The organism is Sutcliffiella cohnii, assembly GCF_002250055.1.
GTDB classification, from domain to species: Bacteria; Bacillota; Bacilli; order Bacillales; family Bacillaceae_I; genus Sutcliffiella; species Sutcliffiella cohnii.
The window spans coordinates 2,457,990-2,919,362 of record NZ_CP018866.1; the positions used below are offsets into that span (position 1 = coordinate 2,457,990).

At 35.3% G+C, this 461,373-nt stretch carries 479 protein-coding genes, 1 pseudogene, 4 riboswitches and 1 other annotated feature (2 of these 485 running past the window's edge); of the genes and pseudogenes, 55 read left to right on the forward strand and 425 right to left on the reverse strand.

Annotated elements, in window-relative coordinates; all coding sequences use genetic code 11:
• The 122 genes from spoVK to BC6307_RS12830 form a co-directional block, all read right to left on the reverse strand.
• Positions 1 to 208: the 5' portion of a stage V sporulation protein K gene (gene spoVK, locus BC6307_RS12225; RefSeq protein WP_235858135.1), read on the reverse strand. The gene continues 722 nt to the left of window position 1, outside the view; 208 of the gene's 930 nt are visible here — the first part of the coding sequence; its start codon is at positions 206 to 208; its stop codon lies beyond the left edge, outside the window.
• A 257-nt stretch (positions 209 to 465) separates the two neighbouring features.
• Complete coding sequence (hfq, locus tag BC6307_RS12230; RefSeq protein ID WP_066416541.1) at positions 466 to 690, reverse strand: RNA chaperone Hfq; 225 nt, start codon at positions 688 to 690, stop codon at positions 466 to 468.
• A gap of 14 nt (positions 691 to 704) precedes the next feature.
• Positions 705 to 1,670, reverse strand: coding sequence for a tRNA (adenosine(37)-N6)-dimethylallyltransferase MiaA (gene miaA, locus BC6307_RS12235; RefSeq protein ID WP_094366313.1), 966 nt, complete (start codon positions 1,668 to 1,670; stop codon positions 705 to 707).
• 246 nt (positions 1,671 to 1,916) lie between these two features.
• Complete coding sequence (gene mutL / locus BC6307_RS12240; protein ID WP_066416536.1) at positions 1,917 to 3,797, reverse strand: DNA mismatch repair endonuclease MutL; 1,881 nt, start codon at positions 3,795 to 3,797, stop codon at positions 1,917 to 1,919.
• Positions 3,798 to 3,809: 12 nt separating this feature from the next.
• On the reverse strand, positions 3,810 to 6,410 hold the full coding sequence (mutS, locus tag BC6307_RS12245; RefSeq protein WP_066416533.1) for a DNA mismatch repair protein MutS: 2,601 nt from the start codon (positions 6,408 to 6,410) through the stop codon (positions 3,810 to 3,812).
• Positions 6,411 to 6,564: 154 nt separating this feature from the next.
• Positions 6,565 to 7,104 carry an outer spore coat protein CotE gene (locus tag BC6307_RS12250; RefSeq protein ID WP_066416530.1) on the reverse strand — a complete coding sequence of 180 codons (540 nt, stop codon included), beginning with the start codon at positions 7,102 to 7,104 and terminating at the stop codon, positions 6,565 to 6,567.
• A 285-nt stretch (positions 7,105 to 7,389) separates the two neighbouring features.
• Positions 7,390 to 7,821, reverse strand: coding sequence for a YlbF/YmcA family competence regulator (locus BC6307_RS12255; RefSeq protein WP_066416528.1), 432 nt, complete (start codon positions 7,819 to 7,821; stop codon positions 7,390 to 7,392).
• Position 7,822: 1 nt separating this feature from the next.
• Positions 7,823 to 9,361, reverse strand: coding sequence for a tRNA (N6-isopentenyl adenosine(37)-C2)-methylthiotransferase MiaB (gene miaB, locus BC6307_RS12260; protein ID WP_066416526.1), 1,539 nt, complete (start codon positions 9,359 to 9,361; stop codon positions 7,823 to 7,825).
• Positions 9,362 to 9,612: 251 nt separating this feature from the next.
• Complete coding sequence (locus tag BC6307_RS12265; protein WP_066416524.1) at positions 9,613 to 10,479, reverse strand: 2-oxoacid:ferredoxin oxidoreductase subunit beta; 867 nt, start codon at positions 10,477 to 10,479, stop codon at positions 9,613 to 9,615.
• Positions 10,480 to 12,213: a 2-oxoacid:acceptor oxidoreductase subunit alpha gene (locus tag BC6307_RS12270; RefSeq protein WP_066416521.1), complete on the reverse strand. Its 1,734-nt coding sequence runs from the start codon at positions 12,211 to 12,213 to the stop codon at positions 10,480 to 10,482.
• Positions 12,214 to 12,473: 260 nt separating this feature from the next.
• Positions 12,474 to 13,403 (reverse strand): dipeptidase, encoded by a 930-nt coding sequence (locus tag BC6307_RS12275; RefSeq protein ID WP_066416517.1) that lies wholly within the window; start codon positions 13,401 to 13,403, stop codon positions 12,474 to 12,476.
• Positions 13,404 to 13,816: 413 nt separating this feature from the next.
• Positions 13,817 to 14,077 carry a stage V sporulation protein SpoVS gene (gene spoVS, locus BC6307_RS12280; RefSeq protein WP_003211281.1) on the reverse strand — a complete coding sequence of 87 codons (261 nt, stop codon included), beginning with the start codon at positions 14,075 to 14,077 and terminating at the stop codon, positions 13,817 to 13,819.
• A 145-nt stretch (positions 14,078 to 14,222) separates the two neighbouring features.
• Positions 14,223 to 15,017 (reverse strand): TIGR00282 family metallophosphoesterase, encoded by a 795-nt coding sequence (locus tag BC6307_RS12285; protein ID WP_066416602.1) that lies wholly within the window; start codon positions 15,015 to 15,017, stop codon positions 14,223 to 14,225.
• Between the two features lie 498 nt (positions 15,018 to 15,515).
• Positions 15,516 to 17,078, reverse strand: a complete 1,563-nt coding sequence (rny, locus tag BC6307_RS12290) for a ribonuclease Y (RefSeq protein ID WP_066419642.1) — start codon at positions 17,076 to 17,078, stop codon at positions 15,516 to 15,518.
• A 363-nt stretch (positions 17,079 to 17,441) separates the two neighbouring features.
• A complete protein-coding gene (gene recA, locus BC6307_RS12295; RefSeq protein ID WP_066419640.1) occupies positions 17,442 to 18,482 on the reverse strand; it encodes a recombinase RecA in 1,041 nt (346 codons plus the stop codon).
• A 229-nt stretch (positions 18,483 to 18,711) separates the two neighbouring features.
• Entirely contained in the window at positions 18,712 to 19,965 is a 1,254-nt protein-coding gene (locus tag BC6307_RS12300) for a competence/damage-inducible protein A (protein ID WP_066419637.1), read from the reverse strand.
• Between the two features lie 34 nt (positions 19,966 to 19,999).
• The gene (pgsA, locus tag BC6307_RS12305) at positions 20,000 to 20,578 is read right to left on the reverse strand and encodes a CDP-diacylglycerol--glycerol-3-phosphate 3-phosphatidyltransferase (RefSeq protein WP_066419635.1); all 579 of its coding nucleotides are present in this window, start codon (positions 20,576 to 20,578) and stop codon (positions 20,000 to 20,002) included.
• Between the two features lie 181 nt (positions 20,579 to 20,759).
• Complete coding sequence (locus tag BC6307_RS12310) at positions 20,760 to 21,635, reverse strand: helix-turn-helix domain-containing protein (RefSeq protein ID WP_066419633.1); 876 nt, start codon at positions 21,633 to 21,635, stop codon at positions 20,760 to 20,762.
• A 20-nt stretch (positions 21,636 to 21,655) separates the two neighbouring features.
• Positions 21,656 to 22,447 carry a DUF3388 domain-containing protein gene (locus tag BC6307_RS12315; protein WP_066419631.1) on the reverse strand — a complete coding sequence of 264 codons (792 nt, stop codon included), beginning with the start codon at positions 22,445 to 22,447 and terminating at the stop codon, positions 21,656 to 21,658.
• 312 nt (positions 22,448 to 22,759) lie between these two features.
• Positions 22,760 to 23,017 carry a DUF3243 domain-containing protein gene (locus BC6307_RS12320; protein ID WP_066419630.1) on the reverse strand — a complete coding sequence of 86 codons (258 nt, stop codon included), beginning with the start codon at positions 23,015 to 23,017 and terminating at the stop codon, positions 22,760 to 22,762.
• Between the two features lie 81 nt (positions 23,018 to 23,098).
• Positions 23,099 to 23,815, reverse strand: a complete 717-nt coding sequence (gene ymfI / locus BC6307_RS12325; protein ID WP_066419628.1) for an elongation factor P 5-aminopentanone reductase — start codon at positions 23,813 to 23,815, stop codon at positions 23,099 to 23,101.
• A gap of 107 nt (positions 23,816 to 23,922) precedes the next feature.
• On the reverse strand, positions 23,923 to 25,206 hold the full coding sequence (yfmH, locus tag BC6307_RS12330; RefSeq protein ID WP_066419626.1) for an EF-P 5-aminopentanol modification-associated protein YfmH: 1,284 nt from the start codon (positions 25,204 to 25,206) through the stop codon (positions 23,923 to 23,925).
• A 2-nt stretch (positions 25,207 to 25,208) separates the two neighbouring features.
• On the reverse strand, positions 25,209 to 26,465 hold the full coding sequence (gene yfmF, locus BC6307_RS12335; protein WP_235858237.1) for an EF-P 5-aminopentanol modification-associated protein YfmF: 1,257 nt from the start codon (positions 26,463 to 26,465) through the stop codon (positions 25,209 to 25,211).
• A gap of 214 nt (positions 26,466 to 26,679) precedes the next feature.
• Positions 26,680 to 27,405, reverse strand: a complete 726-nt coding sequence (locus BC6307_RS12340) for a GntR family transcriptional regulator (RefSeq protein ID WP_066419622.1) — start codon at positions 27,403 to 27,405, stop codon at positions 26,680 to 26,682.
• 237 nt (positions 27,406 to 27,642) lie between these two features.
• A complete protein-coding gene (locus BC6307_RS12345) occupies positions 27,643 to 29,985 on the reverse strand; it encodes a DNA translocase FtsK (protein ID WP_066419620.1) in 2,343 nt (780 codons plus the stop codon).
• A 180-nt stretch (positions 29,986 to 30,165) separates the two neighbouring features.
• The gene (locus tag BC6307_RS12350) at positions 30,166 to 30,384 is read right to left on the reverse strand and encodes a YlzJ-like family protein (protein WP_066419618.1); all 219 of its coding nucleotides are present in this window, start codon (positions 30,382 to 30,384) and stop codon (positions 30,166 to 30,168) included.
• On the reverse strand, positions 30,381 to 31,133 hold the full coding sequence (locus tag BC6307_RS12355) for a ClpP family protease (RefSeq protein ID WP_066419616.1): 753 nt from the start codon (positions 31,131 to 31,133) through the stop codon (positions 30,381 to 30,383). The genes BC6307_RS12350 and BC6307_RS12355 overlap by 4 nt, the downstream gene beginning before the upstream one ends.
• A gap of 139 nt (positions 31,134 to 31,272) precedes the next feature.
• The gene (locus tag BC6307_RS12360; protein WP_066419611.1) at positions 31,273 to 32,940 is read right to left on the reverse strand and encodes a ribonuclease J; all 1,668 of its coding nucleotides are present in this window, start codon (positions 32,938 to 32,940) and stop codon (positions 31,273 to 31,275) included.
• 528 nt (positions 32,941 to 33,468) lie between these two features.
• The gene (gene dapA / locus BC6307_RS12365; RefSeq protein WP_066419607.1) at positions 33,469 to 34,341 is read right to left on the reverse strand and encodes a 4-hydroxy-tetrahydrodipicolinate synthase; all 873 of its coding nucleotides are present in this window, start codon (positions 34,339 to 34,341) and stop codon (positions 33,469 to 33,471) included.
• A complete protein-coding gene (dapG, locus tag BC6307_RS12370; protein WP_066419604.1) occupies positions 34,334 to 35,602 on the reverse strand; it encodes an aspartate kinase in 1,269 nt (422 codons plus the stop codon). Before dapG ends, dapA begins: the two co-directional genes overlap by 8 nt.
• 149 nt (positions 35,603 to 35,751) lie before the next feature.
• Positions 35,752 to 36,792: an aspartate-semialdehyde dehydrogenase gene (asd, locus tag BC6307_RS12375; protein ID WP_066419602.1), complete on the reverse strand. Its 1,041-nt coding sequence runs from the start codon at positions 36,790 to 36,792 to the stop codon at positions 35,752 to 35,754.
• Positions 36,793 to 36,957: 165 nt separating this feature from the next.
• Positions 36,958 to 37,560 (reverse strand): dipicolinate synthase subunit B, encoded by a 603-nt coding sequence (locus BC6307_RS12380; protein ID WP_094366127.1) that lies wholly within the window; start codon positions 37,558 to 37,560, stop codon positions 36,958 to 36,960.
• Positions 37,560 to 38,459, reverse strand: a complete 900-nt coding sequence (gene dpaA / locus BC6307_RS12385; protein ID WP_066419598.1) for a dipicolinic acid synthetase subunit A — start codon at positions 38,457 to 38,459, stop codon at positions 37,560 to 37,562. Before dpaA ends, BC6307_RS12380 begins: the two co-directional genes overlap by 1 nt.
• 275 nt (positions 38,460 to 38,734) lie before the next feature.
• Positions 38,735 to 38,992: a YlmC/YmxH family sporulation protein gene (locus BC6307_RS12390; protein WP_066419597.1), complete on the reverse strand. Its 258-nt coding sequence runs from the start codon at positions 38,990 to 38,992 to the stop codon at positions 38,735 to 38,737.
• 521 nt (positions 38,993 to 39,513) lie between these two features.
• Positions 39,514 to 40,749, reverse strand: a complete 1,236-nt coding sequence (locus tag BC6307_RS12395; RefSeq protein ID WP_066413253.1) for a M16 family metallopeptidase — start codon at positions 40,747 to 40,749, stop codon at positions 39,514 to 39,516.
• A gap of 47 nt (positions 40,750 to 40,796) precedes the next feature.
• On the reverse strand, positions 40,797 to 41,660 hold the full coding sequence (locus tag BC6307_RS12400; protein ID WP_235858081.1) for a polysaccharide deacetylase family protein: 864 nt from the start codon (positions 41,658 to 41,660) through the stop codon (positions 40,797 to 40,799).
• A 348-nt stretch (positions 41,661 to 42,008) separates the two neighbouring features.
• A complete protein-coding gene (gene pnp / locus BC6307_RS12405; RefSeq protein ID WP_066413260.1) occupies positions 42,009 to 44,126 on the reverse strand; it encodes a polyribonucleotide nucleotidyltransferase in 2,118 nt (705 codons plus the stop codon).
• A 211-nt stretch (positions 44,127 to 44,337) separates the two neighbouring features.
• Entirely contained in the window at positions 44,338 to 44,607 is a 270-nt protein-coding gene (gene rpsO, locus BC6307_RS12410) for a 30S ribosomal protein S15 (RefSeq protein ID WP_066413262.1), read from the reverse strand.
• A gap of 113 nt (positions 44,608 to 44,720) precedes the next feature.
• On the reverse strand, positions 44,721 to 45,671 hold the full coding sequence (gene ribF, locus BC6307_RS12415; RefSeq protein WP_066413264.1) for a bifunctional riboflavin kinase/FAD synthetase: 951 nt from the start codon (positions 45,669 to 45,671) through the stop codon (positions 44,721 to 44,723).
• A 26-nt stretch (positions 45,672 to 45,697) separates the two neighbouring features.
• Complete coding sequence (gene truB / locus BC6307_RS12420; RefSeq protein ID WP_066413267.1) at positions 45,698 to 46,606, reverse strand: tRNA pseudouridine(55) synthase TruB; 909 nt, start codon at positions 46,604 to 46,606, stop codon at positions 45,698 to 45,700.
• 78 nt (positions 46,607 to 46,684) lie between these two features.
• Positions 46,685 to 47,047 carry a 30S ribosome-binding factor RbfA gene (gene rbfA / locus BC6307_RS12425; RefSeq protein WP_066413270.1) on the reverse strand — a complete coding sequence of 121 codons (363 nt, stop codon included), beginning with the start codon at positions 47,045 to 47,047 and terminating at the stop codon, positions 46,685 to 46,687.
• 14 nt (positions 47,048 to 47,061) lie between these two features.
• Entirely contained in the window at positions 47,062 to 47,340 is a 279-nt protein-coding gene (locus tag BC6307_RS12430) for a DUF503 domain-containing protein (RefSeq protein WP_066413273.1), read from the reverse strand.
• Positions 47,337 to 49,529, reverse strand: coding sequence for a translation initiation factor IF-2 (gene infB / locus BC6307_RS12435; RefSeq protein ID WP_066413276.1), 2,193 nt, complete (start codon positions 49,527 to 49,529; stop codon positions 47,337 to 47,339). Before infB ends, BC6307_RS12430 begins: the two co-directional genes overlap by 4 nt.
• A 19-nt stretch (positions 49,530 to 49,548) precedes the next feature.
• Entirely contained in the window at positions 49,549 to 49,848 is a 300-nt protein-coding gene (locus BC6307_RS12440; RefSeq protein WP_412766298.1) for a YlxQ family RNA-binding protein, read from the reverse strand.
• Positions 49,848 to 50,129: an RNase P modulator RnpM gene (gene rnpM / locus BC6307_RS12445; protein WP_066413279.1), complete on the reverse strand. Its 282-nt coding sequence runs from the start codon at positions 50,127 to 50,129 to the stop codon at positions 49,848 to 49,850. Before rnpM ends, BC6307_RS12440 begins: the two co-directional genes overlap by 1 nt.
• 34 nt (positions 50,130 to 50,163) lie before the next feature.
• The gene (gene nusA / locus BC6307_RS12450) at positions 50,164 to 51,270 is read right to left on the reverse strand and encodes a transcription termination factor NusA (protein ID WP_066413282.1); all 1,107 of its coding nucleotides are present in this window, start codon (positions 51,268 to 51,270) and stop codon (positions 50,164 to 50,166) included.
• Between the two features lie 75 nt (positions 51,271 to 51,345).
• Complete coding sequence (rimP, locus tag BC6307_RS12455) at positions 51,346 to 51,819, reverse strand: ribosome maturation factor RimP (protein ID WP_066413284.1); 474 nt, start codon at positions 51,817 to 51,819, stop codon at positions 51,346 to 51,348.
• A 698-nt stretch (positions 51,820 to 52,517) separates the two neighbouring features.
• The gene (locus BC6307_RS12460) at positions 52,518 to 56,831 is read right to left on the reverse strand and encodes a PolC-type DNA polymerase III (RefSeq protein WP_066413286.1); all 4,314 of its coding nucleotides are present in this window, start codon (positions 56,829 to 56,831) and stop codon (positions 52,518 to 52,520) included.
• A 411-nt stretch (positions 56,832 to 57,242) separates the two neighbouring features.
• Positions 57,243 to 58,502, reverse strand: a complete 1,260-nt coding sequence (gene rseP / locus BC6307_RS12465) for an RIP metalloprotease RseP (RefSeq protein ID WP_066413288.1) — start codon at positions 58,500 to 58,502, stop codon at positions 57,243 to 57,245.
• A 15-nt stretch (positions 58,503 to 58,517) separates the two neighbouring features.
• Positions 58,518 to 59,672, reverse strand: coding sequence for a 1-deoxy-D-xylulose-5-phosphate reductoisomerase (dxr, locus tag BC6307_RS12470; RefSeq protein ID WP_066413290.1), 1,155 nt, complete (start codon positions 59,670 to 59,672; stop codon positions 58,518 to 58,520).
• Between the two features lie 159 nt (positions 59,673 to 59,831).
• Complete coding sequence (locus BC6307_RS12475) at positions 59,832 to 60,623, reverse strand: phosphatidate cytidylyltransferase (RefSeq protein ID WP_066413294.1); 792 nt, start codon at positions 60,621 to 60,623, stop codon at positions 59,832 to 59,834.
• Positions 60,624 to 60,641: 18 nt separating this feature from the next.
• Entirely contained in the window at positions 60,642 to 61,412 is a 771-nt protein-coding gene (locus tag BC6307_RS12480; protein ID WP_066413301.1) for an undecaprenyl pyrophosphate synthase, read from the reverse strand.
• A gap of 141 nt (positions 61,413 to 61,553) precedes the next feature.
• Complete coding sequence (frr, locus tag BC6307_RS12485; RefSeq protein ID WP_066413303.1) at positions 61,554 to 62,111, reverse strand: ribosome recycling factor; 558 nt, start codon at positions 62,109 to 62,111, stop codon at positions 61,554 to 61,556.
• 1 nt (position 62,112) lies between these two features.
• On the reverse strand, positions 62,113 to 62,835 hold the full coding sequence (pyrH, locus tag BC6307_RS12490; RefSeq protein WP_066413305.1) for a UMP kinase: 723 nt from the start codon (positions 62,833 to 62,835) through the stop codon (positions 62,113 to 62,115).
• 120 nt (positions 62,836 to 62,955) lie between these two features.
• Positions 62,956 to 63,837, reverse strand: a complete 882-nt coding sequence (tsf, locus tag BC6307_RS12495) for a translation elongation factor Ts (RefSeq protein ID WP_066413307.1) — start codon at positions 63,835 to 63,837, stop codon at positions 62,956 to 62,958.
• A 182-nt stretch (positions 63,838 to 64,019) separates the two neighbouring features.
• Entirely contained in the window at positions 64,020 to 64,727 is a 708-nt protein-coding gene (gene rpsB, locus BC6307_RS12500; protein ID WP_066413309.1) for a 30S ribosomal protein S2, read from the reverse strand.
• Between the two features lie 155 nt (positions 64,728 to 64,882).
• Entirely contained in the window at positions 64,883 to 65,335 is a 453-nt protein-coding gene (locus BC6307_RS12505) for a hypothetical protein (protein ID WP_066413312.1), read from the reverse strand.
• Between the two features lie 3 nt (positions 65,336 to 65,338).
• Positions 65,339 to 65,596 carry a hypothetical protein gene (locus BC6307_RS12510; protein ID WP_066413315.1) on the reverse strand — a complete coding sequence of 86 codons (258 nt, stop codon included), beginning with the start codon at positions 65,594 to 65,596 and terminating at the stop codon, positions 65,339 to 65,341.
• A 40-nt stretch (positions 65,597 to 65,636) separates the two neighbouring features.
• On the reverse strand, positions 65,637 to 66,401 hold the full coding sequence (locus BC6307_RS12515; protein WP_066413318.1) for a FliA/WhiG family RNA polymerase sigma factor: 765 nt from the start codon (positions 66,399 to 66,401) through the stop codon (positions 65,637 to 65,639).
• Positions 66,402 to 66,466: 65 nt separating this feature from the next.
• Positions 66,467 to 66,961 carry a chemotaxis protein CheD gene (locus tag BC6307_RS12520; protein ID WP_066413321.1) on the reverse strand — a complete coding sequence of 165 codons (495 nt, stop codon included), beginning with the start codon at positions 66,959 to 66,961 and terminating at the stop codon, positions 66,467 to 66,469.
• Positions 66,961 to 67,584: a chemotaxis protein CheC gene (locus tag BC6307_RS12525; RefSeq protein WP_066413324.1), complete on the reverse strand. Its 624-nt coding sequence runs from the start codon at positions 67,582 to 67,584 to the stop codon at positions 66,961 to 66,963. The genes BC6307_RS12520 and BC6307_RS12525 overlap by 1 nt, the downstream gene beginning before the upstream one ends.
• Before the next feature lie 11 nt (positions 67,585 to 67,595).
• Entirely contained in the window at positions 67,596 to 68,045 is a 450-nt protein-coding gene (locus BC6307_RS12530) for a chemotaxis protein CheW (RefSeq protein WP_066413328.1), read from the reverse strand.
• Positions 68,046 to 68,124: 79 nt separating this feature from the next.
• Entirely contained in the window at positions 68,125 to 70,143 is a 2,019-nt protein-coding gene (locus BC6307_RS12535) for a chemotaxis protein CheA (RefSeq protein ID WP_066413331.1), read from the reverse strand.
• An 11-nt stretch (positions 70,144 to 70,154) separates the two neighbouring features.
• Entirely contained in the window at positions 70,155 to 71,216 is a 1,062-nt protein-coding gene (locus tag BC6307_RS12540; protein WP_066413333.1) for a protein-glutamate methylesterase/protein-glutamine glutaminase, read from the reverse strand.
• A gap of 12 nt (positions 71,217 to 71,228) precedes the next feature.
• On the reverse strand, positions 71,229 to 72,098 hold the full coding sequence (locus BC6307_RS12545) for a MinD/ParA family protein (RefSeq protein ID WP_066413336.1): 870 nt from the start codon (positions 72,096 to 72,098) through the stop codon (positions 71,229 to 71,231).
• Positions 72,095 to 73,237, reverse strand: coding sequence for a flagellar biosynthesis GTPase FlhF (gene flhF, locus BC6307_RS12550; RefSeq protein WP_066413339.1), 1,143 nt, complete (start codon positions 73,235 to 73,237; stop codon positions 72,095 to 72,097). Before flhF ends, BC6307_RS12545 begins: the two co-directional genes overlap by 4 nt.
• Positions 73,234 to 75,273: a flagellar biosynthesis protein FlhA gene (gene flhA / locus BC6307_RS12555; RefSeq protein ID WP_066413342.1), complete on the reverse strand. Its 2,040-nt coding sequence runs from the start codon at positions 75,271 to 75,273 to the stop codon at positions 73,234 to 73,236. Before flhA ends, flhF begins: the two co-directional genes overlap by 4 nt.
• Before the next feature lie 27 nt (positions 75,274 to 75,300).
• Positions 75,301 to 76,389: a flagellar biosynthesis protein FlhB gene (gene flhB / locus BC6307_RS12560; RefSeq protein ID WP_066413344.1), complete on the reverse strand. Its 1,089-nt coding sequence runs from the start codon at positions 76,387 to 76,389 to the stop codon at positions 75,301 to 75,303.
• Entirely contained in the window at positions 76,390 to 77,166 is a 777-nt protein-coding gene (fliR, locus tag BC6307_RS12565; RefSeq protein WP_066413346.1) for a flagellar biosynthetic protein FliR, read from the reverse strand. It abuts the gene before it with no gap.
• A gap of 1 nt (position 77,167) precedes the next feature.
• Positions 77,168 to 77,437 carry a flagellar biosynthesis protein FliQ gene (fliQ, locus tag BC6307_RS12570; protein WP_066413348.1) on the reverse strand — a complete coding sequence of 90 codons (270 nt, stop codon included), beginning with the start codon at positions 77,435 to 77,437 and terminating at the stop codon, positions 77,168 to 77,170.
• 15 nt (positions 77,438 to 77,452) lie between these two features.
• Positions 77,453 to 78,118, reverse strand: a complete 666-nt coding sequence (fliP, locus tag BC6307_RS12575; protein WP_066413351.1) for a flagellar type III secretion system pore protein FliP — start codon at positions 78,116 to 78,118, stop codon at positions 77,453 to 77,455.
• Entirely contained in the window at positions 78,111 to 78,788 is a 678-nt protein-coding gene (locus tag BC6307_RS12580; RefSeq protein WP_066413354.1) for a flagellar biosynthetic protein FliO, read from the reverse strand. Before BC6307_RS12580 ends, fliP begins: the two co-directional genes overlap by 8 nt.
• Positions 78,789 to 78,799: 11 nt before the next feature.
• On the reverse strand, positions 78,800 to 79,162 hold the full coding sequence (locus BC6307_RS12585; RefSeq protein WP_066413358.1) for a response regulator: 363 nt from the start codon (positions 79,160 to 79,162) through the stop codon (positions 78,800 to 78,802).
• Between the two features lie 16 nt (positions 79,163 to 79,178).
• A complete protein-coding gene (fliY, locus tag BC6307_RS12590) occupies positions 79,179 to 80,354 on the reverse strand; it encodes a flagellar motor switch phosphatase FliY (protein ID WP_066413363.1) in 1,176 nt (391 codons plus the stop codon).
• Complete coding sequence (gene fliM / locus BC6307_RS12595) at positions 80,347 to 81,345, reverse strand: flagellar motor switch protein FliM (RefSeq protein ID WP_066413366.1); 999 nt, start codon at positions 81,343 to 81,345, stop codon at positions 80,347 to 80,349. The genes fliY and fliM overlap by 8 nt, the downstream gene beginning before the upstream one ends.
• A gap of 33 nt (positions 81,346 to 81,378) precedes the next feature.
• Positions 81,379 to 81,810, reverse strand: a complete 432-nt coding sequence (gene fliL / locus BC6307_RS12600) for a flagellar basal body-associated protein FliL (RefSeq protein ID WP_066413368.1) — start codon at positions 81,808 to 81,810, stop codon at positions 81,379 to 81,381.
• Positions 81,797 to 82,012 carry a flagellar FlbD family protein gene (locus BC6307_RS12605; RefSeq protein WP_066413369.1) on the reverse strand — a complete coding sequence of 72 codons (216 nt, stop codon included), beginning with the start codon at positions 82,010 to 82,012 and terminating at the stop codon, positions 81,797 to 81,799. Before BC6307_RS12605 ends, fliL begins: the two co-directional genes overlap by 14 nt.
• A 36-nt stretch (positions 82,013 to 82,048) precedes the next feature.
• Positions 82,049 to 83,521, reverse strand: coding sequence for a flagellar hook-basal body complex protein (locus tag BC6307_RS12610; RefSeq protein WP_066413371.1), 1,473 nt, complete (start codon positions 83,519 to 83,521; stop codon positions 82,049 to 82,051).
• A gap of 23 nt (positions 83,522 to 83,544) precedes the next feature.
• The gene (gene flgD, locus BC6307_RS12615; protein ID WP_066413373.1) at positions 83,545 to 84,186 is read right to left on the reverse strand and encodes a flagellar hook assembly protein FlgD; all 642 of its coding nucleotides are present in this window, start codon (positions 84,184 to 84,186) and stop codon (positions 83,545 to 83,547) included.
• A 5-nt stretch (positions 84,187 to 84,191) separates the two neighbouring features.
• On the reverse strand, positions 84,192 to 85,328 hold the full coding sequence (locus BC6307_RS12620; RefSeq protein WP_066413375.1) for a flagellar hook-length control protein FliK: 1,137 nt from the start codon (positions 85,326 to 85,328) through the stop codon (positions 84,192 to 84,194).
• Between the two features lie 23 nt (positions 85,329 to 85,351).
• The gene (locus BC6307_RS12625) at positions 85,352 to 85,936 is read right to left on the reverse strand and encodes a MotE family protein (RefSeq protein ID WP_066413380.1); all 585 of its coding nucleotides are present in this window, start codon (positions 85,934 to 85,936) and stop codon (positions 85,352 to 85,354) included.
• A gap of 5 nt (positions 85,937 to 85,941) precedes the next feature.
• On the reverse strand, positions 85,942 to 86,391 hold the full coding sequence (gene fliJ / locus BC6307_RS12630; protein WP_066413382.1) for a flagellar export protein FliJ: 450 nt from the start codon (positions 86,389 to 86,391) through the stop codon (positions 85,942 to 85,944).
• Between the two features lie 11 nt (positions 86,392 to 86,402).
• Positions 86,403 to 87,713 carry a flagellar protein export ATPase FliI gene (fliI, locus tag BC6307_RS12635; RefSeq protein WP_066413438.1) on the reverse strand — a complete coding sequence of 437 codons (1,311 nt, stop codon included), beginning with the start codon at positions 87,711 to 87,713 and terminating at the stop codon, positions 86,403 to 86,405.
• A 6-nt stretch (positions 87,714 to 87,719) separates the two neighbouring features.
• Entirely contained in the window at positions 87,720 to 88,478 is a 759-nt protein-coding gene (gene fliH / locus BC6307_RS12640; protein WP_066413385.1) for a flagellar assembly protein FliH, read from the reverse strand.
• Complete coding sequence (fliG, locus tag BC6307_RS12645; RefSeq protein WP_066413387.1) at positions 88,471 to 89,490, reverse strand: flagellar motor switch protein FliG; 1,020 nt, start codon at positions 89,488 to 89,490, stop codon at positions 88,471 to 88,473. Before fliG ends, fliH begins: the two co-directional genes overlap by 8 nt.
• A gap of 10 nt (positions 89,491 to 89,500) precedes the next feature.
• Entirely contained in the window at positions 89,501 to 91,084 is a 1,584-nt protein-coding gene (gene fliF, locus BC6307_RS12650) for a flagellar basal-body MS-ring/collar protein FliF (protein ID WP_066413389.1), read from the reverse strand.
• A 131-nt stretch (positions 91,085 to 91,215) separates the two neighbouring features.
• Positions 91,216 to 91,476 carry a flagellar hook-basal body complex protein FliE gene (gene fliE / locus BC6307_RS12655; protein ID WP_066413439.1) on the reverse strand — a complete coding sequence of 87 codons (261 nt, stop codon included), beginning with the start codon at positions 91,474 to 91,476 and terminating at the stop codon, positions 91,216 to 91,218.
• A gap of 48 nt (positions 91,477 to 91,524) precedes the next feature.
• The gene (gene flgC / locus BC6307_RS12660) at positions 91,525 to 91,977 is read right to left on the reverse strand and encodes a flagellar basal body rod protein FlgC (RefSeq protein ID WP_066413391.1); all 453 of its coding nucleotides are present in this window, start codon (positions 91,975 to 91,977) and stop codon (positions 91,525 to 91,527) included.
• Positions 91,977 to 92,366, reverse strand: coding sequence for a flagellar basal body rod protein FlgB (gene flgB, locus BC6307_RS12665; RefSeq protein WP_066413394.1), 390 nt, complete (start codon positions 92,364 to 92,366; stop codon positions 91,977 to 91,979). The genes flgC and flgB overlap by 1 nt, the downstream gene beginning before the upstream one ends.
• 403 nt (positions 92,367 to 92,769) lie before the next feature.
• Positions 92,770 to 93,549: a GTP-sensing pleiotropic transcriptional regulator CodY gene (gene codY / locus BC6307_RS12670; protein ID WP_066413396.1), complete on the reverse strand. Its 780-nt coding sequence runs from the start codon at positions 93,547 to 93,549 to the stop codon at positions 92,770 to 92,772.
• A gap of 25 nt (positions 93,550 to 93,574) precedes the next feature.
• A complete protein-coding gene (hslU, locus tag BC6307_RS12675; protein WP_174522357.1) occupies positions 93,575 to 94,981 on the reverse strand; it encodes an ATP-dependent protease ATPase subunit HslU in 1,407 nt (468 codons plus the stop codon).
• Positions 94,982 to 94,995: 14 nt separating this feature from the next.
• A complete protein-coding gene (gene hslV, locus BC6307_RS12680; RefSeq protein ID WP_066413401.1) occupies positions 94,996 to 95,541 on the reverse strand; it encodes an ATP-dependent protease subunit HslV in 546 nt (181 codons plus the stop codon).
• Between the two features lie 11 nt (positions 95,542 to 95,552).
• Complete coding sequence (xerC, locus tag BC6307_RS12685; RefSeq protein WP_066413403.1) at positions 95,553 to 96,473, reverse strand: tyrosine recombinase XerC; 921 nt, start codon at positions 96,471 to 96,473, stop codon at positions 95,553 to 95,555.
• A gap of 583 nt (positions 96,474 to 97,056) precedes the next feature.
• Complete coding sequence (topA, locus tag BC6307_RS12690; RefSeq protein WP_066413405.1) at positions 97,057 to 99,135, reverse strand: type I DNA topoisomerase; 2,079 nt, start codon at positions 99,133 to 99,135, stop codon at positions 97,057 to 97,059.
• Between the two features lie 270 nt (positions 99,136 to 99,405).
• Positions 99,406 to 100,296, reverse strand: a complete 891-nt coding sequence (gene dprA, locus BC6307_RS12695) for a DNA-processing protein DprA (protein WP_066413406.1) — start codon at positions 100,294 to 100,296, stop codon at positions 99,406 to 99,408.
• Positions 100,297 to 100,449: 153 nt separating this feature from the next.
• A complete protein-coding gene (sucD, locus tag BC6307_RS12700; protein WP_066413415.1) occupies positions 100,450 to 101,352 on the reverse strand; it encodes a succinate--CoA ligase subunit alpha in 903 nt (300 codons plus the stop codon).
• Between the two features lie 18 nt (positions 101,353 to 101,370).
• A complete protein-coding gene (gene sucC, locus BC6307_RS12705; protein WP_066413417.1) occupies positions 101,371 to 102,534 on the reverse strand; it encodes an ADP-forming succinate--CoA ligase subunit beta in 1,164 nt (387 codons plus the stop codon).
• Between the two features lie 213 nt (positions 102,535 to 102,747).
• Entirely contained in the window at positions 102,748 to 103,032 is a 285-nt protein-coding gene (locus tag BC6307_RS12710) for an EscU/YscU/HrcU family type III secretion system export apparatus switch protein (protein ID WP_066413419.1), read from the reverse strand.
• Positions 103,029 to 104,237, reverse strand: coding sequence for a hypothetical protein (locus tag BC6307_RS12715; protein ID WP_066413420.1), 1,209 nt, complete (start codon positions 104,235 to 104,237; stop codon positions 103,029 to 103,031). Before BC6307_RS12715 ends, BC6307_RS12710 begins: the two co-directional genes overlap by 4 nt.
• Before the next feature lie 14 nt (positions 104,238 to 104,251).
• Complete coding sequence (locus tag BC6307_RS12720) at positions 104,252 to 105,019, reverse strand: ribonuclease HII (RefSeq protein ID WP_066413429.1); 768 nt, start codon at positions 105,017 to 105,019, stop codon at positions 104,252 to 104,254.
• A 137-nt stretch (positions 105,020 to 105,156) separates the two neighbouring features.
• Positions 105,157 to 106,011: a ribosome biogenesis GTPase YlqF gene (ylqF, locus tag BC6307_RS12725; RefSeq protein ID WP_066413430.1), complete on the reverse strand. Its 855-nt coding sequence runs from the start codon at positions 106,009 to 106,011 to the stop codon at positions 105,157 to 105,159.
• Between the two features lie 42 nt (positions 106,012 to 106,053).
• Positions 106,054 to 106,602: a signal peptidase I gene (lepB, locus tag BC6307_RS12730; RefSeq protein WP_066413432.1), complete on the reverse strand. Its 549-nt coding sequence runs from the start codon at positions 106,600 to 106,602 to the stop codon at positions 106,054 to 106,056.
• A 283-nt stretch (positions 106,603 to 106,885) separates the two neighbouring features.
• A complete protein-coding gene (rplS, locus tag BC6307_RS12735; RefSeq protein ID WP_066413433.1) occupies positions 106,886 to 107,230 on the reverse strand; it encodes a 50S ribosomal protein L19 in 345 nt (114 codons plus the stop codon).
• Positions 107,231 to 107,359: 129 nt separating this feature from the next.
• Complete coding sequence (gene trmD, locus BC6307_RS12740) at positions 107,360 to 108,097, reverse strand: tRNA (guanosine(37)-N1)-methyltransferase TrmD (RefSeq protein WP_066413436.1); 738 nt, start codon at positions 108,095 to 108,097, stop codon at positions 107,360 to 107,362.
• A 1-nt stretch (position 108,098) separates the two neighbouring features.
• A complete protein-coding gene (gene rimM / locus BC6307_RS12745; protein ID WP_066413437.1) occupies positions 108,099 to 108,617 on the reverse strand; it encodes a ribosome maturation factor RimM in 519 nt (172 codons plus the stop codon).
• Positions 108,618 to 109,334: 717 nt separating this feature from the next.
• Positions 109,335 to 109,565: a KH domain-containing protein gene (locus BC6307_RS12750; RefSeq protein WP_066417655.1), complete on the reverse strand. Its 231-nt coding sequence runs from the start codon at positions 109,563 to 109,565 to the stop codon at positions 109,335 to 109,337.
• A 15-nt stretch (positions 109,566 to 109,580) separates the two neighbouring features.
• On the reverse strand, positions 109,581 to 109,853 hold the full coding sequence (gene rpsP / locus BC6307_RS12755; RefSeq protein WP_066417657.1) for a 30S ribosomal protein S16: 273 nt from the start codon (positions 109,851 to 109,853) through the stop codon (positions 109,581 to 109,583).
• Positions 109,854 to 109,979: 126 nt separating this feature from the next.
• Positions 109,980 to 111,326, reverse strand: coding sequence for a signal recognition particle protein (ffh, locus tag BC6307_RS12760; protein WP_066417660.1), 1,347 nt, complete (start codon positions 111,324 to 111,326; stop codon positions 109,980 to 109,982).
• Between the two features lie 12 nt (positions 111,327 to 111,338).
• Positions 111,339 to 111,668, reverse strand: coding sequence for a putative DNA-binding protein (locus BC6307_RS12765; protein WP_066417665.1), 330 nt, complete (start codon positions 111,666 to 111,668; stop codon positions 111,339 to 111,341).
• A gap of 560 nt (positions 111,669 to 112,228) precedes the next feature.
• Positions 112,229 to 113,218: a signal recognition particle-docking protein FtsY gene (gene ftsY, locus BC6307_RS12770; RefSeq protein ID WP_066417667.1), complete on the reverse strand. Its 990-nt coding sequence runs from the start codon at positions 113,216 to 113,218 to the stop codon at positions 112,229 to 112,231.
• A 14-nt stretch (positions 113,219 to 113,232) separates the two neighbouring features.
• A complete protein-coding gene (gene smc / locus BC6307_RS12775; protein WP_066417669.1) occupies positions 113,233 to 116,799 on the reverse strand; it encodes a chromosome segregation protein SMC in 3,567 nt (1,188 codons plus the stop codon).
• 78 nt (positions 116,800 to 116,877) lie between these two features.
• Positions 116,878 to 117,630, reverse strand: a complete 753-nt coding sequence (gene rnc / locus BC6307_RS12780; RefSeq protein WP_066417671.1) for a ribonuclease III — start codon at positions 117,628 to 117,630, stop codon at positions 116,878 to 116,880.
• A gap of 273 nt (positions 117,631 to 117,903) precedes the next feature.
• On the reverse strand, positions 117,904 to 118,137 hold the full coding sequence (gene acpP, locus BC6307_RS12785) for an acyl carrier protein (RefSeq protein WP_066417674.1): 234 nt from the start codon (positions 118,135 to 118,137) through the stop codon (positions 117,904 to 117,906).
• 56 nt (positions 118,138 to 118,193) lie between these two features.
• On the reverse strand, positions 118,194 to 118,934 hold the full coding sequence (gene fabG / locus BC6307_RS12790; RefSeq protein ID WP_066417676.1) for a 3-oxoacyl-[acyl-carrier-protein] reductase: 741 nt from the start codon (positions 118,932 to 118,934) through the stop codon (positions 118,194 to 118,196).
• A gap of 1 nt (position 118,935) precedes the next feature.
• Positions 118,936 to 119,880 (reverse strand): ACP S-malonyltransferase, encoded by a 945-nt coding sequence (gene fabD / locus BC6307_RS12795; RefSeq protein WP_066417678.1) that lies wholly within the window; start codon positions 119,878 to 119,880, stop codon positions 118,936 to 118,938.
• Positions 119,873 to 120,883, reverse strand: coding sequence for a phosphate acyltransferase PlsX (plsX, locus tag BC6307_RS12800; RefSeq protein ID WP_066417680.1), 1,011 nt, complete (start codon positions 120,881 to 120,883; stop codon positions 119,873 to 119,875). The genes fabD and plsX overlap by 8 nt, the downstream gene beginning before the upstream one ends.
• A gap of 17 nt (positions 120,884 to 120,900) precedes the next feature.
• Positions 120,901 to 121,467, reverse strand: coding sequence for a transcription factor FapR (gene fapR / locus BC6307_RS12805; protein WP_066417683.1), 567 nt, complete (start codon positions 121,465 to 121,467; stop codon positions 120,901 to 120,903).
• Between the two features lie 168 nt (positions 121,468 to 121,635).
• On the reverse strand, positions 121,636 to 123,684 hold the full coding sequence (gene recG, locus BC6307_RS12810; RefSeq protein WP_066417685.1) for an ATP-dependent DNA helicase RecG: 2,049 nt from the start codon (positions 123,682 to 123,684) through the stop codon (positions 121,636 to 121,638).
• Entirely contained in the window at positions 123,677 to 124,564 is an 888-nt protein-coding gene (gene sdaAA, locus BC6307_RS12815) for an L-serine ammonia-lyase, iron-sulfur-dependent, subunit alpha (RefSeq protein WP_066417687.1), read from the reverse strand. The genes recG and sdaAA overlap by 8 nt, the downstream gene beginning before the upstream one ends.
• Positions 124,565 to 124,604: 40 nt before the next feature.
• Positions 124,605 to 125,267, reverse strand: coding sequence for an L-serine ammonia-lyase, iron-sulfur-dependent subunit beta (gene sdaAB / locus BC6307_RS12820; protein ID WP_066417689.1), 663 nt, complete (start codon positions 125,265 to 125,267; stop codon positions 124,605 to 124,607).
• A 377-nt stretch (positions 125,268 to 125,644) separates the two neighbouring features.
• Entirely contained in the window at positions 125,645 to 127,303 is a 1,659-nt protein-coding gene (locus BC6307_RS12825; protein WP_066417697.1) for a DAK2 domain-containing protein, read from the reverse strand.
• Positions 127,304 to 127,318: 15 nt separating this feature from the next.
• Positions 127,319 to 127,681 (reverse strand): Asp23/Gls24 family envelope stress response protein, encoded by a 363-nt coding sequence (locus BC6307_RS12830; RefSeq protein WP_066417700.1) that lies wholly within the window; start codon positions 127,679 to 127,681, stop codon positions 127,319 to 127,321.
• A 367-nt stretch (positions 127,682 to 128,048) separates the two neighbouring features.
• Between BC6307_RS12830 and rpmB the strand changes: the two genes are divergently transcribed.
• The gene (rpmB, locus tag BC6307_RS12835; RefSeq protein ID WP_066417703.1) at positions 128,049 to 128,237 is read left to right on the forward strand and encodes a 50S ribosomal protein L28; all 189 of its coding nucleotides are present in this window, start codon (positions 128,049 to 128,051) and stop codon (positions 128,235 to 128,237) included.
• Positions 128,238 to 128,505: 268 nt separating this feature from the next.
• On the opposite strand, the gene spoVM is transcribed toward rpmB, so the two are convergent.
• The 17 genes from spoVM to BC6307_RS12920 all read right to left on the reverse strand — a co-directional run bounded on the left by spoVM (position 128,506) and on the right by BC6307_RS12920 (position 146,831).
• Positions 128,506 to 128,586, reverse strand: coding sequence for a stage V sporulation protein SpoVM (spoVM, locus tag BC6307_RS12840; protein WP_066417706.1), 81 nt, complete (start codon positions 128,584 to 128,586; stop codon positions 128,506 to 128,508).
• Positions 128,587 to 128,640: 54 nt separating this feature from the next.
• Positions 128,641 to 129,294 (reverse strand): thiamine diphosphokinase, encoded by a 654-nt coding sequence (locus BC6307_RS12845; RefSeq protein WP_066417727.1) that lies wholly within the window; start codon positions 129,292 to 129,294, stop codon positions 128,641 to 128,643.
• A 285-nt stretch (positions 129,295 to 129,579) separates the two neighbouring features.
• Positions 129,580 to 130,239 carry a ribulose-phosphate 3-epimerase gene (gene rpe / locus BC6307_RS12850; RefSeq protein ID WP_066417708.1) on the reverse strand — a complete coding sequence of 220 codons (660 nt, stop codon included), beginning with the start codon at positions 130,237 to 130,239 and terminating at the stop codon, positions 129,580 to 129,582.
• A gap of 5 nt (positions 130,240 to 130,244) precedes the next feature.
• The gene (gene rsgA, locus BC6307_RS12855) at positions 130,245 to 131,123 is read right to left on the reverse strand and encodes a ribosome small subunit-dependent GTPase A (protein WP_066417709.1); all 879 of its coding nucleotides are present in this window, start codon (positions 131,121 to 131,123) and stop codon (positions 130,245 to 130,247) included.
• Positions 131,124 to 131,134: 11 nt separating this feature from the next.
• A complete protein-coding gene (pknB, locus tag BC6307_RS12860) occupies positions 131,135 to 133,120 on the reverse strand; it encodes a Stk1 family PASTA domain-containing Ser/Thr kinase (protein WP_066417710.1) in 1,986 nt (661 codons plus the stop codon).
• 5 nt (positions 133,121 to 133,125) lie between these two features.
• A complete protein-coding gene (locus BC6307_RS12865; protein ID WP_066417729.1) occupies positions 133,126 to 133,881 on the reverse strand; it encodes a Stp1/IreP family PP2C-type Ser/Thr phosphatase in 756 nt (251 codons plus the stop codon).
• A 5-nt stretch (positions 133,882 to 133,886) separates the two neighbouring features.
• Positions 133,887 to 134,972 (reverse strand): dual-specificity RNA methyltransferase RlmN, encoded by a 1,086-nt coding sequence (rlmN, locus tag BC6307_RS12870; protein WP_066417711.1) that lies wholly within the window; start codon positions 134,970 to 134,972, stop codon positions 133,887 to 133,889.
• Positions 134,973 to 134,975: 3 nt separating this feature from the next.
• Entirely contained in the window at positions 134,976 to 136,313 is a 1,338-nt protein-coding gene (gene rsmB, locus BC6307_RS12875) for a 16S rRNA (cytosine(967)-C(5))-methyltransferase RsmB (protein ID WP_066417714.1), read from the reverse strand.
• The gene (gene fmt, locus BC6307_RS12880) at positions 136,314 to 137,255 is read right to left on the reverse strand and encodes a methionyl-tRNA formyltransferase (protein ID WP_066417718.1); all 942 of its coding nucleotides are present in this window, start codon (positions 137,253 to 137,255) and stop codon (positions 136,314 to 136,316) included. It abuts the gene before it with no gap.
• Between the two features lies 1 nt (position 137,256).
• Positions 137,257 to 137,730 carry a peptide deformylase gene (gene def / locus BC6307_RS12885; protein WP_066417721.1) on the reverse strand — a complete coding sequence of 158 codons (474 nt, stop codon included), beginning with the start codon at positions 137,728 to 137,730 and terminating at the stop codon, positions 137,257 to 137,259.
• A 14-nt stretch (positions 137,731 to 137,744) separates the two neighbouring features.
• Positions 137,745 to 140,153, reverse strand: a complete 2,409-nt coding sequence (gene priA, locus BC6307_RS12890) for a primosomal protein N' (protein ID WP_066417724.1) — start codon at positions 140,151 to 140,153, stop codon at positions 137,745 to 137,747.
• Complete coding sequence (gene coaBC / locus BC6307_RS12895) at positions 140,154 to 141,362, reverse strand: bifunctional phosphopantothenoylcysteine decarboxylase/phosphopantothenate--cysteine ligase CoaBC (RefSeq protein WP_066417725.1); 1,209 nt, start codon at positions 141,360 to 141,362, stop codon at positions 140,154 to 140,156.
• A 576-nt stretch (positions 141,363 to 141,938) separates the two neighbouring features.
• Positions 141,939 to 142,172 carry a DNA-directed RNA polymerase subunit omega gene (gene rpoZ, locus BC6307_RS12900; protein WP_066421853.1) on the reverse strand — a complete coding sequence of 78 codons (234 nt, stop codon included), beginning with the start codon at positions 142,170 to 142,172 and terminating at the stop codon, positions 141,939 to 141,941.
• Position 142,173: 1 nt separating this feature from the next.
• Positions 142,174 to 142,788: a guanylate kinase gene (gmk, locus tag BC6307_RS12905; protein WP_066421856.1), complete on the reverse strand. Its 615-nt coding sequence runs from the start codon at positions 142,786 to 142,788 to the stop codon at positions 142,174 to 142,176.
• A gap of 13 nt (positions 142,789 to 142,801) precedes the next feature.
• Complete coding sequence (remA, locus tag BC6307_RS12910) at positions 142,802 to 143,065, reverse strand: extracellular matrix/biofilm regulator RemA (protein ID WP_066421858.1); 264 nt, start codon at positions 143,063 to 143,065, stop codon at positions 142,802 to 142,804.
• 60 nt (positions 143,066 to 143,125) lie between these two features.
• Entirely contained in the window at positions 143,126 to 144,001 is an 876-nt protein-coding gene (locus BC6307_RS12915; RefSeq protein WP_066421862.1) for a YicC/YloC family endoribonuclease, read from the reverse strand.
• Positions 144,002 to 144,146: 145 nt separating this feature from the next.
• Positions 144,147 to 146,831, reverse strand: coding sequence for a calcium-translocating P-type ATPase, SERCA-type (locus tag BC6307_RS12920; protein WP_066421864.1), 2,685 nt, complete (start codon positions 146,829 to 146,831; stop codon positions 144,147 to 144,149).
• Positions 146,832 to 147,359: 528 nt separating this feature from the next.
• On the opposite strand from BC6307_RS12920, the gene BC6307_RS12925 reads away from it, so the two are divergent.
• Positions 147,360 to 149,072 carry an Rqc2 family fibronectin-binding protein gene (locus tag BC6307_RS12925; protein WP_066420604.1) on the forward strand — a complete coding sequence of 571 codons (1,713 nt, stop codon included), beginning with the start codon at positions 147,360 to 147,362 and terminating at the stop codon, positions 149,070 to 149,072.
• A 61-nt stretch (positions 149,073 to 149,133) separates the two neighbouring features.
• On the opposite strand, the gene pyrE is transcribed toward BC6307_RS12925, so the two are convergent.
• The 45 genes from pyrE to BC6307_RS13155 all read right to left on the reverse strand — a co-directional run bounded on the left by pyrE (position 149,134) and on the right by BC6307_RS13155 (position 199,671).
• Positions 149,134 to 149,766 (reverse strand): orotate phosphoribosyltransferase, encoded by a 633-nt coding sequence (pyrE, locus tag BC6307_RS12930; RefSeq protein ID WP_066420605.1) that lies wholly within the window; start codon positions 149,764 to 149,766, stop codon positions 149,134 to 149,136.
• A complete protein-coding gene (gene pyrF / locus BC6307_RS12935) occupies positions 149,763 to 150,476 on the reverse strand; it encodes an orotidine-5'-phosphate decarboxylase (protein ID WP_066420607.1) in 714 nt (237 codons plus the stop codon). The genes pyrE and pyrF overlap by 4 nt, the downstream gene beginning before the upstream one ends.
• The gene (locus BC6307_RS12940) at positions 150,473 to 151,387 is read right to left on the reverse strand and encodes a dihydroorotate dehydrogenase (protein ID WP_066420608.1); all 915 of its coding nucleotides are present in this window, start codon (positions 151,385 to 151,387) and stop codon (positions 150,473 to 150,475) included. The genes pyrF and BC6307_RS12940 overlap by 4 nt, the downstream gene beginning before the upstream one ends.
• A complete protein-coding gene (locus BC6307_RS12945; protein ID WP_066420609.1) occupies positions 151,384 to 152,163 on the reverse strand; it encodes a dihydroorotate dehydrogenase electron transfer subunit in 780 nt (259 codons plus the stop codon). Before BC6307_RS12945 ends, BC6307_RS12940 begins: the two co-directional genes overlap by 4 nt.
• Positions 152,160 to 155,378 carry a carbamoyl-phosphate synthase large subunit gene (gene carB / locus BC6307_RS12950; RefSeq protein ID WP_066420610.1) on the reverse strand — a complete coding sequence of 1,073 codons (3,219 nt, stop codon included), beginning with the start codon at positions 155,376 to 155,378 and terminating at the stop codon, positions 152,160 to 152,162. The genes BC6307_RS12945 and carB overlap by 4 nt, the downstream gene beginning before the upstream one ends.
• Complete coding sequence (locus BC6307_RS12955; RefSeq protein ID WP_066420611.1) at positions 155,363 to 156,463, reverse strand: carbamoyl phosphate synthase small subunit; 1,101 nt, start codon at positions 156,461 to 156,463, stop codon at positions 155,363 to 155,365. The genes carB and BC6307_RS12955 overlap by 16 nt, the downstream gene beginning before the upstream one ends.
• Complete coding sequence (locus BC6307_RS12960) at positions 156,460 to 157,749, reverse strand: dihydroorotase (RefSeq protein WP_066420613.1); 1,290 nt, start codon at positions 157,747 to 157,749, stop codon at positions 156,460 to 156,462. Before BC6307_RS12960 ends, BC6307_RS12955 begins: the two co-directional genes overlap by 4 nt.
• Positions 157,715 to 158,635 carry an aspartate carbamoyltransferase catalytic subunit gene (locus tag BC6307_RS12965; RefSeq protein ID WP_066420614.1) on the reverse strand — a complete coding sequence of 307 codons (921 nt, stop codon included), beginning with the start codon at positions 158,633 to 158,635 and terminating at the stop codon, positions 157,715 to 157,717. Before BC6307_RS12965 ends, BC6307_RS12960 begins: the two co-directional genes overlap by 35 nt.
• Before the next feature lie 212 nt (positions 158,636 to 158,847).
• Positions 158,848 to 160,173 (reverse strand): solute carrier family 23 protein, encoded by a 1,326-nt coding sequence (locus BC6307_RS12970; RefSeq protein ID WP_066420616.1) that lies wholly within the window; start codon positions 160,171 to 160,173, stop codon positions 158,848 to 158,850.
• 157 nt (positions 160,174 to 160,330) lie between these two features.
• On the reverse strand, positions 160,331 to 160,873 hold the full coding sequence (gene pyrR, locus BC6307_RS12975; protein WP_066420618.1) for a bifunctional pyr operon transcriptional regulator/uracil phosphoribosyltransferase PyrR: 543 nt from the start codon (positions 160,871 to 160,873) through the stop codon (positions 160,331 to 160,333).
• Between the two features lie 195 nt (positions 160,874 to 161,068).
• Positions 161,069 to 161,977 carry an RluA family pseudouridine synthase gene (locus tag BC6307_RS12980; RefSeq protein ID WP_066420620.1) on the reverse strand — a complete coding sequence of 303 codons (909 nt, stop codon included), beginning with the start codon at positions 161,975 to 161,977 and terminating at the stop codon, positions 161,069 to 161,071.
• A complete protein-coding gene (lspA, locus tag BC6307_RS12985; RefSeq protein ID WP_066420621.1) occupies positions 161,977 to 162,444 on the reverse strand; it encodes a signal peptidase II in 468 nt (155 codons plus the stop codon). Before lspA ends, BC6307_RS12980 begins: the two co-directional genes overlap by 1 nt.
• Before the next feature lie 457 nt (positions 162,445 to 162,901).
• Positions 162,902 to 165,679: an isoleucine--tRNA ligase gene (ileS, locus tag BC6307_RS12990; protein WP_066417571.1), complete on the reverse strand. Its 2,778-nt coding sequence runs from the start codon at positions 165,677 to 165,679 to the stop codon at positions 162,902 to 162,904.
• A gap of 57 nt (positions 165,680 to 165,736) precedes the next feature.
• Positions 165,737 to 165,964 (reverse strand) — a binding site (T-box leader).
• A gap of 59 nt (positions 165,965 to 166,023) precedes the next feature.
• Positions 166,024 to 166,524 (reverse strand): DivIVA domain-containing protein, encoded by a 501-nt coding sequence (locus BC6307_RS12995; RefSeq protein WP_066417574.1) that lies wholly within the window; start codon positions 166,522 to 166,524, stop codon positions 166,024 to 166,026.
• A gap of 83 nt (positions 166,525 to 166,607) precedes the next feature.
• Positions 166,608 to 167,381 (reverse strand): YlmH family RNA-binding protein, encoded by a 774-nt coding sequence (locus BC6307_RS13000; RefSeq protein WP_066417577.1) that lies wholly within the window; start codon positions 167,379 to 167,381, stop codon positions 166,608 to 166,610.
• A gap of 33 nt (positions 167,382 to 167,414) precedes the next feature.
• Complete coding sequence (locus BC6307_RS13005; protein ID WP_066417584.1) at positions 167,415 to 167,684, reverse strand: YggT family protein; 270 nt, start codon at positions 167,682 to 167,684, stop codon at positions 167,415 to 167,417.
• Positions 167,685 to 167,691: 7 nt separating this feature from the next.
• Entirely contained in the window at positions 167,692 to 168,150 is a 459-nt protein-coding gene (locus BC6307_RS13010; RefSeq protein ID WP_066417586.1) for a cell division protein SepF, read from the reverse strand.
• A gap of 17 nt (positions 168,151 to 168,167) precedes the next feature.
• Positions 168,168 to 168,845 carry a YggS family pyridoxal phosphate-dependent enzyme gene (locus tag BC6307_RS13015; protein ID WP_066417588.1) on the reverse strand — a complete coding sequence of 226 codons (678 nt, stop codon included), beginning with the start codon at positions 168,843 to 168,845 and terminating at the stop codon, positions 168,168 to 168,170.
• A gap of 1 nt (position 168,846) precedes the next feature.
• Positions 168,847 to 169,674 carry a peptidoglycan editing factor PgeF gene (gene pgeF / locus BC6307_RS13020; protein ID WP_066417591.1) on the reverse strand — a complete coding sequence of 276 codons (828 nt, stop codon included), beginning with the start codon at positions 169,672 to 169,674 and terminating at the stop codon, positions 168,847 to 168,849.
• Between the two features lie 85 nt (positions 169,675 to 169,759).
• Complete coding sequence (locus BC6307_RS13025; protein WP_066417594.1) at positions 169,760 to 170,017, reverse strand: YlmC/YmxH family sporulation protein; 258 nt, start codon at positions 170,015 to 170,017, stop codon at positions 169,760 to 169,762.
• 644 nt (positions 170,018 to 170,661) lie between these two features.
• A complete protein-coding gene (gene sigG / locus BC6307_RS13035) occupies positions 170,662 to 171,441 on the reverse strand; it encodes an RNA polymerase sporulation sigma factor SigG (RefSeq protein ID WP_066417600.1) in 780 nt (259 codons plus the stop codon).
• A 140-nt stretch (positions 171,442 to 171,581) separates the two neighbouring features.
• The gene (sigE, locus tag BC6307_RS13040) at positions 171,582 to 172,301 is read right to left on the reverse strand and encodes an RNA polymerase sporulation sigma factor SigE (protein ID WP_066417603.1); all 720 of its coding nucleotides are present in this window, start codon (positions 172,299 to 172,301) and stop codon (positions 171,582 to 171,584) included.
• A 47-nt stretch (positions 172,302 to 172,348) separates the two neighbouring features.
• Complete coding sequence (gene spoIIGA, locus BC6307_RS13045) at positions 172,349 to 173,278, reverse strand: sigma-E processing peptidase SpoIIGA (RefSeq protein ID WP_066417605.1); 930 nt, start codon at positions 173,276 to 173,278, stop codon at positions 172,349 to 172,351.
• Between the two features lie 403 nt (positions 173,279 to 173,681).
• Complete coding sequence (gene ftsZ, locus BC6307_RS13050) at positions 173,682 to 174,833, reverse strand: cell division protein FtsZ (RefSeq protein ID WP_066417608.1); 1,152 nt, start codon at positions 174,831 to 174,833, stop codon at positions 173,682 to 173,684.
• 38 nt (positions 174,834 to 174,871) lie between these two features.
• A complete protein-coding gene (ftsA, locus tag BC6307_RS13055; RefSeq protein WP_066417611.1) occupies positions 174,872 to 176,155 on the reverse strand; it encodes a cell division protein FtsA in 1,284 nt (427 codons plus the stop codon).
• A 114-nt stretch (positions 176,156 to 176,269) separates the two neighbouring features.
• Positions 176,270 to 176,632: a small basic family protein gene (locus BC6307_RS13060; protein ID WP_066417614.1), complete on the reverse strand. Its 363-nt coding sequence runs from the start codon at positions 176,630 to 176,632 to the stop codon at positions 176,270 to 176,272.
• A 2-nt stretch (positions 176,633 to 176,634) separates the two neighbouring features.
• Positions 176,635 to 177,351, reverse strand: a complete 717-nt coding sequence (locus tag BC6307_RS13065; protein ID WP_066417617.1) for a DUF881 domain-containing protein — start codon at positions 177,349 to 177,351, stop codon at positions 176,635 to 176,637.
• A 16-nt stretch (positions 177,352 to 177,367) separates the two neighbouring features.
• Entirely contained in the window at positions 177,368 to 178,054 is a 687-nt protein-coding gene (locus BC6307_RS13070; protein ID WP_066417619.1) for a DUF881 domain-containing protein, read from the reverse strand.
• On the reverse strand, positions 178,044 to 178,829 hold the full coding sequence (locus BC6307_RS13075) for a cell division protein FtsQ/DivIB (protein ID WP_066417622.1): 786 nt from the start codon (positions 178,827 to 178,829) through the stop codon (positions 178,044 to 178,046). Before BC6307_RS13075 ends, BC6307_RS13070 begins: the two co-directional genes overlap by 11 nt.
• Positions 178,830 to 179,034: 205 nt before the next feature.
• On the reverse strand, positions 179,035 to 179,949 hold the full coding sequence (gene murB / locus BC6307_RS13080; RefSeq protein WP_066417624.1) for a UDP-N-acetylmuramate dehydrogenase: 915 nt from the start codon (positions 179,947 to 179,949) through the stop codon (positions 179,035 to 179,037).
• Positions 179,950 to 180,349: 400 nt separating this feature from the next.
• A complete protein-coding gene (gene spoVE, locus BC6307_RS13085) occupies positions 180,350 to 181,450 on the reverse strand; it encodes a stage V sporulation protein E (protein WP_066417626.1) in 1,101 nt (366 codons plus the stop codon).
• Between the two features lie 139 nt (positions 181,451 to 181,589).
• Positions 181,590 to 182,942, reverse strand: coding sequence for a UDP-N-acetylmuramoyl-L-alanine--D-glutamate ligase (gene murD, locus BC6307_RS13090; RefSeq protein WP_066417628.1), 1,353 nt, complete (start codon positions 182,940 to 182,942; stop codon positions 181,590 to 181,592).
• Between the two features lies 1 nt (position 182,943).
• Positions 182,944 to 183,918, reverse strand: coding sequence for a phospho-N-acetylmuramoyl-pentapeptide-transferase (gene mraY, locus BC6307_RS13095; protein ID WP_066417631.1), 975 nt, complete (start codon positions 183,916 to 183,918; stop codon positions 182,944 to 182,946).
• 401 nt (positions 183,919 to 184,319) lie between these two features.
• Entirely contained in the window at positions 184,320 to 185,795 is a 1,476-nt protein-coding gene (locus BC6307_RS13100) for a UDP-N-acetylmuramoyl-L-alanyl-D-glutamate--2,6-diaminopimelate ligase (RefSeq protein WP_066417633.1), read from the reverse strand.
• A gap of 236 nt (positions 185,796 to 186,031) precedes the next feature.
• A complete protein-coding gene (locus BC6307_RS13105; protein ID WP_066417635.1) occupies positions 186,032 to 187,951 on the reverse strand; it encodes a stage V sporulation protein D in 1,920 nt (639 codons plus the stop codon).
• 135 nt (positions 187,952 to 188,086) lie between these two features.
• A complete protein-coding gene (locus BC6307_RS13110) occupies positions 188,087 to 190,285 on the reverse strand; it encodes a penicillin-binding protein (RefSeq protein WP_066417637.1) in 2,199 nt (732 codons plus the stop codon).
• A 6-nt stretch (positions 190,286 to 190,291) separates the two neighbouring features.
• Positions 190,292 to 190,651, reverse strand: coding sequence for a cell division protein FtsL (gene ftsL / locus BC6307_RS13115; RefSeq protein WP_066417640.1), 360 nt, complete (start codon positions 190,649 to 190,651; stop codon positions 190,292 to 190,294).
• A gap of 11 nt (positions 190,652 to 190,662) precedes the next feature.
• Positions 190,663 to 191,604, reverse strand: a complete 942-nt coding sequence (gene rsmH, locus BC6307_RS13120; RefSeq protein ID WP_066417642.1) for a 16S rRNA (cytosine(1402)-N(4))-methyltransferase RsmH — start codon at positions 191,602 to 191,604, stop codon at positions 190,663 to 190,665.
• Between the two features lie 78 nt (positions 191,605 to 191,682).
• Positions 191,683 to 192,114, reverse strand: a complete 432-nt coding sequence (gene mraZ / locus BC6307_RS13125; protein ID WP_066417645.1) for a division/cell wall cluster transcriptional repressor MraZ — start codon at positions 192,112 to 192,114, stop codon at positions 191,683 to 191,685.
• Positions 192,115 to 192,560: 446 nt separating this feature from the next.
• Positions 192,561 to 194,186 carry a bacillithiol biosynthesis cysteine-adding enzyme BshC gene (gene bshC, locus BC6307_RS13130; RefSeq protein WP_066417648.1) on the reverse strand — a complete coding sequence of 542 codons (1,626 nt, stop codon included), beginning with the start codon at positions 194,184 to 194,186 and terminating at the stop codon, positions 192,561 to 192,563.
• A gap of 166 nt (positions 194,187 to 194,352) precedes the next feature.
• Complete coding sequence (locus BC6307_RS13135) at positions 194,353 to 194,745, reverse strand: DUF3397 domain-containing protein (protein WP_066417651.1); 393 nt, start codon at positions 194,743 to 194,745, stop codon at positions 194,353 to 194,355.
• Positions 194,746 to 194,763: 18 nt separating this feature from the next.
• Positions 194,764 to 195,663 carry a 2-dehydropantoate 2-reductase gene (locus tag BC6307_RS13140; RefSeq protein WP_066417654.1) on the reverse strand — a complete coding sequence of 300 codons (900 nt, stop codon included), beginning with the start codon at positions 195,661 to 195,663 and terminating at the stop codon, positions 194,764 to 194,766.
• An 856-nt stretch (positions 195,664 to 196,519) separates the two neighbouring features.
• Positions 196,520 to 198,052: an acyl-CoA carboxylase subunit beta gene (locus BC6307_RS13145; protein WP_066420977.1), complete on the reverse strand. Its 1,533-nt coding sequence runs from the start codon at positions 198,050 to 198,052 to the stop codon at positions 196,520 to 196,522.
• A 33-nt stretch (positions 198,053 to 198,085) separates the two neighbouring features.
• Positions 198,086 to 198,298, reverse strand: coding sequence for an acetyl-CoA carboxylase biotin carboxyl carrier protein subunit (locus tag BC6307_RS13150; RefSeq protein WP_066420979.1), 213 nt, complete (start codon positions 198,296 to 198,298; stop codon positions 198,086 to 198,088).
• Between the two features lie 29 nt (positions 198,299 to 198,327).
• Positions 198,328 to 199,671: an acetyl-CoA carboxylase biotin carboxylase subunit gene (locus BC6307_RS13155; protein WP_066420981.1), complete on the reverse strand. Its 1,344-nt coding sequence runs from the start codon at positions 199,669 to 199,671 to the stop codon at positions 198,328 to 198,330.
• Positions 199,672 to 199,919: 248 nt separating this feature from the next.
• Here BC6307_RS13155 and BC6307_RS13160 point away from each other — a divergent pair, with 248 nt between their 5' ends.
• Entirely contained in the window at positions 199,920 to 200,402 is a 483-nt protein-coding gene (locus BC6307_RS13160; RefSeq protein WP_066420983.1) for an N-acetyltransferase, read from the forward strand.
• Positions 200,403 to 200,471: 69 nt separating this feature from the next.
• Here BC6307_RS13160 and BC6307_RS13165 read toward each other — a convergent pair whose 3' ends face one another.
• From BC6307_RS13165 to BC6307_RS13180, 4 genes are all read right to left on the reverse strand, one after another.
• Positions 200,472 to 201,080: an RsfA family transcriptional regulator gene (locus BC6307_RS13165; RefSeq protein WP_066420985.1), complete on the reverse strand. Its 609-nt coding sequence runs from the start codon at positions 201,078 to 201,080 to the stop codon at positions 200,472 to 200,474.
• A gap of 187 nt (positions 201,081 to 201,267) precedes the next feature.
• The gene (locus BC6307_RS13170) at positions 201,268 to 202,038 is read right to left on the reverse strand and encodes an enoyl-CoA hydratase/isomerase family protein (protein WP_066420987.1); all 771 of its coding nucleotides are present in this window, start codon (positions 202,036 to 202,038) and stop codon (positions 201,268 to 201,270) included.
• A 135-nt stretch (positions 202,039 to 202,173) separates the two neighbouring features.
• Positions 202,174 to 202,347, reverse strand: a complete 174-nt coding sequence (gene rpmF / locus BC6307_RS13175) for a 50S ribosomal protein L32 (RefSeq protein WP_066420989.1) — start codon at positions 202,345 to 202,347, stop codon at positions 202,174 to 202,176.
• Positions 202,348 to 202,392: 45 nt separating this feature from the next.
• Positions 202,393 to 202,911 carry a YceD family protein gene (locus BC6307_RS13180; RefSeq protein WP_066420993.1) on the reverse strand — a complete coding sequence of 173 codons (519 nt, stop codon included), beginning with the start codon at positions 202,909 to 202,911 and terminating at the stop codon, positions 202,393 to 202,395.
• A gap of 150 nt (positions 202,912 to 203,061) precedes the next feature.
• On the opposite strand from BC6307_RS13180, the gene BC6307_RS13185 reads away from it, so the two are divergent.
• Entirely contained in the window at positions 203,062 to 204,294 is a 1,233-nt protein-coding gene (locus BC6307_RS13185) for a nucleotidyltransferase (RefSeq protein ID WP_328225372.1), read from the forward strand.
• Positions 204,295 to 204,441: 147 nt separating this feature from the next.
• Here BC6307_RS13185 and BC6307_RS13190 read toward each other — a convergent pair whose 3' ends face one another.
• The gene (locus tag BC6307_RS13190; protein ID WP_066420995.1) at positions 204,442 to 205,467 is read right to left on the reverse strand and encodes a SepM family pheromone-processing serine protease; all 1,026 of its coding nucleotides are present in this window, start codon (positions 205,465 to 205,467) and stop codon (positions 204,442 to 204,444) included.
• Entirely contained in the window at positions 205,457 to 206,254 is a 798-nt protein-coding gene (locus BC6307_RS13195) for a patatin-like phospholipase family protein (protein ID WP_066420996.1), read from the reverse strand. Before BC6307_RS13195 ends, BC6307_RS13190 begins: the two co-directional genes overlap by 11 nt.
• A gap of 211 nt (positions 206,255 to 206,465) precedes the next feature.
• On the opposite strand from BC6307_RS13195, the gene ylbJ reads away from it, so the two are divergent.
• On the forward strand, positions 206,466 to 207,695 hold the full coding sequence (gene ylbJ, locus BC6307_RS13200) for a sporulation integral membrane protein YlbJ (RefSeq protein WP_066420997.1): 1,230 nt from the start codon (positions 206,466 to 206,468) through the stop codon (positions 207,693 to 207,695).
• 254 nt (positions 207,696 to 207,949) lie between these two features.
• Here the strand turns inward: ylbJ and coaD are convergent, their stop codons facing one another.
• From coaD to BC6307_RS25550, 3 genes are all read right to left on the reverse strand, one after another.
• Entirely contained in the window at positions 207,950 to 208,432 is a 483-nt protein-coding gene (coaD, locus tag BC6307_RS13205) for a pantetheine-phosphate adenylyltransferase (RefSeq protein WP_066419274.1), read from the reverse strand.
• Positions 208,429 to 209,007: a 16S rRNA (guanine(966)-N(2))-methyltransferase RsmD gene (gene rsmD, locus BC6307_RS13210; RefSeq protein ID WP_066419277.1), complete on the reverse strand. Its 579-nt coding sequence runs from the start codon at positions 209,005 to 209,007 to the stop codon at positions 208,429 to 208,431. The genes coaD and rsmD overlap by 4 nt, the downstream gene beginning before the upstream one ends.
• An 85-nt stretch (positions 209,008 to 209,092) precedes the next feature.
• The gene (locus tag BC6307_RS25550) at positions 209,093 to 209,215 is read right to left on the reverse strand and encodes a hypothetical protein (RefSeq protein ID WP_268874282.1); all 123 of its coding nucleotides are present in this window, start codon (positions 209,213 to 209,215) and stop codon (positions 209,093 to 209,095) included.
• A gap of 241 nt (positions 209,216 to 209,456) precedes the next feature.
• Between BC6307_RS25550 and BC6307_RS13215 the strand changes: the two genes are divergently transcribed.
• Positions 209,457 to 209,846, forward strand: coding sequence for a DUF7147 family protein (locus BC6307_RS13215; RefSeq protein ID WP_066419280.1), 390 nt, complete (start codon positions 209,457 to 209,459; stop codon positions 209,844 to 209,846).
• Positions 209,847 to 209,889: 43 nt separating this feature from the next.
• Here BC6307_RS13215 and BC6307_RS13220 read toward each other — a convergent pair whose 3' ends face one another.
• Positions 209,890 to 210,165 carry a YlbG family protein gene (locus tag BC6307_RS13220; protein WP_066419282.1) on the reverse strand — a complete coding sequence of 92 codons (276 nt, stop codon included), beginning with the start codon at positions 210,163 to 210,165 and terminating at the stop codon, positions 209,890 to 209,892.
• A gap of 105 nt (positions 210,166 to 210,270) precedes the next feature.
• On the opposite strand from BC6307_RS13220, the gene BC6307_RS13225 reads away from it, so the two are divergent.
• A complete protein-coding gene (locus BC6307_RS13225) occupies positions 210,271 to 210,594 on the forward strand; it encodes a hypothetical protein (RefSeq protein ID WP_066419285.1) in 324 nt (107 codons plus the stop codon).
• 36 nt (positions 210,595 to 210,630) lie between these two features.
• On the opposite strand, the gene BC6307_RS13230 is transcribed toward BC6307_RS13225, so the two are convergent.
• From BC6307_RS13230 to ylbD, 4 genes are all read right to left on the reverse strand, one after another.
• Positions 210,631 to 211,077 (reverse strand): YlbF/YmcA family competence regulator, encoded by a 447-nt coding sequence (locus tag BC6307_RS13230; RefSeq protein ID WP_066419288.1) that lies wholly within the window; start codon positions 211,075 to 211,077, stop codon positions 210,631 to 210,633.
• Between the two features lie 55 nt (positions 211,078 to 211,132).
• Positions 211,133 to 211,561 carry a hypothetical protein gene (locus BC6307_RS13235; protein WP_066419298.1) on the reverse strand — a complete coding sequence of 143 codons (429 nt, stop codon included), beginning with the start codon at positions 211,559 to 211,561 and terminating at the stop codon, positions 211,133 to 211,135.
• Between the two features lie 84 nt (positions 211,562 to 211,645).
• Positions 211,646 to 211,885: a YlbE-like family protein gene (locus tag BC6307_RS13240; protein WP_066419306.1), complete on the reverse strand. Its 240-nt coding sequence runs from the start codon at positions 211,883 to 211,885 to the stop codon at positions 211,646 to 211,648.
• A 14-nt stretch (positions 211,886 to 211,899) separates the two neighbouring features.
• Positions 211,900 to 212,307 (reverse strand): YlbD family protein, encoded by a 408-nt coding sequence (ylbD, locus tag BC6307_RS13245; RefSeq protein ID WP_066419307.1) that lies wholly within the window; start codon positions 212,305 to 212,307, stop codon positions 211,900 to 211,902.
• A 185-nt stretch (positions 212,308 to 212,492) separates the two neighbouring features.
• Between ylbD and BC6307_RS13250 the strand changes: the two genes are divergently transcribed.
• Together BC6307_RS13250 and BC6307_RS13255 are read left to right on the forward strand one after the other, a co-directional pair.
• Positions 212,493 to 212,981: a PaaI family thioesterase gene (locus BC6307_RS13250; RefSeq protein WP_066419309.1), complete on the forward strand. Its 489-nt coding sequence runs from the start codon at positions 212,493 to 212,495 to the stop codon at positions 212,979 to 212,981.
• 9 nt (positions 212,982 to 212,990) lie between these two features.
• Positions 212,991 to 213,353 carry a hypothetical protein gene (locus BC6307_RS13255; RefSeq protein WP_066419317.1) on the forward strand — a complete coding sequence of 121 codons (363 nt, stop codon included), beginning with the start codon at positions 212,991 to 212,993 and terminating at the stop codon, positions 213,351 to 213,353.
• Positions 213,354 to 213,374: 21 nt separating this feature from the next.
• Here the strand turns inward: BC6307_RS13255 and BC6307_RS13260 are convergent, their stop codons facing one another.
• The 3 genes from BC6307_RS13260 to safA all read right to left on the reverse strand — a co-directional run bounded on the left by BC6307_RS13260 (position 213,375) and on the right by safA (position 215,718).
• Positions 213,375 to 214,445, reverse strand: a complete 1,071-nt coding sequence (locus BC6307_RS13260) for a CAP domain-containing protein (protein ID WP_066419318.1) — start codon at positions 214,443 to 214,445, stop codon at positions 213,375 to 213,377.
• Positions 214,446 to 214,653: 208 nt separating this feature from the next.
• Positions 214,654 to 215,076 (reverse strand): CBS domain-containing protein, encoded by a 423-nt coding sequence (locus BC6307_RS13265; RefSeq protein ID WP_066419320.1) that lies wholly within the window; start codon positions 215,074 to 215,076, stop codon positions 214,654 to 214,656.
• Between the two features lie 21 nt (positions 215,077 to 215,097).
• Positions 215,098 to 215,718 carry a SafA/ExsA family spore coat assembly protein gene (gene safA, locus BC6307_RS13270; protein WP_066419326.1) on the reverse strand — a complete coding sequence of 207 codons (621 nt, stop codon included), beginning with the start codon at positions 215,716 to 215,718 and terminating at the stop codon, positions 215,098 to 215,100.
• Between the two features lie 191 nt (positions 215,719 to 215,909).
• Between safA and BC6307_RS13275 the strand changes: the two genes are divergently transcribed.
• Positions 215,910 to 216,266, forward strand: a complete 357-nt coding sequence (locus BC6307_RS13275) for a YugN family protein (protein ID WP_066419329.1) — start codon at positions 215,910 to 215,912, stop codon at positions 216,264 to 216,266.
• A 132-nt stretch (positions 216,267 to 216,398) separates the two neighbouring features.
• Entirely contained in the window at positions 216,399 to 217,457 is a 1,059-nt protein-coding gene (ytvI, locus tag BC6307_RS13280; protein ID WP_066419331.1) for a sporulation integral membrane protein YtvI, read from the forward strand.
• Positions 217,458 to 217,517: 60 nt separating this feature from the next.
• Here ytvI and BC6307_RS13285 read toward each other — a convergent pair whose 3' ends face one another.
• The 7 genes from BC6307_RS13285 to cyoE form a co-directional block, all read right to left on the reverse strand.
• Positions 217,518 to 217,988, reverse strand: coding sequence for a DUF420 domain-containing protein (locus BC6307_RS13285; protein WP_066419333.1), 471 nt, complete (start codon positions 217,986 to 217,988; stop codon positions 217,518 to 217,520).
• Between the two features lie 99 nt (positions 217,989 to 218,087).
• A complete protein-coding gene (gene ctaG, locus BC6307_RS13290) occupies positions 218,088 to 218,987 on the reverse strand; it encodes a cytochrome c oxidase assembly factor CtaG (protein ID WP_084380606.1) in 900 nt (299 codons plus the stop codon).
• Between the two features lie 266 nt (positions 218,988 to 219,253).
• Positions 219,254 to 219,586: a cytochrome c oxidase subunit IVB gene (gene ctaF / locus BC6307_RS13295; protein WP_066419337.1), complete on the reverse strand. Its 333-nt coding sequence runs from the start codon at positions 219,584 to 219,586 to the stop codon at positions 219,254 to 219,256.
• Positions 219,587 to 219,590: 4 nt separating this feature from the next.
• Positions 219,591 to 220,211 carry a cytochrome (ubi)quinol oxidase subunit III gene (locus tag BC6307_RS13300; RefSeq protein ID WP_066419339.1) on the reverse strand — a complete coding sequence of 207 codons (621 nt, stop codon included), beginning with the start codon at positions 220,209 to 220,211 and terminating at the stop codon, positions 219,591 to 219,593.
• On the reverse strand, positions 220,211 to 222,079 hold the full coding sequence (ctaD, locus tag BC6307_RS13305) for a cytochrome c oxidase subunit I (RefSeq protein ID WP_066419340.1): 1,869 nt from the start codon (positions 222,077 to 222,079) through the stop codon (positions 220,211 to 220,213). The genes BC6307_RS13300 and ctaD overlap by 1 nt, the downstream gene beginning before the upstream one ends.
• 25 nt (positions 222,080 to 222,104) lie before the next feature.
• Positions 222,105 to 223,151, reverse strand: a complete 1,047-nt coding sequence (coxB, locus tag BC6307_RS13310; RefSeq protein WP_066419341.1) for a cytochrome c oxidase subunit II — start codon at positions 223,149 to 223,151, stop codon at positions 222,105 to 222,107.
• A 124-nt stretch (positions 223,152 to 223,275) separates the two neighbouring features.
• Positions 223,276 to 224,211 carry a heme o synthase gene (gene cyoE, locus BC6307_RS13315; RefSeq protein ID WP_066419342.1) on the reverse strand — a complete coding sequence of 312 codons (936 nt, stop codon included), beginning with the start codon at positions 224,209 to 224,211 and terminating at the stop codon, positions 223,276 to 223,278.
• A gap of 476 nt (positions 224,212 to 224,687) precedes the next feature.
• On the opposite strand from cyoE, the gene BC6307_RS13320 reads away from it, so the two are divergent.
• Positions 224,688 to 225,635, forward strand: coding sequence for a COX15/CtaA family protein (locus tag BC6307_RS13320; protein WP_169714886.1), 948 nt, complete (start codon positions 224,688 to 224,690; stop codon positions 225,633 to 225,635).
• Between the two features lie 66 nt (positions 225,636 to 225,701).
• On the opposite strand, the gene pyc is transcribed toward BC6307_RS13320, so the two are convergent.
• The 3 genes from pyc to glsA form a co-directional block, all read right to left on the reverse strand.
• On the reverse strand, positions 225,702 to 229,139 hold the full coding sequence (pyc, locus tag BC6307_RS13325) for a pyruvate carboxylase (RefSeq protein ID WP_066419343.1): 3,438 nt from the start codon (positions 229,137 to 229,139) through the stop codon (positions 225,702 to 225,704).
• 274 nt (positions 229,140 to 229,413) lie between these two features.
• Positions 229,414 to 229,695, reverse strand: coding sequence for an Fpa/YlaN family protein (locus BC6307_RS13330; protein ID WP_066419345.1), 282 nt, complete (start codon positions 229,693 to 229,695; stop codon positions 229,414 to 229,416).
• A gap of 134 nt (positions 229,696 to 229,829) precedes the next feature.
• Positions 229,830 to 230,759 carry a glutaminase A gene (gene glsA, locus BC6307_RS13335; protein ID WP_235858228.1) on the reverse strand — a complete coding sequence of 310 codons (930 nt, stop codon included), beginning with the start codon at positions 230,757 to 230,759 and terminating at the stop codon, positions 229,830 to 229,832.
• A 102-nt stretch (positions 230,760 to 230,861) separates the two neighbouring features.
• Between glsA and BC6307_RS13340 the strand changes: the two genes are divergently transcribed.
• Positions 230,862 to 231,362 (forward strand): hypothetical protein, encoded by a 501-nt coding sequence (locus BC6307_RS13340; RefSeq protein ID WP_066419349.1) that lies wholly within the window; start codon positions 230,862 to 230,864, stop codon positions 231,360 to 231,362.
• A 55-nt stretch (positions 231,363 to 231,417) separates the two neighbouring features.
• Here BC6307_RS13340 and BC6307_RS13345 read toward each other — a convergent pair whose 3' ends face one another.
• Entirely contained in the window at positions 231,418 to 232,752 is a 1,335-nt protein-coding gene (locus BC6307_RS13345) for a PhoH family protein (protein WP_066419350.1), read from the reverse strand.
• A gap of 183 nt (positions 232,753 to 232,935) precedes the next feature.
• Between BC6307_RS13345 and BC6307_RS13350 the strand changes: the two genes are divergently transcribed.
• Positions 232,936 to 233,568 carry a YhcN/YlaJ family sporulation lipoprotein gene (locus tag BC6307_RS13350; protein ID WP_342351667.1) on the forward strand — a complete coding sequence of 211 codons (633 nt, stop codon included), beginning with the start codon at positions 232,936 to 232,938 and terminating at the stop codon, positions 233,566 to 233,568.
• A 145-nt stretch (positions 233,569 to 233,713) separates the two neighbouring features.
• Positions 233,714 to 233,914 (forward strand): YlaI family protein, encoded by a 201-nt coding sequence (locus BC6307_RS13355; RefSeq protein ID WP_066419354.1) that lies wholly within the window; start codon positions 233,714 to 233,716, stop codon positions 233,912 to 233,914.
• A 522-nt stretch (positions 233,915 to 234,436) separates the two neighbouring features.
• Here BC6307_RS13355 and BC6307_RS13360 read toward each other — a convergent pair.
• From BC6307_RS13360 to typA, 3 genes are read right to left on the reverse strand one after another with little or no spacing between them, the layout of a single operon-like run.
• Positions 234,437 to 234,727 (reverse strand): hypothetical protein, encoded by a 291-nt coding sequence (locus BC6307_RS13360; protein ID WP_066420071.1) that lies wholly within the window; start codon positions 234,725 to 234,727, stop codon positions 234,437 to 234,439.
• Entirely contained in the window at positions 234,727 to 235,038 is a 312-nt protein-coding gene (locus BC6307_RS13365) for a YlaH-like family protein (protein ID WP_066420070.1), read from the reverse strand. The genes BC6307_RS13360 and BC6307_RS13365 overlap by 1 nt, the downstream gene beginning before the upstream one ends.
• Positions 235,039 to 235,067: 29 nt before the next feature.
• The gene (gene typA, locus BC6307_RS13370) at positions 235,068 to 236,906 is read right to left on the reverse strand and encodes a translational GTPase TypA (RefSeq protein WP_066420068.1); all 1,839 of its coding nucleotides are present in this window, start codon (positions 236,904 to 236,906) and stop codon (positions 235,068 to 235,070) included.
• Between the two features lie 194 nt (positions 236,907 to 237,100).
• Between typA and BC6307_RS13375 the strand changes: the two genes are divergently transcribed.
• Positions 237,101 to 237,289, forward strand: a complete 189-nt coding sequence (locus tag BC6307_RS13375) for a DUF5325 family protein (protein ID WP_333482914.1) — start codon at positions 237,101 to 237,103, stop codon at positions 237,287 to 237,289.
• Positions 237,290 to 237,312: 23 nt separating this feature from the next.
• On the opposite strand, the gene BC6307_RS13380 is transcribed toward BC6307_RS13375, so the two are convergent.
• Both BC6307_RS13380 and BC6307_RS13385 read right to left on the reverse strand, forming a co-directional pair.
• On the reverse strand, positions 237,313 to 238,110 hold the full coding sequence (locus BC6307_RS13380; RefSeq protein ID WP_084380665.1) for an inositol monophosphatase family protein: 798 nt from the start codon (positions 238,108 to 238,110) through the stop codon (positions 237,313 to 237,315).
• A 129-nt stretch (positions 238,111 to 238,239) separates the two neighbouring features.
• Positions 238,240 to 238,434, reverse strand: a complete 195-nt coding sequence (locus BC6307_RS13385) for a hypothetical protein (RefSeq protein WP_066420060.1) — start codon at positions 238,432 to 238,434, stop codon at positions 238,240 to 238,242.
• 184 nt (positions 238,435 to 238,618) lie between these two features.
• Here BC6307_RS13385 and BC6307_RS13390 point away from each other — a divergent pair, with 184 nt between their 5' ends.
• Positions 238,619 to 239,257, forward strand: a complete 639-nt coding sequence (locus tag BC6307_RS13390) for a YktB family protein (protein ID WP_066420059.1) — start codon at positions 238,619 to 238,621, stop codon at positions 239,255 to 239,257.
• A gap of 58 nt (positions 239,258 to 239,315) precedes the next feature.
• On the opposite strand, the gene BC6307_RS13395 is transcribed toward BC6307_RS13390, so the two are convergent.
• Together BC6307_RS13395 and BC6307_RS13400 are read right to left on the reverse strand one after the other, a co-directional pair.
• Positions 239,316 to 239,585, reverse strand: coding sequence for a UPF0223 family protein (locus BC6307_RS13395; RefSeq protein ID WP_066420057.1), 270 nt, complete (start codon positions 239,583 to 239,585; stop codon positions 239,316 to 239,318).
• A 61-nt stretch (positions 239,586 to 239,646) separates the two neighbouring features.
• The gene (locus BC6307_RS13400; RefSeq protein WP_066420056.1) at positions 239,647 to 240,603 is read right to left on the reverse strand and encodes an NAD(P)H-dependent flavin oxidoreductase; all 957 of its coding nucleotides are present in this window, start codon (positions 240,601 to 240,603) and stop codon (positions 239,647 to 239,649) included.
• A 233-nt stretch (positions 240,604 to 240,836) separates the two neighbouring features.
• On the opposite strand from BC6307_RS13400, the gene BC6307_RS13405 reads away from it, so the two are divergent.
• Positions 240,837 to 242,312 (forward strand): aminotransferase class I/II-fold pyridoxal phosphate-dependent enzyme, encoded by a 1,476-nt coding sequence (locus BC6307_RS13405; RefSeq protein WP_066420072.1) that lies wholly within the window; start codon positions 240,837 to 240,839, stop codon positions 242,310 to 242,312.
• A 191-nt stretch (positions 242,313 to 242,503) separates the two neighbouring features.
• Here the strand turns inward: BC6307_RS13405 and BC6307_RS13410 are convergent, their stop codons facing one another.
• From BC6307_RS13410 to BC6307_RS13425, 4 genes are all read right to left on the reverse strand, one after another.
• Positions 242,504 to 242,626, reverse strand: a complete 123-nt coding sequence (locus BC6307_RS13410; RefSeq protein WP_066420055.1) for a GapA-binding peptide SR1P — start codon at positions 242,624 to 242,626, stop codon at positions 242,504 to 242,506.
• Positions 242,627 to 242,877: 251 nt separating this feature from the next.
• The gene (locus BC6307_RS13415) at positions 242,878 to 243,312 is read right to left on the reverse strand and encodes a MarR family winged helix-turn-helix transcriptional regulator (protein ID WP_066420054.1); all 435 of its coding nucleotides are present in this window, start codon (positions 243,310 to 243,312) and stop codon (positions 242,878 to 242,880) included.
• An 8-nt stretch (positions 243,313 to 243,320) separates the two neighbouring features.
• Positions 243,321 to 243,803 carry a glutathione peroxidase gene (locus tag BC6307_RS13420; protein ID WP_066420052.1) on the reverse strand — a complete coding sequence of 161 codons (483 nt, stop codon included), beginning with the start codon at positions 243,801 to 243,803 and terminating at the stop codon, positions 243,321 to 243,323.
• A 137-nt stretch (positions 243,804 to 243,940) separates the two neighbouring features.
• On the reverse strand, positions 243,941 to 244,237 hold the full coding sequence (locus BC6307_RS13425; protein ID WP_066420051.1) for a DUF3055 domain-containing protein: 297 nt from the start codon (positions 244,235 to 244,237) through the stop codon (positions 243,941 to 243,943).
• Positions 244,238 to 244,379: 142 nt separating this feature from the next.
• On the opposite strand from BC6307_RS13425, the gene BC6307_RS13430 reads away from it, so the two are divergent.
• A complete protein-coding gene (locus BC6307_RS13430) occupies positions 244,380 to 244,808 on the forward strand; it encodes a DUF1885 family protein (protein WP_066420047.1) in 429 nt (142 codons plus the stop codon).
• Positions 244,809 to 244,842: 34 nt separating this feature from the next.
• Here the strand turns inward: BC6307_RS13430 and BC6307_RS13435 are convergent, their stop codons facing one another.
• The 6 genes from BC6307_RS13435 to BC6307_RS13460 form a co-directional block, all read right to left on the reverse strand.
• A complete protein-coding gene (locus BC6307_RS13435; RefSeq protein WP_066420045.1) occupies positions 244,843 to 245,694 on the reverse strand; it encodes a polysaccharide deacetylase family protein in 852 nt (283 codons plus the stop codon).
• Between the two features lie 287 nt (positions 245,695 to 245,981).
• Positions 245,982 to 247,394 (reverse strand): dihydrolipoyl dehydrogenase, encoded by a 1,413-nt coding sequence (gene lpdA / locus BC6307_RS13440; protein WP_066420043.1) that lies wholly within the window; start codon positions 247,392 to 247,394, stop codon positions 245,982 to 245,984.
• A 3-nt stretch (positions 247,395 to 247,397) separates the two neighbouring features.
• The gene (locus BC6307_RS13445) at positions 247,398 to 248,693 is read right to left on the reverse strand and encodes a dihydrolipoamide acetyltransferase family protein (RefSeq protein ID WP_066420041.1); all 1,296 of its coding nucleotides are present in this window, start codon (positions 248,691 to 248,693) and stop codon (positions 247,398 to 247,400) included.
• 70 nt (positions 248,694 to 248,763) lie between these two features.
• On the reverse strand, positions 248,764 to 249,741 hold the full coding sequence (locus tag BC6307_RS13450) for an alpha-ketoacid dehydrogenase subunit beta (protein ID WP_066420039.1): 978 nt from the start codon (positions 249,739 to 249,741) through the stop codon (positions 248,764 to 248,766).
• 3 nt (positions 249,742 to 249,744) lie between these two features.
• On the reverse strand, positions 249,745 to 250,860 hold the full coding sequence (gene pdhA, locus BC6307_RS13455; RefSeq protein WP_066420036.1) for a pyruvate dehydrogenase (acetyl-transferring) E1 component subunit alpha: 1,116 nt from the start codon (positions 250,858 to 250,860) through the stop codon (positions 249,745 to 249,747).
• Between the two features lie 459 nt (positions 250,861 to 251,319).
• The gene (locus tag BC6307_RS13460; protein WP_066420035.1) at positions 251,320 to 251,985 is read right to left on the reverse strand and encodes a YkyA family protein; all 666 of its coding nucleotides are present in this window, start codon (positions 251,983 to 251,985) and stop codon (positions 251,320 to 251,322) included.
• Between the two features lie 219 nt (positions 251,986 to 252,204).
• Between BC6307_RS13460 and def (BC6307_RS13465) the strand changes: the two genes are divergently transcribed.
• The 3 genes from def (BC6307_RS13465) to rnjA all read left to right on the forward strand — a co-directional run bounded on the left by def (BC6307_RS13465) (position 252,205) and on the right by rnjA (position 255,399).
• On the forward strand, positions 252,205 to 252,759 hold the full coding sequence (gene def, locus BC6307_RS13465; RefSeq protein ID WP_066420033.1) for a peptide deformylase: 555 nt from the start codon (positions 252,205 to 252,207) through the stop codon (positions 252,757 to 252,759).
• A 760-nt stretch (positions 252,760 to 253,519) separates the two neighbouring features.
• Complete coding sequence (locus BC6307_RS13470) at positions 253,520 to 253,732, forward strand: DNA-dependent RNA polymerase subunit epsilon (protein WP_066420031.1); 213 nt, start codon at positions 253,520 to 253,522, stop codon at positions 253,730 to 253,732.
• Positions 253,732 to 255,399, forward strand: coding sequence for a ribonuclease J1 (gene rnjA, locus BC6307_RS13475; protein ID WP_066420029.1), 1,668 nt, complete (start codon positions 253,732 to 253,734; stop codon positions 255,397 to 255,399). Before BC6307_RS13470 ends, rnjA begins: the two co-directional genes overlap by 1 nt.
• A gap of 254 nt (positions 255,400 to 255,653) precedes the next feature.
• On the opposite strand, the gene BC6307_RS13480 is transcribed toward rnjA, so the two are convergent.
• The 11 genes from BC6307_RS13480 to BC6307_RS13530 form a co-directional block, all read right to left on the reverse strand.
• Positions 255,654 to 256,319, reverse strand: a complete 666-nt coding sequence (locus BC6307_RS13480) for a potassium channel family protein (RefSeq protein ID WP_066420027.1) — start codon at positions 256,317 to 256,319, stop codon at positions 255,654 to 255,656.
• Positions 256,320 to 256,645: 326 nt separating this feature from the next.
• Positions 256,646 to 257,029 carry an aspartate 1-decarboxylase gene (gene panD / locus BC6307_RS13485; protein ID WP_066416797.1) on the reverse strand — a complete coding sequence of 128 codons (384 nt, stop codon included), beginning with the start codon at positions 257,027 to 257,029 and terminating at the stop codon, positions 256,646 to 256,648.
• Positions 257,030 to 257,056: 27 nt separating this feature from the next.
• A complete protein-coding gene (panC, locus tag BC6307_RS13490) occupies positions 257,057 to 257,899 on the reverse strand; it encodes a pantoate--beta-alanine ligase (RefSeq protein ID WP_066416799.1) in 843 nt (280 codons plus the stop codon).
• Entirely contained in the window at positions 257,896 to 258,735 is an 840-nt protein-coding gene (panB, locus tag BC6307_RS13495; protein ID WP_066416805.1) for a 3-methyl-2-oxobutanoate hydroxymethyltransferase, read from the reverse strand. Before panB ends, panC begins: the two co-directional genes overlap by 4 nt.
• 235 nt (positions 258,736 to 258,970) lie before the next feature.
• Complete coding sequence (locus BC6307_RS13500; protein ID WP_066416812.1) at positions 258,971 to 259,957, reverse strand: biotin--[acetyl-CoA-carboxylase] ligase; 987 nt, start codon at positions 259,955 to 259,957, stop codon at positions 258,971 to 258,973.
• Positions 259,927 to 261,135 carry a CCA tRNA nucleotidyltransferase gene (locus BC6307_RS13505; protein WP_066416814.1) on the reverse strand — a complete coding sequence of 403 codons (1,209 nt, stop codon included), beginning with the start codon at positions 261,133 to 261,135 and terminating at the stop codon, positions 259,927 to 259,929. The genes BC6307_RS13500 and BC6307_RS13505 overlap by 31 nt, the downstream gene beginning before the upstream one ends.
• A gap of 28 nt (positions 261,136 to 261,163) precedes the next feature.
• Positions 261,164 to 262,297 (reverse strand): N-acetyl-alpha-D-glucosaminyl L-malate synthase BshA, encoded by a 1,134-nt coding sequence (bshA, locus tag BC6307_RS13510; protein WP_066416815.1) that lies wholly within the window; start codon positions 262,295 to 262,297, stop codon positions 261,164 to 261,166.
• On the reverse strand, positions 262,294 to 263,007 hold the full coding sequence (bshB1, locus tag BC6307_RS13515) for a bacillithiol biosynthesis deacetylase BshB1 (RefSeq protein ID WP_412766311.1): 714 nt from the start codon (positions 263,005 to 263,007) through the stop codon (positions 262,294 to 262,296). Before bshB1 ends, bshA begins: the two co-directional genes overlap by 4 nt.
• Positions 263,007 to 263,423 (reverse strand): methylglyoxal synthase, encoded by a 417-nt coding sequence (mgsA, locus tag BC6307_RS13520; protein WP_066416819.1) that lies wholly within the window; start codon positions 263,421 to 263,423, stop codon positions 263,007 to 263,009. The genes bshB1 and mgsA overlap by 1 nt, the downstream gene beginning before the upstream one ends.
• A 13-nt stretch (positions 263,424 to 263,436) precedes the next feature.
• The gene (dapB, locus tag BC6307_RS13525; protein WP_066416821.1) at positions 263,437 to 264,243 is read right to left on the reverse strand and encodes a 4-hydroxy-tetrahydrodipicolinate reductase; all 807 of its coding nucleotides are present in this window, start codon (positions 264,241 to 264,243) and stop codon (positions 263,437 to 263,439) included.
• Between the two features lies 1 nt (position 264,244).
• Positions 264,245 to 264,586, reverse strand: a complete 342-nt coding sequence (locus BC6307_RS13530) for a nucleotide pyrophosphohydrolase (RefSeq protein WP_066416823.1) — start codon at positions 264,584 to 264,586, stop codon at positions 264,245 to 264,247.
• Between the two features lie 128 nt (positions 264,587 to 264,714).
• Between BC6307_RS13530 and BC6307_RS13535 the strand changes: the two genes are divergently transcribed.
• Complete coding sequence (locus BC6307_RS13535) at positions 264,715 to 265,590, forward strand: YitT family protein (RefSeq protein ID WP_066416825.1); 876 nt, start codon at positions 264,715 to 264,717, stop codon at positions 265,588 to 265,590.
• Between the two features lie 196 nt (positions 265,591 to 265,786).
• Here BC6307_RS13535 and BC6307_RS13540 read toward each other — a convergent pair whose 3' ends face one another.
• From BC6307_RS13540 to BC6307_RS13725, 38 genes are all read right to left on the reverse strand, one after another.
• Positions 265,787 to 266,461, reverse strand: a complete 675-nt coding sequence (locus BC6307_RS13540; RefSeq protein ID WP_066416828.1) for a zinc metallopeptidase — start codon at positions 266,459 to 266,461, stop codon at positions 265,787 to 265,789.
• 75 nt (positions 266,462 to 266,536) lie between these two features.
• Entirely contained in the window at positions 266,537 to 267,328 is a 792-nt protein-coding gene (gene ypjB, locus BC6307_RS13545) for a sporulation protein YpjB (RefSeq protein ID WP_066416830.1), read from the reverse strand.
• 59 nt (positions 267,329 to 267,387) lie between these two features.
• A complete protein-coding gene (gene lhaT, locus BC6307_RS13550; protein ID WP_066416833.1) occupies positions 267,388 to 267,987 on the reverse strand; it encodes a lipoprotein heptaprenylglyceryl N-acetyltransferase LhaT in 600 nt (199 codons plus the stop codon).
• Between the two features lie 195 nt (positions 267,988 to 268,182).
• Positions 268,183 to 268,980, reverse strand: coding sequence for a menaquinol-cytochrome c reductase cytochrome b/c subunit (locus BC6307_RS13555; RefSeq protein WP_066416834.1), 798 nt, complete (start codon positions 268,978 to 268,980; stop codon positions 268,183 to 268,185).
• Between the two features lie 31 nt (positions 268,981 to 269,011).
• Entirely contained in the window at positions 269,012 to 269,686 is a 675-nt protein-coding gene (gene qcrB, locus BC6307_RS13560) for a menaquinol-cytochrome c reductase cytochrome b subunit (protein WP_066416836.1), read from the reverse strand.
• A gap of 16 nt (positions 269,687 to 269,702) precedes the next feature.
• On the reverse strand, positions 269,703 to 270,209 hold the full coding sequence (locus BC6307_RS13565; RefSeq protein ID WP_066416838.1) for a ubiquinol-cytochrome c reductase iron-sulfur subunit: 507 nt from the start codon (positions 270,207 to 270,209) through the stop codon (positions 269,703 to 269,705).
• Positions 270,210 to 270,407: 198 nt separating this feature from the next.
• Entirely contained in the window at positions 270,408 to 270,863 is a 456-nt protein-coding gene (locus tag BC6307_RS13570; protein WP_066416840.1) for a YpiF family protein, read from the reverse strand.
• Positions 270,864 to 271,020: 157 nt separating this feature from the next.
• On the reverse strand, positions 271,021 to 271,557 hold the full coding sequence (locus BC6307_RS13575; RefSeq protein WP_066416842.1) for a ReoY family proteolytic degradation factor: 537 nt from the start codon (positions 271,555 to 271,557) through the stop codon (positions 271,021 to 271,023).
• 29 nt (positions 271,558 to 271,586) lie between these two features.
• Positions 271,587 to 272,846: a tetratricopeptide repeat protein gene (locus tag BC6307_RS13580; RefSeq protein WP_066416845.1), complete on the reverse strand. Its 1,260-nt coding sequence runs from the start codon at positions 272,844 to 272,846 to the stop codon at positions 271,587 to 271,589.
• 16 nt (positions 272,847 to 272,862) lie between these two features.
• Complete coding sequence (locus BC6307_RS13585) at positions 272,863 to 273,756, reverse strand: hypothetical protein (RefSeq protein ID WP_066416847.1); 894 nt, start codon at positions 273,754 to 273,756, stop codon at positions 272,863 to 272,865.
• 71 nt (positions 273,757 to 273,827) lie between these two features.
• Positions 273,828 to 275,120 carry a 3-phosphoshikimate 1-carboxyvinyltransferase gene (aroA, locus tag BC6307_RS13590; protein WP_066416850.1) on the reverse strand — a complete coding sequence of 431 codons (1,293 nt, stop codon included), beginning with the start codon at positions 275,118 to 275,120 and terminating at the stop codon, positions 273,828 to 273,830.
• A 23-nt stretch (positions 275,121 to 275,143) separates the two neighbouring features.
• Entirely contained in the window at positions 275,144 to 276,253 is a 1,110-nt protein-coding gene (locus BC6307_RS13595; RefSeq protein WP_066416897.1) for a prephenate dehydrogenase, read from the reverse strand.
• Positions 276,254 to 276,370: 117 nt separating this feature from the next.
• Positions 276,371 to 277,465, reverse strand: a complete 1,095-nt coding sequence (gene hisC, locus BC6307_RS13600) for a histidinol-phosphate transaminase (protein WP_066416852.1) — start codon at positions 277,463 to 277,465, stop codon at positions 276,371 to 276,373.
• Positions 277,466 to 277,472: 7 nt separating this feature from the next.
• Positions 277,473 to 278,273, reverse strand: a complete 801-nt coding sequence (gene trpA / locus BC6307_RS13605) for a tryptophan synthase subunit alpha (RefSeq protein WP_066416854.1) — start codon at positions 278,271 to 278,273, stop codon at positions 277,473 to 277,475.
• Positions 278,263 to 279,456 carry a tryptophan synthase subunit beta gene (gene trpB / locus BC6307_RS13610; RefSeq protein WP_066416856.1) on the reverse strand — a complete coding sequence of 398 codons (1,194 nt, stop codon included), beginning with the start codon at positions 279,454 to 279,456 and terminating at the stop codon, positions 278,263 to 278,265. The genes trpA and trpB overlap by 11 nt, the downstream gene beginning before the upstream one ends.
• Positions 279,453 to 280,097: a phosphoribosylanthranilate isomerase gene (locus BC6307_RS13615; RefSeq protein ID WP_066416858.1), complete on the reverse strand. Its 645-nt coding sequence runs from the start codon at positions 280,095 to 280,097 to the stop codon at positions 279,453 to 279,455. Before BC6307_RS13615 ends, trpB begins: the two co-directional genes overlap by 4 nt.
• Entirely contained in the window at positions 280,094 to 280,855 is a 762-nt protein-coding gene (gene trpC / locus BC6307_RS13620; RefSeq protein ID WP_066416860.1) for an indole-3-glycerol phosphate synthase TrpC, read from the reverse strand. The genes BC6307_RS13615 and trpC overlap by 4 nt, the downstream gene beginning before the upstream one ends.
• Entirely contained in the window at positions 280,836 to 281,870 is a 1,035-nt protein-coding gene (gene trpD, locus BC6307_RS13625) for an anthranilate phosphoribosyltransferase (protein WP_066416861.1), read from the reverse strand. The genes trpC and trpD overlap by 20 nt, the downstream gene beginning before the upstream one ends.
• 5 nt (positions 281,871 to 281,875) lie before the next feature.
• Positions 281,876 to 283,381 carry an anthranilate synthase component I gene (gene trpE, locus BC6307_RS13630; RefSeq protein ID WP_066416863.1) on the reverse strand — a complete coding sequence of 502 codons (1,506 nt, stop codon included), beginning with the start codon at positions 283,379 to 283,381 and terminating at the stop codon, positions 281,876 to 281,878.
• Positions 283,382 to 283,665: 284 nt separating this feature from the next.
• Positions 283,666 to 284,034 (reverse strand): chorismate mutase, encoded by a 369-nt coding sequence (gene aroH, locus BC6307_RS13635; protein WP_066416866.1) that lies wholly within the window; start codon positions 284,032 to 284,034, stop codon positions 283,666 to 283,668.
• A gap of 44 nt (positions 284,035 to 284,078) precedes the next feature.
• Positions 284,079 to 285,167, reverse strand: a complete 1,089-nt coding sequence (gene aroB, locus BC6307_RS13640; protein WP_084380461.1) for a 3-dehydroquinate synthase — start codon at positions 285,165 to 285,167, stop codon at positions 284,079 to 284,081.
• On the reverse strand, positions 285,151 to 286,323 hold the full coding sequence (gene aroC, locus BC6307_RS13645) for a chorismate synthase (protein WP_066416868.1): 1,173 nt from the start codon (positions 286,321 to 286,323) through the stop codon (positions 285,151 to 285,153). Before aroC ends, aroB begins: the two co-directional genes overlap by 17 nt.
• A 157-nt stretch (positions 286,324 to 286,480) precedes the next feature.
• A complete protein-coding gene (locus BC6307_RS13650) occupies positions 286,481 to 287,257 on the reverse strand; it encodes a CheR family methyltransferase (protein WP_066416870.1) in 777 nt (258 codons plus the stop codon).
• 138 nt (positions 287,258 to 287,395) lie between these two features.
• The gene (gene ndk, locus BC6307_RS13655) at positions 287,396 to 287,842 is read right to left on the reverse strand and encodes a nucleoside-diphosphate kinase (protein WP_066416872.1); all 447 of its coding nucleotides are present in this window, start codon (positions 287,840 to 287,842) and stop codon (positions 287,396 to 287,398) included.
• Positions 287,843 to 287,952: 110 nt separating this feature from the next.
• The gene (gene hepT, locus BC6307_RS13660) at positions 287,953 to 288,915 is read right to left on the reverse strand and encodes a heptaprenyl diphosphate synthase component II (RefSeq protein ID WP_066416874.1); all 963 of its coding nucleotides are present in this window, start codon (positions 288,913 to 288,915) and stop codon (positions 287,953 to 287,955) included.
• A 15-nt stretch (positions 288,916 to 288,930) separates the two neighbouring features.
• Positions 288,931 to 289,644 (reverse strand): demethylmenaquinone methyltransferase, encoded by a 714-nt coding sequence (locus tag BC6307_RS13665; protein WP_066416877.1) that lies wholly within the window; start codon positions 289,642 to 289,644, stop codon positions 288,931 to 288,933.
• 6 nt (positions 289,645 to 289,650) lie between these two features.
• A complete protein-coding gene (locus BC6307_RS13670; protein WP_157729283.1) occupies positions 289,651 to 290,445 on the reverse strand; it encodes a heptaprenyl diphosphate synthase component 1 in 795 nt (264 codons plus the stop codon).
• Positions 290,446 to 290,887: 442 nt separating this feature from the next.
• Complete coding sequence (gene mtrB / locus BC6307_RS13675) at positions 290,888 to 291,109, reverse strand: trp RNA-binding attenuation protein MtrB (RefSeq protein ID WP_066416883.1); 222 nt, start codon at positions 291,107 to 291,109, stop codon at positions 290,888 to 290,890.
• A 15-nt stretch (positions 291,110 to 291,124) separates the two neighbouring features.
• Positions 291,125 to 291,691, reverse strand: a complete 567-nt coding sequence (gene folE, locus BC6307_RS13680; protein ID WP_066416885.1) for a GTP cyclohydrolase I FolE — start codon at positions 291,689 to 291,691, stop codon at positions 291,125 to 291,127.
• 127 nt (positions 291,692 to 291,818) lie between these two features.
• On the reverse strand, positions 291,819 to 292,091 hold the full coding sequence (locus BC6307_RS13685; RefSeq protein ID WP_066416887.1) for an HU family DNA-binding protein: 273 nt from the start codon (positions 292,089 to 292,091) through the stop codon (positions 291,819 to 291,821).
• Positions 292,092 to 292,623: 532 nt separating this feature from the next.
• Positions 292,624 to 294,102, reverse strand: a complete 1,479-nt coding sequence (gene spoIVA / locus BC6307_RS13690; RefSeq protein ID WP_066416888.1) for a stage IV sporulation protein A — start codon at positions 294,100 to 294,102, stop codon at positions 292,624 to 292,626.
• A 264-nt stretch (positions 294,103 to 294,366) separates the two neighbouring features.
• Positions 294,367 to 295,089: a hypothetical protein gene (locus BC6307_RS13695; RefSeq protein ID WP_066416890.1), complete on the reverse strand. Its 723-nt coding sequence runs from the start codon at positions 295,087 to 295,089 to the stop codon at positions 294,367 to 294,369.
• A 23-nt stretch (positions 295,090 to 295,112) separates the two neighbouring features.
• The gene (locus tag BC6307_RS13700; protein WP_066416895.1) at positions 295,113 to 295,316 is read right to left on the reverse strand and encodes a DUF2768 domain-containing protein; all 204 of its coding nucleotides are present in this window, start codon (positions 295,314 to 295,316) and stop codon (positions 295,113 to 295,115) included.
• Between the two features lie 1,197 nt (positions 295,317 to 296,513).
• Positions 296,514 to 297,554 carry an NAD(P)H-dependent glycerol-3-phosphate dehydrogenase gene (locus BC6307_RS13705; RefSeq protein WP_066420181.1) on the reverse strand — a complete coding sequence of 347 codons (1,041 nt, stop codon included), beginning with the start codon at positions 297,552 to 297,554 and terminating at the stop codon, positions 296,514 to 296,516.
• 12 nt (positions 297,555 to 297,566) lie between these two features.
• Positions 297,567 to 298,877 carry a ribosome biogenesis GTPase Der gene (der, locus tag BC6307_RS13710; protein ID WP_066420182.1) on the reverse strand — a complete coding sequence of 437 codons (1,311 nt, stop codon included), beginning with the start codon at positions 298,875 to 298,877 and terminating at the stop codon, positions 297,567 to 297,569.
• Positions 298,878 to 299,144: 267 nt separating this feature from the next.
• Complete coding sequence (locus tag BC6307_RS13715; RefSeq protein ID WP_066420184.1) at positions 299,145 to 299,330, reverse strand: capping complex subunit for YIEGIA; 186 nt, start codon at positions 299,328 to 299,330, stop codon at positions 299,145 to 299,147.
• Positions 299,321 to 300,214, reverse strand: coding sequence for a YIEGIA family protein (locus tag BC6307_RS13720; RefSeq protein ID WP_066420185.1), 894 nt, complete (start codon positions 300,212 to 300,214; stop codon positions 299,321 to 299,323). Before BC6307_RS13720 ends, BC6307_RS13715 begins: the two co-directional genes overlap by 10 nt.
• A complete protein-coding gene (locus BC6307_RS13725) occupies positions 300,211 to 300,810 on the reverse strand; it encodes a YphA family membrane protein (protein WP_066420186.1) in 600 nt (199 codons plus the stop codon). The genes BC6307_RS13720 and BC6307_RS13725 overlap by 4 nt, the downstream gene beginning before the upstream one ends.
• Before the next feature lie 205 nt (positions 300,811 to 301,015).
• Between BC6307_RS13725 and BC6307_RS13730 the strand changes: the two genes are divergently transcribed.
• Positions 301,016 to 301,150: a YpzI family protein gene (locus BC6307_RS13730; RefSeq protein WP_084380673.1), complete on the forward strand. Its 135-nt coding sequence runs from the start codon at positions 301,016 to 301,018 to the stop codon at positions 301,148 to 301,150.
• Positions 301,151 to 301,252: 102 nt separating this feature from the next.
• On the opposite strand, the gene fni is transcribed toward BC6307_RS13730, so the two are convergent.
• The 9 genes from fni to prsW form a co-directional block, all read right to left on the reverse strand.
• Positions 301,253 to 302,299: a type 2 isopentenyl-diphosphate Delta-isomerase gene (fni, locus tag BC6307_RS13735; protein WP_066420188.1), complete on the reverse strand. Its 1,047-nt coding sequence runs from the start codon at positions 302,297 to 302,299 to the stop codon at positions 301,253 to 301,255.
• Positions 302,300 to 302,457: 158 nt separating this feature from the next.
• Positions 302,458 to 303,600 carry a 30S ribosomal protein S1 gene (gene rpsA, locus BC6307_RS13740; protein ID WP_066420190.1) on the reverse strand — a complete coding sequence of 381 codons (1,143 nt, stop codon included), beginning with the start codon at positions 303,598 to 303,600 and terminating at the stop codon, positions 302,458 to 302,460.
• Between the two features lie 264 nt (positions 303,601 to 303,864).
• Positions 303,865 to 304,452 (reverse strand): lysophospholipid acyltransferase family protein, encoded by a 588-nt coding sequence (locus tag BC6307_RS13745; RefSeq protein WP_066420192.1) that lies wholly within the window; start codon positions 304,450 to 304,452, stop codon positions 303,865 to 303,867.
• Position 304,453: 1 nt separating this feature from the next.
• Complete coding sequence (gene cmk, locus BC6307_RS13750; protein ID WP_066420194.1) at positions 304,454 to 305,131, reverse strand: (d)CMP kinase; 678 nt, start codon at positions 305,129 to 305,131, stop codon at positions 304,454 to 304,456.
• A gap of 88 nt (positions 305,132 to 305,219) precedes the next feature.
• A complete protein-coding gene (locus BC6307_RS13755; RefSeq protein WP_066420195.1) occupies positions 305,220 to 305,417 on the reverse strand; it encodes a YpfB family protein in 198 nt (65 codons plus the stop codon).
• 50 nt (positions 305,418 to 305,467) lie between these two features.
• Positions 305,468 to 306,133 (reverse strand): flagellar brake protein, encoded by a 666-nt coding sequence (locus BC6307_RS13760; protein ID WP_084380675.1) that lies wholly within the window; start codon positions 306,131 to 306,133, stop codon positions 305,468 to 305,470.
• A gap of 235 nt (positions 306,134 to 306,368) precedes the next feature.
• Entirely contained in the window at positions 306,369 to 307,709 is a 1,341-nt protein-coding gene (gene ypeB / locus BC6307_RS13765) for a germination protein YpeB (protein ID WP_066420197.1), read from the reverse strand.
• A 16-nt stretch (positions 307,710 to 307,725) separates the two neighbouring features.
• Positions 307,726 to 308,745, reverse strand: a complete 1,020-nt coding sequence (gene sleB / locus BC6307_RS13770; RefSeq protein WP_066420199.1) for a spore cortex-lytic enzyme — start codon at positions 308,743 to 308,745, stop codon at positions 307,726 to 307,728.
• A 220-nt stretch (positions 308,746 to 308,965) separates the two neighbouring features.
• Complete coding sequence (gene prsW / locus BC6307_RS13775; RefSeq protein WP_066420200.1) at positions 308,966 to 309,619, reverse strand: glutamic-type intramembrane protease PrsW; 654 nt, start codon at positions 309,617 to 309,619, stop codon at positions 308,966 to 308,968.
• A 109-nt stretch (positions 309,620 to 309,728) separates the two neighbouring features.
• Here prsW and BC6307_RS13780 point away from each other — a divergent pair, with 109 nt between their 5' ends.
• Positions 309,729 to 310,697, forward strand: a complete 969-nt coding sequence (locus BC6307_RS13780) for an asparaginase (RefSeq protein ID WP_066420202.1) — start codon at positions 309,729 to 309,731, stop codon at positions 310,695 to 310,697.
• Between the two features lie 39 nt (positions 310,698 to 310,736).
• Here the strand turns inward: BC6307_RS13780 and BC6307_RS13785 are convergent, their stop codons facing one another.
• The 10 genes from BC6307_RS13785 to BC6307_RS13830 all read right to left on the reverse strand — a co-directional run bounded on the left by BC6307_RS13785 (position 310,737) and on the right by BC6307_RS13830 (position 320,447).
• Entirely contained in the window at positions 310,737 to 311,708 is a 972-nt protein-coding gene (locus tag BC6307_RS13785; protein ID WP_066420204.1) for a YpdA family putative bacillithiol disulfide reductase, read from the reverse strand.
• A 143-nt stretch (positions 311,709 to 311,851) separates the two neighbouring features.
• Positions 311,852 to 313,132, reverse strand: coding sequence for a Glu/Leu/Phe/Val family dehydrogenase (locus BC6307_RS13790; protein WP_066420206.1), 1,281 nt, complete (start codon positions 313,130 to 313,132; stop codon positions 311,852 to 311,854).
• Positions 313,133 to 313,455: 323 nt separating this feature from the next.
• A complete protein-coding gene (locus tag BC6307_RS13795; protein WP_066420207.1) occupies positions 313,456 to 314,043 on the reverse strand; it encodes a genetic competence negative regulator in 588 nt (195 codons plus the stop codon).
• A gap of 268 nt (positions 314,044 to 314,311) precedes the next feature.
• Positions 314,312 to 315,094, reverse strand: coding sequence for a metallophosphoesterase (locus BC6307_RS13800; protein WP_305791248.1), 783 nt, complete (start codon positions 315,092 to 315,094; stop codon positions 314,312 to 314,314).
• Positions 315,095 to 315,481, reverse strand: coding sequence for a hypothetical protein (locus tag BC6307_RS13805; RefSeq protein ID WP_066420209.1), 387 nt, complete (start codon positions 315,479 to 315,481; stop codon positions 315,095 to 315,097). It abuts the gene before it with no gap.
• A gap of 55 nt (positions 315,482 to 315,536) precedes the next feature.
• A complete protein-coding gene (locus BC6307_RS13810; RefSeq protein ID WP_066420211.1) occupies positions 315,537 to 315,992 on the reverse strand; it encodes a DUF2663 family protein in 456 nt (151 codons plus the stop codon).
• Between the two features lie 636 nt (positions 315,993 to 316,628).
• Entirely contained in the window at positions 316,629 to 317,276 is a 648-nt protein-coding gene (locus BC6307_RS13815; RefSeq protein WP_066418543.1) for a LysM peptidoglycan-binding domain-containing protein, read from the reverse strand.
• Entirely contained in the window at positions 317,269 to 317,883 is a 615-nt protein-coding gene (locus BC6307_RS13820; RefSeq protein WP_066418546.1) for a CPBP family intramembrane glutamic endopeptidase, read from the reverse strand. The genes BC6307_RS13815 and BC6307_RS13820 overlap by 8 nt, the downstream gene beginning before the upstream one ends.
• Positions 317,876 to 319,402 carry a RecQ family ATP-dependent DNA helicase gene (locus BC6307_RS13825; protein WP_094366133.1) on the reverse strand — a complete coding sequence of 509 codons (1,527 nt, stop codon included), beginning with the start codon at positions 319,400 to 319,402 and terminating at the stop codon, positions 317,876 to 317,878. The genes BC6307_RS13820 and BC6307_RS13825 overlap by 8 nt, the downstream gene beginning before the upstream one ends.
• The gene (locus BC6307_RS13830) at positions 319,371 to 320,447 is read right to left on the reverse strand and encodes a YpbB family protein (RefSeq protein ID WP_066418548.1); all 1,077 of its coding nucleotides are present in this window, start codon (positions 320,445 to 320,447) and stop codon (positions 319,371 to 319,373) included. Before BC6307_RS13830 ends, BC6307_RS13825 begins: the two co-directional genes overlap by 32 nt.
• Positions 320,448 to 320,710: 263 nt before the next feature.
• On the opposite strand from BC6307_RS13830, the gene BC6307_RS13835 reads away from it, so the two are divergent.
• A complete protein-coding gene (locus BC6307_RS13835; RefSeq protein ID WP_066418550.1) occupies positions 320,711 to 320,959 on the forward strand; it encodes a ferredoxin in 249 nt (82 codons plus the stop codon).
• Between the two features lie 228 nt (positions 320,960 to 321,187).
• Here the strand turns inward: BC6307_RS13835 and BC6307_RS13840 are convergent, their stop codons facing one another.
• The 21 genes from BC6307_RS13840 to BC6307_RS13940 all read right to left on the reverse strand — a co-directional run bounded on the left by BC6307_RS13840 (position 321,188) and on the right by BC6307_RS13940 (position 340,584).
• A complete protein-coding gene (locus tag BC6307_RS13840) occupies positions 321,188 to 321,778 on the reverse strand; it encodes an ECF transporter S component (RefSeq protein ID WP_268874281.1) in 591 nt (196 codons plus the stop codon).
• 172 nt (positions 321,779 to 321,950) lie between these two features.
• Positions 321,951 to 322,090, reverse strand: a riboswitch (FMN riboswitch).
• An 85-nt stretch (positions 322,091 to 322,175) separates the two neighbouring features.
• Entirely contained in the window at positions 322,176 to 323,069 is an 894-nt protein-coding gene (locus BC6307_RS13845) for a M23 family metallopeptidase (RefSeq protein ID WP_066418554.1), read from the reverse strand.
• Between the two features lie 172 nt (positions 323,070 to 323,241).
• A complete protein-coding gene (locus BC6307_RS13850; protein WP_066418557.1) occupies positions 323,242 to 324,474 on the reverse strand; it encodes a GerMN domain-containing protein in 1,233 nt (410 codons plus the stop codon).
• Positions 324,464 to 325,000, reverse strand: coding sequence for an RNA polymerase sigma factor SigX (gene sigX / locus BC6307_RS13855; RefSeq protein WP_066418562.1), 537 nt, complete (start codon positions 324,998 to 325,000; stop codon positions 324,464 to 324,466). Before sigX ends, BC6307_RS13850 begins: the two co-directional genes overlap by 11 nt.
• A 234-nt stretch (positions 325,001 to 325,234) precedes the next feature.
• Complete coding sequence (locus BC6307_RS13860; RefSeq protein ID WP_066418563.1) at positions 325,235 to 325,750, reverse strand: ECF transporter S component; 516 nt, start codon at positions 325,748 to 325,750, stop codon at positions 325,235 to 325,237.
• Positions 325,750 to 326,166: a DUF4430 domain-containing protein gene (locus BC6307_RS13865; RefSeq protein WP_235858210.1), complete on the reverse strand. Its 417-nt coding sequence runs from the start codon at positions 326,164 to 326,166 to the stop codon at positions 325,750 to 325,752. The genes BC6307_RS13860 and BC6307_RS13865 overlap by 1 nt, the downstream gene beginning before the upstream one ends.
• A gap of 152 nt (positions 326,167 to 326,318) precedes the next feature.
• Positions 326,319 to 326,513, reverse strand: a riboswitch (cobalamin riboswitch).
• A gap of 97 nt (positions 326,514 to 326,610) precedes the next feature.
• Complete coding sequence (locus BC6307_RS13870) at positions 326,611 to 328,383, reverse strand: ATP-binding protein (RefSeq protein WP_066418570.1); 1,773 nt, start codon at positions 328,381 to 328,383, stop codon at positions 326,611 to 326,613.
• Positions 328,380 to 329,099 carry a response regulator transcription factor gene (locus BC6307_RS13875; protein WP_066418572.1) on the reverse strand — a complete coding sequence of 240 codons (720 nt, stop codon included), beginning with the start codon at positions 329,097 to 329,099 and terminating at the stop codon, positions 328,380 to 328,382. Before BC6307_RS13875 ends, BC6307_RS13870 begins: the two co-directional genes overlap by 4 nt.
• A 179-nt stretch (positions 329,100 to 329,278) precedes the next feature.
• Positions 329,279 to 330,442, reverse strand: coding sequence for a c-type cytochrome biogenesis protein CcsB (ccsB, locus tag BC6307_RS13880; RefSeq protein WP_066418574.1), 1,164 nt, complete (start codon positions 330,440 to 330,442; stop codon positions 329,279 to 329,281).
• Positions 330,443 to 330,460: 18 nt separating this feature from the next.
• Complete coding sequence (resB, locus tag BC6307_RS13885; protein WP_066418578.1) at positions 330,461 to 332,104, reverse strand: cytochrome c biogenesis protein ResB; 1,644 nt, start codon at positions 332,102 to 332,104, stop codon at positions 330,461 to 330,463.
• 12 nt (positions 332,105 to 332,116) lie between these two features.
• On the reverse strand, positions 332,117 to 332,650 hold the full coding sequence (gene resA, locus BC6307_RS13890) for a thiol-disulfide oxidoreductase ResA (RefSeq protein ID WP_066418581.1): 534 nt from the start codon (positions 332,648 to 332,650) through the stop codon (positions 332,117 to 332,119).
• Between the two features lie 200 nt (positions 332,651 to 332,850).
• Positions 332,851 to 333,582: a 23S rRNA pseudouridine(2605) synthase RluB gene (gene rluB / locus BC6307_RS13895; protein WP_066418584.1), complete on the reverse strand. Its 732-nt coding sequence runs from the start codon at positions 333,580 to 333,582 to the stop codon at positions 332,851 to 332,853.
• 554 nt (positions 333,583 to 334,136) lie between these two features.
• Positions 334,137 to 334,673 carry a spore maturation protein gene (locus BC6307_RS13900; protein ID WP_066418588.1) on the reverse strand — a complete coding sequence of 179 codons (537 nt, stop codon included), beginning with the start codon at positions 334,671 to 334,673 and terminating at the stop codon, positions 334,137 to 334,139.
• Positions 334,674 to 335,267 (reverse strand): nucleoside recognition domain-containing protein, encoded by a 594-nt coding sequence (locus BC6307_RS13905; protein ID WP_066418589.1) that lies wholly within the window; start codon positions 335,265 to 335,267, stop codon positions 334,674 to 334,676. It lies immediately after the preceding gene.
• On the reverse strand, positions 335,260 to 336,426 hold the full coding sequence (locus BC6307_RS13910) for a D-alanyl-D-alanine carboxypeptidase family protein (protein WP_066418593.1): 1,167 nt from the start codon (positions 336,424 to 336,426) through the stop codon (positions 335,260 to 335,262). The genes BC6307_RS13905 and BC6307_RS13910 overlap by 8 nt, the downstream gene beginning before the upstream one ends.
• Positions 336,427 to 336,709: 283 nt before the next feature.
• Positions 336,710 to 337,600 (reverse strand): superoxide dismutase, encoded by an 891-nt coding sequence (locus BC6307_RS13915; RefSeq protein ID WP_094366321.1) that lies wholly within the window; start codon positions 337,598 to 337,600, stop codon positions 336,710 to 336,712.
• An 85-nt stretch (positions 337,601 to 337,685) separates the two neighbouring features.
• Positions 337,686 to 337,994 carry a hypothetical protein gene (locus BC6307_RS13920; protein WP_066418598.1) on the reverse strand — a complete coding sequence of 103 codons (309 nt, stop codon included), beginning with the start codon at positions 337,992 to 337,994 and terminating at the stop codon, positions 337,686 to 337,688.
• A gap of 185 nt (positions 337,995 to 338,179) precedes the next feature.
• Positions 338,180 to 338,668 (reverse strand): YpuI family protein, encoded by a 489-nt coding sequence (locus tag BC6307_RS13925; RefSeq protein WP_174522383.1) that lies wholly within the window; start codon positions 338,666 to 338,668, stop codon positions 338,180 to 338,182.
• A 73-nt stretch (positions 338,669 to 338,741) separates the two neighbouring features.
• Positions 338,742 to 339,170, reverse strand: a complete 429-nt coding sequence (locus tag BC6307_RS13930; RefSeq protein ID WP_066418601.1) for a hypothetical protein — start codon at positions 339,168 to 339,170, stop codon at positions 338,742 to 338,744.
• 69 nt (positions 339,171 to 339,239) lie between these two features.
• Entirely contained in the window at positions 339,240 to 339,821 is a 582-nt protein-coding gene (scpB, locus tag BC6307_RS13935) for an SMC-Scp complex subunit ScpB (RefSeq protein WP_066418603.1), read from the reverse strand.
• The gene (locus BC6307_RS13940) at positions 339,808 to 340,584 is read right to left on the reverse strand and encodes a segregation/condensation protein A (RefSeq protein ID WP_066418605.1); all 777 of its coding nucleotides are present in this window, start codon (positions 340,582 to 340,584) and stop codon (positions 339,808 to 339,810) included. Before BC6307_RS13940 ends, scpB begins: the two co-directional genes overlap by 14 nt.
• Before the next feature lie 178 nt (positions 340,585 to 340,762).
• On the opposite strand from BC6307_RS13940, the gene BC6307_RS13945 reads away from it, so the two are divergent.
• Positions 340,763 to 341,284: a DUF309 domain-containing protein gene (locus BC6307_RS13945; protein WP_066418607.1), complete on the forward strand. Its 522-nt coding sequence runs from the start codon at positions 340,763 to 340,765 to the stop codon at positions 341,282 to 341,284.
• 71 nt (positions 341,285 to 341,355) lie between these two features.
• Here the strand turns inward: BC6307_RS13945 and BC6307_RS13950 are convergent, their stop codons facing one another.
• From BC6307_RS13950 to BC6307_RS13975, 6 genes are all read right to left on the reverse strand, one after another.
• On the reverse strand, positions 341,356 to 341,700 hold the full coding sequence (locus BC6307_RS13950; protein ID WP_066418609.1) for a GNAT family N-acetyltransferase: 345 nt from the start codon (positions 341,698 to 341,700) through the stop codon (positions 341,356 to 341,358).
• A gap of 147 nt (positions 341,701 to 341,847) precedes the next feature.
• On the reverse strand, positions 341,848 to 342,312 hold the full coding sequence (gene ribH / locus BC6307_RS13955; RefSeq protein ID WP_066418615.1) for a 6,7-dimethyl-8-ribityllumazine synthase: 465 nt from the start codon (positions 342,310 to 342,312) through the stop codon (positions 341,848 to 341,850).
• 66 nt (positions 342,313 to 342,378) lie between these two features.
• Entirely contained in the window at positions 342,379 to 343,581 is a 1,203-nt protein-coding gene (locus tag BC6307_RS13960; protein ID WP_066418617.1) for a bifunctional 3,4-dihydroxy-2-butanone-4-phosphate synthase/GTP cyclohydrolase II, read from the reverse strand.
• A gap of 13 nt (positions 343,582 to 343,594) precedes the next feature.
• Positions 343,595 to 344,248: a riboflavin synthase gene (gene ribE / locus BC6307_RS13965; protein WP_066418622.1), complete on the reverse strand. Its 654-nt coding sequence runs from the start codon at positions 344,246 to 344,248 to the stop codon at positions 343,595 to 343,597.
• Between the two features lie 3 nt (positions 344,249 to 344,251).
• Entirely contained in the window at positions 344,252 to 345,349 is a 1,098-nt protein-coding gene (gene ribD / locus BC6307_RS13970; protein ID WP_066418625.1) for a bifunctional diaminohydroxyphosphoribosylaminopyrimidine deaminase/5-amino-6-(5-phosphoribosylamino)uracil reductase RibD, read from the reverse strand.
• Positions 345,350 to 345,488: 139 nt separating this feature from the next.
• Positions 345,489 to 345,638, reverse strand: a riboswitch (FMN riboswitch).
• Between the two features lie 266 nt (positions 345,639 to 345,904).
• Positions 345,905 to 346,342, reverse strand: coding sequence for a peptidylprolyl isomerase (locus BC6307_RS13975; protein WP_066418631.1), 438 nt, complete (start codon positions 346,340 to 346,342; stop codon positions 345,905 to 345,907).
• Positions 346,343 to 346,516: 174 nt separating this feature from the next.
• On the opposite strand from BC6307_RS13975, the pseudogene BC6307_RS13980 reads away from it, so the two are divergent.
• Positions 346,517 to 346,690: pseudogene (locus tag BC6307_RS13980) on the forward strand (asparagine synthase).
• 516 nt (positions 346,691 to 347,206) lie between these two features.
• Here BC6307_RS13980 and lysA read toward each other — a convergent pair.
• From lysA to spoIIM, 19 genes are all read right to left on the reverse strand, one after another.
• Positions 347,207 to 348,511, reverse strand: coding sequence for a diaminopimelate decarboxylase (gene lysA / locus BC6307_RS13985; RefSeq protein WP_066421756.1), 1,305 nt, complete (start codon positions 348,509 to 348,511; stop codon positions 347,207 to 347,209).
• A gap of 107 nt (positions 348,512 to 348,618) precedes the next feature.
• Positions 348,619 to 350,091, reverse strand: a complete 1,473-nt coding sequence (locus BC6307_RS13990) for a spore germination protein (protein WP_066421754.1) — start codon at positions 350,089 to 350,091, stop codon at positions 348,619 to 348,621.
• Positions 350,042 to 350,650: a stage V sporulation protein SpoVABEA gene (gene spoVAEA, locus BC6307_RS13995; protein WP_066421752.1), complete on the reverse strand. Its 609-nt coding sequence runs from the start codon at positions 350,648 to 350,650 to the stop codon at positions 350,042 to 350,044. Before spoVAEA ends, BC6307_RS13990 begins: the two co-directional genes overlap by 50 nt.
• A gap of 6 nt (positions 350,651 to 350,656) precedes the next feature.
• Positions 350,657 to 351,007, reverse strand: coding sequence for a stage V sporulation protein AE (gene spoVAE / locus BC6307_RS14000; protein WP_066421743.1), 351 nt, complete (start codon positions 351,005 to 351,007; stop codon positions 350,657 to 350,659).
• Positions 351,008 to 351,010: 3 nt separating this feature from the next.
• Positions 351,011 to 352,021, reverse strand: a complete 1,011-nt coding sequence (gene spoVAD, locus BC6307_RS14005; RefSeq protein ID WP_066421741.1) for a stage V sporulation protein AD — start codon at positions 352,019 to 352,021, stop codon at positions 351,011 to 351,013.
• Between the two features lie 18 nt (positions 352,022 to 352,039).
• Positions 352,040 to 352,492 carry a stage V sporulation protein AC gene (gene spoVAC / locus BC6307_RS14010; protein ID WP_066421739.1) on the reverse strand — a complete coding sequence of 151 codons (453 nt, stop codon included), beginning with the start codon at positions 352,490 to 352,492 and terminating at the stop codon, positions 352,040 to 352,042.
• Between the two features lie 12 nt (positions 352,493 to 352,504).
• A complete protein-coding gene (locus BC6307_RS14015; RefSeq protein ID WP_066421737.1) occupies positions 352,505 to 352,927 on the reverse strand; it encodes a stage V sporulation protein AB in 423 nt (140 codons plus the stop codon).
• Positions 352,917 to 353,537: a stage V sporulation protein AA gene (locus BC6307_RS14020; protein WP_066421728.1), complete on the reverse strand. Its 621-nt coding sequence runs from the start codon at positions 353,535 to 353,537 to the stop codon at positions 352,917 to 352,919. The genes BC6307_RS14015 and BC6307_RS14020 overlap by 11 nt, the downstream gene beginning before the upstream one ends.
• Before the next feature lie 433 nt (positions 353,538 to 353,970).
• Complete coding sequence (sigF, locus tag BC6307_RS14025; protein ID WP_066414574.1) at positions 353,971 to 354,729, reverse strand: RNA polymerase sporulation sigma factor SigF; 759 nt, start codon at positions 354,727 to 354,729, stop codon at positions 353,971 to 353,973.
• Positions 354,730 to 354,742: 13 nt separating this feature from the next.
• The gene (spoIIAB, locus tag BC6307_RS14030) at positions 354,743 to 355,183 is read right to left on the reverse strand and encodes an anti-sigma F factor (protein WP_066414571.1); all 441 of its coding nucleotides are present in this window, start codon (positions 355,181 to 355,183) and stop codon (positions 354,743 to 354,745) included.
• A complete protein-coding gene (gene spoIIAA, locus BC6307_RS14035; RefSeq protein WP_066414563.1) occupies positions 355,183 to 355,533 on the reverse strand; it encodes an anti-sigma F factor antagonist in 351 nt (116 codons plus the stop codon). Before spoIIAA ends, spoIIAB begins: the two co-directional genes overlap by 1 nt.
• 111 nt (positions 355,534 to 355,644) lie before the next feature.
• The gene (locus BC6307_RS14040) at positions 355,645 to 356,811 is read right to left on the reverse strand and encodes a D-alanyl-D-alanine carboxypeptidase family protein (protein WP_066414561.1); all 1,167 of its coding nucleotides are present in this window, start codon (positions 356,809 to 356,811) and stop codon (positions 355,645 to 355,647) included.
• Positions 356,812 to 357,055: 244 nt separating this feature from the next.
• Positions 357,056 to 358,357: a pyrimidine-nucleoside phosphorylase gene (locus BC6307_RS14045; protein ID WP_066414558.1), complete on the reverse strand. Its 1,302-nt coding sequence runs from the start codon at positions 358,355 to 358,357 to the stop codon at positions 357,056 to 357,058.
• Positions 358,358 to 358,445: 88 nt separating this feature from the next.
• The gene (locus BC6307_RS14050; protein ID WP_066414556.1) at positions 358,446 to 359,261 is read right to left on the reverse strand and encodes a purine-nucleoside phosphorylase; all 816 of its coding nucleotides are present in this window, start codon (positions 359,259 to 359,261) and stop codon (positions 358,446 to 358,448) included.
• Between the two features lie 12 nt (positions 359,262 to 359,273).
• Positions 359,274 to 360,461 carry a phosphopentomutase gene (deoB, locus tag BC6307_RS14055; protein ID WP_066414554.1) on the reverse strand — a complete coding sequence of 396 codons (1,188 nt, stop codon included), beginning with the start codon at positions 360,459 to 360,461 and terminating at the stop codon, positions 359,274 to 359,276.
• Positions 360,462 to 360,778: 317 nt separating this feature from the next.
• A complete protein-coding gene (gene xerD, locus BC6307_RS14060; RefSeq protein WP_066414552.1) occupies positions 360,779 to 361,669 on the reverse strand; it encodes a site-specific tyrosine recombinase XerD in 891 nt (296 codons plus the stop codon).
• A gap of 4 nt (positions 361,670 to 361,673) precedes the next feature.
• A complete protein-coding gene (locus tag BC6307_RS14065) occupies positions 361,674 to 361,901 on the reverse strand; it encodes a YqzK family protein (protein WP_066414550.1) in 228 nt (75 codons plus the stop codon).
• Positions 361,902 to 362,033: 132 nt separating this feature from the next.
• Complete coding sequence (gene fur, locus BC6307_RS14070; protein WP_066414547.1) at positions 362,034 to 362,492, reverse strand: ferric iron uptake transcriptional regulator; 459 nt, start codon at positions 362,490 to 362,492, stop codon at positions 362,034 to 362,036.
• Positions 362,493 to 362,606: 114 nt separating this feature from the next.
• Positions 362,607 to 363,245, reverse strand: a complete 639-nt coding sequence (gene spoIIM / locus BC6307_RS14075; RefSeq protein ID WP_066414544.1) for a stage II sporulation protein M — start codon at positions 363,243 to 363,245, stop codon at positions 362,607 to 362,609.
• A gap of 147 nt (positions 363,246 to 363,392) precedes the next feature.
• Here spoIIM and BC6307_RS14080 point away from each other — a divergent pair, with 147 nt between their 5' ends.
• The gene (locus BC6307_RS14080) at positions 363,393 to 363,956 is read left to right on the forward strand and encodes a GNAT family N-acetyltransferase (protein WP_066414541.1); all 564 of its coding nucleotides are present in this window, start codon (positions 363,393 to 363,395) and stop codon (positions 363,954 to 363,956) included.
• A 406-nt stretch (positions 363,957 to 364,362) separates the two neighbouring features.
• On the opposite strand, the gene BC6307_RS14085 is transcribed toward BC6307_RS14080, so the two are convergent.
• Both BC6307_RS14085 and BC6307_RS14090 read right to left on the reverse strand, forming a co-directional pair.
• Positions 364,363 to 365,529, reverse strand: coding sequence for an endonuclease Q family protein (locus BC6307_RS14085; protein WP_094366323.1), 1,167 nt, complete (start codon positions 365,527 to 365,529; stop codon positions 364,363 to 364,365).
• An 8-nt stretch (positions 365,530 to 365,537) separates the two neighbouring features.
• Positions 365,538 to 366,086, reverse strand: a complete 549-nt coding sequence (locus BC6307_RS14090; protein ID WP_066414536.1) for an NUDIX hydrolase — start codon at positions 366,084 to 366,086, stop codon at positions 365,538 to 365,540.
• Between the two features lie 76 nt (positions 366,087 to 366,162).
• Here BC6307_RS14090 and mciZ point away from each other — a divergent pair, with 76 nt between their 5' ends.
• Positions 366,163 to 366,297: a Z-ring formation inhibitor MciZ gene (gene mciZ / locus BC6307_RS14095; protein ID WP_066414533.1), complete on the forward strand. Its 135-nt coding sequence runs from the start codon at positions 366,163 to 366,165 to the stop codon at positions 366,295 to 366,297.
• Positions 366,298 to 366,359: 62 nt separating this feature from the next.
• The gene (locus BC6307_RS14100; protein WP_066414532.1) at positions 366,360 to 367,265 is read left to right on the forward strand and encodes an aldo/keto reductase; all 906 of its coding nucleotides are present in this window, start codon (positions 366,360 to 366,362) and stop codon (positions 367,263 to 367,265) included.
• A 110-nt stretch (positions 367,266 to 367,375) separates the two neighbouring features.
• Here the strand turns inward: BC6307_RS14100 and BC6307_RS14105 are convergent, their stop codons facing one another.
• The 4 genes from BC6307_RS14105 to BC6307_RS14120 all read right to left on the reverse strand — a co-directional run bounded on the left by BC6307_RS14105 (position 367,376) and on the right by BC6307_RS14120 (position 370,377).
• Positions 367,376 to 367,633: a YqkE family protein gene (locus BC6307_RS14105; RefSeq protein ID WP_066414530.1), complete on the reverse strand. Its 258-nt coding sequence runs from the start codon at positions 367,631 to 367,633 to the stop codon at positions 367,376 to 367,378.
• 169 nt (positions 367,634 to 367,802) lie between these two features.
• Complete coding sequence (locus tag BC6307_RS14110; RefSeq protein WP_066414529.1) at positions 367,803 to 368,471, reverse strand: CoA transferase subunit B; 669 nt, start codon at positions 368,469 to 368,471, stop codon at positions 367,803 to 367,805.
• Positions 368,472 to 368,487: 16 nt separating this feature from the next.
• The gene (locus BC6307_RS14115) at positions 368,488 to 369,177 is read right to left on the reverse strand and encodes a CoA transferase subunit A (RefSeq protein ID WP_066414528.1); all 690 of its coding nucleotides are present in this window, start codon (positions 369,175 to 369,177) and stop codon (positions 368,488 to 368,490) included.
• A gap of 15 nt (positions 369,178 to 369,192) precedes the next feature.
• Positions 369,193 to 370,377: an acetyl-CoA C-acetyltransferase gene (locus BC6307_RS14120; RefSeq protein WP_066414525.1), complete on the reverse strand. Its 1,185-nt coding sequence runs from the start codon at positions 370,375 to 370,377 to the stop codon at positions 369,193 to 369,195.
• Positions 370,378 to 370,517: 140 nt separating this feature from the next.
• Between BC6307_RS14120 and BC6307_RS14125 the strand changes: the two genes are divergently transcribed.
• Together BC6307_RS14125 and BC6307_RS14130 are read left to right on the forward strand one after the other, a co-directional pair.
• Entirely contained in the window at positions 370,518 to 371,414 is an 897-nt protein-coding gene (locus tag BC6307_RS14125) for a hydroxymethylglutaryl-CoA lyase (protein WP_066414524.1), read from the forward strand.
• A 487-nt stretch (positions 371,415 to 371,901) separates the two neighbouring features.
• Positions 371,902 to 372,825, forward strand: coding sequence for an alpha/beta hydrolase (locus tag BC6307_RS14130; RefSeq protein ID WP_066414522.1), 924 nt, complete (start codon positions 371,902 to 371,904; stop codon positions 372,823 to 372,825).
• A gap of 73 nt (positions 372,826 to 372,898) precedes the next feature.
• Here BC6307_RS14130 and BC6307_RS14135 read toward each other — a convergent pair whose 3' ends face one another.
• Entirely contained in the window at positions 372,899 to 373,111 is a 213-nt protein-coding gene (locus BC6307_RS14135) for a cold-inducible protein YdjO-related protein (protein WP_066414520.1), read from the reverse strand.
• A gap of 330 nt (positions 373,112 to 373,441) precedes the next feature.
• Here BC6307_RS14135 and BC6307_RS14140 point away from each other — a divergent pair, with 330 nt between their 5' ends.
• Positions 373,442 to 374,938, forward strand: a complete 1,497-nt coding sequence (locus BC6307_RS14140; RefSeq protein ID WP_066414518.1) for an esterase/lipase family protein — start codon at positions 373,442 to 373,444, stop codon at positions 374,936 to 374,938.
• 262 nt (positions 374,939 to 375,200) lie between these two features.
• On the opposite strand, the gene BC6307_RS14145 is transcribed toward BC6307_RS14140, so the two are convergent.
• Positions 375,201 to 375,650 (reverse strand): NUDIX hydrolase, encoded by a 450-nt coding sequence (locus tag BC6307_RS14145; RefSeq protein ID WP_066414516.1) that lies wholly within the window; start codon positions 375,648 to 375,650, stop codon positions 375,201 to 375,203.
• 127 nt (positions 375,651 to 375,777) lie between these two features.
• Positions 375,778 to 377,064, reverse strand: coding sequence for a NarK family nitrate/nitrite MFS transporter (locus tag BC6307_RS14150; RefSeq protein WP_066414514.1), 1,287 nt, complete (start codon positions 377,062 to 377,064; stop codon positions 375,778 to 375,780).
• A gap of 229 nt (positions 377,065 to 377,293) precedes the next feature.
• Between BC6307_RS14150 and pflB the strand changes: the two genes are divergently transcribed.
• The 3 genes from pflB (at position 377,294) to BC6307_RS14165 (ending at position 381,124) form a co-directional block, all read left to right on the forward strand.
• On the forward strand, positions 377,294 to 379,525 hold the full coding sequence (gene pflB / locus BC6307_RS14155; RefSeq protein WP_066414512.1) for a formate C-acetyltransferase: 2,232 nt from the start codon (positions 377,294 to 377,296) through the stop codon (positions 379,523 to 379,525).
• Positions 379,526 to 379,590: 65 nt separating this feature from the next.
• The gene (pflA, locus tag BC6307_RS14160) at positions 379,591 to 380,319 is read left to right on the forward strand and encodes a pyruvate formate-lyase-activating protein (RefSeq protein WP_066414510.1); all 729 of its coding nucleotides are present in this window, start codon (positions 379,591 to 379,593) and stop codon (positions 380,317 to 380,319) included.
• 253 nt (positions 380,320 to 380,572) lie between these two features.
• Positions 380,573 to 381,124 (forward strand): class I SAM-dependent methyltransferase, encoded by a 552-nt coding sequence (locus tag BC6307_RS14165; RefSeq protein WP_066414508.1) that lies wholly within the window; start codon positions 380,573 to 380,575, stop codon positions 381,122 to 381,124.
• Positions 381,125 to 381,157: 33 nt separating this feature from the next.
• On the opposite strand, the gene BC6307_RS14170 is transcribed toward BC6307_RS14165, so the two are convergent.
• The 3 genes from BC6307_RS14170 to BC6307_RS14180 form a co-directional block, all read right to left on the reverse strand.
• On the reverse strand, positions 381,158 to 381,472 hold the full coding sequence (locus BC6307_RS14170) for a DMT family transporter (RefSeq protein WP_066414506.1): 315 nt from the start codon (positions 381,470 to 381,472) through the stop codon (positions 381,158 to 381,160).
• Position 381,473: 1 nt separating this feature from the next.
• A complete protein-coding gene (locus BC6307_RS14175; protein ID WP_066414503.1) occupies positions 381,474 to 381,815 on the reverse strand; it encodes a DMT family transporter in 342 nt (113 codons plus the stop codon).
• A gap of 59 nt (positions 381,816 to 381,874) precedes the next feature.
• A riboswitch (guanidine-I (ykkC/yxkD leader) is annotated at positions 381,875 to 381,973 on the reverse strand.
• 50 nt (positions 381,974 to 382,023) lie between these two features.
• Positions 382,024 to 383,685, reverse strand: coding sequence for an ABC transporter substrate-binding protein (locus BC6307_RS14180; RefSeq protein ID WP_066414501.1), 1,662 nt, complete (start codon positions 383,683 to 383,685; stop codon positions 382,024 to 382,026).
• 112 nt (positions 383,686 to 383,797) lie between these two features.
• Between BC6307_RS14180 and BC6307_RS14185 the strand changes: the two genes are divergently transcribed.
• Positions 383,798 to 384,715, forward strand: a complete 918-nt coding sequence (locus BC6307_RS14185) for a DMT family transporter (RefSeq protein WP_066414499.1) — start codon at positions 383,798 to 383,800, stop codon at positions 384,713 to 384,715.
• Between the two features lie 137 nt (positions 384,716 to 384,852).
• Here BC6307_RS14185 and BC6307_RS14190 read toward each other — a convergent pair whose 3' ends face one another.
• The 6 genes from BC6307_RS14190 to BC6307_RS14215 form a co-directional block, all read right to left on the reverse strand.
• Positions 384,853 to 385,764: a hypothetical protein gene (locus BC6307_RS14190; RefSeq protein WP_066414495.1), complete on the reverse strand. Its 912-nt coding sequence runs from the start codon at positions 385,762 to 385,764 to the stop codon at positions 384,853 to 384,855.
• Positions 385,761 to 386,813 (reverse strand): hypothetical protein, encoded by a 1,053-nt coding sequence (locus BC6307_RS14195; RefSeq protein ID WP_066414582.1) that lies wholly within the window; start codon positions 386,811 to 386,813, stop codon positions 385,761 to 385,763. The genes BC6307_RS14190 and BC6307_RS14195 overlap by 4 nt, the downstream gene beginning before the upstream one ends.
• Positions 386,814 to 386,864: 51 nt before the next feature.
• Positions 386,865 to 387,284 (reverse strand): anti-sigma factor family protein, encoded by a 420-nt coding sequence (locus BC6307_RS14200; RefSeq protein ID WP_066414492.1) that lies wholly within the window; start codon positions 387,282 to 387,284, stop codon positions 386,865 to 386,867.
• Positions 387,281 to 387,799, reverse strand: coding sequence for an RNA polymerase sigma factor (locus BC6307_RS14205; RefSeq protein WP_066414489.1), 519 nt, complete (start codon positions 387,797 to 387,799; stop codon positions 387,281 to 387,283). The genes BC6307_RS14200 and BC6307_RS14205 overlap by 4 nt, the downstream gene beginning before the upstream one ends.
• 195 nt (positions 387,800 to 387,994) lie before the next feature.
• The gene (locus BC6307_RS14210) at positions 387,995 to 388,237 is read right to left on the reverse strand and encodes a DUF2552 family protein (protein ID WP_066414487.1); all 243 of its coding nucleotides are present in this window, start codon (positions 388,235 to 388,237) and stop codon (positions 387,995 to 387,997) included.
• 6 nt (positions 388,238 to 388,243) lie between these two features.
• A complete protein-coding gene (locus BC6307_RS14215; protein WP_066414485.1) occupies positions 388,244 to 388,573 on the reverse strand; it encodes an iron-sulfur cluster biosynthesis family protein in 330 nt (109 codons plus the stop codon).
• A gap of 157 nt (positions 388,574 to 388,730) precedes the next feature.
• Between BC6307_RS14215 and BC6307_RS14220 the strand changes: the two genes are divergently transcribed.
• Complete coding sequence (locus tag BC6307_RS14220; protein ID WP_066414483.1) at positions 388,731 to 388,943, forward strand: CDGSH iron-sulfur domain-containing protein; 213 nt, start codon at positions 388,731 to 388,733, stop codon at positions 388,941 to 388,943.
• 119 nt (positions 388,944 to 389,062) lie between these two features.
• Entirely contained in the window at positions 389,063 to 389,305 is a 243-nt protein-coding gene (locus BC6307_RS14225) for an HPr family phosphocarrier protein (RefSeq protein ID WP_066414480.1), read from the forward strand.
• Positions 389,306 to 389,347: 42 nt separating this feature from the next.
• Here the strand turns inward: BC6307_RS14225 and BC6307_RS14230 are convergent, their stop codons facing one another.
• The 4 genes from BC6307_RS14230 to BC6307_RS14245 all read right to left on the reverse strand — a co-directional run bounded on the left by BC6307_RS14230 (position 389,348) and on the right by BC6307_RS14245 (position 392,987).
• Positions 389,348 to 389,674 carry a YolD-like family protein gene (locus BC6307_RS14230; RefSeq protein ID WP_066414479.1) on the reverse strand — a complete coding sequence of 109 codons (327 nt, stop codon included), beginning with the start codon at positions 389,672 to 389,674 and terminating at the stop codon, positions 389,348 to 389,350.
• A gap of 15 nt (positions 389,675 to 389,689) precedes the next feature.
• Positions 389,690 to 390,931: a Y-family DNA polymerase gene (locus tag BC6307_RS14235; protein WP_066414580.1), complete on the reverse strand. Its 1,242-nt coding sequence runs from the start codon at positions 390,929 to 390,931 to the stop codon at positions 389,690 to 389,692.
• 222 nt (positions 390,932 to 391,153) lie between these two features.
• Positions 391,154 to 392,476, reverse strand: a complete 1,323-nt coding sequence (locus tag BC6307_RS14240; protein WP_066414477.1) for a DUF4179 domain-containing protein — start codon at positions 392,474 to 392,476, stop codon at positions 391,154 to 391,156.
• Positions 392,469 to 392,987 carry a sigma-70 family RNA polymerase sigma factor gene (locus BC6307_RS14245; protein WP_235858089.1) on the reverse strand — a complete coding sequence of 173 codons (519 nt, stop codon included), beginning with the start codon at positions 392,985 to 392,987 and terminating at the stop codon, positions 392,469 to 392,471. The genes BC6307_RS14240 and BC6307_RS14245 overlap by 8 nt, the downstream gene beginning before the upstream one ends.
• Positions 392,988 to 393,185: 198 nt before the next feature.
• On the opposite strand from BC6307_RS14245, the gene BC6307_RS14250 reads away from it, so the two are divergent.
• Positions 393,186 to 393,374, forward strand: coding sequence for a hypothetical protein (locus BC6307_RS14250; RefSeq protein ID WP_066414474.1), 189 nt, complete (start codon positions 393,186 to 393,188; stop codon positions 393,372 to 393,374).
• A gap of 91 nt (positions 393,375 to 393,465) precedes the next feature.
• On the opposite strand, the gene BC6307_RS14255 is transcribed toward BC6307_RS14250, so the two are convergent.
• The 3 genes from BC6307_RS14255 to BC6307_RS14265 form a co-directional block, all read right to left on the reverse strand.
• Positions 393,466 to 394,017, reverse strand: coding sequence for a DUF3221 domain-containing protein (locus BC6307_RS14255; protein WP_066414472.1), 552 nt, complete (start codon positions 394,015 to 394,017; stop codon positions 393,466 to 393,468).
• 86 nt (positions 394,018 to 394,103) lie between these two features.
• Positions 394,104 to 394,895, reverse strand: coding sequence for an SDR family NAD(P)-dependent oxidoreductase (locus tag BC6307_RS14260; RefSeq protein ID WP_066414578.1), 792 nt, complete (start codon positions 394,893 to 394,895; stop codon positions 394,104 to 394,106).
• A 10-nt stretch (positions 394,896 to 394,905) separates the two neighbouring features.
• Entirely contained in the window at positions 394,906 to 395,895 is a 990-nt protein-coding gene (locus tag BC6307_RS14265) for an MBL fold metallo-hydrolase (RefSeq protein WP_066414470.1), read from the reverse strand.
• Between the two features lie 488 nt (positions 395,896 to 396,383).
• On the opposite strand from BC6307_RS14265, the gene proC reads away from it, so the two are divergent.
• A complete protein-coding gene (proC, locus tag BC6307_RS14270; protein ID WP_066414468.1) occupies positions 396,384 to 397,220 on the forward strand; it encodes a pyrroline-5-carboxylate reductase in 837 nt (278 codons plus the stop codon).
• A gap of 17 nt (positions 397,221 to 397,237) precedes the next feature.
• Here proC and BC6307_RS14275 read toward each other — a convergent pair whose 3' ends face one another.
• From BC6307_RS14275 to BC6307_RS14340, 17 genes are all read right to left on the reverse strand, one after another.
• Positions 397,238 to 397,615, reverse strand: a complete 378-nt coding sequence (locus BC6307_RS14275) for a hypothetical protein (protein ID WP_157076621.1) — start codon at positions 397,613 to 397,615, stop codon at positions 397,238 to 397,240.
• 30 nt (positions 397,616 to 397,645) lie between these two features.
• Positions 397,646 to 397,822, reverse strand: coding sequence for a hypothetical protein (locus tag BC6307_RS25110; RefSeq protein ID WP_169714887.1), 177 nt, complete (start codon positions 397,820 to 397,822; stop codon positions 397,646 to 397,648).
• A gap of 77 nt (positions 397,823 to 397,899) precedes the next feature.
• On the reverse strand, positions 397,900 to 398,208 hold the full coding sequence (locus BC6307_RS14280; RefSeq protein WP_066414463.1) for a hypothetical protein: 309 nt from the start codon (positions 398,206 to 398,208) through the stop codon (positions 397,900 to 397,902).
• A gap of 166 nt (positions 398,209 to 398,374) precedes the next feature.
• Complete coding sequence (locus tag BC6307_RS14285; protein WP_066414461.1) at positions 398,375 to 400,924, reverse strand: ABC transporter permease subunit; 2,550 nt, start codon at positions 400,922 to 400,924, stop codon at positions 398,375 to 398,377.
• Entirely contained in the window at positions 400,921 to 401,808 is an 888-nt protein-coding gene (locus BC6307_RS14290) for an ABC transporter ATP-binding protein (RefSeq protein ID WP_066414459.1), read from the reverse strand. Before BC6307_RS14290 ends, BC6307_RS14285 begins: the two co-directional genes overlap by 4 nt.
• Before the next feature lie 131 nt (positions 401,809 to 401,939).
• Positions 401,940 to 403,208: a DUF2785 domain-containing protein gene (locus tag BC6307_RS14295; protein ID WP_066414457.1), complete on the reverse strand. Its 1,269-nt coding sequence runs from the start codon at positions 403,206 to 403,208 to the stop codon at positions 401,940 to 401,942.
• Positions 403,205 to 403,342 carry a hypothetical protein gene (locus BC6307_RS24810; protein WP_157076620.1) on the reverse strand — a complete coding sequence of 46 codons (138 nt, stop codon included), beginning with the start codon at positions 403,340 to 403,342 and terminating at the stop codon, positions 403,205 to 403,207. The genes BC6307_RS14295 and BC6307_RS24810 overlap by 4 nt, the downstream gene beginning before the upstream one ends.
• 11 nt (positions 403,343 to 403,353) lie before the next feature.
• Entirely contained in the window at positions 403,354 to 403,800 is a 447-nt protein-coding gene (locus BC6307_RS14300) for a GNAT family N-acetyltransferase (RefSeq protein ID WP_066414456.1), read from the reverse strand.
• Complete coding sequence (locus tag BC6307_RS14305; RefSeq protein WP_066414454.1) at positions 403,801 to 404,262, reverse strand: NUDIX domain-containing protein; 462 nt, start codon at positions 404,260 to 404,262, stop codon at positions 403,801 to 403,803. It lies immediately after the preceding gene.
• Entirely contained in the window at positions 404,243 to 404,860 is a 618-nt protein-coding gene (locus BC6307_RS14310) for a hypothetical protein (protein ID WP_066414452.1), read from the reverse strand. Before BC6307_RS14310 ends, BC6307_RS14305 begins: the two co-directional genes overlap by 20 nt.
• An 83-nt stretch (positions 404,861 to 404,943) precedes the next feature.
• Complete coding sequence (locus BC6307_RS24815; protein ID WP_157076619.1) at positions 404,944 to 405,117, reverse strand: hypothetical protein; 174 nt, start codon at positions 405,115 to 405,117, stop codon at positions 404,944 to 404,946.
• Between the two features lie 66 nt (positions 405,118 to 405,183).
• Positions 405,184 to 406,467: a Zn-dependent hydrolase gene (locus BC6307_RS14315; protein WP_066414449.1), complete on the reverse strand. Its 1,284-nt coding sequence runs from the start codon at positions 406,465 to 406,467 to the stop codon at positions 405,184 to 405,186.
• Between the two features lie 69 nt (positions 406,468 to 406,536).
• Positions 406,537 to 407,097: a DEAD/DEAH box helicase family protein gene (locus tag BC6307_RS14320; protein ID WP_066414446.1), complete on the reverse strand. Its 561-nt coding sequence runs from the start codon at positions 407,095 to 407,097 to the stop codon at positions 406,537 to 406,539.
• Between the two features lie 149 nt (positions 407,098 to 407,246).
• Complete coding sequence (locus tag BC6307_RS14325; RefSeq protein WP_066414444.1) at positions 407,247 to 407,690, reverse strand: VOC family protein; 444 nt, start codon at positions 407,688 to 407,690, stop codon at positions 407,247 to 407,249.
• Between the two features lie 26 nt (positions 407,691 to 407,716).
• Positions 407,717 to 408,337, reverse strand: coding sequence for a kinase (locus BC6307_RS14330; RefSeq protein ID WP_066414442.1), 621 nt, complete (start codon positions 408,335 to 408,337; stop codon positions 407,717 to 407,719).
• Between the two features lies 1 nt (position 408,338).
• Positions 408,339 to 409,001 carry an HAD family hydrolase gene (locus tag BC6307_RS14335; RefSeq protein WP_066414440.1) on the reverse strand — a complete coding sequence of 221 codons (663 nt, stop codon included), beginning with the start codon at positions 408,999 to 409,001 and terminating at the stop codon, positions 408,339 to 408,341.
• The gene (locus tag BC6307_RS14340) at positions 408,994 to 409,407 is read right to left on the reverse strand and encodes an HIT family protein (protein WP_066414438.1); all 414 of its coding nucleotides are present in this window, start codon (positions 409,405 to 409,407) and stop codon (positions 408,994 to 408,996) included. Before BC6307_RS14340 ends, BC6307_RS14335 begins: the two co-directional genes overlap by 8 nt.
• 157 nt (positions 409,408 to 409,564) lie before the next feature.
• Here BC6307_RS14340 and BC6307_RS25355 point away from each other — a divergent pair, with 157 nt between their 5' ends.
• Entirely contained in the window at positions 409,565 to 409,987 is a 423-nt protein-coding gene (locus tag BC6307_RS25355) for a hypothetical protein (RefSeq protein ID WP_235858088.1), read from the forward strand.
• Between the two features lie 149 nt (positions 409,988 to 410,136).
• Here BC6307_RS25355 and BC6307_RS14350 read toward each other — a convergent pair whose 3' ends face one another.
• From BC6307_RS14350 to BC6307_RS14360, 3 genes are all read right to left on the reverse strand, one after another.
• Positions 410,137 to 410,475 carry a zinc ribbon domain-containing protein YjdM gene (locus BC6307_RS14350; RefSeq protein ID WP_066414436.1) on the reverse strand — a complete coding sequence of 113 codons (339 nt, stop codon included), beginning with the start codon at positions 410,473 to 410,475 and terminating at the stop codon, positions 410,137 to 410,139.
• A gap of 89 nt (positions 410,476 to 410,564) precedes the next feature.
• Positions 410,565 to 410,999, reverse strand: a complete 435-nt coding sequence (locus tag BC6307_RS14355) for a GNAT family N-acetyltransferase (protein WP_066414433.1) — start codon at positions 410,997 to 410,999, stop codon at positions 410,565 to 410,567.
• A gap of 80 nt (positions 411,000 to 411,079) precedes the next feature.
• Positions 411,080 to 411,400 (reverse strand): hypothetical protein, encoded by a 321-nt coding sequence (locus BC6307_RS14360; protein WP_066414430.1) that lies wholly within the window; start codon positions 411,398 to 411,400, stop codon positions 411,080 to 411,082.
• A 165-nt stretch (positions 411,401 to 411,565) separates the two neighbouring features.
• Between BC6307_RS14360 and BC6307_RS14365 the strand changes: the two genes are divergently transcribed.
• The gene (locus BC6307_RS14365; RefSeq protein ID WP_094366135.1) at positions 411,566 to 412,999 is read left to right on the forward strand and encodes a DDE-type integrase/transposase/recombinase; all 1,434 of its coding nucleotides are present in this window, start codon (positions 411,566 to 411,568) and stop codon (positions 412,997 to 412,999) included.
• A 354-nt stretch (positions 413,000 to 413,353) separates the two neighbouring features.
• Here the strand turns inward: BC6307_RS14365 and BC6307_RS14370 are convergent, their stop codons facing one another.
• From BC6307_RS14370 to BC6307_RS14390, 5 genes are all read right to left on the reverse strand, one after another.
• Positions 413,354 to 413,821, reverse strand: a complete 468-nt coding sequence (locus BC6307_RS14370; RefSeq protein WP_066413107.1) for a hypothetical protein — start codon at positions 413,819 to 413,821, stop codon at positions 413,354 to 413,356.
• Positions 413,822 to 413,844: 23 nt separating this feature from the next.
• Entirely contained in the window at positions 413,845 to 414,342 is a 498-nt protein-coding gene (locus BC6307_RS14375; protein WP_342351668.1) for a GNAT family N-acetyltransferase, read from the reverse strand.
• On the reverse strand, positions 414,342 to 415,076 hold the full coding sequence (locus BC6307_RS14380; RefSeq protein ID WP_066413102.1) for a hypothetical protein: 735 nt from the start codon (positions 415,074 to 415,076) through the stop codon (positions 414,342 to 414,344). Before BC6307_RS14380 ends, BC6307_RS14375 begins: the two co-directional genes overlap by 1 nt.
• Before the next feature lie 90 nt (positions 415,077 to 415,166).
• Positions 415,167 to 416,426 (reverse strand): SpoIID/LytB domain-containing protein, encoded by a 1,260-nt coding sequence (locus BC6307_RS14385; RefSeq protein ID WP_066413098.1) that lies wholly within the window; start codon positions 416,424 to 416,426, stop codon positions 415,167 to 415,169.
• Positions 416,427 to 416,489: 63 nt separating this feature from the next.
• Positions 416,490 to 418,100 carry a M20/M25/M40 family metallo-hydrolase gene (locus tag BC6307_RS14390; protein WP_066413095.1) on the reverse strand — a complete coding sequence of 537 codons (1,611 nt, stop codon included), beginning with the start codon at positions 418,098 to 418,100 and terminating at the stop codon, positions 416,490 to 416,492.
• A 155-nt stretch (positions 418,101 to 418,255) separates the two neighbouring features.
• Here BC6307_RS14390 and namA point away from each other — a divergent pair, with 155 nt between their 5' ends.
• Complete coding sequence (gene namA, locus BC6307_RS14395; protein ID WP_066413089.1) at positions 418,256 to 419,275, forward strand: NADPH dehydrogenase NamA; 1,020 nt, start codon at positions 418,256 to 418,258, stop codon at positions 419,273 to 419,275.
• Between the two features lie 61 nt (positions 419,276 to 419,336).
• On the opposite strand, the gene BC6307_RS14400 is transcribed toward namA, so the two are convergent.
• Entirely contained in the window at positions 419,337 to 420,098 is a 762-nt protein-coding gene (locus BC6307_RS14400; protein ID WP_066413086.1) for an AAA family ATPase, read from the reverse strand.
• Positions 420,099 to 420,258: 160 nt separating this feature from the next.
• Between BC6307_RS14400 and BC6307_RS14405 the strand changes: the two genes are divergently transcribed.
• Positions 420,259 to 421,227: a ring-cleaving dioxygenase gene (locus BC6307_RS14405; RefSeq protein ID WP_066413083.1), complete on the forward strand. Its 969-nt coding sequence runs from the start codon at positions 420,259 to 420,261 to the stop codon at positions 421,225 to 421,227.
• A 107-nt stretch (positions 421,228 to 421,334) separates the two neighbouring features.
• Here the strand turns inward: BC6307_RS14405 and lepB (BC6307_RS14410) are convergent, their stop codons facing one another.
• A complete protein-coding gene (lepB, locus tag BC6307_RS14410) occupies positions 421,335 to 421,952 on the reverse strand; it encodes a signal peptidase I (RefSeq protein WP_066413081.1) in 618 nt (205 codons plus the stop codon).
• Between the two features lie 295 nt (positions 421,953 to 422,247).
• On the opposite strand from lepB (BC6307_RS14410), the gene BC6307_RS14415 reads away from it, so the two are divergent.
• On the forward strand, positions 422,248 to 422,973 hold the full coding sequence (locus BC6307_RS14415; RefSeq protein WP_066413079.1) for a SurA N-terminal domain-containing protein: 726 nt from the start codon (positions 422,248 to 422,250) through the stop codon (positions 422,971 to 422,973).
• Positions 422,974 to 423,036: 63 nt separating this feature from the next.
• Here the strand turns inward: BC6307_RS14415 and BC6307_RS14420 are convergent, their stop codons facing one another.
• The 8 genes from BC6307_RS14420 to BC6307_RS14455 form a co-directional block, all read right to left on the reverse strand.
• Entirely contained in the window at positions 423,037 to 424,140 is a 1,104-nt protein-coding gene (locus tag BC6307_RS14420; protein WP_066413077.1) for an ABC transporter permease, read from the reverse strand.
• Positions 424,140 to 425,399, reverse strand: a complete 1,260-nt coding sequence (locus BC6307_RS14425) for an ABC transporter permease (RefSeq protein WP_066413074.1) — start codon at positions 425,397 to 425,399, stop codon at positions 424,140 to 424,142. The genes BC6307_RS14420 and BC6307_RS14425 overlap by 1 nt, the downstream gene beginning before the upstream one ends.
• A 14-nt stretch (positions 425,400 to 425,413) precedes the next feature.
• A complete protein-coding gene (locus tag BC6307_RS14430) occupies positions 425,414 to 426,346 on the reverse strand; it encodes an ABC transporter ATP-binding protein (RefSeq protein ID WP_066413070.1) in 933 nt (310 codons plus the stop codon).
• A gap of 253 nt (positions 426,347 to 426,599) precedes the next feature.
• Positions 426,600 to 427,004: a DUF4181 domain-containing protein gene (locus BC6307_RS14435; protein WP_066413068.1), complete on the reverse strand. Its 405-nt coding sequence runs from the start codon at positions 427,002 to 427,004 to the stop codon at positions 426,600 to 426,602.
• A 24-nt stretch (positions 427,005 to 427,028) separates the two neighbouring features.
• A complete protein-coding gene (locus BC6307_RS14440; protein WP_066413064.1) occupies positions 427,029 to 427,667 on the reverse strand; it encodes a response regulator transcription factor in 639 nt (212 codons plus the stop codon).
• A complete protein-coding gene (locus BC6307_RS14445; protein ID WP_066413062.1) occupies positions 427,664 to 428,779 on the reverse strand; it encodes a sensor histidine kinase in 1,116 nt (371 codons plus the stop codon). Before BC6307_RS14445 ends, BC6307_RS14440 begins: the two co-directional genes overlap by 4 nt.
• Before the next feature lie 20 nt (positions 428,780 to 428,799).
• Complete coding sequence (rnz, locus tag BC6307_RS14450; RefSeq protein ID WP_066413060.1) at positions 428,800 to 429,720, reverse strand: ribonuclease Z; 921 nt, start codon at positions 429,718 to 429,720, stop codon at positions 428,800 to 428,802.
• Between the two features lie 93 nt (positions 429,721 to 429,813).
• Positions 429,814 to 430,257 carry a staygreen family protein gene (locus tag BC6307_RS14455; protein ID WP_066413058.1) on the reverse strand — a complete coding sequence of 148 codons (444 nt, stop codon included), beginning with the start codon at positions 430,255 to 430,257 and terminating at the stop codon, positions 429,814 to 429,816.
• Between the two features lie 150 nt (positions 430,258 to 430,407).
• Here BC6307_RS14455 and BC6307_RS14460 point away from each other — a divergent pair, with 150 nt between their 5' ends.
• The 3 genes from BC6307_RS14460 (at position 430,408) to BC6307_RS14470 (ending at position 432,463) form a co-directional block, all read left to right on the forward strand.
• Positions 430,408 to 431,241 (forward strand): HAD family hydrolase, encoded by an 834-nt coding sequence (locus tag BC6307_RS14460; protein WP_066413056.1) that lies wholly within the window; start codon positions 430,408 to 430,410, stop codon positions 431,239 to 431,241.
• A gap of 160 nt (positions 431,242 to 431,401) precedes the next feature.
• Positions 431,402 to 431,893 (forward strand): CBO0543 family protein, encoded by a 492-nt coding sequence (locus BC6307_RS14465; protein ID WP_066413047.1) that lies wholly within the window; start codon positions 431,402 to 431,404, stop codon positions 431,891 to 431,893.
• A gap of 57 nt (positions 431,894 to 431,950) precedes the next feature.
• Entirely contained in the window at positions 431,951 to 432,463 is a 513-nt protein-coding gene (locus BC6307_RS14470) for a CBO0543 family protein (protein ID WP_066413045.1), read from the forward strand.
• A gap of 147 nt (positions 432,464 to 432,610) precedes the next feature.
• Here the strand turns inward: BC6307_RS14470 and BC6307_RS14475 are convergent, their stop codons facing one another.
• Genes BC6307_RS14475 through BC6307_RS14485 form a run of 3 tightly spaced genes read right to left on the reverse strand, consistent with a single transcriptional unit; the run spans position 432,611 to position 435,490 of the window.
• Positions 432,611 to 433,318, reverse strand: a complete 708-nt coding sequence (locus BC6307_RS14475) for a LutC/YkgG family protein (RefSeq protein ID WP_066413043.1) — start codon at positions 433,316 to 433,318, stop codon at positions 432,611 to 432,613.
• The gene (locus BC6307_RS14480; RefSeq protein WP_066413040.1) at positions 433,315 to 434,745 is read right to left on the reverse strand and encodes a LutB/LldF family L-lactate oxidation iron-sulfur protein; all 1,431 of its coding nucleotides are present in this window, start codon (positions 434,743 to 434,745) and stop codon (positions 433,315 to 433,317) included. The genes BC6307_RS14475 and BC6307_RS14480 overlap by 4 nt, the downstream gene beginning before the upstream one ends.
• Positions 434,746 to 434,773: 28 nt before the next feature.
• Positions 434,774 to 435,490, reverse strand: a complete 717-nt coding sequence (locus tag BC6307_RS14485; protein WP_066413038.1) for a (Fe-S)-binding protein — start codon at positions 435,488 to 435,490, stop codon at positions 434,774 to 434,776.
• Between the two features lie 181 nt (positions 435,491 to 435,671).
• On the opposite strand from BC6307_RS14485, the gene glcD reads away from it, so the two are divergent.
• From glcD to BC6307_RS14505, 4 genes are all read left to right on the forward strand, one after another.
• A complete protein-coding gene (glcD, locus tag BC6307_RS14490) occupies positions 435,672 to 437,084 on the forward strand; it encodes a glycolate oxidase subunit GlcD (protein ID WP_066413035.1) in 1,413 nt (470 codons plus the stop codon).
• Complete coding sequence (locus BC6307_RS14495) at positions 437,081 to 438,472, forward strand: (Fe-S)-binding protein (RefSeq protein WP_084380236.1); 1,392 nt, start codon at positions 437,081 to 437,083, stop codon at positions 438,470 to 438,472. The genes glcD and BC6307_RS14495 overlap by 4 nt, the downstream gene beginning before the upstream one ends.
• A 130-nt stretch (positions 438,473 to 438,602) precedes the next feature.
• Positions 438,603 to 438,812 (forward strand): hypothetical protein, encoded by a 210-nt coding sequence (locus tag BC6307_RS14500; protein ID WP_066413033.1) that lies wholly within the window; start codon positions 438,603 to 438,605, stop codon positions 438,810 to 438,812.
• Positions 438,799 to 438,987 (forward strand): hypothetical protein, encoded by a 189-nt coding sequence (locus BC6307_RS14505; protein ID WP_066413031.1) that lies wholly within the window; start codon positions 438,799 to 438,801, stop codon positions 438,985 to 438,987. The genes BC6307_RS14500 and BC6307_RS14505 overlap by 14 nt, the downstream gene beginning before the upstream one ends.
• Here the strand turns inward: BC6307_RS14505 and BC6307_RS14510 are convergent.
• From BC6307_RS14510 to mce, 5 genes are all read right to left on the reverse strand, one after another.
• Positions 438,979 to 440,232 (reverse strand): DNA polymerase IV, encoded by a 1,254-nt coding sequence (locus BC6307_RS14510; RefSeq protein ID WP_066413029.1) that lies wholly within the window; start codon positions 440,230 to 440,232, stop codon positions 438,979 to 438,981. The genes BC6307_RS14505 and BC6307_RS14510 overlap by 9 nt on opposite strands.
• Before the next feature lie 60 nt (positions 440,233 to 440,292).
• Positions 440,293 to 440,772 (reverse strand): chemotaxis protein CheW, encoded by a 480-nt coding sequence (locus BC6307_RS14515; RefSeq protein ID WP_066413025.1) that lies wholly within the window; start codon positions 440,770 to 440,772, stop codon positions 440,293 to 440,295.
• A 229-nt stretch (positions 440,773 to 441,001) separates the two neighbouring features.
• Positions 441,002 to 442,123, reverse strand: coding sequence for a tripeptidase T (locus BC6307_RS14520; protein ID WP_066413023.1), 1,122 nt, complete (start codon positions 442,121 to 442,123; stop codon positions 441,002 to 441,004).
• 108 nt (positions 442,124 to 442,231) lie between these two features.
• A complete protein-coding gene (locus tag BC6307_RS14525; RefSeq protein ID WP_066413021.1) occupies positions 442,232 to 443,785 on the reverse strand; it encodes an acyl-CoA carboxylase subunit beta in 1,554 nt (517 codons plus the stop codon).
• The gene (gene mce / locus BC6307_RS14530) at positions 443,775 to 444,194 is read right to left on the reverse strand and encodes a methylmalonyl-CoA epimerase (RefSeq protein ID WP_066413020.1); all 420 of its coding nucleotides are present in this window, start codon (positions 444,192 to 444,194) and stop codon (positions 443,775 to 443,777) included. Before mce ends, BC6307_RS14525 begins: the two co-directional genes overlap by 11 nt.
• A 115-nt stretch (positions 444,195 to 444,309) precedes the next feature.
• Between mce and prli42 the strand changes: the two genes are divergently transcribed.
• A complete protein-coding gene (prli42, locus tag BC6307_RS24820; RefSeq protein ID WP_157076606.1) occupies positions 444,310 to 444,405 on the forward strand; it encodes a stressosome-associated protein Prli42 in 96 nt (31 codons plus the stop codon).
• Positions 444,406 to 444,457: 52 nt separating this feature from the next.
• Here prli42 and BC6307_RS14535 read toward each other — a convergent pair whose 3' ends face one another.
• The 14 genes from BC6307_RS14535 to lpdA (BC6307_RS14600) all read right to left on the reverse strand — a co-directional run.
• Positions 444,458 to 444,910 carry an NUDIX hydrolase gene (locus tag BC6307_RS14535; protein WP_066413018.1) on the reverse strand — a complete coding sequence of 151 codons (453 nt, stop codon included), beginning with the start codon at positions 444,908 to 444,910 and terminating at the stop codon, positions 444,458 to 444,460.
• Positions 444,910 to 445,572: a Type 1 glutamine amidotransferase-like domain-containing protein gene (locus tag BC6307_RS14540; RefSeq protein WP_066413016.1), complete on the reverse strand. Its 663-nt coding sequence runs from the start codon at positions 445,570 to 445,572 to the stop codon at positions 444,910 to 444,912. Before BC6307_RS14540 ends, BC6307_RS14535 begins: the two co-directional genes overlap by 1 nt.
• A 99-nt stretch (positions 445,573 to 445,671) precedes the next feature.
• A complete protein-coding gene (locus BC6307_RS14545) occupies positions 445,672 to 446,181 on the reverse strand; it encodes a L,D-transpeptidase (RefSeq protein WP_094366137.1) in 510 nt (169 codons plus the stop codon).
• A gap of 43 nt (positions 446,182 to 446,224) precedes the next feature.
• A complete protein-coding gene (locus BC6307_RS14550; RefSeq protein ID WP_066413011.1) occupies positions 446,225 to 447,193 on the reverse strand; it encodes an aromatic acid exporter family protein in 969 nt (322 codons plus the stop codon).
• Between the two features lie 88 nt (positions 447,194 to 447,281).
• Positions 447,282 to 449,150 (reverse strand): oligoendopeptidase F, encoded by a 1,869-nt coding sequence (gene pepF, locus BC6307_RS14555; protein ID WP_066413008.1) that lies wholly within the window; start codon positions 449,148 to 449,150, stop codon positions 447,282 to 447,284.
• 166 nt (positions 449,151 to 449,316) lie between these two features.
• Positions 449,317 to 449,754 carry a BrxA/BrxB family bacilliredoxin gene (locus BC6307_RS14560; RefSeq protein WP_066413006.1) on the reverse strand — a complete coding sequence of 146 codons (438 nt, stop codon included), beginning with the start codon at positions 449,752 to 449,754 and terminating at the stop codon, positions 449,317 to 449,319.
• A gap of 233 nt (positions 449,755 to 449,987) precedes the next feature.
• Positions 449,988 to 451,004 (reverse strand): methylmalonyl Co-A mutase-associated GTPase MeaB, encoded by a 1,017-nt coding sequence (gene meaB / locus BC6307_RS14565; RefSeq protein ID WP_066413005.1) that lies wholly within the window; start codon positions 451,002 to 451,004, stop codon positions 449,988 to 449,990.
• A complete protein-coding gene (gene scpA, locus BC6307_RS14570) occupies positions 450,994 to 453,117 on the reverse strand; it encodes a methylmalonyl-CoA mutase (protein ID WP_235858069.1) in 2,124 nt (707 codons plus the stop codon). Before scpA ends, meaB begins: the two co-directional genes overlap by 11 nt.
• Positions 453,118 to 453,154: 37 nt before the next feature.
• Complete coding sequence (locus BC6307_RS14575) at positions 453,155 to 454,939, reverse strand: methylmalonyl-CoA mutase family protein (RefSeq protein WP_066412998.1); 1,785 nt, start codon at positions 454,937 to 454,939, stop codon at positions 453,155 to 453,157.
• Positions 454,940 to 455,059: 120 nt separating this feature from the next.
• On the reverse strand, positions 455,060 to 455,983 hold the full coding sequence (locus BC6307_RS14580) for a nuclease-related domain-containing protein (protein ID WP_066412997.1): 924 nt from the start codon (positions 455,981 to 455,983) through the stop codon (positions 455,060 to 455,062).
• A 526-nt stretch (positions 455,984 to 456,509) separates the two neighbouring features.
• A complete protein-coding gene (locus BC6307_RS14585; protein WP_066412994.1) occupies positions 456,510 to 457,841 on the reverse strand; it encodes a dihydrolipoamide acetyltransferase family protein in 1,332 nt (443 codons plus the stop codon).
• Positions 457,842 to 457,914: 73 nt separating this feature from the next.
• Positions 457,915 to 458,898, reverse strand: a complete 984-nt coding sequence (locus BC6307_RS14590; protein ID WP_066412992.1) for an alpha-ketoacid dehydrogenase subunit beta — start codon at positions 458,896 to 458,898, stop codon at positions 457,915 to 457,917.
• A 12-nt stretch (positions 458,899 to 458,910) separates the two neighbouring features.
• On the reverse strand, positions 458,911 to 459,903 hold the full coding sequence (locus tag BC6307_RS14595; RefSeq protein WP_066412990.1) for a thiamine pyrophosphate-dependent dehydrogenase E1 component subunit alpha: 993 nt from the start codon (positions 459,901 to 459,903) through the stop codon (positions 458,911 to 458,913).
• A gap of 54 nt (positions 459,904 to 459,957) precedes the next feature.
• Positions 459,958 to 461,373 carry the 3' portion of a dihydrolipoyl dehydrogenase gene (gene lpdA / locus BC6307_RS14600; protein WP_066412988.1) on the reverse strand. It continues 6 nt past the right edge of the window, so only the last 1,416 of its 1,422 coding nucleotides appear in the window; the start codon falls outside the window, past its right edge; the stop codon is at positions 459,958 to 459,960.

Here is a 461,373-nt window from a genome sequence, read left to right on the forward strand (position 1 = left end):
CGTAGATCCACGCATAAATTTCTTGCACGATTTTTTTCATTTCTGATAAGCCTACTAGTGTACCTAACTCTTTTTCAATATCTAATAACACCTTATGTTGAGAGCTTGGTTCTTTTCTTTCTACAATAGGAGGATTTACGTGTTTTACTTTTAAATGCTTTTTTTGTCCATTTAAAACTATATTTATCTTTCCGTTCTCTGTTCTCATTGACGGATCCAACAGTGTTCACCTCGCACTGATGATATCATTTAAAGGAAGTTAAATGTCATATCTTCTGAATTTTCGCGCAATTAACGGACATTTCTACAATATTTGCTCACACTTGTCATATTATGCGCTTTCCCAAGAAATATTAGAAATAATACTTTGGTCATTTTAATGATTCACCTATTTCACATATATATGATGATGGAGCTTGTATATATGAACAAACTAAATAAAAAAACCAGCGAAGTCGCTGGTTTTTATTCCATATCAAACTGAACATTTTTTTGTGGGGAAAAAGTTGAAATAGCATGTTTATAAATAAGTTGTTGCTTACCTTCAGTTTCCAGTAAAACTGTGAAATTATCAAATCCTTTAACTAGCCCACGTAACTGAAAGCCATTTAATAAAAATACGGTAACGTTAGTTCCATCTTTCCGTAATTGATTTAAAAATTGATCCTGAATGTTAATAGATTGTTTCATATCTTTGTCCTCCTCTAATCTCTATAATTATAATGCTTTATATTCGCTTCAAGTTGCAGCTTTCCTGCCACAAATGTCAAAATTTCCGATAATTTTTCATCTACACTATGTTCCGTCATATCAAACCACGTTACTTCCATTTTATTTCTAAACCATGTTAATTGTCGTTTAGCATAGCGACGTGAATTTTGTTTTAATTGTTGAATAGCTTCCTCAAAAGAGATATTCCCATCAAGGTAGGAATATAATTCTTTATAGCCAATCGCTTGGATTGATTGACAATCGTTAATACCTATATTATATAAACCCTTTACTTCTTGTAGTAAGCCTTCTTCTAGCATTATATCGACACGCATATTAATCCGTTCATACAATTTATCTCTATCCATTGTCAAACCAATTAATGCGACATCATACAATAATTTCTCTTCACGCTCATTAGTAGCTTCAGAAAATTTTATTCCTGTACTCTCGTATACTTCTAACGCTCTAATAACCCGCCTCACATTGTTAGGGTGTATTAGTTCGGCACTCTTTGGATCCACTTCTTTGAGTTTTTGATATAAGTAGTCATTCCCAAGTTGTTGAACCTCACGTTCTAATTTTATTCTTATTTGTTCATTTTGGCCCTTCTCGGAAAACTGATAATCATAAAGTACTGATTGTATGTAGAGGCCTGTACCACCTACAATGATAGGCATTTTACCTCTTTTGTGTATTTTAGATATTAACTCTCTAACACTTTTTTGAAATTGGGCTACAGAGTATGACTCATCAGGCTCGATAATATCAATTAAATGATGTGTTATGCCATCTTTCTCTTCCTCTTTTATTTTTGCGGTACCGATGTCCATTCCTTTATAAATTTGCATCGAATCTCCACTAATTATTTCACCATTTAAGATTTTTGCTAGTTCTACACTAAGTTTTGTTTTACCTACAGCGGTTGGTCCTATAATAACAATTACCTTTTCTCCCATTCCCATATATCACTCTTTTCTCTCTTTAAACATACGTCATTAATAATGGTAAAACAAAAAGTGCATAATTAGTTGTAACAAGAACTTATTATTCCCATAATTACATACTTTTATAGCACTTTTATTAATATATATTTTACTTGATTTATTATTTTTTTCAAAATAGGTTGTCTTATTTATTATCTTTTTCTTTTAGCTCATTTTATTAATCTTCTATTTCGATATTTATGTGTGAATAAAGTCATATTACATTACACGTTTAAACATTTTTTCTAATTCATACGTACTATAATGTATAATAATTGGTCTACCATGCGGGCAAGTAAAAGGATCCTTTACTTTTCTTAATGTTTCTAGCAAGGAAAATATTTCATCTTCCCTTAAATGATGGTTTGCTTTAATTGCCGCTTTACAGCTCATCATAATTGCTGCTTCTTCTCTAAGTTTTGCCACATTAATTTTTTTTGTTTTTAAGATTTGTTCCATCATATCTTCAATTATTTCTTTTTCCTCACCCTTTGGAAACCAAACAGGATGTGATCGAATAATAAATGTTTGATGACCAAAAGACTCTAAGAAAACACCACATTCGGAAAATAAGTGTAGATTTTCTTCTAGAAACATATATTCTTCAGGCGAACACTCAATCGTTATCGGTACTAATAAATGTTGTACAGAACGGTCAACATCACCTAATTTATCATAGAAGTATTCATAATTAATACGTTCTTGAGCTGCGTGCTGGTCAATTAAATATAGCCCTTTTTCATTTTGAGCAATAATATAAGTCCCGTGCATTTGCCCAATTGGATACATCGTCGGTACTCTACTTAAACGTTCCTCTTCTTGAACATAAGTAGGAAGTCTATCTTCGGAAAATGTTTCAACTTTCAATTCGTTTATAATATCCGTTTCTTCATTTGATGTCCATTTTATCTCTTCTTTAATCGTGCTATCACTATTAAACTGTGAAGGTTGATCATAGTCTGGCAAAAAGTTCTCGTTACCATCTTCTTTAATTTGTGATGTTAAATGGATTTCCTTCTTTACTGCTGGTGCTGCATCAAAATTAAAGGAATGTTGCTCTGTTTCGCTTTTTACAGTACTAAAAGATTTAGAAGGAGTTACAGTTGGAATTAGCTCTTTTGATTGAAATGTCCGTTTAATACCTTCAACAACAAGTTCGTAAAGTTCATCCTCTTTACTTATTCTCACTTCTAGTTTTGCAGGATGTACATTCACATCCACTAATAATGGATCCATTTCAATTTGTAAGAACACAATTGGGTGACGACCAATCGGAAGTAACGTATGATAACCAGCTTGTATTGCACGATTTAAGACGAAATTTTTCACAAAACGACCATTAATAATAGTAGATATATAATTTTTAGACGCTCTCGTTATTTCAGGAAGCGCTAAAAAACCAGTAACTTTAAAATCTAGTGATGATATGTCGATCGGAATCATTTTTTTCGCAATAGACATTCCATAAATGGAAGCTAATACATGCAATGTTTGTCCATTTCCGTTCGTGGAGAATATTTTTTTCCCATTATGTGACAAACGAAATGCAATTTCCGGATGAGCCAACGCCAACCTGTACACGATATCTGTAATATTACCGAGCTCTGTATTTATTGTTTTCATATACTTTAAACGAGCAGGTGTATTGTAAAATAAGTGAGATACTGTAATATCTGTACCTTTACGAGCATTAGAAGGCTCGGTAAGTTCAACTATACCGCCTTTTAATTTCACATAAGTTCCAGCTTCTTCACCAGTGCTCGTCGTTAGCTCAAATATTGAAACAGAAGCAATACTTGGCAATGCTTCTCCACGGAATCCTAGTGTTCTAATACGAAAAAGATCATTTTCATCTTTTATTTTACTAGTAGCATGACGATAAAATGCTTTAGCAACATCGTCCTCTTCCATTCCATCTCCATTATCTAATATGCGAATCTTCGTTAGTCCAGCTTCTTCTAATTCAATTTGAATAATGGTTGAATTTGCATCAATTGCATTTTCTACTAGTTCCTTTACAACAGAGGCCGGACGTTCGACTACTTCTCCAGCTGCTATTTTATTTGATAACTGTTCGTTGAGCTGGATGATTTTCCCCACTACTTTTCCCTCCTACTTTTTTAGCACCTTATGCAATTCGTATAGTTGATTTAGTGCTTGCATAGGTGTCATGTCTAATATATCTATATTTTTTATTGTTTGAATAATTTCTTGCTCTTTTTTCGCGATAGTTGGTGTACTTGTTTTAGACTTACTATCATTCATTTCAAAAAAGGATAGTTGGCTATCATCTTCAAAAACTTTCGTTCCCTCTTGTATTTTTGGACTTTTCTCGCTACTTGGCGTTTCCAATGCTTTTAATATTTCCGCAGCTCTAACAATTACTTCTTTTGGTAAGTTAGCTAATTCCGCTACATGAATACCGTAACTTTTATCAGCAGGCCCTTCTTTCATCTTATGAAGGAATACTACTTTTCCATTTTTCTCTACGACACTCACATGAATATTGAGCAGCTTCCCTAAAGCAGTTTCTAGTGACGTTAACTCATGGTAGTGGGTCGAAAATAATGTTTTTGCCCCTATTTTATTGTGTATATATTCGATTAAAGATTGCGCTAACGCCATTCCATCATACGTAGATGTACCTCGGCCAATTTCATCAAATAAAATTAAACTATTTTGCGTTGCATGAACAATCGCATTGCGCGCCTCCAACATTTCTACCATGAACGTACTTTGTCCAGATATTAAATCGTCCGCTGCTCCAATCCTCGTGAAAATTTGGTCGAAAATAGGTAACACTGCTGATTTCGCAGGTACAAAGCAACCTATTTGTGCCAAAATAGCTGTTAAAGCAATTTGACGCATAAACGTACTTTTACCAGACATATTCGGTCCAGTAATAAGTAATATTTCTCGTTCGTTGTTCATGAAACAATCGTTCGGAACATATTCGTTCGAATTTAATACTTTTTCAACGACTGGATGTCTGCCGTCCGTTATCGCTAAAACTCTTTCCGGGCTAAACTCAGGACGAACATATTGACGCTCTTCACTTATTGTCGCAAAACATTGCAGTACATCTAATTCACTAACTGCTTTTGCTAGAAGCTGTACTCTCGGAATAAATGTTTTTACTTTTTCTCTTAAACTTACAAATAAATCATATTCCAGCTGAATTATTTTTTCTTCTGCTTCTAAAATTAATGTTTCTTTTTCCTTCAGTTCTTCTGTTATATACCGTTCAGCATTCGCTAATGTCTGTTTTCGTTCATATCTGTCTTCTTCTAATAAGTGAATGTTAGCTCTAGTGACCTCAATGTAGTAACCAAAAATTCGGTTGTATCCGATCTTTAATGATTTAATGCCAGTAACTTCTCGTTCTCTTTTCTCTAACTCTGCTATCCAAGTTTTCCCGTTTCTTCTAGCATCACGGTATCGGTCTAAATCCTCATTATACCCATCTTTAATAATGTTTCCTTCTTTAACTGAGATAGAAGGTTGTTCTAGTAAACTATTTTGCAGGAGATTGGCTAACTCTTCACAATCATCCATCTTTTGAAGGAGCTCGTCCATATTAGCCGGTAGTTCCGTTAACTTTTCTTTCAAAATTGGTATTTGTTGAAGAGATTTTCTTAATTGAACTAAATCTCTACCATTCACGTTACCAAAAGCCACTCTTCCAGCTAGCCTTTCTAAATCGTAAACTTGTTTTAATAGTTCTCTAATTTCTTCTCTAGCAAAAAATTGTTCTATTAGTACTTCAACCATTTCCTGGCGGTACGTAATTACTTTTAAGTCTATAAGTGGTCGGTCAATCCATTGTTTTAATAACCTTCCACCCATTGCTGTAACCGTTTGGTCTAACAACCATAATAACGATCCTTTTTTACCTTTCGAACGAATTGTTTCTGTAAGTTCTAAGTTACGCTTAGAATATAAATCCATTTTCATAAACTCGTCTATTTGAAAAAATTGAGCTGGTTGTAAATGATCCAAACTTCTTTTTTGCGTTTTTACTAAATAATGAAGAAGTCTATTTACTGTAACTTTTAGTTTTTCTTGTTCTAGTACTTCTGTAATAGGAAGCATATTGTTTAAAGGTTCACAGTTTTCCTCATAAGAAATAGTTAAAGACATTCGTTCCTGTAAAGGTAGTAAAGATTCTGTATTAAAATTTGGTGCAACAACTATTTCTTTCCCACCGATTGAATAAACCTCATTCGATAATTGATTCATACCACCCGTTAATACTGTTACATAAATTTCACCAGTTGATAAATCTGCATAAGTAAAACCAAGTGTATTATCTTCAAACTGTGTTGTAGACAATAAAAAGTTATTTTGCTTATCCGTTAGTCCTTTTCCATCCATAACAGTACCAGGAGTAATAAGCTGAACTACTTCTCTCTTTACTACTCCTTTCGCCTGTTTAGGATCTTCTACTTGTTCACAAATTGCTACTTTATATCCTTTTTCAATTAATTGTTCAATATAGTTAGGTGCAGAATGATAAGGAACCCCACACATCGGAATTTTCTCATCTCCGCCACCTTCTCTACTTGTTAACGTAATTTCCAATTCTTGAGATGCTTTTATAGCATCTTCAAAGAACATTTCATAAAAATCACCAAGTCGAAAAAATAAAAAGGCATCTTCATAGTCTGCCTTTACCTTTAAGTATTGTTGAATCATTGGCGTATAAGCTGCCATCGTAAACCCCCAACTAATAATAAATATTCGTTCTGTTATTCTAATCAATTATAACATATTTCGACGAATTACTTAAATAGTCATGTACTTCCTGAACAATATCGCATCCTTAACAAAAGAAAAAAACTAGGAAGTAATCTCCCTAGCTTTTTGACTATTCTTCATACCCATCCACAATAAAGTCTGGATTTAATTCTTCAAATTCTTCATCGTCAACATCCCAATCAGTTTCTTCTGATAAAGCGTCTGGATGAACTTCTACACATACTTTTGTTTCACCTATTACTTCTGCTAAAAATTCTCTCTCTACTTGTACTGTTACGCTATCACCGTTATCAGCAATACTAGCCTCTAAGCAATTTGGCTGTTGTAAAACACGAGCGACTACTTCAATTTCATCACCTAAACTGTTTTCATCTCTGTATTTAAGCTTCACAACATCAGTGTAAGAAACTGTCTCTGTCACTACTTCTGTCTTTGTATTGTCGCTATGAGAGAACCACGTATTAATGTCGTATGTTCCTTTCACTTCGACTGCGTCTCCTACCTTTTTTGCATTATATTTATGGTTGATAACCCAACAACCTAAAATGCTAGTAGGACGATGTGCAGGTTTAATCGTATGTGTAGACTGCGTAAACTTTCTACCTTTACCTGTGACAGCTTTCGTAATTATTTCTCTGTAGTCAGCCATTCGAGTATGCACCCTCCTCAATACAATGTTCATTTCATCCTATGCGGGTTAAATGACTATTGTGCTTTTAAATTCCCGTATACTCAAAATAAAATCATTTCAGAAATACGTATACTTCATTGTATGCAGCTATAATAGAAAATGTGCCTATTTTTTCAAGCTATGTAAGAAGGTGCGAACCTTTACTTTTCATCAAGGCCATTTAATGAGGAAAGAAAGGTGATTTTAAAACAGTTTAAAAAATAAAAAAGGCGAAAGGAATGGATTCCTCTCACCTTTAAAATATTAATTACAGCTACTTCCTGAACTATTACGAACGAATGATCCTGTTTCTCCACGGAGGACATCTCCACCAGTTGTTTTTATGATCTCATCCGTTACCGTTTTTGTAATGGTAGACGCAACTAATTGCAATAAATCATTAACTTCCTTTTGAGACTCTTTGAAATCTTGAACAATTGGAATCTCGTCAATTTCTTGTAATAAGTTGTCTAATTTTGCTTCCGTTTTTTCTAAAGCTGATTCTTTCCCATAATGTTGAAAGTTTACAGCTTGTTTTTGTAAACTTTTCACACTAGCAATCATTTCTTTTACTTTTTGATTTTCATTAATTTTTTCTTCCGCTTTTGTAAAAAATTCAACTTCTTCTGTTTCTGAAATCATTGTTGCTAATTCTCTTGCCTTTGTAATTATTTCTTGTTTTGTATATTTCGCCATTTTATTTCACCTCAACTGGTTGTTCAACCATTTCCCCATTTAATGTCCATGTTTTTGCTTCTGTAATTTTCACAGATACTATTTGCCCAATAGCAGATTTAGGTGCTCTGAAGTTTACTAATTTACTCTTTTCTGTATAGCCTGAAAGTACTTCGGGATTTTTCTTACTTTCTCCTTCTACAAGCACATTAACAATTTTACCTTCATATTCTTTAAGTTTTTTAGCTGAAATCTCATTAACGATAGCGTTTAACCTTTGTAGACGCTCTTTTTTCACTTCCATTGGTACATTATCTTTCATTTTAGCAGCTGGTGTACCTTCACGTGGTGAATAAATAAACGTATAAGCAGAATCAAATTCAACTTCACGATATAAGGAAAGTGTTTCTTCGAACTGTTCCTCCGTCTCGTTAGGGAACCCTACAATAATATCAGTAGTTAGAGAAGCGTTCGGCATTGCTTCCTTAATCTTACGAACAAGTTCTAAATATTGCTCACGACTATATTTACGAGCCATTATTTTCAATATTTCTGAACTACCTGATTGTACTGGTAAATGGATGTGATCTAATAAGTTACCGCCTTTACCTAACACTTCTATTAAGTGATCGTCAAAATCTCTTGGGTGACTAGTCGTGAAACGGATTCTAGGAATATCAATTTTACGAATTTCGTCCATAAGGTCGCCTAAACCGTATTTTCTGTCTTCAAAGTCTTTACCATAAGCATTAACGTTTTGGCCAAGAAGAGTAATTTCTTTATAACCTTGTGCAGCTAAATGGCGTACTTCCTGAATAATATCTTCTGGACGTCTACTACGCTCTTTTCCGCGTGTATAAGGAACAATACAATACGTACAGAATTTATCACACCCGTACATAATATTGACCCAAGCTTTAATATTACCTTTACGTACTTTAGGGAGATTCTCAATGACATCCCCTTCTTTAGACCATACTTCTACGACCATTTCTTTAGACATATAAGCTTCATTTAAAATATTAGGAAGACGATGAATATTATGTGTACCGAAAATCATATCAACTTGTTGGTAGGTTTTAAGAATTTTATTTACAACTGATTCCTCTTGCGACATACAACCACAAACACCTATCAAAAGATCTGGCTTTTCACTTTTCAAATGTTTTAAATGACCAAGCTCACCGAACACCTTATTTTCAGCATTTTCACGGATTGCACAAGTATTTAGTAGAATGACGTCAGCGTCTTCCACACCGTCTGTTGGTTCATAACCTAATTCTAGAAAAATACCAGCCATCACTTCCGTATCATGCTCGTTCATTTGGCAACCATAAGTTCTAATATAAAACTTCTTGCCTTGTCCTAAGCCATGAAATTCTTGAGATATACTAAAATCTTTATGGTACTTTACTTCTTCTTTTCCACGTTTTTTTGCATCTTTCAAAGAAGGAGCGACATAAACACTTTCAAAAAATTTACTATAGTCCTTTTCGGATTTTTTGTCCGATGGATTTTTTGTTGCAATTTGTTGCGATTCTAACCTTTGTTTCTCGTTCATTTTGAAACTCCTTTCCTTATAACCAAACAAACACTACATTATCATAGTATATAATTTTATCCTAAACTAAACAACCGTAAAAGGATAGTTGTAAAAATATGTCCATATAATGAGTTTCACTAATAAAACATCGACATTACTATAATCATTGGAAGCTAGTTTTGGTAGTGAATGTGCAGAGCTTTTGTAAAATCACGATAGTAAAAGTTGAAAAACCCATCTTACTATTTAGGTAAGATGGGTTATCGTTGTTACATGAATTCTTTAACTAGTTTATTAAATTGTTCTTCTGTTAATTCAATGTTTGATGTTGCTAATGGAGTTTCACTATACCCATGAACAAGATCTTGATAAGATTTTTGTTCCGTATTTTGATAGATTAATCCAGTAACTAATCCGTTATGTTCCATTAACGTTTGCATTGCCTTAACTTTGTTATGCGGGTCATAACCTTCAATATCATTTAACTTTGTTAAGTTTTCTTTAAACCAGTCATACGTGTTTACTTTGTTATATGTTACACATGGACTGAAAACGTTAATTAAAGAGAAACCTTTATGTTGAATTCCTTTTTCAATTAGCGCTGTTAAATCTTTTAAATCTGTAGAGAAACTTTGTGCAACAAATGTAGCACCAGCTGTTAGAGCCATTTCCATTACAGATAAGGAAGATTCAATTGAACCTTGTGGTGTAGATTTTGTTTTAAAACCTACATCACTACGAGGAGATGTTTGACCTTTCGTTAAACCGTAAATTTGGTTATCCATTACGATATAAGTTACGTCAATATTACGACGAATGGCATGGATAGTATGACCTAGTCCAATTGCAAACCCATCTCCGTCACCACCAGATGCAATAACAGTTAAATCTTTATTAGCCATTTTTACACCTTGAGCGATTGGTAGTGAACGTCCATGAATACCATGGAATCCGTATGAATTAATATATCCAGAAATACGTCCTGAACAACCAATACCAGAAATTACTGCTAATTCTTCTGGAACAAGACCAACATTTGCTGCTGCACGTTGGATAGCTGCTTGTACGGAGAAGTCTCCGCAACCAGGACACCAGTTAGGTTTTACACTATTACGAAAATCTTTAAATGTTGCCATTTATAACAGCTCCTTGCACTTCGCGTGAATTTCTTTCGGTAAGAATGGATCTCCATCATACTTCAAGATGCTACTTATTTTCTCAGCATGTCCAACATTCATCTTTAGAATGCTTGTTAATTGCCCTGTAGCGTTGTATTCCACAACAAACACTTTTTTCGCTGCTTTCACATATGGAAGCAATTCTTCCGTCGGGAATGGATGGATTAAACGAACTTGAGCATGGTTTACTTTCACACCGTCATTTTCCAATCTTCCCATTGCTTCTTCGATTGTTCCTCTAGTAGAGTTAAATCCTACTATTAAAACATCGGGTTCTTCATGAGGTGCATGTACATGGATAGGATTATTGAACTTAATGTTGTTTAACTTACGTAAACGTTTATCCATTTGTGCTTGACGATTTCCAGCAACCTCTGAAGGTTTACCTGTTTCATCATGCTCAACACCAGTAACGTGATGGATTCCATTTTTCATACCTGGAATAACACGCGGAGAAACTCCATCTTCTGTTACTTCATATCGTTTAAAATATGCTTTATTTTCAGCTTCTGGTAACTCTTCTGTTACTAACTTACCACGTCTTATTTCTACATTATTATAATCTAATGGTTCTACTGTTTGTTTACCTAATGATAATTGCAGATCTGTTAGTAAAATAACCGGGCATTGATATTCTTCTGCAATGTTAAACGCTTCTACTGTATCAAGAAAAGCTTCTTGGACTGTACTTGGTGCAATAACTACTTTAGGAATTTCACCGTGAGTACCGTAAATCATTGCCATTAAATCAGATTGTTCTATTTTAGTAGGTAATCCTGTACTTGGACCACCACGTTGAGTATCAACTACTACTAGAGGAGTTTCTGTCATTCCAGAAAGACCGATAGCTTCCATCATTAATGATAAACCAGGTCCAGCAGATGCAGTTAAAGCACGAACACCAGCATAGTTTGCACCGATTGCCATCGTACAAGCTGCAATCTCATCTTCTGTCTGAATAACAGTTCCACCAAAATCAGGTAATTTCTTGATTAAGTATTCCATAATTTCAGAAGCTGGTGTGATTGGGTAAGCAGGCATAAAGCGAGATCCTGCCGCTACAGCACCTAGAGCAATCGCATCGTTTCCAATCATAAACAAACGTTGTTTTCCATCAGCTTTTTCTAATTTCATTAAAGGAACATCTTCTGATTGAGACTTAACATATTGTTCCCCAGCTTTAATCGCTTCCATATTCTTTTCTACAATTTGTTCCCCTTTACGTCCGAAAATTTCCTGAACTACTACACGGAAAGATTCGATATCAAGGTCTAAAATTGCAGCAGAAGCACCAACAGCAACCATGTTCTTCATTAAAGAAGTTCCTAATTCAGATGCAATTTCTGTAAATGGAACCGCATACAAAGTCGCTTTTCCGTCTTCAGGAATTGTTGGTTTAAACTTTGCATCAGCAAGGACTACCCCACCTTGACGTAATTCATGATAGTTTACATCAATTGTCTCTTGGTCAAAGGCTACTAATATATCAAGATCGTCTGAAATAGAACGAACTTGTGTTGTACTTACACGAATTTTATTATTCGTATGACCACCTTTAATACGTGAAGAGAAATGGCGATAACCATATAAGTAGTATCCTAGTCTGTTTAGCGCGATGGAAAATATCTCACCAGTACTTTCGATACCTTCCCCTTGTTGCCCTCCAACTTTCCATGAAAGTTGATTGATCATGTGACTTACACCCCTTTAAAAATACATTCAAAATTATTTTAAAATGATTCATCAATAGTGTAGCACTTTTCCAATTAAATAACTATAAATTACGCTTAATAATTCAAAAAATTAAGTTTGTATTGAATATTGGATATGTACTAAACGCTTTCATTTTAGACCTATTCTTTTAAAAATACAATACTTTGTATGAATTTCTTTGAAAAAATTAGAAATTTTTTTAGAAAAGTATGAAAGCGCTCCCTGTTTACTGTATTTTTCTAGTTTCCTGGGAATTTTCTAACGAAATTGTCAAATAAAAACTTTTGAACTTGTGTATCAGTATAATAATTTAATAGAATATTAATTAAATTCTCATATTCTGAAAAGGTACTTAATCCTTGAACAGTTTCTGTGATGCCATCAAAGTCAGAGCCAAACCCAACATTATTTTCTCCGCCTAGTGCACATACATGATCAATATGCTTTATAATATCAAATACAGTTGCATTTCCATTTTCTACTAAAAAGGGCGGAACAAATGTTATACCGATAACCCCGTCTTTTTCTATTAACATCTTTATTTGTTCGTTCGTTAAATTCCTCGGATGATTACAAATTTCTTTTACGTTTGAATGTGAGGCAATAACGTGATTACCTAATTCCATTACTTCCCAGAAACCTATTTCTGAAAGGTGAGAAACATCTGTCCATATGTTATGTTTATTGTTTTCTAACACTACTTCTCTTCCGAAGTTCGTTAGCCCAGCACCTCTTCTTTCTAGAACGCCGTCAGCTACTTCATTAGCAAAGTTCCATGTAAGACCTATCGAACTAACTCCAAGGCGGTACAATGCCCTTAAACGCTCTATACTAGAACCTATTGATTCACACCCTTCCAGCGTGAGAATAGCTCCTATTTCCTCTTCTTTTAAGTGATTGATATCTTCTTTCGTACGTATTAGTTTTAAGTTTGGAGTTTTGTTTATTATTTTTTCATAGAAAATATCAATCATTTGAATTGCAACTTCAAACGCATGAATTTTTACGTTTTCTGGTACGTAAATAGCGAAACATTGTATTTTTGATCCGCTAGATTTTAATTGTTGTGAAGTTATGTGCAATTGAGGACTGTTATGAAATGAAATGGTTGGGTCTAACCACATTTTATAAAGTACATCACTATGTGCATCAAAAATTTTTGTGTTCATTGTATCTCTCCTAAATAATAATAATCCTACTTCGAAAATAGGTTAGCGGTTTGAAGTTTGTCCGTTTCACTTCGCTACGGGAACTTGCTTTCCGCGGGCGTGGCTTGAGCCTCCTCCTACGCTTCGCTCTCGAAGAGGTCTCAAGGCTCACGCGTCTCCCGCAGGAGTCAAGTTCCCTCCGCTGCGTTCCACTCACGGTTATCGTTATTAACGATAGTCATAGCCTATTTTCATATTCATACTGTGGTGGTGCAAAATTTTGGCTTGCATCTACTTTGAAAATACACTGCCGTTAGAGTTTGTCGGTTCACTTGGTTGACTCGTTTGCTTTCGCGGTACCGTCTTTTAGGCAGTATTACATCTGGGCATAAAATCAGCCTGTTTGCATGACGCAAACAGGCTACGTAAAGATTTTATCTCGGTTCCACAATGAGTTTTATAGCAGTCCGTTCTTCCCCATCAATTAATATGTCTGTAAAGGCGGGGATGCAAATTAAATCTACTCCACTTGGCGCTACAAATCCTCTTGCAATTGCAACTGCTTTTACCGCTTGGTTTAGTGCACCTGCACCAATTGCCTGAATTTCTGCAGCACCTCTTTCTCTTAATACACCTGCAAGAGCTCCTGCTACAGAGTTAGGGTTGGACTTGGCTGAAACCTTTAATATCTCCATTTCTAGTTCCTCCTTACATTACAGTATCCGTGACTTATTGTAGAGTACAATTACTGAAAATAATTTCATTGATACTATATTCAGAGATTTAGAAATGTATTCCTGCTTGTATATGTTTAATTTTTATAATTTTCGAATAACTGTGCTATTCAAAGAAAATATGGTCATCATTAATGATGATTGGATTAATAGATTTCGCCTTTCCATCTTTCTTATCCAGTTCTATAATGACGCCATTCAATTGTGTTCTTCCTTTTGACACTTCAAATCTAACAGGTAAGGCGGTTAAAAATCTTTTTAGTACTACTTCACGGTCCATGCCTAATATTCCGTCATAAGGACCTGTCATGCCTACATCCGTAATATATGCGGTACCGTCAGGCAAAATGCGATTGTCATTTGTTTGTACATGTGTATGTGTACCTACTACTGCGCTTACTCTGCCGTCTAAATACCAACCTATAGCTTGTTTTTCACTTGTAGCCTCACCGTGAAAATCAACAAAAATATAAGGGGTTCTTTTTTTCGCTTCTTTTACTAGTTCATCCGCTTTTAAAAATGGACAATCAATCGGAGGAAGAAAAGCTCTACCTTGGAGGTTAATGATCGCAATTTCCTTACTACCAAAAGGTACATATACAATCCCTTTTCCAGGGTTTCCTTCTGGAAAGTTAGCGGGTCTTATTAAATATTTCGCATCATCTATAAAATCAAATATTTCTCGATTATCCCATGAATGATTACCTAAAGTGATAACTTGCGCACCGGCTTCTAAAAAACCTTGATAAATCTTTTCCGTTATTCCTTTTCCACCAGCAGCATTTTCTCCATTCACAATTGTTACATCTGGTTTATATTTATTTCTTAATTTAGGTACGTACTCTTTCACCATGTCTCTTCCTGGCGAACCAACTACATCCCCAATAAACAATATTTTCATATAGATCAATGTCCTTCCTTCTATGTAATGCTTTGTTTTTTATAGTTTGGCATACAATAAAGTAATTATCAAATAGAAATGCAGAGGCGCATCGCTCTGACCCGTACAAACTGGACTAGTCCGGTAGGAGATAAAGGAAACACAACGAGCTGTAAAGCGAGTTGATGTTGACTTATCGTACGGACGGACTGGGAAGTTTGATAGGGTCAATGCGCCGGAGCTAGACAAAGAAAAGCGGAGGCGGCTCGCTCTGGCCCGACAAGCATAAGACAGGCGCTGCAGGTGGGCGCTCTTTGCCCACCGGAAGTGACTGGCTTATGACTCGAGGGCCAAGCCGCCGGAGCTAGACAAAGAAAAGCGGAGACGTATCGCTCCGACGAACTGAATTGGTCGGGTAGAAGTTTAACCGAACAACATCTCATTAGAAGTTATCCTCCACATTTACGTATTATCTTTTCCTAAGCGCAGAAAAAAATAAAGTGGCGGAAATCCACCACTTTATTTTGCGTATTCTACAGCTCTCGTTTCACGAATAACTGTTACTTTTATGTGACCTGGATAATCTAGTTCTTCTTCGATGCGTTTACGAATATCTCTCGCAAGTCGATGAGCTTCTAAATCATCAATCGAATCTGGTTTCACCATGATGCGAACTTCACGTCCAGCTTGTATTGCAAATGATTTTTCTACACCTTCATAAGACTCGGAAATCTCTTCTAATTTCTCTAATCTACGAATGTAATTTTCTAACGTCTCACTACGAGCACCTGGTCTTGCTGCTGATAGTGCATCAGCCGCTGCCACTAATACCGCAATAATAGACGTAGGTTCAGAATCACCATGATGGGAAGCAATACTGTTAATTACAACTGGATGTTCTTTATACTTTGTAGCAAGTTCAACACCTATTTCAACGTGACTTCCTTCTACTTCATGATCAATAGCTTTACCGATATCATGTAGTAAACCAGCACGACGAGCAAGCGTTTCATCTTCACCGAGTTCCGCTGCCATTAAACCAGATAAGAATGCAACTTCCATCGAATGTTTTAACACGTTTTGACCGTAGCTTGTACGGAATTTCAACCTACCAAGTATTTTGATTAAATCAGGATGTAAGCCGTGAACACCAACTTCAAATGTTGTTTGCTCCCCAGCCTCCCTAATAAACTCATCTACTTCACGACGTGATTTTTCAACCATTTCTTCGATACGGGCAGGATGGATTCTTCCATCTTGTACTAGCTTATCTAAAGCCATACGAGCAGTTTCTCGACGAATTGGGTCAAATCCAGAAAGAATAACAGCTTCAGGAGTATCATCAATAATTAAATCAATTCCTGTTAGTGTTTCAAGTGTACGGATGTTTCGACCTTCACGACCAATAATTCGGCCTTTCATCTCATCGTTAGGCAAGTTTACAACGGAAACCGTTGTTTCTGCCACATGGTCAGCAGCACATCGTTGGATAGCTAAAGATAGAACCTCTTTTGCCTTTTTATCCGCTTCTTCTTTTGCCCTATTTTCACTTTCTTTTACCATTAGGGCAATATCATGAGAAAGCTCATTTTCAACCCGATCGATAATGATTGCTCTTGCTTCATCACGAGTTAAAGCCGAAATGCGTTCTAGCTCAGATTGCTGTTTGCGCACCATCTCTTCCACTTTGCTTTCTAATTCTTCAATATGCTGTTGTCTCTCGTTTAGAGAATCTTCACGTTTTTCAAGGGTTTCTTCTCGCTTGTCTAACGTTTCATCTTTACGATCGAGATTCTCTTCTTTTTGCATTAAACGATTTTCTTGTTTTTGTAGTTCGTTTCTACGTTCACGAATATCTTGTTCTGCATCCGTGCGAAGTTTGTGAATTTCATCCTTTGCTTCGAGTAACGCTTCTTTTTTCAACGACTCAGCTTCCCTATTTGCCTCTTCGACAATTTGTTCCGCTGCATTTTTCGCTCCTAAAATTCGTTGTTCAGCAATGGTTTTACGAACATAAAAGCCAACAACTGCACCGACGACTAGACCAAGCAAAGCGGAGATGATAGGTATTAATGCTTCCATAATGCCACCTCCTCTTGCTATGAAATTGTTTCTTGCTAGATTTCATTTGTCGGCATGTACATTGTTTCATCTTTCAATATACTGCTCTAAGGCTTTTAGCTTTTTATAGCTCTTTTATTCTAACAAAATGTAAAATATACATTTTAATTGTAAATGTGTAAATTTTCATTGTCAAGCCTGTCCTCATACAGAAATTACTAAAATACGTCATAATTACAGAAAACATGCCAGCTTTTGAAAAATATTTTGTATTAATTTTATTTTTATGTTTAATATAATGGAAAACATTGTAATAAAGACAACTTTTATGTCTTATCAATAACAGAAAAGGACACCTACTTATAGATGTCCTGATTACTTAACTTATAAAGTAAATTCTTCTTGATCTTCTTCAGTATCTGCAGGTACTACTACGTCTTTATCTAAAGCAAAATGGTCACGCAATTTTTTCGATACTTCTTCCATAATGTGTTTGTTTTCCTTTAGAAACTGTTTCGCATTTTCACGACCTTGACCGATTCGATCTTCGTTATAAGAATACCAAGAACCGCTCTTCTGAATAATATCTAATTCAGATGCCATATCGATAAGCTCGCCTTCTTTTGAAATACCTTCTCCGTACATAATATCCACTTCAGCCGTTTTAAATGGTGGAGCTATTTTATTCTTCACTACTTTAATCTTCGTTTTATTACCTACTGCGTCGCCGCCTTGTTTTAATTGTTCAGCACGTCGTACTTCTAAACGTACAGATGAATAAAACTTTAAGGCACGTCCACCAGGAGTTGTTTCTGGGTTTCCAAACATAACTCCTACTTTTTCACGAATTTGGTTAATGAAAATAGCAATAGTTTTCGATTTATTAATAGAACCAGATAATTTACGTAGAGCTTGGGACATTAAGCGGGCTTGAAGACCGATGTGGGAGTCTCCCATTTCACCTTCAATTTCCGCTTTTGGAACTAGAGCTGCAACTGAGTCAACTACTAGAATATCAACAGCACCACTACGAACTAACGCTTCCGCTATTTCTAGAGCTTGTTCTCCAGTATCAGGCTGAGATAACAGTAATTCATCAATGTTTACACCTAACTTTTGTGCATAATCAGGATCTAACGCATGCTCTGCATCAATAAACGCTGCTTGTCCACCATTCATTTGAACTTCCGCAATAGCATGAAGAGCAACAGTCGTTTTACCAGATGATTCTGGTCCGTATATTTCAATTATTCTTCCTTTAGGATAACCACCAGCACCTAAAGCAATATCAAGAGCTAAAGATCCACTTGGGGATGTTGAAATTTTACGATCTGTTTGCTCCCCCAACTTCATAATAGATCCTTTACCAAATTGTTTTTCTATTTGTTTTAACGCCATATCTAAGGCAGCTTTACGATCACTCACGAAATTTCCTCCTTTTTCTCTATCAAACTATTAATACTATACCTTTTTTTTCTGTTTTTAGCAACTAAAAAACGAACGTTTATTCGCTTTTTTTTTTGAAATTGTTATCAAAAATACTTTTTTCTATTCCAAAATTTTAAATTTGAGCTTATAAAAATTATTTTCGGCATTCAATTTTTTAATTTTGCATTAGTTAAACGATAAAATGCTTGAAACGATTTTAAACCGCTCAAGCATTTCTATGCATTAATTCTTTTAATAAATAAAAACAACCGTATTTTACTGTTCGTATCCGAATACCTTCCCTAGTACCAGGAATATTCAACTGTTTAACAATCGTTTTACCATCTGGCAAAGACATTCCGATAAATACCGTTCCGACTGGTTTCCCATCTAAATCGCTTGGTCCAGCTACTCCAGTAAAGCTTATTCCGATATCCGTATTCATTAATGATTTAATTCCGTTTGCTAATGAGCTAGCGCACTGTTCACTTACTGCTCCATATTCTGATAAAACATTGCTTGATACACCTAATACTTTTTCTTTTACTTCATTTGTGTAACAAACAACAGCCCCATCAAATATGGAAGATGCACCAGAAAATTGTGTTATTTCTTCTCCAAACATTCCTCCAGTTAAACTTTCAGCACTACTAATAGAAACATTTAACTGTTTTAGCTTTTGAAATAATACAGAAAAGATGGTGTCGTCATTATATCCGTAGTGAAATTCTCCAACTATAGATAAAATATCTTTTTCCGTATTATTTAATAGCTCATTCGCTTTATCGATTGATTGATGTTTCGCTGTAATCCTAAGTGTTACTTCATGATCTCCAGCAAGTGGTGCTATCGTTGGATTAGTTTGAGAATCAATTAACGATTCAATTTCAGTTTCTAATTGGGATTCCCCTATTCCGAAAAAACGTAATACTCTCGAAATAATATGTTCACTAACATCCACTTTCGAAGCTAATGATAGTTTTCCATATGATAGAAACATCGGTTGCAATTCTTTGGGCGGTCCAGGTAATAGCATATAAGTATAACCCGCCTCTTCCACAACCATTCCTGGTGCCATTCCGTAATCATTTGGAAGCACGTGAGAACCTTCGAGGACCAGTGCTTGCTTTTTATTATTTTCCGTCATTACTCTTTTTGTTTTTTGAAAATATTCTTTAATTGAAAACAAAGCTTCCTCATCCATCACTAGTTTTTTTCCTAGAATTGATGCGATTGTTTCTTTCGTTAAATCATCTTTAGTAGGACCTAAACCACCAGTAAATATGATTAGATTTGACCTTTTTTTAGCAATTTCAATCGCATGCTTTAATCGGTCTGCATTATCTCCTACGACCGTATGAAAATATACGTTAATACCAAGCTGAGCTAGTTCTTTTGAAAGGAATTGTGCGTTTGTATTACATATTTGACCTAATAACAATTCTGAACCTACTGCGATAATTTCAGCATTTTTGTTCATACAGACCCTACCCCTTCTAAGTTATACAACCTTATTATTTTGAATTAATAAGTGCTGTACGGTTCTTATAAAAATAGTCCCACCCTGAAATGATGGTAAATATCATCGCTACCCATAAGGCTATTCTATCAAAAGGGACTCCGATAAATTCAAAAGGAATATTATGTAATAGCAAAGCTGAAATAGCTACTATTTGTGCCCATGTTTTAATCTTCCCTAACATATTCGCAGCAACAACTTCTCCCTCTCCAGCTAAAACAAGACGTAAGCCTGTCACTGCAAACTCTCTGCTTATAATAATGATTACTATCCAAGCAGGTGCCATTTCTAATTCAACTAGTGTAATCAGCGCGGCTGAAACTAATAGCTTGTCTGCTAGAGGGTCTAAAAACTTCCCTAAATTTGTAACTAAGTTTAGCTTTCTAGCGTAATATCCATCGACCCAATCCGTTACAGATGCAAAAATAAAAATGACTGCACCTACAAGATGTGTATAGGGAATAAGGACATCCCCGATTTGGAGCGTACCCCAATCTAAGGGAGCAAGCATTATAATTAAAAATATTGGAATTAGTAAAATTCGTGATACGGTAATTTTATTTGGTAAGTTCACAGTGATTCCTCCTAACCTAATCTGCCTTTAAACTATACAAGATGTTTGTCATTTTGTCTAATCTTTCCTATGTACTTGATGATTAAAAAAAAGAGAATGGTGACTCCATTTCTATTATCGCCATAAAACACACTTTATCATATTAAAACTAAGAAAAAAGCCATCCTAAAAAGATGACTTTTTACTGTTGCTCTTCTTTCTCAAATTGAATTCTAATTCCTTGTGTAATTCCTCCATCAGGAAACTCAAAAGGCTCACCATTTATCGTTAGAGTTAGAAATGTGACATTACCTATGTTAAAGTAAATCCCTTCCTCATTGGAGAAATCAAATTGTTCACTTTCTCCCTCTTCAAGAGTTCTACTTAAAAACACGTTTCCTGCGAAATTTTCAACTTGAAGCCACGGTCTACCAGTAGCATTTAATTCGACGTTAAAGCTTTCCGTCCCAGTTAGCGTATATGTGTAGTGACGTCCAGATTGGTTTGTTAATTGAAGTTCCCCTTGGCCCCCCACTTCCTCTTCTTCCTCTGGAGTTGGCTCTTCTTCCGTATTTTCTTCTTCATCTTTGGAATCTGGTTGTGTGTCAATTACTTCTGGGTTTGTTTCTCGTTCAACACGTAATCCACTGTCCACATCGTTATTATTATCCGTTGCGTTATTGCCTGACTTTTGGAGAAATTGCCAAAATACTACTAATAGTACAATTGCTCCTAGTATTAATAATAATTTAGGTAATAGTTGAACAATTTTCGAATCATCCTTCGGTAAATGTCTTCTTGATTTTACCCTTGATAACTTTTCAGGGATATCTTGATTTACATTTACAGGAATGTCTGATTTATATTGTTCAAAAATTTCATCAGGCTCTAAACCAACTGCCTCCGCGTACTGCTTAATAAAAGCACGCACATAAAAAGCTCCTGGCATCATGGAATAGTTACCTTCTTCTATCCCGACTAAATATCTTTTTTGTATTTTCGTTACTGCTTGTAAATCATCTAATGACATATCTTTTGCTATTCTAGCTTCTTTTAATCGACTGCCTAGTTCTGTCAATTGGTAACACCTTCCAAATATTAAAAATCAAATCCTCCAAACGGGTTTTCGTCAAACATCCGATTTGATTGAACTGGTTCATATGTAATTTCCTCATCGGGGTTCGTTCTTAATTCAATAATGTAATCAAAATCTTGCAATTTATACTCTGTGTTTTGTACAAAAATATCTGGGTGCTCTACTACTTTCACTGCAGACAAGCTCATGATTTCCCTAACTAACTGCCAATGCTTCTCGTTCGCTCTTTTAGTGGAAACAATTCCATCAATAATGAACAAATTATTTTCATCATATTCGTCTTGAATTAATTGGCTTCGAATAGTTTGCTTCAAAAGAGTACTGGAAACGAAAAGCCATCTTTTATTTGCACAAACGCTAGAAGCAACAATAGATTCTGTTTTACCGACTCTAGGCATTCCTCTTATCCCTACGAGTAAATGACCTTGACGTTTAAATAGCTCAGCCATAAAATCGACGAGTAAACCTAATTCGTCTCGAACGAAACGAAAAGTTTTTTTATCATCGGCATCTCTTTGAATGTAACGCCCATGGCGGACCGCTAACCGATCGCGAAGCTTAGGTTCTCTTAATTTCGTTACTTTTATCGTATCCATTGTATTTAAAATTGATTCTAAACGAACAATTTGTTCATTAGTTTCACTTAAAAGGAGTAGTCCTCGTCTAGAATCATCGACTCCGTTAATGGTCACAATATTAATAGATAGCATCCCCAGTAATGAAGAAATATCCCCTAATAATCCAGGTCTATTTTTATTTATTTCATACTCTAAATACCACTCTTTTTTGATCATCCTACCTCTCCTATCTATTTTGTATATTATTTGAGGCATTCATGTATGTAATCTTATCTTTATGATAGCTAATTTCAAAATAATAAGGAAGTGAAATGTTATAAATAATAAAAGTTTTTTATTATTAAAGACAGATGTGTTTACGGAGAATGGGAAAAAAAGCGTTATATGAAGTGTAAAGGGAAAATATCTTAAGCGGAACGAATTGTTGGGTATAGTAGTGGCAAATAAGTCAATATATATTGGAGTCAAGATTCCATTTTCTATTTCTACAACTTCTACAACATTAAAAAAGAGAGGTTGGCTCCTCTCTTAAAGTGTCCCTTCGTTTTGAACAAGTTTTACCATCATATTCGCAATTGCATGTTGTTCTTGTTCGGAAGCTACTCTCCAAAGGTCTGCTAAAACTTTTTCTTGTGGGTTTTTAGCTTCTACTTCTTGCGCTAAATAATCACCAATTTCAAATGCTAATTGCGAAATTGTATTTTGATCTAATCCTTCTGATTGAGCATGATGTAAACGATCGCCTAAAAAGTCTTTCCATTGATCCCAATTTTCTAAAACAGACATTGTTCTTCCTCCTTTAATACTGTACTTCAAAAGTTAGTATGCGTAGAGAAAGATTAAATATACATTATTCCATATTATTCCTTAATACCACCCACCGTTTACTGATAAAACTTGACCAGTTATATAGCTAGACTTATCGGAAAGAAGAAATGAAACTGCATCAGCTATTTCACTAGGATATCCTAATCGACCAATTGGAATTTCTTCCGTCAAATCCATTAATTCTTCTGTAGAAAATTGGTCTAACATTTGCGTATTGATAGCACCTGGCGAAACCGCATTTACTCTAATGCCACTAGGGGCCACCTCTTTAGCTAACGCTTTTACAAATGCAAGTTGACCTCCTTTTGTCATGGAGTACAGCACTTCACATGATGCTCCTATCTCACCCCAAATCGAAGAAATGACGATAATATTCCCGTTTTTATTTTTTATCATATTAGGAAGATAGTTTTTTGTAACATCATAGAGTGATGTAATATGTAAACGAATCATTCCCTCCATATCGTCCTTTGAAATATCAGTCATTAACCCGTAATAGCTAATACCCGCATTATAGATAATGGTTTGAATTGGTTGGCCAATTTGATTTTTTAGCGAATCAACACCATTTATATCGGATAAATTAGCTTGAACCGCTTCTAATGATTCTTCGCCAAATTGCTGTTTTAATTCCTCTATTGCATCTTTATTCTTGTTATAATGCAAATAAATAAAATAACCATTTTTTAATAATTGCGAAGCGATCGCCTTCCCTATTCCACCACTAGCACCAATAAGTAATGCTGTTTTATTCAAAATACATCATCCTTTAATTGAAAAAATGAAGAGAGCCCCTTAATTAGGCGCTCTCTCATTATAACTTATCTTTTACTAATACAAACAATTATTGTTGGGTGAACAAACTATTTAGGTACTATTTGAAAAACAGTAAATGCTTTTTCATCTAATATCTCATTCGCAACACGTTTTACATCCTCGGATGTTATTTTTTCTAACTGAGGGATTACTTCAAAAAGATCCATTTCATTAAAAGCGTATCTTGTAAATTGATTGGCAATAAATTCAGGTGAATTGATCGCTCTTAAAAATGAACCTATCTTTTTCTTTTTAGCTCGATTTAGTTCATCTTCGTAAAACGCTTCATTTCGGAATTGGAATAATATCTTCTTTAATTGTGCTTCTAATTCATCTGGTTTTTCTGTATCGCCACCAATCATTGCAAAACCAAAGCCTTTTTCACCTGTATAGTCAAAAGAAAATGTTTCATCAATTAAACCGTCTTCATATAGTTGCTTGTAATGTTTCGAGCTCTTACCAAAGAGTAAGTCTAAAATGATATTCACTGTTAACTCATGCTTTAATAATTCGGTTCCTTGTCGATTTGGACTAACTTCTTTTAAGCCAACTAAACATTTAGACGTATGGACATTCATTTTTAACACTTTCTTCTCTTCCGCTACTGTAGCAGGTTCATCTTCAAAATGACGAGAAATTTCCTCTGCAGGTTTAAACTCTTTTTTCGATTGATTATCTTTTATAAAATTCATCATTTTATCAGGATCCATTGCCCCAACGACGAAAAGTAACATATTACTTGGGTGATAAAATGTTTCATAGCAGGTGTAAAGTAAGTCTGCTGTAATGTTTGCAATAGATTCTTTCGTCCCAGCAATATCAATTTTTACAGGGTGATGATGGAACATATTTTCAATTAATCCAAAGTAATTTCTCCAATCCGGATTATCATCATACATTGTAATTTCTTGACCGATAATTCCTTTTTCCTTTTCAACTGTTTGTTCCGTAAAATAAGGTTCTTGTACAAAGTTTAATAACGTTTCAAGATTTTTTTCAACTTGGGTTGTACTTGAAAATAAATAGGCAGTTCTCGTAAAAGAAGTAAACGCATTTGCAGAAGCTCCCTGCTTACTAAAATCTTGAAAAACATCACCATGCTCTTTTTCAAAAAGCTTATGCTCTAAAAAGTGGGCAATTCCATCTGGTACGGTTAAAAATTCCTTTTTCCCTAATGGAATAAAAGCGTTGTCGATGGAACCGTACTTCGTCGTAAAGGTAGCATAAGTCTTATGAAAACCTTCCTTCGGTAATAAGTACACTTTAAGGCCATTTTCTAGTTGTTCGTAATATAATTTCTCTGCTAGTTGATCAAATACAATCTCTCTCATCATTAATCCTCCTTTCCTGTTAAAAAGTAAATAGTATCTAATTGAATTTGTTTTGCTACGTTAATAATATCTTCTTTCGTCACGTTCTCTATATTTGAAATAATATCTTCAATCGCTTTTCTATCTATACTGCCAAACTCATTATTATAAAGTATTTCAACTTGGCCTCTAGGTGTATCAATTGTTTCTAATATTTGATTTTTTATAACAGCCTTTGTTTGCGCAATTTCATTATCAGTAAAGTTCCCATTTTGCATTTCTACCATTTGTTCTTTTATAATCTTCACTGCTTTTTCATAATTACTAAAGTCAATCCCAGACATAACAAGTAAAAGCCCTTTATGACTTTCCACTCTTGATGCAGCGTAATATGCTAAACTTTCCTTCTCTCTCACATTAATAAATAATTTTGAGTGAGAAAATCCTCCGAATATACCGTTAAATACTTGTAATGCAGGATATAAAGAGTCATTGTACGTTATGTTCGTACGATAACCAATATTTAATTTCCCTTGTTTAACATCATCTCTGTCTATTACTTCATTTTCGCTAGTAACATTTTTCCCTTTATTAACTTCATGCAAGCTTTTTTGACGACTTTTAAGTGGGAAAGCTTTCTCGACAAAATTAATAACTTCTTCTTCATCTAAATCACCGATAGCATATAAATGAATATCATCTGTATTTAAAACTTGTTCATAGTATTCATATAAATTTTGAGCAGTTATCGTATCCACATCGTCTTTCACACCATTAGCAGCTAATCGATAAGGCTCATTTTTACACATTTCTTCCACTAATCTGTGACTGGAATACCTCATTTTATCATCATAAATAGATTGGATTCGTTGTTTTAACGTACGCTTCTCGTTTTCAACAATCGATGATGAAAAGTAACCGCCTTCTACTAATGGATTTAATAATACATCTGCTAATAAATTGATCGCTTTTTGTAATAAAGGGGTGGAGTCTTTTAAAAATTTTTCATTCGCGATATCTATTCTAAATGTAATAATATGGAATTCACCCTTTTTACTTAAATCTACATTTAGAGTAGCACCGTAGAGCTCATCTAAATAGATCCTTAACTCCGTAGATGTTTTATACGTATTGGTGGCCGTTTGTAAAACATATGGTAATAGTGCTCGTTTTGTAACATTTTCTTCTGTTAAGGCAGACTTTAACTTTAATACTAATGTATTCGTTTTAAATTTCGAAGTATTTAATGTATGTAAAGTAATTCCGCTTAATTCGTGCATTGTTTCATTAATAAGCTTCAAATAATTCATCCTCCTTTTTATGCTTCTTTTATTTTATGTAGAAAAGCATAATAATATTTTTTCAAGATCAAACAAATTTACTCATATATCCAATATAACGTTATATTAGTAAATTTTTCAAGTGAACACATATAGGTTTACATAATAATATTATGGTAATCAAAATGAAAAAAGGTAACAATTAATGTTACCTTTAAGTTCTTTTACGTAAAACATGAAAGCTAAATTGATCTGCACGAAAATAGTTTAACGAATATAAAACCGGCTCATCGTTTTGATCGTAATGCATTTGTTTTAATACTAGTAGTGCCGTTTCAGGCTCACATTCTAGAATTGGAGAAACTTTTTCGTGAAACCCTAATGGTTCTATTTGTGCAACTGCGTATGATATATATCTGCCTGCTTCATCTTCTAGTAAGTGTAAAAGCGATTCATTTTTATTATATTGATAATTTTCCACAATGTTTGTTGGGATTTTATCAATACAATAAACAACAGGCTGTCCGTTAGCTGTTCTTACCCGTTCAAAATAATGTACTTGTTCTCCTTCAAGTCCATTAAACTTTTCATTGTCATCATCAGTAGGATTTTGAATAGTAGATGATATATGAATCGTACCTGGTTGCATACCTGCATCTATAATCATATCTGTAACACTATTTAATTGCTCAATTCCAGATGAAAAAACTGGCCTAGGGCTAACGAAAGTTCCAACACCATGTCTTCTAATGACGAAACCTTCTTCCTCTAGAACACGTAGCGCTTCTCTTAATGTAGCCCTACTTACACCAAGCTGCCTAGATAATTCAAACTCAGAAGGTAGTTTTTCTTTTTCTCTATAAACATTATTTTCTATATCTTGTTTTAATCTATCGACTACTAATAAATATAGATGTCTACTATCTGGCCTAATCGTCATGTTGACTCCCCCACTAACTTACATTAAAAACGACATTTTACTATCCCAACTAAATATATCATTTTTCTAATAGAATGAAAATATAAAAATTAAGATACCCTTTTCCTTAAATCACTTCGCAAAAAAATACTAGTTGTGTTTATTTAATACTGTTACTAGGTAGCTATTATCACTACATTCAGTTAGTTTTCCAGTAAATTTTCCCCACATAAATAGGTAGTACATATGACTACCTATTTATGAACCAACATCTTCGTTATTATTTTGTACTAAAACTGTACGAGGTTTACTTCCTTCATAAGGACCAACTACGCCACGAGCTTCCATTGCGTCTATAAGTCTAGCAGCTCTCGTATATCCAACTCTAAATCGGCGCTGTAGCATCGACACAGAGGCAGTTTGCATTTCCAGTACTAATTGTACCGCTTCATCGTATAACTCATCTTCCACTTCTGCTACTTCTTCTGTAACATCTTGCGGTATCATTTCTTCTTGATATTGAGCTTTTTGTTGCGCAATAACAAAGTCCACAATTCTCTCCACTTCCTCATCGGAAAGAAAAGCACCTTGAACACGAACAGGTTTCGATGCACCAACTGGTAAAAATAACATATCTCCTCTACCTAGTAATTTTTCTGCACCACCCATATCTAATATTGTTCTAGAATCCGTTTGAGAAGATACACTAAACGCAATACGTGAAGGAATGTTTGCTTTAATAACACCCGTTATAACATCTACAGATGGACGTTGTGTTGCAATAATTAAATGAATCCCTGCAGCACGTGCCATTTGGGCTAATCTTGTAATACAATCTTCTACTTCATTTGATGCTACCATCATTAAATCAGCTAACTCATCGACGATCACAACAATATATGGTAGTTGTGGCTGAACCGCTTCACCGTCTTGGTTATGTCTACGTATATATTCATTATACCCTTCAATATTTCTTGTACCAGTATGTGAAAATAACTCGTACCTTCGTTCCATTTCACTTACTACTTTTTTTAATGCTTGCGATGCTTTCTTAGGGTTCGTAACAACTGGAGCTAATAAATGTGGGACTCCATTATATACATTTAACTCTACCATTTTGGGATCAATCATCATCATTTTTACTTCATGAGGTTTTGCCCTCATTAAAATGCTAGTAATAATTCCATTAATACAAACGCTCTTCCCGCTACCTGTCGCACCTGCAACGAGTAAATGTGGCATTTTATTTAATTCAGCTACTACAGATTCTCCAGAGATGTCACGCCCTAAACCAATTAACAACTTAGAGTCAGGTCTATCAGCAAGTTTCACATCTAACACTTCACGTAAGCTAACCATCGCCACCTCATTGTTTGGCACTTCAATACCAATCGCTGATTTTCCAGGGATTGGCGCTTCAATTCGAATGTCTTTCGCAGCGAGCGCTAATGCTAAATCATCACTTAAATTAACTATTTTACTAACTTTAACACCGACGTCTGGATATACTTCATATTTAGTTACTGCTGGTCCTAAATGAACTTTTGTTACTTTTGCCTTCACACCAAAACTGGCAAAGGTTTTTTCTAATTTTCTTGCATTTGCATAAATATTTTCGTGTTCTGTCGTCTGATGGTTAGTTATCGGTTTATTAAGCAGATCAAGTGAAGGAAGTTCATAATCTTTATTTTCTAATTCTGTAAAAGCCATATTGTTTGGAATTACTTCTTGAACCCCTTCTTCTACTTCTTCCTGATGTACTTTAGCATTCTTTTCCGCAACTTCATTTACCCCTTCTTGCTGCGAATTGTCAGTAAAGGAAGAAATAATAGGTGGAGTAACTTCCTCCTCCATAGTAGTCGCTGCAGTAACCTCTACCACTTCTTCAGTGCTACCCTTTTCTTTCTTGTCTTTTTTGATTTCTTTTTCTTTTTTCTCTTTCTTTTGTTGTTTACTTTGTGACCTCCAGTTTTTCATATCTTGAATAAACGCAGTCCATTGTTTTTTCAAGAAAGAAAATAAAACGGTTGTAATTTTAATTACCGTATCATTTAACGATTTACCAGTAACTAAAATAATGCCAATAATGATAAAAATCATGGCAATCCATTTTGCACCTTTTGCATCAAATAATAAATGAAAAGCAGAGAATAACACCGCCCCAATCATACCACCACCTAAATCAGTAGTACTCGATTCACCGTTTACTTCATACCAAAACAGTTCCCATGTATTAGCAATAACAGATGGATTAGCGAATGTACCTCCACCCGATAACATTTGAAATAGTGCTACGTGGCTTAATAGTAAAACAGATAAAATAATTATGTATGTACCAACTAATTGACGTGTAAAAAATGGAGGTAAGTCTCGCTTCCAAATAATATATCCTGATAGGAGTAACATCGCTAATAGCAAAATCATATACCATTCACCACTAAAAAAGCGAAGGAATAATACAGTTGCTTGTCCTACAATTCCAAGCTTTGCAATAGAAATAAACGTTAACGCTAACAGAAGTAATCCTATTACTTCAAACGAGACCGTTTTTTTCCATTCATCCCGGTTTTGTTTTTTTCTTCTTCTTTTTCTCTTTGACATTTTTTCTCACCATAACTTGCATAAATTTAGTACAGAAAACGCGGTACTATTATCGACAATTATATCACAATTAAGAACTATTGCGTTTTAGTTTTCGTGATTAAGTAATATATCCCACTTGACTAACAAAAGAAAAAGCTGGTTAGGAAAGTTGCCATAACTTCATAACCAGCTTTTCCTTTATTCAAAAGTAATATTAATAACCGTACCAGGAGAATATTGCTCGTCTAAGTAGTGTGCAGGATCGGTACTTAAATTTCTAACAATTTGAAAAGAATTATTTTCCGTTTGTTGCACCATAAAAGAAATTCCATTATAGCTTACTACTCTCTGCTTACTATAATCGTCACTTGCTGTAGGGAAAATCGTCTCTTGTGGCATCATCGTATAAAGAATCATTGTAACATCTGTCCTTCCTGACCTTCATTTCGTGTTTCAATTAATTCATTTAATTTTCTAATAGCCTCTCCAACACCACCCGTTTGATCAATAAGACCATATTTAACTGCATCTGCTCCAACTACGTTCGTTCCAATATCTCTCGTTAAATTACCTTTAGAAAGCATCAGTTCTTTAAATTTCTCCTCCGTAATGTTAGAGTTCTTCGTTACAAAATTAATAACCCTTTCTTGCATCTTATCTAAGTATTCAAATGTTTGAGGAACTCCTATTACTAAACCTGTTAAACGAACGGGGTGAATCGTCATCGTTGCTGATTCCGCTATAATGGAATAATCACAACTTACAGCAATTGGTACACCAATCGAATGCCCTCCACCTAAAACGAGTGACACTGTTGGCTTAGATAAGGAAGCTAACATTTCAGAAATAGCTAATCCTGCTTCCACATCTCCTCCTACTGTATTTAATATGACTAGCAGTCCCTCGATTTTTGGATTTTGCTCAATTGCAACTATTTGAGGAATAACATGTTCATATTTTGTCGTCTTATTTTGTGGTGGAAGCTGTACATGACCTTCTATTTGACCAACAATCGTTAAACAATGAATTTTAGAGTCCTGTGGTAATTGCGGTATATTTGTTTGGCCTAATTGCTGAATTTTATTTACTAATGAGTCTTTCGTTGATTCTTGCTTGGATGGTTCTCCCTCTTGCCCAGAAGATGTGTATGTATGTTCATTTGACATAAAATCTACTCCTTTTATATATTTACAACTATAACAAACTCCCTTATAGTATTCGCGACAAGATATATTTCATTCTTCTTTTAAGAAAAGTAAAGAGCCATTCTTTATAGGGTTTCTATAAAGAATGGCTCACGTATTGTTAAACTTCCATAATAATAGGTAAAATCATCGGTCTTCTTCTCGTTTTCTCAAAGAAATATTGGTTTAACGATTCTCTGATACTTAACTTTAATGTAGACCATTCAATTACTTTACCTTTAATATTTTCATCCATTATTTTCTTTACAAGTTCACTTGCATCTTCTAACAATTTTTCTGATTCTCTTACGTATACAAACCCTCGTGAGATAATTTCAGGACCTGAAACAATCAACTTTTTCTCTTTACTAATCGTAACAACAACGATTAAAATTCCATCTTGTGAAAGAAGTCTTCTATCTCTTAACACAATATTACCTATATCTCCAACACCTAAACCATCAATTAAAGTATTCCCTGCAGGTACTTTACCACCATGTTTCGCTTCTCCATTTATGAATTCAATAACATCGCCTTTTTCTGTTAAGAAAATGGAGTCGGCAGTAAGGCCAGTACTTTCAGCAACCTTTGCTAATGCCATTTGCATTTTGTACTCTCCTTGAATAGGTAATAAATATTTAGGTTTAACGAGATTAATCATTAATTTCAACTCTTCTTGTGAAGCATGTCCAGATACATGTATTTTTCGTTGCCCATAGATTACGTTCGCACCAGCACGGAATAATTTATCAATTACTTTTGATACATTTAATTCCATCCCCGGAATCGGAGAGGTTGCAATTAGGACTGTGTCGTCCTCTTTAATTTGAACATATTTATGTGTACCTTTTGCCATTTTTGTTAAGGACACTAACATTTGAGCATGTGTACCTACTGTTAAAACTACTATTTTATTATCATCATATTTAGATATTTCACTTGCTGGAATTACAAGGTCGTCTGGAATTTGTAAGTAATTTAATTTTTTTGCAATTTCTAAAATTTTATTTGAATTCGAACTAATAATGACGAGCTTACGACCAGTTTCCTCTGCAGCATTGACGACTTGTTGTATTCTTTGGATATTTGTAGCTAAACAACTAACGAATATTCTAGTCGTAGTATGATAAAATACGTCAGAAATTTCTCTTTGAACAACGCTTTCTGAAATGGTATTGCCTGGTTTTTCTGCATTTAAGCTGTCACTTAGTAAACACAAGACTCCTTCATTACCAATATTCGCAATTTTTCCAATATCTGTATTATTTCCACCTGTTAAAGATTGGTCAAATTTAAAGTCGCCTGTATAAACGATTGCTCCCTGTTCGGTTTTAAACGAAATCCCAACAGAGTCAGGAATACTATGATTCGCAGAGAAAAATTGAACGGTTACATTTGGAAAAGATAGAACTGTATTACTTGTCACTTCTACAAATTTAAATTCATTATAATTACTCTCTTTTTGCGTTAGATCTTTTGCTAATTCTAAAGTTAATTTCGTACCGTAAACAGGTGCTTGAACTTTTCTTAGTACGAACGGAAGTGCCCCAATATGATCTTCATGTCCATGTGTTAAAAAGATACCACGTACTTTATCAACATTATCTTCTAAATAAGTAATATCCGGCATTACCATATCGATACCAAACATACCATCCTCTGGTATCATAACCCCACAATCAACAACATAAATATGCTCCCCAACTTCTAGCACATACATGTTTTTACCAACTTCTCCTACCCCACCAAGGGAGAATAATTTAATTTTCTCTTTCTTTGTTGCATCCAATGTCTTTTCCTCCTACATATATAATGAATAGGCAAACTTGATGCCTTTTTTCTCTTTTTACAAAAAAATAAATAACGAAAAGCATTAAAATATGTAAATATTTTAATAAGTAGTAAAAAATATTAATTTGTTTTCATTTACACTTTCCCACTATAAAACGAAAAATAGCAAAATATGTATAATCATAGTCAGCCACAATAGTCCGTTGTACTGCTTATAGAGAAAAGCTGACCTAGCTACAACTTAAAACAAAAAATTTTATTTTAATAATCCGCACGAGTCATTTAGAAATATTATATCGCATGAAAGAAATGGAATACAAGTTATTTAAATTTTAATTCACTATACTTGAGTAAGAATACAATAAAAAGTAAAAAGGATATTATGAGGATATTTGAGGTTATTAAAGAAAAAAAGGTCAGATTTAAAAACTTAAATCTGGCCTTTCTCGTTTATCTGGAAACTATAAAATTGGAAATTTGTGAATTACTAGTCTAGCTCCGGCAGTTTTGTTCTTTATATTTCTTCCTATAAACTTGAAATTAAACTATTAATATTTTTTCGTTCTTCTTCAGTTAACGGTACAAGTGGAAGTCTTACTCCACCTACATCTAATCCTTTGAACTGTAAAGCCGTTTTAACAGGTGTCGGGCTTGGGGCACTAAATAAACCATTCATTATTGGTAAAAGCTTTTGGTGTAGCAATGCAGCTTGCTTCCAATCACCATTTTCAAAAAGATCAATCATTTGTTGCATTTCGTTACCAATTACGTGAGAGGCAACAGATACTATTCCTGTTCCCCCGATAGAAAGGACAGGTAGTGTTAAACCGTCATCTCCACTATATAGAACAAAATCTTCTGAAGTATTGGCAATAATTTCGGTCATTTGACTTAAATCTCCGCTTGCCTCTTTTACGGCAACAACGTTACGTATTTCTGATAATTTAATGACTGTTTCAGCAGTCATGTTAGCAGCAGTTCTCCCTGGTACATTATAAAGCATGACTGGTAGGCTTGTTTCTTCCACAATCGCTTTAAAATGTTGGTAAAACCCTTCTTGATTTGGTTTGTTGTAGTAAGGAGTAACAAGCATAATAGCATCAACACCAGTAGCTTCTGCTTTTTTTGTAAAATCGATTGTTTCTCTTGTGTTATTACTACCTGTACCCGCAATAACTGGTACCTTACCGTTTGCAACTTCCACTACATGACGAAAAAGGGCAATTTTTTCTTCTTTCGTTAATGTAGGTGATTCTCCAGTTGTTCCAGCAATAACGAGAGAGTCTGAGCCGTTGTCAATTAAATAGTTTACTAATTGCGTTGTTTTTGCGAAATCAATATTCCCTTTATTATCAAACGGTGTAACCATTGCTGTAGAAACTTTTCCAAAATTAATCATGCCAGCTTATCTCTCCTTCTTTCTTTGAATCATATACAAATGCACTATTTATATGTGCTAGACCGAATGCATCGTGCAATGCCTTTACTGCTTTTTCCATATCCTCTTGTTTCACTAATACCCATATCGTTGTATGGCTATCAGCAGATTGAAGTATTTGGATCCCTAGTTCCGATAGTGTGGTTACTATTTTAGATGTAACTCCAGGCACCCCGGTCATACCGGCCCCAACAACTGCAACTTTTGCGCAATGTTTTGTCACCTTCGGATTATACCCTAATTCGTTTAAAACAGCTATTGCCTTTTCACTCATTTGGTCTGCAATAGTATAGATCACATTTGTAGGTGATATGTTAAAAAAGTCTATACTTATTTGCTCATTAGCCATTGCTCGAAATACTTCAGACTGTAAATTATATTGTCCTTCTTTTGCCGTTACTTTTATTTGAGTGACATCTGAAACGTGAGCGATTCCTGTAATTAATCGTTCTGTAACATGTTGATCACTTATTTTATCTAATGACGTTACTAACGTTCCAGGGGTGTCAGAATACGTTGACTTAACCCGTAAAGGTATTCTCGCTTGCATCGCAATTTCAACTGCACGAGGGTGTACAACCTTCGCTCCTTGGTAGGCCATATTACAGATTTCTGTGTATGACACGACATTTAGCGGTTTAGCGTTTTCCACGATATTAGGGTCTGCAGTCATTACACCTTCAACATCTGAAAAAATGTCTATCCATTCAGCTCTTAATGCGGCACCGAGCGCAGCTGCAGATGTGTCACTACCACCACGACCAATCGTCGTAATATCTCCTGTTCTAGATTCACCTTGAAAGCCTGCTACCACCACTACATCATGATGACGCAACACTTCTAACAAGTGATCACACTTCATATCGATAATTTTTGCATTCGTATGTTCATTATTTGTTCGAAAACCTGCTTGAGGACCATTTAATGCTGTAGCCTTAATACCATTGCTATTCAACATACTGCTAAAGACAATCGATGAAATAACTTCACCACATGAAAGCAGCATATCTAACTCTCTTTTTGATACGTTACTTTTACTTTCCTCTAATAAGCTTAATAACGTATCCGTTGCATAAGGTTCTCCCTTTCTTCCCATGGCAGAAACAACTACTACAACTTTATAACCTTGTTGAACACTTTTATGAATATGATGGAATGCGTGATCCCTCGACATTTCGTTTCGGACTGATGTACCACCAAATTTTTGAACTACTATTTTCATTGTATGACACCTCATTGTTGGATTCCAAGAAAACCTTGGGAGCTTTAAACTTTCACTTTTCGTTATAGAAGAGGAATAACGACGTGTTTCGTTCAAGAGGATGTCGATACATTCGTTAGAAAAAGAGGCAAAAATATGCCTCTCTTAAACTATTTAACAATTCCTAACTTAGTAAGGGTTTCTGCAATTTGAACTGAGTTCCAAGCAGCACCTTTTAATAAATTATCTGAAACAATCCATAGGTGGAAACCTTTTTTATTATCTAGATCTTGGCGTATACGCCCAACAAAGACATCATTCAAACCGACACTATGTGCTGGCATCGGATATAATTGTTCTTCCGGTTTATCTTGTAATGTAATACCAGGAGCTTCTTCCAGTAAATTTCGAATATCTTGAACAGTCACGTTTTCATCCTCTACTTCAATATATACAGATTCAGAGTGTCCTGTGACTACTGGCAATCGAACGCAAGTTGCAGCTACTGATAGGTTTGGCATATGCATTATTTTTTTCGTTTCATTTATCATTTTCATTTCCTCAAAAGTAAACCCGTTATCTTCGAATTTGTCAATTTGAGGAATGGCGTTAAATGCAATTTGGTAATGTTTTTCGTCTCCTTTCACCGGTAAAACAGAAGGAGTAAAATCATCCCCATTTAAAATTGCTTGTGTTTGAGTGTGCAGTTCATCAATAGCAGCAGCCCCAGCTCCAGATACCGCTTGGTAAGTTGAAACGATTACTTTTGATAACCCATATTTTTTTCTAATAGGCTCAAGTGTAACTACCATTTGAATTGTAGAGCAATTTGGATTTGCAATTATTCCTTTTTGATTGAATAAATCTTGCTCGTTCACTTCTGGGACAACTAAAGGAACTTCAGGATCCATTCGAAAAGCACTAGTATTATCTACTACAATCGCCCCTCTTTTTGCAGCTTCTGGAGCTAGTAGTTTGGACACACTACCACCAGCACTAAATAATGCTATGTCAACACCATTAAAACTATCTGGCTCTGCCTTTTGGACTGTATATTCATTATCTTTAAATATCACTTTTGTACCTGCAGAACGTTCCGACGATAATAGTGTTAATTCTTTAATTGGGAAATCTCTTTCTTCAAGTGTTTTCAACATTTGTTGGCCTACAGCACCTGTCGCACCAACTAAAGCAATATTAAAACCTTTCATCCGTCTAACCCCTCTCAAAATAAATAGTGCTACTTAATCATCTATTTTAGCATAGTAATTAAATAAAGAGAGAAGAAATTTTTTTCTCCTCTCTATTTTTTATCTTATGGGAATATTTTCACATCGGAATGTTTGTTGTTACATCTAGTTCAGGTGCTTTTGTTATTAATTTAGGTCATCCAAATATTTTTCTACAATTACTGGCTGAATTTGTTTATTATTAATGGCTTCTACAACTGTAGGAACTAACATGTTCATCCGTGCTACCATAGAATTAGGCTTTTTCTCCGGTGCATCTTGACCGAACGGAATAAAATAAATATTTTTAGTAGACATAAGTCTCATTAAATTTATTCCATTTAGACCTAATGCATCATTAGTAGAAATTCCTAATACGACAGGATGATGATTTCTTAAAGTTGCTTTTGCTGCCATTAACACAGGGGAATCCGTTAATGCGTTTGCAAGCTTACTCATTGAATTTCCCGTTAGAGGGGCGACTACCATACAATCTAATGGAATTTTTGGCCCAAGAGGTTCCGCTTTTACAATGGAGTCTATCGCTTTATTTCCTGTTATTTCTTCAATTTTTTGAATCCATTCTTGCCCTTCACCGAATCTAGTATTTGTATTTTGAACGGTAAATGAAACAACAGGTATAACGTCTGCTCCTTCATTGACTAATTTTTCAATTTCAGGAACTACTGCATCGTACGTACAATGTGACCCTGTTAAACCAAAACCAATTCTTTTTCCTTTTAATTGCATCATTCATTCCCCTTTCTATCTTCCAAGCTTTCTCCTAATAGCTGACTTAACACATTTGCAATAATTTGACCTGCCGTTTTCGGAGCAACTATTCCTGGTAGCCCGGGAGCTAAAAGAGCTTTAATACCTCTTTTTTCTGCATAACGAAAATCCGTACCACCGGGCTTTGATGCAAGATCAATAATTAGCGTGTGGGCTGGCATTTTAGAGATTACATTTGCGGACAAGATAGGATGAGGAATTGTATTAATACAAACATCAATATCTGTCACATTGTTTTTAAGTTCTGACAAGTGAAAGGGAGTGAGCCCCATATCAAATATTCTTGCAATATGCTCCGTTCTTCTTGCACCTACACGTACTTTTGCACCTAGAGCTGCAAACGTTCTAGCTACAGTCATTCCAACTCTACCGAGACCGAGCACAGCAATGTTAGCATTATGAATAGTAATATCGGTATGTTGAATGACCATCATAATTGTTCCTTCCACAGTAGGAATTGCATTGTAAATAGCGACGTCGTCTCGTTCAAATAACTTCACTAACTTTCGGTTAGTTGACGAAACAATGGAGTCTAAATAACTATTAGATATCCCCGAGTAAACAACACAATGTTCTGGTGTTTTCTTTAAAATATCTTCCGTCAATAAAATTTTTTCATTTGAAAAAATTGTTTCCACTTGACCTTGTAAATTTGTTCCCGAAACAGGGATGACAATAGAATCTACCGTTGAAAAATCTACTTCATCCATTTGTTCCTTTGAAGCTCCGGTAAATCCGTGATCTAATTGATCAAAACCTATTAAAGAAAGTTTTGCATCTAATTCAATAAGCTTTCGAATCACCTCAAGCTGCCTTGCATCACCGCCAATGACAGCTATGTGCAAACCGGTCAGCATACATGTCACCTTCTTCTATATCTTTCTAACAACGCCGTTAATAATTACTTACTTCGATATCCTATGTAGCTAATAATCAAGATGTGATAAGTACACAGAGATGAAATTCATACCAGTTAAGTCTATTTTTATATTAAGCACTATCCGTCCTTTAAGAACTGACTAACATGTAACAGACCATTCCCGTTTGAAGGTAGAGATTTCCCCTAAAAATAACTACAAAAAAAGCCAGCCTTAGGCTGACTTTACTTTTGGCATGCTAATATTACGGTGCACTATTCGAACTTTTTTTCTTCCTCTTCTGGAATATCAATAATAATCATATCCGTTCCAATTTTTTTTATATGCTTCCAAGGAACTTTTATTTCGGCTCCTTCCTTCTTTAAACCGAACCATTTTAAAGAAGGAATAATTAAAGATTTTATTTCACCTGTTGTTTCGTTTATTTCTAAATCTGTATGACCTAATACACCTAGTCTTTCCGCTCTCTTTACATCAACAATTTCTTTTCCACCCAATTCACTTAATCTCATCACTCTAACCTCCTTACTATATATATAAAGAATTGTCCAAAAAAAATGCCTGCTAGTTAAACTAATAGCAGACATTTTTTATTTAAATTATAAAGGTTAATTTTTCGTTGTCGCGTCTTGATTCTTTGGAAATCGGGCTCACGACATCAGCCAGTCATCGCGGGTGGTACAAATGAGAGTCTTCCTATTGTACTTGGACTTTCATTGTCGGGCCAGGTCGAGCCGCCTCCGCTTTTCTTTCTGTCTAGCTCCGGCGCATTGACCCTAGCAAACTTCCTGTTCCGTCCGTACGATAAGTCAACATCGGCTCTCTACGTTCGCCGTGTTTCCTTTATCTCCTACCGAAACAGTCCAGTTTGTACGGGTCAAGGCGATGCGCCTCCGCTTTTCTTTCTGTCTAGCTCCGGCGGCTTGGCCCTCGAGGTCATAAGCTAGTCACTTCCGGTGGGCAAAAAGCGCCCACCTGCAGCGCCTATCTTATGCTTGTCGGGCCAGGTCGAGCCGCCTCCGCTTTTCTTATTTTATATACCTTTTGGAAGTTCTCCATCTGGACTTATAAGTGCAAGAGAATATTGATCATTAAAAATCCGATGTGTTAGTTCATTAACAGACTTATCGGTAATACTGTTTATCTTTTCTAAAATATCATCTAGAGAACGATGATTTTTTAATAATAATTCATTTTTACCATTACGACTCATTCTACTATTCGTGCTTTCTAAGCTTAACATTAAACTTCCTTTTATTTGTTCTTTACTATTTTTTAATTCTTTTTCTGTAATTCCTTCTTGCTTCAACTTATTTATCGTCAATTGTACAGTTTCAAAAAGTAAGTCAAGCTGTGCAGCTCCAGTTCCTCCATAGATTGTTAGCATCCCATTATCTTGAAAAGAGGAATGATAGGAGTAGATTGAATAGGCTAATCCCCGTTCTTCCCTTACCTCTTGGAATAAACGACTACTCATACTACCACCAAGAACATTATTCATCACAATTAAATTATAAACATCTTCATCACCAACAGGAAGACCATTGTACCCGATACAAAGATGGGCTTGTTCTGTAGTCTTTTTTCTTGCTAATTTTCCAGTTTCAAATACTGGTTTTTGAATAGATGGTTTTGTATAACCCGTTTCATAACTACCAAACAATTCTTCCACTTCTTTTATAAACGACTCTTCTATGTTACCAGCAATAGATATAACGACATTATCAGGCGTATACGTTTCTTTCATATAGTTACGTAACGTTTCTCCATTAAAGGCCGATAACGTAGTTTCTGTTCCTAAAATCGGGTATCCTAAAGGATGGTTCCCATAAGAAGCTTTACTTAATAAATCATGGACAATATCGTCTGGTGCGTCTTCGTACATTTTTATTTCTTCGTAAACAACATTTTTTTCCTTGCCAAGCTCTTCTTCATCGAAAATAGAGTGGAAAAACATATCTGCTAAAACATTGAGTGCATAATTAGAATGCTCATCCATTACTTTTGCGTAATAACATGTATATTCCTTAGAAGTAAACGCATTAACTTGACCACCAATAGAATCAAAACTTTCCGCGATTTCTCGGGCAGTTTTTGTTTTTGTTCCTTTAAAGAACATATGCTCTAGGAAATGAGAAACACCGTTATTTTCTCCATTTTCATTTCTAGAACCTGTACCAATCCATATCCCAATCGCAACAGATCTAACTGTTGGGATATTTTCTAGTACAACTCTTACACCATTTTTACAAGTATGTTTTGTTACCAAAAGAAATCCTCCTATTCCCTACCTAATAAGATTGATGAATATTAACGTTAATCCATCCTTTCTTCACTTAATAGGCTACTTATCGTTCCAATATGTAAGTCTTTTTCTTTGATAGAAACAATTAATGTTTCTAACGATTTAGATGTGGGATCTGTAGGGTGCATTAATATAATGGCCCCTGGATGAACTTTTCCCATTACTCTATCCACAATAACATTTGGCTCCGGTCTTTGCCAGTCTATCGTATCGACACTCCACATTATTGTACCCATATTATATTGTTTTGCAATTTCTACTACCTCTTGACGGAAACTACCACTAGGTGGAGCAAACCATTTTACTTTCACACCTGTAGTTGCTTCAATTACGCTATTCGTTTTTAATAATTGATCTCTTACGGCATTGGCACCTAATGTTTTCATATTAGGATGACTATAAGAATGATTCCCTACCTCATGACCAGCATCGACAATCATTTTTGCTATTGAAGGATTCTCCTTTACCCATCTACCTTCTAAAAAGAATGTAGCCTTAATTTCATGCTTTTTTAACGTTTCAAGCATATCGGGAATATATTCATTTCCCCATGCAACATTGACGATAAATGAAACCATTTTTTTATCTTCATGCCCTTTATATATCGGTGATGCCGATAAATCCTTTAAATGGATTTGTGGGGACAGTTGTTTAAATACAAGTTTTTTTTCATCGAACACACCGCTTTTTTTCATCTTTTCATACGATGCTTTAATATCAACTGTTCTACCGTTGTACCCTGGAACCGCTTTCCATACTTTATCTATTCTTGCATCTTGAGGGGGAATCTCATATGCTGATGCTTTTTCTTCAATTTCCAGCATTAATGAATCTTTAATCCCAGCAACTTCTTGAGCAACAATAGATGTAGAAATAGAATTATTAAAATATGGTGTCGTTTGGTAGGAAATGATTGCTATAAGACAAAAAACAAAAGTAGAAAATCGTCTGTTCACCTTGTATCCCCCTATGTTTATTAATCAATATTGATCAATAAGAATGTGTAGAAATATATTTACTATTATATTCCACCATTTATATATATTTTATGTATGGGAGGTACAAGTAGAACATTAGTACCGTTATGACTGTAAATTATATGGACAAACGCGGAAGCACTCGTTTAAGTCAAAAGCGAAGTTTGAGTTGGGCCTAGAAGCTAGACGTATATAATTACAAAAATGACAAAAAGCCTGGCATATACCAGACTTATTTGGAAAGTATTAAGATGGTTGTTCATTTTTTTCTTTTTGTTCTTTTAGAAGTACTTTTCTAGAAAGATTTACTCTACCTTGCTTATCAATTTCCATAACTTTTACTAATACTTCATCACCGAGTTTTACGATATCTTCCACTTTATTAACTCGTTCTTCTGCTAATTCAGAAATGTGAACTAGTCCATCTTTGCCGCTAAATAATTCGACAAACGCACCGAATTTTTCAACACGTTTTACTTTACCTAAATAAATTTCACCGACTTGCACTTCACGAACGATATCTTCAATAATCTTTTTCGCTTTTTGGTTCATTTCTTCATCAACAGAAGAGATAAATACCATACCATCCTGCTCAATATCTATTTTAACACCGGTTTCTTCGATAATCTTATTAATTTGTTTACCGCTCGGTCCAATAACATCCCTAATTTTATCAGGGTTAATAGTCATTGTTAAAATTTTCGGTGCATACGTCGATAACTGCTGTCTAGGTGTATCGATTGTTTTTAACATTGACTCTAATATTTGCATTCTGCCGATTTTCGCCTGTTGAAGCGCCTCTTCTAAAATCTCTCTAGACAATCCAGCGATTTTAATATCCATTTGAAGAGCCGTTACACCTTTTGAAGTACCTGCAACTTTAAAGTCCATATCACCTAAATGATCTTCCATACCTTGGATATCAGTAAGAACCGTGTAGTGTTCACCTTTTTTTACAAGACCCATTGCAATACCGGCAACAGGAGCTTTTATTGGTACACCTGCATCCATCATAGCAAGAGTACTTGCACAAATACTCGCTTGAGATGTAGAACCGTTCGATTCTAAAACTTCAGAAACTACACGAACAGTATATGGAAAATCCTTTTCAGAAGGTAAAATTGGTTCTAAAGCTCTTTCACCTAACGCACCGTGCCCAATTTCACGACGACCTGGTCCACGCATCGGTCCAGTTTCACCAACACTAAATTGTGGGAAATTATAATGATGCATAAAACGTTTCTCTTCTTCAATTCCTAAACCATCTAAAATTTGCACATCGCCAAGCGCACCTAAAGTACAAATACTTAAAGCTTGTGTTTGTCCACGTGTGAATAGTCCAGAACCATGAGTTCTAGGTAAGATTCCCACTTCTGAAGAAAGGGGACGAATTTCATCCTTTTTACGGCCGTCTGGACGCACTTTTTCTTCTGTGATAAGTCTTCTTACTTCTTCTTTAACAAGTTTGCTTAATGTTTCTTTTACCTGTTTCACCGTATCTTCATCAGCTTCTTGCTCTTCGAAGTGGGCAAGTACTGCTTGCTTTACTTCCGTAATTGCATCTTCTCTAGCATGTTTTTCCACCACTTGTACTGCTTTGTTTAAATTAGCTTCAGCCATTTCACGAACTTTTTCTTCAATAGTCGCGTCTATTTCATATAGAGTAACTTCCATTTTGTCTTTTCCAACGGCTTGTACAATTTCTTCTTGGAAAGCAATAAGTCGTTTAATTTCTTCATGACCATACATAATGGCTTCTAACATAACTTCCTCAGGCACTTCATTTGCGCCAGCTTCAACCATGTTAATTGCGTCTTTCGTACCAGCAACAACAAGATGTAAATCACTTTGTTCTTGCTGGTCAACAGTTGGGTTAATAATAAATTCGTTGTTTATTCTCCCGATCGTTACACCAGCGATTGGCCCATCAAAAGGAATATCAGATACGCTTAACGCTAATGATGATCCGAACATTGCTGCCATTTCAGAAGAACAATCTTGGTCTACACTTAGTACAATACTAATCACTTGCACTTCATTTCTAAACCCATCAGCGAATAATGGTCTGATTGGTCTGTCGATTAAGCGGCTAGCTAATATTGCCTTTTCACTAGGTCGCCCTTCTCTTTTAATGAAGCCTCCAGGTATTTTACCTACTGCGTAAAGACGCTCCTCATAGTTTACAGTTAACGGAAAGAAATCAAGATTTTTCGGTTCTTTTGATGCAGTTGCAGTACTTAAAACTGCAGTATCTTCATAACGAACTAACACAGCGCCATTTGCCTGTTTTGCTAATTGACCTAATTCTACCGTAAGGCGTCTTCCAGCCCAATCAATAGAAAAGACTTGTTTGTCTTGTCCCATGTTTTACCCCTCTCTAGCTTATCTTATAAGCTTTTACTCATGTGTTGCCAGTAAAATTCATTATAAGGATTAATAAAAGCAACTTCATTTGAAAAAGCCTGTATAAATTAATTTCATTATGTATAGTATGAACGAAAGATGTACTTCATATCAATATATATATAACAAAAAAACCTAACAAAAAAGCGGGAAATATCCCGCTTTTTACACATTATCGACGTAAACCTAATTTGTTAATTAGATCACGATAACGAGTTACGTCTTTATTACGTAGGTAAGTTAGTAAGTTACGACGTTTACCAACCATTTTTAATAGACCACGACGAGAGTGGTGATCTTTTTTGTGCGTACGTAAATGTTCGTTTAAGTTGTTAATTTCTTCAGTTAGGACAGCGATTTGAACTTCTGGAGAACCAGTGTCAGTATCGTGTGTTTTGAATTCATTAATCAAAGCTGTTTTACGCTCTTGTGTGATTGCCATCCTATTCACCTCCTTCAATATTTAACCCCAATTACCGAGCATTCGTTGGTGAATCGAGATGCCAAGCAATGGTTTTCGTACGTATAATAGAATACACCTTTATGAGGTAAAAATCAAGTTAAAGCATTGTTTTTTTGGAAATAATTAATCGCAAACTGCTTATCCGCCTCAATTTGTTGTACTAATTCCTTAAAACTAGGAAACTTCTGTTCACTTCTAATATAAAAATGCCAATTTACTCTTACTTGTTCACCGTAAATATTTTCATTAAAATCAAACAAATGCACTTCAATAGAAACTTTCGTATTATCTGTAAATGTAGGCTTTACACCCACGTTGCAGACGCCATTATACATTACATCGTTTATTTCCATTGTAACAGCATATACCCCAGGCTTTGGAATAATATACTCATCCGTTAATTCAATATTTGCAGTTGGAAAACCAATAGTTCGTCCTCTTTTATCTCCATCTACTACCGTGCCTTTGAGTGAGTAAAAGCGACCTAATATTTCCTTCACCTTATCTACTTTTCCTAGTTGTAAGTTTTCTCTAATGAGTGAAGAACTAACTTTTTGATTATCTTTTGTTAATTTTTCTATGACAGTTTGAGTAAATGCCCCATTTGAAAATTGTGGCATTGTTTCCATTGTTCCTTTTCCAAAGCTACCAAACGAGTAATCAAAACCAGCGACTATATGTTTTACATTTAACCCTTTAATGTATTGATCAACGAAAGATTGTGGTGATAGCTTTGCTAGTTCCGGAGTGAAGGAGACTACATAAAGAATATCTACTCCTAGAGTTTGTAAAATTTCCTCTTTCTCTTTCAAAGGAGTTATATAACGAATGTTTTTCATATCGTTTCTTAATACGACAGAAGGGTGAGGGTCAAGTGTTAATACTGCACTTTGCATCTCATTTTCTTTTGCGATATTTATAGCTGTATTAATTACCTTTTGATGACCAAGATGAATTCCATCAAAAAAACCTAACGCCATCACTGTCGGTTTTAATTGTAATGCATCGATTGAAAGCGGATGTGATAAATAAACTGTTTTCATGATAAACCCCTTATTTCTGTAAAAACTTATGTATGAAACACTTTTCGCGGCTTCATTAGACCTTCCTTAGTTGGATGTTTCATATAAATAGCGAGACATTTCCCTTCATAGTACACAACAAAAAGATCTTCATCTTTCATTTCTTCTGGTAGGGGTAAAACTGCCCCATTTTTTACTTTCTCTGCTACTGTATCATTAATTGTTAATGCAGGCAATCCACGTAATGCTTTTTCAATAGGAATAAGTGCATCGTGTACATTATCTAATTGTACCATTTCCTCTAATTGTTCAAAAGAAATTGCATCATTTAATGTAAAAATTCCAGATTGGGTTCGGACTAACGAAGACATATGCGCTGGAAAACCAAGTTTTTCTCCGATTGTAACTGCTAACGTTCTAATATATGTACCTTTACTACATGTTACACGAATTGTAAACTTGACGTCATCTCCTATTTCATAAACATTTTGAGCCTCAACAATATCAATATTATGAATAGTAACTTTTCTAGTTGGCCTTTCTATTTCAATTCCTTGCCTTGCATATTCATATAATTTTTTCCCGTTTATTTTAACTGCTGAATACATTGGAGGGGTTTGATCAATTTCACCTATTAACCTTTTAGTAACAGCCTCTATTTCCTCTATAGTAATTTTCCGATCAATAACTACGGCATCTACCGTCTCTCCTGTTTGATCTTCCGTTGTAGTTGATCTACCTAACGTTACTTCTGCAACGTATGTCTTTTCTTCCGCTGTTAAATATTCCACTATTTTAGTTGCATTTCCGATACAAATTGGCAAAACACCAGTAACTTCTGGATCAAGTGTGCCCGTATGTCCTACTTTTTTCGTTTTTAGCAGTTTACGTATCTTAAATACACAATCATGTGAAGTATAACCTTTTGGTTTATTTAGTATTAAAACTCCTTCCAAATTGTTCATCCTTTCAAAATAAATTACAAAATTCACACTCAATATAGTAAGAAAAAGGATAGACATAAGCCTATCCTTTTATTCACCCTTTTCAGAAGGGGATTGATTATTAATTTCCTGTAGTAAACTTTCAATTCTGTTGCCGTAATCAACTGATTCATCAAATTCAAAGAATAGTTCAGGAGTTTTACGTAAGCGAATTCGTTTACCAATTTCACTACGAATAAAACCTTTTGCTTTTGCTAATCCAATTAACGTATCTTGGCGCTTTTCTTCGTCACCTAATACAGAAATAAAAACTTTAGCTTGTTGCAAGTCTCCTGTAACTTCCACGTCCGTAACAGTAACGAAACCAACACGTGGGTCTTTAATTTTACGACCTATAATATCGGAAAGTTCTTTTTTCATTTGCTCTCCAACACGATTTGCTCTTAACGTCACCTTTTATCACCTCTTTACAGCCAATCAAACGACGTTTCTGCTCGTTCCCATTCAGGGAAAGAATCAATGTATTGTAGTACTTTGTTCAACTCTTTATCCAACATTTGCTGGCTAGCAGAAACGGCAACAATAGCAATTTTTGTACGTTGCCATAAATCTTGATAGTCCATTTCTGCTACGGAAATATTAAAGCGTTGTTTTAGTCGAGTTAATACTCTTTGTAATACTGCCCGTTTATCTTTTAATGATTGTGCATTATAAATAATGCACTCACATTCTATATATAAAATCATTTTCTTTCAATTTCTTGCATCACATATGCTTCGATTACGTCGCCTTCTTTAATATCATTAAAGTTTTTGATCGTAATTCCACACTCGTAACCTTGACTTACTTCTTTCACGTCATCTTTGAAGCGTTTTAAGGCATCTAATTGGCCTTCGAAAATAACGATTCCATCACGAATAAGTCGAATCCCACTATCACGAGTAATTTTTCCATCTGTTACGTAAGAGCCAGCAATTGTACCAACTTTAGACACTTTAAAGGTAGTACGTACTTCTACTTGACCAATAATTTTTTCTTCAAATTCTGGGTCTAGCATTCCTTGCATAGCAGCTTCAATTTCTTCAATTACTTTGTAAATAATGCGGTGTAGGCGAATATCTACTTTTTCTACGTCTGCCGTACGTTTTGCATTTACGTCAGGACGAACGTTAAATCCGATAACTATTGCGTTAGAAGCAGATGCTAAAATAACATCACTCTCTGTAATAGCCCCTACTCCAGTGTGAATAATTTTAACTTTTACACCTTCAACGTCAATTTTGTATAGAGCTGCTGCTAGAGCCTCTGCAGAACCTTGTACATCAGCTTTAACAATTAAGTTGATTTCTTTCATTTCACCTTGTTTAATATGTTCAAATAAATCATCTAGAGTTACACGAGTTTTTTCTGATCTTTGTTCTTGTAATTGTTTTTGAGCTCTTGCCTCTCCAACTTGTCGTGCAGATTTTTCATCACTAAATACTAGGAATGTATCTCCTGCAAGTGGTACATCATTTAATCCAGTTATTTCAACAGGAGTAGATGGTCCTACTTGTTTTACTCGACGTCCTAAATCATTAACCATTGCACGTACTTTACCGAAAGTGTTTCCGACAACAATTGGATCTCCAACTTTTAACGTACCAGTTTGAACTAATAAAGTAGCAACAGATCCTCTACCTTTATCTAATTGTGCTTCAATAACAGTTCCATTAGCTTTTCTATTCGGATTTGCTTTTAATTCTTCTACTTCAGAAACAAGTAGAATCATTTCTAGTAAAGAATCAATACCATCTCCAGTTAATGCAGAAAGTGGTACAAATATAGTATCTCCACCCCAGTCCTCAGGTATGAGTCCGTGTTCTGTTAATTCCTGCATTACACGATCTGGGTTTGCAGTTGGTTTATCGATTTTATTGACGGCAACAATAATTGGCACTTCCGCAGCTTTTGCATGGTTAATTGCTTCAACTGTTTGTGGCATTACACCATCATCAGCAGCAACTACTAAAATGGTAATATCCGTTACTTTAGCACCTCGTGCACGCATCGTAGTAAACGCAGCATGCCCTGGAGTATCTAGGAACGTAATTTTTTTCCCTTCAACTGTTACTTGGTATGCACCAATATGCTGTGTTATTCCGCCAGCTTCTCCTGCTGTAACTTTTGTATTACGAATAGAATCTAATAATGTAGTTTTCCCGTGGTCAACGTGACCCATAATCGTTACAACTGGTGGACGTTCTTCTAATTGTTCTTCTGTATCTTCTTCTTCATAGTTGGCTAAATCTGTTACATCAAGTACAATTTCTTCTTCAACCTCTACACCGTACTCTGAAGCAATTAATTCAATAGCATCCTTTTCCAACTCTTGGTTAATAGTGGCCATAACACCTAACATAAATAATTTCTTAATAATTTCAGAAGGTTCTTTATGTAACTTTTTCGCTAATTCTGCAACTGATAAGGATTCAGAAAAAGTTATTTTACTTGGTAATTCTTTCACTTTAGGTTGCTGTGGAGCTTGTTGTTTTTGTTGTTGTTGATTGTTTCTGTTTTTTTGTTGCTTTTTATTTTTATTACCACGATTTTGATTGTTCTGGTTCTGTTGAGTGTTATTGTTTTTCTTTTCAGGCTTTTTGTTATTATTAGAAGCTTGCCCACTGTTACTTGTTTGTTTTTTATTTCCTTCTTTTACTGTAGTTGTAGAAGGACGTTTCACTTCTTTGTTGTTAGATTCTTTCACTTGATCATTACCTTCTGTTTTATTTGTTTGTTTAGCACTGTATGTTTGTTGCAATTTATTTAGTGAAGCGTCATCTATCGTTGACATATGGTTAGCAACATCGACATTTAATTCCTTTAATTTTGTAATGACTTCCTTACTTGATATATTATTTTGTTTGGCAAATTCATAAACTCGAATTTTTGTCATACGTTCACCCCCAGAAAAATTAATCGAGCATTGTTAATAATTTCGTAGCAAATCCTTTATCTACTATCGCTATGACGACCCTAGCTTCTTTTCCAATAGCTCGACCTAACTCATACCGATCGACGACAACTTTAATCGGTATTTCATAATGCTTACACTTATCTTGTATTTTCTTTGCTGTATTTTGGGAAGCATCTCCCGCAAGCAATACAAGTTTCGCTTTTCCACTACGGACTTCTTTTAATACTAACTCTTCACCAGTAACCGTTTTACGTGCTCTTGTAGCAAGACCAAGCGTGGATAACCAATTATTATTTATCACAATTGTTGTTTCTCCTTATCCACCAGTTGAATTAATTCATCATATAATGAATCTTCAATCGCTACATCTAAATGTCGGGATAAAATGTTACGTTTTTTAGCTGATAAAATAATTTCTTTATCTTTAGCTAAATATGCCCCTCGACCAGACTTCTTTCCTGTCAAATCAATGGAAACCTCACCTTCTTTTGAACGGACAATTCTTACGAGTTCTTTTTTCGGCTTCATTTCTTGACTAACTACACATTTACGCATTGGAATTTTTTTGCGATTGTTCACCTGGTTTCACCTCTTTTCTTACGTTCTCTATTCTTTAATCGCGAAAGTCGTCACTTTCTTCATCTTCTTTTTCCGATGAGAGAGTTAAACTCGGATAAATACCTTGCTCTTCCGCTTCTGACTCACTTTTTATATCAATTTTCCAACTTGTAAGTTTTGCTGCAAGACGGGCATTTTGACCTCGCTTACCAATCGCAAGTGATAATTGATAGTCTGGAACAACTACAGTTGTTGCCTTTTCTGCCTCATTTACGATTACTTCTAAAACTTTAGAAGGGCTTAATGCATTTGCTACAAATTCAACAGGATCACTTGACCAACGAACAATGTCAATTTTTTCTCCCTTAAGTTCGTTAACAATCGTTTGTACACGTTGTCCTTTAGGACCAACACAAGCTCCTACTGGATCAACTTCAGGATTATGACAATGTACGGAAATTTTCGAACGGTCGCCTGCTTCGCGCGCAACAGACTTTATTTCAACTGTCCCATCATAAATTTCCGGTACTTCTAATTCAAATAATCGCTTTAATAAACCTGGATGTGTTCTTGAAACAAAAATTTGAGGACCTTTTGTCGTTTTTTCCACTTTCGTAATATACACTTTAATACGATCGTGTGGCTTATAACTTTCATTAGGCATTTGTTCACCGACTGGGAGTAATGCTTCAATTTTCCCTAAACTAACATAAATAAATTTCGAATCGATTCTCTGAACAATTCCAGTCATTATATCTTCTTCTCGGTCGATATACTCTGAATAGATAACACCTCGCTCAGCCTCTCTTACTCGTTGAGTTACAACTTGTTTTGCTGTTTGAGCAGCGATTCTACCAAAGTCTTTAGGTGTAACTTCCATTTCAAGTACATCATTCTCTTGATAATTCGGATTAATTTGACGTGCTTCTGCTACAGAAATTTCTAGTCGCGGATCGAACACTTCCTCCACAACTTCTTTTCTAGCAAATACACGGAAAGTCCCTGTTTCCATATTTAAATCTACACGAACGTTCTGTGCTTGATTAAAGTTTCTTTTATAAGCGGAAATCAGTGCAGCTTCAATCGCTTCAATAATAACATCTTCACTAATACCTTTTTCCTTTACCATTAAGGATAGGGCATCTAATAATTCACTGCTCATCTAACAACAGTCCCCCTTAATACAAATGTCTTTTCATTACATCCAAAACAAAGTTTAATATTTTTTCTAGTTTAACTAACTAAAGCTAATTGCTAATCGTGCTTTTGCTACCTTTTCATATGGAATAGAAACTTCTTTTTTCTTAGTCTTAATAGTTACTTGTATAACAAGTGTTTCATTGTCAAAGGATATTAAAGTTCCTTCAAAGGTTTTTGTTCCTTCAATCGGTTCATACGTTTTTACATTAATATTTTTCCCTATAGCACGCGCGATATCTTCCTTCTTCTTTAAAGGTCGTTCTGCACCAGGAGAGGAAACTTCTAAAAAATAATTATGTGGTATTGGATCTAAGTCGTCTAGTTTTTCGCTTAACTTTTCACTAACAACCCCACAATCTTCAATATCGATTCCACCATCTTTATCAACGTAAACACGTAGAAACCATGAAGATCCTTCTTTTAAATATTCAATATCGACTAGTTCTAAATTCATTTCAAGGACAATTGGTTCCATTAATTGTTGAACGGTTTCTGTTACTTTTTCACTCATTGTTATCCTCCTTTCCCAAAATGGGAAACGCGTAGTATGAATTTTCATGTGTAAGGAGAAGATGTACTTTACTTTTTCCTTCTCTTTTTATTTCCTATTTTTCGAATAAAATCCCCCGCTAATAGCAGGGGAACGAATGCATTACTCATTACCAACAGTTATGTACGAAGAGAAAACAAGCATTTGCTAAAAGAAGAAGGGTAAATAATAACGAAAGAGTGGGTTTCCCCACTCTTTGCTAACGTCTTATATATAGCATTTCCAATAAAAATATAACATATCCACTAATAATATGCAAACTTCAAACAATTTTTTGGTAGAAAAACTTGACAATGATCAAGTTTGATACCATTAATTCTTTCTTCTAACTACAACGTGACATAGACTAGTTAAATCGTATATTTTCAGTCGACTCTGAAAAAAATGAGTTGGTGGTTTGAAGTTTGTCCGTTTCACTTCGCTGCAGACACTTGCTTTCCGCGGGGAGGGAGTCGAGCCTCCTCGGCTTCGCCTGTGGGGTCTCAACCTTCCCTCTACTTCCCGCTGGAGTCAAGTGTCTTCCGCTTCGTTCCACTCTCGGTTCTAAATCTGGCAGAAAAAACCTTAATACTGTTCAAAAATGACATCCCTATTTTTCATTCTCTAAGGTGCTAAATTTAACCTGCATGGAGATCCATCTTGAAAATTAGAATTGTATCTTAGAAAAGTGAAAGCTGGTTTTGGTCTGGTAAACCTTGGAGACAGCCGTGTTTATCTAAATATTCCATAATTGTTTTACTCACTTTTCCACGTTGCTGAAGATCTTCTTTCGATAAAAACTCTCCAGATTCTCTAGATTTAACAATATTCAATGCCGCGTTAGTTCCTAACCCTGGTATTGAATTGAATGGAGGAATTAACGTATCCCCTTCAATAATAAATTCTGATGCACTTGATTTATATAAGTCCACTTTTTGGAAAGAAAATCCTCTTTCGCACATTTCTAAAGCTAACTCTAAAACGGTTAACAACGATTTTTCTTTCGGTGATGCATCTAACCCTTTAGCATTTATCTCTTCTATAATTTTTTTAATTGCATTAGAGCCTTTTACCATAGCATCAACATCAAAATCATCTGCTCTAACTGTAAAATATGCAGCATAATAGAGTAATGGTAAATGAACTTTAAAATAGGCAATACGTACAGCCATTAATACATATGCTGCAGCATGCGCCTTCGGGAACATATACTTAATTTTTAAGCATGAGTCGATATACCAACCTGGTACATTGTTTTTAATCATCTCTTCTTTAAATTCGTCCGTTAAGCCTTTCCCTTTACGTACAGACTCCATTATTTTGAAGGCCATAGATGGGTCTAATCCTTTATAAATGAGGTAAACCATAATATCATCACGACAACCGATTACTTCACTTAACGTACAAGTTTGATTATGAATTAACTCTTGTGCATTCCCTAACCAAACGTCCGTTCCATGCGACAACCCCGATATTTGGACAAGTTCAGAAAATGTGGATGGCTTCGTATCTTCTAACATTTGACGAACGAATCTCGTACCAAACTCTGGAATCCCTAACGTTCCTGTTTTACACATTATTTGCTCTTCTGTTACTCCGAGTGATTCTGTACCACTAAATATTTTCATTACTTCTGGATCGTCAGTAGGTATCGTTTTCGGATCAATACCACTTAAATCTTGTAACATACGAATGACAGTAGGGTCATCGTGTCCTAGTATGTCCAACTTCAGTAAGTTATCATGAATGGAATGGAAATCAAAATGCGTTGTTTTCCATTCTGAATTTCGATCGTCTGCTGGGTACTGTATTGGAGAGAAATCATATATGTCCATATAATCTGGTACTACTATAATTCCACCTGGATGCTGTCCAGTAGTTCGTTTTACCCCAACACAACCAGATGATAGTCGATCAATTTCAGCCCCACGTAATATTAAATTACGATCATTTGCGTAACCTTTTACATATCCGTAGGCTGTTTTATCAGCTACAGTACCGATAGTTCCGGCACGATATACATACTCTTCTCCGAACAGTACTTTCGTATAGTTATGAGCTATTGGCTGATATTCACCAGAAAAGTTTAGATCGATATCAGGAACTTTATCTCCTTTAAATCCTAAGAAAGTTTCAAACGGGATGTCATGGCCGTCCTTCTTATAAGCAGCTCCACACTTCGGACAGTCTTTGTTTGGTAAATCAAAACCTGAACCTACAGAACCATCATCAAAAAATTCAGAGTGCTTACATGCGGGACAAACGTAATGTGGTGGTAGTGGATTTACCTCTGTAATTTCTGTCATTGTTGCAACGAATGAAGAACCTACAGATCCACGTGAACCTACTAGATATCCGTCATCTAACGACTTTTTTACGAGTTTATGAGAAATTAAATAGATAACGGCAAAACCGTGACCGATAATACTTTTTAACTCTTTCTCAATTCTTTTCTCTACAATTTCAGGAAGCTCATCTCCATATATGCTTCGAGCCATATTATAACTCATGTTACGTATTTCATCATCTGCCCCTTCTATTTTAGGGGTATATAGATCATCTTTTATCGGTTTTATTTCATCTATCATATCAGCAATTTTTTGCGTATTCGTTACGACAATTTCCTTTGCTTTTTCTTCTCCGAGAAAAGAGAAAAGCTCAATCATTTCATCAGTCGTTCTAAAGTGAACATCTGGTAGCCTGTGACGATTTAACGGGTTCGCACCTGCTTGAGAGCGGACTAAAATTTCACGATGTATTTTGTCCACTTCATTTAAATAATGTACATTTCCAGTTGCAACTACCGGTAACCCTTTTTTCTCCCCTAGTTTTACGATATTCGTTATAATTTCCTTTAAGGAATTCTCATCTTTTACAAGTTCTAATTCTAACAAATGTGCATAGTTAGGTGGAGGTTGTACTTCTATATAATCATAGAAGTCTGCAATTTCTTCTACCTCATCCGGAGTCTTTTGCATCATCCCTTCAAATACTTCACCTTTGTCGCAAGCAGTTCCCACAAGTATACCTTCACGATACTTCTCCAATACTGATCTCGGAATTCTTGGGACACGGAAAAAGTATTCTATATGAGAAATAGAAACTAATTTAAACAAGTTTTTTAAGCCTATATCATTTTGTGCTAAAAGTGTTATATGAGAAGGTCTAGCACGTTGATATGCATTGGATTTACCGCTATTATCATTTAACTCGTCGTGGAATGTAATTCCTTTTTCATTCGCATCCTTTAGCATTTTTACTAGTAAGTAACCAGTTGCTTCAGCGTCATAAATCGCGCGGTGATGCTGTGTGAGTTCTATATCAAACTTTTTACATAGTGTATTTAATCGGTGATTTTTCATCTCAGGATATAGTAGTCTTCCAAGCTCTAACGTATCTATAACTGGATTTTTTGACTTTCCTAAACCAATTCGTTGGAATCCAATATTTAAAAAGCCCATATCAAAGCTAGCGTTGTGGGCTACTAATATATCATTACCGATCCAATCATAAAAGTTTCTTAATACTTCCTCTATTTCCGGCGCATCGCGAACCATATCATCTGTAATACCAGTAAGGTCAATCGTTGTAGCAGATAATGGATGGTGTGGGTTAGCAAATGATTCAAAGCGGTCTATAATTTCGCCACCCTTTATTTTTACAGCAGCTAATTCAATAATTTTGTCATACATTGCAGAAAGGCCTGTTGTTTCTACGTCAAATACAATATAAGTTTCTTCGGCCAATTCTCGATGAGCAGAGTTATAAGCAATTGGAACTCCATCATCTACAAGGTTTGCCTCTACTCCATATAAAATCTTAATTCCATTTTTCTTACCAGCTGAATATGCTTCCGGAAAAGATTGCGCTATACCGTGGTCTGTTACAGCAATTGCAGGATGCCCCCATCTTTTTGCTTGAGCAACTAATTTAGATACACCTGTTACTGCATCCATTTGACTCATTGGAGTATGAAGATGTAACTCAACTCTTTTTTCATCAGCAGGGGCGTTATCCTTTCGCTCTTTACCTTGAATTTGATTAATATCAGAAGCCATCATAACAAGATCGCGAACGAATGTGTCATTTTGAATACTACCTCTAATTTTAAGCCACATTCCTTTATTGATTGCTTGTAGTAACGGAATATCCTCTTTTCCTTTTGAGAACATTTTTACTAATATAGAATTAGTATAATCTGTAATTTTTAAAGTTAAAAGTGTTCTACCGCTTCGTAATTCTTTCGTTTCAACATCAAAAACGTAACCTTGTACAACCACTTTCCGCTCTTCTTCTGTGATTTCATCTAATGTTTTAAATAATTCATTATCATTTTTAATTTCATAACCAATCATAATTGGTCCTGAAGGAACATCTGCAGAATCAGGTTGTGAATCTTTCTTCTGCATTTCTGTTACAGCTGCTAGAGCTTTTTCACTATCTTCTTGCATTTTTTGTTCTTCAAATTGTTTGAATTCTTGTTCAGAAAATGAAAGAGTAGTATCTAGCATCATCGTTGGAAATCCGTAAGATTCATAAGTTGAAGTAATAATCGAACTTAGTTTTCTTTTAACCGTGATTGCTTCTGCTTCATTTCTTGCAGTTATCGTAATCTTTTGACCTGTTAATGTTGGCAATTGATTTTGTAATAAATTTAATAAAAGCGGAGAAGACCCGTCCATTTCTTTTAAAAAGATAGGCCAATATTCTTGAATTAACTTTTCATTTAAATCCCTTTCACGCACAGATATTTGAAACGTTATATCTGCAATATGGGAAAAATTTTTGATTAGTGCTGCTTTAAAAATCTCATATATATTTGCAGGAATTAGCTTTTCAAATTCAAAATAAAAGTCCCATTTTTTATCTATTTTGTTTACAACTAATTTTTCTATTTCCGCATCTTGAAAAAACGTAACAATATCATCGTTTGTTAGCTGTAACTGCTGGAGGAGAAGACGGAATCTCTCTTTTCTTTCTTGTGATTGTGACATTTTCTCCTATCTCCTTTCTTCCCTTTGTTCAAATAACTTTCAAACCCTTATCAAAAAAATAACTCATAACATGGATTTACCGTCTAACAGCATGTATCGTTAAATGGTCTTCCCCCATTATTATGAGTTATATATAGTCTAGACGGTGTTGATGATTCGACTAATAGATATATATTGTATTAAAAAACTAAAAAAATGTCGAATTTCACGAAAACTAGTTGTCCCATTTATTGTACACTATTTTAGCTATGTTGAACTAATATTTTATCGAAACTTCTTCCACTTTACTAGTTTTTCGCCAAATTACAGCAATTTTTTCATCCGGAATACGAATTTTTTTGTCTTATAGACTTAATCAACAACAAGAAAGAACTTGCATCTAAAAAAGATGCAAGTATCTTGTTAATCATTTTATAAGAAGAATCGTTGAATATCATTCCAAGTCACGACAAGCATTAGTAGCATTAATAGTGCAAATCCAATTAAGTGTACTAAACCTTCTTTATGTCGATCAATTGGCTTTCCTCTAACAGCTTCTACCGCGAAAAACATTAACCTTCCACCGTCTAGTGCAGGAATAGGTAATAAGTTAATAATACCAAGGTTAATACTTAATACAGCCGCCCATCTCATTAATAAAAAGATACCAGACTCTGCGACAACTTCTGTAGATTTATATATACCAACAGGTCCGGAGAGCATATCGATTGAAAATTGCCCTGTAACTAATTTTCCTACACCGATAATAATTTCTTTCGTCCACGTATACGTCTCAACTCCTGCTCTAGGAATTGCTGTTACAATCGATTTTTCCATCGGCATGTATACACCGATAATACCTCTAGTTTCACCATCTACTTCATCAGCTTTTGGTGTTACAGGAATATTCATAGATTGCCCGTTACGTTCAATATGGAATAATAATTCTTCACTAGGGCTAGCCTGAATGATCGCGACTATCTCTTCCCATGTAGAAACTGTTGTGTCATTAATAGCAATAACAGTATCGTCCTTTTGGAAACCTGCAGCTAACGCAGGTCCATCTGGTGTTAAATCCCCTAACTTCGCCTCGTTCACAGGATAGCCATGGACAATACCGAGAAAAGCAAAAATGATAAATGCTAAAACGAAGTTCATCATTGGACCAGCAAAAATAGCCATTGTACGTTGCCATAATGTTTTTGATGCAAACTGACGTTTATAAGGAGCAATTTGCACTTCTTGTCCGTCAACAATAAAATACGATTCATCACTAACTTTATACAAGGTTAATGTTTCTTCATCACTAAGCTCGTAACCTTTAATAATCATTTCATGCTCAAGATCTGCATGTTCGACTTCTATTATTTTTGCATCTGGATATTTATCTTTATTGTTAATAACAACTTTATTAACTTCACCCTGCTCATTAAATAAGAGGCCAACGTGATATCCAGCCTTTACATCAATCATTTCTGGGTCTTCCCCAGCCATTCTAACAAAACCACCAATCGGTAATAAACGGATCGTATAAACGGTTTCGTTTTTCTTAAAAGAAAACACTTTTGGTCCAAATCCTATAGCAAACTCTCTACATAAAATACCTGCACGTTTCGCAAATATTAAATGTCCCCATTCATGAACAAAAACTAACACTCCAAAAATAATAATAAAAGAAATAACTGTTTCCACGTGGTTCCTCACCTCTTATTCAAATAGTGAACGAACAAACTCCCTAGTTTCTTTATCAACGTCTTGAATAGTTGGTAAATCTGGGTTTTGTAAAACTTGATGTCTGTTCATAGCTTGTGCAATGAAACTTTCAATCGTTAAAAAGTCAATTTGTTTATTCAAAAATGCAGATACAGCTATTTCATTTGCTGCATTTAATACGGTAGGTAAAGTACCACCTATCTTTCCAGCTTCAAACGCAAATTGTAAACAACGATATCGCTCAAAATTAGCTTGTTCAAAATGCAGCCGTCCAATATCGGCCAAACTTAATCGATTACCAGCTTCGTATGGAAGTCTATCTGGATAGGTTAAAGCGTAGCGTATAGGTACCCTCATATCTGGGGTGCCTAGTTGCGCAATAATACTTGTATCATGGAATTCTACCATTGAATGAATAATGCTTTCTCTATGTAGAAGAACATTTATGCGGTCATACGGAATGTTAAATAACCAGTGAGCCTCAATTACCTCTAATCCCTTATTCATCATCGTGGCAGAATCTATCGTTATTTTAGCTCCCATCGACCAGTTTGGGTGTTGTAAAGCTTCATCAACCGTAACTCCGACTAACTGCTCTCTCGTTTTATCACGGAAGCTTCCACCAGAGGCTGTAATGATTAAAGAATGTATATTTTTTTCTCGCTCACCTTGTAAACATTGAAAAATTGCGGAATGTTCACTATCCACAGGAAGGATGTCCACATCATTTTTCTTTGCAGCCTCCATTACGAGGTGTCCTGCAGTAACTAAAGTTTCTTTATTTGCTAATGCAATGGTTTTTTTACATTCTATTGCTTGTAATGTTGGTATTAAACCTACGCTTCCGACCACAGCATTAACTAATATATCAGCTTCTTGTATCGTTGCTACCGCTAGGTTTCCTTCTTCTCCATACAAAATTTCTACATGCTGGGAAGAAGAGGTTTTTGTTTTTAATTCTTTCCACGCATCCATATCATTAACAGATACTAGTTTTGGTGAAAATTCTTTAATAATTTCTATAGCCATTTGTACATTCGTTCCGACACTAAAAGCTATCAGTTCAAAATGTTCTGGATGTTGTCGAATGACATCCAATGTTTGGGTACCGATAGAACCTGATGCACCCAATAAACTAATTCGTTTCACTTTTGTGAACTCCTCTCTCTCTTTAAAACATGAAAGGTAATAATAGAATAGAAAATAAGCTCCGCAATAGTTAGACCTTCTTGTCCGTTTCTTCCGTTACAAACAAAAATCTTTACACTATGTGTGTGGGCATGGTCCAATTTTTTACTTACATGATGTCTACGCTAAAAATCTATGTAAAAAATGGAGAATAGGAAGGATGAATAGTAGACTATCGAACCTGTCTAAAATTCCACCATGGCCAGGTAATAAACTTCCTGAATCTTTCACGTCGTAATGTCTCTTTAAACCAGATTCTACCAAATCCCCAATTTGTCCAAAAATGGACAGTAATATAGCTAAAATTATGATAACGACAAGGGGTTCATCAAAATTTACTAGAAAGTAAAAACCTGTAGCTACTATTACCGCACAAAAAATCCCACCTAAAGAACCTTCTATCGTTTTATTTGGACTTATTTCTGGCCATAATTTATTTTTACCAATTGATCTCCCAATAAAATAAGCTCCTGAATCCGTAGTCCAAATAACAAATAAAGCAAAAATTAGATAGATAATGCCTAGTTCTCTTGTCTCAATTAAATAATAAAATCCAAGACCAACATAAATAATAGATAACAAACTAAATCCTACATCATCGAATGAAAATTTATTTTTTGTAATGACTGTATACGTCAGAAATAGTAATACCGCAATCAAAACTAATTCGAGTTTAGATAACTTGATGTATTCATGCAGTTGGAAACTGCTCGGTATTAATAAAAACCATAAAAGTAAAAGACTTATTATTCCTGGTACACTAGTCAGACCTATTTTTTTCATACGAAATGCTTCAAATAAACCGACTGTTGCCATTAAATATACTAGAATCACAAAAGGAAGGCCACCATATATTGCGATCGGTAAAAAAATAGCACCAGCTACTATTGCTGTAATAATCCGTTGTTTCATTTTATGTTCCACACCTTCTTATATACCACCAAATCTTCTTCCTCGTTTCTGAAAAGTGGCAATTGCTCTATATAACTCTTGTTCACTGAAATCTGGCCATAATACATCTGAAAAATAAAACTCTGTATATGCTAGCTGCCATAACATAAAATTGCTCAATCTTAATTCTCCACTTGTTCGAATAAGCAAATCAGGATCAGGGAGTGCATGACTATATAAGTAACCGCTAAACAAACTCTCGTTTATTTCAGATTCTATTATTTTTCCATTTTTAACATCATCCACTATGTTTCGGACTGCATGAACTATTTCATCTCGACTACCATAGTTTAATGCAAAATTTAATGTGAGTCCCGTATTATGCTTTGTTTCTTCGATTGCCTTATCCACAGCATTAAGTGTATGATTCGGAATGGCATCTCTGTTTCCCATCAATTGAACTTTTACATTTTTTTCTACCAATTCTGGAAGAAAAGTACTTAAAAACTCTTCTGGTAATTTCATTAAATATTCAACTTCCATTTTAGGGCGTTTCCAATTTTCAGTTGAAAATGCATACATCGTTAATGCTTTTACCCCTAGCTCATTAGCACAAATTGTAATCTTCCGTACCGTTTTCATTCCTTCATGATGGCCCGCAATTCTAGGTAATGCTCTTTTTTGAGCCCACCTACCATTACCATCCATAATAATAGCAATATGTTCTGGTACAGGCATTTGAAGAATATCTTCTTTGCTATAATTTCCAGAGGGTTCTTTGCCTCTCCATTGTTGTATTTTTTTCAGCATAAAAATCCTCCAATGAGATAAATAAATCAAGAGTTTTTTTGTTTTTACTCTTCATTCTATTTATAGTAACAGTATTAACAAAAAAACCCCCTGTAATCATTAGAGGGTCTTTTTACTTCTTCTATTTTACAACTAATTAGCTTATACTTCCATTATTTCTTGTTCTTTTTCTTTAGTTAATTTATCAATTTTTGCCACATGGTCATCTGTTAGCTTTTGAATGTCTTCTGTGAAGCTACGTAATTCATCCTCCGTAATATCTCCACTTTTCTCTAGCTTCTTAAGGTCATCATTACCGTCACGACGGATGTTACGGATACCTACTTTCGCTTCTTCTGCATATTTTTTGACTACTTTTGTTAAATCTTTACGTCTTTCTTCTGTTAAAGCAGGAATAGAAATACGAAGTACAGAACCGTCATTTGTAGGATTTAAACCTAAGTCTGATTTCATTATTGCTTTTTCAATATCTCCAATAGAAGACTTATCATATGGTTGAATTACTAATAATCTAGCTTCAGGAACGTTTATAGAAGCTAGTTGATTAACAGGTGTAGGTGCACCGTAGTAATCTACTGTAATTTTATCTAAAAGATTTGCACTAGCACGTCCAGCACGAACACTTGCTAGCTCTCGCGAATAAGCTGCAATTGCCTTTTCCATTTTTTCTTTTACTGAAGAAATTACTTGTTTACTCATGTTATTTCCCCCTCACTATTGTACCAATATTTTCACCTAATACTGCTCGTTTAATATTTCCTTCTTCCATAATAGAGAAGACGATGATTGGAATATCATTGTCCATACATAATGATGATGCAGTAGAATCCATAACTGCTAAACCTTCACGTAAAACATCTAAATAAGATAATGTTTCATATTTAGTTGCTGTAGCATCAATTGTTGGATCTGCACTATATACACCATCAACATTGTTTTTAGCCATTAGAATAACATCCGCTTCTATTTCCGCTGCACGTAATGCTGCCGTTGTATCAGTAGAAAAGTATGGATTCCCAGTACCTGCTGCAAAAATTACTACTCTTTTCTTTTCTAAATGACGAATTGCTTTTCTTCTTATGTAAGGTTCCGCTACTTGTCTCATTTCAATTGAGGTTTGTACTCTCGTTTCAACCCCAAATGTTTCCAAGCTGTCTTGTAATGCTAATGAGTTCATCACAGTTGCTAGCATGCCCATGTAATCAGCCGTAGCACGATCCATGCCCATTTCGCTACCAACTTTTCCTCTCCAAATGTTTCCACCACCAACAACTACAGCAACTTCAACACCTAGTTCAGCTAATTCTTTAACTTGACTAGTTACAGATTTGATGACAGTTGGATTAATTCCAAACCCTTGATCACCTGCAAGAGCTTCTCCACTTAACTTTAATACGACGCGTTTATATTTTGCTTGAGCCATTTTTACCTCCACTTTAATAAAAGGATATTGTTAATAGATAGTCTTCCCATAAATAAATAGGAAAAGTATTTCTTAAAAAAGGGAACACATGGAGTGTTCCCTATATAAACATTGTTCCTCTTATTTTTTAACTTGGCTCATTACTTCTTCAGCAAAGTTATCTTGACGTTTTTCGATACCTTCTCCAACCTCATAACGTACAAATGATTTTACTGTACCTCCAACACTCTTTACAAAATCACGTACTTTTTGATCTGGGTTTTTAACGAAAGGCTGATCAAGTAGGCAAATATCTTGGAAATATTTGCTAAGGCGACCTTCTACCATTTTCGCAACGATATTTTCTGGTTTACCTTCATTTAATGCTTGTTGAGTTAAAATTTCACGCTCACGTTCAGTTTCTTCTGCAGAAACTTCGTCACGAGAAACATATTTAGGGTTGATTGCCGCGATATGCATTGCAACGTCTTTAGCTGCTGCTTCATCAGTTGTACCTTCTAATACAGTTAATACACCGATACGTCCACCCATGTGTAAGTAAGAACCAAAAGAATCAGCATCATTTTTAGTAACTACTACGAAACGACGTAACGTAAGTTTCTCACCAATTTTTGCAATTGCACTATTAATATGAGCTTCAACAGTGTTGCCATTGTCCATTGTTGCAGTTAAAGCTTCTTCAACTGTAGCTGGTTTATTCGCAAGTAGGAATTGACCTAGCTCACCAATTAATGTTTTGAAACCTTCGTTTTTTGCAACGAAATCAGTTTCAGAGTTCACCTCTAAAATAACTGCTTCATTTCCGTTTGTCACAACTGCAGTTAAACCTTCAGCAGCGATACGATCAGCTTTTTTAGCAGCTTTCGCAATACCTTTTTCACGTAAGTAATCAATAGCTTGGTCCATATCACCATTTGTTTCAGTTAGTGCTTTTTTACAATCCATCATTCCAGCACCTGTTTTTTCACGTAATTCTTTTACCATTTGAGCAGTAATTGCCATTAGTAAATCCTCCTTCAATTATGTATAAGAGATGGCTTCAACCACCTGCATTGTAACACTAGATTTTTCATTACATATATGTTCCCAAAGAATAGTATGCCATACGAATGTTCTTTGAAACAATTTTTTTCAAAAAAAGGTGATAAAAGGCTATACCCTCTTATCACCTTTTTGGTTCATCATTAAGCAGTAGTTGTTGCTGTCTCTTCACCTTGTTTAGCTTCTAAGATAGCATCTGCCATTTTACCAGTTAATAATTTCACAGCACGAATTGCATCATCGTTAGCTGGAATTACAACATCGATTTCGTCTGGATCACAGTTAGTGTCTACGATACCAACGATAGGAATGTTTAATTTTTTTGCTTCAGCTACAGCAATGCGCTCTTTACGTGGGTCAATGATGAATAATGCATCAGGTAGCTCTTTCATATCTTTAATACCGCCTAAGAACTTCTCAAGACGCTCTAACTCTTTGTTTAACATAACAACTTCTTTTTTAGGTAGTACATCAAATGTACCATCTTCACGCATTTTTTCGATTTGTTTTAAACGAGAAATACGTTTTTGAATTGTTTCGAAGTTAGTTAAAGTACCACCTAACCAACGTTGGTTAACGAAGTACATTCCAGAACGCTCAGCTTCTTCTTTAACAGAATCTTGAGCTTGTTTTTTTGTACCAACGAAAAGAATTGTTCCGCCGTTACCAGCTAATTCTTTCACAAACTTGTAAGCTTCTTCAACTTTTTTCACAGTTTTTTGTAGATCGATAATGTAAATACCGTTACGCTCTGTGAAAATATATTTTTTCATTTTTGGGTTCCAACGACGTGTTTGGTGCCCGAAGTGTACACCAGCTTCTAAAAGCTGTTTCATAGAAATTACTGACATGTTTTTTCCTCCTGAATGGTTTTTTTATCCTCCGCTTATCTCATCTTTGAACAGAACTGAATATTCAGCACCATTGCTCAAATTAATAAACGTGTGTATTTATAACACCGAGGTTAAATATATCACAACAATATATAAGATTTCAAGTCAAAATTCTAATTCTGTCGAAATTTCAATAATAATTCTATTTCTGTTTTGCCTTTACCTAACTTTTGAGCGATGTCATCAATAGAATATCCATAATTCTTTAATTCCTTTGCTTGCTCATACGTACTTAAAGGTTGTGAATGCTCGTCATATTGTAATAATTCTTTTAAATCTTCACTTTTCGTTGCATGTTCTCTGTAAACGAACGAATTTTGTTGTATTACATTTTCTTTATCTGAATGATGTTCCCTCGCACTGTTTGTAGATAGTTTTTTTAATAATCTTTCATTATCTTCTTTTAATTCATACACAAAACTACTAATTGTTTCTTCCGCTTCCTTTAATAGTTGGCGATATTCGTTTTCAAGAGAATGCATTTTCGACATTTTCGTATATAAAATAAAAAACAATAAAATCGCTGTTAAGCCTATTATTAAATTTATAATAAATAAAAATAGCATAATTTAACCTCTTAAATCAAAATGATTCCCTTTGTGCGGATGTCGTTCAAAAGGTTGTTTTGTTTGGGTAGAAGAAGTATTTTCTTTTTCTTCACTCTTTATAACATTAACTTTCTTTCGCTTAATTTCATCCTGTTTTTTCTTCTGCTCAGCTATGTGGGCTTGAATTACCATTCCGTGGTTATTATGCTGAGTTTGAATTTTACCTAAATCGACTGTTCGATGAAGTGCTACCTGGAGTTCAACTAATTTAATACCCACATTTTCACATCCTAATCTTCACACGTTTTTGCCAAACAGTTTACTCTTTAACTGTAAGCTCTTTCCGTAGCTTAAATAGTGCTCTTGAATGAATTTGTGATATTCTTGAAGTTGTTAACCCTAACACTTGTCCAATTTCTGTTAATGTTAATTCTTCTTGATAAAATAAACTAACTACTAGTTGTTCATTTTCAGATAATCCACTTATTTTTTCGGCTAAGGATTGTAGCATCTCCTCTTTAATTAAGTGGTCGTCTGGTTGAATTGGACGATTATCTTTTAATGAGTACGAGGAAGGGGAAGACTCATCCATATCTTTAGGAATTTCATCAATTGATAAGACGTTAGCAAAGAACACTTCATTCATAGTGGACGCAATTTCATCTTGTGGTATTTTTAATTCTGTTGCTATCTCATCTAATGTAACGCTATTACGAGTAGACTGCTCGATTTTTTCTATTGTTGCCTCAATTTTTTTTGCCTTTTCCCTCACACTTCTAGGAAGCCAATCTTCTTTTCGTAGCCCATCAATAATGGATCCTCTAATTCGGAAAGAGGCATAAGTATCGAACTTCAAGTCTCGGGATTGATCGAATTTTTCAATCGCATCATACAATCCTATCAACCCAAAACTTCTTAATTCATCTTTACTTACGTTTTTTGGCAGTCCTACCGCTAATCTTTGTACATGATATTGAACAAGGGGCAAATATTTTTTTACGATATAATTCCCAGCATCCGGGTCTCTTTTTTGTTTCCAAAGATCCCAATAGTGCTGGTCTTTGCTTGAAGAAACTGTTGCCATCCTTGGTTACCTCCCTATAATTTAGAGCAAGACTCCTTTTGCTTTTAGCCATTGTATAACTGTATTTATATATACGTAACACCTTTATTAACTGTTTTAATCATTAATTTTTCGGAGGCTGGGTTAAATTCTATCGTTCTACCGCTATTCCCACCACAATCTTCTCCGAGAATAGGGATACTATGCTCTAGTAATTTATCTTTTACTGCCTCTACATTTCTTGGACCGATACGTAACGTATCATTACTGTGCTGAAATTGGAACATTTGTGCGCCACCAGAGATTTTAGCACGCAAATCTCTTTTTTTAGTTCCTTTATCCAATAAAAGGTTAACTAGAGCATCAATACCTGTATCTGCATATTTACTATGGTTAAAATCTGTTGTTCTAGCTAGCGTAGAACTCGGCAGCATAACATGAACCATACCTGCTATTGAATGAGCATATAACACGACACCTACACAGGAGCCTAATCCAGAAGTTCTAATAACTCCAGGAGAAACAACATAATTAATGTCCGCAATACCTACCTTAACAATTACACGTTCTACTGTAACCATTACTTGACACCTAAAGTCCTCATTATTTTTTCTAAACTTTCTTGATACGGAATTAAAAAGAAATGACCTTTAGCTTGATGTATAGAATCGTCTGTAATTTCCTCTAGCCTTGTATCAATAAAAATAGCATGGTCACTATCTTCCGAAACTTGTAATAGTCCTTCTGTAACTATAGCACCAACCATATCAATCGCTACTATTGGGACAGAAGGAGTACATTTTTGACCAATACTATTTGAAATGGCTGATAAGTAATGTGCGGCAATTATATTTCCTAATTCTTGCAAGGCAGATATAGCCATTTCTTCGTATTGAAATTTTTCAAAATTTGTAGTTGGGTCATGTGTTAATTGTTGAACAAATCGAGTAGCATCCTCTAGAGATAATACAAAAAATAAACTACCCTCAATTTCACCTTCCATTTTTAGAAAGACGGCAGCTACCGGTCTTTCAGCTCCTCCAATTAAATCCATAATTTCGTTAAAGGAAACTATTTTAGCAGTAGGTACATTCATTTTAATTTTTTTGTTTAACAATAATGAAAGTGCTGTTGCAGCATTACCCGCTCCAATATTACTGAGCTCTTTCAACACATCCATTACTGAATCATCATAAGTATTCATTGTTTCAAACCCTAATTTTGTATTTCGTCTTTCTTCAGTATTTGCTCCAAATCTAAATAAACATATAAAGAGTTATTAAAGTTTATAACACCTTTTATATACTCTAGATCGACCGAACCTACTACACTAGAAGGATGTTCAATATTTTCCTCTAATATATCTATTACATCGTTAGCTGCATCTACAATAAATCCGGCTTCTATATCATCAAAAATCGTTATTAATATACGTGTAGTGTTCGTATATTCTTTCTCTTCGATGTTAAAACGCGTTCTAAAATCGATAATTGGTGTAATAACCCCACGTAAGTTAACTACACCTTTAACATATGGAAGTGCATTTGGTACTCTAGTAATTGGAAGCACTTTTTCAATAGATTTCACTTGATTGACCGGGATCACATATTGCTCATTATTTAATTCAAATGCGATTAGTTTCTCTCCAACCTGCGCCATACTCATCCGCCTCTCCTCCATTCCTTCATTTAATTGTTGACTGTTTATTTGGCTCTATCAAAGTTAGTTTAAGTCTATAAACCTATTAATTAATTAACGTATTACAGTCTACAATTAGTGCTACTTGTCCATCACCTAATATAGTGGCACCTGAAATAGCAAATGTGTGATTTAAATATTGTCCAAGAGACTTTAACACTACTTCTTGCTGCCCAATAAAGGAATCTACGACCAAACCAGCAAGTTTCTCTCCTTTTTTCACAATTACGATAGAGGACAATTCACTGTTGCAGTCATCCACCTTGGATACATCAAATACTCGATCTAAAAATACTAGTGGCACAACCTTTCCTCTAAATTGAACAACTTGTTGACCGTGAACATGTTGAATTTCACTGTTATTAATAATAGCTGTTTCAATAATAGAAGAAAGGGGAATTGCGTACTTTTCAGCGCCTACTTCTGTTAATAGAATAGAAATAATCGATAACGTTAAAGGTAATTGAATTGAAAAAGTCGTTCCGTTCCCTTTTTCAGAGTCTATCGATATCGTTCCGCCTAACGATTCAATCGTACTTTTAACAACATCAAGTCCGACACCGCGACCTGAAATGTCTGATATTTTGTCTGCAGTAGAAAATCCAGATGATAGGATTAATTGGTACACTTCCTTATCCGTTAATGTTTCACTTTTCTCTTTTGACAAAATACCTCTTTCAATAGCTTTTTCAAGTACTTTTGTTTTACTAATACCTGAACCGTTATCTTTTATTTCAATGAAAACATGATTACCACTATGGAATGCACGTAATATAATTTGACCTTCTTCCTCTTTCCCGTTTTGCCTTCTTATGTCTGGCATTTCTACTCCATGATCTACTGCATTTCGAATTAAATGTACTAACGGATCACCAATTTCATCAATAACCGTTCGATCTAGCTCTGTTTCTGCACCAATAATTTGAAAATCTATTTTTTTACCTAAATCGCGGGCAAGCTGTCTTATCATTCTTGGGAAACGATTAAAGACTGTTTCAATTGGAACCATACGCATATTTAGAATAATATTTTGTAAATCGTTTGAAATTCTAGACATTCTTTCTACTGTTTCTTGGAGTTCTGTTACCTTTAAATCTTTTGAGATTTGCTCTAATCTACCACGATCAATAACTAACTCTTCAAACAAATTCATTAATACGTCTAATCGATCAATGTTTACTCTAATCGTTTTATTTGATGCTACTTTTTTAGTGGTTGATTTCTTTTCTTCATTAACAACTACATCTGTTACCGCAACTTCTGTTATCGCTTGTGTAATTTCTTCTACTGCAACATTAGAACCTTCTTTTTCATTTTCTTGAAGTTGTTTAACGTTTATAACTTGTATATCAACCTTTTCTACTTCTGATACTTTAAAAATTCTTTGTTGTATACTTTCTTCTGAGTCTTTAGAAACGATAGTAATTGTAAAAGAATTATCAAAATTCTCTTCTTCTAATACTTCAACCGGTGGATCTGACTTAATTACTTCACCTAGTTTTTCTACCACTTCAAAAACCATAAAAACTCTAGCAGCTTTTAACATACAATCATCTCGTAACGTTACCGTCACCTCGTAAGGGAAATACCCTTGCTCTTCTGATTGTTCTAAGATTGTAAGTTCATAAGAATCGTAATTTGTACTAGTGCTATTATTTTCACTAGTATTGCTTACTTCAACGGCTTCTCCGCTTACAATTTGGTTTAATAAAGCTACAACTTCCGTTACATCTTTTTTCCCGTCGCCGCCACCTGCTATCGATGTTACCATTTCTTCTAAATATTCAACGGAAGAGAAAACAACATCTAAAAGAGTTGAGGATGGAGCAATTTTTTCATTCCGAATGCCGTCTAATACGTTTTCCATATGGTGGGTAAGACTAGCTAAATCTTCAAACCCCATCGTCGCAGACATCCCTTTTAGCGTGTGAGCAGATCGAAATATTTCATTTACAATTTCTAGACTTTCTGGGCTTTTTTCTAAAAGTAGTAACTGATCGTTTATTGACTGTAAGTGCTCTTTACTTTCTTCAATAAAGATATCTAAATATTGGTTGAGTTCCATTTTCAGCACCCCTAAATATATTTCAATATAGTATTCGTAACATGTTGCAAGTGTACAATTTCGTCTACTTTTCCAGTTTGGATTGCAGCTTTCGGCATACCGAATATAACGGAAGATTCCTCAGATTCAGCTATAATAACTGTACTTTCATCATTTTTTTTTAATTGAAGGATTCCATCTGTACCATCCGTTCCCATCCCTGTCATCACTACAGCTATTTTTTTGTAGTTTCTTAGTAGACTTAGAGAATAAAAGAGTTTATTGACTGAAGGTCGATGCCCTTTGAATGGTTCTGTTTCACTTAACTGAATAGTTAAGTCACCAAATTGTTCAGCCACTTCCATATGTAGCCCCCCCGGAGCAATATACGCTGTACCTTTTTCTACTTTTTGACCATGCACTGCTTCAACAACAGTTATTTCACTTACAGAATTTAATCTGTTTGCTAAAGATTTTGTAAAATGAGGTGGCATATGTTGAACGATAAATATAGGTGCCACTGTTTGTTTTGGGAGTGAGCATAATATTTCTTGTAATGCTCTTGGACCTCCAGTAGATGTGCCTATTCCTATAATTGTATTATCGACTTTACCGTTAAAAACTTTTAGGTATTTTTTACTATTTTCACTTTTTGTTCTTTCTGTTTTTTGTGAATTTTTTTTTGGTGGTATTACAGTAGAAGCTAAAAGAACTTTTTCTATTAATTCCTCCTTCACCTTATATAAGTCTAGTGATATAGAACCAGAAGGTTTTGGAATAAAATCAATCGCACCTAATTCCATTGCTTTTATTGTATTTACAGCTCCTGACTCAGTCGTACTAGAGAGCATAATGACAGGCAGTGGATTATGTGTCATTATGTTCTCTAACGTACTAAGACCATCTAAAACCGGCATTTCCACATCCAATGTAACAACATCTGGAGAAAACTCATTAATTTTTTCTAATGCTTCTTGTCCATTTTTAGCAGTCGCGACGACACTAATTTGTGGATGTGCGTTTAGAAAATCGGAAATAATTTTCCTCATGAAGAGAGAGTCGTCTGTTACTAATACTTTTACCATTTTATTCATGCTGTCACTACCCTACCTCTCAAAGAAAAGATGAAAAAGTTTCGATATCATCGGTGTATCTGTTTTCGATGTTATCCTTCCCTCGTGTGCGAATGAAGTAGCTATATTAGTAATCGCTTTGCTAGCGTTACATTTCGGATAAGCCAATAAGAACGGAGTTTGTTCCATAACCGATTTTGTTACATACCGATCATCTGGAACAGATCCAAAAAATCCAATTTCTTTTTGGAGGAACTTTCTGCTCACAGATTGAATACGATAAAACGTTTTGTCAGCGAGTTTCCTTTCAAAAACTTTATTTACTACAATAGATAGTGGAATTTCGTTGTTAGAAATTGTAATAATTTTCAATGCAGCATAAGCATCTGTAATAGAGGTTGGCTCACACGTAGTAACAACTACAATTTCATCCATTGCAAGAAGTAGCTTTAAGTTTTCTTCTGTCATACCAGCACCCATATCAAAAAGTAAATAGTCATAATGAATAGCCTCATTTTGAAGCTCTTTTAACAAATGTTGTACCGTTTCTTTATCCATTTTAAATATTTCTGCTAAGCCTGAGCCCCCAGGTATATACGATAAGCCTTCAGGTCCTTTTTGGATAACGTCACGAAGACTTTTCCCATTATTTAAAAGGTCAATAATGGAACCGAAACTAGATTTACCCATGAGAACATCTATATTTGCCATACCAATATCAAAATCTATCAATAGAACAGAAAAACCAGCTTTTTGAAGTGATAAGGAAAAGTTTAGGGAAAAATTAGATTTCCCTACTCCTCCTTTACCACTAATAATTGCTAATGTCCTGTATTTTTTGAAATGGAGTTTATTATTTTTTGTTACTATTTTTTCTCTCAGTGATGCTGCTTGGTCGTTCATTTAGATAACCCTTCTCGCAAATATGATGTCCACTCTGCCGATGTAATTTTTTTAATATCTTCTGGTACTGCTTGCCCTTCTGTAATGTAGGAAATTTGTTTTTCATATTTTTTCATTAACGCAAACATTGTACCGGCCGCTGATGTTTCATCTATTTTTGTTAATATATAAGCGTCAAATGGAAGTTGTAAAAATTGTTCCGTTATTTTCTCCATATCGGCAAATTTAGATGTTAAGGATAGTACTAAGTACGTTTCCATCTCATTGTTAAAATCAATCGTTTTTCTTAAATCTTTTATAAATTCATCTTTTAAATAGTTTCTTCCAGCAGTATCAATAAAGATAATATCTAAATGGGCTAACTTTGCTTTTGCTTTTTGAAAATCTTCACCGTTATAACAAACTTCTAATGGTGCATCTAAAATATTGGCATACGTTTTTAACTGTTCAATTGCAGCAATTCGATACGTGTCTGTAGTAATAAATCCGACCTTTTTATTTTCGTGCAAAGTAGCGTGAGCAGCTAATTTGGCAAGGGTAGTTGTTTTACCCACTCCAGTCGGTCCTACTAAGCAAACGTATTTCTTTTTTAAACTTTCCTGGTTATCGATAACTGGAATTAAACTTTCCTGTACATAGTTATCTACTAAAGTGATTAACGAACGATAATTGTTTTTTTCGTCTTCCGTTACTTCATCTATAATAAAACTCATAATTTCTTCTACAAATTGATTTGGAAGATCTATGTTTAGTAACTTTTCTTCCAACTGTATCATCGGTTCCGTCCATAGCTGTTTTTTTGGTTGGTTTTTCTCAATACTTTTTAACATTTTCTTCATTTCAGCAACGTTTTTTAATAAATCATTTTGAACCTCACCGTTATCAGGAATAGTTACAGCTTCTTTTACAATAGAAGTAGATTTATGTTCGGTAGGTTTTCTTTTTTGTTTAATTGAATCTATCGACGTAATTTCATCAATTGCAGCAATGACCTCGAACTGTTTTTTCGTTAGAAATCCGAAAAATCGAGAGCTATGTACCGCTTTTGAGTTTAAAATAACCGCATCATTTCCAAGTTCCTGTCGAACTAGCTTCATTGCTTCTGCCATTGAATTAGCTTTAAATTTTTTTACTCTCATTCGTTCATGTTCACCACCCCAATACTTTGAACCTCTACACTTGCTTCTAGCTCGTTATATGATAAAACTGGAACTTGTTGAAGGTATCTTTCGATTAGTTGCTTTACATACATTCTTACCGCTGGAGAGCAAAGTAAAATTGGAGTTTGTCCATAAATGTTAAATTGGTCCATTTGTTCCGCGACCTTTTGCACAACTTCCATTGACGTGTTTGGATCTAAACTAAGGAAATTCCCGTGTTCTGTTTGTTGAATATGATCCGCAATTAATTTTTCAATTTTACCTGAAAGGGTTACAACCTTTAACGTATCTCCAGGGACAACGTATTGGTTTGTAATTTGTTTATTTAGAGCCTGTCGAACATATTCTGTTAGTAGATCTGTATCAACCGTCACTTTTCCGTAATCGGCTAATACTTCAAAAATCACTGGTAAATTTCGAATAGAAACATTTTCTTTTAACAGTTTAGCAAGTACTTTTTGTACATCTCCTATGTTCAACGGAGTTGGCGTTACTTCTTCTACTAAAATAGGACTAGTTTCCTTTAAATGGTCAATCAATTGTTTTGTTTCTTGACGACCTAATAACTCGTGAGCATGTTGTTTAATTTTTTCTGTTATATGTGTTGATACAACGGACGGAGGATCTACAACAGTATATCCATACATTTCCGCTTCATCTTTTGTATCTTCTGATATCCATTTAGCTGGTAAGCCAAACGATGGCTCAATCGTATCGATTCCCTCAATAGATTCTTCTTCTACCCCAGGACTCATTGCTAAATAATGATCTAGCAACACTTCTCCTCTCGCTACTTCGCTTCCTTTTATTTTTAACCTGTACTCATTAGGTTGTAATTGTATATTATCTCTTATTCTCACTACAGGTATGACAAGTCCTAGTTCCAGTGCTAATTGACGTCTAATCATGACAATACGATCTAGCAAATCTCCACCTTGCTTCGAATCCGCTAGTGGTATTAGTCCGTAACCAAACTCAAATTCAATCGGATCAACCGAAAGTAAATTCACGACACTATCTGGGCTTTTCAGCTCGTCTGTCACTACTTCTTCTTCAATAATCTCCTCTTGTATCTCTTCTCTTTGTTTTGATCTGGAGATGAAGAATCCTCCAATTCCTAATGCCAAAGCGATCGGAGTTGTTAAAATCGGTTCAATCGGTGTACCTATACCTAGTAGAAAAATAGTTCCACTAGCAACATAAAGCATTTTAGGATAGGCAAATAACTGCGATGTAATGTCTGTTCCTAAATTACCATTTGAAGCTGCACGAGTAACAACAATACCTGTTGATGTTGCAATTAAAAGAGCTGGAATTTGCGAGACAATTCCATCTCCAACCGTAAGCATCGTAAACTTAGCAGCTGCTTCTCCAAACGATAAGTCTAACTGAATCATTCCGATTACTATACCGAAAATAATATTTATAAAAACGATGATAATACCTGCGATCGCGTCCCCTTTTACGAACTTACTTGCACCGTCCATTGCTCCATAAAAGTCTGCTTCTTTCGATATTTTCTCACGTCGTTCACGAGCGGATTGCTCCGAAATAAGTCCAGCATTTAAATCGGCATCAATTGCCATTTGCTTTCCTGGCATCGCGTCAAGTGTGAATCGAGCAGCAACTTCTGATACACGTTCCGCACCTTTTGTAATGACAACAAATTGGATTATGACAAGAATGATAAATACGACTAAACCGACAATCACACTCCCACCTACTACGAAGGTTCCAAACGTTTCTACTACACTACCTGCATCCCCTTTACTTAATATAGACCTTGTAGTAGAAACATTTAGACCTAAACGGTAAAGAGTTAATAGTAGTAAAAGGGACGGAAAAATAGAAAATTGTAACGGTTCTTGAACATTCATCGTTGTAAGTAAAACAACTAAGGCAAGGGAAATATTAATAATAATAAGTATACTTAATATCCATGCTGGAAATGGAACGATTAACATCGCAACGATAAGTATTACACTAAGTAATACAGATAAATCTCTTGCTGACATTTATTACCTCACCTTTCAATAAACAACTCATTTAACTTGATTTTTAAGACGATACACATACGCTAATATTTCAGCAATTGCTTGGAAGTACTCTTCTGGAATGGGATCTCCTATTTCTGTTTGACTATATAAAGCCCGTGCTAACGGCTTGTTTTCAACAATTGTAATATTATGACTTTTTGCAACTTCACGTATTTTTAATGCAATAAAGTCTACTCCTTTAGCTATTACATAAGGAGCATCCATTTTATCTCCATCATATTTTAAACAAATAGCAAAATGAGTCGGATTTGTTATAATAACATCTGCTTTTGGTACATCCGCCATCATTCTTTGCATGGCCATTTCTCTTTGCTTTTGCTTTATTTTGGATTTAATTAACGGATCACCTTCCGATTTCTTATACTCGTCTTTAATATCTTGTTTTGACATTCTAATGTTTTTTTCGTGATCGTATCTTTGATAAAAATAGTCAAAAACAGATAAAAATAGAAGAGCCGCACCTGCAAACAGACCCATTTGAACGGTCATTCTACCTAAAAAGGCTAAAGCGGCATGAACACTTTGTTGTGAGAGCTTTAACAATTCATAAACACTAAACCACAGAATAGAAAAAGCAACTAACCCTACAAATAATATTTTTAATAAAGATTTTACTAACTCAACTAAAGCTCGTACTGAATAGATCCGTTTAAAACCTTGAATAGGGTCCAACTTATTTAATTTCATTTTTATTGCTTCAGGAGCAAACAACGTTCCAACCTGTAGATAGTTCGCAACAATTGCACTAACGATAGCGGCCAACATAATTGGACCAAGTACGACAAACAATTTTCCTAATATATCTAAAAAGATTAAATGAACATTTTGTATAGTGATGGTTTCATGCATATATACTTGAAAAGAATGTTTAAATAGATTCATAAGACTATCTTTCATGAAAGGACCAATGGCAAATAAAGTTAGAAAAACCCCTAACAATACGATAGCTGTGTTCACATCAGAACTTTTAGCAACTTGTCCTTTTTTTCTCGTATCTTGCCTTTTTTTCGGAGTTGCTTTCTCTGTTTTTTCTCCGGCAAAAAACTGCAAATCTAGCTTTAATTGATGAACCATCTACATTCCTCCAAGTAAATCCATTAAACCTCTCATAGCATAAAGCATCATTTCAAACAAGTTATAAATGAGTGAAAAGAGTATCGTAAAAGATACTAAAATTGCTATAAAACTAACACCTATTTTTAACGGTAAACCGACAACAAATACATTTAGTTGTGGAACTGTTCTAGCCACAATACCAAGAGCTACATCAACTAAAAAAAGTGCTCCCACTATTGGAATAGCTAATTGAAAGGCTACGAGAAACATCGTATTCACAACTTGAACTACAAATTCTAGTACATTCTCATCGGACATTGGTAACGAACCTTGCGTTAAATCTATTAATTGATAACTATAAAAAATCCCGTCAATCATTAAGTGATGTCCATTTACCGATAGTAATAGTAGCAATGCAAAAATATAAAAATATTGCCCGATAATTGGACTTTGTGCCCCTGTTTGTGGATCTATGACGTTTGCAATCGCAAACCCCATTTGAAAATCGATAAATCCACCTGCTATTTGAATGGCCGCCATAATCATATAAGCAATTAGTCCAATTAATAACCCTACTAATAATTCCTTTAAAACAAGTAAAATATAAAAGCCATCTATTTCAATAACGGGCAAGTCTAATGAAAAAGCCATAATTAATGATAAAAAAAATGCAATACCTACTTTAAAATTTGCAGGTACACTCCGATAAGAAAAGAGAGGGAGTGTTACAAAAAAGGTGGTTACCCTCACAAACACTAGCAAAAAGGCTGGAAAATAGTTTAACCAATCGATCATACTAATTCACAAACCGATGAATATTTTCAAAAATATCCATTGCATACGAAAGCATTGTCGTTAACATCCATGGTCCAAATACGACAAGTCCAATTAACACGGCTACAATTTTAGGTATGAATGCAAGTGTTTGTTCTTGTATTTGAGTAGTTGCTTGAAATATACTAACTATTAACCCAACAATTAACGCTAATAGCAATAAGGGTGCACTAATTAAAAGAATGGTATAAACGCCTTTTTCAGCCATCGATATTACAAACTCTGGACTCATCTTTCTTCACCTACTTTAAAATGTTTGCAATAATGATTTAACTACTAAATACCAACCATCCACTAATACAAATAGTAAAATTTTAAAAGGTAACGAGATCATAACTGGGGGTAACATCATCATCCCCATTGACATAAGAACACTCGCAACAACCATATCGATTACTAAAAATGGAATAAAAATCATAAAGCCAATTTGAAATGCTGTTTTCAATTCACTAATTGCAAATGCTGGAACGAGAACGGTCAAAGGGATATCCTCTAACGTTTCTGGACGTTCCATTCCTGTGTAATCCATAAATAGTGCTAAATCTTTTTGTCTAGTATGTTTACTCATAAATTCTTTAATAGGAACGGTCGCTAGCTCATAAGCCTCATCTAACGTAATTTCTTCATTAAATAAAGGGGTTAACGCTTGTTCATTTATTTGACCAAAAGTCGGGGCCATAATAAAAAATGTTAAAAACATAGCCAGGCCAATTAGTACTTGGTTTGGTGGCATTTGTTGAGTAGCTAGAGACGTTCTAACGAAAGATAATACGATAATAATTCTAGTAAAGCTTGTCATCATTATTAATATTGCTGGTGCTATTGATAAAACAGTTAATAGTAATAGAAGTTGTACAGAGGTGGCGACTGTTGAAGCATCATTATTACCTAACGCTTGTAATAAATCATTCATCGTCGTGGACCTTCCTATCTATTGTTTCCATTCTCTTTTTCCTCTCTTGAGAGATATCCCCTAATTGTTTCTTTAAAAGAGAAAAAAACGAAATAGACGGAGCTCCCTTTTCTTCAGTTCCTGTCACCTTACTCCACACTTGCTTAATTGGAACTTTATTTAGTGCAAGATTGCCTTCTGTTCGATCCTTATAAGAATTTAAGATCACTTCTTTTTCCTCTTCATTCGTAATTTCTTTCAGTAGGTTAATAGAATCTCCTACCCCTAATACGAAAATAGAGTCTCCAACTTTTACTAGTTGAACTGATTTATTGTTACCTAACGTTGTACCTCCAACATTAAGTACTGTTTTGCTAGCACCTGTCCATTGATTACGCTTATTAATAAAATTCAAAGTAAAGTATAGTAATAGTAAAACAAAACCTAATGTGAGAAACATTTTAATAAAATCCCATGCTGTAATAGTAGGGCTTTCAAACGCTTCTATACGTTCTTCTCCTTCTCTACTTACAGTACTTTCATTAGCTTCCGTCTTTTGATTAGACGGACTCTCCTGATCAAATAATTCATTTAGCATTCCATCTCCCTTTTCTGCACCTAATGCAGAAAAAGGGAAGATGACTAGTAAACTTATAGTAACAATAAAAATTTTACTTATGTGAGCATACAAAGAAGACACCTCTATGATAGTGTTTTATGAATTGCTTCAATAACTCGATCTGCTTGGAAAGGTTTAACAATAAAGTCTTTCGCTCCAGCTTGGATTGCATCAATTACCATTGCCTGTTGCCCCATTGCAGAACACATAATTACTTTCGCATTCGGGTTGATTTGTTTAATTTCTTTTAATGCTGTAATTCCATCCATTTCTGGCATCGTTATATCCATCGTAACTAAGTCCGGATGATGCTCTTTGTATTTTTCAACAGCTTGTACACCATCGGCAGCCTCTGCCACTACATCATATCCATTTTTAGTTAATATATCTTTTATCATCATTCTCATAAATGCTGCATCATCGACAATTAAAATTGTTTTTCCCATTCTTTTTCCTCCTAATTTAGCGTAACTTTTTTATGCGGTCTGTTTGACTTATGATGTCAGTTACTCTTACTCCAAAGCTTTCGTCTATAACAACTACTTCCCCTTGAGCAATTAATTTATTGTTTACTAAAATATCAACTGGTTCACCAGCTAATTTATCTAACTCAATAATAGATCCTGTTGATAGATCTAAAATATCTTTAACTGTTCGTTTTGTTCTTCCTAATTCGACTGTTAAATGGAGTGGAATATCTAGTAACATATTTAGGTTGTTTGATCCTGTTTCTTGAACAGGTCCTTCTGAAAAAGAAGTAAATTCAGCACGTTGAACATTAACGTTTTGTTGTAATGGCGCAGCCTGTGGTTGTGGAACGCTTGTGTGCTGTTCAGGTTGCCTATAGCTCTCGTGTACTACTTCGTTACGATAGTCGGAGCTAGGCTCAGGAGTTACCACTTCATTGTAGTTAGTTACTTTAACCTCTTCCTTAACTACAGGTTCTACCCCTCCAGGATTCAATAATTCCTCTACTAGAGCTTTCGCAAACGGCAATGGTAATACTTGCATAATAGATGAATCAATAAGCGTACCGATTTTTAAATTAAAAGCAACTTTTACAAGCATTTCATCATTCGGAATTTCGTCTTTTCCTTCTCCGACTTTAAAGTCTAATAATAAGACTGATGGTGGCGATATATCTACTTTTTTGGAAAAAACAGTAGACATCGAAGTGGCGGCCGATCCCATCATTTGATTCATCGCTTCTTGGACAGCACTTAAATGAATTTCATCTAATAATTCAGCTGGAGAGTGTCCATTTCCGCCTAACATTAAATCTGCAATAATCGCAGCATCTTTCTGTTCAATTACGAGAATATTCATACCGGAAAAACCATCAGTATAGTTCACTCTTATTGCTACATAAGGTTCCGGAAATTCTGATTCTAACTCTTCTTGATCCACTAATGTAACTTTAGGAGTTGTAATTTCTACTTTTTGATTTAATAAGGTTGATAGAGCTGTTGCTGAACTACCAAAAGAGATATTACCTATCTCTCCAAGGGCGTCTTGCTCCATTTCCGTAAAGTGATCTTGTAAATCTTTTACTTTCGTTAAGAGGGACGTATCGTTATCATCGTTCGTACCTCGAAGTAGCGCATCTATTTCATCTTGTGATAACATGCCTTCATTCATCTTCCCCTACTCCCTCCTCTATTTCTTCTAAAATTTGAACGGCCATTTGTTGATTCAACTTTCCAACTTGCCCTTTAAATGTAGGTTTTTCGTCAACTTTCACGATAATTGGTTGGTCAATTTTTTGTCTTAATGGTAATACATCCCCTACTGACAAGTCTAACAACTCAGAGAAATATATATCAGAACTTCCTAACTCTGCCTTTAATATCAAATGAGTGCCTCTTATTGCCTGCTTTAACGCTGCAATTTCATGGTCTTGTCGTGCCTTTGTTTTTTCTTCCATCCAATAAAGAACAGATAATTTTGGAATAATCGGCTCTAGTACGACATGAGGAATACATATATTAATCATTCCGCTAATTTCACCAATTGTAATATTAAACGAAATGACGACAACTGTCTCGTTAGGTGATACCATTTGTAAAAATTGTGGATTAACTTCTAAATCTGATAAAATCGGATCTACTTTCGCGACAGAATCCCAGGCTTCACCAATATTTTCAATGGCTCCTTCAAATAAGGCGGTCATTAATTTGGTTTCAATCTCTGTTAAACTATCAATTTTGTTATAACTACTACCTCTTCCACCTAGCTGGCGATCTAACATTGCATATGCGATGTTAGGGTTAACTTCCATTACGATTCTTCCTTCTAAAGGTGGTACTTCAAACACATTCAATATCGTCATTTTCGGAATGGAACGAATAAACTCCTCATACGGTAACTGGTCAACGGAAGCGACATTTATTTGAATATATGTTCTAAGCTGTGCAGAAAAGTAAGTCGTTAAACTCCTCGCGAAATTTTCATGTATACGTGTTAAATTACGTATTTGATCTTTAGAGAAACGTAAAGCTCTTTTAAAGTCATATACTCTTACTCTCTTTTCTGCCTGTTCTTTTTTTAATTCCTCTGCGTTCATTTCACCAGTAGAGAGCGCAGATAATAAAGCGTCAATTTCGTTTTGTGACATTACTTCACTTGACATAAAGTCACCTCCTTCTACTACCAATACCTACCATTAATTTTGAAGAAGGAAGGAAGTAATATAAACACTTACTACTTTTCCTTCTTCCATAAATTCATTTAATGCCGTCTCTATTTCCTCTTCAATATTTTGAAGGGATTCTTTACCTGAAAAATCCTTTTTATCTTTATCAGAAATCAAATGAATAATAGTATTACGAATTTGGAAATCTCTTTTTATGAGTTCGTTTTTAGCTTTTTTACTATCTGTTTGTACCTTGAATTGAATTCGTACATAGCCACCATTTTTTAAGTTAGTCGTTATTTCTTCTAAGTCTTGAGAATACTGAAGAATTTCATCAATAGAAGGCTCTCCATCTGTAGGCTTAGCATAAATTTTATCAAGCGTAAAAAAAGCTACAATTCCAAGTAAAGCAATTACAAGAATAATAATCATCATTTTATTTAATAGTTTATTTTGGAACATGTGGTCCTCCTATGCCCCTATTTTCATTAATCGATTGATAAAACGAAATGCTAAAGTTCATTACCTCAGCCATTCTTTCCTGTACGATTATCTTTTTTCCGTTTGTTAAAGTGACAACAGTATCTGGGGTTTCTTCTACTTGTTCTATATGCCACGCATTAAGTGCGAATGTTTTTCCATTTAACTTTGTTAATTTAATCATTTTTATCGCCTACTAGAAGATATTTTATTTACCTTCTTACCTTTTCAAGTTTACTAGTTCTTGTAAGATTTCATCTGAAGTTGTAATAATACGTGTGTTTGCTTGGAATCCACGTTGCGCTGTTATCATCTCTGTAAATTCTTCGGAAAGGTCAACGTTTGACATTTCTAACGTCCCTGCTACAATTCCTCCAGCTCCATTCGTTCCTGGTGCAAACAATTCACTTAATTGAATACCGTCACCATTTTTATCAATCGAACCCGAGTTATTGGACTGTTGGAATAAGTTTTCTCCAACTCTTTCTAACCCGGCATCATTTGGAAACTTTGCAACCATTAATCGACCAGCAATTTTCAAGCTGCCTAACTGATCAATAAACGATACTGTTCCATCAGAAGAGATACTAAAACTTCTTGCATTTGGTGGAATTTGAATTAACCCTGGGCTACCACTTAGTGAATCCGACCAAGATGGCGATTGAACTAGTTCTGCTTTTGCTACAAAGTTTTCAAAAGTTTGGTAGGCGTTATTTAATGACTCTTTAACTGTTTGTGCATAGTATACAAAATCTTTTAATTCATTTTCATTGGCTTCATCCGAAATAACTTTATCGTATTCTTGTGCAATTGGATCTGATAATTGATACACTAATTCACCTGTGTTATTAATAAATTGAGTAATTGACTCATTAATTGTTTGACCTGCTGTATTAAACTCTTCTAATCTAGGTCCAAATAAATCATAAAACCTATCAAATTCTTCTTTCGCATTATCTCGAGAGTTTTCTGCGGCAGTGGCTGCGGCAGCTAAAATTGGATCAGCTCCTCCAGCCTCTTCGTTTGCCTTTTGTGCGTCCACAAATGTACGTTGTGCCTCTAAATATTTTGATGCTACATCAATAAGTTTGTTCGTATCATTACGGAAATTGCGATACTCTTCAAAGAAGTTTTGCGCAGAGTTTAATGCTGCATTTGATGCATTTATTACAGCTTCGGTTGGTACAGTTTTTTCACCTGTGTCTCCTATTAAATACATTCCGTTCGCATTTACTATATAGCCATTATTATCTAAATAAAAATTTCCAGCCCGCGTATAGTTTAGTGCAACTGAACTATCAATTGCTCCACCTAATATTCTATTATTACCGTAATTTGTATTGGAATCTACGTTTACTCGTGTTACGTCAGCAATCGTACCTACGACAAAGAATCCATCACCAGAAAGCGCTAAATCTAGCGGTCTTGCAGTTGTTTGTAATGACCCCTGTGTTTGAATGCTATCAATAGAAGCTAATGTTGAGCCTAGACCAACTTGGACAGCATTAATTCCACCTCTTCCTCCTGCTGGACCACTAGCGCCTGAAATTTGTTGGACCATCATTTCTTGGAAAGTTGTACGTCCTTTCTTAAAACCGTAAGTATTTACATTAGCGATATTATTTCCAATTACATCTAATTTCGTTTGAAAGTTGCGTAACGCTCCGATACTGGAGTACATGGATCTTAGCATCTTTTTTTCCTCCTTAGAAAATATTAATTAGATATTCGAATTAGCGAATTAAGTGGTATTTTTTCATTTAATAATGCATCATTGTTAACGGTTATAAACGTCTGACCAGCTTTCGTCAAAACAGACGTGACTTCTAGATTGTTTAACTCCTCATTTTTCCAATTAATTGATACTTTTTTACCAATTAAATGTGAAGCAGAAATAATGGAATTAGAACTTTCGTCAACCGGATTCGTAACGGAATTAATTTGATAAATGCTAACCTCTTTATCATTATCTAATATAAAACTGGCAAGCCCGTTTTTAAGAGAGATAGATTTCACAATGTTCGTATTATTAATAACTGTTTGAGTATCTCCTTCTGATACCGTTTCTTCCCAAGAAACCTCTTTCCCAATGTAATGTTGAAGAGATAAAATGTTTTGCATATGCTGATTTTCTACAAATGACTCCATACTTTTATTTAAATTCGTCATTTGTTCTAGAGTTGAAAAGTTTGCCATTTGGGCAATAAACTCACGATCTTCCATCGGATTTAAAGGGTCTTGGTTTTGAAGTTGGGCAATTAATAGACGAAGAAAGTCATCTTTTCCCATTATGTCATTTTGCTTATTCGTCGCAGTTGGTATATTTTCTATATAAAGATCACTCGTAATTTTTGTCATTTATTTCACCTATCTATTGAAGAATCTAACTGTTCATTTAAGATGGATTCAAACAGCTGTGTATCATTTGTCTCATTATCTTCGAGCTCTTTATTTTCGAATTGATTATGTTCTTTTTGTTGATCATTTTTTTGCTGTCGTTCTTGATTCAATAGTCTATTTTCTTGGTCTTGAAATACAATTTCGACTTTATCTAATTGCACGTTACTTGCCACTAGACTAGATTTTAAATTCCCAACACTATTTTCAAGCAAATGATGAGCTGCTTTTGAATGAGCAATAATTCTTGCCATTAGACCCGCATCCGTTTGTTGAATTTTTATATGTAATGTTCCTAAATGATCTGGATGCAAACGCATTGTAAATTGTTTATTTCCATTTATCGTTTGAACATTACTCTTCAATAACAACTGTTCAATTCTTGAGATTAATTGCTCTCTAGCTACATTGTCAGATGCTGTATTTAAAGTTACATGTATTATAGATTGTTTAGGTGTTTGGAATTGCTCCACCTGAAAAGTGGACAACGGTATCGGTGATGCTGCCTCTTTTACAACTTGTTTCGCAGTAAATGGCATAATAGCTCGTTCTTCCTTTAAAGAGGGAGACGCTGCGAATAGTTTACTTTCAATTAGTTGCATTAATTTTTCCAGTTTTGGTAGCTCTTCTGTTAACACTTTTTTTACATTCGAATCTTCCGTGTTGTCCATTACTTTTTTGAAATACTGTAAAAGTTGTTTTAATATTGGTGCATCCAATTTTTTATCCATATCTTGAAAAGTAACATCTAGTTTAGCTGTTATTGTTTCATTGGAAGAAATAAGGTTAATGATTGATTGCAAATAATGCGTATACTCTTCATCTTTTTCTTGATCTGGAAATTCGTTAAGAATATTAATAAATTGATCCAGTAACTCTTCTACCATTACAACATCTGTAGTTTCTAATAAAATCGGAAGATCTATTGAAACATTATCTGGAATAACATTAGCTAGACTTTCATCGTGTAATAATCTTTCCGTTTTTAAAAGAATAGTAGAAAAATCTGTCTCAGCATTCTTTTCTTTTGTTTGATTATTTTTATTATGAACACCAGAAGATGCTTTTACATTTGTTACATCTAACAACATTGGTACTTCCAACTAATCACACCTCATCTCCAACGTTAATTAGAAGCTAAACGCTCCGTATATTTAGCTGCTACTTCTGGATCAAGTTGTCCTAATATAGCGGATCTTTTATTTACACTTAACTTCTTTAATATTTGCAATGTCATATCTTCATCTAGTTCTTTTAAAATTTGCGCTGCTTTTTTAGTAGACATTCTTTCATACATAGTTGCTACTTCTTTAATAGATAAATTTATTTCATCCTGTTGCTCTTTCAACTCATCAATGGTTTCACTTGCTATTTTCAACTCGGCTGTTAATCTTAATATTTCATTTTGTTTTTCAATCACTTCATTTTCTAGTTGTATAATGGTGTTATTCGTATTTGTATCTAGTTGTTCCGAAGTATCTATACTATTCATTTCTTCCTCATCTTCTTGTTTTTCCTCTTCCATTTGTATCGAACGTTGTTCAGTAAATTGCTTAATCTCCTCGAAAACGTTAATCCCCCAATACGTTAATAGCAACAATGCAACCGTAATGGAAAACAAAAATGGGATGATATAAAGGTAAAATAGTTTTTGAAGAAAACTATACTTTTTCGGTTCTTCCGTTTGAACTTTTTTCTTAACTTTTGCCATATAATTCACCTATTTGGTTGATGCGTAAATTGAAGTATTGATAGTTCATCTAAAAATTGAATATCTAATTTTTTCGCCTTTTCCTGAATCATACTTGTATAATTTTGAACAAGCTTTTCATATTTCTTGCATTCTACAGCTTGCTCTTTTAATTTTTCTTCCTTTAGATTCATAAAAGCTCTCGCATGACTTACTTTTCTCTGTTGGATTAATAAAGATTTCTCAAGATTAGTTACGAAATATTGTTGTTGCATTAACTGTTCTACCTTGATTCCAGTACTAATCCTGTTATGAATGGACTCCTCTAAATCTTCTTTCTTTTTCAGTAGGCTATATAACTGATTACCTTCTTTTTCAAATTGTTCAATGGCCTCTTTATATTCAGAGTGGATAACATTTTTTTCCGATTGCTTGATTTTCAATATATTTTGAAGTTTATATAACTTATCATTCAATTGGAATCATCCTACCTTACTACATTTTTTAATTGCTCAATCGCTTGCTCATAGGAAAGTTTATCTGTAACCGATTGTTTAATAAATTGAATGATATTAGGATACATCGCTATTGCTTCATCTATCTCTTTAGAAGCTCCTCGTTTATATGCTCCAATATTTATTAAATCTTCCGCTTGATAATATTTAGAAAGTTTTTCTCTAAGTGTATCAGCAGCGTCTTTATGCTCCTTATCTATTAAATTGTTCATTATTCTACTAACACTTTTTAATACATTAATCGCAGGGTATTGGTTTTTATTCGCTAGCTCTCTATCGAGTACAAAATGTCCATCTAATATCCCTCGGACTGTATCAGCGATTGGCTCGTTCATATCGTCCCCGTCCACTAATACTGTATAAAATGCTGTTATAGATCCTTTTTCATTTGTGCCAGTACGTTCCAATAATTTTGGCAAAATAGAAAATACGGAAGGAGTGTATCCTTTTGTTGTAGGAGGTTCCCCAATTGCTAGGCCTATTTCTCGTTGTGCCATAGCAACACGGGTAACAGAATCCATCATTAATAAAACGTTTAAACCTTTATCTCGAAAATACTCAGCGATTGCAGTAGCTGTATACGCTCCCTTTATTCTCATTAACGCTGGTTGATCCGATGTAGCAACAATAACGATTGACTTTTTCATTCCTTCTGGACCTAAGTCCTTTTCCAAAAATTCTCTAACTTCTCGACCACGCTCTCCAACTAGTGCAATAACATTAATATCAGCATACGTATTGCGGGCTATCATACCGAGCAGCGTACTCTTACCTACTCCACTTCCGGCGAAAATCCCTATTCTTTGCCCTTTACCAACCGTTAACAAACCGTCAATCACTTTAACACCAACTTCTAAAACGTCTTGAACAGGTGGTCTCGTCATTGGATTTGGAGGGTTTTGTTCTGTAGGATAACCTTTAAGTCCTACTGGTAATTGTTCCCCTTCAGCGAGAGGTAAACCTAGTGGGTTTAAGACCATTCCTTTGAGTGCTTCGCCTACTTGTATTTGTAATGGCTTATGTGTTGTTTCGACGATACATCCAGGACCTATATCTTGGACTGAAGTGAACGGCATAAGCAATATATGATCTTCTCGAAACCCTACTACTTCAGCCTGAACAATTTTTTTCCGTCTTTTATCAAGGATAATATTGCAAACATCACCTATCGATGATTCGGGACCTTTTGATTCAATCATTAAACCTATTACTTTTTTAACTTTCCCATACAATTTAAAAGAATGAGAAGATTCAATTTCCTGTAATATTTGGTCAATTATCATCATGAATTATGCATCCTTTTTTTGAACTAGTTGAAGTAGTTTTTCTTTAATTTGCTCTAATTGTGTATCAACCGTTGCATCCATTCTCCCAGCTGAAGAATCAATCCAACATGAAGACTCACTTAACTCCTTATCGGCAAATATCAATATTTCACTTACATTATTTACTACACTTTGTAGGCTTGCTTTATTATCTATTAATAGAGAAAAACGATTAGGGCTTACAAAAACCTTTATCTCCTCTTTTTCTTTCACTTCTTTTAATGCATGCTTCACAAATGAAACGAATTGCATTTCATCTAAGGAGAGTGCCGTACCCACTATCTTCTCTGCTATTTTGATAGAAATTTTTAACATCTCTTCTTCTAGCATGTCTAATTTTTCAGTATAGTGTTCTTTCGCTAATCTCATTGTTGTATTTGCATTATTTATTATCGTCTCGTAATCTTTTTTCGCTTCGGATTCACCTGAATCATAGCCATTTTTATAGCCTTCGTTAAAAGCTTCTTGCTTTAATATTACTTTTTCAGACTCCCAATTTTCCTTTTCCGCTAACAATTGTTGCAACACTTCTTCTTTATATTGATTAGCTTTTTGAATTATTCCGGAAGCCTCATCCTTTGCTCGTTCGATTTGCTCGAGATAGGCTTGCCCTTCATCAACATACAATGCTTCATCCTGATCGTTTTGTAACGTTATTGGCGTTAATTTTATCGGTTTGGCTGATTTTATAGTAGAATATTGAGATTTTATAATATTAGACAATAATATCGTCTCCTCCACCGCGCGCAATGACAATTTCACCAACTTCTTCTAAATTACGAACTGTTCCAACGATACGAGACTGCGCTTCTTCTACATCTTTCAAACGAACTGGACCCATATATTCCATATCTTCTTTCATTGTTTCCATCATTCGTTTAGACATATTTTTAAACACAATTTCTTTTACTTCTTCGCTTGCTACTTTTAGTGCTAATAATAGATCTTCGTTTTCAACATCACGAATTACACGTTGGATTGCCATATTATCTAATGTAACAATGTCTTCGAATACAAACATTCTCTTTTTAATTTCATCCGCTAGTTCAGGATCTTGAATCTCTAACGAATCAAGAATTGTTCGTTCCGTACTTCTATCCACCTGATTTAATACTTGAACGACTGCATCAACTCCGCCAGTATTTGTATAGTCTCTAGTGACAGTAGCTGATAATTTTCTTTCTAAAATTTGTTCCACTTCATTAATAATTTCTGGTGAAGTACTATCCATAACTGCAATTCTTTTCGCTATATCAGCCTGTAACTCTTGTGGGAGCTCGGATAAAATTTGTCCAGATTTAGTTGGCTCCAAATAGGAAAGTACTAACGCAATAGTTTGTGGATGTTCATTTTGAATAAAGTTCAAAATTTGCGATGCATCTGCTTTTCTAGCAAAATCAAATGGTTTTACTTGTAAAGAAGAAGTAAGACGATTAATAATTGCATTTGCCTGATCAACACCTAATGCTTTTTCCAAAACTGCCTTGGCGTAAGATATACCACCTTGTGATATGTAATTTTGTGCTTCAGCAATTTGATGAAACTCTTCTAAAACATTCTCTTTAATTTGGGAATCAACAGTTCTAACACTTGAAATTTCTAAAGTTAATTTTTCTATTTCTTCTTCCGATAGATGCTTATATACAGATGCAGATACATCAGGCCCTAAAGAGATTAGGAGGATGGCTGCTTTCTGTTTACCTGTAAAAGATTTTGAATTTGATGCTTTTGCCATGTTGCCCCTCCTATTCTGATAACCAACTTCTTAATAGTTTTGCAAATTCATCTGGTTTTTCTTTTGCAAGTTTTTCTAACTGTTTTCTTCGAGCTGAAGCTTCGGTTTCTTTTTCAGTTCCTATATCCGGAATATTAATAATCTTTTCTTCTTCTACTATATATTCTTCCTCTTCTTCGTCATCTTTCCGTTTTCTGAACAATAAGAATAGTAAAATGATAACGAGTGCGATTAAAGCACCTACACTGATATAAACCCATAAAGGAATGAACGAATTTTCTTCCCTGTCAAAGCTAACTTGACCTGAAAATTGTTGTAAAGATACAACGATACGGTCTTCCATTTCTTCAACGGACGGATTTTCACCAAGTGCATCTTTATCTATCGAAGTACGTACAACTGTACTTAAAATTTGTTTTATATCATTTACGGTATTTTGTTGCGCCATTAAATCTTGTTGATCAAGTGGTTGTACCATAACTTGAATTCCCATATCCCGAATCTTATATGGGCTTTCAACTATTTCCCTACGAATTCGATTTACATCATTATTAATTCTTTCTTCCATTCGTTCATAGTCGCCAGATCCACTAGCGCCGCCTGCTACATAACTCGGAATGTCACTATCTTGCGTTCCAGTAATTCCTCCTGCTTCATTATCAGCACCCGTATATGTTTCTGTTATTCTTTCCACACTAACCGCGATGCCTTCCATATTATCCGGGTCAACTGGAGTTACAAGATTTTCTTCTCTATTCTCTTGTGTGAAATCAATATCCGTTGTAACGGAAACGATTACGTTTTCATGCCCCATCATCATTCCTAGCATTTGTTGAACTTGTCGTTGTATATCACGCTCAATTTCTCTCTTTAAATCTAACTGTGATGCAATCGTAATATTATTGCCTTGATCTGTTGAATTTTTTAAATCGTAGTACTCAAAATATTGGTTCATTATGACGATATTATCTGTAGAGAGGTTTGGTATACTTTTTCCTACTAAATGATAAAGGGCATTAATTTGCGCTTGATCAAATTGTTGACCAGATCTTGTATTTAAAACGATTGATGCCGATGCTTCTTGAGATGAATCACGCACAAAAATACCTTCTTGTGGCATTGAAATCATTACTTTCGCATCGTTAACTCCGTCGATACTTTTTATTAAATTTTCTAGCTCTGTTTGTGTCGAATCTAATTTTAACATTTGGAATTCATTGTCTGTCATTCCAAAGCCAGATCTTTCACTAAAGTAGGAATAGTCGATACTACCGCTTTTCGGAATACCTTCCGCAGCAAGATCTATCTTCAATGCATCTACTTGTTCTTGAGGAACTAATATCGCCGTACCGTTTTGACTAATCTCATAAGGAATGCTTCTTGAATCTAAAACTTCCTTGATTTGACCAGTCTCTTGATACGTTAAATCTCTATACAACGGCGCCATATCCGTTTTATTTGTAAAATATATAATAGCGAATATTGCGAGTATTGAAACAATGAATCCGCTAATAATAGCCGTTTTTTGATATTTTTTTCTAGCGCTCCAATATTCTGTAATTTTTTGTTTATATATAATTAATTTCTCTTTCATTCTTTTCCTATCCCCCGGTTATTATCTCGCAGTACATCTATGCAGTTAATAACCGCATTTTGTCTTTGATTTCATTTATAAAGGAATTAGTTTTAACAAAGGTAAGTTAAGATAAAAGCTTGCCTTATATATTAAACTTGCATTCTCATTATTTCTTGATAAGCTTCAATCGCTTTATTTCTTACTTCCATTGTTAATTGGAGGGAAATGCTAGCTTTTTGTTGAGCAATTAATACGTCGTGTAATTCTACACCTTCGTTATTCACTAACATTTCTGTAGCTTTATTAGATGCTAGCTGATTATTATTTACTTCATTCAGTGCCGTTTTCAAATAATTACTAAATTGACTTTGAACTTCAATAGGCTTTGCCATATTGTTAGTTTGAGGCATCCAAGATAATGCGTTATTTATTTTTACCGTCAAAATTTTTCACACTCCTTATTTACCTAGTTCTAAAGTCTTCATCATGATACCTTTTGATGCATTAAAAACAGTGACGTTAGCTTCGTATGACCTTGAAGCACTCATTAGATCTACCATTTCTTTTAACGGGTCAACGTTAGGTAACTGTACATAACCTTCTTCGTTTGCATCTGGATGCGTTGGGTCATAATCTAATCGGAAAGGAGCATCATCTTCTACAATATTTGTTACTCTCACTCCAGCGCCAACATTGTTACCATTCGTTGCTTTTTGTAAAAAAGATTTAAAGCTATTCTGTTCGTTCGGCTGTACAACGACCATTTTCCGCTTATACGGCTGCCATTGACCATTTTCATATGTAGCTCTCGTTGAATCTACATTTGCCATATTGGAAGAAATAACATCCATACGCAAACGTTGTGTTGTTAAGGCTGAAGCAGATATGTTCATAGAGTTAAACATAGACATTAATTCCTCCCTCCTTTAATTACATTTTGTAATGACTGAAACTTTCCACTTAATTGATCTACTAATGTATAGTAATAAATTTGATTCTCCGCTAACTCAGACATTTCTTTATCTATATCTACATTATTACCATTATGAGAATAAGAGTTTATTGCTGTTTTAACAGAATGAGTACTAGATGGACTATTGGAGAAATCTAAATGTCTCTTATCTGTTTTATTTGCTGATAATGCAGAATTATAAATTTGTTGAAATGTCGGTTGGACTTCTCTTCTTTTATAGTTCGGTGTATCTACATTTGCAATATTGTGTGAGGTTACTTCATGCTTTTTAGCAGAGTATTGCAGCCCTCTCTCTAATGACTGAATCGAACTTGAAAAAATCTTCATCATAACCCCCAAAAATAAAAAAGTATTGTCGAAATGTATTGTAAAGCTTTGTCGAATTTTGAAAACGCCTATCACTAATTGTAAATTACCAAGTTAAATATGTCCATGAACGAAATGTTAAAATCCGTCGTCATTTAGACTTATTTTTTAACAAGGACTTTTGACCCACTCCATTAAAACTACAAACTAACGAAAAAAAATAGCGCTTATAATGCTTTCGCATCATAAGCGCTATTTTTTGGTTATTACTTATAATAAAATGTACTTATTTAGTCACATTCAGTTGTAGCTTAACTAGAATATTCACCTTCCCAATGTAAGTATGACTACTTCTTTCGCAGCTCTTCTAAAGGAAGCTAAATTCCAAAACTACCAGTTCATTCATAAGTACTACACTTTTTTCTTAATGAGATTTAATTTTCTCTAATTCCACTAAAAACTTATTGTTTAGTACTTTAATGTAAGTACCTTTCATTCCTAAAGAACGTGATTCGATAACGCCGGCACTTTCAAGTTTACGAAGTGCATTAACGATTACAGAACGTGTAATTCCTACTCTATCAGCTATTTTAGAAGCTACTAGTAACCCTTCATTACCATCTAATTCTTCAAAAATATGCTCAATCGCTTCTAATTCACTATAAGAAAGAGAACTAATTGCCATTTGCACAACTGCTTTACTTCTTGCTTCAATTTCAATTTCTTCTGCTTTTTCTCTTAGTATTTCCATTCCAACAACTGTTGCACCGTATTCCGCTAAAATTAAATCATCGTTACCAAACTGATCTTGTAAGCGAGAAAGGATTAATGTACCTAAACGCTCTCCCCCACCAATAATTGGAACAATAGTCGTTAGCCCACTTTGGAATAGGTCTTTATTCTCCACTGGAAAAGCAGTATGCTCGCTATTAATATCTAGGTTAGCAGAAGTTTCCGTCACGTGAAATAAGTTTTTTGTGTATTCTTCCGGGAATTGACGGTCTTCTAACATTTTTTTCATTCTTTCATTTTCAATTTGCTGATTAATAGCAAATCCTAATAATTTTCCTCTTCTACTTACGATAAAAACATTCGTTTCAATAACTTCTTGTAAAGTTTCAGACATTTCTTTAAAGTTTACAGGTTTACCTGCAGCTCTTTGTAACATTGCATTAATTTTTCTAGTTCTTTCTAATAAAGGCATTTTCATTTTCCTCCTACATATATAGCTATAATATAAATTGTGTTAAATCTTTGTTTTTTGCAATTGTTCCTAATTTTTCTTCTACATATTGTGGTGTAATCGAAATCTTTTCTAGATTAATGTCAGGTGCTTCAAATGACAAATCTTCTAACAAGCGCTCTAATATTGTATGTAAACGCCTAGCTCCAATGTTATCTGTATCTTGATTCACTTGAAAAGCAACTTCGGCTATCCTACGAATAGCATCGTCAGAAAATTCAAGTTGTATACCTTCCGTTTCCATTAAAGCGATATATTGTTTAGTAAGTGCATTATCTGGTTCGACTAATATACGATAAAAATCTTCAACAGATAGCTTTGTTAATTCTACTCTAATCGGAAATCTTCCTTGTAATTCTGGTATTAAATCAGATGGTTTCGCCATATGAAATGCGCCTGCAGATATAAATAATACATGATCTGTTTTTACTTGACCATATTTCGTTACGACTGTAGAGCCTTCTACGATAGGTAAAATATCGCGTTGTACTCCCTCTCTCGAAACATCGGCCGAAGAGCTGTTCCCTGACTTTTTCGCAATTTTATCAATTTCATCAATGAAGATAATACCGCTTTGCTCAGCCCTGACAACTGCCTCTTGCGTAACCTCATCCATATCAATTAATTTTTGAGCCTCTTCATTCGTTAAAACTTTTCTAGCTTCACGTACTGTTAATTTTCGTTTCTTTTTCTTTTTCGGCATAAGGTTACTAAGAGCATCTTGCATATTCATGCCCATTTGTTCCATACCCGAACCTTGAAGCATATCAAACATGGATGGTGCTTGTTCTTCGACTTCTACGAAAACATAACGATCTTCCAATTCACCTAGCGCTAATTGGTGAGCAACTCTTTGTCTTTCTGTCCTAATATTCGCTTCTTCCGCATGTGAGGTTTGACTTTGTTGTTCATTTTGCTGATTAGTACCACCAAAAAGCATTTCAAATGGGTTTTTATAATTTGTTTCTTTTTGCTTACCAGGTACGAGCAATTCAACAAGTCTTGTATTAGCATTTTCTTCTGCCTTATCCTTTACTGCTTCCATTCTTTCTTCTTTTATAATCCGAACAGATGTTTCTACAAGATCACGAACCATCGATTCAACATCTCTTCCAACATAGCCAACTTCAGTAAATTTTGTGGCTTCTACCTTAACAAATGGTGCACCTACCATTTTAGCAATTCTTCTAGCAATTTCAGTTTTACCTACACCAGTTGGACCAATCATTAAGATGTTCTTCGGAACAACTTCATCTCGCAGCTGCTCAGGTAGTAAGCTTCTTCTATATCGGTTTCTTAACGCGACTGCAACTGCTTTCTTTGCTTTCGTTTGACCTACAATATACTGATCTAATTTATCAACAATTTGTCTTGGAGTTAAGCTTGTTTGCATATGCATCCACTCTCCTAATCAAGTTCTTCCACTATAATGTTGTCATTCGTATAAACGCAAATTTCTGCCGCCATGTCTAGCGCTGCTTTCGCTATTTCTCTAGCCGACATATGTTCTGATGCAAACCTTTTCAAAGCACGACCTGCAGCTAAAGCATAATTTCCACCTGAACCGATTGCTAATATTCCATCATCCGGTTCAATCACTTCACCTGTACCAGAAACAAGTAATAACGTTGATTCGTCCATTACGATTAACATAGCTTCTAACTTACGAAGAACTTTATCACTTCTCCACTCTTTCGCTAATTCAACAGCAGCACGTTGAAGGTTTCCGTTATATTCTTCTAACTTTCCTTCAAACATCTCAAATAAAGTAAACGCATCTGCAACCGAGCCAGCAAAACCAGCTATTACTTTACCATTAAAGAGCTTCCTTACTTTTTTAGCTGTATGTTTCATCACGACAGAATTCCCAAAAGTTACTTGGCCATCACCAGCCATTGCAGACTGACCTTTATGCTTTACTGCGAAGATTGTTGTTGCATGAAAAGAACCCATATATATTCCTCCTAATTACCATCCTTTGCTCTAGGATGGGCTTGCATATATGTTTTGCGTAAATGTTCTTTCGTTACGTGTGTATACACTTGTGTTGAAGAAAGATGAGCATGACCTAACAATTCTTGAACAACTCTAAGGTCGGCTCCTTCGTTTAGCATGTGCGTAGCAAACGTATGCCTTAACGAATGAGGACTTATTTTTAAAGTAGTACTAGCTTTTGAAACAATATTATCAAGAATCACTCTTACCCCCCTAGGAGTAAGTGGGCCACCTCGAAAGTTTAAAAACAAAGAGTTTTCCTGATTGTTTTGCCTTGATTTTTCTAAAAGTTTTTTTCGACCGTCTGATATATATAAATTTAAAGCTTCTGACGCAAAACTTCCAAAAGGAACGTATCTTTGTTTGCTACCTTTTCCATGAACTAATATTGTTCCTAAATGAAAATCGATATGTAACAAGTCAATCTTACAACATTCACTAACACGAATACCAGTACCATACAACACTTCAAGTATCGCTTGATCTCTTTGCCCTATTGGCGATGATAAATCAGATACTGTAAAAAGCTTTTCCATCTCTTCTTCATACAAAAATTGAGGTAATCTTTGCTCCTGCTTCGGAACATGTATTAACGAAAAAGGATCTTCTTTCAGCTTTTCCTCTCTTAACAAATACTTATTAAAGCTTCTTATGCTTGATATTTTTCGAGCTACCGTTTTTCTAGCATATTTTTCTTTATATAACTTTGTTAAGTACGCTCTCGCTTCTCTATAACTTACCTCTTTATATGTATGAACACCTTCTGTTATTAAAAAACGCCAAAAGTCTTCAATATCTTTTTTATAGAATTCAACGGTATAAGTAGAGTAATTCTTCTCCACCTGTAAATATTGTAAAAAAGATTGGATAGGAGCTATTTCATTTTTCATTTTTTATTCACCTCACAAGGGCTACTAAATATTATCACAATTTAGTAACCCTTGCAATTAATTTTACATACTTTTTACAAAATTCTGAATTGTCTTAGATGCTAATATTTCAGTACTTTAAAAATTGGAAGTGTTTTCAGTAAATAAGGACATAAGGAAAAATTTCTGGTTCTTCTACTGAGGATTTTTCCAATTTGTTCACGTAATGTTGGCCCTATAGTTTCAACTAGCTCTATCCTTATAATATACGAGTAACATTATTTCCTCAACTAATCCGATAGCTAATGGCTAAAGCATAACGTAAAGTTCTCCCAAAAAAAATGTCCTTGTTCTAATCTAGCAATCCTTCATATGTTGTTTCCATAATAAATGTGTCTGAAAATCAACAATAATTTATACCTTTACTATTTCCTTTCATGATTTAAACTAAACCATAGGAAAAGGGGCTGACGATGTTCGTGTCAGTCCCCCTACTCATTGAGTACATGCGCTCAATATTTCGAATAAAACTACTTCATTACCACTACGAAAACAAATCATATATAAAATAACCTAAAATGCTGTAAAGTGCAAACGTTTTGATTTATTTTTGTGGTTCTTCTTTATAGTCACATTCTACACATTGCACTTGAATACCTTTTTTCAACTTTTTCTCTACGAGTAATGACTCACATTTCGGGCATTTACGTGCAATTGGCTTATCCCATGATAAAAAGTCACATGTTGGATATTGATCACAGCCGAAGAAAATTCTCTTTTTCTTACTTTTTCTCTCTACAATATTTCCATTTTCACATTTCGGACACGGAACACCTATTTCTTTTACGATAGCTTTCGTGTTTCGACAATCCGGGAAATTAGAACAAGCCATGAATTTACCGTATCTACCCATTTTATAAACCATTTCATGCCCGCATTGGTCACAATCTTCTCCAGCAGGTTCATCTTTAATTTCAATTTCTTGCATTTCTGCTTCTGCTTTTTCTAGTCTCTTTTCAAATTCGTGGTAAAAACCATCAATTATGCTTACCCAGTTCACTTTACCTTCTTCAATATTGTCTAGGTTTGTTTCTAAATCTGCCGTAAACTCTGCATTAATAATTTCTGGGAAGAACTCTAGAATTAGTTCACATACAATTTCTCCTAATTCTGTAGGAACAAAACGTTTATTGTCTAAAGCGACATATCCTCGTTTCTGGATTGTATCTAGTGTTGGAGCGTACGTAGATGGTCTACCTATTCCTAGCTCTTCTAACGTTCTAACAAGTCTTGCTTCCGTATATCGAGGCGGCGGCTGTGTAAAATGTTGTTTAGGTGTAATATCTTTCGAAAATACGCCATCCCCTACCTTTAAAGGAGGTAACATTTTTTCTTTTTCTTCGTCTGCATCATCATTTCCTTCCACATACACCTTCATAAACCCAGGAAACTTGACAGTTGAACCGGTAGATCTAAATAGAACATCACCTTGAACAATATCAACACTAACTGTATCCAAAATAGCTGGAGACATAAGACTTGCAACAAGTCGTTCCCAAATTAATTTATACAGTCTAAATTGATCTCGACTTAAAAACTCTTTAACAGAGTTAGGGTCCCTAAAAGTAGACGTCGGTCTAATTGCCTCATGGGCATCTTGCGCATTAGCCTTTTTTGATTCTTTCTTTTCCATCGGTATTGCAAATTCCTTACCAAAATTACTCGTTATATATTCTTTTGTTTCTTGCTTTGCTGTATCCGATATTCTAGTTGAATCAGTACGCATGTATGTAATTAAACCTACTGTTCCTTCTTTACCAAGGTCAATTCCTTCATAAAGCTGCTGTGCTAACATCATCGTTTTCTTAGCACGGAAGTTTAACTTCCTAGCAGCTTCCTGCTGAAGTGAAGACGTAATGAAAGCCGGGGATGGGTTTCTCTTTCTTTCCTTTTTCGTTACATTTTTAACAGAAAAAGAATTTTCCTCCAGTTTCTTTAGGACAGATTGAACTTCACTTTCGCTCTTTAGTTCAATTTTTTTACCATCCATCCCGTAAAATGTACCTTCAAACGATTTATTATTTTTCGTAAGAAATTCAGCTTTAATTGTCCAATATTCTTCTGGAATAAATTCTTTTATTTCTTGCTCGCGTTCTATAATTAAGCGAACTGCCACTGATTGTACACGACCAGCACTAAGTCCCTTTTTGACCTTTTTCCATAACAATGGGCTAATATTGTAACCTACTAAGCGATCAAGTACTCTACGTGCTTGTTGAGCATCCACTACGTCCATATCAATCGGTCTAGGGTGCTTAAAAGATTCTTTAATGGCATCCTTTGTAATTTCATTAAATACCACTCGACAATTTGAAGCAGTATCAATATCAAGGCTATTGGCTAAGTGCCAAGCGATTGCTTCCCCTTCACGATCCGGGTCAGCCGCAAGGTATATTTTTTTCGCCTTCTTTGCAGCCGTTTTAAGTTCTTTTAGAACCGGGCCTTTTCCACGTATTGTAATATATTTAGGTTCGAAATTTTGCTCTACATCAACACCCATTTGACTTTTAGGTAAATCCCTTATATGTCCCATAGAGGCTTTTACTTTATATTTTTTACCTAAATATTTTTCTATCGTTTTTGCTTTTGCTGGTGATTCAACTATCACTAAATAATCTGACATCCATAGTCCTCCTCAAGAGGGTAAATTTCCAATTAAATCTTCATCATTATGAAATACTAATTCTCATTTTGTCAATCAAAGTTTAATAATATTATTTTTTGTCACTGATTTACTCTTACTGATTAGTGATTTATATATTATTCTTTCTTTTCTTATTCATTCCTTCTTAAGCAGAAATTATTAATAGTAAAGTTTGCAGAACGAAAATAGTATCGTCCCCTATAATAATACAAACCTACATATAGTTGTAAAGTAAAATATATAAAATTTCTAAAACTTCTTACTAAATGAAGGAATTTCATTTAAGATATCTTCATAATTTGTTACAAGTTTTGCCCCATGTTGTATTAATTTATTCGTTCCAAATGACGTTTGTTCATAAATAGGACCCGGAACTGCAAAAACCTCTCTTCCCTGTTCCATCGCTTGATCAGCTGTAATAAGCGAACCACTTTTTTCTTTTGCTTCTATTATTAATGTTCCCATAGATAAACCACTAATAATTCTATTTCTTTGTGGAAAATGCCATTTTAACGGTTTTGTTAATGGGGGATATTCAGAAATTAATAAATGTTCGCTACCGATGATTTTAGCTAAACCTTTATTTTTCTCAGGATATATTTGGAGCACACCACTGCCTAACACCGCTATTGTTTTACCACCGTTTTTAATAGCTTCTATATGTACTAACTCATCAATTCCTAGTGCTAACCCACTAATTACATGCCAGTTCTGTAACAATAACGGCTTAACTATAAAAGGAATGACTTTTTTGCCATAAGCGGTCGGGTTGCGTGTTCCGACTACACTTAATAGCTTTTCTGTCTGTAAGAGTTTTATATTTCCTTTACAATATAACACAAATGGGGGATCGAAAATTTGTTTTAATAACGGAGGGTACCTTTTATCACCAATAGTAATAATTAAAATATTTTCTCTTTCATAAACTTTTAATAATGGTAACATATTAAACTCATGTAAATGATGATGAATTTTATCAGCTGTTTTCACAGAAACATTTAGTATTTTGGCTAGTTGTAAAGAACTATACTTTAATAGGTTCACAAGATTTGGGTCATGAAGTAAAAGATTTTTCTTCATTGCCCAAGTAACAGAAGGACAATGGTCCAATAACAATAGACGAAAAGTCCATTTGTTCATCTTTATGCTCCTTTCCTTAGCTTGAATTGATAATTTAAATAGAAGAGTTTGGGGAGACGCGGAGAAATTAAACATAGGTAATTCGTACGTAATATTAAACATGAATAAGAATAGGAATAGTTTTGTAGGACTATTCCTATTCTCGAGATTGTATTAGTGTGTTTTACACTTTTCGTAAAGACCTTGGTCTTTCAATACGTTAATTAACGTTTCACCCATTACAGATGGTGTATCAGCAACTTGAATACCACATTCATTCATAACTCGAATTTTTTCATCTGCTGTTCCTTTTCCACCAGAGATAATCGCACCAGCATGACCCATGCGTTTTCCTGGAGGCGCAGTACGTCCACCAATAAATCCTACAACAGGCTTTGTCATATTTTCTTTTACCCATAGAGCTGCATCTTCTTCTGCAGTCCCACCTATTTCACCTATCATAATGACCGCGTAAGTTTCTGGGTCTTCGTTAAACGCTTTTAAAACATCGATAAAGTTTGTACCGTTTACAGGGTCTCCACCAATACCTACTGCAGTAGTTTGGCCAATGCCAGCTTGTGTTAATTGGTGCACTGCTTCATAAGTAAGAGTACCAGAACGAGATACTACACCAACGTGGCCTTTTTTATGAATATATCCAGGCATAATACCAATTTTACATTCATCAGCAGTAATAACCCCCGGACAGTTCGGTCCTACTAAACGGGTTTTCTTACCTTCCATGTAACGTTTAACTTTTACCATATCCATTACTGGAATATGCTCTGTAATACAGATAGCTAAATCTAATTCTGCATCTACTGCCTCCATAATTGCATCTGCTGCGAATGGAGCTGGAACATAAATTACAGAAGCGTTAGCACCTGTCGCGTTAACTGCATCAGCTACAGTGTTAAAAACAGGAACTCCTTCTACTTCTGTACCACCCTTACCAGGTGTTACTCCACCTACAATTTTAGTTCCGTATTCAAGCATTTGCTTTGTATGGAACAATGCAGTTGAACCTGTAATTCCTTGCACGATTACTTTAGTATCTTTATTTATAAATACACTCATGTATGTCCCCTGCCTTTCTTAGCCTACTTGTGCTACGATTTTTTGTGCTCCATCTGCCATAGATTCAGCTGCTACAATATTCAAACCAGACTCTTTTAAAATTTGTTTTCCTAAATCTACGTTTGTACCTTCTAAACGTACAACTAAAGGTACGCTTAATCCAACTTGTTTAGCAGCTTCTACTACTCCAGTAGCTATAACGTCACACTTCATAATCCCACCAAAGATGTTCACGAAAATACCTTTCACTTTCTCATCAGAAAGGATGATTTTGAAAGCTTCTGTTACTTTCTCAGCAGTTGCACCGCCCCCAACATCTAGGAAGTTAGCAGGGTCTCCACCGTAATGTTTAATAATATCCATTGTTGCCATTGCAAGACCTGCACCGTTTACCATACAACCAATATTTCCATCAAGTGCAATATAACTTAAATCATGCTTGGAAGCTTCGATTTCTTTAGGGTTTTCTTCATCTAAATCACGATATTCTAAAATATCTTTATGACGATATAATGCATTTGCATCAAAGTTTAGCTTCGCATCTAATGCCATAACATTTCCATCCCCAGTTATAACTAACGGGTTAATTTCTGCAATAGAGCAATCCTTTTCGACAAACGCTTGGTATAAGCCCATCATGAATTTAACCGCTTTGCCTACTAACTCTTTAGGGATGTTAATATTAAAAGCAATTCGACGTGCTTGGAAACCAGTTAATCCTACTACAGGATCAACGTATTCCTTAAAGATTTTTTCTGGTGTTTGTTCCGCCACTTCCTCAATTTCAGTTCCACCTTCTTCAGAGGCCATTAGAACTACTTTAGAAGTTTCGCGGTCAAGTACTAAACCGACATAATATTCTTTCTTGATGTCGCAACCTTCTTCTATTAGTAAGCGTTTTACTTCTTTTCCTTCTGGACCTGTTTGATGAGTTACAAGCGTTTTACCTAAGATTTCACTCGCATATTCACGAACTTGCTCTAAACCTTTAGTAGCAACTTTAACTCCACCAGCTTTCCCACGTCCACCTGCGTGGATTTGTGCTTTCACAACACAAACTTCTGTTCCTAACTCTTTTGCAGCTTCTACTGCTTCATCAACAGTAAACGCGACGCGACCATTTGGAACAGCAACCCCGTATTTTCTGAGGATTTCTTTCCCTTGATATTCATGGATATTCATTTCCCATCCTCCAATCTTATGTATGACAAAAATAGACTGCGCTTTCATTTTATAAAATGTACTTGCACTTGTCTACCTTTCTACAAAAATATTATACTATTTTCAAAAAATTATTTCTCCTTTCTACACTTAAAAAATATATTAAGTTAATAAAGGGATATAAAACATGTAACAAATGGAATAAATTCCTCTTGAATTTACATTATTTTAACACTATAGCTTATTTTTTTCGTTTGCATTGTTTAGTTGATATACGAACGCAAAAACCTCTGCAACTACTTCATATAATTCTTCTGGTATAGTATCATTCACTTCTAATTGTGCTAACAGTTCCACTAATGCTTTATCTTCTTGAATAGGAATATTATGTTCTTTGGCAACATTTATAATGTTTTCTGCAATAATACCACTACCTTTTGCCGATACGAACGGCGCCATACTATTTTCATATTTTAAAGCAACGGCTTTCTTTCTATTATTTATCTCTTCTTTTTTCATAATCTAATATCCACTTCATTTTGTAGCGGTGCTAATATTTCTTTTACAAAAACGGTTCTTACTGAATACTCTTCTTCCTCTAAAGGGAGTAGTTTAATCCTACTTAAACGGAAACCTAATTTTGATACATTCCCCTTTAAAATGGGTTTAAGAGCTTCTACTGCCCGTTGAAGGCTTCTAGCATGCTCATTTACAATTGTAATCGAGAGTGTTTGACGGAATACTTGTAAATCGACCATTGTTTGAGATATATTTGGTAAATCTAATAGAAAAAGTATTCTCGTAGATTCAGCATTATCATCTTTTTCACCATTATATTTCGTAAGATGCATATACCAGTCCGTGTATTTACCTTCATTCAAAAAAAGTAAAGGGAACAAATGTTGTTGTATCCCACCTTCTTCTCTAGCGAAGAGTTGGTACCCGTTAATTGTTTGTACTATTGTATTCAACAGACTTTCCGTTTTTTTATTATTAGTTGCGCTCATTAATTCTGTAACGTAAAATTTCAGATTATTCTCTAATAGTTGTTCCGATAGTTTGCTATTTTTTACATTTGCTTCATAATTTAAGCTTTGCAATATATCGTTTATCGATTGTAAAAATATCATAAAATTTTCTTTCGATTGCAATATGGATGGTGTAACAGTTATAGGAGCTAACATTTTTTGGACAGTATGATTTATGTTTAAAGCAGTGCTGCTATTAGCTTCAGAATGAGAAAGTAATGTTTGTACCGACTTTCCTAACCCTTGTAGTAATGGTAGCGACATTATCTCTATTAATTTTTGTGCAGGTATACTATCGCCACGACTATTAACAAAGGTATTGATGGTTGATTTTATATGTAGTTCCTCACTTTTATCACTATTAAAAAATGGAGTGAGCTTTTTCCATAGTATGTTGCTGCTATCCGCTTTTTCAATAGGAAACGAAGGCTGACTAGATTGATCAGCAGTTGGTCTTATCAATTGTAGTGAAAAAACCGTTTCCTTTCCTTTCGTTTGGACGTTGTTATCTAATAGGAAGATATATGATTTTCCCACTTCAATATTGCCCGTCACAGTGGCTACCATTTCTACACCCTTTGAAATAATCGTGTACAGTCCATTTTCTTTATGTAACACCTTCCCATTAAACAGTTGTCCTTGGCTAGTAGCTTGATTGGGATCAATTCGAGATGAAAAGTGTGCATTTATGTGCAACTCTCTTCCTCCTATCAACTAACAATATCTTTAATCGGTGTAAAAGAGCGTCGATGTTCAGCCAAAACACCATGAGCTTCTATTGCTTCAACATGCTCTTTCGTACCATACCCCATATTACTTCGAAAACCGTACTGAGGAAATTTTTCTCCTAATTCAATCATATAGGAATCGCGGGTAACCTTTGCAATGACAGAACTCGCTGCAATTGAAATACTTTTCGAATCCCCTTTAACGATTGATTCTTGTTGTATATTCACATTTAATTTCATTGCATCAATTAGTAAATAATCCGGTTTTATATGAAGTTTGTTAATAGCTTGTATCATAGCTAGTTTCGTAGCTTCGTAAATATTCACTTCATCAATTGTATTTGCATCCACAATACCAATTCCAATGCTAATTGCTTCTGCTTTTATTTTTTCATAAAAAAGTTCTCTTTTCGTTGCTGACAATTTTTTCGAGTCAGTTAATCCTGGTAGATAAAAGTTCTTCGGTAAAATGACAGCCGCCGCAACTACTGGACCAGCAAGCGGGCCTCTCCCCACCTCATCTAAGCCTGCAATATATTGAAAACCTTCTTGAATGAGTTTATTTTCATGAATACTCATTTCTTCAAACTGCTTACGCAATTCATCTTCCTTCTTCTTGTCCATTCGCCATTTTTTAAGCAACGCTTGAACTCCTTTTCTTTCGTCCTTTACTAAAAGTTGAAAGAAAGGGTTATTTTCTGAATTAATTCGGACAAGCTCTTCCTCTACTTGTTTTATAGACATTTTCATAACACTAACTCCTTTCTATATATATCGGTTACTTTTTGTTGGTTTTAAAGAGAACACAGTGAAATTACCCATTATGTAAACAAAGAGTAATATAAAAACGAATAAAGAGGCTGCAAAAAAAATCAGCCTCCTTACTTTTACTCTGTTGGTATTTCAAAAGTTATCTTCCCGAGCTTTAACGTACGAATGTCACGTATGATAATTTCAGTTGTTTTATCGTAATCAATATAACCACCAGACATAATACAACCTCTTTTTTTACCAATTGCATCGAACAATTCTACCACATCTTCAGGAATTTCCTCTAGCCCATATCTTTCATGCAAGCGTGAAGGATAATATTCGGATAAATAGCGCAAAGCATATACTGCTACTTCTTGTAAATTGATAATAGTGTCTTTTATCGCACCAGTAGTAGCTAATCTTAAACCGACTTCTTGATCTTCAAATTTTGGCCAGAGAATTCCTGGAGTATCTAATAACTCTAATTCTTTCCCCACTTTTACCCATTGCTGTGCTTTCGTAACACCAGGCCTATCTCCTGTTTTAGCGATGTTTTTTTTGGCAAGTCGATTAATTAACGTCGATTTACCTACATTTGGAATCCCTACAATTAGCGCTCTAATTGCTCTTGGACGAATTCCTTTTGCTATCATTCGATCCCATTTCTCTTTCAATAATTCTTTTGACAAGGAATGAATTTTGGTTAGCCCTTTTCCTTGATGCGCATCGATTGCGATAGCTTTCGTGTTGTTATTTTGTGAGTTAAAATAATCGAGCCATCTATTAGTTTTTTCCGTATCAGCCATATCAGCTTTATTTAATAATATAATTCTTGGTTTATTTGCAACAATTTCATCTATCATTGGGTTTCGTGATGAAAGGGGAAGTCTAGCATCTACTAATTCATATACGATATCAATTAGCTTCAGCTTTTCTGTTACTTCCCTTCTAGCTTTTGCCATATGCCCTGGAAACCATTGTATTGTCATAATAATTACTCCTTTTACGCTGTAATCTATGGAGTTTCTGTTTTAATCCACTTTTCTAATTTCTTTTAAAGGCCAATAAACGATATTTGTCTTTCCTAGCACCTCTTCTAGCGGTATAGTACCAATATGTCTTCCATCTCGACTATATCTTCTATTATCGCCCAAAACGAATATATGTCCTTCTGGTACTACTTTTGATCCAGTAATTTCTTCAAGAGTAAAGTTTTCTGTTAATAATCCATCTACTCCGTTTTTGTACTCGTCTAAGTAAGGTTCTTCAAACGGTTCGCCATTTATGTATAAAACATCATTTCTGTATTGAACTTCATCTCCTGGTAATCCGATAATTCTTTTTATGTAATCTTTATCTGCCGTTGCATGAAAAACTACGATATCAAATCGATCTGGTTTCCCTATTTTGTAACCGATCTTGTTTACAATCATTCTGTCTTCATTGTGTAAAGTAGGCATCATTGATTCTCCATCTACTACTATCGGTGCAAAAAAGAAATAACGAATGACTGCTGCTAATATAACAGCAATCGCAAGTGCTTTTATCCATTCCCAAAGTTCACTTTTAGCTTTTGCCATATTTGTTCCTCCACTACCTAAGAATCATTTTATCTACTTATAAATATGAAGTTTTTATTGGGCTACTATACATTCGACAAAATATTAATTCTGCTAGTGTATGCAAGCCTTTTTTTGTAGCTTAATCTATTATATACCTTATCATATTTGGATGAAAACTTATAAGAGATGAAATATACCTATTTTCCTATATGCGTATCTATTTCATCATCATTTTATCGGGAGAAACTAAACTTTTATAGTGTAAAAAAAAGAGCTTGATAAGCAAGCTCTTTTTCCTTTATTATCGAATCTCTTTAATACGCGCTTTTTTACCACGTAACTCACGTAAGTAGTAAAGTTTAGCACGACGTACTTTACCGCGACGGATAACTTCTAATTTATCGATTTTTGGTGAATGTACTGGGAATGTACGTTCTACACCTACACCGTAAGAAATTTTACGTACAGTAAATGTTTCGCTAATTCCACCACCACGGCGCTTAATAACAACACCTTCGAAAATCTGAATACGTTCACGAGTACCCTCTACAACTTTAACGTGTACACGTACAGTATCCCCAGACTTAAAAGTAGGAAGGTCTGTTTTAAGTTGAGATTGTGTAATTTCTTGAATAAGTTTTTGCATAGTATTCTTCTCCTTTTCCACAGATGCTCATTCCATTACTATTTTTCATGCAGCGGAACATCGTTTTTAAACATAGCAATAGCTAAGTCACAAAGAATATATTAACATATTTATAAGGAAGATGCAATATTAGTTCTTCTCATTCTCTATCTCTTTTAACCAAATTTTCTGTTGCTCGGATAGTTCATATTTATCTAGTAAGTCTGGTCTTCTTTCAAAAGTTCTTCTTAAAGATTCTTTTGAACGCCACTGTTCAATTTTTTCATGGTTTCCCGAGAGCAACACGTCAGGCACCTTATAACCTTTATATTCAGCAGGTCGTGTATAATGAGGGTGTTCTAGCAACCCAGTACTAAAGGAATCAAGTTCATGTGATGCCTCTTTTCCTAATACACCAGGTAATAGCCTTACGACACTATCAATTACTACCATTGAGGCTAACTCACCACCTGTTAAGACGTAATCACCAATGGATATTTCATCTGTAACAACATGAGATCGAATTCGTTCATCGTAGCCTTCATAATGTCCACATATAAAGATGAGATGGTCTTCTTTTGCGAATTGTTCGGCCTTTTTTTGTGTATATGTTTCACCCTGTGGACACATTAGAATAATGCGTGGCTTTTTTGTTTCTTCCTTCGTTAAATCTTCAATAGCATCAAAAACTGGTTGCGGCTTTAAAACCATTCCCACTCCTCCACCATATGGATAATCGTCCACGGTTTTATGTTTATTGGAAGAATAGTCTCTAAAATTAATAACACGATATTGTACTGCTTCTTTTTCTGCAGCTTTCTTTAAGATGGATGTTTGGAAGACTGGTTGAAACATTTCTGGAAATAAAGTAAGTACATCTATCTTCATCTTAAAGAAGGCCTTCCAGTGGTAATATTTTCACAATCTTTTCTTCAATGTTAACTTCTTTCACGACTTGTTCGATATATGGAATTAAAATCTCTTTTCCACCTTTTCCTTTAACGACCCAAACATCATTTGCACCAGGTGTTAATATCTCTTTAATAGTACCTAACTCTTCATTCGATTCTAATGAAATTACTTTGCAACCAATAATTTCGTGAAAATAAAATTCATCCGCTTCCAGTTCTCCTAATTGATCCTCGGGAACTTTAACGATTGAGCCTTTAAATTTTTCTACTTCGTTAACATTATGAAAACCTTCAAATTTCACTAAATCAAACGACTTATGTACTCGACGTGATTCAACTACTACTTCGATCGGTTCTGTTTCATTTGGTAAAAATAAATAAAGTTTATTTCCAACTTCGTAACGTTCGTCGGCAAAGTCCGTTCTTGAAACAATTCTTACTTCACCTTTTATTCCATGTGTGTTTACTAACTTTCCAACATTAAACCATTTTGTCACTTTATTCACCTCTTTATAGAAATAGTATTACCTATGTAAATAGATTTTTGCAAACTAAAAAATTTATGGAAACCATTTGAAATTATTGACTAGGCTACCTTGAATATAGGTTTCTTTAGGAAAAGTAGCATTTCATTATATATAGCATTGATTGTTGTTATACGTTTTAAGGTAGTCCGTTTCACTTCGCTGCAGACACTTGCTTTCCGCGGGGAGATGTCTAGCTTCAGCGGCTAGGTCCGGCTCAAACTTCCTTTTCCTCCGTACGATAAGTCAACATCAGCTCACATTCGTTCGCTGTGTTTCCTTTATCTCCTGCGGAAAAAGTCCAGTTTGATGGGACCTGATCGAGCCGCCTACGCTTTTCGTGGAGTCGAGCCTCCTCGGCTTCGCCTGTGGGGTCTCGACCTTCCCTCTACATCCCGCTGGAGTCAAGTGTCTTCCGCTCCGTTCCACTCTCGGTTCTAAATCTTGAAAGCTCAAACATTGCAGCTTTTATAAACAAGAGCCACCTAATTTTATCATCCATTGTGCAGATTTCACATACATGGATGTCTACCTTTAAATCTAACAAGTAGATGTTGGATAAGTTTAGTATTTTCCATTCACTTTAGACACGTTCAATAGTGAATGAGTTATTAAGCTATATTTTATTGGAAGTATGGAATTCTGTTGTGAGTACAAGCATAGAAAAAGGGAAGCTATTAATAGCCTCCCCTACTCTAAGATCTCTAATTGTACACGTTTTTCATTATGAGAGGCCGCTGCGAATAGAACTGTTCTAATCGCTTTTGCAATTCGACCTTGCTTGCCTATCACTTTCCCTAAATCATCTGGGTGTGTTGTAAGCTGATACAAAACTACATCATCAGTCTCTTGTTTTGTCACACTTACTTGATCTGGATGATCTACCAACGCTGTTACAATCGTTCTAATGAGTTCTGTCATTTTTTCTCCTAAGAATTACTTGCTTAATTTAGCGTTATGGAATTTTTCCATGATTCCTTGATTAGAGAAAAGGTTACGCACTGTATCAGAAGGTTTAGCACCATCTTGTAACCATTTTAAAGCTAATTCTTCATTGATTTTTACTTCAGCTGGTTGAGTAACTGGGTTGTAAGTTCCAACTGTTTCAATGAAACGTCCATCACGAGGAGAACGAGAATCTGCTACTACGATACGATAGAATGGGGATTTTTTGCTACCCATACGTTTTAAACGAATTTTTACTGCCATTTTATATAGCACCTCCGAAAATATTTCACACAAGATAGTATGATAACAATTAGTTAAAAGTTTGTAAAGTGTTTTTTCTTGTCAGCTGAAAATATAGTGTAAAAATAAATGATTTCAGAAAAGTTTTTACATGAATGGAAGCTTAAATCCACCCTTTTTTCCTTTTCCTTTCGACATATTTGTCATTTGTTTCATCATCTTTTTCATATCTTCAAACTGTTTCAGTAGTCTGTTTACTTCTTGAATTGGACGACCACTACCTTTAGCAATCCGCTTTTTACGACTAGCATTAATGAGATCAGGATTGTCTCTTTCTGCTCTTGTCATTGACTGAATGATAGCCTCTACATGCGCAATTTGCTTATCGTCCACTTGAACATCTTTTAGGCCTTTAATTTTGTTAGCTCCAGGCAACATGCCTAGAATTTCATTTAAAGGTCCCATTTTTTTCACTTGACCGAGTTGGTCTAAAAAGTCATCGAACGTAAAGTTCATCGTTTTAAGCTTTTGTTCGAGTTCTTTCGCTTTCTCTTGGTCAACATTATCTTGAGCCTTTTCAATTAAGGATAAAACATCCCCCATCCCAAGAATTCGAGAAGCCATGCGCTCAGGGTGGAAGGCTTCGATTGCATCTAGCTTTTCACCAAGACCGACAAACTTTATCGGGGTATTCGTTACTGCCTTAACAGAAAGTGCGGCACCACCACGAGTGTCTCCATCTAACTTTGTTAATACAACGCCTGTTAATCCTAATTGTTCATTAAAGCTTTGAGCTACATTTACTGCATCTTGACCTGTCATCGCGTCTACAACAAGGAATATTTCGTCGGGTTGAGAAATTTCCTTTACTTGTTTAAGCTCGTCCATTAATGCTTCATCTACATGTAATCGCCCAGCCGTGTCAATTAGAACGTAATCATGATGGTCTTCTTTTGCCTTTTGAATAGCTTGTTTAGCTATTTCAACTGGACTAACTTGATCACCGAGTGAAAACACAGGCATACTCAATTGTTTCCCTAATGTTTCAAGCTGTTTTATCGCAGCTGGTCGGTAAATATCAGCGGCTACAAGTAATGGTTTCCTATTGTTTTTCTTACGTAATAGGTTTGCTAATTTCCCTGTAGTTGTTGTTTTACCAGCACCTTGTAATCCAACCATCATAATAACAGTTGGTGGTCGATTACTTACTGCAATTTTACTTTGCTCTCCACCCATTAAGTTTGTAAGTTCTTCTTTTACAACTTTAATGACTTGCTGTCCAGGAGTTAAACTTTTCATTACCTCTTGACCTACAGCACGTTCACTTACTCGTTTAACGAAGTCCTTTACAACTTTGAAGTTTACATCCGCTTCAAGGAGTGCTAAACGAACTTCACGCATCATTTCTTTCACGTCTTGTTCGGTTACCTTTCCTTTACCACGAATTTTCTGAATCGTGTTTTGCAAACGGTCGGCCAAACCTTCAAATGCCATGTATGCCGCCCCCTAATCTAATTTCTCCAGCGCCTCTAACACTAATAGTAATTCTTCTTTAGATGATTCACTATTTATAGATACTTTAAGTTGCGTTAACAACTTTTGACGCTCTTGAAACTTTTGAAATAACAAAAGCTTTTCTTCATACTGCTCAAGCATTTGCTCGGTACGTTTGATGTTATCGTACACTGCTTGACGACTAATATTATATTCCTCTGCTATCTCACCAAGGGAGTAATCGTCTAAATAATATAACGACATATAATTTTTTTGCTTTGGTGTTAACAACGATTGATAAAAATCATAAAGATAATTGATTCTCGTTGTTTTTTCAAGCATTTTTGCTCACTCCCCTTGTTAAGTGAAATGCCTTTACAAGCAATTATTTTACATACTATTGTTACTGATGTCAAGTTTTTTTCTTGTCATTATGTAAAATGGTGTTTTTTCAATATGAAACCGCAGATGCTTTGCCTTGATTCCAACATAAATATCACTGCTATGATACTTAAAGGTCAATACCGAAAATAGACTGGTTGTTTTAAGTTAACCCGTTTCACTTCGCTACAGGTACTCGCTTTCCGGGGGGAGAAACGGGAGCCTCCTCGGGCTGCGCCCTGCTGGGTCTCGCACCTTCCGCTACGTTCCACTCACGGTTCTAAATATTGAAAACAACTTCGCAATCCTACACCAAACCAGCAACTTTCATTACATGGTACATGGTTCACATGCATAAGTATATGCTTTGAAAATTGATGTTTTGAGTAAAATATAGAATAAAACATTTGCTGTATACTACTAATGGAATTTTAGTGATCCATAGTAAGATTACTTACAAAAAAAGTCCCAAATGTCAGTCTCTACTGACTTTTGGGACAACGTCTTTTTATAAAATGCCTTTATTCTTGCTCTTGTTCTACCATATCGGCAAATAATCCGTAAACATATTGTTCCGCATTGAATGGCTGTAAGTCGTCAACTTTTTCACCTAAGCCGACAAATTTAACTGGAATATTTAATTCATTTCGAATTGCTAATACGATACCACCTTTAGCCGTACCGTCTAGTTTCGTTAAAGCTATTCCTGTAACGTTTGTTGCTTCTGAGAAGATTTTAGCTTGACTCAAGGCATTTTGTCCTGTTGTTGCGTCTAAAACGAGTAGTACTTCATGAGGAGCATCAGGAATTTCTCGTTCTATTACACGCTTTACTTTTTCAAGCTCTTTCATTAAGTTTACTTTATTTTGCAATCTACCCGCAGTATCACAAAGAAGTACGTCTACCTTTCTTGCTTTTGCCGCTTGAATAGCGTCGTACATTACAGCTGCTGGATCTGATCCTGAAGATTGTTTAATAACATCTACTCCAACACGTTCGCCCCATACTTCTAACTGTTCAATCGCACCTGCACGGAAAGTGTCTCCAGCAGCTAATAAAACATTTTTACCTTCTAGTTTAAATTTATTTGCTAACTTCCCAATTGTAGTTGTCTTCCCAACACCGTTTACACCAACAACTAAAATGACTGTTAACCCATCTGTTTGAAAGTTCAGTTCAGAGCTAGCATTACCTCCACTTTCATATATTTCTACCAATTTTTCAGAAATAACAGATTTCACTTCTTTTGTATCTTGAATATTACGACGTTTCACTTCTAATTTTAATTCGTCGATTAATTCCATTACTGTATTAACACCAACATCTGCACCAATTAAAATTTCTTCTAGTTCATCAAAGAAATCTTCATCTACTTTTCGATAACGGGCTACTAAATCATTTACTTTTCCCGCAAAAGAATCACGTGTTTTTGATAAACCATCCTTAAACTTCTCAGTTACAGTTTCTGTTTGTACCGTAATTTTTTCTTTTAATTTTTTAAAAAAGCTCATACACAACTCCCTCTCTATTTTACTAATTCCCTTGTATCCTCGAGTCGAACAGAGACTAGTTTGGAAACACCAGATTCTTGCATTGTTACACCGTACAAAACATCACAATGTTCCATCGTACCTTTACGATGTGTAATAACAATAAATTGAGTTTCTTTACTATAATGTTTTAAATATTGTGCGAAACGATGTACGTTTGCTTCGTCTAGTGCTGCTTCTACTTCGTCAAGAATACAAAATGGAACTGGTCTTACTTTTAAGATAGAAAATAATAACGCAATAGCAGTTAGAGCTCTTTCTCCACCAGATAAGAGACCTAAGTTTTGAAGTTTCTTCCCCGGTGGTTGAGCCACTATGTCTACACCAGTATTCAATAAATCACTTGGATCTGTTAACACTAAGTCTGCTCGTCCACCACCGAATAATGAATGAAATACGTCATGAAAATGAGATCGAATATTTGTAAACGTAATTTCAAAGCGTTTTTTCATCTCTTCATCCATTTCATCAATTACTTGAAACAATGTACCTTTCGCTTCCATTAAATCATCTTTTTGCTCATTTAGGAATGTATATCTTTCAAACACTCTCTCGTATTCTTCTATAGACCCGATATTAACAGTTCCAAGTTCTTCTATTGCTAGTCTAATTAGTTTAACCTTTCGTCTAGCTTCCTCTATTTCCAACGTTAAAGGATATGTTTCTTTTGCAGCTTCATATGTCAACATATACTCTTCCCTTAAGGTATCGAGCCTATTATCTAATTCTACATCTAAACGATTTAATTGTACTTCTTCCGCTTTTAAGATTGTAGTAAGTAGTTTATATTGGCGCTTTATATCTTTTAACTCTTCTTCTTCTTGGTGTACTTTTTCATGTACGTTTAGTCTTTGCTGTCGGCGTTCTCCAATTAGCTTAATAGTTTCATTTTTATCTTGCATTTTTTCTTTTGCCGCTTGTTCTAACTGGACTTCGCCCGAGGAGGATGAAGTCATTTCAGAATTTAATAAGGCTAAATCATCTTTCACTTCCATTAACTTCTCTTTATTAGATAGCAATTCCGTTTCAAGATTATTTACCTTTTCAGCCTGGTTAGACAATCGTTCTTTTTTACTAGCTACTTCAATTTTAAATTGTGTAATATCATTTTCTAATGATTCTTTAGTTAAATGCTGTTCATTCTTCTTCTTATTTAAATCTGCAATTTCTTCATCTAATGATATTATTTTTTCGCTTATTACTTGTAGCTCTTTTTCTAGTTCATCTTTTCTATCACTAGATTTTTGTTTATTGCTGTCATATTGACCTTTTTCGTAATCATAAAGAGACAGGTGTTCATTAATGTTTTTCTCTTCTATTTCAATTTCTTTAAGTGTAGCTTTTATTTCTTGTTCAACTAGTCTGAGATTTTCCCCTTTTTCTTTTAAGCTAGCAATATCTTTCTCTTTTACCTTCAGTTTTTGCTTTAAGCCTTTTACTTGCTCTTCCATTAGGGCTGTTTTTGTTTCCATTTCTTTAAGCTTTTCTGTTATATCTTCTAGTTCACGACTTCTACTTAGAAGAGAATTATTTTTTTGCTTAACAGCTCCTCCTGTCATGGATCCACCTGGATTGACAACATCCCCATCTAACGTAACGATTCGGTATCGATGTTGTAAAAGCGAAGCAATTTCATTTGCTCCCTTTAAATCTTTAGCAATGACAATATGACCGAGTAAATTCATAACGACATTTTTATAATTAGAGTTATACGAAACTAAACTTTCCGCTACTCCGATAAAAGAAGGGTGTCCTTGTAGCTGTGATAGTTGATAGTCCGCAATATTCCTAGCTTTCATTACATTCATCGGTAAAAAGGTTGCTCGACCATATCCAAATTTTTTCAAGTACGAAATCGCTTGACGCGCATCTTGTTCACTTTTCACTACAATGTGCTGTGTAGCACTTCCTAAGGCAATTTCAATAGCTGTTTCAAACTGTTCGTTCACTTGTATTAATTCCGCTACAGCACCTTGTACACCGTTTAACTTTTGCTCTTCTCGTGCTTTTAATATTTCTTTAACCCCTTGGAAAAATCCTGCAAAATCACCTTGCATCGCTTCGAGCATCTCTTTACGAGACTTTCCTTGTTGTAATAATTGATAGGCATTATATAAGCTAGACTCTTTTTTCTGTAACGATTCTCTCCACTGTTCGAACTCTACTTGTTCTTTTCGGTATTCATCCACTACTAAGTTTAACTGTTCACGGTTTTTTTCTTGCGTTTCGAGCACTTCATTTTTTCGAAGTTCAATTTGTTTGCGTTCATGTACATATTTTTTATTTACTTCATCGAGTCTCTTCACCTTCGTTTCTTCTTGCGATAGTTGTTGATTTAAATAAGTTAACTCATTGCGGAAAGATGCTTGTTTATTTAAAAACTCAATATAATCACTTTTTAGTTGCTCTATCTTTTCCTCAATATCTTGATTTAAATCTTCGCGTAAAACTAGTTTTTCTTTTAATAATCTTTCTGTTTCTTTCACTTGCTCTCGAAGAGCTTTAAGTTCAGAAGTTTCCGCTTGTAATCTCGCTTCGTGCTTTTCAACATAGTCATCTAATTCAATTGCTGTACGCTCTAGTTGTTCTTTATTCTGACTAGCATTTTTCTTTCTTTCTTTTAATACTTCTTTTCTTCCTTCTAGTTTTTCCAAATCAGAACTAACGATTAATAACGCTTCTTGCAAATGGTGGATAGATTCATCTAAAGCACTTAATTCATCCTTATATTTCTCCAAACGTGCTTCTCTTTCATTTATCATCGTAGAAAGTTCTAGTTCTTTTTCATTATTCTCTTTTACTTTTGAAGACAGTGACTCCCATTTCGTATGGAGCTCTTCTATTTCATGTACCATCACGCCAACTTCAATTTTTTCAAGTTCTTCTTTTTTCTCTAAGTAATCTTTAGCGATAGATGCCTGTTGTTTTAATGGTTCTACTTGAGATTCCAATTCATGCAGTATATCTGTTACACGATTAAGGTTTTCTTGTGTTTCTGCTAATTTATACTCAGCCTTCTTTTTTCGTGTTTTATACTTTAAAACTCCAGCAGCTTCTTCAAAGATTGTTCTTCTTTCTTCTGCCTTGCTGCTTAATATTTCTTCTACTTTTCCTTGACTAATGATGGAAAAGGCCTCTTTTCCTAACCCCGAGTCCATAAATAAATCAACTATATCTTTGAGACGACATGTTTGATTATTAATTAAATATTCACTATCTCCCGAACGATAAACCCTTCGTGTTACACTAACCTCTAAATAATCAATTGGTAAAATTCTATTATTATTATCTAATGTTAACGTTACTTCCGCAAAATTTAATGGCTTCCTACTATCACTGCCCGCGAAAATAATATCTTCCATTTTTGATCCACGTAAAGATTTTGCAGATTGTTCTCCTAAAACCCAACGAATGGAATCTGTAATATTACTTTTTCCACTCCCGTTTGGACCAACAACAGCTGTTACTCCAGGAACAAAATCTACTTTAATCTTTTCTGCAAACGACTTAAATCCTACTACTTCTAATCGTTTGAGGTACATTTCCTTCACCTCATCCAAATGATATTTATTTTAATACGATATACATTCAACATGAAGAATCCCCCTATTAAGGGGGATTTAACTCTTCTCTGTTTTAGAGTTCTTTAGTTTCTCAATAGCAATTTGAGCTGCACGTTGTTCCGCCTCTTTTTTTGACTTTCCGACTCCGACTCCAAGCTCGTTACCGTTTAATGCTACCATTGAAATAAACTCTCGATTATGCGCTGGCCCTTTTTCTTGTAATACTTTATATTCTAGCTGGCCTAGAGCATCGCGTTGAACATACTCCTGTAATTGGCTTTTATAATCCATCACATGAGAAAAAGCACCGTCATTAATTTTAGGATAAACATATTTTTCTAAAAACTCGAATACAGTTGGTAATCCTTGATCTAAGTATAAAGCTCCGATGAAAGCCTCAAAAACGTCTGCTAACAATGCTGGCCTAGCTCGTCCACCTGTCATCTCTTCTCCTTTTCCTAGTAAAACATATTGCCCAAAGGAAAGTTCATTAGCAAAAGAAACGAGGGAAGGTTCACAAACAATAGATGCACGTAATTTCGTTAGTTGTCCTTCACTCATCATCGGATATTTTTTATACAAAAATTGTGAAATAGTTAATTCCAAAACTGCGTCACCTAGAAACTCTAATCTTTCGTTATCCTCATAAGGTTTTTTACGATGCTCATTCACATACGATGAATGGGTAAATGCCTGGTACAAAAGTTTTTCATTCACAAAGTTAATATTAATTTGCTGTTGTAGTGTTTGAAATTTTATTTTCAACACTTCGCTTCTCTTTTCAAAGCTTTTATTTTTATTTCTATACATAAAGAGCCTCCAACACTACATTAATCGCATAATAAAGTGAAACTTCAATCAGCGCTTGCGCTGATTGGTAGTTGAACCAATCGGGGTGTTAGCGACCGTTAGACACCCTTCTGAATGATGGGGGGCTTACGGACCCTTACACCAGGATAAAGTGTATTATATCATATTTATTTTACCAAATAACGTGGAAGATACAAAGTAACGATTAAAAACTTTTATTTCATTTAAAAAATAGAAAGTCCTGCTAATTAGCAGGACCTCATTTTAAAATAATTATTGCTTTGCATTTATGTAGTTGACTGCATCGCCAACCGTTGTGATATTTTCAGCTTCTTCATCAGAAATTTCCATATCAAACTCGTCTTCAAGCTCCATTACTAATTCTACTACATCTAGAGAATCAGCACCTAGATCATCTTTAAATTTTGAATCTAAAGATACTTCAGACTCGTCAACACCTAAACGATCAACAATAATCTTTGTTACACGCGCTAATACATCTGCCATAACATTCACCTCCCCTCAAGTATTATAGTAGAAGTGCTATAAAAAAACTAGCATTATTACATTACCATTCCACCATCAACATGTAATGTTTGTCCAGTCATATAAGCACTAGAATCTGATGCTAGAAATTTAACAACTGAAGAAATATCTTTAGCTTCTCCGAATCTTGATAACGGGATTAACTTTAACATTTCTTGACGAACCTCTTCAGGGAGTTTATCCGTCATATCTGTTGTAATAAAGCCAGGAGCTACTGCATTTACAGTAATATTTCTACTAGCTAATTCTTTAGCAGTTGTTTTCGTTAATCCGATTACTCCTGCTTTTGCCGCTACATAATTAGCTTGGCCGGGGTTCCCGCTGACACCAACAACTGAAGCAATATTAATAATTCTTCCTGCTCTTTGTTTCATCATTTGCCTTGTAACAGCCTTCGTGCTGTTGAATACCCCTTTTAGGTTGATGTTAATTACATCATCCCATTCATCTTCTTTCATACGCATAATTAAGTTATCTCTCGTAATTCCAGCGTTATTTACTAAAATATCAACCGAGCCGAACTGAGATACAGCCTCTTTCACCATGCTTTGCACCTCATCAATATTGGCTACGTTTGCGCGATAAACAATAGCACTACCACCAAGCGACTTTATTTCATCTACTACTTCGTTTGCTTTCGCTTCGCTTCCTGAATAGTTAACAATTACGTTAGCCCCTTCTTTTGCTAAATCAATCGCAATCGCTTTTCCGATTCCGCGAGATGCTCCAGTTACGATTGCCGTTTTCCCTTTTAACATATTATCCCTCCACCTGTAATTTTTTAACTGCATCTTGTAACGATTGAATATCGTATACTGGCAATGTTGTTGCACGTCTATTAATTTTCTTTATAAGTCCAGATAGTACTTTTCCAGGTCCAACTTCAATAAAAGTATCGACACCTAAGTCAATCATTCTTTCTACACTTTCTTCCCAACGGACTGGAGAATATAATTGTTCTATTAATTTTTGCTCAATTTCATTAGCATCGACTACTTCTTTCGCATCAACATTACCAATTACCGGAACAGTAGGTGAAGAAATTTTAATTTCTTTTAACATTTCCTCTAGTTTAGATGCTGCAGGCTTCATTAAAGATGAATGGAATGGGCCGCTAACGACTAACGGTATAACTCTTTTAGCACCAGCCTCTTTCGCTTTTTCACTTGCGACCTTTACACCTTCAGTTGACCCAGAAATAACAATTTGCCCAGGACAATTTAAATTTGCCAGCTGAACTGGTGCAATAGTTTCCGTTACTTCGTTCGTAACTTTCTCTAATTCACCAGCTGCCATCCCTAAAACTGCTGCCATTGTACCTTCCCCAGCAGGGACAGCTTCTTCCATAAATTTACCTCTATTATGAACAGCATATACTGCATCTTCAAACGAAATGGATTTAGATGCTACTAAGGCACTATATTCTCCTAAACTATGACCAGCTACATAATCTGGTGCAATACCTGCCTCTTCTAGCTTTTTAAATATCGCATAGCTAGCCGTTAATAGTGCTGGTTGTGCGTTAAACGTTAATGTCAGTTCATCTTGTGGACCTTCAAACATTAATTGAGATAGAGAATAGCCTAACTTTTTGTCTGCTTGATGTAAAACTGCCATTACATCAGCATGTTCATTTGCTATTTCTTGTGCCATTCCAACTGTTTGCGATCCTTGACCAGGAAAAACAAAAGCTATTTTACCCATTTTTCTCCTCCGTCCATTCCATTTTCTCGATAGTAGCTTCGATATTTTCTACCATTTTTGACTGAATCATTTCTCTTGTTTGTCTTATAGCATTAAAAACAGCATTTGCATCCGAAGATCCATGTGCCTTTACGACTGGTGCTTTCAGACCAAATAAAGCAGCTCCACCGTACTCCGAATAATCTAATTTATTTTTTACTAATTTCAACTTAGGTTTAAGTACTGCTGCCGCCAATTTACTTTTTAAATCACTCATTAATACTTCCTTTAACATCGTAAACATACTGAGTGCCGTTCCTTCAATGGCTTTTAATGCAACATTCCCCGTAAAGCCGTCAGTGACGACTACATCGCATACTCCAGTTAGCAAGTCGCGTGCTTCTACGTTCCCGACAAAATGGACAGTGTCGGTATCTTTAAAAAGATCATAAGCTTGTTTTGTTAATTCATTGCCCTTTTTGTCCTCTGTACCAACATTTAGGAGTCCTACTCTCGGCTTTTCAATACCTCTAACTTTTTGTGAATAAATAGACCCCATTACGCCATATTGAAATAAATGCTCTGGTTTAGCATCAACGTTAGCTCCTACATCAAGCATTAAAAAACCTTCTCCTCCTATTGTAGGAAAAGTGGGTGATAATGCAGGTCTTTCAATACCTTTAATTCTGCCAACTATTAATAAACCAGCAGTCATTAATGCCCCAGTGTTTCCGGCTGAAATACAAGCATCCGCTCTTCCTTCTTTTACTTCTTTAGCCATTAACACCATTGAAGCATCTTTTTTTCTTCTAACAGCTCTAACCGGCTCATCTTCACCAGTTATTGTTTCTTCTGTATGTATAACAGTAATATTAGTCTTATTATGTAAATATTTGTTAATTTCCGTTTCGTTACCGACTAATGTAACGGAAATATCAGAAAAATGCTCTATAGCTTTCATCACACCTTCAACAATTGATTTTGGTGCATGATCTCCGCCCATTGCATCTATAGCTATTTTCATCTTAATTTTCCTTTCTTTTACATATTCGTAGAACGAAACATCTCAAAACTGCCGTAAAAGACTACATCATTTCCGACTGTGCTTTTCACTTCTACTGTTGTTCTTCCTTTTTCCCGATCAACATTTTGTACAATCGCTTTAGCAACTACTCTTTGTCCTAATTTAACTGGCGAAGTAAATCGAATATTTGCTTTCGCCGTTAAGGCAAGCTCATCATTAATAACAGCAACTGCTAAAGAGTTAGCTTGTGCAAATAAATGATGTCCTCTCGTAATGTTATTTCGAACAAATACATGCTCTTTTTTTACATCAAAAATGGAAATCGCACTTTTATCCAATTCAAGATCTATCACTTCTCCGATCACTTCTTCGATTGGTAATGAGCGTACTTCTTTTTCTAATGTTTTCTCTGCGACATGTTTTATTCTCTCTCTTAATTCTGGTATACTTAGCTCTAAACGGTCTAAACGTATAGTTTGTATACTTACTTGGAAAAATTCAGCTAATTCCTCATCTGTAATAAAGGGATTATCTTTTATTTTTTCCTTCAGTAACTGCTGCCGTTCTTTTTTATTTCGTTTCATCTATATCAAACTCCATCCGAACTATTATGACTAGGTACTAATAGTAGTATATATATTAAAAAAGCAGAATGCAACATAAAAATAATTTGCATACTGCTTTTTCTATTCTTATAGAAAATAATGAAAGTTTAAAATAATCACCGTCATAACTAATGACTAGTAATAGCTCTAGTCTAACTTGTCACCGTCTAGTACTCCTGATTCCAACACAATCTTTCTTAACGTTTCATAATTAACATCCACCCAAAATTCTTCTGAATGTAACATGTTATACGCATCTTGTCTCGCAACTTCTAGCGCCCGATAGTCATGTACCATATCAGCTACTTTAAATTCGGGTACACCACTTTGTTTTCTTCCAAAAAAGTCACCAGGTCCCCTTAATTCTAAGTCCTTTTCCGAAAGTGTGAATCCATCATTCGTTTCTGTCATTATTTTCATACGTTCTTTTCCGTTTTCTGACTTTGGATCAGCTAACAAAATACAGTAAGACTGATGCTCTCCTCGTCCAACTCTTCCTCTTAATTGGTGCAATTGGGAAAGCCCAAATCGTTCGGCATCGTATATAACCATCATCGTCGCATTCGGAACGTTTACACCTACTTCAACGACAGTCGTAGATACTAGAATTTGTACTTCGTTTTCACTAAACTGACGCATCACGTCTTCTTTTTCATCAGCTGTTAATCTTCCATGCATTAACCCAACTTGCCAACGACCGTTATAAAAATGAGTTAACATCGAATGAACATCAATTGCATTTTGCACATCTATTTTTTCCGATTCTTCAATTAATGGACAAATAACATATGCTTGTCTACCTAGCTGGAGTTCTTTTTCAACAAAAGCTAACACTCTATCAATCATTTGGTGTTTTGCCCAGTATGTTTCAATTACTTTTCTCCCGGCTGGCATTTCATCAATCGTTGATACATCCATTTCACCGAAAGCTGTAATAGCAAGAGTTCTTGGGATTGGGGTAGCGGTCATAAATAATACATCTGGATTAAACCCTTTTTCTCTTAAAACCCTCCTTTGCTCTACACCGAAACGGTGCTGTTCATCTGTAATAACTAAGCCCAATTTAGCAAAGTTAACGTCATCTTGAATAAGTGCATGAGTTCCTACGATGATATTTATTTTCCCTTCTTGAAGATCTTCTAATAACAACCTTCTTTTTTTTCCTTTGACAGAACTTGATAACAGTTCGATAGATATGTCATATTGCTGAAACAACCCTTTTAAAGAATGAACATGTTGTTCTGCTAATATCTCAGTTGGAACCATTAATGCACCTTGAAAGCCAGATAGTATTGTAGCATATAAACAGATTGCCGCAACGACTGTTTTTCCAGAACCTACGTCACCTTGTAACAACCGATTCATTCGATACGGTGTAGAAAGGTCTCGTAATATTTCATTCACTACACGGTTTTGTGCATTCGTTAGTGGAAACGGTAAAGACTCTATAAATTCATTTAAAACATCACTGTTAAAATGTTGGGTGATACCTTTTGAATGTTCCCTTTTATATTTTCTTAACGCTTGAATCTTTAATTGGAACAGTAAAAATTCTTCGTAAACAAAATATCTTCTCGCTTGCTTTAAGTAATTAGAAGATTGAGGAAAATGCAGAACATTCATTGCTTCAAATCGAGACGGAAGCTTATACTTTTTTACTAATTCAAAAGGTAATAACTCTTCCAAACTATTACCAAATTGTTTAATAGCAGAGGCGATAAACCTCCTCATCTGTTTAACCGTTACATTTCCTTTAACAGAATATATCGGCTCAACTTCTTGCTGTCGATTAAAAGGACCAAAATGAATTTCAGAAACCGTAATCGTCTGTCGATGCTGATCCCATTTACCAGTTATCGTGACAGATTCATTAATATGTAATTTATCTTTATAGTATGGCCGATTAAAACAAACCGCTTTAACTAAATAACGTCCAACATACGCACGAAACGTAAGTCGAGATTTTTTTCTGCCATAATACATAAGAGAAGGCTCACCATGAACCTCCCCCTCAACTGTAATTTTTTCTTCATGCTTAACATCCGCAAGATCCCGCAAGCGAAAATCTTCATAGCGGTAAGGGAAGTACAGTAAAATATCTTCTACTGTCGAAATCCCCATTGTACTTAAGGCTATCGCTGTTTCCTCGCCTATTCCTTTTATTTCAGTTACAGGTAATTTTTTTAAGTTACTCACCTTTTTGGAGCGACACACCAAATATTTTCGCTTCTAATTCTCTACCCGTTGGTGTTGCCGCCAACCCTCCTTGTGCTGTTTCTTTTAAAGCTGTTGGCATCGTTTGACCGATACGATACATCGCATCAATTACTTCATCACATGGAATTCTACTTGTTACCCCTGCTAGAGCTAAATCTGCGGCTACCATCGCATTAGCAGCACCCATTGCATTACGTTTAACACACGGTACTTCTACTAAGCCTGCTACCGGGTCACATACTAATCCTAGCATATTCTTCAGTGTGATGGCCATTGCTTCGGCACATTGAGATGGTGTTCCGCCAGCCATTTCAACGATAGCTGCTGCAGCCATTCCAGAAGCCGATCCTACTTCCGCTTGACATCCACCTGCTGCTCCAGAAATAGACGCGTTATTTGCAACAACAAAACCGAATGCCCCAGATGTAAATAAGAAATTAACCATATCTTCTTTCTTTGGGTTTAGTTTATTTTTAACTGCAAATAATGTACCCGGAACAACACCTGCTGAACCTGCCGTTGGGGTAGCACAAATTGTACCCATTGCAGCATTTACTTCATTAGTAGCTACCGCCTTACTTACCGCATCTAAAATGATATCTCCCGATAAAAAGTTACCTTTTTGAAGATACTCTTGTATTAAAACAGCATCCCCTCCGGTTAAGCCTGAAACAGATTGAACACCAGCAAGCCCTCGTTCAACCGCCTTTTCCATTACATCTAAATTTGCTTCCATTTGGGCAATAATTGTTTCTCTGCTTTTACCTGTAAACTCCATTTCTTGCTCAATCATTATTTCTGCTATCTTTTTGTTTTGGCTCTCTGCAAGCTCAACTAATTCAGCAACATTTCGAAACATTTGTTTCCCCTCCAAGTCAACACAAAAGTAAGCGTTATCATTATTCTACTATTTTTGTAACTTTTGTTATATTTGGTAATTTAGATAATTCTTCCAGTATAATCGCTTCTATATTTTGATCTACTTCAATAGTCATTAACGCCTGTTTTCCTTTTTCTTTCCGAGCTACTTCCATATGTCCTATGTTAATTTCATATTTCGCTAATACATTTGCTACTCCAGCAATGGCACCGTATCGGTCATTATGCACAACTAATAGAGCAGGGTGATTACCAGATAATTTTAATTGAAAGCCATTTAATTCAATAATTTCTATCTTTCCCCCACCTATAGAAATTCCGACGAGTTCAAGTTCGTTATCATCGTCACCTATTATTACTTTTGCTGTATTTGGATGATCTGTAACAGCCTCTTCTTCTGTAAAAGTAATTTCTAAACCGAGTTCTTCTGCAAGCTTTAAAGAAGACTTAATTCTCTCATCAAACGTATCAAAATCTAGTATACCCCCGACAATTGCTACATCTGTTCCGTGACCTTTATACGTTTTTGCAAATGAACCGTAAAATGAAATTTTTGCCCATTTTGGTTGTTTCCCGAAAAGACTACGAGCAACTCTTCCAATTCTAGCTGCGCCGGCTGTATGTGAACTTGAAGGACCTATCATTATCGGACCGATAATATCAAAAACACTTCTATACTTCATAATCGTCTCCCCATCCTTATAAAGCAAAGTTATCTTTTTCTAGGTCTTTTTCGAATGTATACATGTACATTGTTAGGTTACGCCTATAATTTCTGGAAGTAACATTACGATAAGCAAACATATAATCGAAGAAAGGACCTATTTTTAATCATTATATAAACAATACCATAAAATAATAAATTTCTGAACTAGTTAGAATTACAAAACAAGAACCAAAAGCGTAGGAGCTAGACGTAGAACACAAGTCATCAGTTGCCTACAAACTGTCAAAATTTATTTTTTCTTTAACGATAAAAAAACGTATTAAATCACAAAAGAAGGGAGTTGGCTGTTAACCTTATCTCCCTTCATTTTCACACTACCTTTAGTTTTATATATTATTCTACAGAGAAAATATAAGAATATAACGGTTGCTTTCCGTTATGAATCTCTACTTCAACATCAGGATATTGCTCTTCCACTTGCTCGGACAGCTTTTCTGCTTCTTTTTCTGAAACATCCTCACCGTAAATAATTGTTAAAATTTCTGAATCATCATCTAATAAAGTTTGAAGTAGCTGTTGTGCCGCTTCTACTTTATTTTTACTAGTTGTAACGATTTTACTTTCTGCAATTCCCATATAATCGTCTTTTTGAATTTCAATCCCATCAATACTTGTATCTCTTACAGCATATGTTACTTGACCAGTCTTCACCATTTGTAAAGAAGCTGTCATTGTTTGTTCGTTAGCTTTAAGATCAACCGTCGGATTGAATGCTAAAATAGCAGCCATTCCTTGTGGAACTGTTTTAGACGGGATAACAGCTACGTTCTCACCTACAACATCAGCTGCTTGGTTTGCAGCCATAATGATATTACTATTGTTTGGCAGTATAATAACATTTTCAGCATTTACTTGTTCAATAGCCTTTACAATATCTTCCGTACTAGGGTTCATTGTTTGACCACCTTCAATGACAACTTTTGCCCCTATACTTTTAAACAAGTCAGCTATTCCTTCACCCATCGCAACCGTAATAATACCGAACTTTTCTTTTTTCTCAGTTTCGGCTGGCTTTGTACTTGAAGCTTCTTCGAGTAGGTTGCTATGCTGTTCACGCATGTTTTCAATTTTCATGCTTATTAAGCTTCCATACTTTTGACCGTACGTTAAAACACTACCAGGCTGTTCGGAATGAATATGTACTTTCGCAACCTCATCATCTGCAATTACTAGTAAGGAATCACCATATGCTGATAGGTCGATACGAAACTTCTCTTCCACGAATTGCTCTTTACCATTTTCGAAACGGACCATAAATTCTGTACAATAGCCATAAACGATATCTTCCGTACTAATATGGCCGTGGACATTTTTATGATGCTCAGCGTTTACTAAGTCCGTTAACGAAGGCATTGTAGTAGCTTCTGGTAGCGCTTCACCTTTAAGTTCTGCTAAAAATCCTTCATAAACGTGAACTAACCCTTGACCACCACTATCAACTACCCCAACTTCCTTTAATACCGGTAATAAATCAGGTGTTCGTTTTAAAGATGCTCTTGCTTCCTTTAATGTTGCTTCCATAACTACAACTATATCGTCTTCTGTTTCTGCAACTTGTACTGCTATTTTTGCAGCATCTTTGGCAACAGTTAAAATCGTACCTTCAACTGGCTTCATTACAGCTTTATATGCAGTGGCTACACCAGCTTCAAATGCAGCTGCAAACTCTTTACTATTAATTGTTTCTTTTTGTTCTATCGCTTTAGAGAAACCACGGAACAATTGAGAAAGAATAACACCAGAGTTACCTCTTGCACCCATTAATAGCCCTTTTGCAAGAGCTGACCCCACCTTACCAATATGTGGTTGAATATTATTCTTTACTTCTTTCGCTCCAGAAGTAATAGAAAGATTCATATTTGTCCCTGTATCTCCGTCTGGAACAGGGAAAACATTAAGAGCATCTACTGTTTTTGCATTATTAGATAACTGATTTGCTCCTTGTAAAATCATTTGAGCAAACTGTTTTCCATCTAAAACATGAACTGACACAAAACTTCCTCCTTATTACGGGTTCGTTACACGAACACCTTGTACAAAAATGTTTAATGAATCAACCGATAAACCTAGTGTTTGATTCAATGTGTATTTCACCTTCGTTTGAACATTATGAGCAATTTCTGAAATTTTCGTACCGTAACTAACAATAATGTACATATCGATATGTATTTCATCCTCTTCTTGACGAACAATTACTCCTTTAGTAAAGTTCTCTTTTCGAAGAATTTCTGATAACCCATCTTTAATTTGGTTTTTTGAAGCCATTCCCACAATCCCATAGCAATCAACAGCCGCTCCTCCAGCAATTGTTGCAATTACATCGTTAGAGATATCTATTTGACCGTAAGATGTTTTTAATTCGATGGACATAAAGGATCCCCCTTATTATAGATTTATGAACCTTATGAACTATTGCTTATTTTACTATAAATAATTGCATTTTTAAAGGTACTTAAACTTTTTTGCACATAACACTATTATAATACTGAATGCTAAAAACATGTATGTCAAGGTTTTTTTCTTGAAAGCTTTTCATTGAACTATTGCATTCTCTAAGGTTGTATGTTAAATTATATAAGTATTTTCAAACATTCCATAATCAGAAAAACTGTAGAATATATTTACATATTGTAAATACTTTTCTTCGTTTTTCATACAGGATTAGAAAAGAACATCTCTTTTTTAGTCTCTAAAATGAAAATAACTTGTAGTATTGTTGTAGTTAGGAGGGAATTAAATGGCACGCAAATGTGTAATCACAGGTAAAAAGACTAGTACTGGTAATGCACGCTCTCACGCAATGAACGCTAATAAACGTACTTGGGGTGCAAACCTTCAAAAAGTTCGTATTTTAGTTGACGGTAAACCAAAACGTGTTTACGTTTCAGCTAGAGCATTAAAATCAGGTAAAGTAGAACGAGTATAATCTCATACAAAAAAGCGACTTGTAGTCGCTTTTTTTATTTTGGTTTTTTGTGTGTACATACTTTAAAGTTAGTAGACAACATTGTTTGTGTTTAAGTTAATCTGTTCTTCCGTGCTACTCAACATAAAGTTAACATAAGAAGTTTATTGTTTATTAATAGTTTTGTTTTGATAAAGGGGTAAACATGTTTATCGGGTGATTATTTTTCATAAGAACGAATGGAGAGCCACTATCTGCTAAAAGTAAAAAAGCACCCTCGATAGGTGCTCTACTCTTTTTTAAATGACCCTAACATCGCTTTTATAATTCCACCAAGAAATTTAGGAAGTTTAATTGTATAAAATTTCATTCTATTCCCTCCTCGAAAAGTTTCCTCTACCGCATCATTTTATCACTGAACACATTAAATGTTTCTGTCTTGGCTTCTTATAACCAATAATATGCCTTCTATGAATGAAAAAGTACCAGAATTAAAAATGAGTTCATTACTAATACATAATGTCTCACCCCAAAAAATATTCCTATTTTTTAAATTGTATTTAAAGCCTGTTAGGGTGAGTTCTTTTACTTCTGGGGTTATTGGGATAAAAGAAATATAAGGAAAACGCACATCTTGTTCCAAGTTGTATTTACCTGGTTTTACTACATATAAAATGTTTTGGTTATCTATTATTTGTATAGAACACCCTTCATTTATTCCTTTAAGGAGGAGTTGTATGTTCCCAAAAAAATGATCTAGCCTCCCACCAGTACCACCGAATAATTTAATACTAGCCGGTTTTTCGTTAATAGCCCAGTTTACTGCAATTTCTGTATCAATTTCATCTTTTTCACTAGGCAATAAAAATAAGTTCGTTGTTTTTTTCTTTAATTCCATTAATTCATCATGAGAAACTGAATCAAAATCACCAAATGCTTTATCCGGAATAATTCCATATTCCTTTTGTAGAATCCATGTGCCACGATCTACTCCAACCCAAACTACATTTTCCCCTACCCATTCATGCAAGTTAGGCATATTCTCTACTGGCCCACCAGCCACTATATGTATATTCATTTTCATCTTTTCCTCTCTTCTTTTTTCATAAAATGGGCGATAAAAATAGTTAAAAATTGAGGAAGTCCAAACTAGAAACTAGCTTTTGGGACCCATCTTTTTATACTAAACAATCAATAAAAGCTTCCCAATTTCCAATATGTAGTCTGGACATAGTTCATATTTTAGCCCTCAACATAATAGGCACTGGATTAGCAAGCGTTTCCAGCTACTTTCAAAAAGACTCTAATAAAAACAAAACAGTGGGAAAAACGATTCGTTTTCCCCACTTATTATAAACACTTATTAATTCAAGTTGTAGGATCCTCGAATTAGCTCAATAGCTTCTTTACGATTCTGTTGATTATAAATAGCGGAGCCTGCAACTAATACGTTAGCACCTGCTTCTACACAAAGTCTAGCTGTTTCCTCGTTCACTCCACCGTCTACTTCAATTTCAACATCAAGGCTATTCTCTTTAACTAACTGAACAACTTCTTTAATTTTAGGTAATACTTCGTGAATAAATGCTTGTCCACCAAATCCAGGATTCACTGTCATTAGTAACACTAAATCAACATCTTTAATAATATGTTTAATTGTTTCAACAGGTGTAGCAGGATTTAATACAACACCAGCTTTTATACCAAATGATTTAATATGTTGAATCGTTCTATGTAGATGAGTACAGGCTTCAACATGGACCGTAATAATGTCTGCACCAGCTTTTACAAAGCTTTCAATATACTGGTCAGGACTTTCAATCATTAAATGTACATCTAAAGGAATAGTTGTGCTTCGGCGAGCTGCTTCTACTATTAGTGGACCTATCGTAATATTAGGGACAAAATGGCCGTCCATTACGTCCACGTGGATGTAATCAGCTCCACCTTGCTCAACATCTTTAATTTCTCGTTCTAAATTTGCAAAATCAGCGGAAAGTATAGAAGGTGCAATTTTGATCATCGTTGTTAATACCTCGGCTTTCTATTCGTTATCTCTTCTACAAAATTCATATAATGTTCATACCGATATAGCGCTATTTCACCATTTTCGACTGCTTCTTTTACCGCACATTTTGGTTCTTTTAAGTGAGTGCATCCCCTGAATTTGCATCCCTCACTTAATCGTACAAACTCTAAGAAACAATCTTTCACATCTTCAACTTCTAACTCTAAAAACTCAAGCGAACTAAAGCCAGGAGTGTCGGCTACATACCCTTTTTCCACTTCTATTAATTCCACATGTCTAGTAGTATGTTTTCCACGTCCTAGATGCATTGAAATTTCGGCCGTTTTCAAGTCTAAGTCTGGACGTAACACGTTAAGTAAAGATGATTTTCCAACACCAGACTGTCCAGCAATTACTGATACTTTATCGGCTAAATACGGGTATATTGTGGCTACTCCCTCAGGATCCTTATTAGAGGTCATTAATACTGTATATCCGATATTTTCATAATAACTAGCATATTCTTTTACTTTTCTGTCATCTGTAAGCAAGTCCATCTTTGTTATACAAATTACTGGAGTAATATGTTTTGATTCAATTAGTGTTAAAAATCTATCTAGTAATGCTGTACTAAAATCTGGTTCAACAGCCGAAAAAACTAAAATTGCTTGGTCAATATTGGCAATAGGAGGTCTTGTTAACTCATTTTTTCTATCAAGCACTTCCAACACATAGCCTTCTTGAGCATTTTCAGCCTGGAATTTTACGATATCCCCAACTAGAGGGGTAATTTTATTTTTTCTAAATACCCCTCTTCCTCTACATTGAGTAATAGATCCATCGTCTGCCAAAACATAGTAAAAACCAGCTAATGCTTTGACAATTTTGCCTTCTGGCATATAATTCCTCCTTAATAATCTTTCATTTCATCATAGTCGACTGTATTACTTAATACTTCCGTTTCATCAACTAAAATTTTGTAACTAGCTTTCCCTTTATAAGGAATGGTTAATGATATTTCTTGATTCGTATCTTCTGTAATTTTAAACGACTCAACAGGTGATTCCATCGTATTATTTAAGTCTTCTATAAAAATAGAAACCGTCTGTTCTTGATCTTCTTCTTCCCCACTATAAGGAATATTTACAGTAATGCTCACCGTTATATCTACAGGTTCCGGACCTTTTGAAACAATTAGCTGCACCGCACTGTTCTTTTGAACTTCCGTATCAGGCTTTGGATTTTGATCTATTACATTACCTTCTGGGACAGTCTCACTATATTCCTCATCTACTTTTACTGAAAATCCTAAATCTGTAAGATGATTTTGGGCGAATTCGGCCGTTGAACCTTTATAATTAGTTAATTTAATCGGTTGTGATCCTTTTGATACTATTAGTCGTACGATCGTTTCTTCTGGTATAATTGCTGTTCCTGGAGCAGGATCTTGTTCCATAACAATTCCAGCTTCTACCGATTCAGAATACTCTTCTACTTTTTCAATATTGTCTAGACCTTTTAACTTTAACCGTCGTTCAGCATCTTCCAAGGACAGAGTACGATAATCGTCCATTTCAGATGTTTCTTTCCCGATACTACGATATATAGTAATTGGTGAACCTTCTTTTACCCTTCTGCCAGCTACCGGATTTGTCCTTGTTACGTTTCCTTCTTGAATATCATCACTAGTTTCATCAATTGGTTCGTTTATTTCAAAGCCAAGTGATAATAAATGCTCCACGGCATCATCATATTCGTAATTAACAACATCAGGCACTTCTACTTCTTCTGGAATTAATAAAGAAGGCAGTACAGTGAACGCGAAAATTCCTCCGGCAACGAGTAAGAAAAGAAGAGTGAAAAGAACGATAAGCCATTTTTTCTTTTTACTTTTTTTCTTATTTGGAGGAGCATCTTTCTTTTTCTCTTTCTTTTCTTTCTGTTCGGAAGTAGGTGGAATTGTATCTTCATTTTTTAAGTTTGCTGAACTTAAAGCTGCGCCTTTAATTATCGGAATGGCTTTCGTAGCTTCTTCGTCTTCATCTGGTATAGAAAATGGTTGTTCATTTCTCCGATGAGGTTCTAATGCCGTACTTATATCATCATTCATTTCGTCTACAGACTCGTATCGATATAACGGGTCTTTCGCCATCGATTTAAGTACAATATTTTCTAAACTTTGTGGAATGGTAGGATTCCAACGCTTAGGCGACGGAGTGTCTGATTGTAAATGCTTTAATGCAATTGAGACAGCCGATTCTCCAGAAAACGGTAAGCTTCCTGTTAACATTTCAAACATTACTATTCCAATTGCGTATACGTCTGATTTTTTTGTCGCTATTCCACCTCTAGCTTGTTCGGGTGATAAATAATGAACAGAGCCGAGTAAAGAATTTGTTTGTGTAATTGTTGTGGACGATAAAGCCATCGCTATTCCAAAGTCTGTTACTTTTATATTACCCTCTGTATCAATAAGGATATTCTGTGGTTTAATGTCACGGTGAATAATTCCATTATCGTGAGCATGAGCAATAGCTGACGTTAATTGATCCATTATTTCAACTACTTTGTTAAAAGCAACTGGTGCGTTCTGCTGGATATATTGTTTTAAAGTTTGCCCTTTCACATATTCCATTACAATATAATAAATATCATTCTCTTCACCGATATCATAAATACTAACGATGTTTGGATGATCTAAACTAGTTGCGGATTGGGCTTCTCTTCTAAAGCGGCGAATAAAATCATTATCATTAGCATAATCTAAACGTAACACTTTTACTGCAACGTCACGGTTTAAAATCATGTCGTGGGCAAGATAGACATTTGCCATTCCCCCGCCACCAATTACTTGTTCAATTTTATACCGTCCGTTCAATCTTTTTCCTATTAACATACATATCACCTGCTTTCCATTTCGGTGACAGATAAGTTGACTATTGCAACGGATATATTATCTTCTCCACCATATTCGTTCGCAAGATTAATCATTTGTTCCGCTTTTTCTTGTAGTAACATTTCACTATTATGTAGTATAGAGATTAATTCTTCATCACTTACTTTATTCGTTAGTCCATCAGAACATAATAACAAATAACCATCTTCCTCAAGTGGGAGCGTTCTTATATCTACTTTCACTGACTGCTCTGTCCCGAGAGCTTGTAAAATAACATTTTTTCTCGGATGATGTTCAGCATCTTCCTTAGAAATTTGACCACTCTTTACAAGCTCATTTACGAAGGAATGGTCATCTGTTAATTGTTTTATTTGTTCTTCTGATGATAAATAACAACGACTATCCCCTACATGCCCAATCGTAACGTACGAAGAGGTACATACTGCCGCGACAATTGTTGTTCCCATTCCATTACATTCTTTATGTACGCTCGCATATTGATATAAGTCTGAGTTAACTTGTACAATTTTATTTTTAAGCCACGTTTCTGTATCATTAGGAGAGGAGAAAACTTCCTCCTCATTCCAATATGCCTCCATTTTTTCAACTGCTAGCTTACTTGCAATATCACCAGCTTGATGACCGCCCATTCCATCACACACAATCGCCAAGGTTAATCCATCATTTTTTTCATAAATTCCACCATGGTCTTCATTATGTGTGCGTACTTTCCCTTTATTGGTTAAAAAGACACTCTTCAATGAATTCACCTCGTCTCCTCTTTACGCTCCTTCGCACGAAGTTGTCCACAAGCTGCATCAATATCATGACCTTGTTCGCGACGGATCGTAACATTTACCCCATATTTCTTTAATGTTTTTTCGAATTCAAAAATTTGTTCTTTCGGTGTTCTTACATAGTCTCTTTCTGGAACATAGTTTACAGGAATTAAATTAATATGACATTTTATTCCTTTCACTAATCTTGCCAATTCTTCCGCATGTTCCACTTGGTCATTAACTCCACCAAAAAGCCCATATTCAAAACTAACTCTACGTCCTGTTTTTTCAATATAGTACTTAACAGCTTCCATCAAGTCTGGTAACTTATACGCACGGTTAATTGGCATAAGCTTTGAGCGAATCTCTGTATTTGGAGCATGTAGGGATATAGCAAAGTTTATTTGCATATTTTCATCAGCAAACTTATAAATCTTTGGAATAATTCCGCTCGTAGAAACCGTAATATGTCTTGCACCAATATTTAAACCATCGTTATGGTTGATAATTTTTAAGAAATCCAACATTTCATCGAAATTATCAAACGGTTCGCCAATTCCCATTATAACTACATGACTTACTCGTTCATTCATTTCATCTACTGCCTGTTGCACTTTAACAACTTGAGCTACAATTTCCCCAGCTTCTAGGTTTCGCTTTAATCCCCCTAATGTAGAGGCACAAAATGTACAGCCAATTCGGCAACCTACTTGTGTTGTGACACATACTGAATTACCATATTCATGTCGCATTAAAACTGTTTCAATGGAATATCCATCATGCAATTCAAATAAAAACTTCATAGTTCCATCAGATGATGTTTGTTGAATAAGTGTTTTTAGGGTCGTAAGTACGAATTGTTCCTCTAGCTTTTCTCTTAAAGTTTTTGAAAGGTTCGACATATCCTCAAAAGAAGTTACCCTCTTAATGTAGAGCCAATCAAAAATTTGCTTTCCTCTAAATTTCTTCTCACCATTTTCAATTAACCAAGCTTCTAACTCATGAAGTTGAAGCGAGTAGATGGAAGGTTTCGTTATTGTTGCATCTTGCTGCTTTCGTGTTGTTTTCTCCATCTTTTACACCTGCCTTTTTAGTCTCGCAATAAAAAATCCATCGCTATTAAAATAATGAGGTAAAATTTGCAACATACCGTTTTCCACGTATTTGTGTGCAACCTCGGGAATTAAATTTCTAAATTCTGCATCTAAAGAAAAATGAGGATGTTCTTTTAAAAATTCGGAAACAACTTCCATATTTTCTTCTTTATCAATTGTACATGTACTATAAACTAGTGTGCCACCTTTTTTTACTAAAGGAGCAACATGAGTTAATATATTTTTTTGAATGGTAGCTAATTGCTCTATATCTTTTGCTGATTTAGCATATTTTAAGTCTGGCTTCCTTCGAATAACCCCAAATCCCGAACACGGAGCATCAACTAAAACTTTATCAAAACTTTCATGTTCAAATATATCTTGTACTTTTCGGCTATCGTATGCTTTAGCCTCAATGTTTGTTAGTCCAAGACGGGTTGCCTGGCTAACGATTAATTTAACTTTATGTTCGTGTAAATCTGTTGCAAAAACTTTACCAGTTCCTTTTAACAATTCACCAATATGCGTCGTTTTTCCTCCTGGTGCAGCACAACAATCGTATACCGTTTGTCCAATTTCTACACCTAACGAAGGTGCCACTAACATGGAACTTTCATCTTGGATCGTTAATAAGCCTTTCTCATAGACTTTAGAGTAGGCAAGATTCCCTTGTTTTAAAACAATTGCATAAGGGGAAACTTCTCCTTTTACAACATTGTACCCTTCATCTATTAGCATTTCCATTACTTCTTCTACCGTTGCTTTGTGTGTATTTACTCGAGCGGTTTGAAAAGGTGGCTTTAAATTTTGTTCACACATTAAAGTTGTTTGTTCTAGTCCATATTGTTCGACCCATTTTTCAACTAACCATTTCGGATGACTTGTTGCTATAGATATTTTCTCTATTTCATCCGTTATGTCATCAAGCGAACGTACACCATTTCTTTGTATGGACCGTAATACACCATTTACAACAGATGCTACCCCTTTATGTCCTCTCTTTTTGGCTATTTCAACCGCTTCAAAAATGACAGCTCGCTCTGGAATTCTGTCTAAATATAACATTTGGTATAGAGAGATATTCAATAATATTTTAACCCAGTCTTGAAGCTTTTTTTGTTTAGCAATAAAAGGAGCTAAATAATAGTCAATCGTCATCCTTCTTTGTACTGTTCCGTAAACAATCTCTGTAAAAAGTCCAGCATCTTTTTTTTGCACTTTATGTTGGTCCAAATAATGATTGAGTAATAGGTTAGAATATGATTGATTTTTTTCTATACTTAATAATGCATCAACTGCTAATTCACGAACATTTTTCATTTAATCTAACAAAGCTCCTTCTTTTAAGGCGGACCCCGCACCGTTTAGGTATTGCTCTCCAGTCATTCTCTTTTTACCAGCAGGCTGAAGATCTGTTATCTTTATTCCAATATTATTGCCAGTTTTCACAACAAACCCATCATTTTCTATGTGAATTACTTCACCGGGGTTACCAGATTTAGTTGTTGAGATCTTTTCTCCCCACCAAACTTTTACTGCTTGACCATCTAACGTTGTATAAGCAACTGGCCAAGGATGTAAACCACGAATGTGATTATATATTCCCTCTCCATCTTTGGACCAATCTATTTTTTCTTGTTCTCGTTTAATATTGTACGCAAAAGTAGCCTCATCATCATTTTGTTTTATAGCATTTAATTTCCCTTCAAACAGAAGAGGTAATGTTTCTGACAATAACTTTGAACCTGCTACACTTAACTTATCATGTAATGTACCAACATGGTCACTTTCTAAAATTTCAACTTCTACTTGTGTTAAAATATCGCCAGCATCTAACTTTTCTACCATGTACATAATTGTTACGCCTGTTTTCGCTTCGCCTTGAATGATAGAATAATGAATCGGAGCGCCTCCGCGTAGTTTAGGTAATAGGGATGCATGAACATTAACACATCCATATTTAGGTGCATCTAATAATGATTTAGGAAGAATTTGACCGAATGCAGCGGTGACGATTAAATCTGGTTGTAGCTCGATGATTTTTTTATATTCTTCCTCTAAGCGTATTTTTTCTGGTTGATAAATAGGGATTTTATGCTTTTCTGCTTCCACTTTAACTGGTGGAGGAGTCAGAACTTTTTTTCTCCCTTTTGGACGATCTGGTTGAGTTACTACAGCGATCACATTATATTGATCATTTATTAATTGCTGTAAAACCGGAACTGCAAAATCTGGCGTCCCCATAAATACTATATTTTTCATTTTATTCACCTTCTAATTCATCTTCTTCGTAATATTTTGTTACTTTACTCGTAAATAGCACACCATGCAGGTGATCCACTTCATGGACAATTGCTCGGGCTAAAAAACCCGTCGCTTGTAGTTCAAAAAATTTCCCGCGTCTATTTTGTGCTTTTACTTTTACATAATTCGGTCGGGCAACTTCCCCAAAAAGCCCTGGAAAGCTTAAACATCCTTCTGGTCCTACTTGCTCTCCATCTTCTTCGACTATTTCTGGATTAATTAATTCAATCTTCCCATGATGGTCATCAATATCTACAACTGCAATTTGTTTCCTAACATTTACTTGTGGTGCAGCAAGACCAACACCATCCGCTTCTAGCATCGTTTCATACATAGAATCTAATAATTTTGCTAGTCTTTTATCGAAAACAGTTACCTTTTCGCATTGTGTTTCTAATACTTCTGCTGGGTGTTTTACAATTTCTAAAATCATTTATTTCCTCCGACCTACATCATCATGTACGGGTTTAAATCTACTGAAATTAATAGTTTTTCCCTTACCATTTGTTGTTGATATTTATCTAAGATAGTTTTTAATAAATCGTTTAGTTTTGGCTCTCTTTTGTATTTAATTATACATTGATAGCGGTAACGGTCTTTTATTCGTGCAATTGGTGACGCAACTGGTCCCAATATGATAGCTTCGTTGGACAATTGTTGCTTTAAGAAAAATGATATTTTCTCCGTAACTTGTACTACTTTTGGTAGTTCCTCATGTGAAACAGTTAAAAGGACAGTATAGTAAAACGGTGGATATTGGTGAAGTTTTCTGACCATCATTTCCTTATTATAGAAGGAATGATAATCATGAGTGCTTGCTAATTGCACACTGTAATGCTCAGGCGTATACGTTTGAATTATAACTTCCCCGGGAAGCACATGCCGTCCTGCTCGTCCGCTTACTTGTGTTAATAATTGAAACGTTTTTTCTGCGGATCTAAAGTCTGGCACATTTAACATCGTATCTGCCGTTAATACACCTACTAATGTGACATCAGGAAAATCTAATCCTTTTGCAATCATTTGCGTACCTAAAAGAACATTCGCTTTCTTCTGACCAAATTGTTCTAACAGTTTTTCGTGTGAACCTTTTTTAGAAGTAGTATCAATGTCCATTCTTATTATTTTCGCTTCTGGCATTATTTTAACTAATTCTTCTTCCACTTTTTGTGTACCTGTACCAAAAAATCGAAAATGTTCACTTTGACAAGAAGGACAAGTTGAAACTACCGGCTCTTCAAATCCACAATAATGACATTTCATAGAGTTAGAAAAACGATGATAGGTTAAAGTAATATCGCAATGAGGACATTCAATAACAAATCCACAATCTCTACACATCATAAATGAAGAATAACCACGTTTATTTAAAAATAAAACAGATTGCTCTCCTCTATCAATTCGGTCTTGTAGCTTTTCTACAAGCACTCGAGAAAACATCGAACGATTTCCTTCTCTTAATTCTTCCCTCATATCTACAATTTCAACAGTTGGCATTGCTTGCTCATTCATACGCTTATCCATCGTTAACAGTGTGTATAATCCTTTTTTAGCACGTGCAAATGTCTCTAATGTTGGAGTAGCACTTCCTAGAACAACAGGGCAATTATGATATTTCCCTCGTTGGATTGCTACATCTTTAGCGTGGTATCGTGGTGTTTCCTCTTGTTTGTAGCTTGATTCATGCTCCTCATCAATGATAATAATACCTACATTCTCAAACGGAGCAAAAATAGCAGATCTTGCACCAACTACTACTCTCACTTCTTTTCGATGAATTTTTCTCCATTCATCGTATTTTTCTCCGATTCCTAGTCCACTATGTAAAACAGCAACTTCATCACCGAATCGAGATTTAAATCGGTTTACCATTTGTGGTGTTAATGAAATTTCTGGAACTAATATGATTGCTTCTTGACCTTTTTGCAACACAGCATCAACAGCCTGCATATACACTTCCGTTTTTCCGCTTCCTGTAACACCGAACATGACAAAACTTTCATGTCGACCTTTTTCAATGCAACGAAGAATAGGAGTTATTGCGTTTAGCTGTTGATCTGATAATGGCAACGGGTGAGACTTTTGAAAATTTCTATCTTTGTACGGGTCACGATAAATCTCTTCCTCTATTTCCGTTATAATACCTTCGTTCGTTAAAGTTTTTATAACGGAACTACTAGTTTGTGTCATTTCTAATAGCTCTTGTTTGGAAATTTTGGCAATTTCATTTTCCATGATATACGTCAGTACTCGTGTTTGCGCTTTTGCACCTTTAGTCAATTGTTTCATGTATGATGTTAACTGTTCTTGTGAGAACTGGACATCTATCATTTTGATCGTTTTTTTCTTTGCCTTATCCTTTACTTGATAATAGAGCTCAATTTTATCTTGTTTCACCAGCTTTTGAATGATTGGAAAATACGGTTGATCCTTCACATTATCGTACAAAACCCGTCCATTTTCCCCAAATATAGAGTGTAGTTCCGTTGGCAATGTTTCCGTATTTTTAACAATTAACCATTTTTCATATTTAGCTTTTAATGCAGCAGGAAGCATCGCCTGTAAAGCACTTATTGTATAGCAAAGTGTGTGATTTTTTAACCATTGTGCTAATTGTAATAGTTCACTCGTTAAGACAGGCTGTAAATCTAAAACAGATTGAATCGGCTTTACCTTCTCTAATTCGGTATTATCCTTCAAAAAGACAACGAAACCTTGTACATTACGGGGACCAAAAGGAACAATTACTCTCACCCCTGGTTGAACAATATCCTTCCATTGTTCAGGCACCCCATAATCAAACGTTCGATCAATTTGCTTTGCTGGTACATCAACGATTACACTCGCATATGTCATTTACATATCACTACCTTTTGAAGCAATATGCTGTAATATTTTGTACGCTAGTTCTAATTTCGTTAATTTAGGGAAAGAAGTAGGTTTTTCGTTTCTACTGTAAATGGAAATAATATTCGTATCTGTATTAAAACCAGCACCTTCTTCTGTCACATTATTCGCTACAATATAATCTAAGTTTTTCTTTTCTAGTTTTCCTTTTGCATATTGCTCAACATTGTTAGTTTCGGCTGCAAATCCTACTAAAAGTTGTTGTTTCTTTCTTTCACCTAACGTTTTTAAAATATCTGTCGTTCTTTCCATTTCAATGACTATGCTTCCGTCATTCTTTTTGATTTTACTTTCCGATACGAACTTAGGTCGATAGTCTGCAACAGCTGCGGCCTTAATAACAATGTCCGATTGGTCGTAATGCTTTAAAACTTCTTGTAGCATTTGTTCTGCTGATTCTACAAAAATAGTTTGAACATTTGGAGGGGGCTGTAAAGCGGTCGGCCCAGAAATTAGCACTACTTCTGCACCTAAATGTTGGGCCGCTTCGGCAATTGCGTACCCCATTTTACCAGAAGATCGATTCGTTAAATACCGTACAGGATCAATGATTTCAACCGTTGGTCCTGCTGTAACTAGTAGTTTTTTACCTTTTAAAATTAGTTGTTGACCTTTATTTTCAGAAAAAAAGTCTTCTAACAATTGTACAATTGTTTCTGGTTCTTCTAATCGCCCTTTCCCAATCCATCCACATGCTAAAAATCCAGCTTGAGGCTCAATAAAGTGATATCCAAATGTAGTTAATGTTGTCATGTTAGTTCGAACGGCTGGGTGGTCATACATGTTTACGTTCATAGCTGGGGCTACCCATACAGGAGCCTTCGTTGCCAATAGTGTAGTAGTAATCATATCGTCTGCAATTCCGTTTGCTAATTTTCCAATTACGTTTGCAGTGGCAGGTGCTATAAGTACGATGTCTGCCCAATCAGCTAATTCTATATGAGAGATAACTTTGGGATCTTTTTCTTCGAATGTATCTGTGTAAACATCGTTGCGTGAGAGTGCTTGAAATGCTAGTGGTGTTACAAATTTCACTGCTGAGTCACTCATGATTACTTTGACGATAGCACCTTTTTGAATTAGTTTACTAGTTAGTGCGATTGCTTTGTAGGCAGCAATTCCGCCAGTTACACAAAGTAGTATTTTTTTATCTTTCATTTTCTCATTCCCCCAAAATGAAAAATTATATGTAACAGTTTATTTATTCATGTAACGATTATTAGGAAAAACTTTATTCTAATATAAACAAAATGATTGGTTTCGTCGACTTTTAAGATTGTTTGGTGGGTCTTCTCTAGAAAATAGGTGTGTTTAAGAAAAAGCATTGCATTATAGACAGCAATGAATGTTGTTTATATGTTTTAAGCAATACGTTTCACTTCGCTACAGACACTTGCTTTCCGCGGGGAGGGATTCGAGCCTCCTCGGCTGCGCCTGTGGGGTCTCGACCTTCCCTCTACATCCCGCAGGAGTCAAGTGTCTTCCGCTACGTTTCACTCACGGTTCTAAAACATGAAAGGTAAAACATTGAAGCTGTTCAAATAATATATACATCCATTTCTAGCTCTTTAGTGCTAATTCCGTTTACGGTTATCTAAGCTTTTAGCTTTGAAAAGACTAAAAAAATAACAACCTATTGCTAGGTTGCCCATTTATGATGTAGAACGTATTTATGAATATGGAAAGGAAGAAATATTCGTCCTTTCCGCTCCACAACCTAAACGAGAGGCTGTATTATTTGCTGTTTAAAATACCTTCACTGCGTTCTGTAGAACTTACATGAATTACTTTCAATAATTCTGCATCGATTTCTTCTAACGCTTTCCCTACATTTTTATGGGAAACTGTTTTACTTAACATTACTGTTCCATCTTGTTGTAATTCACGTGCACGTCTTGCTGAAACTGTTACTAACGTGTATTTGGAATCTAATTTTTTCATTAATGAGTCGATAGAAGGATTTAACATTTTATTCAACCTCCAACATTCTTTGGTATTTTTCTCGTATTCTTGTGCGTTTACAATGTTCGGCAACTACGATGGATTGAATTCTTGAGCAAGCTAAATCCACTTCATCATTCTCCACCACGTAGTCGTATGCGTCCATCATTTCAATTTCTTCTTTTGCAACAGTCATACGATTATTAATTAAATCTGCTGTTTCTGTTCCTCTAGTTGTAATTCGTTTCTTTAATTCGGAAAGACTTGGTGGTGCTAAGAAAATGAAAACACCTTCTGGAAATTTATTCTTTACTTGTAACGCACCTTGCACTTCAATTTCAAGGAAGACATCTTTTCCTTGCGATAAACATTGTTCTACATAATCGACAGGAGTGCCGTAGTAGTTACCTACGTATTCCGCCCATTCAATAAATTTATCTTTTTCAATTAAAGACTTGAATTCTTCCTTCGATTTAAAGAAGTAGTCAACTCCATCTACTTCTCCTTCTCGGGGTTTTCTTGTTGTCATCGAAATTGAATACTCAAAATCGACATCATCTTTTGAAAATATCGCTTTCCTTACTGTTCCTTTACCAACACCAGACGGGCCAGAAAGAACAATTAATAAACCTCTTTCAATCATGTCTTTATGTTACCTACCCTTCATCAGACATTTCATCTTTATTAACAAGCCTTTGCGCAACTGTTTCTGGTTGCACGGCAGATAAAATTACGTGATCGCTATCCATTATGATAACTGCACGAGTCCTCCTACCATATGTAGCATCTATTAACATACCTTGATCACGTGCATCTTGAATGATACGTTTAATTGGAGCGGACTCTGGACTTACAATAGAAATAATACGATTTGCAGATACAATATTACCAAATCCGATGTTAATTAACTTAATACTCATGCTTTCCCCACCTTTAGTTACAACTCTATTCTTTACCTCTACGAAAAAATGTAATCAAAATTATTCAATGTTTTGAACTTGTTCCTTCATCTTTTCTAAACAAGCTTTCATATTAATTACCGTATTACTAATTTTAGCATCATTGCTTTTTGAACCGATCGTATTAGTCTCTCGATTTAATTCTTGTATAATAAAATCAAGCTTTCGCCCGATAGGACCATCTGTTTCTAGTGTTCTTTGGAATTGATGAACATGACTTTGAATACGTTGTAATTCTTCATTAATATCGGATCTATCTGCAAATATCGCTACTTCGGTGGCGATTCGTTGTTCATCGACTGAACCTTGAACCCAGTCCTTCATTCTTTTTTCTAATCTTTCTTTATATGTAAGTATTACATTTGGTGCGTATTCCATTAACTGTAAAGAAGTTTGCTCAACCTCTTTCACTTGATTTAATAGGTCTGTTTTTATTGTTTCACCTTCAGAGGTTCGCATTTCAATTAATTTTCTTGTTGCTGTTTCTACTAACTGAAGTAATTGTGTCTCTAATTCAGATTGGTAGTCCTCTACCTCATTAACAATTAAAACGTTATCTAGCTGAAGAACATCACTAATAGTAATAGAACCTTGTATATTAGAGGAACTCTTTATTTCTTCCGTTTTTTTTATATAGTCTCTTAATAAATCCCAGTCAACTTCTAACTTTCGCGAAGAAAGACCTATTCCATCTATCGTTATAAAAACTTCTACTCTGCCTCTATGTATTAACATATTTATTACACGTTTCATCTTTTCTTCTAAGGAAAGTAATTGCTTAGGCATTCTCATATTTATTTCGCAGAAACGATGGTTAACTGATTTCATTTCCACTGTAATGGTATAGGTATCTGTTTGTAAAAAGGCACTACCATAGCCAGTCATACTTTTTACCATTCTGTCACATCCGTTTCTTTCAAAAAAATGGTGCTAAACTATACGCTAAGCAAAAATAATCTTAGCATTCTTTTCGTCATTTTCAAAGGAAAAAATGAAATAACAAGGAAAAAGGTAATAGAGTAATCTCTACTACCTTTAAGAATTATACCATATTCTCCTTTTGTTTTCGCGTAAAAAGTGACCCAACTAGTAAAAAAGTTGGCAAGGATGCTAAACCTAAAATTAACAACCATTCTTTCGGGTCTAAATAAACAGTATGGAATATAGTTTGTAACGGTGGATAGTATATAACAATTAACATTAGTAAAACAGAAGAAAGTACTGCTACAACTAAATACATATTTTCAAACGGATTACGGTGAAAAATTGATTTTTCACTTCGACAATCAAAAACATGAATTAATTGAGCCATTACTAACGTTGCAAAAGCTACTGTTTGAGCGTACGGTAAATTGTCTGGGTTTTGATTGTATACAATAACAAATGCTATTAATGTAACAATCCCTATTAAAAATCCTCGACTAATTATTTTCCACCATAGTCCCCGTGCAAATACCCCTTCTTTCGGATTTCGTGGTTTTCTTTTCATGACATCATCTTCTGGCTGATCTAATCCAAGTGCCATAGCTGGCAAGCCGTCTGTAACTAAATTAACCCACAAAATTTGTATTGCTACTAGTGGTAACGGTAGTCCCATTAGCATTGCGAATAGCATAACTAATATTTCTCCAACATTGGAAGCCAACAAGTAGCGAATAAATTTTCGTATGTTCTCGTATATATTTCTTCCTTCTTTTATTGCGGATTTGATTGTAGCGAAATTATCATCTAGTAAAACTAGTGAGGACGCTTCTTTTGCTACATCAGTACCAGTTATCCCCATAGCAATTCCGATATCAGAAGCTTTTATTGCCGGAGCATCATTTACTCCGTCGCCAGTCATCGCCACTATATGTCCTTTTCTTTGTAGTGCCTTCACTATTTTTAATTTATGCTGAGGAGACACTCGCGCGTACACATAAACATCATCAACTATTTCTTCTAACTCATCATCCGTCATGTTTGACAATGCTTTACCATCTAAAACTTTTCCTCCAAAAGGTAAAATACCTAATTGTAATGCGATTGCTTTTGCCGTAACGACATGATCTCCTGTAATCATAACCGTTTTAATGCCTGCAGCCTTACATTCTTTTACTGCAGCTTGTACTTCCGGTCTTGGTGGGTCAATCATTCCTTGTATTCCAATAAGTGTTAAATCTTTTTCAGCCTCAAATTGGCTTACGTTATTGTTTTCTAACGGCTTAAATGCAATTGCGATATTTCGTAACGCATCTGATGCAAATTGATAAACAGCACCTTGGACTTCGTCTTTAAATTTTGGTGTGAAAGTTTCCTTCCTACCGTCCCATAAAATGGAGTTAGATACGTCCATTACAACATCTGGGGCACCTTTTGTAATTGCAAATGCTTTTCCTTGTTTGTCTTCCACAATTACAGTCATCATTTTACGTTCCGAGTCAAATGGAAACTCTTTCACTAATTTAAATTGTGATAAAAGACCTTCCCTCGTTAAACCTGCTTTCATAGCAGCGACGGTTAATGCTCCTTCAGTAGGATCACCGTCTAATACGTAATGTCCATTTTTCTTTACGATATTAGCATTATTACATAGTAACCCAAAAGTTAACAATTGTTGAAGTGGCTTTTCATTATTAGGATTCATTTCTTTATTCTCTAAAATAAAATCCCCTTTTGGCTCATACCCAACACCAGAAACTTTCCACACTTTACCGCTAGACCAAATGTTCGTAACGCTCATTTTATTTTGTGTTAAAGTACCTGTTTTATCAGAACAGATGACAGACGCACAACCTAGCGTCTCGACTGCAGGTAGTTTTCGAACAATCGATTTTTGTTTAATCATGCGCGTTACCCCTAGAGACAGCGCAATTGTTACGATAGCAGGCAACCCTTCTGGAATGGCAGCAACTGCTAACGAAACCCCAGCTAGAAACATCGTATATATATCATGACCTTGTAATACTCCAATAGCTACTACGAGAAAGGTTAAAATTAACGCTACTACAATTAGAATTTTACCTAACTGTTCTAATCTTCTTTGTAAAGGGGTTATAATCGTTTCGGAAGATTGCAAAAGATCGGCAATTTGCCCCATTGCTGTGTGCATACCTGTCGCAACAACAACTCCTACGCCACTCCCCCGTGTTACAACCGTTCCCATAAAAGCCATATTCTCTTGATCACCAATAGAGATGTTATCCCCTACAATTGGCGATTCTTTCTTCACTACCGGCAACGATTCACCAGTTAACGCAGATTCTTCAATTTCTAAAGAGCTTGACTTAACGATTCTCATGTCTGCCCCTATACGATCTCCACTAGAAAACTTCACTACATCTCCGACAGCTACTTCTCTTGAAGGTACCTTTTTCCATTCACCGTTCCGAAGTACGGTAACTTGAGGAGCCGACAACTCCTTTAATGCATGTAACGACTTTTCTGCCTTTCTTTCTTGGAAAAAACCTAAAAGTCCATTAATTAATACAATAGCCATAATCGCAATTGCATCAATATACTCACCTAATAAACCTGATATTAACGTTGCAGCTAATAAAACAACAACCATAAAATCTTTAAATTGTTCTAAAAATAGTAGTAATACATTTTGTTTTTCTGCTTCCTTTAGCTCATTCGGCCCAAACTGTTCAATCCGCTTAATTACTTCTTCATCATTCAAGCCATTCTCAAGGTCGGAGTTTATTCGTTCCTCTACCTCTTCGACCCTCATTTCATGCCATTTCATCTTTTCCTCTCCCCCACCTCACAAACTTTACACAAACTACCCTCACCAAAGCTTATTCAGACTCGTCCAAAAAAATGATATAATTATAAGAAAAGCGGAGGCGCTTTGCTCAGGCCCGTACAAACTGGACTGTTCCGGTAGGAGATAAAGGAAACACGGTGAACGCGAATGCGTGAACCGATGTTGACTTATCGTACGGACGGAACGGGAAGTTTGATAGGGCCTAAGCGCCGGAGCTGGACATAGAAAAGCGAAGGCGGCTCGGTTAGGTCCAATCAAACTGGAGCTTTTCCGCAGGAGATAAAGGAAACACGGCGAACGTCAGAGAGCCGATGTTGACTTATCGTACGGAGGAAAAGCGAAGTTTGAGCCGGACCTAGCCGCCGGAGCTGGACAATGAAAAGCGAAGGCGGCTCGGTTAGGTCCAATCAAACTGGAGCTTTTCCGCAGGAGATATACAAATTTACTAAAATTTAAAACAACGGATAGTATTATATAAATGCTGTTACATGAGAGAGGAAGTTACCTATGTCCTTTGATGGAATTTTCACACATAAAATGACGCAAGAACTTAAACACAATTTAGAAAGCGGTAGAATTTCGAAAGTTTACCAGCCTTATAAACAAGAGCTAGTGTTTACCATTCGCGCAAACGGAAAAAACCATAAATTACTCCTATCTGCTCACCCAAGTTACGCACGTGTACACCTTACGGAAGAAGTGTATGACAATCCGAGTGAACCACCTATGTTTTGTATGCTATTACGCAAACATTTAGAAGGGAGTATCATCACTTCTATTCAACAAGTTGATATGGATAGAATTATTGTTTTCGAAATGAAAACCCGAAACGAAATTGGTGATATATCTTATAAACAATTAATTATTGAAATTATGGGCAGACATTCTAACATTATTTTCGTGGATAAAGAAAAAAATATGATTCTTGATAGTATTAAGCATATTTCGATGGCGTTTAATCGTCACCGTAGCATAGCTCCTGGTCAAGCTTACGTTCTTCCACCTCAACAAGAAAAAATAAATCCTTTTGAGGCCAATGAGGAAATTGTCCAAACGAAAATAGATTATTTTTCTGGTAAATTAGATAAACAATTAGTTTCTCTCTTTGCAGGAGTTTCTCCTATTTTAGCTAGAGAAGCAGTTCACCGTGCAGGACTAGCGAACAGAGAAACTCTTCCGAAAGCATTTGTCCAGCTAATGAAGGAAATTGCTGATGATATTCATCCGCAAATTATTATTACACCAGAACAAAAAGAAATTTTTTATTTAACGGATGTAACACATGTGAAGGGTGAAATTAAACGTTATTCTTCTTTAAGCGAGTTACTGGATCGTTTTTATTTTGGGAAAGCTTCACGCGATAGAGTTAAGCAACAAGCACATGACTTAGAAAGATTTGTACAAAATGAAATACAAAAAAATAAAACGAAAATTAAAAAATTAGAACAAACATTAGAAGACGCTAAAAAGGCCGACACTTTCCAATTGTATGGTGAATTACTAACAGCTAATTTACATAGGCTGAAGCGTGGCGCTAAAGAAATTGAAGTTATCAATTATTATGATGAAAATGGTAGCAGTATTAAAATTGAATTATCGCCAAAACTATCACCTTCTGAAAATGCGCAAAGATACTTCCAAAAATATCAGAAAGCGAAAAATTCACTTTCCATCGTTCGTGAACAAATAGAACTAGCGAAAGAAGAAATTACTTATTTCGAAATGTTATTTCAACAGCTCGAAGCCGCTTCTCCAAAAGACGTTCAAGAGATTAGAGAAGAGTTGGTCGAGGAAGGATATTTAAAAGTGAAACAAAAGAAAGGTGCGAAGAAAAACAAACCACAAAAGCCTTTACTTGAAAAATATATTTCTTCTGAAGGGATAGAGATTTTAGTTGGTAAAAACAATAAACAAAACGATTATTTAACGAATAAAGTTGCTCGCCGAGACGAGATTTGGTTTCATACGAAAGACATTCCTGGCTCACATGTCGTGATTCGTCATTTAGAACCAACTGATAATACGATACGTGAAGCAGCGACCATTGCTGCCTACTTCAGTAAGGCGAAACAATCTAGCAGTGTTCCTGTAGATTTCACAAAAATAAGACACGTTAAAAAGCCTAGTGGATCAAAACCTGGGTTTGTTATATATGACAACCAACAAACTATCTTTGTAACACCTAATGAAGAGCTCGTCATTAAATTAAAATCTAATTAAGTTAACAACGAAAAAACCACAAGATTGCAATATAACAACTCTTGTGGTTTTTTTAATTATATTAACTTGCCATCCAAGACTCATCTTGGGGATTTTCCATCCATTTCGTTAATTTTTCTACGTCTTTTTCTCCAACGTATCCTTCTTTCACTGCTACTTTTAACAGTGTTTCATAGTTGCAAATAGAGACTGCTTTAATGTTGGATGCTTCTAGCCTTTCTTTTCCAACAGGTAGGTCGTACGTAAAAATAGAGATAATTCCAACCACTTCGCAACCTTCTGCTCTTAGTGCTTCCACTGCATTAATTGCACTTCCACCTGTTGAAATTAAATCTTCTACTACTACTACCTTTTGACCCGACTCTACTTTCCCTTCTATTTGTTTCCCTTTTCCATGTTCTTTTGCTTTACTTCGCACATAGCACATTGGTAGATTAAGTCTTTCACTAACAAACGCAGCATGGGGAATTCCAGCTGTTGCTGTTCCTGCTATCACATTTACATCGCCAAATTCATTTTGTATCACTTTAGCTAGCTCTGATGCTATATCACTTCTTACTTTTGGATAAGATAAAGTTAACCGGTTATCACAATAAATAGGAGACTTCATTCCAGAAGACCAAGTAAACGGATCATTCGGCTGTAAAAATACTGCTTTTATTCGTAATAAATGTTCAGCAATTTTCTCGTTCATTTTTTTGCTACCCCTCTCCACTGTTCATTCACTTCTTCGTATGCTTTTCTTGGATCACTAGCTCCTGTAATCGAACGCCCAACTACGATAGAGCTTGAACCTAATCTTGATGCTTCTTTCGGTGTTACAACTCTAACTTGATCATCGTTTGAAGAGGATGCCAATCGAATACCTGGTGTTACTTTTAAAAATGATTCACCTAGTGCTGAGTTTAACATTGGCGCTTCATAGGCAGAGCATACAACTCCATCTAGTCCACTTTCTTTTGCATTGCTAGCATAATGTAGTACTACATCATTTAATGCTTGATCTATTAATAAATCCTTTTTCATACGTTCTTCTGACATACTTGTTAACTGTGTAACTGCAATAAGTGCTGGTCTTTCTCCTAAACTACCAGCTGTTAAACCTTCTAGGGCTGCTTTCATCATTTCACATCCACCAGCAGCATGCACATTCGTTAAGTCCACACCTAAATTGGCTAAACCTTTCATTGCTTGATACACAGTGTTAGGAATATCATGTAGTTTTAAATCTAAAAAAATTCGATGATTTCTTTTCTTTAAATCTTCAATAATAGAAGGGCCTTCTTGATAAAACAATTCCATTCCTACTTTGACAAATAGTGGTCCATCATCAAAATGGCTTAAAAAAGTATCAACCTCTTTTTTTGTAGGAAAATCAAGTGCAACTATTAAATCCTGTTTCACTTTTTCCAGCTCCTTCCGATACATTCTGATATATGCTCAATACCTAGTTTATCTAGCAATGGAGGTAGGTCATCAATTAAAGTCGGACATATATATGGATCAACAAAATTAGCTGTACCAACTGCTACTGCACTTGCACCAGCGTAAAAGAATTCTAGCACATCTTCTGCTGATTGTACTCCACCCATTCCGATAATAGGGATATTTACATTTTGACTAACTTCGTACACCATTCGGATGGCAACTGGCTTAATTGCTGGGCCTGATAGTCCACCAGTACCATTTGCTAAAATTGGCTGAGCTGTCTTTAAATCTAGTCTCATTCCGAGTAACGTGTTAATCATCGTTAATCCATCTGCTCCTGCTCGTTCAATAGCTTGAGCGATTTCAACGATATTTGTGACGTTTGGAGATAACTTAACGTATACCGGTACTTCGGAAACATCTTTAACTGCTTTCGTAACAGCATAGGCAACTTCAGGTTGAGTTCCGAATGCAATGCCGCCTTCTTTCACATTGGGACATGAAATGTTTAGTTCTAGAGCATGAACGTTCGATACTTTTGAAATTTCTTTAGCTACTTCCACATAGTCTTCGATTGTTGAGCCAGCTACGTTAGCAATAATTGGAACGTCATATTGTTGTAAAAACGGAAGCTCTTCCTCTACAACCTTCTGAAGTCCTGGATTTTGTAACCCTATCGCATTTAACATTCCAGCTGGTGTTTCAGCTACTCTAGGCGTTGCGTTTCCAAACCTCGGCATTTCCGTAGTTGCTTTGATCATAATCGCACCGAGCTTGCTTAAATCATAAAAGCGTGAGTATTCTCGCCCAAATCCGAAACAGCCAGAAGCAGGCATGATTGGATTTTTTAACGAGAGACCTGGCAAGTCAATTTGTAATCTGTTCATATTAGAACCTCCCCTGCCGGAAATACCGGACCATCCGTGCAAACTTTTCGATAAGTAAAACCAGTAGGGTCATCCTTTCTATGACAAACACAAGCGAAGCAAGCCCCAATTCCACATCCCATTCTTTCTTCTAATGATAGAAATACAGGATAATTTGTAGAATACTTTTCTTCTATTACTTTTAACATCACAGTTGGCCCACATGAAAAGACAGTATGAAAGGAGAATGGATTGTCATTTAAAACATTTGTGACAAAACCTTCTGTCCCATAAGAACCGTCTACTGTTGCAATATACGTATCACCAAGGCTTAAAAATTGTTGTTCATAAAACACATCTTCCTTTGACTGAAACCCGAGAACATGGATTGTCTCTATTCCTACTGCATTTAACTGTTTCGACAGTTCTAATAACGGGGGAACACCAATTCCTCCCCCGACAATTAATGCTTTCTCACCTGTAGGTACAGTATTTATGGAAAATCCGTTTCCGAGTGGACCTAGAACATCTACTAGGTCACCGATTTTTTTCTGAGAAAGTAATAAGGTTCCTTTTCCTTCAGCTCGATAGACAATGGTAAAAGTTTGTTCTTCCTTATTAATTTTTGCAATACTAATCGGTCTTCTTAAAATTGGATCTAAACTGTCTCCGACCCGTATATGAACAAATTGACCTGGATGATTCATAAGAGAGACAAGCTCCCCTTGTAGCGTCATTTCATAAATATTTCTCGCTATTTTTTCATGCGAAACGATATTCATGTAAGCTTTTTTCATCCTACTGTCACCACCTCTTGCGCACTAGGATGTAATTGTTCTATAGAATCAATAGAAAATGTCATAGACTCTAACACTCTAAGGATTGCATTTGCTGTGTCAAGTGAAGTTAAACATGCAATACCGTTTTCTACCGATTCACGACGAATTCTAAACCCGTCACGTGCTGGTTGCTTTCCTTTTGTTAGTGTGTTAATAACGAACTGAGCTTTCCCTTTTCTAATTACATCGATTAAGTTTGGTGCTTCTCCACCGATTTTATTTACAACTGTTACAGGGATATTTTCTTTTTCAAAATAGGTAGCTGTTCCTTCCGTTGCTAAAAGTTTATACCCTATTTGGTGGAATCGTTTCGCTAATTGTAATGCCTCTTCTTTATCTTTATCAGAGATCGTAAACAAAACAGAGCCATACGTTTTAATAGATATTCCCGATGCGACTAGTCCTTTATATAATGCTTTTTCTAGCGTTATATCTTTCCCCATTACTTCTCCGGTAGATTTCATTTCTGGCCCGAGCGTAATATCCACATTTCTTAATTTAGCAAACGAGAATACAGGTACTTTTACAAAAACACCTTCTGTTTCAACTTGTAGCCCAGTTGCATAACCTTGAGCTTGTAAACTTTCTCCTAAAATTACCTTTGTTGCTACATTTGCCATTGGCACATTCGTAATTTTACTTAAGAAAGGTACTGTTCTACTTGATCTAGGGTTTACTTCTATTACGAATACTTCATCTTTATATAGTACAAATTGAATGTTTAATAGTCCTACTATATTAAGACCTCGTGCTAATCGAATAGTGTAGTCGACGATTTCATCTTTAATCTTTTTCGATAGTGTTTGAGGTGGGTAAACGGCAATGGAGTCACCTGAGTGAACACCTGCTCGTTCAATATGTTCCATTATTCCAGGAATAAACACATCTTTCCCATCTGAAATAGCGTCCACTTCAATTTCTTTTCCAATCATATATTTATCTATTAAAACTGGGTGTTCTGGATTTACTTTTACAGCGTTCTCCATATAGTGAAGTAATTCTTCTGTTTTATAAACTATTTCCATCGCTCTTCCACCAAGTACGTAAGATGGACGAACTAGCACCGGGTAACCAATACTTTCGGCAATCGTAATCGCTTCACTTACGGAAGTTGCTGTTTTACCAACTGGCTGTCTAATTCCTAATTGATTTAACGTATGTTCAAACTTATCTCTATTTTCGGCACGATCTAAATCTTCTAAAGAAGTACCTAAAATCCGTACTCCTCTTGCAGATAATTCTGCTGCTAGATTAATAGCTGTTTGGCCTCCAAACTGAACGACTACCCCTTTTGGATTTTCTAAATCAATTATATTCATGACGTCTTCGACCGTTAACGGTTCGAAATATAGTTTGTCAGAAATACTAAAGTCGGTAGATACCGTTTCAGGATTATTATTAATAATAATTGCCTCATACCCTGCTTCTTTAATTGCCCATACAGAGTGTACAGTAGCATAGTCAAATTCTACCCCTTGACCAATTCGAATCGGTCCCGAACCTAAAACGACAATACTTTCTTTACTAGTCACAATCGACTCATTTTCCTCTTCATAACTGCCGTAAAAATATGGAGTTTCGGATTCAAATTCAGCTGCACAAGTATCTACCATTTTATAAACTGGTTGCAATTGTAGCTGCTTTCTTGTTTCGTAAACATTTCGTTCGCTTATATTCCAAAATTTCGCAATCGTAACATCGCTTATTCCCATTTGCTTAGCTTCTATTAATAATTCTTCATTCCCTGGATTGTTTTTAATACGTTGTTCCATTTCTAATATGTTGCTGAACTTTTGTAGGAAGAAATAGTCGATTTTACTCCAGTCATGAATGGTTTCCATTGATACGCCACGACGTAACGCTTCTGCTACATAAAATAAGCGCTCATCCCCAGCTTTACGAATTCTCTTTTCAATTGTGCTGTTACTGATAGACTCTGCATCCTCTAATTCTAAGTGGAAAATTTTCGACTCTAACGAACGCACTGCTTTTAAGATGGATTCTTCAAATGTTCTACCGATGGCCATTACTTCCCCAGTTGCCTTCATTTGTGTTCCTAAGCTTCTATTGGCAGATTCAAATTTATCAAACGGCCATCTTGGTATTTTTGTAACGATATAGTCTAACGCAGGCTCGAATGATGCATATGTTCTTCCTGTTACAGGGTTCATCATTTCATCTAACGTTAACCCTACCGCTATTTTTGCTGCTAGCTTGGCAATTGGATAACCTGTAGCTTTTGAAGCTAGTGCAGATGAACGGCTAACACGCGGGTTTACTTCGATAATATAGTATTGAAAACTATGTGGATCTAATGCTAGCTGCACATTACAGCCACCTTCTATTTCTAACGCTCTAATTATTTTTAAGGATACATTTCGTAGTAACTGGTACTCTCTGTCACTTAACGTTTGACTTGGTGCTACTACAATGGAGTCTCCTGTATGTATTCCTACAGGATCGATGTTTTCCATATTACATACAACGATTGCATTATCATTTCGATCTCTCATTACTTCATATTCAATCTCTTTAAAACCAGCAATACTTTTTTCTAGTAAACATTGATGAACTGGGCTATTTTTAAGTCCGCTAGTAACAATTTCTTCTAACTCTTCTTCATTCGAACAAATTCCACCACCAGTCCCACCTAGTGTATAAGCTGGACGTACAATGACAGGAAAACCAACTTGTGCAACAAATTTTTCCGCTTCGTCTATCGAATGGATAATTTCACTATCGGGAACAGGTTCACCTAATTCATTCATTAAATTTCGGAATAAATCACGATCCTCCGCTTTTTTAATAGCGGATAATTTCGTTCCTAAAATTTGCACATTACACTCATCTAGCACACCTGATTCTGCTAATTCAACGGCTAAGTTCAAACCTGTTTGGCCTCCAAGCGTTGGTAAAAGTGCATCTGGGCGTTCTTTTCTAATAATTCTACTTAAAAATTCTAACGTTAACGGCTCCATATATACTTTGTCAGCCATTTGAGTATCTGTCATAATTGTCGCAGGGTTCGAGTTCACTAATATTACACGATATCCTTCTTCTTTTAATGCAAGACATGCTTGCGTTCCTGCATAATCAAATTCTGCTGCTTGCCCAATAACAATAGGTCCTGATCCAATTACTAAAATTGTTTTAATATCTAAACGCTTTGGCATGCTTTTTCTCCCTCTTTCTTAGTTGTCTCGATTAAGCTAATAAATTCATCAAATAAGTAATTTGCATCTTCTGGTCCAGGGCTAGCTTCTGGATGATATTGTACTGTAAAAGCAGGGAAATCTTTATGTTTTAACCCTTCAACTGTTCCATCATTTAATGCAATATGTGTAATTTCTAATCTAGTATTTTCGATAGAATTTGTCTCCACAGCATAGCCATGATTTTGAGAAGTAAGGGCTACTTTACCTGTTCTTACATCTTTTACTGGATGGTTAGATCCTCTATGGCCAAATTTTAAACGTTCCGTATTCGCACCACATGCTAAAGCGAATAATTGATGCCCTAAACAAATACCGAAAAGAGGAATTTTACCTAAAATGTTTTGGATCATCGTTACCGCTTCACCTACATCTTTCGGATCTCCAGGGCCGTTAGACAACATAACACCGTCTGGATTTAATAGGAGAATCTCTTCCGCTGTTACATTATAAGGTACAACGACAACATCGCAGCCCCGCTCGTTTAACTCTCTTAGTATCCCGTGTTTCATTCCAAAATCAACTAACACTACACGATTTCCTCTTCCAGGACTAGGATAGGCCGTTTTCGTAGAAACTTGCTCTACTTGATTTGTAGGTAGATTAGTAGATTTCAATTTTTCTATAACTTCTTGACGGTCCGCATCTAGTGAAACGAAAGCACCTTTTAACGTACCGTAATTTCTTATAATTCTTGTAAGTTTTCTCGTATCAATTCCCGAAATTCCTGGAATGTCTTTCGCCTTGAAAAATGCATCTAATGACATTTGACTGCGAAAATTAGATGGATGGTCACAAACTTCCTTCACGATAAAACCTTTAATTGCAGGGTGAATCGATTCGAAATCATCACGGTTGATCCCGTAGTTTCCAACTAACGGATACGTTAATGTTACAATTTGCCCACAATAAGATGGATCAGATAATATTTCTTGGTAGCCTGTCATACCTGTATTAAATACTACCTCTCCAATTGAATCTTTCGTGCTACCGAATGCTTTTCCTACAAAGAAAGTTCCGTCTTCTAAAACGAGCTGTCTTTTCATGCATGTACACTACCTTTCTCCCAAACTAGTTTTCCGTTAACAAATGTCATTACTGGCCACCCTTTACATTCCCAATTTGTAAAAGGTGTATTTTTTCCTTTTGATAAAAATTGCTCTGGATCAATTTTTTCGTTTAACTGTAAATCAATAATGGTAATATCTGCTACAGCTCCTACTTCTATCTTTCCAGATGGTAAGCGGAATGTTTCAGCTGGACGAACTGTTAACCAGTCGATTAGTTGTTTTAATGTGAAAATTCCTCTTTCAACAAAGTTTGTATATAGTAATGGGAAGGCAGTTTCCAACCCTACTATCCCGAATGGTGCTAATTGTAACCCTTCCCTTTTTTCTTCACTCGTATGTGGGGCATGATCGGTTGCGATGAAATCTATTGTGCCATCTAATAACCCCTGTAGTAACGCTTCTTGATCAGCTTTTCCTCTTAATGGAGGATTCATTTTATAATTGCTATCTACGGATGGAATATCCTCCTCACTTAATAATAAATGATGTGGTGTAACTTCGGCAGTTACTCGAATGCCTGCCCTTTTTGCATCTCGTACAACACGTACCGATTCTTTCGTACTAATATGACAAACGTGATAGTGACAGTTTGTGCTTTCCGCTAATAAAACGTCACGTGCTATATGAACAGATTCACAGACTGATGGGATACCGTTTAATCCGTGCTGTTTAGAAAAGTTACCCTCATGGACAGATCCTTTGTTTATTAACGTGTTTTCTTCACAATGTGCTACGATAGCCATATCGAGTGCTGCTGCTTTTTTCATCGCTTGTAACATAACACTTGCGTTTTGTACCCCTACACCGTCGTCTGTAAAAGCAAATGCACCAGCTTCTTTTAATTCTTCAAAATTAGTTAACTCTTCTCCAAGCTGCCTAGTCGTGATACAAGCATACGGAAGTACGTTAACAACTGAAGTTTCTTTTATACGATTCGTAAGCCAATTTAATTGCTCCTTCGTATCAGGTGTTGGTCTCGTATTTGGCATGGCAGCAATTGTAGTAAATCCACCTTTAGCCGCTGCTTTTGAACCCGTTTCAATCGTTTCTTTCTTCTCTCCACCTGGCTCTCGTAAATGAACGTGTACATCGATAAAGCCTGGGCTAATGAATTTTCCGTCAAGCTCGATTGCCTCTTCATCGTCTTTTCTAATTAAATGTTCACTAATTTCATATACCTTTCCATCCACTATCCTAATATCTACTCTATTTAATTCTCCCTTTTCATTAAACCAAGTTCCATTTTTTAATAGCGTGCTCATGTACTGATCCCCCTTGTAATTTATCGATTGCACTCTTTAAAACTGCCATCCTTACATAAACTCCATTTTCCATTTGTTTAAAAATTCTCGAGCGTTCACATTCCACTAATTCACTAGCTATTTCCACTCCTCGATTTACTGGAGCTGGATGCATAATAATACTTGTAGGTTTCATTCTTTTTTCTCTCTCTACAGTTAAACCATAAGTTTCATGGTATGAATTCATTTCCTGTTTAGAAGCAGAATGTCGCTCATGCTGAATTCTTAAAAGCATAATGACGTCTGAATTTTCAACTGCAGTATCTAAATCAATGTACAGGTCTTTCGAAAATGTAGCATCTTGCCACTCATTCGGGGATACAAAAGTTACTTCCGCCCCTAGTTTTTGAAGAACTTGAGCGTTTGATCTCGCTACTCTACTATGGCGAATGTCACCTGCAATCGTTACTTTTAGCCGATGGAAACTTCCGAACTCTTCATAAATAGTAAGTAAATCTAAAAGAGATTGTGTTGGGTGATGACCGCAACCGTCACCTCCATTAATAATTGCACCGTTTATACCTTCTAATTGTTCAAAATAATTATCTTCAGGGTGTCTAATAACGAAAACATTTACACCTAGTGACTCCAACGTTTTCACCGTGTCATATAACGTTTCTCCTTTTTGTATACTGGAAGTCGATACTTCGAACGGAATGACGTTTAAACCAAGCTTTCGTTCTGCCACTTCAAAACTACATTTCGTCCTCGTACTCGGCTCATAAAATAGATTCGCTACAAAAAGGTCACTGGACCATTTCATGCCGTTTTTGAATTTGGAGGCAGTTTGTAATAAGTCGAATATTTCTTCTGTCGGTAGGTCGTTTAATGTAAGTAAATGCTTCATTATTACTACACCCTTTCTATCTTTGTATTTCTATATTCTCCAAAAAAAACACCCTATCAAAGTTAGATAGGGTGAAGGAAGGTACTTTTAACAAGCAAGTACCAAGTCAAATGGAAAGGAGCTTTTATTCAAAGCATTCTGTGGAAAAGAATACTTTTGCTCCTTAAACATATGGCGACACCCTTAGAAATATCTCGTATTTCTTTAAAAGGTTAAGCTGATTCTTCTGTATGTGATGTTTTAGTAGTGTCTACTTCTTTTTCTCCATGCGCATGCTCTTTTCCTGGCAATACTTGGTTTAATACAATACCGATGATCGCTGCAAGCGCCATAGATGGAACCGTAATGTTTTCTCCTATTTGTAGGAACGCTCCTCCTACACCAACTATTGTTATAACGGATGAGATAATAAGGTTTCTATTTTCTCCTAAGTCTACTTTATTATCAATAAGCATTCTTAGACCACTTGATGCAATTATTCCGAATAGTAGTATGGATACGCCCCCCATTACTGCAGTTGGAATTGTACTAATTAACGCTGATACTTTTCCTACAAACCCGAAGCAAATCGCCAACACTGCTGCTCCACCTACTACGAACACACTGAATACTCTTGTTATTGCTAGCACACCAATGTTTTCACCGTACGTAGTATTTGGTGGTCCACCTATTAATGATGCGATTATCGTTGCAACACCATCTCCAGCAATGGAGCGGTGTAAACCTGGTTGTTTCACGAAATTTTTACCTGTAACTTTACTTAAGACCATTTGGTCACCGATGTGTTCTGCAATCGTTACGATCGCGACAGGAACCATGATTGCAACTATAGCCATTGATACACTTGGTGTATATGAAGCGAATGGAATCATGAACTCTGGGGCTTGAATCCATTTCGCATCTAGCACTGGTTGGAAGTTAACAATTCCGAAAAGGTACGCTGTAATATATCCACCAACTATTCCGATTAAGATAGGAATGATTTTGAAAAATCCTTTTAAGAAGATTGTTGAAAAGATTGTAATTGCTAATGTTATTAATGCTACTGAAATGTGCGTGAAACTATATTCTAATTCTGCTGCACCTGGATTTACGTACATTGAGTTATTAATTGCTACACCAGCTAAGCCTAATCCAATTACGATTATAACTGGACCAACTACTACAGGCGGCAACAAACCTAGTAACCAATCTACTCCAAAACTCTTTATTAGTAGTGCAACAATACCGTAAACAACTCCTGCTAAAAACGTTCCAACCATCGCTGCTCCAGGTTCTCCTAGTGCGTTCGCTGAAATGATTGGGGCAATAAACGCGAAGGATGATCCTAAATAAGCTGGTATTTGCCCTCTCGTAATTAGTAGATATGCTAACGTTCCTAATCCACTAGATACTAGCGCAACAGCCGGGCTTAATCCTGTTAATAGTGGTACTAAAACAGTAGCACCGAACATTGCAAATAAATGTTGTATACTAAACAATAGCCATTTTGATAGCTCTGGTTTTTCATGTACATCTAATACTGGTTTTTGATTCATAATAATTCCTCCTAGTTTAAAAATTCGTATAAAAAAACCTCTTTGTGAGCGCACAAAGAGGTACTAAGAAACAGTAGACTTCAGCCGAAAAGAAGCCTAGTTTTCTCCGTAATCCCCCTTTGATAGCCTCACAGGACTTCATTTAAAGGGTCCGTATTTATTTTTCATATATACTTACTTGATCTATTTCATCTTTTTCTTCTAATTCAACTACAATTTTTTCTGAGCTTGCCGTAGGAATGTTTTTCCCAACAAAATCAGCCCTTATCGGTAATTCGCGATGACCACGATCAACTAAAACCGCTAATTGAATTTGGGCTGGTCTTCCGATATCCATTAAAGCGTCTAATCCTGCGCGAACAGTCCTTCCAGTAAATAGGACATCATCTACTAATATTACTTTTTTATTCGTAATATCAAGTGGAATGTTAGACCCCTTTACTAAAGGTTCCGCATCTTTCGTTTTTTTCGTTAAATCATCTCGATATAAAGTAATATCTAGTTCACCGACTGCAATTGTGGATTCCTCTATTTGAGATATTTTTTCAGCTAATCGCTTAGCTATATAAATACCTCTTGTCTTAATTCCAACAAGTACGCAATCTTCGATTCCTTTATTTTTCTCAATTATTTCATGCGCGATACGTGTGAGTGCTCTTCTAATCGCTTGTTCGTCTAAAACAATTGCTTTCTGCGCCACATTATCACCCCATTCTTATCATTTGCACCTTTGTAACGAAAAAACCTCTCACCTTATAGGATGAGAGGTTTAGTTGGCAGAATGAAATAGACTAGAAAAGTCTAGCTTCTGCATACCGTTACCTTCTCAGCCTCACGGGACTAATTTTAAAGGTCTATCTTGTTAAATTGATTATGACAAATTTCGCAAGAGTTGTCAACGATTTTTTATGAATTTTAAAGCATCATTAAATTCAGGTGGAGTTGGTGCTGTCAACTCTATATATTCATTCGTCCTTGGATGATTAAAACCTAAAACGCCTGCATGAAGAGCTTGCCCGTTAATGTCCAATGTTTTTCTTGGTCCATACTTTGGATCCCCAACTAATGGATAACCAATATATTTCATATGCACACGAATTTGGTGGGTTCTACCTGTTTCTAATTGACATTCCACATGTGTGAAGTCTTTATAACGCTCTATCACTTTAAAATGCGTAACAGCATGTCTACTATTTTCATCTGTAACAGTCATACTTTGACGATCCTTCTTATCTCGCCCAATCGGAGCGTCAATTGTTCCGACGTCATGTGCAATTACTCCGTGAACTAATGCTTCATATTTTCTCGTCACTGTTTTAGCAACTAGCTGTTCTACTAATTTTTCATGAGCCATGTCATTTTTAGCAACCATTAATAGTCCAGACGTATCTTTATCGATTCGATGAACAATTCCTGGGCGCAGTTCACCATTTATGCCGGATAAATCTTTGCAGTGAGCCATTAGTGCATTTACAAGTGTTCCTGTCGTATGCCCTGCTGCTGGATGGACAACCATTCCTTTAGGTTTATTCACTACAATAACATCACTGTCTTCATAATAAATATCTAGAGGTATATCTTCTGGTAAAATATCTACTTCTATTGCTTCTGGGACGGTAACTTGAATTTCATCACCTATAGAAACTTTATAGTTCGATTTTACTTTCTGTCCGTTTACAAGCACATGTCCTTCTTTAATCCATTGTTGTACTTGCGTACGTGACCATTCACTTTCAGAAATTACTTTATCAAGCCGTTCATTCTTTTTTGTCTCATCTATGATGATGGTTAATGTTTCTTCCATTATTTTGATAGCTCCTTCTCTTTCTTACCTTCTAAGAGTGTTAATACTAAAACAATCCCTACGCCAACTACTAACGCTGAATCTGCTACATTAAAAATTGGGAAGTCATAAGTGAAAATGTATGTATTAACAAAATCCACAACTTCCTTTCGGAATAAACGATCAATAAAATTACCGATTGCTCCACCTAACATTAATGAAAGAGCAATTCCAAAAATCTTTTGGTCTTTTGGTAATTTCATTATGTAATAAATTAAGCCTATTACAACAATAAGTGTTACGATGTAGAAAAAGGTCATTTGACCAGCAAGTATCCCCCAAGCAGCACCTGGGTTTCGATGTGATGTTATGTATAAAAAGTTTTCGATAATAGTTATACTTTCACCAATTTGCATGTTTTTTACTACAAGCCATTTTGTTAATTGGTCTAATGCTATTATAAATAAAGCGATTAAAAAATAGATCACGCTAGTTCCTCCACCCCGTCTTATATATACTTAAGAATTATATCAAAACAGGTTGGGAATTGACAATTTTATTTGGAATAGTTGTTGTCTACCCTGAAAACTGTCCTGTTTAGTACATTAACATTTCAATTTAGACAACATTGATTATTGTTAAAAGTATTAACCTAGTCCGTTTCACTTCTCTGCAGGTACTCGCTTTCCGCGGGCGTGGCTTGAGCCTCCTCCTTCGCTACGCTACGTGCGGGGTCTCAAGTCTCACGCTACTCCCGCAGGAGTCTCGCACCTTCCGCTCCGTTCCACTCTAGGTTCTTGACCTTTGGAGGAAAAAACATTATAGCAGTTCAAAATACAAACCACCTATTTTCATTCGCATGGTGTATGTTTTTACCTATATGGGTTCGAATAAAATTAAAAAAAGTGCTCTTCAAGGACTAATCCAATGAAGAGCACCGGTTTGTTAATTGTTAGTTGTATAGTTTTCTTTTACTACACTTGCACAACGCGGGCAAAGTGTTGGGTGGTCTTTATCTTCACCTACTGTTGTTGTTACTGTCCAACAGCGTTCACAAGTTTCTCCTTCGGCTGGTGCAATCTCAATAGCAACATTTTCAAATTGTTGAGCTGATTCAGGTGCTTCATTTTTAATTGAAGTAGAGATTGTTAAACCGGAAACGATAAAGATTTGTTGAACACTTTCTTCAATAGACTGAAGTAAGTTTTTCGTCGTTTCTGTTGGATAAAGTGTTACATGCGCATTAAGTGATTTACCGATGACTTTTTCGTTTCTAGCTACTTCCAATGCTTTTAGTACATCGTCTCTTAGCGTCATAAACGCATCCCATTTTTCTTCAATTGCTTTTGCATTATTAACTGGGATTGTTGTTGGCATATCAACTAATTGCACGCTTTCTTCTTCCACAAACGAAATATGTCCCCATACCTCATCGGCAGTGTGAGGTAAAATAGGAGTTACTAGCTTTGTTAAAGCAAGTAACGTTTCGTATAGTACTGTTTGAATGGAACGACGAGCATGATCGTCAGTTGCTTCAATGTATAAAATATCTTTTGCAAAATCTAAATAGAAGGAGCTTAGTTCAATTGTACAGAAATTATGAACTGCGTGATAAATACTAGCAAATTCATATTCTTCATATGCATTTTTAACTTTATCTGTTAAGTTGTTAAGTTTCACTAACATGTAACGATCTACTTCTCGCAACTGTTCAACCTCTACTTTATTTACTGCTGGGTTAAAGTCAGCGAGGTTACCTAATAAGAATCGGAATGTATTACGGATTTTACGATACACTTCTGTCACTTGTTTTAAAATATTATCTGATACACGTACATCTGCTTGATAGTCAACAGATGCAACCCATAGACGTAAAATATCCGCACCTAATTGATTCATGACTTTAGATGGAACAACTACATTCCCTAATGATTTACTCATCTTTCTACCTTCACCATCTAGTGCGAAACCGTGACTTAAAACTCCTTTATATGGGGCTTTCCCTGTTACAGCAACGCCTGTTGATAAGGAAGAGTTAAACCAACCACGATATTGATCAGAACCTTCTAAATAAAGGTCGGCAGGACGTTGTAAATCATCTCTTTCTTCTAATACAGCTTGGTGGGAAGACCCTGAATCGAACCATACATCCATAATGTCTGTTTCTTTCGTAAACTGGCCGTTTGGGCTACCTTTATGCGTGAATCCAGCTGGTAATAAATCTTTCGCCTCTTTTTCAAACCAAATGTTTGAACCATGTTCTCTAAACAATTTAGATACATGCTCTATCGTTTCATCCGTTATAATCTCTTCGCCATTTTCAGCATAAAATACTGGAATCGGCACACCCCAAGCTCTTTGTCTAGAAATACACCAATCTCCACGATCACGAACCATGTTGTATAATCGTGTTTCCCCCCATGCTGGTACCCATTTCGTATCGTTAATTGCTTGTAGTAACTCGCCACGAATTTTATCGATAGAAGCAAACCATTGCGCAGTTGCTCTGAAAATCGTTGGTTTTTTCGTACGCCAATCGTGTGGGTAAGAGTGTGTAATAAAGGTAAGGTTTAATAGTGCTCCAGCTTCCTTTAATTTTTCTGTAATTGGCTTATTTGCCTCATCATAAAATAACCCTTCAAAACCTACTGCTTCTTCAGTCATATATCCTTTAGCGTCAACTGGACATAAAACATCTAAACCATATTTTTGACCAACGATAAAATCGTCTTCCCCATGGCCAGGAGCAGTATGAACGCAGCCCGTACCTGATTCAGTTGTAACATGTTCTCCTAACATTACTAATGATGGACGATCATAAATTGGATGCTTCGCAACAACTTTATCAAGCTGTGCACCTTTTAACGTTTGAACTACTTCTGCATTTTCCCACTCTAATACATTCGTTACATTTTCTAAAAGAGCAGATGCAATTAAAAACTTCTCATCGTTCACTTTTACTACACTATAGTCTAACTCTGGATGAACAGAAATTCCTAGGTTAGCTGGAATAGTCCAAGGTGTTGTCGTCCAAATAATAATACGAACAGTCTCATCTAACACACCTTTTCCGTCCATAACTGGGAACGCAACATATATAGATGGTGAACGTTTATCCTGGTATTCAATTTCTGCTTCAGCTAATGCAGACTCACTAGATGGAGACCAATAAACAGGCTTTAGGCCTTTATAAATTAATTCCTTTTTTGCCATTTCTCCGAAAACCTTAATTTGTTGTGCTTCGTATTCTGGCTTTAATGTGATATAAGGGTTAAACCAGTCACCACGTACACCTAGACGCATGAACTGCTCTCTTTGTCTTTCTATTTGATCATAGGCATATTCTTCACATAACTTTCTAAAGTCGGCAACTGACATTTCTTTACGTTTTACTTTTTTGTTCTTTGTTAAAGCAGTTTCAATCGGTAACCCGTGCGTATCCCATCCTGGGACGTACGGTGCATGGTAACCGTTCATCGATTTAAAGCGGACAATGATGTCTTTAATAATTTTATTTAAAGCATGCCCCATATGAATGTCTCCATTTGCATACGGTGGTCCGTCATGTAAAACGAACATCGGGCGCCCTTTCGTTCTTTCTTGTACTTTTTCATAAATGTTCATTTCTGCCCATTTTTCTTGAATTTGCGGCTCTTTATTTGGTAAATTTCCTCTCATCGGAAATTCCGTTTTTGGCATGAGTAACGTATCTTTATACTCCATTTTCTTTCCTCCAACTTGTTTACTTTATAAAATAAAAAGGGAGCTCTCTCATCCCTAGAAAGGGACGAGAGAAACTCCCGTGGTACCACCCTAAATTGACTAATACATATTAGTCCACTTAAATCATTCGTAACGTGAATGAATCGGCATCTTTTACTCCCATGACAGTTTCAAATTTGCACTCAAGGGGGATCTTCATTTTTCCTAATTATATCGAGCTTCCACCATCCTCGATTCGCTTTTATAATTTTGTGAAAAAACTACTGTCCCTATCTACGTTTTATTAAATATTAATAAGTGATTTTGTTAGGTATTATACATAATTTTAAGATTGAAAGTCAAGTTTATACTCGATTTTCTTCTAATTCTTTATCTTTTTGTTCGTATTCCATTAGGTGATCCCAATCATTCATTTGAATCATTTCCAATTGCGCTTCAATCAACATTCTAAAACGGTTACGGAACACTTTAGACTGTTTCTTTAACTCATCGATTTCTGTTTGAATTTTTCTAGATTTTATTAATGCTTCGTTTATAATACGATCTGCATTTTTTTCTGCTTCTTTAATAATTAATTTGGCCTCTTTTTGCGCATTACTTTTTACATCTTCTGCTGTTTCTTGTGCCACGAGAATAGATTTATTTAATGTTTGTTCAATTGAACTAAAGTGAGAAAGTCGTTCATTCAATTCTTTCGTTTTTTCTTCAAGCTCTTTCTTTTCACGAATAATCATCTCATAATCTTTAATAACTTGGTCTAAAAATTCATTTACTTCATCTTCATCATATCCACGAAAGGCTTTACTAAATTCTTTATTATGAATATCAAGTGGTGTTAACGGCATTAGAAGCCACCTCCATTTATAGATCGATCATGTTGCTTTGTAATATTCGACAATTACAGACGAAATCCTTCTTTTTCAAGCATTTATTTTCGTTTTCCAAAAATAAGCCGCCATTTATCTTTTTTCGTTTTACCTTCAAGGGAAATTAGCTTACATCGACCATATCCTCTAACCGATATAACATCTCCTTCTTGACAGTCAAAAGACGGCTGCTCCACCAGTCTCCAATTAACTTTTACTTTGGAGCCTTCTACTAATAATTTTGCTTTTTGTCTAGCCATATTATAAATTGACGCTACGATTACATCTAGTCTAGTTGATGTAATCGTAGTTGTAGATTCTTCCCAGTTTTCTTTTACAGAACTAATGTTTTCTAAAGGGATTAAGCGTAGAGAAACAGATGCTCTACCTATTTCTTTTAATTGCAGTTCAACAAAAGAACTTATTTCTTCTGCGACTACAATTTGGATACGATCTTCCTTAAATATGATATCCCCAAATTTACTTCTTTTTAAGCCTAAACTCATAAGTGAACCTAATATTTGTGGATGTTCTAATTTAATAAACTTACTTGCATAAGACAACTCAAATGCTTTTATATTGTAATCAGCATATGTAGGGTTAAAATAACTTGGATATAATAATGCTCGCTTTCTTTCTGCCCCTTCATTCCCACCGTGAAAGCCGACTTTTACTTCCTGATTTTCTCCTACCACTATTCGAACTATTTCTTGCTCTCTTGGATCTAAAAAATCTGTTAGTTTAGGAGCATACTGTTCTTCAACTGTTTCTTTCCATTCAAGGACTTGATCAATAAAATCATGTTCCTCTTGTCGAAAATGTTGATAAATATTCATTGTTAAAGTATCCTATCTTTTTCGTATTAAAAATTATACTAAGCCAAGCATTCTAAATAACGATACTAGACCACTATAAGCAAAGCGTAGTGCTAAAATACCTACAATTGGAGAAATATCAATCATTCCTAGTGGTGGGATGATTCGACGAAACATATCTAAATATGGTTCACAAATTGTACCTAAAATTCTACCAAATGCCGACTCTCTTGCCCCTGGAAACCATGACAATAAGACGTAAATAATTAATGCAAAAGAATAGAACATAACTAATTGGCTTACGATGTATAAAATTAAACCCATAAACTTTTTACCACCTTTTTATTTCAGTATTGTTGGACTGATCATGTTGTAAAAATTCCGTGATGGACCCTGCAACATCAACTGTATCTGGTGTACATAAAAAAATGTTAATACCAACCTTTTGAATCTCACCACTTATTGCATAAACAGTCCCGCTTAAAAAATCAACAATTTGTCTAGCTTCTTCTTGATGAGCTCTTTGTAAATTAACAATTACTGCTCTTCTATTTTTCAAATGGTCAGCAATATCTGTAGCTTCTGAATAAGATTTTGGCTCCATTAATATGACTTTTGATGTTTTTTGGACACTTTGTAAACTAACAACATTACTTTGGCCGTTAGTTTGATGAATAGAAGACCGTGTTTTGCGAGGTTCTACTTCTTCTTCCTCATAAACTTCTTGTTCTATATATTCATATTCGTCATCTAATGCAAATAAACTTTTAATCTTTGTTTTAATACTCATTCATTAACACCCCCAAATTACGAATCTTCACCAACTAGTGCACTTCCTATTCGAATAAAAGTGGCACCTTCTTCTATTGCAATTGTATAATCATTAGACATACCCATTGACAACTCTGTACAAGGTGCATATGTTAAGTTAAGAGCTTGTACATCTAACTGTAATTTCTTTAGACTGCGAAAACACTCTCTAATAATCGCTTCGTCGTCTGTAAATGGTGCCATCGTCATTAGACCAACTACTTTAATGTTTGGATAAGAATGTAAATCTTTCATGAATGTTAATACGTCATTAGGATTTAACCCATGTTTAGAATCTTCTTGAGAAACATTCACTTGTACGAAGCACTTCACTTCACTATTAGCTCGATTATTTATTTCTTTCGCAAGGGACAAGCGATCTAAAGAATGAATGTAGTCTATCTCATTTATTATGTTTTTTACTTTTCGTGTCTGTAATGTACCAATAAAGTGCCATGTTGCAGCCTCCTGTATAGTTGCCCATTTTTCACGAAATCCTTCATCTCTATTTTCACCTAAATGTGTAACACCAGCACTTATGGCTTCTTTTGCCCTATCATTACTAACATATTTCGTAACAGCAATAATCGTTATGTCAGATTCATTTCTATTTACTTTTTCACATGTTGATTTTATTTTTCCTCGGATGTTTTCGAGATTTTGTTTCACAGACAAATTATTGCTCCTCCTTTAAACCGATAAAGCTTAACATCCTTCCTGTTTTTCCTTCGTCCCGTCGATGAGAGAAGAACAAATCATCATTACAGCTAGTGCAATATGAACTTACTATTATATTCTCTTTCTTTATACCCACTTGCAACAACAATGCTTCGTTTAAACGTTGCAAGTGTAATTTATATTGGCCAGTTTCTATTTCTGACCAGATAGAATCAACTGGCTTGTCTCCTATTAATTGCTTCACTTTATCCATAACATAATCATTAACGACATAACAACAGGAAGAAATAGCAGGTCCGATTGCCACTTTAATATTTTCTACTTTTATTCCTTCCTCCAACCATGCTTCAATCATTTTTTTGCCGATTTCATTTACAGTACCTTTCCAACCAGCATGTGCGACACCAATCATTTCATCAGGTTCGGACCAGAAATAAATAGGTACACAATCTGCATAGCATAACGTAAGTAAAATGTTTTTCTTTTTGGTGTAAATTCCATCTGTTCCTTTAATAGAACTAGAATAATTAAATAAACCAGACCCTTTATGCTGAGCATGAACTTTCACAATATTATTACTATGAATTTGTTCACAAGCAACCCAATCTTTTGTATCCCATTGAAGTTGAGTAGAGAGGGCTTCTTTATTTTTCTTTACATCTTCATCAGAGTCATTCACATGTAAGCCTAAGTTTAATGAAGAAAAATATCCTTGACTGAACCCACCATTTTTTGTTGAGAAGCCAACTGTTAAGGTACTGTTTTCATTTTCCCACGGTATTATTGACAAATATGATTCTTTTTCTAGTTTAAAAGGTTCAGTCATTTTCACACCTCTAATTGTTACATATTCCTTCATATTGTACCATAATTCACCGTAAGTTTAAGAGTATTTTCAAATTTCGACTTCCTTATTCCTCAATTTCTTCATATTTTGTTTGATGTCTAACTAAAATAACGTCCGCTCCTATTTTCACAATATTTCTCCATGGAATAATAATTTCTTGTTCTTTATTGAATAGACCTAACATTTTTCCGGATCCGCTTACGATTATTGCTTCAATTTTTCCAGTAGTTAAATTAATATCAATATCCCCTATTGTTCCTAATCTTTTTCCTTCTGAAACGTTAACAACATCTTTTATTTGAAATTCTGATATTTTAACCATTTTAGTTCCTCCTCATTCCTATCCCATTTTGCTTAAATACTGTTAGTCTATATATATGTTAATAATGCGCTGTTTCATGTACGAAATATATTGAAATTATGTAGAATGGTGACTCCTTTTAAAATTGCCGGAATTGCTTTCATAGGTGCATAATTTCACTTGCATGAGGGTCTACCATGAAAATAGCAGGGCAGTATTAAATTTGTCCGTTTCACTTCGCTTCAGGTGTTCGCTTTCCGCGGGGAGGGAGCTGAGCCTCCCTCGGGCTAAAGCCCTGTGGGGTCTCAGCCTTCCCTCTACTCCCGCAGGAGTCTCACACCTTCCGCTACGTTCCACTCTAGGTTCTTGACCTTGAGAGGAAAAGACAATATAGCAGTTCAAAATACAAGTCCCTATTTTCATACACCATGGTGCAAATTTAGCTTGCATGTGTGTCTACCATGAAAATAGCATGGTAGTAGTATGGTAGTCCGTTTCACTGCGCTGGAGGCCATGTGCTTGGTGGACCGTACCGCTTTCGTCTGTCGAACGGTCGACACTAGCACGTCCTGTGCGTCGTTGCGGGCGTTACTTTAGCCTGGTGCAAGATGTGCACCATATAATATGAAAAAACATCTTTTGGACTTGTCCAAAAGATGTTTTTTCTAACTTTGAATATTTTTATTCATTTGTTTAATAGCTGCTTTTTCTAGCCGAGAAACTTGCGCCTGGGATATTCCAATTTCTTCAGCAACTTCCATTTGCGTTTTGCCTTGAAAAAACCTTTTTCTTAAGATAAGTTTTTCCCGGTCATTTAGTCTTCTCATACCTTCTTTTAATGCAAGTTCTTCAATCCAATTAATATCTTTATTTTTCTCATCACTTAATTGATCCACTACAAAAATTGGATCCCCACCGTCATTGTAAATCGGTTCAAATAAAGAAACTGGATCTTGAATTGCATCTAATGCAAAAACAATTTCTTCATGTGGGACGTCTAATACTTTGGCAATTTCCTCAGCTGTTGGCTCTTTAGAAGTTTCACTTATTAACCGTTCTCTTACTTGTAAAGCTTTATAGGCAATATCCCTTAAAGATCTTGACACTCGAATAGGATTGTTGTCTCGTAAATACCGCCTAATTTCTCCGATAATCATCGGGACAGCATAAGTAGAAAAACGAACGTTCTGACCTAGATCAAAATTATCAATTGATTTCATTAAGCCAATACAGCCAACTTGGAATAAGTCGTCCACATATTCACCACGGTTATTAAATCGTTGTATAACACTTAAAACTAGACGTAAATTTCCATTTACAAGTTTTTCCCGTGCTGAGTCATCTCCGCTTTGCATTTGTTTAAAGAGTTTCCGCATTTCTTCATTTTTTAAGACAGGAAGCTTTGATGTATCTACTCCGCAAATTTCAACTTTGTTACGTGACATTCCTTCCCCTCCTAACAGGAGTTGCTGTTCAAAGTTAAGTATCTCCTTCAGAGGGAAAATTATGCACATATACAATTTTTGCAATTCTGACAACTACTGGGAATCCTTGTAAATATTATGTTTGTTGCTAAAAATTTTTTTTACACCATTTTATTAAATTCTTTTCTTAATCTTTTAATAATTCTTTTCTCTAAACGAGAAATATATGACTGTGATATACCAAGCATATCTGCAACATCTTTTTGTGTTTTTTCTTCTCCACCTATTAAACCAAAACGCAGCTCCATTATTTGCTTCTCACGATCATTGAGCTGTTCTAACGCTTTTAACAATAACTTTCTATCGACGTTTGCTTCTAAATCTTTCGTAATGATGTCTTCTTCTGTTCCTAAAACGTCGGATAACAATAGCTCATTACCATCCCAATCAATATTTAAAGGTTCATCAAATGAAACTTCAGATCGTATTTTATTGTTTCTTCTTAAATACATTAAAATTTCGTTTTCAATACATCTTGAAGCGTACGTTGCAAGTTTAATTTTCTTTTCAGGATTAAACGTATTAACTGCTTTAATTAACCCAATCGTACCAATACTAATTAGGTCTTCTATATTGATACCTGTATTCTCAAATTTCCTGGCAATGTATACTACAAGTCGCAAGTTACGTTCAATAAGAATAGATCTGGCAGCTTGATCTCCATTTGGTAATTTAATTAATAAATGCTCTTCTTCTTCTTTAGATAGTGGAGGTGGTAATGCTTCGCTCCCACCAATATAGTACACTTCATCCGTTTTAATTTTAAGTTTAATTAATAATTTATACCAAAAATACGTAATTTTTATTTTCCATTTACCCATTTACAACTTCCTCCTTTTAGCAGATATAATGTTGATGCTTTCTATTTTTAAGATACATTTTTACTTTCCGTTCCGTTCAGCATTGTTGGATGTAGGATACAGTTATAATCTCCTTCAGAAGAAAGGGGCGTTTTCGTTAAACCAACTAAAAATTTATGTACTTCATATGTTAATCCATCATGGTGAATGATAGCTTTATCTGGTTTAATAGCTATCATTATTGTAGAATCCTTACCAACTGCTCTAAAAGGAATCATCCGAATACGGTTGAGCCATTTCCCCTCTTCTGGAAAAGTTGGCCAATTACCGATCTGGTCTAAAGCCTCCATAGCTTGAAAGATTTCTTTCGGTACGAATTGTGTATCCTCTGAAACTTGTAATATCATTACAGGTGATTTTGTAATCGGATCTTGAAGTTGGTTTCCACTATCAATCAAACCTTTTAGTTCAATTTCTTCTTCTTCAATCTTTAATAAAACAGATGCCAATTGATCATATTTATATTTTCTAGATTCCACTAATGTAGACTGACTCCGTGAAAGGTATAGTACAATCGGAAAACCGATTATGACAAAGAGCCATGAAATAGGATCTCCCATTCCTTCTGTTAAGGTAAGAATGGCCTCTTTCGCGAATGTTTGATCTACTTGAATAAAATAGTGGACACCGATCATTCCACCACCTGCAGCAAATGTAGTAATATAGAAAACTAATAAATTTTCAAACGTATATCGAAACCGTTTAAAACCAAACGATATTAAAATCATCGCAACAGAGAATGCCAGTTTTACTAAAGTGTGAGTAACAATAGCTTGAAGAGATGTAAACATTAATACAACAATTAATGAACCGATAAATGCACCTAAAACTAAACGCCACGTTGCAGTTTGTCTTTTTAAAACTATTGCTGTAATTTTTAGGAGCAAAAAATCAAATGTAAAATTTAAAAACCAAATTGCATCTAAATAAACAGTCAAAATAGTCCCTCTTTTATTCAATAGTTTTTTTCACGAAGTTCTTTACCACATCCAGTTCACTACCTTTTTTCACTTGCAATTAGTATATAGTACACACTATTAGAAAGTCTGTCAGTTTATGCCGATAGTAGAAAACAATTTTTTGAGGATTCTTTTCGGATTTTGTCATGAAATGATGGCTTTATGGAGGAATTGTAGATGTTCTGCCAAAAGCAAATACACGTTCGTAGTCTTACCTGAAATTGGGATGGAACGTTCTTTTAAATGTTAAATATTTGTTAATGAAAAACGGTTAATTGTGTTCAAGCTTCTCAACTTTAATAACAAAAGTTATGGCCTTTAGGACTCTACGTAAAGTAAAAAAAGAGAATGGTAAGCTAATAGCTATACCATCCTCTTAATGTTATCTACGTCTGTTTCTGTTTCGTAAAAACGTTGGAATATCTAATGTATCTTCAACTGGTTGAGTTGATTGAGAAGGACGTGAAGGTGCTTCTTGAACATGCTCCTCGCGTTTCACTTCTCTTTTAACAGTTGGTTGTTGTTGCTGCTTCGGTGCTCCAAAACTTGGTCGACTATTTTGATTGCCGCTACCAAGGTCAGTTTCTCTAAAGCCTGTCGCAATAACAGTAACTACTATTTCTTCTTTCAAGTTTTCGTTAATAACGGATCCGAAAATCATATTAACTTCTTCATCGGAAGCAGAAGCAACAATATCAGCAGCTTCTTGCACTTCGTATAAACTTAAGTTTGTTCCTCCAGTAATATTCATTAACACACCTTGAGCACCATCAATTGATTTCTCAAGTAATGGGGAGGAAATTGCTTTTTTAGCCGCTTCAGCAGCACGATTTTCCCCAGTTGCAACACCGATACCCATAAGGGCAGAACCTTTGTTTGACATAATAGTTTTAACGTCAGCAAAGTCTAAGTTAATTAATCCAGGAGTCGCAATTAAATCTGAAATACCTTGTACACCTTGTCGTAATACATTATCTGCTTCACGGAAAGCTTCTAACATTGGTGTATTTTTATCTACAATTTCTAAAAGTCGATCATTTGGAATAACAATTAGAGTGTCAACCGCCTCTTTCATAGCAGCAATTCCACCAGTAGCTTGCGTCTGACGCTTTCTACCTTCGAATGTAAATGGTCTAGTAACGACTCCAACCGTTAATGCTCCAAGGTCTTTGGCGATTTGAGCAATAACAGGCGCTGCACCAGTACCTGTTCCACCACCCATACCGGCTGTAACGAATACCATGTCTGCACCCTTTAGTGCTTCTTCAATTTGTTCTTTCGTCTCTTCAGCAGCTTTTTTACCCACTTCAGGATTAGCACCTGCACCTAACCCTCTAGTAAGTTTCCCACCTATTTGCATTTTCACTTCAGCTTTTGATAGATTAAGAGCTTGTGCATCTGTGTTTACCGCGATAAATTCTACTCCTTGTACACCGTGCTCAATCATTCGGTTTACAGCATTATTACCGCCTCCACCGACTCCTATTACTTTTATGGTAGCTAATTGATCGATACTAGTATCAAACTCCAACATGACTGATCCTCCTAATTCCAAATGTTCTACCGAGAGTTTTATTCAAAGAAAAGCCCGAAAAACTTTTTCACCTTTGAACCTGTTTTTTGCTCTTCTTTTTGTTTTACAGTTTTTGTGACGGTAGTACTTTGTTTTTGTGCTCTGTTTTCAGTAAATTCATTTTGTGTAGTTGCTTCGACATTTCTTCCTTGTAACTTCGCATTCTTGTATGCAAACTGAATAAGACCAACAGCTGTCGTATATTGTGGTTCTCTAACACCTATATAATCTGGTATTGCTTTGCGTACATTATTTTTTAAAATTGCTTGTGACAATTCAAGAACACCTGGCATCGCTACAACACCACCAGTTAATACATAACCGCCTGGAATGTCTTGCACACCTAGTCTTTTCACTTCTTGATGAACAAGTTCTAAAATTTCTTCCATTCTCGCTTCGATAATATCGGAAATTTCCAATTGGTTAAATTGCTGATGTTGATCACTACCTATAATTGGGACACTAAACACTTCTTCTTCAGATGCATAATCATAAAAAGCATGTCCATGTTTTACTTTGATTTTTTCAGCATCTTCCGTAGAAGTTCGTAATCCAATCGAGATGTCTTTCGTAATATGTTGACCACCGACTGGAATCACACTAGTTGTCACTAGCTGACCTTCTTCATAAATAGCTACAGTTGTTGAACCTCCGCCAATATCAACAAGTGCTACACCTAGATTTTTCTCATCTTTAGACAATGCTATGGAGCCTAATGCCAAAGGTTGCAAGCAAATGTCAGTGATCTCCAATCCAGCTCTTTCTACACAGCGGAGTACATTATGTAATATAGTTTTAGAGCCAGTAATTAAAGTACCTTCCATCTCAAGACGTACACCAAGCATTCCACGTGGGTCGTTAATTCCATCTAACCCATCCACGATGAACTGTTTAGGAATACAATCTATTATTTCTCTTTCCGGTGGGATAGAGAAAACTTGCGCGGCATCTATTACTCTTGTAATATCTTCATTTGTTATTTCCTTATTATCACTAGATACTGCCACAACACCATGACAGTTTTGTAAGTGTACATGGTTGCCAGATACTCCAACAATCACTCGATTGATAGACATACCAACCATACGTTCTGCCTGTTCTACTGCCTTTTTAATGGAATGAACTGTTTCATCTATATCGACAATCGATCCTTTTCTAATACCGGTAGAGTTTACATTACCGACTCCAATAATGTTTAAAGTATCATTTAACATTTCAGCTATGATTACTTTAACACTGGATGTACCGATGTCTAAACTTACATAAATCGCATTGCTGTTCATTCTCTGGCACCTCCTTTAAAAACTATAAAACGAAATTAGAACAACAATATTACTTTACAAATTTAATATACTAGAAAGTATTCAACATACGTTCTCTATTCCCTTTTTATAATACTATTTTTTTTCAGTTTTTTCTTTAAAAAATGTCCATTTTGATAATAAAATACGTCTAATAACCGCAATATTTTGGAATAACCTTACTCCAAAAGCGAAAACGGCTGCTAAATATAAGTCTACACCAAGATGAACACCAAGAAAAGCTAAACTTGCAGCTAGAATTATATTAAAGAAAAAACCTGAAACAAACACTTTATCATCATAATTATTTTGTAAATATGCACGAATACCACCAAAAAGAGTATCAAGTGCAGCTAATACTGCAATTGATAAATAATTCGAATATTCATCGGGCACTTTAATTTCTGATGATAAACCTAGAAAAATTCCAATTAATAAGCCAATTAACGGGAGCCACATGCTTAACCTTCCTCCGTATGTCCTTTTACTGATTCCATATACTTAATACGAATTGGCTCTTCGTAAGCTGGAACGGTCAAATAATTAATAGGTGTAGAAATATCTAATAAGAAGTTCTCGATTGCAAATTCATCCATTGCTCTCGATACTTGTAGTCTGTTATACAGTTTACTAGGGTCATCTGTTAGTATAATAATTTCAAACGGAGTAGCCGGCACCCACACATTATTAATTTTAGTGCGGCCATTAATCTCTCTAATAACTGTATTATGAACAATTCTTTGTTCTGCAATCGAAATTTCTTTAATATCATACGAGTTTAATTCATTAATAAAACGCCTTAACAACTCGGCCGAAATTGTGTTATATGATTGCCCATAAGAGTCTTCGGGAAAAAGTGTTTTTACAGTCAATCGGATACCTGGTCCACTTACTTCCGTTAATCCTGCTTCTTTTTTTAATTCATCCAAAGTAGAACGGAGGGCATACTCCTTACTTTGACTTAATTCCTCTTCATAAAGTTTAATTGTTTCTTCATATTTTCGAATTTCTTGTATAATTTGAGCTTGAGCCTCCTGTTCTTTTTTCAAGTCACTTCGAAGCTCCCACGTATCACGTGTATCCCGTACGACCGGTTCTTTTATAGACTGAAATTGTATCGCTAACATTAAACCTATTATTAAAGTAATGAGTGAAAAACTTAATTTTCCTTTGGACACATGTAACACCTTTTCCTTAATGGATAACAGGTTCCATTAATATTTCTTCTTTTTGGGTAATTTTAACAGTGATATTATCAAAAACGAGCTGATCTTTCACTCCACCTACTATATTTAAGGATGGTATCAGTACTTCAGGTTCACCAATTGCCGTAATAACAAATGGGGCAGGATATTGATTTCCATCAACTGTAATAACCGGACCGTTACATACAATATACGAATTTTTTGTAATTCTCTGTCCGTTAATAGCAACTGCATCTGATCCTGAGATTAATAATTCATTAACAACTCTAAAAACATGGCTCTCATGTACAATATAATTATTCACATTTTCTTCACTAGGAACATAAGAAGCATCCGCTAAAGTTACTTCCACTCCTGTCCCTTTTACTTTAACGTTTCCGTTATACATACGTAATTTTTCAACATCTTCAACTAGGTTAAAAAATAATTGCTCTTCTTTTGCGATTTCTTCCTCGATTTGCCTAACGATTTCTTGTTTCTCAAATAATTCATTTTGGAGCTCTCTATTTCGTTCTTCCGTATTAATAATCATTGTACGAATATTATGATCACGTTCCCATTGTCTATCAGATATTCGATCTTCTTCCTTTTGGGTTAGCTGATACGAAAAGGAAATCATAAACCCTAATACTAAACATACAAATGATAAAACAACGTGTTTACCATTAACCTTCATCCTCTACTTCATCTCCATCTAATTCTACATCATAGGGTTTGAAAAATACTCCAACCTCTATATTAATGACACCTTTTTGCTCAGGGTCTAATTGAGCGATAATGGAAGGATAGGAAGCCATTTTACTCGAAAAATTACGAATAGTTCCGCTTACTTCAAAACCATCATTCATAAACAGAGTAATATGATTAGGATCTGTTTCATTAGGTGTAAAATGAGCCTCTGAAATTGCATAAATTACAGACTCTGGTAACTTCATTAACTCATTAATAAACTCATCCACCTTTACTTTGTTATTCCAACCAATCATTAATGCAGCATCATGGGGTAAGATGTCAATGGTGGATGATGATAATATATCTCCATTTTCAATTACAGGAGTATACGTTCCATTATTTAGTATATAAGCAATTCGTTTATATTCTTCAATGTCAATATGTATATTGTTTGGTAGTTCTTTATTTACAGTTGCAGACTTAATTTCTTGTAACTCTTCAATTCGGCTTTCTACATCAGCTTTTTTAACTTGAAAAAAGCTCGATGTACCTTCCTTTATTTCACTAACCTTTATGATAGTTTCTAACTCAACATATTGATGTCCTTGTACAGAAATAGAAGAAACTTTACTTAAAGATGATTGAGAATAGATAATGAAAGATAAAAGAATAAAAAATAGGGAGAGAGATAAAACAAGGCGGCGATTCGCTTTTTGTTTACGCATTTCTCTTATTTTTGGAATTCGATCTTCTAATGTAACTACTTTATTTTTTTCCATCAGAGCAAGTTTTCACCTCAACACCTATCAATTAGAAAAGCCTTTTTTCCTCACTCAAATATAATAATATTGGGAATTCACTAGTTTATATAATTGAAATCCCCTTTAAATTAGAGCAGCATAATAATTAAACTAACAAAATGCCGTTCTACGTAATTTTAAAAATATTATATCATAAAAGAAAAGGAATAAGGGGGAAATTATCCTAATTCCTTCCTATAATTTCAACTTCTGTTTTCATTTCAATTCCACGCTTTTCTAATATCGTCTTTTTCACATGTTGAATGATATCTAACACATCTTGCGCTTTCGCATTATTTTTATTAATAATAAAATTAGCATGCTGTTCTGATATTTGCGCTCCTCCAACTACATATCCTTTTAATCCTGCTTCCTCAATGAGTTGGCCTGCATAATTAGGTAGAGGATTTCGAAATACACTTCCGCAGCTTGGGTATGAAAACGGCTGTGTTTCTCTTCGATAATTTTTATTTTTTTGTAGCTGATCGACCACCATTTTACGATCTTTTTGCTCTAATTGAAAAACTGCTTCTAAACAAATTCCAGGTCGTATTGTTTGTAATACAGATGTTCTATAAGAAAAATGTAATTGTCCATTGTTTACCCATTCCATCGTTCCATCTTCGAAAAGAATATGTGCACGAACTAATACTTTCGAAATATCAGAACCGTGTGCTCCTGCATTCATAAACACAGCCCCACCGACTGATCCTGGGATACCCCCAGCAAATTCCAGCCCTGACAAACCTTGTTTACTTACAACAGTTACTAATTTAACAAGTGGATAGCCCCCACCAACTGTTACAATTCCATCTTTTATTTCTAAATGATCCATTCCAGCACCAAGCTTTATTACAACACCTTCTATTCCTTTGTCCGAAACTAGTAAGTTAGAACCTCTCCCTACTGCCCTCCATTTAGAACCGTGCTTTTTTATAATTTTCATTGTTTCTTCTAATTTTGTAATATTTGCTGGCTCAACTAATATATCAGCTGGTCCACCAATTTTCATCGTAGTATGATTTGCTAAAGGTTCTTTTTCACGGACTTTTCCAACTTCTGCTTTTTGCAAATCTAATAATAGCTGTGATAACACCATTTCATTTCCTCCTAACGTGAAAGCCTTAAAAAATCTATACTAACTTTATACAAATAAAATATTTTTGTTTTTAATACATTATTATATGCCACACACGTATAAACGGTACAGATGCCTATTATTATGTATTTCATTTTCCTTCTCGAAAGAAAGGCACTATTACAATCGTTTCTTAAAAAGTGTAATTTCAAACATATTGGATTTGTTTACTGATAACTGTTTAAAAAGCGTAAATATCATAGTACATTAATAATATATATACACTTGGACTTTTCGCAATGAGTTTTGCAACATTGTAATGCAAATTTCATCTTTTTGATATATTAATATAATAATACTCGTCTTTTGTTTCCTACACAAAAACACCCCGAAAAATTTCAGGGTGTTTTTAAAAGTTATTTTAGTACCTTGCGTACCTACTAATGTTTAATAAAACACCGACCGCTAACAGCATTAACGTTAATGATGAACCACCGTAACTTAAAAACGGTAATGTAATTCCTGTTACTGGCATTAAGCCTGTTACAACCCCAATGTTAATGAAAACTTGGATTGCTATCATTGATATAATTCCTACTGCTAAAAAGCTACCATATAAGTCTGGCGCACCTAATGCTATTCTTATTCCTCGCCATAACAAAATTGCAAATAGGATAACAACGAAGGAACCTCCAATAAAGCCTAATTCTTCCGCCAGTATAGCAAAAATAAAATCCGTTTGTGGTTCCGGTAAATAGAAATATTTTTGCCTACTCTGTCCAAGTCCTAATCCGAAAAGTCCACCTGGTCCAATTGCATAAAGCGATTGAATGATTTGAAAGCCTGTACCTAAAGGATCTTGCCAGGGGTCTAAAAACGATGTAATACGGTCCATCCTATAAGGTGCGGATAGTATTAAGCCGACAAAGCCCGCTAAACCTAGTAAACCTAGTCCTACAAAGTGACTTATTTTTGCACCAGCTACAAAAATCATGACAACACATGTACCGACCATAACTGTCCCAGTTCCTAAATCTGGCTGTAGCATGATCATACCAAATGCTAAAAATACTAAAGATAAACTTGGTACTAGCCCTTTTTTAAATGAAGTAATTGTTTTCTGGTTTTCGCTTAAGTATTTTGATAAGAAGAAAATCATTGCAATTTTCATAAATTCAGAAGGTTGAATGGAAAAGGCACCAACACCGATCCAACTTCGTGACCCGTTTCGAACCATACCTACTCCGGGGATTAGTACGAGTACAAGTAATATAAAACATACTATTAGTATCACTTTGGCCCATGTTCGCCACGTCCAATAGTCTATGTTCATAATGAAAAACATAGCAACTACACCTAATCCAGCAAACAACAACTGTCGTTTAGCGAAAAACAATGTGTCGTCAAATTTATAATCAGCCCATACCGCACTGGCACTATAAACCATAATAAGTCCAATTGCTAATAATAAGAATGTCGTTATTATTAAAATGAAATCCGGAGTAGATCGCTTTGTAGACACTACCAAACACCTCTATGCTAAAAATTAGAGTTAAGCCTATTAAAAGCTATGCCCGTAAGTTAATCTCCGCAAACTAAGGAAAAATCCCCCTATTACGAGATACTAGTGGTCAATAGCTTTTAATGTAGTGGCCAAGCCCTTATTTAAGCATATGCACGGCGTTGATAAAAATGTCTCCTCGTTCTTCAAATGTTTTATATTGATCCCAACTAGCACAAGCTGGTGATAGAAGAATTACGTCGCCTTTTGTCGATTTCCCCATAGCAGTTTGTACTGCTTTTTCAACATTTGCTACTCTTTCAATGTTCGGAATCCCAGCTTCCATACCAGCTTTTTCTAGCTTTTCAGCTGTTTGGCCAAAAGTGATTAATGTTTTAACATTTTTTAAATAAGGGATTAGCTCGTCAAACTCATTCCCTCTATCAAGACCACCTGCTAGTAATATAACAGGCTCTTCAAAAGCAGATAAGGCTTTTTGAGTTGCTAAAATGTTCGTCGCCTTCGAATCATTATAAAATCTTCTTTCTTGAACAGTACTTACATATTGTAAACGATGCTTAACTCCTGTGAATGTTGCAAGCACTTTTCGTATCGCTTCATTTTTAACACTATATAATTTACACACTGCAATGGCAGCTAAGATGTTTTCTATATTATGCTTTCCAGGTAAAACGATATCTTTTATTGGAATGATTTCCTCGTCTTGAAAGTATAGAGAATCATTTAGTAAATAGGCACCATTTTCGCAAATATCTTTTGTAGAGAAAGGGATTAGTGTAGCGTTACTACTTTTTATCATTTCCTTACAATACATGTCATCATAGTTATAAACAACATAATCATCGGCTGTTTGGTTTTCACTAATCTTACCTTTTGCTTGTGCATATTCTAACATCGTCCCGTGGAAATCAAGATGTGCCTCAAATAAATTTAATAGCACGGATATTTTCGGTTGAAATTTTGAAATTCCCATCAATTGAAACGAGGATAACTCGGTAACAATAATATTCTCTTGTTTAGCTTGTTGAGCAACTTCTACTGCTACTGTTCCGATATTCCCAGCAATTAAAGGATTCTTATTATCTTGTTGCAACATTTCAAATATAAGTGTAGTCGTAGTTGTTTTACCGTTTGAACCTGTTATACCAATAAACGGAGCTTCACTAACTTCATAAGCAAGCTCTACCTCCGTTAATATCGGAATATTTAATTCTGTAGCACGAATTAAGATTGGGTTCGAATAAGGTATTCCTGGATTTTTAAACACGACTTCTATCTTCTCGTCAAAAATGGAGAGTGGATGTCCGCCACAAACTACTTCTATTCCATGTTCTTGTAACATTTTAGCTTGTGGATTTTCCTCTAATGGCTTTAAATCATTCACAATTACTTTTGCACCTAGCTTATGTAAAAGCATTGCCGTTGCGGTACCGCTCTTTGCTAAACCTAATACTAGTATGTTTTTGTTTTGATAACCGCTAATCATTTTCAAATTATATCCACACCTCTAAATAAATTCCTAGGATAGCAAATATAAATCCAATTGTCCAGAACGTGACGACTACTCGCCATTCTGACCAACCTACTAGTTCATAGTGGTGGTGAAGTGGACTCATTTTAAATACCCTTTTCCCAGTTGTTTTAAATGAAATTACTTGAATAATAACAGAAAGTGTTTCAATTACAAAAACACCACCTATAATTATTAAAAGTATTTCTAATTTTAAAAGTATCGCTACAGTTGCTATCGCACCACCAAGCGCTAAAGATCCTGTATCGCCCATAAATACTTTTGCAGGATGAGCATTAAATACTAAAAATCCAAGTAGAGCTCCTACCACTGCAACCGAGAATATAGAAACTTCGTACATGCTTACATTCCAAGCTAAAACTGCAAACGCACCGAAAGCAATTGCACCTGTACCAGAAACTAAACCGTCTAAACCGTCTGTTAAGTTAACCGCATTAGAAAAGCCAACTAACCAAAAGATTAAAAATAGCACATAAAAATATCCTAATTCAATTTCCCAATCTGTCCCAGGGAAACCAACTGCCGTTGAGAAATCAGATTGCTGAAATACTATAAAGAATATAATCGATATAATTATTTGACCAGCTAATTTTTGTTTAGAAGTTAAACCTAAGTTTCTTTTTAAAACAACTTTAATGAAGTCATCTAAAAATCCTAACAATCCAAAACCTACTGTTACGAACAGTAGTAAATAAACTTCGACAGATGGCTCCGTATATTTTCCTGTCATTACTAGTGTTGTAACAATGACAGAAAGTAGAATCATTATCCCTCCCATAGTCGGGGTACCCGTTTTCTTTTGGTGGGACTGTGGTCCTTCCTCTCTAATACTTTGACCAAATTTTAATCTCCTTAGGAAGGGAATAAAAAGCGGTGATAATAAAACAGTAACTAAAAAAGACATAACGATGGTAAATAATAATACTTGTTGTAACATCGTTATTCCCTCCTCTCTCATTTACGTCAAAATTTTGATATGCGACTTGTCTAATTATGTATTGAAATATTCCATTTAAAACTTCGCATAATAAAGCTACTTCAATCAGGAGGGGGGATTATCCCCCACTAATTGCAGTAAAACAATTGAAGTAAAGATGCAACACAACAATTGTTTGATTCATCAATTAATTAAAATCATTTTTTAAAAGTGTATGCATAGTTTCATTAGTTAATATATAAATATACTAAGACTTCGACTCAACAGTACACTTCTTTAGAATGGTATTAGCTTTTTCTTAAAATAGACGTAACAAAAATAAATTTTAACGTTTTTTTGATAACATGCAACACTTTTTTAATAACAACCATTTTATTCTATCATATTTTTAATCATTAAAATTAATTTTGTTTACGTAATTTAGCTTTAATAGCAGCTTTTGCAACTTTACGATCATCAAAGCTAATTATTTCTTTTCCAATCACTTGATACGTCTCATGCCCTTTACCAGCAATAATAATACAATCTCCCTTCTGCGCACTTTTCATTGCGTGAAAGATTGCCTTTTCCCTATCAACTATTACTTCATATTTATTGTTACTTACCTCTGATTCCATATCTGCTATGATTTGCTCCACCTTTTCTGTTCTAGGGTTATCTGAGGTGAAAATAGTCCAATCTGCACGCTCTACAGCTATTCGACCCATAAGCGGTCTTTTTGTCCGGTCACGGTCACCCCCACAACCCACAATGCAAATGAGTCGATTCGTTGTTATTTGTTTAGCAGCTTTTAAAATATTTTCTAAACTGTCAGGTGTATGGGCATAATCAACGATAACTGTAAACGGTTGACCCTCGTTTACTAGCTCAAATCTACCTGGAACACCTTTAATTGTCCCAATAGCTTTAAGTATCGTCTCCATTGGAATTTTTGAAACGTAACAGGAAGTTATCGCCGCTAAAATATTATAGACGTTAAATTTTCCAACAAGTTTCAATTTTACTGGGGATATTTTCCCTTCATAATGAAGGTCAAAATACGTACCCTCTGCTGTATAACGAATGTTTTTCGCCATAAAATCACTATTTTTTTCAATTCCATACGTCAAAATTTGAGCTGATGATACTTTTTTGTAATATTCTGATGCAGTATCATCTTCGTTTAAGATGGCTACTTTAGGCTTCTCTATATTATATGTGTTACCTAGACTTGAAAATAACAAACCTTTTGCATTACGGTATTCTTCCATTGAATGATGATAGTCTAAATGGTCATGTGATAAGTTTGTAAAAATAGCTATATCAATATCACATCCTCTTACTCTTCCTAGATCAAGTGCGTGAGAAGAAACTTCCATCACAACCATTTCCACACCTTTATTTTTCATTTTATGAAGAGATTGTTGTAACAATAGTTGGTCTGGAGTTGTATTTTTTACCGGGTACGTTTCATCATCAATTTTAATATGAATAGTCCCTATCATTCCAGTTTTTTTAGAATGATAACGGAAGATATGATCAATATAATGGGAGGTTGTAGTTTTACCATTCGTTCCAGTCACACTTATTACATGTAAAGAATGAGAAGGTTGGCCATAGAAAACATCTGCCATAATCGCTAACGCACGATTCGTATCACGGACTATGACTACAGGAACTTCTGCCTTTATGGGCTTTTCAGCAATAATAGCAACTGCTCCGTTAGCTACAGCTTGCTGTACGTAATCATGACCGTCTACTGTAAACCCCTTTATACAAAAGAACAGACTACCACTCTTTACGGTTCGAGAATCATTGTCTAACTGTGTAATAAAAGGGTTATTTTCCGAAGAAATACTATAATGATGTATATGTTGAACGAGTTCATTTAAGTTCATGAAAGCACCATCCTCCTTATGATAGAATTGCAAGCAAAAAGGCAAGCAATCAGCTACTTACATACATTTGCTGTTGTATACTATTCAAAAGGGGATGGTTATGAGCCTATTTATTTCTTATTGTTTTTCGATTCATTAAAACACTTTCCGTTTATTAATAAGTAAACATTTACTTAAAGGAAAAAAGCCACCCTCACCTAGAGTAACTGGTAAAAGTGACTAGTTAAGGTATGAAATTATGAATCGCCAGCCATATATACTCTTATAACTGAACCTTCTTTTACTTTTGTCCCCGGCTCTGGTGACTGCTGAACAACAGTAGTTCCTTCACCGCTTACATCTAACTGTAAATTGTAATATTCATGATGAATATCTTTTCGTGTCATTCCTTTTAAGTTCGGTACTTCTACTAATGGGGTATCTGGCCATGCAACTTCTTTCTCTATTTGGCCCTTTCGCTTCTCTACTCCCATTGCTCTTAAACTGTCCTCCATTATTTCACCTACTAACGGCGCTGCAACTACCCCTCCAAATTGGACTGTTCCTTTAGGGTTATCTACACCGAGATAGACAACGATTTGCGGGTCATCTGCTGGAGCGAAACCAATGAAGGAAACGATATGGTTATTTTCTAAATAGCGGCCTCCTTGGGCTTTTTGTGCCGTACCAGTTTTTCCGCCAACTCTATAGCCTTCCACAAAGGCATTTTTACCAGTACCTTGGGCCACGACACTTTCTAAAGCGTAACGTACTTGTTTTGACGTTTCTTCTGAAATAACTCTACGCTTTTCAACAGGAGTTTGTCTTGAAACAACCTCTCCAGTAACAGGGTCAATAAATTCTTTTGCAATATATGGCTGATATAAAATACCACCGTTAATTGCCGCTGACACTGCTGCAACTTGCTGTATTGGAGTAACAGATACACCTTGCCCGAATGCTGTTGTAGCAAGCTCAACCGGCCCTACATTTTCAGGTTTAAACAAAATACCTTTTCCTTCTCCAGCAAGGTCAATTCCAGTTTTTTCACCAAAACCAAAGTTTTTTATATATTTAAATAATGTATCTGTTCCTAAACGTTGTCCTAATTCAACAAAACCTGGGTTACAAGAATTTTGTACAACTTCTAGAAATGTTTGATGGCCATGTCCACCTTTTTTCCAACAACGAAGTCGCGCTCCCCCGACCTCTGCTGCGCCATCATCATAAAACTTGTCGTTCATTAAGTTTACTTTTTCTTCCTCTAACGCAGCCGCAAGCGTTATTATTTTAAAAGTTGAACCTGGCTCATACGTACTCCAAACAGGTAAATTTCGATTATATATTTCTGGAGCTACATTTTGGAAGTCAGCTGGATCAAAATCAGGCCTACTTGACATTGCTAATATTTCTCCTGTTTTCGGATCCATTGCAATGGCGATAATACCATCTGGATTGTATAGTTCATTTGCATTATCTAGAACCCTCTCAACGATTGTTTGTACTTCCCAATCAATGGTTAATTTAAGATCCATTCCATCTATAGGAGATACATAATCATCGGGTATATCTGGCATTCTTCGTCCTTTTGCATCTGAATAAAACTGGACGTACCCTTTTTCACCCTTTAATTGTTCATCATATTGCAGTTCAAGCCCCATTAATCCTTGATTATCTATACCAGCAAAGCCTAATACGTGTGATAAATAGCTACCAAACGGATAATGCCTTTTGGAATCTTCTGCAATATATACACCTTTCAAATCTAACAATCTAATTTCCTTTGCCTTTTCATGTGTAATTTTTCGTCCCTCTTTTAACCTCACCATCGATGTGACTTGAGTTATTTGTTTATACACATCTTCTTTAGAAGTATTTAAAGTTGCTGCGAGCTTTTCTGAAACTTCATTGGGGTCAACAATTTGCCTAGGAACAACTAACACTGTTGGCGCACTCATGTTAGTAGCAAGCGGTACTCCATTTCTATCTAATATTTCCCCACGCTCTGGCTCAAAAGGGATATTTCGACTCCAGGAATCTTTTGCTCGGTCTGTTAACATATTACCTAAAGCAAATTGAACATACCCTAATCGTAAATCAATAATACTAAACAACAAAACTCCTACTAATAATACAACCGTTAACCTACGTCTCACTGTAACGTGTGATACTCGCAAGTGTAGCCCCCCTTTATAGCTCGTTCCAATATATGCTTGTACTTTTATAAATAGAACTGAGCTGGGTAGGCTTGAAACACAAAAAGGCTAGCCATTATTTGTACGTGACAAAATGACTAGCTTTTTTATATCGAATTATCCGCCAATCTCCATTTCCTCTTCTTCAACGTCTGGTAGAGGTCGATTGGACTTAAATTCTACAACAAATTGCTCACGATCATCAACTAGTTGTCCTGGAGAAACACTTTGACGAAAAGCATAACCATTCCCGATTATATGTGGGTTAATTTCCAATAAATTTGTTAGTTTAATAACATCTCTTACGGACCAGCCCGTCATATCAGGAATTGGGGGGTCTTCCTCTGTTAGTAGCACTACTTTTTCTCCTACTAATACTTTCTGACCAGCAACTGGCATTTGATTGATTATTTTATTTCCGTTACCAACTACTACGATATTAGGACCTTTACGATTTTTAAGTTCTTCAGACAGGTCTGTCACGGTCTTCCCAATAAAGCTTTTAACTTCGACACCATCATTAGAAGCGCTCTCTGTCTCTTCAAAGTTCGGTTTAACACTTAAATATTGTAAACTTCTTTGCATAACCGGATTGAATACACCTTTTAACGCATTCGTTCCAGTCGTTTCATATTGACCAAGCTTAGGTTTTTCAATGGCAATGTAAACAATTAATTGCGGGTTATCCGCAGGAGCCATTCCTAATACAGAATAAATATATTCACCCCTACCTGATAAGTAGCCCGGTCCATTAGGGTTTGATATTTGAGCTGTACCAGTTTTCAATGCAACTCGATATCCATCTAAACTATAATGTCTACCTGTTCCGACATCAGAAGTAACGGTTGATTCTAATACTTCCAAAACTTTATTCGCTGTTTTTTCAGATACAGGTTCCCCTTTAATAATCGGTTCATTCTCTTTCAATATTTGACCTGTATTAGGGTCCACTATTTTATCTATTATATATGGTTGCATCATTTTTCCATTGTTCGCAATAGCTGTTGCAGCTTGTATTTGTTGTATTGGTGTAATCGCAGTACCTTGTCCGAACGCGGTCGTTATTTGTTCAATCCGGTAATGATAATTAAAAATAGAAGTGGCTTCGTCTGGTAAATCAATACCTGTTTTTTCGTTTAAACCGAATGCATGGTAATAGTTTAATAAATTTTCAGCACCCATTTTTTCCACAAGTAAAGCGATGGCCACATTAGATGATCGCTGCATTCCTTCATCAAAGGAAATTTCTCCCCATCCATTTCGGTTATGATCACGAATCGTATCAGGTCCTACTTTATATGAACCTGATTGAAAATAGTGATTACCATTATATACACCTGCTTCAATCGCTGCCGCTAACGTAAAAATTTTCATCGTAGATCCTGGTTCAAAACGACTAGATACAGCATCATTATTCCAATTTGTACTAAGGCCTACTCTTGTATTTAAATTAAACGTAGGGCGAGTAGACATTGCTAATATTTCTCCTGTTTTCGGATCAGCAACAATTCCTATCATCCGTTCAGGACTATACTGTTCAGCTACTTCGCTCATCGAATCTTCTAAGAACGTTTGAATGGTTCTATCGAGAGTTAAGTAGACGTCATTTCCATTTTTCGGGTCATCATATGAAACTTCAGGATTAGAAATAAAAGGTATCCCTGAAGTATCACGTCGATAAGTGTAGCGTCCATTCGTTTCTTTTAACTGTTCATCTAACATTGCTTCTAAACCTAGAACACCTGCTACTTTACCGTCATCATTGGCACGAGCAAAACCGATAACATGACTCGCAAAATTACCATTGTAGTAAAAGCGTTTAGATCCTTGAATCAGCCGAATTCCCGGCAACTCTAGGTCTTCAATTTCTTCTTTTATAGATATAGGTAAGTCACGTCCAGCTGAACCAAACTCTACTTGTTTAGCAGACCTCGTTAGCTGCTCTAAAAGAAAGCTTTCCTCTACATTTAATAGTGGAGCTAGTTGTTTAGCAGTATTTTGCGGGTCCACAACATGCCTCGGCTTTTCATCGTTAGTTGTTAACGCCTCATCAAGAACGGCAACAACTGTGTATGAAGGTGTATCCTCTGCAATCGGATTTTCATTCCGGTCATAAATTGTTCCTCTAGATGCATTTAAATCAATTGTTACATTATACTTACCATCCGCTAACGCATGTAAGTCTTCTCCTTTTACTTCACCAAATGCTTGGATGTAAAAGAACCTTCCGACAAAAAGAAAAAAGAGCGAAGCAAATAAAACAGATAACAATGCTGCGCCAAAGTGAATTCTTTTTTTGTGAATAAAGTTTTTCATATGTAATCAATCCCGTACATTTTTTACGCTTGACTCATTAATAGTTAATCCTAATTCTTTCGCTTTTTGTAAAATACGATCAGAAGTACTTAATTCTGCAACTTTTAATTGTAAGTCGCGGTTTGCTAATTGTTGTTCTTGTAATGAAGTTTCTATCACGCGAATTTCTTTATTAACATCGTAAATTGTAACATGATTAGATACTAAATGAATGGAGGAAAATGTAACCAATGCTAAAAATAGACCGATTAAAAGTTTTTCCCCTAACGTAATTCGTGCTTTTTTTCTAATTACGACATGTTGTTTACGGGTTGGTTGTTGTTGATGTTCATGATTACGTTGTATTTTATGGGCTAAATTACTCAACTTTTTTCCTCCTAATTATCCTTTATTTTTTCTGCAACTCTTAATTTGGCAGATCGTGCTCGGTTATTTCCTTCTAATTCTTCTTCAGACGGTATTATTGGTTTACGGTTAACTAGTTTTAAAATTGGTTGAAACTCCTCAGGAATAATTGGCAATCCTGGTGGTAAAGGTGGAATTTCACTTTTTTCTTTAAACGCCACTTTACAAATTCGATCTTCTAATGAATGGAACGTAATAACGGAAATTCTCCCACCAACTTTTGTTACATCAATAGCTTGTTTAATTGCATCTTCAAAAACACCAAGTTCATCATTGACAGCAATTCTAATAGCTTGGAACACTCTTTTGGCAGGATGACCACCTGTTCTTCTTGCAGGAGCTGGTATTCCTTCTTTAATAATGTCTACCAACTGGAGTGTCGTTTCTATTGGGGCACTTTTTCTATGCTCCTCAATTTTCCTTGCAATTTGTTTAGAAAACTTTTCTTCGCCATATTGAAAGAAAATTCTTACTAATTTCTCATACGGCCATTCATTTACGACGTGATAAGCCGTTAGTGAACTAGATTGGTCCATTCTCATATCTAACGATGCTTCGTGGTGGTAACTAAACCCTCGTTCTGGTGTGTCCAGTTGCGGTGAAGAAACACCTAAATCAAATAGAACACCATCTACTCTAGTAATTCCTATTTCATTTAGTTTTTCTTTTAAGTATTTAAAGTTACTTTTAATAAATGTAACCCGATCTAAGTATGGTTCAAGTACTTTCTTTGCATTATTAATTGCAATATCATCTTGATCAAATGCGATCAGTCTACCTGATCCGGAAAGTCTTTTTGCAATTTCGGAACTGTGGCCTGCGCCACCTAACGTACAGTCTACATATATTCCGTCCTCTTTTATATTTAATCCGTCTACTGCTTCATTAAGTAAAACTGTTATGTGGTGAAACATTTGTATTCACTGCCTTTCTAGCTAACAACATATTTTTTAGTTTCTCTTCCATCTATTTAGTATTGGTAGAGAGGAAGTTTATAAATCAAAATCGGCAAGATTTTCAGCAATTTCAGCAAACGAGTCTTCCGATTCCTCCACATAGCCTTCCCATTTATCTTTACTCCAAATCTCAATTCGATTCGAAACACCTATTACAACACATTCTTTCTCTAACCCAGCGTATTGTAATAGCGGTGAAGATATATTTACTCTTCCTTGTTTATCGAGTTCACATTCTGATGCACCTGAAAAGAAAAATCGTGTGAAAGCACGGGCATCTTTTTTAGTAAGTGGGAGTTCTTTGAGTTTTTCTTCTACATTTGTCCACTCGGACATGGGGTAACCGAATAGACAGTGGTCAAGACCTCTCGTCAAAACGAAAGCTTCTCCTAAATTTTCACGAAATTTAGCAGGAATAATCATTCTTCCTTTTGCATCGATTGTATGATGATATTCCCCCATAAACATCGGTCTTCCCCACTTTCATTCTACTTTGTACCACAATCCCCCACTTTTCACCACTTGCCTTTATTGTACTATTCTATAATTGAAAAAGAAATCCTTTTAACTTAAATTTTTTTCGTTTTTCATCTTTTTACAACATTTTTTGACATCGGCTCGAATTCACTGAAATGTTGGCTTTTTTTGTTATCGTTTATACAAAAATACGCAAGATTCTACGAACTGTTTGTTATTCGAGCAAATGCACGTTGGTTTTTGTCAAAAAGAAATAGGCTTGTTTTCTAAAGTTAGTCCGTTTCACTCACGGTTCTAAATCTATAAAAGGAAGCCTTATAACTATTCAGAACTAAAATCCCTATTTTCATTCACCATAGTGCAATTCCTTCACTTACAAAGATGGCTACCTGGATAATAGGCAAAAAAAAAAGAATGTCCCAAAGAGGACATTCTTTTTATAGGAGTACTACCTTATGTTTTCCGTCATGCTTGAACGGTTTTTCGCAAATTCTATTTGGTAAATCTTTGCCGTACTTATTCATATAGTAATACACATTCATTATTCTTTCTTGTGGTGCGTTATTCGGTTTTAGCGCTAATTGGACTCTTTCGTATTTATTCATCAAATGTTGATGTTTTTCATATGCAGATCTTTCCATTAACGTTTTCATGTAATTAAATTCTTGATCTACCCTTAACCAATTTTTTTCGAAAACAGGTTGTAGATGTGGTACGATTTCTTCGCCAAGTTGTCGATATTTATGATGCATCTCTCTATATTCATTACTTAAAGAAAGAAGTGTTTCTTCCATCTTATTTAGTTCATTTTCATACAACCACAACTTTCTCTTTTCTTCAACACCTATATCTAGAGCCTCGTCTAGTGAAACATTCAACTCTTCTAATAAGGAGAATATTTCTCTCTCTAATAAAGTAAATGTTAATCTAGGAACGACAGGTGGCATTTCTATATTTATAGAGGAAAAAGCACCTTTTAACTCTGCCCAATAGGCTATTTCACCTGGCCCTGCAATAAATGCTAGTGTAGGTAATAATAACTCTTGCATAATAGGTCTTGTTACGACGTTATTTGAAAAAGTTTGTGGTGACTGTTCCACCTTACTAAATAGTTCTTCTAAAGAAAAGGAATTACCTTGTTCTGTATACGCTTGTTCTTTTTCTTCATTCCAATGTAGTAATCTCCGCTCTCCATCTATATGGATAAACATATTCATTGCAGTTGAAGGTATATCCAACGTTTCTGAATAGTTTAAGCTACTTAATTCTTTTTGTGTTTGAAGGACAGCATTCGTAATTTCTCTATTTTTTTTCATTAATAACGTAAAATAGGAACTTTCCATTTCCCTAACTTTTGAATCGGCTGCATTCATTAATACTAAACCTTGACTTTGAAACAGGTCAGAAACGATGAATGAGAAAAAGTCAACGTATGATTCGGATTGATTAATATAACTTTCTAATGATGCAACTAATTCTTTCGTATGCTCACTCTCTCCGAAACGATGAAACACATCTTGAACCCAAATGTTCATTGCTTGCTTATCGATTATTAAATCTGAAACCATCTTCTTACCAGCTAAAGGATCATGAAAAGACTTTTTCTTTAAACGATTAAGCTCTTGAACGAACACATGGTTAATCTCTAGAAAATCATGATCTTCTCCTGCTATCCAAAATAATGGGATTACAGGCTTATTTAATAACTGTTCTTGCTCTTTCGCTAAGCATATAATGCTTATTATTTTCGATATCGTGTATAGTGGACCTGTTAACAACCCTGCCTGTTGACCTCCTACTACTACAACCGATTTCTCATCTAAAAGCGTTTCAATGTTTTCGAACGTTTTTTCTCCTGCATTGAATTGAAGATTGTATGCCCTTAAATATTCAACAAGCTCTTCCCGCTTAAACTCACGTTTTATAATATTGTCGTACCTTTCCTGATAACAATGATCAGAAAAAGGATTATATGTAAAAAAAGCTTGTAACTCTTCTTTACCATTTAAATAATCAGAAGAAAATTTATTAATAGTAGGAAGAGAGATAGCTAAAACATCCATGAAACTACTTCCTTTCTATTTCCAGGAGACTATATATTTTAAGTTAGTTCACTTAACTTAATGCTTTAACAATAGAAAAAAGACTGAAGTTTGATTATTGAAGTTAAAGTGAAATAATTCCACGTTGAAGTATAGCACTAATTTACAAATAATCAAAAAAATATGCTTATATCGAGAAAAGTTCTGTCATTCTTTTTATCAAACCAAAAAAAGCAAGGGAAAAGTATAAGAAAAAAAACAGTAAGAAATTTGTACGCCAAAAACCTTTCCAAACTTTTCTAAATTTAATTTCTTGATTAATTCGATAATGAACAAGAACGATGACAGTAGCAATGATGATAAGAACAATTAAAATAAGCCAAAGAAGAGAACGATCCCAAATAATAACGATTAAATAATGAACAGCTAATATGAAAAAAAAAGTAGAGTAATCAGTAGCCATTTGAAAGGAACGTTTATTATTCTTCGTAATGGACCTTGATATAAAATATAATAAGAACCATGTAAAAATTGGGATTGTAACAAAAGTAGCAATAATACTAGCAACCATATTAGACATTATATTTTTTCCCTTCCTTTATTCATTCATTCGAACATTTTCCATTCCTTTAAGAGCGTGATAAACAAAGTGTATAACCGGTAATTCTTTTTTCGCTTTTTTACCCTCTTGGAGAAGATAGCCTAATATCGCATCTACCTCTGTCTTTTTACCGGTTTCCATGTCTCGTAACATGGAGGAATGGTTTTTACTAGTGCTTGTACAAATTTTCGTTACATGGTTCCACATTTCCTCTTTTTTACCAACATTTAATATTGAAAATGCTTCATTAAAGATCGTTTCCATTGTAATTAAATAATTTTTATTAGAAAGTAACTTACCGTTTTCAACTTTATATAAAGCAGTTAGTGGATTTATGACGGCATTGACTATTAATTTTTTTGCTAATATCGGATACCATTGTTTTTCCATCACGATTGGAAAATCTTTTAATTTGCTATCCCAGTTTTCAAAAAATAATGAAGTATGATGTTCATTGTAAGGAGCTACATTTGTTAACCCTTTACCAGTCAAATAGACTGTTGTATCATTTTCCTTTTTAGCTCCATGCTCAATAACTCCTACAAATATTTTATTTTGTTGTAATTCATGAAAATAGGTAATGTGATTCATTCCATTTTGCAAAAAAAGGATTGTTTTATTCTGATATTTTTTTAAGTTACGAATAATTGATTCTAAGGAGTACTGCTTTGCTGTTATGATTAGTACATCTTCATTTATTTCGGTTTCATCAGAAAAAAGTTCTACTTTTATTTTTTTATTCATTATTTGCTCGCCATCTATTAAAGTAACACCTTCCTTGTGAATAAGATTACGTTGTTCTTCACGTTTACAATATATTTTCACTCGAAAAATGTTAGCCAACTGATGAGCATATAATAGACCTGTTGCACCTGCACCAATAATTGCGATTTCCATTGGATAACTCCTCGTTCTTTTTTCCTAAAAAGTTTATAAATATTGTATCAAAGATCCTATAGGGTGATAATACTCTATTAGAAATTAATCTGAAAAACTTGTAAATTTTGTACATAATACAAAGTGATTTGTTCATGATTTTTACAGTCTACCCTGAAAATAGGCGTTTGGGAAAATAGCATATTATTATAGACAACTTTGTTTGTTATTATACGTTTTAACCTAGTCCGTTTCACTTCGCTGCAGACACTTGCTTTCCGCGGGGAGATGTCTAGCTCCAGCGCATTGGCCCTATCAAACTTCCCAGTCCGTCCGTACGATAAGTCAACATCAACTCAACTAACGTTTCGTTGTGTTTCCTTTATCTCCTACCGGACTGCTCCAGTTTGTACGGGCCAGATCGATGCGCTTCCGCTTTTCGTGGATTCGAGCCTCTTCGGCTGCGCCTGTGGGGTCTCGACCTTCCCTCTACCTCCCGCAGGACAAGGAAGGCTTCGGCAGCATTACATCGCACGAAGAAAATGCGATAGCATTTTCGAGGAGTCAAGTGTCTTCCGCTCCGTTCCACTCCCGGTTCTAAATCTAGAAAGTGAAAACCATTATACTGTTCTAAAATGAAATCCCTATTTTCATTCCTCATGGTGCAAAATTTCACTTGCATGAGTGTCTAACTTGATAATATGATAGTTGTTTTATGGTTGTCCGTTTCACTCCGTAGCTCAAAATCTAAGTTCCTATTTTTGTTCGCCTTGGTGCAAACTTTTAACTCACATAGTTTTAAACTTGGGATCTTGGCATGTTCATTTTTATCAAGCAGAAAAGAGTGCTCTTTTTTTATAAGAGCACTCTTTTTTCATTACACTGGATATACAGGATGTTTTCTTTCGCTAAATGTCATTTGTTTAGAAGAGTAATAGTCGAATCGTTTAATTAGTACACTCCTCAATTGAGATGGTTGGACTATTTCATCAACAATTAATTCTGAAGCTAGTTTATAAATATCGATTGTCTCTTTATACTCAGCATGCTTTTGTTGAACAAATGCCATTTTTTCTTTTATATCTTCTATTTCATTAATTTTATTTGAATAAACTGCGTTAACAGCAGCTTCTGGACCCATAACTGCTATTTGTGCGGTTGGTAAGGCGATACAACAGTCAGGTTCGAATGCTGGTCCTGCCATCGCATATAAACCTGCTCCGTAAGCTTTCCTAACTACAACTGATATTTTTGGAACAGTAGCGGAACTCATTGCCGCAATAAGTTTGGCACCGTGTCGAATAATACCTGCTCGCTCTACTTTTGTACCAATCATGAAACCTGGTACGTCTGCTAAAAATAAAAGCGGAATATGGAACGCATCACAAAGTTGAATAAACTTGGCTCCTTTATCCGCAGAGTCTACGAAAAGCACTCCACCTTTCACTTTCGGTTGGTTAGCAATAATCCCTACTACCCGGCCGTCCATTCGTGCAAGTCCAGTAATAAGCTCTGGTGCGAATAATTTTTTAATCTCAAAAAAACTTCCCTCATCGATTAGCTGGTCAATTGCTTCGTACATGTCAAAAGGAGCATTCTGATTTTCTGGTACTATTTCTGTTAAATTTCTTCCTTTTACAGGCTGTACTGACTGAATGTCTGCTGTTTTTTCTTTATAACTTGCAGGAAAATACGATAAATAGCGGCGGGCTTCCTTAATTGCCGATTCCTCATCATTTGCTAACACATCACCGCAGCCACTAACAGTGCAATGCATTCTAGCTCCGCCCATTTCCTCTAGCGTTACTTTTTCACCAATTACTTTTTCCGCCATACGCGGTGAACCTAAATACATAGATGCATTTCCATCAACCATGATAACAATATCACAAAAAGCAGGAATATAAGCACCACCAGCTGCCGATGGACCAAATAAAACACATATTTGTGGCACCATTCCAGAAAGCTTTACCTGGTTGTAAAAAATTTTACCCGCACCACGTCTATTAGGAAACATATCTAATTGATCTGTAATTCTCGCTCCAGCTGAGTCTACTAAGTATAGGATAGGGACTTTTAATTTTTCCGCTGTTTCTTGAATTCTAATAATTTTTTCTACTGTTCTAGCACCCCAAGAACCAGCTTTAACTGTCGAATCATTAGCCATAACACAGACAGTTTGTCCATTAACCTTACCTACTCCCGTTACTACTCCGTCTGCCGGAAGACCTTGTGCTTGATTATTAGCAAAAAAGCCGTCTTCTTCATACTCACCGTTATCAAATAAAAGAGCGAGTCGATCTCTTACAAACATCTTCCCCTGTTCTTTTAACTTTTCATGATATTTTGGTTGTCCACCTCTTTTTATTTCGCCTACTATTTCTTCAAATCTTTTTAGTTGGTCGTTCATTTATTCCATCCCCTTAAACGTTATGTAAAGTTATTACTCTAACTCTAGTAATACATCGCCTTCGTTGACAAAATCGCCTTCGGATACAGATATCGATTTAACCGTTCCACTCTCCACTACTTCTAAAGGAATTTCCATTTTCATAGATTCTAAAATGATTACTGTTTGCCCAGCTTCTACATTATTCCCTGCTTCCACTAATACTTTCCATACTGTTCCGGCCATAGACGCTTCCACTTTTTTCATTTTCTATTCCTCCTACTTATGTCAAAAGATTACTTATTTATGTTCATCAGATTACTTACAAAATTAGTTGAGTATTTTCCATCTTTAAACGATTCCTCGGATAAACTTGCAATTAAAAATGGGATATTAGTTTTAATTCCTGTTATGGAGACTTTCTCTAAATAGTTAAGTGACTTTTCTATACAAGCTTCTCTAGAACTTGCAGTTACTATAATTTTTGCGATTAATGGATCGTAAAAAGGTGTAACTTTTAAGTTCGAACCATACCCACTATCAATTCTAACATTTTCCTCTACAGGAAAATTCCAATCTACAATTTGTCCAGGTGAAGGGAAAAATTTAACTGGATCTTCTGCGTACACCCTATATTCTATCGAATGTCCATTAACATTAATGTCATTTTGGGATAAAGGAATTTTTTCGCCATTAGCAATTAATATTTGCCATTCAACGAGGTCAATTCCTGTTATTTCTTCTGAAATAGCATGCTCAACTTGTAATCTTGTGTTCATCTCTAAAAAGTAGAAATTATTATTTTCATCCATAATAAACTCTACTGTACCTGCATTATAATAATTTACTTGTTTCGCTGCATTTACCGCTGCCTCATAAAGTTTACTACGAACTTCCTCTGGTAAATGAGGGCTAGTAGCTTCTTCGATTACTTTTTGATTTCTTCTTTGTACAGAGCAATTACGTTCGTGTAAATGGAGAACGTTCCCGTAGCTATCGCCAACTATTTGCACTTCGATATGACGTGCATTTCCTATATACTTTTCAATAAATAGGTCATCATTATTGAAGTATGCTTTTGCACGTTTTTTCGTTTCTTCAAACTGCAGACGAATGTCCTCACTGTTTTCACACTTATGCATCCCAATTCCTCCTCCGCCACCACTTGCTTTTAACATGACAGGGAATCCTATTGTTTCAGCTAACGAATAAGCTTCCTCCACACTCGTTAAAGGCTTATCTGAGCCTGGGATAACTGGAACGTTTGCTTTAATCATTTCAAGACGTGATTGCAGTTTATCCCCCATTAACCGAATCACATCACTTGACGGCCCAATAAAAATAAATCCGTTTTCACGCACTTCTCTAGCAAAAGCACTGTTTTCACTCAAAAAGCCATAGCCAGGATGTATTCCATCTACCTTTTCTTCTCTCGCTACTTTTATAATTTGCTCCATATTTAAATACGATTGTTGCGGATGTGCGCCACCTATATGGTGTGCACTTGTAGCTAAAGTTACATATGGCATATCTTTATCGGCTTCCGAAAAAACGGCCACCGTTTCTATCCCTAAATTTCTACAAGTACGAATGACTCTTTCAGCAATTTCTCCTCTGTTCGCGATTAAAATTTTTTGCAATGAAAGTACCCCTCTCTTTAAAGCTACAAAAAATATTGGCCATCATTTATTTATTTCTACATAAACTGATGTATTCCTTCTTTATTTTGCAAACGCTTACGTAAATAATTGCAGAATGTTTTGTTTTTTTGTTGTATAATAAATGTATGAAAATAGATAACATTCGATATGATTAATGGAGACCTTACTTTCCAGTTATATGTTAGTCATATAAAATGTATGTTTAGACAATCAAAGGGGGATTTTTTATGACTGTACAAAAACTATCCATCAATTATAAAACGTTAGAAGAATTTAAACAGTTTAGAGAATATGGATTACAAGAACTGTCCATGTTAGAAGATTTACAAGCAAACATTATCGAAAACGATAGCGAGTCTCCTTTTTACGGCATTTATTACGGTGAAAAACTTGTTGCTAGAATGAGTCTTTACCGTAAAGATAAAAGATTCGATCAGTACTTCGAGCCAAAACAAGATTATGTAGAGCTTTGGAAATTAGAAGTAATACAAAAATATCAAAATAAAGGGTTCGGTCGTGAGCTTGTTGAATTCGCAAAAAGCTTCGGCTTACCTATTAAAACAAACCCTAGAGTAAAAAGTGATGCTTTTTGGACAAAAATGGGCTTTACTCCTGTTCATTATAATATGGAGCGTGATTTAGGTGAAAATCCACTTGTATGGTATCCAGAAGGAGTCTCCGCTCAAAGCACTGAAGAGTTAGAAGCTTAATTAAGCACACTTACGAAAACCATTAAAGGATGAATAAAGGTTAGACCGTGTTTAGGTCTAACCTTTATTTTATTTCTCCACTTTCTCTAAACTTCCAATTCGATCTAATTGAAATTTAACTTTATTCTTTTCTTCTTCCTGTAAAACAACCATTTTTCTTGCACGATCCATAATTTCAATTAATGCTTTATAATCTTCCTCCACTAATTGTACAGAACGTTCAAGTTCCTCTTTTCTTTCAGTAAGTAATTGCAAATCGTGTTCTAGCTTCATTACTGTTTTTTTCAAAGTATCGTTTTCTTCTCTTAAGTTTATAAATTTTTGTTCTACTTCTTCTAACTCTTGTAAGTAGGCAATTACTTTCGGAATAGAAAGAGATGCTGTTTTATCGCCTTCTTCTTGATTTTCCACCCATTTTTGAACTGGAGCAGCACTTGTTTCTTGTTCTAATTTTAATTCTTTTCTTTGCTTTTTAGCCAATTCAATACCTGTTTTATATTGTTTTCTCACATAAGAATTCCATCTAAATCCACATGCTGCAGATGTTCTTGATAATTTTCTTCCAACCTCTTCAAACGCAGCTAATTGTGTTCCACCTTCTCGTATATATCTTAAGACCACTTCGGCTAAATACATATCTTCGTCTTGTGTCCAAGCATCTTGTCGAACCGTTGTCATTTTGGAATCCCCCTAACACACTTTTTATCCTATACATATGCAATAAATAGAAAAGATAGACTAAAAGGATATACAAAAAGGTAGGAGAATTCCGTTATTCAGCACGACGAAAATGGGCAAATGTGAAACTTTTACGAGGGATTTACCTTTTTTATTGTTAGTTACCTCCCTGTTGTTGCCCGATCTCTTATTTATTTAAAAAACTTTGAACAGCTTCATGGTGTTCATCTCGTGCCCATAACATAGCACAAGTATTAATTTCTTCAGCCATTCTTTCTTGAACATTGCTAAACACCCACTTTTTAATGAGAGCGCTTTTATAACTACGCAAAACATTAGCTGATTGTACAAGCTGGTTATCTATATATTCACTTTGTTGTTGACGGGTGCTTAAAGGTTGCATTGATTGAATAAAATGAAGATGTTTGGCCATCTCTACATTATATATTTTACCTGAATATAATAAGGTTAAGGCGTCGGCGGGTTGAAGTTTTTCCATTAGCATTGTAGCTCCTCCCCAGCCAGTTGTAATTCCTAAATTCCCTTGAACAAATCCTATCTTCACATTATTATGTAACGCTACTCTTATATCACACGCACTAGCAATTTCACATCCACCACCGACTGCGGTTCCGTTTAGTAAAGCAAATGTTGGGATAGGCAAGGTTAATAACTCATATAATATGTTACCCATTTTAGACAGCATGGAGTATGCTTCTTCTTTTGTTTTCAAGCGATGAAATACTGTTAAGTCTCCGCCTGAGCAAAAAGCTTTATCCCCTGTTCCTGTAATGACAAACCCTCTAATAGAGTCATTTGTTTTTGCAATCTGTATTGCCCTATTTAATTGTTCCATAACATCATAGTCAATAGCATTTCTTTTATCTGGTCTGTTAATAACGAACCATAAAAAATGATATTCATCAATATGTACGATTGTTTTATTAGTATTATCCATCCCTACTATTCCCCCTTTTTACTTACTATAAGAAACATGATTGAACGAACACAAGTATGTATTTATAATTTTACTTACACAAAAAGCACAAGACATTTGCCTTGTGCTTTTTTGTGTAAAGGATTTATATCCTCATTATTTATTTACTACTTCTTTCCCTTTGTAAGTACCGCAAGCTTTACATACGCGGTGTGCTAATTTCGCTTCACCACAGCTTGGGCATGCTACCATACCAGGAACTTGTAGTTTAAAATGTGTACGACGTTTTCTTTTCGCAGTTTTAGACGTTCTTCTAAAAGGTACAGCCATTCTTCCCACCTCCTTAAAGAGTGTATCATTCATTTCCTTTTTTAGCTACTCATCTTTTTTTTCAAAGAATTTTGCTAGACCTGCTAATCTTGGATCAATTTTGTCTCCTTGTTCTTCTTCTTCAACAACACTCCAACCTTTACCAGATTGTGGTGCTGCACCTTCTTCATTTATAGAATCAGCATAGATTTGCATCGGTATTTCGAGAAGAATATTTTCCTTAATAATAGGAATTAAATCAACAACATCTCCTTGAAGAACATGAATTTCTTCATCTTCTTCAGTATAACTAGCAGTTTCAAATAAAAAGGTTTCCTTCGTTTCAATTGTAAAAGGAAAGTTCACATCTACTAACGTTCTTGTACAAGGTAAAATCATCGTACCTTCTATTTTAAGATGGAACGTAGCTTTTTTAGAACTTAAATCAGCTCGACCTGTTACATGCACAGGACTAATAGACCGAATAGATGAATCAACGGCAGTAATGTCGTTCAAATCAACTGTTTCATCGATATATAATCCTTTATGTGTAAAAAGGTTTAGCTGCATTAATGACCATTTCAACAATATAATCACCTCAAGGCAACAAAAGTAATTATAGCTTCCGTAGATTTATTTGTCAATATTTTTTCTTTACAGTATAATGTTGTCTAATAATATTTGAAATTATTGCAACAGTTAAATACTACCAAAAACGATCATGATAAGGAGTATATGATGGAAGCTTTAGGAGTTATTGTAGAATACAACCCTTTTCATAACGGACATTTATATCATTTACAGCAATCGAAAAACTTAACAAACCCAGATGTTGTCATTGCCGTAATGAGCGGACAATTTTTACAACGAGGTGAGCCTGCACTCGTTTCTAAATGGGAAAGAACAAAAATGGCACTACTAAATGGGATTGACATCGTCGTTGAATTACCATATGCATTTGCCACTCAGAAAGCAGAGGTGTTTGCTACTGGTGCTGTCTCTATTCTCTCAGAATTACGAGTAGATTCATTTTGTTTCGGTAGTGAACAAGGTAATATTGAAGACTTTAATCGGACGGTGCAGTTAATGGGAGAAAAAAGTGATCCCTATCATTCCTCAGTACAAAAATACATAAAGGAAGGTAACAGCTATCCGAAAGCATCATCTCTCGCCTTTTCAGAAACTTTTCAAAATGAAAATGTAATCGATCTAACGCAGCCTAATAATATATTAGGTTTCCATTATGTTAAAGCAGTATTAGAACTAGGAAGTCCTATTCAACCTTTTACAATTGGGAGAACTACTGCCGGTTACCATGATGAGCAACTTTATCCATCGAACATTGCTAGTGCCACTGCAATTAGAAAGCATTTATTTGAGACAAATAGAGAGATACAACATGTTCAAGATTATGTACCAGCTCCCACCTTTTCTGTTCTCCAACAAATAAAATCGTTTCATCGCTGGGAAGACTATTATTCACTTTTAAAATATAAAATTTTATGTAGTACTCCAGAACAATTAAGAACTTTTTATGAAGTCGAAGAAGGTATTGAATATAGGTTACAGGAATGTATGAAAAAAAGCAAAACTTTTCAGGAATTTATGACTATGTTAAAAACGAAAAGGTATACATGGACAAGATTACAACGGATGTGTACTCATATTTTAACAAATACAACGAAGGACGAAATGAAAAGGGTAACAGAAAAAAAGGAATATAGTTATGTACGATTATTAGGAATGTCGAAAGCAGGTCAACATTACTTACGAGAAATCAAAAAAGATATAACTATACCTATTATTTCTAATGTAGCGTCATTTAGCGATGATGGGTTAGCACTAGATAAAAAGGCCACTATCGCTTATTCTATACCGCTCAGTGAGCCAGAGAGAAGCGCGTTTATTCATAAGGAGTTTTCTCAGCCTCCGATTCGCTTTGATGAGGAATTAAGAAAGTTTGTTTGAACCAAAAAGTCCTAAAATCAGTAGAAACTGACTTCAGGACTTTTTGGTCATTATTTAAATCGTAGTGAGTTGGAAACTTTTCATTATAGTGTCTGGACATATTTCGTTTAAACGTAATAAAGGTGTACTATAGTGGAAAATTATAAGTTAATTTTTCGGCTGTAAGTCTTTTAAATAATTTAGTGCATCATCAAAAGTGTTCACTGGGACGATTACCATTTTAGTGCCAATGTCTTCAGCTGCAGCCACTGCCTCGTTATAATTAGAATTTTCCGCTCCATTTTCATATGGTGCAAAGAAGTAGTCCACTCCTGACTTATGGGCTGCATATACTTTTTGCTTAGCCCCACCAATACGACCTACTTCTCCATTTTGATTGATTGTACCAGTACCTGCAATTTTATAGCCTTTTGCTATATCTTCGTCCATTAGCTGATTATAAATTTCTAAAGAGAACATTAAGCCTGCAGAGGGGCCGCCAATTTTTGCTGAGTCAATTTCAACGTTAGGTGAAGTTGTAATTTCTAAATCGGTAACGAGTTGTATTCCGACACCTGCCCTTTCTGGTTCATCTGGGAATGGCTGTAAAGTTATTGGAACTGTATCAACCTCATCATCTCTAACAAAAGTAACGTTTAGCGTATCTCCTACTGCTTTTTCCCCTACCAGCCCCATAAAAACATCTGAATTTGGTGTTTCTATACCATCAACTTCCACTATTCTATCACCTATTTGTAATAAATCTGCTGCTGGCATATTGGCGACAGTTCTTAATACATATACACCTTTAGATATTATATTTACTTCTTTATCGGCTCTTTCATAAGCAACTTTTATCGCCGTTTCTTTCGAATCTTCCATGTAATATAATTGACGATGGTTGTATTCTTGATCTGTTTCCCCTTCACTTCTAATTTGCTCTAATGGATAAATAAATTGATATTCATCCCATTTTGCCATTAAGTATGTAAATATATTTGCCTTACTCATTTTTACTGTTGTTAACATAAACCTGCCTTCATCTTCATAACGATCTTCTACCATTACGATAGGCCTTAAATCTTGTGCATATCCTGGCCTCGTCACATAATAAGGTAAAGTAATAAAATTTAAAATAACTGCTAAAATAATTCCTACAACTAATGCTCTTCCATATATCCTTTTATTTTTCATCCACTTGTCGCTCCTTCCAGTTTTCCACTGCTTGCCGAATAAAGGGAATGTGCTTTCTCATTTCCTCTTCCCCGATTTGGATAATTTCTTCAATATTTGTAAATGCACGTGAGCTATAATGAGCAACAGGCGGCCGGACCATCACATCTGCCTCTAATTCGCTTTTTTTTACTAATTCATTTTGCATAATATCAATTGTTTGTAAGATTACATCAAAAATGGAATCTATTCCTTCATTCGTTTTAACGTAAGAAACATCAATTGCAACAACGATATCTGCCCCCATCTCTTTAACAACACTAGCAGGTACCCGATCAACCACGCCTCCATCGACAAGCAACCTTCCATCTAATTCTACAGGTACAAATATTCCTGGAATAGAAATACTCGCTCTAACAGCATCCGCAATTGGACCTTTTGTAAAAACAACCTTTTCTGCAGTTTCAATATCGGTTGCAATAACAGCAAATGGGATTGCTAAATCTTCTATATTTTGACCTTTCGAAAACATGTGAATAAGCTGTTTTACACGATTCCCACTAATAAACCCCATTTTCGGAACGGTAAAATCTAAATAGTATTTCCGCTGAAATGCTTTTGCTATTTTGTACATGCTTTCCATTTCATGTCCGACAGCATATAAACTTCCTACAAGAGCACCCATGCTACAGCCGGCCAGTAAGCTAACAGGTATATTTTCTTCTTGCAGTACTTTTAATGCACCTAAATGGGCAAAACCTCTAGCTCCTCCTGATCCTAACGCTAACCCTATCGTCGGTTCTCTCAACATTTCTCCTCCAAACAATGTATATTAATTTGTTGTTCTAAATTTTATATATACATACGTATATTGAAATGTAGGGTGGACAAACTTTTTTTCTTTAACAAGCTACTTGTTAATTATAACTATTCTACCAAAATCAACTTCATTCTTACACTAAAATAAACTTGCACACATTCAACAACTTTTTGTGACATTACTATAGGAGGCATAAATATTGAATGGCTCAAAATTCAAAACTTTCATTTTCGCAAGTATTATTACCTTTTTCACGATTTCTTTAATCATTTATCCTCAAGCTGCATTAGAGGCTTCTTTACGTGGTTTAAAAATGTGGTGGGAGGTTGTTTTCCCTTCCTTATTACCGTTTTTTATCGTAAGTGAGTTACTGATAGGTTTTGGTGTTGTCGCTTTCATTGGAGTATTATTTGAACCTTTAATGAGACCTATCTTTAAAGTTCCTGGAGTAGGTGGTTTTGTCCTCGCAATGGGTATGGCCTCTGGTTACCCATCTGGAGCAAAACTTACTGCAAGACTTCGCCAAGAAGAACAAATTTCAGCTATAGAGGCAGAGAGACTAGTTTCTTTTACTAACTCTTCTAATCCATTGTTTATTTTCGGCGCTATTGCGGTAGGTTTTTTTCATAACCCAAAGATAGGAATCTTGCTGGCATTAGCACATTATCTTGGTAACATTACTGTTGGTGTTATTATGAGATTTCACGAGTACTCTCATCCTGTTGATGAAAATAAAAATAATACATCAAAAAAGTTAACTTTCGGCCATGCTTTTGACGCGTTACACGAAACGCGAGTAAAAAATAGTAAACCACTAGGTAAAATGTTAGGAGACGCTGTTTCGAGTTCTGTACAGACGTTATTAATGATTGGTGGCTTTATTATAATCTTTTCCGTTTTAAATAATATTTTAGCACTCGTACAAATAACGAGCATCATTGCAACTTTTGTTACTATATTTTTAGCATTATTAAGCTTCTCAACAGATTTAAGTATACCTTTAATATCCGGCTTTTTTGAAATTACGTTAGGGGCGAAACTGACGAGCGAGGTAACTACAGCTACATTAAAGGAACAAGTAATTCTCACTAGTTTTTTCTTAGCATTTTGTGGCCTAAGTGTACATGCCCAAGTGGCTAGTATACTTGCTGAAACTGATATTAGATTTAAACCTTTTTTCTTTGCTCGAATAATACACGCTTTCATAGCTGGTATTTACGCGTACTTGCTATGGAGCCCTTTAAATGAAAAATTAGGTGGATTTGAGCAAACATCAGGTGAATCTCCCGTTTTTGCTCCATTAAAAGATCTAACATGGATAGAAAAAGTGTATGAAACAATAACAGTTTACGGTCCATTTATCACTTTATTATTTTTATGGATATACACGTGGATTCTTTATAGAAACTGGCGTCCTAACTTAAAATAAAAATAAGAGGTTGGGACATAACTATTTTTATCAAAATAAAAGACGAACAAAAAAGTAGAGTCGAAATAAGCCGCTCCGGAAATATACTTCGCTTTCCGCGGGCGGCTGGTGAGCCTCCTCGTGCTTCGCACTGCGGGGTCTCACCTATGCCTTTCCTCCCGCTGGAGTCTACGTATATTTCCTCCGCTAATTCTACAATTGTTCATCTTTTATCATGATAATATTAGTTTTGTCTCAGCCTCTTTTTGGCTATGTTACATATTATATTTCTCTTGCAATGCTTTTTTTACTATTGGAGGTACTAACTCCGATACTTCACCGTTATATTTTGCAATTTCCTTAACAATACTCGAACTTAAAAAGGAATATTGATTGTTAGTCATCATAAATAATGTTTCGATAGTTTCATCCAACACTCTGTTTGTTGAAGTAATTTGCATTTCATATTCAAAGTCTGAAACAGCACGCAATCCCCTTACGATTGATGTAGCATTTTTACTTTTTGCATAATCAATTAATAGTCCTTGAAATGATTCTATTTTAACATTAGGTAAATCTTTTGTTACTTCTTCTAACAGTTGAATTCGTTCTTCTACGGTAAACAACGGGTTTTTTGCTGCATTATTTAACACACAAACATAAATGTTATCAAAGATTTTAGATGTTCTTTTAATTATATCCAAATGTCCATTTGTTACCGGATCGAAACTCCCTGGGCAAATTGCAATGCTTGTCATATTTCCCCTTCCCCCTTCACCACTTCACTCCATTTAAAAACGGTAATTACGGTAATGCCGTACGTTTCTTGCTTTTGAATAGAAAAGTTCCCAATCACGTCAGGTAAAACCACATCATTACTATGTTCAGCTACTATTTGACCATTACTTTTTAACAGCTTAAAATCACTCATTTTATGTATAAGTTGTTCTAATTGGTGTCTTTTGTACGGAGGATCTAACAAAATTAAATCAAATTGAAGATCTCGTTTTTGTATTGCATTCAAAGCACGTCCCGCATCATTTCTATATATTTCTACTTGCTTCTCAACTTGTAATGATTCAACGTTACTTTTAATCGTTTGTATCGCTTTACCATCTTTATCGACGAAGATTACGTGATCCATCCCTCTACTTAACGATTCCAAACCTAATGACCCACTACCACCAAATAAATCAAGAACTAATCCACCTGTAAAGTAAGGACCAATAATATTAAATAATGATTCTTTCACTTTATCTGTAGTAGGTCTCGTATTCATACCTGGTACAGCTTTCAATTGTCTACCTTTAAATTTCCCAGAAACTACTCTCATCCACTCACCACAATCTTTATAACTTTCAAATTAAATTTCAACAATATCCTATCATAATCGACTTCATAAGAAAAGGCTCAGAAGATTATTCATAAGGTAATTTTACAAAAAGTGTATACTCTTTCTTTATTTGGTTCATAATGACAAATAACAACATCCTTTTACGTGATGTTGTTGCCAACCGCGGAGAAGACTTACGTTTCCCCATAAGTTCTTCCTCCGGTTTCTCCTCTCCCTTTGCCTTCTTTACTTGGTCACCAAGTAATAGAGGGACCCTGCACTATTAAATTGCAGGGTTTTTTTTTTATAAAACACCTTATGATACGCACTAATTCATAACACAAAACAACTGCCCTAATTTATTTCCAGCATTCTCATTTTGTCACTCTTTTAAAAAAAGCTTGAACGTGATAAAGTATGAGCAGGAACTTAGAGAGGAGCAATAACAATTGATACAAAGATTTATAGAACTCGGTGAAGGCTACTCTGATTTATATGAATTGCTAGAGCTGGCTCGTTATAATAAAGAAAGAGTAGATCAGCTTTTATTATTACATACGAATAAAAATGACCGTAATGTTTGTTCATTTGTTGTCATTATGAAACCAACATCTGTTGGTGATTTTCAAGCTTTATATATGACATTAGAAGGAATTCCTAGCCCTAAAGAGAAACGAACAAAACGATTTGAGTTATTTGAACAACTAGCATCTCAATTAAATAAAAATATTATTGAACTCGAAGTAAAACCATCCACTTACTATAAAGAAAAAGAATTGTATTATCAATATTTAACCGGCGTCCTAAGATTGAATCATATTTTACAACCGTTAAAGTAAATAGAAAATAAAAAGCAACGAATATACATCAATTCGTTGCTTTTTATAGTCCCATCTTATAATCATATTCTTTTGCTTTATCTGGTCTTGAATTTTCATATTGTGTTTTAACGTACGGACGGTAAGACACGTCCACTTTTTTTACAAAAGATTGCTTTTCCAATTTCTCAATAAGAGAAGCAGTTTCCTCCATATTACAATAAAATATCCCATATTTTAATTTTTTAGATATATAAATGACGTTTCCATAACGTCTCAACAGTTTAGCTTGTTTTAATGAGTAAAGCCAAACGATTACCCCTTGCCGATCAGTCAACATTGTAATTTCTCCTTTAATAGAAAACATTTCTAGTGTCATTTTATCACGTAAATGAAAAAGATAAAATAATAATATATATAATGTTATGAAATGGTGGTACTAAACATGTCCCTACAAACTATTTGGGCAATTTTTTTAACAGAAATGAACAGTAACTCAATCATTCAACTTTGTGAACGAAAAGATATTACCGGCATTCCATTTATTTATATAACACCAGCTGTAGATGCGGATTTGGATTTACTCCTCCAAACAATAAAAATATGCTCAAAAAAAGCTATGTATAAACAAAGAGTAACAGTAAAAACAAATTTTGTTAGAAAAAGCGACAATATTTACGTATTTCGTCATCGCTTTTTTGTTCCACAAGAAAAAATGTTTTGTTGTGGTAACTTATGTGAGGATTGTATCCGCCTTAAAAATCGGTAAAAAAAGACTGACTAAAATTGTCAGCCTTTTTCTAAATTATGCACTACAAGAGCATCCGCCACCAGAACCACAGCCTCCGCCGCAGCTTGATAAGGAATCGAAGAAAGGATTTCCAGTTGGAACTTTTATATGTTCTGAAACAGCTCTTCCGACTAGTACACTTATTTCATCTAGTAATTCTTGTACTGCCTTTTCAGCCTGCTTAAAAGCATATATTGTATCGTGCAAGTCCACCTTTCTTTTCAATTCTCTTGTTTCTCTTGAAACGGAATGATAGTCAGGATGATACTTACCGAAACGTTGTACCTCTTCGTATTTATCTTTTATATCATTGAACGCCTTAATTAGCTGCTGAGCTTCACGATCTTCTCTCACATCATCAAGACATTTATAATAGTCAGCCATTTCTTCTGACTGTAAAATCATTTTTGCTAATTCTTCAGCACGATCTAATAGTAGTATCTTTTCTAAAGTGGCAATCATTTATAGACACCTCCATAATTACTATATCATGCTATAAAGTTTTTGTATAATATATCTAGTCCAATTCAACCGTAAAACTTTTAACTAAACCGTAATCTGATTTGTCGTTATATTTTAACATAATATCTATTTTATTTTTCCCTTTCGGTAAGTTTGTTAAAATAAAAGCACCAGAAGTAAACTCATCCAGTTTCTTCCCGTTATTATATACTTCTAAATAACCTTTCCCTTCTTTTTTAGTCGTTCCTTTATTAAATTGAAAATCTGGAGTAACGATACATTCAATATAAACTTTGTTGTCTTTTATAAAGTGATGTACTTCCATTGTTAACTTTTTTTCCTTATTACTGCTATTATATTTTTTTAAAGCTATATCTGAAAAATGTGTTGGTAACCCTGTAACAACAAGTGCTTCTGGTTTCTCTTGTTGACACCCGATTAAACATATGAAAAATATACATAAAACCGTAATCATTTTTTTCATGCTATGTACTCCCCTTCCAGTAGTCATTATTACTATTGTTGGAAGGGTACTCATTTTCTATTCCTTTAAGCAAATTTAATTTTCTTAATCCATATGTTTCATCGATTGAAACATATGAACCATCATCGAGGCCATTTGCACTGAATTTTGGAATTTTTCAACTTTGTGCGGAATTGTCTGCTTATAATATTGCATTGCTGCTAATTCCATTTCTGCAGCGCTATTCGGGTCCCTACTTAATTTACGGTACCAAATCGGCTGTTCTTTAATAAATTGCTTTAAAATTTTTTTGGATTGAATGTAATCATACACTTCTTTTCTCATTAAAATGTATCTCCTTAATCTTTACGAAATGTAAAAGGATTTTTAGGACCTTGTGATGAAGAATTACTTTGGCGATTAGAAGGAATAAACTGTTGTAATAATTGTTGTATATTGCCTATTGCACTATTTACATTTGTTAAATGATATTGCACTTTATTCATATCCATGTTTTTTAAAGTTTGTAATACTACTGGAATAAATTCTGATTTAGCCCCACTTTTCTCCTCTTCTTTACTTGAGGATTGTTGACCATCACCGTATTGCTCCCATACAGGGTCTTCCTCACCTAATAAGTACCATTCCTCAAAAAGGTCTTGCCACGTTTTTTTACTCCCACGAACTTCTTGTACAAGTTTCGGATGCCTTTTGACAAATTCTTTAAATTGTTTAATACTCTCCTGTTTTGAGTTACTTTTAGCCATCCTCTCACCTCATTCCATCATATGCCTATTTTATTGTATGGGTTGCATTCGTCATACGTTCGCCTATTTTCTTCTCTTTGTTTTTCCTGCAATTAGAAATAATAAATTTTAAGCTATTTCATTTTCTTACCAAGAAAGGACTGTTATTATATGAAGAAAGAGGTAAATGAAAAGGGATGAGGAAATTGGATTTACGTGAGGATTGGGGAAATTATTTAAAAGAAGCAACTGACGAAGAATTAGCTGAAGCAGCACTACTATTACATAGTTTTAAAAGAAAAAGAAATGGGGACTACAGCACTTTCGTAGGTGCATTGTTCGGAATGGAGAGGGACTTTGATGAAGAAAACGGGACGCTAACGTTAACGGTCCAAAACAGTACACTTTTAAATAATTCAATTGGTATTTTGCATGGAGGATTAACCGCTACAATATTAGACTCAACGATGGGAACGTTAGCAAACAACAGTTTACCAGACGATAAAGCCGTTGTAACAACTGAAATGAAAGTTAACTTTTTAAAGCCTGGAATTGGTGATGCGTTTCGTTGCGTAGCAAATATCATCCATAAAGGTTCGAAAATTATTGTTGTAGAAGGTAAAGTTTTTTCAGAAAATCATAAACTAATTGCTCATAGTACTGGTAGTTTTTTTATTATAAATCGAAAAAGGTGATCCTATTTTATGGTTACCGCTGTTGTTATTCCAATATTAATTATTTACTTTTATATTCTAGCTAAAAAGAATCGAAAAAAATATAAAGAAAAATGGCTTAGTGTAACAGAAGTAAAGGAAGAATCAGTCATAGTTGGAGAAGTAACAGACGTTTATTATGAAAAGAAGCGGTTTTATTACGATTTTCACATTATGATTACCCATTTAAATATATATAAGGATGGAAAAATAACTAGAGTTGAACGTAGAGAAAGACTAACAAAGGAATGGACGAAAAGTCCTCCTAATGCTGGAGAATTAGTTAAACTTATAGGCTATTGGGAAGGCAAAACGTTTATTTTTAATGACTATAAACGTATAGATAAACAATAAAAGCTCGCTACAAGCGAGCTTTTATTGTTTCCACGTTTGAATAAAGTTTTGTGTATAGTATTTTTCATAAACTCCTACCCCGAGATGAGTAAAATTTTCATTTAGTAATGTATTTCGATGCCCTTCACTATTGAGCCAACCTTCTACTGCTGCTACTCCGTCTACATATTTTGCTGCTATATTTTCCCCTGCTAATAAAAAGCTTACATTACCTTTCGTTAGCCTTTCTGAAAGAGTTCCTTCTGTTGGTGAGGAATGAGAAAAATAATCATTATTGTTCATATCTTTACTGTGTAAATAAGCTACTTTTGCGGTTTCCTCATGCCACTCAACAGGACTTAACTGGAAGCGCTCCCTAAGAATATTCGTAAAGTCGATAATTTGTAATGCGGTTCCTTGTTCAATTAATTGCCATTCTTCTTCTGTTTTTGATTCTGGGTCAATTAATGTTCCTCTGTATACTAACTCATATGGTCGCTGCTTTATTAAAGTTTCCTTGTCTAAAAATCGTATGCTTGATAACGTTTGCTCAAATGAATCAAAATAAAGCTGTACGAACACATCCCCGATTTTTAAAAGTGGACGAGTAATAAGGTTTTCATCTTTTAATTGAAATCGGTACGATCCACTATCATAGTCAACATTAATTGCCGATTCAAATGCAAATTTTTGTTTTACTTCTTCATAATTAGTTCCTATAACAAATGGGTCATTTTGTACTTCTTCCCCAATTACATATGCAGTGACGATGACTCCTTCGCTTACACCAAATTGAACATAATTTTCTAGTGAATTATTATATACCCACCATTCGTAATCATATGGTGATAAATCAATACGGTCTGGTTCCCCAAATGAAGAAATAAGTTCGGTGTCAGTTTTACTAATCCAGCTTCCTACCCCTTCCATAACTTGAATATCTTTATGAACGGGTAGAATAGATATTGTTTCTTCTTCTAATTCGTTCTCGCTCCTTAACTCTTGAGCAACTAAGTCTTCATCCTTAGGTTCAAAATCTATAAAAGTTGATTGAAATGGTATTATTAATGCCGCACAAATTGCGATAACAATAATAGTAAGTATATTCCTCAAACTTCTCCCTCCTTTTACTTTTACTTTTACTATATTAACGAAGTTATCATTTCATTCTAGTTTTCTTTATTTTCATAGAGTTTTTCATATAATTCATTTATTACCTCTTTTTTCTCTATCATACCAAATTTTTTCAGAGCAAGATTAATATCATCATGAAAAAAGAAAACGGGACTAAGTCCAATCGACTTGTCCCAATTTATTCTAATTATTGATGATCTTGTTCAGATATTTCACTTAATGCAACACCTGCTTGCTCATCTGAATATTGATTTGTAGCTAAGTCTCCTAACGAGACAATTCCGATTAATTGCCCATTTTCTACAACCGGAAGTCTACGAATTTGATGTTCCGCCATTAATGTACTCGCTTCCTGTAACGATGCATTAGGGTCAATCGTTATTAAATGGTCGCTCATTACGTCTGTAACAGAATTGGAACCAGGATGCTTCTCAGCGATACCTCTAACTACTAAATCTCTGTCAGTAATCATTCCTACTAATTGATTATTTTCAACAATTGGTATAGCACCTACATTAAGATCTTTCATTTTCAGCGCTACTTCGTATACGTTATCCAATGGTGTACATACGTCTACATTAGTTGTCATTACATCTCTAACTGTTTGCACTAACATCACCTCTATGCTTTACTATTTAGAAATAAACATTTGGGTCCAATACGTCCCATAAGAACCACCTTCTGCATATCCAACACCGATGTAAGTTACATCTGCCTTTAATATGTTTGCTCGATGTCCTGGTGAATTCATCCACTGTTGAACAACAGCTTGAGCAGTACGTTGCCCTGCTGCAATATTCTCCGCGGCAGTTCTATACTGTATATTAAAGTTTCGCATCATTGTAAATGGAGAGCCATACGTTGGCGAATTATGTGAAAAATAATTTTGATCTCGCATATCGGCTGATTTATATCTTGCTACCCTTGATAATTGCCAATCTTCTTTTAAGCTAGGCAAACCATTTTTGGCACGCTCTTGATTTGTTAACCGAATAACTTCTCGCTCAATTGCCTTTATACTATCTATTAGCGGAATCGTTACCCTTTGACCTGGATATATTAGATTTGGGTTAGAAAATTGTGGGTTAGCAGAAATTATTTCTGACAATCCGATTTGATATCGTTGAGCAATTTTCCAAAGAGAATCCCCACTTTTCACTGTATATGTATCTGTTCCTTGTCCAAATGCAAAAGACGGGACACTAATTAGTACAAACACAGAAAGAAAAATAGAAACTAGTATTTTTTTCACGTTTTTCACCCCTTCCAATTTAGTTACTAGCCAACTTTTTCCCATTTATAGTTTGACCAATTGAGACGAAAACATGACAATTTTTAAACATATAAAAAAGAAGTTTCACACAATCGTTGAAACTTCTTCTCTTTCGTACTATTATTAATTAGGAGCATTTTGTTTTATACATAGAAAGGGGCGTACATATAATGAGAATTGAAAACATAGGATTAGAATCTGAAGTTGTTGAATTATCGCGACTTGCACATGTTATGGAAGGTTTAGGCTTTGTTCTAGCTGATCAATGGGATTACGAACGAGTAACCTTTGACAAAAAGTTCGAAAGTAAAGGGTCGACTTACTATTTACGAGTTCAAGCATATGCTATTGAAGGAGATGTTGGTGGTAAACATGCTATCGTAAAACTACTTACTCCTTTATTAGGAAAACACTATTACCCACACGGTGTGGAATATGGTGAAGGAGAAAGCTTCCCTGCCAACATCGTAACAACTAGTAAAACATTACTAAGCCAATTAAAAGAGGAAATCGATAAGATTAAATAAAAAACGCATTTGTATGCGTTTTTTTATTTTCCCCGTTTCCATATACTGTGCTAATATCGAATAATATTACTGTTCATAGTTTAAAAAGCATAATATAATAAAGGAAAGTATTTGTTTGAAAGGAGTACCCCATTGACCACGCAATCTATAAAACGTTTAATTCTCATTATCCTAATTGTGGCTGTAATAATAACAATTAGCTATTTTATTTTACCTGTTTCTGTACCTTTAATTATTGCTTTTATTACTGCACTATTTTTAGAACCACTCGTCTCCCTATTACAAAATAAGGCGAAATGGAAAAGAAGTTTATCTGTCTTAGTTATTTTTCTTCTTTTTGTTATGTCTATCGGTGTTATCGGATACTTTATTACAACTAAAGTAATAACAGAAGGGATTAAAATTGTAGAAAATGCTCCCTCTTATATAAACGAGGTAAATCGGGTTTGGCGTGATATGGAACAAAATATAACAAACGCGTCTGAAGATTTGCCACCAGAATTAGTAAATGAAATTAGTGAACAAATTGACAAATTTCTTTACGATCTAAGAATTAATATTACTGACATGGTAAACATAGAGCGAATTAAAAGTTTGTTCACAGACATTCCAAATTATTTAATTAGTTTTATTGTATACTTAATTGCATTATTCCTGTTTTTACTAGATATGCCAAAATTAAAAGAAGGCTTCTATGCACATTTAAAGGATTCGACAGCTGAAAAAGTAAAATTTATGACTTCTCGTCTTTCTTATGTTGTGTTCGGATTTTTCAAGGCTCAATTTCTAGTAAGTATTATCATATTTTTTGTAACATTAATTGGATTGTTATTTATTGCTCCTGACGTCGCATTAATAATGGCATTTGTCGTATGGATTATAGACTTTATACCAATTATTGGATCTATTGTAATAATCGGGCCTTGGGCAATCTTCCAACTGATTACTGGGAATATCGGTACCGGTACACAGCTTGCAATTTTAGCAATCGTGCTGCTAATTATCCGTAGAACAGTTGAACCGAAAGTAATGGGTTCTCATATAGGGTTATCCCCTTTAGCTACTTTAATTGCAATGTACATCGGTTTAAAATTAATTGGTATTTTAGGGTTTATTGTTGGACCTCTTGTCATTATTGCTTTTAATTCAGCTAAAGAAGCTGGAATAATAAAATTGAATTTTAAAATATAGAAATTACTTCTCTCACAAAAGAAGAGGCACGTAACGTTACCGTTATGTGCCTCTTTACTATTAAAAACCAAATATCGCTTTAATAACCGATGTTGTTTCTCCACCTTGATAGATAACATAGAGTAGTAAATAAACTGCTACACCAGTTATTGCAGTTATAAACCATACAATACTCGTAATTGGTCCAATTTTACGGTGACGTTTTAAGTTGTTTTTGTAACCTGTCCATAGGGTGTATATACCAAGAACCGCCCCTATCGTTGCTAGAGTGATATGAAACAGTAAAAATGTCGTATAGTATATTTTAATATCATCTGGTCCACCAAAACTTGTATTTCCAACAAACACTGTTCTACTAGAGTATATAATAAAAAAGATAACAGCAAAAATAGCGGCAAAAGTCATTGATTTTTTATGTGCTTCTACTTTCTTTTTTGCGATTAGATACCAACCAATCGCTACAAAAATTGCGCTCAACACAATAAAAAACGTACTAATTGTAGGTAATATTGGAATTGTATAAGAATCCATAAAAAGCTCCTCTCGAAATATTTTTATCTAAACATTTTATTTCAACAAAAAACTGATACAAACTAAAACAGCACCCCTTTGAATGCTGTTTTATTACAATTAATTCTTTTCCAAAATGGGGTTCATATCAAGATCATCTGTTTCACGTTCTTTTCTTGCCCATTGGAAGAATACGTACGCTAACATACTACCGTACATAATTTCTTGTATTATTTTCATAATAATACCACCTAATTGTTGGTCCTCCAATAATGGTAAAGCATTAAACAATTCGGGACCTCCAAGGTCTAAACCTGCTAACGTGCTTGCTGGAACACATAAGGCTAATGCTGCCATCCAAGCAGTCATATCAGAATAAGCTGCATATAATGGTGTATCAGCAAAAATAATTAATGCACATGCTGGAGTTAATAGTACACCATCAGCCATAATGTAGCCCATTTTCTTAATTCCAGACATCTTATTTCCTTCTGGTAGTGGATCTACTAGTGGCCACCACATCATAAATGAAGCAATAAACAATAATATCGTATAGATCGTATGTAAAGTAACATCGGTCTTTACAACATCAAAAATTACAGGAATGTGATAAAAAGAAAATAAAGCATTAAAAGAAATTAAAGCAATTAACGGTCTAGTTAAGAAATTGAATGCTGGTTTAATCGCTTTATGATTAACGAATTTTTTTAATAACCAAACAGGAGTACCTAAAATTAAAAGCGGAGGAATGATTAAGTATAAAAAAGCCATTTGTGCCATATGCGCACTTAACATTAAATGACCTAATAAGTCTATCGGGCCGCCTTTAAAGAAGTATAATAAAGCAATACCAAGTAAAAAGAATGTTTTCTGCTTTAAAGAAACAGGTTCAGATCCTTCAAATCTTTCTCTTCCTCGTCCAGTAACATAAATATACAGTATTGCAACGATAATCATAGAAACCATAAAATATGGACTCCATAATGCTCGAAAACCAAAAATTTCTAGGTTGCTTAACAAAATACTCACTCCTTACGGAAACTAATTACAGAATCACACTAAACTACTAAATATTATTATACTATACGGTTTTATACCATTCAATGAATGGGCAGTAACAGAGTGTTTAAGGAAAGGGCATTTGTCATAGAATCGTCACTGTTTTTTCAAACATATGTGATATTAGCAGTTGATAGAAAGCATTGGAGTATGTAGGTTATATTGAAGTAAAGGATATAACAAAAAACACTTGGACAGTATTGTATGTCCAAGTGTCTTTTTAAGTCTTACCACCAAATAATTGTTACGAAGGCTAAAATAGTTACTAATGCAACTGTTAAGCCGGAGTATAGAAATAATGCTGGTACTTCATGACCTTTATGATTCATATGCATAAAGTAGTAAAGTTGGAAAATACATTGTATTACGGCTAACAATATGATAACAGGTACAATGAATAGCGGAGACATGTCCGCTCCCACTGCTACGAATGCAATAATCGTTAAAAAGATCATTAGCACGAATGAAATTACTTGATGTTTCATTTCTTCTGCATTTTTCTTACGACGATAAGCTAAATCTACCTTCGGGTTAACTGAATTTGATGTTTGATTCGCCATCAGATTATCCCACCAATCCCATTAAGTATACTACTGTAAAGATAAATAACCATACAACGTCAATGAAGTGCCAGTATAAAGAAGCTACATAAAACTTCGGTGCGTTGTATAAATTAAGACCGCCTTTGGAGTAACGGATTAATAATGTACCAATCCAGAGTAATCCGAAACATACGTGAGCACCATGTGTTCCAACTAACGTATAGAAAGCTGAACCAAACGCACTACTTGTAAAAGTATGCCCTAAATGAATATAGTGCATGAACTCATAAATCTCAAGAATTAAGAATGATAATCCTAGTAGCCAAGTAATGAACATCCATAGTTGCATTTTTCTAAAGTTGAAGTTTTTCATGTGATACATAGCGTATACGCTTGTTAACGAGCTTGTTAAAAGGATCATCGTTGCCGCAAAAACTAATCCTAGATCGAAAATTTCTGCACCAGGCTTAGTACCCGCAGTTGAATCTTTTAATGCTAAGTAAGTTGCAAACAGGGATGCAAATAATACTGTTTCTCCTCCTAGGAAGAGCCAAAAACCTAAAAATTTATTTTTCCCTTCAAGGGTTGCTTTTTCAGGCGAATCTGGGAAAGTTTCAGCAGTAAGTTTTTCCTCAGTATGCATTATGCCCCAACCCCCTTATCATCATCATTGATAATATCTTCTTTATGAATATGGTATCCATGGTCTTCAATTACTGAACGGAAGAACATCGAACCAAACGTAATAACTAGACCAATGATTAATACAGGAATACCCCACGTATGCTCTTGATTATACATCGCACCAAATGCAGCGATAAATAAACCAAGAGAAATAATGAACGGAATAATTGATCCGTTTGGCATATGAATGTCACCAACAGGTTCTGCAGGTGTCATTTCTTTTTTACCAGCCATTTTTTCTACCCATAGTGGATCTAAGCCACGTACAAGCGGAGTTTGTTTAAAGTTGTACTCTAACGGTGGTGAAGCAGTAGCCCATTCTAACGTACGACCGTCGCCCCAAACATCGCCAGATACACTTTGTTTGCTAAATGATGTTTTCACGATGTTAACAAGTAATACAATAGTACCTGCAGCCATAAAGAATGCACCTACAGTACTAATAAAGTTTCCTAGTTCAAATCCTTGACCTGGTAAGAACGTATAGATACGACGAGGCATACCCATTAATCCTAAGAAATGTTGGATAAAGAATGTTAAATGGAAACCAATAAAGAATAACCAGAAAGTGATTTTTCCTAATGTTTCATCTAAAACTTTACCAAACATTTTTGGCCACCAGTAGTGAGTAGCTGCGAATAAAGCAAATACTACCCCACCAACGATTACATAGTGGAAGTGAGCAACTACGAAATACGTATCATGATACTGATAGTCAGCTGCTGCTGAACCTAACATTATCCCTGTAACTCCACCCATTACGAATGATGGAATAAACGCAATAGCCCAAAGCATCGCTGTATTTACTTTTATTTGGCCACCCCACATCGTAAATAGCCAGTTGAAAATCTTAATACCAGTTGGTACTGCAATTGCCATTGTAGCAACAGCAAAAATAGAGTTTGCAATCGGTCCAAGACCAGTTGTGAACATATGGTGAGCCCATACCATGAATCCTAAAAATCCGATTAAAACAGTTGCAAATACCATAGATGAATATCCAAACAAACGCTTTTTAGAGAATGTTGCAAAAATCTCTGAGAAAATACCGAATGCTGGTAAAATTAAAATGTAAACTTCCGGGTGTCCGAAAATCCAGAATAAGTGCTCCCAAATAATAGTGTTACCACCTAGGGCTGGATCAAAGAATGCAGACCCGAACATACGGTCAAACATTAATAATAATAAACCAACTGTTAATGCTGGGAAAGCAAATAAAATTAACGCAGATGCTACAAATGTAGACCAAGTAAATAATGGCATACGCATGTAAGTCATCCCTGGAGCACGCATATTAATAATCGTTACAAGGAAGTTAATCCCTGCAATTAGCGTACCTATACCTGAAATCTGTAGTCCTAGAACATAGAAGTCAACTCCATGTCCCTCTGAAGCAAGTGATAAGGATGCATATGAAGTCCACCCTGCATCAGGTGCTCCACCCATAAACCAACTTAAGTTTAAGAAAACTCCTCCAAAGAAAAATAACCAAAAACCTAGAGAGTTAAGAAACGGGAACGCAACATCGCGTGCACCAATTTGTAACGGAACAACAGCATTCATAAATGCAAAGATTAACGGCATTGCTGCTAAGAAAATCATCGTAGTTCCATGCATTGTTAAAATTTCGTTATACAGACCAGCCTCTAGAAAACCACTTTCCGGTTTTAATAACTGAACACGTATAAACATTGCTTCTAAACCACCGACAAGGAAAAAGAACCCACCGGCAATTAAGTACATAATCGCAATCTTTTTATGATCTACCGTTGTTAAGTAGTCCCAAACAGTTGCGCCAAAACCTTTTTTCTGAGCCATAGTACTCACCGTGTAACCTCCCTTTCGAAGTACTTTATTCTAATTTTAAGTCCATTAAATACTCGACAAGAGCATCTAGTTCATCTGGATTTAATTCTCCATATGTACCTGTCATTTTGTTCGCTGGTTTCACAGAATCTGGATCTTCTAACCATAAGCGAAGTTTTTCTGGAGTATGCTCTAAAATACCCGCAATACGACTACGGTCACCAAAGTTTGCTAAGTTAGGTGCAATACTTGAAGCATCACCAGAGATTGCGTGACAACCGATACAGCTTTGTGCAAAGATTTCTTCTCCTGCTTGAGCAAGGTCAGTTGTTGGAGTGTGTTCTACGTTTTGCATTTTTTCAATCCATTGATCGAACTCAGCACGTGAAACTGTTTGAACTTTAAAGTCCATTAGAGCATGTGACGGTCCACATAACTCAGCACATTTTCCATAGAATAAATTGCCTGCTTCTTCTGCACGCTTTGAATCAAATGATAACCAAAAGCTATTAACGTTATCCGTATTCGTATCAAGCTTTCCACCTGCTGATGGAACCCAGAATGAATGTTTAACATCACTAGCTATTAAGTTAAAATAGATTCTTTCATCAGTAGGAACTACCAAGTCTTGAGAAGTTACAACTCCGTAACCTGGATATTCAAATTCCCACCAATATAGGTGTGCCGTAACATCGACAACTAATACATCTTCTTCCTCGTTATGCATAGCTTCTACATCAGCTAATTTAAACGTGTAAGATACAGTTGGAACTGCCAAAATTAACAATAGTAAAATAGGAATAACAGTCCAAATAACTTCTAGTTTGTGGCTTCCTTCCACTTGTTTCGGAATAAAGTCCTCATCACCTTTGCGTTTACGGAATTTTACAACAACGTATACGAAGATAATGGAAACAACAACCACAACAATTGTCATAATCGCAGTACTTAGTAAAATTAGTGACATTTGCATATCTGCTACTTCACCAACTGGCTGAAGTGCAGATAAGTATGGTTTACCACATCCTGCTAAAAACAGCGCTAGTACACTGAACAGTGAAAATACGCGCAAATTCGGTAGCCATCTTTTCATAGCCTGATCAAACCCCTCTTTCATAAGTAGTAAGTGAAGTAGAATGTATTGATAAATTTCTTCTGTTCACATTAGAAGAAATCTAATCACAAAAAAAAATTACGATATTCTTTTCCCTTATCTATTAAAAAATAGTGACTACTATCATAGACACATACATAATAGTTAAGTAATTTAAAGAATAGATAAACATTAGTGTTGCCCATTTCATCTCATTCTTCATCTTATATCCAGCAAATCCTAGTGCAACCCAACCTACATTTAATAATGTTGCTATTGTTAAAAACACAATACCTAAGTCGTACAAGTAAAATGGTAGCGGTATTAAACATAACGTCCATATAACCATCTGTCTTCTTGTTACGGAGAAACCGTGTACTACTGGTAGCATCGGAATCCCAGCATTACGATATTCTTCACATCTACGAATCGCAATTGCTAGAAAATGCGGAATTTGCCATATAAATAGGATAAAGAATAACATCCACGCTTGCAGCGAAAGGCTTGGATCAACTGCGGCCCACCCAATTAATGGAGGTACAGCACCCGAGACACTTCCAACTACTGTATTTAATGTACTTGTTCTCTTAGACCATAATGAATATAGTACTACGTAAGAGAAAACACCTATTAATCCAATTACAGCAGCTGTAATAGTCGTTAATGCTAATAGAATAGTTCCTACAAGAGTTAATAATAACCCGACGTAAAGTGCCCATTTAGGATTCATTCTTCCAGACACAGTTGGACGATCCATTGTTCTATTCATTAAATGGTCAATATCACGGTCGATATAGTTATTTAAACTACAAGAACCGGCAATTACTAACGAAGAACCAATCATCGTTAATAATACAATATTTATATTGTTAAGGAAACCACTATTTGTAAAATATAGTGCTAACCAAAGCCCTGTAAATGTCGTAATAAAGTTTGAATTTACGATTCCTATCTTAATTAATGATAAGAAATCACTCCAAGCACTAGCTTGAACACTCTTTTGAGGACGACTTTCGGCTATATTTTCTGACGCTGGATCAACAGTCCTCAAATTCGCCATTTATATTCCTCCCTTTTCTTTAAAAGCAATAGTAACAGTAATTGTAATATCGGATGTATCCGTTTCCACTGCTAAACAATACAAAAAAATGAAACACGCCTTGTTTTTTAATATAAACGAGGATGTTCTCTGTATATTAAATCATATTTACCAAATGTTTTGTGACTATTTTTCGGAGAATTTTTGACTAATTTGTGACTCGTGTCTGAAAAGCTCCTTTGAGAGCAAGAAAAAGTGTATAATAAAAGCGCTATTAAAAGTTAGTATACTCTCTACTAGCTCCTTTATTTATTTCTAGCAAACTCCTTACTAATATTCAACCTTTTTTAGAATAATATTTAGCATTTCATATCCAACAATATGGATTGTTATTTTTTTGGTTATTGTGTAATATTGTGTAGGACGTTTTTTATTTTAACATTTTTTTAATGCTTTTGGTATAAAATGAAAAAATACTTTTTAAGTAGGTGAATCTATTGCATAGAAAATTAAAAGGATTCGCCGTTTGTACAACCATCGTAATGCTCTTCGTATTAATAGGTGGAGCGCTTGTTACTAAAACAGATTCTGGAGATGGATGTGGTGATTCTTGGCCATTATGTCACGGTGAATTAATACCTAGCGAAATAACATTTGAACTCGTTGTAGAGTTAAGCCATCGAATTGTTTCTGGCTTAGCAGCAATTATGGTACTAGTATTAGCAGTATGGGCTTGGAGATCAATTGGTCATTTAAGAGAGACGAAATTTTTATCGATTGTTTCTTTTATATTTTTAATTCTTCAAGCGTTAATCGGTGCTGCAGCGGTAATGTGGGGACAATCCTCTTTCGTACTCGCATTACACTTTGGAATTTCCTTAATATCATTTGCCACTGTCTTTTTATTAACCCTCTTAATTTTTGAGGCTGATAAAAAGTTTGATGCTACTAAACTCATTATAGACAAAAGAATGTCTTTCCACATTATTGGTATCATTACTTATTGTTATATGGTTGTTTATACTGGTGCATTAGTAAGACATACAAATGCAAGTTTAGCATGTCCATCTTGGCCATTTTGTACTAAAAACGGTTTAGGATTCCCTACTCAGATGCATGAATGGATACAAATGGGTCACCGTGCTGCTGCTGGTTTACTATTTTTATGGATTGTATATGTAACAGTTTTAGCAATTAAGAAGTATAAACATCAACCTGTTATTCATTACGGATGGATTGTTTGTTCGCTACTCGTATCTTTACAAGTTTCAACTGGAGCAATTATCGTTTTTACTAAATTGAACTTAGTCGTTTCGTTACTGCACGCCTTAATTATTTCTTGTTTGTTTGGTGTATTAAGTTATTTTGTCATGCTAGTTACAAGAAATAAACTTAATCGACAGAATGATGCAGATCAATCTAATAAAAGTAGTATTCAAGCTTAATAAAAAATGCGGAGTAAATACTCCGCATTTTTTTTATTCTCCATTATGCAAAATTTTCTTAAGTGTCTACTCTTTTAATTCTAACAATAAATCACCTGTACTAATTGCTTCGCTTGCTTGGACATGGATTTCTTTAACTGTCCCCGAGAATGGGGCTTGGACTGTAGTTTCCATTTTCATCGCTTCGGTAATCATTAGATGATCACCTTTATTCACTTTTTCACCTTTTTCCACTAATACTTTAATTACTGTTCCAGGCATCGTTGCACCAATATGTCCTCTATTAGATGGATCGACTTTCTGCTTTGCAATAACGGAAGTTTGAACACTTTCATCTTTAATGTGAACTTCACGTGGTTGGCCATTAAGTTCAAAATAGACAACTCTTGTTCCATCTTTTTGTGGCTCTCCAATAGAAACTAATTTTACGATTAAGGTTTTACCTTGTTCAATTTCTACTTGGATTTCTTCACCAAGTCTCATCCCATATAAAAATGTTGGGGTATCTAGTACTGATATACTTCCATACATTTCATATTTTTTCTGATAATCTAAAAACACTTTCGGATAAAGTGCGTATGAAATAATTTCATGTTCGGTCACTTGACGATTAAGCTTTTGAAATAGCAATTCTTTTATTTCATCGAAATTTACATCATCAAGTAATTCTCCTGGGCGAACTCTTATAGGTTCTTTTCCTTTCAAAATAACTTTTTGTAACTGTTCTGGGAAACCACCGTGCGGCTGTCCTAAAAATCCTTCAAATAATTCAATAACGGAGTCAGGAAAATCGATCGTTTCTCCTTTATCTAAAACATCTTGTTCTGTTAAGTTATTTTGGACCATGAATAATGCCATATCTCCGACTACTTTAGAAGAAGGAGTTACTTTTACAATATCCCCAAACATATCATTAACAGTTCGATACATTTTCTTTACTTCTTCCCATCTTTCACCTAAGCCAACTGCTTTTGCTTGTTGCTGTAAGTTACTATACTGACCACCCGGCATTTCATGTTGGTATATTTCTGTATGTGGACTATTCATACCACTTTCAAAGTCTTTGTAATACTTTCGAACACCATCCCAATATTGAGAAATCTTCTCTAAAGAATCTACGTTAACATCAGGCTGCCTATTTGACCCTTCTAGAGCGTAATATAAAGTACTAGCGCTCGGTTGAGACGTTAACCCAGCCATAGAGCTTGCCGCCACATCAACAATATCTACCCCTGCTTCTATTGCTTTGGCATACATATATACACCGTTTCCACTAGTATCATGAGTATGCAAATGAATAGGAATATCAACTGTTTCTTTTAATGTAGATATTAATTCATAGGCCGCTTGTGGCTTTAACAGACCAGCCATATCTTTAATTCCTAAAATATGCGCACCTGCGTTTTCTAGTTCTTTCGCTAAATCTTTGTAGTAAGCTAAATTATATTTCGGCCTTGATACATCTAATATATCACCTGTATAACAAATAGCTGCTTCTGCTATTTTTCCGCTTTCTCGCACGGAATCTATTGCTAATGTCATACCTTTTACCCAATTCAAACTATCAAATATACGGAAAACATCAATACCAGCGTGTGCAGATTTCTCAACAAAGTCTTTAATTAGGTTATCTGGGTAGTTTTTGTACCCCACAGCATTGGATGCTCTTAATAACATTTGAAACAGAATATTCGGTGCTTTTTCACGCATTTTTAGTAGCCTTTCCCAAGGATCTTCACTTAAGAAACGGTACGCTACGTCAAATGTAGCACCTCCCCACATTTCTAAGGAGAATAGGTTAGGCAATAGTCTTGCAGTAGGTTCCGTAATTTTCATTAAATCATTTGTTCTTATTCTCGTTGCAAGAAGTGATTGGTGGGCATCTCTAAAAGTTGTATCTGTTAACAACACGTTTTCTTGTTGTTTTATCCAGTGAACAAGTCCCTCTGCTCCCTTTTCATCTAAAATTTGTTTTGTCCCTTGCGGTATAGGTTCTCTATTATTAATACTTGGAACTGCTGGCCCTTCAAAATATGGTTTACTATCTTTTTCTACACCTGGAAAACCGTTTACTGTCACATTTCCGATATATGATAGCATTTTTGTACCACGGTCTAATCGTTTAGGAAAAATAAATAACTCAGGTGTCGTATCTATAAATGAAGTATCATATTCTCCATTCATAAAATTAGGATGCTTCACTACGTTTTCTAAAAATGGAATATTTGTTTTTATTCCTCTAATACGAAATTCTTTTAAGTTGCGCTCCATTTTCATAGCTGCTTGTTCAAATGTAAGTGCCCAAGTGGAAACTTTAACAAGTAAAGAATCATAATATGGAGTAATCACTGCGCCCTGATAGCTATTTCCAGCATCAAGTCGAACACCGAAGCCTCCCCCAGATCGATAAACCATTAACTTACCTGTGTCTGGTAAGAAACCGTTCGTTGGGTCTTCCGTCGTTACACGTGACTGTATCGCATAGCCATGAATTTTAATTTCATCTTGTGGTGGGACACCTACTTCTTTATCGTTTAAACCGAAGCCTTCTGCAATTAATATTTGTGTTTGTACAATGTCTACACCAGTAATAAGTTCAGTAATAGTGTGTTCAACTTGAATACGTGGGTTTACCTCAATAAAGTAAAATTCATTCCCTGATACTAAAAACTCAACTGTTCCCGCATTAACGTAATCAACATTTTTCATTAATTTAACAGCAGCATCACAAATGTCTTCACGAAGTTCTTTAGTGAGAGAGACACTTGGTGCTATTTCTACAACTTTTTGATGACGTCGTTGAATGGAGCAATCACGTTCGTAAAGATGAACGATATTTCCTTTTGTATCCCCTATTATTTGAACTTCAATATGTTTCGGTTTTTCTATTAGTTTTTCCACGTAAACATTATCATTTCCAAAAGCTGCTTTTGCTTCCGATTTTGCACGTTCAAACGATTCTTTTAGTTCAGATTTGGAATGAACAACTCTCATTCCTCTTCCTCCACCACCAAGTGCAGCCTTAATAATGATTGGATAGCCATATGTATTGGCAAAGTCCATCACTTCTTCTAACGAATGCACCGGACCGTCACTTCCTGGAATAACAGGAATTTCTGCTAACATCGCTTGCGTACGTGCTTTAACTTTATCTCCAAACATATCTAAATGTTTAGAAGTTGGACCGATAAAGACTATTCCTTCCTCTTCACATCTGCGGGCAAATTCAATATTTTCTGATAAAAAACCATAGCCGGGATGGATTGCATCTACTTTATTATCTATCGCAATTGTAATAATACCTTCGATATCTAAATATGCATCAATAGGTTTTTTTCCTTCACCAACTAAGTATGCTTCATCTGCTTTATAACGGTGATAGGAACCAACATCTTCTTTAGAATATATAGCAACTGTTCTTATATTTAATTCCGTGCATGCCCGAAATACTCGAATAGCAATTTCCCCACGGTTTGCTACTAAAATTTTGTTAATCTTTCTCATAAATAACCTCCTGAAGACATTATAATTTGATTATAGCTTTAATTCTTCACAATTCAGCAAATTCCTTCAATTTTCTCATACAAGTTTATTTGATCATGTTCATAATTCTTATTGAAGCTAACTGGGATATTCACTAAGCATATTTATTCTTTTAGACTTAAAAATCTACTATGTGCTTGTCCATTCTCAAGATTTGTAACTTTCTAACAATTAATTAGTGTAAATAAAAAGGCTCGAGTCACAAAAGCTTTGTGATTCAAGCCGCCTTATTTTATTATTTTCTTTCCCATGCTTCGTGTAAAGAAGAAAGTTCACGTTCTAACTTTCCTAAAATATCCTTACCTTCTTTTTCTGTTAACAACCCTAGTCGAACTGCGAAATCAATTTCTCGTGAAAGTCCAAACATTTGAGTATCTAACACTTCCTCATATAATGGACATTGAGGCATTGTAAGATTGTCCATTTGCACTTGTATTAATTTTAAAATTTTATCGGAATCTGCTTTTAAAAGAGATACCGCTTTTTCACGATGATCGACGATAATTTCTGATGCCAATATCGATCCCTCCGTTATCACAAATAACTATCTTTTATAAATCTTATCGCTTTTCTAGGAAAATTGCAACACAAACCATCAAAACTGTCCCACAATATATTATATTTTATGCAATATAAAAGAAGAAAAGAATATTAAAACATACTTAATTCATATTTTTCCGCTAAATATTCAAGTAAAGTTAAACCAGTATGGCTATTCCCAATCTCATTAAGGGCTGGTCCAAAAATTCCAATTCCAAACCTACCTGGAACAGATCCCATAATACCACCAGAAACACCACTTTTAGCTGGAATACCAATTTTAATGGCGAATTCACCTGAAGCATTATACATTCCACAAGTTACCATAAACGTCTTACAAATTCGTGCTACACTTTTTGGGATAAGCTGTTCGTTAGTTTCTGGATCTTTCCCGTCGAAAGCAAAAATATACCCGATTCTTGCTAACGTTAAACAGTTCATCTCGATTGCACATTGTTTTGTATATACTTCCATAATTTCTTCTACATCTCCTATGATAACTCCACTATTTTTCATAAAAAAACAAAGAGACCGGTTTAAATGAGATGTATTGAATTCAGAGATGGCAACTTCCCTATTAAATCCAATTGATTCATCTCCAGCTAACTTTCGTACAAATTGTAGTAAATTAGTAAATTTTTCATTTGCATCTTTTCCTTTTATTAAGGAAGTAATCGCCAATGCTCCAGCATTTATCATTGGGTTCAATGGTTTTGCTTGAGATTCTGTTTCTAACTTAATGATCGAATTAAAAGGGTCTCCTGTCGGTTCCATTCCTACTTTATGAAATACATGCTCTTCTCCTAAATCTATTAACGCATAGGCAAGCGAGATGATTTTTGAAATACTTTGAAGGGTAAATTTCTTCTCAATATCCCCAGCTGAAATACAATCATTATTCGGAAAAAGAATGGCACAAGATAAATCTTCTGGATTTTCCAACTGTAAGGCTGGTATGTAACTAGCCACTTTCCCTTCATTTGCTTTCCTTTTTGCTTTATCTACTAACTTTTGCAACTCAACACCACTTCTACAAGGCACTTTTTTCTTTCTCCCTTCCAACATTTCGTGTACTATAATATTAGAGTAACCTTTTTTCCTTTTTTACATCATTATGTGATTTTACTATTATGGAGGGTATGTATGGAGAATATTATTGCAATAGAGGGGAAAGTAAAGTTTCCAATTACGTTAGATCCTGGTGTTTGGATATTTGACGATCGTAGGATTGATTTAAATACATATTTTAATAAAAATGAAGCTGGTGATGCTAATGATTTAGAAGCATATACAAAGAATATTTCTAAACATTGGGATCGCGAAATAATGGAAGGTGCTATTTATCCACCAACATTAAAGTCTGAGAAGAAATTTGAAAAAGAAAAGGTACTTACCGGTTCATTCGGTATAAAATTAAGTCCCTTTTTAAAAAATGCGGAACCACTAGAAACTGCAGAGGAAGTCGTTTTCGTTACAGAGGATAAAGAAGTGGTGATGAGTTTTAAAGATGCCCACGAAGCTATTTTTGCTTTCTCCAAAAATGGAAAGCCCTTACAAGCTGATGGGCCTGTCCACTTATACTATGGCGACGGTTCTAACAAAGAAGAACCAATCGTATCTGTAAAAAAGGTAATTTTACGATAAAAACTCGGTTCTAGGGGCTGCTCTTTTTAAGCAGCCCCTCTTATTATGAAATAATTTACAAAATATCTGCTGCTAACTTGGCTAATAGAGATCTTTCACCTTTTACAAATTTAATATGCCCTGAAAGTTGTTGTTGTTTGAATTTCTCCACAACATATGTTAGTCCATTATTATATTCATCTAAATAAGGATGATCAATTTGCTCTGGATCTCCCATTAACACAATCTTACTTCGTTCACCTACTCGAGTTAGTATCGTTTTCACTTCATGTTTCGTTAAGTTTTGCGCTTCATCAATAATGATAAATTGCTCTGGGATACTTCTACCTCTAATGTAAGTAAGAGCTTCTACCTCGATAGAACCCATTCCCGCCAATATTGCATCTAACTCTCCTGGTTTTTTAGTATTAAATAGATATTCTAAATTATCATAAATTGGTTGCATCCATGGGCGTAGCTTTTCTTCCTTTTCTCCTGGTAAAAATCCAATATCTTTTCCAACTGGCACTATTGGACGAGCAACTAACAGTTTTTTATACAAATTCAAATCTTCTGTTTGTAATAACCCAGCAGCTAATGCAACTAACGTTTTTCCAGTTCCGGCCTTTCCCGTTAGTGTTACGAGAGGGATATCACTCCTTAAAAGTAATTCAAAAGCCATAGTCTGTTGGACATTCCTTGGACGAATACCCCATATATGCTCTTGGTCAAAGGAAAGTTTTTTTACTTTTTTCCCTACGGAATCACACATACCAATTGCTGATGCAGAACCACCTAATTCGTCCTTCATAATGATAAACTGATTCGGATAAAGCGCATCTTTATTTACAAGCTGCGATACTTCCATTTCACCTTTAGCATAAAATTCATTCAAAGAACTTATTGAAGTAAATATTTCTAAAAACCCTTTGTAAATATGATCTACTTCCACCACTCTGTCATTTAAAAAATCTTGTGAAATTAGACCAATGGCATCTGCTTTAACGCGTACTAACGCATCTTTACTAACAAGAATGACCGGTCTACCATCTTCCTTCGTTTGTTCTTCTAAAGATAAATTTTTAGCGACGGCTAAAATGCGATTATCGTTCGTTTTTTCTACGAAAACTTCTTGTAACTGATGAAAGCTGCGATGGTTTAATTCAATTCTTAGCGATCCCCCATTATGTAATGGTATTTTTTCGTGTAATTTACCTGATTCCCTTAACGAATCAATTAATTTTGACACTTGTCTAGCATTTCTCCCTATTTCGTCCATGTAACGCTTTTTAGAATCAACCTCTTCTAATACTACAGCTGGAATTACTACTTCATTGTCTGCAAAAGAATAAATTGAATAAGGATCTTGCAACAATACATTCGTGTCTAAAACGTATATTTTTTTCAACATGCCGCCTCCTGCTATTTATGTTTTCTTCTCTATCACCTTGTAGAAGGCGTCCGTCTCTATTAGGGTATCTTTTACTAATAGTGGACGGCCCGTTGATAAAATATATGTGACAATGAATAAAGATAGAAGAACAAATCAACAATAACTATAAAGAACATTTAAAGGAATATGTTCATTCAAGGAGTGAAGGTCTTGAAGAAAATATTAATACTTATAATGATGGCGCTTTTATTAGTTGCCTGCACAAACCAACCAAGAAACATGGGACAAGCTGGAGAAGACAATAGAATAATCCACGTTAAAGATTCAGCTAATACGCAAGTAGACAGAAAAACTGGACAAGAAGTAGCTCGACATTTAGTTGATTTGTCAACAAGAATCCCAAATGTAAATGATGCAACTGCAGTAGTCTTAGGTCCATATGCTGTTGTAGGAATTGATGTAAATTCAGATTTAGACCGCTCAAGAGTTAGTACTATTAAATACTCTGTAGCAGAAAGCTTAAAAAAAGATCCATATGGGGCTAATGCGGTAATAATTGCCGATGCAGATATGTATGTTCGTTTACAAGAAATGGGGAATGACATTCAAAACGGTAGACCTATTGCAGGAATTTTAAATGAATTAGGCGAAATGGTTGGTCGAGTAATGCCAGAAGTACCGATTGACTTAAAAGAACCTGCAGAACCTAACCCAACTGAGGAAAATAATCAACAACTCGGAAACGACCAAGAAAAAAGACTAGAACAACAGCAACAAGAGCAATCACAAGGTCATAAAGATGAAGAAAGAAATAAAAACGTAGGGAATGAATAGGTTGAAAGAACATGTAAGGTGAGGAAAATATCCTCACCTTTATTTCTTGTCTAATAGGAGTTAAATTATATTAGTTAAACTTACTTTCACGATATAGACTTTCTTATGCTATACTTATACCATATTTTCCTTATGAGGTGGGCTAATGAGAGTTAAATGTGTCATTTGCGATAAAATTGAAAACATACATGAAGAATTACTAATTGCAAAAAAATTAAGAAATCGTCCAATACATACATACATGTGTCAAGTTTGTCATGACCGCATCGAAACAAAGACAAAAGAAAGAATCGCAACCGGGAACTTCAAACTAAACGAACCGAAAAAAAACGACGACGGCTGGTGAGAACAAAAGCGGAGGCGGCTCGTTCTGGCCCGACAAGCATAAGGCAGGCGCTGCAGGTGGACGCTCTTTGTCCACCGGAAGTGACTGACTTATGTCTCGAGGGCCAAGCCGCCGGAGCTAGACGTAGCAACACAAAGTTAGTAGTTATCCACAACTTTCCACTTTTATAATTTCCTAAACGACAAGAAAAATGGCGGCGTTCGTTCAGCGGCGTACAAACTGGAGCTTTCCTGGCGGAGATAAAGGAAACACAGCGAACGCTAGTGAGCTCATGTTGACTTATCGTACAGAAGGAAAGGGAAGTTTGATAGCCGCTAACGCCCGTAGCTAGACAATCAGAAAAGCGGAGGCGGCTCGACCTGGCCCGACAAGCATAAGACAGGCGCTAACTTAAAACGTATAAACAACAATCAATACTGTCTATATTGAAATGCCACTTTCCCAAACACATCCATTTTCAGGGTAGATGAATAAAAAGGATAAACTGCAAACAAAAACCCTGAGATAATCTCAGGGTTTTTGTTATTTTGGATAATTCGTGTACTTTTCAGGTTCGTTATTAATTTGGTCGATCATCACGTCGATAAGTTCCATCGGGAACCTCACCTTTTTATTTTCTCCTTGTTCCGTTGTATATAAAACATAGTACATCGGGTCTTCTTTCAATACTTGCACATTTTCAACCTTATGATCATCTTTCAAAATATTCGTGAACAATTCATACGTTTCATTTGCAGCATGATCATCTGGTCTTGCATCTGCAACAACCTTAATGGTTAACCAGTTATAGAGAGTATCTTGAAGGCTTCTCATTACACTTCTTCCGCCTTTTTAGAATTATGAAGACGAATCTTATAAATGATTAAAATTAAAGCAGCCACTACTAATCCTTCTGCAACCGGTAGCTGAATCGCTAAAAACGATAATACCGTACTGCCAAAGAATAAGAATAAATAAATGATGGCCGATTTTAATATAGGCAATTTTAAAGCAAACCCTAGTTTATAAACTAATACGGATAAAAGAAAAATTGTGATAAATAGTAGCCACATGCCTAATTCCGGGTTTTGATCAACCCGGAACATTTTAGCAAAAGGCGAAAGGCGATCTACTACATCTTCCATATCGTTCCTCCCCCTTACTTACAAATTCATTAGTTCATTTCAGCGTATTTTTTCTTTTTAGCAATTCTTTCACGCTCGTTCTTATCTAAAAGCTTCTTACGTAAACGAATAGAATGTGGTGTAATTTCACAATACTCATCATCGTTCAAGTACTCTAATGACTCTTCAAGTGTCATAATACGTGGTTTTTTCATTCCAACTGTTTGTTCTTTATTTGCAGAACGGATATTATTTGCAGCTTTAACTTTACATATATTAACTACAAGGTCATTATCGCGGTTATGTTCACCAACAATCATTCCTTCGTAAACTTCTGTACCAGGCTCTACAAAGATTACACCTCTATCTTCAATTCCGATAATACCATAAGAAGAAGCTTTACCTGTCTCCATTGAGACTAACACACCTTGACGACGTCCCCCAACTTGACCTTGCGCCATAGGTTGATAACTGTCAAAAGTATGGTTAATAATTCCATAACCACGAGTTAATGATAAAAATTCTGTTGAATAACCGATTAAACCGCGTGAAGGTACCATGAAAATTAAACGAACTTGTCCGTTCCCATTATTAATCATGTCTAACATTTCACCTTTACGAGCACCAATTGATTCCATTACACCACCTGTATATTCTTCAGGTACATCAATTTGAACTCGTTCAACAGGTTCACATTTTACTCCATCAATTTCTCTAATGATAACTTCTGGTTTTGAAACTTGCAGCTCAAAACCTTCTCGACGCATATTTTCTATTAGAATAGATAAGTGAAGTTCACCACGACCTGAAACAACCCATGCATCAGGTGAATCTGTTTGATCAACACGTAAACTAACATCTGTTTGAAGCTGTGCTTCTAAACGTTCTTCAATTTTTCGTGATGTTACAAATTTACCTTCTTTACCAGCAAAAGGACTGTTATTAACTAAAAATGTCATTTGAAGAGTAGGTTCATCAATTCTTAAAACAGGTAAAGCGTCTTGATGTTCAACTGGACATACTGTTTCTCCAACGTTTATATCTTCCATGCCAGATACAGCAACAAGATCTCCAGCCTTTGCCTCTTCAATTTCTACACGCTTTAATCCGATAAAACCAAATAATTTAGTAACTCGGAATTGTTTTACTGAACCGTCTAGTTTCATTAATGCTACTTGTTGACCTACTTTCATCGTACCACGGAAAATACGACCAATTCCAATTCTACCTACGTAATCATTATAATCTAATAATGATACTTGGAATTGTAATGGCTCATCACTATTATCTACTGGTGCTGGAATATGGTTTATAATTCCTTCATAAATAGCTTCCATGTTTTCATCCTGTTTCTCTGGGTTCGTACTAGCTGTACCGTTAATAGCAGAAGCATACACAACAGGAAATTCAATTTGCTCTTCAGAAGCACCTAATTCAATAAATAAATCTATAACTTCATCAACAACTTCTTCAGGACGAGCAAAGTCACGGTCAATTTTGTTTACAACAACAATTGGAGTTAAGTTTTGCTCTAAAGCCTTCTTTAATACGAATCGCGTTTGTGGCATACAACCTTCATACGCATCTACAACTAAGAGAACACCGTCCACCATTTTCATGATACGTTCTACTTCTCCACCGAAGTCAGCGTGTCCTGGCGTATCCATAATGTTAATACGCGTATCTTTATAATTAATAGCAGTATTTTTCGCTAGAATAGTTATTCCACGTTCTCTTTCTATATCATTAGAGTCCATTGCACGTTCTGCTACTGTTTCATTCGTACGGAATGTACCCGCCTGATGTAATAATTTGTCTACTAACGTTGTTTTACCATGATCAACGTGAGCGATAATGGCAATATTTCGAATATCATTTCGAATCTTCATAAGTCATCTCCCTGTAAATTCAACTAATGTATAATAATATAGCTTTCTGAGTATAGTTTTCCCTCATAAAAAGTAATTATCATACGTTATTAATGCTTAACCTGTTGTATTATACCACAAACATAGTAGAAATGACGACGAGAGTTATGTAAAATATTCTTTATAGCATTAAATGCGCTTACAAGGGAGAGAGAATGATGAAGAATGTTCAATGGATTTTTGTTATGTATGCAGTGTTAGCAGCAACAGCCCTTGCCTTAATTGGTATAACAGTTGCCGAAAGAAGTACTATTGGAATAATAGGATCTATCCTTTTACTAATTATCGTAATGGGATTTGGGTTTAGACAGAAGAAAAAAGTTAGAGAACAAAATAACGGGTAACAAATATAAGGATGAGTTCACGCTCATCCTTTATATTTGTATAAATAATCGTTCATTATTTCTTCGTGTAAGCCCGGCTTCGATACAAAAACGCTATTTTGAGCTAGTAAATTTAATGGTTCACCTTTTAGCGTTGTTACATAACCACCTAACTCTTCTACAATAATAAGACCCGCAGCAAAATCCCAAGGAGATAAACGTAATGTTATATACGCATCAATTCTTCCTGTTGCAACGTAGGCCATCTCTAGTGCTGCCGATCCGTATGAGCGAGTTCCTCTTACCGCTTTTGCTAATGGAGCTAAAATAGTTGGATTTATCCTTTTGTTTTCCGTGACCCAAGTGACATTCATCCCAATTACTGCCTCGGCAACTTTTGTGCTTTTTAATTTAGGTAACTTTTCCTCATTTAAGAATGCACCATTACCTTTTATAGAGTGATATAACTCATCTAAAACAACATCATAAATAAGTCCAATTTTACCAACACCATCTTCATATACAGCAACAGAAATAGCAAAGTTTCTTTGCTGATGAACGAAATTCATTGTTCCGTCGATAGGGTCGATTATCCATACTGTTCCCTTCAATTCCTCTATTTCATTCCCAAATCCCTCTTCACCTAATATTTGATGTTCAGGATATGTCTCATTTATTTTTTTTATAAAAAACTGCTCAATTTCCTTATCCATATTAGTTACTAAGTCATCAGGAGCTGATTTTGTATGTATTAGCAATTCATTTTGAAAGGAATTTCGAATTATTTCGCCTGCTTCTTTCGTCCATTTTTTCGCATTAACATCAATGTCATACCATTTCATAGATCTCTCGCCCACTTTCATCAAATCAATTACTATTTACTTTAGCTTACTGAAACATTTACATTAAATCAAGATTGGAGCCTGACCTCATAGAAAAACGAACCACCAAGGTTCGTTATGAGTAAATAACTACTTTACTTCTTGTAAACTTGACATTTCTTCTTGTAATTTTTTTAATTTTGTTTTCGTTTCTCTTATCTTTTTTACATCATTTAATTCCAACGCTTCGTATAAAGTAGCAAGCTCATAATCAATTTCTAACTTTAATACCGAACGTCTATTTTCTATCGTTTTCTTTTTCCATGGTTTCATTACTTGCTCCATATTCTTTCCTCCTTTTCCCATCCCCGCTTACCACTTAGAAACATAGAATAAGAATAATTTGTTGGTATATATTATGAGGAAAATAAATGATATGGAACTAAATTTCAGTACCATTTTTTTGTGGTAGTTAGAATTGTTATGGTAAAATGGTGTCGAATATGGCGATTGTAGAGGAGGAATAGAGATGAATACACAGTTTTCAGGATTTAAAGAAGAAGATTTTAACGTATTTACAATAGATGGATTAGAAAACCGCATGGAGGCATTGCAAACATTTGTACAGCCTAAATTTCATGTATTAGGTGAACATTTCGCATCTGTTTTAAGCGGACAAACAGGGGACGAGATGTTTTATCATGTAGCAAAACATGCTCGTAGAACGACAAATCCTCCCAATGATTCATGGGTAGCTATTGCTGGTAATAAACGAGGATACAAAATGGTTCCTCACTTCCAAATTGGCCTTTGGGAGACACATGTTTTCGCATGGTTTGCTGTCATATACGAAGCAAACATGAAACAACAGTTTGGGAAAGAATTAATGAAAAATGTTGATACTATATACGAAAAAATTCCTAAAGATTTTGTTTGGTCTAAAGATCATATGAAGCCAGAAGTATTAAAACAAGGAGACCTGTCCAAAGAGGAGCTTTTAACACTATTTGAAAGACTTGCAACTGTTAAAAAAGCGGAAATACTTTGTGGTATACATATTCGAAAAGAAGAAGCAATTTCATTATCTGGTGAAGAAACGATAAAAAGATTTGAAGAAACATTTAAAACAGTACAACCTTTATTTGACTTAAGTAAGGCAGCAGTTTAAATAATGAAAAAGGTGTTCACTTCATTACAGTGAGCACCTTTTTTGATCAGAGTAATTATTACATTTTTATTCTTTCTCCAGCTGGAGCATTTTTAGCTTTTTGAATTGTTTTATAAGAAGAATAACCAGATAACTCTTCATATTCATCCGTTAATTTTTTCTCTTCAGATTTACTTGGGACAATTTCTTTAAATCGACGATATTTAAACATTAAAGTATCTCTTTCAATCCCTTTCAAATATGCTTCCTCTACAGCTTCATAAAAAGCAATGACATCAATTATTTCGTCTGTGCTCCAATCAATCGACAGCGGATAGGAAAAATCCATAAAACTCACCTCTAGTACAAATAATGTTAAGTATAACAATTCATTCAATCACTTGCCATTATTATATCCAAGCTTTACGAATCTTTTCTCCTTCCTTAACGATACTATTTATTAGTTCTTCAACTGTTGGCACATCATTTATTAACCCCATCACTTGTCCAGCCCAACCAAACCCTTTATGAACCTCTCCTTCATATATAAAACGCTTATTCGCAATTCCACTTATATATTCTTTTAATTCCTCGTATCCTTTACCTTCAGATTCTACTTGTAAAATTTTCTCTGTCCATTCATTTTGTATTGCTCTTCCTGGCGCACCAAGTGTTCGTTTAATAACAACGGTGTCATTTTCAGAACCATTTACAAGCATCTCTTTGTAAATAGGATGAGCGTGTATACATTCCTTCGTTGCAATAAACCGTGTGCCCATCTCAATTCCTTCGGCTCCAAGTGAGAGAGCTGCCATTAATCCACGGCCATCTCCTATACCTCCTGATGCGATTACAGGAATAGAGACAGAATCAACTACTTTTGGTACTAGTACCATCGTACCTATGTCACTTTTCCCTAAATGCCCTCCCCCTTCCTGTCCTACAACCATTACTGCATCCGCACCAAGTTCTTCCGCTTTTTCCGCTTGCCTTCTTGCTGCTACTAACACTAATTTTTTTACATTCGTATTTTCTAATCTTTTAAATATCGGCGTTGGATTTCCACCAGTCATTGAAATTACAGGAACTTCTTCTTCTATAGCAACATTCAGCATATCTTCAAATGGCCTTCCATGCTGTCCAATAGCAAAATTAACTCCAAATGGTTGATTGGTTAGTTTTCTTACTTTATGTATTTCCATTCTTAAATCGTTAGGTGTTGATAAACTCATAGCTGTAATTTGACCAAGTCCACCCGCATTAGATACAGATGCTGCCAAATCAGCGTACGCTAAATATGCGAGCCCACCTTGTATAATTGGATATTTAATATTTAATAAATCGGTAACTCTCGTGCTCCATTCCATTTTATCTCCTCCAAAATATTAATACCTACTACTACTTCTAGTTTCATCGAAAAAATCCTTTATACTTGAACAACTGAATTCGAAGTATTGTATTTGTAAACTTCCACTGTGAAATTATAATAAAAAATTCTTTGCAAATAATACAAGAAATGCTATAATCCTTTTGTTTTATGTAATATTTTTCACTAATTGAAACATAACTAGATTTAAAGAGGTGTTAACATAAATTGACTATTAACCAAAATTCTACACCGTTGTTTTCCGGACTTGTGGAACATGCAAAGAAAAACCCAATTCAATTTCACATACCGGGACATAAAAAAGGAACCGGAATGGATCCAGAGTTCCGTAACTATATTGGGGAAAACGCATTATCAATCGATTTAATAAATATCGGGCCGCTTGACGACCTACATCATCCAAAAGGTATTATAAAAGAAGCACAAGACCTCGCTGCAAAAGCGTTTGGTGCGGATCACACGTTTTTTTCTGTACAAGGTACAAGTGGAGCCATTATGACGATGGTAATGGCAGTTTGTGGTCCTGGAGAAAAAATAATTGTTCCTCGAAATGTGCATAAATCTGTAATGAGTGCCATCGTTTTCTCAGGTGCTGTTCCAATTTTTATACACCCAGAAGTAGATAAAGAATTAGGAATTTCTCACGGTATAACAACAGATGCAGTAGAGCGTGCGTTACAACAACATCCAGATGCAAAAGGCGTATTAGTGATAAACCCAACGTATTTTGGAATTTCGGCTGATTTAAGTAAAATAGTCGAACTAGCCCATTCTTACGATGTTCCTGTATTAGTCGACGAAGCACATGGAGTGCATATACATTTCCATGAAGAGTTACCACTTTCTGCAATGCAAGCAGGGGCAGATATGGCAGCTACTAGTGTACATAAATTAGGCGGGTCTATGACGCAAAGCTCCATTTTAAATGTGCGAGAAGGTTTAGTAAATGTAAATCGTATTCAATCGATATTAAGTATGCTTACTACAACATCAACATCCTATTTATTACTAGCTTCTTTAGATGTAGCACGAAAAAGGTTAGCAACAGAAGGACATGATATTATTGACCAAGCAATAAAACTTGCCAATAAAACACGTAAAAGAATTAATGAAATTGAACATTTGTATTGTGTTGGGGAAGAAATATTAGGTACAAAAGCAACGTTTGACGCTGATCCTACAAAGTTGATAATATCAACTAAAAATCTCTCTATAAACGGATACGATGTAGAAAAATGGCTACGCGAAAAGTACAATATCGAGGTAGAATTGTCAGATTTATACAATATACTATGTATTATTACACCAGGTGATAGTGATAAAGAAACAGATATACTAGTAGACGCTCTAAAAGATTTATCGCAAGCTTTTGGGTTAGACGAGTCAAACCCTCATAACCATAAAGAAGTATATTTACCAGATATACCAGTATTAGCGATTGCACCTCGTGAGGCTTTTTATTCTGAAACTGAAGTTGTTCCTTTTGAAGAATCTGCTGGTCGAGTTATTGCAGAATTCATCATGGTTTATCCACCAGGGATTCCGATTTTCACACCAGGAGAGATTATTACGGAAGATAATTTACGTTATATACAAATGAATATAGAAGCCGGCTTACCAGTTCAAGGCCCAGAAGATTATGAATTAAAGACACTAAGAGTTATTAAAGAACATGTTGCAATTAAATAATATATAAAAGAGCTTAGCTACGGTGCTGCCTGAAGTTAAAAGAAAGATCTGACTTTTCCAGGTGGCACCGTGCCAAGCTCTTTTTTACAAAAAAAGAAAAAGGATGAAATCACTTTTCATCCTAATATTTCTACCCATCCATATATTTAGTTGAAACTACTAAACTATTATTTATAAAAACCCCTGTTTAACTACTTTTTTTCTTCTTTACTAGTACACTTACAACTACTGCATTTTGCATAGAGAGTGGAAACTTTTTCTGTTTCAAAATATTCTAACGTTGCTTGACATGTTTGACATACGATTGTACCCATTTCTCCATTTCCCCTTTACTCGTTTTGTTAAAAACGTTTTGTAATACACTTTTGTAAGCGTTATCCTTTATTAATTTAATCATAAATCACGCAATGTGTTATGTCAATAGTTAAATTGTATAACACATTAATTATTTTTTTATAGAATAGTAGTCATAAAAATGAATAGATTTTTATAAAGTAGTAGGATATGTGTATAATAAAAAAGCTCCTAATAGTGAGTTATCACCTATTAGAAGCTTTTGTTTTGCTTATGACCTCGTATTTATTTTAGTTTGGAGAGTCTTTAATTGTTTCATTAATTCGTTATATTCCTCCATACTAATATTGCATAATTGGATTTCATTAGCAACTTGTGTCGTGATTATCTTTTTTTGTGTTATCGCTTTTTCTTGTAAAAATATATAGACATTTCGCTCATCCACTTCGGAACGCACTTTTTCAAGCCAACCTTTATCAACCATTCTTTTAATCATTGGTGTCAACGTCCCCGTACCTAAATTTAGCTTTTGTCCTAATTGTTTAAGAGTAATTCCGTCTTTCTCCCATAGTGCTAATAATACTAAATATTGTGGATACGTCATATCATAAGGTTTTAAAACTTTTGTATATAATTTAATAAATTCACTTGCTGTTTCATAGATAGCAAAACATAGTTGGTTTTCTAGCGTTAAAAAATCTTCCATTTCTTCACCTACAAATTCAGTAACCTTTGAATGTCCTTTTCAATGTTTCCAGGCTCTGTAGTAGGAGCATATCTTTCAACTACTTGACCATTTTCATCAACAAGAAATTTGGTGAAATTCCATTTAATATTTTTAGTTAGTAACCCTTTCTTCTTTGTTTTTAAAAATGTGAATAGTGGTTCTTCCTTATCACCATTAACATCGACTTTTGCAAACATAGGAAAAGATACACCATAATTTAATTGACAAAATTGTGTTGTTTCATCGATATCATCAAATTCTTGATTATTAAATTGATCACAAGGGAAGCCAAGTATTTGCAGACCTTGATCTTTATACTTTTCATAAAGTTCCTGCAACCCTTTAAATTGTGGTGTAAGTCCACACTTACTAGCAGTATTGACAATTAGTAGAGCTTTTGCATTGAAATTTTTTAATGAAATTTCATCACCACTAGGTTTTTTAACAGTAAAGTCATATACGGAATTCAACATTATCACTCCTGTTCCTCATTAAATCGTACACGATTTAATCATACAAAATTTATCTACGAATAACAAATATTTCATACTATGTTTATAAAAACAAAAAAGAGCTAAGATTTCTCTAAGCTCTTTTTAGTCAAATATTAATATTGTTCCGTAAATGGGACATTTGGTATAGCTGATTTAAAAAATTCGGCTAAATCTTCTGCTTGTTCCTTGGAATCAATCCGGAAAACAGTTTGTAGGTGATTTAAATCGGTTATATCTTTAGGGTCGAGGAGGGTTGAGCGGCCAGTTTGCATACAAACGACTAGAGGTTTTCCAAAAAATAAATTTGTGTAAACAATTGCAAAATCATATCGAGCTTCTTCCGTTGTAAAGCCTACAAATCGGGCATTTACATTTTCATTATCATCATATAATTTGTCAAATAGGTTCATAAGGACCTCCTTTTTATTTTTTTATTCTGAATTTTATTATAACCTAAAACTTAAAATTTTAGCAACAAAATTTTAACGTTGTCAAATTATTCATGCAAATGCTAGAATGATATTATTAGAGCATTTACTAGGAGTGAGTAGAATGGCAAGTAGTGCATATATTAAACTAGTTCCAAAATCAAAAAAGAAAACACTTACAATCGACGACGTGAAAGAGTTATTCCACTATTATAAAGATATTACATCTAAAACAGGTCAACAACTAAGCTGGCAATACGAAGAATCCTCCTTCCCTTATATGATAAAAGAGAATCCAGAAGGAGCAGGAAAATGGTTTTATTTAAAAGGTATAGAAGATCGCTACAAGATGATTTTAGTCGGTATAGGTTCACAACCTAGTGAAAATGGAGAAGACGAGGAAACATTATCATACATCCAAATAACGTTACATGACCAATCTACACATGGCGACAAAGGAAAAGCTAATGAATATTGTAAGTTTATCGCTAAAAAACTAGAAGCAGAACTGCAATTATTTACAGGAAAAGTTATGTATTTTTATAAAAGATAAAAAAACAACGGCTAATTATGCCGTTGTTTTTGTTTTAAGGTGTTTCAATCAAGTCAGGATCTACGATTTCATATCCTTTTTCTTGTAATCCTACTACAATGTCCTCTAAAGCTTCACTTGTCCATTCACGATCATGCATTAAAAGATTTGCACCATCTCTAAGTTCTGGTGCATTTACCATTATGTCTGATATTGTTTCTTTTGTTTTATAATCAGGTTCCCAGTCATATCCATACGTCCAATTCATTAGAAGCATTCCTTCTTCTTTTACTATATCTTTAGCATAATCAGTATTTACACCAAATGGTGCTCTAAAAAACTTTGGACGCTCTCCTATTATCTCTTCTACTACATTATTAAGTTCTACTATTTCAGATTTTTGCTCTTCCTCACTGATAGTTGAAAGCCTTTTATGTGTCATTGTATGGTTTCCTATTGGAAAACCAAGCCTATGAATTTCCTTTAACACTTTCTTTTCTTCTTCCGTATCAAGAAAATGGCCATTTACAAAGAATATGGCTTTTACACCTAAAGTATGTAATGTCTCAGCCATATGAAGAGCATATCGATCCGGCGCATCGTCAATTGTTAGAAGCACCACTTTTGGATTTGCATTATCAATTGGTACGATGCTCCAGTCACCACTTATTTTATATTGAGGACTAATATTAATTTGCTCTTTTTCATTTTGTTCATCAGTTACAGGGCTATCTACTATCTCATCGTTATTATCTTCAGGGGATGAAGGATTCTCCTCTACATCTGTCTCCATATCAATAACAGGCTCTTCGTTGTCTTGTTTGTTGTTTGTGTCTTCCACCATATTATTATTCGTACAAGCAGTTAGGAAGAGTAAAAGTACGCTAGAAATAATCCAGTTTTTCATTTCCTTTCCTCCATCTTTTTAGCTATTTGTGTTTTTTAGCACTCTACATATTTTACAATTGAATACATCTTATTTTTGTAAATGAAAAACGAGCATCAAATTTATACAGAGTATCACATAATACATATAATACTAGTAGTTAGAAACTGTTTGCAACGTTTTTAAGGAAAGAATTATTTTATGTACCATTTAAATGAGGGCACTGGTCGTAATCAAAATTGCTACAATATAAAAAAGTTGTCTACTTAGTATAATACTAAATAGACAACTTCTCATATGATAAATTTTTATTTTACGATATGAATTGGACTTCCTATAGCTACTTCCGCAGCTTCCATTGTGATTTCCCCTAAAGTTGGGTGAGCATGGATAGTCATCGCTAAGTCTTCAGCTGTCATGCCCGTCTCAATTGCTAGCCCTAATTCAGCAATCATGTCAGATGCGCTTGCACCGGCAATTTGTGCACCAATTACAAGACCATCTTCTTTTCTAGTAACAAGCTTCAAGAAGCCGTCTGTAGTGTTTAGAGCAAGAGCACGTCCATTTGCAGCAAATGGGAATTTAGCAGCTGTTACTTCAATACCTTCCTCTTTAGCTTCTTGTTCTGTATAACCAACAGAAGCTAATTCCGGTTCAGTGAATACAACAGCAGGGATTCCATGATAATCAATTTCTGAAGGATGTCCTGAAATAGCTTCAGCAGCTATTTTTCCTTCATATGATGCTTTATGAGCTAGTGGTGGTCCCTCTACAATATCACCAATTGCGTAGATGTTCGAAATGTTTGTACGGCATTGTTTATCAATTTTGATAATCCCACGTTCCGTCATTTCAACTCCTACTTGTTCTAAGCCCATTTCATCTGTATTTGGACGGCGACCAACCGTTACTAATACGTAATCAGCCTCAATAACTTTTTCTTCACCTTTTACTTCTATCGTAACTTTCACGCCGTCTGCTGATTCTTCAACGCCTTTAGCCATTGCTTTCGTGAAGATTTCAACATTTCCTTTTTTCTTTAAGTTACGTTTTACTAAAGCACTCATTTGTTTTTCGAAACCAGCTAAAATTTCATCGCCTGCTTCTACTATTACAACTTCCGTGCCAAAGTTTGCATAAGCTGTACCTAATTCTGTACCGATATAACCCCCACCAATTACGATCATCTTTTTAGGGATTTCTTCAAGCGCTAAAGCTCCTGTAGAATCTAGGACACGTTTAGAATATTTGAACGTTGGAATTTCAATTGGGCGAGACCCAGAAGCTATAATACAGTTGTTAAACTTGTATGTTTGAGCAGAGTTCTCATCCATGATACGAACTGTGTTTGCATCTACGAAATATGCTTCACCACGTACTATATCTACTTTATTACCTTTTAGAAGTCCTTCAACTCCACCAGTAAGTTTTTTCACTACTCCTGCTTTGAATTGTTGAACTTTAGAAAAATCAACTGTTACATTTTCAGCTTTAATTCCCATATCTGCAGAATGTAGAGCTGTTTCATAACGATGTGCTGCTGATATTAAAGCTTTTGATGGGATACAACCTACGTTTAAACATACTCCACCAAGTGTAGCTTTTTCAACAATTGTTACTTTTTGTCCTAATTGTGCTGCACGAATTGCAGCTACATATCCACCAGGACCCGCTCCAATGACAAGCGTATCTACATCTATTGCGAAATCTCCAACTACCATTTATTACGCCTCCATTAATAATAATTGTGGATCGTTCAATAATCGCTTAATATGGTTAAGCGCATTTTGAGCAGTTGCTCCGTCGATCATGCGGTGATCGAAGCTTAGTGATAAAGCTAATACTGGAGCTACAACAATCTCACCGTCTTTTACTACTGGCTTTTCAGCAATACGACCAATACCTAAAATAGCAACTTCCGGATGGTTAATAACTGGAGTAAACCATTGACCGCCTGCTGAACCGATATTAGTAATCGTACAAGAAGCACCTTTCATTTCATCACCAGAAAGTTTTCCATCACGAGCTTTTACAGCTAGTTCATTAATTTCATTAGAGATAGTAAAGATAGATTTACGATCTGCTTCTTTTACTACAGGAACTAATAAACCTTTATCTGTATCTGCAGCGATACCGATGTTGTAGTAATGCTTATGAACAATTTCATCTGTTGCATCATCTAAGGAAGTGTTTAGAGCTGGGAACTCACGTAATGCAGATGTTAAAGCTTTTACGACGTATGGTAAATAAGTAAGTTTGACGCCTTTGTCAGCCGCAACACCTTTGAATTTTTTACGATGAGCTACAAGTTCCGTTACGTCAATTTCATCCATTAACGTTACATGTGGTGCAGTATGTTTTGAGTTAACCATTGCTTTTGCAATCGCACGACGAATTCCACTCATTTTTTCACGAGTTTCTGGATATTGACCAGCTGGAATTGGTTGTTTAGCAGCTTCTTGTTTCGGTGCTTCCGTTTGTACTTCTGCAGCAGCTGCTGGTGCTTCTGTTACAGGTGCTCCACCAGTAGTAAATGCATCGATATCTGTTTTTAGTACACGGCCATTGTTTCCTGTTCCTGCAACTTGACGAATGTCTACACCTTTTTCGCGTGCATATTTACGAACAGAAGGCATTGCGATAACGCGACGACTTGGGTCAACTTCTACAGCAGTAGCTGCTGGAGCTGAAGTAGTTTCATTCGTTTCTTCAGGGGCTGGTGCCTCTTCTTTCGGAGCTTCATCAGCATGATCGTCGCCTTTAAATTTTAAGTCTTCGTAACCAGGCGCATCAAAAGTGATAATAGTTTGACCAACTGTTGCAACAGTACCTTCATCTACTTTTAATTCCAATACTTTCCCTTTTACAGGGGAAGGGATTTCTACTACTGCTTTATCATTTTGTACTTCCATTAAAACATCGTCTTCATTAACTTCATCGCCAGGTTTAACAAACCATTTTACGATTTCACCTTCGTGGATACCTTCACCGATATCAGGCAATTTAAATTCGAATGCCACGATTTTCTACCTCCTACATATATAAATGTCACAGGCCCATTAAAAGGGCCTTTTTCATTAATTTTAATTATTAAAATTCCATTACTTTTTTAGCAGTTTCAATAACGTCTTTGAAGTTAGGTAACCAAACACTCTCAGCTTGAGAGAATGGGTATACTGTATCAGGTGCAGCAACACGTAATACTGGTGCTTCTAAGCTTAAAATAGCACGATCGTTAATTTCTGCTACTACATTTGCAGCAATACCAGCTTGTTTTTGTGCTTCTTGGACTACGATTGCTCGTCCTGTTTTTTCAACAGAAGCAATAATAGTGTCGATATCTAATGGGCTAATAGTACGAAGGTCTACTACTTCAGCAGAGATACCTTCTTTCTCTAGCTCATCCGCAGCTTTCAAGCACTCATGTACCATTGCTCCGTAAGTTATCATTGATAAATCTTTACCTTCTCTTTTAACATCAGCTTTACCAATTTCAATTGTATATTCCTCTTCAGGAACCTCTTGACGGAAAGAACGGTATAATTTCATATGCTCTAAGAAAATAACTGGGTCATTATCACGAATAGCAGAAATTAATAAACCTTTCGCATCATACGGTGTTGAAGGAATTACTACTTTTAAACCAGGTTGTTGTGCTACTAATCCTTCTAAGCTATCCGCATGTAGTTCTGGAGTATGAACTCCTCCACCAAAAGGTGAACGAATAGTAACTGGAGAATTCCAACGGCCACCTGTACGGTAACGCATACGCGCCATTTGGCCACTTAAAGAATCCATTACTTCGTATACAAATCCAAAGAATTGAATTTCCATTACTGGACGGAAGCCAGTAACGCCAAGGCCGACCGCTAAACCACCAATTCCTGATTCCGCAAGAGGTGTGTCAAAAACGCGATCTTCACCAAATTCAGCTTGTAGACCTTCAGTAGCACGGAATACTCCTCCGTTTTGTCCTACGTCTTCACCGAATAGTAAAACATTCTCGTCGTTTTTTAGTTCTGTGCGTAACGCATCAGTGATTGCTTGAATCAATGTCATTTGCGCCATAGCTTACTTCGACTCCTTCGCTTTATAAATTTCGTTTTGCTCTTTTAAGTTATACGGAAGTTCTTCATGCATGAAGGAGATTAAGTCCGTAACTTTTTGTTTTGGTTGATCATCTGCTTTTTTAATAGCATTTTTAATATCTTCTTTTGCTTGTTCAATAACTTCATTTTCGATTGATTCGTTCCATATTCCTTTTTCTTCTAAGAATTTACGGAAGCGTACAATCGGATCTTTCTTTTCCCATTCGTTATCTAATTCAGAAGTACGATAACGTGTTGGATCATCACCAGCCATTGTATGAGGACCATAACGGTAAGTTAACGTTTCAATTAATGTTGGACCTTCGCCATTTATTGCTCTTTCACGAGCTTCACGAACTGCAGCGTACACAGCAAGCGGATCCATTCCATCTACTTGGATTCCAGGAATACCAGCAGCAACAGCTTTTTGTGCAATTGTAGTTGCAGCCGATTGTTTTTCAACAGGAGTAGAAATTGCGAAACGGTTGTTTTGAACAACAAAGATAGCTGGTGCTTTATACGCACCTGCAAAGTTAATTCCTTCGTAGAAATCACCTTGAGAAGCTCCACCGTCTCCTGTGTATGTAATCGCAACTGCTTGTTTACCTTTTTTCTTTAATCCTAATGCAACACCAGCAGTTTGAATAATTTGTGCACCAATAATGATTTGTGGTGGTAATAAATTAACTCCTTCTGGCATTTGGTTTCCGTGGAAATGTCCACGTGAGAATAAGAATGCTTGGTACAGCGGAAGGCCATGCCAAATCATTTGCGGTACATCGCGGTATCCAGGAAGGATAAAGTCTTCACTTTCAAGCGCGAATTGTGAAGCTAATTGTGAAGCTTCTTGACCAGCTGTTGGAGCGTAGAATCCTAAACGCCCTTGTCTATTTAAACTAATAGAACGTTGGTCTAATACGCGAGTATAAACCATACGACGCATTAGTTCTTTAAGCTGCTCATCAGTTAGTTCTGGCATTGCAGCTTCATTAACCACTTTTCCTTCTTCATTTAAAATTTGGAACGTTTGAAAAATCTCTTCCACTTTTTTAAATTGTTGTTGTGGATCGAATTTGGCATTTTTCGTTTTTGCTGCCATGTTCGTCACCTCTTCCTTTCTATTAAGAAAATTCATTGATACCATTTGTTTTGAAACATACAAAAATAGGTTGCCCAAAAACAAATTGAAAAAGACAATTTTTATTGTCAATCATTGCAGCAACTTTTTGCTTTAAAAATTTATAGTGTACGTACTTATTTACAATACCACTATAATTAACCTGTATCAATAGTTAACTACATTAATAATAGTACAATAATGAGTGTACAATAAATCGCTCCATTCAGTCAATTACTTTGTTTTTTAATTAAAAATAGAAACCCATTGAAAACTCTGTATTAATACAAAAACATAAACTGTACTACAATATTGGAACAGATTATATAAAATACTATTTTATAATAACTTTAAACTATGTAAAGCCTTCACTTTTTCATACATTTAAAAGATAATACAAAAAAGAGTATTATCTTTAGATAATACCCTTTTCCTCACACTTTAATTGTTATATTCCACATTTAAGCCAGCATTTTGATAAAACTTATATTTATCTTCATTATATTGTTCTGTATTTTCATTAAACTTCTCATTTGCTTCTTTAATTTTTGTATACGTGTCGTTAATCTTATCTATTTGATTTTTTAATTGCTCCATCGTTAAATCTTCTAGTTGGAATAACTCATATAATTCTATGTCAAGTTCTATTGCCTCCATGTAATACGTATACAGTTCATCGTAGGCTCCATATCTTTTCTCCATTAATTGATAGAGTTCTTGCGCTTCTTGCTTTAATTGTTCATCTTCTAATTCTTCCATATGAGTAGAAACTTCTTCAAAATGTTCTCTAGCCTCATCGATGCTCGCCTTTTCTCTCTCCATATGTTCTCTACGTTCTTCCACTACTGATGTAGCCTCTTTAGCAAGAACGATAATCTGCTCGAATTCTTTCATCCCAAGGGAGATGATTTCGTCATAAAGTTCTTTTTCTTTTTGTTCTAGTTGAAGTAGTGGCTCTTGTTGCTCTTCAAAGTTAGTTTCTAATTCTACTACATGTTCCAACGTATCAAAGATTTTTTGTTCTGCTTTTTCTTTCTCTGTGCAACCTGTCAATATTAATGTAGTTGCCAATCCGATCGATAGTAATACTTTTTTCCATTGCCACACAATTATATCCCCCTAACTTAGTAACATCTTAACTATAAATTTTGCTACAATGTTTGACAATAGCTTTTTCACACATTTGTTATAATAATTAGTAAGTGTAATAAAATTGTACTTATAATTAACGTATGGTGCTCGTCCAAAAAAATTACAAATTTATGTACAGTCAGTAAAAATAATTGTTAAAATGATTTTATAGACACATTGAATGGAGTGACATAAATGTTAACAACAGATGACATTATTAAAGATGGACATCCAACATTAAGAAAAGTAGCGAGTGAAGTAAAATTACCATTAAGTAATGAAGATAAAGAAACTTTAGAAAAGATGATGGAATATGTTCAAAATTCCCAAGATCCTGAAGTTTCAGCTAAATACAAATTGCGTCCAGGAATTGGATTAGCTGCACCACAAATAAACATTTCAAAAAGAATGATAGCAATTCATGTTCATGATGAAAAAGGAACACTTCATAGCTATTCCCTAGTTAACCCAAAAATAATTAGTCATTCTGTCGAAAAAAGCTATTTAACGACTGGTGAAGGATGCTTATCAGTGGACGAAAATATAGAAGGCTTTGTACCGAGATATGCAAGAATAACTGTGAAAGCAACGTCCATTACGGGTGAAGAATTAAAATTAAGATTAAAAGGTCTTGTTGCGGTAGTTTTCCAACATGAAATAGACCATTTAAACGGAATAATGTTTTATGACCATATTAATAAACAAAATCCATCAACTCCTCCTGAAGACGCTACACCGATTGAAAGATAAAATGATAGTAATACTAAAGTAATGATGCATGTAAGATGAAAGACTATTTACTAATTGGTAAATAGTCTTTTTTATTCGTAAACCGTAAAAAACGAAGAAATCTTTTTCCTTATTTTTTAAAGAGAGTATTTCTGAAAATAACACATAATAAAACCAAATACCTTAAAAACACACTATAGGTAGGAGGTACTTTTATGCTTAAAAAATTAAAAAAAGAGTTACTTCGTCGATGGAACGATTTATTAAAACGAAGAACAATCGCTTAATTTATTTACATAGGCTGTCCAAAACGGCGAAAATACTATTTAATATATACTTAGGACAGCCTATAATTTTTTTATATAAAAAATAATACATATTATATGTTTTCATGTAAAACATGCAAAATGAATAGAAATTATATATAATAAAGGATAACTATGGTAATTGTACCAATTTGTTCGGTTACTGGGATTATGGTAAAATAAAAATCTAGACTACCGTCCGTTTATAACTACTATCTCTGTACGGAAGAGGAACATTTCTACCCTCCTCCGCAGATTATATTCAAGGTCGAACACATCAATAATTTATTAGTTAAATTACTTTTAATAGAATAGAGAATAATGAAGTTATTTTTGTTGTACTCTCAAATTAGTTATACATACCCTTTGATATGCTACATATGTTTGCATTTGTGCATTTATCAGTTCGTTTCGTATAAATAAAGCGTTTAAAAGTAGTTAATATATATAGAAATAAAACCAAGGAGAGATTATTTATGATTTTTAAAGTTTATTATCAAGAACAACTTACTGAAGCACCAGTAAGAGAAAAAACAAAAACGGTGTTTGTAGAAGGAGAAGCCGAAAAAGATGTTCGTATTGCATTGAAAGATAAGCCCTACAACATTGAAATTGTAATTCCTGTTGAAGGTGAATACTTAGCTTACGAACAACAATCAGAACACTTTAAAGTATTGGAGATAGGATAATGAAGTTTGTCAAAAACAATCAAGCAGCAGTGTTTGCGTTAGGTGGTTTAGGTGAGATTGGAAAAAACACCTACGCAGTTCAATTTCAAGATGAAATTATCTTGATTGACGCTGGAATAAAATTCCCCGAAGATGAATTACTTGGGATCGATTATGTTATTCCTGATTACACTTATTTAGTAAAAAACGAAGAAAAAATTAAAGGATTATTCGTCACTCATGGTCACGAAGACCATATTGGTGGTATTCCCTACTTATTAAGAGCAATTAATGTCCCGGTATACGGTGGTAAACTTGCTCTAGGTCTAATTCGGAACAAATTAGAGGAACATGGGTTACTAAGAACTGCCAAATTAATTGAAGTACAAGAAGACGATATTATTAAATTTAGAAAAACATCTGTAACGTTCTTCCGTACAACACATAGCATTCCTGATTCATACGGTATTGTTGTAAAAACACCACCTGGAAATATCGTGCACACTGGTGACTTTAAATTTGACTTTACACCTGTTGGGGAACCTGCAAATTTAACAAAAATGGCTGAAATCGGTAAGGACGGAGTACTTTGTCTTTTATCAGACAGTACAAATAGTGAAGTGCCAGACTTTACAATGTCGGAACGTAAAGTTGGAGATAGTATTCACGATATTTTCCGTAAAGTATCTGGAAGAGTTATTTTTGCAACGTTTGCATCTAACATCCATCGTCTACAACAAGTTACAGAAGCCGCTGTCGCGAATGGCAGAAAGATTGCTGTATTCGGAAGAAGTATGGAAGCAGCCATTAATATTGGTTTAGATTTAGGTTATATAAGAGCCCCTAAAGATACTTTTATTGAATCAAACCAAATAAACCGATTACCTGCAAATAAAGTTACTATTCTTTGTACAGGTAGCCAAGGTGAACCAATGGCAGCCCTTTCTCGAATTGCCAATGGAACACATCGTCAAATTCAAATTATACCTGGAGATACTGTTGTATTTTCTTCATCACCGATTCCAGGTAACACATTAAGCGTTAATCGAACAATTAATATGTTATTCCGTGCTGGTGCTGATGTTATTCATGGAGCTTTAAGTGATATACATACATCAGGTCATGGTGGTCAAGAGGAACAGAAATTAATGCTGCGTTTAATGAAACCGAAGTTTTTCATGCCAATACACGGTGAATACCGTATGCAAAAAATGCATGCAAAGCACGCAATTGACTGTGGTGTCGATCCTGATAATTGCTTCATAATGGATAATGGTGAAGTATTAGCATTAAGCGAGGACGAAGCAGCAGTTGCTGGCAAAATACCTTCCGGAAATGTCTTTATCGATGGTAGTGGTATAGGTGATATTGGTAACATCGTGTTAAGAGATAGACGTATCCTGTCGGAAGAAGGCTTAGTCGTAGTAGTGGTAAGTATAAATATGAAAGAGTTTAAAATTTCTGCTGGTCCAGACATCATATCACGAGGATTCGTTTATATGAGAGAGTCTGGTGATTTAATTAATGATGCTCAAAGTTTAATTCATAAACATCTTAATAAAATTATGGAACGTCGCACTACTCAATGGTCTGAAATTAAAAATGAAATAACGGACACGTTATCACCATTTTTATATGAAAAAACAAAACGTCGCCCAATGATACTTCCAATTATAATGGAAGTATAAATATAAAAGCGTAGATGAAGAGTCCTTCCTGACAAGTATAAGACAAGCTCTTCCAGTGGAGGTTTCATTTAACAATGGGAGGCCTTTGCTAATAACATCAAGTGTCTTTTCGAAGGATAATAAATTCACAAATTTATTAAGCACAATAATTAAAATGAAACAGGTACCGCTATAGTGGTACCTGTTTCATTTTGAACTATTTGTCTATTTGCATTTTTAATTTATTTCTGTTTAGGTCCAGCAATTGAATATTTTTATTCTTCAACTAGCTTTTTCTCGAAACGATTTATATCTGTATCTGCACCGATGACAATTAGTATATCACCATGACGGATAATTTCTGTTGCTTGCGGGGAAACAATGATATCTTTCCCACGCTTAATAGCAACGATATTTATTCCATATTTTGCGCGTATGTCTAAGTCAATTATGGAATGACCGTCTAATCTTCTACTAGCAACAATTTCTACAATGCTATGCTCGTCAGATAACTCTAAGTAATCCAATACGTTATTAGATATAATATTATGAGCTATGCGTTTTCCCATATCTCGTTCTGGATGGACGATTTGGTCAGCCCCTATTTTATTTAACACTCTTTCGTGATAGTCATTGGTTGCTTTAACCGTAATATGAGGCACGCCTAATTCTTTTAAAATAAGTGTTGTAAGGATACTCGCTTGAATACTATCTCCTATCGCTACTATTACATGATCGAAGTTACGAATACCTAAGCTTTTCAATACCGCTTCATCCGTTGTATCTCCAACAACAGCATGTGAAGCAATATTCGCGTAAGCATTTACTCTATCCTCATCTATATCAATCGCGAGTACTTCTACTCCTTCTTCGCTTAACGCTTTACAAATACTGCCTCCAAATCTCCCTAAACCTATAACCGCAAACTCTTTTCGTTTCAATGAAATCTTCCTCCAATAATAGATACAACTTATATAAAGTATTGTAACATACAAAATCTAGTTCCAGTAGTTAGAAAAGCGGAGGCGGCTCGTTCAGGTCCAAACAAACTGGAGCTTTTCCGAGGGAGATAAAGGAAACACAGCGAACCTTCGTTAAGCTGATGTTGACTTATCGTACGGAGGAAAAGTGAAGTTTGAGCCGGAGCTAGCTGCCGGAGCTAGACGTAACGTAAGTAAAGTTAGTAGTTATCCACAATATTTACACGTTTTGTTACTTAACGATCAAAAAAGAAGATGAGCGAATAATCTCATCTTCTTATAATTTTTTATTTAATTGTTGCTGCTGGTTCGGTTCCTAACATTTCTACTATTTCATTTTCTTCATTCATAACAGCGACTTTTGGTTTGTGCGAATGAATTTTCTCTTCTGGTAACATGCAATAGGAAATGACGATTATGACATCACCTGGTTGCACTAAGCGCGCTGCTGCTCCATTTAGGCAGAATTCCTTCCCCCCACGCTTTCCAGGGATAATATACGTTTCAAAACGAGCGCCATTATTGTTGTTTACAATATGAACTTTTTCGTTTGCAACCATCCCTACAGCGTCTAATATATCTTCATCTATCGTAATGCTACCAACATAGTTCAAGTTAGACTCCGTTACTCTTGCACGATGTATTTTCGCATTCATTAATGTCCGAAACATGTTTTTGGCCTCCTGCTGCATAAAATATTAAAATGTAAAGACTATATTATCAATCAGTCTAGCTTTTGAAAATTTAACTGCTAACGCTATAATAAGTTCCTTATCATTTCTACTTTTACTTTTTAAATCAGGATAAGTTAAAACCTCTATATATTCTATATGACCTGTTGTCTCTTTTTCAATCATTTCTTTTATACTATTTTTAACAAAGTTGGTTGTTTTACCTTCAAGTAGTAATTGTTTTCCAAGATGTAACGCTTGATATAAAACTGGCGCTTCAGCTCTTTCTTCATTTGTTAAATAAACATTTCGAGAACTTTTGGCTAAACCATCTTCCTCTCGAACAGTTGGTACTCTTTCAATTGCAACTGGAATATTATAATCTTCTATAACTCCTTCTAAAACTGCTACTTGCTGAGCATCCTTCATACCAAAATAGGCTTTATCCGGTAAAACAATATTAAACAATTTAATTACGACCGTTGCAACACCGTCAAAATGCCCTACTCTATTTACACCACATAGTACATTCGATCTTTCCACCACTTGAATCACCGATGTTCTTTTTTCTTTATACATTTCTTCCACTGAAGGATAAAATAAATAGTCGACACCTGCTTCTTTAGCAAGCATTTCATCCCTTTCAATATCACGAGGATAGGCTTCAAAATCTTCATTAGGACCAAATTGTAGTGGATTGACAAAAATACTTAAAACGACAATATCATTATGCTCTCTAGCTTTCTTTACTAATTGCAGATGTCCCTCGTGTAAAAAGCCCATAGTTGGAACAAACCCGATTCGTTTACCTGACTTTTTATTATTTATACTAATCTCTTGCATCTCGGAAACTGTTGAAATACGCTTCATTGCTTTTTCCCTCCATATAAAGCTTGAACTGTTTCTTCTTTCATCGTAAATGAATGCTCTCTCGTAGGGAAAATATTATTTTTCGTTTCTGAAACGTATGATTCTATTCCTTTTAACGCTTGCTCTTGCATATTTGCATATTGCTTAACAAACTTTGGGACACGATCAACACCGTACGTAACAACATCATGAAACACTAGCACTTGCCCATCTGTATCTATCCCTGCACCAATACCGATTGTAGGAATTGATATAGACTCTGAAACTTCTTTTGCAAGCTGCATTGGTATACATTCTAAAACAAGAGCTATCGCCCCAGCTTCTTCACATTTTTTCGCATCTTCTATAAGCTTTTTCGCACTCTTTATATCTTTACCTTGCACTTTATAGCCACCTAAAACGCCAACAGTTTGTGGTGTTAATCCTAAATGTGCAACAACAGGAATCCCAGCTTTGTTAAGTGCATCCATTTTTTCTATAACATTACCTGCTCCTTCAAGCTTCAATGCATGTGCACCAGATTGTTGAATGATTTCCCTAGCATTTCTTAACGTATCTTCCATAGAAAGGTGATATGTCATAAATGGCATATCGGTTACGATATAAGTGGATGGTGCGCCTCTTTTTACTGCCTTTGTATGATGAATCATATCTTCAATCGTTACAGGCACAGTCGTGTCATACCCTAACACAACCATTCCTAACGAGTCTCCAACTAATATGACATCTACTCCAGCTTGTTCCGCAATTTTAGCCGAAGGGTAATCATAAGCAGTAAGCATTACAATTTTTTCGCTATTCTTTTTCATTTTTAAAAAATCGGTAGAAGTTTTCATATCGTTAATCTCCTCCTGTATTATGTCGCCTTTTTAGTAGGAAGAGGTTAGAAAAAATAAAAAACCTTCTTTCGAAAATTGAGAAAGAAGGAGTGAAGTGACTATATCCCTCTGTCCCCGTCCTAAAAGATCAAGGCAGACTTTCATTCATAAGTTTTTTTACTAAAATCGGTGCAGTTCTTTTGAGATACCGCCCATTCAAGTACATTATAAAGAATTAAGATAAAAGAATCTATTATTTTTTCTCCATTTCAATATCTGCTGAATGGATATAATGTGTCTTACCATCTTTATCCTCCAGCATTAGCACACCATCGTCCGTAATGCCTTTAGCTACTCCTTTTATGGAACCGGTAATCGTTCTAGCAACAATTTGTTTACCAATGCTCAGCGCATACGATTCCCACAATAGCTTTATTGGCAAAAAGCCGTGTTGTAAATATTGATCATATAATTTCTCAAGCTTAGCTAAAATAACTTGAATTAATTTTGCTCTAGTATAAGTTTTACCACTTTCAATTAATAAGGAAGAGGCGATTGTCTGTAGTTCTTCTGGGAAATGCTCTAACTGTTGGTTTACATTTATGCCAATTCCTATAATGACTGAATTAATTTTGTCTGCTTCTGCTTGCATTTCCGTTAAAATGCCAACAATTTTTTTTCCATTCAGTAATATATCATTCGGCCATTTAATATTAGGTTGTAACCTTGTAACTTCTTCAATTGCTTGAACAATTGCTACAGCTGCTATTAAAGTGAGCTGTGGTGCTTTAGGAGGTGGTAAATTCGGTCGTAGGAGTACACTCATCCAAATACCAGTATATTTAGGTGAATGCCATTTTCGATCTAAACGACCTCTTCCTGAGATTTGTTCTTCCGCGACTACGATCGTTCCTTCCTTCATTCCATCGTATGCTAATTTATGTGCAATCTTTTGGGTAGAGTCAACAGACTCTTCAAAATGAATGAAGCGCCCTAATCTTTCCGTTTGGAGACCAAGTCCAATCTCATTCCCACTAATTTTATCAGGGACTTTGGTTATTCGGTATCCTTTCCTTCGAACCGCTTCTAGTTCATATCCTTCTTGCCTTAAATCTTCAATATGCTTCCAAACGGCGGTTCTGGAACAACCTAGTTTTTCACTTATATTTTGACCAGATACCCAATCACCGTTTGCTTCTGTAAAAATCATTAATAATTTTTTTCTTGTTTCATTTTGCATTGAAGAACCCACTCCTTTATTGTAGAAGGGGTGTTTATAATCGTTCCTTCTAACACTTTTTCTTCAAGTTTATTTAATATGTCTGAGACCCATTTACCTGGCTTCTTCCCATACATATGTATTAAGTCAGTTCCATTTATTGCTAAATCTTGTTTTGAACGAATTGGTAATTGTTCATATAGGCTTTTTACTATCTCATATTGAGGCTGCGTACCCTCTATAACAGATCGAATTCTCTCAACTTCTAGGGCAGTCGTAATGCCTGCTTCATACACTTTAAATGTATCCCAAGAGGAATTGTTTAATATATTCCAAATACGTACATTTTTCATTACCGAATGAATTACCTTTTTAGGCAATTTCCATTCCTGTAAAAACAGCTCTATGTTTTCAATTCCACAACTTTTAACAACTGCTGTCCAAAGTTCTGAGCGTTCATTTAAACTAGTTTGTTCTAACTTTTCACCGATTTGTGTTAGTTGCATTACTTTTCCACTCACCCGTGGCAAATAGGAAAGCAGATTAGTCTCATATAAAATATTTAATGCGTACACAATGTTTACGCCTTTTAATAACTTTTCAAACTCAACAGTCTTTCGTTCGACAGAAATAGCCGCTAATCGCTTAGCGTTTGCTTTCATCGCTTCGACAGTTTTAAGTGAAATGGTAAATTTTAGTTGACTACTAAAACGAGCAGCTCTTAACATCCTTAGTGCATCTTCTGAGAAGCGCTCATCGGCATTGCCAACAGTATGAATCTTTTTCTGCTTAAGGTGTTCCTTTCCTTGAAAGTAGTCAATAATACTTCCTGTTTCTGTCATTGCCATTGCATTAATAGTAAAATCGCGCCTTCTTAAATCTTCCTTCAAACTTTTTATAAATGTTACACTATCAGGTCTTCTATTATCAGAATATGTACTTTCAGAGCGAAACGTCGTCACTTCGTAAGATTCCTCTTCCGTTACAACAATTATTGTTCCGTGCTCTTTTCCAATGTCCACTGTTTTAGGGAACATATTAATAATTTGCTCTGGAGTTGCAGAAGTAGCTATATCTACATCTCCAACTTCCCTTTTTAGTAGGGAATCACGTACCGATCCACCAACGAAATACGCCTCATGGCCTTCCTGTTTTAACACTTTTAGCACTGGTATTGCTCTCATAAATGCTGCGTTCATAACAATCTCCCTGTAACTACGAGTATAATCATTCGCTCATTAATGCATAGTAAAGCTGTTCGTATTGTTCAAGAATAATTTGTGAACTGAAGTTTTCCTTAACTCTTTTCAAAGCTTGAAGTGAATATTGTTGATATGTATCAGGATCCGTTAGTATAGTAATTGCTTTATTAGCAATGTCATTAATATCACCTAGTTCACAAATGTAGCCCGTTACGCCATTATCAATAACTTCAGGTATTCCACCGATTTTTGTTCCGACAGTTGGTACACCACATGCCATAGCTTCTAGCAACACAAGCCCAAAACTTTCTTTCTCTGATAGCAGAAGCATGAGGTCACTAATAGAGTATAGTTCCGCTACATTTTCCTGTTTTCCTAACAATAACACTTGACCTTCTAGATTCTTTTCTCTTACTAAATCACAAACGACAGATATTTCTGGTCCGTCGCCTACTAATAATAATTTTGAAGGTATTTCCTTATGTATTAATTCAAAACTTTTAATAACATCTGTTACTCTTTTTACTTTTCGGAAATTAGATACATGTATAACGACTTTCTCTTCGGGTAATATACCATACTGCTGTTTTAATTCATCTAAATTTCGTTTGTAATATACTCGTTCGTCTACGAAATTATAAACCGTTTGAATTTCTTTATTAGGTTTAACCAATTCATACGTTTGTTCTACTAATGATTTGGATACAGCTGTCACAATATCTGAACCTTCAATGCCGAATCGTATCATATTAGTAAGCGAAGGGTCGTAACCTAAAACAGTAATATCTGTTCCGTGTAATGTTGTCACTATTTTAAGCTTGTCCCCTGTCATCTTTTTCGCTAAATATGCCGAAATAGCATGTGGAATAGCATAATGAACATGAAGTATATCTAATTTTTCTCTCCTAGCGATTTCCTCCATCTTGCTAGCTAAGGCGATATCATAAGGTGGATATTGAAAAACAGAATATTGATTTACTTGAACTTCATGATAATAAATATTGCTATAAACTTTGTTTAATCGAAACGGCATACTTGAGGAAATAAAATGAATTTCATGTCCTCTTTCCGCGAGTAATTTGCCAAGTTCTGTTGCAATAACACCCGAACCTCCAACAGTCGGATAGCATGTTATACCTATTTTCAATTTACGAGTCATTTTCGAGCTCCTCCCACTAAATCGTGATGCAATACAAGTGGGCTCTCTGCAAAAAATCCTTCTGCATAACCAACTCCAATTTCTTTACCAAACACTTTTTCTCTGCTAATTACTGAACTAATATAGTTCGAAGTTAAAGGTGTATCTTCTCCGCCTTCCTCTTTTTCGAATTGACTTCGATAACAACTTAGTGCTTCTTGTTTTTTATGTATGAAATCTGTTATATCTACGAAAAAATTAGGTTTGTGAAAACCATTAATCATATAGGAGTATTGTTTTTCTACTTGATGTGCCGGGAGACTATTTTTATCATTAAATTTTTTTATTTTGGCAGAAAAGATTGCCTCCCGTACAAGCGCAGCACAATTACCATGGTCAGGATGTCTATCTATATGGTACGGAAAAAAGATTACTTTCGGTTTCCACTTTCGGATTATTGCAACTACTTCCTTCACATTGTCTTCTTGTATATAAATACCACGGTCTGGAATATCCAACTGTTCCCTCACGGCAATACCAAGAACCTTTTCTGCCTTAGTAGCTTCTTCTTGTCTAAGCGACACAGTTCCGTTAGAAGACAATTCCGCATTCGTTATATTGCAAATACCTATTTTAAAACCTTCTGACACATATTTTGCAATTGTGCCACCCATTCCGATCTCAACGTCGTCAGGGTGTGCACCAAAAATTAAAAAATCAAGATTCATTATTAATTCTCTTCCTTCTGTCGATCATGAATAACGTTACGCCACACAAAATCTCCACGTTCTAATCCTTTAATTAAAATTTCAGCGGTGCCCATATTTGTTGCTAACGGAATCGCATATACATCACATAACCTTAAAAGAGCTGTTACGTCTGGTTCGTGTGGTTGAGCTGTTAATGGATCTCTAAAAAATATAACTAAATCCATATTATTCTGCGCAATCATTGCCCCAATTTCTTGGTCTCCTCCTAGTGGGCCTGATTGAAATCTATATACATTTAGTCCTGTTGCTTCCGATATTTTCATCCCCGTAGTACCAGTTGCAAAAAGTTCATGTTCTTTTAAAACAGTGCTGTATGCTGTAGCAAAATGAATCATATCTGTTTTCTTTTTATCGTGTGCAATTAATGCAATTTTCATCGTTAGTCCCCCATTATTCGATAATATTTTCTAATCCATATACAAGCATATCTAATTTCATTACTGTTTCTACACTTAATTTAACTCCAGACATAAACGATGCTCTGTTATAAGAATCATGACGTATCGTTAAAGATTGCCCTTCTCCTCCAAATATAACCTCTTGGTGGGCTACTAGTCCTGGCAAACGCACGCTATGAATATGTATACCATCTTTCGTCGTTGCCCCTCTTGCTCCCTGCATTTGTTCTTCTTCTTCTGGATGACCTTGTTGTTTTGATGTACGAGTTTGGGAAATCATTTCTGCTGTTTTAATTCCTGTCCCAGAAGGAGCATCTAATTTTCGATCATGATGTAATTCGATAATTTCTACATCTGCAAAATGTTTAGCAGCCATTTGAGCAAATTTCATCATTAAGATTGCCCCTACTGCAAAGTTTGGAGCAATAATTACACCTAACTGTTTCTCTTTTGCTAGTTTCCCTATATGTTCTAACTCCTCTTCTGTAAACCCTGTTGTGCCAACAACAGGACGAACTCCGTATTGAAGGGCAAGTTCTGTATGTTTTTTTCCAATTTCAGGAGTTGTTAAATCGATTAAAACATCCGCTTCAACATTTTGAAAGCAGTATTCTGCGTCAGTATAAATTTTACCCTTTAAAGAGTTAGGAAATCCTTCTACTTCCGCTAATGCTTTACCATCATTTATTCGGTCGATACACCCGACAAGTTCAAAGTGTTCCGTATTATGTATTAAAAATGCTGCCTCTTTTCCCATTCTACCACGAGGGCCGGCTAAAATTATTTTTATTTTTTCCACATCATTCTATCCCTTCATCAATCTTTGTCCATCGATCTTTATCACGAGTGTTAAATTTATGCATTACTCGGTCATGTGCCTCTTGTAGGTCTATTCCTTGAGAATTTGCAAAACATATAAGCACAAATAATAAATCGCCTAGTTCTTCTTCAATTGTTTTTTCTGTTTCTGTATTTTTTTTAGGTTTTTCTCCATAATAATGGTTCACTTCTCTAGCTAGCTCTCCTAACTCTTCTGTTAAACGCGCTAACATCGCTAAAGGACTAAAATATCCTTCTTTAAATTGAGAAATGTAGTTATCCACTTCTTGTTGAATTTGTTCCAACGTTTTACGCTCTTCCACTATCATTCACCTCTCTTTCATGTTAGCTAAAAGTAGCTCATTTGACAAATATAATATTCGGTTTACTTCTATGTTAAAGATACTTTATAATGAAACGGTTGAAATATGATTCGGTGGAGGAATAAAAGATGAAAGGGTTACGACTTGTCAATATACTTTATATTCTTTTAGGTTCTGCAATTTTTGCCTATGGATTAGTAAATTTTAATATGCAAAATAATTTAGCAGAAGGCGGTTTTACTGGGATAACATTACTTTTATATTTTGTTTTTAACTTAGACCCATCCTATACTAACCTAATTTTAAACATCCCTATCTTTTTTATCGGTTGGAAACTTTTAGGTAAAAACACTTTTATTTATACCATTTTAGGAACTGTTAGTTTGTCTGTATTTTTATGGATTTTCCAACGAACGCCTAACATTATGTTTCCACCTTTATTGGATGATTTAACGTTAGCTGCTCTTTTGGCTGGGGTTACAATTGGTGTTGGACTCGGAATAATATTCCGTTTTGGTGGAACTACTGGTGGTGTTGACATTATTGCAAGACTTGCCCACAAATATATTGGCTGGAGTATGGGAAAGACGATGTTTCTTTTCGACGCCATCGTTATTGCCGTTTCCATTATTGCGTATCTCTCCTACCGTGAAGGGATGTACACTCTAGTTGCAGTTTTTGTAGCGGCCCGAGTGATTGATTTTATGCAAGAAGGAGCATATGCAGCAAAAGGGGCTACAATCATATCCGATAAAAATGAATTAATAGCATCCAATATATTAAAAGAAATGGATCGTGGCGTAACCATTTTGCGTGGTCAAGGCTCTTATACTAAACAAGACCGAGATATTTTATATTGTGTAGTAGGCAAAAATGAAATAGTAAAACTTAAAAATATTATTACATCAACTGACCCACACGCCTTTGTAGCCGTAAGTGATGTTCATGATGTACTAGGGGAAGGTTTTACTTTAGATGAGAACAAAAACCCGTTAGAACGATAATAAATAACGTAATAGAGAAAAACGCAGCGAAAAAATCGTTGCGTTTTCCATTTAAAACGTTTTATTCTTCCTACTACCGCTTTAATTAATATGTCCACTTACCATTCGGTTATTTCATGACCATTATAGAATAACTTCCAAATTGAACGTATCTTCGCTAACATTTAACGCAAGGACTATGTCCTTGCGTTAAATGTTATTCTCTATTGTTTAAATAAATTAATACGAAGCGGAGTAACTCCAGTACTGCTACAGCAGCTGCAGCTACATATGTTAATGCAGCAGCATTTAATACCTTTTTCGTTTCACGCTCTTCACTATTTGTAATAATCCCAGTAGCAACTAGTTGATCCATTGCTCTATTCGATGCATTAAACTCTACTGGTAACGTTACTACTTGAAATAAAACGGCAGCAGCCATGAATAAAATACCAAGAAGAAGTAAGTTATTTGAATACATAAAAATACCAGCCAAAATTAAAAAGTAAGAAAAATTAGATCCAAGATTCGCAACTGGAACTAACGCGTGCCGAAATCTTAAAAAAGCATAGTCTTGATTATCTTGGATTGCATGCCCCACCTCATGGGCTGCAATGGCTGCACCAGCAACTGAATGTCCATGATAGTTTTCTGATGAGAGACGAACAACTTTAGAACGCGGATCATAGTGATCTGTTAAAATTCCTCTTGTTTCTTCTACTCGTACATCATACATGCCGTTATCATTTAATATTTTTCTTGCAACTTGTGCACCTGTCATACCTGATGTGTTTGCAATTTTAGAATATTTTTTATATGCACTTTTTACTTTTGATTGTGCCCATAATGGTAAAATAAGCAAAGCAGCAAAATATATTATGAACATCGCCATTCCGTATTGTTCCTCCTAGAAAATAAATTAACAACATAATGATAATTTTATTTTATTTATTATTCATTATTGTTGTCAATCTTTTTGCTTTTTACGCTTTCGCTTACGATTTTCTGCCTCATACCTCCGCCAAGCAACATAGGACAATGTAAGTAAAATAATGCTCCCTGTACTGATCATTACCCATAATAAACTCGGATCTGTTTCATCTTCCTTTAACTGTTCAAATAATGCTCTAAAATCTGTTTCCATTGCATTAAGTTGATCCATTTTAGATGGATCTTGAATTATTGTACGCTTGTTTTGGTCTAAATATTGTAAGTGAGCATCAACCTTTGCAATATACTCAGGTTTTACATCCATTCTAAGGCTAGGAAGGATTAGATTATAAGTTTTAATTAACCGATAGTAATGCTGACCGAATATGTTCTCATCTTTCGACTCAACTGAATGCTTTAACTGCTGGAAGGTAGTAATAATCGGTTCTTCCATTTCTGTCCATAGCGGCTGATGTTCCGAACTCATCGCATCGACGGCCAGACGTAACATCATTACATTCCTGACTTTTTCTTCATGAGGTACTGTTCCGTTCATTAAAATATCCTTCGTTTGTGAATGTACCGACATAATGACACGGACATCATCCATTTTTACATTTTTTTGTGTGGTCATCATTTTCGAAAAATCATCCATAAATATTTCTAATAAATTGTGTGCTTCAACATAACGTTCTTGTCGAGATAACTGAATAGATGTTTCTAGTAAATCATTTAGTTTTTCATAAGGTTTGGAATCTGCAGCTGTCACTTGTGTAATAGGGAAACATAAAAAGATAGCTATTATTCCAATAAGTAAGCGAACCATCATACCTTGTCCCTCCCATGCAATCTATTAAATCATATGTAAAATGGGACAAGGATAGAACATTAATTCAGTTGTAGTTTATAGCTATCTTTTCGTATGACAAGATAATATGCTAATCCGATACAAAAAATACTTAACCAAAACGTAAAATAACCGATTGGCTGCATATATTGAGATAAACTACCGTACCAAGGCATCATCTCAAAAACATAATCTATAATATCGTTATGTATTGTCCATATTGCTGCAATAACTAAATGTGACATGCGAAAACGATAGTAAGAACTGTACAGAATGCCTTGTACCGCCATGGCACCATGTGAGGCAATTAGCAAATAACCGTCCCATGATAAATAACCATTTTCCATGAGCGTTAATAGGTTCATGACAACAGCCCATACTCCGTACTTTACTAACGTAATAAGTGCTAACGCCTCAAATAATTTAAAGTTTTTACCTATCAAAAAACCGATTAAAACAATTACAAAAAATAAGCTAGCTGTTGGACTATCAGGGACAAACGGAATAAAGTGAAGCGGTGTGCTCGATAATTGAACTCCATACCATATGTATCCATATATTGTGCCGAAAATATTGACAATTAGTAATAACCATAGGATTGATCTATGTGCTAATAATTGCAGTATCCAAGTAGATTTCAATGAGTTGTTCTCCTTTCCTAAAGAGTATTCTAATATTTTATTACAACATTACAATTGTAAACTTTTCCGATTGTAAAAATCCAGTCATGAAGAGAAAAATTGGCCTTCTATAGAATAATAACATTTCATTATGGACCAATTTGTTTATTATAATACTTGAAACAGACAAAAAAAAACTGGCTATAATAGCCAGTTTTATTCTAGTTCTGCAACTTTTTCGTTCATTTCCACTAAATATTGACCAAGAATTTCTAATTCTTCATCAGTACCTTTAAATACATCACCTGGCATACCACCGATTCCTTCTACAGCGATTTTCATGTAATCTTCTGCAGTATAATCAGGGTTATCCAATAGGGATGGTCCTAGTGGAGGAGCACCTTGTAGGTCGTTACCGTGACAAGATAAACACGTTTGTGCTTGTAATATTTCGTAACCTTGTGCTGTTTCATCAATTTCGATTGCTAATTCTTCTCTGATGGCACCTTGCTCTGCAGCTGCCTCCCAATCATGAGATTCTACAGATTGCCACGTTAAGAAGAACGTAGAAGCAATAGCTAGTAACATGAAACCAGTAGCTAGTGGACGCTTATGTGGGCGTCGCTCTGGACCACGATCTAAGAATGGAGCAAGTAATAATGCACCAAATGCGATCCCAGGCATTACCATTGCACCGATTACAGTATAAGGACCAGCCGCATACTGATATTTTAATAACTCATATAAGAATAAGAAGTACCAGTCAGGTACTGGGATGTAAGCTGTATCTGTTGGATCCGCAATACGTTCTAATGGAGGTTCATGAGCTACTGTTAAGCATAAGAAACCAATTAAGAAAACAGCACCAACCAACCATTCTTTTAGAAGGAAGTTAGGCCAGAAAGCTTCTGTCTTTCCTGGGTACTCCGAATAATCTTTCGGGATATTCGGCTTTCTTCCTTCTGCAGGAACACGAGAATCTCCAACAAACTTCATTCCTTTACCTCTATGCATACATTTCCCCTCCTTTTATCTTCACTTAATTTTATAGTGGACCAGAAATACCTTGTTTACGAATCATAATAAAGTGAGCAGCCATTAAACCGAATAATGCTGCTGGTAGGAAGAATACATGAATAGCAAAGAAACGTGTTAACGTTTGTGCACCAACTATTTCAGGGTGTCCTGCAAGCAATGTTTTTACGGCAGTACCTATAAACGGTGTTGCCTCTGCAATTTGTAGACCTACCTTTGTAGCGAATAGCGCTTTCATATCCCAAGGTAATAAATATCCTGTGAAACCTAAACCTAACATAACAAAGAAGATTAATACTCCTACCATCCAGTTAAGTTCACGTGGCTTTTTATATGCCCCTTGGAAGAATACGCGTAATGTATGTAAGAACATCATTACAATAACTAAACTAGCACCCCAGTGGTGCATACCGCGTACGATTTGACCAAATGCAACTTCATTTTGTAAATAGTATACAGATTCCCAAGCATTCTTAATATCTGGAACGTAGTACATAGTTAAAAACATACCAGATAAAACTTGAATTACTGTTACGAAGAAAGTTAATCCACCGAAACAATAAACGAACGCTGAAAAATGATGTGCTGGGTTAACGTGTTCTGGAACCTCGTGGTCCGCAATATCACGCCACATAGGCGTAATATCTAAACGTTCATCGACCCAATCATAAATCTTATTAAGCAATGATTACGCCTCCCTTCTAGCTTTGTGGTGGTTTTGCAGCACCTAAGTATAATGTTCCGTCTTTCACTTCATGTACGTATACATCAAGTGGAGCGATAGGTGGTGTACCTTCTACATTACGACCATCTTTGTAATACAAGCCGTAGTGACAAGGACAGAAAAACTTGTCTGGATTTTGTGGGTCGGAAGCCCAGTTAACAGTACAACCTAAATGTTTACAAACTGGCGATAATGCGATAATATTTCCGCTCTCATCTTTGTATACCCAAGCAGATCTTGGTTCCTCTGATTCGTACCAAGCATCAACCTGATGTACTTTAAAGTCAAAACGTTGTGGTTCATTTGTAATTTCATCTACACTTGCAACTGCAACTAAGTCTTGTTCTGCGCCAGCTTTTAATACTGGATCAATTGCGAAACGAACCATTGGCATAAGCATCCCTGCTGCCATGAATCCACCTACACCTGTAAGAGTGTAGTTCAAAAATTGACGTCTAGAAACACGATGGTTTTTCTCACTCATTTGTTTTTCCCCCCTTATATAGAAAAACTTAGTCCGTCCATTACGGACAGCAGTTAATAACACATAGAAAACTAGGACATTCTCATGATATATCAATCTTGTTGCAAGGTCAATAATCACATTTACAGAATTAATGTATTAGTTATGACTTTTTTAGCACAATTTTATTTTTTACCAAGTTCTTATTGACTTTTCATATTAATGCCACTTTGAAATAAAAATTGGTAAAAGCTGATTCATTTGATCTGTTATTAGTTTTTGCTTGTACTTTTCTTCCATATCCTCTAGAGGGATTGCTGGGAGCCATAATAGTTTTCCGTTTATCTCCTCCTCTTCTTGTTTCCATTGTTGATCAGAAGTTAGTAAGAAAATATGTTTAACTCCTTCCGCTTCCAAATGTTGAATATATTCATTTAACACTTCTTTTTTTATTCTTCCATTTCCATGAAACAAATATGTATAAGTTGGCAATAGCATTACACGTCCTTTAAACTGCCTCTCAAGCTCATTCGTTAAAGTTGTAATGTATTCTCCTAATGAAGCTAAGTTCTTCATATCTGCCTTAAAACTGATAGGTACAAGCGGAATAATAGCTGTGTCTATATACTCTTTTGATTGTTCATATACTGTAACGTCTTTGGTTGTCCATTTCATCTTTAATCTTCCTTTCAGTGATTGGCTATTATACAAATTATTATGTAAGTTTATGTAACTAACATAAACTATTGACATTTTCTCATTTTAACATAAAACATACCACACAGTGTTGCAAGCAAAAAAATAAACCTTGTATTATACAAGGTTTTATCTTTCATAGTTGTTTTAATTGCTCCGTTAATTTCGCAAATGCTTCTTTATCTTGTTGATCTAATGCGTCATCAATCATACTTAATAGTTTCTCACGTTGGAACTTATTAAGTGACTCCTCCAAAAACTTTTCTGCTAAAATACGATCCTTTTCATTTCCTTGAATATTTTTAGGCATAAAAGGATTTTCCTCGAGGACTGCTGCATATTGTGGGGAATGATATGCAGACCGGAAATTCAATTGAATATAAATGTCTTCGTCTCGATTTAATCGTATGTCGTGGAAAGATTTTTCCGCATCAGTGGTCATAACATTTTGCTTGTAAAATCTAAACGGCACTTCGTCTACACAGTGAGTAGACATTACAAGGCCACGTGGACAAAATTGCGCCTGCTCAACAAAATGTACTTTTCTCATCAGTTGATCATGACTCATTAAATAATTTAAAATCCATACACACTCTCGTCTCTTTAGCTGATAGTTTCCTAAAAACCAGCGAATGAATTCTTTCTTCTCGTTGACAGAAACAGGGGTAGCCAAATAAAAGTCCCTCCTCTGCAATATCTTTTTTATTCCTCTAATCGAGAATATACGTCCTGAAGCTCAATGTTTGTAGGATCCTCCTGAAGTAATACTTTAAATAGAGGCTTCGCTTCTTGTAGCAATCCTTCCTGCAATAAGAAGTAGGCATAGTCTTGAAGAAAGTCACTATTATCTTTAAAAGAAGTATATGCTTGACGGTAGTAATTTAATGCATCTGAATATTGTTCTAATCCTTCTTTAGCTAATGCTAAATCCCAATCAAATTGAGGGTCAGTTTCACCGAACTTTTCTAATTCCTCGATACATTCCACTACATCATCAAATCGTTCTTCCTGTAACAATAGCTTTGTTAGCGTTAGAGCCGCTTCTAAGTAACCAGGATCAAGTGCAATGGCTTCTCTTAATAGTTTTTCTGCTTCATCTAAATTTTGCAGCTTTAATGCCATTTTTGCACTAAATAATTGTAATTCCTTATTGTACTCATTTACTGCTAAACCATCTTTTGATACTTGGAAACTTTCTTCTAATAAATTTTCATGTTCAAGTGCCTTTGCTAAATATAAATATACTGAAGCATATTCATAATCTAACTCTCTTACCTCTCTAAACTTTTCGATAGCCGTTTTAAAATATCCTGCTTGAAACGCAGTAAAAGCGTACTGAAATAATACGTCAATATTCAACTCTTTTTTTAACGCGTTGTCGTAATATGGCATCGCTTCTTCCCATTGGCCTGTACTACTATAACACTCTGCTAACCTCTCATCAAAAGAAAAATCAACTATTTCTCCAGATTTTTTTGCATTTACAAAATAAGGAATAGCCTTTTTATAATCGCCCATTGATAAATACGTTTCACCAAGAGCGACATCAATGATTGGCTCATTTTGTAAAATACTTTTTGCCTCTAGTAACTTTCTTTCGCTAACCTCAAGTAAGCCTTGTGCTTGGTATAAGTCTGCCAAAAGCATTAACGTCTGGGGATATGATTCATCATCTCTAGGTACAGTTTCTAATAATCCAACCGCTTCATCATCTTCATCAGCATCAATATAGACTTCTGCTAGAGATATTAATAATTCACTTTCCGTAGGATATTTAGCTACCAACTCTTCGAATATATTTTTCGCTTCGTTTATTAAACCTAGCTGAGTATAATAATGTGCAATATTATATTTCTCTTCATCGGAAAAGCTCTTCTCATTTTTCTTTAATAGAGATAGTCCTGTTTCCGTATCTCCACTTAGAATATGTTCCATCGCTTTTTCTATTACATTGTTTGACAAACTTTCCCTCTCCCTCTCATTGCAGTTGAAAATGCCCTGGTACTGTTACTTTACATTCGTTCCCAAATCCAGGACGAAAATATACTTCTTTTCCGGCTTTTAATATCTTTCCTCTATGAAATGTAATCTCCGGTTGTTGATTATCATAATCTAGTTCGCTTGCAGTTTCAAGAATCATCCCTTCTGGACACGTATATAAATTATAATCTAACTCCCCTCCAATTCTAATTTCTCCTTTTGAAGGGTAAATTCCTATCTTCATCAACACATCTAAGGGTAAAGGGGCATGTTGTTTTGGACACGTTTGTACAAACACAATGTTTTGTTCTTTTAATACTCCTGACCAAATTTTATTAAAACTTTTCATCTTTGGTCCTTTGTAAATAGGAAAAAAAGCAAGTGGAAATTGGTATAAAGCATCTTTAATCCATCCCCAAGGGTGCGTTTTAAAGGCTTCTACATTTTCTATTTCGATAAAAATAGCCGGAATTTTATTTCTTTTGCACTTTCTTACAATAGAGGGAGTTAATTTTTCTAGCGGTAGTTTTAATGCTAAATAATAATCGATAGGACTATTGAGCAGACGTGCTCTAGCTTCTTTTAATCGGTCGTGAAATTCTCTTTCACTCTCAATGGTAAAGACCGATATCAACGTTGTACAACCTCTGTTAATAAGCTTATTCGTTATGTATGTTTTAAATTGTGAAAAATTCATCATTTGCATATTATAATCTATCATGACATGACCAGGTGTTAAAATATATTGCGATAGATTCATCGTAAAATAACTTTCTATTGGTTGGTTATTTTCTTTCATAAAAGAAATTTTATTGTGTTTTACTAAGAGGGAGTACGTTTTAATTTCTTTATCGTGCTTTAAAACATTCACTTCCTCCATTATATAGGCCATTTAAATATCCCTCCTATTATAGCTTGTCTTATCAACAAACTATGTTAGGAAGGATTAATATATGATATATATTAAGAAATTAAATTGGAAAGGTGGTCAAAAAAGTTAGGATAAGACACTGAGATAGCTTCACTATTTTGTAACAGCACCTCTCCTTCTTCTACTATTAAAGCTGCTACCGCTAGCATCATGCCGATACGATGATCTCCATAACTGTTAACTTCTGCTCCATGCAATGGTGTATTATTGCCGACAATAACCATCCCATCGTCTGTTTCCGTTATATTAGCACCCAATTTTGTTAGTTCACTAACAACAGTACGAATTCTATTTGTTTCCTTCACTTTCAATTCCTCAGCATCTTTTATGACAGTCGTTCCTTTTGCTCTTGTTGCTAATAAAGCTATTATTGGGATTTCATCAATTAGTCTCGGCATAATTTCACCACCAATTACAATACCGTGTAACTCACTCGTTTCCACAATTAAATCAGCATAAGGTTCTGGACCTTCTACATTTTTATTCTCGTAGAAAACAGTCGCACCCATTTGTTCTACCACATCAATAATGCCGGTTCTCGTTTTATTTAAACCTACTTTTTTCAACGTTATTTTACTGTTTGGAACGATTAATGCTGCTACGATAAAAAAGGCGGCCGAAGATATATCACCAGGAACAGTAATATGTATTCCACCAGTTAAAGTCTGATTGCCTTTCAGACGAACAGTATTGCCTGTTTCTTCTATTTCACAGCCAAATGCTTGTAACATTCTTTCTGTATGGTCTCTTGACTTAGCAGGCTCATGTATAACCATTTCTCCTTCACCTTGCAACGCAGCGAGAAGTAAAGCTGATTTTACTTGTGCAGATGCTACAGGCGAATGAAACTCTATGTTTGAAATATCACTACCAGAAATGGAAATCGGGGTATAGTTTGCATCAGCTCTTCCGTGAATGTTTGCTCCCATTTTACGAAGTGGATCTGTTACACGTTTCATTGGCCGCTTTGCAATGGACTCATCTCCAACAACTACTGAATGGAAAGGCTGTCCAGCAAGTAGACCCATCATCAATCTAGCAGTAGTTCCTGAATTCCCAACGTCCAGCACTTCAGTAGGTTCTACTAGTCCTTTAAGTCCTTTTCCATGAACTGTAACCTCTGTACCTTTTTGGTCAATTTCAACACCCAATTTTCGAAAACAATGTATCGTACTTAAACAATCTTCTCCTTCTAGAAAGTTTTCAACTGTTGTCGTACCAGTTGCAATAGAACTAAACATCACTGCTCGATGGGAAATAGACTTATCACCTGGTATGTCTATTTCTCCTCGTAGATTTTTTACATTTGTCACCAATTCTTTCATTGTTAATCCTCCAAAATTTTATATTATACATTTAAATACGTTTCATAGGAAGTATGTTGTTGAATGCATCGTTGTGCTTTAACCCTATCTTCCTCTGATTGAAAACTTATTCGCAATGCGCCATAAATGTCTGTTCGTGTTTCAATAATACGGATATTCGTAATACTTATTTTTTCCTTCGCTAAATAACCGGTTATTTCTGATATCACACCTGGGTGGTCAGGAATATCAACATATAAGTCATAGAATGAAGGGATTGCTCCTTTTTGTTTCACTGACAAACCATCTCGAAACGATTTCGCACTCTCAAAAAATGATACTAATTCTTCTTCATCCCCACGTAACAATTTTTCTTTTATATCCGTCATTTCTTTTTCCCAGTTATTAAATAATTGTAACAAATGCTCTTTATTTTGAATAAGTATATCTTTCCACATTACTGGATTACTAGAGGCAATCCGTGTGATGTCTCTGAATCCTCCAGCAGCTAAATTAGACACGATATTATTTTCTTCATTTAACACTTCAGCTTGGTGGACAAGACTTGCCGCTATAATATGTGGAAAGTGACTAATTGCACCTACCACTTTATCGTGTTCAGAAGGTTGCAACGTAATAAATTTTGCTCTTGTACCTTGTAACCATTGTTTTAACAATTGAACTTTGTCCTCACCGATACTATCATCTGGGGTTAAAATATAGAAGGCATTTTCAAACAAGTGAGCCTTCGCAGCAACAACACCACTTTTATGGGAACCAGCCATAGGATGCCCCCCTATATAAGTTACGTTAGATGCTTCAAATAACTGTTTGGAAAACTGTACAATTTTTTCTTTAGTACTTCCAACATCTGTAATAATTACCTCTTTAGAAAAAGAAACTTTACTTAAACGTTGTAACACTTCTTTTGTTTGTAAAACAGGAACCGATACGATAATTAAGTCCATTTTTTCTGCCGTTACTAAATAATCATTACTTACTTTATCTATTACCCCAAGCGTCTTAGCTAGGTTTGCTTGTTCTTCTTTTACATCAAATCCAAAAATAACGGATGAAGGATATGTAGCTTTAATAGAAGCCGCTATAGAGCCGCCTATTAAACCGAGCCCAATAACTAAAACATTACCATCCACTGTGTTCATCTCTCCCCTCTTTAAATAACTCAAAAAAATAAAAATAGTTAGTTCGCCTAGGAAGCGAACAGGAATAAATAATCATGCAAAAAAGAAAGAGAGGAAGTCATCCTCTCTTTAAACATTTTCTTGAAGAAATTGAGTTATAAGAGAAAAGAGTTCCTCATTTTGTTCCGGTGTACCTACTGTGATACGAACACAAGTAGGGAATCCTAACGCCTTTCCAGAACGAACAATGTATCCTCGTTCCAATAAATATTGAAACACTTCGTCTCCATCTCTTTGGAAATCAATAAGAATGAAGTTTCCTTGTGACTTGTAATACTTTAGCCCTGTTTCTTCACAGAAAGAATAAAAAGTACTTAAAGCTTCTTTGTTTTTTCTAGCACAAGATTGCACGAAAGCAGAATCTTCAATACTTGCAGCACCAGCAGCTTGAGCAAAACTATTAACATTAAACGGTTCTCTCACCGGTTCTAAGGCTCGTATGACTTCTTCACTACTAATTCCATAACCTAAGCGAAAACTTGCTAATCCATAAGCTTTTGAGAATGTTCTAGTAATGAATAAATTAGAAAAACGGGAAAGAAGGGCTACGGAATTAGGATAATCATCTTCCGTAACGTATTCATAGTACGCTTCATCCGCTACTACTAACGTAGTGGAAGGTACTTTTTCTAAAAATGGTATTAGCTGTTGTTCATTAATATAATTCCCTGTTGGATTATTAGGATTACATAACCATACAACAGCTGTTTTCTCATCTATTTGTTCTAACATTTGCTGAAGATTATGGTCTCCATCTTCCGTTAACGGTACTTCACGGATTTCTGCATTTTCGATAATAGCATTATGTTTATACTGAGTAAAAGTAGGAGTTGCCATTACCGTATTCTTCCCAGGTGCTAGCAGTCCACGGCAAATGATTTGAATAAGTTCATCTGAACCATTCCCAAACATTAGCTGTTTCTCAGTAACGTCAAGATGATTTGCGATTACCGTTCTTAATTGTTGTGCATATCCATCAGGATATGTAGCACTTTTCTCTAATTTTTCAAATAAAGTTGTTTTTACATTTGGAGAACAACCGTATGGGTTCTCATTAGATGCAAGTTTTACAATGTTTTCTAAACCATATTCCCTCTTTACTTCTTCGATTGGTTTACCGGGTTGATATGGTTTTAATGACGTTAGCTGTTGTTTAAGCTTCATGATTGATCTACCTTTCTAAAATAATAGGTGCAATCATGGATTGCACTTGTTTCTGTATAAAATGGAGTGCGACGTCGTTATTAGTTGAAATATTACTTAATTGCTTTTCGACTAACTCAATAATGGCACTACCTATCACTATCCCGTTACAATGCGGGAGAAGTTCTTTTATTTGTTCAGCACTTGAAATTCCGAATCCAACTGCTACAGGTATGTTACTTTCTTTCATTGCATCTTGAAGAAATTGTTGAACTTTTGGAGAAAGTTCTTTTCTTATCCCTGTAACCCCTAACGAAGAGACACAATAAAGGAAACCTTCTGCATTATTTGCAATTAATTTTATTCTTTCATTAGATGTTGGCGCAACTAAAGATATATATTTTAGTCCATTTTGTTGGCAGCGCTGTCGAACTATTTCACTCTCCTCGAATGGTAAATCGGGAACGAGTAATCCATCTACCTCATTTTTATCCGTTAAAGCGAAAAAGCGTTCATATCCTAATTGTAACACAGGATTAAAGTACGTAAAGAGAATAATCGGAATTTTTACTCCTTTTTTTCTCATCTGCCCAGCTAAATTAATAGCATTTTCTAAATTCATATTTCCTCGTAACGCTCTTTGAGAGGACCGTTGAATAATAGGTCCATCTGCAAGCGGGTCGGAATAAGGTACCCCTAATTCTATTACGGATGCACCAGCCTCTTGAAGTAAAAGCGCTAAATCTATCGTGAATTGTGGAGTTGGATCACCTGCCATTATAAAAGGTATAAACATTTTCGAATGATTAGGTAATCTGTTACCGTACATAGCCTTGTTCCTCCATCGTATTCATTATAGTTTGAACATCCTTATCCCCTCTACCAGATAGACATACTAGTATTGATTCATTACTTTTCATATTCTTCGCTGCTTTGAAGGCGAATGCCAGCGCGTGGGAAGATTCTAATGCTGGGAGAATCCCTTCTTTTTTTGATAAAAACGAAAGTGCTTCTAGCGCTTCCATATCCGTGACATTAACATATTTTACACGGTTTGTATCATGTAAGTAGGCATGTTCTGGTCCAATTCCCGGATAATCTAAACCAGCTGAAATACTATAAGGTTCCGTAATTTGGCCATATTCATCTTGAAGTAAATAGGTTAAAGAACCGTGGATAACTCCCTTTGACCCTTTAGCTAACGTTGCAGCATGATTGTCTGTATGAATGCCTTTTCCACCAGCTTCTACTCCTATTAATTCCACTACATCTTGTAGGAAGTGATAAAACATCCCTATTGCATTACTACCACCACCTACACATGCAACTACTTTCGTAGGCAACTTCCCTTCTCTTTCAAGAAACTGTCCTTTCGCTTCTTCGCTAATTATTTTTTGAAATTCCCGTACCATGTATGGATAAGGATGTGGTCCTACAACTGAACCAATCATATAAAAGTGGTCCTCACAATGCTGAACCCAATATCTAATCGCTTCATTTGTGGCATCTTTTAAAGTTTTGCTGCCACTATCCACAGGAACAACTTCAGCTCCTAACAATTTCATTCGAAATACATTTAATTCTTGTCTCCTTATATCCTCTTCACCCATAAAAACTTTACACTCAAGGCCAAATTTAGCAGCAACGGTAGCAGCCGCAACACCGTGTTGACCCGCACCTGTTTCCGCTATTATTTTCTTTTTCCCTAACCTTTTCGCTAACAATGCTTGAGCGATAGCATTATTAATTTTATGTGCACCTGTATGATTAAGGTCTTCCCTTTTCAAATATATTTTTGCTCCATTAAGTTCTTCTGTTATGTTTTTCGCAAAAGTTAGTGCTGTCGGTCTTCCCGAAAATTCGTTTAAATGAAATAGAAGTTCTTGAGAAAATTGTTCATCTTGTATTGCTTCCTGTAAGCCTTTCTCTAATTCTTCTAGGGGTGCCATTAACGTTTCAGGCACATACTTACCACCAAATTGGCCGTATCTTCCAAAATAATCTGGTATCATCCTCTCACCTTACTTTCTAATTTTTCTATTAGCTCTTTGTTTTTTTGAAAATTCACTTCGATCCCGCTCGAAAGGTCAATTCCGTCCAGTTCTTCATATAATAAAAGTTTTTCAATGTTATCAACTGTAATACCACCAGCAACAATTAGTGGGACAAAAAGACGTTTTGTTACTTCCTTATAGTTTGGAATATACGTCCAGTCAAACACTTTTCCTGTCCCTCCATACTGCGAACCCACTTTACAATCTATTAAAACCGCGTCAATCAACTTTTCATATTTTTCTATTTTCCTAACTGTTTCATCCCCTTTATGGTGAAAAACTTTCCATATTTCCACAAGGGTCTTTTCTTTTAATTTCCGAATATAACCTGGTGATTCGTCACCGTGTAATTGGATAATTGATAGATTTAATGATTTTACTATACTTACAATTTCTTCGATAGATTGATTGACAAAAACACCAACTAATTTTTTATCAGTAATATCGACATCACTTAACCACTTCAAAGTTTGTTGGACCGTAACTTGCCTCTTACTTTCTGCAAATATAAACCCTATATGACTTGCAGAAGATTGCGATACGATTTGGAGGTCTTCACCACTTTTTGTTCCACAAAATTTTAAAAGTAAATTTTTCATACTACGTGTTCCTTAAACAGTTTGGTAACGGCTGCTTTTACATTTTTTTCTTTCATAAATGTTTCCCCTACAAGTATGGCGTTAGCACCGCTATTTACGATTGTTTCAATACAATCGAATGAACGAATCCCGCTTTCACTAACAAAAAGAGATTCTTCCGGTATATATTTCGCTAAATTTACCGTTGTTTGTAAGCTCGTTTCAAACGTGTCTAAATTCCGATTGTTAACTCCGATTATTTTAGGTATAAATGTTTGTAATAACCGCTCTAATCGAGATAAGCTATGAACCTCGACTAACACATCTAAACCATGGTTATACGCTTCATTATATAATTGGTATAACTGTTTATCTTCCAACACTTCCGCAATTAATAATATTGCATCCGCGCCTATTTCCACACTTTCCGTAATTTGCTTTGGATCAATAATAAAGTCTTTCCTCAAAATAGGAACACTTGTAACTTGTTTCACCATTGATAAATCATGATGGCAGCCTTGGAAAAAAGTTTCATCCGTTAAAACGGAAATAGCATCTACAAGAACTGCTTCATATTGAGCTGCAATTTCTAGCGGATCGAATCTGTCTCTTATGACCCCTTTTGACGGAGAAGCTTTTTTTATTTCTGCAATTACCGCAAGTGATCGGTTCGGGTTTTTTAGTGCGTTATAAAAGGAAACCTTTTCAACATTTTGTTTCGGTCTCGCAGTTAAGGTTTTAACTTCTTTCTTTTTTTGCTCAATGATTTGCGCTAGCATGAAATTGTCCCCTTTCCTGTTTAAGTAGTTGTAATTGTCTTAATGCGTCTCCATTTTTTAATAGTTGCTTAGCTTGATAAATCCCTTCAATCATAGATTTTGCTATATTCGCAACATACAATGCAGCTCCAGCGTTATAGGCAATCGTATCAATAACGGCTTCGGTTGACTTTAGCTGAAAAGCTTGCTGAATTGTTTGTGCACTTTCTAAAGAATTGCGAACTTGAATGTCTTGTAGACTATGTCTTCGTAACCCAACTTCTTCAGGTTCAACCGAAAATTTGTGGAGCTGACCATTTTTAACCTCAAGTACGTGAGACTTTCCTGTTATAGAAAACTCATCTAATCCGTCCTCACCACAAACTAAAAGAACATGAGTAGCCTTTAATTCGACGAGTACTTGTGCCATTTTTTCCGCATAAGTTTTAGAGAAAACTCCAATCACTTGGTTTTTACATTGAACTGGGTTGGCTAAAGGTCCTAATATGTTAAATATCGTTCGGAAACCAATTTCTTTTCGTGGTTGGACAGCATGCTTCATTCCTTCGTGATAGTTAGGTGCAAATAAAAAGGCCATTCCTTTTTTTTGGAGAGCAGCTTTCACATCCTCCGTTGTTTGCTGTACTGGTATTTGCAATTGCTCTAACACATCGGCACTACCGCTTTTAGATGTAAACGCTCGGTTTCCATGCTTCGCAACTTTAGCACCACCACTGGAAGCAACAATCGCCGCAGCTGTTGATATGTTAAAAGTGGAAGCACTATCTCCTCCTGTTCCACATGTATCTATTACGTTAGGATGATTAAATTCTATTTTTTTCATTTTCATTCTCATTGCCTGTGTGAAACCTAGCATTTCTTCTACTGTTTCCCCCCGAAAACGCAACACTGTAATAAAACTTGCTATTTGGCTAGCTGTTATATTTCCATCCATAATAAGTGACATCGCATGTTCTGCTTCCTTTTCAGTTAACGACTTGTTATCTATTACTCTTTGTAAATATTGTTGAAACATGATTATCACCCTCTTTTCTCTTTTTGAAATAGTTGATTGGCTATTTGTAAAGTTTCTAATAAGGCTCTAGCTTTGTTATTCGTTTCTTTCCACTCTAACTCCGGTATAGAATCAGCGACAATCCCCGCACCAGCTTGTATTTGGAAAGTATCTTTTTTCTTTTCGATTGTCCGAATAGTTATGCAAGAATCAATATTGCCGTCAAAACCGATGTAACATATTGCCCCTGCATACGTATTTCTTTCCACAGGCTCTAGTTCTTGAATTATTTGCATCGCTCTTACCTTAGGAGCGCCAGAGACAGTCCCCGCCGGAAAAGTAGCCAACAACGCATCTAAAGGGGATTTAGTTTTTTCTAGCTCTCCTTTAACGATTGAAATAATGTGCATAACTTTCGAGAAGTAAACAAGTTTTTTAAATTCAGAAACATGAACACTCCCAAACTTTGCAACCTTTCCAATATCATTTCTAGCTAGGTCTACTAACATGACATGTTCTGCTTGCTCTTTTTTGTCGGAAAGCAGTTCACTACCCATTCGTTCATCATCTTCTTTTGTCTTTCCTCTTCTACGTGTGCCAGCAATCGGATGTATTTCTAAAATTCTATCCTTTACTTCTACTAGTCTTTCTGGAGAGCTGCCAATTAACTCTCGATCCGATAATTTAATATAAAACAGATATGGTGAAGGATTAACATTTCGTAATACTCGATAAACATCAAAACCGTCTATATCAAGTTCAACTGAAAATTTTTGAGCTAAAACACATTGAAAAATATCTCCTTGACGGATATAGTTTTTTACTATTTCTACATGCTGTATAAATTTTTCTTTTGTATAAGAAGATTTAAACTGAATGGGGAAATGCTCATTCGATTCTTCACTTACAAACATTTCATCTTCATTTCTTTTATTCAACTGGGTGGCACACCGGTTAATTTCTGCTTTTCCTCTCTGATACATTTTTTCCTTTTCTAGTTTTGTTTCCAATCCTTTTAAACGAATGTAATGAATGATCGTAACCATATTTGTTTTATGGTCTAATACTATAACTGTTTCACAAAATTGGAGGTTAACTAAGTTTTCATTTTGACACTTTGGATGGGGTGATACTTTTTCTAATGTTGTTATATAGTCATATGAAATATAGCCTACTGCTCCCCCTAAAAACGGGATTTCCATCGATAGCGGAGCAACCTTTAACATATTTAGAGAACATTGAAATGCCTCTTGAATCGTCTTGCAATCATGCAAAATGCTATTTTCTTTCCCAATTATTTGAAGAGACTCTCTCCCTTCAATCGATAAAAATGGATGTAGCCCGATAAAAGAATATCTATTCCACGTTGAGGAATCGTCTTTACTTTCTAACAGAAAAGTAGCTTCCTCTTGGAACAGCTGAAATGCCTTTATAGGTGTTACAGTATCCAGAAAAAAAGACTGATAAATCGGAATGGTATCATATTTAAATGATGCTGATAAAAAAGAAGTGAAATCATTGTAGCTACTCATTTTTTTTCCTCCATTTTTTGAAATGGAGAATGAGTGATTATTAGAGGATTTTAAGAAGTATTTTCGATAAAAAGAAAACCCAAAGACAATAGTCTTTGGGTAGTGTTATAAATTTTAACTACACCTCAACTAATCTCAACTCATTCTCGGCTCAACTAAACTAAACTAAACTAAACTATGCTAAATCAGAAATATTCAATTACTCAACTACTCAACTATTCTAAACTTTCTCTCAACTAATCTTGTTAAACACTATATAATATTCCATTAAAAGAGTCAATCCATTAATTTTCTTTCACTAGATCTGGACGTAGCTTTTTTGCTTCGTACAAATAAATATGATTAATTTCTTTTTGTGCCGTTTTTGTGTTTACGGTCATCATAACTCGTATACAAAAAGGTAATGAACCAGGCACCGGCACTTCTCGTGTACACATTACCGGCACATATTCCCATCCATTTAACAATCGTAATGCTTTGGCGGGAAATGCTGCTGTAATTTCGTCTGTAACAGAAATGATAACTTGTGCAACGTGTTCACTTTTTATCTCATTTTGTTGAATCATTTTTTCAACTAACTGTAACGTTTTCTCCACTATTTCATTTTCGGTATTGCTATTAATTGTCGTGGCTCCTCTTATTCCCCTAATCAAGAATATTTTCCCTCCTTTTTTGGGAGGCAGCATATGTGTATTATTTATTCTGGTAGAAAGTATACTAATGTTTCACGAATTATTTCATCCGAAACTGGTTGAACATATACTTCTCCAAACTTTTTTATTAATACCATATGTATATGCCCGTTTTGTGATTTTTTATCTTTTTTCATCGATTTCAAAATTTGTTCGATTGATATATTAGTTGGAATTTTACTTGGGTAATTAAATCGGCTAATGACGTCAGAAAGTTGACTAAAATTTGCGAAGCCATTTATTCTTTCACTAATTTTCGCAGCCACTAGCATCCCGAATGCAACAGCATCTCCATGCGTCATTTTTCCATACCCGCAATTTTTTTCTATCGCATGACCAACTGTATGTCCAAAGTTTAATATTGCTCTAATTCCATTTTCTTTTTCATCATTTGAAACGATGCTTGCCTTTATACTAATTCCTTTTTCAATGCACTTAACTAAATTAGATCCTTCCATTTGTGATAGCTCTGTAATATTTGATTCTATCCAATTATAAAAATCACTATCACGGATAACACTATGCTTTAAAACTTCCGCAAAACCAGATCTAATTTCACTCTCTGGAAGACTTTTTAAAAAGTCAGTATCATAAATAACCGCTTCTGGTTGATAGAAGGCTCCTATCATATTTTTACCAAGCGGATGGTTTATAGCTACTTTTCCGCCCACAGCACTATCATGAGCTAAAAGTGTTGTTGGCATTTGAATAAAGCGAATTCCCCTCATAAACGTGGCCGCTACGAAGCCTGCAATATCACCAACCACTCCCCCACCTAAAGCAATGATTAGAGAATTTCGATCAAGCCCCATCTCTAGTGCGTAAGTTTGAAGTTCATAAAAATGTTCAAAGCTTTTTGCGTTTTCTCCGTTTGGCAAAATATATTGAATTGGATTATATTCCTGTACTAAGTTACTAACCTTTTCTAAATACAGTGGGGCAACATTGGAATCTGTAACGATCAGTATTTTACTAACATTTTTATGAAAGGAATGCAGTACTTCTTTTATTCGTAATGACGCGTTTTCTTCTACGTATATTGAATATGTTTTCGTTTCCGTTTGAACCTTCATTACTTTAGAATTGTTGGGCATGTTCCCTTAACCTCTGTATATTTTCTTTTAGCAACTCCATAGAATCGCCACTTAATTGCTCCATTAAAGCAGTTGCTATCTCCCAAGCTACTACTGCTTCAGCTACCACACTTGCTGCTGGCACAGCACAACTATCAGAGCGTTCTATACTTGCTTCAAACACTTCTTTTGTATCAATATCCACACTTTTTAATGGTTTATATAAAGTTGGGATTGGTTTCATTACACCACGGACTACAATTGGCATTCCTGTTGTCATTCCACCTTCAAAACCACCAAGATTATTAGTTAATCGATAGTAGCCACGGTTTTCGGACCAGGCAATTTCATCATGGACCTCACTTCCAGGGCGGCTTGCAGCTTGAAAACCTATACCAAATTCAACCCCCTTGAAAGCATTAATACTCATGATGGATGATGCTATTTTCGCATCTAATTTACGATCATAATGAACGTAGCTACCGATACCTGGTGGGACACCGTCAACTATTACTTCTACGACACCACCAATTGAATCGCCATTTTTTTTCGTTGTATCTATTAAATCCATCATCTGTTGTTCTACCTTCGAATCATAACAACGGACTGGTGAAGCTTCTGTTACTTCTTGCAAATGTTCCAATGAATTAATCTCATTTACTTCCGCTTTAATACCACCTATTTCAACAACATGGCCAGCAACCTTAATACCTAATTCTTTTAATAATTCTTTTGCAACTGCCCCTGCAGCTACTCGTACGGTAGTTTCTCTCGCAGAGGATCTTTCTAACACGTTTCTCATATCTCGATGACCGTATTTTATAGCACCGTTCAAGTCAGCATGACCTGGACGTGGTCTAGTAATTTTGCGTTTCACTTCGTCTTGCTCTTCTTTAGAAATTGGTTCAATGCCCATAATCCCTGTCCAATGTTTCCAATCGTTATTTTCTACTGTCAGAGTAATAGGTGAGCCGAGTGTGTAACCGTGTCGTACACCACTTAAAATATTCACTTCATCTTTTTCAATTTGCATTCTTCGGCCTCGACCATGACCTTTTTGGCGTCTTGCTAATTCTACGTTTACTTGTTCTGCTGTTAATGCTAAACCAGAAGGTACCCCTTCTAATATCGTTGTTAGTTGTGGACCATGTGATTCCCCAGCTGTTAAATATCTCATTAATCGATCCTCCTCTTTAACTCTTTAAAGCGTTTATGTATTGATGATTGTACTTTAACTATATCACATACATCGTTAAACAATCTACATTGTATTTTCATATAATATTTTAAATTTTCGATTCTTTTACATTTTTTGTGTTCTTTATTATTATTTGCTACTTCATTTTTCTATAAAAAAACGTATCCACTACTTCAAATCCATATTTAGCAGGCTGAAATATTTGTTCTGTACTTCCAACAAACAATAATCCACCAGGTTGTAGAGCATCGCTAAACTTTTGATATAACTCTACCTTCGCATCTTCGGTAAAATAGATTAGTACATTTCTACAAACAATAAGATCATAATTTTGTTCAAATCGGTCAGCTAGCAAATTTTGTTTTTTGAAAGTGACTGTTTTTTTAATTTCATCATTTATTTTATAATATCCGTTCTGCACATTAAAAAATTTTGACTTTAGCTCTTCCGGTACTTCCTGGAGCGAACGCTCTTGATATAAACCTATTTTTGCTTGTGCTAAAATTTTGTCATCAATATCTGTAGCTAAAATGTCGATTTTATTTAGAGGAAAAAAATTTGATAAAACAATTGCTAGTGTGTACGGTTCCTCGCCAGACGAACAGGCCGCACTCCAAACTTTTAATTTGGAGGGCTTATTTTGTACAAGTTCTGGTAATAATCTTTCCTTTAGTACTTCCCATCTTTTATAATTGCGGAAAAACTCTGATACGTTTATTGTCATTCTATCTAAAAACTCTTTTAATAGTAATTCATCTCTTTCTAACCCTTTGTAGTAAGCTGTAAAAGATGTAAAGCCTCTCTTCTCAAAAAGAGATGTTAGTCTTCTTTTCATTTGCGCCTCTTTATACAACGATAAGTCGATTCCTGTTTTCTTTTTAATATTATGTATAAATTGCTCATAACCATCCATCTTAAGTATCCTTCTTTCTATTATCATCATTACAAATAGTATATATGAATTTAATAAAGTTTCGACAATAAAACTTATCAATTTATGAAAATAAAAAAGCCAGCTAGTTTAATAGCTGACATAAAAACGTTTACAAAATTAATAAACCCAATTGTTAATATCTTTTGAATATGCTACTAATTCTTCTTCTTTAAAGAACAAGCCGATTTCACGCTCAGCACTTTCAGGTGAATCAGAACCGTGAATGATATTCTTTCCTACAATTACACCGAAGTCTCCGCGAATTGTTCCAGGTTGAGCATCCTTTGGATTTGTAGCACCCATCATTTGACGAGCAGTAGCAATTACATTTTCCCCTTCCCATACCATAGCGAATACTGGGCCAGATGTAATAAAATCTACTAATTCTCCGAAAAATGGACGTTCCTTATGTTCCCCATAATGTTGCTCTGCTAATTCAGTAGAAATTTGCATTAATTTAGCACCTGCTAAATGAAAGCCTTTTTTTTCAAAGCGTGTAACGATTTCCCCGATTAAATTACGTTGTACTCCGTCTGGTTTTACCATTAGAAATGTTTTTTCCATAATAAAATCTCCACCCCATAAGTTGTTATGTATAACTAGAAGTTTTTCCTAGCCATGAAAAATATAACATGCTTTTCCTTGTTTCGCAACTTAAAAAGTGGAGAATTATCTTAATATTTACGCTTTCCAATAAATTTCGCGATATTATTTAACGTACGTTTTGCTACATTATTTGGTAGTTTTTCAAGCTCCTTAAAAGCTTTATTTAAATAATGATCACTTAATGCAATAGAGCGATCAATACTTTCGGATTGTTTAATATATTGAATAAGTTCTTGAAGTTCATCCCTATGAGTATTTTCATTTACGTTCAATACTTTATCTTTGAAATTAGTATCTTTCATTGCATAGAGAACAGGTAACGTAATGTTTCCTTGCAACAAATCGCTTCCTGCAGGCTTTCCTAATTGCTCTTCCGTCGCTGTAAAGTCTAAAATATCATCCGTAATTTGAAAAGACATCCCTACATAGTAACCAAATAAATATAAGCTATGACTTACTTCCTTTGATGCTCCGGAAGCAATGGAACCTAATTGGCAACTTGCAGCTATTAAAATCGCAGTTTTACGTTTAATTCTTCGCAAATACGTCCGTAAATCTTGGTCAAAGTCAAATTTATCTTTAATTTGTTCGATTTCACCCTTAGTTAACTCAACTAGGGTGTTTGATAGGATTCGATGTGCATCAGGATGCTCAATTTTAGTCATCAGCTCTATCGCACGAGCAAAAATATAATCACCCGTATACATAGCAATTTTATTGTCCCACTTTGCCTTTATAGTAGGTTTTCCCCTTCTAAGCTCAGCGTCATCAATAACATCATCATGCACGAGTGAAGCCATATGAATTAGTTCTAAAGCTACCGCAACATGTTTAATCTTATTTACGTTATAGTCACCAAATTTTGCAGCTAATAATACAAAAATAGGACGTATGCGCTTTCCACCCGCTTGCAGCAAGTGGAGAGAAGCTTCTTGTAACAGTTGCTTATCGGATTGAATAGCTTGTTCTAATTCTTTTTCTATTAGTTGTAGGTCCGTATTCAAAAAAGAATACATTAAATTTAATTTCATATAGGTCACCTTTAACTACTTAGTCGGTTTAAAACCTAAGTGCATTGCTGCTACCCCACCGGTATAGGCCTTCACTTGGACATTTTCAAACCCTGCTTTTTCAAACATCTCTTTAAGTTCTTTCATACCGGGAAAGTCTTTTGCAGATTCATGAAGCCATGCGTACTCTTCATAGCTTTTAGCAAATATCTTCCCTAACGCTGGCATTATATATTGGAAGTATAAAAAGTACATTTGTCTAAATCCGATCAAAGTTGGTTGTGATGTTTCCAAACAAACTACTTTACCACCAGGCTTAACAACACGATACATTTCTTTTAATACTTTAAAATAATCCGGTACATTACGTAATCCGAAGCCTATCGTTACATAATCAAATGTATTATCTTCGTACGGTAATTCCATTGCATTACCGTGTACTAATTCTATATTTTTCTTACCTAACGCTTTTACTTTTTCTTCGCCGATAGATAACATATTTTTACTGAAATCTAATCCACTAACTTTCCCAGAATCTCCAACAGCTTCTGATAATGCAATTGTCCAATCAGCAGTACCACAACAGACGTCTAACGCACTAGCTCCTATTTGGACATTCATTCGTTTCATAGTATCTTTACGCCATGCCGTATGACGTTTAAAACTAATAACCGAATTCATCTTATCATAGTTTCCATAAATTTTTTCAAAAACTTTATGGACTCTCTCTTCTTTGGATGGATGTTGCATAATATCTTACCCTTCTTCCGCGTACAAATTTGTTGAAAATGGTAGTTCGTTTACAAAACTAGCTAGTCTCTCTTTTAAAAAGTTTGTATGTGGAATTCCTGCTAGTACAGAATGAATCATTTTCCAAAGTTTCGCTATGTATTCATCAAATATATTAATTATCTCTTCTTTATAAGATTTATCTAATTCAATTAGCTTTTTTATATTGTCTACAAGTAAAGATGGCTTTTTTTGTATGAATAACTCTCGCTCATTAACAAGCCGTTTTAAAAGTAATATATTCCCACTTAAATCTGACCAAATGGCTTCATCAACATAATCGGATACTCCTTGAATTAGCGAAGATTCAATATTTCGAATGCAATCCAGTAGATCATCCATTTTAGAAATTCCATTTTGATATAAAGTAATTTTATATTCATTAATTTCTTTAATCGAATGGGCGAGCGTTCTAATCATAGGGATATCCTCAGCATTAGCTAAAAGCTGAAAGTATAATCCACTGAAGAAGTCACCAGCCAATACCGTTAATTGCTGTGCTTTAAATTGTTTTTCATCCATATCATTATGTGAATGTACTTCTTCATGAGTGTCTAAAGCAATTTGAGCTAGCATTGTAGATAGGATATATTGCTCTTTCTTTTCTTTCGTTAGCGATAACGGTTCAAGTAATGAATGTAGTATCAGTATTTTATCCTCATCTATGATTGGGTAAGGAATATGGTGAAATAAATAATTATGTTGTATTTTTTCTTGAATTTTCTCTTTTAAATTTGAAATATGTATTTGAACGTCTTCCACTAAAACCACCCTTTGTCACACGATCCCCTTAAAGGTTTATAGGGTATATAATCTGTTTAATAATGCAAATTGTAATAAGATTTTCTATGTAATAAAAACTTTAATAAATGCACAGAGATTATTATAGCATAAAAATATGGTTCATTGCTTTATTTTATCGTATCATATTTAGACATTAGTGAAAACTTAACGACTCAATAGTTTCTTGCATTAAGTTTAGTATTTAGATTCGGATAGAAGCTACTTTTGTAATAGTCTATCCCTTTTTATATTTTTAACACACTAGCGATTGCTTCTTAAGAATGTATTAAGCAATAATAGAAAAACTCGCCAAGAGGCGAGCAAAAGGAAACAATGTGATAAGACATTTTATTCACAATCAAAAAGGTTTTTCTTTATAAGTAGATAAGCAAAAGAAAGCCCTTTCTATTATTACTGTTCTTTAGTCTGATTCGATTGTTCCATGAGCTGATTGAACACTAGCTTTTCCTCTAATTTTAATGGCTGAAGTGTGTTCTGTAAATTGAGCAATCATTACCTCGCCTTTATCTAATTTTTCAGAATGATGAAATCTTGTATCTGAGCCACGTGTTAATCCAATTACATTCACACCATCTTCTAAAGCTTTAATTACTAGATAATCTGTATTTTGTGAATTACTCATTGTGTGCTCTCCCCTTTATTTTTTAATATAAGATAATATTTCAGCACGAGCAGCTGAATCGTTTTCTAATGTACCGCGTACAGCAGAAGTAACTGTTACTGCTCCAGGTTTTTTCACTCCACGCATCGTCATACACATATGCTCTGCTTCAACTACAACCATCACACCATGTGGCTCTAACGATTCCACAATAGAATCTGCGATTGTAGCAGTAATTCTTTCTTGTAGTTGTGGTCGTTTCGCAACCGCCTCCACCGCTCTAGCAAGCTTGCTTAAACCAGTAACTTTTCCACCTTTAGGGATATAGGCGACATGAGCTCGACCAAAAAACGGAACTAAATGATGCTCACACATTGAGAAGAAAGGAATATCTTTCACTAAAACTAGTTCTTCATGTGGTTCACCAAATACAGTTTTAAAATGTTCTTTAGGATCTTCATTTAATCCTGAAAATACTTCTTCATACATTTTCGCAACACGTTTAGGCGTATCTAACAATCCCTCGCGATTTGGATCTTCACCAATAGCTTCTAATATTAATCGAACAGCTTGTTCAATTTGAGATTTATTCACTTGTCCCATATGTATAATGTCCTCCTAAAAAAATGCTTCCTATCTTTCCGATTCTAGCATATTGTACAAAAAAAGCCAAAAAGAAAGAGGCACTCATTCGCGCCTCTTTTTTTTATGATGACATATATGTAATCGATTATTTCACTGCATCTTTAAGTGCTTTCCCAGGTTTGAATGCTGGTACTTTACTTGCAGCGATTTCGATTTCCTCACCAGTTTGTGGGTTACGTCCTTTACGAGCTGCACGCTCACGTACTTCAAAGTTACCAAAACCGATAAGTTGTACTTTGTCGCCATTTTTTAATGCTTCTTGAATTGTATCGAAAACAGCATCAACTGCTTTAGTAGCGTCTTTCTTAGAAATCTCACTAGCTTCAGCAACTGCATTAATTAAATCTGTCTTGTTCATGCCATTCACCTCCTCCCAAAGGAAGTTTATTACTTTGATAGACCCTTTTAAAAAGACCTATTAAAATCATTGATTGTACTATCATTTCTTTACACTTATTAATTATTTTATACATAACAAAGTATGATAAATCAAACAATATGGCTATATTGGATAAATAATAAACCTTTTTTAAGTAAAGTCGTGTAAATAATAATATGTACAGGTATTATTCACCAATTGATGAATTCTGTTAGTAGATTAACATAAGAAAATCGGTTAAGCAATACTGTTTTCACGATTTTTGATAAAAATCGTCTAATATTGTTGAACTTATTGCTTTTTTTGCGTTTTTTGCTTTATAATTTAAGATTATTTTATTGAACTGTAGTAAGTTTTTTTACAAAAACTATCTAATAATCTATACGAAAAGACTGGTTCTATTTTGTCCACTATAACATAAAGTTACTTTTCTCTCTCTATCGAAAAGAAAAAAGAAAAAAACCATGCACTTGTGAGTTGTATTTTCTCAACAAGTACATGGTTAGTATTTTTAAAGGATAATGGCAATTAAACCGCCGGATCCTTCATTAATAATTCTTTCAAGTGTTTCTTTTAATTTATAACGAGCGTTTTCTGGCATTAATGATAATTTGGCTTGAATACCTTCTCTAACAATAGAGCTTAACGATCTACCAAAAATATCAGAGTTCCAAATTGATAATGGATCGTCCTCAAAATCTTGCATTAAGTAACGTACTAGCTCTTCACTCTGCTTTTCTGTACCGATAATCGGTGCAAATTCACTCTCCACATCAACTTTAATCATGTGAATAGATGGAGCTACAGCTTTTAATCGAACTCCAAATCTAGAGCCTTGACGGATTATTTCTGGTTCTTCTAGACTCATATCACTTAACGCAGGTGATGCAATTCCGTAGCCAGTTTGCTTCACCATTTTTAGTGCATCCGCCACTTGGTCATATTCTTGCTTTGCATGTGCAAAGTCTTGCATTAATTGAAGGAGATGATCTTTCCCTCGAATTTCCACTCCGACAACCTCTTTTAAGATTTGGTCATATAAATCATCTGGAGCGTATAGGTCTATTTCTGCAACCCCTTGACCCATTTCAATACCAGCTAGCCCAGCTCGGTCAATAAAATCATACTCCGTAAACTGTCCAACTACTCGATCAACATCGCGTAATCTTTTAATATCTTTTACTGTATCTTTCACAGCATCCTGATAGCTTTCACGTAGCCAATGACTTTCTTTTAGTACCATTACCCAGCTAGGAAGGTTTACATTTACTTCTAACACTGGGAATTCGTATAGAGCTTCACGTAACACATTCATTACATCAGACTCTCTCATACTTTCTACGCTCATCGCAATTACTGGAATATCATATTTTTCTGAAAGTTGTTTACGTAATGTTTCAGTATCTGGATGATGAGGTTGTACTGTATTGATAACCATAATAAATGGCTTACCAACCTCTTTAAGCTCTTCAACTACTCTTTCTTCTGCCTCTAGATAATCTCTTCTTGGAATCTCTCCAATTGTGCCATCTGTTGCTATAACTACTCCAATTGTAGAATGTTCTTGAATTACTTTTCTTGTCCCTATTTCAGCAGCCTCATGAAATGGAATTGGTTCCTCATACCAAGGTGTATTAATCATTCTTGGACCATTCTCATCTTCATATCCTTTTGCGCCTGGAACTGTATAACCAACACAATCAACAAGACGTATATTTACATCGAGCCCCTCATCAACTGCAACTTTAACTGCTTGATTTGGTACAAATTTTGGTTCAGTTGTCATAATTGTTTTACCAGCAGCACTTTGTGGTAGCTCGTCTTGAGCTCTTGCTTTATCAGCTTCACTTCCGATATTAGGAAGTACCACTAACTCCATAAATCTTTTAATAAATGTCGACTTTCCTGTACGAACTGCACCGACTACTCCTAAGTATATATCGCCACCTGTACGTTCAGCGATATCTTTGAAAATATCTACTTTTTCCAACGTATTCCCTCCCGACCTTTAACTTGGGATAAATTTTCTAGTAAGAATGTAATCTAGGACATTAATATGTGTATGATGTTGTCCTACTTAAATATGACTACTCTTCTATAAAAATTTACCCATCCCTATAATTTTTATTTTGAAGGAAAGATGAAAGCTTTCATCATGCGCTTCAAACATCACTTCCTTAAAGTCCAAAAGCCAACATCTTCAAAAATAAAAAAACTCTTATTTAGAATGTATTCACTAAATAAGAGTTCATGACTAATTTAAAAATATTGGTTCATTTTTTTCATTAATAGTATAAGGTACTGAATAAGCCGGAACAAATACGGAGTTTTCTACTAGAATATCTCGTATATCATCACCAGGTTCAAATGAATGTTCATATTCTTGTAAATACGTATATAAATCCATAGAGTAATCAATAATGACGTGTCCATCCGTATTTAATATTAACGGCAAGTTGTTGCCTGTAAAAGGACTCACAATATAGGGCTCACTATCAATTCCTAGTTTATCATAATCGATACGTAGTGCATCAGTGCTTAATACTTCTTTCATCGGTGGATATTGATTCGATCTCATGTAAAGGTTAATCATCAGGTTAAGCTCTCTAATTGTTTCTGCAATACGTAAATCAATTAGCTTAACCGTTGGGTTCTCCTCCACATCAACAAGGACATACTGATAAACACCCCCGCTTTCAAATGCATTACCTGGAGGTTCTTGCATGTATCTTGGAGACAGTTTATTAAAATCTATCGGATATTTTTGGTAAATTGGTGTATCCATGTCTCGATCTTTAATCGGAAGAAGTCCTCCGCTCACTTCACGATACTGTTCCACCGCTGTTTGTACCGATGCTAATTGGTCTATATACGGAACTTGATTTTGTTTTAAATTTTCCTGCGGATATAAACATCCTGATAAGATAATTGTAGAACCGATAAATAGTATCATTAACCATTTTTTACGAAATAACATGAAGTTCCTCCTCTAGAACTGTGCTATTCCGGTACTGGACCGCTAAACACAACAAAAAATATTATTATTCCAGCTAACAAAATTAAAATAAATGAAATTGTATTTAAAATACCTTTTACAATTCTATTCTTCAACTTAAATCTAGTAAAATAGACTAAAAGAACAGAAATAATCATAAAACCCATTCCTACAAAAGATATCCACATTTTCATAAGTCCATCTGTCATATAAATCGCTCCTTTTCCGACAAACATTATAGCATAAACAAGGAGTGTACAACACTAATTCATCCGTTATTTAACTACACTTGTCCAATAACAATTCAAAAAATATTCATAATTAAGAAGAAAAGCGCAGGCGCTTCGCTCAGGCCCGTACAAACTGGACTGTTCCGGTAGGAGATAAAGGAAACACAGCGAACGACAGAGAGCTGATGTTGACTTATCGTACGGACGGAACGGGAAGTTTGATAGGGCCTAAGCGCCGGAGCTAGACAATAAGAAAAGCGCAGGCGGCTCGATCAGGTCCAATCAAACTGGAGCTTTTCCGCAGGAGATAAAGGAATCACGACGAGCGTTCTTCGAGTCGATGATGACTTATCGTACGGAGGAAAAGTGAAGTTTGAGCCGGACCTAGCCGCCGGAGCTAGACAGCTAGAAAAGCGTAGGCGCTTCGTTCGGTCTTTTCCAAAGGAGCTAGACGTTGTAATATCACAAAGTAAATTGTAATTACAAAACTTTGAAATAGTGTATCTCTCTTATAAGCTAAATTTTATTATACACCAAAAATAACCAATAATAAAAAGTTCCTGAAACAAAGAGAAACGAACTAACTCTAAAGCGAAGTTTGAGCCAAGGCTTTTTTCGACCGAAGCTTGACTCAAAAGCGTTAGCGGCTCACTCTGGCCCGACAACGATAAGGGAGGTGCTGCCGAAGGACGCTCTTTATCCACCTCTGACTTATCTCTGGAGGGTCTTTTCAAAAGTAGCTAGCTAGACGTAACAACACATGTTAAAATTTACCCACAAACTATCTCATTTTATATAAGTTCCTAAAAATAAAAAAAACTGAAGTAAATGGGGCAATTTACTTCAGTAACTGACTAAATAATACAACCAATCCCACAGCTCAACCATTGATTTACCTCATTTACATCTTATGCTACATATAACTTAATGCATGGCCATATGCCTATATCCCTGTAAATAAAGAATCAACAAATAAAAAATATACATTTGTACTATTTTAGTTAAGTTCCATAATGGGATGAAAGAGAATGGGCCAAATCAAACTAGAAATTTGACGGGACGAAGAAAAACAATATTCGCCCTAGAAGGGGATGTTTGCATAAGTAATAGTTAAAGCTCCTTCTTACTAAACTATGCAAACTAGAAAAAAAGGTGTTTGTTTCGATAACTAGTTTTCTATTTTTCCCCACCAGCTAATATTTGAGACAAATCATCTAGCTCAGCCGTTTTCCCTCGACTCATGAGCTCGTCCACAGCTACTTTCGGATCCACATCATGGAATAAAACACCGTACAACGCATCTGTTAAAGGCATCTTTACATTTAATTTGTTTGACAACTGATAGGCCGCTTTCGTTGTCCGTACACCCTCTACTACCATGCCCATACTTTCTAATACTTCTTCAAGCCTTTTCCCTTTGCCGAGCATATTACCCGCTCTCCAATTCCTACTATGCACGCTAGTACACGTAACGATAAGATCGCCCATTCCCGTTAAACCTAAAAACGTAAGTGGATTTGCCCCTAAGGAGCTACCTAGACGTGCTATCTCAGCAAGACCTCTTGTTATTAGAGCTGCTTTGGCATTATCACCATAACCTAGACCGTCTGTAATACCAGCAGCTAGGGCAATAATGTTTTTAAGCGAACCACCAATTTCTACACCTACAACGTCACTGTTTGTGTATACGCGAAAATTATTGTTAATGAATAAATCTTGCACACGTTCAGCTGCTTCCATGTTAGTAGACGCAGCTGTAACTGTCGTAGGTTGACGTAAGCTAACTTCTTCTGCATGACTAGGTCCCGATAAAACGACTACCGCTTTTCTTAATGATTGCGGTATTTCCTCTTCTATTACTTCTGACACTCTTAAATGTGTATCAGGTTCAATCCCTTTACTTACATGAACAAAAATTGTAGGTGTTGTCATGAATTTGCTTAACTGTCCACAAACATCTCTCATCGCTTTTGTTGGCACAGCTAATACAACAAAGTCTATTTCCTCTAAAGCAGTTTGCAATTCTGCTGTAGCCGTTATGTTAACTGGTAAATGGACACCTGGTAAATATTTTTCATTCTGATGAGTTTTATTTATTGCATCTACTTGTTCTTGCTTATGTCCCCATAAAATAACTTTATGTCCATTATCAGCTAATACGAGCGCTAAAGCTGTCCCCCAACTTCCTGCTCCTAAAACTGCAACTTTCTTCACCATCATCCCTCCCCATTATTTTCTAGCTCTTGCAATAATTTTTATTGGAGTACCTTCGAATCCAAATGCATCACGAATACGATTTTCTAAAAATCGCTCATAACTAAAGTGAAGTAATTCAGGTTCATTTACAAAAATAACGAATGTAGGTGGTTTAACCGCAACTTGAGTTGCATAATAAATTTTTAACCTTGTCCCTTTGTCAGTAGGGGTCGGATTCATCGCAACTGCATCCATAATGACATCGTTCAGTACAGTCGTAACAACGCGTAATGAATGGTTTTCACTTGCTAAATTAATTTTTGGTAATAATGTTTGGACTCTCTTTTTTGTTTTTGCAGATAAAAATACAATCGGAGCATAATCAAGGAAAGCGAAATGAACTCTTATCTTTTGTTCAAACTCCTTCATTGTTTTCTCATCTTTTTCTACAGCATCCCACTTATTTACAACAATTACGACAGCACGGCCTGCTTCATGGGCATATCCAGCAATCTTCTTATCCTGCTCAATAATTCCTTCTTCAGCATTTATTACTACTAATACAACATCTGATCGTTCTATCGCTCTTAACGCACGTAGTACACTATATTTTTCCGTTGTTTCATAAACTTTTCCTTTTTTTCTCATCCCAGCAGTATCAATAATGACATACTCTTGATCCCCTATTTTATAAGGCGTATCAATCGCATCTCTAGTTGTTCCAGCAATATTACTGACAATTACTCTTTCTTCCCCTAAAATTGCATTAACTAAAGAGGATTTACCGACGTTAGGTCTGCCAATTAGTGAAAATTTAATTACTTCCTCATCATAATCTTCTTCATTCATTTCAGGGAAGTGTTTCACTACTTCATCTAACATATCCCCTAAGCCTAACCCGTGGGAACCCGAAATAGGGAACGGCTCACCGAATCCTAATGCATAAAAGTCGTAAATAGAATCTCTCATCTCAGGGTTGTCTACTTTATTAACAGCTAGAACAACAGGTTTTTTAGACTTATATAAAATTTTAGCAACTTGCTCATCTGCTGCTGTAACGCCTTCTCTACCATTTGTCATGAAAATAATAACGTCGGCTTCATCAATTGCAATCTCCGCTTGTTGGCGAATCTCTTCAAGGAAAGGAGCATCCCCAATTTCAATTCCACCAGTATCGATAATATGAAAGTTACTATTTAACCATTCACCCGAACTGTATATTCTGTCTCTCGTTACTCCTGGTATATCTTCTACAATGGATACTCTTTCTCCTACTACTCGGTTAAAAATCGTTGACTTTCCAACATTTGGTCTTCCGACGATTGCTACTGTTGGTTTTTGCATACCGTTCATCCTTTCTTACCTGTCTTTATGTATTATGTAAAGAGTTACTATTTTTATTAGTCTCATTAATAAAATTGCCTAATTATAAATAGTTAGTTACAAAAAATGTACTTTTTCATTTAAAAAATAAAAAAACACTGTGTAAGTCTGTAACATTATTATATAGTTCGTAATTTAATACTTCCTATAAGCTAAAGAAAACCCTTCATACTAGAAGGGTCTAACTAGAATATCTTATCATTATTTTTTGTATTCATCAATGTTTTATCAATGCTTAACAATTATGTACATATCTTCTCCTAGTCCATGGGCAATTCCATCTAAAATAGCTTCAAGATTGGCGGTTACAAATTCCATTTCTTCTTTCGTCTTGCAAGTAAAAATGGGTGGTCCCCCGGTTATTTTAGTAGGATCAGTTGTAATTACGGCTAATATATATTTTTCTAAATCCATTTTTTCACCTTTTTCTTGCGATATTTCGTTGGCATTCTTATCGCATTTTCAAGGGTTGGCACTTCTTCTAGAATAGACAACGCTACATTTACATCATGTTCTTGTGGTAAAACGAATATACCTACCCTTCCATCATCTAAGTCTCTTTTTGCTAACGGAACTAGAGCAGGAGTACCCGAATCACGATATACACCTAAAGCTGTTGACATGTCATGGAGAATTGCTTGTCGTTGACCTAAGTTTGCTAAAGTAATTCTAGCATCAAAGGTTTTAGGCTTTAAGACGAATCCCATTCCATATCGTAAAACTTCTTGTTGTCTTTCTGGTAATCCGATATTCATGATATAAATGTTATCTACATATAGCCCCGCTCCATCGAAATGAGGTTCTACATATTCAATATCTACAATGTCTTTCAACTTTCCACCTGTCATTAAACGATGAGAAATTAGTATAACTGCAATTCCGACAATTGTTCCAACCCATACATTCCAAATTAAATACGTAAGTGTTGCCAAAAAACTAGATAACATTACTAGATAGTTCCTACCTTCGAACGCAATAGCTATCCCTTCAATATATGTATTTCCTCTTGGAACAAGTTCAAACTCGTCTAACTCTGTTAAAGTATTTCGCTCCATATTTCGCACATCTCTGAACTGAGATGCTGCAAGGGCTAAAAACGTAATGGCTGAAAATTCTTCCTCCATAATAGCAGGGACTGCAATAGTTCCTAATCCAGCAGCAATAAATGCTAATGATAAATGTATAATTTTCCCGTGCAAATAGGTGGGGTATTGCCGGTAATCGGTCTTCAACATATAAATTCGTGCAGCAAGCCCTATCATTACTCCAAAAGCAATAGGGTACGTATATTCATTCATCCTTGTTTCTCCTTTACATGTTTTTGAATAAATGTGTCTAAATAAATTGTTAATTGCTCGAAGAACAACCATAAGGATAAACCAGCAATACTAACCGCAACGATATCCCAAAAAAAATAGTCACCGATTACAGAATAAGAAAAAATCTTACGGAACAACACAATTGTTATAATTTCGCCTTGTATGATACCAGCAAGTAAATATACGTAACGTTCATTTTTCTTTTTAAAAACGATAAGACAAATGTAAAGCAAAATAAATCCTAACATCCAGTGACGAGGAAATATAACCCAAACTGGATCAAAAATCTCAAAAATAGAGAAACAAACATATGCTAATGACACAGTAGAAATTGAAAAATAATGAGTCAATAACCTCTTTTTTAATGTACCTACTAAATATACAAACGTAGCAACTACTAATATGAGAAAAGCTCCATTCCATGAAAAACCTAAAAATGATGCATATATAGTTGAGGTACTTAACACGAGTAACACAATACAAGATAATTGAAATCTCCTTTTTCTATCAGAGAAAAAGAAAGTAACAATAACCCAACTTAGCCAACCAACAAAATAAAAATATTGCCCTTCCAAACGAAATCCTCCATTCCTTTCCCTTTTAACATTATGTCTCTTTTTCTGGAAAGTTAGTCATTAAAATAAGACTTTCCTAGATTGAAATTGTTGTTACTGTTGGTTCGACTTCTTATATTGAGGAAGTGTAATTCTGTATGTTTTTTTAGCGGCTTTCAAATAATATGGGGGATTAGTAAAAAATATAAGAAGAAAGGGGATTTGTATGGGTAAAGACAGACAAGAGAGAAAACTTAAAGCAGCACGAAAAACAGAATCTGATCGTGATCAAGCATTAACCTATCCAGGGGCCACCAGAATGGAAAGCCCTGAACAATCACGAAAAAACAATCGTGCCTAAACAAAACACTCCGTTTTTCTGATTGTTCAGCTCGGGGTCATAACTGTTTTAAAAGTTATTTCCAATAAATAAGAAGAGGTGGTTATATAATATCCACCTCTTTTAACTACTATATTTTTTTGTTGAAATTCCTCGTTCATTTAACCAATGGTGTGTATTTCCTTTAATAACTATTTTACTTTTTTGGAGATCTGGAATCGTCTCTGCACCTAAGGCAACCATTATATATGTTAAGTCTTCATGTATTAATTTAATTTCATTCAAGAGTTGCTCTTCTCCATCATTCATCAAAACACTTAATAGAAACCCGGCCATACCTACAGCTGAAGCGCCGAGCGCAATACTTTTTGCAATATCCATCGCAGATTGAATTCCCCCAGAACTTATAATAGAAGTAGTAGGAGCTCCGTGCTTTACCTCTGCAATAGCTGCAGCAGTTGTAATACCCCAATCATTAAAGTAGGACATTGGATGTTGTCTTCTTTCATTTTCAATTTTTGAAAAATTAGTACCTCCAAACCCACTTACATCAATTATAGATACTCCTACTTCCTTTAAAAGAGTGGCCGCTTCTTTACTTATTCCGAATCCTGTTTCTTTTACAATAACAGGAACTTGTAACACTTTTACTATTTCTTCAATTCTTTTAATTGCATTGATGAAATTTCGATCACCTTCAGGCATCACTAGTTCCTGAATAACATTTAAATGAACTTGCAAAGCATTTGCTCCAACCATATCAACTGCACGTAATGCTTGTTCACTTGTTGCTTCACTACCTAAATTCGCAAAGATTATACCGTTACGATTTACTTCACGAACAACTTTATATGTATTCACTTCAGACTGATCTTTTATTGCCGACATTTGAGAACCTAACGCTATAGGCAAACCACATTCGTTAGCTACTGACGCTAACTGTTTATTAATAGCGTAAGTTTTATCGCCACCACCACCCGTCATCGCATTAATAAACATAGGTGTTTTTACGTTCATAGTTCCAATATTAGTCTCTAAATTGATGTTTTTAACACTCGTATTCGGTAAACTTTGATGAACGAACATAACATCTTCAAAGCCATGTTCTCTCATTTGACCAGTTACTAGTGCATGACGAATATGATCCGCTTTCCTTTCAGCTCTACTCACAATACCCCTCCCCTAGTATATAAATTTCCACTCTTACAACTTTATTCACTGTTTATTAAACAATAGTTCTAGAACTAAACAAGTTAAATTGAGATTGATAGATATATATTATGAAAAAGCTAAAAACGGGACAGTAAAAATCACTGCCCCGTTTATTTTTATTTTTTAAGTTTATTTAATTGGTCACCAATCATTTCGCTTAATTGGAAACCTGATGACTCTTCTGATGATTGATATTGTGAATAATCTTCCTCAACTGGAGGAGCTTCTAATTCACGAATACTTAAGGAAATTCGTTGTTCATCTGTATTAATATCTAAAACTTTTACTTTTACTGTGTCACCTTCAGATAATACTTCATGCGGCGTACCAATATGTTTATTAGATATTTGAGAAATATGAACTAAACCTTCCACTCCAGGAAGTACTTCTACAAACGCACCAAATGAAACTAGACGTTTTACAACACCTTCCGTAATGGAGCCTTTTGATAATTCTTGGGCAACACGACTCCAAGGTCCTGGTAATGTTTCTTTAATGGAAAGTGAAATTCGCTCATTGTCCTTATCCACTGATAGAACTTTAACCGTTACTTTTTGACCTTCTGATACAACATCGGATGTTTTCTCGACGTGATCATGTGATAGTTGAGAAATATGAACTAAACCATCCATTCCTCCTAAATCAACGAAAGCCCCAAAATCAGTAATACGTTGAACTGTACCTTCTAACGTTTCACCAACTACGATAGAATTTAATAGTTCTGCTTTTTTATTTTTCTGTTCTTCCTCAACTACAGCACGATGAGATAAAATGACTCTATTTTTTTCTTTATCTAACTCTACAACTTTAAAAGTTAATGTTCTTCCGTTATATTCTGAAAAGTCTTCTACAAAGAAGTTTTCTACTAGTGATGCAGGAACAAATCCTCTAACACCAATATCAACTACAAGTCCACCTTTAACAACATCTTTTACTTCGGCTTCAAAAACTTCACCTGTTTCAAACTTTTGTTGTAAGTCAGCCCATGCTTTTTCAGAGTCTACAGCTTTTTTAGAAAGAACTAATAGTTCGTCTTCTACTTTCGTCACAACAAGTTGTAACTCATCACCTTCGTTTACAACATCTGATGCTTTTTCTACATGAAGGCTAGAAAGTTCACTAATCGGGATAATTCCATCTAATTTACTACCTTCTACACTTACTAAAACCTGTTTTTCCTCAACTTTTGTTACAACACCTGCAACTTTTTCTCCAACCTCTAAAGCTTTTACTTCTACTTGATTCATGTCTTCTGCCATTCCAATGCCCTCCTTAATACACACTCCATGCTTTCATATGTATGTAATGATAACTTACCATTACAACGAATGTCATTTTAAAGTAAGTCTTTCTATATTACTTACTATAACATTTTTTTAAATGCATATTAATAAATGCTTCTGAATGTAACACATTCACAATATTAATGTTATTTTTTTACAAAAACATACTTTAAAAATTTTCTCTCTCTTCTACTAAATTCTAATAAATTAACTATTTTGTCAAGTGTTAAGGTTTGCTCTTTATAAATTTTTCTCTATAAGTTGACTAATTTCATTCATTATAAAATCTGTAGTTTCTTCTGCAGAAACTTTATTTTTTCTCAACTCATCCATTTTTAACGGTTTTCCATAAAAGACTTTTATTTGTTTAAAAGGTTTGTATTCACCTACGATGGCACAAGGTACTACTGCCGCATCAGTTCGCAAAGCGAAAAAGCCTGCCCCAGCTAACCCTTTTCCTAATTTTCCTGTTTTACTGCGTGTACCTTCAGGAAAAAGACCAAGTACTTCCCCGTCTTTTAGTACTTTTAAGCCTGTCCGTAACGCTTCCCGATCACTCATCCCGCGTTTAACAGGAAATGCATTTAAATTTTTAATAACTTTACCGAATACCGGTACTCGAAAAATTTCTTCTTTTGCCATAAATCTTATTGGCCTTGGGCAAGATATTCCAACTATTGGAGGATCAAAATTATGTATGTGGTTTGAGCAAATTAGAACTCCACCTTCTTTTGGAATGTTTTCTTTCCCAACAACTTTTACCCGATATAATGGAGTAAAAACAGTTGCTACTAAACCTCTAGCAAATGAATAAAAAGCTGTTCCCATATTAAAGCGCCCTTTCTGTAACAAGATTCATTATTTTTTCAACCACTTCCACAATTGTTAAAGAGGTTGTATCAATTTCAATTGCATCTTCAGCTTTTTTTAGTGGTGCTATTTCTCTTTCAGAGTCTAGTTTATCTCTTTTCGCAATCTCTTCTTTTAAATTCTCCAAATTAGAGTCAAAACCCTTTTTTATATTTTCATTATGTCTTCTAATTGCTCGCTCTTCTACAGACGCTAGTAAGAAGACTTTTACTTCGGCATTCGGTAAAACGTGGGTACCAATATCTCTGCCATCCATCACTACTCCTCCGTTAGCCGCCATACTCTGTTGACGAGCTACCATGGCTTCCCGGACGTTTTTATGCTTTGCAACGATTGAAACAGAATTTGTAACTTCATGTGTACGTATTGGTTCTGTAATATCTTCATCATTTATAAACACATGTTGTGTGTTATCTTCAGCTAATCTTAAGTCAACCTTCACTGTTTTTAGTACATCTTCAAGCGCTGAATGAGAATTCAGCTCTACCCCTCTACGTATTGCTTCAAATGTTATAGCGCGATACATTGCCCCTGTATCAATGTAAATATACCCAAGCCTATCTGCAACAATTTTTGCAACTGTACTTTTACCTGCTGCTGCTGGACCATCAATGGCAATCGATATTGTTTTCTTCATCATTTATACCTCCTGAGTTGAACATCATTAGTATGTAAAATTTAATATTAAAAGACATGCGAAAAGGCAGGTTTCCCTGCCTTAAAAGTCATTTTAACATAATTAAGTCCATTTGGTCGAATGTTTCTAATGCCTCCATTAACTCATTGTTATATACACCTTCATACTGTACAACCTTCGTCATATATGGAGCTACATCTGTATATAAAATAAATGCTTGAGATATGATTAAAAATAAAAATTGAATAATAGCAAGTTTAATAAAAATGGACTCTACCTTTTCCAATTTTTTCACCCCTCTACAATGGTAGTATGAGTGAAAATGGAAAAAATATTCTAATAAAGTGATTTTCTTTTACTATTAATTTGTTGTTCAAAGCAATACTTAATTATAATATCTCTATCAGACTCTTTCATATTTAAAAATTGAATAGAAGCTCTTTTCCTTTTCTCATCAACACCATCAAACACTCTTATTACAGTTCCTTCTATTTTTAAATGAATGATTTCTCCAGAATTCATCGTAAAGGTAAACCATATTGTAATGTTGGAATCTCCTAGTAACTTTTTCCCAAGAGGAATATTAATTGAGCAGCCCCCGGCACTTATATCATGTGTTGTAGCTACAAACGGTGCTAATTGCTGTGGATGTATCGCTACATCTACACTATTCTCAATTCTAACATATTCTCGACGTTGAATTTTTTTAAATATTTGAACTTCAGGGCGCGTTATTTTAATTAATGGAATATTTTGTTTCACTCTACCTACAACAGTGGATGGAAATTCATAAACGTTTCCATCTTCCGCAACATAGGAAACTTCCATTTTTGTTCCGTTCAGTAAAAAAGCTGTTATTCCAGTTTTCATATGTATAGGGTAATCTACAAGAAGTTCTTCCGCTTTAACTATTTGAATTTTGCATCTATGTTCATCTATTTCCCTATCTTTTTTAACAGTTAAAGTTAGCACCATTCCCTCTTTAAACATTAAGATCATCATTCCTTCCCAGTAAACAGAGCAACCTCATTATATAGTTCGTTTTTCCTATAATTATAATTAAACACGCATATACCAAATTATGCAAGTAGTATAATCAACAATAAGTAGCAGTTAGAATAACAGATACATGTATACCTCTGTACAAAAAATAGCATCTCTCCATTGTTAAAAAAATTTCTATCTTGATAAGAGTCGAAAAAATATAAAAGGGAGGCTAGTAGGCCCCCCCAACAGTTTACATATCGTATGCTTGTTCAGCATTTTTCATTTTTACAACACTTTCTTCTCTTCCATTATCAGCATTAATAAAAATTTGATACGTGTCATTATTAATCGTTCCATAAAATTCATAGCAAAGTACTTCTTCGCCTAAATCACTAGTTATGATCGCCAGACCATCTTCCATAATATTAACTCTTTCGTTTATTTGTTGTCTTGCTTCTTCCTTGCTGATACTCGCATCTGGAATATCTCTTGTACGATGTGACATTAAATAGTCCTTAGCTGAAAATCCAACAATACTTCCATCATCTAAACTTACTTTCATACGAATAGCATCTGGATAAATTTTTACTCCTTCTACTTCGTTTACGAAAGTAAATGCTCCAGTATTATCATATTCTGCACTTTCATAGAGTGTAAATCCATTAAAATCGTGCTCTTCTAAAAACTGTTCCGCTTTATCTGAAGCTTCTTTTAAACTAATATTTGCCGACGGAATTTCCCTATTTTGAATAACGTATATAGGATATCCGCCTTTTTTCGTTATATCAATGTACGTATCCTTTTCTGTCTCATCAATGATGGTTAAACTATAAAATCCGACATTAGATCCTTCACCATTCTCTGTTACTTTTATTTGTTCATTCCCATTTAAACTTAGAAACTCTCTTGCTACTTCCTTTGCTTCTTCTTCCGTTATCGTTTCTCCTTCTAGGTACTGATAACTATCTTCTGTTTGCTTCATAGAAGTAAAGGTAGGTCCAAATTCCGCTTCTTCATAACTTGAAACATTTTGTTCTACTGTTTTAAAACCATTAATAATAGTATTGTCATGCGGTTGATTTTGTGCAGATAACGCGAGCTCTACGTCCATCCAGCGCAAATTGTTGTTGATAACCATATTTTGCACTTTACGGAGCTCCGACTGTATTTCAGCTGCTCTCGTATATAGTTTTTCTAAAGTATCATATTCGTCACTTGATAAAGGACTATCATTTAAATCTCTAACGGCTACCTCATAACTATAATCACCAATTTGATGAAGAAATTCTTCTGTTTTATTAAAAGGTAATAACGCTAACGGTAATTGACCTACATCATTTTGCGCTTCAGAACTTATTCTCCACACTTCTGCTAAAGAAGGAGATAATTGATCTCGAGAACTCATAGCTAACGTTGTGCCAATTTTATCGTGTAATAAATCGACATGGTACACTAAATCATGGAAAGCTCTTTGATAGTTATTCTCTGCGTTAATTAATACAGCATTTTTATCTTGATGCTCTTGATAACCCCAATATCCAGTACCAACTACTGCAATAGCCAATACAGCTATTATTACTAGTCGTAACATTTAGACACCACCCTCTTTAGTTACAGAAAACATGTTTTCCGATTCTCTTAATTTGCGGACGTCCCCAAATCCAACCACTTGTAGCTGTATCTGGGTTAAAATAATACGTTGCTCCTTCAGAAGGGTCCATACCATTTATCGCATCAAGCACTGCTCTTCTGGCTGTTTCGTTAGGTGTTAACCAAATTTGTCCATCTGCAACTGCTGTAAAAGCTAATGGTTCAAAAATAACACCAGATACTGTATTAGGAAATGTTGGACTGTTAAGTCGGTTTAAAATAACTGCCGCAACAGCTATTTGTCCTTCATAAGGCTCTCCTCTTGCTTCACCATATACTGCATTTGCCATTAATTGAATATCATTTTCGGAAAAACCGCCTGGCATGTTAGTAGCCATTGGAGTTTCTTCTGTTGGTGTTTCAGGTTCTTGCTCTTGTTCAGGTTGTTGCTGTTGCTGCTGTTGTTGCTGTTGTTGCTCTTGCTGTTGTTGCTGTTGTTGCTGTTGTTGCTGTTGTTGCTGTTGTTGCTCTTGCTGTTGTTGTTGCTGTCCTTCCGGTGCTTGTTCTTGTGTAGTTTGTGGCTTATCTTTTTGCCACTGTGCTTGGGCGCTTCTTTTAGCTTGTTCAATTTCTTCTGCTGTCGGATCTACTTGTTTATCTAAAGCCATTCCTCCGTAGTGTGTAAACCTTTTACCGGTACGTAATTGTTCATGTACCCAATCTTTATGATACTTTGTAGCACGAGTGAGCATTTCCTTTGTTTTCGGCCCTACTAAACCATCTACATCATCTAAACCAAATTCTTGTTGAAAGTTTTTAACTGACCAATACGTTGACCACCCATAAACTCCATCAATTGTTCCGTGATAAAAGCCGTTATATTGAAGACGAGCTTGTAATTCGATTACATCGTCTCCTCTCGCTCCCCTCTGAATGATTTGTTCAGAAAACGCTTCAACCTCACTAGCGTTAAACGAAATGAAACTTAAACCGAAAAGGAACAGGCATGAAAATATTGCTATACGTTTCACTTTCATTTCCTCCTTTTTCTTCTATAAACAATAAGTTAAAAGTATTTTTTGTAGAAGTTGGTATTTTATACATTGATGTACAGTTTTTATAAATTATCCTTTTTTTGAAATTGCTTGAAACATAGTAAAAGTATTAGTGTCTATTTGTTTAAATGGCATTTTATATGGTTTACTTTTATGTTTATAAAAAAGGACAAAATAAAAACACTTCTTGTTAATAGAAGTGTCAAATAGTATAACTTTTTCTTGCAACTCTTACTTTTTTAAGCCCAAGCCACCATAAAAATATCATAAATGGTAGCATGTAAAAACCCCACTGCTTCCCTGACATTAATATATAATCATAAAGACCATGTAGTACGATTGGAATAAACAAAGCAAGAGCAAGATAAACGATGGTTCTTTTCTTTTCTATCGCGAATTTTGCACAACCTAAGTAATACCCCATAATAATCCCAAATAGTGCATGACTTGATACCGGTAGAAGCGCTCGACCTAAAGCAAATTCAATACCATTTGCTAATAAATATAGAATATTTTCTGCAGTTGCAAACCCAAGGGATAATGCCATACCATATATTATACCGTCATAATGTTCGTCAAAATGGATGTGATGATAAATGATGTAAATAATAAAGAACCACTTAAAAAATTCTTCTAACATTGCTGTTACGAAAAAGGCTTGTATTATCGAGGATGTGATTTCTATTTCGATGGAAATAACATATTGGATGAACATAAGTGGAAAAACTAAAATTGCCCCAACGAAGAAAAGTTTAATAACATTACTTATAGGTTCCGTTTGAAATCGGTCTTTTAAATAAAAATATGTTAATAAGGCTATCCCTGGAGCAAAACCAGCCGAAATGATTGCGATCATATAACTGCCTCATTTTTATCTATTTTTTTTAATCGTAACATGTTATTGTATGTATGAAAACAGTTAAAAATTCTTTTTTAAAAAAATATTATGACATAAGGTGAGTTCAATGCAGAAGAAAATATTATTAATACACACTGGTGGAACAATTTCAATGCAAGAGGACGAAATAACTGGTACAGTGACACCTACTTCAACAAAACCTTTATTAGCATTTCCAGTTATCCAAGATGAAAATATAACAATTAAAGAGAGTGAATTATTTCATTTGCCTTCACCACATATTACACCTTCGCATATGCTACAACTCTCAAAGTACATAGACGAGCAAGTTCAGGAAGAGCAAATTGATGGGGTTGTTATTACGCACGGAACGGATACGCTAGAAGAAACAGCTTTTTTTCTTGATTTAACAGTAAAATCGGACATACCTATTGTATTAACTGGAGCTATGAGGTCCAGTAACGAGATTGGCTCTGATGGTCCATATAATTTACTTTCATCTATTAGAGTTGCATCCTCTGCTGAAGCAAAAGGGATGGGAGTTTTAGTTGTATTAAATGATGAAATTCATACTGCTAAAAATGCTACGAAAACCCATACAAGTAATATCGCTACTTTTCAAAGTCCTCAGTATGGTCCCGTTGGTATTGTAACGAAAAGAGGAATCGCTTTTCATCATCGACCAATTAGAAGTGATAAATACGAAATCGATTCTGTAAATAAAAACGTTACTTTGTTAAAAGCATATTCAGGTATGGACTCATCCGTTTTTAATGCCTTTAAGAACGTTGATGGTTTAGTAATCGAAGCACTAGGACAAGGTAACATGCCACCAGCCACATTGGAAGGTATTAAAGAATTGTTAAAAGAAAAGATACCAATCGTATTAGTCTCAAGATGTTTTAACGGCATTGTTCAAGATACGTACGGATATGATGGAGGCGGAAAGCAGTTAAAAGAACTTGGAGTCATATTCTCTAACGGACTAAATGGCCAAAAAGCACGTTTAAAATTATTAGTTGCCCTACAAACTACGAACGAACCAGTATATTTACAAGAATCATTTTTAAAATAAGTATTAACTTAAAAAGGGAACAGTTAACTGTTCCCTTGTCTACCTCTCTTCACTTGCAATATGTTTTGCAATCATATCACCGTGAAATCTACCATTTTCAATAAATATCTCATTCGCATTATTTCCAGCAGCAATTACACCAGCAATAAATATTCCTTGAACATTCGTTTCCATCGTATGTACATTGAAATGAGGTCTTCCAGTTTCCTCCTCAATTTGAACACCCATTTTCGTTAGAAAGCTATGGTCAGGATGATAACCTATCATTGCAAAAACAAAGTCATTTTTAATTGTAGCTCTTTCACCTTTTTCACCTTCATATACAACTTCCGTTTCCGTTATTTTCACTACATGCGAGTTAAATTTCATAGAAATTGTACCATTCTTAACTAGTGAATCAAACTCTGGAAGTATCCACGGTTTTACGCTCGGAGAATATTCACTACCTCTATAAATAACAGTAACCCTAGCCCCAGCTTTAACTAGTTCTAAACTAGCGTCAACACTTGAGTTTTTCCCACCAATAACAACAACATCTCGGTCAAAATAAGGATGCGCTTCTTTAAAATAATGAGATACTTTTTCAAGCTCTTCACCTTCTATATTTAAAAGGTTTGGATTGTCATAATAACCAGTAGCTATAATTACATATTTACTTTCGTATAGTCCTTTCGTTGTTTCTACTTGAAACGTTTGTGAAGAGACTTTTTTCACAGTAAGTACACGTTCAAAAGGATGAACTCGAATATCTTTTCGCCTTACCACTTCTCGATAGTAAGTAAGTGCCTGATTTCGAACTGGTTTTCTATTTTCTGTAATAAAGGCTACATCGCCAATTTCTAATTTTTCACTAGTGCTGAAAAAGGTTTGGTGTGTAGGATAGTTGTAGATTGCATTCACAATATTACCTTTTTCAATTACTAACGGTTGAATCCCCTCTTTTTGCAGAGCAATGGCGGCTGCTAAACCACACGGACCTCCCCCGATTATAATCACCATTTCTTTATTCAAACTTCTCACTCCTAACATAAGGGACTTTTTATATACCTTCCCTTTTTATACAACTTTTCGCTTTGAAGCTACAGTATTTTACTTAATGCATAAAAAACCCCTACCAATCATGATAGGGGATGTTCTTTTTGTATGCAAATTTTTTATATCCATCCTCTGAATCTTGATGCCTCTGCCATTTTTCTTGCTCCAACCATGTACGCTGAAAGCCTCATATCAACACGTCGATTTTGCGCTGTATCGTATACTGCATTAAATGATTTTACCATTACTTTTTCTAACTTTTCCTCGACTTCTTCTTCTGACCAATAGTAACCTTGGTTATTCTGTACCCATTCAAAATAGGAAACGGTTACACCGCCTGCACTAGCTAATACGTCTGGAACTAATAGAATGCCACGATCAGTTAGTATTTGAGTTGCTTCATTCGTTGTAGGACCATTAGCAGCTTCTACTACAATTTTAGCACGAATATTATGAGCATTTTCTTCCGTGATTTGATTTTCAATTGCTGCTGGTACTAAAATATCACAATCTAATTCTAGCAATTCTTTATTTGTAATGGTATTATTAAACAACTTCGTTACAGTTCCAAAGCTGTCACGACGATCTAATAAATAGTCGATATCTAAACCGTTCGGATCATGTAGGGCACCGTATGCATCAGAAATACCAATAACTTTAGCACCTGCATCGTGCATGAATTTCGATAAGAAGCTACCCGCATTCCCAAAGCCTTGAACTACAACACGCGCTCCTTCTAAATTGATACCACGTTTTTTCGCAGCTTCGCGAATACAAATCGTTACACCTTTAGCAGTTGCAGATTCACGACCGTGAGAGCCACCAAGTACTAACGGTTTCCCAGTAATAAATCCTGGTGAGTTAAATTCATCAATACGGCTATATTCATCCATCATCCAAGCCATAATTTGAGAATTTGTAAATACGTCTGGTGCAGGGATATCTTTTGTTGGACCTACTACTTGGCTAATTGCTCGAACATATCCACGACTTAATCTTTCTAATTCACGAAAAGACATTTCACGAGGGTCACAAATAATACCACCTTTACCCCCACCATAAGGTAAATCAACGATTCCACATTTTAAACTCATCCAAATTGATAAAGCTTTTACTTCTTTTTCAGTAACGTTCGGGTGGAAGCGAATTCCACCTTTTGTCGGACCAACAGCGTCATTATGTTGAGCACGATACCCGGTGAAAATTTTCACAGATCCGTCATCCATACGAACAGGTATTTTAACTGTGATCATACGTAAAGGTTCTTTTAAAAGTTCATAAACTTCCTCAGGATATCCCAATTTTTCTAAAGCTTTATGTATCACAACTTGTGTAGATTTTAAAACATCAAGCTTCGTATCTTGTTTTTCTGTTTTTTCGCTGCTATTTTCGGCCACCATTAGTAAACCTCCTAGATTGTTCCCTTTAAAGTAATTATTATATTTGTAGTGCTTTCATGACATAGTATACACCTTCTAATTTTTTATGCAAGATAGAAGATAACATTTTCTTTAAAATTGTAAGCCTTTACAAAAAGGCTCCTTTTTATTATATTTCCCTTAATAATAAAACTTATTTTTATCGTTATTTTTTAATAATTGGCATAAATCTAATTATAATAAAAGTATGATTTGAAAAATGATTTTCTTTAACGTAAAGGTATATAAATTTGTAAAAGTATCCACCTTTTATGTAAAAACAGCTTTCTCTAGAGAGGAAGCTGTTAAGTATGAAAATATTTATTTAGTTGGCTTAAGGCATTACTACCCATTATTTCTTTTCCGTACTCTTGAATACGATGAATAGTAATCATTGACGGTTCTCCGTATTCAGAAAGTACTGCTATCACTGTATCCATATCAACATGACTTACATGCTCTTGATTCAACAATAAATAATAGAGATTATTATAATTATAAAAAGCACCATCAACTATTTTTAGGGGATATATTCGTTTAGCTAGTTGAATTATATCTTCCACTGTTTGGAATTCATATAGTATCTCGATAGTTTCATCAACAGTTACTTGCATTTCAATATAGTCGTCATTAAATTCTTCATCTTCCATTTCTTCATTAGCTGTAACGATTATTACCATCCCTTGAGCCTGTAATGAATAAACTTCAACTGCTAACGATCCGCTAACATGAAACCCTAATTCTTCACTTGCCTCATCAATCATATCTCTAAACAGCTGATGAACTTTATGCGTATCATGCCTCATATCCTCTTTAGTTAAACCTCGATCGGTTAGATCGTCTAAAGTGAGGAATATCTTAATTTTGTTTTGGTTAATTCGTTCCAGCCGCATGAATGACTCCTCCCAACATCCACAATGCCGTGCTTTCTACAGTTTATGAAATAACCGCTATGTTGGTTCTAGTTTCAAATAAATTGTACAAGGTACACTCCGTTTGGCTAGATAGTCATTTCTTTTCCTGGTAATAAGTAGTGGTTATTTAAATGGATTAGTATGGTTGGGTTCTTCTATTGATAATGTGTAGTTAGTGTTTTCCTCTTCATAAAAAGTTTGGATTTCTGTTTTTATATAACAAAAAAAAGAGACATATGCCCCTTTTCTAATCCGTGCCTTTAATTGTTATTAGATGTGTTTCTGATTTTGCTCCCAGCCTTAACGGTACTCCTGTTGTTCCGTAACCGTTACTTACGAGTAATGTAGTGTGCTCCAAATGGTGAACTTTACCTAATTCATATGGCCCGTAACCAAACAACCTAATTTGCCCACCATGTGTATGGCCTGCTAACACTAAAGAAATATTTTCTTTCGTTGTGAATTTTGACACAATCGGCGGTTCGTGGGCTATTAATAGCTTGAATGAATTTTTTTCAGCTTCCTTTAATGCTACATTAAGTCGATCTCGTTCTTGAGAGAGATCATCGACACCTAATATTGATATTATTTCACCGTTTTCTGATTCAAAATTTATTGCTGTATTATCTAAAATCTTTACATTAAGTGAGAGTAGTAACGAATCTAAATAATGGTAGTCTACTTCGTAATCATTATTTCCCCAAACGAAGTATACAGGACCAATTTTTTGTAGATTTTTCACATTTTCCTCCACCCTTGAAAATGGAACTCCTTTTTCTAATAAATCTCCACCTATAATTACCGCATCAACAGGAGCTTTTACTTGCACAATTAATTTATCATCTATCACTCTCTTATGTATATCTGAAATAAAAAACAGTTGGAGCGGACGAAACGAAGAAGGATAATTTACAAAGGAAAAGCTATTGAATATTACGTTATTTTCATGTGCTAATCTATACATATATACTAGTAAAACTATACCTACAATCATTAAACATATTAGAATTCCGATTATCCAAAAATACAATTACACTTCTCCTCCGGCACGTTTTCTACTATCTTTTACCATTAAATAAAAATAAAAGTAAGTAAAACAGACAATAAATACTGTTTCCCAAAATCCAATAATAAACAAAAATACAATACATAATATACTTATAATCCGAAATAATAAAAGGTCTAACTTTCTGTTTTTTATTCCTAAAAATGGTAACTTATTAACTATTTCGAATATGATATTTGCATAAAAAGTGAAACTAATTAAAAAGCATAGTAAGATTGTTAACAGTTTGGAAGGGCTAAATATAAACTGTGTTAAAATTTCTGTTAGTTCATCATTTCGCGGTACTGCCCCTATGTAAATGTAACCACATATTGTTGCAATTATAAGCTTTACACTATTTTTTTTCAACAAAGTATATCACCCCTACCTTCCACTATATGTATTGATTAGGTAGGCGATGATTACTTCATTTTGATTCATGATATAAATTTATATCAAACTCTTTCTTCATCATTTCAAATACTTCGTGACGGCTTTTCCATTCTTCTTTCTGCTTCCAGTAATCATCACTTCTTTTTACCGTTTCTTTTCGTAGATCTTGATATTCTTTTTCGGCCTTGTCCTTTTTATATAATAAATATTTCACCATCCCAATTTGAAAACCGATAAACATGACAATATAAAAATGAATTTCTCTATCAAAGAAATAAGAAAAAGCAATGGAGTAGCTACTAACGCCGCTTATAACAAAATAATAAATATATACTATAAATAGTCCAACACTCAATAATGTAGCACTTCGCCACATCAATTCTCTTTTTTTAAACTTCTCAAATTTTCGCTTTTTGTCCACTAATAGTTGTAATGTTTGTTTTGTTGCTTTATCTGTATAATCATTTAAATTTTGAATAACAGGCTCCATATTATTACCTACTTTCTTTCATTATTTCTCTACTTAAAATTTATTCGCCTGTCCAATTTTTATGATAACAATACCGAATTTCAGTAATGGCATTTCTTTAAACATTGATTGAGATTATGCGTTTTATAGTTAGTCCGTTTCACTTACTTCTGTTCTAAATATTGAAATGCAGAATCTTAATCCTGTTCAAAACAGAAGTCTATTTTTCATTTTCACTTTTTTGCAAAATTCACTCGCATGGATGTCTCCTCTGAAAACAAGATTAAAAGAACAAAAGCGCAGGCGCTTCGTTCAGGCCCGTACAAACTGGACTGTTACGGTTGTGATATAGGAAACACGGCGACGGAGGAGCCGGTGTTGACTTATCGTACTTCGGATAAGGGAAGTTTGATAGGGCCTAAGCGCCGGAGCTAAACACAAAAGCGGAGGCGGCTCGTTCTGGCCCGACAAGAAAGGTGCGGCGCTGCAGGTGGACGCTCTTTGTCCACCGGAAGCGACTGACTTATGTCTCGAGGGCCAAGCCGCCGGAGCTAGACGTAGCAACACAAAGTTAGTAGTTATCCACAGCTTTCCACTTTTATAATTTCCTAAACGAAGCACAAAAAATAGGTGGGAACGTCCCACCTATTTTAGTACCTACTCTTTTTTAATTGGTATTTTTAACACTTGGCCTTCTTTTATATCGTTATTAATTAGTCCATTATAATCTCGGATAATTTTTTCTCCATGTCTGCCGTTATAATATTTCATCGAAATACGATATAAAGTTTCTTCTTTTTCAACAGTATGATATTTAATTTCTACATTGTCTTCAATTTTTTGTCGGTCAATAACCTTTTCTTCTTTTTTCGGCTCTGCTTCAGATTTCGGATCTTTCGTATTATTATTCGAGTTGTTTCCACTGTCTTTCGGATTGCTTATCGAACTATCAGTCTGTTTATCTACTATAACAACTTCCTCATCCTTTTCTTCATCCTTTTTATCTTCTTGTGAAGGTTGGCTCGTTGGCTTACTAATTTGAATTTGTTCTGCCATTCGATTTTCCGTTGGAAGTATTTTAGAAAGGATGGAATTCCCTTTTTGTTGCTGTGTAACCGCAAGTATTACAATTGGTATTAATAAAAATGAAATAAAAACTAATCTGACGATAGGATAATGTATTTTCCATTTTGTTTTTTTCTTCTTATCAGCATGAACCTTACTTCGAGGTGGATATGCCTTTTTTATTTTTGCCTTATCTCGTAACTCTGAAGCTTGATCCTTCGTTTCCTTTTTCTTATCCATTAGAACCACCCCCATTATTATTTAATTTATTCTTTATATAATCGCTTCGAATTTTTAACGCCAGTAATAAATCGATAATAAAATGGGCCCAAATCGTAACGAAAAGGCTTCCTGTTATTTCATACACATATCCAAGTAAAAAACTTAAAACTACGACAGAAACTAACAACAACCAAACTTTTAAATACCGAACATGTAAGAGCGCAAATAAAATACTAGCAAACAATAATCCAAAATGTGTTTGAATGACACCCCTAAACAAAAATTCTTCTGCCACTGCAATTATAAACGTTAACAAAATAATGTGTGGTACACTTCTCCGTTGGAACATTTTTTCATTTATGCCACCATCGTCAAATAAGCTCTTCGGTACATACTTCATCAAAAAAAGATCAATGAAAACAACGGCTAACCCTATAATAGAACCAATAACAAAGATGTCATATATATTTATTATCCAAATGGATAAAAAATCACTCCATCCGTCAAATAAGAAAAATGCTAAAACAATTCCTATCAATAGAAAAAGAAATTGCGAAAAGTATAAATGTTTGATTAGCTCTTTGTCTGTCATTTGTTTAACTAATTCAGCTTGTTTGTTATTCATTTTGAGTTTCCTTTTCAAATAAGTACGTTAGTCTATCACGCCAATTAAAAGTTTGTTTTTCACTCTTTTCCTTTTCTTGAATCTTATAATCGGTAATGTTTATTCCACAAATATCACAGCATGGAGTAGCAGCAAAATGTGAGCTATCTTGAAAATATTCGAGTAATGCTTTTCTTCTACACTCTATTTGTCGAATCCAGGATAAGAAATAATTTAGTTTATTTTGTTTTAAAATGTTTCTTCCGTCAATCTTTTTTTTCAAGCTTTCAAGAAGTTTTAGTCCATTATCTTTACCGATTGTTCCTTCCACTTCAATAAAACTTGTAATATGATAACCAAGAAAGCGCCAATAAACTTCTTTAATATTCATTTCTTCTACAAAAAATGTTTCCATGTCTTTCGTTAATGTTGAAATGCTTCCCCATAATGTAAAGATTTGCTTCAAAACAAATTGTACAGTCGCCTCATCAGGTAGTTCATTTTGAATGATTAATTGCGGCAAGTATTGATCTTCTTCCGTATGAAGAAGAATTGCAATACTTTTTTCACCATCCCTTCCGGCTCTACCAATCTCCTGAACATACGATTCCATTTGTGTTGGTATATGATAATGGATAACAAAACGAATATTTTGCTTATTCACTCCCATCCCAAAAGCACTCGTACTACATATTATCGATATGTTTCCTAACAAAAATTGTTGCTGAATTAATATTCTTTGTTCTTGTGGGATGCCAGCATGATAAAACTCTACACCAGCAATACCATTTTCTTGAAGAAATAATGCCATTTCTTCCGCTTTTGTTCTACTCGAAAAATAAATGATGCCTGGCCCTTGTAAAGTTTGACAATAGTTTAACAATTGACTATCTTTATGAGAATCATTTTCGCACGCTTCTACTTGAATAGCTATGTTAGGGCGATCAACTGAATATATATGTTCCTTTGGGTTTTGTAACTGTAGTATATGTTTTATATCTTTTATTACTTCCTCCGTAGCGGTTGCAGTAAGAGCTAAACAAGGTGGACTGCCTAATTGCTCACGGATTAACCCAAGCTTTAAATAATCTGTTCGAAAATCATGACCCCATTGCGACACACAATGAGCCTCATCTACTACAAAAAGAGCAATTTTTAATTGAAGTAATTTTTTTTGCCATAACGTGGATTGTAGCATTTCTGGAGAAATAAAAATATACTTAACATTTAAAGAATGCTTTAATAACCTTTCTCTTTCTTGAAAAGTTAAAAATGAATTAATTGCAATTACATCCTTGAGACCATTTGATCTCATTTGTTGAACTTGATCTTCCATAAGGCTTAATAGTGGAGAAACGATTATAATAGTACCGTCCAAAATAAAACCAGGTAGTTGATAGCATAAAGATTTTCCACCACCAGTAGGTAGCAGTGCAAGAACATCGTTTTCTGAGACCACGTCCTTTATTATTGCTTCTTGACCTGGACGAAAGTTAGCGTATCCAACTTTATCTTTTACTAGTTCTAGTAAGTTCAACATTATCACCCATTCTGCTTAAAACCAATCTTATTTGGAAATATGAAATATCATCTTTGTTAATCGCTTCTTTTATCTTCTTAAGTTGCTTTGTACGTAGATGATACATTTTTTCTTGTATTTCCCTCACTTGTTCTTCGTTTATAAACGGAGCGATCGAGAATTCTGGGAAATTCATTGTAATTTCAACGATATGATCTTCAATAGTACTCTCTTTTAAATTTCGTATTACCGCGATTTCTTCAATTGTATAATTTTTTTGAATAAGTTGCATCGTTGTTTGTGTAGTTTTTGTTAATTGTGTCATTGGTGAAATAAGATCGTTACATATACTTGATAGCACAGGAAATTTACTTGGTTCAGCCTTTAGTGTATGTAAAATAGAATGTATACAAGCTTGAAAAAGGATTGAAGCCCAAATTGAGTCTATATTCCACTTTCTAGCTGCTTGTTGAATTGTATTTCCTGCAGTACTATAACCCGATAATTGTATAACAAATAAATTAGCTTGTAATTGTGGTTGATTTTTTAATATTAATTCTGTTTCAACTTTTAGTTTTTGAGCTAATTCTTCCTTACTCCACATTTTTAAAAATTGTTTTACAAATAATTGAATTTCAAAATCATATTGAATAGGAATAAAATTTCCGTTCCCGCGAATTAAATTTGATATCGTTTGTGTAATTAGCGTATATCGCTTCCAAAAGATCATCCATTTATCACGATATTCCCAGCCGTTTAAAGAATGTGGTAGCGGATTGGCTTTTATCCACTCATTTAAAATGTTCACACCTTTTTCCGTAACACTGTAACGTTCTTCACTTTGATTAATAAAATTATGATATAGGAGATAGTTAACTGCTTCTTGAAGATCTTCTCTTGCAACTGTTGGAAAAATACCAAATAACGGATACAAAGTATATAGTTTGGCATCTTGAATTGTTTGGGAAGATTTTTTTCCTTTTAGTAAATGATATATAGCAGAGATAGATCTTTCTCCATGAAAACGATGGATACAATATAAAATAACAAATAAAAAAGTATTCATATTGAAAATTTCAACACCTTTATCCAATAAGTCGGATTATAATTTCATTTCCTATAACACCATTCTATCAAAAAAATAATCTTTTTTGGACGTAGTTGTATGGTTGTACCGGTATTAATTAGCAAAAACCCTTATTTGATAAGCATTCTCAATACTTTTCTATTGAAAAGTTTATAAAAGAGTTTTACAATGTTTATGAGAATACGTTTCCAAATATTATTTGGATCCATTATACAGTGAAAACTTTGGGAGGTTTATTTTTCATGGCAAAATACACAATTGTAGACAAAGAAACTTGTATCGCATGTGGTGCTTGTGGCGCTGCTGCTCCAGACATTTATGATTACGACGATGAAGGCATTGCATTCGTAACATTAGACGATAACCAAGGAATTGTTGAAATTCCAGAAGTATTGGAAGAAGATATGATGGACGCATTTGAAGGTTGTCCTACTGATTCTATTAAAATTGCTGATGAGCCATTTGATGGTGACGCGTTAAAATTTGAATAGTATAAGTAAACGGGAATGTCCTAAAAGTCAGTAGAAACTGACTTTTAGGACTTTTTTGTTCCCTACCCTTATAATGATTTAAAAATTCAATTAGTAGTAAGTGTAAAATTTTCTATGAGTATAGATTAGATTGTGGTTTATGAAAAGAATACAAACAAAACAGTGGAGAAACGATTCGTTTTCCCACTGTTTTATGATTTATTGAATTATTGGTCAATCCTGCATTTCTTAAGATGAAACAGGTTTAACATACATCTCTTTCGTTAGCCAGTGAGATAATTTTTTATATAGTAAAGCAAAAATAACTCCTACTAGTATGCCTTTAATAATGTTAAATGGCAGTACTCCATATACAATTGATTGGATAACAATGGAGGAAGGTTCAGCTGGCCACCCCATAAAAATAGTGTATGCAGGTAAAAAGACAAAGTAGTTTAGAATACTCATAAAAACAGCCATTGAGAATGTTCCAGCTACAAGTCCTACCGCCAACCCTTTCATTGACCGTACCTTATTAAATACAAAATATGTCGGTAACACAAATAATACTCCTGCAGTAAAATTAGCGAATTGTCCAATTGGAATACCCGTCATACTTCCTTGCGCTAAATAGTTTAAAAGATTTTTTATTGCAATAACAGTAATACCGGCAACTGGGCCGAAAATAAATGAAGCAATTATAGCCGGAATATCACTAAAATCTACAGACAAATATGCTGGTAGCGGTGGAATCGGAAAACTTAAAAACATTAACACATAAGCAATTCCACTTAACATTCCAATTAAGACAAACTTCTTTACTGATTTTTCTCTCTTCACGTTGTTTCTCTCCCTCTCATCAAGACCCATCTCGATTGAAAAGGAAGTTCAAAGCACCTGAGTATCATTTACATTCCATTTTTTCTCCAAAATAAAAACCCATTTATTGTGAAAATAAATGGGAGACGAACTCAAATAGACGTACAAGCATTTCTTTTTGCACGCTTTGAACCTCCATCTTCTCCCATCCAGACTATACTGTCGGTTTTGGAATCTCACCAAATCAGCCCTTTTACAGGCTCACGGACTAAGAGTTAACAACATTAACTCAACACCGCCGGTCGGGAATTACACCCTGCCCCGAAGATGAATCGTATTATATTTTAAAATACAATACTAATATACTATAATAATGCTAAAATAGGAAGGAAGAAGACTTGAGCTATTTATTTTATGTTTATTTTATTTTCAATATTTGATTTGGATAAAGGAATTCATGTGATAAATCATTTAAAGCAACTAGAAAGTCTACCTCTACATCCAATGAATCCGCAATATCTTCTATTGTTTCTCCGCTTTGTACCACATAAGTATCCTCATCATAAATAAAGATTTCTTGTCCAGGAAAGATAAGGTCGCTCTTTAGATCATTCCATTCCATAATGGAAGCAACTGTAACTTGCTCGACTTGTGCAATATCCCAAAGTGTATCATTTTTCTTAATGGTAATTGTTTTTTTAATTTTTTGCTGTTTTACTTCCTCAAATTCTATTAATTTCTTATCTTGCATCGTCCATGGTGAGAATAATATCTTTCTTTCCCTTTCATCTGTTTCTTGCTCTAATACAAAATAATCCAACGGGTTTACCGCATTCGTTCTACTGCTGTTCCATTCTCCGTTATGTAACTCAAAATGCAAATGAGGTCCTGTTGAATTGCCTGTAGAGCCAACCGTTCCAATTATTTCACCTTTTTTTACTTCAGTCCCTTCAACAACAAATCTTTTATGCAAATGAGCATATAATGTTTCTAATCCGTTTTCATGTTTCACCATAATAACATTACCATATGAACCTCTATAGCCTGAAAAATACACGATCCCATCATTAGCGGCCATTATAGCGGTACCAGTAGGAGCAGCAATATCCACTCCTTTATGTGTTCCACCTCTTGTACCAAAGTAATCAGTAAACCTACCCTCGTCTAATTGTAAGGGCCACTGCCAAGTCTTTATATCTCTAAGTACATTATGTTCTGTTTCTGCTTTCACACTTGTTCCACCGATAAACAATAGAAAGATACAAAGTGCCATTACTATGACGACCGCCAAGCGTTCTATTAAATTATTCATAATGTCCTCCTACAATAAAGAAAGTTGTTAGATGATATGTACGCTTGGTCTAAAATATGACAGGCTTTCGTTTAATTGTGTCAAAAATACTACTTTTACAACACAATGATTTCCATAATCGTAAAATGTAGGAATAAAAAAGTAGCAAACCAAGGTTGGTTTGCTACTTTTTTTAGTTCATAGGATTTGCAGCTAATGGTACCGAAAGTGGAACATTTAAACGAATCGAACCAATCATATCAGCGTTAGGATAATTAAATTGTATTTGCTCGAATCCAAAGTCTCTCGCCGTTAACATTAATGCTTGGAGAGCTGTTGAATGTTCTTCTGTATTTTCTAATGCAAGGCTATTATCAAAAGAAATAGTTACCATTTCTTCATCATTGGTTATCACTTGGTCTACTCTCATATTAGCTGGAATCGATGGAAATACGTAATTAATATTCGGTATTTGGCTCATCGCCTCTACCGCCTCTTGCATAGACTGAAATTCTTCTTTTGAGGCGACTAACAAGCTTTTGCTAACATCATCATTTCTTTGAAATTTAAAATATGCTACTCGCTTAAACGTATCAATCAAATCAAATTCTTTAACATCGTTACCTATTTCAACTCCAGCTTTACCCTCATTTAAATATTCTACTTCAGTAAAGTTGTGCCATCTAAACGTTTCTTGTACCTCTTGGAAAAAAGCGTTCATCTGTGTAGAAGAGTATGCCCGATGTCCTGCATTCATCTCCATAATGACTCTATCATTACCGTCAGTAGCCGTACCTTGAGAGAAAGTAATATTATCATTTAACATTGTATTCATCAGTCCAAATGAAGGTAAATCAATTAAATTTCCTAATTCTTGTCGTAATTCGTTAAATGCTTCTATATACGTTCTATTATTTTTTTGAACAACAAAAGAAAGCGGTAATGTTAGTGGATCATCGGTTCCTTCTAACTCAGCGGAAACGGCCAAAGTAATTACATATTCTTCTGACTGACTAACAGTCGTTACTACATAATTCGGAAAATCATTCGTTGATTGAACGTCAAAAGATTCGTTTTCACTATTTTCTTTATAGTCCGTTACATTAAACGATTCTTCCTCTACAGCGATATCAGCACTACTATCATCAGCATACATCTCCATTGATCCTCCTCTATCTTGAGGGGCATCAAAGGCACTGTTACTATTACTATCCATTTTTTGAAACGTGAAAGGAGAAATGATTGCAAAAAGGAGAATCGCCGCAATTAAAGCTACGCTAGGCATCCAGTTAATACGACGTTTCGGTGAAGTTTCTACCTTTTGCTGAATATTTGCATATATCTCTTCCGCTGAACGCTCATCCGTCATTTTTGGTAATTGATTAAATAACTTCTCCATTTGCTCATCGTCCGTTTTACGATGCATTACTATTTCCCCCTTTCTCCTCTAATTCTTCCATATGGGCTTTTAAGGCTTTAACCGCACGGTGCTGAGTTGTTTTTACTTTACTTTCAGACCAACCTAACACTTGCGCAGTTTCTTGAATAGAGAGAGCTTGAATGTAACGGAGAATAAGAACAATTCGGTGATCCATCTTACATTTATCTAAGCAACGATACAACAATTGAACCTGTTCATTTTTCACAGCTACTTCTTCCGGTAATGGTGCAACATCTTTCACTTGTTGCTTATTCCAATCAAACGTTTCAAGAAGTTTGTTTTTCCATCCCTTTTGTTTTCGAAATGAATCAATAGCTACATGTTTAGCTATCGAAAATAGCCATGTTTTTTCACTACTTTTCCCTTCAAATCGGTCGTATGAGCGTAGAACTTTTATATAAACTTCTTGAACGAGGTCTTCCGCTTGTTCTTTATTTTTCACCATATAAAATAAAAATTGATAGACGTCTTGGTGATATTTTTCATAGAGCTCTTGAAAAACGGCATGCATTCTAAACCCTCCGTTCAATACATTAGTCGAAACTTTTCGTACAAAGTTACATTACAAATATATTACAAAATATTACGAATGACTAGATTTTTTTTAGTACTTTTTGGAAAACTTAAGAAGGCTTTAATAAGATATTTTAAAAGAGCAATAGTTTGGCTTTTTAAAAATTTAAAAAAGAAGCCATAATATATGACTTCTTTTTATATATACTATATAACTAATTTCTAATTATATCTACTGTTTATTATACGATTGCACCATAAACGAAGCTTCTCTTTTTATGATCGGGGATAGAATAGGATATAACACTATAAAGAATACGATATTTCCAATTGCATGATTAAAGTCAAACGGTAATCCCGCTAAGTAATACGGCCAAAACAATTTACCTATAATCAGGCGTTCTAGCGACATGATCAAACCAAAGAGCATGCCGCAAAATCCAGCGTACGTTGCAAGTAACCATATGGGCAATTTCTTAAATTTCATCCCAATGAGACCTGAAAGTACTCCAATTATGGACCACGCAATTATTTGAAGTAACGTCCAAGTACCACTACCTAAAAATAAGTTAGAAACAAATGCTGTTCCAGCAGCAAGTATGATACCGTTTTGAGGCCCCATCAAAAGGCAGCAAATAATAATGATTGCTGTAACAGGCTGTACATTAGGAACCGAGGAAAACACCATTCTACCTACTACACATAACGCTATTAATAAGCCTAATAAAGCAATTTTTCTTGTGCTCATTAGCCTTCATACTTTGAATAGTTAAATTCAATAACATCGCCATCTTTTAACACATATTCGTTTGCGCCAACTAAGACTTCTTCATTATTTGCTGTATAAATCCAAAAGTAATTATTCTCGTAATCCGATTCAATACCGTTAATTCCTACAATAAATGCACCACTATCGTCTGTTGTTAATTCAAAGTGCTCATGCATTACATCCATCAGTGTTTCTCCTTCTTCAAACTGCAATGCCTCTTCACTTATTACTTCTTCCCCGTTATCTTTTACTAATTTAATCGTTACTTTGTTTACTTCTTCATTTTGTTCTACTCCAGCATTTGCGTTGTTATTTGTATTATTTGTGTTGTCTGCTGCACACCCCGTCACAATAAGAGATATTGCAACTAATAAACTAATCCAAATTTTTTTCATCACGTAATTCCCATCCTTTTATATATTATGAAAAAAAATAAATAGCTCATCCTTAAAGGATGAGCTATAAAACGACAACAATGAGGAATTCACCTTCTGCAGCAGGTTCAATACCATATTGTCGTTTCAGCTACTCATACCCCGAAGCTTCGAAACTTGTAAGTTCATTGGCAGGTCTACTGACTTATGCTTCTTCCTACTTTGAGCCTTCCCGTATGACGAACTCTCATTCCATACATACAGTGGTTACCTCATTTCGTCCACATTTACAGTTGCGGGGACAGTTTTGGATTCGCACCAAATTCCCTTTTAAGCCACAGTGTGACACCAATTTACTTATAATTATTAAGTTTATGAATACAGTACCATCTTACACAAAGAAGTATAAAATGACAAGAAAAATTGTTTCATAATAAACAAGATTATTCGGTACAACTTAACAAATTATTGCACAGTTCGTGGAATAACGAGAGAAAATGTCGTTCCCTCATTTAGTTTAGAATGTACACCTATTGAGCCGTTATGTGACTCTATTATATTTTTAACAATCGACAATCCTAAACCTGTTCCAGATCTACCTCTAGTTCTAGCCTTGTCCGCTTTATAGAAGCGTTCAAATACAAATGGTATATCTTCTTCTGGTATGCCTTGTCCAGTATCTTGTACATCTACTTTCATTCCAAGCTCTCCAAGCTCAACTCGAATCGTGATACTACCACCTGAATCTGTGTGACGTAGTGCATTATCAATTAAGTTAGTAAAAACTTGTTCCATTTTATCTACATCAAAATCAACTAGCGTGTCCCCAATTATTTCTGAATGAAGATCTACCATTTTCTCTTTAGCAAGACCATGAAACTTTCGAATCATTTTATCAAAAAACTCTTCCACTTCAACTTGTTCCCTGTTCACGGTGCTATGTCCAGACTCTAATCTAGCTAAATCAAGTAGGTCATTTACTAACCTCCCCATACGAAGTGACTCATCATAAATAACGGAGGCAAGTTCTTTCTTTTCTTCTTCGCTACCAGCAATATCATCCACTATTGCTTCACTATATCCTTGAAGCATTGAAATTGGCGTACGTAACTCGTGAGAAACGTTAGCGATAAATCCTTCTCTTAATTTATCTAAACGTCTTTCTTCCGTCATATCACGAATGACAGCTACTGCACCACGCACGTGGGTATTATTATATAAAGGACTCATGACGATTACCCAAGTTCTCCCCTGGTAGGTAAGTTCCATACTTTGCTCTCTTTCAAAGTTGACGACCCGTTGAAACATCTCTTTTATTTCATGAGGTAATTGTTCCCGCGTATCACTACCTTCTTGGTAAAACCATGCTTGCAAGAAACGTTCAGCAGGCGGATTCGTTATTAATATTGTCCCATCACGATTTAGCGTTATTACTCCATCTGCCATACTACTTAATATGTTTGCCAAATGTTCTTTTTCTTGATTAAGTGCATTTAAGTTAAACTTTAATTGTCTTCCCATTTGATTAAACGCCATCGCAAGTTCACCGATTTCATCATACGTTAAGATCGGAACTTTCGTGTCAAACTTACCTCTCGCTACTTCAAAAGCAGCCTCCCTCATTTTCCTTAATGGCGAGGTTACTCTTGATATTAAGAAAAACGCAAAAATGGTTGTAAGGAAAATAGCAATCCCCGCGGATATTAAAATAAGTTGTGTTGTTTGGTTCGTCGTTTCTTTAATCGCTGTTAACGATTGGTACATATAAACTGCGCCATCTTCTACACCATCAATATGAAGTGGGGTACCAACAATCATCATTTCTCCAAAAGCTTCTGATTCAGAATCTAAATCGGGTGAGTATGATTTTTTCGTTACAATTGTATGATCAAGGAAAACTTGGGAAAGTTCCTCATCTTCTCGGAAAAATTCGCTAGGTAAAACAGCATCTGTCTCATCTGTTGGGGAATGCCAGTAATGATCCTTGTCTGAAAAAATAATTACTCGAGAAACATCATCCGCAAGTTGCCAAGCAATTGATTTTGCCAGTTCAAAATCTTCATGTTCCTCTACAATCATCGATATTTTTCTACCTAACTGTGTTAATTCTCTTTCCGCCTCATTTACATGGTAGTTCTCGAAAAACTCTAATAACAATATTGTTAAAATAAATAATACAAACGTAAAAAGAAGTAAAATGGTAAGCCAAAGCTTACCTACAACACTTTTCCAAATCATGACTCATTGCCAGCCTCAAACTTATAACCTACACCCCAAACTGTAACAATCATTTTTGCTGCATGTTCGGATACTTTATTTAATTTTTCTCTTAACCTCTTTACATGAGTATCTACTGTACGTAAATCACCAAAGAACTCATATTGCCAAACTTCCTTTAATAGTTGCTCTCGATCAAAAACTTTGTCCGGTGATTTTGCTAAAAAATATAAAAGCTCGTACTCTTTAGGGGTTAAGTTAACATCTTTTCCGTCAGCACTTACTCTATGTGCATCATTATCTATTGTTAAATGAGGGTATACAATAATATCTTTTGAAGATGTTTCTGTATTTAAAAAGCTTGTTGATGACGCGCGGCGTAAAAGCGCTTTAACTCTAAGCACTACCTCACGTGGGCTGAACGGTTTAACGATATAATCGTCCGTACCAACTTCAAAACCTTGAACACGATTTGCTTCTTCTCCTTTAGCAGTTAACATAATTACTGGTGTTGCTTTTTTCTCTCGCAATTCTTTACAAACTTCCATGCCGTCCATTCCTGGCATCATAAGGTCTAGTAATATAACGTCATAATCATTCTCTAAAGCTAACGATAATGCGTCCTCACCATTATCTGCTTCTTCGATTACATAATTTTCTCTTTCTAGATACATTTTCAAAAGTCGACGAATTCGTTCTTCATCATCGACTACTAATATTTTATACTCTTGTTCCATCTTTCCATCCTCCTAATTTTCATACTAGTTCCGTATCATTAAGTACTCTTTCCTATTGTATCTAATATTTCTTCACAACGTCTAGCAAAGTCAGTGCTTGAGTAAATTATCCTTATATTAATGTAAGCCTCCACATATGATGTGAAGGCTTATGAAATTATTCATCTAATCAGTTTAATCTACATCGCGTAAGAGTGTAGTCCGGCAATAATTAAGTTTACTCCAATTAAGTTAAACATAATAATAGCAAATCCAACTAAGGCAAGCCAAGCCGATTTTTCTCCGTGCCAGCCTTTTCCAATACGTAAGTGTAGATATGCTGCATAAAATAGCCATGTGATCAATGCCCAAACTTCTTTCGGGTCCCAACCCCAAAATCTAGTCCATGCAATTTGAGCCCAAATCATAGCAAAGATTAATCCGCCTAGTGTAAAAACTGGGAAACCTATAGCAACAGAGCGATAACCAATTTCGTCTGCAACATCAAGGTTTACTCTTCTTACTGCTGGTTTTAGTAAAACTCCTAGAGGTTTTCTAAATAATAATCTTATAAGTACATATAAAATAGCTCCTGTAATAATAGACCAAATAACTGTATTCAATTTTTGTGTATGAATAATAGCTGGTAAACTTACAAGAGGGTTCATTCTATCTTCTGTAAGTAATTCCCCTTGGTTTGGACCAACTAACGGAGGAAGCACGTATTCAACCGTTGCCTCTGCTCCACGTTTATCAATATATTTGAAGTTTGCTTCATAATCCATCGAACTAAAAATAACCGTAATAACAACAAAACCAATAAATACAACAAGCGTAAATAATGAAAATTCAAGCCAAAAAGGTTTTTTTCCTTTTTTACTGTAATCCACTACTTTTATTAAATAAATTAGTCCAGCTACGAAGCTCATTCCTAGTATTGCAATTCCTAAACTCGTTGTAATAACGTGAATCGGTAACCAATGAGATTGCAATGCTGGAATTAAAGGAGTTATATCGGACGGAAACATACTTGCAAATGCAATTAGTATTAAAGCAATTGGTAATGCAAATAATCCTAATGTACTTGTTTTATAAATAAAGTAAAGTACGATGAATGCAAGAACAATCGTCATCCCAAAAAATGTAGTAAATTCATATAAGTTACTAACAGGAGCATGTCCTCCAGCAATCCATCTTGTTATAAAATATCCTAAATGAGCAACAAATCCCACAATCGTAATAGAAATGGCTAATTTTGACCATTTGCTTCCTTCTTTCGATTTTAAAGCTCCACCGAAGAAAGCGGTACCTATCAGATATAGAAGAAATGCTGCATATAGCAAGTTACCACTTAACTGTGCCATAGTAATCACCCTTTTAAATTAAGTTTTATCATTTTCTGAATTCTTTTCTTCTTCTGTTTGGTCAATAGGTATTGAAATTTTTGAATGCTCCAACGCCTTAGAAATATCTTTCTTCAGACCAAACCAGTTTTTATTCGTATGTGCGGCAAGCCACACTTCATTCCCATTTCGTTTTACCCATACACGGCGGTGATTCCAATACATCCCTTGAATAACACCAATCATAAATATAGTTCCACCTAAACCAAAAATCCAAAGTGTATGATCAACACGAACGGTAAGTCCAGCTGCATTTCTAGTTTCTAATCCTGCAAAAGCCATGCGATATTCGTTATTACCTTCTGGTTCTAAATTTTGCTGAATTGCGACTAAGCTTATTTCTCCCTTTGGTTTATCTGGAGTTATCATTCGGAATACGAATGCTGGATTATTCGGCACTCTTGTTCTAGTTCCTGGTTCCCCTTCGTTTAAAAAGAAGTCAGGAAAATAGTTTACGATTTGGACAGAATAACCGTCACCTAAATCATATAATGTTTCAGGTTTTGTTAAATCTACTGTAATTGTTCCAAAATTTTCATTTGTTTCTTTATTCAATAGATTAAATGACATCGTTTTAAATTCATTTAATTTAAAGTCTACTTGGTATATTCCGAAAGAATCATGTTTTAATGGTTCGTTAACTCTAATGGCATGTTCTTTTACTACACTTAATTCCGGTTCAGCACCGTGAACAATGTCCCCTACTCTTTCATATAATACTGCATTTGTTTGATAATTGGAAACTAGCATACCATTTCCGGCACGTTCAATTGCTTGATTGAACACTTCATCCGTAGATTCCGAATCATAAACTTCCAGTAAGAAACTTTCATTTTCTAAATAATACTGACCGTCTGTACCAGGAATCGATAATAATTCACCTTCTCTTACCCACAATACTTCATCAAGGTACATTCCAGGGACGGATCTTAATATTGCTGCGGCTAAAAAAATAATTAATCCAATATGGTTGACATAAGGACCCCATCTCGAGAAACGGCCTTTTTCTGCTAATATGTTACCGTTTTCTTCACGAATATTATATCCTCGTTTTTTTAACCCTGCTTTAACTATAGCAATCTCATCATCATGAATTTCAACAGTAGTTTTACCGAAAACACGTTGTCTAGTTAAAAAACTATCATGCCTCGTTACTCTTTGATTTTTTAAAGCTTTATACAGTGGAATAACACGGTCTAAACTACAAATGACTAAGGAAATTCCAATAGATGCTACAAGTATTAAGTACCACCATGAACTATATAAATTGTGAAATCCTAACGTATAATACAATTTACCGAAAAAACCGTGTTCCATTTCGTAATATTCACTTGCAGCCATCGTTGGCGGTATGTACATTTCTTGTGGGAAAATGGTTCCGAATGATGAAGCTATTAAAGTAATAACAATTAACCAAACTCCAACTTTTACAGAAGAGAAAAAGTTCCAAATTTTATCAACAATCGTTTTATTATAAGTTTGGGACCTTCTAGCACTTCCTTCGTAAGTCATGTCTAAAAGTTTAGTTTTAGTTTTTTCATTTTCTGTCGGTTTTCCACAAGCTTCACATAAAATTGTACCGTGTGGATTTACATGTCCACACTCACATTTCATTTCATTCATATGAATTTCTCCTTATTGATTGTTCGGTAAGATTAACTCCATACTCTCTTGCACCATTCTTTCAGTCATGCCAGTTGTAATAATTTTCACAACTTCACCATTTTCATCAATAAGAAAAGTAGTAGGAATTGGTTTTATACCGTATGCTTGTCTCACTTGTCCTGTTTTATCAATAGGAATAGGAAATGTTAACCCATAACGATCGCGGAAACTTCGCACTGCAACATCCGTTTCTTGAATGTTCACGGCGATTATTTCCACTCCTTTATCTTGATAGAATTGATACTGATTCTCCATGTAGGGCATTTCTTTTTCACATGGTGGACACCAAGTTCCCCAAAAATTTAGAAATACTCCTTTCCCTCTATAGTCTGAAAGCTGAAAAGTATTTCCTTCTAAATCTTTTAATGCAAAATCAGGAGCTGTATCCCCAACATTAACTAACGCTCTCGTATGAAAAAAGTTAGTGTAAATTGTATAAGTTAATGCCGCTAACAGGAGAACTAGAATAGTTGAACGCATAAAAAATCTATTTTTCTTATTCATTCTTCAAAAATCTCCTATCCTTATAATTTTCTACGCTATTATAACATTTATCACTTTTTACATAGTGGATAGATTATGAATTCTTTATGACAGATTAAACAAAATCAAGGTGGGAAGCATTGCCCCACCTTACCTTTTACACTATATAAGCAAAGCAAGTATGTCAATCAAAGCGCTTTTTGAACAAGGGTTAAAATTCATTATCTTTTTTGTTTCGTCGTAGCTAATACTCTAAGTTGTTTAACTTCATGAGGTGTTAATTCTCGGTATTCGCCTGGTTGTAAACCTTGTAATGTTAAATGTGCATACCGTTCTCTTCTTAGTTTTAACACAGGATGACCTATTGCTTCGAACATACGTCGTACTTGACGATTTCTTCCTTCACGAATGGTCATTTCATATATAGCTGTTTGCTTTTTCTTATCCATAGAAACTAATTTCACAACTGCTGGAGCAGTTTTTCCGTCTTCAAGGACTATTCCTCTTTCTAACTTTTTTATTGCTTCGCGGGTAGGAATACCTTTTACCTTTGCGATATACAGTTTATCTACTTCATATTTAGGGTGCATTAAACTATTGGCAAACTCTCCATCATTTGTCATAATTAATAACCCGGATGTATCATAGTCTAGACGGCCTACAGGGTAAATTCTTTCCTCAATGAAAGGAAAAAAGTCTGTAACTACCTTCCTCCCTTTGTCATCACTTACACTCGAAATAACACCTCTCGGCTTATATAGTAGGTAGTATACTGGTTCTTCTCTATGTACTGGTATACCTTCAACTTCTACTTTATCATTTCGATTTACTTTTACTCCTAGTTCGGAAACTACTTTCCCGTTAACTGTTACTTTTCCTTCTTGAATTAATTGTTCCGCTTTTCTTCTAGACGCTATTCCCGAATGGGCAATAACTTTTTGTAAACGTTCCATTATTTCACCTCATTATATTCCATAACCTAATCGGTTAAGTTACCTACTTATATGATAGCCATTTTTCACAATATTTTATTATAACGTACTATAACTATTATGGAAAGTAACATACTTTTTAGATATTTTATAAGTTAGGTGTTTTATTTCACCCTTATAATACATTAAATTATAGGCACCATAGATTGATTATACTAAAGTTAGCTTACACGATTAAGTTAGTCCGTTTCACTTCGCTGCAGGTACTCGCTTTCCGCGGGGAGGGAGCCAAGCCTCCTAGGCTGCGCCTGTGGGGTCTCGGCCTTCCCTCTTCCTCCCGCTGGAGTCTCGCACCTTCCGCTTCCACTCACGATTCTAAACTAATATTCTTATATTATTTTGAAAACATAATCAACTAATTTCATGCCCATGGGTGAATAAAATTAGGTGAAAAGGGCAGTTAAATATGGCAAACGCAACAGAGATGAACATAACAACACACTTCTATATATTATAAATTCTGGTATATGACAAAAAACACTAACGAAGAACGTTAGTGTTTTATCTAAGGTTTATCACAATACTCCGAAAAATATTGTTACGACAATTATTGCTACGACGATCCCAACAATATCAGCTAATAATCCAACTTTTAAGGCATCACCCATCTTTTTAATACCTACGGCTCCGAAATAAACAGTTAGTACATAGAAGGTAGTGTCTGTACTCCCTTGTAGCGTCGAAGCTAGTCTACCTATAAAAGAGTCGGGTCCATAGGTTGCAATCAAATCTGTTGTCATACCTAGAGCAGCTGTTCCAGAGATTGGACGTATAAGCGCAAGCGGCACAATTTCAGCAGGAATTCCAATCGCTTGTAACGCCGGTCTAAGAATATCGATTAAAAAGTCCAACGCACCAGATGCTCGGAAGATGGAGATAGCGACAAGCATTCCAACTAAAAAAGGAATGATAGATACAGCAATTTTTATCCCTTCTTTACCACCTTCAACGAATGATTCATACGTTGGAACTTTTTTATACGTTCCATATAAAAGAATAAAACCGATAATTCCTGGTATTAACCATAAAGAGATGACCGAAATGACTTCCATTTATTTCACCCCTTTTTTTGAACGTCGATAATAAAAGAAGCGATCAATTCCGATTGCCGCTAACGTTGAACATAGTGTTGCTAATAACGTTGTACCTACTATTTCAGTTGGTGCTGCAGAATCGTATGTCATGCGAATAGCAATTACAGTGGTAGGTATTAACGTTAAGCTTGACGTATTAATTACTAAAAATGTTATCATCGAACGACTCGCTTCAACACTTCCACCGTTCAGTACTTTTAGTTGCTCCATCGCCTTTATTCCCATCGGCGTCGCTGCATTCCCTAAACCAAAAAGGTTCGCTATCATATTTGAAAGCATATACCCCATAGCCGGATGATCACTCGGCACTTCTGGAAATAGCCTTTTGACTATCGGCTTAAAGAGTAATGCCAATTTTTCTAATAACCCAGCATCTTGGGCAATTCTCATTAATCCTAGCCAAAAAACAAGAATACTAATGAAACCAATACAAATCGTAACCGCTTCTTTTGCTCCTTGAAAAACAGCTTCATTCACTTGAGCCATCGTTCCATTAAACATTGCAAAAACAATACCAACTACGGTCATTAGCACCCAAATAATATTAATCATAGTAGTTTGCTCCTACGAAAATAGTGAATATATTTTTGAACTTTGACCAAAAGCTCTCATTATTATATTTGGACTTATCGATATAAATTGGCACTTCTGCTAGTAATTCATCTCCTACAACGATAGATACTTCCCCAACAATGTTAGGAATATTTTCATGATTTTCCCAAGTATCTTCAGGTTTTAATAACGATATATTTAATTTCAAATGTTCTCGTTCTTTAGACGTAAGAGGATATAAAACATCCCGATTGATTTTAACTTTGTTTTTATAAAACGGTTCTTTAACCGTTTTCAGTGTACCTTTCGATAGTAGATTGTATAGTTCATAGTCTTGGAATGCTCGATTAAACATGTAAATATGATCGTTCCAATCATCTGGCCCGTGAAGAGTAACCGCAATTAATTTCATGTTATCTTTAGATGCTGTCGTTATTAACGTTCTTTTTGCTCTTTTCGTAAAACCTGTCTTACCACCTGTTGCGTAACTATACATGCCAGTAACTAAACGATGTTTATTCGTCCAACTACGGTCCCACCTTTCACCCGGCGGTCCAGGGGCACGATGTACTTTAGTTCCACTTATTTGTTGGAATTCTTCACTATTCATTGCATACCGGGTTAATAACGCCATATCATACGCTGTTGAATAATGATTTTCATGATCATCTAAACCGTGTGGATTAGCAAACTCTGTATTTCTCATTCCAATCTCCGCTGCTTTCTCATTCATTAAGAAAACAAAACCTTCCAAACTTCCACCTACATGTTCTGCTATCGCAACCGCAGCATCATTACCAGAGCGTAACATAAGTCCATATACTAAATCTTCCAGTTTCATTTTTTCCCCAACTTGTAAATAGAGCGAAGATCCTTCTGTTCCTGAAGCTTTATTACTGACAGTGACCATTTCATCTAATTTTCCGGATTCAATAGCAAGGATCGCAGTCATTACTTTTGTAATACTGGCAATTCGTTGTTTATCATGAGCATCCTTTTCAAAAATAATTCTCCCACTCTCTTGTTCTATTAGCACCGCATTTCTTGCGCTTACCCCAATTGGATTAGCCTGTACATTTTTAACCCCCGCAAGTATATAACTCGCTATAAAAAAGCATAAAATAATAGAAATGATGAGCTTATGTTTTGCTACAAACATATTGGTTCCCCCGTCCTTACGTATGTTCTCTAATGGAAGCACAGATTGTATGTTGATCACTTCAATTACCTTTCGTTTAAAACAACAAAACTTTGTTAGCTTCGCACCACAGGAAATGTCTTCTTACTAGCAAAGTTTATGCATAACATGTCCCAATATGAACATTTTTTACACAAAACATAGAGGAATAATGTAATATTCCATTAGGTGAAAGCAAAGAGAATAGTATAGGTTAACCTATTAGGAGCGACAAAAAAAGAAGGAGTCAAGTAACCCCTTCTTTTTACCAACGTATTTTTGATGCTTCTTGATATCGTCTCTCCACATCTTTCCAATTAACGACATTCCACCAATTATTAATATAATCCTTTCGATCAGCCTTATATTGTAGGTAGTATGCATGTTCCCATACATCTAATCCTAGTAATGGTATTGTGTCCCACTGGGTAAATAGTTGTTGTTTTTCAGTTTGTAATATTTCTAATCTTATTGGCCTTGGTGCCCACACTAAAATAGCCCAACCTACGCCTTCCACTTTGTCAGCAGCTTCGGTGAAATGTTTTTTAAACTTTTCAAAACTACCAAAATCCTCGGTAATCTTTCTCATTAATGGGCCACTCGGTTGACCTCCACCTCTAGGGGACATATTATCCCAAAACATTGTGTGTAAATAATGTCCAGATCCATGGAAGGCAGCTTCTCTTTCCCAGTGCTTTATTAATTCAAAATCATTTGTTTCTCTGGCTTCTTTCATTTTTAATTCCGCTTTATTTAAACCATCAACATAGCTTTTATGGTGTTTTGTATGATGAAGTTCCATTATCTCTCTAGAAATATAAGGTTCTAATGCGTTATAGCTGTACGGTAGTGGTGGCAATTTATGTCCGCCTATTGGTACTTGGTCACTTCTTCTTCTTTCTTGTACATTTAATTGAAGTTGATTCGTAATTTCTTCTACTTTATGTTCGATTAATGCTATATCATCACTGAAAATCATGTCTTTATACTGTAGCTCTTGAACGGTGTCTAATAATCTTTCGGTTTCGGATCTCCACCACGTTCTAGCTGCATCGTTCGTAAATAATATTTCTTTGCACCAGTCTTTAATATCATCTAGGTATTGAAAATATGTTTCTTGGATTTGTTTATCCAACGCTACCCCTCCCAATAACATCATCTCGATATACTATGCATTGGCTAGGCTCTAAGTGTTGAAAATTGGTAAGCTATTCATAAATTAATTTATTGCTAAAAAGTTTTTACGTTTTTTGTATTAATCCTTTAACAAGGTATGCAGCCCCGTTAATGAAAGTAATTAAGCCAAATATAAGGCCTCCTGCACCACCTGCAAATCCGTCTCCCACTAGTACTCCAATTGTAATGGCTGATGAAAAATATATGAATGGAGTTAATAATAGCATTATTGCCACCCCAGATAATATGAACTGCTTTTTACCTTTCATTTTTTTAATTATGTACCAATTCAGAGCTAATATGAAAACGAAAAAAAATAGTACACTAAGTTGTTCCACTACCTCCACTTTTTCCATTTGTTTCAGTCTATCCATAAATCTAACACTCCTTTAATAACTATATAACTATCTTTACATGCACAATAAAAAGCCTCGCCTCGTTACAAAAGCGTAGATGTATTCCATTTAATTAAACGATTGCATTTAGCAATACTACCTATCAATATCTATTTAACTGTAAAAAAACACTTCTACCCAAATCTGCAGAAGTGTTTTAGCATTTATTGACTCTGTATCATTTTTGTTCGATAGTCGGTTTCGTAGTATTCTAATTCCTCTCTTATCGCTTGGAATCCACTTTCTAATGTTTGTACTAGCTTTTGGATTGATTCAGGTGGTGCTTCATGAAATTTTATCGCATTCTTTCCAGTATAGGCAGCACGACTATCCTCGTACCAAGCATCATTTTTCGGAGAGAAGAACTCTTCAATACATTGATGATAAATCGAGTATAAAATCTTTTCAGCTGCAGCCTTACGAAACGGATTTTCTTTTATTATGACCCGACACGCTTGATGCCCTTCATCACAAAACACAGCAAGACGTCTCATATTTGCCAAAAGTAGTTCCACATATGGTTGAGAAGCTTCCGTTTCTTTTAGCAACGTAGGAACTGTTGTATTATTTAAAAATGTGTTTAAGTTTTCTACTGTTTCCATTAAGAAACGCTCCACCTGTTGTGTTTGAGACTTAACTATCGAGTTCGCCATTTATATAAACCCTCCAAAACAGTATAATAGTAATATTTACTTATGTAATATACTTTCTATGAATCTTTTTTTATTATGAAACTGCTTCATTAATAAAATATAACGGAGACTTAACAGTATAAGAACCGTTTAATTCAATTGCTTCTATCACTTCTTTTAATTTTTGAACATTAACTTGTTCAAAATAGGATGCAAAATCTTCCTTCGTATTAATATACAATCTTTTTCTCTCTTTAAAGCTAGGGTTTTTAATTAAACATGTTAAAGCTACAATATCTTTTAATTCGACCTCTCTATCACCAACTTTAAACAGAGGGTTATTTTCATACCCTAAAGAGAGGATTTGTGAAAATGATTCTTCAAAATAACGAACATACAATACGTTAAACTTCTTTTCTGTTCCGTTTTCTATAAACGTTATCTCGGATTGATTAAAAAAATCTTCAGATGTGTTTGGCTTAGCTTTTTCTAATTCAAAACCTCGACATTCCTTAATAATCATGTTTTCACTCCTAAACTTATGTCAAATCTTACATTATAATCATTTTATCATAATTTTCAATAAGTTTAATCATGAATCGAAAGTTTCTTGAAACTTCTCGAAGAAAAGATCTGCTTCTATTTCTGCATCCTCTTCAGACAGTGATTTTAATTCTGGTAATTCTTTCAAATCCTTTAGTCCAAAATGTTCTAAAAATTCCTTTGTAGTACCGTAGAGGATTGCTCTACCAGTTCCTTCTGAACGTCCTACTTCTTTAATTAATGCTTTCGCAACTAATGTTTGTAACGGACGTTCCGTTTTCACCCCACGTAGATCTTCAATTTCAGCTCTAGTTATAGGTTGTTTATACGCGATAATTGCTAACGTTTCTAAAGCAGCTTGCGATAAACTTGTAGATGAAGGTGTTTCCACTAACCTTTTTAAATATGGGGCATGGTCTTTTTTAGTTGTCAATTGATACGTTCCAGCCAACACTGTTAAATGGATTCCTCTGTTTTCCTTCTCATATTCATCCTTTAATTCAAGAATGATATTTTGAGCAACTACTTCATCCACTTCTAACACAGTCATTATTTGTTTTAGCGTAAGTCCTTCATCTCCCGCAGCAAATAATAAGCCTTCTAATATCGCTTTCCAATTAATAAGTTCCAATTATTCCACTTCCTCTTTCATTGTACGAAACATAAATATCTTCAAAGTTATTTTGTTGTTCTAAAATAATCTCGTTCTTTTTCAACAATTCTAATATCGCTAAAAAAGTAACGACGATGTATTCTTTATTCGGTTCAGGAAATAAATCAAAAAAATGTGTTTTTCCTTTAACACGCTTTAAGTTATTAAGTAATTCACTCATACGTCTTTCTATTGGAATTTCCTGTCTTGTCACTCTAGTTTGTAACGGTTTTTGCAATTTCTTTCTTTTTAATAGCTTTTGAAATGCACCTAGCATATCGTATAGAGACACATCTAGTTTAATATCGTCGGTACTTATTGATTTTGTAAATTCGCTTAAATCACTCGGTGGTTTTGTATAATAATAATTCCGTTCTTGCTCTAATTCCTTCAACTCTTCCGCAGCTTCTTTATATTTTCTATACTCAATTAGTTTATTCATTAGCTCATCACGAGGATCTTCTTCATAGTCCGTAAACTCTTCGCCGTTATCAAATAATTCTTCCTCTTTTTTCGGAAGAAGCATTTTACTTTTTATTTCTAACAATGTTGCAGCCATAACTAAATATTCACTAGCTACATCCAGCTGTAATTCCTTCATCGCATGGATGTATAGTAAATATTGTTCTGTAATTTTCGCAACAGGAATATCATATATATCTATTTCTAGTCGATTTATTAAATGTAATAATAAATCTAATGGGCCTTCAAACGCATCAATTTTTACATTATATTCTATCATCATTGTCATCCTTGTCTTCTTAGTACGCTAAACATTAGTATAAACAATTCCATTCATATTTTATAGTAATTATTCCGTTATGGTAAAATAAAGTATACATAATATAAGGATATGTACTGAATAACCTGTATTCTTATCCACTAAATTCCATTTTTATATGTAAAGGGAGATGAACAAGTTGTATCCAAAAGATTATACTGAATATCTTTTTTACTTTCATTGTTTAAGAGATTATTTCGAATGTCACGAAGTACTTGAAGAATTTTGGAAAGAGCAACCAAATCATAGTAGAGATGATCATTGGGTGGGATTAATTCAAATTGCAGTTTCTTTGTACCATCACCGCCGCGGAAACTTTAATGGGGCAAAAAAAATGATGAATAATGCTATTATAAACTTATCAAAGAAAAGCAAAGAAATAGAAAAACTCGGGCTCGACAGTAAGCTATTAATAGAAACTTTACGAGAACATTTACAAAAAATAGAAAATAAAATTCAATACGAGAGCATTAACTTACCTATTAAAGACGATAATTTATTGCAAATTTGTAACGAGATGGCGGAAAAACAAAACCTTAGTTGGGGTAGAGCAAGCGATTTATCAAACGAATTTTTAGTAAATAAGCATACTTTAAGAGATCGTTCAGATGTGATAGAAACTAGGAAAGAAGAATTAAACAAACGAAAAAACAATAGTTAAGAAAGAAAAGGTTCCTCTCCGATGGAAAGGAACCTTTTTACTATACACCTAATCTGTTTTATTCCTACTTATTAATCTAAGTCACAACGTTCGATAAAAGCTGCTGTGTGCTCATTTGCTTTTACTTGTTTCAAAGGGCATGCCTCTTTAAGGGCATGAACCATTTTTTTGCCTATACCTTGATGTCGGTGTGATGGGTTAACACTAATATGCTGTATTTCCATTATATCTTCTTTATCTACCGTGCCAATAACACCGATAACATCCTCTTCTTTCCAAAGATAGAGTTGCCAATCATCATTTTCTTCATATTCTTTCATTGTTTGCTGAAGCTGCTTCAAGTCTTTTTCTGTTGGCATAAAAGACATTAGCCCCATTGCAATTTTTTCATATGTTTTCTTATATTTAATTAACATAAAATATCCCTCTTTATTGGTTAGCTTCCATTTTATGTGAATATCCAGTTATTGGTTATAGTATATGCCATATTATTTTACATGTACACTACTAAATATACATTTTAACCAATTAAAGAGGTATTGTATACCCTTTTTAACAATTTACTATATTTGTCTTAATAAATTAGCCATCTCAATTGCAGATGCAGCAGCTTCCCATCCTTTATTTCCAGCTTTCGTACCAGCTCTCTCAATCGCTTGTTCAATTGTTTCTGTCGTAATGACACCAAAGATTACTGGTATACCAGATTGTAATGATGCAGCGGCAACTCCTTTTGCAGTTTCATTACATACGAAATCAAAGTGAGGAGTAGCACCACGAATGACAGTACCGAGCGTAATTACCGCATCATATTTTTTAGAATCTGCTAATTTTTTTGCTACTAAAGGGATTTCGAATGCTCCAGGTACCCAAGCAACATCTACATCTTCTTGTGCTACTCCGTGTCTTTTTAAAGCATCTTGAGCACCGTCTAATAACTTGCCCGTAATAAACTCATTGAATCTCCCTACAACGATCGCAATTTTTAAGCCTGATCCTACTACATTTCCTTCAAAAATTTTACTCATTTTATATTCCTCCAAATAGTTATTAAATTTTAATTTATTTACTAGTACATCTTTCAAATACCATGTTTAAAAATGAAGCATATGACCTAGTTTGCTATGCTTCGTTTTCAAGTAATTTTCATTATCGTTGTTAGTTTGGATTTGAATTGGTATTCTTTCTACAACTTCTAACCCGTATCCTTTTAATCCCGTTATTTTACGAGGGTTGTTAGTTAATAAATTCATTTTCACTACACCTAAGTCTCGTAATATTTGGGCTCCAATACCATAATCACGAAGGTCCGGAGCAAACCCTAGTTTTTCATTCGCTTCAACTGTGTCGTATCCTTCTTCTTGCAATTTGTAAGCACGCAGTTTATTTAATAAGCCGATGCCTCTTCCTTCTTGCCTCATATAAAGAAGAATTCCTTTTCCTTCTTTTTCAATTTGTGAAAGTGCTGCATGCAATTGAGGGCCACAATCACAACGGTTTGAACCGAAAACATCACCAGTTAAGCATTCAGAGTGAACACGCACCATAGTAGGTTCATCTGCACTAATTTCACCTTTTACTAGCGCTACATGCTCTTTACCGTCAATAATGTTGGAGTACCCGATTGCTTTGAAATCACCAAACTCGGTAGGTAAATTTATTTCTACTTCTCTTTTAATTAATTTATCTTTTTGATTGCGATATTGGATTAAATCTTTAATCGTGATCATTTTCAAATCGTATGCTTTAGAAATCTTTTGTAACTCAGGTACTCTAGCCATCGTACCATCTTCATTCATGATTTCACAAATAACTCCAGCAGGTTGGCTACCACATAATAGCGCTAAATCTACGGCAGCTTCCGTATGACCAGCACGTCGAAGAACTCCACCACTTTTAGCTACTAATGGAAATATATGACCGGGACGTTTAAAATCAGAAGCTTTTGCCTCTGGTGAAAGAATTTCTAACACGGTGGTAGATCGTTCAAACGCGCTAATTCCAGTTGTTGTTGTTTTATGATCAATACTAACAGTAAATGCTGTCCCGTGCGGATCTGTATTATGAGTCACCATCGGTACTAAATTTAACTTTTCCGCTATTTCTTCTGATACTGGAACACAGATTAATCCACGACCGTGCGTAGCCATAAAGTTAATAACTTCTGGTGTTGTGTACTCTGCCAGAGACACAAAATCACCTTCATTTTCACGGTCTTCATCATCTACTACGATGATAACTTTTCCATTTTTTAAATCTTCTAATGCCTCTTCAATAGAATGGAAATTTTCACTCATACATACGAACCTCCTATTTATAGCCGTGCTCCTCTAAAAACGAAGTAGTTATATTGCTTTTTCGTACGTTATAACTATTTCTATTATGAAGAAAATGTTCTATATATTTTGCGAGCATATCGCACTCTATATTAACGATATCTCCCTTACCTTTTGCACCAATAATTGTTTCACTTAACGTATGTGGAATCAATGATATCGTAAATGTGTTAGTTCCAACATCAAATATCGTCAAGCTCGTTCCATCGACCGTTACGGAACCTTTTAGCATCATGTATGAATGCAAATTTTCACTAACTTCAATTGTGTAATATATAGCATTAGAAACAGGTTCTTTTTTTATAATTGTTCCTAAACCATCAACATGCCCACTTACAAAATGTCCACCGAAACGGCCTTTTGCTTGCATGGCCCTTTCTAAGTTAACTTTTGAACCATTTCCAAGTTTTTGTAGTGATGTTGCACGAACTGTTTCTGGCATTACATCTACAGTAAATTCGTTCGTTTGGAAAGAAGTTACTGTTAAACATACACCGTTTACACTAATACTGTCTCCTAGTTGGACATCTTCTAGTATTTTTTTCGCCTCTATGGAAAGGACGATCGCTTCTTGACCGCGGGTCATTTTTTTAATTGTGCCTATCTCTTCAATTATTCCAGTAAACATAAGTTAGACCTCCTTATTACGAAGCGGTACGGCAACTATCTTTACATCTGATCCAATTTGTTTTACTTCATTTATTTGTAATTGAACAATATCGTCCATTGACTCTATTCCTAGTCCCCCAACAGAAGTTGGTGCCAACTTACCGCCAATAAGTTTTGGTGCTATATATGTTACAAATTGATTTACGGCATTCGCTTGAACAAAGCTACCATTTACCGTTGCTCCCCCTTCTACGAACAGGGAAGTTATTTTCCGAGACCCAAGCTCCTCGAGTAGCAAGTCTATTTCAACCTTCTCGGTAGGCAACGAAATAATTTCAACTGGCTTGTTTTGAAAAAGTTCTAATTTCTCTTTTGCAACAGTGTTACTTGTCACTATCCACGTAGGTGCTTCCTTATCATTAACAACTTTAGCGCTTAGAGGAGTATTCAAATGATTATCCAGTATAATCCTAATTGGATTTTTACCACCAGCAGGTAGACGGGTTGTTAAACTCGGGTCATCCCCTTTAACTGTCCCAACTCCTACTAAAATAGCATCATGCTGGTGACGGTACTCGTGAGCATCTAATCTTGCTTCTGGACTTGTAATCCATTTACTTTCACCGGTAACAGTCGCCGTTTTACCATCTAAACTTACCCCAGTTTTTAATGTGACGAAGGGACGGTTTGTTTGGATATAGTGAAAGAATACTTCATTTAAGGCAAGAGCACTCTCTTCCTCGACACCTGCTTCAACAATAATCCCAGCGTCCTTCAACATTTTAATCCCTTTACCTGCTACAAGTGGGTTAGGATCTACACTCGCAATCACAACGCGACTAACTTTTTTTTCGATTAATAGTTCAGCACATGGAGGCGTTTTACCGTAATGGCTACAAGGCTCTAACGTTACATATACAGTCGCACCTTCCGCTTTATCACCTGCCATTTTTAATGCGTGTACTTCTGCATGCGGCTCTCCTGCTTTTAAATGAGCACCAAATCCAACAATTTCACCATTTTTTACAACGACGGAACCTACAATAGGATTTGGTGATGTTTGCCCTTTCGCTGATGAAGCTAAAGATATGGCAAGCTTCATATAATGTACATCGTTCATCAGAACACCACCTATTTTTTTAAAAAAATAAAGCCCTCTTGGAATAAAATCCAAGAGGGCGAAATGTTGAGAGAGATAAAAATGTCCATGACAAATAGATCAGTTAAAGTGCTATTTTTTTCACTTAACTGAAATGTCCATCATCCTTCTCCCATCCAGACTTTAACTGTCGGCTCTGGATTTTCACCAGATCCACCAATTTTTTCAAGAAAAAATTGGGTCACGGACTAAGAAACAAATAGGTTTCATCACCGCCGGTAGGGATTTCCACCCACCCCCGAAGGATATTAATATGAAATTATTATTATATTAGCATAAATTACTTTGAAATGAAAACAAATTAGTCCTGTTTAAAAAAATCTTTTCAAAATAGTTTATTAAAACAATTATTTCTGATATTTTTATGTAAACAAAAAAGCGACTCAAAGCCGCCTTTTTTGTTACACAATAAATAACCAGTAAATAAATCCCCATCCAAGTCCTAATAGAAGAAGAGTCCAAAACAATATCCAATTTGCTCTTTGCACTATTTTACCTCCGAAAATGGTTAAAGCTTTATTCCTCGTCCCAAACTTTAACTTCTTTCATTACATCGCCATTTCTCATTTTAAGTGCTGTTTCTAAACCTTCTGTCACTTGACCGAAAACAGTATGCACTCCATCTAAATGAGGTTGAGATTCATGTACGATGAAAAATTGACTTCCACCTGTATTTTTTCCAGCATGCGCCATAGATAATGAACCTGGTGCGTGTTTATGAGGGTTCCCTTCTGTCTCACAAGGAATAGTATAACCAGGACCACCTGTACCAGTACCATGTGGGCAACCACCTTGAGAAACGAAACCAGGAATTACACGGTGAAATGTTAATCCATCATAATAGCCTTCCTTTGCAAGCTTTTCAAAATTTTCGACAGTTTTTGGTGCCTCATTTGGGAAAAGATCAATTTTAATCGTTTCACCATTTTCCATTAAAATACTAGCTTTTTTCATATGTATAAGCCTCCTAAATTTCTTTTTAAGTACGTAACGGTCTTATTTTACTATATTTGAGTATGATAATCCAACATTCTTAAACGATTTTGATACATAGGTGATGAATATGGGGAGATATTAAGTATTGGTGGCTTCTACACCAACTAACTTCGATGTGGAGGGCTTTCTATGATGAATGTTCGCGAAGGTTTAATTCCGACTGTGTTAGGTTCAGCAGTAACAGCTACTGGTTATGCCTTAAAGTAGAGACGAGGGTCTAACAAAATGGTTGCAAATACTATATTTGGTTTCGGTTTAGCACACATCGTTTTAGGTGCCATTGATTTATACGAACATCGACGTTAAACAAATGCGGAGGGCGCTCGTTCAGCGGCGACAAGCACAAGGCGAGCCGGCTAGAAGGCCTTCTGGACGGATTGACTTGTGACCTCGAGCCGCTAGCGCCCGAAGCTAGACGTTCCAAAAGCGCAGGTTTTAGATTTAACGCACAGAACAAAAGCGGAGGCGCTTCGTTCAGGCCCGTACAAACTGGACTGTTACGGTTGTGATAAAGGAAACACGGCGACGGAGGAGCCGATGTTGACTTATCGTACGGACGGAACAGGAAGTTTGATAGGGCCTAAGCGCCAAAGCTAGACACAAAAGCGGAGGCGGCTCGCTCTGGCCCGACAAGAAAGGTGCGGCGCTGCAGGTGGACGCTCTTTGTCCACCGGAAGTGACTGACTTATGTCTCGAGGGCCTTTTCCAAAGGAGCTAGACGTAGCAACTCAAAGTTAGTAGTTACCCACAACTTTCCACTTGTATAATTTCCCAAACGACAATAAAGCCTCATCCATTAATCATGAATGAGGCTTTTTGCACTTATTTTAAAGGTAAGTCTAAACGGGTTAAGTCTTCTAACGTTTCACGTTTCACAACTAGTTGAGCATTGCCATTTTCCACAAAAACTACTGCTGGCTTTGTAATTCTATTGTAATTATTCGCCATCGCATAACCGTAAGCTCCTGTACAAAATACAGCCAAATAGTCTTCATGATTCGCTCTCGGTAAAGGTAAGTCCCAAATTAGCATATCACCTGATTCACAGCATTTACCTGCAATGGAAACTGTTTCTTCCACTTCATCCTTTACTCTGTTAGCTAGAACTCCCTCATACTTCGCTTGGTACAATGCTGGGCGTATATTATCACTCATACCACCATCAATGGACAAGTAATTTCGAACGTTAGGAATTTCTTTTTTTGAACCTACAGAATAAATAGTTGTCCCAGCATCTCCTACAAGAGAACGTCCAGGTTCAATCCAGATTTCAGGCATTTCCAAATTGAAATTTTTTACATGTTGCTGTACATCAGCAATTATTTCTTCTACATAAACAGAAACAGGGATTGGGTCATCTTCACTTGTATAACGGATGCCAAATCCACCACCAAGATTTACTACACTTGCCATAAAACCTGTTAGCTCTTTCCACTCTTTCAATGTTGCGAACAGTTTTTCAGCAGCAAGCTTAAATCCAGTAGTTTCAAAAATTTGCGAACCGATATGACAATGAATCCCTAATAGTTCTAAGTTTTCTGCTTCTTCAGCTTGCTTCATCGCTTCGAATGCCTGTCCGCTCTGGATATCGAATCCAAACTTAGAATCTTCCTGCCCAGTTAAAATATAATCATGAGTGTGCGCCTCGATTCCAGGCGTCACTCGTAACAATATAGGCATGGAATAAGAATGTTCCCGACAAATTGTTTGTAGTAAGGAAAGTTCATAAAAATTATCCACTACTACACACCCTATTTTATTTTCTACAGCCATTACTAACTCTTCATAACTTTTATTATTCCCGTGGAAATGAATGCGTTCAACAGGAAAACCTGCTTGTAAAGCTGTGTATAGTTCCCCATTAGAAACAACATCTAATGATAAATTTTCTTCTGCAGCTAATTGAACCATTGCAATGGATGAAAAAGCTTTACTCGCATAAGCTACTTGTGCTTTAACTCCTAAATTTTGAAATGTATTACGGAATTGGCGTGCTCTTGAACGAATAAGCTCGACATCATAAACATATAGAGGCGTTCCATATTGTTTAGCGAGTTCAATTGTATCAACTCCACCAATAACTAAATGACCTTGATTGTTTACTGTACTAGTACCATGAAAAAACATACTTTATTCCCCTATTCTACTAATTAGAGTATTATCACGCTTGTTCTTTTTAAATTAAAATAAATTTATCATACTAAAGCACATGTATCAAGGTCTATTCTCACCAATTATGTTTGGCGTTGGCGATTACGGGGATGAGTGATATTTGGTCTAACTTTTGAGCCAGGGACTGCTCTTCTTACTAATATCATCATTAACGCTTTAGGGCTAAACGGAATAAACGGCCATAAGTATGGTGTGTTTAGTGATCTTATACCAGCTAAAATAATTATAAATATAGTTGAACCGACTACAAATCCTACAGTATGGAATATAGCTACTAATATTAATAAAACGAGTCTTGCAATTTTATTGGCTACACTTAATTCATAGCTAGGTGTTGTAAACGATCCAACAGCAGCTAATGATACATATAAAATAACTTCAGGTACAAATAGTCCAACATCTATAGCAATTTGACCAATTAATACGGCTGCAATTAAACCCATTGCGGTTGATAGTGCGGTCGGGGTATGAATTGCTGCCATTCGCAAAAATTCAATACCTATATCTGCTGCAAAAATTTGTACAATAATTGGGATGTTCGATTGTTCAGAAGGTCCTATAAATGCTAATGGGTCTGGTAAGAGTGTTGGTTCTAATACAAGTAAGAACCAAAAAGGTAGCAAAAAGATCGATGCTAAAATACCTAAAAACCTTACCCAACGAACAAATGTACCGACTGTTGGTGATTGACGATACTCTTCAACGTGTTGAACATGATGAAAAAAAGTAGTAGGAGTAATAATAACACTCGGTGAAGTATCTACCATAATTAATACATGTCCTTCTAATAAGTGAGTAGCAGCGATATCCGGTCTCTCTGTATATCTAACTAACGGGAATGGATTGTACCCCTGTTTAACAAGAAATTCTTCTACCGTTTTATCCGCCATCGTAATTCCATCAATATCAATGGCCTTTATTTCTTTACGGACTATATCAATTAAATCCGGATCCGCAATATCTTTTATGTACGAAATACAAATATCTGTTTTGGAACGCTCGCCTATTTGTAAAATTTCATTACGGAGTCGCTCATCTCTAATTCTACGTCTAGTTAACGCTGTGTTAACGATAATATTTTCAACATAACCGTCCCTAGCTCCACGAACAACCTTTTCTGTGTCCGGTTCTTCAGGATTACGACCTGGATAAGAACGTGTATCTACAACAAAAGCTGTGTCTTCACCCTCAACAAAAATGACAATTAGGCCACTTAATACTTGATCGACAGCTTCATCTAATTTTTCTATATTTTCAACTTGTTGATGAACTAATCGATTCTCTATTAATGCTGGAACTTTTGAAGACTTACGTTCCACATCGTTGAGATGCAGTAACGATTCCATTATCTCAATAATAAATTGTGTATCACACAGCCCATTTACATAATAAATATTTATTTCTTTATTTAAAATATGTATTTTACGCATGCCTAAGTCAAAGCTGTCACCAAGACCTACTCGTTCTTTAAAAAACTGCTCATTTTCAGAAAGTGTCGGTGATATCGGCTTCATGTTTGTTCCATTTTGAGACATCGTAGCCACTCCTCTCTAGAATAATTTCTACTGCCTTTTTCGTTACTGGTGCCCCATTCTTCACATCATCAATTCGAGCCATTTTTCCAATATCTCCAACTCCAACGATAATCGGAACATTTAATTCATCTAAACAGTAAATTGTATCACCATTTATTCTTCCAATATCCATTTCTTGTATACCACTTTTATCTACACCATAAGGACTTACTTCTCCAAATCTATCTACCGTTATATCAACTTTAGCCCACTCTGAATCATGTGTTTTTGATGCAACAGCTATAATACCTAACACTTCAATAGAAGGATCATTAGCGACATATTTCAACGCTTTTTCACCAAATCCCTCACCTAAAAAACCACTATCATCAAACATAACAAACACAGGGTCATATGGAGCTTGATGGATTAACGCAACGATTTCTTCTCCACATAACTTCGTCGGATTACCGAATGAGCTCGAAATACATCGTCCCCCATAAAATTTCGCAACGTATTGAATTGTTTTTTTTGCATATTCATCTCCATCTGTTACGAGTATGACCCTTCGTTTTCCCATATAAGATTATCCTTTCGGTTGAAAAATAAGTGCAACAATAAATGCAAACAGAATTGCAGCTGAAATACCTGCGGATGTTAACTCAAAAATTCCGATACCTATTCCAATAAAGCCATGTTTTTCGGCTTGTTCCATAGCTCCATGTAGTAGTGAATGTCCAAAGCTTGTAATTGGAACAGTAGCCCCCGCTCCAGCAAAATCAATTAATCGATCGTACAGGCCAAATACGTCTAATACAGCACCAGCAACTACGAAACTACTCATTACATGCGCTGGTGTTAGCTTAAAAAGATCCATTAATAATTGACCAATAATACAAATAGTTCCACCAACAACGAATGCAACAACATATTCCATTTTTTAAGCGTCCACCCTTTCAAGTACTACACCGTGTGCTATCGTCGGGATTGATTCCTTTTGTTGTATTAAAGTTGGGTTCAATAATGCCCCAGTAGCAACTACGAACACCTTATTTAAATTACCTGATTTCAATTCATTAATAATATGCGCATATGTAACTACTGCCGAACACGCACATCCACTACCACCTGCAAAAACATTTTGATCTGGACGAAAAACCATTAATCCACAATCATTATGCCTAACTGTAATATCGTAGCTTTCTTCCATTAAAAGTTCTTTTAATATCGGACTCCCAACACCAGATAAGTCTCCAGTTAAAATTAAATCGTACTCTTCTGGTTTTACTTGAAGGTCTTGCAAATGAGTTTGAATCGTATCTGCTGCAGCGGGTGCCATTGCGGAGCCCATATCAAACGGATCCGTAATACCTAAATCGACTACTCTTCCAATGGTAGCCTTTGTAATTTTGACTGGACCTTTTTCTTTCGACACTAGCGCTGTGCCTGCGCCAGTAACAGTAAAGGTTGCAGAATCCGGTTTTTGTCCACCATATTCTGTAGGATACCGGAATTGTCTTTCGGCCGTTGCATTATGGCTACTCGTTGAAGCTAGTGCTCGATTAGCGAAACCACCATCAACTAGAGCTGCTGAAACAGCTAACGTTTCCATTGAGGTGGAGCATGCTCCAAACATACATAAAAACGGAATTTGATTATGCCTTGCGGTATAATTCGCTGTAACATTTTGGTTTAATAAATCTCCAGCTAAAAAAAGGTCAATATCTTGATAGGTTAAGTTCACTTTATTTAGGCAAGAGTTTATAGACTGCTCCATAAGACGCCTTTCTGCTAACTCCCAATTTTCTTCTCCGCAATGAAGATCATCATGAGTATGATCGAATAATTTTCCTAATGGACCAGCAGCCTCTTTTGGACCTACTGCAGTTCCAGTTGAAGTGATATAAATAGGATTTTCATAAACCCATGTTTGTTTACCAATTAACCTCATGAGTAATCCTCCTTTTTATTAAAATGTGGATGTTAATAAATATCTAATAATTCCTAAAACATATGCTGCTACAACTCCAAAAACAATAACGCTACCAGCCAACTTGAACATATTAGTAGCGATACCTAACACGATACCTTCAGTTTTATGTTCAAGTGCTGCACTCGTCATCGAATTCGCAAAGCCGGTTACGGGTACAGCCGATCCTGCACCGGCAAATTGTCCAATTTTATCATAAATTCCGAAACCCGTTAGCAAGGCCGCTATTAAAATGAGCGTTGCCACAGTGGGATTTCCAGCTGTTTGTTGGGTAAAGTTAAAATTATAAATATAAAAGTTCTGGATTAATTGTCCGAACGTACAAATTAAGCCGCCGATTAAAAAAGCCTTTACGCAGTTGACAACATATGGTGGTTTCGGCTGGAATTTTTTTATATCTGCTTGGTAATTATCTTTTAGTTTGGATGGCATTTACATCCCTCCCTATAAATTTACATAAATGAGCCATTGATAAAGTGAACCTACAATCTTCCCAAATACTAAAGCCATGATGAGAAACGTAATTTTACCGTCAATACCTATTCGCTTTGCTAAAATCGGAAGAACGTTCAATACTTCAGTTAATGCAGCAGCAACCATGCCAACGAATAACCCGCACAACAACCCTATAGGGGCAGTATAGAAGATAGACAAATTAAGCTCGACATCATGTAAGGAAATCCAACTTCCAAACAAAGCACCTAGAATAACACTCCACTCGTAAGCTCTTACCGAATTTTCTGTTTTAGATAATTGCGTAAGTCGCGGAATAATACCTAGTACGGTTAAAAATGCTACAAAGCCCGCCCCTACTGCGAGGCCACCTGAAAGTCCTAAAAATATGACAAAAATGATATTAATCGTCATTTATCTTCTTTATACTTTCTTTATTTTCATGCATGATTACGTAGTGATCTAAGTCTTGTTGATAGTTAAACATTTCAACTTCAAGTGGACTTGGCTCTTCGTTTAAACGTTTCCGAAAAACATGGTTAAAAAACAAAATCATCCCTAATCCAAGACCGATGGAATAAGGGATTTGTAGAAGTAATGGATGATCATCCGCTAAACCAGTAATGGATTTGAATAAACGCTGATGCACTTCTCTCATACTTACATCTTCATGAAAGTTCATAATCGTTAATGATGCACCGAAAAATAGTAGTAGCCATACACCGAAAAATAATGCTGGTCTAAACTTCCTTTTTTTATACAATACTTCTACAATCGTTTGACTTGGTCCAATTGTCTCGATATCAAAATGGCTATTCACTTTTCTAATTTCTTTCACAACATGGATTAGATCTATTACAACAATAGATTGATCTGCCATATTCAATTGATGTAGAATAATTGGTTTTATTTCGTTTGCAATTTGCTCGTTTGCTACAATTTGTGCAATATCTCCTACTTTTATTTGCTGATTAGGCTTGGCTTGAATTTTATGACGTAGACGAATATAAACTGTATTATCCATGCCTTCCATCTCCCCTACGATACTAAAAAAACTGTCCTGTATATGTAGTATGGATTGTTGGTCACATTACCATGCAAAGGAAACTCTTCCACCAAAAATTAACAAACCTAAAAGCGGAGGGCGTTCGATCAGCGGCGTACAAACTGGAGCAGTCCGGTAGGAGATATAGGAAACACGGCGAACGACAGAGAGGCGATGTTGACTTATCGTACAGACGGACTGGGAAGTTTGTTAGCCGCTAACGCCCGGAGCTAGACAAGAAAAGTGCAGGTGGCTCGTTCAGGTCCATCAAACTGGAGCTTTTCCACAGGAAATAAAGGAATCACAGCGAACTTAGTTAAGCTGATGATACTTTTCGTACAAGAGAAAAAGTGAAGTGCAGAAGGGGCTCGCTTAGGTCCACCTTTAAAAATACAAAAAAAGATCGTATGGATTACTCATCCATACGATCCTTCATTTGAGATAATATTTTCTTTTCCAGCCTAGAAACTTGAACTTGTGATATCCCTAAACGTTGAGCGACTTCCGTTTGCGTTTGATCTTTATAATACCGTAAATATACAATTAGTTTTTCTCGTTCGTCTAAGTCTTCAATTGCTTCCCGTAATGCAATTTTATCAAACCAACGATGTTCATTATTATCAGCAATTTGATCAAGCAATGTAATAGGATCACCATCATTTTCATATACTGTTTCATGAATAGATGTTGGGGCGCGAGCTGCTTCTTGAGCCAGAATGACTTCTTCTGGAGTAATCTCAAGGTGTTCCGATATTTCATTAACGGTTGGAGCTCGGCCTAAATTTTTGGAAAGTTCGTCTTTTGCTTTTCTAATTTTATTTGCTACTTCTTTTAGTGAGCGACTAACCTTTACACTTCCATCATCTCGAATAAAACGCTGAATTTCACCAATAATCATTGGAACAGCATACGTTGAAAACTTAACATCATAGGATAAATCGAATTTATCAACAGATTTCAACAACCCGATACATCCAATTTGGAATAAATCATCCGGCTCATAGCCTCGGTTTAAAAATCGTTGAACGACAGACCAAACAAGTCTCATATTTTTAGAGACAATTAAATCTCTAGCATCTTGATCACCAGTTTGACTCTTCTTAATTAAATCTTTTACTTCATGATCGGTTAAATACGGTTGCGCTTTCTCTTTCTTGACCTCCACATCCATAAGCATGAACTCCTTAATTGCAAAGTGCTTTGCTCTTTGTTAAATATTTTGTCATTTGGATTGTGGTGCCTGTTTCTCTAGTTGAGTGTACTTCTACTAAATCCATAAAGTTTTCCATTATCGTAAATCCCATACCTGAACGTTCTAATTCTGGTTTTGTCGTAAACAACGGCTGCCTAGCTTCCTCGATATCCTGAATACCAATTCCAGTATCTTTAATTGTAATATGTACAGCACCGTCTTCTAATTGAACGGAAATATACACATGTTCATTCGGATTACTGTTGTATCCGTGAATAATAGCATTCGTTACTGCCTCGGAAACTACTGTTTTAATTTCTGTTAATTCATCCATTGTAGGATCAAGTTGCATAATAAATGCTGCGACTGTGACCCTTGCAAATGATTCGTTTTGACTCACTGCTGAAAATTGAAGGTGCATTTCATTTTTCATTACGCCACCCCCAATTTCTGAAGTGCATTTAGTTCACTTTCTTCCAAACGAATAATTTTAAACAATCCACTCATTTCAAATAAACGTTTTACAGCAGGAGAAATAGAACATACAACCATTTCTCCACCTATGCTTTTAATTTGTTTATATCTACCTAAAATTACCCCTAGTCCTGAACTGTCCATAAAAGCTAACTGTTCTAAATTTAATACAATGTCCGTAATCGAATGGTTTTCAATAACCTCGGTCGCTCTTTCCCGTAGCTCCTCTGCTGTATGATGATCCAATTCACCAGCTAAACGAATACATAAAACATTTTGTTTCACTTCTAAATCAATGGAAAGACTCACTGCACGTTCCTCCTTGTAGTTCTAGTCAGTGAGTCATTTCTATTTTTATTTAGTGAAATCCTGCCTCGATGACAAAACTAGTGTCATTTCGCTAAAAGAAATGGTTCTTCGTCAATCATTCACTTTCGTAAACTGCCCCATTGTTCTTTTAAATAATTTCCACCATGATGCCGCTGGGCTATCTTCCCCAGCTACTAACTCACTCTCAGAGACAATTTCATCTCCTTTTTTCAATGTAATAGTACCAACTGGGTCACCTTTTTTAACAGGTGCTTGAATTTTTTCATTTATTTTTATTTCTTGAATGACATCATCTACAGTTTCGGATTTTTTTGTTAACATAGAAATTGGCTCAGAAGTTACCGCGTCAATCTCTTTTTTACTACCTTTACTAACTTTCACTTTTGCTACAGCTTCGTTTCTATCAAACATTGGATGAGTTTTATACTGCGTAAATGCAAAATCTAACATTTTGGATATTTGTGCATTGCGATCTTTCGGTGTTGGTGCTCCAAAAACTACGGCTATTACACGCATATCATCCTTTTTCGCAGTAGCTGTTAAACAATATTTAGCTTCTTGTGTAAATCCAGTTTTAAGCCCATCGACACCTGGATAAAATTTAACAAGACGATTCGTATTAACTAGCCAAAATTTCTTGTCCGTATTTTCTCTTAAATAGTCTTCGTATTTTCCAGTATATTTTGTAATATCTTCATACTTTAATAATTCTTTCGCTATAATAGCCATATCGTATGCAGTACTATAATGTTCCTTCGCAGGTAGGCCCGTTGGATTTTGAAACTTCGTATCTTTTAATCCAAGCTCTTTAACTTTGTCATTCATAAGTTGAACGAATGCTTCTTCGGAACCGGCAATTCTTTCGGCCATGGCAACAGACGCATCGTTTCCAGATGCAATAGCAATTCCTCTTACCATTTCATCTGTTGTCATTTCTTCACCTGGCTCTAAAAAGATTTGTGAGCCCCCCATTGAAGCTGCATGCTCACTTGTTCGAATTTTTTCATCCCAAGTCAATTCTCCTTTATCGATTGCCTCCATAATGAGGAGCATTGTCATAATCTTCGTCATGCTTGCTGGAGGAAGCTTTTCATTCCCATTTTTCTCAAAAAGAACTTGCCCTGTATCCCGTTCAATTAACATGGCAGATTTTGCGGTATCTACTAATTGAACACCAGATTCTTCCGCAGAAACGATTGTTCCGAACGCGGAAAATGTAAAAATGATTGATACAATTGCTACAAAAAACTTTTTCACCTTAAAAACCTCCAATCTATGTCCATAATTGTTATATTTTCCAAAAATATAAGTTTTAAACAAAGGTTTTGAGAAAATAAACTTTTTTGAAGGAAAAGTACATTTTTGATAAATGTGGGGGTTGTGTATGATTTCCTATAGATTTGTAGACTTATTAGTGGGGAATAGAGACAAAAGTGTACTAGTTTACGTTTTCAACCTTAATAAAAACACGCCACAATAGTGACGTGTTTGATCGAGTCAGTTATTCTACTTTATCGTATACTAATGGCGGTACAGTAACGTCTCCGCTAACTATTTTCATGCTTTCGTAAATCTTTTCTTTCACTTCTTCAATATTTTCATGATTGCTATGAATAGTTGCTAACGATTCACCTATTTTCACTTGATCACCAATTTTTTTGCGCAATACAATTCCAACTGCTAAGTCTATTTCAGAATCTTTCGTTGCACGACCTGCACCTAACAGCATTGCTGCCGTACCGATAGAGTCCGCTACAATTTCAGAAACGACGCCATCTTCTTTCGCTTCTAATTCCATTATATATTTTGCTTGTGGAAGATTTTCAGGATTGTCAACAACAGAAGCATCGCCACCTTGAGCACTTAAGAATGTTTTTAAAGTCTCAAGTGCTGCTCCTGAACGAATTACTTCTTCCAACTTAGTACGTGCCTCTTCTATGCTTGAAGCTTTTTCAGCTAAGTAAACCATGTAACTACCTAATGTTAAACATAGCTCTTCTAAGTCTTTCGGTCCTTCTCCACGAAGCGTGTCAATTGCTTCTTTAACTTCTAAAGCATTGCCTATTGCATACCCTAGAGGCTGACTCATATCTGAAATAACAGCCATTGTACGACGACCAACGTTATTACCGATATCTACCATTGCACGAGCTAGTTTCTTCGACTCTTCTAGGTCTTTCATAAAAGCACCAGCACCAGTTTTAACGTCTAAAACGATAGCATCTGCACCAGCTGCGATTTTTTTACTCATAATAGAACTAGCGATGAGCGGTATGCTATTTACAGTAGCTGTAACATCCCGTAATGCATACAGCTTTTTATCTGCAGGTGTTAAATTACCACTTTGTCCGATAACTGCTACTTTATTTTTATTTACTAATTCGATAAATTGATTATTGTCTATTTCAACGTGGAAACCTGCTACGGACTCCAATTTATCAATTGTACCACCTGTATGTCCTAAACCACGACCAGACATCTTTGCAACTGGAACACCTACAGCAGCTACTAAAGGTGCTAACACAAGTGTTGTTGTATCACCTACACCACCTGTACTATGCTTATCTACTTTGATTCCTTCAATTGCGGAAAGGTCAATCGTATCACCAGATTGAACCATAGCCATCGTTAAATCTGCACGCTCTTGGTCTGTCATACCTTGAAAAAACACAGCCATTGAAAACGAGCTCATTTGATAATCTGGGATAGAACCGTCTGTAAAACCTTTAACAATAAAGTTGATTTCATCAGATGTTAATGTTTTTCCGTCTCTTTTTTTCTCGATTAAGTCTACCATTCTCATGTTAGAGCACCTCTTCTTTATCTCTTTATAATGGTTGGCTGAACTTTAAAGTTTTTCAGCCCGTCATAGTGTGTACTTGTCTTGCTAGTTACATCTCTTGAATAATGGACTTTACAAATGATAAGAAATTCTCACGGACTTTTTCTGTCGTTTCCATCACTTCATCATGTGTTAAAGGTTGATCTAAAATTCCAGCTGCCATATTGGAAATACAAGAAATACCTAATACTTTTAATCCACTATGTCTAGCGACAATTACTTCTGGTACAGTTGACATACCGACCGCATCCGCTCCTAACGTACGAAGCATACGTACTTCTGCAGGTGTCTCATAAGTTGGCCCTGTATTACCAGCGTATACTCCTTCTTGAAGTGGAATGTTTAGCTTACTAGCAACCCCTTTTGCAACGGATCGTAACTCTTTACAATATGCAGTAGACATATCTGGAAAACGATCGCCAAAATTACTATCATTCGGTCCGATTAATGGATTTGTCCCCATCATATTTAAATGATCTGTAATAAGCATTAAATCACCAGCGTTAAATGATTCATTCACTCCACCTGCAGCGTTCGTTACAATTAATTGTTCCACACCTAACAATTTCATCACGCGTACTGGGAATGTTACTTTTTCCATCGAATATCCTTCATAAAAGTGAAAACGCCCTTGCATAGCTATAACCGTTTTCCCTTCTAATTCTCCGATCACAAGTTGTCCAGCATGTCCCTCAACAGTTGAAACAGGAAAATCTGGAATTTCACTGTAAGGGATCGTCGTTGCATTATTAATTTCTTCTGCTAAAACTCCTAGACCAGAACCTAAAATTAGACCGATTTTCGGATTAACTCCGATTTTTGATTTAATATAATTTGCTGAGTTTTGTATTTTCTCCATTGTCATTTGAATTTCCCCCTATTTCAATTGTTGTAAAAAACTTTTACCGAATTTTGGTGCTTTTACATTAAAGTTATCCGCAACAGTTGCTCCAACGTCTGCAAATGTTTTGCGTATTTCTAACTCTTTGCCACCATCTGTCATGGATGGTGAATAAACTAGTAAAGGCACATATTCTCTCGTATGATCTGTTCCTGGAAACGTTGGGTCATTTCCATGGTCAGCTGTAATGATTAATAAATCATCTTCATTAAGTTTATTCAATACTTCTGGTAGACGGGCATCAAATTCTTCTAACGCTTTTCCATAACCTTCTGGATCTCTACGATGTCCATACACTGCATCAAAATCTACAAGATTTAAGAAACTTAACCCTGTAAAGTTCATCCCGGATGTTTGAACTAATTTATCCATTCCGTCCATGTTAGATACTGTTCTCAGTGACTCCGTTATTCCTTCACCATCATAAATATCTGCAATTTTACCAATTGAAATACAATCAAAACCGCTATCTTTCAATTCATTCATAACGGTACGATCAAATGGCTTTAATGCATAATCATGACGGTTTGCTGTGCGTTTAAAATCGCCTGGTGTCCCGATAAACGGACGAGCAATAATACGACCTACCATATATTTTTCATCTAGTGTTAATTCGCGTGCCATTTCACAAATATCATATAGTTCATCTAAAGGCACCACTTCTTCATGAGCAGCAATTTGAAGAACAGAGTCTGCTGATGTATAAACGATTAGAGCACCTGTCTCCATATGTTCACTACCTAATTCGTCTAAAATCTCTGTTCCAGAAGCAGGTTTATTTCCGATAATTTTACGACCTGATCTTTTTTCTATTTCATCTAATAATTCTTTCGGAAACCCTTCAGGGAACACACGGAAAGGTGTATCAATGTATAACCCCATAATTTCCCAATGACCAGTCATCGTATCTTTACCTACTGACGCTTCTTCCATTTTTGTATAAAAAGCTAAAGGTTTTTCTGCTTTTTCAATTCCTTTTAGCTCACGAATATTGCTTAGCCCTAATTTCGCCATATTAGGCATATGTAAACCGTTTAAATGTTCCGTAATAGAACCTAACGTATCGGATCCTGTATCACCAAACTTTTCCGCGTCCGGTGCTTCTCCAATCCCTACAGAATCCATTACTACTAAAAATACACGTTTATATGTATAAGAACTCATATAAAAACCTCCTAGTTATAAAAAAGCCGTTGTATAAGTGTTTAGTACTAATATGTATTGTATTTTTCCCTCTTTCATTCACATTAACCAACATTATAACGGACTGAAAAAGTCAGAAGTCTGACCTCTGATAGTAACAAGTATAAACAAGCGCTTTCATATATGCAATGAATTTTTTGTGAAATAATAGTGTCCTAGTGTTATTTTTTTCTGACCCTTAAACAATAGATTCTATAAAAAAATTAGGCCGTTCCTCTCAGCATGATGTACTCAGATTCAACAACATAAAAAGAAGCTACTCTTCTTGAGTGGCTTCTTTACGCTCGTGGATGAAACATGCTATACACATCTTTCAATCTTGTTTTTGTAACATGTGTATAGATCTGAGTTGTTGAAATATCTGCATGTCCTAGCATCTCTTGAACAGCTCTTAAATCGGCACCATTTTCAAGTAAATGAGTTGCAAATGAGTGTCGTAACGTATGTGGTGTTAAATCTTTTTGAATCCCTGCTTCTTTTGCTAATCTTTTTAAAATCTTCCAAAACCCTTGTCGAGACAAGCCTTTTCCATGATTATTTAAAAACAGTGCATCCGTCTCTACCTTTTTAAGTAATGATGGTCTACTAGCTTCTATATAATGTTGGACTGCTTTGGAAGCAATATTACCTATAGGGATAATTCTCTCTTTATTTCCTTTTCCAATACATCGAATAAAGCCCATCGTCAAGTGGGCATCCGAAGTCTTTAAGGAGATTAATTCTGATACACGCATACCTGTTGCATATAATAACTCTAACATCGCCTTATCTCTAACTTCAAATGGAGTTTTTCCTTTCGGTACTTCAAGTAACGCTTGTACTTCTTCGACTGATAGTACTTTTGGTAACGGCTTGTCTGGTTGTGGTGATTCGATATGTACAGTCGGATCTTGCTCTGTTACTTTTTCACGGAGTAAAAACTGATGAAAAGAGCGAATCGATGCAATATGCCTTGCAATTGTTTTAGATGATTTTCCTTTTTCGTGTAGAAAGTTTAAAAACTGAAGAATATTACCTCTCGTTACGACATTCAAATTGTCAATATTTTCTACTTTTTGAAGATATAAAAGATAGCTTTTTAAATCTCGTTCATAAGAAATAATTGTATTGTCCGCTAACCCTTTTTCTACTAATAAAAAATGTAAAAAGTCTTGTAAGTGATCTTGCATATCTCTACTCCCCGAAGTGATAAAAGAATACTAGTCGCTGAAGCCAGCTATCGTTTTTCTCCTCCACCATTTTTGCTACTTTAACCGCTGCCCCTTCTGGTTCATCATAACGGTGGTAGTTTTCATACTCTTGATTTAACCATACGATTCCATAATAGAAAAGTACAGTGCAGCCAGTAAATAAAATAAATACTTTTAATGTATGATAAGTAGTCTCAAACATTCTCTTCATATTTTATACCCTCCAATTGGACATACTTCCTAATAGAAAGGTATGACAAATTATGAAGGAAATATACATAAAAATGAAAGGAAAAATAAAAACGCACAATATCTCATAAGAAATGATGTGCATTTTAACTGCTTAAGCATTATCTTCATTTTCTTCTTCTTGACATCGATGGCATATTCCGTGGAATGTTAAACGATGATCTTTAATCTTAAACTTCCAATCTCTTTCTACAATTGATTCTACATCTTCTAATAAATCATCTTGTATTTCATCTACGGAACCACACTCCATACATACTAAATGGTGATGGAAATGCTTTGCTCCTTCTTGACGTAAGTCGTATCTGGAAACACCGTCTCCGAAGTTTATTTTGTCAACAATTTTAAGTTCAGTTAATAATTCTAACGTACGATAAACGGTAGCTAGTCCGATTTCAGGTGATTTTTCTTTTACGAGGAGGTATACATCTTCTGCACTTAAATGATCCTCTTCATGCTCTAATAAAACACGTACGGTTGCTTCCCGCTGAGGAGTCAATTTGTAGCTAGCAGAATGTAATTGTTTTTTTATCCGTTCAATTCTGTTTTCCATTAAGGTTTCCCTCCTACAAGGTTTCCACTATATTTTACCGAAGGATTGAGAAACTGTAAAGAAAAATATAATCATTACAAAGAACCATTTATAATCATTATTATCTAATACTATTTACAATATATTAATAACCGCTTTCATCATCATTGGTGATAAAAATGCTTCTACAAAGGAAGATACTCCTAAAACAACAAGTAGGATGCCCATTAATATAGAATAACGTAAAAATGATTGAAAAAACGGCTCGGTGATTCTCTTTGCAAAAAGTTGACGAATCATCTTCATGGAGAAAGCTACAGCTAATGCAGTAACGATTATATAAACAGGAATAGCAATCGTATTTTGCGGAAAAATCGATGCAAAGGATAATAAAAATCCTTTCCAACTAAGTTGATTAACAATAAAACCTACTGTAAAACCTACAACTACTCCCTTTAGGAATAATAATATTAAAATGACAGGTAACCCAATAATGGAAATTCCTAAAACCCACATTAACAATACAAAAGTTAATTTTTGAAAAAAGCTTTGAAAGAAAATATCCTTACTACTTGCTAGTTCCCCATTAGCAACTTGTCCAAAAAAACGTTCTACATATATAAAGAGATCATGTTTTTGACTAAAATTCATACTATTAACAACAATTGCCCCAAAAATGACCCCCATTATAAATAATACAACAATAAATAAATACAGTGAGGAATACTCTTTAAAATGTAAAAGCAGCGTATTAAACCGTGAATGTTTTTTCATCTCCTAATTCCTCCTAATAATCTGTAACTCTTTTTCACTTACTAGATTGTATGAAAAAAGCTAGAAAGTATTCCTATTAAAAAAATATTTTCATAGAGTTATGTTATATGTTACAATATGGAAAATTTATAGAAGGATGTGGAAAGATTGAACAATACAATGATTGAGTTTCCTCATGAGTTTACAACAGCACGCCTGCTCATTCGTCTTCCATTGCCCGGTGATGGCAAAGTGGTTCAACAAGCAGTCGAGCATTCTGTTCACGATTTAAAGCCATGGTTAGCATTTGCAAAAGAAGTTCCTTCAATCGAAAGCATGGAAGCGAACATTCGCCAATCACATGCACAATTTTTATTAAGAGAAGACTTACGACTTCATATTTTGCATAAAGAATCTGGAGAATTTATTGGTTCAACTGGGTTACATCGAGTAAATTGGGAAGTTCGTAGTTTCGAGATAGGGTACTGGATTGATAGTCGTCATAGTGGAAACGGCTATATGTTAGAGGCTGTTGATGGCTTAACTAAATTTGCATTTGAAGTACTTCAAGCAAATAGGGTCGAAATTCGTTGTGATCCTAAAAATATAAGAAGTCGAAAAATACCAGAGAAATTAGGGTTTGACTTAGAAGGTATTTTAAAGAATAATAGCTTAGCCATAAATGGAGATGGTTTGCGGGATACGTGCGTGTTTGCAAAAATTAAAGATTAAACCGATCGTACTTCTTAAAAGGTAACAACGAAATTAAAATAGTATTATTAACGTAAACAACACAAAAGGTAGGACTGTATAAAGTTCCTACCTTGAAAATAAGCTTCTTTTGGAAAAAGAACATTTCATTATAGACAACATTGATTGTTGTTATACGTTTTAAGTTAGTACGTTCCACTTCGCTGCAGGTACTCGCTTTCCGCGGGGAGAAACGGAAGCCTCCTCGGGCTAAAGCCCTGCGGGGTCTCCCGATTCCTCTTCTTCCCACTGGAGTCTCGCACCTTCCGCTCCGTTCCACTCACAGTTCTAAATTTGGAAAAGCAAAAATATTGTAACAGTTATAAGCCGAACCATCCGTTTTTATTCTCCATGGTGTAACTTTCGCTTGCATGGGGGACTACCTTCACTATTCAGGTGTAACACTTCCGAATTTACCAGCTCCACCTGCTTTAAATGATAGCTCACCACTTCTAGCCTTCATTATTAATGTTCCGATTTTTTCACCTACAATTTCTACAAGTTCTTTTTCTGTTACGTTATGTAAGATGTTCATTTCCGTTTGAAAAGCTGCCCTTAACTTATATAATGTTTTCGGACCAACTCCAGGTATAAATTCTAATGGTATTTGATGTATATATGGTGGTCGAAATGCTGTATCAATTGTTACATGTCCAAGCTCCTTAATTCTTTCACTTACACCTTTCGTAAACTTAGAATGACCACAATTAGTACAATACCTTTCCTCGTTAACTCGTAAAGTAAAGCATTTCTCACATGCTGTATTGTAGTACTTCCCTAAGTAAGGATTAAGACCAAAGTTTTTCATAACTCGCCTACCGTCTTCCCCTTTTAGTACCTTTCGAAATTCAGCAAAGGTTGGCTCTTTCATCGTAACTAGCTGGTATTCACGAGCTATTTTGTTTAGTGAATGAGCATCTGAATTTGTAAGAAACGGATATGGAGCAAGTTCAGCAACAGAGGATGCCATTAAAGTATTGGAGCTAAGTCCAAGTTCAACTCCATCTACCAAATAGGCATCAAAAACCTCTGTAATACTTTTTACTACGCCCTTACCATACAAGCTTTTGAATGGAGTGAATATATGCGCAGGAATAAATAAACCGTCAAGTTCGTGCACTTTTTCTTGTAAAACTCGGCCGCTTTCATAAATTCGTTGAGAAGACAATGTAATATTCGTAACACGTTTTGCAAACCATTCAGAAAACAACCTCATTTTATCTATCGTTGGTAAAAAGCATAAAACATGAATTGGCCCTTTACAATTTTCATCATAAATTTCTATTTCTGAGCCTAATAGTAGTGTAAGACCTTTAAACGATACTCCACCACCGTTTTCCTCCACTAAATTACCTTCATTTTTCCACTGTTCTAGCTGCATCATTACTTCTGGGACATGGCAATCGATTATCCCAATCATATCCAAGCCTTTATTATCCCGAGCCTCTACAATAATGTTTTCTAACGTCAAACTTTTTGAGGCGGTAATTTTCACGGGTTTTCCTGAAGCGGTACTACCTAAATGGATATGTAAATCTAAAAAATACTCGTTCACAAACATCGCTACTTTCGCATTTGTTGTAGTTGTAAATATTGAATAGCATATGCTGTTTTCGCATCATATATTTCTTTTGATTCCATCATTTGTAACGCTTCATTTAGTGTAACCTCAACTAAATCTACAAATTCGTCTTCATCTAAACTATGCTTTTGATTATCTTTTTTTAAGCCATTCGCTACGAACAGGTGAACTAATTCGTCAGCAAAGCCAGGTGAAGTGTAAAAAGAAATTAACGGAGTTACTCCATCACATGTATACCCTGTCTCTTCTTGTAGTTCTCGAATTGCCGTAACCTCAGGCTTTTCTCCATTTTCTAATTTCCCTGCAGGTATTTCCACTAAAATACGGTCCATCGCCTTCCGGTATTGTCTTACCATAACAATTTTTCCTTTATCAGTAATGGCGACAACTGCAACAGCCCCAGGATGTTTAATAATCTCTCTTGTACTCGTTTTTCCATTTGGTAACTCAACTTCTTCCAAATATAAGTCAATGACTCTTCCATTAAATAGTTTTTCTGATTTAACTGTTTTTTCCTTTAAGTGCTCCACTCTACCACTCCTAAAAGTTCTATGAATTGCTATTTATTCATACATTTTACCATACAACTTGTTGGGGGTAATAAAGATGAAAGTGTACGTTCGTCCAAACAATATCGTCTTGGTAGGAAAAGCTTGGGAAATCCGTCACCAATTAAAGGAATATAATAAGGAGTTTGACACCGTGTTACAATGGATTACGTTTCTTCATAAGCAAAAGTAACCCTCTTATTTGTCCCTTTCATTCCTTTAGGCTAAAATGAAGGAAATGGGAGGGATCTTCTTATGCTTAATAAAAACAGATTAGGAAACTCGGATTTGTATGTAAGTGAAATTGGGTTAGGCTGCATGTCTCTAGGCACCGAAGAAGGCACTGCGGCAGATATAGTAAAAAGAGCACTAGATTTAGGTATTAACTATTTTGATACTGCTGACCTTTATGATAAGGGCTTAAATGAACAGATCGTTGGGAAAGCATTAAAGCAACAACGAAGTGAAATTATTTTAGCTACAAAAGTAGGGAATCGTTGGGAAGATGGGAAAGAAGGCTGGACATGGGATCCTTCAAAAGCGTACATAAAGAATGCTGTAAAGAATAGTTTACATCGTTTACAAACCGATTATATCGACCTTTATCAACTTCATGGTGGAACGATTGAAGATCACATAGATGAGACGATAGAAGCATTTGAAGAATTGAAACAAGAAGGAGTAATCCGCTTTTACGGCATTTCCTCTATTAGGCCAAATGTTATTAAAGAATACGTAAAAAAATCAACAATTAATTCTGTAATGATGCAATATAGCATACTTGACCGTCGTCCAGAAGATGTTGTATTAGATTTACTAAAGGATAATAATATTAGCGTTATTGCGCGTGGTCCTGTTGCAAAAGGATTATTAACAAACGTCTATAGAGATAAGTTAAATGCAAAGGGTTATCTTGATTATTCAAATGAGGAATTGAGAAAACTGCTAGATCAATTAGCTACAAAATTTACAGATTTAAATAGTATCGCACTACATTATTGTTTAAAGCACCCAGCTGTTGCTTCTGTGATTCCAGGAGCAAGTTCTATCCAGCAAGTAGAAGAAAATATCAAATCTTTAACTTCCAACACACTTTCAAACTCGGAATATGAATGGATCCAAAACATCGCAAAAGCTTCTACGTATAATGAACACAATTAAAAAAGGGAGCTGACCTAAAAGTCAGTCGAAACTGACTTTTAGGACTTTATTTGTTCGTTACCCTTATAAGGATCCTAAAATTCAATATTTAATAGAAAATATAAAAATTATCACTTGAATTCTTTCCAGTTCATGTTACTATCATTTAATAACTCTTCGAATGATTTATTTTTTTCACGGAGGCGACGCTCTTCTCTTTTCTTAATCTCCTCTTCTTCTTTACGCTTTTGTTCCGATTCCTCTAAAGATTGCTTCATTGATTTTAACTTAGAGAATACATCTCCTTGCAATTGATCTTTCAACGAAATTTTTTCTTCCATATTCGTTGGTTTGTTAGTTCTTGTGCTATTCTTTTTCTTTTTTGCCATGCATCCATACTCCTTTGTTTCAAATATGCGTATGAAAAAATCCTTGTATACTACTTGCTAATAAATAGCTAAATGATATTATAAAAAGCTGTTAGATTATAAAATAATTATATATGTTTCTATTACAATTATAAAGGGGCAGTAGCGTTTAAGCTACTACCCCTTTACTTTAATATGCATCTAAAACTACTTGTTCATCAACAACTAACTCTGGTTCAGTCGATTGGAGGATGTCGTCGACTGTGTAACCTTTCGCAACCTCAACTAGTTTTAATCCATATTCGGTTACGTCAATGACTGCACGGTCTGTTATTATTCGATTTACAACACCTTTACCTGTTAACGGAAGTGAGCATTCTTTTAGTATTTTTGCATCTCCGTTTTTATTAACGTGATCCATAATAACAATGATTTTTTGAGCTCCGTGAACAAGGTCCATTGCTCCACCCATTCCTTTAATCATCTTTCCAGGAATCATCCAGTTAGCTAGGTCACCCGTTTCACTAACTTCCATTCCACCTAATATTGCAATATTTACATGTCCACCACGAATCATCGCAAAAGACTCAGCACTATCGAAGTAAGCTGCACCTGGAATCGCAGTAACAGTTTCCTTCCCGGCATTAATTAAATCTGGATCAACATCCTCTTTTGTTGGATACGGTCCAATTCCTAGTAGTCCGTTTTCCGATTGTAAAACTACTTGTTTGTTATCTGATATATAGTTAGCTACTAGAGTTGGCATACCAATACCAAGGTTCACGTAAAATCCACTCTCAATTTCTTTTTCCGCACGTTTTGCAATTTTTTCTCTCGTTAAAAATTTTTCATTAGCCATTTTATTTTCCTCCTCTCTAGTCTCTCACCGTTAGTCGTTCTATTTTTTTCTGTTGCTCTCCAACTATTAATCTTTGAACGTAAATACTTGGCGTTTGAACTTCGTTCGGTTCAATATCACCGATTTCTACTAACTCTTCCACTTCTGCAATAGTAACGGTACCAGCTGCTGCAATCATTGGATTGAAATTTCGCGCTGTTTTGTTGTAAACTAAATTACCCATTTTATCTGCTTTAGCTGCACGAACTAAAGAAAAATCAGCTTTATATGCTTCTTCCAAAACATACTCCTTACCATCAAATTCTCTAACTTCTTTTCCTTCAGCAATTGGCGTGCCAACTCCTGCAGGTGTATAGAAAGCTGGAATACCTGCACCACCAGCTCGAATTTTTTCTGCAAGTGTTCCTTGTGGTACTAAGTCCACCTCTAACTCGCCAGAAAGCACTTGACGCTCAAACTCTTTATTTTCACCAACATAGGAGCCTACCATTTTTTTTATTTGACGATTTTTCAATAACAAACCTAAGCCCCACTCATCCACACCACAGTTATTTGAAATCACTGTTAAATCTTTTACTCCTGTTTCTACTAGAGCTAAGATTAAGTTTTCTGGAATACCACATAGTCCAAACCCACCAACCATAATCGTATCGCCATCTTTAATGTCTTTTACCGCTTCTACAAATGAAGTATAAATAGGTTTCATCGTAATTCTCCTCTCCTACACATTTTCTATAACTGTTGCTACCCCTTGTCCTCCGCCGATACAAAGAGTTGCTAAACCTTTTTTCGCTTGGCGGCGCTTCATTTCATGAATTAATGTAACTAGTATTCTTGCGCCACTAGCACCTATTGGATGACCAAGCGCGATAGCACCACCGTTTACATTCAATATATCTTTATCAAATGAAAGCTCTTTTCCTACAGCTAATGCTTGAGCTGCAAAAGCTTCATTTGCTTCTATAAGATCTATGTCATCCATTGTTACATTTGATTTTTTTAAAACTTTTTTAACCGCACTTACTGGGCCTATCCCCATTACACTTGGATCGACACCAGCACTTGCATTGGCTTTTATTGTAACTAAAGGAGTTATTCCTAATTGTTCCGCTTTTTCACGGCTCATGACTATAACTGCAGCTGCTCCATCATTTATTCCAGATGCGTTACCTGCAGTAACGGAACCGTCTTTTTTAAACGCTGGACGTAATCCCCCTAATTTCGCTGCAGTAGTACCACTTCTAGGATATTCGTCACGGTCAAAAGAAATGATTTCTTTTTTCTGCTTTACTTCAACCGGGACTATTTCATCTGTGAATTTCCCAGTCTTTAAAGCCGCTTCCGCTTTTTGCTGACTCCATGCAGCAAATTCATCCTGTTCATCTCTTGTCAATTCGTATTGGGAACATAAATTTTCAGCTGTTACTCCCATGTGATAGTCATTAAATGCACACCATAAACCATCAGAGATCATACTATCAATGACGGATTGATCTCCCATTCTATACCCATCTCGAGCTCCCTTTAATAAATACGGAGCTTGCGACATATTTTCCATACCACCAGCGACGACAATATCTGCATCCCCTGCTAAAATTGCTTGTGTAGCTAAATGAACAGATTTTAATCCTGATCCACACACTTTATTAATCGTCATGGCACTTACTTCATGCGGTAATCCTGCTTGAATAGCAGCTTGACGAGCAGGATTTTGCCCTAACCCCGCCTGCAATACATTCCCCATTATCACTTCGTCCACTTGCTCTGGATTTACCCCTGCTCGCTTTAATGCTTCCTTTATGACAGTTGCTCCTAATTGTGGAGCAGATATATTTTTTAACGACCCTCCAAAACTACCAATCGCCGTTCTAACAGCGCTTACAATTACTACATCCTTTGTTGACATTTCTCCATCTCCTTTCCATTACTTATTTCTTGCTATTTGTCGAAAATCCTCTTTATATTTTTAAAAAATTTTATTGTTGTTGCAATTCAATTTATAATATTAATAGAATAGAAGAATAATACATTTTAAGGGGTGATTTTTTGAACTTACCAAAAGAAGTAACAATTATAGAAGTTGGACCACGTGATGGTTTACAAAACATTAAGGAATGGATTCCTACTACAGCAAAGATTAACTTTATTAAAAACTTGAAAGATGCAGGTATTCAAGAAATGGAACTAACATCTTTCGTTTCTCCAAAATGGGTACCTCAAATGAAAGATGCTTCAGAAGTAATTTCGCTTTCTTTAGATAATAATACAAGGAACATCGTACTCGTACCTAATGCAAGGGGAATAAGTAGGCTTTATGAGACAGATTGTAAAAATGCGGCAGTTTTTGTCGGAGTATCGGATTCGTTTAATAAAAAAAATATAAATAAGACAACGGAAGAAAGTATGCAAGAATTAACTCCACTAATTGCTAAATTAAAAGAAAAAGGGTATTGGATACGTGCGTGTATTTCCACCTCATTCTACTGTCCATATGAAGGCAAAGTAGAAGTAGAAAAGGTTGTTTCATTATGTAAGCGTTTTGAGGAATTGGGTGTTGACGAATTAAGTGTTGCAGACACAATCGGTATGGCCAATCCGAAAGAGGTTTTCGAATTATTTTCCATTCTAAAAAACACATTAGTAAAATTGCAAATAACCGCCCATTTTCATAATACAAGAGGTATGGCACTTGCTAATGTATTCGCTGCCTTACAAGCTGGAGTAGACCGTTTTGATACATCTGCAGGTGGGTTAGGTGGATGTCCATTCGCTCCTGGCGCATCTGGAAATGTAGCTACAGAGGACGTTGTACATATGTTAAATCAGATTGGTATTGAAACAGGTGTTGATATAGACAAAATTGTGCACGCACTAAATAGTATGAAGGAACATATAGCAAAACCTTTTGAGAGTAGTTTGTATAAATTAGCTTCGTTACAATGAAAGATGTATAATTTCTTCCCACCTTTCTCAAATTATCAATGATAAGTTGAGAAAGGAGATTTTTGTTATGGCTAAACAACGTGGTCAAAAAGGTAAGCCTAATGCAGACAAGAGTAAGCAACCAATTGCACAAGAAGAGTTAGAGAAAGCGATTCACCCGACGAAAAGGCAAAATTCAGAACAATAATTCTTCCCCTAGAAAGGCATGACAAAAATGAACCATGCCTTTCTTCAGTTATCTTTATTAATATTTATTATTTTGCTCTTCATCCAATAACATCTTCCATCTGCTATTTATCTTTCAAGTTCAATATACTCTCTTTTTAATTTCCTTAAATTTTTTATATTTTCCATGTAATCCCCCTCTTTTTAAACGAGATTCGACTCATGTATCATTTTTTCCTTTAAGACAATGTTATAAATTTTTGTGAACTAACTAAATAATGGTAAACTAATTGTAACTAAACAACTGAGGTGACGAATAAAAATGAAGCGGTACTATAGGCAAGTAATAGTATTATTTACAATTCTTTTTTCTTACGTGTTCATTGTTGGTCTGCTTTTTTCTAACATTGTTATGTATATACGAAAAAAAACAACGGAAGAGATAATTGAGCGAGAGAAAAACTTAGGGCACTATAAAGAGGATGAATATGCTTCATTACCAAAAAAACCTTTAAACATTGCTTCACCTTTTGGCTACAACATATACGGTGAATTAATTAAGGTAAATGACTCTAACCGATACATGATATTTTGCCACGGAGTAACTCAAAACACATATAATTCTATTAAGTATATGAATATTTTCTTAAAACGTGGTTGGAATGCCGTCATTTACGATCATCGTAGACACGGAAAGTCTGGAGGAAAAACAACTAGTTATGGCTATTATGAAAAACATGACTTAAAAGCGGTTGTAGATTGGGTGAAAAAGAGGCAAGGACCAGAAAGTATAATTGGTATTCACGGTGAATCAATGGGCGCATCTACGTTACTTTTATATGCTGGTGGAATGGAAGACGGTGCGGACTTTTACATCGCCGATTGTCCTTTCTCCGATTTAGAAGAACAATTAGCCTACCGTTTGAAGGTTGAATATAAGTTAATTCCTAAATATGCAATTATGCCAATCGCAAAAACATTTTTACGAATTCGAGATAAATACAATTTAAAAGAAGTCTCTCCAATTTCAGTAATAGAAAATATAGAAAAACCAATACTATTTATCCATAGCGAACCAGATGATTACATTCCAAAAGTCATGACAGAGCAATTATTCGAAAAGAAAAAAGGCTTAAAAAAGCTCTATTTAGCACCAAAAGGCCAACACGCCATGAGTTATAGCGAAAACCGAGAAGAATATGAGAAAATGGTAGATGAATTTTTACAAGAAATCGGTTACCATTAAAAACATAAAAAACATTTCCCAGCAGAACGTATTAAAAAACAGCAATTCCAATTAGCGAATTGCTGTTTTTATATTATCTACCATAAAAATTATTATTTTTATCAATTTCAGGAAGAGTTCTTATTTCCTTTTTCATCGAACCACCACATAATGGACATAGCTCATCTTCTGAAGCAAATTCTTCTCTCATCCAACCGTTGCAATCGTCACCTTCACAGGATAGTACATTTTTTTCTACGTCAGGCGGTTTGGGAATTTCCATTTGATTTCTTCTACCGAATGCCATCGCATACGCCTCCTTCACTACTATCTTTCCCAATTATACCAATAACATGTACCAAATGTTGGCTCTTGTACAAAATGTTTTAATATTATTCGCGTTTTTCATAAAAATAGGTCTATTTCCGTAAATGGAATGAAGCTTCCCTCCTACCTCTTTCTTATTTTTTCATCCTGATCATGTTTTACGTCTTTCTTTCCATTATCCCCATAGACTGATGATGGAGTTACCAAAAAATAGTTTAACTTCAATAATCAGAGTATAACGTCCTGTACTTCCTGTCCTATTAAGATGATTTTTTATGGGTGCTTTGCTCTGAAATAAAGGAGGAATAAAATGAAACGAGTAAGTTTACTGTTAATTTCTTTCCTTTTACTTATTGTGCCGCTTCAAGTTAGTGCAGGTACAATTGGCGGGAAAGACGATCCTGGTGGAGTTCCTGGACAATGGTATGTTGGAGATACTCCTAGCTACATTGATCCAAACAAAGCGCCGGTTGTATTTGTACACGGATTTAACAGCTCATCAAGAACATGGTGGGAAAGTAATGATATGTACCAAGTTGCTCTCCAAAACGGATATGAAACTGCATTTGTGGATGTACACCCAGATAAGAATATGTGGGATAACGGTATTCTACTAGCTAGTAAACTGCAGGAAATTTACAACTACTTTGGTCAAAAGAAATTAGTCGTTGTTGCACATAGTAAAGGCGGAATCGACACACAAAACGCATTAATACATCAGAACGCTCACCCATATGTCTCTAATCTTATCACCTTATCTACTCCTCATTACGGCTCCGAACTTGCTGACTTAGCATACAGTAGTTGGGCTGGCTGGCTCGCTGGAATTTTCGGTGGTAGAAATGACGCAACTTACTCCTTACAAACTGGTTACATGAGTCAATATCGTGTTCAAACAGATGGTCACGCTAATAGAAGTAGGAATCCTATTTATACTTTTGGTGGAACGAGTTGGGGTAGTTTCGGCTCTTCTCTTTATTGGGGAGGACTTTACTTAAGTTCTTACGGGCAAAATGATGGTGCTGTAACGGTTAGAAGTTCTAGATTACCATACAGTCATGAAGTTCGTGTTAGCAATTGGAATCATAGTAGTATTCGAGAAGGTCGGAACACTTTCCATTTATTCCGTCCATATTTAACAAGTAGCCAGCCAAGCTCATTTTTTTCCGCATATAACGAGGTTAGTGCCTCTGCTGAATATTTAGATATAGAAACCATCAACCCAGCAACCAATATGATACTCCGCGGTGGAGAATATAATAACAGTAAAAAAGAACATTTTGTTGTAGAAAACGGTACTAATCATTTATCATTGGATTGGCTAAGTGACCAAAAACATCAACAATTACAAGTAGTAAGCCCTTCCGGCTATATATATAGTAACTTTGCAATTTATGAAAATGACAATATTTTTAAAGGAGCATATCATCACACCGTTACGATCAATCAACCTGAAGCTGGAAAGTGGACAGTTCTTGCTAACGAAACAAAGGCAGCTTATTTAATGAATGTCTCCATCGACAGTAACATTAATGATAGCCTAACATTTGATTACGAAAACTTACAGGTTAGTAGAGGAAAAAATATTAAAGCACTAGAAATGACAGTCCACCTTAATAATAATGGAATACAAACTACACGTACGAAAAAACAAATGGCACAAAAGGAAAAACTACCTATTACCCTTTCAAAAGCAGGTGTTTACAACATAACGATTGATTTTAAAGGAAAAACTGCTAATGGAGATGACTTTGAGAGAACGGTAGTAAAATCTGTATTTGTAGATGAAAAAGGAAATGTTTATTAAATAACGGGGCTGTCCTAAAAGTCAGTAGAATCTGACTTTTAGGACCTTTTTTGTTCGTTACCCTCATAAGTATTCTTAAATTTTCATGAGCTGTACGTACAAATTTTTCATTATGTGTAGTTTGTATAGAATGTAGTTTAGCCCAATCAAAAATACTATGTATAATGATTCTACCTTCTGTATGAAATCCTTACATGAAAAACAATGGAAAAACGAATTGATTCTACACTGTTTTGAGGTTTATTGGACAGCCTCCCTATGCTCATAAAACATATTTAGTTAAAAAATGCTTCGTTTCTTCATGCGCTATTATATCGACTATGTTTTCTTTAGAAACCCATCGACAGCTTTTTATTTCTGTATCAATTGGTGTAAACACGTCATTATTACCCGTATACACGACATGAAACAATGTCGTGCTCTGACCTTTGTAACCAATCTTTTCTTGAATAGAAGTTGGAAAAGTAAACTGAATCTTCGCATCATATTGTGATACAATTTCCCATTCGGCAGATCCAGTTTCTTCTTTTAACTCTCTAATAAGCGCCTGTTGTAGTGATTCATCTTCACTTTTGACGCCACCTTTTGGTATATCCCACTCAGCAGTAGTGTTAATTTTATTTCCATTTTTATCATGCCATTTAACTTTTTCTACTAGTAAAATATCGCCATTTTCTCTTTTCGCTATCGCCCCTACAGCTTGTCTAATCAAAAATACCCCTCCTTTCCTTTATTTTACTAAATTTACAGCTCAGAATTCGACTAAAATTACTTTTAACGTTAAAAAGGAAGTTCTTCACGTAAGTAAAGAACTCCCTTCCATCTCTTTTATGTCTTAATTAGCATTTTACTTCTGCGTTTTTACGGTTATAGTAATAAATATTTAATAGAATAGAAATTGCGTAAAAAGCGATAAAGAAATATAACGCAGTAGCTGGTGTTCCTGACGTAGCCATTGACCAACCGAACAATTTTGGAATAAAGAATGATCCATAAGCTGCAAATGCTGCAGTAAATCCAAGAACTGGCGCTGCTTCTTTTGCTGGGAAAATGATAGGTATCATCTGGAACGTAGAACCAGAACCTATACCTGCTGCAATGAATAATAGTAAAAACGAAAGTAAGAAACCAGTGAAAAATTGTTGTCCAAGGAAGTAAATAACTAGCAATGCCCCTATAGACATCGTGATTAGAACAAATGTTGTTACTTTTGCTCCTCCAAACTTATCTGATAACCAACCACCAACCGGTCTAAACGACGCGGCTAAAAATGCTCCTAAAAAGGCTAAACCAACATATTGTGGGAACGTACTTTTTAGTAATAGTGGAAATGCTGCTGAGTACCCAATAAATGAACCGAATGTCGCAACATATAACCAAGTCATGATCCACGTATGCTTTCTTTTCACAATAACAAATTGTTCTGCTACAGATTGTTTCGTATTAGGTAAGTTATCCATTCCAAAATACGCAACAATCGTCATAATTATAATAGGTAATACCCAAACGAACGCTGCATTTTGTAACCAAACTTGTGATCCATCCGGTAACACTTGACCTTCTCCACCGATAAATGAGAAAGTTCCGATCGTAATAACTAATGGAGTAACAAACTGTACAACTGATACCCCCATATTTCCGAGTCCACCGTTAATACCTAACGCTGTTCCTTTTTCTTTTTTAGGGTAGAAAAAGCTAATATTCGCTAAAGAAGAAGAGAAATTACCTCCCCCTAAACCACAAAGAGCTGCAAGAATTAGCATAACCGAATATGGTGTATCTGGGTTTTGAACAGCAAATCCGATACCAATGGCTGGGATAGCTAATACACCTGTAGAAAATACAACCCAGTTTCGCCCGCCGAACTTTCCAACAGCGAATGTATAAATAAATCGTAACGATGCCCCAATTAATCCTGGAATGGCTGCTAGCGTAAATAATTGCTCATCTGTATACTGAAACCCTATATCATTTAACCGAACTGCAACTACTGACCACATCTGCCAAATAACAAACGCTAATAATAATGTAAAAACAGATATCCAAAGGTTACGCCTTGCATGTCGCTTCCCTTCTCTTTCCCAAAAATCTTTATTTTCTGGGTTCCATTCTGTTATACGTGCCATTTTTCATTCCTCCAATTAATCTTTAACTTTTCTTTCTATGGGCACATCATACATCTTCAAGCTAATACTAAAATGTGAACTTTATCACACTTTCAAATTTTAGTAATAAATTTTTTACAAATTCGTGTCATGTGATAAATATCACACCTTTTCCTGAATGTTCCTTGTTATATTTAAATTGTTAAAAACATCACAAACTCAATTAACCTTTTTAAAGGAGTTGGAAATCATGAACTATCCTCAAAATTTCCGCAAAGGAAACTGGAATAAAGAAATTGATGTAAGAGATTTTATCCAACAAAACTTTTTACCTTATGATGGAGATGAAACGTTTTTAGCACAGGCTACAGAACGTACAGAGAGCTTATGGAAGAAAGTAATGGAACTTACGAAAGAAGAACGTGAAAGAGGCGGTGTATACAATTTAGATACAGAGATCGTATCTACTATCACTTCTCACGGCCCAGCTTATTTAGATAAAGATAGTGAAACAATTGTTGGCTTCCAAACAGATGAAGCATTCAAGCGATCTTTACAACCTTATGGCGGTATAAGAATGGCAGCAACTGCCTTAGAGTCATACGGATACGAAATTGATAAGGAAGTAGATAATTTCTTCACCAAACATCGAAAAACACATAACCAAGGTGTATTCGATGCCTATACAGATGAAATGAAAGTAGCTAGAAAAGTAGGAATTATTACTGGTTTACCAGATGCTTACGGTCGCGGAAGAATTATTGGAGACTATCGTAGAGTTGCACTTTATGGAATAGACTTCCTTATTGAAGATAAGAAAAAAGATTTAAAAGACACAGGCTCTAGAATGACGGAAGATATTATCCGTTTAAGAGAAGAAATTTCTGAACAGATTCGTGCACTGCAAGAACTAAAGGAACTTGCAAGTATTTATGGATATGATATTTCGGAGCCAGCTCAAACAGCTAAAGAGGCTTTTCAATGGCTATACTTCGGATATTTAGCAGCTATTAAAGAACAAAATGGAGCAGCAATGAGCCTAGGTCGAGTATCTACTTTCTTAGATATTTATATTGAAAATGATATTCGCGAAGGTAGATTAACAGAAGAAGAAGCTCAAGAACTAGTAGATCATTTCGTTATGAAGTTACGTTTAGTGAAGTTTGCTAGAACGCCAGAATACAATGACTTATTTAGTGGAGATCCAACGTGGGTTACTGAGTCTATCGGTGGTATTGGATTAGACGGCAGACCGCTTGTTACAAAGTCATCCTTCCGTTTTATTCACACATTAACGAACTTAGGTCCTGCTCCAGAGCCTAACTTAACGATTCTTTGGTCTACACAACTACCTGAAAACTTTAAGCGTTTTTGTTCTAACATGTCTATTAAAACAAGCTCTATTCAATACGAAAATGATGATTTAATGAGACTTGAATATGGTGACGATTACGGCATCGCTTGTTGTGTATCTGCAATGAGAATTGGTAAGCAAATGCAGTTCTTCGGAGCTAGAGCGAACTTAGCAAAAGCTTTACTATACGCTATTAACGGTGGCGTAGATGAAAAAGCAAAAATACAAGTTGCACCGAAGTTTGAGAAAATACAAGGCGAGTATTTAGATTACAACGAAGTAATGTCTAAATATGATCAAGTGCTCGATTGGTTAGCAGAACTTTACATTAATACGTTAAATATCATTCATTACATGCATGATAAATACAACTATGAAAGAATTGAAATGGCGCTGCATGATAAAGACGTTTTACGTACAATGGCTACTGGTATTGCTGGTTTATCCGTCGTTGCTGACTCGTTAAGTGCTATTAAACATTCTAAAGTTAAAGTAATTCGTGATGAAAATGGCATTGCTGTTGATTATGTAGTAGAAGGAGATTATCCTCAATACGGTAACAACGACGAGAGAGTTGACTCTATCGCGGTAGAAGTTGTGAAGAGCTTTATGAAAAAGTTAAAGAAACATGAGACGTACCGTAATTCAATGACAACGATGTCAATCTTAACGATTACTTCTAACGTAGTGTACGGGAAGAAAACTGGGAATACTCCGGACGGTCGTCGAGATGGCGAGCCATTCGCACCAGGGGCTAACCCATTACATGGTCGTGATAAGAAAGGAGCCCTTGCTTCTTTAAATTCTGTATCCAAACTCCCTTACCATCACGCATTAGACGGTATATCTAACACGTTCTCTATCGTTCCGAAAGCGTTAGGGAAAGAAGAAGATACTCAAATTACTAACTTAGTAGCTATTCTTGATGGCTATGCAGACAAAAAAGGGCACCACTTAAATATTAACGTATTTGATCGCGAAACTTTACTAGATGCAATGGAACATCCAGAATTGTATCCACAGTTAACCATTCGTGTATCAGGTTATGCCGTTAACTTTATTAAACTAACAAGAGAACAGCAATTAGACGTTATTAATCGTACATTCCATGAGTCATTAGGTTCTTAAGCCTTTCTTTTTGAAAGGCTTCCCCCTCTTTGCTGTTCCTTAAAATAGAAAGAAGGTATTCAATTATGCAAGGTTATATACACTCTATCGAAACGTCCGGCATGGTAGACGGTCCAGGTATTCGTTACGTTATTTTCACTCAAGGCTGTTTGTTAAGGTGTCAATTTTGCCATAACCCGGACACGTGGGAACAGAAAAAAGGAAAGCTTATGTCTGTGGACGAATTAATAGAAGATATTGAAACGTATCTTCCCTACATGAAACACTCAAACGGAGGAGTAACCGTAAGTGGTGGCGAACCGCTATTACAAATTGATTTCGTAATTGCATTATTTAAAAAATGTAAAGAGTTAGGAATTCATACAACGGTTGACACTTCTGCTGGTTGTTTCTCTAACTCTAAAAGATTTCTTGAATCATTGGATGAACTTCTAAAGTATACAGACCTATTTTTACTAGATATTAAGCAAATCAATAACGAAAAGCATAAAGAACTAACTTCATTACCAAACACCCATATTTTACAATTTGCCAAACTACTATCAGATAGAAATTTACCTGTATGGATTCGTCACGTGCTAGTTCCTACTAAAACAGATGATGTACAAGATTTAAAAGAGCTTGGTGAGTTTATTCAAACGCTAACGAATGTAGAAAAAATTGAAATACTTCCTTATCATCAAATGGGTGTATATAAATGGGAACAACTTGGGATTCCTTATGCCCTAAAAGATGTTAATCCACCGAATGAAGAATTAGTCAAAAAAGCGAAAGAACTATTAGGCAGTATATAATTATCAGGGACGTCCTAAAAGTCAGTAGAAACTGACTTTTAGGACCTTTTTTTGTTCGTTACTCTTATAAAGATTTTTGAAAATTCATGAGTTGTAATTATAAATTTTTCACTATAAGTAGTCTGTATAGATGATGGTTTTAACCCAATCAATAGAGAATAATACGTATAATGAATCTACACTCTTTTTCTTTTCTTTTTTGACAATATTCAATATAATGTAAGAAAAAGGAATAATTGATGAGGAGAAATTAATGACCTTAGTTGATGTAAAACTAGTAATTGGTGCTGGCGGATACAATAACAACCCTAGCTGGATACATACGGAAGAAGAGACATTAAGTTTGCTAGATGAAACTACGTGGAGTGCACAGTTTAACAAGAATAGTATCTCAGCAATAGTAGCTGAGCATGTTTGGGAACATCTTTCGTTTGATGAAGGAGTAATAGCGGCAAACATTTGTTACAAATATTTAAAGTCCTCTGGTTACATTCGATGTGCCGTTCCAGATGGCTTCTTTCCAAATGAGGAGTACCAAAACATAGTAAAAGTGGGTGGACCTGGTCCTAAAGAACATCCTGCTTCGAGTCATAAATTCGTTCACACATATAAAACATTATCACATATATTTAACAGTGCAGGCTTTGCCGTCAAACTTCTAGAGTATTGTGATGAAAAAGGAGTATTTCACTATACGGATTGGAATGAAAGTGACGGTGTTATCTTTCGTTCTAAGAAGATAGACCCTAGAAATAAGGACGAGTTAGTCTTTCCTTCTCTCATTTTAGATGCATTAAAGCAATAAAAAAAGGACCTATCCAGAGGTCCTTTCTTAAATTTATGATATTAACTTTAACCCAATCGTTGCAGCAATTACTAAACTAATAAAAAATATTCTCTTCCAATCTTTCGGTTCATTATAAAATATCATTCCTAAAATCGCTCCACCTGCAGCACCGATACCAGTCCATACCGCATACGCTGTACCCATCGGCAATGTTTCCATCGCAATCGCTAGGAAAATAAAACTAAAACCAAACCCAAGTACTAGTAGAAGGAGAGAAATAATCTTTCGGTCATGGTGCCATTTATTAATCATTAAGACACCACCCATTTCAAATAAACCTGCCAATATTAAATAAAACCAAGCCATGTTACATTTCTCCTCCTTCCGCTTTTTGTTCTGAGGTTACCATTTTCAACCCAATTACACCTAATAACAGTAATAGTATAAAGAATAGCTTACCTATATGAACTGGTTCTTGAAAGAACAGTATCTCTGATATGACTGTTCCTGCCGTTCCTAGTCCAACAAATACAGCATAAACTGTTCCAACTGGCAATTCTTTACCTGCGTTTATTAGTAAATAAAAACTAATCGCAATCGCGATAATCGTTACGCCCCATTCTAGTGGCTGACTAGCATGTTTCAACCCAATAACCCAAATCACTTCAAAAAATGCGGCTATCAAAACTTTCGTCCAATTCCAATTCATTTTTTAACACCCCGTTTCAAAAATAAAAAAGCCAAGAAGATTATTCATGTAAAACGAATATCTCCCAGGCTTTTATCCCTCCGTGTCACAAGCTTACACTTGTGGGCTTTCTCTCGGACCAGACTAGTAAAGACTACGGAACCCTAGAAAACCTATCTATACAATTTTCTCTAACCTATTATACATAATAACGGCAAAATTTCAACCTTTACATTTCATTAACAAGTTCAGAAAAATTGAGCCATCCATATGAATTTAAACTTAATTTTGCGAATGAAGTGGGAACTTTCACTATTTGATTCCACCTAAACAACGGTACAAGGACCCCTTCCTCGATCAGGTCATTATGTACGTGTGAAAGTTCCTCCCACCGTTTTTCTTGATCATTTATTTGGATAACGTTACCCACTATCTCTCTTATCTCCTTTAACCTTTTAGGTGATAACACTAATTGGAGCGGGCTGTCCTTATTTAAAATGAATGAAAATAAAGTAGTCTCTAAACTATCCTCACCACTTATCTCTGTTAATATTACGTCCGTTTTTCCGTCATAAAGCTGTGAATAATCAACTAATGTACCGTTAACGCGTACACCACTTTCTTCCCACTGTTTGCATAACCATCCCATGTCCTTTTCGTTACCTGCTCCCTTATACGTTCGAATGCTAACGGTTGAAGGTAAACAATTAGGAAAAGCTTGATCCGTTAAACTATGATTTATCCCTCTAAGTAGTGTAGTAGCTACCTCCTGTCTATTTTCTTTTAGACTCGCTATCATTTGTGGGATATTTATCTTTTGTATTAAACTGAGACGTTCCTCCTTGGAGAGGGCTGCAGTATGTAACAAAATATATTTACAGCCCACATCTATTTGACTAACGACTTGTTTTTCTATCACATCACTATTATTGTTTTGAACCTCTTGACCATCAAAATACTGTTTGTAGATGACCGGTACAATGATTAGTTTAATTTCATCCGTAGATGGTCGATAACCAAAATAATTGGAGAATGCTTTTAAGATAACGATACTTTCATTATGTTTGCTTAAATAATAAGGGCCGGTTCCTATAATTCTATCTGTATAGTTAGCAGCTATAATGGATGTACACGGTAAGGTTAACCAGCTTAAAAAGGAATAATTAGAACGAAACAATTGTATGACTAGTTTGGTATCATGTAGGATTTCGATTGATTTTATTTCATCTACAACCCAACTAAAATTCGTATTCTTTAACTTCAACAATGAATAGCGTACATCTTCGGCGGTAAGAGTGGAATCATCATGAAATTTAACACCCTTTCGTAAAACAAACGTAAATCGCTTATAATCACTTTCGATTCTCCAATGCTCTGCTATTCCCCGTTCACTATCTATACCAATTAGCGTTGAATACAAATGTCGAATTAAGTGTAGCTCCGTTCTTCTTGTGACAAGGCTAGGGGATAGTTGATGAATTTGTCGATATACCGGTAAATGAAGAGTATCTTTTGAATAAGTATCATTGTTTTTTTCTCTATATAGCAGTATGTCTAATAGATATTTTCTTTCTTTCTCCTGTAACTCTTCTAGTTGTAGTAACACCATTAACTTTTCCGCTTTATTTTCTTTCATTATCTTTTTAACTTCTTCTTCGATAATGTCACGATTAGATTGTCGGAATGTAATCTTTGATGGATTTCCCCTCCCCATACCCGGAATCCATATAATCCAATCGTTCGAAATAAATGATTTTAATATATATTTTACATTTCGTACAGAACAGTTTAATATTTCTGCTATTTCGGTAAGCGTTACCGGAATAGGTTGGTTTTCTTCAATATTGTTCCATTTGCTTCTAAGTATTAAAAACTGAATAAGTGTATTCATGTAACCTCCATTCAAAAGGGGAAATGATAGCTTTTTATTTTCTCTTTTTCTTCCTCCTTTCCACTATCATAATATATTTATCTTGTTAAAATAAATGTTGGAGGAAAATAAATTGAAAAAAAATAAATTTTTCGCCATATTAATTGCTGTATTTGTTACATTGTTATGGGCGTCGTCCTATATATTAAACAAAATAGTTTTTAATGAAAGTGTGATAGGTCCTCTTACTTTATCAGGTCTTCGATATTTAATCGCTTCTATTTCTATCGCGACCGCCATCTTCATGTGGAGGTCATTCCGTCATGAACGTGAGAGAACAGATAGGATACAATTGAACTGGCTACAATATATGTTGCTCGGTTTCTTCGGCTTTTTTCTAGCGCAAGGAATGCAATATGTAGGGCAATTTTTTATCACACCTACTCAAACTAGTTTGATACTTTGCTTAGGTAACATCTTAATTGTATTATTCATTGATGTTTTTTGGCTAAAGGAAATTAAAAACAGAGCAGTTTATTACTTTGCTTTCGGTGTCGCTATTAGTGTTCTTGTATATTACTATCCTTGGAATTTATCACTAGCAGATATAATCGGCGTACTTTTTGTTTTATTATCTAGCGTTGGATACGCAATTCATCTATCTTATTCAAGACATGTTATAGCGAATAAACAAATGCGGGTAGAAGATGTGGTTGTTAAGCCGATGCTTATTGGGGCTTTTCTACTTCTAGTTATTGGGTTTAGCATGGAACCTTTTCCAACTTTAAAACTAAAATCATACTTCATTATTTTATGGTTAGGAGTGATAAATGGAGGAGTTGCCTTTTATTTATGGGGACTTACACAGAAATTTTTAAAAGCTTACGAAAGTTCTATGATCAATAATTTAATTTTAATAGAAGTAGCATTGATGGATATATGGATATTACATTCTAGTATAAGTATTACACAAGCAATTGCGATATGTTTCACTGCGATATTTATCATCTTAATACAATTTGTAAGAACAAAAGCGGAAGGGGCTCACTAAGCGACGACAAGCACAAAGCAAGCCGGCAAAAGGAGTGCTCTTTGACCTTCTGGACAGATTGACTTGTGACCTCGAGTTGCTAGACGTAAATTTACCATATCAAATGGAAAAGAAAAAAGGGTTCTTACTTGAACCCTTTATCCTTCCCCTATATTTAATGCAACAGAGCTGCTCTCTAGTATGCTTAATTGATACGTACCTTCGCCTAACTTATATACTCCTTTAAAAGCATCATCATTTTCATTCGATACTTTTTCCCATTCGAAGTATGCTGAATCCTGCTCATAATGAGAATGTGTGATTAATTCGAGATCATTCTTTTCATTAACGTACAGTTCAACGTATTCTGCACCTTTTACTGTCCAATTATTTTTTAATGTTTGGACATTTAACTTCACAAGGTTATGACGACCTCTTACTTCTAATGTAACACTATCAGGAATTGCTATTGTTGGTGTCATAACTGTGTGTATAGAAAAAGGACCTGTTTTTTGTTCGGGTACTTTAAATTGGATATACATTGTATCCCCAACTACATTCTTCACTACATAGTCTTCTTTCTTAACTATCGGGGGAACTTTCCCAGCTTCAATCGTTGTTCGATATGCTCCGAAAATATGCAGCTGTTCTCCCGTTGTCGTTTCGACCTGTACATACTGATTTCCTGTTTCAACGACTACCCTTTCTATTTCTGAGGCTAAGTTTTCACTCACTTCCGGAAGCGCAAACGACTTTTCTGTCGCGCTTACTACTGTACGAACTTCTTGTAAAACACCTGTTGATACTAACACAGTAAGCGCAATCCCAACTGTTCCTAAAACACCAACAAAAAAGATACTTAATACATCATATTTTATTCGCGGATGTTCCTGCTTAGAAACGAATAAGTATACTAATACTTCTGCCCCTAGTACTATTAAGATAAAGGGCCACCAAAGTAGAAATGGTTGAAGTGCTTCCCAGCCTTTAAACTGACTAATTCCAAGAAATAATCCGAGCGCTACAAGGGATACTCCCATTGAAAAAGTACCAACTCTCCACGTCCTCATGATACTTGCTCCTTTCTTTTCGATTTACTGCCAATTAACAACTTAATACCTCCGCCGATAAAAATAATCGAAATAACGATCATTTGAAAGTATTGATAATACCAATAGTTAAAATCTACACCGAACGCTTCGTTCATTACTGGCCCTAACACCGGTACGACGATATTGGTAAACATATAATAAATTCCTAATACAATTAACCCAATTCCTACCCATTTTTGATGGTTAATAAGGTAAGAAACGATTGGTATATCCTCAAGCTCTTCATCCCCGTGTTTCGATACTTTTTGTAAAGCGTCAAAAAAGCTATAAAACCAAATTAACGGGATGAGAAATAAAAATAAGGATAATCGTAACGTATCTAATATATAAATAGAGAACAGAAATGCTGCCATAAGCTGCAGCCCACGTCTTTGTAAACCTAAATACATATGACCTGCACCAGGAAACATCGAAAGAATCGTTGCTAACGCTTTGCTCTTTCTCCCTTGTTCTTTTCTCGTTTCTTCAAAATCTTCTAAAACGGTACGGTCTACAAGCTCCTCTCCATTTTGCTTACGTGATAGCTGTTGCATCGTATCAAACATGTTAAAAATCCAAATAACAGGTAAAATCCCTAAAAACGCAATAAAACCACCTTGACTCGTAATGGCTGCAATAAATATAACCATTACCCCTAATCCGAAAAAGCCGATCAAAAATGTTAAACCTCTGTTCATTAGTCCTAAATAAAAGTGTCCTAGCCCTGGTACGAACGAAAGCAACATTGTATGTAGTCGTTCCGAGTTGTTAGCGGAAACTTGAGTGTCTTTATTTTCCACTCCATTTTGTACATTCACATTTTGAAGCGGTTTTTTTATTAAATAAAAAACCATATCGAGTAAGTTAAGGAATCCAACGAAAAAAGCAAAGCCAATTCCCATTATAATGAGAATTCCCGCATCCCACGGATTGATAGCCGCCAAAAATGCAAAGCCGATAAGCGGGATGATGGTACAAAACAAATAAAACATACCCCTTTTTGTTCGATTTAAGTATAGATGTCCCATCCCCGGTATAAATGAGAGAAAGAACGCTACAAATGGACTTTTATTGTTCAATTATTTTTCCTCCTTATGTTTTCTTTCTATTAATTCAAGAAATGATAGTGCTTTGTTCATCACATTTTTTGATACTGCTTCTTCTCTATTTTGGACTGTACTTTCCTCTATATTGGAAGCAAAACCAATCATACTATGGAACATACCAGATGTAAGTAAAAGAAACGTAATCGCTGCAGCCACTGTATAATGAAAGATAGAATGTTGGTAAAATGGCATCTTTTTCGTTTCGATTGGTACCACATTCTGTTCTTCTTCCGATAACATCGGTAACGTATCCGAAACATAGTTTAGTTGCTCTAAATATACGTGTAAACATTGGTCACAGGAGTATAGATGATCTTCTAGAATAGTTCTCCTATCTTCCGACAACTCATCTTGAATATAAGCTAGCCACTCTTCTTGTGTGTAATGATTCACGAAAAATCTTCCTCCTTCCAATGCTTCTTCATCCATACTCTTGCTCGGTATAACTTCGTTTCGACTGTTTTCACTTCTATGTTTTGTTCATGGGCAATTTCTTTATAACTTTTTTCACGTATGTAATAGGCTGTTATAACATCTCGGTAATTTTCTGGCATTTCTTGCAATCTACGATGAACAACTTCTTTACTCTCTTTTTTTAATAGTAGTTTTTCAGTGTCTTCTACCTTTTCCGTTTCTAGCTGTTCTTCTACCACTTCCCGTAACCGCTGTTTCTTCCGCCTCATATCAATGGCATGGTTCATGGCAATACGAGCTAACCACGTTTTGAAGCCTTGACCTGTATATTGGGGAAGAGCGTCAAATAGCTTCATCCATACTTCTTGTAGTGCGTCCTCTGCATCTTTTTCGTTTCGTAAAACTGGATAAATAACTTGATATACGTAATTTTTATATGTTTCTATTAAAAAGGTAAAAGCTTGTTCATTCCCCGCTTTTGCCTTTTCTATCATTTTCTTTTCGATGTGCTCTCCCCCCTTTCTTTTTTTCTCTACTTATATAGACGAAATGAAATCGAGAATGCCCTACAGTTTTTTTAAAAAAATTTTAATTTATATTAGTGATGCTCCAAATGATTGACTGTGTGTGCTTTATTCAACTAAAAAAACCTGTTACGAGGAATTCCTTCGTAACAGGCTTTTTTGTTCTTACCCTAAAACATCTGTAATGTCGTCCATATTGTTACTTATCCAATCAATCGCTTCATCTATCGTTGGGAACTCTTGTACTTCAAATGTTACTTCGTCTTGAAGTAACCATACATCTTTTTCTTCAGCTTGTGCCCCACCAATCGACCAATGCATTAAACTATACGGGTGATTCTGATTTATAAACGATGCCCACGTTTTAGATAGGGCAATATTTTTTAACGAGTTCAACTTACCTTTCATTCGTTCTTATCCTCCGACTACTCTTAATGACATGCGTGGGTTTAAAATTTGGCTAGGACATTTGAGCATAAAGCTGTTCGCTGAGTCTACAAAATCAACGGTCATATCTTCGTCAAAAAAGACAAGTTTCGATTTTTCCATTAATAGCCCTTCCACATTAGACTCCACAACAATATCATCCTCTTCTTTCTCAGGAGTAATCCATAACGCGGATACTCCACTTACAACACACCCACAGCCTTCAGTATCATATTTTATTTTAAGCCATTTATTATCATTGCCATTAAATTTTTCATTTATTTTAACAAGTGCTTTTTCTGTAAAAGTTACGTTCACGTTCATTCCTCCATTACGTTTATACGTCTGATTGTAACATATTTTTCAAATGAATGATTAGCCTCACGACTTTTCGTGTATGATGTAGAATGGAATTTATACAAGCGCTTTTGAGTACTATGGTTAATAATATTGTAAATAATGGAGGTTTTCTCTTGTGGCAAAAGTACAAATTAAAGTAAATGATAATGGCTCTTTACGTGTAACAGGCGATGTCGAGTTAATCGATGCAGATGGAAATGTGTTTGAAACGAAATCTACTTTTTCGTTATGTCGATGTGGCTTATCGGAGAAAAAACCTTTTTGTGACGGAAATCATAAAGGTCAATTTGACTCTTGCGTTCGCGCAAAAAAGGTACTAGATGAATAATTATTTTTAAGAAAATCTGTTGCTTTTTAGACAGATTTTCTTCTTTCTATTTATTGTTTCTCTTCGCTCTCTATACTAAAATATAACTAACAAATCCCTTAATAAAAGGAGAAATAATTATGGTAGTTACTGTATTAAAGCCGATTTTCGGTGAAGCAGCTAGCAAAGTTGTCAATACAACGAGCTCTTATTCTGGAACAGTACTTTTTAAAAAAGAACATTGGGTAATTGACGCCAAAAGTTTACTAGGCTTATTAGCCCTAGCTCTTCAACCTGGCCAAGAAGTAGAAATTACAGCAGATGAAGGTACAGAAGTGATTGAAGCACTATTACAGTTAGGAATGTTTGAAAAAAAATCATGACAAATTGGGGCTGTCTAACGAAGGCAGTCCCATTTTTTTTATTTATCCTGTAATGTCTAAAATGTTTTCTAACGGTAAATACGATGCTTCTCCAAATTTGTCCACTACGTGTAATCGAGATTTTATCGGATCAACATGGTGAATTGTGCCGATAAATAGATGATATCGCTTTTTCTCGTAATACGTAATCGTCACTTCACTACCTATTTCCATCGCCTCTCCTATTTGCTCGTTCATATAATCAACATGTTGCTCATCTAGTTGCGGCTTTGTTACATCATTATCTTCCTTTGCCCAATCTCTTAACAGCTTTACATGTTCTGGTAACATCATTGCTGTCCACTTTATACTCCCTCTATCACGAATCAAAACGCTTCACTCCTATTATGCTTTATGTCCACCAACTAATGTACTTCGATGCTTCGCTGTCCCTGCAGCCGTGTAAGATACCGCTCTTAGTAAGCTAGCTGAGCCGTGTTTATGACGAATTTGGTCCATAACATAGCCGAGCTGACGCCTTTTCGGACGATCGAGCTCAAATAAACTTAATTGTATTTCGCTATCTTCCACTATGTTAGAAAGTGAGACTGAAATTTGTCGAACTGTTTTTCCTTCATAAAATTTTTCAAACAGCTCTAGACACGTTTCATAAATATCCATTGTAATGTTAGTTGGGCTCTCTATCGTCTTGGAACGATGAAATCCACCACCAAACTCTTCTTTACTGTAACCAATACCGAGGCTCACCGTTCGACCTGCTTTATTGTGTTGACGAGCTCTTCTTGCTACTTCTTCACAAATTTCAAGAAGCACACGCTTAATCTCTTTCGGATCATGATAGTCGCGCAATAGTATTTGGCTTTTACCGAAGCTAATTTGGCCTTGCATGAGCGGAGCCCCCGGTTGTGAAAAGTCAATTCCCCACGCATGATGGTACAGTTGGTTGCCCATAATACCAAATTTTTTCTCCAGTAACTCTAACGGATAATTAGCTAACTGCCCGACATTAAAAATTCCCATTCGATTTAACGTTTTTTCCACACGAGAGCCAATCCCCCACATTTCACGAAGCGGAGAAACTTTCCATAGTTTTGTTTTCACATCGCTATACGTCCACTCGGCTACTCCTTTTTTCTTCGCCTCGAGGTCAAGACAGAGCTTCGACATTAACATGTTCGGACCAATCCCAACTGCACACGGTAATTGAAACTCCCTTTCAATCCCATCTTTTATTTTCCATGCAATCGTTTCGGCATCTCCCCAAATTGATTCCACTCCGTCCACTTGTAAAAAACTCTCGTCAACACTATACGTATGAATCGATTCTTTCGGGACGTAACGATTAAATAATCTTGTAATTTCGGTTGAAATACGTAAGTACGTTGCCATTTGGGGGTTTACGACTTGAATTCGTCGGTCATTTGGGATTTCAAATCTTCTGGACCCTGTTTTAATACCGAATTCTTTTTTTAATTTTGGAGAAGCTGCTAGTACTACACTCCCTTGTCTTTCTGTATTACCGACAACTGCCAAATAACATGTCATCGGGTCTAATCCAAGCATTACCGCTGAGCAACTTGCGTAAAAACTTTTCATATCTACGCATAAAGTCTTGTTGTTAGGCATCTCGTTGTAATCAATCTCCACGTTTCATCCCTCACTAACAGAATGTTTGTTCGTATTTATTATATTCTATATCATAACCGAATATACGTTCTCTTTCAATGGAAATTTTTTAAAGCAAACGGTACTTTGCACTACAAGAAAACTGCTAATGTCAATATGCTGTGTAAAAGTATATAAGTAAATAAAAAGGAAAAAGCGGAAAAGGACTTCACCCTTTCCGCTTTATTTTAATTGTAGTCGAACGTCTTTACGTAGACGGTTTGGATAGTCACTAATAGTCAATGTAATTGGGCTTGCTACTTCATTCATGTTCACTCCACCCATCGTTTTCACATGAATACCTTCTTCTGTAGAGGAGCCGGAACTATTATTGAAGGAATATTCTTTCCCATTTGCATCCGTAAAAGTCGAGTGAAATAGAGGTCTATGGTGGTAATAATCTTGTTCGTCCACCATTAATTCAAATGTTACGTCCCAAAAAGAGCTATCGACGAATGCAAGTTTACCATCTTTTGGGGCATTTACTATTTTGTTTTTTTCTAAATCAATCGTCACTTCGATTTCTTCTTTCGGGAGTGCACGAAGGGATGTAAATGTTAAAAACAACTCATTTGGTTCCGCAAAATAGTTACTTTGAAAATTTAGAGCTATTTTATTTTCATCTAACTTATCATATACTAAGCCATCGGTAGGGGTCCAAACTTCTCCATTTCCATCTACAAGCTGGATATCATCAAAACCGAAAATTTCTTGCTTGTTCTCGTTATTGTACTCCACATAAACGACAATTCTTGTTGGGCGAATTTCCATTCGGTCTACATATATTTTTTGATCTTCCACCGTTATCGTTTGATCCACTTCATACACCTTTTTTATCTTTGCGAACTTCTCTTTATCGTAAGAAAAGGAAACGTGTAAATCTTCCACAACATCGCTAAAGTCGTTTTTAATGTTCGTACGGAATTGTAAGGATTCGGGAATAGAACCATGTTTATAATCAGCAATAGTTAAAATACCGGTAACTGGCTCATTTTTTTTTATTTCTGAATGACTACTATAACTATAGCCTAACTGCAAATCCTCTCCACTTTCTGAAATTAATGTTGGGTCATTTAAGAAAAGCGAAGGATAGTCTTGATCAGCTACAATTGTGTAAAAAAGCAACGAGACGTCTTCATCCATAATAATTGCATCGACCGTTAATGTAATACCGTTTTTCTCCACTGACTTGTTAATTTCCTGCATGTAGTCATTTTCGATAGCTGCTACTAAACCTTTGTCATTACGAACAATGTCTACAATTTTTTGCAGTCCAGGAATGGAGCTTACATAGTCAGCGAACGTGGGAGAAACTCTAATCGAAGTTAACATGACAATGAAAAAAATACTGGCAGCTATTGCCCCCCATTTCCATCTAGTTGTGGCTCTTCTTCTTTTTTCTTTTCTAATGCCGCTTAAAATGTATTCATCCACATTTGGTGGAATCGGAATATCGTTATACTTTTTTCTTAATCCTTCTAATTTTCCCTCTTCCTTCTCAAACATGATTCTTCCCTCCTTTTTCATTGAAATAACTACGAAGCATCTGTAATCCTTTCGATAGCCATGTTTTAACTGTCCCTTCCGGCGTATCCATCACTACCGCAATATCCTTTATTTTTAAATCCTCTAAATACTTTAAGTAGATAACCGTATGGTAAGGCTCATCTAGATTGTTCACCGCTTCAGCTACTTCTAAATGAAGCGGATGTTGATCCGTAGTTGGTACTTCAAATTGTTCGCCTTGAAGGATTACTTTTTTCTTCTTCTTTAGTTCATCACTGCAATAGTTCATCATAATCCGAATGAGCCATGTGGAAAAATATTGTGGTTCTTTTAATTTTTTTATCGCTTTAAAAGCACGGAAGGTTACTTCTTGTATTGCTTCTAATGAGTCTTGTTCATTTTTTAAATGAGCGTATGCAATCCGATATAGTTGATCTTTATGGTGGACCATCAACGTATAAAACGAATCTTCATCTCCCTTTTTGGCTTTTTTCACTAGTTCTGTTTGCACTGTTGCCACTCCTCTATAAGACATTCCATCCCTATTTACACATTAGACAGTATAAAGCAGAAAAAAGTTTTGAAGAACTTATTTTGATTAAAAAAATACATCTTTAAAGCAAGTATCGTTTCCACGGTGAAAATGGTAATGATTGGCCGTGCCATTTACGTACCGTGTAGAATATAAAATATTAAAGGAGGGATTAAGTTGAATCAATATCCACTTATCTTTTTAGCGTGTATACTAGCTGGATTTGCATTAACTAGAGTTCCGTTAACAGGATTTTTAGCACCTGTAGAACCTTTAGCTTTCATCGTCGGCGTATTAACAGTTCTGCTATTTTCTTCTGTTCTTATTTTCAGAGGAGTCGTCGCATTATTTAATAGGAATATATAAACGTTGCTTAGATAAAGTTCTATATTTCGAGAGTTTATAGGAAAAGCCAAAAGGGATGCCTTCACTAGAGTGCATCCCTTTTACCATTTATTTATTCAACTTTCACTTCTATTTCAACTTCTTCGTCATCGGAGAGAAGGTTTTTCAATGTAACCTTATACATATCCCCTTCCTCCTCAACCGTTGCTACTAACCAAGGTTGACTCGGATCGACTTCACTAAGTGCCTGTTCAATCGCTTCTCTTTCTTTTAATGGTTGGCTATCATCTACGATTATTTTTACAGCACTTGCTTGGGAAGGAAAAGACTCTAATACAATTCCTGTGTTCCACGTTTCTACTTTCATGCCAACCTGCAATACGATACCAGGCTCTCTACCACTAGCAAGCGTAATGAGCGTATTATCATCTATTGTATACCATGTAGCAGAAACACTATTGTGAGCATTTTCACCAGTAACGAGGATGCGGTTTCCATCAATGGATACAATGTGCCCTGTTAAATCTTTTACCCCTTCTTCCTCTTGTGCTGGATCGTCTTGATCTGAACCAGTACCACCATTTGTTGCACCATTATTCGTTGTTCCACAAGCCATTAATAAGAAAAAACAGCTAACGAAAAGAAAGAATTTCATATATTTCATTTTTATCACCTCTATATAAATGGACGAAAAGATGCGATAAAAGTTACAAGGTTACTACCTACTTTACATTTAAGAAACTTTAATAATTATTTTTTATTCAACAGATTTCCAGTTAGTTTATCTGCCAAATTAGGAAACAAATTATATAGAACACTTCCAACATTCATCCATCTAGGCAAATTAAGTTCACGTTTAGGATTCATCATTAGTTGGACTATTTTTTCTGCAACGTAATCTGGTTTAAGCATATATTTTTTGACTGAGTTAACATAGTTTCCCGATTTATCGGCAACATCAAAAAAGCTCGTTTCGATTGGTCCAGGGTTCACTGCTGAAACGTAAACATTTGTTTTTGCAAGCTCCATACGAAGACTATTCGTAAAACCTAATACAGCATGTTTAGTAGCTGCATAACCACTTGATTTAGGTGTCCCTAGCTTACCTGCTTGTGAAGCAATATTAATAATATGACCACTGTTCCTTTCCATCATAGAAGGGAGAACTTCCTTCGTACATGCCATTAATCCGAGCACATTAACCTTAAACATATTATCCATATCTTCTAAACTAGCCTCATGAAATGCATCAAATATAGCAAACCCCGCATTGTTTACAAGAATATCAATGTGCCCTACTTCTTCCATAATGCGGTTAAAGACAACTTTTACTTGCTCCGAATCACTAACATCCAGTTGATAAAATAGACAGTTTACGGAAGTTAAACGATTAATTCGTTCACTTAAGCTTTGCAACTTCTCTTTAGATCTCGCTAGTAAGATAGGTCTAGCTCCCATCTCTGCCACCTTCCGTGCAACCTTTTCCCCAATACCAGAGGAAGCACCTGTAATGACAATATTTTTATTCATAAGTTTTCCCATTTTTGCACCTCTAACCCTTATTGCTTTCATTGATTATTCCTCGATACTGATGCGGTACATTATTTCTATCTACCTCTATCATTTTTGCATCCTCTAAATAATCTAATTGACCTATTGTTTCCGATAACGTTAACATTAGCTGTTTTTCATATACGGTTGGAAAAAGGTGTACACATACCTCATAAGCAGTTCTCGGTTGTTTGCGAATAAAAGCTAGTACTTTTTCCGCACGTTTTTCTTGCTTTCGTAATCTTTCTTCTATTAGCTCTTTTGCATTTGAAATAATATCACCGTGTCCAGGCAAAACTTGACGAATTGGTAATAAGCTCAACTTTTCTAAAGAAGCTATATATTCCACTAACGCTTTTCTTCTTTCATCTTCTCCAGGGTAACAAGGTTCAATAAGAGGATTAGGTGAAATATGCGCAAGTAAAACATCTCCACCAATGAGTGTTCCTTTTTCTTCATGCCATAAGCTGATATGTGCACTAGAATGTCCAGGAGTATAAAGTACTTTCCAACCATCTAATCCTTGAACGGAGTCTCCTTCATCGACTAAATCGGTAAGTCCTCGATTACAAGAAAAATGAAGCATATCGTTCACTTTTTCCGTTAATGGAAAAAAGCGTTGGTCTACCCCTGCTTCTGAAAGTATGGATAAATAAAACTCGGTATGTGTTTTTAAATAAGCTTCATCCTTTATCATCCAAAGATGCGATCTTTCATGGCCGATTACTGGGATGTCTTTACGAAAAAAATCAATTAACCCGACATGATCAGGGTGTTGATGCGTGACAACGATTTGATCAATATCATCCGGTGTTAAGCCAATAACATTTAACTCTTGTTTAAAATATTCCCATGCTTCTTTCGTCCGCACCCCTGCATCAACGAGTGTCACCTTTTCCCCTAAGATGACATATGTATGAACATCCCCCACTGGAAACGGTGTTGGAATTGTAATTTGTTGTATTTGTTGCTTACTTGTAACTTTCACCATTTTTTATCTCCCTTGCTTTTTTACAATAAGATTACTTTACGAAATGAATACTAATTCATTTCTAGAATGTACTATTTTCATGAAAAAATCTAGTGTTTTTATAAAATTTCTTTCCTTAAAATTATATTTATAAAATAGGTTACACGAAAAACAAACATTTATCTATTGACAAGATAGCGTAAACGTTGCATAATGATAAAAATTTAATTAAACGTAAACGTGACGATAGGGATTAGTAAAGAATGAAATGATGATAAGAGATGGAAGTTCACCGGCTGAAAGACTTCCTCGTCCACTACTTTCTTGAACCTACCCTGGAGCAATTAAGGAAACTTAATCGTCCTTCCTACGATACAGGAATTTAAAGCAGGGCTTTTATTTTGAGCCAATGAAGGTGGTACCGCGGATACAAGACCAATCCGTCCTTTTTTATAGGACAGATTGGTCTTTTTATATTTAAAAATATATTAGAAAGTTGGTGAATAAGCATGAAGATTGCATTTCTCGGTGCTGGATCGATGGCAGAAGCGATTATTAGTGGCTTAATAAAAAGGGGGATTGCAAACCCGAGTGATATTTCCGTTACGAATAGACAAGACGTAGAACGGCTAAACCTTATTGCCAGAATTTATGGCGTAACCACTGAAACAAATAAAGAAAAAGCAGTGTCGGAAGCAAATGTAGTTTTTCTTGCGATAAAGCCAAAGGACGCGAAAGAAGCGTTACAATCGATAGCTTCTTACGTTAATAATGATACGTTAATTATTTCTGTTTTAGCTGGAGTTTCGATAGAGTCCATACAACAATTATTACAAAAAGAAGTTCGTGTTATTCGCGCGATGCCTAATACATCGGCTACCGTTGGGTTATCGGCTACCGCCATTTCTGTCGGTGAAAATGTAACCGAGGATGAGTATGAATTTGCAAGGACGTTATTTTCTGCCATTGGATCATGCTCGATTGTAAAGGAAGATCAATTACATGCCGTAACAGGTTTATCTGGAAGTGGTCCAGCTTATGTTTATTACGTTGCAGAAGCGTTAGAGAAAGCCGCTCTTGAACAAGGATTGGAACATGAGGTGGCAAGAAAACTTATACAGCAAACGTTGTTAGGAGCAGCGGAGATGTTAGGAAGAACTAAAAAGGAACCAGCACAACTGCGAAGAGAAGTAACAAGTCCAGGCGGTACAACGGAAGCAGGTATTTCTATCTTACAACAATCAGAAACAGCAGAGGCTATTCAAGCTTGCGTGAAGCGGGCGACAGAACGCTCTCGTGAACTTGGGGATATGTTGATAAGAGAATTGGAAGATACGAAAATATAATGGATAGGAGGATAGTGTTATCCTCCTATCAGTTCAATATAATAAAGAATCTCCTTTTCTATCTCTACAATTAATAATCCGCTTTCGTTAGCAGAATAAATTTTCGTACCCTTAGGTAGTTTGGAAGCAGTAAAATTAGAAAACGTAAAAGAATTGGTCGATTGTTTACGAACCTCCCCTACTTCTTCCCCCTTTTTATATAGATTCTTATGATTTTGAAACCACTCTGAATTGGTCACATTAGAATATACACTATTGTTATACTTTATTATATCTGCCTCACTATTAGTCTTTAGTACATCTCTTACAGTTACTTTCCCATCCGAAACGCCACACCCTATTATTGGTAAGAACATGATGAGTATAACTAGTAATCTAGTAGATGATCGCAACATCAACACTCCTTGTATGAAGGAGTATTGTATCTACTCCTCACCTTCTTTAGTATCCTCACTATAATGTTCGTTTAAATATGTATTTTCCGTCGTAGCAAAATTAACTGAAAGTAAACTCTGTTCCGGATCCATTCCGTAATATCCTTTTAACTCTTCTTCTGTTAATTCTCCACTTTGAAACATAGGCTCTTTTTTCTTTTTATCCATGGTGTCACCTTCCGTATGGTTTTCCCATATTGTTAGCTAATAATAATGCTGTTATGCAATTTAACTGATGCTAATACTTAAAGATACTCAAGGAACACCCCGTATGATTGTCCACCAGAATAAACGTCTACTTCCAGATGATACTTGTTGCCATTAATTTGGATAATATATGTATCCTCGTTTTGCATTTTCACATAGTACGTCTGTCTCCCCAAATATTCAACTTCTGTTACTTCCCAATTATCACCTTCATAAATCATTTCAAAAACAAAGGAAGTTCGCTTCACTATCTCTTCAGCTGAAACGTAATGGTAAACATTGAATGGACCAAATAACGCAACAAGGAATACGAGAACTACAGTAACAGCAATGATTATTTTTTTCATTGGGTACCCCATCATTTTTTGAAAGTATTACTCGTTAGACGGTTACTTGGATAGCTAAGTTTCAATTTTGAGGAAAATACACGTATTTATGCTGAATATCATTTAAATACAATAAAACCGTAACAACCATTAACTGGTTTTTACGGCACAAATCATATTCTAGCTTTTAAAAACTCTTATTTACCGTTGATCTTTCTTTAACTTCTAAACGATCTATCTTATTTTTCCTCCATAATAAATAATAACCAATCAAGGCGAAAGTGCTAGATGTTAAAAACAAAACAACGCTCCCTGATATAACATTCACCTTTTCGTTATCTAAAATAGTAGCCACTTCTCCGTTCGTAATTTTCGGGATATTAAAATAAACGAAAGGTGAGAAATGTGCTTTTTCAGTTAGGAAGTGATTCGTTAATACATAACCACTAATGAATATCATGCCAGCAGTCGCAAATACAGAAAGTGTATTTTTAAATAGAGTAGATAGAAGAATAGTAAAAGTTAGTAAAAACAACAGTACCAATATAGTTAGTGTTATTGTATGGAGTAAATATTCACCTAAAGGTAAAAATTCATAGCCATACCCTTCCACACTGCTCCCTGTAAATTTATTTGAATTTGTATAACTAAAACTGTGATATTTAAGAATTGGATAGTACCAGTCACCCAATCTATTAAAAACAGCACCTATTAAAACTATAACCGCAAATACGCCTAGTAAATTCAGTGTGGAAACGACAATGGAGTGAAGCAATTTACCGATATAAATTTGCTTTTCTGCTATCGGTAATGTTTTCAGCAATGAAAGTGTCCGTTTTTTTCCTCTTTCTGTTGCGATACCACCACCAAGTAAAAATAGTAACAGGAAAATTGGAGCTAATTGACCATGGTTTTGAAACAATAAATAAAGAGAATATAAGCCACTATGATCCACTTTTGTATTTTGCTCCACGAAATATTCATAGCCTTCCTGATTTTTTCCAAAATAGTGGTGAATCGTCGGAATAAGAGTTCCAGGGAATAACGGACGTACGTTGTTTTCCATGAGCCAGAGTTTTTCCTCAATACTTACTTCTACAGTAAATCTTCCAGCAAGGTCATAATCGTGAGAAATTTGACTTATTTCATAAATACCTTCTTCTTGATTTCTCACTCGGTTTTCATGCAGTAAGTACTCATAAAACTTATCCCAATTATTATTTACATAGCGATCAAGTGCGTCCTCCATTAACATACTATATTCTTGGAAATATTCGATTTTCATTTCTTCGAGCGCTATTAAACCCTCATAAAACTCCCTATGTTCTTCTTGTGTTTCCGCCATCTCCTTGTAATGATTTAACGGAGCTATATGATTTTCTTCATTTCCGAAAAATTCAATGGACTGCTCGATGTTTTGAATAAATGTACGCTCCTTTTGTATAGACTGCTGAGCGAGCAAATAATATCCAGCGAATAAAAGTAAAAGTAATACTACATTCATTTGGATAAATAATTTTCTTCTGACGAGCTTTCTCCATTCAAATACGAATATATTTCTTAATTTATTTCCACTTATTGTCTCACCTTTACGAAATGGCTTTTTCATTCCGTCCCCTTGCTGGGAACCTAATGCTTTTTCTTGGAAAATAATGCTAAACAATAGTAGAAAGCAAGTCACAATCCCTGTCGAAATACTATAGGCTACAATACTGTTTTGAACTAACTCCCCTCTTGAAGAACTAAAATAGTATAATGGATTAAACGGTGAAAGTAGCATTGGAAAGTATTCTGTTACGACTAACGCAATACCTAGTATTACAGCGATGCTCATTAACGTAGTAAATGAATCTTTCAACCAATTACTAATAAAAAGAATGAGGGAAAAAACAAACCAACTTGCAAAAGTAAACATAATGACTCTATATATTAAAAAAATATAAATAGGGATAATGGTGACTTCATTATCTGAAATAAGCGGCATCGGATAGGCAAGTTCTAGCTTGTAATTAGTGAATAATAATGGGAATAAAATTCCTAATAAAAGTGCAGTGCTTACAAAGATAATGTGAACAAATAGTAAACTACCAAATTTAGATAATGTTTGTTCCCACTTACGGACTGGTTGTGTTTTTAATGTGAAGATTGTATGTTGTTCTTTTTCAATCGTGACAATGTTTCCTAATAATAAAAGCAGTACACTTAGACCAATGATTCCAAAGAGAAAAGAAGTATTCTCTAACACGAAAAGATGAGGTGATACTGGAAAAATTTCATCTTCGTATGATAGTTGATGTTCAATGAGCCATTCGTTTTTCTGTATCGCACTCTCTAACTCTATACCTTGTAATAACGGGAACTCTCCATCGTGGCTAACATATTCTTGTAAAAGTTGTAAAAACGTACTTTGTAATTGTGGTATTCTCTCCCAATTTTCTTGGTTAATTGCATATCTCCAAGGAAGAAGTGAACCATTCATCTCAATAATAATTTCTAATTGTTGTTCTTGAATGGGTGATAAAGCGTCCTGCCTACGCAGTTCTTCTAAACCATGTCTAATACCGTTTATTTCCTCCAAATACATATCGGTTATTTCTATTGCACGTTTTTGTTTCTCCTCATAAACGGAATAATTGGTGTAAAATAACCCAACCGAGCTAATAAAAATAATAAATAATAACCAATAGAATTTTTTTTGCTTCCACAATTTCTTTAGTTCAAATTTTAGTAGCTTCATAGAGCAATATCCTTTTCCGCTTCAAAAATCTTTCGGTAGCGATCCTCCGAACCTATCACTTTCTTCTCGATATCTAGAATAGTTAATTCGTTTTTTACTAAAAGAGATATTACCTCATGTATAGAGGTATCATTCGAATAGATCGATAACTTTTCATTTGATTCCACTGTTTGTATCCCAGACTTCTGTAATAACTCCACTGCATATAATGGTTGATTAACAGTAATTAAATAGCAGGCTTGTTCAAATTGAGAGAGATCCTCATCCATTAAAGTACCATCTTTTAAAAACAAAACTCTGGAAGTTACACGATCAATTTCAGCTAAATTATGAGAAGAAAGAAGAATAGCTGTCCCTTCTTTATTCAATTCAATCAAAAGATTTCTTACTTTTATAGAACTTGTTGGATCTAAACCATTTAGTGGCTCGTCCAAGATTAGTAGTTTCGGCCTATTGAGTGTTGCCATAGCAAGTAATAAATGCTGCTTCATTCCAAGCGAATAATTACTTACGGTTTTATGCAAATAACTTGTTATACCAATACGTTCAGCATTCTCCATAATTTGTTCTTTTGTGAGACCTTGTAAGTCAGCAATAAATTGAAGGTGGTCGAATCCTGTTAAATAGTCATACAATACTGTGTTATCTTGCATAAAAGAAATTTCTCTAAAAATTCCCAAGTCTTTGTTCGTTCGATTTAATATTCTAACTTCCCCACTTTCTGCAGAAAGTAGATTCGTAATAATACTAAGTAAGGTAGATTTCCCAGAACCATTAGGTCCAACTAGTGCAACAATTTCCGGTTTGTCTATTGTAAACGTAATGTCCTTTAATACTTTTTGTTTTCCATATGATTTGTGGATGTTTTGAACTTGTAGAATCATTTCAACCTCCTATAACTCATGAATATTTTCCCGTAATTATGTTAATTTTATTTTATTATGCCCATGGCACTTCTATTTCAAAAAAGGACAAACTAAAAAGGATACTACTTTAACCCAAAAGTCGTGATGACCTATAAACTAGTTACGGTTCCTTGTTTATTTTTTAATAGACTCTCGATTGTTTGCCTAATCATTGCTCCTGAATTTTTGAATAAAAAATGGAAATATAACGTCTTAAAAAAGTTTGAGAGGTTTGTTCGTTTTCTAAAATCGTTCAATTGTAATCCATCGTGCGTTTCCTTAAAAAGGCTGGTAAGCCAGTCAATGATTGTCTCTTCTGAAATTCCTTTTTGTAAAAGAGAAACAACCGGAACAGTAAGCCGCTCGTCTTCGTCATCAATATAAATTTCGTTACAGAGTAAACTGTTTCCTATCACATTTAAAATTTCTCTTGCTTTTACTATCGAAAAAGACGGATGGTTAACCACAGCATCTATAAGGTCCGCTCCATGTGCAATGGCATGAGCCCACCCTTTTCCATCCACATGTCCACGAACATCCTTTTCTTGTTGCATATACGAAATTGCTAGGTTTATAGTCTCTCTCACTGTTTCTGTTGTTAGGAATGGTTGCTGCTTGTCTTTTATTAAAATTAAAGTAACTACTAATGAAGAAAACGCTCTTTTAAATACAGAATCACGATTAAATTCTCCGACTTCATAAAATAAGTAGTCTTCACTGAGACATATACGTAAAACAGATGTCATTTGCTCAGTTTTTAGATAATCACCAAGTATTAATTTTCCAAGCATAGAATATATGAGTTCATCACGTAATTCACCATCATTAGATCCAATATGTTGAAGCATATCGTCTAAAACAAGAGAAACAACCTCAGTTTTTACGTTTGAAAAATCAATGCTCTTTAGTTTTCTCTTTACTTGTAATTCTTTTAACTTCACAACAAAGAGTGGCATTGCTTCATGAAGAGTATCTACCATTTTATTAATCTCTAACAAATACTTCCCATCTTTGTCCGGCGGAGGAACGACTAACGACGTTTCTTCTCCTAGCAAAATCTCATTAAACAAGTGAATTTTTCGACCATATGTTTCTTCAAAATATTTTTTATGCTCGATACCCATAGTAATGATAAAATCGTAATATTCAAAAAAATTATGTTTAAAAGGTGTTCTCTTAAAACTCGACGTATCAATATTTAATTCCCTCATCCGGTCGAAATGGATGGAAGAATATTTACTAGTGTCGCTGTTAGCTCTCACACCAGCAGAAGCCACCTTAATCGAGTCGATATTATTTTCCTTAATATAATGTTTTAAACAAAGTTCAGCCACTACACTTCTTGTAAAATTGTCTGTACATACAAATAATATATTCATGAATTTTTCCCCTTTAATTGCTGTAAGTAAAACTGTTTATCTTCTGGAAAGGATAGTTCTAATTGTTCTATTTCTTCTATCGACTTCCATAATTGATTGTTTTCATTTATACAAATAGCTGCTGCACCATCCACTTATTCATTTTTCATTCCACCTTTACTTGCATAACTGGCAACACTCGATTAGGTATGACTGGCGATGGTATCGTTCCTAATCTCTTTGCTCCCATTCGAATATAGAACCCTTCAGCGTTCGGATCACTATCTAACACAAACTCAGTCCAATTGAATTGTTTAGCTTTTTGCATAACGTCACTCCAAAGTAACCTACCAAATCCTTTTCCAATATAGTTAGGTTCAATGAACATCGCTTCTAATCTATTAGGCTGAAAAGAAAAACTATAAAACGCAATGATGTTTTCATTTAATTCCAAAATGTATGTAGGGTACTCTTCTAAGTATTCTTTTGTCACCGTGATACTGGCATTACTCTTGTCTAGAAACTCCTTTGAATACCCCCAATAAGCTTTAGACATATATGCAACAGCATTTAATTTACCAACATCTTGTTCTACGGCTTTTCTTATTAGCATCTAATCCCCCTTTGCGAGAAGAATGACTTTGATTAACTCAAAATCCACATTATCTATAGGTCCCAACTCACTTTTACCGTCCCAAAGTGTAATGCGTGTTGTTTCATCATTTACTAAAAACGGTGAAAGTTTTTCAATTGAAGAATAGTAAACAGGATTGTATTTAATCGTATAATTTTTCTCATTTTCGGATACGAGAAGCCCCCAAAATTGAAGTTCATTTACTTTTTGACCTGTTTCTTCAAAAAGCTCTCGAATCGCACAATTTTTCGGTGTCTCACCTAATTCTCTATGACCAGCCGGTAGTTCCCACTGTTTTCGGAACGTGTTATAGCAAAGTAGTAACCTATCATTAAAGACAACAACAGCAAAGGAACCGGATAAAGGATAATTAATAATCATTTCTTCCTTCATTTCTATAAATTTAATAAATGTATAGCCATTATTTTTTATCGTATTCATCTAGCATACCTAATAGTCTTACTCCGTTCGGGTCAACAATTTTTAAATTAGCTACTCCATCAAATACTGCTTCCTTCATTAACAATTCTTTTGATTGTGAGCTAAGTATACAATTCATAGTTTTTTGGAAAATAGTATATAAATCTTGTTCGAGCCCCTTTTTAGTTGTGCCTATTTGTATATACTTTAACCTTATGTTTCCACCTTCGATTACACTACTATCTGTTTGGAGTTCTACTTTAAAGCCATATGGAGTTGAAAGAAAGGTTCTTCGTTCCCCGACATTTACATCCCAATTTAATTGTTTTGCACGCGTGCAGAATGATTCATGATCCTCCTCACTTATTAAAAAACCGATATGGTCAAACTTCACTTCTTTACCGAAGCCAAATGTAATGTTGATAGAGCCTTTCCTCATCTCAATAATTCGAAAGAGTATCTTCTTCTCTCTAAAATCGTCCCAAGTTAACGGAGGATGAAAAGCTTGAAATTCCCCTTCGTATTTACCAGTTCGCAATGTAACAACAAATCCTAAATCTTTATAAAACTTTTCCGTTTCCTCAACATATGGTGTCCAAAAATGATAATGAAAAAGCATAGGATCCCCCTCGTTTTTTCTCTAATAAATTCCGAAAAAAAGCGACCTTCTTTAAAAGAAAGTCGCAATAGCATATGAAGGAATTAAAATGTACTATTTCGATCGCGATTGAATATGTCATTTTGTGCATCTGTTTTTATTGAATCTATATGATTTCCACCTGTTATGTTTCTTTGACTTTTAGAAAATTTGTCCACTAAATACCCAAAAATAAGGAAAGCTCCAACGACTAGAAGTAGCCAGCCCCAGAACGGCATTTACTCACCTCCGCGTTTTCCATTGATATCCAGTATAACATATATCTTAATATTCAGAAACTATTTTTAATCACTGATTTCTTCAATAAAATCTTTTAACACATGAACACTATAAACACAATCATTCAAAGTCGTCCATTCTTTCGGATTATGACTAATTCCATCCTTACTTCGAGCAAATATCATTGCAACAGGAACTTTATTTCCTAAAATCATCGCATCATGACCTGCTCCACTCGGAATATATGTTGGTTCGATTCCATAGTTTTCTAGAACACTTTTCAATTTTTCTTGTAACTCTTGACGAATAGGTACCGGCGGAATTCTCAGGTGCTCGACTACTTTTGCTTCTACGCCTCGGTTTGTGGCAATTTCGTATGCTGCTTGATGAACAAGGTCGACTAACTTATCACGATTTTCCTCATCAATGTCACGAATATCAACAAAGAGCTCGACTTGGCCAGGTATTACGTTTACCCCATTTGGTTTTACGAAAAGTTTTCCAACTGTGGCTACGGCCGTTGAACTAATTTGCGCAGGTAACGTTTCCACTTTACATATAAACTCACTAGCAGTAACAAGTGCATCGGTGCGGTCATTCATCGGAGTATTTCCAGCATGACCAGCTACCCCAGAAAAATGAACCTCCATGACGTAAGGCCCCGCAATACCGGTTACAATCCCTACAGGCATATTCGCCTTTTCTAGTTGCTTTCCTTGTTCAATATGGACTTCGACAAAAAGCTCAACTTCTTCCATATTTCTTTTTGCTTTTTTGAATTGTTCCCTGTTACTACCATACGCCTCTAAAGCTTGTGAAAATGTTGTTCCTTCCGAATCAACTCTTTCAAACTGTACGTTATATTCAATTTCTCCAGTAACTGCTCGACTACCCATTAAACCGCTATAAAACCGTGATCCTTCTTCATCGGTAAAAATAACAACTTCGACATTTCGGTTTGGTTGAAACCCTGTTTCTTTCCAAGCTTCGATTACTTCTAAAGCAGCTAATACACCGAGTGGGCCATCGAAATGACCACCATTTGGAACACTATCGACATGTGAACCTGTCCAAATAGACGGAAGACTAGAGTTCTTTCCTTCTAATTTCCCGAAAACATTACCTGCTCCATCTTCTGTCACTTCAAGGCCAGCCTCTTTCATCCATGTCTTTACTAATTCTTTCGCTTGTTTTTCTTCCAGTGATAGCCCTAACCTAAAGGAGCCTCCCTCAGGAGTTGGTCCAATTTTAGAAAGGGAATCTAACCGTTGAGCAAGTCTTGTACCACTTACTCCTGCTTTATCAAGCGTTATGTCATAATTATGTAGTAATTTATTTAGTAAAGTCATTCTATCAATCTCCTTTTTATAGATAGAAGCATTATAGCACTTATTTTATGAAAATTCCGCTATTTCAATTTACATTTTAAACGTATCTTTTATCATAATTGCTACTTCAGCTGGACTTAAGTTTGTGTTATCAATTTTCACATAGTTTTTCTTTTGTATTTCTCCAGGTAAAGAATTAAGTCGGTACTTTTCTACACTACTTTTCAAGTCATTTTCCGACCATTCTAAATTTCTTTTCGATGGCTTATGCGCAAGACGATGTGGTGTTTTATTTCGAACAAGCCTTTCTTCCAAGTTTGCTTCTAGCTCAACGTAAAAAACTTCTCCACCATTGTCTTCAAACTTTTTCGCAATGCGGTCGACATATTCCTTATCCGATTCCAAGTTGAATGCCCAAACAAACGTGAAGATTAAGCCTTCTAAATCACTTTTCGCAACCTCATTAAATATTTCTTCTCGAAATAAGTTTACAAGTCTCTTCCCTTCTTTTGTACTATAACTAAAAAAGTGGCTAACTAAATCAATCGTCATATGGTTATGAAATAGTTTTAGACTAGTAAGCTTTTCTAATTCTTGTCCGACTGTCATTTTCCCAACTGCTTGTGGGCCGAAAATTAAAACGAACTTCATGCTTTCTCCTCCTTGTCTTGAAAAGAATAATTACCATATTATAACTTTTCTAGAATGCGAGAGTAAAGCAATTTTAATATTTTTTCATTAATAAGTTAAAAACAAATAAAAATGGAAGGTTGCGCTAATGGCAACCTTCCAAAACTAGCTTACATATCCTCAATAACTAACATATTCGACTCATCAAACTCCCAATCTTCTCCGTAAGCAACTTCCCAATAGTAGCCATCTAGGTCCGTGAAATAACCACCATAGCCACCCCAATCGGTTTTTGTAGGTTGCTTCACTATAGTTGCTCCTGCTGATTCAGCTAGCTTCATCATGTTATCTACCTCATCGATTGACTTCGCATTATAAGCTAACGTAATCCCTGGAAAACCACCTTTTATTTCTGGCGGGTTATCTTTATTTACATCTTCCGCTAATTCGTCTAATGGATATAAGGCAATTCTAGAGCCTTCATTTCTAAAAAAGATGATAAATGGACTTTCTTCTGGTCCTCTTACAGACGTGTCAAAACCAATCTTTTTAAAAAACTCATGCGACTCCACGATATTTTTCGTACCAAGTGTTATTATATTTACTCTATTCATTTCTATATCCTCCTCGTTTTTTATAATTAATAACGAATAACGACATCAGCATTTTCTATCGGTTTAACCCCGTTCAAGTAATAATCTTCGGCTGGCCAATATCTTCGTTTATACTTCTTTCTTCTTTCCTCTAAGCTACCGATATATGTATCTCGGTTTAATGCTCTTTCATAACGAATCTCTCGTTGAACATCCAAATAAAAAGTTAAATCAAAGTACGATCCCCACTCCTGTCTTTGCAGGAAAATACCTTCAATTACGACAATACTATTCTTAGTTACAGAAATCTCTTTTTTTCTAATAGAATCTGTATTTGAATCATAAAAAGGAAGAGTTAACACTGATACATTATCTACTAACTTCTCAAATAAATCTTCCTTTAATTGCTCTACATCCCACTGTAACGAAAAGTATTCATACCATTCTTCAAAACCTGTATGGTATCGCTTAGATCGTTCGACGATGTAATCATCAATATGTATAATGACAACATGAATAGGTGCTAGTTTTTCTTTCAGCTTATCCACTATGGTCGTCTTACCGGCTCCACTTAAACCATCTAGTGCAACAACTAACGGGCGGTTTTTATTGGGACGCATATGATATTTTTCTAAGACACTTTTAACTATTAACTCGTATTGACTCATATCAACGCAACTCTTCCACTAAATTTATTAATTCTATTAAGTCATCAACTGTATAATCTGCGATAATGTTATCCCAGTAAGTATCCTTTTTCCACACACTTGTCATCCCAACCTTTTTAGATGCTCGAACATCATTTTCAGGATGATCACCGACAAAAAGACATTCATTAGCACTAACCTTCATTTGTTCTAGCGCTTTTTGAAATATTAGTGGATCCGGCTTCCGGAGTCCTTCTTTTTCTGAGATGAGTATTGTTTGAAAATAGGATTCTATACCTAGAGCCCGAATATTATGTAACTGAAATTCCGTCATCCCATTCGAAATTATGCCTAGAGAGCAGCCTAATTTTTGCAACTTCCTTAACATTACTATTAGATTAGGGAACGGAATACAATGATTTTTGAAATGCTTAATATAGTCTTCTAATAAAAAGTTTACCGTATAATCTTGAATATCAAACTCTTCTATTAACTGTGCGTACACTTTATCCTTCCAAACGTAACCGCGATTATCTAAAGTAATAAACCTTTCAGTAAATTGTTTTTTGTTAATATGCCCCAATCCATCTTGCAATCTACTATATTGGTCAAGGATAAAATTTTTTAAAGATTCATCTCTATTTAATAGAGTACCATCTAAATCGAATAAAACTGCATTAACCATGCAGGACTTCTCTCTCGTTTTCTTTGCTTTTAAACATGTGACGGATTCCTTTTCCTGCTAACGGTTCATCTTTAAATCTAGGAATAACGTGAAAATGAGCATGAAAAATATGTTGGCCACCTACTTCGCCACAATTCCACCCGAGGTTATATCCTTCTGGTTCGAACTTTTTGTCTATGTATTTCTTTACCTCTTGTAAAAGGGAGTACGTTGCATCCCATTCTTCCTGGGTTAAATCAAACGCCGTTTCTCGATGAGCTCTTGGGACAATGAGCCCCGAACCTTCTAATTGAACTCCTTTTTTATCTACTTCCTCTAATTGCAAAAACAGGCAGTGTTCATTGCTCAATACAACACGTTGAGTAGGCATCATATTCAAATTACAGAGCATACAATCTTTTTTCATTCGTTACTTCCCTCCTACTATAATTTTCGAGGTTTTGGGTGGTAATTCCTTCTATTTATCTTAAGAGAGTTTAGAGCTTTTATAAATAGATGTTAAAGGATTTTATTGGAAACCTGTTGAATAGTGTATGGTAAAGTAAATAAAACGGGGGGTTCACATGAAAAGCTTCATGAAAATATTTGTTTTTCCTATATTAATAGTTGCTTTAATAGGTTGTACAAATGAGACAAAACAGTTTGACCCGAACGACCTTGAAAGAGTCGATGTACTAATTACAGAAGAAAATATTGGTGATACTACAACAATCATGGAAGCAGAAAAGCTAAAAGCGTTGAAGGAAGTATTTGCAAATATTGTATGGCAAGAAAACGTAAAAGCACAAATGGCTCGAAAGGAAGATGTAAAGGCTACTTTGTTTTTTAAAACAGAGCAAAATTCGCCTGAGAGGCTAGTAGAATATTTTATTTGGTTTAATGAAAATGATGTATCGACTACTATTATTGACAGAGAAAACAACTCCTACGGAACACTTTCTACGGAAGATACAAAAATATTAAAAGATATGTTATTAAATTATTAAAGAGGTTGAGACACAACTATTTAAATCAAAGTAAAAAACGAACAATAAATTTCGGGGAAAAGTCGCTCCGGAAATATACTTCGCTTAATCCTGCGATAGTTCGTTTTTTATCATGATCATTTTAGTTTTGTCTTAGCCTCTTCTTAACATTATACCTTTTTCACAAATTCAGATTTCAGCTTCATCGCTCCGAATCCATCAATTTTGCAATCGATGTTATGGTCACCCTCTACTAAGCGGATGTTTTTTACCTTCGTACCTATTTTCAAGACAGATGAACTACCTTTCACTTTTAAATCTTTAATAACCGTAACCGTATCACCATCTGTGAGCGTGTTTCCATTTGCGTCTTTCACGATTGCTTCATCAATATTTTGCTCTCCATCAGTAGCCATCCATTCATGTCCGCATTCTGGACAAATGAATAAAGTGCCATCCTCATATGTATACTCCGAATTACATTTCGGACAGTTTGGTAAATTTGTCATTCTTTTAAATCCTCCATCTTTAAGTTCTAAATTAAGAATGACATACAATAGCTGTTATCGCAAGCTTTCCAACCCCTCAGCTTTTTCTATCATAAAGACTTTTCTAACACAATTTTATGTTGCCCTTTATCATCTACATAGGTCTCCATTATATCGAAACCGCATTTAATATTTAAAAGCAGCATATTTCTCCATTTATTCATCGTTTTCGTTTGAACCGTTTTATATCCCTCCTCTTTTAAGTATTGATGCTGAATCTTCATTAACGTTGATGCAATTCCTTTATTTCGATAGCTTGGGTCTACTCCACCTAACCAACTGTAAAATAGATCACTGCTTAATGTATAACCAATCTTGTACCCTACTATTTTTTCATCCTCGATTGCGATGTGAAAAAGTAATGTAGGCTTTGTTTTCATTTTCGTTAGTAAGTCTTCAGACGTCCCAAATACTTTTTGATGTAGCTCTTGAATGCCATTCATTATTTCTTCATTTGCAATACCATTAAAGGACGTATATTGCATAGTAATCCCTCCCATATTATTTCAATAGAAAAAAGCTCCGCATTATTGTAACGAAGCTTTATAGCTAGCTATTTTATATTTTAACTTATGATTCCTAAATAATATAAAGGAAAATAAACGACGAGGCATAAAATGGAACCTACTAATAAGGGGTTAATTGTAATGCTTGCCTGTTCGTGTTCAGGTTTGTAACTTCCTAAAAGCATGTCAAATACAGCTACTTGTGAATTTTTTGATAAAGCATCGCCTGTTGAGCTCATAATTAATGCAAAGAAGGCAAAGAGACAAGAACCAAAAAACATCGTATTAACTAAGTCGGTGTTAAAAATGAGTGAAACTCCAAAAAGTATCCCAAGTTCAATGACTAAAACTAACAAAACGAGTAAAATGTAATTTTTCATAATTTCCACCCCCATTTCATTTATCGTATTGTCAAAACTTTATATAGAAATAGGTTATTAAATCCTATATTAGAGGGCTTTATAAGCAAAAAAATTGCCACCCCCTGAATTCTGTAGATAATTGAGGTTACCACAACACCCAATTCCAGAAAAGGAAGTGACAATTTGTACCCTCAAATTATAACCTATTTATTAACTTTTATAAACTATCAAGAACACATTATTCGAACTTTGCTTACTCTATTGATTGGAAAAAGCATGTTCGATAAACCAAAAGAAGCTCCTGTTAATCAGCCTTATCGAAAGCTTCAAATTGATGATTTACCTATTATTGAAAAACTAGAAAGGCTCGATTATCAGCTTTTATTAGCGGAACACCTTCAATCCAAAGGGAAACCGTTAAAACCAGTACAGCGTCGAGCGAATTCTACGCCCGTACCGTCTACCTTATGTTGTCCGAAGTGTGGTGCTCCTTCTGCGTATTTGTACGCAAATAACGGAGGAAAAGGACAATATCAGTGTAAGGTGTGTGCGTGTGTTTTCAATAAAAAGAGTCGTTATCAGAAAGAGGCCATCCTTAAGTGTCCTCACTGTCTTAAAACGCTAGAAAAAATTAAAGAACGAAAAGATTTTCACGTGTTTAAGTGTAAAAATGATCGTTGTTCTTATTATCAAAAGAACTTAAATGCCATGACCAAAAAAGAGAAAAAACAATTTAAAGAAGATCCACAATCGCTGAAAGTACGCTACATATACCGGAAGTTCCACATCGACTATCAACCGTTATCCAAACAATCACCAAAGCAGCCAAAAGTCGATTTATCAAGATTGTATGTTTCACCGCATACACTTGGGCTCATCTTGACGTACCATGTCAATTACGGATTATCGGCCCGTAAAACGGCCGCGATCATGAAGGATATTCACGGTGTGTCTGTCTCCCATCAAAGTATCCTAAACTACGAAAACAGCGTCGCATTATGGCTTAAGCCTTATATTGACTACTTTCCGTATGAGCTGTCGGATCAATTCTGTGGGGATGAAACGTACATCCGGGTCAACGGTCGTTGGCATTACCTGTTTTTCTTTTTTGATGCGGTCAAGAAAGTCATTCTTTCGTATCCAGTGTCGCCAAATCGCGACACCGCAACAGCGATACGAGCGATTGATGAAGTACTAGTGAAACTGAAAGAAATACCTGAAAACCTACAATTTGTAGTAGATGGTAACCCTATTTACTTGTTGGCACAGCATTTCTTCGCAGAGAACCACATATCGTTTGACGTAAAACAGGTCATCGGGCTAACAAATGAAGACGATGTCTCTAGAGAGTATCGACCTCTCAAGCAAATCATCGAGAGACTAAATCGCACGTTTAAAGGGAATTATCGATCGACGCACGGCTTTGGTTCTGAACAAGGATCTGTTTCTTTTGTGACATTGTTTGTGGCTTACTTTAACTTCTTGCGCCCACATTCTTCACTTGAAGGTAAAGTGCCAGTAACACTTCCAGAATTAGAAAAGCTACCAACCATGCCAGCGAGATGGACAGCCCTTATTGGATTAGCTCAAGACTGGATTCAACAACAGTCAGCCTAACTTTTGTTTAGCTGAGCCCTATTCAGCTATCGGCGAAGCGAACTCTTGACAAACCGAACTTGCCAATGGTTTAAAATGGAAAAAGTCAAGGGTTTATTTAGCATGCCTTCTTTTGTTCCCTTCGCCCTTGATTGACCTCTGAATAAACCATTGGTGTGTTTGTCAAGAGCGATAGCGTGGTATTTCCACCTAATAAATGGTAGGTAGTATGAACCATGCTAGTTTTTCATAGAACTTTTGACACTACCTCATTTATATACGAAATTGCACGGGAATAGTTTCATAATATTCTAACATGTAAAGGTGAATTACATTTTTTTTCGTTTATCTAGACATGTTGTTTTTATGATACTTCTATGAGCATCCCTTACTGGAATAAACTTTCGGGTGTACCGATAATACCCCTTGATATAACCCACTTTCTATCCGTTCATCCGCATTATTTATTGGGTAAGCTTGCAAATACGAATCCTTTTCATCCCCATTAGCTAATTGAACAGTGCCACTTGCATAAAAAGTATCACCTTCTGAATGTTTTAGCATTAGAACGACATCATGAAGACAATTGTTAACGTCCTTCTTGTCTTCCATCCAATACAAGCCATCTGACTCAAAAAAGGAAGTGAAACTAACTGACTTTACTTGATAAATTTCGGGCTCTACACTTTGTAACAAAGATAGCACTTCTTGTGGATTCTCTTTATACGTTAATTGTTGTTGCATTCTAAAGCCTTTTAATAGTGTATACGTTGCAATGACCGATAAAAACAAGCAGATAATGATGATAAGTACTAACTTCTTATTTTTCCCTATTTTAATCATTCTCCCTTTTTTGTTTTATTTTACTAATACGATAAAAGCTTTGACATATATAATTCATTCACAAATTTGCCATCTATCTTTAACGAGTCCCTTTTGACACCTTCGACTTCAAATCCTATTTTTTTATACAAGGAAACCGCGGGCACATTATGCTCTATTACGGTCAACTCTAAGCGACGAATCGATCGTTTCTTCGCCCATTCTTCTAATCTACTAAATAATTGAACTCCGACACCTTTCCCCCTATAATCAGCACGTACACCAACGACAATATAAACTCTATGCTTAATTCGAGATGGGCTGTTCCCAATGGCAAACAGGTAACCTACTAATTTATAATTATCCTCTGCAACAAATATAGAGGAAATTTCTTCTGTTTCTAGTCGTTCCATTCTTTTTCGTTGATGGTCAACCGAGATTTCCCTTTCCCCAGGTGCAAATAACATCATATTTGATTCCTCAACATCGGCCATTAACGTACTTAATTGTTCTGCATCCTTAACAGTCGCTTCTCTTATCATCACATTTCTTCATCCTTTCCCGTTGTTATCGCCGTTTCACTAATGAAAAGACTCAACTTTAATCTACCTAACCACCGTTCTGATTCTGAAGTTTTCTTCGTTATAGCGTTGATTTCTTCTACATATTGTAAACCGTCTACAGCTTTGTAGTTTACTGGTAACTTAGCTATTCTAGAAATAATTAAAGGCCATTCGGCGTCTGTCATTTTAGCTTTAGAATACTTCTGAATATAGGTGGCGCAAGCCCTAGAAAAACTGCAAGATCCAGCTGTAACGTCAGCTTCCATTCCAATTTCTAAAGAAAATATTTTATTTGTTATTTTTTCTGTTTCAATCCACTCTGTTGGATGAGTGTTCAAGGCATACTCTGTACGGCCATAAATGAAATACCCGTTCTTTTGGATCCCATTTACAGTGTCTTTTAACTCGGGCAGATTGTATAAGCTCCAAGTTAATAATCTATCAAAATCACAGTAATGGAAATATGTACTTTCTCCTGTTAATCCAAAGCTAACAACCTCTCTTCTAGCATGAGCCGCGCCTAACTTAGGAATTATTTTCACTTGGAAACAACTATTATTCAGTTGTTGGATTAATTCATTTGACGTTTGGTCGCTAACAGTTATAAATAACTCACTGTATATATGTTTTAGATGTTCGTATGATTCCTTAAACAGACGGATATTTTTACCACTTGGATCATGTGTTATTGCTAATAGGGCAACTTTGTTCATATCGATTCACCTTCCATGTTTTATTTTAACAAAAATTCCCTAGGAAGGACATGGAAGTCACTTAAAACAAAAAGAGATGAGACATTCGCCTCATCTTAGTTCAGAAAACTTTTTTATCTCTGTACCTGGATAATAAAAGTCAATGATATCCTTATATGACTTTCCGCTTTCTCCCATTATTTCTGCGCCCCATTGACTCATTCCAACACCGTGTCCAAAGCCCCTACCTTTCAAATAATAAACGCCTTCTTTAAGCTCAAACGAGTCAATTAAATAACTTTTAAACGTATTACCACCAATCATCGGTCGAATTCGATTTATATTACCTTTTTCCAGATCGACTACTTCATAAAGAATAGTACCATCCACAAGGCGGTGTAAAAATTCAATTGATATAGTCCCTTCTTCTGCTCGATCAGTTACAGGGGAATGAAGTTCAACGTTAAATTTAGGAATTGCTACTACTTTTATATCTCCTACATACCCTTTTTTATGTAGGGATCTTTTTATAGAATCCGTAATAGGTTCGTCTAATTCTTTTAATTCATCCCAAACATTTGGATGATCCCAATTAATGTTTTCTAGCTGGATTTGTGTTTGATGTAAACGAAATTCCCATGGATTAATTGGATCATAAGGGTCTTCTTTGATTGGAAAATAGGATAGTTTTTCGCCACCCCATACGTGGTCATTTCTTTCCGTTAATCCACCATTGCTAGCAGAATAAAAAGCATCTATCGGCCGATTGTTATATGTTATTACTTCTCCCGCTGTTCCTTCCACTGCTCTTGACGTTTTTTCTTCCCACGTATACCCTCCGTAAACTTGATAGGAAATAGTATCATCCATATTTCTATGCAAATTTGTAATGGCATACGTTCGTGCCGCAAGAGTCTGAGCTTTCAACGTTTCCAATTCCCACGTAGGATACACTTCAAAAGGAACAACACCTTTTAAATAATCTTCTAGCAGCAGCTGATTAACTGGTCGAATGAAATGCCCTTTTTCAATGATAAACTCCATTGCTCCCAAGTATGGACGGTCATCGATAACCATAATGTGCTCAGTATCGTATTTTTTAGGTATAAATGCAACGGAACCTTCGATTTGATAGCTAGTTCCCTCACTTTCGATTACGAGCATCCTTTCTTTCACTTTAAAGGTGTAGTTCTTTCCTTCTTCTAGTGAAAAAGATGAATCGAAAGTAGTATACTCTCCCTTCACTTTTACTGTTAATTCGTTTGTATCTTCTACATAATTTACTAATCGAATTGTAATCATTTCATCGGCAAAAACATTTGTTGGCAATAATAAAATCATCGTGAAAAGTAACCAGAAATAATGTCTCATATTAGTATCGTTTCTTTCCTTATCAATGAATATTCGTTGAAGTCACCCGCAAGCTTTTACCAATTATTCAATCTTGGCTATTCTTTTAACAAAGCTATCAAGCATTTCTGGTAGTTCACTAAAAGAAAATGAGGTGTTTAAGCGTTCTGTCCATTTATGGGCGTCCTTTCCTACAGGACCTAAATTATATACTGGCATTTGTATAGCTTTCATCTCTTCAAACGGTAGTGAATAGGCCTTTCCATAGACCGGTATGTTAGTCTCCAATAAATCATGTGCTTGTAAATTCGCATTACCGATAAAACTTAAATCACAAAGACCAGAAAAGTAATTCGTTTTTGTCCATTCTGTCCCTTTTTCCTTCCACTCTTTTAAAAATGTATGTACAGCCTGCATCGTTTCATCCTTTTCCTCTGTTGCAACAGCTGGATAAAAAGGTGGTGCATAAAATAAAATAATCATCGGTCCTTTTTCCTTGCAAAGAGACGCTAGCTCTTCCACTACCTTTATAGATTGCTCTCTTACATCATCCGAACAGTTTACAATTATGGATTGTATTTTTTTAGCTATTTCTTGTTCACCAAATTTTTCCACTGCGAAACGTAATAGCTCCGAGTAGGTGTATACCGAGACATGATAATTCGGTTTTACAAATGAAATTTTCTTCCCTAACTTCTCTATCCTTTCTTTTGTATGTTCCATAATATTATTTGCAGCTTGGAAAGCAATTTCTTTAAATGCTTCTTCCCATTCTTGTAAAGATTTTTTTAGGAACTGTACATTAAATAAAGTGACCGCTGTATGTGGGATTTGTACGGAGTATCCGTCTTTCAAGTCTTTTTGCACTAAATTCGTTGGTGGTGGTGTAACCGTTGAGCCTACTTGTTCGCATAAGTCAATATTCCACTCCATTAACCGATTAATTTCGGATACCATCAAATTGGCATTTAATCCTAACAACGACTCTCCCACATGTGTTTCTTTCCCGTAACAAAAAAATCCTGGCATAATTTTACCAATGGAGCCTGTATATAAATATAAATGATCATCACCAGGATAGAGCTGAAACATCGGTTCAGAGTTAATACAAGTTTTATAGGTGAAATTATGTTTGTTGGCAAGTTCGTTCAGTACTGGTAACGCAGAAATCATACCTTCAGAATTCACTTCTTCATCTGGAACGGTAAGAAGTAAGAGATTTACTTGCCATTGTTCATGGATTGCCCTTTCCAACAGACCCATCTGGACAGTTAACCCTGCCTTCATGTCCATTGTTCCTCTACCATAAAGCCAATCGCCTGTCAGTAAGTGATCTTTTGCCTCATCAGGTAAAAGATCTACGTTTTCATATAATTTTTTCGTCAATTCTATTGGTTGAAAAGCAAGGTTTTTAAAGAGACCATAGTCTTCAATTCCAACTACATCGAAATGGCTTAGCAACACAATCGTATCCGTTGCTTTTTCATGCTTGTATAACGCCGTTACAAAAGCACGGTTATCGTTCATTTTATTTAATTGGATCTTATCTTCATTTTGCTGAAAGTACCGTAAAGTACAAAGTTTTTCATATATGTAAGCTGCTAACTTTTTCTCCTGCTCGGATAGTGTTACACTACCATGCTGCACTAAAGAGACGAGTAATTCTGTTAGCTGTTCTTTTGTTTGCCATTGCATTCTATTTCCTCCTATTTTTACATCCTACTAAATCATACTAGCAAAAGAAGTTACAAGCATACAACTCCGTGAAAAGTTCACATTGTTTTAAGTATCACGTTTCATTTGTTATAATTTAGCTACACGAAAGAAAAATGATGGAGGGATTAGTTTAGATGCGAAAAACTGCACTTTTTTCACCTTATACAGTTAAAAATGTTACGTTAAAAAATAGAATTGTTATGTCACCTATGTGTATGTATTCAAGCCATAATGAGGATGGGAAAGTACAAAACTTTCATAAAACACATTACATATCTAGAGCGGTAGGGCAAGTAGGCTTAATTATGCTGGAAGCAACAGCTGTTCAACCACAAGGAAGAATAACGGCTCAAGACCTAGGAATATGGGATGACGCACATATCGAAGGACTAAAAGAATTAGTTTCGGAACTTAAGAGTTATGGTTCTAAGACATCGATACAGCTTGCACATGCTGGGAGAAAGGCTACTGTGGACGGTGAAATATATGCACCTTCTGCTATTAGTTTTAACGAGAAAATGAAAACCCCGAAAGAAATGTCAAAAGAAGATATTCATGATACGGTTCAAGCGTTTATAGATGGAGCGCGTCGTGTGAAAGAAGCCGGGTTTGACATTATTGAATTACACGGTGCACATGGATATTTAATTAATGAATTTTTATCTCCTCTAACCAATAAAAGAAATGATGAATATGGTGGAACGAAAGAAAATCAATATCGTTTCTTAAAGGAAATTATTGATGGAGTGAAGCAAGTATGGGATGGTCCACTATTCGTACGTGTTTCTGCCCATGATTATCACGAAGATGGTTTAACGGCGGAAGATTATGTTACGTATGCTCAATGGATGAAAGACCAAGGTGTAGACTTAATCGATGTAAGTTCCGGTGCAGTAGTACCAGCTTCCATTGACGTTTACCCAGGATACCAAGTAGGTTATGCCGAAACGATTAGACACGGGGCAAATATTGACACAGGTGCAGTTGGACTAATTACATCAGGCCTTCAAGCTGAAGAAATTCTTCGCAACAATCGTTCTGACTTAATTTTCGTAGCTAGAGAGCTTTTACGTGACCCATATTGGCCGCGCACAGCCGCTAAAGAATTAGGTGTAGAGATAGACCCACCAAAACAGTATGATCGTGGCTGGTAAGAGGTAAAATTTTTTAAAAAGCAGAGGTTCTAGTATCCTCTGCTTTTTCTATTTTTATAACCTAACCTTCATTAAATAAATGATGAAAAAGTCTTCCTTTGTCTTCAAAAAATTGTTTCATTATTTGATAGTGGTTTGTTTCTTCCAATGTTGTTTCCTTCATTCCGTCTGCCGTTAATTCGATTATTTTAGCATTAGGATAGCCCATTATGATAGGGGAATGAGTAGAGATAATAAACTGAGATCCTTCATTGACTAATTCATGTATACGGGCGAGCATGGACATCTGTCTTAACGGAGAAAGTGCGGCTTCCGGCTCATCTAAAATATATAAACCATTCCCATAAAACCGATTCATAAATGCTGCAAAGAATGACTCACCGTGTGAAAGTTGATGAAGTGGTTTCCCACCAAATGAGTCGACAATTTTTGATCCTCCTTGAGGTTCACTATCTAGCTCCTCAATATGGGTTGCCACATTATAATAAGATTCGGCACGAAAGAAAAAGCTGTCCTCTGATCTAAAAGGACCCCTTGCAATCCTTAAGTATTCATGTAGGTTAGAATGAGAATCATAATTAGAGAAGTTAAAGTTCAAAGACCCTCCTTCAGGATTAAAACCTAGAGCTACTGCAACCCCTTCAAGTAGAGTAGACTTCCCCATGCCGTTTTCACCTACAATAAAAGTTACATTCGGATGAAAGCGTAACTTCTCAAAATTACGAATAACAGGTAAATTAAGCGGAAATCTTTCGTAATTGTATATATTTTCAGCCTTTAAGCTAACGTATTTAACATATTGAGAAACACTGTCTAATTTCACTCTATACACCTCTTAATTAAAAACATAATCGTATCTATAGTTCTATCGTACTTGTAGAAATACCTGCTTATTTAAAGATATCTTGAATTCGAGATAATTTTATGGTATATTAAAAGTATAAATTACTTAACTATTTTTTCCTATAAAAGGAGGAGCTATTATGCAATTTTTAGGCATTCATCATGTTTCCTTATTAACTTCTAACGCAGAAGAAAATTATAGATTTTTTACAAAAGTACTTGGTATGCGCTTAGTAAAGAAAACCGTTAATCAAGATAATACTCAATCCTATCACCTTTTTTATGGCGATGCGAAAGGAAACCCTGGAACCGAAATTACATTTTTCGATATTGCTGGCCTTGGTAGAACGTATGAAGGGGTTTCTAGTATTTCTTCTACAGGGTTAAGAGTAAAAGATACAGAAGCATTAATGTTTTGGAAAAAGCGTTTTACAGAAATAGGGGTAAAACATGAAGAAATAGTGAAAAGAGCAGGTCGCGACTCTCTACTTTTTCAAGATTCAGAAGGCACTAAATTAATATTAGTTGCTGATAATGGTGAAAAAGGTGTTGCACCTGGTGTACCTTGGGAACGAGAAGATATACCATCTAAATATGCTATCATCGGACTTGGCCCAGTCACTTTAACAGTGAAAGAAATATTACCTACAGCTGCCATTTTAACGAATGTGATGGGGTTCCGCCACATTGGCTCTTATCCATCTTTAAAAGGCGACTATGCTCCAATTGAAGTTTATGCAACAGGTGAAGGGGGATCAGGTGCAGAGGTTCATATTGAAGCAAGACCTGATTTACCGCGCGAACGACCAGGAAGAGGTTCTGTTCATCATGTCGCATTCCGCATTCCGAACGAAGAGGAGTATAATAGATGGGTAGAAAAATTGAAAGCTACCCGCCTACCAAACTCTGGTCGGGTAGATCGTTACTATTTCAAAGCTTTTTATTTCAGAGAGCCGAACGGTATACTTTTTGAGCTTTCTACTGACACACCTGGATTCGATGCTGATGAACCAATTGAAACATTAGGCGAAAAATTAGCACTACCTCCATTTCTTGAATCGAAAAGAGCGGAAATAGAAGCTAGTTTACGACCTTTAGAATTAAACTAGGAAAGTATCATAGGATTTTCTTTCTGAGTCGTGCATAAAAAACAGGATAAAAGCAGTTGATTCGTATAGGAATCAACTGCTTTTTAAGTTCGAGAAGGCTCTAGTCTTTAGAAAAAACTAATCTTATCAAATGGATAAAAGCGCATAACTACTTTTCCAAGCACATTTTCTGTAGGAACAGGACCGATATTTCTACTATCCTTACTCCCATTTCGGTTATCTCCCATTACGAATAGATGCCCTTCTTCAATCGTAATAGGGCCAAAATTATTTTGTATAGAGCTATCTAAATACTCTTCCTCTAGTGCTTCACCGTTGCGATACACGATACCATCTCTACATTGTAACGTATCTCCTGCTTTACCGATGACTCGCTTTACCCAGTACGTTTCCTCACCTTCACTATTTCCACCACTAATAGAACGTATTATCGGGCTTTCAAGAAACTGATCTTTTATTGTTGTTGTATCTAATACATCACTATTTATAATAACGACATCACCATAATTAGGCTCTGCACCAAGTAAATAAGGGCTTTTGAACACCATTACTTTATCACCAACTTTTTCATTATCAAAAGGATCCTTTCCCTCTAACGTTGGCTCCATCGAGCTACCACTCACAGTGAATGGTTGCATAATAAAAACAGTCAATAAAACAGAGATCGTAAAAGCTACTAATAATGCCTTTCCCCATTCTAAACTTTCAAGTAAAATTCGTTTCATCAAAAATGTCATCCTCTCTCTAAATATACATTCTTCATCTACTGTGAAATTCCTCTAATTTGTTATTTAGTAATTTATAAATGACCCATCTTTCCTATTTACGGGATGAATACCACCTTGCCTCTAAAACATAATTTTTATCACCTGTAACAATTCTCTCATGAAAATCTAATATAACTTCGAAAATGTTGACGGAATCATATTTCAGCTCATTTTACACGAAGATATCATTTGCAATCTGTTTAGAAGCATGTTTCAATAAAGAGACGCTGAAATTAAGAAATGAGGTATAAACATGAAAAAGAAATTAATCGTTTTATTAGTTGCTTTTATTACAGCACTATTTTTAGCTGCATGTAACAATGATACTAATAATGAAGAAGCAGGAACCGATGAAAATCAAGAATCAACTGTAACGAAAGAAGATATTGAAAATATAGAAGATGACCAAGTAGTTGCAACTGTTAATGGTAAGGAAATTTTCGGTCGTGATTTCCATATGATGTATAACACAACGGTGATGATGTTTGGTGGACAAGAATTAGAGCCAGGCATGATGATGGAACAAACGATGAATGCATTAATTGAACAAGAGGTGTTAATGCAAGAGGTTGAAGAAAAAGGTTATACAGTTTCTGACGAAGAAGTGGAAGAATATTTAAACAGTGAAGTAATTGTAAACTTCGAGAGTGAAGAAGCATTTTTAGAGCAATTAGAAGGAACTCCATATACGTTAGACACGTATAAAGATCAATTAGCAAAATCATTAGCTATTGATGCCTATGTTCAAGGTGAATTATCTGCTGAAGTATCTGATGAAGATGTGAGAGCATACTACGATGATGCTGTTGCTCAAATTGAAAGTGAGAATGAAGAAAGCGAAGAAAAAGCGGACATTCCACCTTTTGAAGAGCTAGAAGAAGACATTAGAGCTTATTTAGAAGAAAACAACATTAATCAACAGTTAAATGTTATGGTAGTAGACTTAATGGAAACTGCTGAAGTAGAGCGTTTAGTGTAATAAACGAACATAAATGACTAGACCCACGGTGAAATACCGTGGGTTTTATTTTCGTTAAAAACTCTAAACTGCTTTTCTCTCCATTATATTTAACCCAATTCCCATACAAATAACACCAAACGTAAAGAGGATAGACGTAGGTAATAAAAATTGGTCAAAACTCCAATTTAAATAGGTTGCTCCTTTTAGCATTTCCATTCCGTAAAATAACGGTACTACTTTTGATAGTGCCATCATAATTTCTGACTGAACAATTTCAATCGGCCAATAAGCCCCACCAATCATCGCCATACTAACAGCTAATAATGGAATTAATGCATTCAATTGTCTAGGATTTTTCACGAAAGCGCTTATTAGCACACCAAGTGAAGTTATAGCAAATAGAAACGGAATGATAACTAGTAAACTTTTTGTAAATCCTCCGTAAAAATCTACTCCTAATCCGTACTGAAAAACATTAAAAATAATAAATAACTGTAAATAACCTAGCATTAACGAGAAAACGATATGCCCTAAATACATTTGCATTTTAGAGAGTGGCGATAGCAATACCCGATTCCATATCCCCTCACTTTTCTGTTGAACGATGGCACTTACAGTAAATGTAACAGTATAAAAAACAAAAAATAAAGAGAAGCCGAATAAAGATTGTAATGATTGATCGTAAATAAAATCATCTTTGTTAAAACTTGTTTCTTGAATCGGATATAAAGCTTTAGACTGCTCTAATTGGTTCATTATTTCATTAGGTGCTTTGTTTAATTGATTAGCCGCGTTCAATACAGTTGATACCTTAATTAAATTTGAATATAAGTGAGCTTCTAATAACATAACTTCTGATGTTTGTGCCCCTGTTGTTATCGTAAAACTATCCCTTTTTAAGTTGACGGCTAGATCAATACTATTCTCATTTAAAAGCTCTTCCACTTTCTCTCTACTTGTTACTTCAAGCAAATAATCTCCAGTATTATTTAATAATGGTACAATCTCCAACAATTCTTCAGTGGAAAGCTCCGTTGAATAGGTTGGGATGATCTTTTGTGAGCCTGATTGAAGCTGAGAGGATCCTAGTATACTCCCGAAAAGAATAGTTAATAAAATCATTCCAATTACAGTAAATGGCTGGTGAATGATATGTTGAATATGATTTTTTATGATAGCATACATTACGCAACACTCCTTTTCGGAAAAAAGATAAGGGCTAAAAGACTTAAACCAATAGCCGTTATCAATAAAACTACTACGTATAGTTGTATATCCGCCCACTGACTATTCTCTTGCATGACAGCTAAATATGCCTTTAATGCAGCTCCATTTGGCGTAAAGCCACCTATTTTCCATAACGTTTCTGATATTGCTTTCCAACTTATAAAACTCCCCCCAACGAGGGCTAATATGGTGACAATTAAATTAGAAAAAAGCGATGAAGCTCTTTCGGTATTAAAACGGAAATTTAACGTTGTAAACAGGACAGAAAAACTACCAACGACAAAGCTAATACATAAAGTAACAATCGAAAATAAAATAATATTATCCCAATGTACACCATAGATAAGAGAACTCAGGCCAAATAATATACATAATTGAATAAATGATAGCACTGTCCCCGTTAACCATTTACTAAAAATATAAAATGACGGTGATACATTTGATAGTAAAATCCGGTGAAACACAAATTGTTGTTTTTCATATAGAGCATATGCTGCCACAAAAGAAGCTACATACAAAACGAACATGACACTCATTCCAACAGCATAATATTCAAAGGATGAGATTGGTTGAGACCCCTTTAATGTAACAACCTCCCCTTCAATGTTCGGTATCGAAATAGTTTGAAATGCACCCGTTTCCGCAAATTCCTTTCCTATTATCGTATTTAATTGAAACTGTTCCATATAGCTTTCAACAACGTTAGAAACGACCGTAGCTTCTAACCCTTTTGCATTATTTAATGATAAAGAAAGTAATGGCAATGTATCCTCTTCATTTAAAAAAATGTTCTTCCATGTCGCTAAACGATATCCTTTTGGAAAAGAAAGTACAGCTGAAAACTGTGAGGAATCTAGTGCTTCTTTCTCATCCTCCATCATGATCACTTTAAAAATGGTCGTGCTCTCAAACACTTCATTTACTAACATATCTTGAATGGATAGACTTTCAGCAGTTGTTATCATCGTATCAACAGCTGAAGTTGGGAAACCCTCTTCTTTTAAAATAGTTAACAACTCTTCTTTTTCCGCTTCCATATCACCATTATCAACAACAGCAACTTTCACATTTAACACTTCTTCACTTTCATTCATTACCGCTCCTAGAGCAAATCCTAAAATGGTAATTAAAAGAAATGGCATAAATAATAGGAGGGTAACTTCCTTTTTATCTCGGATTACTTGTATCATATCTTTTTTCAATAGTGTTTTAATCATATAAAAATCACCTCCTAATCTCTTAAAACTCTACCGGTAAGATGTAAAAACACATCTTCTAATGTTGGTGTTTTTATTTGAATACCTTTTATAACAGCTTCTGTATCTTTAGCAATTTGAAAAATATCCTCTAGAACATTTACTTCCCGAGGAGCAAGAATAATGACTTGATTTTCTTTAGATGTAACAGACGAAGTTGTAATATGTTGGGACAGTTTATTGATAAAATCGATATTTTCATTTTCTAACTGTATTTCAACAGCATGCTCTGATGCTAAAATATTTAGCACTTCTTCTTTCGTACCAGAGGCAATAATCTCTCCACGATCCATAATATAAATCCGGTCACATAGAAACTCTACTTCTTCCATGTAATGACTCGTATATAAAACTGTCATTCCTTTTTCCTTGTTTAGCCTCTTGACGGTTTCTAAAATATAATTGCGAGATTGAGGGTCGATGCCAACTGTCGGCTCATCCATAATTAATAACTCTGGTTCATGTAGAAGCGCAACAGCTATGTTCAATCTTCTTTTCATCCCACCCGAAAAAGTTTTCACTTTATCTTTTTTCCTATTCTCTAATCCAACAAGCTGTAATGTCTCGGCAATCTTTGTTTTCAGTTCTCCTTTTGAAAGGTTGTAAATACGACCGAAGAATTCCATATTTTCATAAGCTGTTAAATCTTGGAAAATAGCTATTTCTTGAGGCACTACCCCTAAAATGGAACGTAAATGCTGTGGTTGTGTTTCAATGCTTTCTCCTTTAAGTAATACTTCTCCGCTTGTTGGTTGGACTAGAGAGGATAACATCGAAATGGTCGTAGATTTCCCAGCCCCATTTGGCCCTAACAGTCCTACCGATTCGCCCTTTTCCAAATACAAATTTATTCCTCTAACTGCCTCATGCTTTTTAAAAGACTTTGTTAAATGAATGGCCTCTAACATGATAATATCGCTCCTTTATTATTTCTAATTACATTTTAACTGTTAGGAAAACGGCAGAGTACTACTGAGAGTCATTACTTTTAATAGAAATAGTGACTAAAGTAATGGTTTGGAGGAATGACTGGAGGAAAAATCTTATAAAAAAACATCCCAACAATAATGTCAGGATGCTTTGTTAGTTTTATAAATGATTACATTGGAAAATCTAAGTACTACCTTCTTGAAGTAACGTCTAGCACCGGCACTTTTCTTCTTATGAAACTAGTTTTGTTATTACATCAAACCGGATCAGTAGAGTAATAATAATAACTCCTAACAGAACATCACTAACGGTAAGAATAGAATGTTTAGGGGTAGCTGACTTTTTCCATTCGAAATATGCTTGTATACTACCTTGTATAACGATAAATCCCGACATAGCAAGTAACATAAGGTTAATTGAGTAGTTATGAAATACACTAAAGTAAAGAACAATAAAAATAACAACTGTATTCGCAATTCTCACGATCCAATCGAGTTTGCGGTGAAGCGAGTTTACGTGATTATAAGAGAATATTTTCTTTTTTTCTATCTTATATATTTTTCTTAAAACTCCATGTATTGCAAAATTCACAATAAATATTGATAAAATAATAACCCCTATCATCAACCAGTTCATATACATCCCCTCCCCCATGTTTGCTCATTCACACAACCCTGATTTAATTGCATAAATAGCTAATTGGGTACGATCACGTAAATACAATTTTTGTAGCATATGAGTTATATTATTTTTCACTGTTCCTATCGAAAGAAATAATGCATCGGCTATTTCTTGATTGTTTTTCCCTTCTCCGACTAGTTTCAATATGGAGATTTCTCTTGATGTAAGGGAAGGGTCCAATTGTACTTGCATTTTGTTTTTCGAGAATAGTTTCGGGACCACTTTAGCAGCAACAGTAGCATCAATCATGATTCCACCTTCGTAAGCAGTTTGGATAGATTCGCGTAATTTTCTTGCATCTGCTGTCTTCAGTAAAAAACCAGCAGCACCTAGCTTTAGTGCTTCCATAACATATTCATCATCTTCAAATGTAGTTAAAATTAAAATGATTGCATTAGGATATTGTTTTTTTAATAGTTTGGTTGCTTCCAATCCGTTCATTTCTGGCATTCTAATATCCATTAAAACGACATCCACTATATGCTTCTCATAAAGCTCAACGGCTTCTTTCCCATTTCCAGCTTCCGCTACCACAGTCATTTGCTCATCTTGCTCTATCATTAACTTGAGACCTTGTCTAACGAGCAATTGGTCTTCTACTAGTAAGATATGTATCATTTTAATCTCTCCTCCAGAGGAAACGTGCCTTTAAGAATAAACTTACCATTTAAAATATAATATTGGATGTTCCCGCCAATATTCATGAACCTTTCTCGCATATTAGATAAACCGAAGCCTTCTTCCAGTCTCTCTTTATGGTCATGAATGGCGTTTTCCATCGTCATCATAAACGTATGATTTCCAGCTAGTTCCATTGTTACATTTATCTCTCGAGAGTGAGCATGTCTCATTGCATTTGTTAATCCTTCTTGAACAAACCGATACAGTACAACATTTTGCTCATTAGATAGATTGGTAGATAGAACACCAGTTTTAGTAGTTAGTGCAACTCGTATATGACTTTCTGCTTCTAACTTTCTAATTAAATGAATAACAGATGCCATTCCTTTATTCGTATCTTCTTTCAGTGTTTTCACAGCTTTTCTCATTTCTTCCAAACTACTTGAAGCGAGATCTTTTGATTGACCTATTAAAACCTTCACTTCTTTTGTTGTCACTTGATGCTCCGCTACAGCAAGTTGCATCATTAGTGCTGTTAGTTGATGTCCTACAGAGTCATGAATATCCCTTGCAATTCTTGTTCTTTCTTGCAATCTAGCTTCTTTTTCATGCTCTACTACTTGCCTTTTCACTTTTCTATATTCTACTAAGAGCGTTTTCCATTCTTTATCTCGTTCCAGTTTTTGTTTTGAAAGTTGTTGTAGAAGATAAGCTGACATAAAAATAAGTCCAGTTATGCATAGGTGAAAAAGAAAGAAAGTATCCAACCGATAAAAAAATGGATATAAAAGGGAAGGAGCTACAATCAATAGTTGAATTTTCCACTCTTCCTCTTTTGCAGAACTAATCGCCACATCGATTAATAAAAAGTAATAAATTAAAAATAGAAAAATATTTGTCTCGGAAAAGAAAAGGATATGTGCGCAAAACGTGATGGAGGCTAATAAAAAATACGTTAGACGTTGCACCTTCATAATAGGCACGCTGAAATAAAAAGTGAAAAACACTCCAAAGAAGAAGATGACACCCGCTAGAGATTGATCCCGTTCAAACATGATAATTAATACTAAAATTACTAATAGAATACATGTTTTTATCCACCATTTCATACTTATCACCCAGTTTCGTTTTAAGGAATATCAAAGGAGGATAAGTCTTCTACGATGTATGTAGACGGAAAAATCTCCCTTGCTTCTAATTCTAGTTGCTGAACCGCTTCTTTTTGGTATCGAGAACTAATATGGTTAAGCAAGAGTTGTTCAACGTTTGCTTCTTTTGCAACCGTCGCTGCTTGTTCAGTTGTCGAATGAAAATATTCATGTGCTAACAGCTCGTCTTCCTTCGCAAAAGTTGCTTCATGAACAAGTGTATTTGCATATTGTGCTAAACTGATTGCTTTATCTGTAAAACGGGTATCTCCAAGTATTGTAACGATTTTCCCTTTTTTCGGTTCCCCTAAAAAGTCCTTCCCGTTTACAATTCTTCCATCTGGTAATGTGACAACTTTTCCTGCCTTTATTTCCCCTAAAATGGGACCCGCTTTTATATTTGCTTCTTTAATTCGGTTCATTAAAAGAGGAGCTGGAAAGTCTTTTTGCATAATTCGAAATCCGTAAGAAGGAATTCCATGGATTAGCTCTGCAATCTGTACTGTAAACTCACTACCTTCTAATAGTAAGCAGTCAGAGCTAAATTCTTGAATAGTTAAATCATATTTTAAATGTGTACCACTAATACGAAGAGAAGTATCTACATACTCTTTCGTCCCAGTAGGTCCATATATATGTAATGGGCTTTCCCCACCTTGAAATGATCGACTTCCTAACAACCCAGGCAAACCAAAAATATGATCACCGTGCAGGTGAGAAATAAATATTTTTTCAATTTTCCTCGGCTTAATGGATGTATGTAAAATTTGGTGTTGAGTTGCTTCTCCACAATCAAACAACCAAATTGCACCTTCTTTATTCATTAAATGTAATGCTAATGATGAGACATTACGATGCTTCGCCGGCACACCTGAACCTGTACCTAAAAATGTAATCTTCAAACTATGTTCCTCCTATAAAAAACAGTTGTCCCTATATACATACTAAAGAAGAGTGGAAAGTTTTTCAATTACGTAAATGCGCTTTTTACTAGATTACATATAATTTTTTACCATTCCCCAAACTTCAACCGTATGGTATGCCTCTAGCGGTGAATCAAAATGGATATAGATTGGGGATTGCTGTAATGTAGGGTATACATAAAAAAACTCTTTATCACCATACATTATTGCCTCTAATGCTAACGGTAACTCGCGTCGAAAGATTGTATTTCGAATAGCAGTTTGTTCCGGTCCATAGTTTCCGACATACACAAAAACGAAAAGATATAGTTTTCCATTTAGATGTCTCCACTCTGCTAAAACTTCGTCTCTCATTTCTGTTATTTTTTCATACGCATACTTTTTCCCAATTGTTAGAAAAAGTTCACCCGTTTCATCAGAATGGGTTAATGTATATCGTCTACCTATTATCGGTTCAGTAACCGTCACTTCATTTCGCCATTGCACAGTAAGTTTTTCAGGATTTAATTTATTCAATTCTCCTTCACCCTTTTCACAAAAAATACTCTCGTTATAGAAGTATTCTATTCATACACATTGTATAGGTGATAGTAGAAGGAAATTGTATTACCATACAGGAAAAATATAGTACAATAGAGAAAGATTCATGTTAAGGGAGACTTGCAAATGAATGATGTGAAAATTATCGTATTTGATCTTGATGGAACTCTTTATGATGATGTTGTCCATTTTCGTTATTATGCCGATCTACTAAAAGATTACGTAGCAGAAGACAAACAAGAACAGTTTGAAGCAGATTATAACGCAGTGTTAAAAGGACAGCATTCATTAAAAATCGGTAGAGCATATGATGCAAAAAGAGACTTAATTTTAAGTCATCTGAACGGTGTTGTACAAAAGGCATACAATTGGAATGGAGAAGAAATTCCGACAGAGGATGTAACCACTTTCTACCCTGAAGCTATTCCGTTCGACTTAACTTCTATCATTAGTATTGGGGATTTATGGTGGGTACCAGTTACGATAGCTAGACATTATGGGGTGACAAGTGAAGAAGCATATGCTTGCTTTATGCAAACGAGAGAACATATGATGACAGAAGAATTTCAACTAAATCCTCATGAGCAATTTCGTGAAGTATTACAATCTCTACATAAAAAATATACGTTAGTGCTGCTTACAAACAGTCCTCAATCAGATAGCGATGTTATTATTGAGAAACTAGGATTTACTTCCTACTTTCAAGAAAAGTTTTTTGAGGCACAAAAACCGATTAAAACGAAGGTAAGATTTTCTAATATCGCGGAGAAGTTTGATGTTTCTTATGAAGAAATTTTAAGCATAGGTGATAATTATATTAATGAAATCTTCCCTGCAGTGGAACTTGGCTGTAAAACAATTTATATTGATGCACATGGCGCAGGGGCAGGAGACTCTCATACCACTACTGTAAGTAATTTAACGGAGTTATCTAAAGTTTTAAGAGAAAAGCTTTTATAAGAATAATCATAGCCGTTGCTAGTTATCGGTTCATATAGAAGGTATGCCACTTATGTTGGTACACCTTCTATTTTTTTCTGTCCGAAACAACTGGCTTTTCCCAATTCAGATGTACATACTTTTTTGTAAAGTAAACAAACTATGAAAGGAGGTGCGTCTAATGACGAAAAAATTCGAGACCTTATTTTTAATTATTTCTTCTACAATTTCTATTATACTTTTACCCTTTGCAATTTATAAAAAGTCATTTAAGGACTGGGTGATTGTTTATCTTGTTTCCATACTAGGTAACTCGTTAGCAGATAGGTATTTTGTGAAAAAAGGGTTTATTAAATATAAAATAAGGCCATTTCAGAGGATGTTCTCAATTCATTTACCTTTTGATTTTTTTCATTACCCATTATTACTACTATATTATAACCAATGGACACTTAATAATGGACCGGTACGTATATTTTTAAAACTTTTCCCTTTTCTAATACCACAAGTAATAATTGAAACTTTTGCAGAGAAAAAAACTGATTTAATCACTTGGAAAAAGGGTTGGAGTTGGTATCATTCCCTCATAAGTTTATTTGTAAAATTTTTAGTCTGTAGGCTAATAATTGCACTTATAAGAGTTTTAAATAATAAAAAGGTCTCAACTATGTAATAGAAAAAAACTATTTTACGTAGTTTTATAAATTAATCTAAAAGGTTGAAGAATAACATGTACCTACTTTTTGTATTAGTTGTTTATTTCCTATTAGCTTACTTTTTTGTCGATTGGAAAAATTGGAGAGATTATTATCCAACTATTCTTTATTTTATCGTTTTTAACTTATTGTACAACTTCATTTTTTATAATTATACCCTATGGAAATATAGAGCAGTTACTGTAGATTGGTTAAACCATACGATTATTGACATATCATTTACTTTCATAATAGTCCCTATCGTTCTAATGATTTATTTACGGTATTATCCGGAAGGGAAAAAACAGTTTTTATATCTAGCTGTATGGATTGCTTATTTTACTATTATTGAATATATCTTTTATAAAAAAGGTTTATTTATTTACGAAAATGGTTGGGATTCTTTTTGGTCAATGATATTTAACATTATTCTTTTTGTCGTTGTTAGAATACATTTCAAAAATCCACTACTAGCAATAATGGTTTCTATTCCGATCATTACAATACTATTAATGTTGTTTCACCCTTCCATCTCCGACTTAAAATGATTGGTGGTAATTAAAAATATGGCTTCAGAACAAATTTCTACCCCATTATTTTTCGTATTATTAATAATAATTTATCTTCTAATGGCTACCTATCTTTGGTTTAAAAAAAATCGGTAAAAACGATAAGGCCCAAAGTTTGAGTGCTTACTAAAGGTCCTCTACAACAATATAGGTTGCCTTTATTGGACCGTGAACTCCTACGACAAGATTAAGTTCGATATCTGCCGAATTGCTAGGTCCTGATATAAAGTTAATGCACGACGCAATTTTCTTGCCGTTTTCTACTTGATTATGAATTGCCCCGGCTGCTTGCGTCATTCTAGGTACGATTGTACTTTTTGGAATGATAGCGATATACGTGGTTGGCAGTAGACTAACAGAACGTCCCTTTCCATTTCCACTAAATAATACGACGGTACCTGATTCTGCTAATGTTTGATCGCTGAAAGTAATACCAACATTTGCTCGTTCTGCAATGTTAATATTTTCTTCACCGAGAGCGGAATTCCAGACGTGAACCTCGGTTCCATCTTCGCGCCATTTATTTAATTCTTTTTCTATTCCCGAATCAGTAAAGCGAGGGTCGTCCCAAGTAACAATTGGTCCTCCTCCTAACTCGTGTACAACTTCACGTAACTTTTCATTCAAAGTCGATTTCGTCGCTTGAACAAAATTAGTATGAATATGCTCACATTGCTTTTTTAATACTTCTACTAGTTCATCTTGTGTGGCTTCTTTTAATACTTTCCACTGTGGTTGATACTTCCACGTTGGCCTAGCTACACCACTCGTTTTCTTTGGGCGGTTAAGCTGTTTTGCTATATTTTCTAGAAAACTGTCTCGGTTTTGAATCATTCCTTTTCGCCGCCTTTCTCTCTTGTTTCAAACCAATCACGGAAACGTTGTTTACTCGGAGCAGGAAATTCGCGAATATTTGTCCATTCTTTTAACGGTCCTGGACCGCTTGAAATTTTATCCCCGTTTTTAAAAGGCGTCATTGCAGCAGGAGCAAATTTTGATCCCATTTTGTAAACAAAAGGAGAAGCTGCTCCAAGGCCGAACGCTTTCATTGCCATTTTTTCCGAAATTGGTGCTCTACCTTCTTTTTCTACAATATTTTGTCGATGTTTATGCAATAACTCATGAAGTGGTATTTTTACTGGACAAGCTTCCGTACAAGCGGCACATAGAGTAGACGCATATGGTAACTCTTTAAAATCATCGTAGCCACCTAATAACGGAGTTAATACTGCCCCAATTGGACCTGGATAAATAGAACCGTACGAATGACCACCTACATGACGGTACACTGGACAAACGTTAATACAAGCAGCACAACGGATACATTGTAAGACTGATTGGAATTCTGTTCCTAATATTTTAGAACGGCCATTATCTACGATGACTAGGTGGAACTCTTCAGGCCCATCAACGTCCCCTTCTTCTTTTGGTCCAGTTAAAGTAGTTACATAACTAGTAAGTTTTTGTCCAACCGCACTTCTCGTTAATAAGCTTACTAACACTTCTAATTCTTCATAAGTTGGAACGATCCTCTCCATGCCCATAACCGTAATTTGTGTTTGAGGCAAAGTTGTAGCTAACCGAGCATTCCCTTCATTTGTTACTAAACTAATAGACCCGCTCTCTGCAACCGCAAAGTTACATCCTGTAATTCCAACATCAGCTGTTAAAAACTCTTGTCGTAACATTTGACGTGCATGAAGTGCCAGTTCTTCAGGTTTTTCTGTTTTCAAATAGTTTAGTTTTTCACGGAAAACATCTCTAATTTGCTCCTTATTTTTATGTAGTGCTGGAGCAACAATATGGGACGGTGGATCATGATCATCAACTTGAAGGATGTATTCTCCTAAATCGGTTTCAATGACATCACAACCAAGTTCTTCTAATGCTTGGTTCATACTAATCTCTTCTGTCACCATCGACTTTGATTTAACTATTTTTTTAGCGTTTTTTTGTTGGATAACACCTTTAATGTATTCGTTTGCTTCTTCGGCTGTTTGCGCAAAAAAGACATGTCCCCCACGTTTTTCTACGTTTTCACTTAATTGATATAAATAATAATCTAAGTTTTCCAATACGTGTTGACGTATCTCCTCCCCATGAGAACGCCATTCTTCCCAATCACCAAGCTCTACAGTAGAAGCTTCTTTTCTCGTACGTAATCTTTCTTGCGCACCTGAGACTGCTCCACGCATAAATTGATTTTGTATTCCTGCTTCTATTCTTTCTTTAAAAGGTTTATCCCCTATTTTCATAGACATTTATTATCCCCCCTCCACTCCAATTGCATTATCGGCTGTTTAATACTTCGGCAATATGCATAACTCTCACTGGCTTCTGTAATCGTTCTGATCTACCACCGATATTCATTAGACACCCACAATCAGCACCAATTAAATAATCGGCTTCTGTTTCTTCTATATGTTGAACCTTTTCATCTACCATTTGTTCCGAAATATTACCCATCTTTACAGAAAACGTTCCACCGAAACCACAGCAATTAAAATTATTTTTTAACGGTACAATTTCTAGTCCTTTAACGTTCTCTAGTAAACGCATCGGTTCATCTTTTGCCCCTAGTAATCTAGTCATATGGCAGCTAGTATGATAAGTTGCCTTTCCTTCCAATTTCGCACCAACATCTATAACTTTTAAGACGTTAACTATAAACTGTGTGAATTCATATGTTTTATTTGCTAGTTTTTCCGCTTTTTCTTTCCAAACTTGATCATCTTTAAATACATTTGGATATTCCTTAAACATCGTTCCACAAGAACCAGAAGGTACTACTACATACTCTGCATGTTCAAAAGTTTCTATCATACGTTTCATCGCCTCTTTAGAATCTTTCACATACCCGCTATTAAAGGCAGGTTGTCCACAACAAATTTGCCCTGTTGGAAAATCAATTTCACAACCTAACCTTTCTAATACTTCTACAGTCGCTTTACCAACACTCGTTTGTAACATATCTACTAAACAAGTAATAAATAAGCTAACTTTCATGTAACTCCCCCCTAAAAAGAACGTTCCTGCATTTAATATATTCATATTATTATATAATACAACATTTCATAGTTTATTTTGTAAGTATGGTTTACTATAAAGATAACGATTTAAAATGCTTCGTAATGTAACTTCACAAAAAACGAAAGCGGTACCATTAGTTTGAAAGGGTTGAAATGTTATGATAACTAATCAAGTAAAACAAAAGTTTATTGAAATAGTTGGATCCGAAAACTACTTTGACTCCAAGACTGAGAGACTTGTATATTCTTATGATGCAACTCCAAACTTTCAATCAATGCCAGACGCTGTTATTGTACCTAGTAATAAAGATGATGTAGCTAGTATTGTAAAACTGTGCAACGCATATCACATCCCTATCGTACCTCGTGGTTCAGGAACAAATTTATGTGCTGGTACTTGTCCAACTGAAGGTGGATTAGTAATTATTTTTACACGAATGAATCAAATACTAGAAATTGATGAGGAAAACTTAACAGTGACCGTTCAACCGGGTGTTATTACGCAAGATTTAATCAATGCTGTTGAACAGAGAGGTTTGTTTTACCCTCCAGACCCTAGCTCTATGAAAATATCAACAATTGGTGGAAATATAAATGAAAATTCTGGTGGACTTCGCGGATTAAAATATGGAGTCACCCGTGATTATGTGTTGGCTCTTGAGGCAGTACTACCAAACGGGGATATCATTCAAACTGGAGGAAAACTTGCGAAAGATGTGGCCGGATACGATTTAACACGACTTTTTGTTGGATCAGAAGGTACACTTTGTGTCATTACTGAAGCGACTTTAAAGTTAATCCCAATGCCTGAAACGAAAAAAACGATGCTAGCTTTATATGAAGATTTAGAAGCTGCTGCTAGAACTGTTTCTAGTATTATAGCAAATCGAATAATACCAACAACTCTAGAGTTCCTAGATCAACCTACGTTAGAAGTTGTGGAAGATTTCGCGAAAATTGGTCTTCCTACAGATGTTAAAGCTGTACTATTAATTGAGCAAGATGGAACAGCTGATATAGTGGAACATGATATGGAAAAGATTAGAACAATTTGTTTAAAAGAGCAGGCGAAATCTGTGCAAATTGCAAAAACAACAGAAGAAGCGGCTGCACTAACTGCAGCTAGGCGTGCAGCACTCTCAGCTCTAGCTAGATTAAAACCTACAACTATTTTAGAAGATGCAACAGTTCCGCGTTCAGAAATTGCCAAAATGGTAAAAGCCATTAATGAAATTGCCGAAAAATATAACGTGAAAATTTGTACCTTTGGACATGCAGGAGATGGAAATTTACATCCAACTGTTCCAACTGATGCTAGAAACGAAGAAGAAATGGAGCGGGTGGAAAAAGCTTTTGAAGAAATCTTCGCACGTGCTATTGAGCTTGGAGGAACAATTACAGGAGAGCATGGAGTAGGTGTAATGAAAGCACCTTACTTAGAATGGAAACTAGGTTCTGCTGGCATTTCTGCAATGAAAGCTATTAAAGAAGCTTTTGACCCAAATAACATAATGAACCCAGGTAAAGTATTCGCAAAAGAAACGAGAAAACGTGTGGTGGTGTCAAAATGACAACGAGCAAGGAAAAACAAATAATTCATGATCAGTTTAAAGAAAAGATGGATTACGATGAATTATTAAATTGTATGCGTTGTGGATTTTGCCTTCCCTCCTGTCCAACCTATATAGAATCTGGGTTAAAAGAATCTCATTCCCCACGTGGGAGAATTGCGTTAATGAAAGCCGTTGTTGATGGGATAATCGAGCCGGATGAAGATGTAGAAAGAACGTTAGAGCTTTGTTTAGGCTGCCGTGCATGTGAGCCTGTTTGTCCTTCAGGTGTAAAATATGGACATTTATTAGAGGAAGCAAGAGATATTATAAACCAAAATAAAAAACATTCTTTACCAGCAAAAGTTATCCGCAAAACGGTGTTTGAAGGCTTATTCCCTCATCCAAATAGAATGAAATTTGCCACTAGTTTACTAGGTTTTTATCAACGTAGTGGTATACAAAAAATCGCACAAAAATCAGGTGTAATGAGATTATTCCCGGAAACGATGGCCACGATGGAAAAAGTTCTTCCTAAAGCACCAACGTTAAAGGAAATGAAAAATCGCCCTGAGTTTTTAGAAGCGTATGGAAAACGAAATAAACGTGTTGCATTTTTCTCTGGCTGTTTAATGGATACTATGTTTTTAGAGACAAATAATGCTACTACAAAACTATTGCAATTGGCTGGGTGCGATATCGTCATACCTAAACAACAAACATGCTGCGGTGCTCTTCACGGTCATAGCGGTGAGAAAGCTAGCGCAAAAGAGTTAGCAAAAAGAAATATTCAAGCCTTCGAAGAATTAGAAGTAGATTATATTATTACGAATGCTGGTGGTTGTGGTGCATTTTTAGTAGACTATGATCATTTATTAAATAAAGATCCGGAGTGGCGAGAGCGTGCGGAAGCTTTTGCAACTAAAATTAAGGACGTTTCTTCTATTCTTGTGGAAATGAACTTTTTTAAAAAACCGTTGAAATTAACGCCACAAGTTATTACATACCAGGACTCGTGTCACCTTCGAAATGTGCAAGGAACATATTTCGAACCTAGAACATTGTTAAAATCCATTGAAGGAGTTACGTATGTGGAAATGAAAGAGGCGGACCGTTGTTGTGGCTCTGCAGGCATATATAATATAGTTGAATCAGAGATGTCGATGCAAATTTTAGACCATAAAATGGTGAACGCGAAGGCAACTAACGCAAAAACGATTGTAACTGCCAACCCAGGTTGTCTACTTCAAATGAAATTAGGAATTGAACGGGAAGGATTATCACATTCTGTAAGGGCAATTCATATCGTAGATTTATTGCTAGAGGCAGTGGAAACAGCTAGTTTAACTACTAGTGGAAATGTGATTAATTTGAATGAAGATAAGAACGATATCGGTTTAACATCATAACGGTCAAAGTGTTAGAGTGAAATTTCCTCTAGCACTTTTATTTTTTTAAAGAAAGTAGTTGAAATAAGAACGAATGTTCTATATAATAAAAACAGAACAAACGTTCTAAAATACTTTTGAGGTGACTATTATGAAACAACTACAAAAATCATTCTATTTAATTATTAAACTAATAGCCTTTTTAGGATTTGCTATTTTATTCTACTTTGTTTTCACAGAAAAATCTGACCTATCAGCGATTTTCATTTTTAGTTTACTTACATCGATTTGTCTTATTTTTATGCCAAGTTTAAGCGAATCACTACAAACAAAGGAAGAACAAGAATATGGAAACTACTGAACAACGAAAACAAGCGTTAGAAATAGCAAAGCGTTTAGTAGACTATAAATTAACAAACGATTTAGATGTAATTGCAGAAATTACCCAACTATGTAAAGAAGAAGTTACTACCTACATACTTCACAATAACAGGAGAGAAATTAAAAAAAGCCAAACTATGAATAGTTTAGCTTAAAAAGTCTTTCTGAAAACTAGTTGTAATATTAATATCTGTTTCTCTTTTCTTTTTTCCAGAAGAATTTTGAATACCTTTTTGTATTATGCTCTCCCCATACTTACTTTGAAGGACGTCTAAAGCCTTTATTAAAGGTTCTTGTTTCGCATCTTTTTCATATGAAAACAAATCTAGTTGCTTTACTGATTCTTTTTTATCAACTAAATCTTGTGCTGTTACACCTAATAGCCGAATTGGATTTCCGCTCCAATGCTTCTTAAATAACTGAAATGCAGCTGCTAATATTTCTTTTTCACTACTAATAACATTGTTAAGCTTTCTGCTTCTCGTTATAGTTTGTCTATTATTGTAGCGAATCATTAATTGAATATTATTACTAACCATATTTTTTCGGCTTAAGCGGAGAGCAACAGATTGGGAAAGTTTCTCCAATACTTTATATAGCTCGCGTTCGTCGTCACTGTCTTCTCGTAACGTTGTAGAATTTCCGATACTTTTAAAATCTGAAATTGCATCGGGATCTACTGGTCGATTATCGATACCATTAGCCCGTTTAACTATTCTTTCGCCGTTAACACCTAATAACTGCTTCACTTGGTACTCATCTGCTTTAGCTAAATCCTTGATTGAGTATATATTGATTGTATTTAGCTTTTCGGCAGTTTTTTTACCAACACCATGCATTTCTTCAACGGGTAATGGCCATAAGATTTTATCAATTTCTCTTTTTCTTAGCACCGTAATACCCATTGGTTTCTTCATGTCTGAAGCCATTTTAGCTAGAAATTTATTAGGAGCTATTCCAATACTACAAGGCAAAAGTAGTTCTTCCTTTATTCTCTCTTGTATTTCTTTCGCTAACTCCATGACATTTCGTTGATGAAGATGTTCTGTTACATCCATATAACCCTCATCAATGGAAACAGGTTCTACTAAATGAGTATATGACCTTAATAAATCAAACATTGCCATGGAACTCGAACGATAACGAGGGAAGTTTGGTGGTAATACAACAAGTTGTGGACATTTTTTTTTAGCTTCCCACAGCGGCATCGTCGTTTTTACTCCATACGCACGTGCTTCATAACTACAAGTAATGATTATGCCTTTTCTTTCTTCAACATTCCCAGCAACAGCAACAGGTTTCCCTCTTAACGTCGGATCATGCGCCATTTCCACAGAAGCATAGAAGCTATTCATATCAACATGTAAAATTACTCTACCCGTTTTCATTTTATTAGTCATTTTCCTTACATTCCTTAACAAAAAATTTGAAGGACGCTACTCATTCCTAAAAAGCTAACCTTATGTTTCCGTATAGTTTTCAACCTCTTCTGTTTCTATTAGTTCTTTAATTTTCTCTAGTTCTTCTAATGCACTTACTAGATCACTTACTTTAATTTGTGTAATTAATCTATCATTATAATGAATAACACCCGCAACAAACGGTGTTTTATATACAGCAATTTCATTTATTGGTTTAATCTCATTCACATCAATAATTTCTTTCGCATCATCTACCATTAACCCAACTGGTAAATCGTTTGATTGGACAACAATCACTTTGGACTTTTCATTTACCTCCAACAACTCACGATAAAATACATATTTTGTGTCAATGACAGGGATAAGCTCTTCTCGTACTTTCGCCATACCATATAAATATTCTGGCATATTTGGAATCATTGTTCTCTTTTCTACTTTTTCAATGGAAATTACATCTTGAACAGCTATGCCATACTCTTCTCCATTTACTTCAAAAACAACAAGTTTAATTGTTTCCATTATGTATTCCCCTTTTTAACTTTTCTTGCATCTGTATACGGGATACGACTAAACTCCCACCCTATATTTAGAAGTATAAGTAGGTGAACAGATGCTTACACTCCAATTCGTTTCAGTTCATTATCTTTGTTGTCGTTAGTAAACGTAACAAAGATAATGCCTGGATTTAAATATATTTGAATATGTAAGAATGCTTGGTCATACAATGATAACCAAGCATAAAGTCTTACTAATTTTTTGCTACTTCTTTAATTAACGAAACAACTAATTCCGTTGTCTTAACTAGTTCCTCAATCGGCATACGTTCGTTTGTTGTATGAATTTCTTCATATCCGACAGCTAAGTTCACAGTAGGGATACCAAAACCTGCGATTACGTTAGCGTCACTACCGCCACCACTTTTTTGTAACGCTGGTGTTCTATCAATTGCAGTAACTGCTCTTTTTGCTACTTCTACTACATGATCTCCATCTCCGTATTTAAAGCCTGGATACATTACTTCAATTTCTACTTCTGCACTTCCGCCCATTTCTGCAGTGACAGATTCAAATGCATCTTTCATTTTCGCCACTTGTGCTTCCATTTTTTCAGGTAGTAGTGAACGAGCTTCGGCTAATATTTCCACACGATCGCAAACGATATTTGTTGGTCCATTTCCTTCAAACCGTCCAATATTTGCAGTTGTTTCTTCATCAATACGCCCTAAAGGCATCTTTGCAATTGCTTTTGCAGCCATCGTAATAGCAGAAACTCCTTTTTCTGGAGCTACCCCAGCATGCGCTGTTTTCCCTAGTATGGTCGCTTTTACTTTTGCTTGTGTTGGTGCCGCAACGATAATGTTTCCTACTTTCCCGTCACTATCAAGTGCAAAACCATATTTCGCCGTAACTAAAGATGGATCCAATACTTTTGCTCCAACAAGGCCTGACTCTTCTCCAACAGTGATGATAAACTGTATAGTACCATGTGCTATATTATTTTCTTTTAATACTTTAATTGCTTCTAACATCGCTGCTAAACCAGCTTTATCGTCCGCACCAAGAATCGTAGTACCATCTGTTACAATGTAATCATCTTGAATGGAAGGTTTAATACCTTTCCCTGGTACTACCGTATCCATATGGGAAGTGAAATAGATTGTATCTACTCCCTCCTTCGTTCCAGGCAACGTACAAATTAAGTTACCTGCACCATGTCCTGTTAAATGCATTGTGTCGTCTTCTACAACTTCTACCCCTAGAGCAGAAAATTTTTCTTTCAAAACTTTACAAATTTCAGCTTCAAATTTTGTTTCTGAATCCACTTGCACAAGTTCAAGAAATTCTTCTACTAAACGCTCTTGATTTACCATTATGTATGCCTCCTAAATAAATAACAATATACTACTATTATAACTCAAATATTAACCGTTTGACGAATAAGAAAAGAGACTATCTTTGTAATAGTCTCTTTTCCTATATTATAGCGGTATGTTACCGTGTTTTTTATACGGTCGTGACTCTTTTTTATTTCTTAACATTTCTAGTGCTTGGATTAACTTAATTCTCGTATCTCGTGGGTCAATTACATCATCCACCATACCTTGGCTTGCGGCTACGTAAGGATTAGCAAACTTTTCGCGGTATTCTTCTATTTTTTTAGCACGAGTTTCTTCAGGATTTTCACTTTCATTAATTTCTCTAGCGAAAATAATATTTGCTGCTCCTTGTGGACCCATCACGGCAATTTCGGCATTAGGCCAAGCATAAACTAAATCAGCACCTATAGATTTACTGTTTAAGGCAACATAAGCTCCGCCATATGCTTTTCTCAAAATTACGGTTAATTTTGGTACAGTTGCTTCTGAGTAGGCATACAAAATCTTTGCCCCGTGTCGAATAATACCACCGTGCTCTTGTTTTACCCCCGGGAAAAAGCCCGTTACATCTTCAAATGTGATTATAGGAATATTAAAAGAATCACAGAAACGAATAAAACGTGATGCTTTATCGGATGAATCAATATCTAACCCACCAGCCATTACTTTCGGTTGGTTACAAACTAATCCAACTACTTCTCCTTTAATACGGGCAAGGCCGATTACGATGTTTTTGGCAAAATCTTTTTGAACCTCCATAAACGACCCTTCATCTACTACATGTTCAATCACTTTTCGCACATCATACGGTCGTACAGCATCAAAGGGAATTGCATCTGCTAAATCTGCACGGTAATCATCCCCTTCTTCACAGGAGATTCGATCAGGCTTTTGTTCATTATTAGAAGGCAAGTAGCTTAATAGCTTTCGAACTTGTGCTAACACATCCTCTTCTGATTTACCAGAAAAATGAGCATTCCCACTAATCGAGTTATGTACTTTTGCTCCCCCTAAATCCTCTGAACTAATCTTTTCACCCGTTACCGTTTCTATTACTTTCGGTCCAGTAATAAACATTTGGCTCGTTTCCTCTACCATAAAAACAAAATCGGTAATAGCTGGTGAGTATACGGCTCCACCCGCACAAGGTCCCATAATAACTGAAATTTGCGGGATTACACCAGAATAAATCGAATTTCGGTAAAATATATGGCCATAACCATCGAGTGAGAGAACTCCTTCTTGAATTCTCGCTCCACCTGAATCGTTCAAGCCAACTATCGGTGTGCCGTTTTTAGCTGCTAAATCCATTACATTCGCAATTTTTTTAGCATGCATTTCCCCTAACGCTCCGCCAAACACAGTAAAATCTTGTGAAAACAAATAAATAGGATTTCCGTTCACTTTTCCATATCCCGTAACGACGCCATCGCCAGGGCCTTTTTTGTCCGATAAACCAAAATCATTACAGCGATGTTCAATAAATGGATTAAGTTCTACAAATGTTCCCTCATCTACTAGTAGGTCTATACGCTCACGAGCGGTTAACTTCCCTTTTTCATGCTGCTTTTCAATACGATCGTCTCCTCCACCAAGCTCGACTTCACGACGACGATCATATAACTCATTAATTTTATCAAACATATCAACCGTCATTTTCTTCCCCCACCTTTTCACATAATTCGTATAACACTCCTGATGCTGCTTTAGGATGTAAAAATGCTATATCGGCACCGCCAGCCCCTTTTCTTGAAGCGGAGTCGATCATAGGAACCCCTTGTTCTATTAACTCTTTTATTCTCTCTTCAATATTATCTACCCCTAAAGCTACGTGATGAATCCCTTCTCCTCTTTTTTCAATAAACTTTGCGATAGGACTATCAGAAGAAGTAGGTTCTAACAACTCTAATTTACAATTTCCTGCTTTCAAAAATGCCACTTTTACTCGTTGACTACTTACTTCTTCCACCGCAAGTAACGGTAGTTTTAAAACATTTGTATAAAATGGTAGAGAATGCTCTATCGATTGAACGGCAATCCCTATATGATCAATGTTTTTTATCATTTTTATACCCCTTTGTTTAACTAGAATTTCATAGATTCGACAATGTCTACACTTGTGTAACATAGCAATACACGTTAAAATAATAAAAGGACTAAGGACAAGGAGTGAAAACTTCATGCATAACCGTAAAATGCAAAAGATAATTGTTTATTTAATGATTGCTGTCATGCTTATAACTTCTTTATTAGCAGGAGCAACAATGTTCTTCTAAAATAGTAACCTTCAAATCCAGCTAAAATAAACGGCTGGATTTTTACATATTGTTAACTCTCGATTACTACATTTGATAAACTTACTTTCAGTTCTACCGCTCTCTTTATACTATCTTTAAAATAATCAGGAGCTTTTTCATCATTTAAAATATCTTCTGCTGGCAGCCAATAAACTGCTCCTACCTCCTCTACACTTTTAGCATGAGCTTCTCCACTTTTATATTCTGCTAAAAATACGATGTCCACTACATGTGTACCATCATCAGCTATAAAAGAAGTGCTATGTACATAATGTAAAGTCGATTGTAACTCAACCCCGACCTCTTCCCATACTTCTCTTCTTATCGTTGCTTCTAAAATATTTTCTTTCGTTCCTTCTTTATCTACTTTCCCTCCAACTAAAGACAACTCTCCAGCGGCATGTTCTTCTAATTCACTTCTTTTTATAAAAAGCCATTTATCTCCCTTATATATCGCTGCTTCTACATTGACGATAAATAACATTATTTTCCCCCTATTTTCACTAACCTTTTATTTTGAACAGAGTACACACCTTTCCCTTCCATATCGATTAATTCTTCATTGAGTAATCGGATTCCTGTTTTCTCATCAAGACCAAAATTTTGATAGAAAGGAAATTGACTTACCATCTGGGAAAAATGCTCTTCATCGTTCCATTCCGTTAAATGTACTGCTAATACTGTATTAGAAAGTAGTCCTACACCTTTCCTTAACTGATATTCTTGTTTGTCGTTATCCTTCGCAGAAATAATACACTTATTTGGACAAATTAATGCACCTGCTGAAAAACCAGTGATAGGTCTTCCCTCCATGTACAACTCTTTTATCACTTGTCCTAGTTCACTATCAACAATGAAATCGGCATATGTATTTGTATCTCCCCCACATATAATAACTCCACTACTCTCCTTAAGGAGCCTAATAGCTTTTTCTATCGGTGTTGATTGTAATGGAATGTAGGTAAAGTGGTGTCTCCCCACCTGCTCTAAAGGCTCTGTAACTATAGGCATATAATCTTTCCAGCCATCCCTTTCTAAGAACATAATAGAAATGGGTTGTTCCGTTGCTATTAGACTAGCAAACTGCTTGGCTAGGCGAGGAGTAAAAGGCGGCCCACTCCCGAATAGAAATAAATGATTGTCCAAAATTCATCCCCCTCTTCCACTATATTTTATCATTAGTAGAGGAGGATTTTAATGAATTTTTGAACAATTACTACTTATTCGTAGTAAAAGGCTGGCTCATTAAGGGACTATTCCTTTTTCTTGGCCGAGCTCCTTAAAACTTTTGTCCGATTTTAAAATCCAAATTTTTGTTCCGATTGGTACTTGTTCAAATAGCTTTTCTACATTTTCATTTGCTAACCGGATACATCCTTGTGTAACATAGTGTCCAATTGAGCTTGGATTATTCGTACCATGTACTCCATATGTTCTACCTTCTGTTCCTTCCGCGTCAAATCCAATCCACCTAGTTCCTAAAGGATTTTTAGGGTCACCGCCTGGTATGTCCTTTTTTCTGTAATAAGGCTCAACTGCTTTTATTGTAATGGTAAATTCTCCTTCAGGAGTTAATTCATTTGATTTTCCAGTCGCTACTTTGTAAATGACTTTAATTTCTTCCTCAACGTAAAACGCTATTTCGTTTGTTTGTTTATTCACGATAATATATGGATCACCAGGAAGAGGGTTAGGCCCTAACGGCCATAAAGGTGATGTAATTAATGAAAAAATGAGCGAAATAATAAAAGCCATTACCAACACTCCTTTTTCCTTAGTGTGTGGCAATGGCTATCTTTCATGCATATTGTTTTAATCCGCCTTTAAAGTCACATTTAATAATTAAATACTGTTCCAATTCTTTTACAAGATGTCGTAACGAAGCTCTCGTTTCAAATTCTGTCCGACCTTGTGGTAACGGCATCGCTTGAAATTCCTCTGTAAGTTTTCGCAAATTATTAATATGTATAATCGCGGTATTTCCTGCGTGGATAGATTCTGCTACCTCTTCAATAAAATCAGCCACCATATCAGCCTGTTCGACATCCATTTTAATTGTGGAAACGATTGGTATCATTCTTTCTAAAACATCTAGCTGTCTCTCTCTCATTTTAAAATAATGATAGTAGCTATTTTCATTTCGTTTAAAATGATTTTCTACATCACGGAAAGCTAAACTTTTTGCTTTATTTAACAGGTTAACACTCTCTGGAATTTCTTCCCCACTCCATCCACGATCTCCATGTCGTAAATAAGCGGCTAATTCTAGCAAGATTTTATTGTAATTTCTTTCTATTTTTTCTTGATAGCCCTTTAACTCATTTTCCATACTAGGCATATACAAATTCATTATTAGTGCAATCCCAATCCCAATTGTTATAATCGCAAGTTCATTCCATATGAGTGAAACGGAATAATGCCCAGTCGAATAAACGTGTAAAAGTATTACCGTACTCGTTACAATTCCTTCCGTTATTTTAAACATAACTGTAATCGGAATAAATAACAGTAGAAATAATCCTATTGCCACAGGATGATAACCAATAATTTCGAATATTAAACCTGATACAAAAAGACTAAGTGTACAAGCAATGAACCTCGATTTTGCACTAATAATAGACTTCATTTTTGTTGCTTGAATGCAAAGAATTGTTAGTATACCAGCTGAAGTGAAAAACTCCAGTTCAAAAAACTGTGCAATGAAAATTGCAAGTGTAACTCCTAATGCTGTCTTCGCGGTCCGATAACCGATTTTAAATTTTTTCATTCTTTAGAACCCTTCCTTCAAATCATCTCCTATTATAAAGGAAGAAATTATATTTTGTAACTTAAAAGAGAAGGAGGAACGGAAACTATTAATTAGTTTCCGTTAACAACTGCTCAAATTCATCTAATAGCTGTTCAAATCTTCTCATTGTTTGCTTGATTGGCTTAGGGTTACTCATGTCTACTCCTGTTTCTTTTAAAATTTGAATCGGTGGCTTACTACCACCACTTGATAACAATTTATCGATTATTCTTTTTTGTGCCTCTCCATTCTCTTCTTTTAGCTGTTCCGCTAATGCTGCTGAAGCCGCGAAACTAGTCGCATATTGATACGTATAAAAGCTGGAATGGAAGAAATGAGGTACTCTTGCCCATTCCATCGCGATTTTATCATCAATATCCATCACCTTGCCAAAATGTTTATTTACAATATTAAGGTAAATTTCTTTAATTTTATCTGCATGTAACGCCTCTCCGTTTTGCCCTGCCTCGTGAACTGCTTTTTCAAATTCCGCAAATTGCGTTTGTCTAAACAAAGTAACTCTAAAATCTTCTAAATATTTATAAAGAGCTAATAGTTTTTCTTCCTTTGTTTTTGCATTTTCGATAAATTGCTGGTGTAATAAATGTTCGTTTAATGTAGAGGCCACTTCTGCTGTGAACGTAACATATTGCGCATCTTGATACGGTTGGTTTTCGTTGGAAAAATACGAATGAGCAGCGTGACCAAATTCATGCGCTAACGTCATAACGTCATGTTGTAATCCTTGATAATTTAACAATATAAATGGATGGATTGCAAAAGCCCCTAATTGATACGCACCGGTCGCTTTCCCTTTGTTTGGATATACGTCTACCCATCTTTCTTTCAATCCTTTTTCCACTATATTTGTATAATCATTTCCTAATGGAGCTAGTCCCTTTAAGACAATTTGTTGTGCTTCTTCATATGAAATTTCTTTTTCTTCCTTTATAGGTGAAGGTGCGGCCAAATCATATAGCTCCATATTATCTAGCTGTAAAAATTGTTGTTTTAATTTTAAGTAACGATGAAATAACGGTAAATGTTGATCAACTGTTTTAATTAGCTTTTCGTAAACTTTTGGTTCAATTTCCTTTGATTCTAAACTTGCTTGTAGTGCACTATTATACTTTTTCGTCTTTGCAAAAAAATTGTTTGCTTTTATAATGTTGGCAAGAATCGATGCAAAGCTATCTTCGTATTGAGAAAGTGTTTCATAGTATGTTTCAAAAGCAGCCTTTCTTAAACTCCGGTCATTACTTGTCATATACACACTATACGTTTGCGGAGTTAGTGTATACTCTTGTTCGTTTACTCGAATATTAGGAAGCTGTAAATCTTTTGATATCATAGTGAAAATCTCATTGGATGCATGTAAAAATGGCATCGCCTCAATTAAAACTTCTTCCGATTCCTTTGGAAGAGCATGTTCTTTTCCATTGTACACTTGCTCTAAAAAATATCGATATTCTTCTAAATCTTTATGAGTGACAATGCTTTTCCAGCTCTTTTTATCAATATCTTGTATCGCATTCGTGAACCAGTTTGTTTGTTGGACGATTGTAACCGTCATCTTTTCTATTTCGTTTGATAACTCCATTGCATACGGATTTCCCATATCAACATCAAATAATAATTTCGAATACACGTAAGCTTTCTCAAATATTTGGTTAATAGTAAAATATTGTTCCAATAACTTTTGTAACTGCTTTGCTGATTCTATCGGCTTTTCTTCCTTTGCAAATTTGTTTGCCAATTTTTCTGCCAGTTTTAAATCTTTTCGCCATTCTTTTTCATCCTTGTATATTGAAGCTAAATCCCACTTATACTTATCTTCTGCCTGATCCCTTGTCCATTCATTTGCGGAGACAAATGGCACTTGAAATAAGAGAACAAGACACATAATCATCGGTATCATACTTTTTACATACTTCATACTAAACATCCCCTCCAAAATATTCACCTTATTATTGTTTGTTTTCCACGATTTTCTATTCAAGTGAAATTTTGAGGAAGGACAAAACGTAGTGGCGGAATTTATATAATTTCCTTAACGAAAACGAAAAAAATGCAGTGGAGAAATTCCCACTGCATTTTTCAACTTATACTTCTTCACAATATTGATCAAAGTATCCTTGTAATTTGTTTATGACAGACATTGGCGCATGTCCTTCAATTTCATGACGTTCAACCATCGTTAAAATTTTTCCATCTTTTAATAGAGCAAAAGATGGTGAAGATGGCGGATAGCCTTCAAAAAACTCACGTGCTTTTTCTGTCGCTTCTTTATCTTGGCCAGCAAACACTGTTACTAAGTGATTTGGACGTTTATCTGCGTGAATAGCATGTGTTGCTGCTGGCCTTGCAATACCACCTGCACATCCGCACACAGAGTTTACCATTACAAGCGTAACTCCTTTTCGGTTAAACGCTTCTTCTACTTCTTCAGGAGTACGAAGATGCTCGTATCCTGCATGATCCATTTCTTCTCTTGCTTGACGTACAACATCACTCATTAAAAAATTAAAATCCATACTCATGTTGTTTTCACCTCTTTTTCTTCCTTCTATTATCATACCAATTTACTATGAATTTTAAAATAAAAAAGATGTTTAATTTAAAAATAACCGGGTATATTATTAATACATCTAGATATCCATACCCCTATACTCCCTAGATGAAGGAAAGTGTTTCGTGCACTTTCCTATTTTTTTTAAGTGTTCGAGGTATAGCAATAATTTTGAAAAATAGAAAAAAGCACCATTACTCCAGCTTACTCTTCTCTTCTATCATATTGGTCTAACAACTCTTTCACTGCTGTTGATACAGGCATGTTTTCTTGATCTAATTTTTTCTTTACAATTGGAAGTTGTGTTTTGATCGTAGAATGTTGAAAAAATCTTCGTTCGAGCTCATCTTTTAACGATGCAAAAAACCATTGTTGCTTTTGCTCACTTCGTCTTTTTTCAAATTGATCAGAGTCTTTCGTATTCTGCGCAAATTGAGTAATTACTTCCCACGCTTCCATAATTCCTGTACCGTTTATAGCTGAACATGTTTTCGCTTTCGTTTGCCATCCTGGTGTTGCAGGTTGTAAAAAGTGTAAGATTTGATTATATTCTCGGGCAGTCCGATTTGCATTACGTAAGTTTTCTCCATCTGCTTTATTGACTAATATTAAATCAATTAGCTCCATTATTCCTTTTTTCATTCCTTGAAGCTCATCACCAGCACCCGTTAATACAAGTAATAAAAAAAAGTCGACCATATCTCGAACAATTCCTTCACTTTGCCCAACACCGACCGTTTCTACAAGAATAACGTCATAGCCAGCTGCTTCACATAAAAGAATACTTTCTCGAGTTTTTCTATTCACTCCACCTAACGTACCGCCTGAAGGAGAAGGTCGGATAAAAGCTTGCGGATGTTTTGCAAGCTCTTCCATCCTCGTCTTATCCCCTAATATACTTCCACCACTTTTCGAGCTAGATGGATCAACCGCGAGGACTGCTACTTTCTTTCCAATCGAACATAAATATAGACCAAAAGCTTCTATAAATGTACTTTTCCCTGCCCCTGGAACACCACTAATTCCGATTCGAATAGAATTACCAGTCCGGTCTATTACGTTTTGGAGTATGTGTTGACTTTGAGTAAAATGTCGTTCTGCATTACTTTCTACTAACGTAATAGCTTTTGCTAAGGCGGCTCGGTTTCCATGAAGCAGCTGCTTATAAAGCTGCTCCACGTTCTCCTCTTTTGTTCGAATTAATTTTTTCTTATTGTTCATCTTCTACATCAACTTCCTCGTAACCGAGACGCTCATATATTTTATCAATAATAATTTCAGCAGCAGTCGGTATTACCGTTCCCGGTCCAAATATTGCACTTGCACCATGCTCATAAAGATACGGATAATCTTTATAAGGGATAACCCCACCAATAATAACGATAATATCTTCTCGACCATGCTTTTTTAATTGTTCTACTAACTTAGGTAATAACGTTTTATGCCCAGCAGCTAGTGAGCTTATTCCGACAACATGCACGTCGTTTTCAACTGCTTGCAATGCTGTTTCCTCTGGAGTTTGAAAAAGTGGACCAATATCTACATCAAAACCAAGATCACTATAGCCAGTAGCAACAACTTTTGCTCCACGGTCATGGCCATCTTGCCCCATCTTCGCAATCATAATACGAGGTCTTCTTCCTTCTAACTCGTAAAATTGTTCTATTTTCTCACGAACACGATTCATTTCTTCCTCATTCGTAAATTCAGAAGCATACACACCACTAACAGATCGAATAACTGCTCGATGTCTCCCTGACACTTTTTCAATTGCATCAGAAATTTCTCCTAAACTCGCTCGAGCTCTCGCCGCTTCAATTGCAAGTTCCAATAAATTTCCTTCACCAGATTGTGCACTTAATGTTAATGCTTCTAATGATTGTTTCACTTTTTGTTCATCACGATTGGATCGTAGTTGGTTTAGTCGTTCGACTTGCTTTTGTAAAACTTCCTCGTTATTTATATCTAAAATCTCTATGTTCGTATCTTCTTTTTCTAATCGAAATTTATTTACGCCAATAATTGCTTCCTTCCCAGAATCAATCTTTGCCTGACGTCTTGCCGCCGCTTCTTCAATTTTCATTTTCGGTAATCCTGTTTCAATTGCCTTTGCCATACCACCAAGCTGTTCAATTTCTTCAATATGCGCCCAAGCTTTTTCAATTAATTCACTCGTTAATGTCTCCACATAGTGCGAACCCGCCCACGGATCGATAACCTTTGTAATTTCAGTTTCATCCTGAAGATAAAGCTGCGTATTTCTTGCAATACGTGCGGAAAAATCAGTCGGTAATGCAATGGCTTCATCTAACGCATTCGTGTGAAGTGATTGTGTATGGCCGTTCGCAGCCGCTAAAGCTTCCATACAAGTTCTCGTTACGTTATTAAACGGATCTTGCTCTGTTAAACTCCAACCAGAAGTTTGCGAGTGCGTTCTTAATGCGAGTGACTTTTCATTTTTCGGGTTAAAAGTTTTCATCATTTTCGCCCAAAGGAAACGTGCCGCCCTCATTTTTGCAACTTCCATGAAAAAATTCATTCCGATTGCCCAAAAGAAAGATAATCTTGGAGCAAACGCATCAATATGAATACCTGATTTCACACCTGTACGCACATATTCCAGTCCGTCAGCAAGTGTATAGGCAAGCTCGATATCTGCCGGTGCACCCGCTTCTTGCATGTGGTAACCGGAAATACTTATGCTATTAAACTTTGGCATATGTTGAGACGTGTAAGCAAATATATCTCCAATAATACGCATCGACATATCTGGTGGATAAATGTACGTATTACGAACCATATATTCTTTTAAAATATCGTTTTGGATAGTACCAGCTAATTGTTCTTTTGAAACACCTTGTTCTTCAGCAGTCACTATATAAAACGCCATAATCGGTAATACGGCACCGTTCATCGTCATTGAAACAGACATTTGATCCAATGGAATGCCATCAAACAATATTTTCATATCTAAAATAGAATCTATAGCTACCCCAGCTTTCCCCACATCTCCAACAACACGTGGATGATCTGAATCATAGCCTCTATGTGTTGCTAGGTCGAATGCAACTGACAATCCCTTTTGACCTGCTTCTAAATTTCGACGATAAAATGCGTTACTTTCTTCCGCAGTCGAAAAGCCTGCATATTGGCGTATCGTCCATGGACGGTTAACATACATCGTTGGATAAGGTCCACGAACATACGGGGCTACACCGGGAAATGTATGTAAATGTTCTTTATTATCAATGTCAGCCTCAGTGTACTGAGATTTAATTTTTATTTGCTCGTTCGTTTCGAAAAAGATATCTTCATAGCTAACTTCTTGGTCCATTGATGATGGTTGTATATTCAATTTTACTTTTGAAAAATCAGGCCTCACCTTTATTCACCCCTAACACAGTTTGGATCGTCATAAGTTGGTCGTAACAATTCGAATGTAAATGAATCGTTTCATCTACCCCATCTATCTTTGTCTTTCCAGCTACGATAACAAAACAGTCTTGACTCACTTCTTTTAGAAATTGGACAATATGTTGTAAATTTTCTTCATAAGCTATATCTGTTCCACATATGCAAACTGTTTTCCCTTTCCATTCAGTAGAAACCCATTCATTTATAGTTTCAATAGTTTCTAAGCTAGGACTTTGTTGAACTTGAAGTCCTCCAACTTGGAAAAAGCTAGTAGCAAAGTCAGTGCGTGGCTTATGTTCTTTTAATTTTCCAATATTTAATAACGTAATTGTTGGCTCTTGACTAGTGTTTTGTTTAAACTCGCTTGCTTGAAGCCTCAAATTTTCAAACGCTTCTGCAATACGAAGTTTTCGTAAATTACCTTTTGTTTCACTCGGTACTAAGGTATCTTTTAAGTTCGGATACATGTTAACACCGACCATTTTTTTCTTTCTATTTTTAATATCATTTACTCTTTTTATGGCCACTTGTTGAATATCTTGCTGTAAAGTATTTGATGTTAAAGCAGATATAATGCCACCCTGCTTTTCTATCTTTTGAAAGTAACCCCATGCATTTTGGGCAAGCTCCTCTGTTAAAGTTTCTATATAATAGGAACCAGCCGCAGGATCAATTACTTTATTTAAAAATGATTCATCTTTCAGCACATAATGTGTGTTACGTGCAATTCTTCTAGAAAAAGTATTTTCTTTACTAGAGTAACTTCCAATATTTAAACTATTCACTCCTGCTACTACCGCGGAGAACGCTTCGGTTGTCGTACGAAGCATATTCACATGTTCATCTAGTATAGATTTATTGATCGATGATGTCGTCGCGTGAATAGTCATTTGTTGAGCTTGTGTTGAACCACCAAATTGTTGAATGATTGTAGCCCACATTACTTTTGCAGCGCGAACTTTGGCTAACTCCATAAACAAGTCACTTCCAACGTTGTAGGAAAAAACAAACGTATTTGCCGCTTCGTCTATACTGAGCCCTCGCTCAATTAATTGTGTTAAGTATTCCACTGCGGTAGCCATCGTTGCTGCCAATTCTTGAACAGCATTTGCACCTGCTTCATGGTAAGGTTCTGAACGAACCCAAATTGTTCTTACATTAGGGACTTCCTTTATAGTATTTGCTACACTACTATACGTAGCTTCCGATAATTGCAACTCACCTGTTTGTGCAAATTCACCGATTGGATCCATCCCGATGTATCCGGTTATAGTTTGTAAATTTACTTGCTGTGTATGTAAATATTCTTTCAGTAGATTATAGAAATCCGATACATTTACCCCTGTATAAACATGTAATGGTGTTTCAGTGAGGTTAATGGAGTGTAATAAAGTATGCAAGTCTTCAAGTGCACCAATATGTACTTCTTTCGTTTCGAAATGCACTGCTTCAAGTCCAACCTTGAATTCAGTTTGTAAAATATCGTTTAATTGCGATAACGAAAGTCCAGATGGTAATTTTTGACTAACGAACCAGTCATTGCTGGCACCTTTTGGAAAATAATTAGAAGCTCCTTTTATATCCTGTTCTGTATACAAAGGTTTTCTCTTAATTCCTTCATACGTACTACTGAAAAGCGACTCGACTGTTTTACCTTTTAACGTAGCTGCCACTTTTTCTTCCCAGTCTTTATATGTTCCATTTGGAAATTTAATTTCCTTCATATTGTGAAGCTGATCCATTGCCATCCCCCTCGTAAATACAGATAGTTAACGCTTTCATACTTCAATTTTAATATAGTTGTAGAATAGTAACAACTTTTTCTGTTCTAATCTTCTATTGGCAGGAAATATTGAGTGGTATTACCTTTGCTTGGGTAAGGAGTGGAGGATGCGGGTCATCGTATTTCTAGAAGGAATTAACAAAAACTCTCTACATTTCTGATTCGTTAACTTATTTTTAAACAATAATGCGTAATCTTTTAAAGAAGTATATATGAATGACTTTTTTTCGTTATCACAATTATTAGGGCAAGCCCAAGTATTCTTCACCTTAGGTAGCGGTAACCTATTACACTTTGGACAACGTACTCCCTTTTGAACTTCATCTGGAAGGAAGTCATATTTTTCAAGTAGATTTGTGTCATCTGGAGTATGGGCAAGAAGCAGTTTTTTTGAATACGACCTGACATCTGCTTCATTTAATAAAGTGTTCTTTATATTCTTTTCTATACTCTCAATTTTCCAAGGGAGTGCATCAATTCCTATTACTTTATCCGAGAGATGGGATGGGAGCTTAGAAGTATCAAAAAACGTATTGGGGTTTGAAATGACTATTAATGAGTAGATTGGTAGGAGCCTTAAATAATTTTGTTGAAACCATTGTTTCATTCTATATTCCTGTCTTTGTACTTGCAATAGTGGGTTTACGAATCCTTCAATTTTATCATTTAAATTTCTTGTCATTTTATTTTCTTCAAATATTAAATGAACATTTAGGTTTTTTGTTTCAATAAGAATAATACATTTTTTTGTAAGTAATAACGTATCCATTTGGACTTTATGATTATTGATCGTAAGTTTTAAATCTTGTAAAATGTAGAACTTTTTTTCATCAATAAATCCCAGTTGATAGTCTGTTGCGAGCTCCCCTAAATAGCCAGCGTTATATTTTCTATAATCACTTTCAATAAAGTTTCGCTTCGGATGGCGTCCGTGAATTCTAGCTAATAACGCTTCATATTTACGAATTAAAATTGGTTTTTTACGTGGCTTAATTATCGGCATGACATTCCTCCTTCAAATTTAATCAAAAATATAATTTCTATATCTTTACGAAAATTCCTTCTTAAAGATATAGTATTTTGTTGAATTTTTTGGGAGGTTGCTGACTTTTGACCGATGGTTGCACCATTTTGCGGTGGTGTTGCACCATAACTTGGATGAGGTTGCACCAGTTTTTCGTTTCGTTGCACCACGTTGATTTTGTTGCTGACTTTTGACCGATGGTTGCACCAGTTTGCGGCGGTGTTGCACCAAAACTTGGCAAGGTTGCACCAGTTTTTCGTTTCGTTGCACCACGTGGTTTTCGTTGCTGACTTTTGAGCGGCGTTGCATCACTTGGGGGCCGTGTTGAACCACTTGAGCAGGAGTTATAATAAATTAAGGCTTAGAGATGTTAATTCTCTAAGTCTTTTTATGTAATATAACTGGCAATCTTTAATTTTGTATGGTTATTTTTGTGCTTTAAAAAGTACACCAATTGAACATAAAATAAACAACCCCCGGCAAAAAGCCGAGGGTTCTATATAAATTAATAAATCGATGTATTCTCACGAGACATTTTTTCGATAATTTCTTTCACACGAGCTAAGAAGCGGCCGCAAACTAAGCCGTCTAAAACGCGGTGGTCTAGAGACATACATAGGTTTACCATGTCACGAACTGCGATCATCCCATTGTCCATTACAACTGGACGTTTTACAATTGACTCTACTTGAAGGATTGCTGCTTGTGGGTAGTTGATGATACCCATTGATTGAACAGAACCGAATGAACCAGTGTTGTTCACAGTGAATGTTCCACCTTGCATTTCAGCAGATGTTAACTTTCCAGAGCGTACCTTCGCAGCAAGTTCTGTAATTTCACGAGCAATTCCTTTAATTGTTTTCTCATCAGCGTTACGAATAACTGGCACATATAGTGCGTCGTCCGTTGCAACAGCGATAGAAATATTAATATCTTTCTTTTGAACGATTTTGTCACCAGCCCACATAGAGTTAATTTGCGGGTATTCTTTTAATGCTTGGGCAACTGCTTTTACGAAGAAAGCAAAGAATGTCAGGTTGAAGCCTTCTATTTGCTTAAATTCGTTTTTCACAGAGTTGCGGTAGTCTACTAAATTAGTCGCATCCACTTCAATCATCGTCCATGCATGTGGAGCTTCGTGTTTACTGCGAAGCATGTTTGCAGCGATTGCTTTACGAACACCTGTAACCGGGATTTCGATATCCCCTGCTTCTACTGGCACATTAACTGGTGCGGCCGCTTTTGGTGCTTGAGCTGTGGCTGGTGCAGAAACTGATGCAGCTGGTTGGCTACTTACTGCTGCAGGTTTTTCTTCTGTAACAGATGTAGCTGGTTTACTGTCTGCAGTTGGAATGTTGCCAGACTCAATCACTTTTAATATGTCTTTTCTAGTAATACGGCCGCCTGCTCCAGTACCACTTACTTGCTCTAAATCAATGTTATTTTCTTGAGCTAGACGTAAAACAGCTGGTGAATAACGACGTTTGTTCGGCTGATCCTCATCATTAGTTGTAGGTGCCGTAGCTTCTTCATTTGTTGAAGCCGCATTTGCTGGGGCTTCTTGTTTAGAAGTTCCCCCTCCGCCAGCAGCTCCACCTTCTGTTTCTATATAACAAATAATTTCACCTACTGCTAAAGTATCGCCATCTTCTGCTACAAGCTCTGTAATTTTTCCAGAGAAAGATGATGGAATTTCTGCGTTTACTTTATCAGTCATAACCTCTGCAAGAGGGTCGTATTTATTTACTGTATCACCGACTTTAACAAGCCAGCGGCTAATGGTTCCTTCTGTAACACTTTCTCCAAGTTGCGGCATCGTTATTTTTTCAATAGCCAAGGTGAATACCTCCTCGTTCATTTAGAAGGGGTCTCCTCAAATAAAAGACCACCTCCATCATATAATTCTATTATTAAAATTCCGCTAGCTCGCGCATAGCTTTTTCTACTTTGTCTGGGTTAACCATAAAGTATTTTTCCATAGTTGGAGCATAAGGCATTGCTGGGACATCCGGACCTGCAAGACGCATAATCGGTGCATCGAGATCGAATAAGCAATTTTCAGCTATAATTGCTGATACTTCACTCATAATGCTTCCTTCTTTATTATCTTCTGTTAGTAATAACACTTTACCAGTTTTAGAAGCTGCTTCTACGATAGCTTCTTTATCTAACGGGTAAACTGTACGTAAATCAAGGATGTGTGCGGAAATTCCGTCTTGCGCTAAGCGTTCTGCTGCTTGTAGAGCAAAATGAACACATAGTCCGTACGTAATAACAGTAATGTCTTCCCCTTCACGTTTAACGTCTGCTTTACCGATTGGTAATACGTAATCATCTGTAGGCACTTCACCTTTAATTAAACGATACGCACGTTTATGTTCGAAGAAAAGAACTGGGTCTTCATCACGGATAGCTGCTTTTAATAAACCTTTTGCGTCATAAGGAGTAGATGGCATTACAATCTTTAATCCTGGTTGATTAGCAAAAACTGCTTCTACTGATTGTGAATGGTAAAGCGCACCGTGAACTCCTCCACCGTAAGGAGCACGAACTACTAGCGGACAACTCCAATCATTGTTAGAACGGTAACGGATACGAGCCGCCTCTGATATTATTTGGTTTACTGCTGGCATAATAAAGTCAGCGAATTGCATTTCAGCAATTGGACGCATACCATACATTGCTGCACCAATAGCTACACCTGCGATTGCAGATTCTGCAAGTGGTGTATCAATCACACGGTCTTCACCAAACTGATCATATAACCCTTGAGTTGCTTTGAAAACTCCACCTTTTAGACCTACATCTTCCCCAAGTACGAATACTTTTGAATCGCGTTCCATTTCTTCACGAATGGCCATTGTGACCGCATCTATATAAGAAATAACTGCCATGATTTTTCCTCCTTACTCAGCATATACGTGCTTTAATGCATACTCAGGCTCTGCATATGGAGCATTTTCTGCGTATTCTGTAGCTTCATTAACGACTTGCGCAATCTTATCGTTAAGTGCTTTCTCTTTCTCTTCTGTTAACACGCCAACTTCTTTTAAGTAATTTGCAAAAAGAATAATTGGATCTTTCGTTTTCGCTTCTTCTACTTCGCCACGCTCACGGTATGCACGATCATCATCATCACTAGAGTGAGGTGTTAAACGATAAGAAATAGTTTCTACTAATGTAGGACCTTCACCACGACGACCTCGGTCTGCTGCTTCTTTTACTACTTTATAAACTTCTAATGGATCATTACCGTCTACAGTTACACCTGGCATTCCATAGCCGATTGCACGATCAGAGATCTTTTCACATGCTACTTGCTTTTCATACGGTACGGAGATTGCATATTTGTTGTTTTCACACATAAAAATAACTGGCAACTTATGAACTGCTGCATAGTTAGCACCCTCATGGAAATCTCCTTGGTTAGAGGAACCTTCACCGAATGTCACAAATGTTACTAAATCTTTTCCTTCAAGACGGCCACCAAGTGCTACACCAACTGCATGAGGCACTTGTGTTGTAACTGGTGATGAACCTGTTACGATCCGATTTTTCTTTTGACCGAAATGACCCGGCATTTGACGTCCACCAGAGTTCGGATCTTCTGCTTTTGCGAATCCTGATAGCATTAATTCCGTTGCTGTCATTCCAAATGTTAAAACAACCCCCATGTCGCGATAATATGGAAGAACGTAGTCTTTTTCACGGTCTAAAGCAAAAGCTGCTCCTACTTGTGCTGCTTCTTGACCTTGACAAGAGATGACGAAAGGTATTTTACCTGCACGATTTAATAACCACATACGCTCATCAATTCGGCGAGCAAGTAGCATCGTTTCATACATTTCCATTACGTTTTCATCCGTTAAACCTAATGCTTTATGTCGATTTTCAGCCATTATTTATTACCTCCTTAATATGTAGGGAAGGGTTTGATACCCCTTCTATTATTCTTATGAATGAATTGCTTTACCATCAACTGCTAGTGCAGCTTCCCCAATTGCTTCTGATAATGAAGGATGTGGATGAATAGTGTGGGCAACTTCCCAAGGTGTTGCATCTAATACACGTGCTAAACCAGCTTCAGATATCATATCTGTTACATGCGGTCCTATCATATGAACACCTAAAATATCATCTGTATCACTATTAGCAATAATTTTTACAAATCCGTCAGACTCTCCATATACTAAAGCCTTACCAATTGCTCGGAAGCTAAACTTACCTGTTTTAATGTTATAGCCTTTTTCTTTTGCTTCTTCCTCAGTGTAACCGACACTTGCAACTTCTGGACTGCTGTATACACATTTAGAAATTAACGAATAGTCAATTGGAGAAGGGTTTTCATTAGCAAGATGTTCAACTGCAACAATTCCTTCGTGAGAAGCAACATGCGCTAATTGAAGACCGCCGATTACGTCACCAATTGCATAAATATGAGATTCTTTTGTTTGATAGTAATCATTTGTTTTAATAAAGCCTTTTTCTACTTGTATATCAGTATTTTCAAGACCAATACCTTCTACGTTAGCTTGACGTCCAACTGATACAAGCATTTTATCAGCGGAAAACGTTTTTTGTTCCCCTTTATGCTCTGCTTTAATAGTAACTCCCGAAGCTTTTTCCATCGTTTCAGGTAAAACTTTTGCACCTGTTACTAGCTTAATTCCGCGCTTTTTCATTAGTCGTTGTGCTTCTTTAGAAATCTCTTTATCTTCTGTCGGTAAAATTCTATCTGCATATTCTAAAACGGTAACTTCTACACCAAAGTCAGAAAGCATAGATGCCCATTCAATGCCGATTACTCCTCCACCAACAATAATGATGGAGCTAGGTAAACTCTCCATTTGAAGCGCTTCATCTGAAGTCATCACAAGGTCGCCATCAATATCCAATCCAGGTAATGTGCGTGGTCTCGAACCTGTTGCGACGATTACATTTTTGGGGATTAACATTTCGTTTTCGTCACCATTTTCAAACTCAACAGATATTGTTCCAGGCATCGGAGAAAAAATCGATGGTCCTAAAATGCGCCCAGTTCCGTGAAACACATCAATCTTCCCTTGTTTCATTAAGTGTTGAACTCCACCATGAAGTTGGTTTATAATTTTTTGTTTGCGTTCTTGTACTTTTAAAAAGTCTAATTTTACTTCTCCAGAAATAACGCCGAATTCCTCACTTTTTTTCGTTTGAGAAAACACTTCAGCACTTCTTAACAATGCTTTACTAGGAATACAACCTGCATGTAAACAAGTTCCCCCTAGCTTTCCTTTTTCAACTACTGCTGTTTTTAACCCTAATTGAGAAGCACGTATAGCAGCTACGTAACCACCAGTTCCTCCTCCTAGAATGACTAAATCGTATTCTTG

What these genes read in the sequence shown, in the direction of transcription:
- BC6307_RS14065 (WP_066414550.1), bottom strand. Translation starts at nt 361,901, where the DNA reads ATGAAGAGAATGTTTGAGACTACTTATCATACATTAAAAGTATTTATT.
- BC6307_RS24815 (WP_157076619.1), bottom strand. Translation starts at nt 405,117, where the DNA reads ATGCCGTTCTGGGGCTGGCTACTTCTAGTCGTTGGAGCTTTCCTTATT.
- sigG (WP_066417600.1), bottom strand. Translation starts at nt 171,441, where the DNA reads ATGTCACGTAACAAAGTTGAAATTTGCGGAGTAGATACATCAAAGCTT.
- BC6307_RS14110 (WP_066414529.1), bottom strand. Translation starts at nt 368,471, where the DNA reads ATGGCTAATGAAAAATTTTTAACGAGAGAAAAAATTGCAAAACGTGCG.
- BC6307_RS12270 (WP_066416521.1), bottom strand. Translation starts at nt 12,213, where the DNA reads ATGATCAATCAACTTTCATGGAAAGTTGGAGGGCAACAAGGGGAAGGT.
- BC6307_RS14560 (WP_066413006.1), bottom strand. Translation starts at nt 449,754, where the DNA reads ATGAGTATGGATTTTAATTTTTTAATGAGTGATGTTGTACGTCAAGCA.
- folE (WP_066416885.1), bottom strand. Translation starts at nt 291,691, where the DNA reads ATGGGACAAGTGAATAAATCTCAAATTGAACAAGCTGTTCGATTAATA.
- def (WP_066420033.1), top strand. Translation starts at nt 252,205, where the DNA reads ATGTTAACAACAGATGACATTATTAAAGATGGACATCCAACATTAAGA.
- BC6307_RS13555 (WP_066416834.1), bottom strand. Translation starts at nt 268,980, where the DNA reads ATGCATAGAGGTAAAGGAATGAAGTTTGTTGGAGATTCTCGTGTTCCT.
- BC6307_RS13135 (WP_066417651.1), bottom strand. Translation starts at nt 194,745, where the DNA reads ATGTCTAATATGGTTGCTAGTATTATTGCTACTTTTGTTACAATCCCA.
- dapA (WP_066419607.1), bottom strand. Translation starts at nt 34,341, where the DNA reads ATGATTAATTTTGGAAAAGTTTCTACAGCAATGGTTACACCGTTTGAT.
- fliR (WP_066413346.1), bottom strand. Translation starts at nt 77,166, where the DNA reads ATGATCGATTGGTTAAACTATTTTCCAGCCTTTTTGCTAGTGTTTGTG.
- rpsO (WP_066413262.1), bottom strand. Translation starts at nt 44,607, where the DNA reads ATGGCAATCACACAAGAGCGTAAAACAGCTTTGATTAATGAATTCAAA.
- BC6307_RS12255 (WP_066416528.1), bottom strand. Translation starts at nt 7,821, where the DNA reads ATGGCGAAATATACAAAACAAGAAATAATTACAAAGGCAAGAGAATTA.
- BC6307_RS12980 (WP_066420620.1), bottom strand. Translation starts at nt 161,977, where the DNA reads ATGGAAGAAACATTAACCATCATCATAGATGAGACAAAAAAGAATGAA.
- rny (WP_066419642.1), bottom strand. Translation starts at nt 17,078, where the DNA reads ATGGAAGCATTAATACCTATCATCTCCGCTTTGCTTGGTCTAGTCGTC.
- BC6307_RS13720 (WP_066420185.1), bottom strand. Translation starts at nt 300,214, where the DNA reads ATGAATGAATATACGTACCCTATTGCTTTTGGAGTAATGATAGGGCTT.
- BC6307_RS14430 (WP_066413070.1), bottom strand. Translation starts at nt 426,346, where the DNA reads ATGTTAGAGGCCATTCATTTAACAAAGTCTTTTAAAAAGCATGAGGCA.
- BC6307_RS12625 (WP_066413380.1), bottom strand. Translation starts at nt 85,936, where the DNA reads ATGGCAAAAGTTAAGAAAAAAGTTCAAACGGAAGAACCGAAAAAGTAT.
- BC6307_RS14015 (WP_066421737.1), bottom strand. Translation starts at nt 352,927, where the DNA reads ATGACGATTAATATCATTTTTGTCATATTTTTAGGACTTTCAGGTGGC.
- panD (WP_066416797.1), bottom strand. Translation starts at nt 257,029, where the DNA reads ATGTTTCGGACATTAATGAATGCGAAAATACATCGTGCAAGAGTAACG.
- ftsZ (WP_066417608.1), bottom strand. Translation starts at nt 174,833, where the DNA reads ATGTTGGAGTTTGATACTAGTATCGATCAATTAGCTACCATAAAAGTA.
- BC6307_RS14320 (WP_066414446.1), bottom strand. Translation starts at nt 407,097, where the DNA reads ATGAAGTTCGTTTTAATTTTCGGCCCACAAGCAGTTGGGAAAATGACA.
- BC6307_RS14275 (WP_157076621.1), bottom strand. Translation starts at nt 397,615, where the DNA reads ATGTTGCGATCATCTACTAGATTACTAGTTATACTCATCATGTTCTTA.
- prsW (WP_066420200.1), bottom strand. Translation starts at nt 309,619, where the DNA reads ATGATCGCAATCATTTCGGCTGGTTTTGCTCCAGGGATAGCCTTATTA.
- BC6307_RS12460 (WP_066413286.1), bottom strand. Translation starts at nt 56,831, where the DNA reads ATGTCACAATCACAAGAAAGAAAAGAGAGATTCCGTCTTCTCCTCCAG.
- flgB (WP_066413394.1), bottom strand. Translation starts at nt 92,366, where the DNA reads ATGAAGATTTTTTCAAGTTCGATTCAGTCATTAGAGAGAGGGCTGCAA.
- rpsP (WP_066417657.1), bottom strand. Translation starts at nt 109,853, where the DNA reads ATGGCAGTAAAAATTCGTTTAAAACGTATGGGTAGCAAAAAATCCCCA.
- dprA (WP_066413406.1), bottom strand. Translation starts at nt 100,296, where the DNA reads ATGAACAAATGGACTTTTCGTCTATTGTTATTGGACCATTGTCCTTCT.
- BC6307_RS14505 (WP_066413031.1), top strand. Translation starts at nt 438,799, where the DNA reads ATGGAAACTACTGAACAACGAAAACAAGCGTTAGAAATAGCAAAGCGT.
- mraZ (WP_066417645.1), bottom strand. Translation starts at nt 192,114, where the DNA reads ATGTTTATGGGGGAATATCATCATACAATCGATGCAAAAGGAAGAATG.
- BC6307_RS12520 (WP_066413321.1), bottom strand. Translation starts at nt 66,961, where the DNA reads ATGGTTACAGTAGAACGTGTAATTGTTAAGGTAGGTATTGCGGACATT.
- mutS (WP_066416533.1), bottom strand. Translation starts at nt 6,410, where the DNA reads ATGGCAGCTTATACGCCAATGATTCAACAATACTTAAAGGTAAAGGCA.
- BC6307_RS14590 (WP_066412992.1), bottom strand. Translation starts at nt 458,898, where the DNA reads ATGGCAGTTATTTCTTATATAGATGCGGTCACAATGGCCATTCGTGAA.
- BC6307_RS12390 (WP_066419597.1), bottom strand. Translation starts at nt 38,992, where the DNA reads ATGAGATTAAGTGAATTGGGTGGAAAAGAAATTGTTGATGTAAAGAGA.
- BC6307_RS14360 (WP_066414430.1), bottom strand. Translation starts at nt 411,400, where the DNA reads ATGAAAAATTACATTTTACTCGTTTTGTTAGTTTTAGTCATTGAACTT.
- BC6307_RS13615 (WP_066416858.1), bottom strand. Translation starts at nt 280,097, where the DNA reads ATGAAAAATTTACTTTTAAAATTTTGTGGAACAAAAAGTGGTGAAGAC.
- ylqF (WP_066413430.1), bottom strand. Translation starts at nt 106,011, where the DNA reads ATGACAATACAATGGTTTCCAGGGCATATGGCAAAAGCTAGAAGGGAA.
- BC6307_RS14375 (WP_342351668.1), bottom strand. Translation starts at nt 414,342, where the DNA reads ATGATAAGAGAAGCGACTGTTAAGGATGCAGAACAATTAAGTACGTTA.
- BC6307_RS13470 (WP_066420031.1), top strand. Translation starts at nt 253,520, where the DNA reads ATGATTTTTAAAGTTTATTATCAAGAACAACTTACTGAAGCACCAGTA.
- BC6307_RS12350 (WP_066419618.1), bottom strand. Translation starts at nt 30,384, where the DNA reads ATGATTCTTTATACGATGATGCCACAAGAGACGATTTTCCCTACAGCA.
- BC6307_RS13905 (WP_066418589.1), bottom strand. Translation starts at nt 335,267, where the DNA reads ATGATTAATATTATTTGGGTGCTAATGACCGTAGTTGGTATTGTTTTT.
- BC6307_RS12925 (WP_066420604.1), top strand. Translation starts at nt 147,360, where the DNA reads ATGTCCTTTGATGGAATTTTCACACATAAAATGACGCAAGAACTTAAA.
- BC6307_RS13910 (WP_066418593.1), bottom strand. Translation starts at nt 336,426, where the DNA reads ATGTTTGTAGCAAAACATAAGCTCATCATTTCTATTATTTTATGCTTT.
- fliP (WP_066413351.1), bottom strand. Translation starts at nt 78,118, where the DNA reads ATGAATGATTTATTACAAGCGTTAGGTAATAATGATGCTTCAACAGTC.
- sdaAA (WP_066417687.1), bottom strand. Translation starts at nt 124,564, where the DNA reads ATGTTTCGAAATGTTGCTGAATTAGTTGAGCTTGCAGAGAGCCAAAAC.
- BC6307_RS13150 (WP_066420979.1), bottom strand. Translation starts at nt 198,298, where the DNA reads ATGAAAAAAGTGGAAGCGTCTATGGCCGGAACAGTATGGAAAGTATTA.
- BC6307_RS14370 (WP_066413107.1), bottom strand. Translation starts at nt 413,821, where the DNA reads ATGATTAAAATAGGGAAAAATAAGAAGTTAGTACTTATCATCATTATC.
- BC6307_RS13240 (WP_066419306.1), bottom strand. Translation starts at nt 211,885, where the DNA reads ATGAGAAAAGAAGTGTATGATTACATTCAATCCAAAAAAATTTTAAAG.
- bshA (WP_066416815.1), bottom strand. Translation starts at nt 262,297, where the DNA reads ATGACTCGTAAATTGAAAATAGGTATAACATGCTATCCGACTGTTGGA.
- flhA (WP_066413342.1), bottom strand. Translation starts at nt 75,273, where the DNA reads ATGTCAGCAAGAGATTTATCTGTATTACTTAGTGTAATACTTATCGTT.
- BC6307_RS12970 (WP_066420616.1), bottom strand. Translation starts at nt 160,173, where the DNA reads ATGAATCAAAAACCAGTATTAGATGTACATGAAAAACCAGAGCTATCA.
- BC6307_RS14340 (WP_066414438.1), bottom strand. Translation starts at nt 409,407, where the DNA reads ATGAAAAAAGATTGTATGCTCTGTAATTTGAATATGATGCCTACTCAA.
- BC6307_RS13070 (WP_066417619.1), bottom strand. Translation starts at nt 178,054, where the DNA reads ATGAAGGTTAATGGTAAACACGTTGTTTTATCATTTGTATGTTTAGTA.
- sigX (WP_066418562.1), bottom strand. Translation starts at nt 325,000, where the DNA reads ATGCATGCCGTTTTTCAAGAGCTCTATGAAAAATATCACCAAGACGTC.
- BC6307_RS13535 (WP_066416825.1), top strand. Translation starts at nt 264,715, where the DNA reads ATGAAAGGGTTACGACTTGTCAATATACTTTATATTCTTTTAGGTTCT.
- resA (WP_066418581.1), bottom strand. Translation starts at nt 332,650, where the DNA reads ATGAATAAGAAAAATAGATTTTTTATGCGTTCAACTATTCTAGTTCTC.
- BC6307_RS12250 (WP_066416530.1), bottom strand. Translation starts at nt 7,104, where the DNA reads ATGGCTGACTACAGAGAAATAATTACGAAAGCTGTCACAGGTAAAGGT.
- BC6307_RS13255 (WP_066419317.1), top strand. Translation starts at nt 212,991, where the DNA reads ATGGTTACCGCTGTTGTTATTCCAATATTAATTATTTACTTTTATATT.
- BC6307_RS13990 (WP_066421754.1), bottom strand. Translation starts at nt 350,091, where the DNA reads ATGTCTCAAAATGGAACAAACATGAAGCCGATATCACCGACACTTTCT.
- BC6307_RS14470 (WP_066413045.1), top strand. Translation starts at nt 431,951, where the DNA reads ATGTACCTACTTTTTGTATTAGTTGTTTATTTCCTATTAGCTTACTTT.
- BC6307_RS12505 (WP_066413312.1), bottom strand. Translation starts at nt 65,335, where the DNA reads ATGCTATTTTTATTTATTATAAATTTAATAATAGGCTTAACAGCGATT.
- BC6307_RS14355 (WP_066414433.1), bottom strand. Translation starts at nt 410,999, where the DNA reads ATGCAATATACGTCCTTTAATGGTATTGCAAATGAAGAAATAATGAAT.
- ftsY (WP_066417667.1), bottom strand. Translation starts at nt 113,218, where the DNA reads ATGAGCTTTTTTAAAAAATTAAAAGAAAAAATTACGGTACAAACAGAA.
- rpsB (WP_066413309.1), bottom strand. Translation starts at nt 64,727, where the DNA reads ATGTCAGTAATTTCTATGAAACAGCTTTTAGAAGCTGGTGTACACTTC.
- spoVAC (WP_066421739.1), bottom strand. Translation starts at nt 352,492, where the DNA reads ATGCCATCCAAACTAAAAGATAATTACCAAGCAGATATAAAAAAATTC.
- pyrE (WP_066420605.1), bottom strand. Translation starts at nt 149,766, where the DNA reads ATGAACGAGAAAATTGCTGAACATTTATTACGAATAAAAGCAGTATTT.
- mgsA (WP_066416819.1), bottom strand. Translation starts at nt 263,423, where the DNA reads ATGAAAATTGCATTAATTGCACACGATAAAAAGAAAACAGATATGATT.
- BC6307_RS13960 (WP_066418617.1), bottom strand. Translation starts at nt 343,581, where the DNA reads ATGAGTGAAAATTTCCATTCTATTGAAGAGGCATTAGAAGATTTAAAA.
- BC6307_RS14115 (WP_066414528.1), bottom strand. Translation starts at nt 369,177, where the DNA reads ATGAAACCTATTTATACTTCATTTGTAGAAGCGGTAAAAGACATTAAA.
- hepT (WP_066416874.1), bottom strand. Translation starts at nt 288,915, where the DNA reads ATGAAATTAAATTTAATGTATTCTTTTTTGAATACGGACCTACAACTA.
- fliI (WP_066413438.1), bottom strand. Translation starts at nt 87,713, where the DNA reads ATGATAATTGACCAAATATTACAGGAAATTGAATCTTCTCATTCTTTT.
- BC6307_RS13850 (WP_066418557.1), bottom strand. Translation starts at nt 324,474, where the DNA reads ATGCATCGTAAAACGGACGATGAGCAAATGGAGAAGTTATTTAATCAA.
- BC6307_RS12965 (WP_066420614.1), bottom strand. Translation starts at nt 158,635, where the DNA reads ATGAAGCATTTACTTACATTAAACGACCTACCGACAGAAGAAATATTC.
- BC6307_RS14545 (WP_094366137.1), bottom strand. Translation starts at nt 446,181, where the DNA reads ATGGCTTTTATTATTTCGCTCATTTTTTCATTAATTACATCACCTTTA.
- BC6307_RS14425 (WP_066413074.1), bottom strand. Translation starts at nt 425,399, where the DNA reads ATGATTAAAACACTATTGAAAAAAGATATGATACAAGTAATCCGAGAT.
- tsf (WP_066413307.1), bottom strand. Translation starts at nt 63,837, where the DNA reads ATGGCAATTACTGCTCAAATGGTAAAAGAATTACGTGAAAAAACAGGT.
- BC6307_RS12545 (WP_066413336.1), bottom strand. Translation starts at nt 72,098, where the DNA reads ATGAACGACCAAGCAGCATCACTGAGAGAAAAAATAGTAACAAAAAAT.
- pyrH (WP_066413305.1), bottom strand. Translation starts at nt 62,835, where the DNA reads ATGGCTCAAGCAAAATATAAACGCGTCGTATTAAAGTTAAGTGGAGAA.
- hslU (WP_174522357.1), bottom strand. Translation starts at nt 94,981, where the DNA reads ATGCAAACAAGCTTAACTCCAAGACAAATTGTTGATAAATTAGATCAG.
- pflB (WP_066414512.1), top strand. Translation starts at nt 377,294, where the DNA reads ATGAACTATCCTCAAAATTTCCGCAAAGGAAACTGGAATAAAGAAATT.
- BC6307_RS14190 (WP_066414495.1), bottom strand. Translation starts at nt 385,764, where the DNA reads ATGAGGACGTGGAGAGTTGGTACTTTTTCAATGGGAGTATCCCTTGTA.
- BC6307_RS25110 (WP_169714887.1), bottom strand. Translation starts at nt 397,822, where the DNA reads ATGGATAAAAAGAAAAAAGAGCCTATGTTTCAAAGTGGAGAATTAACA.
- pdhA (WP_066420036.1), bottom strand. Translation starts at nt 250,860, where the DNA reads ATGGCAGCAAAAACGAAAAATGCCAAATTCGATCCACAACAACAATTT.
- BC6307_RS25550 (WP_268874282.1), bottom strand. Translation starts at nt 209,215, where the DNA reads ATGGGGAAACGTAAGTCTTCTCCGCGGTTGGCAACAACATCACGTAAA.
- fliG (WP_066413387.1), bottom strand. Translation starts at nt 89,490, where the DNA reads ATGGCAAAAGCATCAAATTCAAAATCTTTTACAGGTAAACAGAAAGCA.
- asd (WP_066419602.1), bottom strand. Translation starts at nt 36,792, where the DNA reads ATGAAAGGTTTTAATATTGCTTTAGTTGGTGCGACAGGTGCTGTAGGC.
- rnc (WP_066417671.1), bottom strand. Translation starts at nt 117,630, where the DNA reads ATGTATAGAAATAAAAATAAAAGCTTTGAAAAGAGAAGCGAAGTGTTG.
- sigF (WP_066414574.1), bottom strand. Translation starts at nt 354,729, where the DNA reads ATGGATGTGGAGGTCAAGAAAGAGAAAGCGCAACCGTATTTAACCGAT.
- BC6307_RS13385 (WP_066420060.1), bottom strand. Translation starts at nt 238,434, where the DNA reads ATGGAGCAAGTAATGAAACCATGGAAAAAGAAAACGATAGAAAATAGA.
- BC6307_RS12515 (WP_066413318.1), bottom strand. Translation starts at nt 66,401, where the DNA reads ATGGCAACAGTTTCTTCAAGCAAAGACCAGCACTATTGGGATCTTTGG.
- rsmD (WP_066419277.1), bottom strand. Translation starts at nt 209,007, where the DNA reads ATGAGAGTAGTTTCTGGGAAATTTAAAGGTAGACAATTGAAAGCTGTA.
- BC6307_RS12345 (WP_066419620.1), bottom strand. Translation starts at nt 29,985, where the DNA reads ATGTCAAAGAGAAAAAGAAGAAGAAAAAAACAAAACCGGGATGAATGG.
- BC6307_RS13285 (WP_066419333.1), bottom strand. Translation starts at nt 217,988, where the DNA reads ATGGATTCTTATACAATTCCAATATTACCTACAATTAGTACGTTTTTT.
- BC6307_RS13845 (WP_066418554.1), bottom strand. Translation starts at nt 323,069, where the DNA reads ATGAATAATTTAATAGAACGCTTGGCGGTCGTCATAGTAATGGCACTT.
- der (WP_066420182.1), bottom strand. Translation starts at nt 298,877, where the DNA reads ATGCAAAAACCAACAGTAGCAATCGTCGGAAGACCAAATGTTGGAAAG.
- cmk (WP_066420194.1), bottom strand. Translation starts at nt 305,131, where the DNA reads ATGAAGAAAACAATATCGATTGCCATTGATGGTCCAGCAGCAGCAGGT.
- BC6307_RS13110 (WP_066417637.1), bottom strand. Translation starts at nt 190,285, where the DNA reads ATGAAAAACTTTATTCACAAAAAAAGAATTCACTTTGGCGCAGCATTG.
- codY (WP_066413396.1), bottom strand. Translation starts at nt 93,549, where the DNA reads ATGCCTTTATTAGAAAGAACTAGAAAAATTAATGCAATGTTACAAAGA.
- lepB (WP_066413432.1), bottom strand. Translation starts at nt 106,602, where the DNA reads ATGGCAAAAGCTAAAAGTGAACTTTGGGAATGGATAAAAGCACTTGCG.
- fabG (WP_066417676.1), bottom strand. Translation starts at nt 118,934, where the DNA reads ATGTTAAAAGGGAAAACGGCAATCGTAACTGGAGCATCTCGCGGAATC.
- BC6307_RS14315 (WP_066414449.1), bottom strand. Translation starts at nt 406,467, where the DNA reads ATGACTTTACTAAATAAATTACTACATAATTATGACATAACGCTTGAT.
- rluB (WP_066418584.1), bottom strand. Translation starts at nt 333,582, where the DNA reads ATGGAACGTTTACAAAAAGTTATTGCCCATTCGGGAATAGCGTCTAGA.
- resB (WP_066418578.1), bottom strand. Translation starts at nt 332,104, where the DNA reads ATGAATGAAATGAAATGTGAGTGTGGACATGTAAATCCACACGGTACA.
- coaBC (WP_066417725.1), bottom strand. Translation starts at nt 141,362, where the DNA reads ATGAAAGATAAAAAAATACTACTTTGTGTAACTGGCGGAATTGCTGCC.
- pepF (WP_066413008.1), bottom strand. Translation starts at nt 449,150, where the DNA reads ATGAAGTATGTAAAAAGTATGATACCGATGATTATGTGTCTTGTTCTC.
- BC6307_RS14475 (WP_066413043.1), bottom strand. Translation starts at nt 433,318, where the DNA reads ATGATTCAAAACCGAGACAGTTTTCTAGAAAATATAGCAAAACAGCTT.
- BC6307_RS14515 (WP_066413025.1), bottom strand. Translation starts at nt 440,772, where the DNA reads ATGGAAACAATTAAACTTGTTGTTTTTGAAGTAAATGGAGAAGAGTAT.
- proC (WP_066414468.1), top strand. Translation starts at nt 396,384, where the DNA reads ATGAAGATTGCATTTCTCGGTGCTGGATCGATGGCAGAAGCGATTATT.
- rsmH (WP_066417642.1), bottom strand. Translation starts at nt 191,604, where the DNA reads ATGTTTCACCACATAACAGTTTTACTTAATGAAGCAGTAGACGGATTA.
- panC (WP_066416799.1), bottom strand. Translation starts at nt 257,899, where the DNA reads ATGAAGCGTATTTCAACAGTTTCCGAGATGCAAGAGATTAGTATAAAT.
- BC6307_RS13920 (WP_066418598.1), bottom strand. Translation starts at nt 337,994, where the DNA reads ATGGATAGACTGAAACAAATGGAAAAAGTGGAGGTAGTGGAACAACTT.
- lpdA (WP_066420043.1), bottom strand. Translation starts at nt 247,394, where the DNA reads ATGGTAGTTGGAGATTTCGCAATAGATGTAGATACGCTTGTCATTGGA.
- BC6307_RS13950 (WP_066418609.1), bottom strand. Translation starts at nt 341,700, where the DNA reads ATGTTAATTAAATATAAGAAAACATATGAAAAAATTGCAATGGGGCTA.
- remA (WP_066421858.1), bottom strand. Translation starts at nt 143,065, where the DNA reads ATGAGTATTAAGTTAATTAACATCGGATTTGGTAATATTGTATCTGCA.
- BC6307_RS14175 (WP_066414503.1), bottom strand. Translation starts at nt 381,815, where the DNA reads ATGAATTGGAATTGGACGAAAGTTTTGATAGCCGCATTTTTTGAAGTG.
- BC6307_RS14120 (WP_066414525.1), bottom strand. Translation starts at nt 370,377, where the DNA reads ATGTCAACAAAGGATGTAGTAATTGTAAGCGCTGTTAGAACGGCGATT.
- BC6307_RS13780 (WP_066420202.1), top strand. Translation starts at nt 309,729, where the DNA reads ATGCAGAAGAAAATATTATTAATACACACTGGTGGAACAATTTCAATG.
- rsgA (WP_066417709.1), bottom strand. Translation starts at nt 131,123, where the DNA reads ATGCCAGAAGGCAAAATTGTCAAAGCATTAGCTGGTTTTTACTATGTT.
- BC6307_RS12920 (WP_066421864.1), bottom strand. Translation starts at nt 146,831, where the DNA reads ATGAAATGGCATGAAATGAGGGTCGAAGAGGTAGAGGAACGAATAAAC.
- BC6307_RS13870 (WP_066418570.1), bottom strand. Translation starts at nt 328,383, where the DNA reads ATGATTTGGAAAAGTGTTGTAGGTAAGCTTTGGCTTACCATTTTACTT.
- BC6307_RS14385 (WP_066413098.1), bottom strand. Translation starts at nt 416,426, where the DNA reads ATGAGACATTATTTCTGGTTACTTTTCACGATGATTTTATTATTGCCA.
- BC6307_RS13585 (WP_066416847.1), bottom strand. Translation starts at nt 273,756, where the DNA reads ATGGCCTATATAATGGAGGAAGTGAATGTTTTAAAGCACGATAAAGAA.
- BC6307_RS12475 (WP_066413294.1), bottom strand. Translation starts at nt 60,623, where the DNA reads ATGAAACAACGGATTATTACAGCAATAGTAGCTGGTGCTATTTTTTTA.
- flgD (WP_066413373.1), bottom strand. Translation starts at nt 84,186, where the DNA reads ATGACAAAAATTACGAGTGATCTTTATATAGAAAATATACCAACTGCG.
- ctaF (WP_066419337.1), bottom strand. Translation starts at nt 219,586, where the DNA reads ATGGCGAATCAAACATCAAATTCAGTTAACCCGAAGGTAGATTTAGCT.
- BC6307_RS14285 (WP_066414461.1), bottom strand. Translation starts at nt 400,924, where the DNA reads ATGAAGCTACTAAAATTTGAACTAAAGAAATTGTGGAAGCAAAAAAAA.
- def (WP_066417721.1), bottom strand. Translation starts at nt 137,730, where the DNA reads ATGATTTTAGAAATTGTAAAACACCCAGCAGAAGTATTAGAAACACAA.
- BC6307_RS14150 (WP_066414514.1), bottom strand. Translation starts at nt 377,064, where the DNA reads ATGGCACGTATAACAGAATGGAACCCAGAAAATAAAGATTTTTGGGAA.
- BC6307_RS14225 (WP_066414480.1), top strand. Translation starts at nt 389,063, where the DNA reads ATGGTAGTTACTGTATTAAAGCCGATTTTCGGTGAAGCAGCTAGCAAA.
- BC6307_RS12380 (WP_094366127.1), bottom strand. Translation starts at nt 37,560, where the DNA reads ATGCAATTAAAAGGAAAAAGAATTGGTTTTGGTTTAACAGGGTCACAT.
- BC6307_RS14575 (WP_066412998.1), bottom strand. Translation starts at nt 454,939, where the DNA reads ATGGATCAGCTTCACAATATGAAGGAAATTAAATTTCCAAATGGAACA.
- BC6307_RS14535 (WP_066413018.1), bottom strand. Translation starts at nt 444,910, where the DNA reads ATGTTATTTATCGTCAATGTAGAAGCAGCGATATATAAGGGAGATAAA.
- BC6307_RS12995 (WP_066417574.1), bottom strand. Translation starts at nt 166,524, where the DNA reads ATGCCGTTAACACCACTTGATATTCATAATAAAGAATTTAGTAAAGCC.
- BC6307_RS12605 (WP_066413369.1), bottom strand. Translation starts at nt 82,012, where the DNA reads ATGATTAAATTAACAAAGTTAAATGGAAAAACATTCGCACTTAATGCG.
- BC6307_RS13075 (WP_066417622.1), bottom strand. Translation starts at nt 178,829, where the DNA reads ATGGAAAAAAATAAAGTAGTTACATTAGAAGATCGAATTCCAAAAATA.
- pknB (WP_066417710.1), bottom strand. Translation starts at nt 133,120, where the DNA reads ATGTTAATAGGAAAAAGATTGAACGGACGGTATAAAATTGAACAAGTA.
- BC6307_RS13235 (WP_066419298.1), bottom strand. Translation starts at nt 211,561, where the DNA reads ATGAAAAAAATGATTACGGTTTTATGTATATTTTTCATATGTTTAATC.
- BC6307_RS13145 (WP_066420977.1), bottom strand. Translation starts at nt 198,052, where the DNA reads ATGAACGACCAACTAAAAAGATTTGAAGAAATAGTAGGCGAAATAAAA.
- BC6307_RS14020 (WP_066421728.1), bottom strand. Translation starts at nt 353,537, where the DNA reads ATGGATAATACAGTTTATATTCGTCTACGTCATAAAATTCAAGCCAAG.
- BC6307_RS12480 (WP_066413301.1), bottom strand. Translation starts at nt 61,412, where the DNA reads ATGCTGAAAAAAATACAACAATGGAGAGGCAAAGAACCCTCTGGAAAT.
- BC6307_RS13695 (WP_066416890.1), bottom strand. Translation starts at nt 295,089, where the DNA reads ATGTTATTTCGTAAAAAATGGTTAATGATACTATTTATCGGTTCTACA.
- BC6307_RS13190 (WP_066420995.1), bottom strand. Translation starts at nt 205,467, where the DNA reads ATGAAAAATAAAAGGATATATGGAAGAGCATTAGTTGTAGGAATTATT.
- ribE (WP_066418622.1), bottom strand. Translation starts at nt 344,248, where the DNA reads ATGTTTACTGGAATAATTGAAGAGATAGGCACAATTAAAAAAATGACC.
- BC6307_RS13390 (WP_066420059.1), top strand. Translation starts at nt 238,619, where the DNA reads ATGAATACACAGTTTTCAGGATTTAAAGAAGAAGATTTTAACGTATTT.
- BC6307_RS13415 (WP_066420054.1), bottom strand. Translation starts at nt 243,312, where the DNA reads ATGGAAGATTTTTTAACGCTAGAAAACCAACTATGTTTTGCTATCTAT.
- rlmN (WP_066417711.1), bottom strand. Translation starts at nt 134,972, where the DNA reads ATGGAGAAAACAACACGAAAGCAGCAAGATGCAACAATAACGAAACCT.
- BC6307_RS13700 (WP_066416895.1), bottom strand. Translation starts at nt 295,316, where the DNA reads ATGACAGATGGACTTATGAAAATGTGGATATCTTTTGTAGGAATGGGT.
- BC6307_RS13275 (WP_066419329.1), top strand. Translation starts at nt 215,910, where the DNA reads ATGAGAATTGAAAACATAGGATTAGAATCTGAAGTTGTTGAATTATCG.
- BC6307_RS13380 (WP_084380665.1), bottom strand. Translation starts at nt 238,110, where the DNA reads ATGAAATGGTATGACATTGATGTTAATGCGAAAAAATGGACGAAAGAA.
- BC6307_RS13795 (WP_066420207.1), bottom strand. Translation starts at nt 314,043, where the DNA reads ATGCGGCTGGAACGAATTAACCAAAACAAAATTAAGATATTCCTCACT.
- BC6307_RS14310 (WP_066414452.1), bottom strand. Translation starts at nt 404,860, where the DNA reads ATGCTTTTTCATTATCATTTTTGGACACCATATGTTGAGGAAACGGAA.
- spoVAEA (WP_066421752.1), bottom strand. Translation starts at nt 350,650, where the DNA reads ATGGGAAAACGAAGGGTCATACTCGTAACAGATGGAGATGAATATGCA.
- BC6307_RS13830 (WP_066418548.1), bottom strand. Translation starts at nt 320,447, where the DNA reads ATGAATACTTTTTTATTTGTTATTTTATATTGTATCCATCGTTTTCAT.
- xerD (WP_066414552.1), bottom strand. Translation starts at nt 361,669, where the DNA reads ATGCAAGATCACTTACAAGACTTTTTACATTTTTTATTAGTAGAAAAA.
- BC6307_RS13140 (WP_066417654.1), bottom strand. Translation starts at nt 195,663, where the DNA reads ATGGAAATCGCAATTATTGGTGCAGGTGCAACAGGTCTATTATATGCT.
- BC6307_RS14105 (WP_066414530.1), bottom strand. Translation starts at nt 367,633, where the DNA reads ATGGCAAAAAAGAAAAAGAATAGCACAAGAACTAACAAACCAACGAAT.
- BC6307_RS14440 (WP_066413064.1), bottom strand. Translation starts at nt 427,667, where the DNA reads ATGATACATATCTTACTAGTAGAAGACCAATTGCTCGTTAGACAAGGT.
- BC6307_RS14240 (WP_066414477.1), bottom strand. Translation starts at nt 392,476, where the DNA reads ATGTTTGAGAAGGAAGAGGGAAAATTAGAAGGATTAAGAAAAAAGTAT.
- fliE (WP_066413439.1), bottom strand. Translation starts at nt 91,476, where the DNA reads ATGCCTCAAACTAACAATATGGCAAAGCCTATTGAAGTTCAAAGTCAA.
- BC6307_RS13940 (WP_066418605.1), bottom strand. Translation starts at nt 340,584, where the DNA reads ATGATAGAATATAATGTAAAAATTGATGCGTTTGAAGGCCCATTAGAT.
- BC6307_RS12830 (WP_066417700.1), bottom strand. Translation starts at nt 127,681, where the DNA reads ATGTCCATCGAATTAAAAACATCTTACGGTCAAATAGATATCTCTAAC.
- mciZ (WP_066414533.1), top strand. Translation starts at nt 366,163, where the DNA reads ATGAAAGTGTACGTTCGTCCAAACAATATCGTCTTGGTAGGAAAAGCT.
- rpe (WP_066417708.1), bottom strand. Translation starts at nt 130,239, where the DNA reads ATGATCAAAATTGCACCTTCTATACTTTCCGCTGATTTTGCAAATTTA.
- ribH (WP_066418615.1), bottom strand. Translation starts at nt 342,312, where the DNA reads ATGAGTAAAATTTTTGAAGGAAATGTAGTAGGATCAGGCTTAAAAATT.
- BC6307_RS12960 (WP_066420613.1), bottom strand. Translation starts at nt 157,749, where the DNA reads ATGAGCACGCTATTAAAAAATGGAACTTGGTTTAATGAAAAGGGAGAA.
- rpsA (WP_066420190.1), bottom strand. Translation starts at nt 303,600, where the DNA reads ATGGCAGAAGACATGAATCAAGTAGAAGTAAAAGCTTTAGAGGTTGGA.
- BC6307_RS12530 (WP_066413328.1), bottom strand. Translation starts at nt 68,045, where the DNA reads ATGAGTATGGCGCAGGTTGGAGAGAAACTAATCGCATTTGAATTAAAT.
- BC6307_RS14405 (WP_066413083.1), top strand. Translation starts at nt 420,259, where the DNA reads ATGCAATTTTTAGGCATTCATCATGTTTCCTTATTAACTTCTAACGCA.
- BC6307_RS12540 (WP_066413333.1), bottom strand. Translation starts at nt 71,216, where the DNA reads ATGAATAAAATGGTAAAAGTATTAGTAACAGACGACTCTCTCTTCATG.
- BC6307_RS25355 (WP_235858088.1), top strand. Translation starts at nt 409,565, where the DNA reads ATGAAAAGCTTCATGAAAATATTTGTTTTTCCTATATTAATAGTTGCT.
- BC6307_RS13220 (WP_066419282.1), bottom strand. Translation starts at nt 210,165, where the DNA reads ATGTTGACTGATCGGCAAGGGGTAATCGTTTGGCTTTACTCATTAAAA.
- BC6307_RS13165 (WP_066420985.1), bottom strand. Translation starts at nt 201,080, where the DNA reads ATGACAACGGTTCGACAAGATGCTTGGACACAAGACGAAGATATGTAT.
- frr (WP_066413303.1), bottom strand. Translation starts at nt 62,111, where the DNA reads ATGAGTAAACAAGTAATTTCTTCAGTAAAAGAAAAAATGGAAAAGGCA.
- BC6307_RS13400 (WP_066420056.1), bottom strand. Translation starts at nt 240,603, where the DNA reads ATGGAATGGAGCACGAGAGTTACCGATTTATTAAATATTAAATATCCA.
- BC6307_RS13395 (WP_066420057.1), bottom strand. Translation starts at nt 239,585, where the DNA reads ATGGATTTTTCCTATCCGCTGTCGATTGATTGGAGCACAGACGAAATA.
- dpaA (WP_066419598.1), bottom strand. Translation starts at nt 38,459, where the DNA reads ATGCTGACCGGTTTGCACATAGCTGTCATTGGCGGTGATGCAAGGCAG.
- BC6307_RS12315 (WP_066419631.1), bottom strand. Translation starts at nt 22,447, where the DNA reads ATGATCAAAAAAGAGTGGTATTTAGAGTATGAAATAAATAAAAATAGA.
- coaD (WP_066419274.1), bottom strand. Translation starts at nt 208,432, where the DNA reads ATGACAAGCATTGCAATTTGCCCAGGGAGTTTCGATCCGGTAACAAAT.
- BC6307_RS13365 (WP_066420070.1), bottom strand. Translation starts at nt 235,038, where the DNA reads ATGGAAGATGTAGTAGATCGCCTTTCGCCTTTTGCTAAAATGTTCCGG.
- spoVAD (WP_066421741.1), bottom strand. Translation starts at nt 352,021, where the DNA reads ATGAGGTTAATTGGTAAACAAACATGGGTTTATGAAAATCCTATTTAT.
- yfmF (WP_235858237.1), bottom strand. Translation starts at nt 26,465, where the DNA reads ATGCACGAATTAAGCGGAATTACTTTACATACATTAAATACTTCGAAA.
- BC6307_RS14050 (WP_066414556.1), bottom strand. Translation starts at nt 359,261, where the DNA reads ATGACAATGGAGAAAATACAAAACTCAGCAAATTATATTAAATCAAAA.
- BC6307_RS13160 (WP_066420983.1), top strand. Translation starts at nt 199,920, where the DNA reads ATGACTGTACAAAAACTATCCATCAATTATAAAACGTTAGAAGAATTT.
- murB (WP_066417624.1), bottom strand. Translation starts at nt 179,949, where the DNA reads ATGGTGTTATCACAGCTATTATTAGATTTGCAAAAAGCAGAAGTTGGA.
- BC6307_RS12585 (WP_066413358.1), bottom strand. Translation starts at nt 79,162, where the DNA reads ATGGGAAAAACAATTTTAATTGTCGATGATGCAGCATTTATGAGAATG.
- flgC (WP_066413391.1), bottom strand. Translation starts at nt 91,977, where the DNA reads ATGTCTATGTTTAACTCTATGAACATATCTGCTTCAGCCTTAACAACA.
- rsmB (WP_066417714.1), bottom strand. Translation starts at nt 136,313, where the DNA reads ATGAAAAATGTTCGTGAATTAGCAGTTGATGCATTATTAAGTATAGAA.
- BC6307_RS14330 (WP_066414442.1), bottom strand. Translation starts at nt 408,337, where the DNA reads ATGAGTCAATACGAGTTAATAGTTAAAAGTGTCTTAGAAAAATATCAT.
- BC6307_RS13230 (WP_066419288.1), bottom strand. Translation starts at nt 211,077, where the DNA reads ATGATTGCCACTTTAGAAAAGATACTACTATTAGATCGTGCTGAAGAA.
- BC6307_RS14335 (WP_066414440.1), bottom strand. Translation starts at nt 409,001, where the DNA reads ATGGTTAATGCAGTTTTATTCGATTTAGATGGTACTCTATTAAATAGA.
- BC6307_RS12525 (WP_066413324.1), bottom strand. Translation starts at nt 67,584, where the DNA reads ATGAATACTTATGATGATTCAGTAATGGATGTGTTGAAAGAGCTCAGT.
- namA (WP_066413089.1), top strand. Translation starts at nt 418,256, where the DNA reads ATGCGAAAAACTGCACTTTTTTCACCTTATACAGTTAAAAATGTTACG.
- BC6307_RS13060 (WP_066417614.1), bottom strand. Translation starts at nt 176,632, where the DNA reads ATGTGGCTCCCGTTAATTGGCTTATTAATTGGAATTTTTCTAGGTTTA.
- BC6307_RS14380 (WP_066413102.1), bottom strand. Translation starts at nt 415,076, where the DNA reads ATGAACAAAGTTGCCCTATTAGCAATAACACATGATCCAAGTGGTAAA.
- BC6307_RS14465 (WP_066413047.1), top strand. Translation starts at nt 431,402, where the DNA reads ATGACGAAAAAATTCGAGACCTTATTTTTAATTATTTCTTCTACAATT.
- aroB (WP_084380461.1), bottom strand. Translation starts at nt 285,167, where the DNA reads ATGCCCAACAATTCTAAAGTAATGAAGGTTCAAACGGAAACGAAAACA.
- BC6307_RS14420 (WP_066413077.1), bottom strand. Translation starts at nt 424,140, where the DNA reads ATGTATGCTATCATAAAAAATCATATTCAACATATCATTCACCAGCCA.
- mce (WP_066413020.1), bottom strand. Translation starts at nt 444,194, where the DNA reads ATGATAAAAAACATTGATCATATAGGGATTGCCGTTCAATCGATAGAG.
- fapR (WP_066417683.1), bottom strand. Translation starts at nt 121,467, where the DNA reads ATGAAACGAAATAAAAAAGAACGGCAGCAGTTACTGAAGGAAAAAATA.
- glcD (WP_066413035.1), top strand. Translation starts at nt 435,672, where the DNA reads ATGATAACTAATCAAGTAAAACAAAAGTTTATTGAAATAGTTGGATCC.
- BC6307_RS14280 (WP_066414463.1), bottom strand. Translation starts at nt 398,208, where the DNA reads ATGAAAAAAATAATCATTGCTGTTACTGTAGTTCTCGTATTCCTTGTT.
- ccsB (WP_066418574.1), bottom strand. Translation starts at nt 330,442, where the DNA reads ATGGCACAGTTAAGTGGTAACTTGCTATATGCAGCATTTCTTCTATAT.
- BC6307_RS13900 (WP_066418588.1), bottom strand. Translation starts at nt 334,673, where the DNA reads ATGGAAGTCATTTCGGTCATCTCTTTATGGTTAATACCAGGAATTATC.
- BC6307_RS14265 (WP_066414470.1), bottom strand. Translation starts at nt 395,895, where the DNA reads ATGGTGAAAGTTACAAGTAAGCAACAAATACAACAAATTACAATTCCA.
- BC6307_RS14260 (WP_066414578.1), bottom strand. Translation starts at nt 394,895, where the DNA reads ATGGGAAAACTTATGAATAAAAATATTGTCATTACAGGTGCTTCCTCT.
- BC6307_RS14485 (WP_066413038.1), bottom strand. Translation starts at nt 435,490, where the DNA reads ATGAAAGTTAGCTTATTTATTACTTGTTTAGTAGATATGTTACAAACG.
- aroC (WP_066416868.1), bottom strand. Translation starts at nt 286,323, where the DNA reads ATGAGATATTTAACAGCTGGGGAATCACATGGTCCACAACTAACAACG.
- BC6307_RS13100 (WP_066417633.1), bottom strand. Translation starts at nt 185,795, where the DNA reads ATGAACTTAAATGAACTCGTTCAACATATACATCATTATAGTATTTCT.
- fabD (WP_066417678.1), bottom strand. Translation starts at nt 119,880, where the DNA reads ATGGGTAAAATAGCTTTTGTTTTTCCTGGTCAAGGATCGCAAACAGTT.
- BC6307_RS12320 (WP_066419630.1), bottom strand. Translation starts at nt 23,017, where the DNA reads ATGTCTGTTTTAGAAAATTGGGATCAATGGAAAGACTTTTTAGGCGAT.
- BC6307_RS14255 (WP_066414472.1), bottom strand. Translation starts at nt 394,017, where the DNA reads ATGAAATATATGAAATTCTTTCTTTTCGTTAGCTGTTTTTTCTTATTA.
- BC6307_RS13865 (WP_235858210.1), bottom strand. Translation starts at nt 326,166, where the DNA reads ATGAAAAAAATTTGGATTAGTTTATTAGTTGCAATATCTCTTATTGTG.
- BC6307_RS13860 (WP_066418563.1), bottom strand. Translation starts at nt 325,750, where the DNA reads ATGAGCACAAGAAAAATTGCTTTATTAGGCTTATTAATAGCGTTATGT.
- BC6307_RS13790 (WP_066420206.1), bottom strand. Translation starts at nt 313,132, where the DNA reads ATGGTGGCCGAAAATAGCAGCGAAAAAACAGAAAAACAAGATACGAAG.
- rnjA (WP_066420029.1), top strand. Translation starts at nt 253,732, where the DNA reads ATGAAGTTTGTCAAAAACAATCAAGCAGCAGTGTTTGCGTTAGGTGGT.
- BC6307_RS13450 (WP_066420039.1), bottom strand. Translation starts at nt 249,741, where the DNA reads ATGGCGCAAATGACATTGATTCAAGCAATCACTGATGCGTTACGCACA.
- BC6307_RS14300 (WP_066414456.1), bottom strand. Translation starts at nt 403,800, where the DNA reads ATGCTAATAAGAAAAGCCGTAGAACAAGATGTTGGTAAATTAAATGCT.
- fliY (WP_066413363.1), bottom strand. Translation starts at nt 80,354, where the DNA reads ATGAATGAAGGCATGTTATCACAAGATGAAATAGATGCGCTACTTCGA.
- BC6307_RS13705 (WP_066420181.1), bottom strand. Translation starts at nt 297,554, where the DNA reads ATGGTGAAGAAAGTTGCAGTTTTAGGAGCAGGAAGTTGGGGGACAGCT.
- BC6307_RS12915 (WP_066421862.1), bottom strand. Translation starts at nt 144,001, where the DNA reads ATGGTAAAAAGTATGACTGGCTATGGTAGTGCCTTTTTACAAACAGAT.
- BC6307_RS14195 (WP_066414582.1), bottom strand. Translation starts at nt 386,813, where the DNA reads ATGGGACATCTATACTTAAATCGAACAAAAAGGGGTATGTTTTATTTG.
- BC6307_RS12710 (WP_066413419.1), bottom strand. Translation starts at nt 103,032, where the DNA reads ATGAAAAAAGAAGAGATAAATAATAGAAAGAAAGCCGTTGCTTTAAAA.
- rpmF (WP_066420989.1), bottom strand. Translation starts at nt 202,347, where the DNA reads ATGGCTGTACCTTTTAGAAGAACGTCTAAAACTGCGAAAAGAAAACGT.
- BC6307_RS12610 (WP_066413371.1), bottom strand. Translation starts at nt 83,521, where the DNA reads ATGCTAAGATCCATGTACTCCAGTATCGGAGCGTTACGCAACTTTCAA.
- rimP (WP_066413284.1), bottom strand. Translation starts at nt 51,819, where the DNA reads ATGAGTGAAAAAGTAACAGAAACCGTTCAACAATTAATGGAACCAATT.
- BC6307_RS14165 (WP_066414508.1), top strand. Translation starts at nt 380,573, where the DNA reads ATGACCTTAGTTGATGTAAAACTAGTAATTGGTGCTGGCGGATACAAT.
- fliM (WP_066413366.1), bottom strand. Translation starts at nt 81,345, where the DNA reads ATGTCAAGTGAAGTAATGTCACAAAACGAAATTGACGCTTTATTATCT.
- BC6307_RS13875 (WP_066418572.1), bottom strand. Translation starts at nt 329,099, where the DNA reads ATGGAACAAGAGTATAAAATATTAGTAGTCGATGATGAAGAACGAATT.
- BC6307_RS14180 (WP_066414501.1), bottom strand. Translation starts at nt 383,685, where the DNA reads ATGAATACACTTATTCAGTTTTTAATACTTAGAAGCAAATGGAACAAT.
- BC6307_RS14390 (WP_066413095.1), bottom strand. Translation starts at nt 418,100, where the DNA reads ATGCAATGGCAAACAAAAGAACAGCTAACAGAATTACTCGTCTCTTTA.
- ndk (WP_066416872.1), bottom strand. Translation starts at nt 287,842, where the DNA reads ATGGAAAAAACATTTCTAATGGTAAAACCAGACGGAGTACAACGTAAT.
- BC6307_RS13505 (WP_066416814.1), bottom strand. Translation starts at nt 261,135, where the DNA reads ATGAACGCAGCATTTATGAGAGCAATACCAGTGCTAAAAGTGTTAAAA.
- BC6307_RS12300 (WP_066419637.1), bottom strand. Translation starts at nt 19,965, where the DNA reads ATGAACAAAAATGCTGAAATTATCGCAGTAGGTTCAGAATTGTTATTA.
- BC6307_RS14045 (WP_066414558.1), bottom strand. Translation starts at nt 358,357, where the DNA reads ATGAGAATGGTAGACTTAATCGAGAAAAAAAGAGACGGAAAAACATTA.
- mraY (WP_066417631.1), bottom strand. Translation starts at nt 183,918, where the DNA reads ATGTTACAACAAGTATTATTATTTACCATCGTTATGTCTTTTTTAGTT.
- BC6307_RS14205 (WP_066414489.1), bottom strand. Translation starts at nt 387,799, where the DNA reads ATGATAGAAAAGGCAAAAGCGGGGAATGAACAAGCTTTTACCTTTTTA.
- BC6307_RS13915 (WP_094366321.1), bottom strand. Translation starts at nt 337,600, where the DNA reads ATGTTATTGGGAGGGGTAGCGTTGGATAAACAAATCCAAGAAACATAT.
- BC6307_RS14130 (WP_066414522.1), top strand. Translation starts at nt 371,902, where the DNA reads ATGAAGCGGTACTATAGGCAAGTAATAGTATTATTTACAATTCTTTTT.
- BC6307_RS14595 (WP_066412990.1), bottom strand. Translation starts at nt 459,903, where the DNA reads ATGGCTGAAAATCGACATAAAGCATTAGGTTTAACGGATGAAAACGTA.
- sigE (WP_066417603.1), bottom strand. Translation starts at nt 172,301, where the DNA reads ATGGGTAAATGGAAAATAAAAATTACGTATTTTTGGTATAAATTATTA.
- BC6307_RS14135 (WP_066414520.1), bottom strand. Translation starts at nt 373,111, where the DNA reads ATGGCATTCGGTAGAAGAAATCAAATGGAAATTCCCAAACCGCCTGAC.
- BC6307_RS14290 (WP_066414459.1), bottom strand. Translation starts at nt 401,808, where the DNA reads ATGATTCTACAAGTTCAAAACATCCACAAATCATATGGAAAACAAAAA.
- BC6307_RS12955 (WP_066420611.1), bottom strand. Translation starts at nt 156,463, where the DNA reads ATGAAAAGACAGCTCGTTTTAGAAGACGGAACTTTCTTTGTAGGAAAA.
- yfmH (WP_066419626.1), bottom strand. Translation starts at nt 25,206, where the DNA reads ATGAGAGAGATTGTATTTGATCAACTAGCAGAGAAATTATATTACGAA.
- BC6307_RS13685 (WP_066416887.1), bottom strand. Translation starts at nt 292,091, where the DNA reads ATGAACAAGACAGATTTAATTAATGCAGTTGCTGAAGCTAGTGAGATT.
- BC6307_RS12940 (WP_066420608.1), bottom strand. Translation starts at nt 151,387, where the DNA reads ATGAACAGATTACAAATTGACTTGCCAGGTCTCTCGTTAAAAAATCCA.
- aroA (WP_066416850.1), bottom strand. Translation starts at nt 275,120, where the DNA reads ATGAAAGAATTGGTGACAAATGTAAAAAATCTACGAGGAGAAATAGAC.
- ffh (WP_066417660.1), bottom strand. Translation starts at nt 111,326, where the DNA reads ATGGCATTTGAAGGTTTGGCCGACCGTTTGCAAAACACGATTCAGAAA.
- BC6307_RS13360 (WP_066420071.1), bottom strand. Translation starts at nt 234,727, where the DNA reads ATGAGAAGCCTTCAAGATACTCTCTATAACTGGTTAACCATTAAGGTT.
- fliF (WP_066413389.1), bottom strand. Translation starts at nt 91,084, where the DNA reads ATGAAAGAGAAATTAATTATATATAAACAAAAAATTACAGAATATTGG.
- BC6307_RS14235 (WP_066414580.1), bottom strand. Translation starts at nt 390,931, where the DNA reads ATGCCTAACAACAAGACTTTATGCGTAGATATGAAAAGTTTTTACGCA.
- BC6307_RS12430 (WP_066413273.1), bottom strand. Translation starts at nt 47,340, where the DNA reads ATGATTTTATATATAGAATGTGAGTGCATTATTTATAATGCACAATCA.
- BC6307_RS13500 (WP_066416812.1), bottom strand. Translation starts at nt 259,957, where the DNA reads ATGCAAAATGAAACAAGAAAAAAATTATTAATGATTTTTACAGAAGCA.
- BC6307_RS12845 (WP_066417727.1), bottom strand. Translation starts at nt 129,294, where the DNA reads ATGAATATACATATAGTGGCTGGTGGGCCAGTAGAGAATATGCCTAAC.
- spoVS (WP_003211281.1), bottom strand. Translation starts at nt 14,077, where the DNA reads ATGGAGATATTAAAGGTTTCAGCCAAGTCCAACCCTAACTCTGTAGCA.
- BC6307_RS14100 (WP_066414532.1), top strand. Translation starts at nt 366,360, where the DNA reads ATGCTTAATAAAAACAGATTAGGAAACTCGGATTTGTATGTAAGTGAA.
- rpmB (WP_066417703.1), top strand. Translation starts at nt 128,049, where the DNA reads ATGGCACGCAAATGTGTAATCACAGGTAAAAAGACTAGTACTGGTAAT.
- trpD (WP_066416861.1), bottom strand. Translation starts at nt 281,870, where the DNA reads ATGTTTCAACAATATTTACAAAGAGTAATAGATAACAAGTCGTTAACT.
- hisC (WP_066416852.1), bottom strand. Translation starts at nt 277,465, where the DNA reads ATGAAGCTTAAACAACAGCTAACGTCATTAAAACCATATCAACCCGGT.
- BC6307_RS14170 (WP_066414506.1), bottom strand. Translation starts at nt 381,472, where the DNA reads ATGGCTTGGTTTTATTTAATATTGGCAGGTTTATTTGAAATGGGTGGT.
- BC6307_RS13300 (WP_066419339.1), bottom strand. Translation starts at nt 220,211, where the DNA reads ATGCATACTGAGGAAAAACTTACTGCTGAAACTTTCCCAGATTCGCCT.
- BC6307_RS13430 (WP_066420047.1), top strand. Translation starts at nt 244,380, where the DNA reads ATGGCAAGTAGTGCATATATTAAACTAGTTCCAAAATCAAAAAAGAAA.
- BC6307_RS13225 (WP_066419285.1), top strand. Translation starts at nt 210,271, where the DNA reads ATGTCCCTACAAACTATTTGGGCAATTTTTTTAACAGAAATGAACAGT.
- pgeF (WP_066417591.1), bottom strand. Translation starts at nt 169,674, where the DNA reads ATGACTGAACCTTTTAAACTAGAAAAAGAATCATATTTGTCAATAATA.
- topA (WP_066413405.1), bottom strand. Translation starts at nt 99,135, where the DNA reads ATGTCAGATTATTTAGTGATAGTTGAATCACCAGCAAAAGCAAAAACG.
- BC6307_RS13340 (WP_066419349.1), top strand. Translation starts at nt 230,862, where the DNA reads ATGGAGAATATTATTGCAATAGAGGGGAAAGTAAAGTTTCCAATTACG.
- BC6307_RS14445 (WP_066413062.1), bottom strand. Translation starts at nt 428,779, where the DNA reads ATGAAATGGTGGATAAAAACATGTATTCTATTAGTAATTTTAGTATTA.
- BC6307_RS12265 (WP_066416524.1), bottom strand. Translation starts at nt 10,479, where the DNA reads ATGGCAACATTTAAAGATTTTCGTAATAGTGTAAAACCTAACTGGTGT.
- ribF (WP_066413264.1), bottom strand. Translation starts at nt 45,671, where the DNA reads ATGAAAACAGTTTATTTATCACATCCGCTTTCAATCGATGCATTACAA.
- fliL (WP_066413368.1), bottom strand. Translation starts at nt 81,810, where the DNA reads ATGTTCCAAAATAAACTATTAAATAAAATGATGATTATTATTCTTGTA.
- fmt (WP_066417718.1), bottom strand. Translation starts at nt 137,255, where the DNA reads ATGAAAAATATAGTATTTATGGGGACGCCAGATTTTGCAGTTCCGGTT.
- BC6307_RS13000 (WP_066417577.1), bottom strand. Translation starts at nt 167,381, where the DNA reads ATGAATATTTATCAACATTTTCGACAAGAGGAACATGATTTTATTGAT.
- trpC (WP_066416860.1), bottom strand. Translation starts at nt 280,855, where the DNA reads ATGCTAGCGCAAATCATTGAGCAAAAAAAGAAAGAAGTTAAAACCTTA.
- meaB (WP_066413005.1), bottom strand. Translation starts at nt 451,004, where the DNA reads ATGAACAATAAGAAAAAATTAATTCGAACAAAAGAGGAGAACGTGGAG.
- BC6307_RS13410 (WP_066420055.1), bottom strand. Translation starts at nt 242,626, where the DNA reads ATGGGTACAATCGTATGTCAAACATGTCAAGCAACGTTAGAATATTTT.
- trmD (WP_066413436.1), bottom strand. Translation starts at nt 108,097, where the DNA reads ATGAAGATAGATGTACTTACTTTATTTCCAGAAATGTTTCAACCAGTC.
- carB (WP_066420610.1), bottom strand. Translation starts at nt 155,378, where the DNA reads ATGCCAAAGCGTTTAGATATTAAAACAATTTTAGTAATTGGATCAGGA.
- cyoE (WP_066419342.1), bottom strand. Translation starts at nt 224,211, where the DNA reads ATGGCGAATTTGAGGACTGTTGATCCAGCGTCAGAAAATATAGCCGAA.
- BC6307_RS14520 (WP_066413023.1), bottom strand. Translation starts at nt 442,123, where the DNA reads ATGGTAAATCAAGAGCGTTTAGTAGAAGAATTTCTTGAACTTGTGCAA.
- BC6307_RS13665 (WP_066416877.1), bottom strand. Translation starts at nt 289,644, where the DNA reads ATGCAACATCCATCCAAAGAAGAGAGAGTCCATAAAGTTTTTGAAAAA.
- BC6307_RS13570 (WP_066416840.1), bottom strand. Translation starts at nt 270,863, where the DNA reads ATGAAATGGACAACCAAAGACGTTACAGTATATGAACAATCAAAAGAG.
- BC6307_RS14210 (WP_066414487.1), bottom strand. Translation starts at nt 388,237, where the DNA reads ATGAAAGGTAAGTTGAACTCGTTAAAAAATATTGCCCTATCTAAAACG.
- BC6307_RS12945 (WP_066420609.1), bottom strand. Translation starts at nt 152,163, where the DNA reads ATGAAAAAAGCTTACATGAATATCGTTTCGCATGAAAAAATAGCGAGA.
- BC6307_RS13835 (WP_066418550.1), top strand. Translation starts at nt 320,711, where the DNA reads ATGGCAAAATACACAATTGTAGACAAAGAAACTTGTATCGCATGTGGT.
- BC6307_RS13435 (WP_066420045.1), bottom strand. Translation starts at nt 245,694, where the DNA reads ATGAAAAACTGGATTATTTCTAGCGTACTTTTACTCTTCCTAACTGCT.
- BC6307_RS14480 (WP_066413040.1), bottom strand. Translation starts at nt 434,745, where the DNA reads ATGTCTATGAAAATAGGGGATAAACCTTTTAAAGAAAGAATAGAAGCA.
- ypeB (WP_066420197.1), bottom strand. Translation starts at nt 307,709, where the DNA reads ATGTTACGACTAGTAATAATAGCTGTATTGGCTATTGCAGTAGTTGGT.
- typA (WP_066420068.1), bottom strand. Translation starts at nt 236,906, where the DNA reads ATGAAGATTCGAAATGATATTCGAAATATTGCCATTATCGCTCACGTT.
- BC6307_RS13930 (WP_066418601.1), bottom strand. Translation starts at nt 339,170, where the DNA reads ATGATTATTAAGGAATGTCGAGGTTTTGAATTAGAAAAAGCTAAGCCA.
- fliQ (WP_066413348.1), bottom strand. Translation starts at nt 77,437, where the DNA reads ATGAGTCCAGAGTTTGTAATATCGATGGCTGAAAAAGGCGTTTATACC.
- BC6307_RS13375 (WP_333482914.1), top strand. Translation starts at nt 237,101, where the DNA reads ATGATGAAGAATGTTCAATGGATTTTTGTTATGTATGCAGTGTTAGCA.
- BC6307_RS14460 (WP_066413056.1), top strand. Translation starts at nt 430,408, where the DNA reads ATGAATGATGTGAAAATTATCGTATTTGATCTTGATGGAACTCTTTAT.
- BC6307_RS12765 (WP_066417665.1), bottom strand. Translation starts at nt 111,668, where the DNA reads ATGCTTGAAAAAACAACGAGAATCAATTATCTTTATGATTTTTATCAA.
- BC6307_RS12340 (WP_066419622.1), bottom strand. Translation starts at nt 27,405, where the DNA reads ATGACGATTAGGCCAGATAGTAGACATCTATATTTATTAGTAGTCGAT.
- BC6307_RS14550 (WP_066413011.1), bottom strand. Translation starts at nt 447,193, where the DNA reads ATGAAAAAATTTAAAATCGGTTATCGGACCGCGAAGACAGCATTAGGA.
- miaA (WP_094366313.1), bottom strand. Translation starts at nt 1,670, where the DNA reads ATGGGAGAAAAGGTAATTGTTATTATAGGACCAACCGCTGTAGGTAAA.
- BC6307_RS13760 (WP_084380675.1), bottom strand. Translation starts at nt 306,133, where the DNA reads ATGATGATCTTAATGTTTAAAGAGGGAATGGTGCTAACTTTAACTGTT.
- acpP (WP_066417674.1), bottom strand. Translation starts at nt 118,137, where the DNA reads ATGGCAGATGTATTAGCGCGTGTAACAAAGATTATTGTTGATCGTTTA.
- spoIIAB (WP_066414571.1), bottom strand. Translation starts at nt 355,183, where the DNA reads ATGAAAAATGAAATGCACCTTCAATTTTCAGCAGTGAGTCAAAACGAA.
- smc (WP_066417669.1), bottom strand. Translation starts at nt 116,799, where the DNA reads ATGTACCTCAAACGATTAGAAGTAGTAGGATTTAAGTCGTTTGCAGAA.
- nusA (WP_066413282.1), bottom strand. Translation starts at nt 51,270, where the DNA reads ATGAGCAGTGAATTATTAGATGCCCTATCCTTAATGGTAAAGGAAAAA.
- lysA (WP_066421756.1), bottom strand. Translation starts at nt 348,511, where the DNA reads ATGTTTTTTCATGGTACTAGTACAGTAAACAATCAAGGTCATTTAGTT.
- ribD (WP_066418625.1), bottom strand. Translation starts at nt 345,349, where the DNA reads ATGAACGATGTACATTATATGAAGCTTGCCATATCTTTAGCTTCATCA.
- spoVM (WP_066417706.1), bottom strand. Translation starts at nt 128,586, where the DNA reads ATGAAATTTTATACAATTAAACTTCCTAAATTTCTTGGTGGAATTATA.
- BC6307_RS14295 (WP_066414457.1), bottom strand. Translation starts at nt 403,208, where the DNA reads ATGAATATATTATTTGTATGTACAGACAATTTTACAAGAAGTGTAGTG.
- BC6307_RS14350 (WP_066414436.1), bottom strand. Translation starts at nt 410,475, where the DNA reads ATGACAAATTTACCAAACTGTCCGAAATGTAATTCGGAGTATACATAT.
- BC6307_RS12750 (WP_066417655.1), bottom strand. Translation starts at nt 109,565, where the DNA reads ATGACAGAACTCATTAGAACGATTGTAACAGCGTTGGTAGATCATCCA.
- BC6307_RS14140 (WP_066414518.1), top strand. Translation starts at nt 373,442, where the DNA reads ATGAAACGAGTAAGTTTACTGTTAATTTCTTTCCTTTTACTTATTGTG.
- BC6307_RS12275 (WP_066416517.1), bottom strand. Translation starts at nt 13,403, where the DNA reads ATGAACACAAAAATTTTTGATGCACATAGTGATGTACTTTATAAAATG.
- mtrB (WP_066416883.1), bottom strand. Translation starts at nt 291,109, where the DNA reads ATGAGTAATTCACAAAATACAGATTATCTAGTAATTAAAGCTTTAGAA.
- BC6307_RS12720 (WP_066413429.1), bottom strand. Translation starts at nt 105,019, where the DNA reads ATGAAAATGTCTATAAAACAAGTAGAGGAAGAGCTTGTCCGAATTAAT.
- fur (WP_066414547.1), bottom strand. Translation starts at nt 362,492, where the DNA reads ATGGAAAACAGAATTGAACGGATAAAAAAACAATTACATTCTGCTAGC.
- rplS (WP_066413433.1), bottom strand. Translation starts at nt 107,230, where the DNA reads ATGCAAAAACTTATTCAAGAAATTACACAATCTCAACTTAAAACAGAC.
- sucD (WP_066413415.1), bottom strand. Translation starts at nt 101,352, where the DNA reads ATGAGTGTATTTATAAATAAAGATACTAAAGTAATCGTGCAAGGAATT.
- BC6307_RS14435 (WP_066413068.1), bottom strand. Translation starts at nt 427,004, where the DNA reads ATGAACTGGTTGATGATAGGGGTTATTATTTTATCAATATTTATTGTG.
- scpA (WP_235858069.1), bottom strand. Translation starts at nt 453,117, where the DNA reads ATGGACCAAGAAGTTAGCTATGAAGATATCTTTTTCGAAACGAACGAG.
- BC6307_RS13355 (WP_066419354.1), top strand. Translation starts at nt 233,714, where the DNA reads ATGAGAGTTAAATGTGTCATTTGCGATAAAATTGAAAACATACATGAA.
- BC6307_RS13005 (WP_066417584.1), bottom strand. Translation starts at nt 167,684, where the DNA reads ATGGGTTTAATTTTATACATCGTAAGCCAATTAGTTATGTTCTATTCT.
- rpoZ (WP_066421853.1), bottom strand. Translation starts at nt 142,172, where the DNA reads ATGTTAAATCCTTCTATCGACTCATTAATGAAAAAATTAGATTCCAAA.
- BC6307_RS14495 (WP_084380236.1), top strand. Translation starts at nt 437,081, where the DNA reads ATGACAACGAGCAAGGAAAAACAAATAATTCATGATCAGTTTAAAGAA.
- BC6307_RS13540 (WP_066416828.1), bottom strand. Translation starts at nt 266,461, where the DNA reads ATGGCGATGTTCATAATATATTTTGCTGCTTTGCTTATTTTACCATTA.
- spoIIM (WP_066414544.1), bottom strand. Translation starts at nt 363,245, where the DNA reads ATGAAAAAACATTCACGGTTTAATACGCTGCTTTTACATTTTAAAGAG.
- BC6307_RS13345 (WP_066419350.1), bottom strand. Translation starts at nt 232,752, where the DNA reads ATGTTGAAAAAAATATACGTTTTAGACACGAATGTATTGTTGCAAGAT.
- BC6307_RS14305 (WP_066414454.1), bottom strand. Translation starts at nt 404,262, where the DNA reads ATGAATACGATAAAAAATAATGGCTATACATTTATTAAATTTATAGAA.
- BC6307_RS12285 (WP_066416602.1), bottom strand. Translation starts at nt 15,017, where the DNA reads ATGAAAATATTGTTTATTGGGGATGTAGTTGGTTCGCCAGGAAGAGAC.
- BC6307_RS13185 (WP_328225372.1), top strand. Translation starts at nt 203,062, where the DNA reads ATGATGGAAGCTTTAGGAGTTATTGTAGAATACAACCCTTTTCATAAC.
- priA (WP_066417724.1), bottom strand. Translation starts at nt 140,153, where the DNA reads ATGACATATGCGAGTGTAATCGTTGATGTACCAGCAAAGCAAATTGAT.
- deoB (WP_066414554.1), bottom strand. Translation starts at nt 360,461, where the DNA reads ATGAGTTCTTATACATATAAACGTGTATTTTTAGTAGTAATGGATTCT.
- ylbD (WP_066419307.1), bottom strand. Translation starts at nt 212,307, where the DNA reads ATGGCTAAAAGTAACTCAAAACAGGAGAGTATTAAACAATTTAAAGAA.
- pflA (WP_066414510.1), top strand. Translation starts at nt 379,591, where the DNA reads ATGCAAGGTTATATACACTCTATCGAAACGTCCGGCATGGTAGACGGT.
- BC6307_RS13025 (WP_066417594.1), bottom strand. Translation starts at nt 170,017, where the DNA reads ATGGTTAAAATATCAGAATTTCAAATAAAAGATGTTGTTAACGTTTCA.
- xerC (WP_066413403.1), bottom strand. Translation starts at nt 96,473, where the DNA reads ATGAAAAATGAAATAGCTCCTATCCAATCTTTTTTACAATATTTACAG.
- BC6307_RS14580 (WP_066412997.1), bottom strand. Translation starts at nt 455,983, where the DNA reads ATGCCGATAATTAAGCCACGTAAAAAACCAATTTTAATTCGTAAATAT.
- trpA (WP_066416854.1), bottom strand. Translation starts at nt 278,273, where the DNA reads ATGTACGGTAACAGATTACCTAATCATTCGAAAATGTTTATACCTTTT.
- BC6307_RS13820 (WP_066418546.1), bottom strand. Translation starts at nt 317,883, where the DNA reads ATGAATAACAAACAAGCTGAATTAGTTAAACAAATGACAGACAAAGAG.
- BC6307_RS13745 (WP_066420192.1), bottom strand. Translation starts at nt 304,452, where the DNA reads ATGGGAACAGCTTTTTATTCATTTGCTAGAGGTTTAGTAGCAACTGTT.
- flhF (WP_066413339.1), bottom strand. Translation starts at nt 73,237, where the DNA reads ATGAGAGTAAAAAAATTTAAAGCTAATTCAATGGCAGAAGCAATGAAG.
- BC6307_RS14415 (WP_066413079.1), top strand. Translation starts at nt 422,248, where the DNA reads ATGAAAAAGAAATTAATCGTTTTATTAGTTGCTTTTATTACAGCACTA.
- hslV (WP_066413401.1), bottom strand. Translation starts at nt 95,541, where the DNA reads ATGGGTTCTTTTCATGCAACAACAATCTTCGCAGTAAAGCATAAAGGT.
- flhB (WP_066413344.1), bottom strand. Translation starts at nt 76,389, where the DNA reads ATGGTTCATCAATTAAAGCTAGATTTGCAGTTTTTTGCCGGAGAAAAA.
- BC6307_RS13650 (WP_066416870.1), bottom strand. Translation starts at nt 287,257, where the DNA reads ATGGATGGTTATGAGCAATTTATACATAATATTAAAAAGAAAACAGGA.
- coxB (WP_066419341.1), bottom strand. Translation starts at nt 223,151, where the DNA reads ATGAAAAGATGGCTACCGAATTTGCGCGTATTTTCACTGTTCAGTGTA.
- bshC (WP_066417648.1), bottom strand. Translation starts at nt 194,186, where the DNA reads ATGGATGTTTTAGCTATCTCTCTTCCTACTATTAATAAATTTTCTTCT.
- BC6307_RS13925 (WP_174522383.1), bottom strand. Translation starts at nt 338,668, where the DNA reads ATGGCGAACTCGATAGTTAAGTCTCAAACACAACAGGTGGAGCGTTTC.
- BC6307_RS13815 (WP_066418543.1), bottom strand. Translation starts at nt 317,276, where the DNA reads ATGGATAAGAAAAAGGAAACGAAGGATCAAGCTTCAGAGTTACGAGAT.
- BC6307_RS13975 (WP_066418631.1), bottom strand. Translation starts at nt 346,342, where the DNA reads ATGAAAAAAGCTAGTATTTTAATGGAAAATGGTGAAACGATTAAAATT.
- BC6307_RS14525 (WP_066413021.1), bottom strand. Translation starts at nt 443,785, where the DNA reads ATGACGGTTGATATGTTTGATAAAATTAATGAGTTATATGATCGTCGT.
- BC6307_RS14500 (WP_066413033.1), top strand. Translation starts at nt 438,603, where the DNA reads ATGAAACAACTACAAAAATCATTCTATTTAATTATTAAACTAATAGCC.
- pyc (WP_066419343.1), bottom strand. Translation starts at nt 229,139, where the DNA reads ATGAGAAAGATTAACAAAATTTTAGTAGCAAACCGTGGGGAAATTGCT.
- ileS (WP_066417571.1), bottom strand. Translation starts at nt 165,679, where the DNA reads ATGGAGTATAAAGATACGTTACTCATGCCAAAAACGGAATTTCCGATG.
- infB (WP_066413276.1), bottom strand. Translation starts at nt 49,529, where the DNA reads ATGACAAAAATTCGAGTTTATGAATTTGCCAAACAAAATAATATATCA.
- sdaAB (WP_066417689.1), bottom strand. Translation starts at nt 125,267, where the DNA reads ATGAAGTATAGAAGTGTTTTTGATATTATCGGTCCGATAATGATAGGT.
- ftsA (WP_066417611.1), bottom strand. Translation starts at nt 176,155, where the DNA reads ATGAACAGCAATGCGATTTATGTAAGTTTAGACATCGGTACATCCAGT.
- miaB (WP_066416526.1), bottom strand. Translation starts at nt 9,361, where the DNA reads ATGAACGAGAAACAAAGGTTAGAATCGCAACAAATTGCAACAAAAAAT.
- BC6307_RS12535 (WP_066413331.1), bottom strand. Translation starts at nt 70,143, where the DNA reads ATGGAACTCAACCAATATTTAGATATCTTTATTGAAGAAAGTAAAGAG.
- hfq (WP_066416541.1), bottom strand. Translation starts at nt 690, where the DNA reads ATGAAACAATCTATTAACATTCAGGATCAATTTTTAAATCAATTACGG.
- gmk (WP_066421856.1), bottom strand. Translation starts at nt 142,788, where the DNA reads ATGATTGAAAGAGGTTTATTAATTGTTCTTTCTGGCCCGTCTGGTGTT.
- BC6307_RS13425 (WP_066420051.1), bottom strand. Translation starts at nt 244,237, where the DNA reads ATGAACCTATTTGACAAATTATATGATGATAATGAAAATGTAAATGCC.
- BC6307_RS14510 (WP_066413029.1), bottom strand. Translation starts at nt 440,232, where the DNA reads ATGACTAATAAAATGAAAACGGGTAGAGTAATTTTACATGTTGATATG.
- BC6307_RS13010 (WP_066417586.1), bottom strand. Translation starts at nt 168,150, where the DNA reads ATGAGTATTAAAACAAAGATTAAAAGTTTATTTGCATTAGATGACGAA.
- BC6307_RS13565 (WP_066416838.1), bottom strand. Translation starts at nt 270,209, where the DNA reads ATGAGTGAGAAAAACCATCGTGTTTCTAGACGTCAATTTTTGAACTAC.
- BC6307_RS14325 (WP_066414444.1), bottom strand. Translation starts at nt 407,690, where the DNA reads ATGAATAGAGTAAATATAATAACACTTGGTACGAAAAATATCGTGGAG.
- BC6307_RS13810 (WP_066420211.1), bottom strand. Translation starts at nt 315,992, where the DNA reads ATGGAGCCTGTTATTCAAAATTTAAATGATTATACAGATAAAGCAACA.
- trpE (WP_066416863.1), bottom strand. Translation starts at nt 283,381, where the DNA reads ATGAGTAGCTACAATGATTTCACTTCTTTTTTATCAGCATCATTTAAA.
- BC6307_RS13170 (WP_066420987.1), bottom strand. Translation starts at nt 202,038, where the DNA reads ATGGATAATACTAATAAAACAATCGTACATATTGATGAATATCATTTT.
- spoVAE (WP_066421743.1), bottom strand. Translation starts at nt 351,007, where the DNA reads ATGGAATATGTTGTTGCATTCGTTGTTGGTGGAACTATTTGTATTATT.
- trpB (WP_066416856.1), bottom strand. Translation starts at nt 279,456, where the DNA reads ATGATACCAGATTATTTTGGAAGATACGGCCAATTTGGTGGTAAGTAT.
- BC6307_RS13715 (WP_066420184.1), bottom strand. Translation starts at nt 299,330, where the DNA reads ATGGATTTAGAAAAATATATATTAGCCGTAATTACAACTGATCCTACT.
- plsX (WP_066417680.1), bottom strand. Translation starts at nt 120,883, where the DNA reads ATGAAAATAGCTATAGATGCAATGGGCGGAGATCATGCACCAAAATCA.
- sleB (WP_066420199.1), bottom strand. Translation starts at nt 308,745, where the DNA reads ATGAAAGTGAAACGTATAGCAATATTTTCATGCCTGTTCCTTTTCGGT.
- BC6307_RS12355 (WP_066419616.1), bottom strand. Translation starts at nt 31,133, where the DNA reads ATGTCAAATGAACATACATACACATCTTCTGGGCAAGAGGGAGAACCA.
- BC6307_RS13730 (WP_084380673.1), top strand. Translation starts at nt 301,016, where the DNA reads ATGGGTAAAGACAGACAAGAGAGAAAACTTAAAGCAGCACGAAAAACA.
- pnp (WP_066413260.1), bottom strand. Translation starts at nt 44,126, where the DNA reads ATGGGACAAGACAAACAAGTCTTTTCTATTGATTGGGCTGGAAGACGC.
- ypjB (WP_066416830.1), bottom strand. Translation starts at nt 267,328, where the DNA reads ATGATGGTTCGCTTACTTATTGGAATAATAGCTATCTTTTTATGTTTC.
- prli42 (WP_157076606.1), top strand. Translation starts at nt 444,310, where the DNA reads ATGCATAACCGTAAAATGCAAAAGATAATTGTTTATTTAATGATTGCT.
- panB (WP_066416805.1), bottom strand. Translation starts at nt 258,735, where the DNA reads ATGAAAACTTCTACCGATTTTTTAAAAATGAAAAAGAATAGCGAAAAA.
- sucC (WP_066413417.1), bottom strand. Translation starts at nt 102,534, where the DNA reads ATGAATATCCATGAATATCAAGGGAAAGAAATCCTCAGAAAATACGGG.
- BC6307_RS13825 (WP_094366133.1), bottom strand. Translation starts at nt 319,402, where the DNA reads ATGTTGAACTTACTAGAACTAGTAAAAGATAAAGTTGGATACGCTAAC.
- dapG (WP_066419604.1), bottom strand. Translation starts at nt 35,602, where the DNA reads ATGAAAATAGTAGTTCAAAAATTTGGTGGTACATCAGTCCGAAACGAA.
- lepB (WP_066413081.1), bottom strand. Translation starts at nt 421,952, where the DNA reads ATGAAACGAATTTTACTTGAAAGTTTAGAATGGGGAAAGGCATTATTA.